This window comes from Chryseobacterium rhizoplanae, from assembly GCF_900182655.1.
GTDB lineage: Bacteria > Bacteroidota > Bacteroidia > Flavobacteriales > Weeksellaceae > Chryseobacterium > Chryseobacterium rhizoplanae.
This window is the reverse complement of the sequence record NZ_FXTC01000004.1, coordinates 1-413,710: the sequence shown is the minus strand read 5'-3', so window position 1 is coordinate 413,710 and position 413,710 is coordinate 1. Positions and strand designations below refer to the sequence as shown.

Genomic DNA, 413,710 nt, shown 5'->3' with positions numbered 1-413,710 from the left:
GATAAAAGATAAAAGATAAAAGATAAAAGATAAAAGATAAAAGATAAAAGATAAAAGATAAAAGATAAAAGATAAAAGATAAAAGATAAAAGATATTGTTGTTAAATTTCAATAGAGGTGGGTTTTAACCCGCCTGACAATAAATTTCCCATCCATTGGCTTTAGCCAAAACTTACAATATTTACTTTTTAATATTTTAATTTAATTCCAATTTGCTGATTGTCATTTGCTTATTGGTAACTTGTGTTTAATAAAATTAATTATCTTCTGATTATAAATTTAAGATGATTAACATTCAATAATTTCATAAAAATGCATTAAATATTTCAAAGATAATCAGTTGTTTATGGTTTTTCTTAACAAACATTAGTATTTGTAATTAATATTTGGCACTTTAATTGAGTATGCCATCATGTTTAATTTTAAAGTGGAATGAAATGAAAAAGTTACTATTAACAGCATTTTTGATTGGGACATTCAGTTTGAGTTATGCCCAGTCAGACTATTATAACGATTATAGAAGGAGTATTTCTGATGTTAACTGGCAAAGAGTTGTTGCCGATCTGTTGCTGTCTACAACACAGGCCAATCAGATTTATGTACTCAATGATAGGTATCGTGATTACGACACATGGAACAGGGTGTACGTGGTAGAGCCGGGAAGATGGAGAAATGACCGTTATTCAGAGCTGGAAAGAATCATGGGTAGAGAAAAGTATATCATCTTTAAAAAGAGATATTACAGAGGCCAAAACCCGGTGATTGTTTACGGCAGAAATAAAAATGATTATAAAAAATACCGTAAAGAACAAGAGAAGTATTATAAAAATCAGGAAAAATACTATAAAAAACAGAATAAACATCGTGGTCATGGTCACGACGATGATTGGGATTAATCATTATCAACTATATATTCACACTTAAATGGCTGGCATCTTTGTCAGTCATTTTATTTTTTACATTTCAAGTATTATTTTAATTTGTTTGAATTTTATAACTTTGAGTTATGGAATCACACGAATCACTCAACGATTTTTATGAAAGAAATGCTCCCAACCTGATGTCATCATGTATTGGAATCAATAAAATGGGGCACTTCAATGTTTTTTCACGGGAACATTGCTCACTACTGACCCCTTACAGCAGGAGATACTATTATAAGGTTTCACTGATCATAGGAAAAGGAAAACTCCATTATGCTGATAAATGGATTAAGGTGGACCGCCCCGCGCTATTGTTTTCAAATCCTAACATTCCTTATTCCTGGGAAGCGGATGATGCTAATCAGAAAGGCTGGTTTTGTTTGTTTACCGATCAGTTTCTGCATAATGGAAGCCGTATGGGAAACCTTCAGGATTCTCCGCTTTTCAAGATTGGTGGAACTCCGGTTTTCTTTTTGGATGAGGAACAGCAGAAAATACTTTCGGATATATATGCAAAAATGATGACTGAAATTCAGTCTGAATATATTCATAAATATGATATGCTGAGAGCGTATTTGCATCTGATGATTCATGAAACCATCAGAATGCAGCCGGCAGAAAGTTTTGAACCCTATCAGAATGCTTCACAAAGAGTTGCTGCTTTATTTATGGAATTGCTGGAAAGACAGTTTCCGATCGACAGCCCTGCGGCATTTCTAAAATTAAAAACTCCCAATGATTATGCGCAGAGTCTTTCGATACATGTGAATTCTTTAAACCGTTCGGTAAAAGAAATTACGGGAAAAACAACCAGCCAGCAGATTACTGCAAAAATTATTCAGGAAGCTCATGCTTTGCTCACTTATACAGATTGGAATATTTCTGAAATTGCTTACGGATTGGGTTTTGAAGAACCTGCTTATTTTACCAACTATTTTAAAAAGCAGACAGGAATTACACCAAATGCTTTAAGAACGAACCTTGTTTGAATTTTATAATTCTTAGTTTGAATTCTATACGGCAGTGGATCTTTCCATGTTCTAATTTTGTCTTGTAAAATTAAATCATACCTATCATGAAATTTAAAAAATTAGGAAACACAGACGAACAGTTATCAGCAATTGGTTTAGGATGTATGGGAATGAGCTTTGCTTATGGCCCTGCAGATGAACAGGAAAGTATCAGTACTTTGCACAGAGCTTTGGATTTAGGGGTTAATTTCTGGGATACAGCAGATATGTATGCCAATGGAGAAAACGAAAAACTGATCTCCAAGGTTTTGGTTCCGAACAGGGATAAGATTTTTATTGCGACCAAATTCGGATTCAGGTTTAAAGATGGTAAAGCAAGCCACAGCGGAGCTCCGGGAACGTATTTTGACGGTTCTCCGGAATGGATCAGAAAAGCAGTAGATTTAAGCCTTCAAAGATTAAAAATAGACACCATTGATTTGTATTACGCTCACAGAGTAGATCCTAATGTTCCCGTAGAAGAAACCGTAGGGGCAATGGCAGAACTGGTGAAAGCAGGAAAAGTGAAATATATCGGGTTGTCTGAAGCTTCAGCAGAATCTATCAGAAAAGCCAACAAAATTCACCCAATCGCAGCTCTACAGTCAGAATATTCTATCCTTACAAAAGATGTTGAAAAAGAAATTTTACCAACCATCAGAGAACTGGGAATTTCTTTAGTTCCTTATTCACCGCTGGCAAGAGGCCTTTTTACCAATATTTATGATGTACAGAATCTTGGTGATGATGACTTCAGAAAATCACTGCCGCGTTATCAGCAGGAATACCTTGAAAATAATACGAAACTGGCTAACGAAATTAATGAATTTGCTGCATCCAAAGGGGTAAAAGGAACTCAGCTCGCATTAGCCTGGGTATTGAATCAGGGAGACGACATCATCCCGATTCCGGGTACCAAACGAATCAAATACCTGGAAGAAAATATTGCAGCGGTTAATATAGACCTTTCGCAATCAGATCTGGATACCATTGATGCCATTTTGAAAAAATACCCGAATGTAGGGGAAAGATATACCGAAGGTTCAATGAAACTGGTGAACAACTAAAAACTACGATACAAAAACTGAGTTCCTGCTTATGATGGGAGCTCAGTTTTTTTGTTATTATTCTCACTGAGAATGTATAAATAATGAAAAAAACTAAATTATGAACAGAAGAGAACTATTAAAGAATGGCTTATTGGCGGGAACATTAAGCATGATCCCTTTTTCCGGTGTACTGGCAGAAACTCCAAAAATCTCTGAAAAAACGGGTGATGATCTTTCCGGCTTTAAAAAACTAAAGCTTGGAGAGTTGGATTTGTTTGTTCTTACAGACGGATATATTCATGAAGAAAATCTCAATGCATTTGCTCCCAGAGGAACTGTTTCTGAGCTGAAATCAATCCTTAAGAATAATTTCAGACCGGAGAATTATATTGATCTGGCGATGAATATTCTATTGGTTAAAACAAAGAATAAACTCATCCTGTTAGATACCGGAATGGGGATTTTTGCTGATGAAAGAACCGGATTTTTATTAAAAAGTCTCCAAAAAGCTGGCTTTTCACCAAAAGATATTACAGATGTTTTTATCTCTCATGCGCACCCTGATCATATTGGCGGGGTGGTTGACAAAAAGCAGAATCTGGTTTTTCCAAACGCCAATATTTTTATTTCAGAAATTGAACATGACTTTTGGGCGAAAGCTACTATCAAGGATTTTAATAATAGCGCTTTGAAAAAGCAGCCTGAATTACTCAATCAGATTATTCCTGCTGTTCAAAATATTCTGAAAACCATTCAGCCGAAACTTAAATTTTATGACCTTAATGATCCGCTCTATGACAATTTCGGTTTTCAGCTGGCTCCCGGTCATACTCCCGGTTTAACAGTGACAACCATTTCTTCAGGAAATGAAAAGCTGATCTACATTGCGGATCTGGTTCATTCCGATGTAATTCTTTTCCAACATCCTGAATGGGGCTACTTCGGTGATACCGATCTTGATCTTGCCATCGCTTCACGGAAAGATCTCCTGAAGCAATTGGCAGATACTAAAACAAGAGCATTGGCTTGTCATTTGCCCTGGCCGGGCCTGGGCTTTACAAAAACAACATCCGGAGCATTTGAATGGTTCCCGGAGAGTTTTATGAATTAGGTTGCAGGTAATAGGTAATAGATAATAGGTAATAGGTTGCGGGGACTAGGGGAGATAAATAGAAATGAGTCATCTCAATCAATAGTAATGAGGTGCTTAGCATTCCCCTCCTTCGGAGGGGTGGCAAAAATTTTTTGAATTTTTGACGGGGTGGTTAGCTAAACGGAATGATTAATTATGCGTATAATTCAACCAATAGAAGCGGACTTTAGTCCGCTTTTTCAATAAATATTTACCACTCGGCTTTAGCCAAAATTTAATAATCATCAATTTACACAACAAATCCCCCCGGACAACGGGAGGATCTGTTTTTATACATAAGAAAAAATTAGAGTTTAAAATCATTAAGCTTCTCCAAATACCAGCTCGGTAGAATATAGTTTTCTAAACATCAGATAAGTCATTGTAAGTACAGAGAAAGCGACTATTGCATCTATTGTAGCCGGAAAACCCAATACCGCAATTTTTGAGAAGAAAGCAAAAATAATATCGAAAAACATTCCTGCAAATACCCATTCTTTCAATCTCATTAATCTGTTGGGAAGGAGAAGAACAAGAACTCCTGAAATTTTAAAGACACCCAGTATATAAATAAAATGAGGCGGATAACCGAGCTGTCGAGTAATGTCCCATACGACAGGATTTTTTGTAAGCTCAAAGAAACCGCTGGCTCCGAACCATAATGACATAAAAATAGCTCCTGCCCAATAGATGATTTTTGTTGTTTTTGTTTTCATTGTAGTATTATTTTTAGTTGTTATTATTAATGTATTATGTAAAAATTATTTGAACATTGTTTTTGCTGATCCTGATATCTCTCCCGTTTTTGGATTTTGAATAAAAGCTATAACTTCCCAATTTTCAGGAGAAAAGCCATCCGGAAGTTTAAATTTGGTTGTTCCTTCCTGTTGCTTATTCAATGAGATCTGATTTTGCTTGTGAACAATCTGCCAATGATGAAGATGACGGCCTTCATTCTCACCTTTTCCTACCTGAGTAGAAGAATGTTTTTCGACCAGATTAACGAGAAGTATATTCTTAGGATCAGTGGCAGAGGTTTTATACTGTACATTGATTTCCTTCTGAGAAACGTTTGCTGATAGTGACACATTCGTTTTTTTAGAGGTGAATAATGCTTCCCGGATTGTATTTTTGATGTTGGTTTCATCAGAGCCCACAAATTCTGTTTTTCCATTGACAATCAACTGTGGTGTATAAACCTGTGAATTCAAAATACGGCTGTATTGCTGTTGTCGCTGAGAGTTCTCAGCACTACTGAAACGGTCTTTCCAGCCAAGTCGGTTCCAGTAATCTACATGGTAGGAGAGAAGATAAACAGGCTCATCCTTATATTCCTTCCCGATTTTACCCATCAGTTCATCTGCCGGTGGGCAGCTGGAGCAGCCTTCTGAAGTGAAAAGTTCCAAAACTGCAAAACCGTTTTCTGCAGTTGCATGTTGTGTTGTTTTTTCTACTTTATCCTGATAAATAAATGCTGAAGTAGCAAATAATAACGTGGTGAAAGCACTTACTGTGATTAAGTTTTTTAGGATCATGTCTTTTAATTTGATTCAAAAGTAGATACTCTGGAAAGGCGAAAGAATACAAAAATGGTTCAACCGGACAAATCAAAGGGTGAATCCGGAAATTGTGAGGGGAAGTATATTTGCTGGAAGAAGGAGGCTGGAAGCTGGAAGTTTCTGGAGTACGAAAGGGAAATAGAGTTTTGTATTTTAAATTGAAATATAAACAGAGAAGAGCCTAAGAAATTAAAAAAGGTCAAATAACAAACAGAAGAAAACCCTGATCATATCAATCAGGGTTATAATGTATTTCAAAAGAGTTCTATATCTTAGACTGCAGGTACTTCCAGCTTCCAGCCTCCAATTTCCTTACTCTTTATCTGTCTTCCAGCCAGGTAAAAAAACTATGGGTTTTCTCTTTATTAATAAGAAGTTTTTCAGGTGTTTCAACAGTGAGTTTTACCAATATTTTGCGCTGGAAATAATGTTCCATTTCCTTAATTGCTTTGAAATTCACAAGATATTGCCTGTTAACCCTGAAGAATTGTTTATCAGACACCTGTTCCGCGACTTGCCCCAAAGGCTGGCTAAGGGAAAACTGCTCTTTGCCGAATGTTACCAGATGGGTTATTTCATTATGGATATAAAAATAAGCAATGTCTTCCGTAGGAATCGTAGTGTATTTTTGATTTTTAAAAACCAGAAAATTACTCTTACCGGTAGCAGCGGGCTGGTTGATTTTTTGGATCAACAATTCCAGGTCAGGAAGGTCATTCTTCTGAAAGAATTTTTTCAGTTCGTCAACCTTTCTTAAAGCTTCAGCAATATCTTCTTTTGAAAATGGTTTTAAAACATAATCAACGCCCTTGCTCTTAAAAGCATCCAGCATATACTGATCGAATGCCGTACAGAAAACCACCGGGCATGTAATGTCCACCGATTTGAAAATCTCGAATGAAAGTCCGTCCGAAAGTTGGATATCCATAAAAATAAGATCGGGTTTCACGTCTTTCAAGCCTTCAATACTTGTTTCGATACTGTCGTAAACGCCCAGGATCTTAGAATCCGGTTTTAAATCTGAAATTAAATTCTGTAGGGATTTTGCAGCCCTGAATTCGTCTTCAATAATGATGATATTCATGAATTAATGGTAGTTTTATCTGAAAATTGTTTTCGTCTGAGTTAATCGTAATTTCCTTTTCCAGCAAGTGTTTGTAGCGCATTTTAATATTGTCAAGTCCCACTCCCAGAGAGTCTTCGGTATTCATCTTTCGCTGTATGGGGTTTTCAATCACAATTTGGCTATCAGCGGTATATATTTTAATGTGCAGCGGCTTACTTTGTGAAACAATATTGTGCTTGATACAGTTTTCCACCAAAAGCTGAAGCGTAAAAGGAGGGATAAGCGTTTGATCTATTTCTTTTCCGAGACCGTTGGTAAACTTAATCCCTTCACCAAAACGTGCTTTCTGAAGAAAAAGATAGGCATCTACTATTTTCATTTCTTCCTGAACACTGATCAGGTCCAGTTTTCTGCTTTCAAGTGTAAATCGGTAAAAATCTGAGAGTTTTACAATGAAATCAACCGTTTCTTCGTCATGCGTTTCTGCCATTAATTTCAATGTATTCAAACTGTTGAAGAGAAAATGCGGGTTGATCTGTTGCTTCAGTAATTCGTATTGAGCCCCTAAATTATCACTTTTTACCTTCTCCAGTTCAAGCTGTATCTGCTGACCCGTATAATTATTCTGAAGCAGTGTCAAAAACATATAGCAAACCAGATTGATTAAAATTCCTCTTACTTCAACCATCAGCATTACCGGACCAAAATTGATATGAGATAAAATAAGCTGCTGAATCCAGGCAAGTCCAAACATAATCAGCATCCCGAAAGCCAGCACGATCATCAATCTTGAGTAGGAGATATGCTGTCTTCGTTTTGCGGTACGATTTAACATATAAATATTAATATACCACATGATGATGGAAAATGCTGCTGTAATGGCTGCGTTAACTATCGCTTCTTTCCAATTGAATTCATGAGAAGCAAGCTGAGGAACAGAGGATAAAATACCCAGAAAAATGGAGCTTATCCAGATAATGGCTTGTGAAATTTTTATTTTTTGCTGTTGCATGAAATCTGCTGGTTTGAAAAGGTTAAATTAATGCTTTTTATTGAAAATATTATGATAAATAGTGAAATAGGAGTTTTATTTTCATTCCCTATTCGCTGGATTTATAAGATTAAACATTTTATAAAAGGAATCTTGAGTTTGTCTTTTTATGGTCTGCTGACAGGACGGTAACTCATAAAATATTGTATTCTTTCTTCTTTGTTGGGAGAAGTTTTTTTTGCAAGATCACTTTTAACATCATAAGAGATATTTCCAGTATTATCAGCCTGTACCGTTTCAATACTGATCAGTTCTCCGGTAATAGTTCCGCCAATATATTGAGGGTTCTCATGATATTTCCAGGTGACCAGTTTCATAATAGTACCTGCTTCCGGTGTCTTATTTTCCTCTGATAAAGATTCTAAAGCCTTTTCATTACCATATAAAGCGGACATTGTTTCTTTCTTAGGATTTAAAGAATTGGAAATGAATTTTAAATGGCCAGGATCAAAAACAACTCTTGAAAGTCCATTATCTTTATCATTATTTTCTTTGCGGCAAGCGGTAAGAGCAACAAGACTTACCAGCAAAATCAGGATGGTGTTTTTCATTTTTTCTGTAAATTTTGGATTAATCTTTGAGTATTTACTTTCATCGGAACATCAAAAAGATATCCTGTTTTTTCTGCAAGTTGCCTGTGGCAGGCGATACATGATTCTTTGGCGAATGATACCGTTTTTCCTGTAGGATGAAGATCGTCTCCGGAGAATTTTGCAAATCCCCAGCCTTCAGTATCTTTATACTGTTTGGAATCTTTTACCATAAACTGAGCATTGATGAATTTTCCAGGTCTGATTTCTCCGCTGGGAAACTCTTCCTGTTTCCATACAGATTTTACAACAATACTTCCGTCTGGCCATGGATGAAAGTTTTCTGTTTCCACAGCTTTTACAGCAATATCATTTCCATAGATGACACGGATGGAGTTATCAAACAGTGTACTCATACTGATTACTTTCCAGTTTTTGAAATCAGGAGTGTACTGAACTTCATTGGGTGAAACCGGAAACTTTGTTGGGGCAGCAGTAGGTATAGAGGAAGCTGGATGAGGTTCATTTTTATGTTGTGCTGCCGGATTTGCTGAGGATAATGAAAGCGTATATTTTTTAATGATTTCAATATCTTTTGGAGTAATCTTAGCAGATGGATGCAGAAGGGTGTATTCATGAAGAGGCATTTTTCCGCTCTGCATCATGTTGAGAATAGCATACATATTTCCCTTGTGCTCAGCAGGAGAGAGTTTTCCCCATTCTGAAAAATTCAGGACTTCTCTGGCTCTCCTGATGTCTTTATTTACAGCCCAGGAAACAGGAGCAATTTTATCATACCAGTTCAGATTTTGCTGGTTGGAATGGCAGCTGAAACATGAGTTTTCAAGAATACTGATCACTTCCTTTGGCGCTTCAATCTTTCCTGTAACCGGTTTACCTTCCAATGGTTTGCTGAAGAGCTGCAACCCTCCGAAGACTCCTGATATCACCAGAAATGCTATGGCAATGAAGTTTCTTTTTTTCTTTACGGTATCCATAATGAGTATTGTTTTTATTTCTAGACCAAAAGTAGAAGGATGGCCTATACTATGAAACGAAAAACAGGTTGAATCGGACAAATCAAAAGGTGAACCCAGAATTTTCAGCCCTGAAAATACACAAGAAAAACCCCGGTAACTGAGCTACCGGGATTTGATTAAATTTATTGTTTATAAAGTAATACCGCCGTCTATCACAATTTCGGTTCCGGTGACATAGCTTGAAATCTGGTCATCTGACAAATAGCTAACCAGTTTGGCAACTTCTTCAGCTGTTCCCATTTTTTTTAATGGAATCTGATCTACGAGGTGATTTTGAATGTTTTTCAATGTCTCTTCATCAAGTCCGGCTTTACTCATAATCTCAGTTTTTATAGGACCGGGACTGATCATGTTCACTCTGATTTTTCTTGGAGCTAATTCTGCCGCTGCTGTTTTTGCGATCGAGTTCAACGCAGCTTTGCTTGCCTGATAAGCAGAACTGTTGGGTTTATAGGTAGAAGCCACAATAGAAGATAAAAAGATCACAGAAGCACCATCATTTAATAATGGAATGAATTTGCTTAATGTAAAATATGCACCTCTGAAATTGATGTTCATCACCTGATCAAAATTTTCGACATCCATATTCTCAATGGCAATCAGGGTTCCTGTAATTCCTGCATTGATAAACAGGATATCTATTTTTCCGAACTGTTTCTCGACTTCTTCTTTTAAAAGATCAATATCGTTAAGGTTTGCCTGGTCTGCGGTGAACGGGATTGCTCCAAGCTCCTGAGCTGCTTTTTCTACAGCTTCTTTTCGTCTTCCGGTGATGATAACCTTTGCGCCTTCTGAAATAAGTTCTTTTGCTGCAGCGAATCCTATTCCGCTGTTTCCTCCTGTCACGATAGCCAGTTTGTTACTGAATTTTTTCATTGTAAATTTTTTGACAAAGTTATTCCAAAATGGTATACTTTTGTAATCAGTATCACAGAGTATACCAGTATCATCCGTGATATCACTTAACTTTGCAATTATGGAAAGAGATCAGACAGAAGAACTTAGAGCTTTACAGGATACCCTTTACTTTATCGGAGGAAAATGGCGAATTCCTGTGATCAATTCGCTTTGTAACGGGAACAGACGGTTCAGGGAAATTGAACGGAGTATTCCCGGAATTACCACCAGAATGCTTTCAAAAGAACTAAAAGATATGGAACTGAATAAACTGTTAAAACGGAACGTTTATCCGGAGACTCCTGTTTTAATAGAATATGAACCTACGGAATACTGCAGAACCTTTGGAAACATTATTATGGAAATGATTAAATGGGGTAGGGAGCATAGAAGAGTGATTGTGCAGGATGGAAAATAATAAATAAAAAACCTCTCACTAAGGAGAGGTTTATAACTATTTGTCAAAAATTTCGATCATTATATTGTCAGGAATGATTCCCGAATAATCATAAGACTGAACGTTGAGTTGAGTAACTGAACTTACACAGACTACCTTATTGTTGTAGCTGAACACTTTATAAGGAAATCTCTTTGTATTGATTGTCTTGGTTTTTGTGTAAGAATTGATGTTATAAAGTTCAATGGTCTTACTGGTAGTTCCCGCAATAATACTATTACTATCAAAATCAAAACTTGAAAGCATGGAATTTCCGGAAGGTAGATCATTCTGATAAATCATTTGCGAATTATATACAGAACCTGAACTTGCCGTAATGATTCTTCCATCAGGAAATGCTTCAAATATCCTGTGATTAAGAGGATGATCTCCATGATAAGTATCGTCCTGGTGACTAATGTAATTACCATTAAGATCAAAATTATAAAGATCCATATCTACAGGTGTAATATTCTGTGTTATGGTATATAATTGTACCGAAGTCCCTACAGCTTTTCTCATCCTTCCACTATTATAATAAAGTTGTGGCGATTGAGAAATTATAGCTTTTGTAGCTCTACTTGCTGATTTAATCACGCTGTAACTACTATTATTATTTGAAGAACCGTAAAGTATACCATTATGATAAACAGTACTGATGAGCGGCATTCCAAAACTCACCTGAGCTTTCAATGTCAGGTCATTCCCATCATAAATATCTACCCAGCCATCATTTCGGGGAACATATAGTTCCACACTTCCATTATAGGTTCCAATATCAGAGTAGCCTAAAGTTGCATTTGTGCTGATCTGATGGGTAACAGAGTTTGTATTTACATCATAAATGGCAATTTTCCCATCCGTATCTAACAGGTATAGCTTTCCGGAGTTTTTATCAAATTGGGCATCAAAAGTTTTAAGATTAATCAATTTAATCTCAGGTCTTTCAATTTTTATAATGTTACTTTTAACCTCTTCACCATTAGCCTTAATACCAATAACCTGATATTCTACATAAGGGTTAAATGGTACGGCTGAAGTAAATGTAAACTGATTCGGATAGCTATTACCAATTTCGGATTGTATCCCGTTTTGAGAATCACTTCTTACAATTTTATAATGATTATAAGTGGCTTCTCCACTGAGCGTCCATTTTAAGCTTACCGTTTCAGTGGTATCACTGTAAGTTGAAGTTAAATTGATCTTATTTTCAATAACAGGAGGTGTTACTGTTACCACCTCCGTAATATCATCGTTTGAACTGCTGCATGAAAATATTGATAAATAAGCAAATAATATGGTTATAGTTTTTTTCATAAATTTTAGATTCCGTCAATGATTTCATTTAAAACAGTGCTAGGTCTCATGGCTGCATATGTTTTATACGTATCAGTTTTGTAGTATCCTTCAATGTTTTGAGGTTTACCCTGAGCACCAATTAATTCTGCATTGATTACTTCTTCATTTTCCTGCATTGCCTGTGCAATCGGCGCAAATTGTTTAGCCAATTCAGCATCAGCAGTTTGGTTAGCTAGTGCTTCAGCCCAGTACATTGCCAAATAGAAGTGCGAACCTCTGTTGTCGATCTGTCCTACTTTTCTGGCAGGAGATTTATCTGTAGCTAAGAATTTAGCGTTAGCTTCATCCAATGCATCAGCTAAAACCTGAGATTTTGTATTCCCCTGAGTTTGTGCCAAGTGCTCTAAAGAAGCCTGAAGTGCTAAGAATTCACCTAGAGAATCCCATCTTAGGTATCCTTCTTCCAGGAACTGCTCAACGTGTTTTGGAGCAGAGCCTCCGGCACCTGTTTCAAATAAACCACCACCATTCATCAATGGAACGATAGAAAGCATTTTTGCAGAAGTACCAAGCTCAAGGATTGGGAAAAGGTCAGTTAAATAATCTCTCAATACGTTTCCGGAAACAGAAATAGTGTCTTTACCTTCTCTTGCTCTCTTCAGCGTTTCAGTCATAGCATCTTTTACATCAAGAATTCTGATGTCAAGACCTGTTGTATCGTGGTCAGCAAGATATTTCTCTACTTTTTTGATGATTTCTCTGTCATGAGCTCTTCCTTTGTCTAACCAGAAGATGGCAGGAGTATCAGATAATCTTGATCTGTTTACCGCTAATTTTACCCAGTCCTGGATAGGCGCATCTTTTGTCTGACACATTCTGAAGATATCATCTTTTTCTACTTTTTGAGAAAGAAGAACATTTCCTGCTTCATCCTGAACTTCTACAGTTCCGTCAGCTGATAATTGGAAAGTTTTATCGTGAGAACCATATTCTTCAGCTTTCTGAGCCATCAAACCTACGTTTGGAACAGATCCCATTGTTGTAGGGTCTAATTTTCCGTGCGCTTTCATATCGTCAATTACAGACTGATAGAAACCTGCATAAGAACGGTCCGGAATGATACAAACAGTATCTTCTTCGTTTCCGTCTTTGTTCCACATTTTACCTCCTCCTCTTACAAGAGCAGCCATAGATGCGTCAACGATGATATCAGAAGGTACGTGGAAGTTAGTAATTCCTTTGTCAGAATTTACCATTGCCACTCTAGGTCCGTTTGCCAAAGCTGCTTCAATATCAGCTTTGATGTCAGCTTCCTGAGCATTTCCTTTAATTTTTTCAAAAAGATCAGCAAGACCGTTATTTGGATTGATGTCTAAAGATTTGAAAGTCTCAGCATATTTAGTAAATACTTCTTTGAAGAAAGTCTCAACAATAGCCCCGAAAATAATAGGATCTGAGATTTTCATCATTGTCGCTTTAAGGTGAGCAGAAAGAAGTACATTTCTATTCTTAGCTTCCTCAATTGCTTCCTGAACGAATGCTTTCAATGCATTTAGGTTCATTACAGAAGAATCAATTACTTCACCAGCCTGAAGACCAGCGAAGTCTTTTAATACAGACTCAGAACCGTCGTTTCCTTTGAATACGATTCTATATTTTGTAGCGTTTTCTAATGTTGTAGAAGTTTCTGTACCGTAGAAATCACCATTGTTCATGTGAGCTACGTCAGTTTTGCTGTCAGATGCCCAGTTACCCATTCTGTGAGGGTTTGCTTTTGCATAGTTTTTAACAGCTTTTGGAGCACGTCTGTCAGAGTTTCCTTCTCTTAATACAGGGTTTACAGCACTTCCTAATACTTTGGCATACTTAGCTTTGATAGCTTTTTCCTCATCATTTTTAGGCTCTGCAGGATAATTTGGAACGGCGAAACCTTTACCTTGTAATTCAGCGATTGCTGCATCCAGTTGAGGTACAGAAGCAGAAATGTTAGGTAACTTAATGATATTAGCGTCAGGTTGAGTAGCCAGTTGGCCAAGTTCTGATAAAGCATCGCTTATTTTCTGGTCGTCTTTTAAAAACTCAGGAAAATTTGCAAGAATTCTTCCTGACAAAGAAATATCCGGAACCGCGATTTCGATATCTGCTGATTTTGTAAAAGCTTTTACAATGGGTAAAAACGAGTGAGTAGCCAGCATTGGAGCTTCATCAGTAAGTGTGTAATAGATTTTTGATTTTTCTGACATTATACTGTTATTTTTTATTTGAAATTTTAAGTCCCACAAATTTAGTAAATATCCTTGTTTTATTTGAATATTTCCATAAAAAAGTGGCTTTTGTATCTTTATTTTATATCGGTGTAATTGTATTGCTTCCGGATATGCTGTCATTAATTCTAAAAATAATTGAATAATTTCTGGTATTGAACTTTTGCAGTCTGAATCTTAATTTTTTTAGGTTCGCAGGCATGTAAATAATTTTGTTTGAAAACCGATGAGCAAGTGAAAAATTTTTTATTTTCACTTTAAGATTAATTTAACCATAATAAGTCGGGAAAAATTTTCTTTTTTGATTAAATTTGAAAAACTAAAAAATAAAATTATGTCCACGACAATCACTTTAAAAGGAAACGAAGTACACACAATAGGAGCATTACCATCTGTAGGAACTACTGTAAAAGATTTTGCATTGGTAGATTCAGGATTAAATGTGAAAACACTTGAAACGTTTGACGGAAAGAAAAAAGTATTTAATATCTTCCCAAGTATTGATACCCCAACTTGTGCTGCTTCTTCCAGAAAATTCAATGAAGAAGCTTCAAAACTTGACAATACAGTTATCATCAATGTTTCAAAAGACCTTCCGTTTGCTCTGGGAAGATTCTGTGCAGCTGAAGGGTTGAATAATGTGGAAACACTTTCGGATTTCAGAAGCAGCTTCGGGGATGATTATGAAGTGACAATCGCAGATTCTCCTTTGAAAGGTCTATTGAGCCGTGCCGTGATCGTTACAGACGAAAACAACAAAGTAATTTATACTGAGCAGGTTCCGGAAATTGCTGACGAGCCTAATTACGATGCCGCTCTTGCAGCATTGAAATAATAGAAATAATTTTTGTAGAAAAGCCTTGTGAATAATTTTACAAGGCTTTTTTTGAATATAAGATCTAATCAAATCACACCAAATGACGTCAATTAATTATAAAAAGTATGGAGAACTTTTTCAGGTGGACTCAGAACATTTTGAAGAATTCTACGCTTTACTTCATGATACAAAGCTTTTAAAGTCTGATTTTTTTCTTAAACAGGGAGAAAAATGCAAATATCTGGGCTTTATCAAAAAAGGAACCATCAGATCTTTCTATATCAATGATCAAGGACGTGAAATCAATTTTGGGTTCTATTTTGAAAATGAATTTTTTACCGATTACGAAAGTATACTTTGCGATACAGTCTCCAATATGAATATCCAGGCGCTGGAAAACTGTGAAATATTACTGCTGAGTAAAGATCATCTGCAGGATCTATATAAAAAAGAAGCCTATTGGCAGGAATTCGGGAGGAGGATGAGTGAAAAGATTTATTTGGATGCAAAAAAAAGAATTGATGATCTTCTTTGCTATTCCCCTGAAAACCGATATCTCAATCTTGTCAAAAAACAACCAGCTCTTTTTCAGAAAATAGCACAGAAACATATTGCCAGTTATTTGGGCGTAACAGAGCAGTCACTCAGCCGGATAAGAAGCCGGATAGTTAATTAACTTAAGTTAACGTCTGCAGATACTTTTATACCGTAGCTTTACCATTATCAAATTTTAACAAAATCATTATGGAACAAAAAGATTTAACCATTATTTTGGTACACGGAGCATGGGGAGACGGGTCACACTGGCAGTACGTTATCCCTTCATTGACAAAAGCGGGATATAAAGTAAGAAGTGTTCAGAATCCATTAACTTCGCTGCAGGATGATATTAATAAGACAAAAGATCTTATTGATGCACAGGATGGGAAAGTACTTTTAGTAGGGCATTCCTATGGAGGTGCTGTTATTTCTGGAGCCGGAAATCATGATAAAGTAGCCGGACTTGTTTATATTGCTGCATTTGCCCCTGATGCCGGAGACAGTCTGGGATCTCTGCTGGGAAGAAGAGAATCGCCGGGTGGAGCAAGCATTTATCCGGATGATAAAGGCTTTTTATGGATCAAATATGATGAATTTAAATCTGCTTTTTGCCAGGATTTGGATGATGAAAAAGCGTTGGTAATGTCATTGTCACAGAAACCTATTCACGGTCAGTGTTTTGGTGACGTAGCGGGTGAACCGGCATGGAAAAAGCTTCCAAGTTGGTATCAGATCTCATTGCAGGACCGTATGATCCCTGCAGAAACAGAAAAAGAAATGGCAGAGCGCCTTGAACCTAAGAAAATAATCTCTTTAGATGCGGGACACGCTTCATTGGCGTCACATCCTGAAGAAGTTACTCAGCTGATTTTAGAAGCTGCAGCTTCTGTTTAATACAAGAATATAATAATTTATTAAGCCTTGTGAAATTTTATGTAATTTCACAAGGCTTTTTTTATGAAAAACTAGTACAAAATGGTAAAAAGAATTGTAGCCAATATCAAAACGGATGATATTTCCAAAGCCAATCAGTTTTATCAGGACATTCTTGAGCTGAATGTTTTGATGGATCATGGCTGGATCAAAACATTGGGGAATGATGAAGAAGCAAAAATTCAGATCAGTTTTGCCGAACAGGGAGGAAATGATACTGAAGTTCCGGACCTTTCCATTGAAGTAGATAATGTAGATGAAATTTATGATAAAATGAAAAATGCAGGCTTTGAAATCACTTACGAGCTGACCAATGAAAAATGGGGAGTCCGCAGGTTTTTTGTTAAAGATCCATTTCAGAAGCTGATCAATATACTGTCTCACCAATAAACTATCTTACAATGAAAGCAGAACGTATTATTCCTATACTAAGAATCTTTGACTATCGGAAAACAAAAGAATTTTATGTAGAATGGCTTGGATTTGAGATAGTCTGGGAACATTATTTTGATGAAAATACCCCCGTTTATATGGAAGTGAAAAGAGAAAACATCATTTTCCATTTGAGCGAGCATCATGGAGACGGAACACCCGGAACAAGAGTTGCTGTCTGGGGGGAAGGCGTTCCTCAATATCATAAAGAATTAATTGACAAAAAATACAAATACAACCGTCCCGGACTTGAAAAAACGTTTTACGGAGCTGTATCTTTTACCGTAATTGATCCTTTCGGGAATAAAATTACATTCGAAGAAGAATATAATGAAGAAAAACATAAAGATCTTGAATTCTATTCCCACGATTAATCCTACAAAAACTGCATAGCTTATTGTCATGTTTTCAAATATACATCAGGAGTTTGAGGTTCCGGAAGAACTTAAGAATACTATAAAATGTTTCTGGTATAACAGAAGGGATTATGGCGAACAACAGTCCGGATTTACGGTGATGCCGGATGGCTATGCTGAAATTATTTTCCATTTTGGAAGTGGCTGCAGTATCTCTCATCACGGAACTTTACAAGCTTTACCTTCCCCGTTTATCATGGGACTGCTCAATCAGCCTGCTCTTTTTTATGCTCAAAATCAATTGGAAATTATTGGAATAAGGTGTTTCCCGTGGGCTGTTTTTGATTTGCTGGGATTGTCATCAGAAAAAACTGAAAATGGAGTTCATACTTTTGAACATCCCGTTGCAAAGCTTCAAACTATATTAAATGATCTTATTACGATGGGAAAAATAGAAGAAGCCGTTTCTAAGGTAGAACAATATTTTCTCAAATTGCATTCACTCATTACAGCAGATAGCCTCCTTTTCAAAGCAGGAGCTGCCATGAGAAAAAATAATGGGACTATTCCTGTCAATCAGGTGGCTGATTCAGCTCATACAACTGTCCGGACATTGGAAAGAAAATTTAAACAGTCCTCTGGCCATACTGTAAAAGATGTATCCGGAGTGATGCGTTTTGAACAGATAAGAAATCGTCTGTGGCATACTCCCGAAACTTCTATTGCAGCCCTCGCACAGGAATTTGGATATACAGATCAATCTCATTTAAGCAGAGAATTTAAACGGTATAGCGGCACAACACCCGCTGTTTTTGCAAGAGAAGCTAAAAAAAGGAAACAAGTCTTAAGCAATGATTTTGTCGCATTTGTACAAGCATGATAGAATCGCATTCCGGAATTTTGTACCATAATAAATACATTAAAAATTATGGTATTGAAACATAAAAAAGTAGCCATCATTGGCGCAGGACCGGTTGGTTTAACCATGGCAGTCTTATTACAGCAGAAAGGTGTTGAAGTAAATGTATATGAAAGAGATAAGAACGCACAGACAAGAGTTTGGGGTGGCACATTAGATCTTCATCAGGAATCAGGACAGAAAGCTATGAAAAAGGCTGGATTGTTAGATAAATATTACGAGATTGCCTTGCCTATGGGAATCAAAATTGCTGATGAACATGGCAATATACTTTTCACGAAAGAAATTACTCCTGAAAATCAATATGACAACCCGGAAATCAACAGAAATCATTTAAGAGAAATGTTGCTGGGCAGCCTTTCAGATAATACGGTAATCTGGGATATGAACTTTACCGGAATGGAAGAAAATAATGGAAAATGGCAGCTTCATTTTAAGGATAAACCTGATGTAACTGCAGATCTGGTCATAGGTGCTAATGGCGGGATGTCTAAAGTAAGGAAATATGTCACTGAAGCCGAAGTGGAAGAAACCGGAACTTTTATTATTCAGGGAGATATTCCACAGCCTGAAAAAGCGTGTCCCGAATTTTTTGAATGGTGCGACGGAAAAAGACCAATGGCCGCTTTTGAAGGTAATTTATTAGTTGCCAATCCTTATAATAACGGAGCTTTGACGTATGGAGTGATATTCAAAAAGTCTGATGAATGGAAAGATGTCCCTGGTTTGAATTTTCACAACACTGAACAGGTTCGTCAGTTTCTTGTCCGAAGATTTTCTGGGTGGAACGAGCTGTATCAGCAGTTATTCCTGTCAACTTCCTTTTTTGTAGGGTTGCCAACAAGGAGAATTCCATTAGACAAATCCTGGAAAAACAACCGCTCTTTGCCTGTAACACTTATTGGAGATGCCGCTCATCTGATGCCGCCTTTTGCAGGACAGGGAGTCAATAGCGGGTTGATGGATGCTTTAATTTTATCAGAAAATCTGACAGAAGAGAAATATCAAAGCATTGAGGAAGCCATCGATGCTTACGAACAGAAAATGTTTATCTATGCCAAAGAAGCACAAGAGGAATCCAGTAAAAATGAACTGGAAATGCGTGATCCCGGCTTCTCTTTTACAAGTCTTGTCCGATAACCGTAATAATAGAATTAATGATCCGGATCATTAAATAGTAAGGGTAATAAAACTTACTTTTACATTTTTAAAACAATGAAACGGTCAGGAACAGCAGATTTACCCCTTCACTATGGCAAAGTACCGCCATGGCTGTATGAACGTATGTCTGTGCTGGGACTTTCCATTATTGAAGTAATTCTAATGGATTACGGTAAAGATGAGGTATTGCGCCGATTGGCAGATCCGTTCTGGTTTCAGAGTTTTGGAGCGGTGATGGGAATGGACTGGCATTCTTCAGGAATTACCACTTCTGTGATGGGAGCACTGAAACGATCTGTTAATCCCAATTCACAGTCTCTGGGACTTTATATCTGTGGCGGGAAAGGAAAGTTTTCCCGGGAAACTCCATCAGAGTTAATCAGAATTGCTGATAAAACCGGTCTCAACGGAACAGATTTGGTAAGAGCCAGCAAGCTTTCGGCAAAAGTGGATAATACGGCTATTCAGGATGGCTATCAACTGTATCTGCATAATTTCATTCTTTCAGATAACGGAAACTGGAGCGTTATTCAGCAGGGAATGCATGAGTCGGATGGAACAGCAAGGCGGTACCACTGGCATTCCGAAAACATCACATCATTTGTAGACCAGCCTCATACAGGAATCAACGGAATTTCAAGAGGAAAGATACTTAACCTTACCGATGCCGAAGCTTCAGAGAACAGAAAGGGAATTTTAGATATTTCTCATACCGATTCAGCAGAAGTAATGAAGGATTTTGCAACATTGATTCTTCCTGCCCACCATGACGTTCAGGCTTCTGATGTAGACCTGAAGCGCTTGGGAGCACTTCTGTATGTTACCAGAGAGCAGCAGCCTCAGAATTTTGAAGATTTGCTGATGCTGGAAGGAGTAGGACCAAAAACCATGCAGTCATTGGCTTTGGTAAGTGAAGTCATTCACGGAGCACCATCGAGATTTGCCGATCCGGCAAGGTTTTCCTTTGCCCATGGAGGTAAAGACGGACATCCTTTCCCTGTTCCTGTCAATACGTATGATGAAAGTATCAGCATTCTCAGAAAAGGGATTGAAAAGTCCAGACTGGGAAATTCTGATAAATTAAATTCATTAAATAAACTTCATCAGATCGTAGCCAATGCCGAAAAAGACTTTACTCCGGATTTTGATATTCAGCAGGTGATTGAAGAAGAAAGACAAAATTCCTGGCGCTTTGGCGGAAAGACCGTATTTGGTGATGCCCAGAAACCCAGTACTCCGAAATCAATACAACTTTCCCTGTTTTAAAAAATATTTCCTGTAAAAAGCTTACAATTACTATATTGGCAGATAGTCATTCCCATCCTTTGGAGGGGTGGCAAAAATTCAAAGAATTTTTGACGGGGTGGTAAAATATATTGTGTTTCAAATAACTGTTTAAGAATAATAAGTTTTAAAATACCTTTAATTTCAATAGAGTATGTACTTTTGATGAAAACATTCAATTCTTTGTTTAATGTTTTTGCTCTTAATTCAATTAAAAATTTTATTTTTAAACACTTAAAAAAATTGACACCAATGACCAATCAAGCTTTAGAAATCTGCTATGATTTCCCTTTCTTTTTTCCCGAAGAGCTTGCTGAGATATTTCAGGCTCATGAGAAAACATCTTTCCAGAAAGGTGATTTCATCCTTGAGGAAGGAAAAACAGCCAATGAATATTATATTCTTGAAAGCGGATTGGCGCGTTCCTATGTTAATGATTTTAACGGAAATGAAGTAACCACTCACTTTTTCGTTGAAAATGAAGTGATTATTGAGGTTTTGTCAATGTTTCAGCGGGTTCCCTCTCAGGAAAATATCGTTTGTATTACAGACTGTGAATGCTGGAGGATGGATTATGATACGTTTCAGGAATTATTCCATAAAATTCCAAACCTTAGAGAATGGGGAAGATCATGGATGTCTCAGGAGCTTTTTGCCTACAAACAGCGCTCCGTAGAAATGTTCACCCTTTCAGCAACCAGAAGATACCTTAATCTGCTGGAACAAAAATCTAAAGTCATACAATTTGCACCATTGAAGCAGATTGCTTCCTATCTGGGAGTTACAGACACTTCTTTAAGCCGTATCCGCAAAGAAATAGTTTCCCATCCTAAGAAAAATTAAATCTTGCCTTATGACAAGTTGATTTTCATTGTACTGTGGTAATTTTGGATAACAGATTAACACTAAAATTACAAAAAATGAAAGTCAATCAAATTTATGTGAACCTTCCGGTAAAAGATGTACAGAAAACAAAAGAATTCTGGACCAGGGTTGGTTTTTCGATTAATGAGCAATTCTCCGATGATAAAGCAACCTGTGTTGCTTTGAATGATATCATCTATGTCATGTTTCTGCAGGAAGATTACTTTATGACCTTTACCAATAAACCTGTTGCCAAGGAAAATACCAGTCAGGTTCTTGTAGCAGTAGGTCTTGACAGCCGTGAAGACGTAGATAAAATAGTGAATACTGCTGTAAAAAACGGCGCGTCGCAGCATGAAGAACCTCAGGATTATGGATGGATGTATCAGAACTCTTTCTGGGATCTTGACGGACATGGCTGGAACATAACGTTTGCAGATATGTCGCAAATGCCTGCAGAATAGTTGAGATTCAAATAAAAATTAAATCTTGTCCTATGACAAGCACATTCTTACCATACCCTGGTAATTTTGGATAAAATTCACCACTAAAATTTACAAAATGAGTATTACTGATATTTACGTCAATTTACCTGTAAAAGACGTACAAAAAACCAGAGAATTCTGGACAGAGTTAGGTTTTTCTATCAATGAACAGTTTTCAAACGATAAGGCAATATGTGTGGTCATGAAGGAAAATCATATTTACACCATGTTCCTAAAAGAAGAGTTCTTCCAGACCTTTACAAACAGACCTTTTGCTAAAGGAGATACCACACAGGTGCTTCTTGCCATTGGGGTAAACAGCCGCGAAGAAGTAGACCAGATGGTAAAAACAGCCATCGGAAACGGAGGTTCAAAATATGCCGAGCCTGTAGATTACGGATGGATGTATCAAAGCAGTTTTGCTGATATCAATGGCCATCAGTGGGAAGTGATGCATGGAGATGTATCCCAGATGCCTGCAGAATAATATTATCATTCACTTATTAAAATACATATCCAATGGAAGCAATATCAAACGATATAGAATTAATAAAGAATCAGGTTGTCAGCAACTATCAGGTGATTTCTTTAAATATTGACGGCATTACCCATGAAGAGTCTATGATTTTTCCTAATGGTGAAGCCAACTGTATGAATTGGATTCTTGGACACTTAATCCATATCAGAAATCCTTTTCTGAATATTTTAGGTGAAGAATCTGTGTGGGACAGTGAAAAGTTTTCCTGCTACAACAGAGGTGAAATTCCTTTGGACCGGAAAGATGAATTAGTCAACTTTGAAGATTTAAAATCCTATTTGAAACAATCTCAGGATGGGCTGGAAGCGAAACTCAATACCCTGAACAGTTTTAAACCTGAAATGGTTAAAGATATATCAACCCTAAGTCTTCATGAAATTTACCACAGCGGACAGCTGGGCTATCTCCGCAGAATTTTAGGAAAACCGGGCGCCATAAAATAATGACGGTTTTTAACACAATTTTGCAGATCATATAACATAATCAGGCGCAAAATCTAAGAGAATTATCTCTAATATAAAAGTTTAGATTCCGTGCTTTGCTCGGAATGACAAACTAGCTGTTGAAATCTTCCATATTATTTTTAAAAGAGTACAATTTTATCGAAGATAAAATCCTCGCGTCTTAAAAACGTATAGCTTGTAAAATACTTAGCGACTTTGCGTTTTTTCCAATATTCTAACTTCTAATCTCTAATTAAAAATGGACACACCAAAATCAAAAAAAATGGAACTCGTTATTCCGGCTTACAGAATGCATTCCCAAAGCTTTATGAATGTTTTGGAAGGCATTTCGGAAGAAGATGCATTGAAAAGAATTGAAAATAAAACCAATCATATTGTATGGATGGCAGGAAACTTTGTCAATATGCGCTATGGCTTGGGCTGGGTGCTTGGGGTACAGGAAGAAGACCCTTACAGTGACTTGTTTTTCCAGGGAAAAGCATTGGATGAAAGCTTTAAATATCCAACTTTAGCTGAATTAAAGGGAAACTTTCATAAAATTTCCGCTAAAGTATTCCAAAGACTTCATGAAGTAACTGATGAAGAACTGGATGAGATATTTGAAATAGGAATGAATATTCCTTTTATTAAAGAAACAAAACTCAATTTTGTGGGAATGTGTATCGGCCGTGAAGACTATCTCTGCGGGCAGATAGGCTTGATGCGCAGAATTCTGGATTATCCCGGAATGAAGTATGATGTAGACGAAAATCTTAAATACTAATCATGAGTCCGGTAGAAAAAGGCTATAAGAAAGTCAATGGAATCCAATTATATTATGAGATCTATGGATCCGGAAAACCGTTGGTTCTGATTCATGGCGGAGGTTCTTCCATTCTGTACGATTTTAAAGAAGTCATAGCCAGGCTGGAAGACAAGTTCCAGCTCATAGGAATCGATCTGCAAAACCACGGACGCAGTGAACACCGTGATATTCCTGAAACATTTGAGCAGGATGCTGATGATGTTGCCGGACTTTTAGCCGAATTAAACATTGGAAAAGCTTCCTTCTGGGGATTCAGCAATGGTGGAAGTACGGTAATGCAAATTGGCCATCGTCATCCAGGAATCGTAGAAAAATTGGTCGTTGCCTCAGCATTTTATAAAAGAAGCGGAATGATAGACGGCTTTTTTGAAGGAATGCAGGAAGCCACTTTTGAATCGATGCCGGAACCTTTTAAAATTAATTTTTTAAATCTCAATCCTGATTTTTCAAAACTGGAAAATCTTTTTGAGAAAGACTGCAAAAGGATGCAGACGTTTGAAGACTGGGATGATGAGGTGCTGGCTTCCATACAATCACCTACATTATTCATCAGTGGTGATCAGGATGTGATGAAACCGGAGCACGCTGCAGCAATGTGGCGCCTGGTGAAAGATTCCCGGTTAATGATACTTCCCGCAACTCACGGTGTTTATATGATGCCTGACTTTGACGGAAGTATTGATGTAAACTTAATAGACTTTACGGTCAGAGAAGTAGAAAAATTTATAAACCATTAAGAACTTTGAAAAATAGTGAGTGAAACTAAATGAATTGTAATGATTCAAAACAGAGCTGTATTTACTATTCATACTAAATTAATCATTCCTTAATGGATCAACAACAGAACCTTATAACTTATAATAATAACTTTAAAATTTAAAATCATGGCTAAATTAAATCCATACCTCAATTTCGATGGAACAGCTGAAGAAGCGTTCAATTTTTACAAAACTGTTTTTGGTGGTGAATTCGTTGGTGGAATTCATAAGATGGGAAATGCTCCCGGTACTGAAAACCTTTCAGAGGAAGAAAAAAACAGGGTAATGCACATTGCTTTGCCTATTGGAGGAGATCTTTTAATGGCATCAGATATCGTACCTGGTTTTGGGCAGACTCTTACCGTAGGAAATAATAATTATGTATCTATTTTCCCTGATTCCAGAAGCGAAGCCGACAGAATCTTTAAAGAGCTTTCTGACGGCGGAAACGTGGAAATGCCGATTGAAGATCAGTTTTGGGGAGACTATTTCGGATGCTTTCAGGATAAATATGGTGTTCATTGGATGGTGAACTATAATGATGAATACGCAAAATAATCCTATATTTAACTAATCATAAAAAGAGAGGTAGCTGTCTCGTAAGTGTCATTCTGAATGAAATGAAATGTAATAAAGAATCTCAAGTGTTTGTTTATCAATAAGATTCTTTCTTTATCAGAATGACAAAAAACAAATTATTTGACTTTTAAGACAGCTATAACTCTTTACTTAAACTATAAAAAAATTAGAACTATGGATCCAATTAAAATAGACATTACAATTTTAGCACCCGTTGAGAAAGTCTGGAATTATTTCAATGAGCCAAAGCACATCACAAAATGGAATTTTGCCCACGAAAGCTGGCAGTGTCCTAGTTCTGAAAATGACCTGAAGGTAGGAGGAAGATTCAAAAACAGAATGGAAGCTAAAGACAAAAGTTTCGGATTTGATTTTGAAGGAGTTTATGACGAAATTATTCCCCATGAGGTGATCAAATATCATATGGAAGACGGACGGAAAGTAGAAGTTGTTTTCGATAAAATAGATGAAAACACAACGAAAGTGATTGAAATTTTCGATCCGGAAAAACAAAATTCAGTGGAAATGCAGCGAGATGGCTGGTATGCTATTCTTAATAATTTCCACAAGTACGTTGAGAATCATTAACAATATTTTTTGTAGCCATGATCAATTTAGTTATCATGTCCAAGAGTTTAAATTCCATTTATGCTTTTAATTATGACTCTAAAGAAGAATTCCTTCATGGAGTTATTGCAATACCTGCAAGAAAAGCCTTAGAAAAAGAAAAAATAAATTCTTTGGAAAAACTTTCAGATTATTCCGAGAAAGAAATTATGCAGCTTCATGGTTTCGGAAAAAATACGATGGTAAAACTGAAGAATTATATGAAAGAAAATCAGGTATGCTTTAAAGAAGTATAGAAAGTATAACTAGACATTTCTCAGTGTCATTGCAGATAAAGTAACCTGCTTTAAATGCGAAGACATAAGGTTTTCTTTTGCTGTAAAATTATCAGCAGATGAATACTATCTCTAAGAAAAAAGTAAAACAAGATAAATCAATCCATTTAAATATAAAAATTATGAATAACGATATTTTCCCATGTCTCTGGTATGACGGAGATGCCAAACAGTCTGCAGAATTTTATTGTAAAGTTTTTGGAGGCGAGATCACGGCAGATACACCTGTGGTGATGAATATTGATTTGTTTGGACAAAGACTGATGCTTCTGAATGGCGGTCCGCAATTCAAAAAAAATGCTTCCGTCTCCTTCATGGTGATTTGTGAAACAGAAGATGAGGTTCAAAAATACTGGGATCAGTTATTGGATGGCGGTATAGCGCTAATGGAGCTGGGATCTTACTCATGGAGCCCAAAATACGGATGGGTTCAGGATAAATATGGAGTAACATGGCAGTTGTTTTTGGGTGAAAAAGCAAGTGAGCAGAAAATAATTCCAACTTTGATGTTTATCCATGGAAATAATGGAAAAGCAAAAGAAGCAATGGAACTTTACACCAAAACATTCCCTAACTCAAGCATAGGAAACATATTGACCTATGGAGCAGGAAGTGAAGGGCACGATATCCCGGAACCGGCAGAAAATGTTCAGCATGCTCATTTTGTGATAGACAATTACAGTATATTCTGTATGGATAATTCCTATGATCACCAGTTTGATTTCAATGAAGGAATATCATTGGTGATCATGACGGACGACCAGCAGCAGACTGATAAATACTGGAATACGCTGACAGCAGACGGTGGCAGAGAAAGCATGTGCGGCTGGCTGAAAGATAAATATGGACTGAGCTGGCAGATTGTGCCTAAAAGACTTATTCAGTTAATGAACGATTCTGATCAGGAAAAAGCCTATAAAGTAGTTCAGGCTATGATGAAAATGCAGAAAATTATCATCCAGGATTTGGAGGATGCTTATAATTCTTAATCTATTTCGGCGTATTGTTTGATGTGATTTAGAGAAAAGATTTGCATATGAAGACGCAGAACAAATCAGACTCTAAGTCGAAAGTCCCTAAAGAAGGGCTGTTCCCGGAAATTATCCGGAACGATTATCAGGGAAGCCGGAAGCTGAAAGGTAAAAAAGCAGTTATCTCCGGAGGAGACAGCGGCATAGGACAGGCTGTAGCCGTTCATTTTGCCAGGGAAGGAGCAGATGTTGCTATCATCTACAAAGACAGTGACGATGATGCCAGGGAAACCCAAAAACTGGTTGAAAAAGAAGGACAGAAATGCCTTCTCATCAAAGGCGATCTTACCCGGAAAACATTCAGGACCAAGTGTGCAGACAAGATTAAAAAAGAGTGGAAGAAACTTGATATTCTTGTGAATAATGCAGGAATTCATACTTCCAAAAGCAGCCTGGAAAAAATCTCTGATGAACAGATTCAGGAAACATTTGATACCAATATCATGTCTATGATTTCTTTCACCAGAAATTTTCTTCCGCTGATTGGAAAAGGAGGAAGAATCATCTGCACAACTTCTGTCACAGCATATCGTGGAAGCGATCATTTACTTGATTATGCCGCCACAAAAGGCGCCGTACTGTCTTTTATTCGCTCATTGGCAGATAATCTTGCCGAAAAAGGAATTCTGGTAAATGGAATTGCCCCCGGACCTATCTGGACTCCGCTGGTGAAAGAAGCTTTTGATGATCTTTCCAAATTTGGAAAAGATACCCCGCTGAAGCGTGCGGGGCAACCGTCAGAAGTAGCGCCGGCTTATGTATTTCTTGCTTCTAAAGATGCAAGTTATATCACAGGAGAAATCATTCATATCAATGGAGGTGACTTTGTAGGAGGATAGAATGAAATGCTGGAAGCCGGAAGCCAGAATTTAGAAGTTAGAAAATCACAGATCAATACACTCTTACTCTAAAACTCTCGAACCCTCAGATACAATCACCTGCAACCTATTATCTACAACCTAATACCTAAAATAAAATGGAACGATTATCATATGAAATAGAAATCAATGCCGAACCTGAAAAAGTGTGGAGCGTCCTGTGGTCAGACATTACATACAGGCAGTGGACAACGGCATTTACGGAAGGTTCTTTCTATGAAGGAACACTCGAAGAAAACAATATTGTTAAATTTCTTGATCCTAAAAACAACGGAATGTACAGCAGGGTGGAAAAAGTGATTCCCAACGAAGAAATAAGATTTCTGCATCTGGGAGAAATTTATGAAGGTATTGAAGTTCCTCAGGACTGGGGAGAAGCAACAGAAGCCTATTTCCTTGAAGAAAATGAAGAAGGAACACTGCTGAAAACAGAAATACAGACTCCTGCGGAATTTAAAGAATTTTTTGAAGAGAAATTTCCAAAAGCGATGAACATCATTAAGCATCTTTCAGAGAATCAGTTGTAAATATCTCAGGTTAAAATACACTTGAGATTGAAAGTAATTCAATAGCCAAATCACTGTAAAAAATATAAAAATGGAAACCTTATCATACGAAACAGTAATTGATGCCCCTTTACAGAAAGTATGGGACATTCTCTGGAACCCCGAAACATATAGTGAATGGACCCGGTTTTTCGGTGCAGGATCTGTCATGAAATCCGATTGGAAGGTAGGTGGAAAGACCTATTTTCTTAATGCTGAGGGAGAAGGAATGGTTTCAACCATAGACAGTATGGAAGAACCCCATCAGATTGTTTTTAAACATCTGGGAATGGTAGACAAAAATGGAGTAGAAGACACCCAAAGTAAAGAAGTAATGGAATGGAACGGAAGCTTTGAAAAATATTTCCTGATCGACTTTGGAGGGAAAACAAAACTTCATGCCGAAGTTCAGGTTGAAAAACAATGGGAAGATCACATGAACACAGGCTTTACAAAAGGTCTGATGGTTGTGAAGAGCCTTGCAGAAGGTGTAAGCCTTGATTCTGTGTAAAGCAGTTCAAAGTTTAAAATTTCAACTTCGCTAATCCCTGCCACCTGCCGCCTATCATCTGCTACCTGTTACCTGTTACCTGTTACCTATTACTACCATCTAAAATATGAAACTACTTGTAATACTTTTCGCAACATTTATTCTGGCTTTGCTGGGAACTTTTTTAGTTCAGGGAAAGCCGGATTTTATATTTTCAGGAAACCTGGGAATGGCTGTATTTATCATATTTACAGGTTTTTCCCACTTTAAATTCCAGAAAGGAATGGCCATGATGATTCCGGAATTTATTCCCGCCAGAATGTTTTGGGTGTATTTTACAGGAGTTTTAGAAATTGCTGCAGGAATCGGGCTTATGATTCCTGGCATTCGTGAAACGACAGCTCTTTTACTGATCATTTTTTATGTATTGGTTTTTATTGCCAATATCAATTCTTCCAGGAAAAGGATTAATATTTTTAAAGCAGATTACACCGGTCCGGGAATGAAATACCTTTACACGCAAAGGATTCCCATGCAGGTTATTTTAATAGTCTGGACCTGGTATTTCGGAATATACTTACACTAAATAAAAAGACAGTCATTGAGGCTGTCTTTTTCATATAATTGATGTTTTTTTTAATTAATTGATATTGTAGTGTAACGTTTCATAGCGATAGTGTGTCTTATTGTATAAATGCATTTGTTTTTATTGTTTTGAAAATAAGCGCGTTCTATAACTTTAACCCTAAAAACAGAAGTTATGAATCTAAATCACAAAATTTTCGGTACAGCCATTATTGTACTATCCACTATGATGATCAACGCACAAAGCTCTACTGCCAAACTGCCGGGAGATCCTACTTTGCCATCTTCCAAGGCTAATCTTGAGAAACTTATTTCTTATGATAAAGGAAATTTCAAATACAAAGTTGAGGATTACTTTGCAAGACCAAAAGCTTCCGTATTTAAAATCTCTCCTGACGGAAAATATCTTTCTTACAAAGAAAAAGATCAGGATAAAAAAAATCATGTATATGTTAAAGACCTGAGTACAGGAAAGATCACTAAAGCCATTGTTGAAAAAGATGACCTGATCAAAGCTTACGGCTGGCTGAACAAAAAACGTCTTTTCTATACGCAGGATAGAGGAGGAAATGAAAATATTCACCTTTATGCAACCGATACAGACGGAAGCAATCAAAAGGATCTAACACCATTTGACGGTGTAAAAGTACAGGCTATTATTCCTATAAAAGATACTGATTTCGTTGTGGTTACTATGAATAAAAACAACAAACAGATCTTTGAACCTTTTAAAATCAATTTCGTTACAGGGGAAATGACCCAGCTGTATGAAAATAAAGATGTCAACAGCCCTATTGACGACTATCTTTTTGATAAAGATGGGAATCTGAGAGGCTATAGCGTTCTTGAAAACGGATTAACAACAAAGACCTATTATAAAGATCTGCAGACAGGAAAATTCAACCTGATCAAATCCGCAGACTGGTCTGATACCTTCAGTATTATAGAATTTAATGAAAATTCTAAAAATAAAGATGAAGCATATATAGTAACGAATCTTGATAGTGATAAAGCGAGAATTGTACTCTATGATCTGAAAAAAAATACTGTGATTAAAGAAATTTATTCCAATCCTGTATATGATGTAAGCTCAATAAGCACAGCGGGTAAAAACAGAAATTATGAACTTGATTTTATTAGCTATGAAGGGACAAAAGGAGAAACAGTTCCGGTAAGTAAATTTTATAAAGAAATACATGATAAATTAAAATCTCAGTTTGGAGACAAGGAATTTGGAATTGCGTCTTCTGATGATAATAATGATAAACTTCTGGTGGTTGTAGGAAGTGATAAGCTCTACGGAACTTACTATGAATACGATACCAAAACCAAGCAGACCAAACTTCTGTATAACCTGATGCCTCAGCTGAAGGAAGAAGATATGGCTGAAATGAGACCTATCGAATTTAAAAGCAGGGATGGAATGACCATTCATGGATATATCACATTGCCTAAAGCCGCGCTGGAAGGTAAAAAAGTTCCAATGATAGTGAATCCTCACGGTGGTCCGCAGGGAATCAGAGACAGCTGGGGATTCAATCCGGAAGCACAGCTGTTTGCCAGCAGGGGATATGCTACCCTTCAGGTCAACTTCAGAATTTCCGGAGGCTATGGAAAATCATTCCAGAAAGCAGGCTACAAACAGATCGGAAGAAAAGCGATGGATGATGTGGAAGACGGGGTAAAATATGCGATCAGTCAGGGATGGATAGATCAGGATAAAGTAGCCATTTACGGAGGAAGCCATGGTGGATATGCTACGTTAATGGGGTTGATTAAAACTCCTGATCTGTATACTTGCGGGGTAGATTATGTAGGAGTATCCAATATCTTTACCTTTTTTGATTCATTCCCGGAATACTGGAAGCCTTATAAAGAAATGGTAAAACAAATCTGGTATGATCTGGATAATCCTGAAGAAGCAAAGATTGCCAAGGAAGTTTCACCGGTGTATCAGATTGATAAGATTAAAAAGCCTTTATTTGTAGTTCAGGGAGCCAATGACCCAAGGGTAAACATCAATGAATCTGATCAGATTGTAAAAGCAATGCGTGCCAAAGGTTTCGAAGTTCCTTATCTGGTAAAATATGATGAAGGACATGGATTTGGAAAAGAACCAAACAGAATTGAGCTTTACAAATCAATGTTAGGATTCTTTGCAGAAAATTTTAATAAATAAATTATTAATTAAATAATATTTGAACGGAGGACTTAGGTCTTCCGTTTTTTTTTGACAAAGTCATTGCGAGCAAAGCGAAGCAATCTCATGATAAGTTTAATAAATGGATTTGGAAAAGCGCAAAGCCGCCAAAGTTTTACAAGCGGTATGCTTTAAGGTGCAAAGATTAATTGTACAGTTCTAAAGATTTACGGGTATTTTAACGGCTCATTTGTCATTGCGAGCAAAGCGAAGCAATCTCCATATAATGTATAAGTTTAATAAATGGAGTTGGCAAAGCGCAAAGTTGTTAAGGTTTTACAAGCGGTATGCTTTAAGGCGCAAAGATTTTATCTCCGATAAAATTGTACAGTTCTAAAGGTTTACGGGTATTTTAACGGCGCATTTGTCATTCCGGGCGAAGCGAGGAATCCCGACTCCGTTTTGGCAATAGTCCCTCTTAGTAATTATGCAAATACTGATAATAATTATTTAATAGAAAATAGAAAAATCTCACTTGCTGAAAATCTTTGATTTTCTTGCGCTGAAAAATTATACATAAAGATTAGAAAAACTTTGCGCCCTTGCGACTCTCCAACAAAAAATATAGATGAGTTGGAAATACAAAGATTATATCATTCATTACTTATCATCTATCATTGATTACTTTAGCCCCGATAGCAGTGGTTACCCCGGAACATGAGTGAGAGCGTTGGAGGGTAAGGTTGGGGGATAGTTTGGCGTGAGGAGTATGAGCGGATAGCGGGAATAAGCTCCTGAAAAATAAATAATGAGTAATAAGCAATGGGTAATCTGATAAAAATAAAAAGATAAAAATGTTGATGAATAAAAGAAAAATTGAATTGTAAGAAAAATATTTTAAATTTATTAAAGTAAAACCAAAAGGCTGGCCGTCATAGCAATATGGAGGTTGTCGAAAAAATAACAATGCCACAGAAGGAGAAAGAAAGCATCATCTCACAGACCGTTTCCAACTACGGAGGGAAGCTGATGTCCTATATTCGTCCGAAAGTGAAAAACACGGAGGATGCGGAAGATATTCTGCAGGAGGTGTGGTATCAGTTCAGTAGCCTTACGAATATTTCGGAGATCGTAAATGTTGGTGGGTGGCTGTATAGGGTAACGGCAAATAAAATTACAGACCGTTACCGTAAAAAGAAAACAGAAAATCTTGAAGATTTCGTATATGAGGATGAAGATGGTACTTTTTCTATCAAGGATATCTTATTGATGGATGACAGTGCCGGTCCTGAGGTGAAGATGTTTCAGGATGAGATCTGGAAAAAACTGTTTGAAGCATTGGACGAACTTCCCGAAAAACAAAGACTGGTCTACGTAGAAAATGAACTGAACGACAAAACCCTCCAGGAGATTGCCGATGAACAGGGAGAAAACATCAAAACCATCATCAGTAGAAAAAACTATGCTGTGAAACATTTGAGAAACAGATTGAGAAAACTGTACGAAGATTTAAAAAGTTAGAAAAAGAAATTATGAATTATAAACACAAAAAGGGTTGGATTTTTTTATTGTTATGTCCGCCATTAATTTTAGCCGCTGTTACATGGATTGTAATGCTGCTTTGGAATTGCCTTCTCCCGGAGATTTTAGGAGTAAAAGCCATTACATTCTGGCAGGCAATGGGAATACTGATCCTAAGTAAAATTCTTTTCGGAGGTTTCCATTTCGGTAAAGGAATGAAAGACTTTAAGGAAAGAAAAATGAGAGAAAAAATGGAAGGCTGGTCCCCTGAAGAAAGAGAAAAATTCAAAGAAGTCTGGAGAAATAAATGTTCAGGTGGATTCTTCAACAGAAACAACGAATAATTTGAAAATTTTAAGAAGTAGTAAAGTAAAATTAAAATTCATTCGTCTCTATAAAAAACAAGAAGTAGTAAAATTTAAAATTTTGAAAAAATGAAAAATTCAGCATTAAAAGGAGCTCTGGGAGCATTAGCCGTTGTAGGTGTCGCCTTAATCGCTAAAAAAGCAATACAAAGAAAAAGATTTATCAAAGGTATTTTTGATGAGTACGGAATCAAAGAAAAATCACCTTTCGGACTGGCAGATAAGATCAGAGAAATGAATGATGAAGACTATCAGGAACTGAAAGGGAAATTCAAAAAAGAATTCCATTCAAGATGCTGCAAAAAGGATAATACCTTCGAAGCATAATACGCAAAGACTAAATTGAAATTGTTTAATTCCGGCGCGGGAAGCTCTGCTTCCCGCGCCGGAATTTTTATTTAAAATACTTCCTGTAAAGGCTTTTAATACTATATTTGCTATTACTAAATATTATTTCCGGCTATGATGAAGTGTAAGAATATTTTCTTTGTGGTATTTTCGTTTTTCTCAATCATTATGTTGGGTCAAAAGTCCCAACAAAAACAGTATATTTTCTTCTTACATAATAAATTTTTAGAAGGGCATTCTTTGGAGGAGAAACATCCAAAATATGGGGTTGCAGCATATGACGAAATACTTAATAAACTAAAGGATCAAAATACGGTTGTTATTTCTGAGAAAAGAAAAGCAGATACCGATCCAATAGCTTATGCAGGAAAGGTGAGAAAGCAGATTGACAGTCTCATGAAAAAAGGAATTCCGGCTGGAAGGATAACTGTGATAGGAACTTCTCAGGGAGGTTATATTGCACAATATGTGTCTTATTATGAAAAGAATCCGCAATTGAAATTTGTCATTATTGGAGCGAGTTTCAAAGATGATTCTTTGGAAAAAGATAAGAACTTTAAGCTTTATGGAAGGATTCTTTCCATTACGGAGAAATCAGATGATGGACACGTACTGTTATCGAAGGAACAAAGATTGATAAGATCCGGTATTAAGGATTTTAAAGAAATAGAGCTTAATACAGGACTTAATCATGGTTTCCTTTTTAAAGCCCTGAATGACTGGATTGTTCCGGCTAAGGATTGGGTGTTCCGCAAATAAATAATGGCTTCTTTTGGAGATCATTTAAATATCAGCATCTTTGAAATCTGTATGAACTACCAGCTAATTTGAGATTCCTTGCTATGCTCGGAATGACAAGCATGTCGTTGAAATTTTATCGGAGATAAAATCTTTGCGTCTTAAAAATATGCAGGTAGCTAAAAAAAACTTGGCGCCCTTGCGCTTTCCAACCAATAGATTATGAGCTGTATTGAGATTGCTTCACCTTCGGTTCGCAATGACTTTCACATCTATTTCTCAGCTAAATTTTTGTAATAAATATCAGACACAAAGAAAAATAAATCCTTATTTTTGTATTTCTCAATGAAAGATTACTACTATTTTCTCGGTATATCGCAGGATGCTTCAGAAGAAGACGTCAAAAAAGCCTATCGGAAATTGTCTTTAAAATATCACCCCGATAAAAATGACAATGACGACTTTTTTGCTGACCGTTTCCGCGAAATTCAGGAAGCTTATGAGACATTGAGTGATTCTGTCAGAAGACGTGCTTATGATCAGAATTTAGAAAACCATCAGCGAAGTTTCAGGTATAATATTCCACCTGCTATCAAGACGTTTACAGCGAATAAAATTCATGCAAAAAAAGGGGAGGAGATTATCATCAACTGGCAGACGAGTAATGCCGATGTGGTGAAAGTATTGCCTTTCGGATTAGAAAAGCCGTATGGAGAGAGGATCTTTAAGATCACAGAATTTAAAGATGGAAAATTCCAGCTTCTGCTTCATGCAACGAATTCTCTTTTGCACAAAACCGCAGTTCAGGGAATCACCATCACAGAAGTTTTTGAAAATGATACTGAAAAATTCAAAAATTCAGTAGAAGAAATGTTTAAGCCACAACCCAGGACGGTAATGAACAGGTATGGACAGCCTAAAATTATCATGCTGTTTTGGGGAATTATCGTACTGGCAATTGCCTTATACTTTTTGATAAAAACGCTGGCCTAGCCTAAGCCATTTTCTTTCTTCCCGGGCATTTTTTACATCTTTTTCCTTTCTTGAACTTTTTACAACACGATTTCTTTTCACAGAACATCTCTTCGTTATTGAATGAGTAAGGTGCCAAAGGCGGAACTTTAAAAGGGACAATCATATTCATGCTGCAAATATATTAATTTAGAATAAATATAATTAATAAAATTTCATAAAATTCTTTAAACCTGATGTATAGCAGTTGGAGTTTACTTTTCTTCCGCATAATGGGGTTAAATTTTATGCAGTATAATTTCTTACATTCACTATAGACTAGGCTAAAGTTTATACTTTGAAAAAAATAAGTTTTACCGACTCTTTTTTAATATAAGTTTAATTAATAGGTTAAAATCCATTGATTAAATACATTATTTTAGTAATACATAACGTACTTAATTATATGTTAATTGATGTTTTTCCTTGTGTATTATGTATAGAATAGTGGTTATTTTTGATGAAATTAACACAAACCTTATCATAAATTACGAAATGCGAATTATAGGAAAAAGTCACAAATGGAGGTGTGAATTATCACCTCGGTAGTACCCTTGTGAAATCGTCCAAAAAATTGTAATTTTACCCATCTTTTTACAAACAAAATCTAATAAATAAAAATGAATACAGAACAGTTTGTGAGCCGTCACATTTCCCTTAATGAAGCCGATAAACAGGCGATGTTGGAGAAACTTGGCGTTTCTAGTATTGAAGAGTTAATTTCTCAGACCATTCCATCTTCTATCCGTTTAGAGAAAGATCTTGAGATCTCGGAACCGCTTTCTGAATACGAAATGTTGAACCACTCAAAAGAATTGGCATCTAAAAATACAGATTATACGAGTTATATCGGATTTGGATACCACAATACACTTTTGCCTTCAGCAATCCAGAGAAATATTTTTGAAAACCCTAGCTGGTATACGGCCTATACTCCATATCAGGCAGAAATTGCACAGGGAAGACTTGAAGCTCTTCTTAATTTCCAGACTGTAGTATGTGATCTTACAGGTTTTGCATTAGCCAATGCATCTTTGCTGGATGAATCTACTGCTGCAGCTGAAGCAATGCATATGTTCTTCAACAACAGAACAAAAGACCAGAAAAAGGCAGGAGCTAATAAGTTCTTCATTTCTGAACTTGTTCTTCCTCAAACAGTTTCTGTATTAAAAACAAAAGCTGAGGGATTAGAAATAGAAATCGTAGTAGGAGATCATAAAACACACCAGTTTGATGGTTCTTATTATGGAGTTTTATTACAATATCCTGGTAAAAACGGAATCGTTTTAGATTATACAGAAGATATCGTAGAATACAAAAAACTTGACCTTCAGGTAGCTGTTGCTTGTGATCCTATGGCTTTGGTAAAACTAAAGTCTCCGGCAGAAATGGGAGCTGACTGTGCGGTAGGAACTACACAGAGATTTGGTATTCCATTAGGGTACGGAGGTCCTCACGCAGCTTTCTTTGCTTGTAGAGAAGATTATAAAAGAGATATCCCTGGAAGAATCATCGGAGTTTCTCAGGATATGTACGGAAGACGTGCATTAAGAATGGCATTACAGACAAGAGAGCAGCACATCAAAAGAGAGAAAGCTACTTCAAACATCTGTACAGCTCAGGTTCTTTTGGCAGTAATGGCAGGGATGTATGCTGTTTATCACGGTCCGAAAGGATTAAATTATATCGCTGATCAGATCCACTTTAAAGCAAATGCTTTGAAAAATGGTCTTAAAGCATTAGGATATCAGGTAGTAGAAGAGCCGATCTTCGATACTGTGAAAATCACAATGGCTGAAGATGAGAAAGCAAGATTAGTAAGACTGATGCTTGATCACAAACTTAACCTTAACTATTTCACAGAAGGCGTGGTAAGTATTGCGATCAACGAAAGTACAACGTTAGAGAAATTAAATGTTCTGATGGCTTCTTTTGCTCAGTTTAAAGACAAGCAGACTTTCAAATTAGAAATCAAAGAAGGATACAGCATTCCGGAAGAAAACTTAAGAAAAGACGAAATTCTTACAGAATCAGTATTCAACAAATACCACACGGAAACAGAATTGATGCGTTACATCAAGCGTCTTGAGAGAAAAGACTTATCATTGACACATTCAATGATTTCTTTAGGATCTTGTACGATGAAACTGAACGCAGCAACTCAGATGTTACCGCTTTCATGGGAAAACTGGGGTGCAGTTCACCCATTTGTACCTGTAAATCAGGCGGAAGGTTACCAGGAAATGATCCGTGAACTGGAGAAAGACTTAGCAGAAATTACAGGTTTTGCAGGAACTTCTCTTCAGCCAAATTCCGGAGCTCAGGGGGAATATGCAGGATTAATGGTAATCAGAGAGTACCATATCTCAAGAGGAGACCACCACAGAAATGTAGTATTGATCCCTCAGTCTGCACACGGAACCAACCCGGCTTCTGCTGCAATGGCAGGAATGAAAATCGTAGTTGTGAAAAACCTTGAAAACGGTGAAATCGACTTCGAAGATCTTAAAGCTAAAACAGAACTTCATTCAGCAAACTTATCTGCTGTAATGATCACTTATCCTTCAACTTACGGATTCTTTGATGCTAACATTAAAGAAATTACCAACCTTATCCACGAGCACGGAGGACAGGTATATATGGATGGTGCGAACATGAACGCTCAGGTAGGATTTACAAGTCCTGGAAACATCGGAGCTGACGTTTGCCACCTTAACCTTCATAAAACTTTTGCTATTCCTCACGGAGGTGGAGGTCCTGGGGTAGGTCCAATCTGTGTTGCTAAACACTTAGTACCTTTCCTTCCTTCTAATGCGAATATCAGAATCGGGTCTAAAGAAGCTATCGAAGGTATTTCTGCTGCACCTTACGGTTCAGGATTGATCCTTAATATTTCTTATTCTTACATCAAAATGTTAGGAACTGAAGGTCTTAAAAAGGCTACAGGTCACGCTATCATGAATGCTAACTACCTGAAAGAAATTTTAGCAGAGCATTTCCCAATTTTATATTCTAACGAAAACGGAAGAGTTGCTCACGAATGTATCGTAGATTTCCGTCAGTTCAAATCTTTAGGAATTGAAGTGGCTGATGTGGCGAAGAGATTGATGGATTATGGTTTCCATGCTCCTACCGTTTCTTTCCCGGTTGCAGGAACATTGATGATTGAGCCTACAGAATCTGAAAGCAAGTCTGAAATTGACCGTTTTGCAGAAGCATTGATCTCTATCAAAAAAGAAATCGATGAAATTGCTAATGGTGAAGCAGATGCAACAAACAACGTATTGAAAAACGCTCCTCACACAGAACAATTGGTAATCTCTGATTCCTGGGATAAACCATACAGCAGAGAAAAGGCAGCTTATCCGTTAGAGTGGGTAAGAGACCATAAATTCTTCGCTTCTGTATCAAGAGTAGATGAAGCTTACGGAGACAGAAACTTGGTATGTACTTGTGAGCCGATTGAAGCTTATATGTAATCTCAGTTTTTTAACTATAAAAAATCCCTTTCAGTAATGAGAGGGATTTTTGTTTTTATTGAGTATTTTATGCAGCAATTGTCATTGCGAGCGTAGCGAAGCAATCTCAATTTTCTATTCATATATTTTATATTTTTCTGCATAATTTTCTTTTGCCTTAAAATGTCCCGTTTTTTGATCATAAAGAAAAATATATTCTACAGGAATTTTTTGAAAAGGATGATCAACAGAATAAGTAACCTGCTTACCATTTATTGTTGTATAATCATACCAGTCACCATCCGGAGTTCGTCCCATGATCAGCACCGATTTTCCCTTGAAGGCAATATCATTAATCCCGTCATTGTTATAGTCTTTGATCTTTAACTGTAATTCATACGGTTCATACACTTTGGTGTCTTCATGAGCATCATAAGTTCTTAGATTATAGTCATAATATCCCTCATATACATTTTCCAGAGAATCTGCTGATACTTTATAAAGTTCATGCCCGCCATTTCCATGGCCTGTTACAATGGTTGCCAGCAAAAAAGGATTTTCTTTTTGGAAAATGGAAACAAATTCATAACGCTCAGCAGCTAATGTTTTGGCAAGCTTACCATTCTTCGTTAACAGCAGCTGATATTTCCAGGGGTATTGTGAGGTAGATCCGGTTTTCCAGTCGTATTCAATAAAATAATAGTCCTCATCTGAACCATTGATTTTTACCTTCCTGAATACTGTTATTTTCTCACTTTCCTGCTGAGATAGGCTTTCATGAATACGAAGATCAAAAGCCTGACGGAGATTTTGGATAAACTTCGAAGAATCTTTGATTGTAGGGTAATCGGCAAGATATTCAAACGGAGTAGGAGCTGTAGGCTTTACATCTTCTTTATCTTTTTCTGTATGCTGAATTTGAATAATCGCTTGTTTTTTAGCCTCTTGCCTGCGGGTGCAGTTAAAGATAAGCAAAAGTAAAAGTACTGACAGGAATGTTTTTTTCATGGGTTATTAGTGATAAAAGAATAATGAAATATATTGGATTTTAATGAAATAGCAATGGCTTAAGAATTTATTTTAAATAAAAGAAAGACCCTTTTTTAAAACAAAAGCACCTCCCAAAACTGAGAGGTGTTCTATTGTTTTCTGTCATATTCCTTTACCTTCTTTTAAAGCTATAGGCGAGTAAAATGGCTGCACCCATAGTAATGCAGGTTATAATTGAAATAGTTTCAATGGAGATTCCACTTTTCATCTGTGTGTTTTCTTTTTCACATGAAAAAAAGAATAATACTGCTATAAATAGACAGCCCGAGAGTAATTTTTTTGTCATACATGTATTGGTTTGGTTCTTAAAGTTTTACATCAAAAAGTATACCGAATTTGTAGACTTAAAAAGCCTTTATTTAAAGGGTTTTGAACATATTGATTGGCTGTTTAGTGTTTAATTTTAGTTTAGATTTTTGGATATTTTATCAATTACTTTAAGGTGGTAAGAATAGTTCAGAATTGTGCTAAGAATGAAAAATAGAGTTGAAACAATGATTTCAATAACTATATGATGGATCAGGAAATGTAAGATCAGAAAAAATAGAATAGAATAAAATGCTTCAATTTTATAAGGGAGAATTTTTGTATTTTCATTATAATTGAAGAACTCTTTACGAGGAGAAAATACCAATGGAGATCTGCTCGAAAAATCCAGTTTAAAGAGTTTTTCTTTGCCTACAATCGTATTGTCATCAAAGCTTGAATCGTCCATTTCTCTTTCCATAAATGAATGGCGTATTTCATCAGTGACATTTTTTAATGTATTGCTATTCTTTATCTCTCTTTCAAAGATATAATAAAATGGGAACATATAATTTTACGCTTTTTTATTCGTTTTACATTCGTTCCAATAATAGCTGTCCGGATAGATTCTGGCTCCAAAAACTGCAGTTCCTACGCGTACAATAGTGGCCCCTTCTTCAATGGCTGTTTCCAGGTCTCCGCTCATTCCCATGGAAAGCTCTTTCATTTCCACATTCGGAATATGTTCATGGATAATTTCCTGCTGAAGATTTTTCAGCATTTTGAAACAAGCTCTTACTTTCTCTGTTTCTGCGCTGAACAGACCAATTGTCATCAATCCTTTTATTTTCAATGTAGAGAAGCCGGAAACTTTTCGGGTAAGTTCAACCGCTTCACTGGGATCAATTCCGAATTTACTCTCCTCATTTGAAGTATTCACCTGAATTAAAACATTCATTGTTTTATTTTCGGCCAAAAGCCTTTGGTGGAGTTTTTCGGCCAGCTCCAGACGATCCAGAGATTGAACGCAGGTAACATCATATCTGAGAATATCTTTGATTTTATTGGTCTGAAGATGTCCTATAAAATGATTGTCATGAGGTATATCTTTTAAATCATCGTACTTCTCCTTCAATTCCTGCACTTTGTTTTCTGCAATTAAGGTTTGCCCATGTTCCAGAGCAACTTTAATTCGTTCTGCAGAAACTGTTTTAGTGGCCAGTAATAATTTCACTTCATCAGTATTTCTTCCGGATTGTTCACAGGCATTTTTTATCCGGTTATTGATGATGGTGAGATTGTGGAGAATATCTTCTTTCATGATGGAATGGTTTCTTTGGCTTCCAGTTTTTTAATCAATGCTGCTTTCACCGATGTTAAAGCATAATCCTTAGCTTCAGCAAAAGAAACCGAGCACTTTCTATCAATTGTTCTCATATCTTCAGGGAATTGATCCAGTAATTGGTCGTAGAAGGTATCCAGGATTTCTGCGGAAGGCATTTCATAATTGATCTTTAACTGGAATCGTCTTAGCAGAGCCGTATCAATGATCTCGGGATGATTGGTTGCGCAAAGCAAAAGTGAATGTTCAGGATAATAATCAATTAACTGAATCAATGTATTCACCAGTCTTCTCATTTCCCCTACATCTTTGTCATCACTACCTCTGGCTTTCCCGATCTGATCCAGCTCGTCAAGAAAAAGTACTGATCTTTCTCTTGCTGCCTTATCAAAGATCATTTTAATATTTTGAGAGGTTTCGCCGATACGGGATGAAACGATATTACTCAGGTTAAGGATCATAATGTTTTTTCCCAAAGCATTGGCAACAGCCTTTGCAGTCATTGTTTTTCCACATCCTGAACTTCCCTGAAGCAAAATCTTATTATTAACAGGAAGACCGTATTCCTGCAGCTCTTTGATGTAGTTGTGTTCCTTGATAAGCTGAACCAGATGCTCCTTGTTATTTTTATCGAGAAATACTTCATTAAGGTTTACTTGTTCTTTATCCTGGATAATAAGATTGTACAGACTCATAGTGACGATAAATGATTATTGAATAAACAAAGATAAAGCTTTATTAAATGCTATAAGAAATCCTGAATCATAATAAATAGATAGGCCAGCAGAAAGAAGGCCAGCAATTGTGAATTATAAATTATGGGTTATTAATTATCAATAAAATATCTGTGTGTAAATAAAGAGTTCTTCCCGATATAAAAAAAATAAAGCCAGACTTGCGACTGGCTTTATTCATTTGGATATTAAAATTTGTTATGAAACTAAGATTTTGTGGTTTATGTTTTGGGCCCTTTTACCCGATGAGTAAAAGAGCAATCCGATCTCTCAGACTAAAAACATAAAACAATATAATTAGTATAGATATTTCTATAGGCTTGCTTTATTTAAAATTAGTTTCTTTCTCTTCTTACTGTCATCAAATATGAAGTGATTACGACTAAACCTGTTACGATACCGATATAAGTTACCATTTTGTATTATTTTTAATTATTTGACTTTTTTTTATCAATCTTTCAATTGTAATATTACTACTTTCAAATCACGTGCCAAAATAAATACTTATGATGTATATCAGTGTTTTACGAGGTTGATGTTTATTTATTAGTGATATTTTGTTTACATTAAATTAATACATTATTGAGAATTTATTAACACTTTTATTATTTTCTCTGTAAAATTATGTGAAAAAGTTAATCGTTTCTCGACTTCTATATTGGAGTTGATAAAACAAATAATAAATAATGCTTGGCATAATATTGTTTTAAACCGCTTTTTTTGAATGTGAATTTTCACGCGAAAAGGATTTTCATGTTAAGAAAATTTATTTTCAGCCTTGTTTTTCATTCAGAATTTTTGTCATCTGTCACATTTCATGACATAGAGAAATATTTTTTTGTGCCAGTTCGGAAAATATCTTTGCACAGTGGCATACTTTTCAAAACCTTTAAAATATTGAATGGAACTAAAAATAAGGCACTTAAAATAAATTAAGTGCTTGATATCAGTATTGTTGTAGGATTAATGGTTAAAAAAATAGAATTTTTTATACCGTAATAAGAGCAGAGAAACACTTCCGGTGTTTGGATAACAGAGAATTTTCCCATTATTCATTTTTGGAATTACCGGAGTGCTTTTGTTACTTTTGTACAAAGAATAAACTTATGGGACGCAGTTATATTTTTCTTGCTTTGGCTATTGTGTTTGAGATCATCGCTACGAGTTTTCTGAAAAAATCCGAGGAGTTCTCCAAACTATGGCCATCCGTAGTGACCATCATAGGATATGCCTGTGCTTTTTATTTTCTAAGTCTCACGCTCCGGCAGATTCCGGTTGGGATTACCTACGCCATTTGGTCCGGAGTAGGAATTGTCTTTATAACGATGATTGGAGTTATTGCCTTCAAACAGATTCCGGATCTTCCGGCTATTATTGGCATTGCTCTGATTGTAATAGGGGTGATTATTATTAATGTATTTTCAAAAATGGGAACGCATTAAAAAATAATCTCCTCATGCTTTTGCATCTGTTTCCAATGTTTGGATCTTGTTTTGTATAAGAAAAATTTTCCCAGTTTATATTTGAACTTTAAATATCCGCGGAACTCAATACCGTCAAATAATGTAAAGGGAATAGTCGGATTTTCTGCTAATGACTGTCTGATTCCATTACTGAATACAGTAGGTCCTGTAGTAGAATGTATATCATGTGGATAGCGGTGACTGTTTATATTATCCATCATCAATTCCAGTGTTTTCTTTAGAAAAGGATGGTTTTTATTGAAAATAAGGGCCCATTGAACATACAGATTTTCATGTCTTTCTACACTGATAACAGCTTCATCATTATCTTTTATCAACTTTTTGAATGGCTTGATAATACTGCTGTCCACATCCAGATATACACCTCCTTTCTTATATAAAACAGCATATCTGAAAAAATCAGCTTTTGCAGCACCAATTCTCAATTTGCGGTACGTTTCAATATATTGTGGAGGGAATTCTTCTTCAAGAAAATTTTCTATATCCTGATCATCATAAAAGTAATACTTATATTCCGGATTTTTTCTTTTCATATTCCAGATATGATAACGCGTAATCAGAGGAAGTTTTTTAGTTATAAAAGTCTGAAATATTTGTTTGGGTACAGGCATATTCTTTTTTTGGTAAATTCTTATATTTAAAATCCCGAAATCATTTTCACAAGTCATTTGCATAGGAGGCAATAAGATTTTTCATGAAAGAGAATCTCTGAATCTGTGATTTTCTGTAGTTTTGATTGTAATTTGTAAGAATGGTTAAACGCTGAAGGAAGAAAATTTTAATTTTTTTTTAATCTCCTTGATTAGGGAACTTCAGCAATCTATTCGGATATTGTAAAAATCAAAATGCTGTGTTTAGAAGAATGGCTTTTCGGTTTTATTTTGTCCTCTTTCTTTCAAATGGATTATAAGAAATTCCAACATTGAAATAGAGTGAAGGTTTATAAGTTCCTTTCCATATATAATCATTAAAGGAATCCAGTTTATTAAAAGCCCTGGAGTTGATATTTGCTCTGAGCCCTGTTTTAAAACTTCCTATAAAGTTTCCTCCAAGATTATGCTCATACATTGCCCCTGAATTGAGAGCAACCTGCCGGAATTCATAAGTATTGTTATTACGGTAGGTATAAAATGATGTATTATCCATTTCCGTTCCCAGAGAGAGTCTTCCGTTGGAAGAAATATCTTTTCGGATCAATACCTTTTTCGGAAGCAGAATATCCAGCACCCATCCGTTATTGAATCTGTTTTCATACGTAAAAATAGGAAGTATGGGTATTTGGGCACTTGGGTCAATAATACCGGCAAGTCCAAGAGTCATTTTTGTTTTTGGAGTTGCTTTTAAAATCAATGAAGCAGTTACCAACCCTCTGATCCGTTCGAAATGCTGATCACTACCATCAGCAGAAATGCTGGCTGAATATATCGCCGTCTTTTTGAATAACCTTGAAAAATAGCTCAGATTCATCGCTTCAGAATGATAGTGGAAATTCTCTTCGGATTCAATTCCCGGAACGACAGGATTTTCGTTGCTGATTGAAGTGTAGCGGTAGTTCAGTGTAGTACTTAAAAGCCAGTTTCTTTTCTTGATAAAATAAATGTTGGCATCTGCCTTCATCTGCTGAAAGCTTTTTACCTTATTATCCGGCAGATCCTGACCCTGGAGCTGCGAAGAAAAGGAGGATGGGGTGACAAAGGTATATTCGACATTGAAGTTTCGTGCCTGCGGAATTTTATCAGCAAAAAAAGCACGCACCTTCAAAGGAATACTATCCTTTTTCTGGGCATAGGTAATGTTCTTTAAAGGAAGTATTGCCAAAGGGACAAGTACTCTTCTCAATGTTTTCATGGGCAGTTTATTTTAAAGGCTGAATGACGGATTGGAAAAAATTGAATGTAAAAATCCTCTCATAGAAAATATCAAGGCTGTTTTCAATAATTGCGTCTGCATAGCCGGCTGCATCCGGAATATAAGTTTCCTCTACAAAAACAAACCAGAGTTCCGAAAGCTTATATCTCCTTCTGAATTCTTCTGAAGCATTGCTGTCAGGCACTGCAGAATGTTTAAGGTCACAAAACAGAATTCCAATTGTATCTCCCTGATGTTCTATAATATTAATAGGATGGTGAAGGTAACTGAGAATTTTAATTTCCGGATCAAAACATTCTACAAAATGGTGTAAATCAATAAGCTGTATTACTTTTTCTTCCTGCTGAGATTCTGTCATAAAGAAACATTCCAATGATATTTCCTGAGTCAATTCGTGAAAAGCTGTTAATTCCATATGTGTTCATTTTACAGGCACAAAGGAATAGAGAAAAACAGAACGTGAATTTGTTTTTATACAAAATGGCCGGGATTTTATACAAAAACCGGAAGTATAATAATTGGTATAATAAAATACAGGTTTCGTATAATAAAATAGTTGTAAATTCCGTTATTGTCTATTTTTGTTAATGATAAAATGAGCCTATCGTATGAAATACAGTCCGCAGAAATTTGAAGAAACCTTTGTAATGGATTTTTTGGTGGAAGCGAAATATGGGTTCCGAAGGCATCTGCTGTTTCTTATCTTCTTTTTCTTTCTGCTGTACAGTGCGAGATTCTGGCATTGGTATTCTGGCATATATCAATACTATGTCTTATTCTTTGTGTATATTATTCTGATCGCAATGGTGTACATTAATATATATGTATTGGTTCCCCGGTTTTTCTTTAAAACAAAATACCTTACCTACCTTGTATTGCTTGTTCTGATGGGAGTTGTAGGGCTTAATTTCATTGGTTACGGTTTCAGACTGTTCTTCGAAGAATTCAGAGTGAAAAATATTCTTAAGGAAAGTGAAAGGGGAGGAATTTATGAAGGAGTTCTAATGTGTATTCCGATCATTATGACGACCACAACGATAAAACTTTTGCAGAAATGGATTAATGATAATAAAAGGATCAATGAGCTGAGCAGCCTTACCATGAATATGGAACTGAATGAGCTGAGAAATCAGATCAACCCCCATTTTCTTTTTAATATGCTGAATAATGTAAAAGCATTGATCAGAACAGATCCCGCAAAAGCTTCAGTAGTGATTGTAAAGCTTTCAGAATTTCTCAGATATCAGCTGTACGAAAACAGTGAAGAGAAAACGTTACTGGCTTCAGAAATTGATTTCCTGTCCAATTTTTTAAACCTTGAAAAAATAAGACGTGATAATTTCTCTTTTGATATTCAAACTGATGTTGATAAAAGAATCAGTAGCAGTACATTTATTCCACCGAATTTGTTTACTACTTTCGTTGAAAATGCAGTCAAACACAGTGTAGATCTGAGTGGAGGAGAGTCTTATGTGAAAATTGAGATCAATATTGAGAATAAGCAACTTCATTTTATGTGTGTCAATTCAAGGAGTGTAGGTTATATTGTCCCGGACAAAAAAAACAGTGGACTTGGGCTTGCCAATATCACCAGAAGGCTGGAGCTTCTCTATAATAACACTTTTGATCTGCACATAGAATCAGATGAAAAAGGATATATTGTAAATTTAAAAATTCCTGTGTGATGAATTGTATTATAGTTGATGATGAACCTTTGGCAAGGTCCGAAATGAGATCGCTGATCGCTGAAATTTCCAATATTGATATCCTTGGTGAATTTTCCAATGCGCCATCTGCTCTTGATTTTCTTAAAGATAATGGTGTGGACCTTATTTTTCTCGATATAGAAATGCCTATGGTGACAGGCCTTGAGTTTGCAGAAATGCTTCCCAAAAAATCACTGATCATCTTTACCACAGCCTATTCTCAATATGCGTTGAAGAGCTATGAATTGGAAGCGGTAGATTATCTGTTGAAGCCTATTGATCCCCAGAGACTGGAAAAAGCTGTTGAGAAAGCCATACTTTATACCGAACTGTTGTCTAAAGACACCGTGAAAAATACGGTAGAATCCAACACTGCAGACTTTTTATTTATCAAAGCAGAACGAAGGTTCTATAAAATCAGTTTTTCAGATATTAAATTCATAGAAGGGCTTAAAGATTATGTAGTCATTCATACAAAGCAGCAAAAGCTTATTACTGCAATGAATCTGAAAACCATTCATCAGAAAATTTCCGGAGAAACCTTCATCAGAGTAAGTAAATCCTACGTTGTCAATATGAACTATATAGATTCATTTGATAATCATAATATATACATTGAAGACTCTGAGATTCCTCTTGGAGAAGTATACCGCCCTGAATTTTTCACAAGATTTGCAGGAGGACTTCTGAATTCAGACTGATAAATGAATAATAAATGATGAGTAATAAGTAATAGTATTTTGTAGGATTCGTGATGCAAAAAATAGATATTGTCAACTGTGAAAATCTGTAAGAAAATAGATCAGAATTGTCATTCTGAACACAGACTAAAGGTCTGCGAACGTAGTTCGGAAATATAGTGAAGAATCTCATGTTTTACCATCAGTAAGATTCTTCCTTCGTCAGAATGACAGAAGCCAAATGATCTTTAAAAAATAAATAAATCCTTCAACGGCTTTAGCCAAAACTTAAAACAGTATTGATCTAATAAAGCTTCTGATCTTTTTCACAATAGAAGCTTCTTCTTTTTCCCACACCCGTTTGTTTTTTGATCAATTTCTGTCCACAAACCGGACATATAGATTTGGTATGAACAAGCCAATGCTTTTTCAATACAAATTCTCTTTTCCATTTCAGAAAATCAAAACTGTAATTTCTGGCTTCAGCAATAAGCTCTTTTCTTTTTTTGGCAGGAAGATTCCCCAACAAACTTTCCGGCTGCACTCCGATTCTGAAAAGCACTTCGTTTTTAATGATATTGCCGACACCTGAAAAAATATCCTGATTCATCAACGCATCACAAACCATCATTTCTGGATTCGATTTCAATTTTTTCTCTGCTTTTTTTGGATCCCACTGATCGCTCATTACATCGGCTTCCCAATCAATTGCGGAAAGAAATTCAAGAGGCACAGATTTTACAGAACAGGTATAAAAATAGATGCTTCCGGTGGAAAAAAACAATGCTAAACGTAAACTTTTATCCGGCTTGGTCTGTTCATCAATGCTGTAAGAACCAAACATTAATAAATGAATCCGGATCGCTGCTTTTTCAAAAACCAGATAAGTTTGTTTTCCAAAAGTTCGGATTTCCAGAAGGGATTGGCCAATGAAAATTTCTTTCTCGAATTTGGCATTTCCTGAAACTTCTGTCACTTGCTGACCTGCAAATGGCTGCAGGTTTTCTTTCATTAATATGATGGATGGACCTTCAGGCATACGTTTGTTTTGGGATAAAGATTCAAATAATATTCCATAGCTATATAAATCTTAATTTTTTATCCCAAAACAAACCTGTTTTAAATGTCTTTAGACCAATTTCTGTCCTACAAAACGAATCACAGAGCCCGTTCCATTATGAAACAACCCCTCATTGAGCTCGATTTCTGTTTCTGCTAATTCAATACTATTATAATCAGGAAAATCAGCCTTGATTTCTTCAATGGAGAATAGAGATTCAATATCTTTTGGGCCGCCTACCTTTTCATTCTTTGCAATATATTCAAGATGATTTTTACTGAAAGCTTCAAAAATAACAAAACCGCCTTTACGCAGATATTGATTCAGCATTTGATGGATAGAAGATTTAATGTCTCCCGGAAAATGAGCGTAAATAAGAGCTATAGCATCAAACTGTTGTTCCTGGTAATTCAACGTTGAAAGTTCTCCAACCTGATAATCAATTGTGGTTCCCAGTTGATTTGCAAGCTGTAACGCTTTATTTCTGCCCTTGGCGCTGATATCAAAAGCGGAAACCTGCCATCCCTGTGTTGCAGCAAAAACCGCATTCCGGCCTTCTCCTTCTGCAGGAAACAGTATTTTGCCTGGTTGTAATTTACTAAGCTGTTCCCTCAGATAATTGTTGGGTTCTGTTCCGTAGGCAAACTCTTCGCTGCTATACCTTTCGTCCCATCTGTTGAGCCATGTGTTGTCCGTCATTGTAAAAGATTTTAAAATTTGGATAAAGAAGAATGATAAGCATTCTTCGGTTGTATTAGTTGCGTCAAATGTAGAATATTTCTTCAATCTTTCCGATCCCTAAAAAACGTTTACTATAATAGATTTTTTGAATGACAGATCTGTTTAATAAAAATCTAAATACTATTCCGTACAATTAAAATTTGGAGTAATTTTGAAAAATGATGAATTTAAACCAGATTTTCACCAATCAACGTACAGGAAACAATCCACAGACTAAGGCTTCCCGAACTGATTTTCAAAGGGATTTTGACAGAATTATCTTCTCTTCTGCTTTCAGAAGACTGCAGAATAAAACGCAGGTTTTTCCTCTTCCCGGAAGTGTTTTTGTACACAACAGGCTTACCCATTCTCTGGAAGTATCATCTGTAGGAAGAAGTTTAGGAAGTATCATCGGTGAATTCATTGCTGAAGATTTTAAAAATGAGCTTACTGAAGATTCAAAGAATTTTTATCTCTATAATTTAGGAAACGTAATTGCCGCAGCATGTTTATGCCATGATGTGGGAAATCCCGCTTTCGGACATTCCGGTGAAGATGCCATTGCAAGCTATTTTGAAAGAAATGAAAAAGACCTGAAGTCAAAATTCAATGAAAAGGAGTGGGCGGATCTGGTCAACTTTGAAGGAAATGCCAATGCGATCAGAGTACTGGCACAGCAGCAGCAAGGGAAAGATGCAGGAGGTATTCAGCTTACTTTCTCCACATTGGCAAGTATTGCAAAATACCCGTGTGAGGCTGTAGCCAAGAAAAAGGGAATCATTCACAGGAAGAAATTCGGTTTTTTCCAGAATGAAAAAGATATTTTCCTGGAAATTGCCAAAGGAACCCATCTTATTTCTGAAAGCGAAGAACCTCATATTTTCAAAAGACATCCGTTTGTATGGCTGGTAGAAGCGGCAGACGATATCTGCTACAATATCATTGATATGGAAGATGCCCACAGATTGGGAATTGTTTCAACCGCGGACTGCAAAAACTTATTTTTTGAACTGGTAAAATCTGAGACAGATGACGTTCAGAGAATTGAAACGAAGCTAAATTCTATCTCCAACGAAAACGAACAGATTTCTTACTTAAGAGCAAAAGTAATCAATGCTTTAATTAATAAATCGCTTGAGATGTACAAATACAACTTTGAGACAATTCTTGAAGGTAATCTTGGCAACGGTTTATTGGATATTTATAAAAAAGAAAATAAAGCATTACAGGATATTGCAAGTTTCTCCGTAGAAAAAATCTATAATCACAAAGCAGTTGTAGAAATTGAAAATGCAGGATATAATGTAATGTATGAATTACTGGATCATTTTATTCCTTCCATTCTGAAACCTGAAGATAAGAGAAAATCTTATGATGAAAAAGCTTTGAAATTAATTCCAAAGCAATTTATTTACAATGACGGTAACGATTACCAGAAAGTTCTCGGAGTCATTGATTTCGTTTCAGGGATGACGGATAATTATGCTACCGATTTATATAGAAAGATTAAAGGAATAGACATCGGAATGACGGTGTAAATTCTATTTATTCAATAACTCAGACGCCTCTTCGATTAATGATTTCATTAAAGTGGGGGCTTTTTTATGCTTTAAAAGCGGAGCGATCTGACCTGCCCAGAAAAATACCAGATCATTCTTTTTCTGTTCTAAAGCAGCCTTTCTCAATGCACCCATAAAATGAGTCTGCAAAGGGAATGGTAATGTTTTATCGGTGGCAGCCAATACATCCCGTGAGATTTTTGTGGTAATTCCGCGACCTAATCTTCCGGTATACGCTCTGGTAAGCGTGGTAGATCTTGCAGCATCGGAAAACAAAAACTCTTTATGTATCGGTAGAGCTCCGGATTCTTCAGTAGCCAGAAATGCTGTTCCAATCTGTACTGCTTCTGCGCCTAGTTGAAAAGCTCCGGCAATTCCACGGCCGCTGGCAATACCACCAGCCGCAATTACAGGAATTTTTACACGATCTTTTATCAGTTGGATCAGAGCAAAAGTTCCCGTTGTAGACAGTTCAGCCTGATCCAGAAATGAAGGTCGGTGGCCGCCACTTTCAAAGCCGGAAGCCACAATGATATCCACTCCGGTTTTTTCCAGAGCAATTGCTTCATTCAAGGTGGTTGCATTTCCCAAAACAATCGTTCCCTGCTGATGAAGATCTTCGATGATATTTTCGTCCATCAAACCAAACATAAAGCTGAAAACTTTAGGTTTAATATCAAAAATAACATTCAGCTGATTCTGAAATCTCGATTCAAAAGAGGGTGGAAGGGCAGGAATATCTGTGTCTAAAAGATCAAAATAAGGCTTGAAAGTTTCAATCGCTTTCTGATACTGCTCTTTTGTATGCTCTTCATCAATAATATCGTGGTCGTTGACCCAGAGATTAAGATTATAAGGTTTATCCGTTTTCGTTTGTATTTCTTTATGAATGTCATAGATCTCCTGTGGTGACAAAGTATAAGCCCCGAATCCGCCTAATCCACCAAGATTGCTCACTGTTGAAGTCAGTTCAACCGTAGAAATACCTCCGCCAAAAGGACCTTGCAGAATAGGATATTCAATACCCAGTAATTCCGTAATTCTATTTTTATTCCACATGATTTTGTTGATTTTTAATTAAAATTTGAATTAAGGATGTACGTTGGTCAATGTCTTATTAATAATGAGCCATTTTCCATCGATGTTATTGAAAGTTATGAAATTATAATAATTAAAATCATACATTCTTACATTTAATTTCGCTGTAGCTATGGAGTTAATGATATCAACAGAAATAATCACTGCTTTAAAATCTTTTCCGGATTTTTCGGGACTTACACGGGTTCCGACTCCCTCAATATATTGATCTGCCGTTTTGAAATAGGGAACTCCATCTACATCTCCGAAAAGTAATGCTCCTTTATAGAAAGCTTTTTTAAGAAGTTCTGTATTTCCTTCATAAATTCCTTTGAAATAATAATTTTCAATGACATTTCTTATTTCAGTCTCTGATGTTGCGTTGGTTTTCATATCCTTTTTATTTTGGGCATGACCGTTCAATGGAAAACTGAACAGCCATGCAAAGATTAATAACAGTTTCATGATAAAGAATGTCCGGCGCCCATTCCGCCGTCAACATTGATGATGGCTCCGGAAATTAATTTATTTTTAGCAACAGCATGAATCATCTGAGCAACCTCTTCCGGCTCCCCGATACGGTTGATGAGGTGCAGTCCTGCATTGTTATCAAGGCCGGCGCCATGCATTGGAGTTCTGACTAATCCCGGAGCAATCGTATTGACTCTGATATTATCTTTTCCAAACTCAGCAGCCAGTTGCAATGTCAGAGCATGGATCGCTCCTTTGCTTGAAATAGGTGCTGTAGAAGGAGATTGCGCAATAGCATGATACACCAATGGCGTTCCTACATTGATCACCACACCGTCATTTTGTTTGATCATTTGAGGGATCACCGCCTGCGTTGTAAAGAATGTTCCTTTTAAATTCGTTGTTAAAAAACGGTCAAGGTAATCTTCGGTAACGTCCAGAAAAGGTTTGTTCTCGTAAATTCCGGCATTGTTGACCAGAACATCAATTGATCCGAACTTTTCAAGTGCTGTCTTTACCAAAGCTTCTCCTGTTGCTTTCTCTGATACATTTCCGGCAACCATCGCCAGATTTTCGCCGGCTCCAAGTTCATGGTAAACATTCTCTAGTTTAGATGCCGTTTGTGAATTGATGATGACATGATCACCTCTGTCTAAGAAATAGCGCGCTGTTTCCAATCCTATTCCTGAAGAGGCTCCTGTTACGATTACGGTTTGCTTTTTCATTGTATGTTATTTTTTTTCTGTTGAAAATCCCTGTTCTTTTAATGCTGAAACCTGTTCCCCGGCATATCCCCAGTTATCATCATCGATTTCATTGATTACAATATGGGTCAAATGTGGATCCTTATTCAAAACTGAAGTTACAGCTTCGCTTATTTTTCTGATTAATTGTTGTTTTTTTTCGCGGTTAAGGTCTTCGCGAAGCACATCTACTTTTATGAATGGCATGATGGTAAATTTTTAAGGTTAACTGATCTTTGAGTTTCGTTAGTTTGCTTCTGCAACAAGATGAATATTCAAATCAAAATTGTTGTAGATCAAAGTGTCACCAAGATTGGTAAAGAAATTGGAAGATCTGAATTTGATATTGAATTTCGTTCTGTCGACTACAATTTTAGCCTCTAAAGCAGCTGCATTATCCGTTGTTACAATATGCAGGCTTGTGTTGATAGAATGAGTAATACCTTTTATGGTAAGATCTCCGGTTACGTAATATAGGTTCTGATCACCTGGTTCAGCATGAGTGATTTCGAAAACAGCTTCAGGAAACTGATCAGAATTAAAGAAATCGTCTGAAGTTAGATGACTTGCAAACTGAGCATTGGTTTCAGCATCCTCAATATCAAGGATTTTGATGGCGCGGGTATCAATGATGAATTTTCCAGATACTGGTTTTCCATCTTCAAATGTGAAGTTTCCTTCTTTTACACCGATTGTTCCGTTGTGAGCTCCGGTTACTTTTCTTCCGATCCAGTCGATCGTACTTTTTTCATTATTGACTTTAAAATTTTTTGTGTCCATTTTTATTGGGTTTAATTAATGACACAAAGTTCAGCCGATCGGAAGAAAAAGTTACGTGATGTACCTCACAAAATAGAATGGAGGTAAAACGGTCCTAAGATATTGATTATTGATGAAGCCTGCTCAGGGTTTCCCGGGTTACTCCAAGATAAGAAGCGATCAGGTGTTTAGGAACCAGATTGTACAGTTGGGGATACATAGTTAAAAGTTCCTCATACCGGAATTTAGCATCATTATTCATAAAAGAAAGCAGACGTTTCTGTGCCGCCACATAGCCTTTGTTGGTTCTCCATCTGAAAAAATGTTCAACTTCATGAATTTCATTGCATATTTTTTCCCTGTCTTCGTTGGAAATAGAAAGAATAGTAGCGTTGGTAATACAGTCTACATTAATGGTAGCCCTTGTTTTACTGTAAAGCGCATCGAAATCTGTCACCCACCAGGTAGGCATAGCAAACTGAAGGATAAACATTTTCATGCTGTCATTAAGATAAAAAGCTTTCAGACAGCCTTCCAGAACGAAATATTCATGATTTACAAAATCACCCTCCGAGATCAGACTTTGTCCTTTCTTTAAAGTAATCAGGTTAAAATGTCCAAAAACATAATCAAACTGCTCTTCTGTAAGAGTAGTAAATTTTGAAATATGATCTTTTAATATTTCTTTGGAATCAGCCATGATGTATAATGAATATTCAAAAGTAAGTCTTTTTCGGAATAATTTTAATTTAAAAATTTTCGATCATTCGCAAGTTTCATTATTGGAAGATAATGATTAGATTTTACATTTATTTTTCATATATTTAAGCAGATACCAATAAAAATGTTTAACAAAACATGATTTGTTACGACCTATCAAAAAATTAAAAACTATGGGAATATATTTAGCGCCCGTCATTTTCTTCGGGCTAATCATTTTATTCGCTTCGTTCTTTGTCGTTAAGCAGGAAACCGCAGCGATTATTGAACGTTTTGGGAAATTCAAGGCTGTAAAACATTCCGGGCTTCATCTTAAACTGCCTGTCATCGATCAGATTGCTAAAAGACTGAACCTTAGAATTCAACAGCTGGATGTAATGATTGATACCAAAACATTAGACAATGTTTTCATCAAAATGAAAATTTCCGTTCAGTACCAGGTGATCAGAAGTCAGGTGGGAGATGCTTATTATCGTTTGGAAAATCCTGAAAATCAAATTACTTCATTTGTTTTTGACGTGGTAAGAGCAGAGGTGCCAAAGCTGAAACTGGATGATGTTTTTGTAAGAAAAGATGATGTGGCAATTGCTGTAAAAAGTGAACTTCAGGAGGCTATGAACAGCTATGGGTACGATATTATCAAAGCTTTGGTTACCGATATTGATCCTGATGAACAGGTAAAACATGCCATGAACAGAATTAACGCCGCGGAAAGAGAAAAAACCGCAGCAGAATATGAATCAGAAGCACAAAGAATCAGAATTGTAGCCGTTGCCAAAGCGGAAGCTGAATCTAAAAAACTGCAAGGGCAGGGGATTGCCGACCAGAGAAGAGAAATTGCAAAAGGACTTGAAGAGTCTGTAAGAATGCTGAATAATGTAGAGATCAATTCACACGAAGCATCAGCACTTATCGTTGTGACACAGCACTATGATACATTGCACTCTATAGGGGCAAGTAACAGAAGCAACCTGGTTCTTCTTCCCAATTCACCTACAGCAGCCAGCAGCATGCTGAATGATCTTGTAGTAGCTATGACTACTGCAAATACAGTAGGAGAGGCTGCTAAAGGCAAATACCCGGATCCTCCTCAAAAAGAATCTGGATTTTAAACAAAGAGAAGGTGTAAGTAAGAGCGAAATAAAAGCGTAAGGGTGAATCATTTGTTGACTTTTCCTCGTTGACCAAAAGTAACTTCGAGCTTCATTCTTTCAGCTTCCGTTTTAAATAGTAAAAAAGCTTCTGAAAATTTCAGAAGCTTTTTTGTTATTTTTTCGTTTTAGAAACCTGTTCTATTAATGTATATTTGATGGAAGAAGCGTCGGCCGGAGGATTCGCTATTTTTTCTGTTTTTACTTTTAAAACATATTCGTAACCCGGTTCATAAGTAAATCCTTCAATGTTACTGTAGAAATTGGTCCAGCTTTCAGAAGCATTCTCTTTTACCTGCAGACACTTCATTCGTCCTGCTCCTGCAGAACAGTCTACAGTTTGTGGCCCTACGATAAGTGTTTTTTGATTGGATGCCATTTCTTTCTTTTTTGTTTTAGAAACCTGCTTTACCAAAGTGTATTTCATAGATGATCCGTCAGCGGGTGGATTGGCAATTTTTTCTGTTTTTACTTTCAAAACATATTCATATCCCGGTTCATACGTAAACCCCTCAATATTGCTGTAGAAATTGGTCCAGTCTCCGGAAGCGTTTTCTTTTACCTGCAGACATTTCATAGGAGCTACGCCTGTACAATCTGCGGTTTGTGGTCCTACGATGAAAGTTGTTTCATCTCCTGCCGATGCACTTGTTGCTGTTGTACATTGCGTCATTGCGAATAATGCTAATGCGGGTGCTGCCCCTTTTAGAATTGTTGCGATACTTTTCATAAACTTGATTTTTTTCCCATACCTCGCAATTACCATGCCGAACTGGATTTCCTGAATTTGTAGTACTTCTGCTATTGCTTTTTATTTTTTTAATCATTTAATTTGAAGTTTTTAAACACTAACCACAAAACATAATTCTTACAATAAATATGGAAAATCAAATGCAAGTTGAAAATTACAGGATTCAAAAACCTGAAATGTGGGCGGGAAATATTGGGGATGAGGAAATAAAAAACAGAATCAAAGACTCCGAATTTGCCAAAAAACAAATTGATGAAGGCCGGGACTACTGCTACTTTTTAGAAAAAAAATACTATACCAGCAATACGGAAAACAGTGAATATGTCTGCATGGCGTATACACTGAACGAGCCGGGAAATCTGGAGAGAGCTTCCGTGTCTGATGTCATTGTGGAAGAAAATGAAGTCTATCAGATTCACAGGATCAGTGTTTTGAGAGACGGGGTGCTGATCGATAAAATTCCGGATACAAATATTAAAGTTCTTGACAGCGAAAACCAGAGCAGTGGAGGTGTTTTGAGCAGTAATAAGAAAATCAATATTACCATTAAAGATCTTAGGCTGTATGATGTTTTGATCTTGGAAGATTCCAGGATTAAAGAATTTACGGACCGGGATTTCCTGAGAAAGGAATTTTCAAAATATGTGTGGGTAAGCCCTGATAATTACTGGGCGTATGGTAGTTTTAAATTCACTTTTATCAATGAACGTGAACAGACGATTGCCTATAAAAAGACATTCTTCAGAGACGAGCAGGGAAATGTTCTGGAGCCGGAAACGAATCATTTGAAAAAAGGAGAGAGGTTTGTAATAGAAGAGCAGAATTATATTAATCCTGTAGATTCCGGAAGAGAAATTTTCCCTTATGTGGATTTTGCCACAGAAAGTAACTGGAAAGATCTTTCCAATTATATTGTACCTCTTTATGATGAGGTTTTCAATAGCTCTTCATTGAAGGATTTTGCTCCGAACCTGATTGAAAAGCTGGATGCTATTACGGATCAGGGTGAAAAACTTCAGTTTGCCATAGAATATGTTCAGAACCATATCTATTATATCTTTAATGCGGATGAAATGAATGGGCACAAGCCTCAGGCGCCGTCTGTAACTTATGAAAATAAACAGGGAGACTGTAAAGCGAAATCCGTTTTATTAAAAGTGATCCTTGATTATATCGGTGTGGATGCTTCTGTTGTACTGGTGAATTTTAATACAGATTATTATATCAAATATTACCTTCCGTCACTGTTGAGCTTCAATCATGTTGTTGTAAAAGTGAATTACAAAGGTCAGGAATACTTTATTGATGCTACGATCCGTGATGAATTCGGATTGATTGAAAACAGAGGATTCATGTATTTTATGCATTATCTGGAAGTGAAAAAAGATCAGGAACTTCAGGTAAGAAAACCTTATCGATTCCCTTATTTCTGTATTGATGAAAAAGTAGATTTTAATGTACAGGGAAATGTTGGGAGATTTACTTTGTCAACAACCTATAAAGGAAGCAGAGCCAATGCCATGAGAAGGTATTTTAAAAGCACCAACAAAAGAGAAATTATAGACAGCTGGAATAATTTCCTTTTCTATGCTCTGAATTACTCAGGTGACAGAAATGGTACAGATGTACGAAATGTGTTCAAAGATGCAGCAATTGATGTGGTAAGCGACGATAAAAGACTGAATGAAGTGAAGATTCAATACACCGCTATGATTGAGAATCCTTACTATGTAGATCCGCAGAACAACCGCTTCCTTATGTATTTTGACAGAAATGTTATAAAGGCCAGCGCAAGGGATTTTATGCATAAAGATTTATCGTTCTGGCATAATTTCGATACCGAAAAGTATGAGATTAATCTCTATACAGATCAGAAAATTGACACCGAAGAAAAATATACGGTTCAGGAATGCACCATTGCCAATCCGTATTTTGATTATAAAAGCCGTAAAAAAGTAAGCAAGAACGGAGCAAGTGTATACATCGAATACAATCCTCTGATCAATCTTGAAATTCCGCAAAGTGAGTTTGAAAAGTTCAGAACAGATCATCATACCGTTGCAGACAGCAATTTCGGAATTGGAATTGACATCATAGAACCGGGGCTGATGAACAGGCTTAAATTTAGTTTTAAGAAGAAATTTAAATAAAAACTGGATTCAAAGTTTAGAGTTTCAGCGGGCGGCGAAGCCGCCCGCTGAAACTTTTTGCTTTATTCTAATTATTGTATATTCGTTTAAAATCATATAAAAAAACACATACAAATTTATCTATGCAGAAGATATTTTCTCTTGCTTTTCTTATGGCAGTTTCTTGTATTAGTGCCCAGAAATTAAAGAAAGAAGACGTTACAGGGTTTTGGAAACTGAAGGAAGCCGGATTTTATGAAAATAAAAAGAAAGTGGTGAAAGAATTTGATAACTGCCGTCTGATGAGAAATTATGCCATCAGGGAAGATGGATATGCCATTTATAATTATGTAGAAGGGAAAACAGGTGACTGTAGTCCATCTGAGCCAAGACTTTCTTTTTGGAGAATCATAGAAAACAGAATTCAGTTTTATGTAGATGAGCAGAATATTCTTGAAGAAGTTGAAGTGACCCTGAATAAAGATAACACAATGACTTTTTCAAGTTATATTCCCAACCCAATTAAAGTAAAAGGAGATGCCCTTGCTGAAAAAATGGTAAACACGATCCACTACGATATCCTTGAGAAAAAATACTAACGGCCCATAGTAAACTTTTGATGTATGAATTATGTAACGATAACCTATCTCCTTAATATTGTTCTCTATGCGATGTATTTCTTTGGAAGAACTGGCGGTGAGACAAATTTTTCTGGTATAGACTTTTTTGTTTCAGGAATTTTATCTCTGCTTCTGATCTTTGCCGGATATCTGAATGCAAGAAAGAGAATGGTCTACAGAACGGTACTGTGGGTGTTTTTTGTGAATGTGTTCTTATTCGTTTGTTCCGGTGTATTTGATCAGTTTGGAAGCGATTTCAATATTCTTTCTACCGGAAATAGTGATAGTTTTCTTTTTACATTGATACTTATTGTTTACAATGGATATCTTTTTCCTCTAACGATTATTCTTGAGGGTTCCGGTCTGTCATTGATATTCCCGGTGGTATTGTCTTTTATTCTGCCTTCATTGGGATATTGGATTGGGAAGAAGCTTCATCTAAATAAACAAAATCCCACAGAATTATAGTCATTGCGAACCATTATAGTCATTGCGAACCGAAGGTGAAGCAATCTCAATATAGAAAGTTGGAAAACGCAAAGCCGCTAAGATTTTTACAAGCCATATGTATGTAAGACGTAAGGATTTTATCTTCGATAAAATTGATATCACATAATTCTTGCTGAAAATCTAATATTGAGCGAAGTCGAAATGTTCTTGCGCCTTTGGGTTTCCCAACACTCAATAATTTTAAGCAAAAAAAAGAAAAAGATGTAAAATTATTCCTGCTTCTGGGGCTGATTATTGGAGGTAAAGAATTTCTGTTTACCAATCAGCAGTTCAAAAAACAGTCTGAAATCCGAAATTAAAGACCATAAAGGATATTTAAAAGTAGCCGGTTTATTTCTCTCAATCACAGCATGACTGAACCAGGCAAATCCATATCCGAAAATTGGGATATACCAGAGAAACCTTTCCTTTCCTGAACTGATCACATATCCTATAACGAAAAATACGAGCAGTGTTCCGATAAAATGAAAAATCCGGGTTCCTGTTTTACTGTGTTCGGTAAGGTAAAACTGGTAAAATTCTCTGTAGGTTTTAATTCTTTCAGCCATGGTGGGTTAGTTTATTGATTCTATTGAAGTTAAAGCAATAATTCGGCCGATTTTTTGGAGCGTAAAAACAAAAAAGGCAAAATCGCAAATCAGTCTGTTCAAATGTTCAACTTTTTTGCCATTTTGCCTTTTCGCAGTTTGCTAATATTTTTAGCTATTCTTTAATTCTTTTCCAAGTTTACTGTTTTTGTATCCGTAGCAGAAATAAATAACCATACCGATCAGGAACCACATTCCGAACCAGAACCAGTTTTCATGGCTCATTCCCGTAAGAAGATACAGACATGAGCTTAACCCAACCAATGGAATCAATGATAAGTTCTTGATAAAAGCTACCACACATAAGATAAGGTTGATGATAATAAAGAAGAAAATAGAAGCTCTGAATTCTCCTTCGCTAGGATCTGACCAGTTCATCAGGTTGTCAAAAAATTCCGGCTGCCATTTGTAGAAAGCTAACAAACCACCAATGAAAACAACAGGGAAAATAATTTTACCATTCACATATGGAAGGTGAAATCTACCCTTAATTTTCTCTTTCGCCGGAAGCATAAGTACTCCCGCACATACCAATACAAATGCGAAAATAGTTCCGATACTTGTAAAATCCAGGATAAATGTTTTATCTGTGAACAGGATTGGAATCCCTACTACAATTCCGGTAACAATAGTTGCGTAAGACGGGGTTTTATATTTTGGATGTACCTTCTGGAATCTCTGAGGCATCAGTCCGTCACGGCTCATTGCATACCAGATTCTCGGCTGTCCCATCTGGAAAACCAATAGTACAGTGGTAATAGCAACAATAGCAACGAAGGAAACTACAAGCTCCATCCAGGCTACATTAGCATTTGTTTTTTCAAAGATGAATGAAAGCGGATCTCCCACGCCGTCAAACTTTTTATAATCTACCATTCCTGTAAGTACAAGCGTTAATGCAATATAAATTACGGTACATAATACAAGAGAGATGATCATTCCTTTTGGTAAGGTTTTCTGTGGATCTTTAGTTTCTTCAGAAAGTACACTCAAGGCATCAAATCCAATATAAGCAAAGAATACTCCGGATACTGCACTCATTACCCCGGCAAAACCGTTTGGCATAAATGATGGAGTTCCGGTAGTAGGGCTTATTGGGGTCCAGTTTTCAGTGTTTACATAAGCGAAACCTACAAGAATTACCAATATAATCACTGCCAGTTTTAAGATTACCAGAGAGTTGTTGAAGTTTTTACTTTCTTTTACTCCTACATAACAAAGCCAAGTGATTAAACCGTTGATTACCAATGCGGGAATGTCTACAATGAATTTCAAGCTTCCAATCAATGGTGCTGTTTTCCAGGCGTTTAGCAGTTCTTTGTTTTCTGAACCATATTGAACCGCTTTTCTTGCTTCAGTATAGCTGCAGGTCAGATAATCAGGGATATGCATTCCAAGACGACCTAAGAAACTCGTGAAATAATCTGACCAGGAAAACGCTACGTAAATATTTCCGAAAGAGTATTCCATGATCAGAGCCCAGCCGATTATCCAGGCAATCAGCTCACCAAAACTGGCGTAGGCATACGTGTAGGCAGAGCCTGCGGTAGGTATTCTGCTGGCAAATTCAGCATAGCATAAAGCGGTAAACCCACAGGCAAAACCACAAATCAAATATAAAAGGATGACACCGGGACCTCCTCTGAAAACGGCCTCTCCCAAACTGCTGAAACTCCCAGCTCCAATAATAGCCGCAATACCAAAAAATACAATGTCCCATACTCCCAAGACTCTTAAAAGCCCCGTTGAAGTATCTGTATCTGAATAGATTTTTCTTCTAAAAAGTTGACTCATTCAATAACTATATTTGATTTGAAAAAAAGCAAATGTAATGATTTTTTATTTTGATGTTAACAGTTGTTAAGAACATTTAGGTAAAAATGCTCAAACAAAAGGTTTTAGTCTTTATAAACAGGTATTTCCACATAGCTGTCGTTATACCATTTTATTTCCAAAGGTTCCCCGGCATCTTTTACAGTTTCATCACTTACATTTTTTCCTGTCCCATAATTGACCTGCCAGTTTTTATTTTTATTAACTCCTACCAATAAGACCAGTTTACTTCCTTTTTCTATTTTTTTGCTCATAAAAAATGAATTTTTGATCGGGATCTGCTCCTTTTTGCCGGGCTTAAGCAGATGACGTTTGGAATTGTTTTTTGCATAGCTGGCTCGGGTAAGGTGTGTAGATAGTAAAAATATCTTACCATCCGGCTGTACCTGATATAATGAGGTTTTAGGGTCAAAATCCTTCTTATTAATGGAAACATTAAATACTCCGGATAAATTTCCGCTTACAATGATATCTTTGTCCAGAATTTCACTTTCAAAATAAACAGAATTGGTTACATATATACTGTCCTGTTTGCTTACTCTATGATAAAGATATTTTGGATTTCTGTCTTTAAAGTCAACGGTCTGTTTGGTAAATTGCTCAGTTCCGGGTTTTTCAAAAACTGAAGAATCGTTTTTACGATCCTGAAGATAAAATTTAAGAGAAGACGTGTGCATTTTATCAAGTGTGGGAACATGTTTCCATGTATTACTGTTCATGATCTGAAAATTGACTTTATCTTTCAGAAGTTCCGGTTTTTTGCCATCCTTCAGAATATAATCGAACCATGAAAAAGCAAGTTTATCAATACTTATTCTGGCTACAGGATCTATGAGTAGATTTCCATAGCCGTAAACATAAACATAATTGTATCCATAACTTTGAGCTGCTGCATGATCATAGGGTCCTATCACTAAATAGTGGTTAGGATTTTTGTTGTATTTGCGATGTTCTTTATAATAATACAGTGCTCCGATCTGATCAGCATCATAATAGCCTGTAGTCGTTAAAACAGGAATGTTTATTTTGGCAAAATCTTTTTTATAAGGAACCATGTTTTGCCAGTATTTATCATAACCGGGATGATCCAGCCATCTCTGGAAAATTTTATTGGGCTTCCCGCTTAATGAATCCAAGGCTCTGAATGATCTGCCGCTTTTGTACCATGCCGTATTGATAGAATCCCATTTTGTATCATTATTAAAGCTTGCTTCATCAGTCAGCTTATTATTGGTGACATAGTGAATCCACTGGAGCATATAGCCCTTGAATACATTATTTTGAGAAGGATAATCTATTCCGATTCCTACCGAAACCTGAGGTACAATGGTTTTTAATGCAGGGTGTAGTTTTTTGGCAGCTGCCCATTGGCTGAATCCTAAATAACTTCCGCCTATCATTCCTACTTTACCATTGCTCCATGGTTGTTTGCTTACCCAGTCTATGACCTCATAAAGATCCTGAGCTTCATCTTCAAACGGATTATTGGGGTCATTGCTGTCTCTTTTTCCACGAGTATTGACCACAGCTCCTACGTAATTGTAAACTGCGGCTCTTTTCCCCATCCCTGCATCTACAAATTCTCCTGCATAAATGTTATTGGTAAGGATAACGGGAAGAGGAGACGTGTTTTCTTTTTTTCGTACAATCGTAATGGTAAGTTTTGTTCCTTTTTTTAAAGTAAGGATTTGGGTTTCGATAATGAATTTTTCCTGCTCCTTTACTTTAAACAACTGCATAATCTGGGGTTTGATGCTTGAGTAGGTCTTATAATTGACATAGTTTTTACACAAAGCCAGAGCGGAAGCATAGTCTATACTATCCTTATCTTTTTGCTTGTCAAGTGATGCTTTCAGCGTTTTTTTATGATCCTTTACATCTGAATCAATATCCAGCGTGGGTCCTACTTTAGCAGTCAGTGTCTCGGGTAAACTTTCATATCTTGTAGTAAAGGCCCGTTGAAGAGCATCGGGAAACGGAATTTTTTCATCCTTTTCCACCAGCTTAGCCATACTGTAGATTTCATGAGCAAGATGTTTGTTCCCTGCCATGTTATGATCTGCATATTCCTTACGATAATCAGTTATACTTACAATAGAATTTTTGTAATCTTTTGCAGCGAGCTGTAAACGAAACAGGTTATCTAAAAAAGTAAGCGTATATTTTGGTTTGTTTTTAGGAGATTGATATTCAGTAATCACCTTTAGAGCAAGTTCCGGAATTTGTTTGTCCAAAATTACAGAATCTGTTGCTGCTGTTTTCGGAAAGTAAAATTTCTGGGCCTGCATTAAGTTAACAAAAACTAATGCTACGAGTATTTTAAATTTCATTAATGATGTGTTTTGAGCTGCTGATGCAAAAGTATCACATCAAAATGTGTTTTTTGATCATTGATTACTCAGTTGGTTATTTTTTAGCCGACTAAAATAAGAATTTTTATCATTAAAGGATGAAACAATCTCATTGCCTTTTTTATCGTATAAAGTTTTCCGGAACTCGTTTAAACAAAAGTTTTAGTCTTTATAAACAGGTATTTCCACATAGCTGTCGTTATACCATTTTACTTCCAGGGGTTCCCCGGAATCTTTTATCGTTTCATCACTTACATCCTTGCCCGTCCCGTAATTGATCTGCCAGTTAGGATTTTTATTAACGCCGACCAATAATAACAGTTTACTTCCTTTTTCTATCTTTCTACTCATAACATATGAGTTGTTAATCGGGATTTGTTCTATTTTATTGGGCTCAAGAAGCTGTCTTACTTCATTGTTCTTTGCATAGCTGGCTCTCACAATATGAGTGGATAATAACGAGGATTTCCCGTCCGGCTGAATCTGGTACAGATAAGTATCCGTATCAAAATCTTTTTTGTTGATGGAGACATTGAAGAATCCGGACAGATTTCCACTGATGATCATATCCTTATCCAGTACTTCACTTTCAAAAACAATGGAAGTAGTCGTCTTTATACTGTCTTTTTTGCTGACCTTGTAGTAAGTGTCCTTCAGATCTCTGTTTTTAAAATCAACAATTTGTTTTGTGAAACTTTGGGTTTCCGGCTTATTAAACACTGAAGGGGTGTTTTTCTTGTCCTGAAGGTAGAATTTTAAAGTTGAGGTATGCATTTTATCAAGATCAGCAACATGTTTCCACGTATTGGTATTCATCACCTGAAAATTAATTCTGTCTTTTAAAATTTCCGGCTTTTTGCCTCCTTTCAGAATATAATCAAACCATGAAAACGCAAGATCGTCAATACTTATTCTGGCCACCGGATCAATAGGACTGCCGTTCACATAAGTGAAGCCGAAACTCTGTGCTCCTCCGTGATTGTAAGGACCTATTACCAGATAATGGTCCGCATTTTTATTGTATAGATGGTGTTGCTTAAAGTAATATAACGCTCCGATTTGATCATCATCATAATATCCGGTTGTCGTCAGAATAGGAATGTTTATTTTAGAAAAATCCTCTTTGTAAGGAACCATTTTCTGCCAGTACTCATCATATGCCGGATGATCCAGCCATCGTTGAAAGATTTTGCTGGTTTTCCCGCTTATTGTGTCCAAGGCTCTGAATGATTTTCCGCTTTTATACCATTCTGTATTGATTAAATTCCATTTTGCAAAATTGCCAAAGTCTACTTCATCCGTAAGTTTGTTGTTGGTGACATACTGTATCCACTGCAGCATATAGCTCATAAAAATATTATTCTGAGCAGGATAATCAATCCCGATTCCTACAGCAACCTGTGGTACAATCGTCTTTAATGCCGGATGCAGTTTTTTGACAGCTGCCCATTGGCTGAAACCTAAATAACTTCCGCCGATCATTCCTACTTTTCCGTTGCACCATGGCTGTTTGCTTACCCAGTCTATCACTTCATAGATATCTTCTGATTCATGCTCAAAAGGATCATTTACATTATTACTGTTTCTCTTGCCGCGGGTATTGACTACAGCTCCTACATAATTATACGTAGCCGCTCTTTTTCCAAAGAATTCATCAAATAGCCCTGCATAAATATTATTGGTAAGAATAACAGGAAGTGGTGAAGTGTTTTCTTTTTTTCGGACAATGGTAATCGTCAGGGTATTCCCGTTTTTTATCTTAAGATCTCTGGTTTCAATAATGAATTTTTCCTTATCCTTTGACGCCAGCAGCTGCATCACCTGAGGTTTGATGCTGGAATAAGTTTTATAGCTGAGATAACTTTTACATAATGATAGAGCGGTTTTGTAATCAATACTGTCTTTGTTCTTTTGCGCGTCCAGTATTTCCTTCATTTGTTTTCTGGATTCTCTTACATTGCCGTCAACCGCAAGAGGCAGTCTGGGAATCAGTTTTTCCGGGAGGCTTTCATATTTTTGGTTAAATACTTTCTCAAAAGCATTAGGAAAAGAGATATTGCTTTCCTTTTGTGCCAGTTTAGCCATGCTGTACAATTCAAACCCGATATATCTATAATCTCCCATATGATGATCGGCAAAGAGATTGCGGTTTTCTGACAGAGAAGCCAAAGAATTTTTATAATCCTGGGCTACCATCTGTAAACGGAAAAGATTGTCCAGGAGGTCGACCTTGTTTTCCGGTTTATTTTTTTCGGATTGAAGTTGGGGGATTACTTGCCGTGCAAGTTCCGGCATCTGTTTTTCCAGTATAAGAGAGTCTGTTACGGCGGTCTTTGGAAACTGAAATTTTTGTGCCTGCATCAGGTTGACAAAAATTAATGCTAAAAGTATCTTAAATTTCATGTGATGGTGTGTTTATGGTATGTTTTTAGCTGCTGTTGAAAAAGTATTCAACTTAAAATATGTTTTTTGATAACTTATTATTAAAATTGTTTACATTTTATCAGACGAAAGTAGTAAATTTTATCATTGAATGGTGAGAAAATTTTCATTGTTGTTAATTTGCTATTTAAGCCTAATAAATCTGTTAAAACTTGCTTAAACAATAAGTTTTTAATATTTTCGTTAACTTATTTAGACTAATTTTCTTATATCAAGAAGAATGAAATCAAAAAAAATACTTTTAGCGGCTGCGGTCATTTACTTCGGAATCTCCGATGCTCAACAGTCCCAATATTTTACCCAGAAAGAAAATTACAGGTTTAATCTAGCCGAAAATCTTTATCAGACCAAAATATACAACGCTTCTCAATACGAATATGCAAGACAATATTTCTACAATCAGAATTTGTCCCGTTCAAAAAAAGAAGGCGCACAATTTTTTGATAATGTGATCGGTGTGATTCTTCAGAAAAATCATGCTGAAGAAGGGTTAACAGCTTTCATGAAAGAATATCCGAATTCAGCTTATTTTGCGCAGGCTAATCTTCCACTGGCAGATTACTACCTTGCAAAAAAAGATTTTGATAAAGCTTTGGAGACTTTGAAAAAAGTAAACCAGTATCAGCTTTCAAAAGAAGAGAATACACAGTATATTCTGAAGCTTGGATATGCAAAATTCATGACGGGTGATTCTAAAGGAGCTACCGATGCTCTGGAAGAAGCCTACAAAACAGCGGATCAATCCCAAAAGGGAGATATCGCTTACATGCTGGGGCATTTATATTACAGCAACAGACAAAATGATAAAGCTTTCCAGTATTTTGATTCTATAAAGGATCAGGATAAGTTCTCAAAACTGGTACGTCCTTATTATGTACAGATGTATTACAATGATAAGAATTACGATCAGGCAATTACAGAAGGAACGGCTCTATTGAACGAAAATATTTCAGATTCTTATAAAGCGGAAGTTCATAAGATCATAGGAGAGAGTTACTTCATGAAGAATGATTATACTTCTGCCTATCCGCATTTGAAAGACTATCTGAGTGTTCAGCAGAACCCTTCTGAAAACGATTTGTATGAGATGGGATTTGTGGCTGCACAGCTGAAAAAATATGATGAAGCGGTTTCTTATTACAACCAGCTTCTGAACAGCAACTCTGCTTTAGCACAAAATGCTTACTACCAGTTAGGAAATGCTTACCTGGCAGTTGACAAAAAACAGGAAGCTCTTTCTGCATTCCGTTCTTCTTACCAGATGGATTATGATGCAAAAGTGAAGAAACTGGCTCATGAGCAGTATGCTAAATTAAGTTACGATATCGGAAACCCGTTTGAAAGTCCTTCTGCGGTTATTCAAAGTTATATCAACGAAAATCAGAATGGTGCCAATGCCACAGAAATGAGGTCGCTGTTGGTGAAATCATATCTGTATTCCGGAAATTATAAAGAAACTCTGAACGCGATTGACAGATTGCAGAGTTCCACTCCTGAGATCAACAAGGTAGACCAGGAGGTTTCTTATTTATTGGGGACTGAAGAATTCAACAAAGGAAATTATGATGAAGCTGAGAAATATTTCTTAAGAAGTCTTGGTTTCAATATCAATAAAGAATTTAACAGCAGAGCTTTATACTGGCTGGCACAGGTGTATTACCAGAAAGGAAATTATCCGTCTGCCATTGCCCGTTATGAAAAGCTTCTTACCGAAAACTTCCCTGAAAAGCAGCAGCTGCCCTATGATTTAGGATATGCTTATTTTAAATCCAAGAAATTTGACCAGGCGGCTACTTATTTCAAACAATATCTTATCAATCCGAAACCGGAGTTTAAAAATGATGCAGAACTTCGTCTTGCAGATATTCATTATGCCAATAATGACCTGAACGAAGCGATTGCCATCTATGATAAGAATGAAGATGCAACGGACTATACTTTGTACCAGAAAGCAATGGCTTTAGGATTCAAAGGAGATACTCAGGCGAAGATTAACAACCTTAAAAACCTTTTATCAAAATATCCGGATTCTGAATATTATGATGATGCTCAATACGAAATTGGAACAGCCTATGCTGCTCAGGATGATTTTACGAACTCCAATGATTATTTCGGAAAAGTAATTAAAGGTTCTGCTGATAAAGATTTAATTGCTAATGCTTCAATCTACAGAGCACAGAACTACATCGACCAAAACCAGAACGATAAAGCGCTTTCTGAACTGAAATCTTTGGGTGAGCAGTATAAAAATACAGCCTATGCTCAGAAAGTTGTTCAGGCTGCAAAACCTATCTTCACGAAAAACGGAGATGTTTCAGGATATGAAACTTTCGCAAGAAATATTGGGGTGAATGTGGATACTGCAGAAATTGATGAAATCAATCTGTCAACAGGTAAACAATTGTTTGCGAAGAAAGATTATAAAAACGCAATTTCTTACTACGAAAAGTACCTTACACAGAACCCAACAGGGGAAGGATTGTACCAGGCGAAGTATGAATTGGGAGAAAGTTATTATCAAACCAATAATTCAACTAAAGCTTTACTTGTGCTTCAGGAAGTTGCTGGAATTCAGAACGATTACCAGGATGATGCACAAACTCGTTTAGCTCAGATCTTTATTGCACAAGGGAATACAGCAGAAGCTAAAAAGTACCTTGAAGGCATTAAAAACTCTTCTAATATCAGCATTAAAAATTATGCAAATGTTGAACTGATGAAGCTGTATGCAGAAGAAAATAATTTCTCTGAAGCTGAAAAATTAGCCAATGCCGTAATCGCCAATTCTAAAAACTCAGCAGCTGTTATTGAAACGGCGAAAGTGATCAAAGCAAGAAGTCTGATGAATTCAGGAAAAGATAAAGATGCACAGTCTGCCTATTCTTCTCTTGAAAAATCATCCAACACTTCTGTAGCCGCGGAAGCTTTATATGCAAAAGCATATTATCAGAACAAAGGGAAAGCATTCAAGTCTTCTAATGAGACGATCTTTAAGCTAGCCAATAACTATGCATCAGAAGAATTCTGGGGAGCAAAAGCGTTGGTGTTGATGGCGAAAAACTATATTGGCCTGAAGGACAATTACCAGGCAAGTTATACCTGTGATCAGATCATTGCAAACTATAAGGATTTCCCTGAAATTGTTGCAGAAGCAAAAGAAGTTAAAAAACAGATTAAGAAATAGTACATGAAGGTTTTTAAAATTGCTGTTTATTCTTTCTTAGTTTCGGCTTCACTCTGGAGCTGCATTCCAGCGTACAGTGCATATCCTAAAGAGTATAACCGCGCAAAAGCTGATTTTCCTAAGCAAAAGGCTTTTGTAGTGAATAAAGACCTTAAGAGAGAGTTTGAGATTTTAAAACATTCTGATATTTATGAAATCGTGGAAGACAGTACCCATGCAGCTAAAATCACACTGCATCCGATGCTGACCCGTACTCCTCCTTGTGGGAATCCTATGATAGGAAGTATGCTTACAGTGGGGTTATTGCCTTCAGGATTTCCGTATGATATTTCTTACAGTTATGATGTAGCGGAGAACAGTACAACGAAAAATTATCAATACAAATTACAAGTTTATCAAAGCCTTTGGCTGTTTAATATATTCAGACTAGGGAGAACTTTTTCAAAACAGTCAGGGAAAGCTTTATTAGGCAATTATATTGCTTCCAATAAGTAAAACCCGTTATATATTTTTTTCAAATAAAGAAAATATGAACAAGAAGATTCAAATATTATCCATATTATTTTTAGGAATTTCGTCAGTGGCGTTTTCCCAGATCAAGGAGGAAAAACTGGTTCTTAACAAAAAGAGAGAACCGGAAGTGAAGAAGATCGAGAAGAAGAAGACTTCTGTGGAAACCATTAAAAACTATCCGCCGGAAGAAAAATCGCAGACTCCTGTGAAATATACCATCACAGATGTTCCTGCTGTTTCTGATTTTAAAACTTCAACAATTCAGGGGGAAGATGTTGCTCCGAAATTTGACGGAACCGCTCAGAATAATTACTTCCAGTTCGGAATGGGGAATTACGGTAAAATCTTAGTAGATGGAAACATCTCCAAGACCCTCGAAAATAAATTTGAAGTAGGAGCTGATGTTCATGTGCTTTCTACCAATGGTCTTAAAAAAGAGTATGACTGGAAATCCGGGCAGACTTCGGCAAATATTGGCGCTTTCCTGAACTCTTACGGAGAAAAAGGAAAATTCAATATTAATGCTGAATATGGCTTGGATAACTATAATTATTATGGGATCTATGCGATGCAGCCGACTGGTGAGCTTGATCTGAAACAAAAGGTAAACCAGTTTAAAGTAAACGGTTACTATGATTTTTATTCTAATGAAATCTTAAATGATGTAAGGGTGAAATCATCATTCCTGAAAGATCATTTTGATGCTCAGGAAAACCAGGTTTCCATTCTTGCCAACTTTTCCAAGCATGCCGTGGAATTAGGAAAATCAGGAATCAATCTGAATGCTGATCTGGGCGTAGGATTGGATGCTGTGAAGACCGATTTTGCGATCAGAGATAAAAACTCTTCTAATTTCTTCAATACCAGCCTGACTCCGAAAGTGACGTTCAGAAAAGGAGATTCCTACTTAACATTAGGTTCTTCATTCTCTTTCCTGAATGCTAAAAACTCCAATGATCAGCTGGAACAGCAGAAAAATAACAAAACCTATTGGTTCCCGCAGGCAGAATTTCAGTTTGCAGCAGCCAAAGAATTCAAATTCTATGGTGGGGTAGACGGAGGTCTGAAACTGAATACGTACGGAGATATGCTGCAGACGAATCCATTCATCCTTTCTGACCAGTTTTTAAAGCCTACAGAGACGAAATATCATTTTTATGTAGGATTGAGAGGAGATATTGACGAAACGTTGAAATACGACTTCTCTGCAGGGTACGGAAAGATGAGAGATATTATGTTCTTTAAGGCTAACGGTCTTTTTGATAATACCTCTGTTAACCGTTCTGCCTATAATTTTGCCAATACATTCTCTGCAGTATATGACGATGGAAATGTAAGCGATATCAAAGGTAGCGTACAGTATTTCCCGTTAGCAAACCTGATTTTAGATGCAGAATTAAGGTTTACCAAGTATGATCTTAAGAATTACGACAATATTTATAACGTTCCATTGTTCAATGCGAGCATCGGGGCAAAGTATACCATGCTTGACAAAAAGCTATTGTTAGGATTTAAAGGAATCTTTGCAAGTGACAGAACAACAAACTCTTATGCGATCGAAGGAGTAGGCGCTCCGAATGTAATTTTCCAGTCTACGGAGAATACAAACGACAAAGTTGGTGGTTATGCTGATTTAAATCTTTCTGCGGAGTATAAAATTCACAAAAATTTCAGTATTTTCGCACTCGGAAATAATCTTCTGAGCTCAAAATACCAGACGTACAAAGGATATAAAGTCCTGGGTGCACAGATTCTGGGAGGAGTGAAAATTACTTTCTAGTATAAATAATGAGTAATTAATAATAAACTATATTTGTATACTTATTATTAATTACTCATCAAAATGGCTTCGTAGTTCAACTGGATAGAATATCGGATTTCGGCTCCGAGGGTTGGGGGTTCGAACCCCTCCGAAGTCACAAGGCTTAAACCAATCTTATAGATGGTTTAAGCCTTTTTTATTTATTAATTAGTAACAAAAAAATTCTATTGCGAAATCATTCTTTCTTTATTCTTCAACAAAATTTTGAGCTGACTTTACAACAGATATTTTACCACCAACAGAACATTGACAGGTAGAGCAATCTAAGAGTTCTTTTTTACCTTCAATTTCAAAATCAGAGGTGTTGTCCCACTTAATAGGAGAAGGTGAACATGAAGACCTTAAAACACTACAAAAACCAAAAGGTTTAATGTTGGTATTAGGTTGTTTATCCTCTTCCGTAGCCTGTAGCTTTCCCTCAATACTCATAAATGATTGACTGGTTACTGTGAGTGGAGCAGGTGAAGCTCCTTTGTCGCATTTTAGTTGGGTTTTATCCGTGATATATTGAGGCATTATAAAAGATTTTAAGTTGTCTTTTTGTCCATAGTAATTTTCATGATTATTTTGATGAAGATAACAGAGTAACAATTTTTTCAAAATTATTTTCTTTAGCAATGTCTAACGCAGTTTTACCATCACTATCTTTTATTGAAATGTCAGCACCTGATAAAACTAAAATTTTTACAGAATCATAATTATTATTATTTACAGCATAAATCAAAGCTGAATTTTTTAAATTGTTTTGCGCATTAATATTAACACCTTTGTCTATTAGAAGTTTAAGAATATTACTTCGATTATTAATAGCGGCTACCATTAATGAGGTTGTTTTATTGTTATCAACAATTTTAACATCTGCATTATTTTTAATTAAAAGTTTGGCAATGCAATCTTTTTTGTCATTATTACATGTTTTTACTTTAATTTGTTTTTTTTGTGAGTTCATTTGAGCAACATCTATAAGTTGAGGTTCTAATTTTTGTTCACAAATTGACAACGCATTAAAAAGAGGCGGGCCTATAGATTTTCCATTATAAAATTGTACTATATTGGGATTTGCTTTATTTTTTAAAAGTATTTGCACGAATTCAATATCTCCACGTGAAGATGCTGTTCCTAAAGGAGAGTTTCCAGACTGAGATATACAATTTATATTTTTTGAAAGAAGTTGTTTGAATTCTTTACTGTTATTTTGAATAATTGCATTACTCAGTTTGTCACATTCAGAAATCTGAGCATTAACTATTACGTAGAAAATACAACTTATTATTAACAAGAATTTCTTCATTACTATATTATTTAGGTTTGTAGCTATTATAATTCCCTTTATCCGGATGTAATCTTATCCCTCCATGATTTTTAGGCTGTTTTTTCAATATCTCCCATTTTCCGTTAACTAAAAACTCAATATGTGAGCCACTAGTTGCTCCAAAAGTTTCTCTTTGAAAGAAATCTGCTGTAGCCTGAGCAATGGAAGGTTTAGGAGTATTTTTAGTATTAAGTGCACTCCAGTAATAGGCAGGCGGTGTATCTGAGTATGTCCAGTTTGAAATTCCCGAATTACATCCCCAAAATTTTATGGTTGCATTTGAACTGAACAAATCATTCCTTTTTTTGAGCTTTAGTGCTTTTGCTGTTAAATAATCATCGGTCAATAATGCACCAATCTCCGCTTCTACTACTTCTTCATATGTAATTTTTCTCTTCAATTGAAGACTTTGATTATAAGCGTTGGTTCGTGATACCTGGCTTTCATTATTATGATACCCTAAATACAATCCTCCTCCTGCTGCATGTGAAAACACATGTAATTCGTCTATTTGAAATGTTTTGAACTTACTCAAATATTCAAAGAATGTATTTTTATTTTGCATTGAAACAACAATTATTTTTTCTTTGGGATACTTCTTTAATTTTTCTTTCTTTAAACTTTCTGCAAATTGTCCAAAGTCTCCCAAATCAGCACCATTTCCATAAAAAATTAAAATCCCTTTATTTTTTACCTGCAAAAGTATATCCAAATGTGAAACATCTCTCCCTTGTGCTTCTGCTACTATTAAATTTAATCCATTCATCATTAGTTATTATTTAAAGATTCATTAGGTAGTTCTACGGCTTCTTTTAAAGCAGCAAACCCTTCTTTATTGACTGTTCCAGATAAAACTAATTCTTTTTGTCCATCTTTAATTTCTTTACCTTCTTTATCAATCACTTTTAAAGATATGTTTTCTCCCTCTTCATAATTCCTTGTTTGAACTAATAAACTTACCTTACTGCCAAAATATGTATTGTCAATATCCTCGGTCATTTCAGCATCCATCCATTTAATATTAACAATTTGCTTCTCTTTAGTATAATCAAACTCACCATTTTGAGGAACTTTATTCATTTGAGGAGCTTTATATTCAATCTTATCTTTAGCGGTCAATAAGGAATTGGCTCCATATACATGCATCTTGTCTTTTGCTCCGAACTCTGTTTGTCCATCTGTATACCCAATAAATTTTTCTTTACCATAAAGGTCCAGGTGTACTTTTGCTGATATTTCAGTATTAGTTCCAGCATTAATGATGGTTTTCTTACCACTATCCTGACTGATCTCCTGTTTAGCGATAATTTTGATATTTTGACCAACATTGGTATCCATATTCTTCCCTGCCTTGGTTTCAATATTTTCTTCAATATCAAACTTCAGGTTCTTTGATTTTATGGTAATGGTTTCAGGAGCAGTAATGTTAATGTTGCTTCCTTCTGTATCAAATTTCAGCTCATTACCACTTTTATCGGTCAGTAAAATACTTTCATCTTCTGTAAATATCAATCTATGACCACTTCTGGTCTGCAAGGATTTTATACGGTTATCCATGCCTCCTCCCAAGCCTACACCTCCATGAAACATTCCACCCATTGCAAAAGGGAAATCAGGATTATGATATTCAAAGCCTACCATCACCTGGTCTCCGATTTCCGGAACAGCCACAAAGCCTCTATTCTGACTTATAAGATCTGTTCCCCCTGCGTCTGGACTCATCATTCGGATAAAATGAGTGGTATCATTCAATTGCCAGTCAAACTGCACTTGTATTCTGCCTTGATTCAAAGGGTCTGCATTAGAGATAACCACTGCAATTTGCGGTTCTGCTTTAGGTACAACAAAATCTGGTTTAGGCATAAATCCTGTCCCCTCAGCTATTGCTTCAAAACTTCCTGTATAATAGCCTCTTGCATCCACTTCATGGCTTACTTCTGTCATCATCAGAGTTGTGAAATGGGACGTTTGGTTACTGTCTTGGTTTCTCATGTCTATGTCTGCTACACAGCCTATGTATAAGAATGGGACTGTTGTCTTTCCTGAAATGGTAAAAACCTCTATAGCTTTACTTCCTCTTGCACTCTTCTGAGAATCATCTACATCCAGAAACATATTTGCATTAATAGGGGTGGGAGTAAGTGACCTTGTTTTGAAAATATTATCATTTAGTTCATAGGATTTGGCTGATAAACTCCCTAAGTGTTTAATACTATCATTAGAGCCCAGCATTTTAGCATGACTACTGCTGTTGTAACCAAAGTATTCTGGTCTGGTATGTACTGCTTTTAATTCTACCTGTACATGTGTAACATTACTACCATAAACGAGATTGATAGGCTTTTCATGAGGAGGAAGCTTTCCAAAGTGTAGTATTTCACCATCATAATAAAACTGTTCTCCATAAGCTTCTGCAAGTCTTGCAAGATAGTTGTAATGAGTTTCACAATATTGAGAGCTGTAGTTAATGTAGCCTTTATTTTGGGTGTCTATTCTGAAATCAAATTTACTCGTCCCTAATGCTTCCTTAATAATTCTATCTGCAATGATAGCTGTATTTACAGATTGACTACCTCCGAAACTCTGAGTATGTGGGGCTGAATCCATCAGAATTGTTGGACTGTAGCCTTTAAGGACAATATTACCAAGGCTTATTTGCTCCTGACTAAATGCAACTTTTGTAATTACACCAACAAATGTTCTTTCGGGACTTTCGTTTTCAGTATCTTTATATTTGAAAGTTATCGTAATACGTTTACCTAAAAATAGCTGGGCTTCTTCAAGGTTATGATTCTGTACCTCACCCAAAGAATCATGAGCTAAAGTCAGTTCAAAATAGTGGTGTGTTCTGGCACTTTGCTGTAAACGGAAGTGTTTAAAATGACTGATAGATTTCCCTTCAACCACAATATCAAGTTTAACCACACGGTTAATACCTGCAATATGGTTCTCTGAAATCTTTTCAGAATTGGAAATATTCTTTCTCATTAATACTGTGGTATTTGCGTTTATATCACCAAATATAGATAAATGTATAATACCACATATGTAAATCCTGGAAAAAATCAAAAAGTGTAGTAAAACTACAATTCGATACCAATGCAAAAAGGAGAATAAAATTAAGATTTAGGTTAGTAGCTTATGTTATTTTATATTCTGCAGGAATGAGCTCTCGGCATTGTCTTTTATTATGAGAGAGATGTATTTAATTTGTTATTTGAATTAGCCCAAACAATATCATATCTACTATTATAATTGTAAAATTAGAATTTTTAATCAGTATGTTTTATAGTGGAAAGGACCTTTATTCGTCTAGTTCCCAAACTTCTTAACATGCACCCTTTTCTCTGAAACCTTGATGACAAACGGTTCAAGATGTATTATTTTTCCTGCCTGAACTGTAAATTCCTGGTTTGTTTTCTCAGAATAGGTGTTGGCAGGTAATGAGCTTTCTACAAGCTCAATTCTGTAATTTCCAGCTCCAAGGAAAGACCCGATTTCTCCATTGTCATCGGTAATTACATGTTGTAAAAACTTATCTTTATCATAGATGTTGAAAATAATTCCTGCCGTTTTAGGATCAAATTCCAATGCTTTTTTAGGATTAAATTCATACGTTATTTTTCCCAGCATGGTTCCATTTTGATGGAGTGGAACCTGAAGAGAATAACTGTTTTTTTTCACTTCAAACTCCAGTTCATTATAATACCATCCTTGCTGGATTACCTGCTTGAGCATATAGTTGCCATACGGAATTGCTTTGTACACAATTTTACCACTCTGATTGGTTTTGAAAGAGACATTATTGATCATAATAATGTAATTTTCAGCGCTTTGGTCGCCATCATCATATACATTATTATTGTTGTTGTCATAAAATACAAATGCCATTATTTCTCCCTTTTTGCTGGCAATAAGTCTGTTAGGCTGCAGGTTCAGTGTGACGCCTGCTTCAACAGTAAAAAAATTGTTGCTGAAATTGTTGGAAGAATAATTAAACCACGATGAATTCAGGAATACTCCATATCTTTCCTTTGTGTATTTCAGGTTGACAAATCCTGAAGGTGACTTCCCATATAAAACATCATCCGTATAAGATAATCCCGAAGTAATATTGAGCTTTTCGCTTAACAGGGCTTTGTTAACAAAGGCGGATACTGAAAATTTCTTATACAGGACGTTTCCATTGAAATTTCTTGATGAAGCAAATTCAGAGAGATAATAGCTTCCGTGCTGATATATTCCGTTGATGTTGAGCCATTTATAACCGTAGTTTCCGGTGATCTTCATCTGGTATTCTGCATTGTGGCTATCCGGATAATTAACTGCTCCTGCTTCCACTGCAAGTAAGGTAGAGTGTTTTCTGTTATTGCTGATCCATGTTGTATTCTGGGTGATCCTAAGGGCTTTCAGTGTTTGTAATTCCTGATTTCCTGAAGTATCAAAAAAGTTGTTGTAGCTGTTGGAACTTTCCTCCTGATATTGTGTGCCCACAGCAAATCCGAAATTTTTCCTTTTTGCGAAGTTGATTCCAATATCTCCTCTTATCGTATTGGATTTAAAATCATTGTTATACGAGTAGAATTTTGGTGAAAAGTTAGAGACCATCACATTCGCATACAAATAATGGTTTTCAAAAATGGGGGTTGAAAAATTCTGTTGTATTTGTAACATTCCTCTTCTGTTTCCGGGATAATAGTCACTGCTGTAGAAGTAGTTTCCATTCAGATTCACTTTTTTGATGGTTCCTGAATACTGTGTTTCCAAAGCCAGGGAAGGTTTGGTAAGGTGTGTATTTTCATAATAACTCAGACCGCTGTATACTTTGGAATTCATTTTCCAATCCTTGTTGAAAGAATACTGAATATCCGTACCGAATACATGATGGTTCGCTTTTTCATAAGGGTCATTTTTAAAAATATAGGTTGCTGAGAAATTTTTCGAGGCATTTTGAGCGCCCATTATTCCCCTGGCATAAAAGCCGTATCCGTATTTCAAGAACGAATTTCTTTCAATAAGGCTGAAACTCTGATCTACAAAACCTACTTCTATTTTCTTATCTTTATCCGGAGAAGTGTATGCATATTCTGCTCCTCTTCCAAATAATGAAACTTCCATAATTTTACTGATATTCCCTAAGGTGAATTCATTTTGTTCCCTATGATATGACACATAGGTATTGCTCACAACAGGATCACTTTGATTGTTCAGCGTATAAATATTACCGCGTATGAACATATAACCCGAAGGAAGGTTAAAGCCGCCTGATCCTATCAGCTGATACATATCTGTGTTGTTGCCGACCCGCCTGTAACTGGCAGTAATGGTGTTTTTACTGTAATTTGAAAACAGATCGAACTCCATATCCTGATAACGCTGGGTAGAAGAAACGTTTTGTACCGATATAGAAGTATTACCGAAAATTTCCTTATCCGGTTCTCTGAAACCTGCAATATTAACCGTAAACTGAGAGCTCTTAAGCAGATTTCCGGAAGGCAGGAAGCGAAAAACAAATACAGAATCTTTCTGCACGTCGATAGTTCCTTTTTTTTCAATAAACAGGTTCTTTTGGGTAGCTTCCGGAATTTTAAATACAATGGTAACATGCTGCCTTTTGTTTCCTAAATTGGAAACCCTTGCCCGGACTTCCAGGGAATCTTTAGATGTTCCCATGTAGACAACAGGATTTTCAGCTGTTACCTTCATATTGTTATTCTCCGTTACCACATAGGAGAGACTCTTTTTTACAACCTGTTGATTTTTTTCATCAGTAATGGTAAATATGAGATCTGCTTTACCGGAAACGATAGTGTTGCTGGTTAGTATTTTGATAGGAATAAACAGATTCTGGCCGGGATTCAGTTCGATGTCAGCATTATTGTCAGAAATTGTTCTGAAACCTTTGGGAGTCTTAACTTCAACTCTGCCTTTAAAATGTTTGTTTTCATTGTTTTTCAGAACAAGGAGAATTTCTACAATATTAGGATTAACCCGATTGGGCTCATTGCGGATCTCCATGCTTATAGCCCCATCAGTTTGAGCCGAAATCCAAACGGAAAACGGGATCAGAATAAAAAACATTATTTTCCTGAACAGCCTGTTATGAAGCATTATAAATTATTGAGGCGTAATCTCGAATTGAAGGGTTGTTGTATAATCCTCTGCTTTGGCATTGATAAATCTTTCATCATTAGGTTTGGTGGAATACTTCATGTCATAATAAACATCAGCATTCTGTGTAGAATTACCGGCAGCGACAAGCTGTGGCAATGTACTTAGTAAAACAGTATACGCCGTTCCCATATTGCCTGAAATAGGAATAAGATTAAGCTGTACAGTATCAAGAGGCAGGAAATTACCGGAAGATGAACTGAACTGGGTCTGAAGGGATTTCAATTTGATCTGATACTTTGTATTGCTTTTTACAATAAGTGCATTGGAATACGTTACGCTGGCTCCATTTGCGTAATCCTGCATGTTTTTAAATTCCAGGTTACCATTCATGGCTGCTGCTCCGAACTTCATAGACATCTCCGGAATATCCGTAGGAGTTCCTGAAAGCGTGCCGATCTGATACTGGAAATTATGATCTACAGTACCGATAATATTATTGTACTGATCATAGGCTGTAAACTGTAATGGCGCTGTAAAAGTAATCCAGGCTGGATAGGCTCCCAGATAGGTACCTCCTGCCAGATTCATGCTGTATTTAATCTGAAGGCTGTAATAACCATTCGGTTGCGCTGGCTGATTATATAATGCAGCATTTGACTGAGGAATTAAGAAAACCTCCTGACTTTCTTTCAAAATCACATTAAGCGGCATCCCGATTTGCGGAATAGAAGGAACCGGGTTAGGGTAGGCCTTTCCTGATGATGAAACCGGCTGAAAAGAAATTTTATTCGCAGGTAAAATATAATTTCCCTGATTGGACATAATAGGTTGCTTCAATCTTACCGAAACTCTCCAATAAGGCATGTTGATATTCCCGTTACCCGCTAAAGTAAGCGTGTATGCGTCAGGATTTGTATTGCCATTATAAGAATTAATCTGCAGATAGCTGTTTACCCATGAGCTGTATAAAATTTGTGAAAAGCAGTTCAGGGAGACCAATAGCAGGATAAGACACAGTTTTTTATTCATGTGTAAAATTCAGTTCTGCCAGCTCCAGATTATTGTTGTCTCCATAATCAATCATTACTGATGCAGTATATTTTCCTTTTAACAGTGTTGCAGGAAGAGGAATATTCAATTCTCTCTTGTTTCCAGGCATGGTATAGAAAATAATCTGATCAAGCGATACTTTATTACCGTTTTCTGTATTCACAAGTTCCGTTTGTATTTTTCCATCGGTCCATATATTGCCCTGATTTTCAAACAAGATGGTAAGATCTTTTTTGGATGAAGCCAGAGTAAGATTATGAATCTCAATTTTTTTAGTGGCTTTGGCAGTTAACTTATGAAAGAGTTTAATTCCTGAACGGATACTTACTTTTATATTGGCCCCTTTGTTATCTACATCATTCACAGGATTCATCTGACTCACATACAGAACAGCAGTATGAGCTAACATCTGATCTGATAATGTAGCGGGAGGAGTGATGGTGACATCAATGTCCTTTCTTTCCCCCGGAGCTAAGGTAAAATACGTGTCTTCATTTTTTATTGATATCCAGCTGGCGCAGGATGTTGGCAGCGTATTGGCCGCAGACATTTTGTTTTCTCCTGTTTCATTATATTCCCAGTCACCCAAACTCACAGCCATGTCCAGAGAATTTTTTGCACTTACATTGGTTACAGTTACCTTCTGCGTAGTGCTTTTTCCAGCATCAGATTCAAAATAAAGTCTGGGAGGAGACACCGATACACCTGTCTGAGCATTGATTGGAGAACAGAAAAGGAGTAAAGAAAATAAAATGAAGATATAAGATCGGTTCATTATTATACTTTGCTGTTAAAGTACAGATAAAGTGCTACAATCTGTAACACTTTATCTGGAGTAGTTTATATAGTATTTAAATACTTATTGAGAAATAATAGTATACGTTAACTCTGTTGTATAAACGGTAGGATCCTGACCTGCAATATAATTGTCAAGATAAGCATTGGCTCCTGCTCCTTTATATTCAATGTTAATTTTTTTGTCTACACCACCACTAGCGGATGTTACTAATGTTGCATCGTTATTAGAAAGCTGCACGTTCTGTGCATACTGAGCGCCGTTAAGAACTTCAGTTCCTGCACTGGCCTTAATTTGAATGGTATTGGCCTGGATATTTTTTGCCCCGCTTTGCAATGCTGCATTGGCACTTTTTACTTTAACCTGGAAACCTCCTGTACTATAGATGCTTAAATGATCAGCATTTACAGAGGATACTCCGTTGGCATAGTCATCTTTAGTTTTATAGTCTAAGTTTACAATCTTTTGAGCAGGGTTTACGATAAGAGTCTGGATAGGTTTTAATCTAACATTTAGAGTTACATTCTGTTGAGCCTTTAAAGCAACAAAACCAAATAGCGACATTGAGGCTACAATATATTTCTTCATAAAATAACGGGAGTTTTAATAGTATATTACTTCTTGTTTTTTTCAGGTGCAAATTTAGAAAGAGGTATAGGTACTTGTTTTGTGAAAAAGTACTAAAGATTTGTAAATTTGGTTTTGGAAATAATCTTGCTGAAAAATAGTATTTTATGAAGGAAAATAAGCTTTTAAATTAATTAAAAATTAAAAATATTGTTAATGTTGTTGAATCAATATTATATTATTGTCAATTTACTAAAAACAAAAGGTTAAAAATTTAAAAAAATAATATATAATGTATAGTAAATAAGCTCTAGATCGGCTTATTGAGAGATTAAAGTTAACATCATAGAAGTGGACTTATCTTTAAATTGTTTTATAATTTTATCTATTTTTTGATTTATCATGAATTTTTTTTCAATAACTCCGTCATGACTTTTAATAAGATTATACTCATCCTTATCATCGTGTTGAATTCCCAGCTGAAATCCTGATGGACTTGAAATGATAACAGAGTTTATTTCCGCTTGGATACTTTCATCCGTATCATCAACCATTTCGCTGTCACCTCCAACCGCCAGCATCTGGGTAGGATAGAGTCTTACATTCACCTGAACATCATCTGTCTGCGCATAGATGCTCATGGAAACGAAAAGAAAAATTACTGAAAAAATATATCTTTTAAACATATATTAATTTTTCACTGATCTGTTATTTATCCAAAAATACAATATTATTTTTACATTATTTCATTTCTGAGGGATTTTTTCCTGTATGTTTTTTAATAAAATTACTAAAATTTCCTTCATCACTGAATCCCAGATCATAAGCAATTTCAGAAATGTTGCTGCCAGAGAAACTAAGGGATTTTTTGCATTCATTGATCAGTTTTTCAATGATAATATGTTTGGCCGTCTTTCCCAAAACATACTCGGTCATTTCAGTGAGCTTTCTTGGCGTGATATTGAGTTCATTAGCATAGTGCGAGACCTTTTTAGCCTTTTTATAGTCTCTCTGCAAAAGCACTTTAAATCTATTGACGTAGTGGAGATAATCAAATTTGATGTCTTTTTTCAGTGTTTCAGCCGGAATATGTAAAAATGCGTCCAGAATTAATCTTTCAATAGCGTTATGGGCAGCGGAAACATACAGACTTTCATCTTTATGTTGAAAATTGTGCATTCTTCCCATAAAGACTACGTTCATCTCTTTAATATTTTCAAAAGGTGCTATGAAAATATCAGAATCATAATTGAAAAAAAGCCTTGAATTGATAAACATGCTGTCTTTTCCTGATCTTTCATAAAAGCTTGAAGAAAATGCAATGATATACACCTCGCCCCGTTTGGTCTCACCAAATACAATTTGTTTTTGAGGGCCTACAAATGCGATATGGCCGCCTTTTATGGGATGTGGAATATTTTCAACTTCCAAAGTAATATCTTCTATAATGATGTAGATACAGAAATACTCAAGTGTATTAAAACTTCTTTTATTATTATTTCTCTGTATGATGTTATTTAATGTGTTGATGCTGAATCCTAAATTCTTCAATTGGTCTGTGATAACGTACATAGTGATAAGCTTCAATAAAATGATAAAGTTGTTCTATAATGGCGGATTATACAGCTAAAATGAGCCTAAAGATCAAACTATATGATATAATTAGGATATTTAGGTACTTATTTTGAAGCCTGATTTGACTAATATAAATGTATATAAAAATAGCTATGTTTTTATCATTAATTTCGAGTTATTATTAAGTTTTTAGCTTTAATAATAACAAATATCCCGGGCTTGAGATTTTAGTACTTTCCATTTTCCCAATATCAACACGTCGTCTTTTACTTGCTTGTCCATTATTTATTTATAGTATGGTTAACTCCCTGAAAAACTATTCAATACCCTTTCAAAGAATGATGTAAGCTTGATGCCGCTATGATTATAAACGATTATCCAACGGCGTATGAAGAAATCCTTCAGCTGAAATATTACACAAAAGTGCCATAGACACAGGTCTGATTTACATGTAATTTTACCATGAAATCATCAATAACTCTGTAACTACAAGTTTATCCTCAATCTTAAAATATAAAATCATGAAAAACTTTTATGTAACCATTGTATTGCTGCTTGCCAATACCGGAGTTATCTGGTCGCAAGTGACACCGAATTCTAACAAATTTTCAGTCGAGAATTATGTAGCCATAGATAATAAAGGGAAATATGCGCTTTACAACACCCACGGTTTTTATGAAAATGTTGCTAAGGGTACTGTTGCCAAGGTGTTTATATTGCCTATTCTTAAGTTTGATATCAATAATATTAAATATATAGACAGTAAAGGAAATGAAACATATAAGGGTTCAGATCAGATCCGGACCTTGATTATTCCGGTAACACAGGAGCTGGCATTACCCAATGAAAGCCAGAAAGCATCTATTTGTGCTGCAATAAAAAGCACAACAATATCCGCCTTTTATCCTCCGATTCTAAAAAATACAAATGGACAGCCTGTTTTAACGCCTTATCTGATGACCAATACTGCATTAACCAACCATTTCTTTTCTCTGGCCCAACAGTATGAAACTACCATGCTGGCTCCTCAGGAAGAATTGATTAAAGATTATAATACCAATTTCCAAAGCCAGATCATCTCACCTACCGAAGTAGAATTCATTGTGGAAGCAGGAGGGGAGACTGTTTACAGCAAGCGCATCTCAGGAACACTGGTTGGTAATAAAAACTTTAAAAATATAAGTATTGAAAATCCTACGGAATATGTTAAAAATCTGCTGGCTAACGGAAATGGTGAAATATCGGTCAGCTATAAATTTAAGAATTCTAAAACCAGTTATATTAATGCCCATATAGACGGTAGTACTATTATTAATCAATTTTTAAGTGATGCTCAGCAGAGCAGCGTAAGCCAGAAATCAAGCGGGTGGGCATTTCTTGGATTAGGAAGCAGCCGGAAATCAATGAAGTCCTCATTCAATCAGCAGATTGAGAATCAGTATACTGCTGAAAAAATAAATAATACGAGAATTGAAATGTATGATGCAGATGACGACATGATTCATCAATTTGAAGAAAAATTCTTTCCTGATATCTCTCAGGAGGAAGCCCTTAAGAATCATCTTCAGGCAGCCGAAAAAGCAAAAGCGGAAGGGAATGATAAATTGCAGAATTTACATTTGCAGTTTGCAGAATCATTACAAAAAAATGATCCTAACCTGACTCCCAATATTGAGGCTGCTGTAGCGGCTCTTGGTAAAAAAGATTATATCGGATTTATAGCCAATGGAGTAAGATGGGGGAATAATGGAGCGAAAGGTAACACTTCCTTTAAAAAAGTGCTGAACAGTACTGAAATGACAAAGATGGTAGAAGATTATAGCCATACAAAAACAATATCGGTGCAGCATGCAGTTACTCAACCTGTCATTGCCAAAGAAGACGTGAAGTTCAGAGCTTCTGTAGGAGTCATTGATGTTATTCCATGGGATGTTCAGCTGTATATTTATAATGGATATAATACCGTTCTTCAGAATGTAAAAGGTGTATTAATAGGCCCAACAACTGTAGGCGGAGCTTTACATCTTAATAATATCCTGGCTGGTACCCTTGTTAAAAAAGTGGGTTCTTATTCTGTATATGATGCCCAAACTTTTACAGATGCTTTAAAAAACTATGAGCCTGGTGAAAGAACTGATTTGACTTTAGTAGTGCCCAATGCAATGAATCCCAATATTTATCAGGAAAAAACCGTACAATTTACGCTGGGGGCTCTTCCGGTTATTGATTAGAATGGACTATTAGTATATATCGTGAATTATTAAATGCCTCCTGTTGAAAAAATCAACAGGAGTTGTTTTGTAGAGTACTCGTTGAAGATCCGGAAATGTTCATCTCTTTTTGAAGTGTTAATTTATTGATAATCTGATGTATAAATTTGAGTTATCACCATTGGAGATCTGTAAGTTGTTGTTTTTCAGTGTTATAAATATATTTAATAATATAGTGAAATTCCATATTATTTAATAAAATTAATTTGTACATTTATTTCATTCATGAATGTATCTTATTGGGATTTAGTGTAATATGTTTTTAAAGTAGGGCTGCTTTCTTTATAAAGTACCATATATTTAAATAAAACTATTATGCTGTAAAAGGTAAAAACCATTAAAACATACAATCATGAGTAATGAAAATTTTAATCCTCTTGAGCTTCTCCGTACGAAGTTCAGGTATCCGTTCCCAACCTTAAAAAATCCTCATGCAGATCAGTTGCAGGACATCACCGAAAACCAGTGGATTGATGGTGAATATATGTGGCTGTATCAGAATAATCCTGATCTGCGTAAAAAGTACAAGAAAACCAAAACAGCCCACATCGCAGCCCAATGGTTTCCTACGGCTTCTGCTGAACGTTTCCGGCCTATCTGCAGGCTGATGCTCTGGACACTCTACAATGATGACCTGTATGAAGAAAGCAAACCTGATGATATTGATGATGTGCATGCTCAATCTATTGCCATATTGAATGGTGAAATCTCTGTTTCTCAGTCTACAATACCATTAGCTTCTATGCTTGCCTCATTAAGACAGGAATTGCTTCAGTTTATCCCTGAGGAATCAATGCATCGTTTCACGCAGATGATCAGCAGATATTTTAACGGTCTTAAAAAAGAACAGGAATACAAAAAGAATAAGATGTTTCCTACAACGGCAGAATGTATTGTCTTAAGGGAAGATTCAATCTGCCTGTATCCTTTCCTGCAGCTTACTGAGGTTGAAACAGGCATTACCCTGCCTCCGGAAATTCATGACCATCCGGTGATCCGCCGTCTTCAGGCACTTGCCTGTCATCTGGTAACTTTTTTCAATGAGGTTCAATCTGTAGTAAAAGATGAAGCAACAGGGAGTATCTATTATAATATTGTGAAGGTAATTCAGAATGAACGCAGGGTATCATTAGAAGAAGCCTGCATGGAAGATCTGCGTCTCCATAATGAAGATCTTAAGGAATTTGTAGCCCTGCAGGCCTCACTTCCAGACTTTGGTATATGGCACGAGGCTGTGGTCAATTGGGTACACTATATGAGTATGGTACTGAGCGGTTGGAAAAACATATCCACCAAGCTTGACCGCTATAACAAAACTGAATTTCCAAGTGCTTCTGAATTAAGGGAAACACTGAACCATAACCAATTTTAATAAAACTGAGTGATTCGTGGTAGCTACATGATTTACGGTTTTAACAACAATCATAATACAGAAAAAATAAGGTTGTGATTGATGACATCAGGCAGTTGATGCTTATTTAAGTATAATAATTTAAAAATATAGATAAGATGACACCAGAACAATTTAATAGTGCAGATTACTTACCACGGGGATGTTACCCATGGCCCGACCTTATCAACCCACATGCTGAGCAGATGGGGAAAGATATGGATGGATGGATTGATAATGATTATACTTTTCTGACTGAAAAACAACGGAAAATTTATAAAAAAATGGAACTTCATATGTGCACTGCACGTATGTGGCCGCACTTAACTTATGAGCAGGCCATTCCATGTAACAGGTTTATGCTCCAATACGTTGCTCTCGATGATCAGGTGGAGCATTCGTCCCTTGAAGAAATCCAGGAATTACGGATCCGTTGTACAGATATTCTCAGGGGTGCTCACGCCATGCCGGAGGAAAATGCCCTCTATCATCATATGGCAATGATCCGGGATGAATTTCGTGCTTTCATGCCAGACCTGTGGTTTGAGCGGTTTGTTTACTATTTTTATCAATCTTTCAGATACGGAATAGAATTGGAATATCCCTACAAAATAGCCCATCGCCCCCCATCACTGAATCTTTACAAAACCATTAGAGAATATTCTGTTCTGATGCGTCCTTATCTGATCTTTGGTGAGATTGAATCAGGGCTTGTCCTGCCGGAACATATCTTTGAGCATATAGTAGTACAAAAAATGATTTCCCATATGACCCTGGTCGTTGCCTGGCAAAATGATCTTCACTCCCTGCCAAAAGAAATGGCGAAAGGAACTGAGGTTTTTAATCTGGTTTTTGTATTACAGCAGGAATATAATCTTTCTTTGGAAGACGCTTGTGCAGAGGCTTTACGTATTCATAATGAAGAGCTTACCAGTCTGAATGGCTTACATAAAGAATATCGGGAATTCGGTGAATATCAGGAACACGTCGACAAATTTGTTTATTATGCCGGTGTCGGATTGCAGGGAGTTAACACTTTTTATCTGGAAACAAACAGATATAAACATGGAGGAGTTGGTTTTGCCTGGCCTGAAGATCAAGCTGCAAATAAAAGTCTGTAAATAAGATTAATTTAAAATAACTTTTAAATTTTAAAGATGAAACAACAGGACGTTCCGGTTTTACAATATCCCTGGCCCTATGAAATAGGTCCTTTTTCACAATCTTTTTATGAAGAACAGAATGATTGGATTGATACAGATTATCAGTTTATGTCTGAAGCTACAAGAGCTAAATACAAGAAACATGGTCTTGTAGAGGCTGCTTCATATATGTTTCCGGCGGCCAACACTAAAGAACAAATGAGACCTATAGCAAGATTTATGGTTTGGCTGACTCTATTGGATGATTATTATGAATTATGCCCGGTTGATCAATTTGCAGATATCAGAGACCATATCATGGATATCATGATGGGAGAACAACCTAAAGCAGATGATATCGGACTGATAAAACAGGTGGCTTTAAGCAGACAGGAATTTATTCCTTATGTTAATGACGAGTGGTTCATACGCTGGACTAAAAATTTCTATTGTTATGCCACCTATGGACTTATGGAAGAAACCCCCTACAAGTTAAAAAAAGAATATCCAACCGTTAGTAATCTTCTGCTTATCCGTGAATATTCAATTTCCATGTACCCATATGGTGATCCGGTAGAACCTTCTATTAATTACATAGTGCCGGGGTATATTTCTGAACATCCCATTATAAAAAGGCTAAAAATGCTAATGTGCAGAATAATAGCTATTCAGAATGATTTTGCTTCCATAGAGAAGGAGTTGGGGATTGATACAGAAATTCTGAATATTATATTGGTTATAAAGAATCAGTACAATGTTTCATTAGAAGAAGCCATTTCCGAGGCAATGCATATCCACGATTCATATGTTCAGGAGTTTGTTGAGCTTCAGAATAATCTCCCCGATTTCGGTTTACATCAAAAGTATATCAAACGTTTTGTTCATAATATGGCATTAATGATCTCAGGATTGGGAGCATGGTATCATAAAGGTAATTCCACCAGGTACAAAACTCCCGGTGAATTTCCTAAGCCTGAATATGGGATCATTACGTAATAACCTTAATGAAAGCACAGACAATATCAATTCTGTTCATCTGTGTTTAGTAACGCGTTTGAATTTACTTTAGCAATCACTTTTAGAGGCTGTCTCCAATATTTGACAATGTAAATATAGGAGACAGCTTTTTTTGTTCATATAAACCTTTGTATCCCTGCTATCGTAAATCTGAAGATTTTAGAGCGGAAACAAAAATTAAATAATTACCTGAGAATTCCGGTCTATTTCTTCGGAGTTAAGGATAGATTATCCATATAAACAGCCTGATGTACCCCATTCAGGAAAACTTTCAGTCCCAGGTGTGAATCTTTTTTCAAAGAAATGGTATATGTTTTTTTCTCTCCTGTTATCTTTGAGGGCTTAGTGATTGAAACAAAAGATTTTGCATCAGAAGGACTGTTTACTGAGAAAAGTTCTAATGTTGTTTCCCCTCCGTTATCCGAAAGATCAACAGAAAGGGTATATGTTCCGGCTTTTATTTCCGGAGTTACCAGATACATATTTTCTCCCGGGTTGCTCATTGAGTAAAAAATAATTCTTTTATCACTCGCATACAGCATGGCTTTCCCTGGCTGAGCAGTCCAGCATTTATTGATGTCTTTCCAGGTATCGAAATTTTCTGTAAGAGTTGCTACCGGTTTACACTGTGCACTTGCTGTTAGGAATCCTCCAATAACAGCGATTCCCGAGAGTACGATTTTTCTCATGTCTTATTTTTATTTATAATGAGTAAAAATAATTAAAAAAGATTGCATTGAGAAGTTTTATTTTGTGATTTAAATTAGTCTTTCATTTTATTCAGGAAATAAGCTTTACATTATTCTTCATGTATTTTCGATATATAAAAAATTTTCATCAAAAAAATAAAGGAATAAATTGATTTTGGAAGTATAAATAGCCAATAACAGACGTTTAAATCATTTGTTTTTGGATTTTTTAAGCCATAAAGGGTTTCCAAATGCATTAACATCTGAATCGATATCTAGATATTCTGATCTGTTACAAAACAGGCATTCTCTTTCAGTATCGCTGATATATTTCCAGGTATGGATATTAAAAAAGCAAAATAATTTTTTCAAAACAAATATTTTTGCAAACAAAATCATTTTATTAATCAAATAATTACGGGATACCGTAATCTGCCGAAAATAAAAGGAAAAATACCAATTGAGATTGAAGCTGAAAAATTTTGTGAATTACATTTTAATTTAGAAAAATGACAAGAGAATGTTACCTTTGACTTACATATAGAAAAAAGAAGAGATACGAAAAGGACTTTTTTATAATCTAAACGATTACGATCATTTAAGTATGAAACATACAAATAATAATATCTATGTATGGTTGAAAACTATAATTTATACACTTGGTTTTCTAAGTTTAATAGGAATATCACGATTTTGGACAGGATCAAAAGAAGATTGGGATCAGATCAGAGAAAATGAATTTATTCCAGCTCTTATCACGAGAACCGTTGCTTTTACAACAGCAGGATTAGTGTTTCTAGGATTATCATTTTTGATCAATTATATTTTTAAAAAAGAGAGCAGTTTTTCAAAAGAACTGGTTATTTTACTGTTGTTTTCTTTTACTCTGAATTTAATAGTATTGTCAGGTTTTATCTAATAAAGACTGAAAATAATGTATAACCTAAAATCTCAATTATCATAACAATTTGTTTTTAGAATGTTACAAAAAGAAGCAGTCACTCTTTGACCATTATACTATTTAAAAAATAAAAATATAAAACATAAAAACTTTAAATAGTAAACTTTCTAATTCTTGTCCATTTTAAGGACTGTTGGCGTATAAATTGATACTACAAAATGAACTGAATTTTGATGACTAATGACTAGACTCGCTGTAACTCTGATTTTCTTTTTAGGTGGTTTTTTCTTTTTACATGCACAGGAGAAGAAAGACTCACTGTATTACAAAATAGAAGAATTTTCGGATAAGAGAAAGGTTACCAAATTCATTCACCGCTTTATATTTCGTAGAGAGCCGGATTCTACTTCCGTGAAATCCAGGACAGAAAAACTGTCGCAGGAAGCTTACAACAAAAAGTATATCAGAAAAATCAGGATCGAAACCATTGATCCTTTTGGATATGGCTCTAAAGATGCTAAAGAAAAAGCAAGATGGTATGATTGGGTAGCAGATCATCTTCATGCCAATACAAGAAACTCCACTGTTAATAATTATTTACTTTTTGAAGAAGGTGAAGAATATAACGCCCAGAAACTTTATGAATCCGAGCGTTTGCTTAGAGCAATGCCATTTGTAAACAGGGTGAATATCAGTGTTTCCGACAGTACTTCCAGCAAAGATTCTATTGATGTTGTGGTTAAAGTCCTGGATTCCTGGAGTCTGAAGCCGAGAATCAGCTATTCCGGAAGTAAAATCGGTCTCGGAGTTACCGAAGAAAATGTACTGGGATTAGGCCATACCCTTGATTTCCTTTACAGAAACGATTCCAAAGAAAAACAGGATTATCTTTTGGGAAGCTATACAACCTATAACCTTTTAGGGACATATATCAATGCCCAGCTTCTTGGGGAAAGGGATTTTTCAAAAAATGAAAGAATTAATTTCAGCTTAAGAAGAGACTTTTTCTCTCCTTTAACGAAATGGGCGGGTGGTTTTACGTTTGAATATTTTAAACGGAAGGTTTTGCTTCCTACAGAAACCGATACTGCATTTCCGGAAGTTCAGATCAAAGTGTACAGTCAGGATTTATGGGGTGGTTATCAGATTCCTGTTTCATCAGATCCCAACGAAAAAGTATCCAGCAATATTGCGATAATAGGACGATTTCAGAATTATCAGTATAAAGACAGTCCGGGAATAGACCAGTATAAATATTTTAGTTCATACAACAGTTTTCTGATGTCTGTTGGGTTTATCCACAGAAACTTTTCGGTTCAGAGAAATATTTTTCAATATGATTTGCCGGAAGATGTTGCGTACGGTAATTCAGTGAACATTATTGCGGGAGGTTTATCTAGAAATAAAGAAGTGAACCCGTATGTGGGAATTTCGGCTTCGTATGGTACTTTTACAAAGTTGGGATACTTTACTGTGAAAGGACAGTTTGGAAGGTTTTTTAATGAAGACAGCCAGAACCGCGAGTCTTTCCGTGTGGATGGAACATATTTTACGAATCTTATGGATTGGAAATTTGCCAAAGCAAGACATTTCTTTTCTCCGACGATTGCCTTAGGAAATCCACAGCATAATTACTCTTATAAAGACAGGATCAATCTTTCTTCTACAGATGAGTTTCCTGTTTACAACTCAGATTATATCGGGACTAAAAAACTGGTTTTAAGATATCAGCTTCAATTGTTCATTAATAAAACTTGGAAGAATTTCCACTTCAGTCCTTACTTAACCACTGCAGTAGGGTGGTTGGGAATGCCTGATGATAGACTATTGAAAACAAAAGCAAATACAAAAATTGGTATTGGGGTATTGATTAATAATCCGTACCTGGTTTTCAACAGAATTCAGATTTCTTTCATGTATTATCCACGGGTTCCGTTTGATAATAACTCGGTTTTTGATTTTAACAGTAATAGAAATAATCTGCTACCAATGAATAATTTTGCAACAGATGTTCCCCATTTTGTAAACTTTGGGAATTGATAAAGAAGTATTTTAAATTTTACCCATTACAAACATATTCTCCATGGTAGGAACTTTACTTCCGCCTTCTTTTTCAAGGGTAATGGCAAAAGCCTGAGCATTGGGAATGTTAGACAGTGCAATTCTGCTGTCCTTGTCCTCGGTATACATTCCTGCGTTTACAGGTTGCCCGTCTTCGATGGCCCAAAGCTGATATTGCATTCCTGCAGGAGCTTTAGGAAGTTTTTCCGCGTTCAGATAGACTTCTTTTGTTTTCTTATCCCAGAAGACCATGGCTTTAGAATCCGTATGCTTTTCAACCCCATTCAGCATTACCATCTGCATATCAGGATTGGAGAACATATCAATTTTACGGTTCATTTTTTCCATTACCCGATCCTGAGCTTGCTTTTCTGCAGCCAGTAAAGCCATTTTCTTTTTATCAGATGACTGCGTATTCACCATAAACAAATTTCCGGCAACACTGATCAGGAATAATACGGAAGCCGCTATTGCATACGTTTTCCATTGTGTATTTTCCTTAATAATTACTCTTTCTGTAGCTTCTCTGTGATCTTTTGTTTCAGGAATATTTGTAGAAACAGAAGGAACGACCTCTTCAACAGTCTGTTCCTGCTGAATTTTATTCCAGATCTTAGATTTCAAATCGCTTGGAGGTGTTACAGCCTGAGCGGTAGCAAGATGTTCCAAAGTCTTTTGCGCTTCTTCAAAAGCTGCTTTTACTTCAGCATTATTCTTCATCACACACTCCAAAATCCCCGCTTCCTCAGGAGAAGCATGGCCTAGAATATAAGATTCTATAATTCCGGATGATATGTATTCTTTTGTGTTCAATTTATTTTATTGATAATCTTTTAGCAAATCTCTTAATTTCATCAGTGCATTACGCATTTTCGTTTTCACGGTTCCCAGCGGTATCTTTAGTTTTTCGGATATTTCATGCTGGGTATATCCCTGATAATAAGCAAGATTTATAAGTTCCTGCTTATCTGTTTCCAGCCCTTCAAGCACATTGGTAAATCCAATATAATCAGAGGAATTATTAACCGTTGAAAGCTCTGTAGTATTATATACGAAATCCGGAAGTGGTTGGTTTTTAAGCTCATTCTGGAATCCTTTGGATTTTAAATAATCAATAGCCGTATTCCTTGCAATATTGATGATCCAGGTGTAAAACCTCCCTTTAGAAGCGTCGTACTGATGGATAGAGTTCCATATTTTAACAAAAACATCTTGAATTACTTCTTCAGTGTATTCTTTAGACTGAACGATCCGGAGAATGATTCCGTACAGCGCACCGGAATAGTGGTCATACAGATAATGAAAACCAGTTTCGTTTTTTTCTTTTAATAAAACGATAAGTTCTTCTTCCGAATAGGTTGTTTTAATAGCTTTTGTTTTTCTGTTCAAATGTAATAAAATAAAACATATAGTCAATAAAATACAATCTATCTTTTATTTCATACATGATTTTAAATAAATCATTAAAAAATATTCAATATAAAAATCTTACCTGAAGAACTGTACTTGCCTTTTGTATTACTCTGTCCAAACATTTTTATAAAAGCCCGGGACCATCTTTTTTAAAGTTAAAAAATCCTTTACTCTCATACGCCTGAAACTTTATAGGAAACCGGTTTTTTATGAGCTCTATCTGCCTGAATTTGATTTTTGTATAAAAATAATCAACTGTAAATCAGTTAATTAAAAATAATTTCATTTTTTTTCAATCTAAAATAAAACCAGCCTCGTAAATGACATTAAACACACAATTATTTATAATTAATTAAAAAATAACGCAATGAACACACAATCGAAAATCACAGTTTTAGCAATGGTCGCTTTATCATTTGCTTTTAGTGGGAAGGTAACGGCACAAATGATGAAAGAAAAAACAGTAATGGTAGGAGGAGCTGCCATGTATCCATCCAAAAATATTATTGAAAACGCAGTCAACTCCAAAGATCACAAAACACTTGTTGCTGCAGTGAAAGCTGCCGGTCTGGTAGAAACATTACAGGGAGCAGGACCCTTTACTGTATTGGCACCCACAGATGCTGCCTTTGCAAAACTTCCGAAAGGAACAGTGGAAAATCTTGTAAAACCTGAAAACAAAGCTACACTTACCAGCATTTTGACTTACCATGTTTTGCCGGGAAAATACAGTGCAAAAGAAATCTGGGCTGCTGTAAAAGCCGGTAACGGAAAAAGCATGATGAAAACAGTGCAGGGAGAAGACCTTACTTTCTGGACTAAAGGAAAAGACCTTTACATAAAAGATGCAAAAGGGAATAGTGCTAAAGTGACTATTGCAGACGTGAACCAGTCTAACGGGGTAATTCATGTAATAGATACGGTTTTAATGCCATAACAAATTCTAAGATTTCCAACAGCATATTCAGTATGCTGTTTTCTTTCTTTTTATTTATCCGAACACTAAAAAAAATTAATAGTATGAAAAAGACAATTCAGGTTTCTAATCAGGGTGCTACCCTTGATACCAGCAGAAGAAACTTTTTAAAATTAAGTGGAGTAGGATTAGCCATCGCAGGCCTTACTATAATTGGCTGTGATGACAATGATGATTTTCAGATCATGGAGGAATCCAAATATGATTTGGGAACAGGTGATGTAGGAGTATTAAATTACGCCTACGCACTCGAACAGCTGGAAGCAGATTTCTATACCAAAGTGGTTAATAATTTCTATACGGGAATTTCCAGTATTGAAAAACAGGTTTTTACAGACCTCTACCATCATGAAGTAATTCACAGGGATTTCTTTAAAGCAGCCATCAGCGGTGCTACAGACCATGTGCTTCCTAAGCTTGAATTCCAGTATCCTAATGTGAATTTTAACGACCGTAATTCAGTTTTAGCTACAGCAAAAGCACTGGAAGACACTGGTGTGGCAGCTTATAATGGAGCCGGAAAATATATTTCCAATCCTGCTTATCTGGTGATTGCCGGCAAAATAGTTTCGGTGGAAGCCAGACATGCTTCTGCCATCAGAAATTTAATCAATCCGGGATCTGCTGATTTTTCAGGAGATGATGTGATAGATGCCAACGGACTTGACCTGGCAAAAGAGCCTAAAGATATCGTAATGGCTGCCGGAGCATTTATCAAAACACCTTTTACCTGGAAGGAAAGAGGCATTAATTAATCATTCACCTTAAAAAATTACATTATGAATATTCTTAGATTACTGGATAAGCTTTCTCATGATAAATTTTTCACTACAGAAGCTTCAAGACTGGAGACCATTACGAATATGTCATTATTCGGGAAAAAGGCAGCTACTGCAGCTGTACCGCTTGGATTGGGAACTTTAATGGCTACTTCTGCCAAAGCGGAAACTACGAAAACGAATTTAACCGGTTATGCTTTAAAAAGTACCCTGACCGATGCCTTACAACTTGCATTGGTTCTGGAATATCTTGAAAATGAATATTACAGCATAGGATTATCCACACCAGGATTGATCCCCACCGGAGACAGAACTGTTTTTATGCAAATCTCAAAACATGAATCAGCTCATGTCAGCTTTCTGAAAAGTACACTGACTTCTCTGGGAACAACACCTGGAAGTAAACCAACCTTTGACTTTACAGCCAGCGGAAATTTTTCACCCTTTACAGATTATAGCCAGTTTCTTATTCTTGCCCAGGCTTTTGAAGATACGGGAGTAAGAGCTTATAAAGGGCAGGCGGGAAACGTGATGTCTAATAAAGTGGTGCTTCAGGCAGCATTGCAGATTCACTCTGTTGAAGCCAGACATGCTTCACAGGTAAGAAGAATGAGGGCCAATAAAGGGTGGATTGAGCTTGCAGACGGAGGAAGCATGCCATCCGCAACCAATCCTGTGTATGCCGGAGAAGACAATGTAAACCAGGCAGGTTATAATACAGGAACTTTATTTGGAGCGGCAGCCGGTTCTGCGGCTTATGATGAAATATTAAGTGGCAGCGATGCACAAACTATTGCTTCCCTGTTCATAGTTTAGTTGTGATTTGGATGATGATAAGTGGTGTCCATTTCCGGAATTTTCCGGAAATGGATTTTTTTATGTTTAATCGGATTGTAAATGAGTATTCTAATGTAATAAATTGGTTTTCCTTAATAAGGTCTTTGAAGCGCTGATGGAGCAGAGTTGGGCAGGTATTGGTTTACATAAAAAATCCCCAGTAAGTCCTGGGGATAAAAACTAATAACCATGAAACTCAAATTAATGAGATAATCAAGTCGCAAATGTATTGAAAAAAGATTCAAAGTCCCATTATTTTGAATTATTTTTTTCTGTTTTTTAAAAAAAATGTACAGGAAGCCTCAGCGTTTGATGCCCGAAAGCATCTCATTTGCGTTTTGAATCTTTTATTTTTTTAAACAAAAACCTTCCTTACCAAAAGCAAGGAAGATTTTCAATCAAAATATCATTGATAACTATACCACAACATCTATCTTCACATTGATATTTCCACGGGTTGCTTTTGAATAAGGACATGTAGCATGTGCCGTTTCCACAACTTTTCTGGCTTCATCTACAGGGAGACCCGGTAAAATGATCTGTAAATGAGCCTGCAGAAAAAATCCGTCATCATTTGTCGCCAGATCTATTGAGGTATTGACAGACAGGTCCGAAGGAAGATTCACTCCCATTTTAACAGCACCCAGATGCATAGCTCCGATAAAACACGCCGACCATCCTGCTGCTAGTAACTGTTCCGGATTCGTTCCGTTTCCTTTTGCTCCGGGAGAAGTCAGTTCAATGTCCAGTTTTCCGTCACTGCTTTTAGCTTCCCCGTTGCGTCCTCCGATGACTACTACGTTACCGGAATACAACACTTTACTGATATTAACTACTGTTGTATTTTCTACTTCCTGAATGGTATTTAATTCCATATTTTTATTATTTAGATTGAACAATATTGTTGAATTGATTAAAGTTTTTTTCTTACATCTTTGAATGCCGCCCTAAGTTCTTCTGTAAAGACCTGTGGCTGTTCCCAGGCGGCAAAATGTCCTCCTTTTGGAGCTTTATGATAATAGTATAATGTAGGGTAGGCGCGTTTTGACCAGCTTTCCGGAGCCTGATAAATCTCGTGAGGAAATACAGAAATCGCTACAGGAACTTTAATATCTTTTGTTTTCTGTGCATCAGCGCTGAAATTATTTTTATTGTTTTCCCAATAGAAGCGTGAAGAAGATGCTCCTGTGTTGGTAAGCCAGTAAAGTGTAATATCATCCAGAATCGCATCACGGCCTATTACATTTTCAGGATGCAGGTTACTTTCACTCCATTCAGCGATCTTCTCGTAAAGGAATGCCGCTAAAGCTGCTGGAGAATCGGAAAGTAAATATCCTGTCGTCTGTGGACGTGTTACCATCATTCCTCCATACGCTGCATTTCTTCCAAAGAAAGTACTCATCGCATTATACGCCTGTGCTTCTGAAGCGGAAAGTCCGGCAGGAGCGGGATCTCCGGCATTAATGGGTTTTACAAGCTCAGCAGGAATAGTGGCCGGCATGGTCAGATGAATACCCAAAAGACCTGAAGGCGCTTGTTTTGCCAAAGCATCAGATACTACAGAACCGTGGTCACCACCTTCAGAAACATATTTTTTGTAACCAAGTCTTTTCATCAGTACGTCCCAGGCGCGGGCAACACGGTCTGGATTCCAGCCCAATTCAGTAGGGATTTCTGAAAAACCATATCCCGGAATCGCTGGGATGATCACATCAAAAGCATCACTTGATTTTCCACCATATTGTACCGGATCGGTCAGAGGACCTATGGCATCAATAAATTCTAATGGAGAACCCGGCCAGCCATGAGTAAGAATCACAGGCATCGCATTAGGCTCTTTTGAACGCACATGAATAAACTGAATATCAAGCCCGTCAATCTTTGTTACAAATTGCGGAAGGGCATTCAATTTATTTTCCACTTTTCGCCAGTCATAACCATTGCCCCAATAAGTGATCAGTTCTTTTAGCTGAGCGAGTTGAATTCCCTGAGAAGCATCTTTTACCGTTTCTTTATCAGGAAAACGGGTCTCCGAAATTCTTCTTTTGAGTTCATCCAGTTGAGACTGTGGTATATTAATGTGAAAAGGACGGATACTGGTGTCAGATTTTGACGAAGCCGTCTGGGGATTATTAGCTTGCGCTTTCAAAATTGAAGGAGTACTTAGAATAAAAGTTGCTGCTAACAGGATGGTTGAAATTGTTGTTTTCATTGCTTTATTGTTTTAAATTTTAAATCTGTTTTTTCTTTTTGATGAGACAAAATTAGGTCCTGAAAAACGGCTTGTAAACGGGGAATTTGTTCAAGCAGTCATATTTTGCAGCGAAATAGACATTACAGATGGTGAACAGGAAAATGAGATACGGTAAAAGTAAATCTGAGTAAATTAATTGTGTTTTTCAATTCAAAAAAAGGATAAAAAATAAGCTCCGTTCTTATAAAAACGGAGCTTATTTTATGGTTGTATTCTTTTGAAAAATTATCCGTGAGCTTCTACGGATACTTCATTCCATTCTTCCCAGACTTTTAATCGCTGTTCATAATTCTGTTTTACAAAAGGAAGGGCTACTTTCCCAAGCAATAAACGCAATGGAGGGTTTTCAGTTTCCGCTAATTTAATAAGCGCCGGTGCAGTAGCTTCTACACTTCCGAAAGAGGTCTCAGCTTCCGAAAAGGCTTTTTTAAGACCATCATAAACAGGATTACTTTGAGTATTAATTCCTGTATGCCAGATATTGGATGCATAGCCATTAGGTTCTACCAAAGTAACATGAATTCCGAATTCTTTCACTTCCGTAGCTAACGTTTCACTTAACCCTTCTAGTGCAAACTTAGATGCATTGTATAGTCCCATCGTTGGTAAAGTGGCTAATCCCAGAATAGAAGATACCTGAATGATATGGCCGCTTTTCTGATCTCTCATGATAGGAAGTACTGCCTGTGTAAGCCACAGCGTTCCAAAGAAATTCGTTTCGAACTGTGCTCTTGCTTCCTGCTCATTCGTTTCTTCAATAGCACCCGTTAATGCATATCCCGCATTATTAATCAGGATATCAATACTGCCAAAGTGCTGTTGTACTTTCTGAGCTACAGCCAGAGATTCTTCCCGCTTGTCTACATCTAAAGTTAAAGGCAATACAGAATCGCCATATTTTTCTTTTAAATCACTAAGGGTTTCAACGTTTCTGGCTGTTGCTGCCACGTTGTATCCTTTTGCTAAAAATGCTTCTGCCCAGGCTTTTCCGAAACCTTTTGATGCTCCTGTAATTAAAACTGTTTTTGACATTGTTTTGTTTTTTAATTAATTGTTATGATGATACTTTTTTCTAAAGTTTTCTATTTAATTTAAATGACCGATCGGTCATATTTTTTGGTAAAAAAAATTACACTCTATTTTCCTCTATCATTTTTTTCAGACTGTTTCCAATAACCTTCATTCTGTCATTATTACCAGACATTCTGGACATCAGATGACCACCTTCAAGCATGGCAAAAAGAACGGTTGCAAAATCAGTCGGGTTCCAGTCTGCTCTGAATTCTTTATTGGCAATTCCTTTCTCGATAATGCCGGAAAGCAATTCCTGTCCCTGTTTAATGGCACGGTTTACCTTTTCTTTGACTATAGGATTGGTGTCATCAGCCTCCGTTCCAAAATTTAATAGAGGACAACCTCCTACAACGGGTGGATGATTAGGATCACTGAAAAAATCAATATAAGCTAATAATTGCTCTTCGGCAGTTTTATGACCACTCAAAACTCTTTGAAGTCTATCACTTAATAATTTCATATTATGCTCAACGGCAGCACAGGCAAGAACGTCTTTATTTTCAAAATGAACATACATACTGCCTTTAGACAACCTGGTCGCTTCCATAATATCACTCATAGAAGTAGCGGCAATCCCTTTTGTATTAAAAATAGGTGCTGCTTTTTCTATAATGAACTGTCTGGTTTCTTCTCCTTTTGCCATGATAAGACTAAATAATGATACAAATATATGACCGATTGGTCATAAAATAAAATTTTTTGTAATTTATTTTGAGAAAAAGATAAATATTATTTACAACTATCTGTAATAGTGAAAGTTAAATTTAATTATTTTTTTGCATTGAGATGATTGTCATATCATGCTGCAGGACCGAGATCCTGCAGTGATATACTTTTCATTTGTGTTATAGAACCGCAGGTTTATAAAAAAGTGTAAAGGAAAAGCATACACTCACTTGAGGGATACCAGAATGTATGCAGCAACTAAAAATCTTAATTTATAGGAGCTCAAAGCTCAGTCAGTATTTTTCTATCCATTTGTATAAAGTGGTTTTTGGGATCTTGTAATCTTCTATTATCTGTTGTTTGGTTTTCTCATTTGTTTTTAAAAGGGTTAGAATAAAATCAATTATTTCAACGGTATAAATATTTTTTCTGAATTTCGGAAGCAATGTTTTTTCTGTATTGATTTTTGATAATAATCCGAAGATAAAGGAGGTGAATGATCAAAAGATGCTGAGAATAGATCCTGAAAAAAACATAATTTAGAAGCTTTTTCCATTCAAGAAAAATCTTTACATCCAGAAATTTGCTTTGTACATCTCTTCAAGTTACTTCTACTGCATTACATAAATTCAGAGTCTGTCTGAAGAAAAGCCTGTCTCCTTCACCTGTTTTAAAAAGCATAATAATGGAATTGGAATCAAAACATCTTTTACAGTATTGCAAAAGATGTTTTCTAGATGGGTTAATTATTGTATATCAATACCTGCATTTTGGTAAGCATACATTCTTTATCTTGATTGTATCCGGCGAAAGTGTCCGGATTTACATTCACTTTTGCTGTTCCTGCCCATGCGGAGTACTGAACTTTAAACACATACGTCCCTTCGGTCAGAATTACAGATTTTAGAAAGGTTACAGGTACAGGCATATTGACCAACCCTCCCAAAGTACGCGCTATTGGAAAAGTAAAATTATTATTAAGGGAAGGAATATTCACAGTAACAGATAAATTTGATTGAGCATTATTAGGAAAAATACCTGCTTTAGAAACATATGCCGAAGAAATTTTAGTTCCATCCTGTACAAGGGAAAAAACTCCCTGAGAAGTTATCCCGGTACTAATATCTAATGCATATCCTAAAATAGTAAACAAAAGAGTTTGGGTTCTTCCGGCAGGAACAACGACGGTAAGAGTAACTCCCGGTACATCAATTGTCTGTCCCGCTGTAGCTGTAGCTTCACCAAGTCCTTGGACGTACTTTGCACCATTAACACTTCCGCTAACTGTATTCAAAGTCTGCCATGCGGGTGCACTACCTGGTCCCTGAGAGGTAAGAATTTGTCCTGATGTTCCAGAAGAACCGGCTGTTGTGGCATCTCCACCTACATTCACTTCATTTACAACCTGTAAAGAACCATTTACATGTAATGTTTTCTGTGGAGTAGTGGTTTTAATACCAACCTGAGAGTATAAATTCAATGAGGCTAGCAGAACAATGGGTAATAATAATTTTTTCATAGATGTAAAGATTTTTATTTGTTTTTTTCACTTAGAGTTACAGATATGTAAGTTGTATGTACTGTAAATCAATAGGATATGTTTTGTTATTGCAATATTACATTCGTGTCTTCATGCGGCGCAAAATTTCATCTATGACATAGCTATGACATGGTTCTAACTTTTTGATAATCAAATACTATTTTTAATCAGATACTATTCTTTGCTTTATAATTTACGCTCTCACTGTATGTAAAATATGTCTTTCATTTGGCTTTAAGTAAAAAGGCTATTGAATAATTATTGGAACATGGATGAAGGTAAAAGCTTACCTATACAATGATTTCTTGTCTTCACAATTATGTACGGGGGATTTTAATAATGATACGGAAACTTTACTAATGAGAAATTATATTGCTGAAAACCAAGTTGAAAGAACCGCTCAATTCTGATGTCATATCTATGTCATATGCCATGTAATAGGTGTATACTGTTAAATTTCTATTATTGCAGCTGAAATAAGAATATATACATCTTATTTTCTGTATTTGCGAATAATTTATTTTTCTTTTTGATAGTTATAATTATTTATATTTATGATATCTGTAAAACGCCAATAAATGATGAAATTTTTACTTTTATTTTTCTCTCTAGTACTTTTTGCGCAGCAAAAAATAACGCCTCAGTATATTGATGCAGAATCTGATAAACTTGATATAATAGGTTTGAAAGGGCAGGCTATGGATGGAGGCTATCTGGAAAAAAGCTTATTTATTCTGAAAGAATCCCAGCGGATTCATTATTCCAAAGGAATTGCTTTGGGATATATTCATTTTGCGTCTTATTATTCAAATTCACAAGATTATCAGAAAGAGCTGGAAAATCTGAAATTGGCTATGAAAGAAGAATATACTGGCAATAATCCTGATTTTCAGATCAGAATTAAGAGGCAGCTGGCTTTAAATTATACCAATATGGGGCTTTATAAGGAAGCTATTAATGAATTTAAAGAAAATGTGAAATTAGCCGATGAGATCTCTGTTGACACCATTCGAGTATTTGATAAATCCAGAGCTTACTGTGAGATAGGGATTGCGTACAGAAGACAAAACCAGCTGGACTCATGCAGATGGTATTTGGAAAAGGGAATTAAAAATGTTTCAGAATATAAAGATAAGAAAGCGAATAAGCCTAAGTGGCTATATTTAGCATATTCGCTGGTGCTGGTGGAAATAGATATTGCTGAGAAAAAATATAAGTCAGCAGAAGCGAGGTTTAAATCATTGGAATCCAGGCCGATGATGGTTTTGGGGAATAATAATTTTCAGGTCTATAAAGTAAAAGGTCTGCTCAGCGAGCATAAACAGCAATATGATTCTGCTATTTCTAATTATCAAAAGGCCGTTGATCTGGTTAAAAAAGTTAAAAATATTATGGTACAGCAAGACCTGTATAATAATATTGCAAGAGTTTATCACCAGACGGGTAAAAAAGATTCCGCAGAAAAATATCTTCAAAAATATACCGTAATTAAGGACAGTCTGGAAAAGAATAGAAGACCTGCAATAGAAAATACAGTACAGGAATTAGTAAATCAGAAAGAAGAAAAAATAAAAGCTAAAAATAAGTTTTTGATATATGCGGTATGGATTGGAATCTTATGTATAGTTATTTTTATTGTATTCGTAAGAAAAAATTTACATCAGAAAAATAAAATTCTAAATATAAAAGAAAAGGAAACTCAGGAACTTAATCAAAAATTGAACTTTGCTTTTGAGGAAGTCATTCAGCTGGCTAAAAATAACGATCCTGAATTTCTTACCCGATTTCAGGAAGTATATCCTGATTTTTTTCCAAATCTAATGAAAATAGAACCCCACTTACAGAGTACAGAATTAAAATTTTGTGCTTTGTTATTTCTTAATTTCTCTACTAAAGATATTGCAGCATATACTTTTGTTCAGCCCCAATCTGTACAGACCAGAAAAAACCGTTTGCGAAAAAGATTAGGGATTCCATCCGATGAGGATATTTATCTGTGGATGAAAAAAATTAATTAGAAGCTTATAATTCAGTATTTCAATGCTATTGTAACACCTATGTGGAGTTTGATAATAAAAGACATTGTTCTTATGATGAATCAACGATTCTTGAAATTGTTGATTATCAGGAAAATAATAAGTTGAGTAATTCTGAATTGGCAAGATATTTTAAATTGAGCCGGAATACTGTTGTTAAATGGAAGAAACATTTTTCGCTGTAATGTCATATCGTGTGTATTTAAAAAATGATACACCAATTTATTTAGAGAGATACTATTACAGATAATGGTTTATATCTCTTTTTGATTCAGGAAATAATTCTTAATTTTTAATCCGTTTCAATGAAAAAAAAACAGAGACTATCTCATTCATGAAATAGCCTCTGTTTTTAAATTAGTATCCCGTCAATATCGGTCATTAATTTCTTATGGTGGAAATATGGATGCATTTTTGTCCGTTAAAATCTATAAGTTCAATATTGGCAATCATATCATTGTAAACCCGGGTAGTGGTATCATTAAATTGATACCCTTCAATAAATACGGGCCTGTCTTTAGGAAGATTGCTCTGCTCGTTAAGCATTTCCAACGATAAACTATCAGGATAACCTTCATTTTTTTTAAACCTGATCTCTATTAAACCATTATCTGCAAGATAATCGAATTTCTTTAAATGAGAAGGCAGGCTGGCCTTGGTTTTATAAACGTTTACTTTTTCAATACTGCTTTTGTAAAGATCAAACATACTGGCAGTTCCGATGGCATCATTGTAAACCGCAAATTGTACATTGCTGTTTTTTTGGCCCCAAAGTAAGCCTGAAGTGATGATTAAGAATATATATAATAACTTTTTCATAATAAAAATAGAGGTTTAAATGTCCAATGATTTACTGTGCAAGGTTGGAACTAATTTCTGTTTTTTACTACAACCCATCCTGTGTATTTTATTGGAGTTTGTTTTGTATTGTTTTCATTCCAGCCCATATCAAACCAGTAGGTTCCGGTAGGTACTTTTTTGCCATCCGTAGCTCCGTCCCATTTAAATCCGTTTAATTTACTTCCTACATGAAGCTTGCTTCCATATCTGTCATAGATGCTGAATGTGAAATTATTTTTATTTGCCAAAGCAGAATAATCAAGGACGTCATTGATTCCGTCACCGTTAGGAGTGATAATATTGATCAGATTAGGAACCGTAATTTCTACCTGCACAGGAATGCATTTGTATGAATCCCTTACATAGAAAGTATGGCTTCCGCGAGATATATTGGTAAATATATTTTCATCCTGCCAGTTGATATTGTCCATCGAATACTGATAAGGTGCTGTTCCTGCAATTACGTTTAAAGTAACCGTATTATTGTTAATATTAATATCTGAAATAACAGGATTTTCAGAAGCGTATATCTTCACTGTTTGTCTGGTCGTGCATTCTCTGGTTTTAAGATCTACCCAATAGGTTCCAACTCCTACATTCTTGATGGATTGTGTTGTTGCTCCCGTACTCCATTCATAAGAAGTATAGCCGGGTCCAGCATCTAATGTTGTCGTATTTTCCATACAGATAATTTTATCCTTTAATACTTCTGAGTAGGTAGGAGGAATAACCGTAAGGGTTACTTCTGCAATTTTGTAACATCCGTTGGCATTGCTTACCTTAATGTAAACCACTCCGTTAGGAGCAATGTAATTGGCTGGATTCAGAATTTCATTTGTCCCGTTATGTGCATCAGTAGGAGACGGATAGTATTGCTTAATTGTTCCCGGTTGTACATTAACTCCTGCCGTTGTTAAATTAAATATTCCAAGCACAGGATTAGACGGCTGGAAACATGATCTTAAGGCTGCATCTTTGACGATTGGGCTTTCAGAAACCGTTAGTGTTACAGTTACCTGTTCACAATCTGTAAAATCCGGGTCGTTTCCACAAAACTTATAAACAATAGTATCGGTACCCAGATAACCGAAGTTGGGAACATAATTAATCACTCCTGCTGCATCAATGGTAGCTGTGCCGTTTGCCGGAGGAGTAATGATAGTTACCGTACTAGGAACATAAGTCTGGTTAGAATTGGTAAATTCTGGTACGATAGTCTGGTGTCCTTCACAAACAGTAATTGCTTTTGTAGATTCCACAAGACATGTATATACTTTATAAACCGGGGTAGTTGCCGGAGGGCAAGTGCTTACTGCAATTTTTACTGTATAATTCCCAGAAATCAACGGAGTATAAGTATTGGTATTGGCTCCGGTAATAGGGTTTCCGTTCAGGAACCATTGGTAGGTGTCGTAGCTGTCATTTACTTCCAGTACAATACCCGGAATACAATCTCCTGTTTTTTTTGAAATCAGTGGGATAGAAGAGAAACCCGCAAAATAACCTCCGTATCCGGATGTACTGTAACCACCATTAATACCTGCTGTTACAGCTTTATCAGAAACCACTGTTATATTTCCGGTGATAGATGGAATGGCATACGTCACCCAGCTGCTATTTCCTGTCAATGCGAAAGGTCCTTGTGCGGCTGTAGGTGTATTTCCGTTTACCGTTACATTAGCTCCGGTTTCCGTTAAAATATTCAGTTTTACAACAGCTCCGGTTGGAACAGTACTTGTTACTCCCGGTCCCGTTGGCATCTCATTGATCTTCCCGATTTCTTCAATTTTTCGGGGTAAAAAACAGTTCAATGGAGGGATGTAGTTGAAGCCACAGGTTGCACTGCTGTTATTTACAGAAACCAACTGATATAAATAGACATTTTTTGAAGTCGTAATAAACATATTAAAGTGTCCGGAAGTTCCCTGCTGAACATAGTTGCTTCCTAAAATTCTGTAAAATTCCCCACTGTTGATGGTTGCAATAGGGGTGTTGGAACCATTGATGAATATTTGTGTATTGTTTTCTGTGCCTATAATGATACCTCCCTCCAAATCGGCATTAGTTGATCTTGTTCTTACCATTGCAAAAGTGCTTCCCAGTCTATCCGTAGGTACAGCCTGATCAAGAATTGCATCCGATCCCGTACTTGTGTTGCTTCCAAAATTTCCATTGACATTTCCGTTGGTAAGGGTAATTGGTTTATCAGAAACAATTTTAGCTCCAATAAAAGCCGAAAGATTTTGACCTCCGGCTCCTGCGCCTCCCGCAAAAATAAAAGACTGTCCTTTGTTAAGAGTAATTGTTTGCGTATGACTTGCCGGTGTTCCTCCAAAAAATGTTACATTTCCGTTCCATGTAACAGTGATAGCTGTATTGTTTTCTGTTGCCAATATACCTGCGGTGAAGTTATATATGGTTGATGATGCGGTAGTAGGAGTTCCGGCTACATAAAATTCTTTACCAATCCCGGCTTTTCCTTTACTTGTTATAATTTCAGCGTGTGTAGTACTGCTTACCATTCTTAATGAACAGTAGAATGGCTTGGCCCCTTGTACATATAAACCTTTATTGATAGTGGTGAAGGCATCTGACGTAACATTAGCAGCTATATTACCAATGGGTACTACAAAAGTCTGAGGAGCCCCTTTGCTGATGGTTACATTACCAATCGGGACGTTATTGCTGTTAATTGTAACAACAAAAGGAGTTACAGAATCGGTAGAAAGATATAGTGCCTGTGTATAATTTACAGAGGCATAATAAGGTGCAAACCAATGATCTGTGTCTCTTTGAGCCAAAAGAGGTAAGCCCAATATCAGGAACAATAAACTAAATATAAAACTTTTCATGCATTGCTGAATTTTGATTCTAAAAATTACGAATTCTTTTTTTTAAAATGATTATGATTACGTTATTAATTTTTTATGAATTATCTATTTCCATGTGTATTTCTATCAAAAAAGTAATCAATAGATTAACAGAAAAATAACAGGATAAAATAGATGGAATGATTTCAAAGGCAAATTAGTGTTGGTTTGATATAAAACGTCCACTTATAGGTCCATTAGTTAGTAGTTTTAATAGATCTGGATTTCTTCATTCTTATATATTTCTTAGATTAATCTTTATTTTATGGTTAGGGTAAAAATAATTTAATTATAATATAAAAAGGCTATACTTTCGTATAGTTTTTAAATCAAAGTTTAATGAATTAATTTAAAATGAACTTTTGTTGAAGTGCTTTAGTAAAGAGAATATTTAATTTTTCTTTTAATAATAAATGTTTTTTTGTGATTTTTTAAACTTAATCCTGTTTCATTACGTGTATAATGCATAAAAGTTTCTTTTTAAATGTGAAAAATGTAATAAAATTAGTTAATTTAATATTTTTTTGTTATTAAAATAAATATTTTGCAAACTTACGTTAATTATAATTAGTTTTTGATGGGTTTTTTATTAATTTAATTATAAATATGTTTGCAAAAATAATCAATAGAAAAAATAGTTTTTCACCCTTATTATTATGTCAAGAATATGAGTGATAAAATAAATTTATTGTTTCCCAGGAACACGTCTGGTCCAACAATTTTTGAAAAAGAGAGTGCAAACGAATATTTTAATGTGCTCAAAGCAGTATTGGGAACCAGTGTGGGTTCCGTTTATATTGAAGATTTTAATACCAGAAAACTGAAATTTATTTCAGAGAATCCTCTTCTTTTCTCGGGCTTTCGGGCTGCTGAGGTTGAAAAAATGGGGTATAATTTTTTTCGGAAATATGCCAAGAAAGAAGATCTTGAAATACTACGAAGGGTGAGAACTACTGGCCTTAAATTCTTTGAATGCCTTTCACCTGAAGAGAAAAAGGTACACACCATTACTTATGATTTCCATCTTAAAAATGAAAATAGCATAGATGTTCTTGTCAATCAAAGGATTACGCCTATAGAACTTAATGATGATGGCGAAATTTCTAAAATAGCCTGTGTAGTATCCTATTCCCTTAATCGGACTGCAGGAAATATCCGGATCATATCCAATACCTCAGAAACGTATTGGAAATATAATCTCTTTACAGGAAAATGGACGGAAGAGTGTAAAATCACCTTAAAAATAAGGGAAATTGAAATTATAAGATTGTATCTTCAGGGGTTGAAAATAGAAGAAATTGCAGAACAATTGTATGTGTCACCCAGTACCATAAAATTTCACAGGAGCAAATTGTTCGAAAGAATTGGCGTGAAAAATATTATAGAAGCAATATCCTACGTAATAACGAATAATTTAATTTAAACCTTATTTCGCTTAAAAGTATTTCAGATCGAAAGTGCTGAAAACAAATATTCTTTTACAGGTAGTTTTACAGTTTTCAGAATAATAAAAATCACTGCTTCCTATGCAGTATATTTTTTGAAAATTGTCTCTCTACAAAAATAGAGAGACAATTCCCACAACAGCTTAATTAAGCTGGTAATTTGTGATCACTAAACTCAGGATGAAATGAACATAATTTTCTTCTACCTCTTTTCTGTTGATCAATTTGTTTTTGTACTCATAAGAATTAAGGCCTCTGGATAATTTCTGATATGTTTCGAAATCATCACCTTTAATCTTTACTCTTATATTACCATCTCTTCTGTTGATTAATACATCATCCAAAGTTCTTACCTTAAATAAAACTTCACATAATGTAGGACGAGCCTTCATTGACCCGATATATCTTTCAACTATATTAATCTTGAACGAATCAAATTTGATGGTATTAAAAACGATTTTAGAATTAGGTTCCTGAGTGTTGAGTTCAAGTTTATAGTTCATTACTTTATAAATTTTGGCAAATATAAGTTTAATTATACCAAAAAACAGACTGTTTTAATAGATGATTACCATAATAATGATTGAATTTTATTCTATAAAATGAAAACTGTATGAAAATGTGAATATTAGTAGCTTATAAATGAGGGGGAAACGGAAGTCTTATGATTTTTTTTCGTCCTTTATTTTTTTCCTTATAGGCATTTACGTAATTTTATTCTCTGTAATTAAAAATTCATATTAATACCAATATAATGGAAAGATATAGTTATGGAATAGTTGGCCTTGGAGTGATGGGGCGGAATCTTCTTTACAATATTGCTGACAACGGATTTTCAATCGCAGGATTTGATCTTGATCAGGAGAAAGTAAAAGAATTAGAGATCGGTGCCACTTCAGAAATGAAAGTAAAAGGTACAGGCTCTTTAGAAGATTTTGTATCTGCATTAGAAGTCCCAAGGAAAATTATTCTTATGGTTCCTGCAGGAAAACCTGTAGACGCAGTGCTGGAAAACATTACCCCGCTTCTGAATGAAGGTGATATCGTAATAGATGCAGGGAATTCTTATTTTGAAGATACCAACAGGCGTGTTGCTGATCTGGCATCTAAAAAACTGCATTTTATGGGAATGGGAGTTTCAGGAGGAGAAAAAGGAGCCAGAAGAGGTCCCAGTATAATGCCTGGAGGTGATCTGGAAGCTTTCAAACTTCTTAAGCCAATGCTTGAAGCTATTGCTGCTAAAGTAGACAACGAAGCGTGTACAGCGTATATGGGGAAAGGATCTGCCGGCAACTACGTGAAAATGGTGCACAACGGTATTGAATATGCCATTATGCAGCTTATCAGTGAAGCTTATGATCTGCTTAAAAGAGGAGCCGGGCTGAATAACGAACAGCTGTATGAAGTTTTCAGAGACTGGAATGATGGAGAAATGAATTCATTCCTTATAGAAATTACCAGAGATATTTTTACTCAAAAGGATTCATTCACAGAAAATTATCTTGTTGATCAGATTTTAGATAAGGCAGGAGCGAAAGGAACCGGAAAATGGACTTCTGAGCAGGCCATGGAAATCGGTGTTTCTATTCCTACCATTGATATTGCGGTAACTTCAAGAATTTTATCCGCCTATAAGGATGAGAGAGTTCAGGCTTCTAAAATATATGCTGAAAAGGAAATCACAAAACCGGAAAATACAGAATTGTTTATCAGGGAAGTGGGTGATGCTCTTTTTCTTTCAACATTAATCAGCTATGCACAAGGTTTGTCTTTACTGGTAAAGGCATCTGTGGAATACGGTTTTGAAATTCCACTGAAAGATGTTGTGAAAATCTGGAGAGGAGGATGTATCATTCGTTCCGTATTGCTGGAAAAATTCTATTCTGCCTATACTCAAAACCCTGATCTTTCTAATATTCTGCTTGATCACGATATTTCTGAATTGGTAAAATCGAAAATCAAAGCCTTAAGAAAAACTGCCGGATATGCTGCTGCAAACGGTATTTCAAGTTTGGGAATTCAGACAGCTTTGGGATATTTTGATGCTTACACCACAGAATCTCTTCCTGTGAATCTGATCCAGGCTCAGCGTGATTATTTCGGAGCTCATACCTATCAGCGTACTGACAGGGAAGGAGTATTCCATACTTCTTGGCAAAGTGCAAACAATTAAAATTCGGAAAAAAATGAATCAAAATAAAATCTTGCAGCCAACATCTATCGTTATTTTTGGTGCAACGGGAGATCTGGCAAAAAGAAAACTTTTTCCGGCATTTTATAACTTATACATCGACGGCAGAATGCCCAAAGGCTTCAATATTGTGGCTTTGGGAAGAGCTGAAAATACCGATGAACTCTTTAGAAATTATATCAAAGAAAATCTGGAAAGCTTCTCCAGAAAAAAAGTAACTTCCGAAGACTGGGCTGGTTTTCAGGCTCATATTACTTACTTTCAGCATCAGCTGGATGAAGAAAGTTCTTATCAGAATTTACAGCAGAAATTGCAGGATTTTGATGCTGTTTACGGAATGAGAGCCAACAGGTTATTTTATCTTTCAATAGGACCTAATTTCATTTCTACCATTTCCAATCATATAAAAACGACAGCATTAGCTTCCGATCCGAAAAAAGACCGTATTATTATTGAAAAGCCTTTTGGTCATAATAAACAGTCGGCGATTGAACTGAATAGTCTTCTGGCAAAAACCTTTGAAGAAGAACAGATCTATCGTATTGATCATTATCTGGGAAAAGAAACAGTGCAGAATATATTGGCTTTCAGATTCGGAAACTCAATTTTTGAACCTTTATGGAAGCATAAATATATTGAATCTGTGCAGATTACCGTAGCTGAAGAAGTAGGAGTGGAGACAAGAGGTGCTTTCTATGAACAGACGGGTGCTTTGAGGGATATGATTCAGAACCACCTTTTGCAGATTCTTTGTATGGTGGCTATGGAACCACCTGCTTCGTTGCAGTCTGGCGAAATCAGAGACCGCAAAGTAGATGTTTTAAAATGTATCCGCAGAATTTCTCCCGATCAGGTAGATCATTACGCTGTACGAGGTCAATATGCAAAAGGGACCATAAATGGTGTAGAAGTGAAAGGTTATCGTCAGGAAGACGGAATTGCTTCGGATTCCAATACAGAAACTTTTGCTGCAATAAAGTTTTATCTTGATAATGAAAGGTGGCAGGATGTTCCTTTTTATGTTCGTACAGGAAAGAAAATGAAAGAAAAGCACTCTTATATTACCATTCAGTTTAAACCGCTTCCTCATTCCACATTTTCAGACAGTCCGCATCTTTTGTCAGCGAACAGGTTGATTATTAATATTCAGCCAATGATGGATATCAGATTGCAGTTTATGACAAAAAAACCAGGATTGACCTTGGATTTGAAGCCTGCAGAAATGATTTTTGATAATTTTGCCTGCCAGGAAGATACCCCGGAAGCCTATGAAACCCTTTTACAGGATGCTCTTATAGGAGATCTTACCTTATTTATGCGTTCCGATCAGGTGGAAGAAGCCTGGGATGTTGTTACAACAATACAGGAGGCCTGGGAAAATAATAAAGATTTATCCTTCCCTAATTATAAAGCAGGAAGCTGGGGTCCCGAAGACGTTAATGCTTTGGTGGAAAGACAAGGACACAGCTGGGTATAAATAATATAAAATTTAAACAGACAAAAAATGAATATTACAGTATTTGACAATCTGGAAAAACTGTACACAGAGGCTGCGGATGCGTTTGTTGACCTTTCAAAAAAATCTATTCAGAAGAATGACCGTTTTGTAGTGGCGTTGAGTGGGGGATCTTCTCCCAAAGCTATTTTTAAACTATTGGCGACCCGGAAATATGCAGAACAGATTGAATGGAATAAAGTTTACTTTTTTTGGGTAGATGAAAGATGGGTTCCTTTACATGATGATAAAAGCAACTTCAGAATGACGGATGAAACGCTTCTCAGCCATGTTCCTGTTGATAAGAGCCATATTTTTCCGATGTATGCTGAAGATAAAACCCCTGGGGATTATGCAAAGACTTACGAAGAGCAGATCAGAAGAATTCTTGGCAATGATGGTATTTTTGATTTTATCCTTTTAGGTATGGGAGATGACGGTCATACCGCTTCTCTATTTCCTGGCGAGGAGGTTTTAAATGAAAAAGAAAAGTGGGTTTCTGCCTATTATCTGAAACCTCAGGAAATGTTCAGGATTACTTTGACTGCGCCTGTAATCAATAATGCTGAAAATATTCTGGTAATAGCATTTGGTGAATCGAAGAAACATGCATTGAATGAAGTGCTGAACGGTGAGTATAATCCATCATTATATCCATTACAACTCATTGAGAAAAAGGATGGATATCATTTTTTTACAGATGAAAAAGCAAAAGGGTAACAAAATTCTAACCTTTAAAAATAAGAGACTGTCCTAGGACAGTCTCTCTTCATATCAACTATTCTATACCGAAACCGGTATATACAATTTTTTGTACTTCACAATCAAAAATCTGAACTTTAAATTTAAAAACAGCATCATTAAAGAGCTAATGATACTGTTTCATTTAGTGTTTTTACCTTAGTTGCTTGTGTTCGAAACTTTTTAATTTTTTCCAACTCAATAGTGTTTCTATGTAAAATGGTTATTAGTTTGAAGCAAATATACAAAATAAGACACTTCAGAGTGTCTAAAATGAAAAAAAAATTAAATTATTTTTATTCAGTGTTTAATTGAATCAGGGAAAACAAGTGATAGAAGGCGTTTAAAGTCATAAATAAAATTAAAAAAAATTAAACGGAATAGTTATTTTGACTGATAAATGAAAGAATTCACCTCTTTCAAATAAAAACAGCACCAAAAAATGGTGCTGCAGGTAATGTTTTACCTCAGTTATGGAATTAAAAACATTCAAACTGAGGGAACTAACGATACAATCTGATCTCTCTCAATCTCACAACTCTGATCTTTCGTTTTATATAAAATGGTTATTAGTTTATGCAAATATATACATTTTAGACACTTAAAAGTGTCTAAAATGAAAAAAAAATCATAAACTTGTAGGATTGAAAAGTTTATCATGGAAAGAAAGTCGGCAGCAGGAAGTATCCGGAACACGGAACGCAGTAAAAAAAAATTTTTGGACGCAGTTGGAAAAATACTTAGAACAAAAGGGCATACTGCTTTGAAAGTGACCGATATTGCTGCTACAGCCGGTATAGATAAAAAGATGATCTATAATTATTTTGGCGGGATAGACGGGCTTATAGATGAATATATCCGGTCTCAGGACTACTGGAGTAAAGTAACCATTGATGAAATAGACAAAATAAAATCAAAACCGGAGGACGGAGGGCGGTCTTTCATCGAAAAAATGCTTCTATCGCAATTTGACTATGTTTACAAGAGCAAAGAAGTACAAAAATTACTTCTATGGCGTATTTCAGAACCCAGAAAATCACTAAGAAAACTTACCAGTATTCAGGAAGAAAACGGAGAATATATTTTTAAATTCCTTGTGGATCCTCATTTCAAAGAACAAGCTGAAGAGGTACGTTCGATAATGGCTATCCTGGTTTCCGGACTTTATTATCTGAATATGTATGCCGCTATGAACGGAAGTATTTTTTGTGGTATAGACATTGACACATCTAATGGGCGGGAAAGAATAAAAAAGGCAATCTCATTTTTATTGAATCAAACCTATGAGCATCTGTAATATTCAGTTTGTAATAGATTCGGAGATTATTCCGGTAAAAAACAAAACCATTAGAAATCTCTAATGGTCAATTGTGTTGTTGTGTTTCTACCTTAGTTGTTTCGTGTTCGAAATTGTCTTAAAGTAAGGGAACCTAAATAAAACAGTCTGAATTGTCTTATTTTTCAACCTAAAAGTGTTTTAAAATATATAGATGGTTTTAGTTTGTACAAATATATAAAATAAGACACTACAAAGTGTTTAAAATAATAAAATTTTTCTATATTTTATTTAATATTCTGAATTTCAATCTATTAATTTTTGTAATAAGAAAAAATTACTCTTTGAATGATGCTGGTATTCCAATTTGATCATAAAACAAAAGCAGAAAATCCTCTCAAACTAAAAACATGCATTTCAGTAATTGAAAAGAACAAGTCAAAAAAATAATGCTATTCGGTTCTATCTTTTAGTCAGTTGTTTACATTTGAAATATTTTAAACTGAGGAAACTAACGATACAATCTGAATGGTTTTTAATTTTTAAATCTCGATAGTGTTTTATATAATCAATAGTTTTAGTTTGTACAAATATATATAAATTGTTGAAATTAGACACCTGTAGGTGTCTAAAATGATAAAAAATTTTCTTAAACTTGTATATTGAATGTTTAGTCATGGAAAGAAAGTCAGCATCAGGGAGTATTAGAAATAAGGAACGCAGTAAGAAAAAGTTTTTAGATGCAGTTGGAAAAATTCTGAAAACGAAGGGATATGCAGGATTGAAGATCAATGATATCGCTGCAACCGCCGGAGTAGATAAGAAAATGATCTACACTTATTTTGGCGGTATGGATGGTCTGATGGACGAATATGTTCGTACACAGGATTTTTGGGTGAAGGTAACCAGTGAAGAAGTAGAAAAGATGAAACCGAATCTGGAAGATGGAGGAAGAGAATTTATTCAGCATATGCTGCTTTCACAATTTGAACATGTATATACCAACAAAGAGGCTCAAAAATTATTGTTGTGGACCATTTCTGAACCCAGAAAATCATTGAAAAAACTGATTGATACTCAGGAAGAAAATGGAGAATATATCTTCAAATTATTGATGGAATCCCATTTCAAAGATAAAATGGATACCTATCGTTCTATCATGGCGATTATGGTTTCAGGGCTTTATTACCTGAATATGTTCTCTTCTCTGAATGGCAGTATTTTCTGCGGGATAGATACCAATACCCCTGAAGGGCGTGAAAAAATCAAAAAAGCAATATCTTTTATGGTAGATCAGACTTACGATAATCTTTAATATCTTAAAAAAAATAAAAAAAGAGGCAATAATCTGCCTCTTTTTTGTATAGTATTGATGAATATTTTATCCTTTATGGTAAGGACATCCTGAAACTGCACCGGAATTTTCACCAGTATTGAAGAACTGATCTTCAATTACTTTTCTCTGGTCTTCAGGAATATCTGCTAACTTACGAAGTGTATTGACCTGGATGTGAGGCCAGCTTGTAGTCCCACCATCATTTCCGAAATCAAATTCAAAAAATACAATTTGTTCGTATTGCAACTGAAGAATCTCTTTCCCGTCTTCAATAATGGTTTCAATCCACATATCCATATCCACTTCAACTGTCGGAACAAAACGGTTGACAAAAGGAACATTTAAAACTCCTCCCTGTGCCCCGGTTTTCATTTTGGAAGACATTCTCACATGTACATAATTGCTGACCTTCTGACCTCTTAATGTATCTCTAAGTCTCAGATCAGGCCTTACAGAATAAGGATATAAATCATCTGCGAGTATTCTCTGGGTATAAACCTTGTTTGAACCCGGATCATTTTTATCGTCTAGTGTTTGATGAACCCACTCCGGTGCAGGTTTATCAAGATCAATGATTTCTTCCGGCGTTACTCCTGCATTCCCCATTGTACGTGAAATAGAAAGATGGTTGGTCTCCCATGCCTCTTTACCATAAGGGAATTTAGGGGAACCTTCAATTAAATAGAAGGTTTCATCAGCCTTATTTTGAGGGATAATATCGCCAAGTAAAGTAATGGTACTGCCGTGAGGAATAACGCCGCTTCGGGAAATAGAGTAGTCCGGAATAAAATAAGGGCCGTCAATTCCTGCTCCCGGCTTTATTTCCTGTGCCGGAATAATCTCGTAATAAGGCTGTCCCGGCTGCAGCTGGCTTAGAAGAATATATTCAGGATTTGCCACTCCATCTGGGGTTATCCTTACTAATGGTTCATCTCTGTATTCGCCGGTATATCCATACTTTTTAGCATCTTCTGTTGAAACGGCATGAATACCACGGTCTCTTTCTATAGATTCCTTGGTTGCTGCATGATTGTAGACATCACTCAGCCATAGGTACATTCCGTTTTCTTCATGGATAGGGGTGTATTTCAAAGCATCTTGTCCCTGTATCGCATTAACGCTCTTGATGCTTTGCTCATATTTAACGGCACCACAGAAGAGTTCACTGGCACCACCGCGGTTACGAACTCCACCCGGAACAATTGAAAATGTTAACTTCTCAATATATTCTTCACTGTCAAAAGCGAATTTTCCGGGTATTGTTCCTGAGTTGGTTCCGGGAGAAGGCATAATTGTAGTATGCACTCCACTTGCTAATGAAGGTTTAGTAATTTCTTTATTGTAATTCACATTATAGCTTACCCATGTACCTTCCAAAGCTTTAAGGATTCCATAATCTACACTGTTTTCGATGGCCTGCAGGTTATCTTCTCTGAATGGTCTTACCGGATCATCAATCAAAAGTTTTGAGTATCCATCCATTAGCTCAGCCAGATTAACTGCATTTTGTCCCGGCATTTTACGGAACAACTGTTCGCCTCCTGATTCGGGACTCTCTTTTTTTCTTTTAAGCATGATATATCGTTTTTATGGTTATAATTCAGTGTATTCAAAAGTGGGACCTGCATTATTTTGAGCATCCAACGGCTGCTTCATCAGATTAACTGCCTGTTCTTTCAAGGCATACATGTACATGATGGATTTTTCCAGTTCTCTTTGGTTTCCTTCCACAGCACTTTGTATAGCATCCAATAAACGTCTGTAGGTTTTATTAAACTCAACGCCCTGTGCATATAATTCTTTGTTCTTGATATAATATTCCACTTTTGGATTAGGCATCATAGGATATGCTTCATTCCAGTCAACAGGTAAATCTTTTCCGGTTGGTGGTGTAGTAACGGGCATCATTCCGTTTTCATCTGTAAAAGGCTCGTAGTTTCCGCCGAGATAGAAATGCTCATGGAAAACTTCTTTAAACCTGAAATAATGAGCCAGCTCTACACCTTCTTCAAACTGTGATGGATCAACATCGAAAATTGAATCATCGGCCCCTTCACCTTGCCCTTTTATTTCCTGAAAAACAGCGATTACCCCTTCTAAAGCTTCCACAAAATGTAGTTTTCCGCCACTTCCGTAATATTGCTCAGGACGGATTTGTTTGGCAGGGTTTCCTGTGAAAATTCCTCCGGTATTTAATTCTTCGAAATTCTTAGGAAGAGTTCCATGTTCTTTGTAATAAGCAATGATCTGGAAAATAACAATATAGAAGAATAAAACATCATAATATTCACCAATAGTATGTACATTTTCCATAATGAAACCTTTCATGTTTTCAAGGGTCCAGAAGTTATTGTCCTGTACAGCTGTTCTTTGGGAATATAATGCTGAAGAATCCGCCTCATGGTCATATTTTGGTGCTTTTACCAATGGTTGGCTCGGGCTCTCAATCGCAATAAAAGTGGCAATACTGTTGCTTGAGAATGTTTCCAGACCTACATAGAAATCAACATTCATTGGTAATTTCATCGGATAAGTAGGGTAGTTCTCCTGTTTGTTAACAGAGGGTTGAATGTCAATGGCATTCAATACATTACAAACCATGATCAGGTGAAGCATTTCTTCCACAGCAACACTTCTGATAATTTGGGAAGCCAGCGCATTGGTTCCGTCTTTAATCGAATATAAAGCCGTAAGATAAGGTGGAATGGTAGAATGTTCAATGAGAATGGCTGTTTGCAAAAGACCCTGTAAAATGGGTTTATAATCAATTTCAGTTAATCCCTTTTTTAATTCAGAAACACCTGAACCAAACTGAGATTCTAAATAAGCGTTAAAATCATCAATTTGATCGTTCAGTAAAAGATTCGTCAGTGTTTTGCTGTGATGTTTTAATCCTTCAATCCAGTCTTCTTTGCTCAATGTTGAATCAAATAATAAAGAAGATAATGAAACGGCTTCAGTAACTACCGCGCTTCTTGCGGCCATTCTTCCTGCTGTTGATGTTTCCTGTGGTTGTGCTGTTTTATTGATAAGTCTTTGTCTCATGGTGTTATTTTTTAAGTTGAGTTTCAAGATCAGCAAGAATAGATTCTACTGAACGGATGGTGAATGCTGATAATGTTAAAGTAGGATTTGAAGTTCCCAAGGTGGTCATGTTTCCTGCTCCTACAATGTATAAATTCGGGTGATCCCAGGCTTTGCAATAGCTGTTGGTGACAGAATCTTCCGGTGTAGAACCCATTCTGTGGGTACCTACGATGTGACCCGCTCCGTTATAGGAATAGCGTACACCATTGTAGATTACTGAGTTTTTGTCTGCGGCGGTGTATGATGTGAAATCTTCAATACCTAATCTGTTAAACATCTGGTCCGAAGCATGTTTTGCCTGCTCCATCGCTTTCATTTCGTATTCTGTTAGCTCATAATGGATAACAGGACGCGGAATTCCGAGAACATCCAGATACTGATCATTAATAGTTACTCTGTTATTTGGATTAGGCAGCTGCTCGATCTCGAAATGGAATAAAACCTGTTTTGAAAGCCTGTTCGTAAGTGCTTCTCTTAATTCTGCCCCGAAAAGCTTCTGCCCGATAAAATATCCGACATCAGATCCCGGAGAAAATGCCGGCCAGCCCCAACCCCAATTGTCAAGTGGAGAGATCCATGCAGAAAACTGACTTCTGAAGTCTCCGTCACGGAAAGACGAAATATTAGTGGTAGAACCGGGACCTCTGTAAGGATATACAGGTTCAGGGAAAAGCCCCCAGGTAAGCATTACCATATGATCCATAAGGTTTCTTCCTACCTGATCACTGCTGTTGGCAGCCGTTTTTACAACATTATTAACGGTATATTTGGAATTCAGCAGGATTTTTGGATTCTCAAAAGCATTGGCAGCCAGAATCACAATAGCGTCTGAAGTGTCAATTGATTCTTCAACAAAATCGGTTTTCTCCTTTGAAGTATACCTTCTCAGATGAACCTGGGAAATCTTATCCTTATCATTCTGGTCAACACTTAATCTGTATACCACACTCTGAGCCTGAATCTGCATGTATGGATTACGCTTAAGGTTTTCATTATCGTTAGCTTTATACAGTGCCTTTTTCAATGTTTTTAAAGCATTGTATTTAGCCTGAACCGGACAGATTGGAACGCATGATGCATTTCCTTCACAACGTTCTCCCATATAAGGATTCCAGACAGAACCAAGTGCTTTGTATTCTTCTTTTTCAGAATTGTCTAAAATCAGTTTATACCCCGATTCTTTTGGTTCAGCCTTGATGATCTTTGTTTTCCCGTATTTTGGATTGGGAATGGAGTTTCTCCCCTGCGGAGAAGGAACCATCATTAAAGGAATCTCCCCGGAACTTAGCTTTACGCTTGTCCCTTTAAGTCCATCAATGATTTTATGATCCATATAACTCTGAGGAATTTCTTCCATCGGGAATACATAATCTCCATAGTATTCCTCCATATTTTCAGAGATAGGATATTCCTGTCTTGAAACATCTCCGGAAACCCCGATTTCAAACTCTGCCATTTCATAATAAGGTCTTAATTCTTCATAATCTATCGGCCAGTTGACCGGACTTGGCTTATCAGTATTAGGCTGAGGAATGGTGATCCCGTATTTTTCTGTAAGCTTAAAATCATTCGGAAGCATTCTCGGGGTAGTTCCCAGCCAGTGAAGAGTTGTTCCGCCTCCCACTCTGATAGCATCACTTGCAAAAGGCATTGGGCCAAACTGAACCAGATATCCCTTTTTATCAGGAAACGGCTGAACGATATGTTCCATATCCAGAACATTTGGAGAAGGCGCCTGCTTTAAATTCGGATAAGGAGAGTTGGGGACCTTGGCTTCCTCTCTGTAAAAAGTACGGATATACTCATTGTAAGTAGTCATTGAGGATACGGAATCCAGTTCAATACCGGCTTCCAGCCCCGCTTCATACATTAAGATTGATATTTCCTTGATATTGTCAGATTTTCCCGCATCTGCACGATGGATCATTTTGCCTTTTGTCATGTCAAATACATGATCAGAGAGCAGTTTTGCGATCAATGATCCTGCGATCCCCGTTCCTACGATGATCACATCTTTTTTATTATTGGTCTGGTTCATGAGTTGCTGTTTACAGGTTTAATATTCCACGATTTGTATCCAGGTTGTTTTGCTCCGGGCGGATGAGAATGCATCAGATTCCAGACAAGACCTTCTTTGTAAGAAAGGTCATTGATATACGCTCCTTCCCAGGTTCCCAAATACCACATGGTGATTACTTTTCCGGCAATATCATTCATTCCGGGATTGGCGATAATTTCAGATTGGATGGCATTTTTCAACTGATCTTTGTCAGAAGAATTTTCAAGAATATTTTTAGAAACGGTAAGGAATTCTACGAAAGTAGCCGCGTCTAAGCTCTTCATAATGTAGGTGTAATAGGCTTCTGCCAGACCTGCGGATTGTAATTCGTTTACGGTAAACCCGGCAAGCACTTCCGAGATAGACATAAACACGTCGAAATAATAATCGTCGACGTTGAGGATTTTGTTAATAATATTCATTTCGTTAAAAATTTGGGTTAGATATCTTCAACTCCTTTCAACAGGAAGTGATCATACCGATTGATCTATGTCTGCCGGATTTTCAGATACCATTTCTTTTTCAGAAATGAATGCATGCTTTTCAAGCTATCCATAGTTGTCAGTTTTTGTTTATTCGAAATTAATCAGATCCTCTCAGATAAGATTCAGTATTTCTACGTAATTTAGAGTAAGGTAATTTTAATTTTTTGTAATAAACCCTTTATTGGAGGTGGTTGTAAAGAGTTATGTTTTCACCTAGTTTAGAATTATTTTAAATAATGTGGCCGTTTTTTTATCCTAAAAATGGTATTGAAAGTCTCGTTTTTGAAAATAAAATACTGAAATTGTGAAAGATGTAATTATTCTTTTAACTTAAATATGAAATAATCTTACCTTTAGACATCAGGGAATATATTGCTGTAATAAAAGATATTCTACATATGTTATTGAAATATAGCCCGATCAACTTATTAATTATAACCATGAAAAAACTTGCTTTCAGCGTACTGTGTTTAATTTCTCTGACATTGCCTGCACAAGGATCGAACAAGAAGAAGGCAGATACTCAATCTTTCAAAAACATCCATCAATCTGTTCAGCTTGAAACAGACCGGATATTTGGTAAATTGATTACTATCAGAAGAGAATTTCATGAAAATCCGGAACTGGCAGGTCATGAAAAGCAAACTCAGGAAAAAATTAAGCAATATCTGCTTGATCTCGGATTGGAAGTTAAGACAGATGGGTATGGTTACAGCGTTGTAGGAATTCTGAAAGGAGACCGGAATGGCAAAAAAATAGCCTGGAGATCAGATATGGATGCATTACCCAATGATTATCCTGATCCTGAAACTTTCAGATCGAAAATAAAAGGCATTCAGCATGACTGCGGTCATGATATTCATATGGCGGTTGGATTAGGAATAGCTGAAGTTCTTTCAAAACATAAAAAATCTTTAAAAGGAACAGTCTATTTCATATTTCAACCTGAAGAAGAAACATTCAAAGGCGCAAAAGAAATGCTGAACAAAGGCTTGCTTTCTATAATAAATCCTGATGAAATATATGGATTGCATGTGACAGCAATACCTGTAGGACAGATTATGGTGAAACCTAATGAAATGTTTGCCTATCAGAAGAGAATAAGAGTTCAGTTAAAAAATGGATTATCTGAAGAAGAAACAAAAGGGCTAACGAAAAAGATCAGTGATTTTCTGTTCCGTATTCAGCCCGGAACAAAGCCATGGGAATTACAATCTATTGTTGATCCTAAAATCGGATTGACAAATCCTGATACTATTTTTAAAGATTATCTGTTCACGGATGGAAAATTTACCACCTACTCTAAAAATAATGAGTCCTTTCTTGAAACCTATCTGTATGAAACAAATTCTTCTAATTTAGATAAAATAATTCCTGGAGTTCAGAAAATTATAGAAGACAGCGTGTATAAAGACAAACTTCTTTCCGTTTCATTTATACAGGGAAATCCAACGGTTATCAATGATGAGAAGCTGACAATATCAGCCACGGAAATCCTTCAGAATCTTTATGGAAAAAATACGGTTGCCAAAGATTATGGGCAGGTTCCGTTTTTCAATGATGATTTCTCTTATTTTCAACAGAAAATACCAGGCGTTTATTTTTTCCTGGGAGGTTCCAATTTCGAAAAAGGAGTGATTGCCATGAATCATTCTCCTAATTTTCAAGTGGATGAAGAGAGTATCAGAACGGGTGTGAAAAGCTTTTCATCATTACTTATTGAACGTCTTAACAGGAACTAACTTTTCACCGCAATTGCGTCTATCTCGAACAACATTCCAGGTAAAGCCAGCTGGCTCACAGGAATAAGCGTGCTTGTTGGTAGAAATGTTGGGTTCCATACTTTTTTAGCTTCTTCTGCCCAAATTTCAAGCTTCTCCGGATTGTGATCAACAATAAGTAGAGTGATTTTAACAACATTCTCAAACGTCATGGAGTGGCTCTGTAAAATGATGTTTAAGTTTTTCAAAGCATCCTGAACCTGTGTTTTAAAATCATCAGCCAATACATGATTTTCTCCTACACCGCCACTTTGTCCGGATATAAAACACATCTGGAAAGGAGATTGCACAGAAATGCTGTGTGAAAAACCATAAGGCTCCGGATTAAATAATGCTGCAGGATTGACAAGTTGGTGTTGTTTATTATTTTCCATAATCTTTCTTTTAATGATGTAAAAATGAAAGATAAAAACAAGAAAAGCTTTTACATATGTTGAGGGAATTGTTGTTTTTATGATGTAAACAATTCTTTACCTATTTGAAAATCGATATAAAAAAAGCTGCTCCAGAGGAACAGCATTTTTAATTTTTTACTCTACAACAATACTTTCAATTCCTTTTTGCAGGGCCGTATCCTGAATAACCGGAACAGAAAGACCTTCAGCACGGACCACAGAAATATCCGTCATTCCCATAAATCCGAGAGTTTGTTTTAGGTAAGGAACTACAAAATCATACGCCTGTCTTTCCCCTTCAGAATATACACCACCACTTGAAAAAGCAAGGTATACTTTCTTGTTTTTTACCAGACCTTCAGGACCGTTTTCGCTGTAGCTGAACGTTTTTCCCGCTCTTGCAATATGATCAAGCCATGATTTAAGGGTAGAGGTGATACTGAAATTGTACAATGGAGCTTCAATAATGATAATATCAGCTTCATGCAGTTCAGCAATTACCATATCTGAAAGTTTTACAGTTTCCAACTGTTCTGGCGTACGGTTTTCTTCCGGAGTAAAAAAAGCATTGATGTGGGTTTCTTCTAAATGAGGAAAAAGCGGGTTGGTCAGATCACGTTTTTTAAAAACACTGTCAGGATATTTTGCCGTGATTTTTTCTACAACAGCATTTCCCAGTTTTTTGCTGATTGATGATTCGCTTCTTGGGCTGGAGATAATATGAAGTACTCGTTTCATTTTTTATTTTTTTTAAAATTGATGTTTCAAAATTATCTATATTTACTAATAAAAAGATAGTAGTTACCAAAAGGTTAGTAATAACATTTAGGTTAGTAACCAGATAAAACAGAGAAAATGGAAGAAGAAAAAATAGTGTATTCAAGGCCGCAATGCAGTACGCATCTATCTGCTACTGAGGATGCTTTGTACGTTTTGGGAGGCAGGTGGACCATCCGGGTAATGATCGCTATTTTGGGCGGGCATACACGGTTCAACGAGTTACAGCGAACGATTAATGGGATTTCAGCAAGAGTACTTTCCAGCGAATTGAAAAAACTGGAGGTCAACCATTTAGTTGAAAGAACCGTTCTTACCGATCAGAAACCGGTCTTGGTAGAATATGTTCATACAGAATACAGTGAGTCACTCAAAGACGTTATTGCAGCGCTTGCTGAATGGGGAACAAAACACAAAAAGAAAATTACAGCTTAATAAACGAGTGTTGATATCAGTAAATACAGTGTTTTGTGGTATTTGATAAGTTGCAATATAGCATACACTTTAAGTATTTTTACTCCAAAATAATGCAAGATGATCATATGTGAAGACCTATTATTTTCCCAGGGAGCCATTCTGGAAAAATATGATGCGGCAGATTCTATTTTTAAAGAAGGAACTGCGGCTAAATATTATTTCCAGATCAGGCATGGTACTGTAAAACTGAATACTTTTTTAGAAGACGGAAAAGAATTTGTTCACGGGCTTCCTTTTGATGGTCACTGCATTGGTGAAAGCTACTTATTTACCAGTCATTATTATGCCATCAATGCTATTGCGGTTACTAGTTGCGAGATTATTAAGATTTCTAAGACTAAATTTCTGCAAATGCTCTTGGAAAAACCTGAACTAATGCTCGAGATTAATAAATATACAGCCGACAGACTGCATTTCAGATATATGATTTCCAGTTTCCTGGCTATTTCCGATCCTATAGTCAAGCTTATGAAGCTTTTTGATCATCTTAAAAAGTATTTTGGATTTGAGGAAGCCTATTCGTTTCTCATTCCCTATACCAGACAACAAATTGCCACTCTTACCGGGCTTCGGGTAGAGACTGTGATCAGATATGTTAAAAAAATGCAGGAACTGAAATTAGTCAAGATTGAAAGCACCAAAATTTACTATTAGCGTTCAATCATTCAATTTATTATTTTAAAATCAATACCGGTTGTTGGGTGTTCTGGTAAATTCCTTCAGAAATACTTCTGCTTGCCAGATAATAGAGGAAGCTGTGCTGGCCTGGCAAAGCAATAATAAGATCCGCTTCATTAGAGGTTGCAAAGGTGAGAATGCCCTTAATGACATTTTCATCATGAGAATAATGAATGCTGCTTGGAATTTCTGTCAAATGTTCACGAATATACTCCTCCAGCTCTCTTTTTTTGTCCTCATCCTCTTTCTCGCGGGTATTGATATTCAAAAACATCAGACGTACATCTTGTTTATGGATAACAGATTTGTGATGAAACAATCTTTCCAGCCTCTTAATTCCCTTTATATCACAAGGAATGAATATATTTTTGATAGGAGAGTAGTGATAGCCGTTAGGAACAATTAAGGTTTTCACAGGACTCGTTCTGGCAATGCTTATGATATTGTCGGAAACAAAGCTCTCAGTGGTGGAGGTTTGGTCATCACTTCCCAAAATAATCAGTTCCACAGATGGTTGATTTTTTAAAAGCTCATTGATGCTTCTGGTAAGCGCCCAATCACTTAATATCCTGGAAACTTTTATTTCGGGTGATTTTTCTGTTATGATGTCTGTTAACTGATCGAATAATAATTCCGTTCTCTGCAACAGATTGTTGACACTTTCTTCATTGACAAATGAATGTCCTTCTGCAATATGCAGATAATCAAATTCAGATTCTCCTGCTGTTTTTAGTAAGATAATATTTTGATATTCATAGGTTGTTGCCCAGTCTGCGGCTACTTTTACTGCATTTTCCGTAGTTGATGTAAAATCAATGGGTACAAGGATTGTTCTCATAATGTATCATATTTTGATCCTGTTTTTTCCAGGTTTGCTGTCATTTTTTTTACTAAGAGCAAAGCTTTGCTGATCTCCTCTTCGTCAATATTACCAACCGCCTTTTTGTAAAGACCCAATGCCCATGGATAAACGGTTTCAACAATCTGTTTACCCTTAGGAGTCAAAAAGATCTGCTTATTTCTCCGGTCGTTTTTATCCGCTATCCGTTCAACAAGATTTCGTTTTACAAGACTGTTGATAAGATAGGTAATACTTGATTTGTCTTTGCTTACTTTATTTCCTATTTCCTGCTGGTTGATGCCACTATTTCGTGAAAGCAATCCCAGGATTTCAATCAGTTCAAAAGACAAATCCGGATCATATTCATTAATAGTAGCCTGGATTTTCTGCCGGAGACGGCTTTTCATCTCACTCATTGCCAGACCGAGTTCCAGAGCCAGTTCCGATATGTTATTCTGTTTTACGGGCATACTTTTATAGTGATGTAAGACAAAAGGATTTTAGCATGATTTACCCTAACAAATATACGGAAAATTAGTTTCAATTAAAACTAATCAGGCCTTTGGATTATGATAATTTTTTAATAGTTAAATGCCGGACCGGAAAATTATTATTTAGATAACATTCAGTTCATTTTTGTTTATGCCGTAAACTATACTTTGGCCGTAGCAAAACAAAACAATTTAACTTAAAACACTTATGAATCTAATGAAATTTTTATTATTCCGGTTTATTCCGGTGCTTTACCTTTTAACCCTATTATCATGCAGGTCAGATCAGTTTCAGCCAGATGAGACTCTTCCTAATCCACAGGAAAATGCCATGAGAGCTGCTTTTCCAAATATTAAAGTATTATCCTATAATACTTTCTTACTAAGGGATATCAAAGTGGCTTCCACCACACAATGGTCTCAGTTTACAAGAGCAGAAAAACTAGGTGAGGCTTCCTTTTTGAAGAATTACGATGTACTTTTACTTCAGGAATGTTTTGATAATGCAGCAGCTGGAAAACTCCGTGAAAAACTTCTTCCTACTTTTCCCTATCAGACACCTGTAGTAGGACAGACCAAAAATGGATGGAACAGTACTCAAGGTCATTGGCGTGATATCATTTCTGGCGGATTCGAAAATGGAGGCGTGATGATTGCCAGTAAATATCCAATAGAAAGAATGGATCAGTTTATCTTTCCGGCAGGATGTGATTTTGATGGATTTAGCCTGAAAGGTTTTGCTTATGCGAGAATCTTAAAAGACGGAAAACGTGTCCATTTTATAGCAGTTCATACACAGTCTACACAACCATCTTGCGGCGGAAGAGAAGTGGAAATCCGTCAGCAGCAGCTGGGAATGATGAAGTCATTTGTAGACGGATTGAATATTCCCGAGGATGAAATGGTGATTTATGGTGGAGATTTCAACATTATAAAAAATACTTCAGAATATTCCAATATGCTGCAAACCTTGAATGTAAAAGCTCCTGCATACAAAGGATTGCCGTATTCATGGGATACGAAAACCAACACCATGGCTTCTTATCATTACCCTTATCCTGCCAATAAACAAGAATATCTGGATTATATTCTGGTATCAAATGATCATTTGGTGCCACCAAGCTGGCAGAATATAGCATTTGATCCGGTGTCTTCCAAGCTAATGACTTATACAAATATGGTAGGAGCAAAATATTATTGGGCAGATTATTCAGATCATTACCCCATAGAAGCAAATGTTTATTCCGATCAGACGACTCCTACGAAAAGTGTAAAATTCAGAAAACATGATCGTATTTCATTGAAATCTGTATCAACAGGAAAATATGTTAATATGAATCTCTCAACACCGGATGATTGGTTAAGGGTTTCATCAATGACCCCTGATGCAAGAACTTGGTTTAATATCGTAAATATCGGAGATAATGCCAATTATTTTGATTTGAAAGAAGGATATGTAAGAGTAGAAAGTAGCATGTTACTCAATAACTTTTGGTATTGGACATCAGGAAGTTATTATTTTTATCCAAAATATGGAAAAATGACTTACAACCTACAACTTCAAATTGTAAAGAAAAAGGCAGGAAACTTTTCATCAAGTGTTGAAAACGGAGATACTGTAGCTTTCAAGGACGTGACGGGAATTGGCAATACCTATTATCTGCAGGTATATAATAAGTCAGGAACAGATTGGATTTACTTGAACGGAACAAGCTTAACTCCCGATGTACAATTCGTAGTTGAAATGAACAACACCGTTGCAGAGCCTTTCTAGAATTATGTATTATAAACTTAGATAACAATTTAATAAGCAGTGGCCTTCTGGTAGCTGCTTTTCTTATCACTATAAAACAAGAGTATTGAAAGTGTAATCCATTAAAAAAGCAGAGATTAATTCTCTGCTTTTTCTTTTTTAACGGCCTGATGCATAATAAGAATGACCCCCAGGAGGAAACAAGCAATGATCAGATAGCGCCAGGAAAGACCTTTTTGATCCGTTACAGTTCCGCTTACTGAGATGATAAAACTTGTTACAGAAGTGATTACATATACCAGTCCACCCATCAATCCACCGGCAGTGCCTGCATTTTTCGGAAAGTAAAGCATACTTGTCGTAAAAAAGGAAGTAAATAAAATTCCGGAACAGATATGAATAAAAAAGGCAAATGGAATCATAATAAAAAGGCTTTCTGCAAAATAGCTGGTAGTGATCAATCCTGTGATAAGGATCAGCTGGAGAAAAATAGGCTGTAAAATCCTTGATCTGAAACCAAGAGTCAGTTTGCGTTTCCCGATAAAACCTCCGATCATCCAGGAAAATCCCAGGATTAATGTACAATATCCAATAACAACCGGAGTGAAATGGAAAGTGTTTTCAATAATAAACGGCCCGGTAATATTGAATAGCATAACGATAGAGTAGCTCAGTCCTAATATGAAAATTCCCAGCATGAAAATCCTGTTCTTAAGCATCATTTTGTAAAGGCTGATATTCTCAGAAAGATCCAGTTTCTTTTTCTGAGGAAGGCTCTCTCCGCTAAAGAACCATTCAAAAAGAAAAAGAAATGCAGCGTATGCGGCAAGGAAATAAAAATTAGCATGCCAGTTAAATATTTTCTCAAGATAACCTCCGAGGAAAGGTGCCAGAATGGGACCGCACGACCATACAATGGTAAAATAGCTCAGGTAATGCTTCACCTTCTCCGCATCATAAATATCTACAAAAATAGCACGGGTAGCTACAACAAGAACAGAAACTGCTGCTCCCTGAAGAATACGAAGCAGGCAGATCAATAAGATGCTGTTCGTCATGGTAATTAAAATACTTGTCAGGATTAACAGAAATAATGCGATCAGTTTGGGACGGTAGCGCCCGATGCTGTCCAGAATTCCTCCCACAAACAACTGGGAAATCCCGTAGCTCAGAAGATATGAGGTCAGAGTGATCTGGATATCTTTTTCTGAAACCATCATTTCTTTGGCCATAGAAGGGAACGACGGTAAATATATATCCGTGACAAACCCCGAAAGCGGAATAGACACGAAAGCCATAATGGTAATTAATCTGATTCTTTTTTCAGATGCTTCTCTCAACATGTTCATTCATTTTTTACAATGCAAAAATAAGTCAAGAAATAAGAAATTGAATTTTAAAAGACAAAGTAAAAATTACAAAAATCAAATATTAAGCTAAATTCTTAAATTTTAATGGTGAAGTCCGGGCATGCTTTTTAAAGAAATTATTAAAATGAGCAGGCTGATCAAAACCTAAGGTATAACCGATCTGAGCAATGTCCCAGTTGGTGTACTTCAGGAGATTTTTAGACTCTTCAAACATCTTTTCTTTAATGATTTGTGTTGTCGTAAGATGGGTGACGGATTTTACTGAAGAATTCAAATGATTCACATGTACATTAAGGTGCTCGGCAAAGTCCGAAGGAGTTTTTAATGCAAGCGGATAGGCCGGGGAATCCAGAGGAAACTGTTTGTTGAGCAGTTCATCAAATAATCTGTATAAACGCACATTTGCAGGAAGTTCGTTAGGATTGATGTCTTCCACACGGTTTTCCATTGCCAGATGCATGACGGATGCCAGATTACTTTTGATACTGCTGCAACGGAAGGGATAGGCAGAATTATTCATTCTGTAAATCTGATCAAAATAAAGAGTAGCCAGCTGGGTCTGTTCCTCGGTCAGAAAAATGACAGGCTTGCTCCATTCTTTGAACATTGAAGTCTTTTTAAACAGATTGAATTCTGAATTTCCGTTAAAAAATTCCTGGTTGAACAGGCAGAAATATCCTTCCTGCAAATCACTTTCGCACTCCCAGGAGTAGGGAATGCTTGGAGAAGGGAAGAATAATGCCGGACGGTCTATATACAGCTGATGGGTGCCATAATGAATGGTTCCTTTTCCAATGATAAAACTGATTTTATAATAATCACGGCGGTTGTAAGGACTCTTAAAACTACAGTATTTCCGCATTGAAATGTTGAAATGAGATTTACCCATTTCAAAATCTTCAGAATCAAACATTTTGATCTGGTTCTTACGGATACGTTTGTAATAATCTTCTATGGTTTCCAGTTGATCGCTCATAAGTAAAAATTATAAAAATCAAAGATAATAAAACCATAGTTCACTCAAAATAATTTTAAGTGAAATAAAAAAATAGGAATGATAGCTCCTCTCAATAATATTTCTGTGGTTTACTAACTTTTATTAATCTCCAATTCTAAAATATGCGATGGAAGCAGGAATGGGCCGACTTTTGAACTGACAGCAGATACAAAACCAGATTCTTTTAAAAACTCCGAAAGCGGATCATGATCCAGCATATTGGTCCATACAATATCCGTGAAGCTCACTGCGGATCTGCACTTTTTCCAAAGGGACTGCCTTGTTTCAGGAAAATCATACTCTGACAGTATCACAAAACTTATTTCTGTTGCTCTTTTCCTCTCCGGTATGCCAGGATGTAGAGAACCGCTTTTGATAATACTGTATCCGACAGGTTTCTGATCTGCATACGTCATGATCAGCTGGTTGGAGAGATCATTCAGGTCATTGATCATTTTTCTCGGATCTATTTCATTATGAATATATTTTTTAATCTCATCTTCTGTAACAAACTCCTTGTGTAAGGCGTAAACGGACGAATCAATAATGGCTATAAGATCAGAAATTCCCTCTTCAGAACCTACTGTAAATTTTGAAATGATATCCATGGGATCTTTTTTTATTCAAAATTATAAGATTAATCTATTTAAAAGGGATACAGTTTGCTAAAATATAATCGGTACAGAAAGATAAATTTATAAATTTGTTCAGTACAGTGTATTATGGCAAAATCTTATAAATACGAAATTTTTACAGCAGTAATAGAAAAACAGATCCGTAGTGGAATTTTGCAGGAAAAAGACAGACTTCCGTCCGTTCGTGAAATTAAAGAAAAATACAAACTTAGTACAAGTTCTGTACAAAGCGGATTTGAATACCTTCTGATTAAAGGGTTAATCAAGAGTCATCCGAGGTCAGGATATTTTGTTGCAGAAAATCAGGAAGAGAATATTCCTGAAATCAGAACAAAACTGCCTGTGGTAGTAAGAGATGCAGAGTTTATGAAAAATATGATGTTGACTTCCAAAAGGACTTCAGAATCAAGTTCTTTCAACACTGCTGTGCCCGGAGATTTGCTGATTCCGCAGAAACTCATCCTCAGAACGATGCAGGAAGTGATTCGGGAAAAAGGAGCAGCACTGCTCAGGTACTACCCGTTAAGTGGTCTGGAAACATTAAGAAAACAGATTGCCAAACAAATGAGAACGTATGGCTGTACTTTAAATCCTGATGAAATAATCATTACCGATGGTGCATTACAGGCACTTACGATCGCTTTGAAATCTGTTACCAAACCCGGAGATGTGGTTGCTGTTGAAAGTCCTTGTGTATTCTCTGTATTGGAAGTTATTGCTAATCTCGATCTTAAAGTGATCGAAATTCCTGTTCATTACAGAAGTGGTTTTGATACGGAATATTTCAGAACCGTCTGTGCTGAAAACGATATTCGTGCCTTGGTTGTAACTCCGAACTTTCATAATCCTACAGGTGTACTTATGAGTGATGAGGTTAAGGTAGAATTGTTGAGTATTGCAGAACAACATCAGTTGTGTATCATTGAAAATGATATGTATTCCGATCTCTATTTCTGTGAACAAAGACCCCGGTGTATAAAAAGTTTTGATACCAAAGGATTGGTCATGACCTATTCATCATTTTCAAAAACGTTGGCGCCGGGAATCCGTTTAGGCTGGCTCTATGCAGGTAATTTTTATGCAAAATCCGAAAGAGTAAGGTTTTCTTTAGGCCGGTCGGTTTCTCCTGTTTATCAGGAATTGGTTTTGAAACTGTTGCAGGGAAACAGCTATGAAAGACATTTGCGTTCATTCCGGAAAAAGCTCAACCAGCAGGCTATTCAGGTATTGGATGCTTTAAGAAATTCTTTTCCCGAAGGTTCTTATTTTCACAGGCCTCAGGGTGGATATAGTATTTGGGGGCAGCTTCCGGAGAATGTTGATATGAAAAGATTCTATGAATATTGTGAAAAGCGGAAGATTTTATTTACTCCCGGGGACACCTTTTCTTTTACGGATAAATATCAATTTCATTTCCGGATTGTTTTTGCAGAGCGGATTACTTCTGAAAGCATTATTTTGTTACAGAAAGCAGGAAATAAAGTTCAGGAATTAATGTTTTAAATTATTAATAACAATGAAGTTATTATGGAAAGGTTGAGGTCAGATGAGTTTCAAATAAAGCCTTCGTTTTCTTCAATTCGTATTGATTCTTAAGGGTTTATTGATATCTTGATGTATAACGCGTTTCAGATTCAAACAGATGGCTGATTTCCGGTAATATTTCGATTTTATTTTAAAAATTAAATTGAATTGTGGAAAGACTCAAAAAAAATAATTAAATCCACTATTTTTTTTCAACACAATTAGGCTGGAATCACCATAAAACCTATATTTGCAGCCTAAATTTTTAAATAAATGAAAGAACTAATTGAAAAAATCAACGCAGAATTTGAAGCGTTCACAACTGAGGCAAACCAACAAGCAGAAAAAGGAAACAAGGCTGCTGGTACAAGAGCTCGTAAAGCAGCTTTAGAACTAAGCAAATTGTTCAAAGACTTCAGAAAAGTTTCTGTAGAAGAAGCTAAAAAATAATTTACTTTTAGCCGGCTTTTGAAGCCGGCTTTTTTTATCTCCCTCAATTCAATACATTTTAGGATCTGAAACTAGGATGAAAACTTCCCGTTTAGGCTTGTTTTACTGTAATTCAATATAATCAAGTGTTATTTTTTATACTACATCATTATGGTAATCTGAACTTCATATTGATGCTTTTTTATAAATTATAGTTATTAGCGGATTTTTGTTATTGTTTTCATGCATAATATCACTGGAAAACCTCTTTTTTAGGCTCAATTTTTCATCATCTCCCCAATTTCTTTTATCTTTAAACCAATCAATATATATTATGAGGATAAATAGATTTTTTGCAGTGCCTGCAGTGGTGCTGGCTGCTCAGTTTTCCTGGGCTCAGGTAAAGGTTGACCCAAAAGAAAGGCTAAACCCTATCGTAAAAAGTTTTGTAGATGAAGTAAATAATAATTCCCAGCTGGAAAACCTGGCATATGAGCTGTTGGATGGTATCGGACCGCGTCTTGTAGGAACTCCCGAAATGCTTGCCGCTAATGAATGGAGCGCAGGTAAGCTCCGTTCATGGGGAATAGATGCCAATCTTCAGCAGTTTGGAACATGGAAAGGATGGCAGAGAGGAACTACCCATGTGGATATGACGTTTCCGCGTGTAAAATCTCTGGCAGCTACACAGCTTGCATGGAGTCCTGCTACTAAAAAAGCAATTGAGGCAGAAGTAGTAATTCTTCCAAAAGTATCTTCCAAAGCAGAGTTTGATCAATGGCTTCCTTCTGCAAAAGGGAAAATAGTGCTGATGGCACAGTACCAGAAAATCGGACGTTCTGATGATCAGATCAAAGAATTTGCTACTCCTGAGCTGTATGAAAAGCTTAAAGCAGAAAAAGAGCAGGCGGCGAAAGATTTCACTGCTTATGTGAAGAATATCGGATATGACAACAACAGCCTTCCGGAGGCTCTGGAAAAAGTAGGAGCGGCGGGAATTGCCATTTCCAACTGGACCGGAATCATGGGCGCTAACAGAATATTCGGAGCAAAAACAACCAAAATTCCCATGATTGATATTGATGTGGAAGATTATGGAATGCTTTACAGAATGGCAGAAAAAGGAACGCTTCCTAAAATAAAAATTGATGCCCAGTCTAAAATACTTCCTGAAGCCAAAAGTTTCAATACTATTGGGATGATCAAAGGAAAGGAAAAACCGGATGAATATGTGATTCTTTCGGCTCACCTTGATTCTTGGGACGGAGCTCAGGGTGCTACAGATAACGGAACGGGAACGATTACGATGCTGGAAACCATGCGAATCCTGAAAAAATATTATCCTAACAACAAGAGAACCATCGTCATCGGACTTTGGGGAAGTGAGGAGCAGGGATTAAACGGTTCCAGAGGTTTTGTGATGGATAATCCTGAGATTATAAAAGGAGTGCAGGCTGCTTTTAATCAGGATAACGGAACCGGCCGTGTTGTGAATATCAGTGGTCAGGGATTTGTAAAAGCTTATGATTATATTGGTAAATGGCTTGACGGTGTTCCAAAGGCTGTAAAAAACCACATTAAAACTGATTTCCCAGGAATGCCTGGCGGTGGTGGTTCTGATCATGCATCATTTGTGGCTGCCGGAGTACCAGGATTTTCTTTAGGTTCTCTGAACTGGGGATATTTTGGATATACTTGGCACACGACAAAAGATACCTATGATAAAATTGTTTTTGATGAGGTGAAAAACAATGTGATCTTAACGGCAGCATTAGCTTATATGGCTTCTGAAGACCCGGAATTCACAAACAGAGAAAAGAGAGCAATGCCTCAGGATGATAAAGGGGAAACGGTAAAATGGCCGGAACTAAAAGAACCCAGAAGAAGTTCTAAGGATTACAAGTAAAAGTTTTCTACTATATTAAGAGTAAAGAGGCTGCCCGCAGGGCAGCCTCTTTACTTGAATAAAATTTCATTATTTTGTACTATCGGAAATATGGGATATTAAGTCCGAAAACGTAAGAATTGATGGTTCGTAAAGTGAATCAGTCAATTTTCCAAATCCGTATTTACAGAAAATAAACGGCAATCCATTAGTGACTGCTGAATCATAATCGGTTTGAGTGTCACCAATGTAAAAAGAATCTTCGATGGACAGCTGATTTCTTTTCATGAGGAGCTGTATATTTTCAGATTTTGGTTTTTGAGTTCGTCCATGAGATTCAAAGTCAACAAACAGATTATTGAACTGATAATAGTCTAAAAATGATTCTATATAACCGTCCTGGCAATTGCTTACAATGAAAAGAGAGTGGATGTTGGCAAGACTCTTTAAAGTTTCTTCTACACCCTCATATAAAATTCCACCCTGTATGTGCAGTATTTTATTTTCTTCGGCTACAATTTCAGAAAGAAGTTCCTGAGTCTGCAGGTCTGAAATGCCCGGAATAATGTCTTTTACAATATCATGAGCCAATAATCCCATATATTGATTCATATCTTCAGGCTTAAGTTCTCTTTGGATTAACTGATGTCTGCCCAGTACTTCATTCCATATTTTAATGATGGTCGCTCTGGAATCCCATAATGTTCCGTCAAGATCGAAAATTAAATTCTTTGTGTTCAAAATAAATATTTTATGGTTTATATTTAATCTATAATTAAAAAATTACAAAATCATACTCAGCTGCACCCTTTTTCTTGCTTCATCTACTTCCGTTACCTTTACACGAACATGCTGGTGAAGCTTTACCACTTCATTTACATCTGATACAAACCCGTCTTTCAGCTGGGAAATATGAACCAATCCGCTTTCTTTGATTCCAAGATCTACAAAACATCCGAAGGCAGTAATATTATTGACAATCCCCGGAAGAATCATCCCTGCTTTTAAGTCTTTAATGCTTTTAACGGTAGGATCAAACTCAAATACTTTGGCAGCCTTTCTCGGGTCCAGTCCCGGTTTTTCAAGCTCTTTTAAAATATCTTTGATTCCTAAAATCCCGATCTCATCTGTAATATAGCTTTCCGGTTTTACCAGAGCTATTTTTTCTTTATTGGCGATCAGTTCATGGGTTTTAATGCCTAAATCTTTGGCTATTTTTTCTACAATTCCATAAGCTTCCGGATGTACAGCGGAATTATCCAGCGGGTTTTTACCATTCGCAATTCTTACAAATGCGGCTGCCTGCTGGAAGGCTTTTTCTCCAAGCCTCGGTACCTTTTTAAGTTGTTTTCTATCTTCAAATGCCCCGTTTTCAGCACGGTAATTAACAATGTTTTCTGCCATTTTTTCGCCAATTCCGGAAACATAACTTAAAAGCGATTTACTGGCTGTATTTAAATTAATTCCCACAGAATTTACGCATTTCATCACCGTAGCATCCAGCTCATTTTTTAGTTGGGTCTGATCCACATCGTGTTGGTATTGGCCAACTCCAATAGATTTGGCATCAATCTTTACCAATTCTGCTAACGGATCAGAGAGCCTTCTTCCGATGGAAACTGCTCCACGCACCGTTACATCATATGTTGGGAACTCTTCCCTTGCAATTTTACTGGCAGAATACACTGAAGCTCCGGCTTCCGAAACTACAAAAACCTGTAGCGGCTTATCGAAAGCAATCTTTTTGATAAAAAATTCTGTTTCACGACTTGCTGTTCCGTTACCAATAGAGATGGCTTCAATATTATAGGCATTCACCATAGAACGGATCTTTTTCATAGCCATTCCGCTTTCATTCTGCGGAGCATGAGGATAAAGAGTTTCATTGTGCAGTAAGTCTCCTTTTTCATCCAGACATACCACTTTGCACCCGCTTCTGTATCCCGGATCTATTGCCAGGATTCTTTTCTCCCCCAAAGGAGGAGCAAGCAGAAGCTGACTTAAATTCTCAGAGAATATTTCAATCGCTTTTTTGTCTGCCTTTTCTTTGGCTTCCTGTAGGGCTTCATTGGAGATAGCAGGTTCAAGAAGCCTTTTGTAACTGTCTTTTATGGCCAGTGCAATCTGGTCTGAGCTTTCATTATTAGATTTTATAATGGCTTTTTCAATAAAGTCAATAGCTTCTTCTTTATCTATTCCTACATTTGTTTTTACGAAACCTTCCGCTTCCGCTCGTAACATGGCCAGAAGTCTGTGAGAAGGAGTTCTGCTAAGGCTTTCTTCCCATTCAAAATATTGGGAGAATTTTTGGGCATCTTCCCCATCTTTTTTAGCTTTTACGACCTTGGAAGTAACAACTGCTTTACGTTGAAAGAGTCTGCGGAGGTTCTTACGGACATACATGTTTTCATTGATCCATTCTGCCATGATATCTCTCGCACCCTGAAGCGCTTCTTCTTCGGAAGTAACGTCGTTGTTCAGATACTTTGAAGCCAGAAACCGGATGTCATTATTTTTCTGGCTCATAATGATCCTTGCTAAAGGTTCCAATCCTTTTTCCTTGGCGGTATCAGCTTTTGTTTTTTTACGTTTTTTGAAAGGCAGGTATAGATCTTCCAGCTCCTGAATATCAAAGCTGTCTTCAATTCTCTGTTGAAGCTCAGGGCTTAGAGCGTTTTGTTCTTCTATAGATTTTAAGATAGACTCTTTTCTCTTGACAATATCTTCGAACTGCTTGCTGATCTTTGAGATCTGTTCAATCTGTATTTCATCTAGATTTCCGGTTTTATCTTTTCGGTAACGGGAAATAAAAGGAATGGTGCAGTCTTCTGCTAATAATTGTAAAGTATTGTTGATGCTCTTCTCAGAAATGTTGAGCTGCTTCTGTATAAATTCTACGGTCGTCATTGTTCTGTTTTCGGATAGCTAAAATAGGGTTTTGGGATGAAAAAATAGAAACACAACTATAAAAAAGCCTGATTACTACAAAAATATAATGAAACAATAAAGAATCAGAATTACCCAAACAATTATGATTCACAATATAGAGCAGAGGTGTCCCGTAAGTGGATTTACAACTGCAAATAATTTAAATATTGTATTTCTTGATGTATGATAAGGTGCCTCCGGATAGGTTTTTCTATTTTTGTATCCGAAAACAACAAAATTTCAACAAACTTTTTAAACAGTTCAATATGAAAAAAATTAGCGTAATTGCATTAGTAGGAGTAGGATTGCTTTTAGCATCATGTGATAAATCAAAAACTGCAGATACTGCTGCTACAGCTCAAGAGCAAACAGTAGCGGAGAGCAAAGGTGAAGTACTTGCAGTAGATACAGTAGGTTCAGTAGTAAACTGGAAGGCTACCCACAAAGGAGGTATGGCTCCACGTTGGGGAACACTTACTGTAAAGTCTGGAGACCTTAGTGTTGATGCTGGTCAGGTTTCAGCAGGAAACTTTGTTATTGATATGAACTCTATCAAAGTAGATCCGGCTTCAGTTACAGAAAAAGATAAAAAACCTGCAGAACTTGAAACTCACTTGAAAAGCGCTGACTTCTTTGATACAGCGAAAAACCCAACTTCAGATTTTAAAATTACAAGCGTTACAGATCTGAAAGAAGCACCGAAAGATGCTGTAGCAGGAGCTAATAAAACAGTAAGCGGAAACCTTACATTATCAGGAAAAACAATGAATGTTACTTTCCCTGCTAAAGTAGATGTAGCAGAAAATTCTGCTGCTATTCAGGCTAAATTTACAGTAAACAGAGCAGATTGGGGACTTAAGTTCGGTACTTCAGAAGCAGATCCGGCAGAATGGATGATCAGCAAAGATATCGAGATTGCTATCGATGTAAAAGCTAAAAAATAAGTTATTGAAATTATAATAACTACCGGGTTGTCTTGATAAAGGCAGCCCTTTTTATTTTTATAAACTTTATTTGACCTTGTAACAAGATCAATTCAAAATCCTTGAATTCAGAATCCTTACACAATATTCACTTCCGAGATACAAAGGATTACCATGTTTTTCAGACCAGAAACCATCCAATATATCTTTACTCAGACATCGGTATACAGCAACTCCTTTATAGATTTTATGATCTTCACCCTCATAGTTGAAGTTGATCACTAAAATATGGTCTTTATAAAACCCTGTCCCATGTTGCAGATGATCACCAATAACCCACTGGGCAATAATACGGTTGTTTTCATCAATAGATAAAGTTAATATACCATGATAAGAAGCATGAGATGATTCTTCCTGATTGCTTCCTTCAATAGCATAGCTTCCTGCAAGATCATGTACTGTCATTGATTTGTTATTTTAACGGTGGACAAAATTAAATAATCTTATTCTGATTGAGGTACACATCTCGTTTTGTATTGAATTTAAATTTCCAGCTTTTCTTATTATGTAAATTAAACTTTATTTTTGTTTTAAATTAATTTTAAAATGATTCCTTTTCTATTGATCGCTAATCTGATGACATTTGGTGTCTTTGGTTTTGATAAATGGCAAGCCAGAAAACACCAATGGAGAATTTCAGAAAATATGCTTTTAGGAATATCCCTTATAGGTGTCGTAGGAGCAGCCTCCGGAATGATTATTTTCAATCATAAAGTTTCCAAAAAATCATTTCTTGTGAAATTTTTTATTGTGGTTTTAATTGATCTGGTGCTTTTTTACCGATTGATAAGGCATTGATATAAAGAAAGTTGATTTCTTTTTTTAAATGTTAAATATTGTAATAAATAATTGTTGTTACATTTTTTTTTATATTTTTATCATGCTAATAACAAATAAACAAAACAACATGAGAAATCTTAGAAAAATTTCCAGAAGTGAAATGAAATCAGTTCAGGGAGGAATTGTTAAAGGAATGGTTAGATGTAAAGACGCCGATACTTGTGCCGTAAGATGGGGTTGGGCAACCGGATTTTCCAGCAATTGTGCAGAATTCGACATCATATGCGGAGAACCGCCTGCAGTAGATCCATGTGAGATACAAGCTTGCGTTTAAATAGTTTAAGAGTGTTTTTTTAACACTCTTTTTTTATTGTCTTGTAAATAAGTATTTTAAACATAATATTAAATATTTGCATAAGTAAATATTTTTTCATTAAAAATCACTACTTTTGCACCCGTAAAAATCTTTTATGCAAAACATTAGAAATATTGCGATTATCGCACACGTTGACCACGGAAAGACGACTTTGGTTGACAAGATCATTCACGCTACCAACATTTTCAGAGAAAATCAGGAGAGTGGGGAGTTAATTATGGATAACAACGATCTTGAAAGAGAAAGAGGGATCACTATCTTATCCAAGAATATTTCTGTTACTTATAAAGACACAAAAATTAACGTAATTGATACTCCTGGTCACGCCGATTTTGGTGGAGAAGTAGAAAGAGTATTGAAAATGGCTGATGGAGTTATTTTGTTGGTAGATGCGTTCGAAGGACCAATGCCACAAACAAGATTCGTACTACAGAAAGCATTGGAGTTAGGATTGAGACCATTAGTGGTTATCAATAAAGTAGATAAGCCAAACTGCCGTCCTGACGAAGTTCATGATAAGGTATTTGACTTGTTCTTCAACCTTGAGGCTACAGAAGAGCAATTGGATTTCCCTACATTCTACGGATCTTCAAAACAAGGTTGGTTCAACACTTCATTAGAACAGACTGAAGACATTTTACCACTATTAGATGGTATTTTACAATATGTTCCTGAACCGAAAATAACAGAAGGAAATCTTCAGATGCAGATTACTTCTCTTGATTTCTCTTCTTTCTTAGGAAGAATTGCCATCGGGAAAGTGACAAGAGGTGAGATCAAAGAATCTCAGTGGATTGGTCTTGCTCAGGCAGAAGGTAAAATTGTAAAAGGAAAAGTAAAAGAACTTTACGTTTTCGAAGGACTAGGAAAGAAAAAAGTAACTGAAGTACAGGCAGGAGATATCTGTGCCGTAGTAGGTTTTGATGCTTTCCAGATTGGTGATTCATTCGTTGATCTTGAAAATCCTGAGCCATTGGAAAGAACGGCTATTGACGAGCCTACGTTGAACATGACGTTCTCTATCAACAATTCACCTTTCTTCGGTAAAGATGGTAAATATGTTACTTCTAATCACCTGAAAGAAAGATTAACAAAAGAATTAGAGAAAAACCTGGCATTAAGAGTTCAGCAGACAGACGATGCTAACACATTCCTTGTTTTCGGTAGAGGTATTCTTCACTTATCAGTTTTGATCGAAACAATGAGAAGAGAAGGGTATGAAATGACAATTGGCCAGCCACAGGTTATCTTCAAAGAAATTGATGGTGAAAAATGTGAACCTTATGAATCTTTAGTTGTTGACGTTCCTGAAGAATTTGCTTCAAGAGTAATCGACCTGGCAACTCAGAGAAAAGGTGACCTTCACATCATGGAAACTAAAGGTGAAATGCAGCATATGGAGTTTGAAATTCCTTCAAGAGGTTTGATCGGACTACGTTCTCAGATGTTGACAGCTACTGCAGGGGAAGCTATTATGGCACACCGTTTTACAGAATATAAGCCTTTCAAAGGAAATATTCCTGGAAGAAACAATGGTGTTCTGATCAGCAAAACTACAGGTCCGGCTACAGAATATTCTATTGCTAAATTACAGGATAGAGGTAAGTTCTTCGTTGATCCGGGTGAGGAAATCTACACAGGAATGATCATCGGTGAGCAAAACAAGCCGGGAGATTTGGTAGTAAACATCGTAGAAGCAAAACAGTTGAACAACATGAGAGCTTCTGGTAAAGATAAAGATACTGGTGTTGCTCCGAAAATCCTATTCTCTCTTGAAGAATGTATGGAATATATTCAGGGAGATGAAGCTATTGAGGTAACTCCAAACTTCATCAGAATGAGAAAGAAAATCCTTTCAGAAGAAGAAAGAAAAAGAGTAGAAAGAGGAGCGAAAGCATAATCCGAAATTCTTAAAATATAATAAAGCCTCGATTTTCGGGGCTTTTTTGTTTTTACAAGGGTAGGGTATGATGATATGTTTTATTTATTTTAAGCTGTTGTATTTCTTTTTCAATTATTTTACAGGTTTCAAATGATTTTTTTTATTCATTTTGTATGTTTTAAATGAAATAAATAAGTTATTGATTTTAGTATAGAATTAATTGTATGTTTGTTCATAAAGCAACGAAACGTTGCGATATCATAAAAAACCTGTTATAATATAAAATGATACAATAAATGGACATAGCAAATGATACCTATAAAAATGATATTAAAACTGTTATTGTTGCATCATCCGTAGGAACATTGATTGAGTGGTACGATATGCTGCTTGCTGTAATTCTGGCAAAAGTTCTCTCCGTAAACTTATTCCCGTCGGAAGGGTCTCACTTTCTGGAGACCCTTGCCATAGTAGGATCGTCATTTATGTTTCGTCCGATAGGATCCCTTATTTTTGGAAATATTGGCGATAAAGTAGGCCGAAAATATTCCTTCCTTATTTCATTGGTTTTAATGGGAGCTTCTACGTTTTTGATTGGCTGTATTCCTAATTTTTCCAGTATTGGTTGGGCAGCTCCGGTTTTGTTACTGCTGTGCAGATTGTTGCAGGGGTTAGCGATCAGTGGCGAGTATGCCGGTGCCGTTATTTATGTGGCAGAACATGCTCCGATGGAAAAAAGAGGCTTTTACACAGGATTTATTCAGGCTACAGTTCCCGTGGGGCTGTTGGTTTGCTTAGGTGTCGTTTTTATAACAGAAAGTACAATGTCTGAAGCAGATTTTAACAGCTATGGGTGGAGAATTCCCTTTCTTTTAAGTTCTGTACTGGTCATTTTAAGCTATTTCATACGAAAAAGACTTCATGAGAGTCCTGTTTTTGCAGAGCTTAAAAAATCCGGAAAAACGAGCAAGTCACCGATTAAAGAGGCATTTACAACAAAAGGTAACGTGAAAACAATGTTGAAAGCTATTTTTGGAGGTAATGCCGCACAGAGTTCGGTGATGCAGACCAATCAGTTTGTTGTATTTTTCTTTTTGCAGAATACCGTGAAGCTTGAAAATACTACTGTTCTACTGATTACCGGAATAGCCATGTTTTTAAGTGTATATTTTTACCAGTACTTCGGCGCATTGAGTGATAAAATTGGACGTAAAAAAGTACTCATTGGAGGCTTGGTTTCAAGTCTTATTCTGATTCCGCTGTCTTTTTATCTTTTTATGAAAATCGGAAATCCTCAGGGTATTGATGAAGTACATTCAATCAGTACAGGTGCCATATTGAAGATTGTGGGGTTGAGTTTTTTGCTTTCAGTGGCTGCAGCTGCTACTTATGGCCCTTTGGGTGCCTTTATGCTGGAAATTTTTCCTACCAAAATACGATATACCAGTATGGGATTTGCCCAGAATATGGGAAACGGTTTTATTGGGGGAGCTACCGCTTTTGTAACAGAGTTTCTTAAGACCAGTTTTGTTGTGAGCGCGTTTCTTTCTCCCTTTATAGGTTTGATTTACCCATTAGTCCTCGTGGTCCTGGCTATCATCGTTAATATAACACTGATTCCGGAAACCTATAAAACAGACCTTACGACAGAGGATGAATAAAGAGATATATGTAGTGCTGATGGTCATTCAAAGCGGAATTGTAAATTGCTGAACAGGGCAGAAGTTATTTATATCATTAAAAAAGAATATTTCAAATTCGGATAATCGTCTTTATATCATTAGTTTTGCATTTTTAATATCTTAGAATCCTTCTTCCGACCAATATATGAGAATACATAAATTAAAGCTTATCGTTTTATTAGGAATTTTTGCGTCTTACACTACTTCATGTTCTGTTCAGGACAATGTTGTAAAGACTCCTCCAACTCAAAACAGCACAACAAAACCCACCAACAATACAACCCCACCAAAAGTACCTGTTGTAACAACAAAACCTGCTACAGGAACTACAGCTTCAACTGAAGAAAATTTCAGAACCAATCTTCCGGAAATCAAAAGAGAGTTCCGTGGAGCATGGATCGCGAGTGTAGCCAATATCAACTGGCCTTCAAGAAATGATCTTACGGTAGAACAGCAGAAAGCAGAAGCAATCAGTATGCTTGATATGTTGAGAGATAACAATTTCAATGCTGCTATTTTTCAGATCAGACCTTCCGCAGATGCCCTCTATACAAGTAATATTGAACCCTGGTCTTACTTTCTGACCGGCGAAACAGGAAAGGCTCCTTTTCCGAACTATGATCCACTTCAGTTTTGGATAGAAGAAGCCCATAAAAGAGGCTTGGAACTGCATGTCTGGTTAAACCCTTACCGTGCACATCATACCAACGGTGGTACCGTGAATAATCTGTCAATGGCCAATAAGCTGTCCGATATTGTTTTAAGATTAAAAAACGGAATGTACTGGTTTGATCCCGCCAATCCGAAAACACAAGGCCACGTATCCAATGTAGTAAGAGACATTGTGAAAAGATATGACATTGATGCCGTGCATTTTGATGATTATTTCTATCCTTACGCAACCTATAACAGAGGGGCTGATTTTCCAGATAATGCAACCTGGAATGCTTACGTAAGCAGTGGTGGGACCTTGTCCAGAGCAGACTGGAGAAGAGATAACGTTAACAAATTTGTAGAGCGTATCTATAAAGAAATCCATGCTGAAAAAAATAATGTACGATTCGGAATCAGCCCATTCGGAATCTGGAAACCCGGATACCCTGCAGGAGTAGTAGGATCTTCACAATTTGACGAGCTATATGCAGATGCTAAATTATGGTTAAATAAAGGTTGGGTAGATTACTTTTCCCCACAACTTTACTGGCCAATTGATTCCAAAGGGCAAGGTTTTGAAGCCCTGTTAAGCTGGTGGCAATCTGAAAATACAATGAACCGTCACTTATGGCCGGGATTGAACACTGTTGAGATTAAAGTATCAGACCGCCCAACAGAAATTAAAAACCAAATTGCAATCTCCAGAAATATCCTGAAAAATGATGCCGGAGAAATTCATTGGAGCATTGCCGGACTTACTAAAAATCCGAATATGCTGCCTGCTTTGAAAAACGGACCGTACAGTGAAAAAGCATTAGTACCAAAATCTCCATGGATAAAAGCTGTTCCATTGCAGACCCCTACATTGTTTATTGCAGACAACGGAAGTTTCGTACAGACCAGCTGGAGTACAAAAAATGCTGCTGATGTCTTCCAGTGGGTTCTTTTTACTCAATACAATGGAGTATGGCAAACCGAAATTTTAACACTGGATACTCTTTCAAAAGATCTTCCTAAATTTAAAGACGGTAAAAAGCTGAGCGCAGTTGCCATAAAAGCTATTGACAGATTAGGAAATGAAAGTGACTATATCGCCAGAAAAATTAAATAGATTATTTTGATAAAGGCAAAAAAATTTAATTTGCAAACTTCTATCTACTATGGGGCATTGCGAACCGTAAGGTGAAGCAATCTCAGTTATAAATTTAAAAACCAGTTCTCCAATAGAACTGGTTTTTATTTTAGAATAACTATAAATTATTAGCTTAAAATAATGATTTTCAATTAAATAAAAAACAGGGATAAATAATTATGTTTAAAATCTAATTTGTATCGGAATCATTTTTGCATGATTCATCCCATAATCATCAAAATATAACATTATGAATACTAACAGACTTTCCACCAGCATGGAAAAAGCACTTAGTGACCAGATGAATAAGGAAATTCATGCATCACACGTTTTTTTATCTTATGGAATTTGGGCCGATGATAAAGGCTATCAGGGAATTGCCAACTTTCTTTACCGCCATGCTCAGGAAGAGCGAAATCACTCAATCAAATTCATGGAATATATTTTAAACAGAGGCGGAAAACCAAAAGTAGATGCTATTCCGGCTCCTCCGGCAGATCCGGACAGCCTTACAGCCTGTTTTGATGGCGTTTTTAAACATGAAGTTGACAATACAACTGCTATTTACAGAATTGTAGATCTTTCTATGGAAGAAAAAGACTGGGCAACGTGGAATTTTATGCAGTGGTTTGTACAGGAACAGATTGAAGAAGAGACCTTAGCTCAAAACTTAATTGATAAATTAAAAATCGCTGGTGGTGACAGAGCTACTGATGAGTCTTTATTTACTTTAGATAAAACTTTACAGGAAGCACCGAATGATGTTCCGCTGGCTCAGAATGCCACAGGAGATAATCCATAAAACAGCCGGTGAATCCGAACCTTTAGAAAATCTGTCAGAATACTGGCAGATTTTTTTATTATGAAACTCCCTCAAAAATCACTATCTTTGCACACTCGTAATTCAAGGTTCAGAGTTCAATGTTTAAAGTTGGAAAAACCTTGGGTTACCCCTAAACCTTAAACTTTGAATTTTACAATATGAAATGTGGAATCGTAGGCCTGCCGAATGTAGGTAAATCAACTCTTTTTAACTGTTTGAGTAATGCAAAAGCTCAATCAGCAAACTATCCTTTCTGTACTATTGAACCGAACCTTGGAACGGTTTCTGTACCGGATCAGAGATTGTTTGAACTGGAGAAAATCGTAAAACCTGAGAGAGTTTTACCAGCTGTAGTTGAGATTGTTGATATTGCAGGTCTTGTAAAAGGAGCCAGCAAAGGAGAAGGATTGGGGAACCAGTTCTTGGCCAATATCCGTGAGTGTGAAGCAATTATTCACGTTTTAAGATGTTTTGATAACGGAAATATCATCCACGTTGAAGGTTCTGTAGATCCTTTAAGAGATAAAGAAATTATTGATATCGAGCTGCAATTGAAAGATCTTGAAACAGTAGGGAAAGCAGTTGAAAAGGCTAAGAAATTCATCAAATCAGGGAAGAAAGAAGATATCCTTACTTACGAAACACTTCAGAATTTACAGAAATTCCTTGAAGATGGTAAAAACGCAAGAGAATTTGCTACCGATGATTTCACAAAAGCAATTATTGGAGAAGTTCAGTTGTTAACCAATAAACCTGTACTTTACGTTTGTAATGTAGATGAAAATTCTATCAAAAACGGAAATGACTGGATTGGTAAGATTGAAGAGATGGCTAAGAATGAAGGTGCAGAAGTAGTTGTGTTAGCTGCACAGATAGAAGCTGATATCAATGAGCTTGAAACTTTTGAAGAGAGAGAAATTTTCCTTGAAGAATTAGGTCTTACTGAGCCGGGGGTTAACCGTTTGATCAGAAAAGCTTACGATCTTTTAAAACTTCAGACTTATTTTACTGCCGGAGTGAAAGAAGTAAGAGCCTGGACTATCGGGCAGGGATGGACAGCGCCACAGGCTGCAGGAGTAATCCACACTGACTTTGAAAAAGGATTTATCCGTGCAGAAGTAATCAAGTATAACGATTATATTACGTATGGTTCTGAAGTAAAAATCAAAGAAGCCGGAAAGCTTTCTGTAGAAGGTAAAGAATATGTAGTACAGGATGGAGACATCATGCACTTCAGATTCAATGTATAAGAAAATATTAAAGTTCGTTTATAATAAAAAACGCTTCCATGTATTTGGGAGCGTTTTTTGCGTTCATGTGTTAAACTTTAATGATGAGAGAATTCTATATTTTGAAGTTCTTTCTTTTTTTTCTGTTCAAAACCTTTTTAAGCAGTTAAAAAATGGTTATTCTGCATATCATGAATTTATATATTTTAAAATAAAAATCGCTTCCTTGTAGGGAAGCGATTTGTTATTATCATATTGTCTTTTGTATGTATTACAATTCAATACCAGGCTGGCATTGAATTTCTGCACAGGTAAAAGAAAACTTCTTACAAGTCAGGTCTGGTAGAAGGCACATTTCTTTTCCGCCGGTAATTACTCTTAATTGTTTTTTGTTCAATTTTTTTCCATTAGTTAAGTTTTGATTTTTCATAATGCTTAATTTGGGTTTAGTGAGTTATTCTACAAATAATCTTAAGGTTATGGTCGACAGACTTTTTGTGCACAGCCAACCGATATTTTTGTACAATTTCTGACATCATCCGGCGGATATGTTTCACATGGGAACTCTGTACATAGAATAGGCTCCATGCAGTTTAGCATTCCCCCTTGAATAGACTTTAGTTCTTTTTTGTTAAGCCTTTTACCTTTGTTTAGATCCAGTTTTTTCATAGTATTTTATTTATGAAATAATTGATATTATAACTGTGGTCTGCACTCTTTTTGTGCACACTTTATAGAAATAATAGTACATCCATTTGGATCAGAAGAAGGCTCACAAGGAGGGTTAGGACATAGAACGGCTTCCATACAGTTGATAAGACCTCCTTTGATTGTAATTAATTCTTTTCTGTTTAATTTTTTTCCGGTTTGATTGATTTGATTTTTCATTGATTTGATTTTTAATGGGTTAGTTTTGACGAATGTAAGAAAAATAAATGAAGTATGTCACTATGTTTAGAAAAAAAAGAAAAATTAGTTGAATAGCGTATATTGACCATTGGATTTTCTGAAATCTACGTACATTAATGTTGTGTTTGATTGATCCTCCAATATTCATAAATTCGTATATTTGAATTTTACAAATCATCTGTCATGGAAAAAGTAGCACATACCTCCCTCGAAGATTTTTACAGAGAGATGGCCACCAAATTAGGTAAAGATCTCGAAAGTATTTTTCCAAAAGGACTTCATAAAGATATCGGACACTTTAATGTTTTCGATATCGCCCAAACGCTAGAAAGGGCAAAGGCTACTTCCGAAATGCCCTATAACAGAAGGAAATACTATAAAATAAGCTTTATACGAGGACGAAACAGAGCGGAATATGCTGACAAAGTAATCTCAATAAAACAGAACGCCTTATTATTTGCTACTCCAAAAGTTCCATATCATTGGGTGCCTGAAGATCCTGATCAGTCCGGGAGTTTCTGTGTATTTACAGAAGACTTTTTCATTAAAGATAAATCCTATTATAACCTTGAAGATCTTCCTATTTTTCAACCTGGAGGAGTGCCTATATTTGAGATTGACAATGAACTTGCAGAAGAGATAGAAAGCCTTTTTAAAAAAATAAAAAAAGAGATAGGTTCAGACTATGTTTTTAAATATGATCTGATTAGAAACTATGTTCTTGAACTTATTCATTATGGGCAGAAATTACAGCCGGCTACCAAAATATCCGCTTCAAATGATGCTTCTATGAGAGTGGTTTCTCTGTTTATAGAGCTGTTGGAGAGACAATTTCCTATTGAATCCTGGGATCAGAGATTGCAGCTGAAGACTGCAAAAGATTATGCCGACAGATTAGCGGTTCATGTCAATTATTTAAACAAAAGATTAAAAGAAAGCACTGGAAAAACGACTACGGAACTTATTTCTGACCGAATCACCCAGGAAGCAAAAATACTCTTAAAGCAGACCAGATGGAACGTTTCAGAAATATCCTATGCCTTGGGTTTCGAAGAAATTGCCCATTTTTCTAATTTCTTTAAAAGGAAAACTTCTTTTACCCCATTAGAATTTCGTTCCTGATTTGAATTTTGCAAATTTCAGATTGATTCAAGCAAATACTTCAGCCGGGAAATGTCTCAACTTTGTACCATCAAAATAATCAAAATACAATGAACACAAAAACAAATATCGCACTGGTAACCGGAGGAAGCCGTGGATTGGGAAAGAACTCAGCACTAAAGATTGCTCAAAAAGGATTAGACGTTATTATTACTTACAGAAGCAATAAAGAAGAAGCTGAAGCTGTTGTGAATGAAATAAAAGCAATGGGACGGAATGCCGCTGCTTTCCAGCTGGATACAAAGGACATTAAAAGTTTTGATGCTTTTGTAAAAGACGTTACAGATCACCTGCAGGAAAATACAGGAAGTACTCATATTGATTACCTGATCAATAATGCGGGAACAGCTTTATATTCACCGATTACGGAAGTTACAGAAGAACAGTTGGATGATGTGGTAGACATCCATTTCAAAGGAGTATTTTTCCTGACTCAAAAATTTTTGCCATTCATGAATGATGGAGGAGGAATTATCAATATATCTTCAGGATTGGCAAGATTTGCAACACCGGGATCTTCTGTTTACGGATCTATAAAAGCTGGAGTAGAAATGCTCACAAAATATATGGCCAAAGAATTAGGATCAAGAAAAATCAAAGCTAATGTTGTGGCTCCGGGAGCTATTGAAACAGACTTTGGAGGAGGAAGAGTAAGAGATAATGAAGAGATCAATGCTGCAGTAGCGGGTGCTACAGCCTTAGGAAGAGTAGGACTTCCCGATGATATTGGCGGTGTGGTGGCATTCCTGTGTACAGAAGATGCAGGATGGATCAATGGACAAAGAATTGAAGTTTCAGGAGGAATGTTTTTATAACATTTGATAGAGATCATCATTATAATACCTCGGGCGGCTCATTTTTGAGCCGCCCGAGGTATTTATTTTATCATTTCTTTGAAGCTAAATTACTCATCAGCTTCAAGAGGTTCCGGCAGCTGGCATTTGAGCTCACTGCAACCAGGACCAATGTATACGCAATACCCTGAAGAATTGGTGCATCTTATGCTACCCAAGCCCCCATTGATTGTACTTAATTCTTTTTTGTTTAATTTTTTTCCTTGTGAGATGATTCCTTTTTTCATGATTTTAATTATTTAATGGATTAGTTATTTCATAAATATATGAAAATCAATGATTATAATTCACTTTTTAAAGAAAAATATAAGTTCATCGTCCAAAATGACCTTTGAAATATCTGCGTCATTTTTAGAGTAGTACAATTAGAGCAGTACAATTTTATCGGAGATAAAATCATTGCGCCTTAAAACGTTTGCTTATAAAATTTCTTCGCGTCTTAGTGTATTCCAAATTCAAAACTTCTAATGAAATTGCTTTATTCGCAATGACAATTGGAGTAAAAATCTTTGTCTAAGTTCCACAAAAGCATACTAAAATTATGATGATACTCTTGATAAATTTTCAATAGCTTTCTCTAATGTTTCCTGCTTTTTGGCAAAACATAACCTGATGACATTCTCATTCAGTTTATGTTTATAGAACGAAGAAAAAGGAACACTCGCCACCTTGTGATTGATTGTCAGTTCAGATGCAAAATCGAAATCATTTTTATCCGAAATTTTATCATACTTTACTGCCTGAAAATAAGTTCCCTCACAATCCAGCAGCTCAAAAGATGTTCCTTCAAGACCTTTTCTCAGAAAATCTCTTTTTTCCTGGAAAAACTGACTCAGTTGGGTATAATGTTCATCATTTTTCATGTACTCTGCCAATGCAAGTTGGATAGGAGTGTTTACACAGAAAACATTGAACTGGTGTACTTTTCTGAACTCATCCGTTAAGATTTTGGGAGCTGCACAATATCCTACTTTCCAGCCGGTGACGTGAAAGAGTTTCCCGAAAGAAGCAACAAGAAGACTCCTTTCTTTCAATTCCGGATATTTACAGATGCTTAAATGCTGCTTTCCGTCAAAAACAATATTTTCATACACTTCATCACTTAAAATAAGAATAGAAGTTCCTTTTACCAGCTTAATAAGCTCTTGTATATCATTTTCTGTCAGTATTTTTCCGGAAGGGTTGTTGGGATTATTCAGGATAATCATTCTTGTTTTGTCACTGACAAGTTTTTTTACAGCAGCCCAGTCGATGTTATAATCCGGAGCTTTCATTTCAAAACGTTTTACAATCCCTCCGAAAAGTTCTACAGTAGGTTCATAACAGTCATAGGCCGGTTCAAAAATAATCACTTCATCCTCCTTTTTGATAAAAGAAGCAATGGCAGTGAAAATAGCCTGAGTTCCCCCTGCTGTAATTGTTATTTCCGAGTCGGGATGATAGGTTGCCTGATGGCTGTTTTCAATTTTTCTGGCAATTTCTTCCTTCAGACCAATCATTCCACCTAGTGGGGCATATTGGTTAAAGCCTTTTTTAATAAAATGATCTACATGATTCAATAACTCCAGGTCAGGCATGAAATCCGGAAATCCCTGAGAAAGATTGATCGCTTCATTTTCGTTGGCAAGTTGAGTCATCTGACTGAAAATAGTAGTTCCTACATTGGAAAGTTTTGATAAAGGAAGTTGTATCATAAAAACAGTTTTGTTGATCGAATTTAATGAAATATTTAAAACAGACTCCACTTATAAAAATAAAAATTAAATAGAGATAGGCTGAAGGTTGATGTTGAGGAGGTTAATGGTTTGAATGATAAATTTAATGAGGAAATATGATTTTAAACATATGTTTGATTTTTTTCTTTTAAATCAATAGAAAGATACCTACATTTGTTAGACACACCACTATAAAAAACAATAACAATGAAGATTAAGAAGACGGAGTTTCCGGAAAAATCAGTTTTATCTCAGGGAAAAAAAGATTTTGATTATGTTGATAGTTTTGAAGGAGAATTGAAACATGGCAGCCGGAATATTGATATCACAGAAATCGGAAATGTATTCTTTACCAGTGGGCCGAAATGGGGAAAGAAAATGTTTGCTTTCAGAAATAAGGTAGTAAGGTTATTTGGACTGAAAACAGGATCTGAAACAGAAAAGCAGCAGATGGAAAAGGTTTTTAAATGTGAAGTGGGAGAGCGCATGGGTATTTTTACAGTGTTTGATAAAACGGATAATGAAATTGTTATCGGGGAAGATGATAAGCATCTGGATTTCAGAGTTTCTCTTTTATTTGATGAAAATAAAGATCATCTTGATGAAAAATCCCTTACCATATCCACTACGGTAAAGTTCCATAATTGGCTGGGTGTATTATATTTTCTTCCTGTTCGCCCTTTTCATAAGTTAATTGTGCCTGCTATGCTGAAAAATATGATCGGGAAATTAGAAAAAAGATAAATATTTACCCTTTTACAAGTGAGTAAGAGCTTAAAAGCCAACCGTCTTAAAAGTCAAACAATTTAACCTCCGAAACAATTTCTTAAATTTTGTTCCGTCAACCTGGGAAAATATTGTCACTTCTTACATAGATGGGCCCGTCTTCATCCTGACTATACCCGTAAGTATAAGAACTGTTGAGCACGTCTCCTTCATTATCATTTACCATACCCGGAATTTTGGCATTACAAATGAAACAACTGGTATAATGAAAGAAAATAAACAGTAAGTTATTGCTTATATTCATATTTAATGGAATAATCATGTGAAATATATAATTTGGTTGATAATACTGCAATATTTTTGGAAAAATCTTTAAAAAAACAAACTGAAAAAATTCGGATAATTTTATACAATTTCGTATTTTTGTATGTTTGCTGAAATCATATATGTCACAAGAAATAAATCCAACCTATTCAGAAGATAATATCAGAACCCTCGATTGGCAGGAACACATCCGTCTGCGCCCCGGCATGTACATCGGGAAGCTTGGTGACGGGTCTTCCGCCGATGATGGTATTTATATTCTGCTTAAAGAAATCCTGGATAACTCTATTGATGAGTTCAGGATGAAATCAGGGAAAAGAATCGAAATAAAAGTAGATGACGGTAAAGTTACAATTCGTGACTTTGGACGTGGAATCCCATTGGGAAAAGTAGTAGATGCGGTTTCCAAAATGAACACCGGAGGTAAATACGACAGTAAGGCGTTTAAAAAATCTGTAGGGTTAAATGGAGTAGGTACCAAAGCGGTAAATGCACTCTCTGAGTATTTCAGAGTACGTTCTTTCCGTGACGGGAAAATGAAGGCTGCAGAATTCTCCCAGGGACTTATCAAAGAAAACTTTGAAGAAAAAGAGACTTCAGACAGAAATGGTACTGAAATTTCTTTCATTCCGGATGGAGATATATTCCTGCATTTCAAATACAGAAAAGAGTATATCGAAAGAATGCTCCGCAATTATGCATACCTGAATCCGGGATTGAAAATTCTTTTCAACGGAGAAACCTATTTCTCTGAAAACGGTCTTAAAGATCTCCTTGAAGAAGAACTGGAAAGTGAGACACTTTATCCTATCGTTCATTTGAAAGATGACGATATTGAAGTGGCAATCACCCATACTGACAAATCTCAGATGGAAACCTATTTCTCATTCGTAAACGGACAGAATACCACGCAGGGTGGAACCCACCTTAATGCATTTCGTGAAGCTTATGTGAAGACGATCCGTGAGTTTTTTAATAAGAACTTTGAAGCTTCTGATATCAGAAAGTCTATCATTGCCGCTATCTCAATCAATGTAGAAGAACCGGTTTTTGAATCCCAGACCAAAACAAAATTAGGATCTAATGATATGGGACCGAACGGACCAACCGTAAGAACATTCATCATTGATTTCCTAAAAAGCAAACTGGACAACTTTTTACATAAGAACCCGGAAATTGCGGAGGCGGTCCAAAGAAAAATACTGATTTCCGAGAGAGAAAGAAAAGAACTTTCCGGAATTCAGAAACTGGCTAGGGAAAGAGCTAAAAAAGTCTCTCTTCACAACAAAAAACTTCGTGACTGCAGACAGCATTATAACGATCAGAAAGCTGAAAGAAAAGGAGATACTCAGATCTTCATTACCGAGGGAGATTCTGCATCAGGATCTATCACAAAATCCAGAGATGTGGAAACGCAAGCTGTATTCTCACTGAAAGGTAAACCATTGAACTGCTATGGTCTTACCAAGAAAGTGGTATATGAAAATGAAGAATTTAACCTTCTTCAGGCTGCTTTAAATATTGAAGAAAGTCTGGAAGACCTGAGATACAATCAGGTGATTATTGCAACCGATGCCGATGTGGATGGGATGCACATTCGTTTGCTGATGATTACGTTCTTCCTGCAATTCTTCCCTGATCTGATTAAAAACGGACATCTTTATATTCTTCAGACTCCCTTATTCAGGGTAAGAAACAAGAAAGAAACAAGATACTGTTATTCAGAAGCCGAAAGAGTAAAAGCATTAAATGATCTGGGGAAAAATCCTGAAATCACACGATTTAAAGGATTAGGAGAAATTTCTCCGGATGAATTCAAGCACTTTATAGGTCAGGATATCAGATTGGAACCTGTGGTGTTAGGAAAAGACCAGACCATTGAACAGCTTCTGGAGTTTTATATGGGAAAAAATACTCCGGACAGACAGACTTTTATTCTGGAAAATCTGGTTGTGGAAGATGATACTGATATTGCTAAAAAAGAAATTCTGGATGAAATAGAAAACTAAAAACTTAAAAAAAACTAATTTAGGCCATTAATAAAGACTGAAAAAAACACAATTTTGGATGAAGTAGGAAATTATAAACTTACACAGCCAAAAAAATTAAATAATGAGACTAAGTAACCGTAATAAAGCATCAGTTTATAACTTTTTAAGCACCCTTCTTCTTATGATAATGGTACTTGGAGTAATTGCATTTATCGCTAATAAATATAGATTTAATGCACTGGATGATGAAAGTTATTTATTGATTATTGTTCCTACTATAATGCTGATCATATTCTATATTTGCGGACGGCAGATTTTTGAATATGATAGCGATGGAGAAGCTCTGAACTTTAAAAACAGGAATATTATTCCTTTTTTAGAGAAGCCTCTTCACGATGAATTTCCAAAATATAAGCTGATAAAATATGATGTAGTCAGTATTTTATTTATCAAAAGATTATACATCACTGTTTCAAGTAAGAATAACGGATCTACTATACTGAAGTATCAGATCTCTTATTTGAACAGAAAAGAAGTAAACGATTTAAAACTCTCTCTGAACAAAGTAGTAAAAGCTAATAAAGAGAAAAAAGACAAAAAAACAGATGACGACAGAAGAATATTCGCATGAGGGTGAAAGTTTAAAGAAGGTTTCCGGTCTGTACAAAGACTGGTTTCTGGATTATGCTTCCTATGTAATTTTGGATAGAGCTATCCCTTCGGTGTATGATGGTTTGAAACCCGTTCAGCGAAGAATTATGCACTCTATGCGGGAACTGGAAGATGGCCGTTACAATAAAGTAGCGAACATCGTGGGAAATACCATGAAGTACCACCCACATGGAGATGCTTCCATTACAGATGCCATGGTGCAGATAGGGCAGAAAGAATTACTGATAGATACTCAGGGAAACTGGGGGAATATTTATACAGGAGACTCTGCAGCTGCTGCAAGGTATATTGAAGCAAGGCTGACCCCTTTTGCATTGGAAGTAGTCTTTAATCCTAAAACTACAGAATGGACCAAATCCTACGACGGAAGAAATAATGAACCTGTCGACCTGCCGGTAAAATTTCCTTTGCTTCTTGCACAGGGAGTAGAAGGTATTGGGGTAGGGCTTTCCACAAAAATACTTCCACATAACTTCAATGAGCTTATCAATGCATCGGTAGCTTATCTGAAAGGAAAGAGATTTGAGCTGTATCCGGACTTTTTAACAGCCGGTTATCTGGATGTTTCAGAATACAATGACGGCCACAGAGGAGGAAAAGTAAGAGCAAGAGCCAAAATTACCCAAACGGATAAGCATACATTGGTGATTTCCGAGCTTCCTTATTCGAAAACGACCACTGATCTTATTGATTCGATTTTAAAAGCCAATGAGAAAGGGAAGATCAAAATTAAAAAGATTGAGGACAATACTTCAGATAAAGTAGAAATCCTGATTCATATTCATAATGATGTTTCTCCGGATAAGACAATTGACGCCCTGTATGCATTCACAGACTGCCAGGTGACAATTTCTCCAAATGCCTGTGTGATTGTAGGTGACAAACCTATGTTCATGAATGTTTCCGATATTCTGAAAATGAATACAGATCATACGGTGTCACTATTGAAGAAGGAACTTGAAATTGAACTTCACGAACTTCAGGAAAGCTGGCATTTCTCTTCACTGGAAAGAATTTTTATTGAAAATAGAATCTATCACGATATCGAAGAGGTGAAAACCTGGGAAGATGTATTAAAGACCATTGATGCAGGATTAAAACCACATACCAAACATCTTTTAAGAGCTGTTACAGAAGAGGACATCTTAAAACTGACCGAAATCCGGATCAAGAGAATTTCAAGATTCGATTTAGATAAATTTAAAGAAAATATTGCATCACTGGAAGGCAAAATAGAACAGGTGAAATACCATCTGGCCAACCTGATCGCTTATGCTATCGATTATTATTTAAATATTCAGAAAAAATACGGTAAAGACAAGCAGAGAAAGACAGAGCTTAGAATTTTTGATACCATTGATGCTACAAAAGTTGCCGTGGCTAATGAAAAGTTCTATGCCAATTTTGAAGAAGGCTTTATCGGAACATCCCTGAAGAAAGACCAGTATCTGTTCGACTGTTCTGACATTGATGATATCATCATTTTCAGAAAAGACGGAAGTATGAAAGTGGTAAAAGTAGAGGCAAAAACGTTTGTTGGTAAAGATATCCTGCACGTTGCCATCTGGAAGAAAAATGATAAAAGAACAGTGTATAATATGATCTACCGCGAAGGAAGAGAAGGACCCTATTATATGAAACGTTTCTCTGTAACCGGAGTGACAAGAAATACAGATTATCCGTTAGCTTCAGATAAAAAAGGTTCCGAAACACTGTATTTTTCAGCAAACCCTAATGGTGAAGCAGAAACCGTAACTGTGCTTTTAAAACCAAATCCTAGAATCAGAAAGAACAAAATGGAGATCAATTTCTCCGAACTTGCCATCAAAGGACGTGATTCCAAAGGAAATCTGGTAACAAAATATGCGGTAAAGAAGGTAGATATGAAGGAAGAAGGAGTTTCTACCCTGGCACCTAGAAAGATCTGGTTTGACGATACCGTAAGAAGACTGAATGCCGATGCAAGAGGAACATTATTAGGAAGCTTTAAAGGAGATGACAAGATTTTGACCATCAACACAAACGGAGAAGTTAAACTGGTGTCCTTTGATCTTGGTAACCGTTTCGATGATGAATATCTGGTATTGGAAAAATGGAGACCTGCACAGCCGATAACCTGTATTTATTATGATGGAGAAAAAGATATTTACTTCATCAAGAGATTCTTATTGGAAAATACGGTAAACGTACAGACTTTCATGCCGTCCGAACACCCGAAATCATTCATTGAAAATGTAATCGTTGCCAATGACGTAACTGCAGAAATTATTTTCGCAAAAGATAAAGGGAAAGAACGTGAACCTGAAACAATAAACATCGATGAATTTATTGCCGTAAAAGGAATAAAAGCAATTGGAAACCAGTTTACAAAGTTTAAAGTAAAAGCAATCAATATTATCATTCCTGAACCTGTAGAAGTGGAACCGGAAGTCTATGAAGAACCTGAACCTACAGGAGATATAGACGAAGACGGAGGAGTTATTGGTGATCTGTTTCAAGGTGATGAACCTGAAAATTAAAAAAAATGAATATTTTAATATTATTTATTGCAATTACGGCTATTATAAGCTTCATAGCTTTTAATAATCCTGCCATTACTGAAAAATATAAATTTAGTGTTGGTGCTATTCTTCATAGAAAAGAATATATTCGTTTGCTTTCATCAGGGTTTTTGCACGCTGATATCATGCATCTGGTATTCAATATGCTGACATTATATTTCTTTGCGCCTATTGTTATTCAGGGCTTCGGGAATATAGGATTTATAATTGTATATCTGGGAGCAATATTGCTGGGCAACTTCCTATCATTATACATTTATCAAAAGCAACCCTGGTATTCTGCCGTTGGAGCGAGTGGTGGCGTTTCAGGAATCCTTTTTGCTTCCATAGCATTGATTCCTGATCTCAAAATCTATCTTTTCTTTATTCCGATCGGTATTCCCGGATATATTTTCGGGCTGATCTATTTTGGTTATTCTGTGTATATGATGCTGAATCCGAGAGCGCATGATAATATCGGACATGCTGCTCATTTGGGGGGTGCTTTCCTAGGATTAATATATGCTGTGATAAATGCGCCGGAACATGCCATGCAAAACGGAATTTATATAGGAATCATGTCGCTTCCGTTAATCTATCTGGGATATGAAATTTTTGTAAGGAAGCGAATAGGATAAAAGACTATTTTTAATTAAAATATCAAAACCAATGAACACATCAGAGTTAAACAGTTTCATCGTGATACTTATCTATGGTTCATTGGTTTTGCTTTCTCTGCTGAAGCTGGCCAATCCTTTGAAAGTAAACCGTAAAGCCAATTTCTGGTTTGGGATATTTCTGTTTCTGTGGTCTACCTTCTGGCTGGATGAGGTTTTGTTTCTCATCACAGGTGAGGCAGTGGAGTTTCACTCTCTGTTTTTAGTAAGATGTATTCAGTTTTTTACCCCTATTGTTTTTTACTTTAGTGTGTTGTTCTTTACCAATCCTTCTTTTACCTTCAAAATCAGGGATTTTAGATTCCTGTTGCTTCCCGCAGCCTTTCTGTTGTGCCTTATCTTAGTAAAACTTGGATATGAATCACCGTTTGAATATCTGAGTGTTATTTTGATCCTCATTCAGGCACTGTTCTACACCGGACTTTCTTACGTTACCATCAGAAAACACCAGCGGAAGATCCAGCAATTTTCTTCCAATACTGAAGAAATCAATCTGAATTGGCTTGAGTATATCATTCTGGTACTTCTTATTGTGAATATCATCTATGTGATCTATAATCTTTTCTATGACCCCAAATCACTGAATTTCTTTATCAATACGGTCTTTTTATTTGTGATCTATTGGGTGGGATATTATTCTCTGAAACAAAGAGAAATCTATCCTGTAGAAGAAAAACAGAGAGAAGAACTGATTGCTATCAATGAAGATTCTGATTCAGAAGAAATAAAGAGAAAGCTGATCTCTGATGAAGAATTAATTAAGATTAAAAACTCACTCGAAAGACTAATGGAAGCAGACAAACCTTATCTTGACAGTGAACTTAATCTGATCAGGCTGGCCGAAATGCTGTCTGTTTCTACCCATCACCTGTCGTATGTTATCAATACAGGTTTTGGAAAGAATTTTTTCCAATATGTGAACGAATTCAGAGTAGAGTATGCCCAAAAACTTCTGAAAGAATCAAACAGTAAATTATCAATTCTCGGGATTGCTTACGAATCCGGATTCAATTCCAAAACTTCTTTTAACACAACCTTTAAAAAAGTGACCGGACAAACTCCTTCTGAATTCAAAAAATAAGTTCAGGTTTATAAAGTTTTACTTTTTTATTTGTTTAAAATATTGATTTTTAAATATTTGAGTGTTTTTGTTTTCTTGATTGAAAATCAGTTCGGTCTGATAACCCGGAACATTCAAACCCTCTTTTCACGATAGCTTTGTACCATAAAATTTAAACGTATGGATACCAAAGAGTCATATGCTGTTGTCACAGGAGCAAGCCAGGGACTTGGCAAATCATTCGCTGAACACCTGGCAAAGAAAAAGATCAATGTCATTCTGGTCAGTCTTCCGGATCAGAACCTTCAAGAATTTTCTCAGGAACTGAACGAGCTGTATGATGTAAAAGTTCATTATTATGAAACAGATCTCTCTGTTAATGACAATGTCATGAAGCTTACAGAATGGCTTAACCGTTCTTTTGATATTCATATCCTCATTAACAATGCAGGTCTTGGAGGAACTAAAAAATTCACAGAAGCCTCTCCGGATTATATCAATACCATTCTGCAGGTCAATGTAACAGCAACTTCATTAATTACCCATCAGTTACTTCCTAACCTTTTAAAACAGCCAAAAGCCTATATTTTGAATGTCTCCAGCATGGCGGCCTTTTCTCCCATAGGTTTTAAAACCGTATATCCTGCTTCCAAAAGCTTTATCCATTCATTTTCCAGAGGACTGCATGAAGAGTTGAAAGATACCAATGTCTTTGTAAGTGTGGTGAATCCTGGTGCCATGAAAACCAATACGGATGTCTGTAAAAGGATAGAAAAACAAGGTTTTATTGGAAAACTGACCCTTTTAAATCCTGATAAAGTAGCATCATACTGTATTCGCCAATTATTTAAAAAAGATTCCGTAATTATGGTGAACCCAATCAGCTGGCTGATGATGAAAATTTTACCCATATGGATCAAACTTCCGTTGATGACTCAGGCTATAAAAAGAGAGATCGAAGCATGAAAAAAGTGTGTGTAACCGGAGCGACAGGGCTTCTGGGAACTAATGTTATTATTAAATTATTACAAAATGGTTATTCTGTTATTGCTCTGGTGCGCAAGAAAAGCAGCTGGCTGGGTGAGGAGAACGAAAATCTGAAACTGCTGGAAGCAGACCTTTCCTCTGATCTTTCATTATTGCTCAAAGAAATTGATCTTGTCATTCATATTGCTGCGGAAACACGTCAGAATCTCATAAGCTATGATGAATATCGGAAAGTGAATTATGAGACAACCGTAAATCTGTTTACCCATGCAGAATTAATGAATGTAAAAAAGTTTTTGTTTGTAAGTACGGCAAACACTTTAGGGTATGGTACTACAACATTCCGGGGAAATGAACAGGCGCCGCAGCTTTATCCTTTTACCCATTCAATGTATGCTCAAACTAAATTGGAAGCTGAAGAGTACCTTTTAAAGAACCGTAAAAATACAGAAGTGATTATTGTACATCCTACTTTTATGATCGGAGCCTATGACAGCAAACCAAGTTCCGGGAAAATCATCTTCTGGGCCTGGAAAAAGAAATTGGTTTTCTATCCGAAAGGAGGAAAGAACTTTGTACATGTAGAAGACGCCGCAAACGGAGTATTAAATGCAATTGAAAAGGGAAGGAATGGTGAAAAATATCTTTTAGCTAACGAAAACTTAAGCTATAAAGAGTTTTTTAAGAAAATAAATAGAATTACCCATCAAAATCCGGTTATGATAGCCATTCCCAATGGATTGTTGAGTTTCCTGGGATTGATAGGAGAGGGATTAAGAAAATTAAAGATAAAAACAAATCTCAGTACTTCCAATATGAAAGCACTGCAGATTTGTAATTATTATTCTAATCAGAAATCAGTAAATGAATTAGGACTTCATTACCAGCCTGTTGATAAAGCGATTGAAGACGCAATTCAGTATTTTGATCAAAATAACAAATAGTGATTTTCAATACTGTAAATAAAAAACCAGCTCCTAAAAAGCTGGTTTTTAAAATTATCTTGTTATTTTCTGAGTGACATTTTTATTAGAAATCACACAGGCTTTGCTGCAATTGTTTGAACTTGAAATATTCACTTGTACCAACGCCGGCATTGATCTGTATTCTTCAAGATTGTAAGGGGCTTCAGTTCCATTGCTTCCTCCACCTTTGATATCATACTTTATTTGTGCAGTTCCGTTAAATCCGGTTGCAGGCTTGAAAGAAAGTCTTCCTGTAGAATAAGAATACACCCATGTACCCTCATTGCTTGTATAGGTGCCATTTACAATATTCGGGATTACACTACCATTGATGTCTAAAAAACGGAATGAATTAAAATCCAGATTATTATAAGAAAGCGTTCGCGGATTCTGACCGCTGTATGCCGCATCATTAAGTAAAGGAGAATACGTAGATTTTATGCCCGGACATCCTGCAAACAGATCATCCGTTACCTCCGCAGCATAAGGTCTGGTTACTCCTAAATTTTTCAATAAATGTATATTTTTAGCAGCTCCGGTAGAAGCAGCAAAACCAATTCTGAAAGTAGCAGGAGGTGAAGTGTCTAAAGTTCTTACTTCTTGAGATAGTGTATTTTCTGTATATTTTACAGTAGTAGGATAATAGTAATTATCAATAACTGTTTCTCTGACATTTCCATGTTGTATTTCTAATGTTACATTGTAACCGCCTGATGGATTCGGGACTAATTTTATATATGCTTTACGGAATCTTACATCAGTATCATTTTGGGGAATTGTGTTTCCGCCACTCTCTACTGTGAATTGCTTAAGGTTCGGATTTTTGATACCGATATATTTTCCTGTCAGGACATCCAAATAGGCTGAACGATTATTACTGGAAGGAGCTGCATTGGTTGCTGTGCTGTAGAGTAAAGGGTAGCCATTATATCCTGGCAGTTCATATGGGGGTAGATATTGATTGCCACGTTTACCTCTTAAGGTTACATTACTACGACCATCCGCTAGAGATAGACCAAAAAGTCCATTTCTTATTCTATCAGGTTGATTAAAAGTATTTTTGAAGTTACCAAACTCATCGAGACCAATTCCTAAATAAGCTCCCCTTAATCCCTCTGCAGATGCATTTCCCCTAATAAAAGTGTAACCGAGTCCGCCACCAATGGATCCAAGGTTAAGCTGATCCTTAGGAATAGATCCATCTACCAAAAATATAGAGATACCATCTCCACCGTTGGGGTCTCCTCCATAGATTGCATATTCAAATTCAAACTTGATTCCCTGGTCACTAGTGAATATTCTATCAGCGAGTATAACACCTCCTGATATAGTATTTATATTCCTGGTTAATCTCAAGCCCTCTGTAGTAAAAGTGGCATCATTCTGAACTCCGCTGGTTGTTACTTTATAAGCTTCCTGAGGCTGTAATCCTTGTGTGAAGTTGACAAAATACGGATATCCGGTTCCCTGCTGATTCTGTGCCTGAATACCTTGGGAGAAAATAAACGATGAAAAAATAAACAAAAGTCTTTTGTTCCTGTTAATTCGAGTATTTTTTATCATAACTCATTATTTAACAACAAAAACAATATTAATAAAAGAACAGTCTGTTGCAGCTGCTTTTACATCATAGGTCATTACCCCGTCATCAGAAATAGAAATATTACTGAATACATTAGGATCAGCATCTGTTACATAATAGTAAAGGTCTTTGCTTGACGGGAAAAAAGGAATAGATGCAGGAGCACTGGTGCTTTTCGCCTTTGGAGATCCGAACTGCGTTTTATACAAAGTATATAAATCTTTAGTTCTGCCAGTTGCGTTGGTAGATGTATCAAAAGAAACACTAGGCATGTAAAACATCTTTACAGCATTATTACTGATACATAACCAATCTGGTTTGGTAGGTGTTCCAATATTCTGGCTTAAACATTTTTTATCCGTATCATAAATAAGAAGTGAGTTGGCCGGATTAGAAATGGCATCTCTTTTTGCCGTAGTAAGTCTTGGAATAAGCATCCCCTTATTTTGGCTGTACACATCCAGAATTGCACTTTCATCAGGCGTGGATGTGTTAATCCCAACTTGAGCAAATGAATATGAACTTAGTAAAATAATTGGTAGAAATAATTTTTTAATCATGATGTTTTGAATAATTTTTTATCTGTGTTTTATATGTTTTTTGTGTTGTGTTTTATGAAAAATACTTTCCTTTCAGCTTAATTTGTACTGGATATCAATACGCCTTCAATTCGTTCAAACCAATGAATTATACAAATACAGCGGTATGAGGAGACCTTAGGTTCCAAAGTAACAGATATAACAAGAATGGATCACAGAAACATCTATGTCTACCTGTAAGAGTCGAAAAAGAGAATTGAGTTTAAGTAGCCCTATTATACAATATAAGCCTTTAGAATAGTAAAATTCATAATCCTTGTGTTTTTGCAAATATACGAATAAACTACTTAATATTTGGTTTTTAGAATGTTAAATTAAATTTAACATTATTTGTTAGTTGAATTATTGACTATTGATTTAAATTTTTACTAATATAGTAAATAAGTAGTTTATTTTTAACATTCAAATCATTGCATTTTTTGAAATATGCGGTTTTATAAAAAATACTGATCCTTAAAAACATAATGAGTTGTATTTTTTGAGCGAATTGTCTGGAAAAAATTATTTTGATAAATTATCCAACGCATCTTCCAGTGATCCAAGAAAATTCACCTGTTTTGTTTTATTGCTTTCGAAAATAAAGTCTTTCAGGCTCTTACTCTCATATTGGTCGAAATCACCTACAATAGCCAGTCCGATGCGGTAGTTTGAGAATTTTTGAAGAATTTCACCTGCAATTTTTGTTTTTAAATCAAAGAATTCAGGAGTGATGTTTTTTTCATAAAGAATAACTTTGTCAAAACCCTGATAATAGATATTTCCCATAAGATCCAGCCCGTCCTGTGCAGATTGGATGATTATATTATCAGAAATAACTTCTGCAATTTTTATCGTATTAATTTCGTGAGATTGAATAATCATTTTATGTATTGAATTGTTTTTTTAATATCATGTAAAAAGTTACCCAAAGGGAATGCATCTCCATGATTGGTAAGTGCTATAATGCAGCTGTTATGCTCCAGATCTCTCCAGAATAAAGCTTTGAAACCATTCAGTCCCCCTGTGTGCATTGCTGTTTTTTCACCTTTTTCCTCTTCTATAAACCAGGCAAACCCGTAATTTGAAACCTGGCCACCGGAGAGTTTTGCAGGAGTATACATAAGCGCTGTATTTTCTTTACTGATCAAAGTATAACTCCTCAAGGCCTGATCAAATTTATACAGATCTTCAGGAGTAGAATAAATTCCGCCGTCACCAGTTGTTAAGATGGAATAATCATCAGGTTTCTTCTGTTGATTATATCCCAAAGCTTTATTTTGAATAATCGTGGAAGGCTCATACACATACGTATTGTTCATCTTCAAAGGCATGATGATCTGTTCATTGATCAAAGTATGATAAGACTTCCCGGAAACCTTTTCGATAATCTGAGAAAGAATAATATATCCGCTGTTACTGTATTTAAACCTACTGTCAGGAATGAAATCAAGATTTTTAAGGCTAAACAGCCAGTCCATCACTTCCTTGTTGGTCAATCCTTTTTTTGAAAACAAGCTCTCATAGTCACTGATCCCCGATGTATGGTGCAAAAGCTGCCTGATCGTGATATTCTTAGCATATTCAGGAAGTTCAATGAACTGAGATGCCTTATCATTAAGCCTCAATAAACCTTTTTGCTGTAGAATCATAATCGTAGTAGCAGTAAAAGGTTTGCTGAGAGAGGCAATATAAAAAGAGGTATTTTTATCTGACCGGAGCCCTTTTTCAATATTGCGGAACCCCAAAGCAGTATCACATACCACTTTGCCATTTTTCACGATCAGAACAGAGCCATTGAATTCTCCTTTCTTGTAATACTCATTCACAACATCCTGAGGGTGCTGTTTGCAGGAGGCTAGTTGTAGAATCAGAAAAATACCAATGAAGGCATTCCATAGTAAAGTTTTCATAGGTTAAGTGTTTGGAAGCAAAATTACTTATTTCCTTCCATAAATAAACCTGTCATTTTCAGATAAATCCTTCAATAATTGAGCGTTAGAGAAATATTGATACAGTTCCAGCGTTTCAGGACCTAATTTCTGATTGATTTCTAAGAATAAAAGTCCGTCCTCATTCAGGAATTTTTTAGCATCTTCAGCTATCTTTTTATAGAAAATCAAAGCATCGGAAGTAGGAGAGAAAAGGGCCATTTTCGGCTCAAATTCTTTCACAGAGTCTGCAATTTCAATTTCTTCCTCAATACCTATATAGGGAGGATTGGAAATAATGATATCAAAGCTGTCAACTGGTTCAAAATTCAGATAATCAGCATGGATAAATTGTATTTCCAGTTGATGATAATCTGCGTTTCTTTGAGCAGTCTTTAGTGCTTTTTCAGAAAAATCTATTGATGAAACTACGGCTTCAGGAAAATGTTTCTTTAAAACCAAAGGAATCACTCCACTTCCGGTTCCTATGTCCAAAATCTTTAAACCTTGAACGTTAACCTTCAAATGTTGAATCTCTCTGATAGCAATCTCCAGCAGCTCTTCCGTTTCAGGGCGGGGAATCAGTACATTTTCATCCACAAAGAACTTCATTCCATAAAACTCAGTTTCTCCCAGAATCTGCTGATAAGGTCTTCCTGTTTTAAGTTCTGAAATTAAATGAGAAAGCTTTTCTTTATCATCTGTCAGAAGTTCCTGCTCAGAAAATCTTCTTTGCTGAAAATGATCAAAACCTACAATCTGGTGAATGAACAGGGAGGATAAAAAAGCACTTTCCGATTCAGTGTAAAGACCGGAAAGTTCTGTTTTGAAATATTTTTTGAATGCTGAAATTGTCATTTATCTTGTAAAAACCAGTTTAGTATCTGTAGACTTCTCTTCATCAATTCTGTACCCCTCATAGTTGAAAGCTTTTACATCTTCCAGTGTTTTGGCATTCGTTTCAGCACAATATCTTACCACAAGACCTCTTGCGTGCTTGGTGTATACAACGATGGTTTTCAGTTTTCCCTCTTTTAATTCATAAAAATCGAAATCGATTACTTTATGGTTCAGCTTTTTTCTGTCGATTACTTTTCCATATTCATTGCTGGCAAGATGAAGAAGAATTTCTCCTTTTTTCATTTCAGAATTCAATTGCTCCGTAATCTTTTCTCTCCAGAACTCATACAGGTTTTTGTATTGTTCAAATTCAAAAGGACGGCCCATTTCAAGTCTGTAAAGCATTACTTTATCAGAAGGTTTCAGCAGACCATAAAGCCCGGAAAGCATTCTGTAGTTTTTCTGCAGATAGTCTACCGCATTTTTATTCAGGGTCTTGGCATCCAGCCCTCTGTAAACCTCGCCTGTAAAAGCAAACATAGCCGGAGCAGATTCTTTTGCAGTAGGTTTGGATTTCCATTTTTGATTTCTTTCCCAGTTTTCATCAGCCAGTTTAGGCGATATTTCCATCAGTTCGGAAAGATATTTTGGTGATTTTTCTTTTAAATAAGACTGTATAAATGCTGCCTCTTCAATGAATTTTGGGGTAGAAGATTTCAACAGATCCGTTGAGTTTTCTACGTTCATTAATTTTGCAGGAGATGTTATAATTTTCATAATGTTAAAAATACAGATAAATGTTTAATATTAATAAAATTCAGGGTCATCAGAGAGATAAAGTCAATCATAAAATGACAGATGATCAGAATTTTAATATTTGAATAGCGTTTATAAAACAGGGCAAAAACAAGTCCAATAAAGAAAGGTCCGAGAACCTGACCTAGAGTACCATATGTGCTGTGCAGAATTCCAAATAAAATGGATGAAATAATCACTCCGGCAGTCGGATTATTATAAATTTTTTCAATTCTGGGCTGTATATAACCCCGCATCAGGAATTCTTCTACAATAGCAGCGGTAAGGCTCATGAAAATGATTAAGAAATAATTGTTCTTAAAAACGGGGACAAGGTTAATAAGCTTATCACTTATTTTTTCAGGGATAAAAAACTGGATTAATGCATTCAGAGCTGCTCCGCCAATAATGCAGATCAAGTACAGGCTCAGAACTGCTTTAATATAAAATAAGATAGAATAGGAAGATTCTTTTTTTAATAAGAATGAATCTTTTTCAATGACCCTATTGTACAGAAATACAATGATCAAAACGATCCAGATCACAATTCTGCTGAGAAAAAAGCTGTCTGCAGTAATTCCTCTTATTCCTGTAATCATAGTGATAACCGGGAAAGAATAAAGCATTGCTGCAACCAAAAGCACAAAAGTGAGTAAAATTCCTATAGAATATTTCCCATTAAACCCCATAATCAAATAACCCTAAACCTTACATTTTGAATTAAATAATTCCTTTTCCCTGACGGATAATCTCCGGTTCTCCGGAAGTAAGGTCTACAATAGTGGAAGCCACGTTGTCTCCATATCCTGAATCAATAACGATATCTACCAAATGATCATATTTCTCGGCAATCAGTTCAGGATCGGTAGAATATTCAATAATTTCGTCATCATCCTTAATGGAAGTGGAAGCAATAGGATGTCCCAGTTTTTCAACAATCAGCTGCGGGATCGGATGATCCGGAACACGGATACCAATTGTTTTATGACCTTTATATGCCAAGGGCAAATTTTTGTTCGCTTCAAGGATAAAAGTGAAAGGTCCGGGAAGATGGCTTTTCAGAAATCTGAAAATTGAGGTGTCAATAGGTCTTGTAAAATCAGAAAGATGGCTGAGATCATTACAGATAATGGAGAATTTCGACTTCTCAAGCTTCATCTTTTTGAGCTGAGCCAGTTTTTCCATGGCTTTTATATCAAAAATATTACAGCCTAAAGCATATATCGTATCAGAAGGATAGATAATCAGCCCGCCATTATTTAAGGTTTTAATAACCTCATTCACAAGATTTTCCTGTGGGTTGTCTGGATAAATTTTTAATATTTTTGCCATAAAACAAAGATACAAATAATAAAATAGTTTTCATAAAAGTCCTTTATTTAAAAGAAAAATTAGGATTTGTAAAAAATATTCGTACCTTTGCAATCCAATATCGCGGGATGGAGCAGTAGGTAGCTCGTCGGGCTCATAACCCGAAGGTCATCGGTTCGAGTCCGGTTCCCGCTACTAAGCAAGTGTTTTCGGTAAACACTCTAAAAATACACCGCGGGATGGAGCAGTAGGTAGCTCGTCGGGCTCATAACCCGAAGGTCATCGGTTCGAGTCCGGTTCCCGCTACTAAGTAAGTGCTTTCGGTAAGCACTCTAAAAATACACCGCGGGATGGAGCAGTAGGTAGCTCGTCGGGCTCATAACCCGAAGGTCATCGGTTCGAGTCCGGTTCCCGCTACTAAACCAAAATCGGTATAACGACAGTTATACCGATTTTTTTATGTCATCCTGTCATTGCGAACAAAGTGAAGCAATCTCGGTTGAAGTAATTTGAAAATCACAATATTTATCTTAAAATGTTAAGGATTTTGGTCGGATATTCTTTGTTTCCATAGCTTATATGCCTCTCTCATACAATGTCCGCAAGGACGGTAATTATTTTGTAGTGCCTCTTTTTCATCCTTAAAGAAAATTCTGTTTTCCCTTTTCATTCTTTTTCCTGACCCACAATCAAGCAACCCGTAAATCCTCAGTTTTTTATTTCCACCAAAACGAATATCCTGGCTGTGGATTTTACTTCTTAAGCTCTTGGGTGATAATTGAGAATGGAGTATCATTTTTAGTTGAGAGTTTATGGTTTAAGAGTTAGAAGAAATCGGTCGGAGAAATTCAATTTTATTTTTAAGATCATAGTTTGTAATAAATTCAGCAACCACTATCAACGATCAGTCATTAACTTACAGCATCATGGAAAATAATTCCCAAAGCATAGCGGCTGCCTTCCTTAACTTCGCTTATTCCATGTTTCATGTTGACTCTGTAATATCCTTTGGTCCCTTTTTCGGGCTTAAACTGAGTCGTGAAAATGAGCACATCTCCTTTTTTAGGTTTTAAAACAATAGCTTTTGACTGAGCTCTCGGGATCTGCTGGGTAAGTACAAATTCACCACCTGTAAAATCTTTATCAGGTTCGCTGAGCATTAACACGATTTGAATAGGAAAGTACACATCACCATATAAATCCTGGTGTAAAGTATTAAAACCTCCTTCTTTATATTTTAAAATTAAAACAGTAGCTTTCTGCTGGCCATTAGTATGACATTGCTGTAAAAATTCCTGATGTTCTAAAGGAAATTGAATATCAATATGTAACGCTTTAAACCATGAATTGGCAATAGGAGCCAAGTACGGATATATGGTCGTTCGTATGGTCTGAATCATTTCAGGAAGCGGATAATCGAAATATTTATACTCGCCAAGACCGAAACGGTGTCTTGCCATAATCACTGTTTTACGGTAAAGATCGGGATTGTCATAATTTGACTTTACTATTTCACATTCCTGGTCTGATAGCAGATTGGAAATTACTGCATATCCGTTTTCATGCATTGTTTCCGTAAGGTGCTGCCAATCTATATTTTTAATTTTATGAATAATATCTTTCATTGGTTTGATTCTATACTGCAAAAATCCGAAGTTGTCCGGAATAAGAAAATCCGAAACGTGCGGTATTATCTTTTGATTAATCTTCTGGACCATCGGTATAATACTAATCTGGATGATAAGACTGGTCCTGTTTAAGGCTATTTTTGTCCTGTTAATAAAATAAATAACGATGAATTACATTATTAAAAAAGCCAGCCTTGAGGATCTTGATGAAACGGCAGAATTATTCAATCTTTACCGTGTTTTTTACAGACAGGAATCAGATATTGAAAAAGGAAAAGCTTTTCTCAAAGAACGGTTTTTAAACAGTGAGTCGGATATTTTTCTTGTGATGGCTGAAGGAAAAGCCGTAGGATTTGTACAGCTTTACAAGCTATTTCATTATACCAAATTACAGAAGCAATGGCTGCTGAGTGATTTGTTTGTTCATCCGGATTATAGAGGAAAAGGCCTTTCTGTAGCATTAATTGACCGTAGTAAACAATGGTGTGAAGAAACAGGAGCATGTGGACTGATGCTTGAAACAGAAAAAACAAATGATATCGGAAATACATTATATCCGCGTTGCGGATTTGAATATGACGCGCTGCACAATTATTACCATTGGTGGAGATAGATATCAGAGAGCAAAATAGTTTTAGGTGAAAATCGGAAGTGGGAAAGGAAAATCTGCAGCAGGGGAATAAAGCTTTAGATGATTATATTAAAATGATGTTATTTTCGGGTGTAAATTTTTTCCCACTTCCATTTTTCTTTTTTAGTAGTATTAGTTCTACAATTCTGAACATTTAATTCTACAAGGCATTCTATCGCCGGTAGAAGGCATAATCCTATTTTTGTAAAGCTTTTACAGATCATGGGTAGGACAGTTGATCTGTAGAGTGTATGCAAAAAAATCTCTGCCGAATTTTCTACTTTTTCCCCAAGTTTTATGATTAGTACCACAAAACTGCTTTTTCCGGCGGAGATTTTTTGCTTTTGAATAAAAAAAGAGAACTGCAATTGCAGTTCTCTTTTTATGTTTTTTTAATATGCTTTTAGATATTATTGAGCCAGTTGTGCGTAAGGAGTAAGCTTGTTATCATCAGACATGGTCTGTCCCAAAAATTCTCTTTTCTGATCCGCTTTCATTCTTCCTGCAGCATCACTGGCATTGAAGTAAGCTTCGCTTAATTTTGTAGCGATATCAGCAGGTTTGAAATCAAATTTTGTATCACCTTCAACTCCAAGATATCCGTTCTTTCTTGTAAGGTTGGTAATATAATTATTATAATTGATCATTGTACCTCTAAACATATTGTTATGGTATTCCATACATTTCTTTGCCTTTTTGGAAGAGTTGTTCAGGATACAGTTTTTCATATTGTTTCTGTATAAAAACCACTCAGATTCTACAATACCATATTCTTTACCTACAGCAATTTTCCCGTTATTCACAATATTATTATCCCCTTCTTTTGTAGCAATGGTCTGAAGATGCTGAATAACCAATGGAACGGTAGCTTCGATTTTGGATTTTGTATCCTTTAATATGCTGAGATCAGCAGCAGGAGAACCCTTCTTTTGTGCTGTAGTAACGTTAAAAATAAGCAGTAATAGTACAATCAATAAATTATATCTTTTCATGAGAAATTTTTAAAGCACTAAAATAAATATAATTTCCCGGTTAAAACAAATTCATTTTAATTTTATTTAATAAAATTTAACAAGTTTTAAGAATTTATCCCTGAAATGACTCTTTTTCTGTGGATTAAGCAGGTGGAAATTTCACTCCTTTAAAAAATCAATATATTTTAACTAATTTTATTGTGTTGATTTTCAAATAGTTAAATTAAATTCTGATTCTATCACTAAAAAAATAGTTGTTTGATTCATTTTTATTTCTACATTTGTATAACTAATTTCTTAGTGATATAGAATTGGATAACTTTATATCACAATAATTGATAAATGAACAGGATATGAAAATTCAGACTTTAACAAAAGCAGAAGAGCAGGTAATGCAGTATTTATGGAAAATAGAAAAAGGATTCCTGAAGGATGTTCTTGATCTTTTTCCGGATCCGAAACCGCATACCAATACGGTCTCTACCATTTTAAAAGTATTGAAAGACAAAGAATTCGTAGACTATCGTGTACACGGAAGACAGCATGAGTATTTTCCGCTTGTTTCAAAAGAGCAGTATTCCGGAAAGACCATGAAAAGTCTTGTGAAAAACTATTTTAAAGGCTCCTACAAAAGTGCCGTTTCGTTTCTGGTAGAAAAAAATGAAATGACTGTAGAAGATCTTGAGATGCTGTTGGATGAACTCAAAAATAAAGACTAGTACCTATGGAAGCAATACTTTTATACTTTGGGAAAACAATTGTATGTTCGGGTGTAACATTCTTATACTATCAGTTGTCTTTAAAAGACAAGACATTCCATCATTATAACAGATTTTATCTGTTGGCTGCAATCGTAATATCACTACTGCTGCCACTCATCAGAGTAGACGATTTTACGATAGAGGTAAATAATGATATGTATATGCTTCTTGACAAGATTCAGAATTTTAACACACATAAAAACGTAGACAATGGTAACCTTTATTTTAACATTATTTTTTCAGCTCTGGGACTGGTTTCTCTCTATTTTTTAGGGAAGCTGATCTATGGGATTTTCAAAATCCAGCAGTTTAAAAAAGAGTTTCAGAAAGAAAGTTTTGACGGGATCAACTTTTACCGTACAGATCTTAGTGAAGCCCCGTTTTCATACTTTAAGAACCTTTTCTGGAAGAATGCCATCACACTGCATTCCGATATCGGAAAACAGATTTTAAAGCATGAGATGGTACATATTGAGCAGAAACATTCCTTTGATAAGATTTTTATCGAGATTATTACTTCTGTTTTCTGGTTCAATCCGTTTTTTCATATCATCAAAAAAGAAATTAATCTCATCCACGAGTACCTGGCTGATAAAAAAGCCGTACAACAATCGGACACCAAAGCATTTGCGCAGATGCTTTTAGCAAGCCACTTTTCCGGAACACAGTTGCCTGCTACCAGTCCGTTTCTAAGTTCAAACCTTAAAAAAAGACTTAAAATGTTACAAAAACCAAAAACAAAGTTCGGATATGCGCGAAGAATTCTTGCATTGCCGGTCTTATTTACCGTAGCTTTTGCTTATCTGGTAAATGCAAAGAACAGAGAAATTGAAGAAACCAACCTTTCTATAAAAAAAGCAGTTTCAGAAATCAAAAAAGATACAGTAAGACCTGAAAAATCGGTTCAGGGAAATATTACAGGATTAAAACCTGTATCACCGGAAAATCAAACTAAATTGACCGATCTTGAGAAAAAAATAAAAGAAAAAGAGAAGGAGCTGGATGGATTGGATCCGGAAAGTGATGCTTTCAGTGATAAAATTGAAGAAATAAGTAACCTGGCATCAGAGATAGGAGAGGTGGCTTCCAAAGTTGAAGTTGATAAATATTTCAATTCGGCTGAATGGAAAAATCAAATGAAGGAACTTGAAAATATGGATCCTCTTGATAAGAAAGCACTTCGTAAAATAGAAAGAGCGGCTAAAAAAGCGGGAAGAGCGGCTGAAAGAGCCGTAAAAAACATCGTTCCTCCCACACCACCTAGTGCACCAGCTGAACCTCAGGCTCCAAAAGCTCCGAAAGTAGTTTATTTTAAAAATAATAACAGCGTTTACTATAAGGATCTGAGCTCTAAAGAAAAAGAGGAAGTACGTAAGGCAATGGCAGAAGCAAAAAAAGCCATGAAAGAAGCCGCAAAAGCCAGAGTGGAAGGAGAGAAAGCCAGAATAGAGGGCGAAAAAGCCCGCTTAGAAGGAGACAGAGCAAGAGCTGAAAGTGCTGTATTTCTTATCAAAGGAGAAAAAGCCAGAATAGAAGGGGATAGGATAAGAAAAGAGGGTGAAAAAATACGTGTAGAAGCTGAAAAAGCAGCACAAAGTTTCAGAGCTGGTAACTTTACCATGACAACTTCTGCTCCTAATGTGATGGTAATGCATGCTGATTTCATCAAAAAAGACGGTAACGGAAACATTGCCATGAATGGGGTAAAAAAGTTTAGCATTAACGGTAATGATGATCACAAATACAAGTATTACATTGATGGAAGAGAAGTGTCTAAAGATGATGTTAATGCTTTGAGTTCTGCCAATATTTCAAAAGTAATGGTCAACACTCAGAAGAATGGAGAAGTGAAGAATGGAGAAGTAAGAATTGAGACAAAGAAATAAGTTCCAAAAGCTTTGTCAGTATTTAACTGGCAGAGCTTTTTTACTATCTGAATAATACATAAACTATGAAAAAAAGTTATTTCATTTTACTGGCATTTTTAAGTGTGGTTGTGAACGCGCAGGTGAACAGATTCTTTTATGACTACAAATATATCTCTGATTCTACCAATAGAGCAGAAGTGAAAAGTGATGTTATGCTTTTGGATATTGACAAAAATGGTTCTAAATACTACAGCCGCGAAAAGTTTGTTGCTGATTCAACCATGAAAGCCGATATCGCCAAGCAGATGAAAGGAGGATTTGGGGGAAGCATCAATGTCAGGAGAAATATGAAACCGGGAACAACTCTTTCAACGGTCACGAAAAAGTACCCGGATTATAGTGTTTCGTTCTCTGAAAATATAGGAAATACAACCTATAAAATGCAGGAAGACCAAAAACCTGAATGGAAAATACTTCCTGAAAAGCAGAAAATCGGAGAGTATAATACGCAAAAGGCAACCACAAATTTTGGAGGAAGAAGCTGGACCGCATGGTTTTCTACAGATATTCCATTCCAGGACGGTCCCTATAAGTTCTATGGACTGCCAGGACTTATCGTTAAAGTTGAAGATAAAACAGGATCTCATATCATGACTTTAATCGGTAACAAGAAAACGGAGGCCGCATCAGAAGAAGATATTCAAATACCAGGTCTTACTACAATTGGAATAGGAGGAAAGGAAATAGAGATCAACAAAAAACAGTTTAAAAAAGCCTGGAAAGATTATCTTACAGATCCTACAAAAGATATGAAACAAACCATGAGTACTCTTCCGGCAGGAGCTGTGGTACAGATGAAAAATCAGGATGGAAAAAATATTGATGCCAATGAAATGTACAGAAATATCGAAAAAAGAGCAAAAGAAGACCAATTAAAAAACAACAATAAAATAGAACCGGAGCTTTACAAATAAGCGGTTTATATTGGAATAAAAAACAGTAAGGTTATCATAATCTTACTGTTTTTTTTATCTTTATCTCAGGACTTAAAATTCCACAACATGACAGAAAATGAAAAATGTGCAGCAGGACTTTTATACAATGCTAACTACGACAAAGAACTGATTCAGGAGCGTATTGCCTGCAAAGATCTGTGCCAGGAATATAACGGATTGAAGAACTCAGATACAGAAAGAAGATATGAACTGCTCGGAAGAATAATCGGAAGCATCAAAGAAAATATCTGTATAGAACCCAATTTCTGGTGTGATTACGGATACAATATAAAAGCAGGAGAGAACTTCTATGCCAATCATAACCTTGTTATCTTAGATTGTGCCAAAGTGGAGTTTGGTGATAATGTATTTATCGGCCCAAACTGTAGTTTCTATACAGCAGGCCATCCGCTTGATGCAAAACAGAGAAATGAAGGTCTTGAATATGCACATCCGATTAAAGTAGGAGATAATGTATGGCTGGGAGGAAATGTCGTTGTGCTTCCCGGAGTTTCTATCGGAAATAACTCAGTGATTGGCGCAGGAAGTATTGTCACGAAAGATATTCCGGATCATGTAGTTGCAGTGGGAAATCCGTGTAAAGTCGTTAAAAAAATTACAGAACAGAATTAAAAAACTATATCCAACCAACCATGAGAAAACTGATTATTTTATTGAGTCTTATTTTAGCTGTAATTACTAGTGCCCAGAATCAGAGATTTATGTATGAATACAAATATGCGCTGGATTCTACAGCTAAAGATAAACCGGAAGTGGAAATTATGCTTTTGGATGTTGCTGCCAAAGGATCAAAATTTTACAGTAAAGATTCTTTTGAATCGGATTCTCTTATGACCTCTGCTATGGAAAAACAGCTGCAGATGGGAGTTAAAGAATTAGATTTTTCAGCAATCAAATTCAAAGGCAAAATAAGTTATAGTGTTGAAAAAATGTATCCCGATTATTCAGTGAATTTTTTCACCAATCTTTCCGCTGACGAATATATGGTACAGGATGCCCGAAAACAGGAATGGAAAATATTTCCGGATAAAGCAGAGATAAGCGGGTTTAAAGCACAAAAAGCAATAGGTAACTTCGCCGGAAGAAAATGGACAGCCTGGTTTACAACAGATCTTCCCATTCAGGACGGACCATATAAATTTCACGGGCTTCCGGGATTAATTGTAAAACTCGAAGATGCTTCCCATACCCATTCATTTGAATTAAAAGGAAATAAAAAACTTCCTGACGGCTACGAATGGACGAGTACCAAAGAAAAAGAACGGTTTAATGCTCTTGTAACAGTAAATGAAGCCAAATATAGAAAAGCTTTTAAAGACTATCTTGCTGACCCTATGAAAAGTGAAAAACAGATGCTGGCCCGGGGAATCGAAATTCAGGAAATAGATGAATCCGGAAAATTGATTCCTGCTGATAAAGCACAAAAAGAGAAAGAAATAAAAAGGAAGAATGACCTGAAAAAGCAAAATAATATTCTTGAGCTGGATCTGCTGAAATAGAATAATCATTAAAAAATAAAAACCCGGAACATTGTTCCGGGTTTTTTATATCTGAATAAGAATCAGTTATTATGCTAATTTCTGAGAATCTGCAATAAACTGAGCCAATCCGCTGTCTGTTAATGGGTGCTTCAATAAGCTCAAGATCGGAGGCAGTGGAGATGTAATCACATCAGCTCCGATTTTAGCACAGTCGATGATGTGCATTGAATGACGGATAGAAGCTGCTAAAATTTCAGTTTCATACATATAGTTATCAAAAATCAATCTGATTTCCTGGATAAGGTTCAGACCGTCTGTAGAAATATCATCTAATCTTCCTAAGAACGGAGAAACATAAGTAGCTCCTGCTTTTGCTGCTAAAAGAGCCTGTCCCGGAGAGAAGATTAATGTACAGTTCGTTTTGATTCCTTTATCAGAAAAATATTTTAAAGCTTTGATTCCGTCTTTGATCATCGGGATCTTTACAACGATATTTGGGTGAATAGCAGCCAATTCGTCTCCTTCCTTAATCATTTCTTCATACGTTGTAGAAAGAACTTCCGCAGAAATATCTCCGTCTACAAGTTCGCAGATCGTTTTGTAGTGGTTTTTGATTGCTTCAGAACCTTGAATTCCTTCTTTAGCCATTAATGATGGATTGGTTGTTACACCATCTAAAATTCCAAGATCTCTGGCTTCTTTGATTTGCTCTAAATTAGCTGTGTCAATAAAAAATTTCATTTTGTTAAATAGATTTATTGATACAAAGATAGGGAATTAATTGAGTTCTGGGATATGAATTTTGAGTTACAGGGTTCGGGATTTTGGGTATTCTCGTTATAGAATTGGAGGGTTTGAGAGTTTCGGGTTTGAGAATGGAAAGAATTATACAAAGTAAAAAATAATTTATATTGATCTTAAACAAATGGTTATTTTTGCTTCCAGCCTGATCAGTCAAAATTTGTTATCTATGAAAAACAACAGTTTCACAGCCACATTGGAAATCATTGGAATTAATCCTTTTGTATTTGTTCCGGAAGAGATTTTGGAGAGGATTTTTAAGGAATCAGGAAAGAATAAAAGCCCGATTCCGGTAAAAGGAACAGTGAACGGACAGGAATTTAAGCAAAACCTGATGAAATATCTGGGAGAATGGAGACTGTATGTGAACCTGACAATGTTGAAAAACTCTCCAAAGAGAATTGGAGAAGTCATTGAAGTTATATTGGAATATGATGATTCTGACAGAAGTATTTCTATGCATCCTCATTTGGAAAAAGCAATTAAGGAAAGTCCTCTGGCAACAGAAAATTTTGAAAATCTGATTCCTTCAAGAAGACTTGAACTGGTTCGTTATATCAATAATTTAAAAACAGAAGCAAGTATCCAAAGGAATATTGAGAAAATCATCCGTCATTTACACGGTGAAACAGATTTTTTCGGAAAAATGATTGAATAGGCGAACAGAAAGCTAAAAAACAGAGTTTAAAAACGCAAAGATTAAATTGAATATTTGTAATTATTAAGTAAGCTAAGAAAGCGACAAAGTCGCTGATAAAGCTTTATGATATACATACGCTTAGAAAGAATCAACGAAGTTGATTTAAACTTTGCTCCTCTAAAATATAAAACCAGATAAAAATAAACCTTTGCGTTAAATTCAAGTCAGATTAGATATAATAAAAAATGCCGGAAAAACTTCCGGCATTTTCATTCTGTTAAGAATTTAAAGCTTTGCTAAGCTTCACAGCGTCCTGATTGCTAGGGTCATACTGTAAAGATTTTGCAATGTGCTCTTTTGCCTTATTAGGATCTGTTTGCTGTTCTGCAAAGGCAATATAGAAATAGGCATACGCCAGATTTTTCTTATTTTGCTCTACCTCTTCCGGTTTTACGGTTGCAATATACTTTTCATAAGCCAGTTTTGCATTGGCATCATCTTTTGCAGACTGATACGCATAAGCCTGGCTGTAATAAGATGGAGCCCAGTCCGGTAATAAAGCAGAGATTTTCTTCCAGGTATCAATGGCATTCGGCCAATCTGAAGCTTCCTGGTAAGCTGCTGCTAATTTTGCTAAAGATTCCGTATCCTTTGGATTGGCCTCAATCTGTTTTTTAAGACCATCAATCGTTGGATTGGTTGTTTGACTCGTTGTTGCTGAAGTTTCCGGTTGAGTTGTTTGCGCGTTTACAAGACTTACACTTCCTGCCAGTATCAAACCTAAAAATAGGTTTCTACTATTAATTGTACTCATTTTCATAATCTTATATTTTAAATTCATAATCTAAAATTCAATAATAATTCCATAAAAAGTTAAATTTTAGAAGCTTTAAGTTTTTTTAGAAAATATTAACGGGAAACGTGTTTTTTTTAGTTTAATTTTTGATTCGTTAATGTTTGAAGCTATCTTTGTCATTCATTTTTTTATTAATACATATAATTTCGTCATATGAATATCATATTAGCTTCAACATCCACCCTTTTTGGCGGAGAATATCTGGAATACTTAAGAGAAGAATTAATCCAACTCTATAATGGAATTGACGAAATTGTGTTTATTCCTTTCGCAAGACCAGGCGGAATTTCCCATGACGACTATACCGCAAAAGCACGTTCTTTCTTTGAAACAATCAACATAAAAGTAAAAGGCCTTCATGAATTTGAAGATAAAAAAGAAGCCCTGAATCAGGCAAAGGGGTACTTTACCGGAGGCGGAAATACCTTTTTATTGGTTAAAACATTACATGAAGAAGGATTGATGTCTGTCTTAAAAGAAAATGTTTCAGGAGGAAAAGCCTATCTTGGATGCAGCGCAGGAAGCAATATCGGAGGGCAGAATATGAAAACCACGAATGATATGCCGATTGTATATCCTCCAAGTTTTGACTGTATGGGACTGGTTCCTTTCAATATCAACCCGCATTATCTTGATCCTAACCCGGATTTGAAACATAATGGAGAAACGAGAGAAACCCGTATTCAGGAGTTCCTTACTCAAAACGACATTAAAGTAGTAGGCCTTAGGGAAGGAAACTGGATCAGAAGAACAGCAGATGCCATTACAGTAGAAGGAAGCGAGCTGACAAGAATTTTTGAGAAAGGTAAAGAACCTTACGAAATAGAAGCAGGAAGCAGACTTTAATGAATAAAGAAGAGATCAGCCTTTTTATAGAGCGTAATCTGACCAATTTTTCAGTAAACAGTACCGGATGGGATGACCTGATCCGGAAACTGCTCTTTGAATTTGCTATTGCAGGCTGGAATATGGAACACCGTGTTTTTGGAAAGGAAAAATTCGGTGGGTTGAGGTGCTACACGTATTCTGAGGATGAAGAACTTAATAACAAGCTTAAAGCCATCAAAGACAAATATTCAGAATTGTCGGTAAAGACTTGTGAAATCTGTGGCAGTGAAGGTAAAATGAGAACAGTTGGTTCCTGGCAGACAACATTGTGCCTGAATCATTTTCTGGAACAGCAGCCTGTTATTGAAATTGATGAAAAACAGAACGTCAGAAGAGATCATAAAACCCTTCTGAATATTAAAAATATCGTAAAAGCTGATCTGGAATATGATCTTCAAAGAATGTGGATTCACACAAAATCGTTTGGCAATCCAGAAGAAACGTTTTATTTTTCATGGCAGGAACCTAATTATTACCTGCTTTTAAAAACAATTCCTCTCTCTATTTTCCCGGAAGACAGACGAAATGAAATTTCAACATTATTCCAAAGTTTACAGGATTGTGAGATATGCGGCTATAAAGCTGTGCATCAAAAAACCTGTCTGCGTTGTCATCATGAACAATGGAATGAATCCGGATATTTTGTAGAAGATTATGGAGAAAAATCACATTATATAAAAGAATGCCAGATGGATATTTTTATAGATGAAGAGGATTACGAGAAATATTTTACTTATGATCAGTCATTTGAAAAATCGACTGACCATCAGATTCTTTTCAGCTCTGATGATCTCAGGGAGTATGAAAAGCTTTTATTTTAACTATATTTGATTAGAATTATTCAGATCCAAATAACAATGTAATGAAAAAAACACTTGCTGTTCTCACACTCTCTGTACAGATGGTTGCCGCGCAGAATATTGCTCAGAAACTGGATAAAGTAACCAAGGATCTCATGGATTCTTCAGGAGCGGTTTCTTCCAGCTTATCATTTTATGTTTCAGATGAAAATGGCAACTTTATATACGAATATCAGGGAAGTAAAGGACTTTCTACTGCTTCTACACAGAAAATTTTTACCGCTGGTGCCGCACTGGAAACTTTAGGCAAAAATTATACTTTTACAACCACTTCAAGCTATTCCGGGAATATATCCGGAGGAACACTGAATGGAAACCTTTTCATCAGTTCCAATGGGGATCCTACATTAGGAAGCTGGAGATATGATGCCTATAAACCTGAAAATTTTAAAAAGAAGCTGATTGAGGCCATTAAAAACTCAGGAATTACAAAAATATCAGGAGACCTGGTGATTGATGATTCTTATTTTGACCATCAGACGATTCCCGGAGGCTGGCCCTGGGATGACCTTGGAAATTATTACGGAGCCGGTGTGTGGGGAATCAACTGGAAAGAAAACCAGTTTGATATCAATATTAACGGAACAGATTTTAAAAACTTTTCTTATCCTTTGGAAGGCGTGAAATGGCTGAATGATTTGAAAGCCGGAGGAAGTTCTGACCAGAGTCTTATCTTTACCGCACCCCATTCCGATGTAGCGTTGATTAACGGGATGCTTCCGGCAGGAAAAACGGTGACGGTTTCCGGTTCTACTCCTAATCCGCCTTTACAGCTGGCAGCAGAAGTAAAACAATGGCTGAAAGAATCCGGGATTGAGATTTCCGGAAAAGCAGTCACGAATTCACAGCTTGAAATAGAAGGAAAGCAGGCACTGGAAGCTCCCAAAAACAATATTCTTTTGACCTACCAATCTCCGACTCTGGATAAAATTGTGTATTGGTTTCTAAGGAAAAGTATCAACCTGTATGGAGAAACACTGATTAAAACCTTAGGAAAAGAGAAAAAAGGAAATTCAAGCTTTAAAAGCGGAGTTTCTTATCTGAAAGAATTCTGGAAATCAAAAGGAATCAATCCTAATATGATCAACTTTGCTGATGGAAGCGGACTTTCACCACAGAATTATGTAGCAGCAAAAGCAGAAGTACAGGCACTTTTATATGCTAAAAAGCAATCATGGTTTGAAGCGTACTACGATGGTTTCCCGGTTCAGGAGAATGGAATGAAGATGAAAAGCGGTACGATGAGAGATACCAAATCTTTTGCAGGATATCACACAGCAAAAGATGGTAAAAAATATGTGTTTTCGATTATCATTAATAATTACCAGGGAAGTGGAAATGCAGAGCTGCAGAAAATTCTGAATGTTTTAAAATAAAATAACTTTGAGAAAATCCATACTTACCAGACTGAATAACTGGATCATTTTTGTTGTCATGACTACTTTGGTGATTGCTATTGTAGTGGCTTCAACATCGCTTATTAATTTTCTCAGAAAAGAGGAGATCAAAAGGATCAGTCTTCTTTCCAAAGCAATAAGAATACAGCAGGAAGTAAAGACTCCGGATACGGATGTTCTGGATCTGCTGCCGGATATCCTTAATATCAACAATACCATTCCGTTTATTGTAACCGATAAGTACAAAAATCCAATTCTTGATCTCGGATATTACAGAAATATCCCTGAAGCTACCATAAAGAATCCTGAGAAGCTTCAGGACCTGATCCGGAATATGGAGAAGAATTATGATCCTATTGAGATCAAGGTGCCGGATGGAAATAATCAGTTTGTGTACTATGACAACTCGCGTATGCTTAATAATCTTAGGTATTCGCCTTATATTTTGGGACTGTTTATTCTGTTGTATTTCGGTTTTTCATTCTGGTTTTTCAGGACGATCAAAAAGACGGATGAAGGTTATCTCTGGGCAGGTCTGGCTAAAGAAACGGCTCATCAGATCGGTACCCCTTTATCTTCCATGATTGGATGGATGGAAATTATGAAGCTGGATAATCCTGAATCGGAAGGAGTACACGAGATCGAAAAAGACATTGAAAGACTCAGAACGATCTCAGAACGATTCTCAAAAATAGGTTCTGTTCCTGAACTGAATGACAGGAATTTCAATGAAACAATCCAGGAGAATTATGATTATCTGAAAACCAGAATTTCCAAAAAAATCAATTTTACATTGAATCTTCCTACCTATACCGTATTGGTCCCTCACAATAAAATTCTGATGAGCTGGGTGATTGAAAATCTGGTGAAAAATGCTGTAGATGCCATGAAAGGGGAAGGAGCTATTACAATGTCCATTTTTGAAAGAAATAAAAATATTCTTATCGAAGTAAAAGACAATGGAAGCGGAATGACAAAACAGCAGGCGAGAAATGCTTTCAATCCAGGATATTCTACTAAAAAAAGAGGCTGGGGATTGGGATTGTCATTGGCAAGAAGAGTAATTCATGAATACCATAACGGAGATATCAAGATCTCCCAGACTGAAGTAGGGAAGGGAAGTACTTTTAGAATAACAATCAGGAAAGAATAAAAGGTATCAACTGAAATAGTATTTAAAATAAAAAACGGGGAAACTTCCCCGCTTTTCTTATTATTTTTTACCAGTAAGCCACTGGGTCTGTAGTTTCAGTTCTTCCGGAGTCGGATTCGCCTTGAATGTAGGAGTTTCCATAGTCATTTTATCCAGAATAGCCTTTCCTTTCAGGGTCATTTTTTCTTTCTTACCGGCATTATCCCTTAAAATAGTTACCGTAACATCCTGTCCGTCTTTGATGGTTCTGGTATAACCTATAAAGTCCTGTACTTTTTTGATGTCTACCGTTTTTCCATCCAATGCAAGTACCTGGTCTGTGATTTTAAATCCGATACTTTTCGCAAACGGAGACAAGGCAGAATGATCATCAAAAGCAAAAGCATTGGTCTTTTCATCAAAACCTGTTTGGTTCGGGTCTTTGATAAACCAGAAAAGTGGATGGCTTTCCTGCTTTTGGATGTCTATCCCTACCATTTTCAGATATTCTGCATAAGGAGTCGGCTGGTTTCCTGCAATATATTTATTGTAGAAATCTTTTACCTGAGGATATCCGGTTACTGTTACCAGTTCGTCAATCAGCTTATCATCTTTGAAAGGCTTGTTTTCTCCAAATCTTTGAGACAGTTTTCTGATCATATCACGATATCCCATCTCTCCGTTGGAAAGTTTTCTAAGCTCAATATCAAGACACATGGCAAGAAGAGCTCCTTTTTCATACACATTTCTGTACTGATCTTTGTAAGGCTCTACCAATACATTTTTACTCATTACAGTAAATGGCATCGTATCATCATAACTCTTGGAGTTGGCAATCTTCTCACCAATTCTTTTAAGGAACTGATCTTTATTGATTAAACCTTCCTGGATCTGGAATAAGTTGGCAAAATATTCCGTTCCACCTTCATACATCCATAGATGCTGAGACATTTTCGGGTCTGCATAATCGAAATAGTGAATCTCTTCAGAATGGGTTTTAAGAGGATTTACAGTATGGAAAAACTCGTGGGAAACCACATCTGTAATGGTATTGTCAATAGCATCTTTCGGCATTGCTTCCGGAAGAACCACACTGGTAGATTCGTGGTGTTCCAGTGCTCCGAAACCTTTCACACTAGGTCCGTCACCTCCTGAAAGATAAAGCATGATTGCATACTTTTTATTGGTATTCATATCACCCAGGAATTTCTTCTGAGCAACCACCATTTTTTCCAGATTTTCTTTGAAATCGGCAGCTTTGTATTTTCCTGTTGGAGAATATACTCCCAGCACCAGATCCATTCCTCCTGCATTGAAGGTGATATAATCCGGTTTTGTATACATAAGCGGAGAATCTGTTACCTTAGCATAGTTCGCAAGGGTGTAGGTATCTGTAGCATCAGATTTGTCCTGATCTACCAATGCTGTTGTTCCGTAGAAATCTGTTGGTTTCTGAATAATCAGCTGATAAGGAACATCCTGCATATTATCAATATATCCGATAAATCCGTGAGTATTAATCATATATACCTTGCCCGCTTCAATATCTGTTCCTGACGGAGAAAATACTGCTTTATGCTTTGATGTATCTAATTCATCATCAAAACTGTCATTCACAAGATAAGAGATTTTGGAAAGACCCTGCGCATTTTTTAATGAATAGGTATTATCATTTACTTTAGTGAAAGTAAGTTCTTTTCCTTTATTATCGTAAAATTTGATTCCTTCGATGAATCTTCCATAGTCATCTACAGAATAAGTACCCGGAACCGTTTTTGGGAAATGGAATTTAATATCCCCGGATTTCATTTTCGGAAATTCCATGGTAACGGCTACTTTATCATCTTTTACATTGACAAGATCAATGGTTGTTTTTATAGACTGAGCATTTGCTAAAAAAGAAGCGAAAATACCGAGACTAAGTACTGTTTTTCTCATTAGATTTACATTAATAGTTAAATAGTTGCTCTTTTTGTCATTTTGTTACGAAAGAAGTATTAAACTTTTCTTAAAGTTTTTAATGTAAAAAGTGAAAAGGCAAATCTGCTGTTTGCAAATTCGCCTTTTTCCTTTATTTATTATTGTAATAATTGATATAATAATTGGGATTTAATTCAACCGGACCATTCTTTTTAAGGTTTACAGTCTGCCATTCTTCCGTAGGATTGATAGTCTGATCACCATTGATGATTATAGGTAATTTCAGATTTTTTACTACATCTGTATAACGGAACTTTAAAGTATCTCCATTTTGAGTGTATTCAAGAGTGGGTATTTTTATCGTTCTCAGGTACTGGTCAAAAACGGTTGAGAAATCAATGCCGGATTTTGATGAAATATAATTTTCAATCTGCTGGGTGGTAACTGTCTGATGATAAAAATCTTTATTCAAACCTCTTAAAATCTGTCTGAACTTTTCATCATTGTTTATCACCTGTCTTATCGTATGAATCATGTTGGCGCCTTTCGGATACATATCTCCGCTGCCTTCATTTCTTACTCCGTATTGGCCGATAATAGGAACGTCATTGTCTATCAATTTCCTGATCCCCTGAACATAGATTTCAGAAGATTTTTTGTCCATATATTTTTCCGTGAAAAGGGTCTCGGAGTAGTTGGTGAAACTTTCATGGATCCACATATCAGCCTGGTCTTTTGCTGTAATATTATTGGCGAACCATTCATGGCCGCTTTCATGAATAATAATGAAATCCCATTTTAATCCAACACCTGTCCCTGAAAGATCTCTTCCCAGATATCCGTTCTGATATTTGTTTCCATACGCTACATTACTCTGATGTTCCATACCAAGGTGGGGAGACTCTACAAGTTTGTATGAATCTTCATAAAACGGATAGGGACCAAACCAGTATTCAAACGCCGAGAGCATAGGTTTTACCTGTTGAAACTGTTTTTTTGCCTTGTCCAGATTATAGTCAATAACCCAATAATCAAGGTCCAGCTTTCCTTTTTCACCCTCAAATACATCTTTAAAATTTACATATTTTCCTATACTCGGTATAATAGAGTAGGCGTTGATAGGGTTTTTAACCTCCCAGGTATAAGTAGTTTTACTGCCGGTTGTTTTTTTATCAGTTAGTCTGCCATTTCCTACACCTACCAGATCATTAGGAGTGACAATTTTCATAATAACCCCGTTATCAGGTTCATCGCTCCAGATATCTTTGGTAGGAAGCCATATGGAAGCTCCTATTCCCTCATCAGCAGCAGTCATCCATGGATTTCCTTTTTCATCCTTAGTGAAAACCCATCCGCCATCCCATGGCGCATTTTTAGCAATGGTAGGTTTTCCGGAATATGTAACATTGATGGTATATTTTTCGCCTTTTTTGAATTTTTTATTCGTAGTAATGAAAATGAAGTCTCCGCCCTGCTTATAATTGGCAATAGGAAAGCTTCCTTCCACTTTATCAGCTTTCATCGGCTGTTGAAGATCGATCTGGAAAACAGGGTTGGTAATATCTTTTATAATCTCAAAGCTGATTATATTATTTCCTTTAATGCTTTTCTGCTCAAAATCCGGTTCTACGGAAAGATCATATTTTTTGACGTCCCAAAAATTCCTGAATTCAGTATTGGAGCCCTTTAAAGTATCCTGTTTGGTGAAAACCTTACCTTTTTCAAAGAACTGTCCGAAAACGAGTCCTGAGGCAAATAACAGGGTATATGACAACTTTTTCATTTAAACTTTTATTAATAATCTTTTCAAAAGTATAAAATTAAATCAATAGCACATACCAGAAATGCAATAAAATACAGATTTTGGCAAGGCATAAAAAAAGCCCGGTCAATGCCGGGCTGTAAAAAATTATTAGATTTTTTATTTTTTGATGAATTTAAGGTTTGTAGTGGTTCCTTTATCTTCAATTGAAATAATATAAGCTCCAGTGCTTAACTTTGAAACCTGGATTTTATTATCATTAATCTGGCCGTTCATTACTTTCTGACCTGCCATATTGGTAATGATAAACTGAGCTTTAGATGAAATCTGAGTTACATTTAATACTTCACTTGCCGGGTTAGGGTAGATCTGAATTGAGCTCTTATCTTTTACGGTCTCACTGGTAGAAAGCTGCTGCTGGATAAGTACCGGATAATCCTCTACCTCACCATATTGCTGGTTGCTGCATCCGCTGCTTGGCTGGCTTTCATATCCCAATACCACTCTCATGATCACGTTTCCTCCGGTATAAGCATCTGCAGGTACTGAGAATGAACCTGAAACAGGAGTTGCTATGCTAGGTGCGCTGGTGTAGATTACTTCAGATGAAGAGAAGACTCCGTCTTTGTTGAAGTCTATCCACGCTGTAACCCCGTCATTATATTGTGAACCTGTCCATGCTTTGGTGATACTTACATTGTTGCCCGAAGATCCTGCCATAAGGGTGATCAGTTTTGTAGGATCCGTAGTGTAGTCTGTGTATGGTGTATTAGCACTGCTATTTGAAACTGGATTCATTCCCGAAGGCGTTACCGTCACATTGGAAATATACTCGTCAGCTGCATTTGTTCCGGTTATTGAACATTTAGTAAATGAGGCCGTTGTGAAATTCGTTGAAGCAGAATAAGAACCAACGGAAGATCCGCACACATTGGCGATCTGAACTTCATATTGAGTTGCTTCTGTAAGTCCTGAAATGTTATAAGAGTTTGTTGAAACAGGAACCGTAGTCCATGTTGCCGTTCCTACTTTTCTGTACATTACAGAATATGTTGCTCCTACTAATGCTGTCCAGGTTACAGATGCTGAAGTTCTTGTAATACCCGTTACGGTAATTCCTGCCGGAGCAGATGTTGTACAGGCACTTGCCGATGCAGAAACTGTGGCATTTCCAACTGCGTAGAATACATTATCAATGGCGCTTACTCTTATTTTTAGGCTGGCACCCGTTGCCAGAGAGGAGAACGAAAACGGCTCGGCCCCGTCATTAGGTGTAGAAGGAGTAATTACCGTCCACGTCGTTCCATTGTCTGTAGTATAGTCTAATTTAACGTTCTGTACATTATACGGCGCATTATTAGTGTTTACCACATCCCACGTAACAGCACCCGGAGTATTATTGTAAACCGTAGTTGAAGTTACTTTGAAAGGTCCTTCATTTCCTATATCCACTTTCATCAGACTGCTTTGGGTTTGTTGTTGTGCAGCATTCGGGTTGTTATCTCTTACCGTTACCTTGAAATTCATAGTTCTTGGTATGTTGGATACTGTTTCCCAATCTACAGCGCTGGTAAGCGTACCATTAAGAACATTGGCCAGTTTAGGGAAATAACGGGTAGGGGAGTTTGTAGGCATTAGAGATCTGAAATTCGCACCATTATTTCTGGTTGCATTTACTGGTCCAAAAGTCGAAGTAGCCAGATCATACTGTTCCCATGTGTAAGTCATTGGATCATTTTGCGCATCTGCAGCAGAAGCTGTCAGTACAAAAGCAGTTCCTTTAGGAATCATTTTATTAGCCAATGGCTGTATCGAAGGAGGTGTATTGGCTACTGGTGTAATAATACCACAATCCTGACCATTCACATATGCTCCTACTTCTTCAATATTTTTAGTATGAAAATAAGCGTCAGAATGCATCTGAACATTATAGTTGGTAATACCGGCATATCCCATAATAGTAGATCCAGATCCCGGCTCCATTTGGGCACCGTGCAAAGCAATAGACATTGTGTGCGCAGCACCGAACTGGTGACCGATTTCATGAGCTACAAAATCTATATCATAATTATCTCCGAAAGGCTGATCCGGAGTAGACGGTGACGTGATTCCCGCACCTTTAGAAGTTGCATCATTATTGCTTGCAGGATTTCTGCAGACATTTCCTACATCTCCGGCACTTCCTCCGCCACCTCTGTGGCCAAAGAAATGTCCTATATCATATGCAGCGTTACCTACACCAGCGGTATTGGAAAGAGTTTGCTGAAGTTGCAGATTCCATGCACCCGGAGCACTGTAGCTACCATTAGGATTTACGATTACATTAGAATAAGGGTCCGTAGCAGGATCTGCGAATATAAGCTGTGGAAGATCCTGTACAATCATATGGATTCCAAAGTCTTTTTCAAAAACACCATTTACACGGTTCATTGTAGCATTAATACGGGCTGCGGCTCCAGGAACACCTCCGGCAAGTTGTGTGTATTCACCGTTTACGGAGATGGCGATTCTATAGGTTCTGTATTTTTGTTCATTACTTTTATTAACGTTACCGAGCCCGTTTAAGACATTTTTTGATTTAAGAAGCTTATTCATTTCTTTCTTTGCCTTCTCAGGCTCAGCAGTTCTGCATTCAAAAGGATCTTCATGTGATTTGTTGGATTTGAAAAAAACTCCGAATACATCTTTTTCTTTGTTGATAGGCTCTATGAATTCGTATTTCCCTGTATCAGAGTCGAATGTCATAGATTGGAAGTCGTTGGGTGCAGTGCTGAACCGGATTTGTTTATGAGGATTATCCAATCCGATACCGGAATAGGCTCCCAATTCATATCTGTCTGCCATAGACTTTTCTACTACAGGTGAGCTGTACACTGAAAATCTCTCAATTCTTCCATCTGCTGTTGGAATAGAAACGGTAACAGGATTTCCTCCCTTTCCTGCTTCAGGAGCATTCTTAAGCTGTTCTCTCAATGCCGAAAGATCAAACTTATAGGCATATTCTACCTTGACTTCTTTTCTTACCGGTGTAATTTTTTCCGAGACCGGCTCCCATCGTTGTGCCTGTAACCCGCTTAGGCTTAAAGCTAATGCGCACACAAAAATAATTTTCTTTTTCATATTTTTTATGGATTGTAATTGAATTTTTTAAAGATAGTGTATTTTTTTTAAAAAATTATTGATAATACGGTGTTAATTATCCCCAACTTTATATTATTAGTTAAATATTATTGTTGTTTTAAATTAAATTAAGAATAAGTATAATTAAGGTTAATATTTTTATATAAAATAAGCGCTACCATTCGGGTGAATAGTAGCGCTTAGGTTTTTATTAGTAAAAAATACGTTTATTTCTGTACTGCCGGAAGGTTTCCGTTGCTTTTCTGTACTTTCTTATAAGTATAGGTACACATGATAATACTGAATTCATATAGAACCAGCAATGGTAAGGCAGCCATTATCATGCTCAAAACATCTGCGGGTGTAATGATTGCAGCTACCACCATAATCAAAACTATAGCGTGGCGGCGGTAAGTTTTCATGAACGTAGGCGTAAGAATTCCGATGCTGGTAAGGAAATAGATCAGAATAGGGAAAAGGAAAATAACGCCCATACCCAACACGACCTGTAAAAATAAAGTGGTATAATCACTTAAGTCATACAGCGGAACAATAATGTCTGAAATTTTAAAAATAACCCCAAAATTAACGGCAAACGGAAGGATTAAAAAATAACCGCATAATACTCCGGTCATGAAAAGCATCCATACTGCATTAATAATATAAATAGAATTCTTTCTCTCTTTCGGATGTAAAGCGGGTCCGATAAAACGCCACAATTCCCATACAATATAAGGAAATGCCGCTACCATTCCTCCAAAAATAGAAACAGCCATCATTACATTGAACTGCTGATACAATCTCTGTACGCGAACAGGGAAATCTTTTGGAAGATGAATACTGTCTTCCCCCAAAATCATTCTTGAAAAATGATTGACAATTCTAAAGGTTGGGAAATCATTTCGGGTAGGCCCAAAAAAGATATGGTCCATAATCCAGTTGATATTGAAACCAACGACAAATGCCGCAATTATGATAGCAATAATCGAACGGATCAGATGCCCTCTTAATTCTCCTATATGCCCAAGAAAGGACATGTCTTTACTATCACTCACAGAATAAAATTTTAAAGCGCAAATTTATAAAAAAAATGACAGAAGTAATAGTCTGAAGGTTATTAGTTAAATTTTACTTTTAATCTGTAAAATATCTTTTTCTAACCTCTGAGTTTCTATCTTCTAATTAATTCCCTCGTCCAGCAGTTTATGCAGATCTATAATCCCGAAATACTTTCCGTTTTCCGTTACAATAAGCTGGCCGATATTGTTTTCTTTCAGCGTTTTCATGGCTTCTTTGGCCAACGCATCCTTCTCAATAGTTCTTGGATGGGAAGACATAATATCTTTAGCCAATACCTTGCTGATATCTTCTCCTTTCATCAGCATCCTTCTCAAATCTCCGTCTGTGATGACACCAATGATCTGATCCGAGTTAGTGACCACTGTAATACCGTGGCTTGATGCACTGATCGAAATAATGACATCTCTTATGGATGAATCTTCTGCAACCTGAGGCTTTTGAGAAGAAAGAAACTGTTCCACTTTTGACGTCAGGTTTTTTCCTAAACTTCCTCCCGGATGGAATTTGGCAAAATCATTAGCTTTGAAATCATTCAGCTCCATTAAAGCAACCGCCAACGCATCTCCCAGTGCCATCTGGATTGTGGTAGAACTGGTAGGAGCCAGTTTATTTGGACAGGCTTCTACATCAACGTGAGTATCTAAAATAACTTCAGAAAACTCAGCCAGTTTACTCTTTTTATTTCCTGTCATCCCGATTAAAGCTGAAGAATAGTCTTTTAAATAAGGAACAAGGTTGGCAATTTCAGGAGAATTTCCGGAATTGGATATGCATAAAACAACATCCTGCTTCTGAATGACTCCCAGATCTCCATGGATAGCCTCTGAAGCATGCAGGAACTGTGAAGGAGTTCCCGTTGAGTTTAAAGTAGCTACAATTTTATTTCCTACATGGGCTGATTTCCCAATTCCTACGACAATAAGCTTTCCTTTTGCCGAGTTGATGATCTCTACTGCCTGCGCAAATTGGTCATCAATCCTGTTTTTTAATTTTTCGAGTTCAGAAATCTCTATTTCTAAAGTGGTTTTTGCAATTGATATAATGTTGGTTCTATCCATTTTATGACGATAAGGTATACAAAAAAGTTCTTTAAAAACGTTATATTTTAAAAAGAATATTTAATATAAGTTTTATTTTTTATAAATTCGTTCGCTTTTATTTTAAGCGAAATTTTTATAACTTTGGGTGTGATGCAAATTTAGCAATAGAAAATTAGATGAGCGCAAAAAAAGCCAATTTATCAGGCGAATTGAAAAAGTATTTTGGGTTTTCTACATTTAAGGGCCAGCAGGAACAAATCATAGACAACCTATTGAATGGGAAGGATATATTTGTTTTAATGCCTACAGGTGGTGGAAAATCATTATGTTATCAGCTTCCGGCACTTATTTCGGAAGGTACGGCAATTGTCGTTTCGCCCTTGATAGCGTTGATGAAGAATCAGGTAGATGCAGTGAACGGCCTTTCATCTGAGGATGGGGTAGCGCATGTATTAAATTCCTCATTAAACAAAACGCAGACCAAGCAGGTTTTTGACGATATAAAAAACGGCAAAACCAAACTTCTGTATGTAGCTCCTGAATCATTAATAAAAGATGATTACCTGGATTTTTTGAAAGATGTGAAAATTTCTTTCTTTGCTATCGACGAAGCCCACTGTATCTCAGAGTGGGGACATGATTTCAGACCGGAATACAGGAATCTGAAACAGATTATAGACAGAATCGCCAATGTACCGGTGATTGCTTTAACGGCTACTGCTACTCCTAAGGTTCAGGATGATATCCAGAAAACTTTAGGAATGACTAATGCTTTGGTGTTCAAAGAAAGTTTCAACCGTCCTAATCTATATTATGAAGTATGTCCTAAAGTCAATATAGATAAGGAAATCGTTAAGTTTATCAATCAGCATAAAGGAAAATCAGGAATTGTATACTGCCTGAGCCGAAGAAAAGTTGAAGAATTTGCCCAGCTTCTGCAGGTAAACGGAATCAATGCACTTCCTTACCACGCAGGTCTTGACCAGAAGGTGAGAGTGGCCAACCAGGATAAATTCCTGATGGAAGAAGTGGATGTGATTGTTGCAACCATTGCCTTTGGGATGGGAATTGATAAGCCGGATGTACGTTTTGTGATTCACTATGACTTTCCAAAATCATTGGAAAGCTATTATCAGGAAACAGGAAGAGCAGGAAGAGATGGAGGAGAAGGCCATTGTCTTGCATTCTATGATCCTAAAGATATTGAAAAACTGGAAAAATTCCTGGCTCAAAAACCCGTTTCAGAAAGAGAAATCGGATTGCAGCTTTTAAATGAAGTGGTAGGTTATGCTGAGACTTCAATGAGCAGAAGACAATATATCCTGTATTATTTTGGAGAAAGTTTCGATCCTGTAAATGGAGACGGTGCCAATATGTGTGACAACTCATCCAATCCTCCAAAAGTAAAGGATGCGACTGAAGACTTAAGAAAAACGTTGGAACTCATTAATGATACAGGAGAAAAATTTAAGTCTAAAGATCTGATTTCCGTTATCGTGGGGAAAGAAAATGCAGTGACAAAATCTTATAAGCTTGAGCAAAGCTCTCATTTTGGCTTTGGAAAAGAAGAAAAAGATAATTACTGGAAAACAATCCTGAGACAGGCAACTGTTCAGAATTTTTTACAAAAAGATATTGAAACTTACGGTGTTTTAAAGATTACAGAAAAAGGAAAAACCGTCCTGAATGGTACTTCTAAAGACATATTCTTGATCGCTGAAGACAGAGAATTTGACCTTACGCAGGCAAAGGCTGAGAGTGATCAGGTACAGCAGCAGGCCGGCGGAGGTATGGATCAGAACCTTTTTAATCTGTTGAAAGAACTTAGAAAAAAAGTTGCCAAAAAACATGGAATTCCACCTTACACCGTGTTTATGGATCCGAGTTTGGAGGATATGACCGTTCAGTATCCGATTACAGTAGATGAAATTACCAAAATCTATGGAGTAGGCGAAGGAAAAGCTAAAAAGTATGGTAAAGAATTCGCTGATTATATCAAAACATATGTAGAAGACAATAATATAGAACGTACTCAGGATATGGTATTGAAGCAGGTGGCCAATAAATCAAGCCATAAAGTTTTTATTATCCAGAGTACTGATAAAAAGATTGACCTCGAAGATATTGCAAGAGCCAAAAACCTTTCTATGGATGAACTTCTGAAAGAAATGGAAAGAATTGTATACCAGGGTACAAAGCTGAATATCGACTATTATATTGAAGATAATTTTGATGAAGACATCGTAGACGGATTTATGGAATTCATGAATGAATCTGAAAGTGACAGCATGAAGGTGTTGCTGGATGAGTTCGGGGATGAATTGTCTGATGAAGAAGTGAGAATGCTGAGAATTAAATTTATCAGTGATGTAGCGAATTAAAAAAATAATATATTTTTAGAATATAAATTAAATAAAGCAAGCTTTTCAGTAGAAGAGCTTGCTTTATTTTTATATCGAATAAAGCCAGTAGTAAACTGCACTATACAATCAGCTTTTAAAGCTTAGTTAATTTCTGTTAATAAGCATCAAAACAACAATTTTCATCCTTTCAATTCTTGAAAGATAACCAAACTTTTTAGTAACTTTACACTGATGAAAAAGATATCTGTCATATTTATTCTGCCCGACTTGGAAACCGGGGGAGCAGAAAGGATTGTTACTACTATAGCGAATCATCTCTCCAGAGATCGGTTTGAACCCAAGATTTTGCTGTTACGTAAACAAGGCGGATATTTGAATTTTCTTAAAAAAGATGTCGAAATTATCGATATCAATACCGAAAGAATAAGACATTCTTTAAAGCCTATTTTAGGAGAAATTTACAGAAGAAAGCCTGATATTGTTTTCTCAGGTTTCGGAGAGGTAAATGCTTACTTATCCCTGTTTATCAAACTTTTTCCAAGAACTAAATTCATCGCCCGGGAAACTAATGTGGTGACCCAGCATGTAACCCGTAAGGAGATTAAATTTTTCTATAATTTTTACAATAACTATCAGAAAATCATTGCTCAGAGTGATGATATGATGAAAGATCTTGTTGATAATTTCAATATTAAAAAGAAAAAAATTGTCAAGATCAATAATCCTGTAGACTTTGATTTTATTGAAGATAAAATGGCCCTGTCTTTAAAACCCGAATGCTTCAAATACAATTATAAAAATGTAGTGGCTATTGGTAACTTATCATCCAGAAAAGGCTTTGATAACCTGTTGAAGGTTTTTTCCAGACTGAAGAATGAAAACATTATGCTTCATATTCTGGGAGATGGAAAAGATAAGGAGCTCTTACATCAGACCAAAGAACTCTTAGGATTAAAAAAAGTGATTTTTCACGGCAGGCAGGATAATCCCTACCAATACCTGAAATATGCAGATTTATTTGTGCTTTCTTCAAGATATGAAGGATTCCCGAATGTTCTCCTTGAAGCAGGTGCCTGCGGAACTTATTCGCTGGCTAACAACTGTCCCGGAGGAATTAATGAAATTATCCAGCATAATGTAAACGGAGAAGTTGCCAATATTGAAAACTACGATGGTTTTGCCCAACAGATTGTAAAAGTGCTGCAGAATAATTACAATAGGGATGCTATAAGAAATTCTATTAAATCAAGGTTTTCAAAAAATATTATCCTGGATAAATACGAAAAGGTGTTGCTGGATCTAATGAAGTAGGAAGACCTTACTATTTGTCTTGTGGGGTTTTATTTTCATAGATTTGGGGCGATAAAATAGATTGTAATGAATAAAATCCCGAAAATAGGATGTGCCTGTGAAAAACCTGATTTAAATTATACTGAATTCAGAAGTTCAGAATTAGGTATAGATCATACGAACGGAAGATATGGAGAAGTTTCTATTCAACAGTGCAAATTGTGCCAGAGAATATGGATTCATTATTTTGTGGAATATGAGCATTATTCTAAATCAGGAAGATGGTATAAAGGAATTGTTTCGAAAAAAGACCGTCCTCACATCACTCCGGAAAATGCAGTGGAATATCTGGAAAGCCTTGAATGGTATGTATATGGAGGTTCATTTTTTGAAAGTACAGGTACCATTGGACAAGGAAAGTTGAATGTATAATATTTAATACTGAAAAGCAGTACAATTAAATACCAAATCGATGAAACCATTTATAATTGTTATTTTAATGCTGAATTCTGTTGCAATGATAGCTCAGCAGAAGACCATTTCCAGAAAAGAGTTGTTGAAAGCAGCTGTTGATCAGAATGTTAAATCGGCGGAAATTCAGGAAATAACAATGGCCGCAGGGCTGGCAGCTCCCAAACATGTGCATCCATGTCCTGTAGTAGGAATCATTAAATCTGGTGAAGCTGTTTTTCAGATAGAAGGTCAGGGAAGTGTTCTTCTTCGTGAAGGTGATGCTTTCTATGAACCTAAAAATACTACGATTCTCCATTTTGATAATGCCTCAGCAGAAAAACCGCTGATCTTTACAGCCATTTATCTGAAAGAGGGAAATGAGGAAAATATAAAATTCATAAAATAACATTTTTCATAAAACTAAAGCATATAATTATCATTTTTAAAATTGATAAAACTCACTTTGGTGCTTGGTAATTTATATGTAAATTTGTGAGAATTAAGATAGATAATAATAAACAAATTCATAGAATAACATGAGTCAATTCGATGTTACCGTAATAGGTTCTGGTCCCGGTGGTTATGTTGCTGCTATCCGTGCAGCACAGTTAGGTTTCAAAACAGCAATTATTGAAAAATATTCAACTTTAGGCGGAACTTGTCTTAACGTTGGATGTATTCCGTCAAAAGCGCTTCTTGACAGCTCTGAGCATTTCGAAAATGCAAAACACAATTTTGCAGGTCACGGAATTATCATCAATGAGCCACAAGCAGATATTGCAAGAATGATCGAGCGTAAAAACGAAGTGATCAAGCAAAATACAGATGGAATCAGCTACCTGATGAACAAAAACAAAATTACTGTTTTTGAAGGGGTAGGAAGCTTCGAATCTGCTACTCAGATTAAAGTGACAAAAAACGATGGTTCTTCTGAAACTATCGAATCTAAATATACAATCATTGCAACTGGTTCTAAACCATCTGCACTGCCTTTCATCTCTTTAGACAAAGAAAGAGTGATTACTTCTACGGAAGCTTTAAACCTTAAAGAAATTCCTAAACACTTAGTAGTTATCGGAGGAGGTGTTATCGGTCTGGAACTGGGTTCTGTATACCTAAGATTAGGAGCTCAGGTAACAGTTGTAGAATTTATGGATAAAATCATCCCTGGAATGGATGGAGCTTTAAGCAAAGAATTGACTAAAGTTCTTAAAAAACAAGGAATGAAGTTTATGCTTTCTACTGCGGTTTCTGCGGTTGAAAGAAACGGAGATACTGTAAAGATTACCGCTAAAGATAAAAAAGGAGAAGAAGTAGTGGTAGAAGGAGATTACTGCTTGGTATCTGTAGGAAGAAAACCTTATACAGATGGTCTTGGCCTTGAAAAAGCAGGAGTAGAACTTGATGAAAGAGGAAGAGTAAAAGTAAACGACCACCTGCAAACTAACGTAGCTAATATCTATGCGATTGGTGACGTTATCAAAGGGGCAATGCTTGCTCACAAGGCTGAAGAAGAAGGAGTTTTTGTTGCTGAAACATTAGCCGGACAAAAACCTCACATCAATTATAACCTGATTCCTGGTGTTGTTTATACCTGGCCGGAAGTTGCAGGAGTTGGTAAAACTGAAGAGCAGCTGAAAGAAGAAGGAGTAGCTTACAAAGTAGGTTCTTTCCCAATGAGAGCATTAGGTAGAAGCCGTGCAAGTGGTGATGTTGATGGTCTTGTTAAGATTATTGCAGACGAAAAAACAGATGAAGTGTTAGGAATGCACATCATCGGAGCAAGAGCTGCTGACCTTATTGCTGAAGGGGTAATTGCTATGGAATTCCGTGCAAGTGCTGAAGATATCGCAAGAAGTTCTCACGCTCACCCAACATATGCAGAAGCAATTAAAGAAGCTGCATTGGATGCTACAGGGAAAAGACCAATCCACATGTAATAAATGATTAAAAGATTTAATCATTTAAATATAAAAAGGAGAAATCAATTCGGTTTCTCCTTTTTTTGTATAAAAATCGAGTTAAATTTTTAAAATTTCATCTATTAATAATGTAAATAATAACGGGTTTTACATTATTTTCATTTTGTCATAAAACTTAGAATATTTTGGCGCAATATTGAGCTGTATTCCAAAGGTTACTCCTTTAAAATATTTTTCTTTATAGATAGGAAAAGCATATCCGGTATTGAGAAATATCGCATTAAATAGTGAGACACCTATTCTTGGCTCTAATGAATAAGGATTGCCAGATACTCCAATCAAAAGTCCAGCACGGAGAAGGTTGATATTCATCTCCGGAATAAATTTATCAGTATCATTAACGCGGGTATAAAGTAAAGAAGGGCCCAGGATAATGGATCCATCATAGCTATTTCCGAATCTATATTCTAATCCTGCCTGCAGAACATTTCTTCCCGTATATCGGTAAGAAACATTCAATGCTGTTTTCTCCAATAGCTGAGCTTTTAAAAAGATAGCGGGAAGAAGCAGAGGCAGGATGAAATATTTTTTCATGTTTCGTTTTTTATTCAAATATACAGGTTTTACAAGCTTTATGAAAGGTCAAGATGAGGTATCAAAAGATTATAACGGGATTGACTAGGTTGGCATCTTCAAATTTCCGTACCTTTGTCAGCTAATTTTATCATCAATGCAACTCGGAAAAACTCAAACTTTAACAATTTCAGAACAAATTAATTCAGGATGGATCCTTGTAGACGAATCCGGAGAAAAAGCTTTTCTGCCTAAAATCTTTATTCAGGATGAAAAAGAAATCGGCGATGAAGTTGAGGTTTTTGTATACCAGGATGACGATAAATTAAAGGCAACTACTGAAATTCCGTTAGCTGAAGTAGGCGAATTTGCGGTGATGAGCTGCGTACAGAGTCTTCCTAGCGGTGCTTTTATGGATTGGGGAATTATTAAAGATTTATTTATCCCTTACAAACAACAGAAAACCAAAATTATCGAAGGTAAAAGATATCTGGTTTATATTTATGTAGACGAAGATATGGAGCTGATTACAGGGACAACAAAGTTCAAAAGAAACCCACAGTATGATGATCTGCCATTTCAGAAAGGAGATAAAGTAGATCTGCTTATGATGAACGAAAGTGAACTGGGCTGGAACGTGGTTATCAACAAAAAATACATAGGTTTGATATATGCTTCCGATGTTTTCAAAAAACTGTATCCGCTGTCTAAAGAAAAAGGATATATTAAAATGATTCGTGAAGACGGAAAAATAGATGTTTCCCTACAGCCGGATGGTTTTGAAAATATTGACGAGTTCAAACAGAAGATCATTAACAGGCTGGAAGAAAACTACGGACTTTTGTATGTATCCGACAAATCTTCTCCTGAAGAGATCAAAGAGGAACTTCAGATGAGTAAAAAGAACTTCAAGAAAGCGATCGGAGGACTTTATAAAGATAAGATCATCGATATTCTGGATGATAAGATCAAATTATTATAAAATTAAAAACGAGCAGAAATTTCTGCTCGTTTTTTTGTTACTCTCTGTTTTTGATCAGAAGCCATCCGTTATAGATTCTTCCGTCAGAAACTTTTATGGTATACCAGTAGTTTCCTGTTGATATGGGATGTGATTCATATTTTCCATCCCATTGGAAAGGTTTCTTTTTAATGATCTCTTTATAGATTATCACTCCTTTTCTGTCATATAAATAAACTTCTGTTCCCGGATAATTTTCCAATCCTGCTATTCTCCATGTATCATTGATTCCGTCACCATTAGGACTGATGGCATTGGGAATATTGAATATTGAGAAGTTCTTCTGTCCGATGATACATCCGGATTTTGTTCTTACATATACAGTATACTCTCCCATAGTCAAGTTAGTAAAGATATTGGAATCCTGCCATGTGAAATTGTTTAAAGAAAACTCATAATTTCCACTCTGAGAAAGAATAACTGTAGCAGTATTGTTTGTAATATTTACGGAAACAATATGAGCCAAAACAGAGTAGCTTACCTGGGTGGTACTTGTATTTTCACATCCGAAGACATTGGTTACTTTCACGGTGTACGTTCCTGGAGTAGTTACGGTGATTGTTTGTGTGGTTGCACCGGTATTCCATTCATAAGATTTAAATCCTGCTCCTGCATCCAGAACTACAGACTTTCCTTCACAAAAATCAAGCTTATCAGGAAGCTGAACGAAAGGTTTAGGATTTAGAGTAAGGTTTAATCTGACTACTTTAAAACATCCGTCAGGAGTCGCTACTTTTACATGAATAAGCGTTGTTCCTATATTTAACACATAAGCTGAAGGATTGGCAATAGGATTTCCTGCAGTATCAGTGTAGGTGAAAATATAACCAGCAGGGTTATTAATAATACTGCCTTCATAAGAATGAAGATTGACAGTCATTGAATTGGCTGTAGTAGTATTACATTGTACCTGTGTAATATCTTTTGCGGGAACATTATCGGTGGATAGGGTTACTGTTATTGCCAGTTTTTCAGATTCACAGTTATTTAAAGTCTGGGTTACATAATAGATTTGTCCGCTTACCAAAGGAGTTGACATTGGGATTACATTTCCTGCAGCATTATAGAACTTAAGAGCTGTTCCTGATACAATAAGCTTTTCTAATGTAGGATTTGCAGAAGCACAAAAATCCTGATTACTATTTGCAGTCGGTTTAGGAGTTGTATTTATTGTTACCTGAATCACTGTTTTATTACTTTCACAGCCATTAATGGTTTGAGAAGCATAATAAGTCTGTGCATTGATAAGAGCGGTTGTTGCCGGTAAAATATTTCCTGCAGTATCATACCATTTGATATTCTGACCTGTAATCTGAAGGTCAGAAATCTTTGGATTGTTCGTTGCACAGAATGTTTGTTGAGTATTTGTAGTTGTTGGAAGAGCAGGTGATGATACAATTACATTCTGATTTTGAGTTGCAGAATTCCCGTTTCCATCATTATAAGTCCAATGAATAATATAGTTTCCAGGGATTGAATAAGATAGCGGATCTGTGGTGGTTGCAGTAATTGTTCCGGCACAGTTATCGGTAGCAGTAGGAATAGTAGTAACGGTTGTATGGCAGTCTCCGGTAATGTCTGCAAGAGCAGGAATATTCGGAACAGGAGCGGAATTGTCACCCACGACAACATTTACAGTAAAACTTCCATCACAAGCTCCAGATCCTGAAACCTGACATGTATATGTTCCAGCATGAGCAGTAGCTGCATTTGAAATAACAGGATTTTGTTGATTGGATGTGAAGCCATTTGGCCCGGTCCAGTTATATGTTGTTCCTCCGGTAGCGTTGAGTTGGATTGTGCCATTGGGACATACGGGAGAATTAGAAGTAATAACAGCAGAAGAGGTACAATCTTGGAATTTAGCGATGAAAATATCATTTCCACCTCCAGGTGATTGCTGAAATGTTCCGGGTGTTGCAATGCCAGCAGTATTTCCACTAGACATTCCAGTTAAATAAATAGCTCCATCATTGTCTTTTGTAACTTCGCCTTGTTGTGTAGCACCATTTCCTGTATAGTAAGTGCCCCATTCTTTTATATCATTTTGACTGTATTTAATTAAAAATGTAGAAATGTACATTGCTGGCATACCCATATAAGCTCCGGGAGTAGAGATGTCAGGTTGTCCACTTGAATGTAGCCCTGTAAAAAAAACGTTTCCGGAAGTGTCTGGATATGCTAATAATTGAAAAGAACCTGTAAAATCGAAATAATTTTTTGTAATAGCATTATTGGTTAAGTTTACCCGCCATATTCCAGGCTGCCCCAAAGGAAAAGCTGTTGTAGTATATCTTCCTGGAAGAATTAAAGTATTATTTACAATTCCCGCTTTCCATATTTGTTCTGATCCGGTGTTTCCATAATAGCTTGATTTAAGAATATTATTTCCTGATTTTGAAATTTTCAGATATATTCCGTCTGACTCGCCTCCTTTTAAAGGCTGGAAAGCATTAATCATAGGAATTGTTGAGGATTGTGTTGCTCCAATTATTTCAAGATCAATGTTCGAGGAGAGAATTTGAAAAATAGAAGTAGAACCATCGCTTCGTCCAAAATATGTTGCCCAATCAACATTCCCGGTCGTTGAATTTAAAGATGCTAAAATACCATCTGTATATCCTATAGGCGTTGACTTCGCGGGTTGCATTGCGTTGACTGTAGGGAAGTCAGAGCTAAAAGAATCACCACCAATATAGATATGATTTTGATTATAAGAAACAGTATAAAGTTTGTTTTGCCTGCTTGAAACAAATTCTTTTTGAAAAGCGAAACTCCCGTTATTATTAAATTTTACTAAAACAATATTTTCATTGTATTGCCCTCTTTGAACGGTTCCACCAGCATAAATATTAAAACTTTCATCAAAATCGACATCTGCAAATACATCAGTCATTCCAAAACCGTAATAAGTTCCCCAAAGTTTCTGGCCATTTTTGGTAAGCTTCATCAGGAAGGCATCAAGCCCACCAGCAACGTTTTGCTGATAGGTTCCGGAAGTAGCAAAATTAGTAGTACTGTTGGTTGCTCCATATAAATATCCAGTGCTTTCGGAGTCCGTTTTGATTCTGCCATAATCATCACCATATCCTCCGGCATAGCTTCCCCATATTCTTGTTGGTACAGGATCTATAATAATCGTTTTATCAGAAGAATTAACAGGGGTATCGAATCCAAAAGTCTGATCACCAAGATCTTTAAAAGAAACATCAATACTTGTTTTTGAACTTCCCGTTATCCAGCTGTTAGGAATGTTTTCATAAATTTCCCCAAAACGTACATTCATGGTTAGCTTTCCATCTTTGATCAATGTAGGTACGCCATTAAATTTCATTTTAATATCTGAAATTTTTCCACCCGGATTGATGATGAAATTATACTCGATGGGTTTTAAAGTATCATTAGGCTTAAAGAATACTAAATCTATATGAGGATATATATTCTTGTAGCGGATTTTTTGATATCGGTGAACATTACTAATACCTTTTGGGTTATTAGGCAGGTTATAGTAATTGTCGTAATCTTGTGACTTTCCCTCTGCCGTAATGGTTGCTTTATTAGAATTAACAAGTTCAATATCTACTCTGTGAATTAGCTTTTCATAGATGTATTCATTGGTATCATACTGTTTTGGAGTTGGAAGTGTGTTTTCTGTTTTTTTTGAAAAATCAGGATTTATTGTTTTTTTTATTTCGTAAATATCATAAGAAAATCCATTAGAACGCAGCTGTACATTCAGACCATCAGAATGAAAAAGATATTTTACATTTTTATTTTCTTTTCCGTCCTGATCAATGATCTGACCTTTGTTTTCATAAAAATAATAAGAGTCGTTTTTTGAGTTTTTTATCTGTGAAAATAGAAGTACTGTGCTCAAAACCGCAAACAGCGAAAGAATTTTCTTCATCAGGTTATTAATTTTTGCGGCAAAGATATAAAAATAGCTTTCTCATTAAACATTAACTAATCGCAAACTTTAGTACGGAAACATGATGGATGTCATGACAATTATGTTTAATTTTTTTGTTTAACAATTTTGTCAAAAATAAATTTTAGTATAAATTTGCACAAATTTGTTTAACAAAAATGTCAAATCAAGCAAAAAAAGACCAAACACAGGAATTGATCAAGGAGACAGCGAAGAATTTGTTCTTTGTGAAAGGAAAATTTGATGCTACTACGCAGGAGATTGCAGATGAAGCAGGAGTGAACAGGACCCTTATTAATTACTATTTCCGTTCAAGGGATAAGCTGATCCAGATCATCTTTGATGAGGCCCAAAGAGTAGAACAGGAAAAATCGAAGATCATTCAGAATTCTGCGCTGCCTTTTAAAGAGAAGATGAGCAAATTCATAGAAAGCAGTCTTTCTACGAGTCTTCAGTATCCGTATCTGGAAACGTATATCGTGTCACAGATCAATAAAGGAACCTGCCATCACAGAGAAATTGAGGAAGATATCCTGAACGAAATGTATAGTGATATCGAAAAAGAAATGGAGTTGGGAAATATAGAAAAAATGGCTCCGGTTCAGTTTATTCTGAATATGGTTTCGTTGTTGGTATTCCCAAGTGCCATAAGACCATTATTTATGGAAAATTTATTAATCAATGATGAAGAATATGATAAGATTATTTCTGAACGAAAAGAGATTATTATCAATATGTTGTTCAAAAACTAAAAAAACTAAAGTATTTCTGAAAATGATTCGTCATTTAGAAATAAATAATGACTGAAAATTAAATAAAAAAATAAACGAAGTATAAAATTATGAATAGAAAACGTATAACTGCTACAAAGCTAAAAATTGGGATAGCTTCAGCATTTATGATTTTCGGCTCTACATTGATGTCTGCCCAGCAGCAGGTTTCCCTGCAGGAAGCAATAAAACAGGCACTTCAGAATAAGGCAGAAGCTAAAAAAGCTGCTTTACAGATAAAAAAAGCCGAATATAAGATTGATGAAGCTAGAGCTGGTGCTCTTCCGCAGGTCAGTGCGACGGCGGGTTTAACTTATAACCCGATTATCCAGGAATCTTTGCTGGAATTTGGAGGAGAGAAAATCAGAGCTCAGTTTGGGCAGCCTTGGGGTTCAACAGCTTCTGTACAACTTCAGCAGGCGATTTTTGATCAAAGAGTGTTTACAGGACTTAAAGCTGCAAAATCAACAAGAGAATTTTATGTACTGAATGCTCAGTTGACCAATGAACAGATTATTGAAAATGTAGCAACAGCTTATTATCAGGTGTTTGTACAGGAGGAAAATCTTAAAACGGTAACCGCCAGCTATGCCAATACTGAAAAAGTAAGGAATGTTATTAAAAGTCTTGTGGATAACGGTTTGGCAAAATCAATAGATTTAGACAGAACAAATGTTCAGCTTACGAATATTGGTTCCAATAAACAGACTTTAATCAACTCTGTTGAACTTTCAAAAAATGCGCTGAAGTTTTATATGGGAATCCCGATTTCTACAGACATTGAGCTTGAAGAAAAAGAGATAGAACCAAAGCCTGAGCTGATTGCGAGCAACGTAAATCTTAATAATCGTACAGAGATTAAAGTTTTAAATAAAAACAGGGAACTTTTGGTTTTCAATAAAAAAGCAACGGAAGCTTATCTTTATCCATCAGTAAATCTTACTGCGAACTACGGATGGGGAGCAAACGGAGCAAAATTCCCATTGACAAATGGTCTAAGCAAGGGCGTTCTTTGGAGTGATTATTCAGCAATTGGTTTGAATGTAAATATTCCTATTTTCACAGGAGGAGCTACAAAAGCGAAGATCAATCAGGCAGAAATAGATATTCAGGATCTTGATGTAGATATTGAAAACACTCAGTTAAGCTTAAGTTTAGATTATAAAAATGCAGTCACCAATATGGAAAATGCATTGATTAATATCGAAAGCATGAAAGATAATGTGGGATTGGCAGAAAGAGTTCAGAAAAATACCCAGTCAAATTATCAATATGGATTAGCAACCCTTACAGAGGTACTGGATTCTGAAAATGCTTTAACACAGGCAAAACAGAACTATTCTAATGCATTGCTGGATTACAAACAGGCAGAGATCAAGCTGATAAAAGCTAAGGGTGAACTAAACACACTACAAAACTTATAATAAACTAAAATGAAAAAAACTTTAATATATATCATCGTCGCAGCAGTACTGGTAGGTTTAGCTGCTTACAAGATTGCCGGGAACAAAGAAAAGCAGACGCAGGAAGTAAAAGAAGTTGCCAAGCAGGTAGATAAAATCAACGTTAATATTGTAACTGTTACAAGAGAAAATATTGATACAGATTACTCTGCCAATGGGACATTCATTCCTAAGCAGGAAATGAACCAGTCTTCTGAAATTGCCGGGCGTATTGTAAGCGTTCTGGTAAAAGAAGGTTCAAGAGTAAGTGCAGGTCAGGTGTTGGCAACTATAAAGAGAGATGCTATCGAGGTGGATGTTACTCAGGCTCAGAATAATTTGCAAAATGCTATTATCGATAATCAGCGTTACGAAAATGCCTTTAAAACAGGAGGTGTTACAAAACAACAGGTTGATAACTCAAGACTCCAACTGAAAAATGCACAGGCAGCTGTGAAAGCTCAGGGAGTAAGAGTAAATGACACCAGCATCCGTGCAGGTATCAGTGGAACAGTCAATAAAAAGCTGGTAGAACCTGGAACAGTTGTTTCAGTAGGAACTTCTATGTTTGAAATCGTTAATATCAACAGCTTAAAACTTTCTGTTTTAGTAGATGAAAGTCAGATCGGGAAAATCCAGTTAGGTCAGGAAGTTCCGATTAAAGTAAACGTTTTGCCGGAAGACTCTTTCGTAGGTAGAATTACCTTTATCGCTCCTAAAAGTGATGCTTCTTTGAATTTCCCTGTTGAAATTGAAGTTCAGAACAGAGGAAACCTGAAAGCGGGGATGTATGCAACCGCTAAATTCAGTACAAATAACGGAGCAGAAACTCAGAATATGCTGACAGTTCCTGCAGAAGCTTTTGTAAATGGAGTAAGTTCAGGACAATTATTCGTTGTTCAGAATGGTGTTGCTAAACTGATCAAAGTAACCATCGGAAAAGTTTACGGAGATAAAGTTCAGGTTTTAAGTGGATTGAATGGAGGAGAGCAGGTAGTAACCAGCGGACAGATCAACCTGGACAACGGATCTAAAGTGAACATTATAAAGTAGCAGATCTATGAAGTTAGCAGAAATATCCATTAAAAGACCCTCGCTGGTAATTGTATTATTTACAATTCTGACGCTGGGAGGTATCCTGAGTTATACACTCATGGGATACGAATTGATTCCGAAGTTTGAAACCAACATGGTAACCATTTCTACGGTGTATCCGGGAGCTTCCCCTGCAGAGGTGGAAACATCCGTGACCCGAAAGATTGAAGATGCCGTAGGTTCCCTGGAAAACGTAAAAAAAGTTGAATCTTCTTCATATGAGAGTTTATCCGTAATCATGGTTCAGCTGAACGATGGGGCCGACGTAGACTATGCTTTGAATGATGCCCAGAGAAAGGTAAATGCCATCCTTGCAGACCTTCCGGATGACGTAAAAGCACCCTCTCTGAATAAGTTCTCCTTAGATGACTTACCGATTATCACGATGAGTATTTCATCTGATAAGCTGAACAGTAAAGACCTTTACGACTTATTAGATAAAAAGATTGAACCTATTTTCTCCCGTGTAAACGGTGTAGCACAAGTAGATCTTGTGGGTGGGCAGGAGAGAGAAATTCAGGTAAATCTTGATGAGAAAAAACTTCAGGGGTACGGACTTTCAATTGGAGACGTACAACAGGCTATTCTTTCATCAAACCTTGACTTCCCTACAGGAAGTTTGAAAACGAGAACTACAAAATCTACGATCAGGCTATCAGGAAAGTATAAGTCTACTGAAGAAATGAACAACCTTGTAGTTTCCAATAAAAACGGAGCTCAGGTACGTTTGTCTGATATCGCAACAGTTTTTGACTCTCAGAAAGATGTTGAAAAAGTAGCGAGATTCAACCAGTTCCCGACCATTTTGATGCAGGTTAAAAAACAATCTGATGCCAATGCGGTTGCAGTATCTGAAAGCGTTCAGAAAACCATTAAAACAGTAGAAGAAGCATACAAAGTTCAGGGAGTAAAAGTAAAAATCGTAAACGATACTACAGAATTTACCCTTGAGTCAGCCAACCACGTTATTTTCGACTTATTCTTAGCGATTATCCTTGTGGCAATTGTGATGTTATTATTCCTTCACAGTATCAGAAACGCATTTATCGTAATGGTTTCTATCCCGGCTTCATTGGTGGCAGCGTTCATCGGAATGAACTTAATGGGATATACCTTGAACCTTATGAGTTTACTGGGGCTATCGCTTGTGGTAGGTATCCTGGTGGATGACGCGATCGTAGTACTGGAAAACATTTACCGTCACATGGAGATGGGTAAAAGTAAGATCAGAGCAGCTTATGACGGAGCTTCAGAGATCGGATTTACTGTTGCAGCGATTACATTGGTAATTGTGGTGGTATTCTTACCGATTGCAATGAGTTCAGGTCTTGTAGCCAACATTCTTGCTCAGTTCTGCGTCACCGTAGTTATCGCAACCTTATTGTCATTGCTGGCTTCATTTACCATCATTCCTTGGTTATCATCAAGATTCGGTAAGCTGGAACATTTGACAGGTAAAAACTGGTTTGAGAAATTCATTCTTTGGTTTGAAGGATTAATTGACAAGTTTACACACTGGATCACTGGAATCCTTGAATGGTGTCTGAAAACGACATTAAGAAGAATTTCAACAGTAGTGATCACATTCATTGTCTTAATCAGTTCATTCATGCTGGTAGCATTCGGATTCATTGGAGGTGAATTCTTCCCGCCGATTGACCGTGGTCAGTTCCTGGTACAAATGGAGCTGTCAAAAGATGCAACCGTTGAAAAAACAAACCAATTAACATTAGAGGTTGAGAAGTTTTTAAGAAATGATAAAGATGTTGTAGACCTTATTACAACCGTTGGACAGCAGTCTACAGGTTTTGGTGGGGCTCAGGCAACAACGTACCAGTCTGAGGTTCAGGTAAATTTAACAGATAAGTCTGAGCGTTCTGAAAGTACCAACATCAAAGCTGCGAAAATAAAAAGACAGTTAGAAGAGAAATTCACAGGAGTTGAATTTAAAACAGCTCCGATTGGTATCATGGGTGCTGAAAATGCTCCTATTGAAATGGTTGTAACAGGGCCGGATAACGAAACCGCTGTAAAAGAAGCGACAAGAATTCTGGAACTATTGAAAAAAGTTCCAGGAGCTGTAGACGCTGAATTATCTACAGATACTGGTAGCCCTGAAGTTCAGGTAAGTATCGACAGAGATAAAATGTCTTCTCTAGGGTTAAATCTTTCAAGTGTAGGACAGACAATGCAGACTGCATTTAACGGAAATACAGATGGAAAATTCAGAGCCGGAGAATATGAATATGATATTAATATCCGTTTTGGAGATGTCAACAGACAATCCATTGATGATGTTAAAAACCTTATGTTTACAAACCCTCAGGGGCAGCAGGTTCGTTTAAGCCAGTTTGCTGAAGTAAAAATGGGTTCAGGACCAAGCTTACTTGAACGTAGAGATAAATCTCCTTCTGTAAAAGTAAGAGCAAAAGCAGTAGGTAGACCGGTAGGGGACGTCGCTAATGAGTGGGCAAACCAGTTCATGAACAGCAACAAAAAACCTATTGGAGTAGATTACATCTGGAGTGGAGATATGGAGAACCAGCAGGAAGGTTTCGGTACGTTGGGAATTGCTTTATTAGCAGCTATCGTATTGGTATACCTGGTAATGGTTTCACTATATGACAGTTTCGTATATCCTTTCGTAGTATTGTTCTCAATCCCGTTAGCGATGATCGGAGTAATGGTAATCCTTGCCTTAACTGCCAACTCACTGAACATCTTCACCATGCTAGGGATGATCATGTTGATTGGTCTGGTAGCGAAGAATGCGATCCTTATCGTTGACTTTACGAATGCAAGAAAAGCAGCAGGAGCGAATACTCATGACGCCTTGGTACAAGCCAACCACGCTCGTCTTCGTCCGATCCTGATGACAACCATTGCGATGATCTTCGGTATGTTACCGATCGCATTAGCAACAGGTGCAGGAGCTGAGATGAACAAAGGTCTTGCATGGGTAGTAATCGGTGGTTTGACATCGTCTCTATTCCTTACCCTGATCATTGTACCGGTAGTGTACTCTCTATTTGACTCTGTTCTACGCAGAATGGGTAAAGATAACAAAGTAGACTACGAAGCTGAAATGAAAGCGGATTACGTACACAGAGAACTGAATGAAGACGGATTTACGCCGAAACATTTAGATAAATAAAAATTAAACCTTTAATTAACCGAAAGCGCCTCAGATTTTCTGAGGCGCTTTTTTTATGTTGATATATAATATAGGTTTTGGCTAAAGCCGAAGGATGAGTTTTATTATTGTAAATGGGCTAAAGCCCATTTCTATTGATGAGTAATCATAACGTTATGAAGATCTTTCTTTTAAATGTTATTACTAAGAAAAAGAGTTTGTTTTTACAGTTAAATTATTGATTTTGTCATTCTGACGAAGGAAGAATCTCATTGATAATTAAACCCATTAGATTCTTCACTGCATTTTATTTCGTTCAGAATGACACTAGTTGTACTATAAGATATTCAATAGGAGTGGGCTTTAGCCCACTTAATTCTATAATATTCATTATCGGGCTTTAGCCAAAACATGATATCCGGTTTTAGGTAACAAAAAGAGCTTTCAGCGTATGCTGAAAGCTCTTCTATATTGTAACGAAAAAATTAATCTGCCATAGCCTCTCCGGACTTTCTGTAGATAAAGTTTCCATAGATGTGTCTTCTTGCAAAACGGCTTGGTGAATCAGCATTAACCATTTTGATATAAGTATTTCTTGGAACTCCCATATACTCATACATATTTCCGTTCAGGTGCTGAACCGTTAAAATCGATTTTTCAAGATAAAAATCCTGAATGTTAGATTTCGTAATGGTTTCTGTATATTCTTCTTTGTATTTATCCTGTGTTTCAGAATTAATGCTTACCAAAAAGTGATATGCCTCAATTACAGACTTGCTTTTTTCTTCAGCTTCTGTTTTTCCGGCTTCATCATTAATGAATTTATCAGGATGTGTATCTTTCATCACATTTCTGTAAATGGTCTTTAATTCTTTTAAAGTAACATTTTTATCTACTCCAAGAAGTGTTCTGTGTTCACCAATTTTTTTCATATCTCTAACCCTTATTTTCGGGGTGCAAAATTAAGCAATTAAATTCAAAAAACCATAACTTATTCATTATTAATTTATTTGGATTTTTTTAAAGAGTTGGTTGATGATAACTAAGAGCAGTGAAAGTGTATAGTTAAGTTTTACAGCTAATTAAATTCAGAGTACAGGTTTTTATTTAACTTAAAATAAATAAATCCGTTCTTAAAATCAATCACAGTATTGAATCTTTTTAAAAACTGATTGCCAAAAAATCCCGCCATTTTTTCCGTAGCATCAATGCCTTTTGTAGAGACTGAAAGTGTAATCGGGAGGTTATAAAGGTATTTTTGGGCAAACTTTACATTTGGACAAAGAACTACAGGCATTTCATAGACAGAACCATCAGAACCTCTTGCTGTAGCCTTACCGATGGTTTTCATAACTTTTATCAACCCATTATTTTTAGCAAAAGGAGAAGCTATTGTAAGCACATCATCCGCTCCGCTGTCAAGTCCGAAAAACCCTGAATAATCTTTATCATTTATGACCATACTGCTTTCTACAGCAGGGTAGTTGTCGACCATATGCAGTTTCATCTTTTCATATCCCGTCAAATCCATGGACAGATCATTTTCTTCATAAAACCGGATTTCATTTTTATGATAATCAATCTCAATGATTTTTCCTTTCATCAGATCAGTTCCGAAAACCCCGTCAAAATTGGCAGAATCATAGGGAATAAGAGTAAACCGGATATCATTTTTCTGAGTGTTTCCAAACTGCACTGTATTATGGCTGCTGTAATCAACTGTATTTATCCCGTTTGAGCCCTTGTTTTCAGACTGTCCATCAATAGTAAGCGGTACTTTTTTCTTTGCATTGATATTGATGACAGAACCATCGGCACCTGTATCAAACAGGAACTTTATACTGTCGGTTGTATTGACTTTACAGTACACATAAACAGAATTGTTTTCCAGGGAAAAGGGTAGGATGACAGGTTTCTTCTGAGCTGATACTGTTATAGAAAATAACAAAGTCAGAATAATAACAATGAGTTTCATGGAATGAGTTTTATATGAACGAAAATAATTGTAATCGTTGCTTGCACAAAGAAATAACAGGCTATTAACCCTCCTTTAACCGTTCCTTAACCGTTCTCTATAAAATATCTGCCTATAAAAAAACAGTACCCAACCTGGGTACTGTCATTATATTTTAATAAGTAATTTTTTTTTGATTTCTGAATCAACATTATGGTTCATCACAGGTTCTCTTCAACTTTGTAAAGATCTTGTCAAAATCCTTGTAAGAAGTTACCTCATCTTCACGTTTCTGTCTGAAACTGCTGTTGGCACAGTTGTGAAAGCCAAGACCAATAAGGTCTATCAGCGCATAATCTTCTTTCTGCGGATCATTCATTTTGGCATCAAATCTTGCCATTACGCTTTTCGGATCAGCATTATTTTTACTCTTAAGCTCAGTGTAATTTTTCCATGCGATAAACATCTTTTCTCTGTCCGGAGAGGATATGGCGTCAATCTGTTCTCTGCAGGTGTTGTAATATTTACTGTTTCTAAGGGTGGAAGGATCAGAATAAGCCAGGATTTCTTCTTTATTCAGCTGATATTCATTTTCAAAAGAATCAATGGTTTCTTCCATTAATTTTTTCCATCTTGGAAGATCAATGACTTTAAGGCTGTACAGTTCCTTTTTCTTTTCCTCATACTGCTTTTCAAGGTCCTGTAAGTAAGCTTCTCTGTTTTGGCGGATTTCTTCAAGCTGGGAAAGTTTAAAAACAGGTCGGGTATCAAATACAACTCCATTGAACTGGTACAAAAGCTTATTGACTCCGTCTATTTCTTCTTTTTTGTATTTAGCCGAATCAAAATACCCCTTATTATCACAATTAAAAGTCTGATAGCTGTAAGGTGTCAGATTGGTTGCTTTTGCAGGAGTTTTTTGCCCCCAAATAGTAATGGATAAGGCCAAAGCAAGCCCGATCATCATTTTTTTCATGTACATAACCTGTTGAAAGAATCCGAATTTTCTGAATTTCAGTGCAAAATTAACGCTTTAAATTCAAAATATAAAGGATTAAATAGATTTTCTCAATTGATTTTCCAAATTTTATATGGATTTTATACTGCAGGTTTCATTTTGCTGTTATATTATCCATGTAATTTTTATAGAAAGCCTTTCACAATAAGGTATACAAAGAATATAAATAAAAATTAAGTAAGTTGATATTGCTGGTAATTTGCATGGACTTCGACAAACTTCTATGTGGATTTAAGTTCAAATTCAATAGGTTTAGAATGAAAATTCAAAGATCAGATTATTGATAGTTCCTTTTCGTAGTTGTGATGATTGTTTTTTCAGATTTAAAATAATAGCTTTACATGAATTAACACGAAACCATGATATATTATTTTTTTCTTCTTTTTATTATCGTTGTTTTTGGAGGAATCGCTTATCTTATAATGCGTTTTTTCAATAAATGGACAAAAAATAATAAGTATGAAGTTCTTTTTAACACCTTAATATTTATTGCATCTTTTTTCCTGGTATCATTTATCGGTATCTGTATTTTCCTTTCCAGCCTGGATTTTTCCCGTTAACAAACGATCTTTTTTGAGAATCATATAAGCAATGGTCAGGTTGATCAAAAAGGCAGCCCAGACATTCAGACCATAAAAAAGTTCATAATCATGCTGTGTTTCATTATACAACAGATGCTTAACAATTCTGAAAGTAATGGCTGTTGTAGTCACCGCGTAGCTTAAAACCATATAATTTCTATGCCTGATAATATTTCCTTTTTTGATAGAAAGGACAGCAGCAATAGTGAAATAAGCCCAGAGAACATCCTGAATCAGAAATCCTGTAATTCCGATAAGGCCTCCATTTGAAAACAATCCCAGTACGAAGCATGCCGGAACATTGATGATCAAAATATTGTAAACATATATTTTCCCAATGATCCTATGAAGGTTTCTATTTTCCTTTAAAAACCGATTTGAAAACTGTGTAAGGCCAGCCAGAAGACAAAGCGTAATAGAAAAAATATGAATGTAGAAAAAAGCCATCCAGTATGGATTACCGACTACCTGCTGCTTAAAGACCAGAAATCCGATGTTTTTATCAAAAGAAGTATATTGGGAAATCGTTTTCAGCATTAGAATACTGAAAATTAATACTGAAAATACAGCGATTACTTTAATGATTTTTATTCCCAATACCTTCATTATTCATGATTATTGTACCAATTCTCATAGATTGGAACTTAAACTTCCAAAACGTCTGTAATCTGTTAAACATACATTTTACTCATCATTAATGATCGATCAATTATCAATGATATCCTGATTCTACATAATTCCTTTGATTCGTAAATGCTGCAAAAGCATAATGGTTTTAGCATCTTTGATTTCTCCTGTATCAATCATTTTCAGAGCTTCCTCAAAAGAAAGTTCCAGAACTTCTATATTTTCACCTTCCTCTTCCAATCCGCCGCCGTCTGTAATTTTCATTTCATTTGAATATTCTGCGATAAAGAAATGCAGGATTTCCGTAACAGATCCGGGAGACATATAAGCTTTAAATATCTTTTCAACTCTGGAGATTTTATACCCGGTTTCTTCTTCAGTTTCCCGTTTTATGCAATCTTCCGGATTATCATTATCCAAAAGTCCTGCACAGGCTTCAATAAGCATTCCTGTCTCATTTCCGTTGATATAAGTGGGCAGCCGGAATTGTCTGGTTAGAATAACCGTGTTTGAAAGTTGGTTGTAAAGGAGAATAACCGCTCCGTTTCCGCGGTCGTAGGCTTCTCTGCTTTGAGTTTCTGTGGTTCCATCCTTTTTCAAAACAGAGTAGGTAACTTTGTTCAGTGTATACCAGTTATCTGAAAGGATTTCTGTCTGAAGGATATTGATATCAGGATTTTGCATAAGGAATATCTTCTATGGTATAATAAATGGTAAGACATCTTTCTTTGGCTATTCTTACATCTTCATCAGCTCCTTTTGATGCGCCTTCTATACGCAGCACGGCATCACATTTTTCCAGAAGGGCATGAGCTACGGGATATTGTATTTCCTGCCATGCTTCATCACCTATTTGGGTAGATCCGGCAAGATTAATCAATGGCAATGCAACCCATTCTCCGATAATAGGAATATGTCCTTTTCTGAAAATAGGAAGAGCAACGGCTTCAAGATTGTGAAGATTCTGCTGAATACGCTGCGGATCATCATTCGTTCCGCTGCGGTAAGGGCCTGCAATAAGTATAAACATAATTTTTTTAGGTAAAGTAACAGAACTTTCAGAATAAAAAAAATAATATAGCTTAAGAGGAAATGTTTTTTTGTTTGGATTTTATAAGGCTTAAAAATTCAGGAGTGATCCCTAAATAAGAAGCAATTTGTTTTTGTCTGATCCGTTTTACCGCTTCAGGATATTTCTGTAAAAAGTTATAATAGCGTTCTTCTGCCGGCAAAGAAAGATTTTCAATCGTTCTGAGCTGTTCTCTGATGTAAGCATTTTGCATCATGATCCGGAAAAACCGTTCAAATTTCGGGACTTTGTGATAAAGGTTATCCAGATGATCTTTTTGAAGCTGCAAAACAGAGCTGTCTTCCAAAGCTTCAATATTCAGCATGGCAGGTTTCTGATTGATGAAACAATACATATCAGTGATCCACCAGTCTGAGATAGCGAACATGATCGTAGATTCTTTTCCCGTGGTATCCATATGAAAAGCTCTCAAAATTCCTGTCTGAACAAAATTGATTTCTTTACAAGATTGTTGCTGTTGTAAAATCAATTCTTTCTTAGCAACCTTTTTTTCCTTTAATAGAGAGAGAAAATAAGATTTCTCCTGATTGGTAAGCGAAATATGCCTGGAAATATTTTTTAGGATTAAATGTTCTTCCCCCATTCTGTTATTGCTTCTTTAATAGATCTTCTAAAGCCTCATTCAGATCCGGAAACTTAAAATGAAAGCCTGCATCCTGAAGTTTCTGTGAAGACGCTCTGGAACCTTCCAGTATAGCCGTAGCCAGTTCTCCGAAGATGAGTTTCAAGACAAATCCCGGAACATTGGGCATGAATAAAGGTTTTCCAAGTACTTTGGCAATCTTTTTTGTAAGATCTTTGTTAGTAGTATGTTGTGGAGAAGCAGCATTATAAGCTCCGTCCATTGCTGGATTTTTTAAAGCAAGCTCATAAACAGAACAGATGTCTTCAACATGAATCCATGGCATATATTGTTGGCCGCTTCCTAAAGGTGATCCAATATAATATTGAATAGGAGGAATCATTTTCTTTAAAGCCCCATCTTTTTCGGAAAGTACAACAGCTGTTCGTATTTTGACCACTCTTTCTGCCAGATCCTGTTCTTTAAAATCGTCTGCAGCACGTTCCCATAAGACCACAACTTCACTTAGAAAATCATTACCGGGAGGATCATTTTCATTATAAATCTTTTCCGAAGTTTCAGTACCGTAAAAATTAATTCCTGAAGCTGAAATAAAGGACTTAAGCTTGAGTTTATTTTTTCTTAAAGCATTTCGAAGTAATTCCGCTGAATCAACCCGGCTGGAGATCAATTCTCTTTTTCTTTCCGGTGTCCAGCGCTTTTCTGAAATATTGGCACCGGCAAGATGAATGATATGAGAAACATTCTCCAGAGCAGTTTCATCTATAGTTCCTTTTCTGATATCCCATTCGTATTCATGATCATGTTTTTTTTTTCGGGTCAGAAATCTGATTTCATATTCTTTGCCTATCTTTTTGGCCAGTTCTTTGGCGATCATACCACTGGCTCCGGTGATCAGAACAACTTCTTTCATACTATTTTATTTAAGGTGTGTGGGTTATGCCTGATTCTTTACAATAAGTACAAAATCATCCTCCAGAAGTTTATAGCCGTAATCATAAATAAACTTGTATTCAGAACCGTTTTTATAAACTTTCAGATTGGTGAAATAATCAAAATCAAAACCTAAGCCATCCAGTCTGGACCTGGCTACTTTTGTTTTACCGTCGGTATTAATTTCCATCAGGATTCTGTAGTTTTTGCGGAGTTTGTTGTTCACATTCCGCATCAGGTTGTTAGAATCCTTATTTTGCTTATTATTATAGGCGTTTCGGCAGGCATCGTTGCAAAACTTTTTATCGGACCTCCCGATGATTTTCTCGCCACATTCCAGACAATTCATCTTTTTATTTTTTTATTTTGTGGGGATGTGCATGTCTTTTTCGTAACAGCCTCATGAATCTGCTGTGAGTAGGATAGCTTCTGTTAGGAGTAATATTATTAAAAAATAGAGCTACCAACAGTAAAATGATACATCCGGAAAGAACAGGGGAGATGACATACCAATATCCCAATTCCGGAATTTTCCCGGTAGAACTTACAGCAATCAGGGCTGTAGCACCACCTGGTGGATGCAGGGTTTTGGTATACTGCATCAATACAATAGAAAAAGCTACTGCCAAAGGAGCCGAAAGCCAGATAATATGCGGAACAAACTGATAGACTGTGACTCCTACCAATGCAGACAACACATGTCCGCCTACAAGATTTCTGGGTTGTGCCAGCGGGCTCTGTATGGCTCCATAAATAAGAACACTTGAAGCCCCAAAAGAACCAATCAGGAATATATTCTCAGTTTCCGCTAACGAATGAGACTGGATAAATGCAATGATTCCAATCCCGAAAAATGCACCCAAAAATGACCAGAAATGCTCTTTGTAATCAACAAGCGTTTCTTTATAAATCACATATTTGGAAACTCTGAATGTTCTTTTTATAGTCTTCTTCATTTAGTCTTCTTTATTTTTTTATAATTTGAATTAAATTTTCTACAAATGGCCGGGTATAGGTTTCGTTTTCATCATAATCAGGATCTAAAATAGTAATCTCTATCCCAAAACACAATGGACTATCGAATAAAGGTTCCAGCATTTCCCTGAGATCATCATAGCTGATTCCGTCTTCCATTCTGCTGTCTACAGCCGGCATTATTTCATCTTTCAGAATATCCACATCAAAATGAATAAAAAAGCCGTCCAGATCTTTATCATTCACCATTTTCAGAAAGTCTTCAGCGGTTTTTCTGAAGCCATTCTCTCTGAGACGGTAAAGATCATAATAATGAATATTGGAATTGATAATTTGATTAACATATTCTTCATCATCTGTTTCTGCATTTCCGCAGCAGAAAATATTTTCCTCAGATAAATAGGGCTTTAAACCATCAATATTGGTAAGCTTCTCGTGTCCGGTTCCGGTAATGATGGCGAGATCCATTCCTGCTGCACCTCCGGTTTCTGAAAGTTCCGGTGGGATAAAATCTGTGTGGCCGTCTAGATAAAAGAGTCCGAAGTTTCCCAGTGTTTTCATAGCGACAGCATTTCCAATCAGAATGCTGCAGTCACCACCCAGGATAATGTTGAATGTATTTTTTTCGTAATTCTTAAGAATATAATCAGCCTGCTTTTTGGCGTATTCAATAATAAGATCTGCATTTCTGACATTTGATTCCTCATCAAAATCCATGGAATATTCAGGAGCATCAAGTCTGAAAACTTTTTTAGGAGCAATTCTACGATGAAAATCAAATTTCCTGAGCCAGTCCGGAAGTTTTCGAACCCCGGGTTCTGTCTCATGTTCCTTTTTTGTAAGTCCCAAATTGAGAGGAAACTCAAAAATATTGATATTCCTTTTCATAGATGAATTTTCACAAAGATACGGAATTATCCGTTTGTAAATGGATAGGATTTGAATGCGAAAAAGAAAGTCAGAATAGAAAATTCCATTCTGACTTTCTTATATTTTAGTAAAAGTATTGGTGGCAAAGTAGAGAGGTTTTCAATTCCGACATAAACCGTATAATTTGCCAGTATAATGTTAACTGTAGTTTCTCTATATAAAGGATTTTATATTTACATATGTTCCTTCAATCAATTTTTGTCTTTTATTGGAATTTTTTTTATAATCATCTTCATTGATTGCAATTAGATTTGTTGAGTTATCTTGTATGTCCATATATTTAATTTCTATATTTTCAAGATCCACAGACTTTAATATATTTCGTATAATGTTTTCAAATTCTTTATCAATTCTGTATCCAAAGTATATTTTCACAATTTTCGCACGACCATCGAAATCTTCATATCCTGGGTGTCCCCACTTTCTCCATTCTTTTTCATAATTCCAATGAGGTGATTTAACAGTTAAGCTATTATAAAAATCTCTTTTCATCTCTACTAAATCTTCATTTGGAGAATTGTGGTCACACATTAATGATTTAATATTTAATGAATCTACTTTATCTGAATACTTCACCTTTATCAAATCATTTTCAACTAATAAATCTTCAGAAAATTCAAATGCAAGACAAAAACCTGTATGTGATGAGGCATAATGTGACCACATTAAGATATTGCTGTAATCTTCCGAAAATGATGAAAAGCAAAGTCCACTTAAAATATTTCTACGTAGGAAATTCAGACATTCAATTAATTGTTCGTTATCATATTTTAACCAATCTAATTTTGTGTTAATTTCACTTTCTTTGATATGCTTTCTATATTGATTTAAATCTTCTTGAGAATATTCTTGACTAATTAACGTCAATGATTCTAAAGGATCATTCATTTTAAGAGCGGGATTCATCCAGACAGATTTACAAGAGAGAGCTTTTATAGAATTAATGTTCTCTGGAAAATATTTATATAAAATCATAAGTTAATTGTTTGTAATAAATTATGTCTAACAAAAAAAATATTGACGAGGTGTGGAAAAAGTTGAACAGTAGTTCAATTTTAGACTAAACGTTGCCGATATTTTTTCCATGAAACTAAACTAATAAAAATGTATGGAATGGAAAAATAATGGTGATAAAGTAGGACAGGATTTTCAATTCCGACATAAATGCCGCATTTTGCAAAACATATGATTGAGCGCGAAATTAATATGCTTCTTAAAAAAGAAAGTCAGAATAGAAAAATTTCCACTCTGACTTCAATATTTTTAGTTTATGATATCTATTTTTTCAGTCTTTCGATTTCCTCTTTCAGCAGACCTATATATTCCTGCATCGTTTTAATAATTTCTATGCTTAGCTCATTGCTGATATTTGTAACATTACTATTGTCACCGCTGTTGTTAGCATTGACAGAAGATCCCGGACTGTCATTAAATACAGGATTTTCGATAATAATTTTAGTTTCCTCTTCTTCATAAATTTCCTCAACAGGAACCTCTAAAAATTTGGCAAGTTTGGACCATTCTGTCTGTGTTATAGATACAGCACCACTTTCTTTTCTGCTATAGTTGGAAACGTCAGTTGGGATTACCTCAGCCATTTGTTGCTGGGTGAAGCCTTTCATCTTTCTTACTGTACGGAGTTTTTCTTTTTGCATGTCAGACATTTTTACAAATTTGCAAAAAAAAATTAAATTAATTAGAAAAAAAATCCTTGGTAATACATCTATTTTTCAATGTTTTTTTTAAAGGAGAAAATATTTTAGGATATAGTTTTTTATCATTTAATTTTTACTTTAAAAGTGATGATTAATGTTTTTTAAGCTTAATAAATAGTTTTTTAAACAGAATTCTATTTATTTCATTATCCGTTTTCAAACGACTACAAACGGATTTAAATAGTTTATAACCGACTGAGGATTGGTAACATCACAATCTTTGCAACAGAGATTTGAGAAAAACAGTGAACGTCTCTTATCTGAATTTATTAATCTTTAAAATCTAAAAGTTATGTCACTAAGAAACAAAGTAACATTAATTGGTTACACAGGAAAAGAAGTTGAAATGGTAAACTTCGATAACGGAAATGTAAAAGCAAGCGTATCCTTGGCAACAAGTGATCATTACACCAATGCCAAAGGAGAAAAAGTAGAAGAAACGCAATGGCACAATCTTATTGCTTTTGGGAAAACGGCTGAAATTTTTGAAAAATATGTTTCTAAGGGAAAAGAAATTGCCGTAGAAGGCAAGCTTACCTACAGATCATATGATGATAAAGAGGGGGTAAAGCGGTATGTCACAGAAATTCGTGTAGACGAGATTCTATTATTAGGAGGGAAATAATTCTAAAAACACAAATGATGAAAGTAAAAGTTTTTAAAATAAGACTTCCGGAAGAATTTCTGTACAGAGATCAGAAAATGCTGGATGATTTCCTGGATGCCCATGAGATTATGAAAGTAGAAACAGCTTTTGTAAGTGAAGAACGGTATTGGTCTGTAATATTGTATTTTGAAGATCTGAAACTGACAAAAAATACAGTTAAAGAACCAAAAGCAGTTAAATATTCTGCAGAGAATGATTTCCTGAATACAGACGAAGAAAAGATATTGGATGCACTGAAGCTTTGGCGGTCTGAAAAAGCCCGGGAACAGAATCTTCCCACTTATTTCATCGCCAGCAATAAAGAGCTGATATCTGTAGCCAAGTATAAGCCTGCAAGGAAAGAAGAGTTGCAGGAGATCAAAGGGTTTGGAAAGCATAAGATTGAAAATTATGGTGAAGAGATCCTTGAGATTCTTGAAAGCGTGTGATTTTTCAGAATAATTGATAACACACAGCAAAAAAGCTGGGGAAGATTCTTTCTTCAGCTTTTTATGCTGTGTAAAGTCCATGCAATTCCGTACTTTTGCATTTATCAAAATGACATACAAAAAATGAAGCCAAGTTTAGCAAAAGGGACGAGAGATTTTACGGCACAGGAAGTTTCCAGAAGAAAATATATCATCAATATTTTACAGAATAATTTTGAATTATTCGGGTTTCAGCCATTGGAAACTCCAAGCTTTGAAAATCTTTCTACACTGACAGGGAAATACGGAGAAGAAGGAGACCGTTTGATTTTTAAGATTTTAAATTCTGGGGATTATACTTCTGATGTTAATCAGGAAGACTGGGATCATAAAAACCATCAGAAACTTGTTTCTCAAATTTCAGAAAAAGCTCTTCGTTATGACCTTACTGTACCTTTTGCAAGATTTGTAGCTATGAATCATGGGAAACTTACATTTCCATTCAAACGTTCCCAGATCCAGCCGGTTTGGAGAGCTGACAGGCCTCAGAAAGGAAGATACCGAGAGTTTTATCAGTGTGATGCAGATGTAGTAGGAAGTGAAAGCTTATTACAGGAAGTAGAGCTTGTTCAGCTGTATTTAAAATCATTTGCGGACCTGAAAGTTCCTGTTACGATTCATATGAACAACAGAAAGATACTTTCCGGATTAGCAGAATATGCAGGAATTACAGATAAGCTGATTGACTTCACGGTAGCACTAGATAAGCTGGATAAAATCGGTAAAGAAGGCGTTGTAAAAGAATTACTGGAAAGAGAAATTTCTCAGGAATCTATTGACAAACTGGATTTCTTATTCAGCCAGTCTGATGATGCATTGGAAAACCTTCTTCAACTGAAAGAAAAGTTTGCAGGAAATGAAATCGGTCTGAAAGGAGTAGAAGAACTTGAATATGTCCTTACACAGTCTCTGAGCCTTGGTGTTGATATGCAAAATCTTGTATTCAATATTACCCTGGCAAGAGGACTGGATTATTATACAGGTGCTATCTTTGAAGTGAAAGCAGATGAGGTTGCTATGGGATCTATCGGCGGCGGCGGTAGATATGATAACCTTACAGAAGTTTTTGGCGTTAAAAATATTCCGGGAATAGGAATTTCATTCGGATTAGATAGAATCTATCTGGTAATGGAAGAACTGAACCTTTTCCCTGAAGAAGCATCATCCAAAATCGAATATTTGTTTGCTAATTCTGGAGGAGAAGAAACAATAGAAGCTTTAAAATTGATCATGCAGCTAAGAGCAAAAGGAATTTCAGCAGAATTATACCCAGAAAATGCAAAGATCAATAAGCAGTTTACTTACGCAGAAAAGAAAGGGATAAAAAATGTAGTTTTCCTGGGTGAAGAAGAAATTAAAAATAATACAGTTACCTATAAAGATCTTGAAGCAGGAGAAAAGAAAACTGTTTCTCTGGAAGAATTCTTAGGATAATATGGCCAAAGCTACCCAATAGATTTATCAATTGGTAAAAGAAAAACAACCACAAAAGCTTTTTTTGTGGTTGTTTTTTTTGATTGATGTTAAGATTTGAATATTTTTGATCCTTACAATCGATTCAGAATTTGTAATTTGGATCAATGTATACGAACAGGGGAAAAATAATGCTTTGTATTCATTAAAAACTATTAAACATAAAACCAGATGAACACTATTTGCGCATTGTGCGGAACAACACTAACGGCAACGGATATGTCTGTAGGCAAAAATAAACTTGCTGACGGTGGTTATTTATGTGCAGGATGTTTTACTAAAGCCGTTACTATCAACAGAGACCTTATTCATAACCTTGATCAGTTTTATTTTGCAGAAATTACAGGAATGATTCTGAAAAGTAAAATTGATGCAAGCCAGACTGCCGGAGGATCCCAATATACAGCAAATAACCATTACAAATATGATGCACCAACCAGGCTGGATGAAATAAAAGATCAGATTGTTGCTCTGAATGCAAGACTGAGTGTTCTTGCCAATGAAGAAGTGAATGAATTGGCGAAAAATCTGGACAGAGATGAAAAACTGCTGGCTATTGCAGAAGGAATTGATCTTCAAACTAACAGGGAAGGAATTATATTTTCAACACAGAAAAGGGTCGCTTTCATTGATAAAAAATTTCTGGGCGGCGTTGTAAAAAATGAATTTCCCCTTCAGGATATTTCTTCTATTGATCATATTGAAAATCTCTTATATTCAATTCTGAAAATCAATACTAATAGAGGTGATGCACAGTTTAAACTGCACAATAAAAATGATGGAAGGACATTTTCCAATGTTAAAAACAGAAGTACAGCCTATTCTGAAAATGAGAGAAGGGATTCAAGTCCATTGCAGGCATTTTCCCAGACGATTCCTGATTTGGTTCAGGAAAATGTATATTCTACAGATAAAGGAGATCCCGGATCTATCTTTGAGCAACTGGAAAAACTGGGTAAACTCAGAGAGATTGGAGTACTGACAGAGGCTGAATTTGCCGAACAAAAGAAAAAATTACTTGATAAATTATAAAAAGAACAGATGAGTAATAACTGTGCATTGTGTAAAACAGAATTAACCTCTATGGATACGCTTTTGGGAGCTAATACGCTTTCCGATGGTAATGTTTTATGCAATAAATGTTTGAATGAAACGAGCAATATCAATGATGAATTGCTGTACAATCTCAATAAATTCAGTATTGATGATATTAATGAAATGCTGAAAACAGAGAAAGCAGAACCGGTTTTGCCAGCAGCAGTAGCAAACGAAACTCTTCCTGTAACGATAGATTCGGATTCAACCCGAATTTCAAAAGAAGTTTACAAACGGAGACAGCGCAAAATAAAATTTGAACTGGAAAAGCTGAATGCCAATCTTTCCATGTTTACCAAAGGAGAAATCAAAGAACTTCCTTATCTGATTTCTGAGGAGGAACAGATAATTGCCATTACAGATGCTCAGTTTGTCAATACATTGGATGCCGGAATATTGGTGGCAACCCCAAAAAGGATGATTTCTGTATCAAAAGGAATGTTTGGTGCAGCAAAGATTAATGATTACCGTAATGAAACTATAAAGTCAGTAAGCTTTGTGACACATCCGAGATCTCCGATCATTAAACTGCATTTGGACGAAAGAGTAGTTGAGTTTGAATGCTATATGGATAAGGAAGATGCTGAGAAGTTCTATGATACTATAAAAAGCATTTATAATAATCCTAAGGAACAGACTCCGAAACAAATTGATACTGCAGGCAAAAGTATTTCAGTGTCATCAGAAGAAATTTTTAATCAGCTTGAGAAATTAGGAAAACTGAGAGAAAACGGGATTTTGACCGATTCCGAATTTGCAGAACAGAAGAAAAAGCTGCTGGAGCAATTGAAATAAAACTTTTAATACCTAATCATGAAGGACAAAGTATCGGCAGAAATAGTAGAAAACTGGCTGAAAGGATGGTGTTTATCAAGAGAAGTGCCTTTTCCTGTTCAGTATAAATCAGGATTCCACGTGATGGTAGGAGATGAAAAACAAAAAGAACGTTTTGTATTTCCTGAACTTAATGATGATTTTTTCCAACTTGCAGATTCAATTGATGAACCCTGGATTTATCTCAAAGTATCTACTTCTCCTGAAGCATTTATAGAGAAAATCCCTGAAAGATGGAAACTGCAGCCACAAGGATATATGATGACTTGTTTTCACCCGATGAATTTCCCGGAAATCAGCTTTGCAGAAGGATATCATTTGGAGTTTTCTGACTATAACACCACTTTTGTTGTCAGGATTGTAGCAGAGAATGGTGAACAGGCTTCTATAGGCCGTGTCTCCCTTGTCAATGGTACTGCTATATATGACAGGATTATTACCGAGAAAAATCATCAAAGGAAAGGGCTCGCTTCCTTTTTATTGAAAGAACTTCAGAAGATTGCTTTATCAAAAGGATTTTCAAATAACCTTTTAGTAGCAACAGAAGAAGGAAAGCGGTTGTATGAAACGTTAGGCTGGAAAATGTATTGCCTGCACACTTCTATCGTAATTCCATCCGAAACGTAATATTTTAACCAAATTAAATATTTAATCACCAATAAATAGTAATTTAGGCTCATAAACTGTTACTATGAGTGAGAAATCAAGACTTGACGAGATAAGAAAGGAACTTAAAAAACTGGATATCAGTCCTACCATATTTGCCCGAAAAGAAATTCATGAGCTGCCGGATATTCTTTCAGCAGACGAAAAAATTGTCTATCTCGTTGAAGGCAGAAATAAAACAAACAATCATCATATCATTCTGGTAGCTACGGACAGAAGATTGATCTTTGTAGATAAGGAATTCATGTACGGATTGAAAGTAGAGGACTTTTCCTACAGCAAAATAAGCTCAATACAATATGAAACAGCAGTGTTGCTGGCTTCCATAGATATTCAGGTAACTGATGATATCGTAGAGATAGATGGAGTAGGAAAGTACCATGCTGAGCTTTTTTGTGAAAAGGTAAGAGATTTTATGTCCCGTCCTGAAGGATCCATTCAAAATAAACCTGAACCCAGTATTTTAGACCAACTCGAACAATTGGGAAGATTAAAAGAATCCGGGGTTTTAAGTGAGGAAGAATTTCTTGACCAAAAGAAAAAGCTCATGGATAAGTTATAATCAGTACGTAAAGTTGCTTTAATAAAAAGCAGAACTAACACTCATTTTAAATTAAAACAATGGAAAATTACTTAGAAATAAATAAAAAGTCATGGAATGCTAAGGTGGAACCACACCTGAAGTCGGATTTTTACTTTGTAGATGAATTTCTGAAAGGTAGAACTTCACTCAACTCAATAGAACTGGAACTTCTGGGAGATATAAAAGGAAAAAGTATTCTGCATTTGCAATGCCATTTTGGGCAGGATTCTATTTCCCTGTCAAGAATGGGTGCTAAAGTGACCGGAATAGATCTTTCTGACCAGGCTATTGATGCAGCTAAAGATCTTGCTCAGAAATGTGGTACAGATACAGAATTTATCTGTTCAGATGTATATGATCTGCCCAGTGTGCTGGATCAGAAATTTGATATCGTGTATACAAGTTATGGCACAATAGGCTGGCTTCCTGATCTTGAAAAATGGGCGGGTGTTATCAGTCATTTCCTAAAACCCGGAGGACAATTTATCATGGCAGAGTTTCATCCGGTTGTCTGGATGTTTGATGATGACTTTACAAAAGTGGTATACAACTATTTTAATGAAAAACCGATTGTAGAAACCTATGAAGGAACTTATGCAGACCAGTCTGCACCCATCGTACAGGAATATGTCATGTGGAATCACTCTTTATCAGAAGTTCTCGATAATCTGGTTAAAAAAGATTTAAAACTGGACACTTTTCAGGAATTTGACTGGTCGCCATATCCTTGCTTCAGACATGTAGATGAATTTGAAAAAGGAAAATGGAGAATTCCACAGTTTGGAAATAAAATACCACTGGTTTTTGCTTTGGCAGCACAGAAAAAATAGAAATTGAATTGAAACTTTTCTAAAATAAAAAGTCATCGTAATATTGATTACGATGACTTTTCCTATATATGAATGTTAAAAAAACTGCTTTTGTCTAGCTTAGAGAATCTTCAGCCTTTGTCTTTACTTCGTCCACTTTATTCTGAACCTGGGAAGCAACGTCATTGGCTTTTGTTTTAAGGTCATTTCCCCATTTGTTAAGATTATCTTTTGCTGTATTGATTTTGTCTTTTACGGCCTGTTGATCTTCAGGGCTTGAATTCTTATATTTCCAATAAGCTAATGCACCTAAACCTAATAAAGCTAATATACCTTTTGTTTTGTTTCCCATGATTTCTATTTTTTTATGTATTAATATTAAAATTTGTTATTACTAATAATGTAAAATACGTGCCAAAAAAATAAATCGACTTATAAAAAAATGTTAAAATTAAGAGAAGACTTCAAAATTTTTGCCATCAAAACTGGCGAAAACCATAGTAGGATAAGAATCCTGATGGTAAAGATTTCCGTCTTTATCAATAGCAATAGCTCCTGCGAATCCATCAATGATTTTTAGTTCATCAAATGTCTTGCTGAAAGCCTGCTCAAGGCTCATCCCATCTGTAATCCTTGTTACAATTTTTGTGGCAGTAGCATTGCTCACGATATCTTCCCCCACACCAGTACAGCTTACGGCACAGAAGGCATTGGCATAATTTCCAGCCACTGTGGCAGAATCTGAAATCCTTCCCGGAATCTCAAAACCTTTTCCGCCTGTAGAGGTTGCAACAGCAAGCTTCCCTTCCTTATCAATCGCTACACAACCTACCGTTCCTTTGCCTCCGTTAGCTAATTTGGCTTCATATTCACTTCTTCTCTGAGGGATTTCTGTTGAAAAATTCTCAAAACCATGTTCCGTAGCGTAGATTTTAGCACCATGACCTCCCAAAACCCGGTCGTCTTCCCCAATAAGAGCTTTGGCAACCAAAATAGGGTTCTTTGCATCCTGAATATTGATAACTCCGCTTAGCTTTTGAGTTTCTCCATTCATAATAGCAGCACTCATCCTGATAACACCATCGCTTTGGATCTGAGAACCGATTCCTGCATTGTATAACGGATCGTCTTCCAGCAATGAAACGGCATAAGCAACGGTATCAAAAGCTGAATGAGTTGTAAGATAATCAAATGCTTTTTGGGCAATTTCTTTTAAAGAATCCTGTTTTGCGGTTTTTACTTCATGGCTTTGGTCGCTTTCTGAGAAAAAACCTCCGTGGATAATGATTTTCATAATAGATAAGGGTTTCGTGTTCCGTAGCTTTGGGTTTATTGCTGTCAATTATTACAAAGCCTGGTTTAAATAGGAAGAAAAGATAAGAAATTTATTCATATCCTGTATTAATACGAGTTTCGTGTTGCGGGATTTCGAGCTTATTGTCTTTTAAAAATCGAATCTCAAAACCCCGCAACCCGTACTACTTATCCTGCGGTATCGGATTAAACTGAGAATTTTCAATAGTTAATGTCTTCGTGGTAAGATCATAGTGATCATTCATAGACATGACATGTACTGTTAAATTATCAATAGAAATAGGCTCCCCAAGATTGATATTGGTAAGATTGGTATCTTTAATAAATCTTCCGTCTACCAGAATGACAAGACCGGAACCTACAGCGGTCATTACATCATTATGGATGAAAAGCCCTGTATCTTCTCCAAGTCCTATTCCCAGCGTTCTCGGATTGTTGACTACAGCCTGGAAAAGACGTCCGATTCTGCCACGTTGTACAAAGTGGGTATCAATAATGACATTATCAATCAAACCTAATCCTTGTGTGGTTTTGATTTCTCCTTTCAATAATGCTTCAGAACTGCTTCCCTGATAGATCATATTTTCAGATGCTGCTGCAGCTCCCGCAGAAGTTCCGGAATAAATAAAATCCTGCTCCTGGTATTTTAATAAAATCGTATCATGAAATCTTGTTCCTCCAAGAATAGAAGTCAGCCTCAGCTGGTCTCCTCCTGTGAACATCATCACATCGGCAGCATTGGCTCTTGCCACCATGGCATCAGAATTGGCTTCTTCACGATTATGGATGTCGAGAACGTTTACATTTTTAGCACCAAGGAATTCAAATGCTTTTTTATATTCGGTGCCTACAATCTGAGGGATTTGAGAGGCGGTTGTAACAATTTCAATGACAGAGTTTTCCTTAAGCCTTGATTCGTTGATGATCTTTCTTAAGATCCCACGCTCAAAAAAATTAAGATTTTTTTCTATATTCTGATCATAATCGGTCTCAGCAAAACTGCCTTTGTTTACAGCGCCTCCGATAACTATTAATTTTCCAACAGGTTTCATCATTGTACAAAATTAAAAAATAATTCACATTCATTGGCTAATTTCGTGCCATCTTTAGTTGATTTTTAATGTTTTAGAAATGTTAATTAAAATTAATTTTTTTTTAACGAATCTTTAAATGTGGTATAGTTTCGTTTAGGGTTTTACATTATCTTTGGCTATGAAAGGAGTTATTGTTAACTGTTAAAATGCCAATAGACTATGAAAATCGAAAAGATTCAGGCACTACGCGGTCCAAACATCTGGAGCATCAGAAGAAAGAAGCTGATACAGATGAGGTTAGACTTAGAAGAAATGGAGAATTATCCTACCAATAAAATCGAAGGATTCAGGGAAAGGATTGAAAAATTAATACCCTCATTGATTACCCATCGATGCTCGGAAGGAGTGGAAGGTGGTTTTTTTCATAGAGTGGAAACCGGAACCTGGATGGGGCATGTCATTGAGCATATCGCTTTGGAAATACAGACCTTAGCGGGAATGGATGTGGGGTTTGGTAGAACCCGGGAAACAAAAACTCCGGGGGTATATAATGTAGTTTTTAATTATATTGAAGAAAATGCAGGAATTTACGCTGCTGAAGAAGCAACGAAAATTGCAGAAGCCCTGATAGAAGGGAATGATTATGATTTAAATGCCTGTATTCACAGATTAAAAGAAATCAGAGAACGTGTCCGCCTTGGGCCTTCTACAGGAAGTATTGTAGAAGAAGCTGCTTCCCGAAGAATACCCTGGATCAGACTGGGAACAAATTCTCTGGTACAATTGGGTTACGGAGTAAATCAGCAAAGATTTCAGGCTACCATTACCGGAAAAACAAGTTCTATTGCCGTTGATATCGCGTGTAATAAAGAATTAACCAAAAGAATGCTTCATGATGCTGCTATTCCGGTACCGATTGGTGATTTGGTGGTAGACGAAGAAGGATTAAATGCTGTGATCAGAAAAATTGGCTATCCGATTGTTTTAAAGCCTTTGGATGGAAATCACGGAAAAGGTTCTTCTATTAATGTTACTGAATGGGAATCCGCTAAAATAGGTCTGGAACATGCTCAGAAATATTCCAGAAAAGTAATTGTTGAAAAATATATTACAGGTTATGATTTCCGTATATTGGTCATTAATAACAAGATGGTGGCAGCAGCAAGAAGAGTTCCAGCCCATGTTGTAGGAGACGGCGAACTGAATCTTCAACAGCTTATTGAAAAAGAAAACAAAGACCCGAGAAGAGGTTATGGCCATGAAAATGTCCTTACTGAGATTGAGGTAGATAAAGATACTTTGGAACTTCTTGAAAAGCTTCAATATACATTGGAAACCATTCCTCAAAAGGGAGAAGTGGTCTACCTGAAGTCAACGGCGAATCTTTCAACCGGAGGAACATCCATTGATGTAACAGATATGGTACATCCGGAAAATATCACAATGGCGGAAAGAATCTCCAAAATTATCGGATTGGATGTATGCGGTATTGATGTGATGGCAGAGAATTTAACCCAGCCTTTAAAAGAAAGTGGCGGAGCTATTATTGAAGTGAATGCTGCACCTGGGTTCAGAATGCACCTGGCACCAAGTGAAGGGCTTCCAAGAAACGTAGCTGCACCGGTGGTAGATATGCTTTATCCGCAAGGGAAACCTTTTACCATTCCAATTATTGCCGTGACAGGGACTAACGGGAAAACAACAACTACAAGACTTATTTCACATATTGTAAAAAGTAATGGATACAGAGTGGGATTCACAACTTCGGACGGAATTTACATTCAAAATACCATGTTGTCAAAAGGAGATACTACAGGACCGCTTTCAGCAGAATTTATCTTGAAAGATCCAACAGTAGAATTTGCCGTGCTGGAAACTGCCAGAGGTGGAATTTTACGTTCCGGACTTGGCTTTTCACAATGTGATATCGGGGTTTTGACCAATATTGAGGAAGATCATCTGGGAATGAATGACATTCACAGCTTGAAGGATCTTACCAAAGTAAAACGTGTTGTACTCGATAGCGTTAAAAAAAGTGGCTGGAGCGTGCTGAACGCGGATAATCAATATTCCATGAAGATCGTGAATGATCTTGATTCTAATGTGGCTATCTTCAGTATGGATGAAAACAACCCTCATATCGTAAAGTTTGCCAAAGAAGGAAAGATCACCTGCGTATATGAAGAAGGATTCGTCACTATTAAAAAAGGAGACTGGAAGATCAGAATAGGAAAAGCTAAAGATTTCCCGATCACGATGGAAGGAAAAGCCCGGTTCATGATTGAAAACGTATTGGCGGCTAGTTTGGCAAGTTACCTTTATGGATTTGGAATTGAAGATATTTCCAATTCTTTGAGGACCTTTATTCCAAGTGCTCAGCTTACGCCGGGAAGACTGAATGTTTTTAAATTCAAAAACTTTAAAGTACTGATCGACTTTGCTCATAATCCTTCAGGATACGAAGCTATTGAAGACTATCTGAAAAATGTGGAGTCTACAAAGAAGATTGGAATTATATCCGGTGTCGGAGACAGAAGAGATAACGATATCAGAGAATGCGGAAAGATTGCAGGAAGAATGTTTGATTATATTATCATCCGGAATGAAAAACATCTTCGCGGAAGAACGGAAGAGGAAATCAACGGGTTGATTATCGAAGGTATTAACGCTGCAGGCAGAGATGTCAGCTATGAGATCATTCCTAAAGAAATTGAAGCATTGAAACATGCTATGGGAATGGCTGAAGAAGGAACGTTTATCACGGCATTAAGTGATGTTATTTCCAATGCCATTGATCTGGTACAGGAATACCAAGCCAAGGAGTTGCTGGAAGACGATAAAAATGTGTAAATACATCTTTATATAACTTATTAAAATTGCAATACGGAATTAATAAAACGTATTGCAATTTTTATATCTAGTGTATCTAAATTTACAGGTCATAATTTTTCGCTACAAGATTAAAAATATTTAATTCACTGTATTTACGGGTTCCGTAGAGCTTAGGAAATATAACTTATCCATATATTTTTATTATTTGTACAAACTAAAAGGATACGTCAAGTTTTTTAATGCCTGCCTTTTTTGGAAGGTTTTTATTTGTAGGAGGGCACACCCGAATGAAATAAGAGACAATCTTTAATAAATTTTTTCATCTTTTTAAGATACTCTTTTATTGGACATTTTTTGTTTACGGAAACCCGTAACCGATATTTTTTATGTTAAATCTCTAATTGAAGAATAATTGTTATATTTGACTCTAAACTAAAATCAAAACCATGAAAAATTTAAAGAAAATTTCTAAGGAGAAATTAAGAAGTATTAATGGAAAAGGGGGATGTCCTCCAGGTTGGCGTGATTGCCCTATGCCGTGGGGTGATGATAAAGTATGTATCCCGCATGACAACCAAATGGCATGTCCGGATTTATAAATACGATCCCTCACTGCGAGGGATTTTTTGTTACTGTATTTCAAGTTGATATTTACCTTTAAGCATTTTCAACAAAGCTTTTTTGAGCTCCTTCTCATGCTATATTGTTTTCTGATCAACTTTTATTACGAAAGATAAATTCATAGAAGATTACAAGAATCAGAAAAAATAGAACCTCCGGAAATTTCGGAGGTTTTTGTTTTTATAAGCTTTCCCAGGTTTTCTTTATACTCTGCATTTTTTTAAGATAAAAATATAAAGGAATGAGTTCTAATCTGAGCGTAAAGCTGATCGTTGGAATGGTAAACGGTATAATTGCCATCATAATGAGACAAATGGCAATTCCTATGATTGCATCAACTATTGCAGCCTGTACTGCCCATTTTTGCTCAAACCAGAGTCCATAGGCAACAATACCTTTGAACAGAAATAAAAAGCTGATCAAAAGCCCCGTCATTGAATAAGGATGATTAGCATTGATCCCGTATATCGATAAAGAGACATGAGTCAGCAGAGAACCTGCAATCAATAAAATCGCAGATACTGCGCCTCCGATTAAAAAGATCCATAAGAAAATTTTAATCCAGGTGGGTAATAAGTTTCTTCTTCGCGTTAAACTGTTGTTGTCAAATTCTGCAAAAGCAGTCGACTTTTCTTCCATGTATTATTAGTTTTAAATTTTTTTATCCAAAAAATGCATTCGAACTTCCGATCCAGATGGCATCTTTTTTATTGAAATCCACATTTACCATTGCAGCTTTGGTCATTCTTCCCAAATTTTCCAATAGAATAGGGCGTTCGTCATTTTCCCGCCAAATATACAACAAACGGATCTCTGCTTTTGAAAATTCTCCGTTGATATCTTCAAAAATTGATTCATAGTACACTTTTCTCTGCAAAATATAATTTTCTTTATCCTGAATAGAGTCTGTAACTTCTTTTGTCGGATTTAAATTAACCCCGCTTCCTGCAAATGAAAACAGAGGCTTCAATACAAAGTCTTCAAGGTTTTCATTTTCAGGAAATTCATGCAGAAAATAACTCTTTGGAACAAACTGATGCTGTAATAAAGGCAAAAGGAATTTTGAGATTTTAAAGAACCAGTTGGGATGAGTGATCCATTTAACATCTACTTCCTCACGGAAATCAAACTCTGTGGTAAGATCCGGAATATTGTCCAGTTCATCAAAGATAACACGGTTGTAAATTCTTTTGATTTCGGTAAGCTTTCCATTATTTTCATAATACAGTTTCCTGCCTTCTTTTTTTACTTTCGTGAGACATACGGTTTTTATTCCCAATAATTTTTCTGTTAAAGCAAAATCAATTGCTGTTTTCTGTTTTTCCGGGAATATTTCAAGTAGGATTACATTTTCAGGATTTTCATCACCTACAATCAGTTCTTTCAAATAGTTTTTAAAGGTTTCATGAGGCATCGGATTTCTGATTTCCGAAAGAAAAGGGTAGACTTCACAATAGGTTTCTTCATACACTTTCTGAAAAGCATACAAAGAAGGAAACGCCTGAAGTTCTATCAGCTGAGGTTCTATTTCTCCATTTTCACTTTTGCAGACTCCGAAATCTATGGTGAAAAAATGAGGCTGGTCCGTATCATTGGGAACCCTACAGTTGTCAGGTATGGCTTTCTGAAGTACTTCTGGAGGCATGGCCTTGATCTGGCTGATGATGCTTTCGCTGGCATCGATAAGTTTACTTTCAAACTCTTTAGTCAAAAAAATAGGGCTTTCTGAAACCCTGAAAGTAGGTGCTGTACCTCCTTTTTCTGCCAGTATATTTTTTAATTGATTATACTTTTCATCCGAAAACTCCTGATTGTACTGTTTTCTGTATTTTGGGATCATATTTTTTCTTTTGTGATGTTAAAAAAATCGAACATTGCTGCCCGATTGTTATATATAGTAAGGAGCTGGAAGCTGGGAGAGGGAAGTTCTTAAATATGAAAATATTTAGACTATCAGTTCATGAATAAAAGCATTTTCAGTAGTCTTAACTGAAAATAACTTCCGGCATCCTTCTTCCAGCTTCCAGCCTTCTAAGCCAAAGTCTCAGCTCCTTTCAAAATGTTTTTTTTTGCAAACTGAAGAAATCTCGGAAGAATCTGCTGTCTGGTAAGAATGATTTTATCGTCGTCGTCTATTCTGTCGATAGTTTCAAGATATTTCTCCATACCGAAATTTTCAATCATAGCTTCTCTGTTTTTTTCATCTTTCAGATTTTCGATCAAAGATTCAGGATTGGCTTCAGGGTGAAACTGTGTTCCGAATATTTCTTCTGAAAAGCGAACGGCCATTACCGCTCTTTCCAGATTGATGTGAGGACGGAACTTTTCAATCGCCATGATAGTCATTCCAAGTTCTTCAAAACGGTCATGATCCGGCTCTATAAACTGATACGCTCTGGAATCTACTGCATAAAAAGGATCCTGAAGGTTTTTGAACAGGAATTCATCTTTGCCTTCATCTGTTTTATGAACAGGCATTACTCCAAAGGAATAAGACTTTCTTTTGCAGATATTACCCAGATTCCAGTGAATACTTGCCAACTGGAATGAATGGCAGATCAGGAAAAGGTATTTTTTATCTTCACTGAATTTATTATGCTCTAAAACGGAATTCAGAAAACAGGCAAATCTGTCTTCCCATGCAAGACCTTCCCGATGTGGGTTTCCCGGTCCTCCGGAAGAAATGAAAATATCAAAGTCTCCAATCTCCGGCATTTCATCTTTAAACCTCACATCAAATGTCTTGATGACAACATTTTCTTCAGAGTTCTGCTGAAATGCTTCAGAAATTTCTTTAATGTTTCTAAAACCTTGATTCACATGATTGTTGTTCATGTCCAGCAGAGCAATTCGAATATCTTTCATTACATCATATTTTTTGTAAAGTTACCAAAAATATTATGAAGCAGTTTCACCATGTGTTATACCATACTCTGTTTCAGAGATCATATAATCAACGACTTTCGTGAGATCACCCGTCTCCTTGAAGATCTGAAGCTGTCTGTCTGCGCCGGTTCCGTTTTCCAAAATTTTCCAGGCATATTCCACCTCGTGGCGGCATCCCAGATCATCTACCACATCATCAATAAACTCTAAAAGTTCTTTTAACAAATGAGGATATGGAACAGATTCTTCTTTTCCGAAATCAATCAGATGGGCTTCAATACCACTTTTGGAAGCACGCCATTTATTTTCGTTCAACAGCAGTCTTCTGTAGCTTCTGAAGCTCAGATTTTGCTGGTGCAGCTTATAAATTTTAGCAACAAGGCACTGCATGATAGCAGCAAGACATACCGTTTCATCAATTCTCAACGGCATATCACAAATTCTGAATTCAATGGTAGGGTAGAACGGATGCACACGTAGATCCCACCATATTTTCTTAGCATTATCGATGGTTCCTGTTTTCACCAGAAGATCTACATAACTGTCGAATTCTGCCAGAGAGTTAAAATAACTTGGAATACCGGTTCTCGGGAATTTCACGAAGATTTCCTGTCTGTAAGATTTAAATCCTGTGTATCTTCCGATCCAGAATGGTGAATTGGTAGAAAGGGCATACACGTGAGGAAGAAAGTAACGCATTACATTTTGAATTCTCACCCCTTCTTCACGATTAGGAATTCCAATGTGAACATGCAGACCAAAAATAAGGTTTTCACGGGCTACGTCTCCCATGTCATCCACGATTTTGATGTATCTTTCTCCCTGGGTGATATTGTTATCTGACCAATGTGAAAAAGGATGGGTGCCTCCTCCGGAAACGCGCAACCCCTGTTCGTGGGCGATATTGATAAGATGACGTCTTAAATTCGTCAATTCTGCTCTGGCTTCCTGAATATTCTGGCAGATTCCTGTTTCCATTTCAATCATGGATTCGTGCATTTCGTGCTTTAAATTTTCACTTAAAACCGCTTTGCCGCCTTCAATGATTTTTGAAACGTGAGAAACCAGATCTCTGCTTTCAACATCAATGATCTGATATTCTTCTTCAATTCCAATAGTAAACTGATGATGCATTTTTCTTGTGTTTTTTAATTCTTTTTGAATGTTATTTAATGGAATCTTTCACAAAGGTTCCCCAGGTAATATTAGGTTTCCCCGGAACATATTCTTTAGCTTTTTCTACAGCCAGCTTTGCTGCGTGTTCTATAATCCATGCAAAATTTTCTTCCCCTACAGAATTTCTGTCCGCATCCGGAGCGGGGTTGCAGAAGTCAATTGCATAAGGGATACCATCTCTTACGGCAAATTCTACCGTGTTGAAGTCATATCCCAACGCCTCATTCATGGTAATGGTATAATCATGGATGGTTTTCAGCAGTTTTTCAAGTTCTTTACCTTCTGTCTGGTGCGTGGTAGCATATCTCAGATGAGGTGCATTTCTCGGTTCGTAAGGCATGATGTGAACATATTTTCTGCCCAGACAGTACACTCTGTAATAATCATCAAAGATTATTTCTTCCTGTACCATCATCACCAGCTGTTCCGTTTCGCCTAATTTGTTCCAAAGATCATCCGGGTTTTCTACTCTGTATACATTTTTCCAGCCACCGCCATCGTGAGGCTTCATGTATGCCGGAAATCCTACATAATTAAAGATATATTCCCAGTCATGCGGAAACTTGAGATTTCTGAATGAAGTTTCAGAAGTATTGTCCGGTCTTTCGTGTGACGGAAGCAGAACAGTCTTAGGAAGCGGAATACCAAGTTTAGACATCAGGGCATTGTTGAAAAATTTTTCATCAGCGCTCCACCAGAATGGATTGTTGATTACATAAGTGCCATTAAGTGCGGCATTTTTCAGGTAAGCCCTGTAAAAGGGAACGTCCTGCGAAATTCTGTCGATGATTACCGCATAACCATAATCTGCACCCTGTTCTAATTTGTCGATGGTAACGGGTTCAGCTATGATTTCTCCACCTCCCAGCTCATTCACTTTGTCTATAAATGCCCAGGGAAACGTGTCTTCCATACCGAAAAGAATTCCTACTTTTTTTGCCATAATTTTTGTTTTTAAGATGGGTGTATATTTTTTTCTATTTGTCTTTCTATTGTTTTAAGAGAAAAAGTTTCCAATAAAGGTTGGGAATACCATTCTCCACAGCGGCCAGTCGTGGCCTATCCATTTTCTTTCGTCATACCAGAAGTCGATTCCTTTCAGTCTTAAAATTTCGGCCATTTCAACATTTTTATCTTTACAGATATCCTGATCAGAAGTGCTGAGTACAATATGCATGTGTTTATATTTCCAGGCTTCATCATTTCTTACAAATTCCCTCGGACAGTTGAAGTAAACCATTTCATCAGAATAGCCGTCCATAAAATTTCTTATACTGAACGCTCCTGAAAGGCAGAACAGATGAGAAACCACATCAGGAAATCTGAATGCAAAATTGGCAGCGTGATATCCTCCAAAACTGGCTCCGGCCACTGCTACACGATGGGTTTTATGGAGTTTCTGGATATAGGGAACAAATTCCTGGATCAGAAACTGTACATACCGTTCATAGTTTCTTATTCTTTGCTGGGGAGATATTTTGTCATCATAAAAGCTCCAGCTGTCGATGGTCTGAACATTGTAAAGCTTTACTTTTCCCTGTTCTATAAACCAATTGATGCTTCCGTTAAGGTGGAAATCATGATTCTGGGTATATTGTCCCTGAGAAGTAGGAAACATGATGATAGGATGGCCGTAATGTCCGGTCACTTCTACCTTGAGGCTGATTCCCAATATATTTGAATAATACTCTGTATGTTCTATATGAGGCATTTTTCTTTGTTTAATTTTAATACTGTGCTTATATTAACCTGATAAATTCAATTCCTCTCAAGTTGATCTTTTTCTAAAATATCCAGTACGATTGTTCCTGATTCTGGATGCTCCGGAAAAATATTTTCTTTAAAAATCCATTTTGATCCGGGCTTTTTGGCATGAGTTGAATCTACAACTGATAATATGTTTTGCTTTGCCATTTTCCGGGATTGATGTTCTCTAAATTACGTTTTACGATGGAAACTTCTGACAGACTGTATATTATGAATTCAATAACATTTTGAATCTCAGGATTCATGATTTATGAACTGAGCTTATTGCTTTTCGGAGGGAGAATATTCAGCATATCTGCATGAATCATTTCTGCTGCAGAGTCCAGCCTCTCCTGTACCACGGAGGCATCACCGGATTTGTAAACAATCCCGACGTGATAATCTATCGGAAGAAATTTTACAACTTCTTCACATTCAAAACTGCTGTAATCAGGTTCTTTATCTTTAATCAGAGCAACAATCAGCCCTGAGTAATATCCTGTGGGTGGTGAAACACTGTAATCACTGCCTCTCAGAAGAGCATCTTCAATTTTAGCCCATTCTCTCCAGATATTGATGCCGCTTGATGCTTCTACCAAGTCCGGAATATGAGCACCGCCAACCCTTGATGAGGTTTCAAGGAAATACCAGTTGCCGTCTTCTTTTCCAAGGATAAATTCGGTATGGGTAGCGCCATTGATCAATCCGAAATTCGAAAGAACTCTGGCATTAATTTCTTCCAATGCCTTAAATTCCTCGGAATACCGGCCTAAAGTCTTGGACCGGAATACACCGCCTTCATGAGAAACCTGCATAGGAGGAGCAAGGTATTTTGAGGCAGAAGTAAATACAATTTTTTTATTAAAAGTAAGGCTGTCCACATGGTAAACATCTCCGGGCTTAAAACTTTCCAGTAAAAAAAGATGACGCTCTTCTCCCAGTGTTTCTAATGCCTCATAAAGCTGTTCCTTGGAAGTTATTTTCTTAATTCCTGATGCTGATGCTTCAGAGCGGGGTTTCAGTACCCATGGCGCAGGAACGCGGTCTGTAAAATCGTTGACTTCATTATCATTGAATACAGCTGTAAATTCAGGAACACTGATCTCTGAATCTTTTGCTTTCTGCCGCATAGCCAGTTTATCCCTGAAATATCGGTGGGTGGTCTGTCCCATTCCCGGAATACGGAATGTCTCCCTGATTAATGCTGCTTTTTCTACATCATAATCATCCAATGCCACTACAGCATCTACTTTTCTGGTTTTCATCAGGTGGGAAAATCCCTGAATCAGATGCTCCAGATTCCATACAGACGGCTTGAGTTCCGGCATGTAAAATACCTCATCAATCGCATGCCAGGGCCAGTTTTTTTCTTTAAGGTTTTCAGAAGTTACTAAGATGATTTTATTGCCGAGATTCTTCATTTCGTCCATAAAATCGTAGCCTTTATAATAGCACGAAATACATACAATAGTTTTCTTCTCCATATAATGTTTTTTAAGATTTAGTGAATTTTCAAAAATAAAAGCATTTATTTGTTATTTTATCAATATCATAAAATGTAATATCGTGCGGTTTTGAAAATCCACTAATCAATTATACAGAGTTTTTTTGTAAAAAACTAATTTTTAATGATAATTTTCAATTAAATTCACGAGGAGTTGAACCCCAAATCCTGTTGCTGCTTTCTCCTTGGCATATCCTACGTTTCCAAATGCTACTCCGGCAATGTCCAAATGAGCCCAACCAGGATGATTTTCAGTGAATTGCTCTAGAAATTTTGCGGCAATAATGCAGTCTCCTACAGGCTTCAGAGAGATGTTTTTCATATCGGCTACATCAGACTGAATATCATCTTTCCAGACATCCCATAAAGGAAGATTCCATACTCTCTGGTTGGTTTGATCTCCTGTTTTTATCAGATTGTTTTTCAATTCTTCATTATTGGAAAACATCGCAGCACAGGTGTCACCAAACATTCTTACAGAACTTCCTGTGAGAGTAGCCAGATCAATCAGAAAATCTGTTTTGTAGTTTTTGGAAAGATAAGATAATCCGTCTGCAAGGATCAGTCGGCCTTCAGCATCGGTATCAAGTACTTCAATGGTTTTTCCGTTGTATGCTGTGATTACATCACTTGGAAGCAGGGCTTTTTCAGAAACAGCATTGTCTGTAATAGGAAGAACAGCAATAATGTTCACAGGAAGCTGCACTTCTGCAGCATAAATTAAAGTACCCAAAACAGCTGTAGCTCCTCCCATATCAGATTTCATATAATGCAGATTGGCAGAGCTTTTTATGGATATTCCTCCGGTATCAAACAATACACATTTTCCAACCAGTCCGAAAGTCTTGGCGTTTTTGACTGTAGTTTTATACTCTAAAATAGTGAACGCTGCATCGTAGGCACTTCCCTGATTGACTGAAAGATAAGCACCCAATCCAAGTTCTTCACATTTTTTTCTGTTGAAAACCGTGTACTTTAACTCATATTTTTTTGCCAGATTTTTAAGATATGCACTTAAGATATCCGGTTTTTTAAGATTGGCCGGTTTGTTGAGCCAGTCCTGGCAGGCCGTTTGTCCATTTACCAGTGCTTCCGTTTTCTGGCTGATATGATCTAGTTTTTTCTGACTTAAATTCTCAAAATGTAATTCAAATTTTACATTCCAGAAAGTATGTTTTTTCTCAAAAGGGTAGTTGTAAGTCCCAATCAATAATCCTTTTGTAAATTCTTCAAATTGTTTTTCATTCATAAAATCTGCCAGAGCCAGCGTAGGTACTGCCTGCAGTTTTTCTTTCTGTGTCTGTGAGAATTTGGCTGCAACCTGCTGGATTTCGAAATTCTGTAACGTAGATTTTCCTAATCCAATGAAATAGGTAACTCCTTCTTCATGAGCATTGATGAAAACTTCATACTTCTTTCCTGTGAAAAATGTTGATATATTTTTGTTGAAATTTTTACTGGATTTTGTCCATTCTTCCTCTGTAAATAGGTGGAAGACTTGGGTGTAATTTTTGTTTTTTTTATTGATTAGTTTCATAAATAGATGTATATTGTCTAAATTCATTTCCGCCGCTGCCTTCATTTGTTACTGATTGCCTGAATTTTCTGCAACGGTTTATAGATTTAGTTTTTAATGCTTTGTTGTTGTGGTTTTACTTCTACAGGATTTTCTGTGTTGTCATAGAACAGCCATTCAATAGCCCTTGGAAACTCCTGTGACCAGTAAAATTCATTATGAGTGCCTTCGGGATTGATATTGGTCTTAAACTCAAAATCAAACAGCTTTTTTTCTTCCCATCTTTTCAGATATTCTTCAAAAATATGAATTCTTTTAACCATTTTAGACCCTTCCTGACCACCTCCATAAAGATAAATTTTTGTTTTAAAAGGAACCCTGAAATTCATCATTGGAAAGTTATTATTAGGCTCAACCCAAAGAGAAGGAGAGAATATCAATAATTTAGAATAGACCTCAGGATAAAGAAATCCACTGTATATGCTGATGAGTGCCCCTAATGAACTTCCTCCGATCCCGGTATTGTCACGGTCTTTTTTTGTTCTGTAATTTTCATCCACAAAAGGCTTTAAAGTATCAGCAATAAAACGGATATATTTTTTTCCCTCAGAACCGTTGGCTACATGATCATTATCAAAAATATATTCCTTAATCCTTTCCTCGCTTCCATGTTCTATAGCGATAATGATAAGGTCGCCACGTCCATATTCTGCAAGGATAGAGAGTTTTTTATCAATTTCCCAGTTTCCGAAGCCGCTTCCTTCATTGAATAAGTTCTGTGCGTCCTGAAGATACAAAACAGGATATCGTTTATCCGTTGTATGATAATCATAGGGAAGCAGTGCCCAGACTTTACGGTGGCGGTCAAGCTGCGGGATATAAAAGTTTTCGGAAATCACTTCAGCAATGGGATAATATTCTTCTTTGAACGGCCCCCAGTTTAATCTCCATTTTTCAATAGTATCGGAAGTTTTGCCAATGGATTTTTTTACTTTTCGGTTGGGCGTGATATTTCCATATTGGTCCAGCTCCACATTTTCCCAGCCTCCCTTTGTGAATTTGTAGTCAATTTCTTCTGGAAGAGCCTGATCATCAATTTCTATAAAATAATGGGAAGGGTCAGTTTGTTTAAGCTGAAAATTGTAATCTTTAGGATTCCAGCCGTTAAAATTTCCGGTGATAAATACCGGTCTGTCATCTTTTTCTTCAGTATAAAGTTCAAACCTCATCGTGTGTGTTTAATAAATATTAATGTTAAATGTATAAAAAAAGATTGTTTTGAAATCATAAAAATGTGAGTTAAAAAATGATATATTTGATAGATGGACTAAAACCAAAATGAAGTTGATAATTATTTGATGAATAATTCATCGCTATTGTCAGTATTTTTCGTAGTTTCAAAGAAAATATAAATACAAACCGATCTTGATGAATTCTGTTAAAACCTATACGCTTTTCACCGATCATGATGTGTATCTTTTCAAAGAAGGTAGGCATTATAAGCTGTATGGTAAATTTGGAGCACATTCTGCAGAAAAAGAAGGTGTAAAGGGAGTGTACTTTTCAGTATGGGCGCCGAATGCAAAGAAAGTTTCTGTTATCGGTAATTTTAATAACTGGAATCATAAAGATCATATTTTGTTTCCGAGATGGGATGGGTCTGGAATCTGGGAAGGATTTATTGATGGCTTAACCTGGGGAACATTATACAAATATGCTATTGAAACCCAGGGTGGCGAAATTCTGGAAAAAAGTGATCCTTATGCATTGAGCTGGGAACAGAATATTCAGGCTGCTTCTCTGGTTTCTACTACATGGTATGAATGGAATGATCAGGAATGGATGGACAAGCGCTGGCAAAAAAACAGACTGGAAGCTCCTTTATCTGTATATGAACTGCATCTGGGTTCATGGCTAAGAGACGGGGATTATCCTGACCGCTTTCTGAATTACCGGGATATTGCCAAAAAGCTTGTGCCTTATATCAAGGAAATGGGTTTTACTCACGTAGAATTCATGCCTGTGATGGAGTATCCTTATGAGCCCAGCTGGGGATATCAGATTACCGGGTTTTATGCGGCGACTTCACGCTTCGGTTCACCACAGGATCTGATGTTTCTTATTGATGAGCTTCATCAAAATAATATAGGTGTTATTCTGGATTGGGTTCCCTCTCATTTTCCGGGAGATGCTAATGGTCTTCACCGTTTCGACGGTTCCTATCTTTATGAACATGAAGATCCGAGAAAAGGTTTTCATCCTGATTGGAAGTCCCATATTTTCAATTACGGTAGAAATGAAGTGAAGTCTTTTCTGATTTCCAATGCCATGTTCTGGCTGGACCGCTATCATGCTGACGGATTGCGTGTAGATGCCGTAACTTCAATGCTTCATCTGGATTATTCTAGGAATGAAGGAGAATGGGAACCTAATATATATGGAACCAATGTGAATCTGGAAGCTAAAACTTTTCTGCAGGAATTCAATACAGCTGTTTACAAGGAATTCGGGAATAATATTATGACCATTGCGGAAGAAAGTTCAGATTTCCCCATGCTTACAAAACCTGTTCATGACGGAGGTGTTGGCTTTGGAATGAAATGGATGATGGGCTGGATGCATGATACGCTGGATTACTTCAAAGAAGATTTTGTTAATAGAAAGTTCCATCACCATAAACTGACATTTGCTTCGATGTACATGTACAATGAAAATTATATGATGCCTTTGTCACACGATGAAGTCGTACACGGAAAAGCAAGTCTGATTTATAAAATGAAAGGGGATGAATGGCAGAAGTTTGCAAACCTTCGGACCTTATATGTATACATGTATACTCATCCGGGAGCCAAACTGCTTTTCATGGGAGATGAATTCGGGCAGACCAGCGAATGGAACTTTACCAGAAGCCTTGACTGGCATTTGCTGAAATATCCTGTTCATAAAGGAATGCAGGAAATCGTTAAAGAACTGAATCACCTGTACACCTCAGATTCTGCTTTTTATGAAAATCAGTTTGATAAACATGGTTTTCAATGGGTAGAAGCAGATGATCTGGAAAACTCAGTATATGTATACCTGAGAAAAGGAAAGAAAAAAGATGATGTTGCTATGGTAGCTTTAAATCTTGCTCCAAAAGTACTGGATTATAAAATCGGGATTCCGGCAGGAACTCATTGGGAAGTTGTTTTAAATTCCGATGATGAAAAATACAGCGGAAGCGGAGTAGAACCTGAAATACTGGAAGAGAAATATGAAGAATGGCGGGGATATCCGAAATCAATGACTGTAAAATTACCACCATTGGCCGGAATTATTTTAAGACAGAAGAAAGATAAAAAGTATAAATTACACAGAATTAAACACAAGAGATAAAGAATGGTTATTTATCATTTAAGTACAGAATGTTATCCTGTAGCAAAAGTAGGCGGTCTTGCGGATGTAGTAGGAGCGTTGCCAAAATACCAGAATAAAATAAAAGGAATAGATGCCAAGGTAGTCATGCCATGGTACAACAAACCTTTTATATATGATCATGAATTTGAATTGGTTTTTGATGGGTTTATTCATCAGGGAACCAATATGCTGCAGGTTCAGGTATTGAAAGAAAAGACAAATGCATTGGGATTTGAACTGTATATGGTGAGAATCCCCGGATTATTAGACCGGGACAATCCTTATGGTTATCAGGATGAAAGTTTCCAGTTTATGGCCTTCCAGCATGGGTTGCTGCACTGGCTGTGTGCTATGGAAATCCGTCCTGATGTTTTACACTGTCATGATTATCATACCGGACTGGTCCCTTTTATGGTAGAACACTGCCCGGAATTTCAATTCTTAAAAGGAGTAAAAACAATAGGAACCATCCACAACGGAGAATATCAGGGAATGATGGGCTGGGGAATGGCGAACTATATGCCGTCTTTTGATTCCTATAAATGGGGATTGATGGATTGGAACGGATTCATAAACCCTCTGGCCAGTATGATTAAATGTGCTGATGCCTTTACTACCGTTTCCGAAGGATATCTGGAAGAACTTTTTATAAGCTTCCGCGGATTGGAAAGCCTTGTTCGTCAGGAATTCGGAAAAGCATACGGAATTATCAACGGTATTGATACTGAAGTCTGGAATCCGGAAACCGACCCGATGCTGGACTTTAATTTTAATATTAAAAATGCAGTTGCCCAGAAGAAGAAAAATAAAGAACAACTCTGCAAAGAATATGGATTGAAGCCGGAACTTCCTTTATTTGCTTTTATTGGAAGATTTGCCACGGAAAAAGGAGCTGATCTTTTGCCGGATGTAGTATGGAAAAGTATTAAACAAAGCTACGGAGCTTTAAATATTATGATTCTCGGTTCCGGAAATACCTATATTGAGAATAAGCTGAAGGAATATGATTATACCTATACCAATTTTGCGTTGGATCTTGGTTATAAAGAACATCTTTCCCATAAGATCTACGCATCCGCAGATTTCCTTCTGATGCCTTCAAGAGTAGAACCTTGCGGATTGAATCAAATGTATTCTATGAGATATGGCACGGTCCCTGTAGTAAGATATACGGGAGGACTAAGAGATACTGTAGAAGATATCTCAACCGGAGGTGCTGGACTGAACTTTACTTATCCGGGTGTAGATGATGTTGTACATGCGATGAACAGGGCACTGGGCATTTATAACCAAAAAGGCGTGATGGAAGATCTTATCTATGCCAATATGAATTTTGATTTTGCATGGGAGAAATCTGCAGAAAAATACATAGCTTTATATAATAGCTGATATGAGAAAACAAAGAATGCTTTAAAGTAGCAGTAAACACTAAGAACAGAACAGTAAACTTAATAAAATAAAACGCAAGATATTTATGAATCGAAATGTAATCTCTATTGTTTTAGGAGGAGGCAGAGGAACAAGATTATTCCCGTTAACGTATTCCAGATCAAAACCGGCTGTTCCGATTGCAGGAAAATACAGGTTGGTAGATATTCCTATTTCAAACTGCCTGAATTCAGGATTAAATAAGATTCTGGTGTTAACACAGTTTAATTCCGCTTCCCTCAATTCACATATTAAGAATTCTTATCACTTTGATATTTTCAGCAAAGGCTTTGTCGATATTCTGGCAGCCGAACAGAATGTAGAAAATGAAAGCTGGTATCAAGGAACGGCAGATGCTGTACGACAGTCGATGAAACACCTTGAAAAGTATGATTATGACTATATCCTTATTCTTTCAGGAGATCAGCTGTATCAGATGGATTTCAGAGAAATGCTGAATTTTCACATTGAAAACGGAGGTGATCTTACCATTGCTACCATTCCGGTCAATGCAAAAGATGCCACCGGTTTTGGGATCTTAAAATCTGACGATGAAGGAAATATCACGTCTTTCTATGAAAAACCCGATTATGATATGCTGGAAGGTATGAAATCTGAAGTTTCAGCAGAAAACAAGAATACGGGAAAAGAGTTTCTTGCTTCTATGGGAATCTATATTTTCACCAAGACAATTCTTAAAAAGATGTTTGACGAAGGGGCTGGTGATGATTTCGGGAAAGATATCATTCCGAATTCTATCGGTAAATACAAGACGTTAAGCTATCAGTATGAAGGATACTGGACGGATATCGGAACTATAGAATCTTTCTACGAAGCCAATCTTGACCTTTGTCTGGATCTGCCGCAGTTTAACCTTTTCTCCTCTTCACCCATTTATACAAGAGCAAGGATGCTTCCCCCATCGAAAATCAATGGTTCTTATGTAAGTAAGGCTGTTTTTGGGGACGGATGTATCATTATGGCCGATAAAATTGAAAATTCCGTGATCGGAAACAGAACAAGAATTGATAAAGGAAGCACCATCGTAAATTCCTATGTAATGGGAGCCGATTTTTACCAGAATACTACAGAAATTGTACTGAATGACAGGGCTGGCCGCCCTAATATGGGGATCGGGAAATACTGTTATATAGAAAAAGCAATCCTTGATAAAAACTGTTACATCGGAGATAATGTAAAAATCATAGGAGGAAAACACATTCCGGATGGCGATTATGGAACCTATTCCGTACAGGATGGGATTGTAGTCGTGAAGAAAGGTGCTGTAATTACTCCGGGAACACATATTGGGTAATAGAAAGGAAGATGGATGCTGGAAGATGGAAGTTATTAAAGCCGGAAAATAACCAGAGGGTTTATCATATTGAATTTAGGTTTATTTGGTAAGGCTGAATATTTTCAATCAAAAGTCTACTAATGATTTCGGTCAAATAGTAACCTCCAGCTTCCCGCCCTTATCAGGTTAATTATTGTTAAACATACAATCAGAGTGATCAGCATATTGTTCACTCTTTTTATTTGTATTACTTTTGTGCGATGCGTATTTTTAAGATATTAACTTTTATCATTGTTTTGTTGGGGGGAGCTTATGCTGCTTCCATGTATTATTTTGTGGACGAAAGTAAAAATTTCACCATTGAAAAAGAGATTGATTACCCGGTAGATAAGGTTTTTTCCCAGTTTAATAATCTTCAGAATTTTACAAGATGGAACAACTTTTTTACCAGTTCACAATCTATCGACATTGATTATTATACGCCTTACGAAGGACAGGGAAGTGCCATCAGTTATGTGGACCCTAAAAATAATACCGATGGTGAAATGTTCATCAGGTATGAAAACCTTAATAAGACCTTGAAATATCAGCTTTTTGAGGATGAAAATGAAAATCCAACACTGGTTGATGTTAAATTTAAACCTGTTTCTGCAGAAAAAACAAAAATCATCTGGTACGTACATACACCCAAACTGTCTGTCTGGAAAAGAGTAGAAAACTTCTGGACTGAAGACCGTTTTGCTGAAAATATCAATAAAAGCATGACGAATCTTAAAAATTCTTTAGGAAATAAAGTTGAAAAAGACAATCAGATGGCAGCTATCAAATACGATAGTCTGATGGTGGAAAATGAAGAAAACAAACTGCTGCTTGGGATCAATGTAAGTACTTCAAATAAGAAAGATGCCCTCTACAAAAATATCGTGATGAATTATAACAAAGCTTATAATTTTGTGACGATGGATATGGGAAAAAGAGATGATGAATTTGGATATCCCATCCTGATCACTGACGCGGACAATTATAAGGATAAAGAAGTTTCTTATTTTCTGGGAATTCCGCTTTCTAAGAGAATCGGAGTGTCTGACAATAATTTCAATTTTAGATCCGTAAATCCATCCCAAAACTATGTAATTTACTACAAAGGGAACTATGAAGGGCGAATTCGGGCAATTCAGCAGCTCATTCAGAAAGCCAAAAAAGACGAGATGCGCTTCGGAGATATCCGTCAGACCTTTATTGAACGTCCGATGGAAGGACAGGATGTGAACATGAAGCTCTCATTATCAGTCTATAAGTGATTTTTTTTTATTTATTTTTTTCTTAAGTTTTTTTAACGGTTTGAGACTGTTCTAACTCGGTTTTTTTTATTAAATTTGAAGATTAATTCTACAAATAAATTTTAATAAATAGATAAACTGTAATAATGGACAGATTTTCATTCCTAAACGCAGCTCATTCTCAGTTAATTGAGGATTTATACCAACAGTACTTAAAATTCCCAGACTCCCTAGAACCATCATGGAAAGCCTTCTTTCAAGGCTTCGATTTTGCTTTAGAGAACTATGGAGATGACGATAACACCCAATTTATTCAGGCTTCGGCCAGCGCTGCCCCGGCAGTTCAACAACAGATTTCTCAGGCAGTATCAAACGGAGAAGTTCCTGAGCATATCAAGAAAGAATTTAAAGTAGTAAACCTTATCGAGGCTTACAGAACAAGAGGGCACCTTTTTACAAAGACGAACCCGGTAAGAGAAAGAAGACATTATACCCCTACTTTAGACATCGAAAACTTCGGTCTTTCTAAAGAAGATTTAAATACAAAATTCAACTGTGCTGTTGAAACAGGAATGAAAGAACCTGCTACTTTAGCAGATTTAATCAAGCACCTTGAAAATATCTACTGTGATTCTATCGGAGTAGAGTACATGCACATCAACAATGTTGAAGAAAAAGATTTTATTAAAAGATGGCTTCAGGTAAATGAAAACCACCCAAACCTTTCTGCAAACGAAAAAACAGAGATTTTATTAAAATTAAATCAGGCGGTTGCTTTTGAAAACTACCTTCACACAAAATTTGTAGGACAAAAAAGATTCTCATTAGAAGGAGGTGAAACCTTAATCCCGGCTTTAGATCAGTTGATCTCAAGATCTTCTCAATTAGGAGTAGATGAAGTGGTGTTAGGAATGGCTCACAGAGGTAGACTGAATGTATTGACAAATATTTTTGGAAAATCTTACAAGCAGATCTTCTCAGAATTTGAAGGAAAAGAATTTGAAGAAGATGTATTCTCAGGTGACGTTAAATATCACTTAGGATCATCTAAAAAGATCAAAACAGCTTCAGGAGAAGAAGTATGTATCAACCTTACTCCGAACCCGTCTCACCTGGAGACAGTAGCTGCTTTGGTAGAAGGTATCTGCCGTGCAAAAGTAGATGACAAATATAAAGATTACTCTAAAGTATTGCCAATCATTATCCACGGTGATGGTGCAATCGCTGGTCAGGGTATTGCTTACGAAGTGGCTCAGATGATGACTTTGGAAGGATACAGAACAGGTGGTACTGTTCATATCGTTGTAAATAACCAGGTTTCATTTACAACCAACTATATGGATGCAAGATCTTCAACATATTGTACAGACATCGCAAAAGTTACAGAATCTCCTGTAATGCACGTGAATGCTGACGATGCTGAAGCGGTTGTTCATGCCATCCATTTTGCTGCTGATTTCAGAGCGAAATTCGGAAAAGATGTTTATATCGACCTTTTAGGATATAGAAAATATGGGCACAATGAAGGGGATGAGCCAAGATTTACTCAGCCTAACTTATACAAAACAATTTCAAAACACCCAAATCCAAGAGAAATTTATAAAGATAAATTACTTAAAGACAGCGTTACTTCCAATGATGTAATTGCTAAAATGGAAACGGAATTCAAAGCGCTGTTAGATAAAGATTTTGATGCTTCAAAAGAAATTGAAAAGAACGTAATGGATCTGTTTATGGCTGAAGACTGGACGAACTACCCAATCGGGAAGAGAGGTGCAGTTCAGTTGCCTGTTGATACAAAATATGATGCAGCAAAGCTGAAAGAATTAGCGCTGAAAATGTCAACACTTCCGGCTGATAAAAAATTCATTAATAAAATTACAAGACTTTTCGAAAACCGTATCAAGGCTATTGAAGGTAATTCATTAGACTGGGCGTTAGGAGAGTGGTTAGCTTATGCAACACTACTTGTGGAAGGTCACAACGTAAGAATCTCCGGAGAAGATGTGGAAAGAGGTACATTCTCTCACAGACACGCGGTAGTAAAAACAGAAGATACAGAAGAAGAATATATCCCATTAAGACACGTATCAGAAAGCAGATTTGATGTATTCAACTCTCACCTTTCAGAATATGGAGTTTTAGGTTTCGATTACGGATATGCAATGGCTTCTCCAAATACATTGACAATCTGGGAAGCTCAGTTCGGAGATTTCGTGAATGGTGCTCAGATCATCGTTGACCAATATCTTGCAGCAGCAGAAGAAAAATGGAAAATCCAGAACGGATTGGTGATGTTATTACCTCACGGTTCAGAAGGACAGGGAGCAGAGCACTCTTCAGCAAGATTGGAGAGATTCCTTACCCTTTGTGCTAATGAAAACATGGTAGTGGCTAATATTACTTCACCTGCCAACTACTTCCACTTATTGAGAAGACAGTTGAAATGGGGATTCAGAAAACCATTGATCGTAATGAGCCCTAAGTCTTTACTGAGACATCCTAAAGTAGTTTCTCCAATTGAAGATTTTGCAAACGGTGTATTCCAGCCTATTCTGGACGATCCAACTGCAGATCCTAAAAAAGTTGAAAAACTAGTTCTTTGTTCAGGTAAACTGTACTTTGAATTATTGGCTAAGAAAGAAGAACTGAACTGTGAAAATATTGCATTGGTAAGATTCGAGCAGTTATATCCGCTTCAGACGGATGCTATTGAAGCGATCTTCAACAAATACGAAAACAAAAAACAATTGGTTTGGGCTCAGGAAGAACCTGAAAACATGGGAGCTTGGTCTTATATCCTGAGAAACTTCAGAGATACAGGAATCCAGGTAGTTGCTCCGGTACCAAGCGGTGCTCCGGCTCCAGGTAGCCACAAAATGTTTGAGAAAAACCAAAATGCAGTGATCAACAGAGTTTTTGATAGAGATGATGCTCCTGCAAAAAGACCAGTTACAGCTTAATTTAAATAATATCCAATTAAAAAATAAAAAATACTCGATATGTCAGTTTTAGAAATGAAAGTTCCTTCACCGGGCGAATCAATTACAGAAGTTGAAATTGCAACTTGGCTTGTAAAAGATGGTGATTATGTAGAAAAAGATCAACCTATCGCCGAAGTGGATTCAGATAAAGCAACTCTTGAATTGCCTGCAGAACAAAGTGGTATTATCACTTTAAAGGCAGAAGAAGGTGATGTGGTACAGGTAGGTCAGGTAGTTTGTTTAATTGATATGGATGCTAAAAAGCCAGAAGGTGCTGCACCTGCTACTGAAGCTCCAAAACAGGAAGAAGCTCCAAAAGCTGCTGAGCCTGCGAAACAAGAAGCTCCAAAACCTGCTGCTCCGGTAGCTGCTCCACAAACTTATGCAACGGGAGCTCCATCTCCGGCTGCTAAGAAAATCCTTGACGAAAAAGGAATGGATGCTGCTCAGGTTTCAGGAACAGGAAGAGATGGAAGAATCACTAAAACTGATGCTGAATTAGCGGCTGTTCCTGCATTAGGAGGAAGCCCAATGACAGCTACAGGCGCAAGAACTACCACTACAACTAAACTTTCAGTTTTAAGAAGAAAAATCGCACAAAGACTTGTTTCTGTGAAGAACGAAACAGCTATGTTGACGACTTTCAATGAAGTGGATATGTCTGAAATCTTCAGATTAAGAAAACTATATAAAGAAGAATTTGCTCAGAAACACGGTGTTGGACTTGGTTTCATGTCTTTCTTTACTAAAGCGGTTACAAGAGCACTACAAATGTATCCGGATGTAAACGCATCTATCGACGGTGACTTCAAAGTAAACTATGATTTCTGCGACATTTCAATTGCTGTTTCAGGTCCTAAAGGATTAATGGTTCCGGTATTGAGAAATGCTGAAAATATGTCTTTCGCAAGCGTGGAAGCAAACATTAAAGATCTTGCTATCAAAGTAAGAGACGGTAAAATTACTGTTGATGAAATGACTGGTGGTACTTTCACGATTACAAACGGTGGTACTTTCGGATCTATGATGTCTACACCAATCATCAACCCTCCACAATCTGCAATCTTAGGAATGCACAACATTATCCAGAGACCGGTTGCTGTTGATGGACAGGTAGTAATCAGACCAATGATGTATGTAGCCATGTCTTATGACCACAGAATTATCGACGGAAAAGAGTCTGTAGGATTCCTTGTAGCGGTAAAAGAAGGTATTGACAATCCTGTTGAAATACTATTGGGAGGTGACGAAAGAAAAGGCCTTGGATTATAGTTTTAATGAAATTATAATATAAATATACAATCTCGCCTTAAAAAGGCGAGATTTTTGTATTTATTAAGAAAATGCTACAATGATGTTTTCAAAAATGACTTCCAATATCAAAGTTTCAGTAATACCTGAATATGATAGTAAGAACAGTTATCCATCCGAAAACCGTTACGTTTTTAAATACAATATCACGATAGAAAATGACGGAAGCTTTCCTATCAAAGTATTGAAAAGGAAATGGTTGATCTTTGATGTCGGATTTGGATATACAGAGATTATAGGAGATGGCGTAATCGGCCTGACTCCTGAAATAGGAACAAGTGAAAATTTCGCTTATTTTTCCAATGTAATGCTTCGTTCCGGAGTAGGGAATATGAGTGGAAAATATCTGGTGAAAAACATGGAAACACAAGAGACTTTCGAAATTGATATTCCGAAATTCAATCTGTTATCAGAAGTGTTGAGTAATTAAAGCTTTTTTGTACCTTAAAAGTACAATAGTAATGATTAATAGACTGCAGAATAAGAACCCGGGTTCAATACTCTGTTCTATTAAAGCTTTTTGATTTTCGCTTTCAAATATTCATTTACTTCATCATTACTGGTGAGGAAGAGTTTCTCAAAAGCCAATAGAGAGATCTTTGCACATACTTCAGCATCTGCCCCTGCTCTATGGTGGGTGAAATCAATTTTATGATATTCCGCCAATGGTTTCAAACCATACTTTGGAAGGTAGTTCCATGACTTCTTTGCAAGCTGTATGCTGCACAGATAGTTGAGCTGGGGAGTAAACATTCCGTAATGCTGCAGGCACCCTCTTAAAACAGAAGCATCAAATCCCGCATTATGAGCAATCATCAGGCTTCCGTACATCATATCCTGGGCTTCATACCATATCTCATCAAAAGTAGGTGCATCCTTTACATCTTCCGGTTGAATCCCATGCACCGCAATATTGAATTTATTAAAATAAGGAAAGCTTGGTGGTTTGATTAGCCAGGTCTTTGTTTCAACAATTTTAGAGTCCTGTACCACACATATTCCCATTTCACAAGCTGAACTTTTCTCGTGAGTGGCCGTTTCAAAATCTATTGCACAGAAATCCATTGTTTTGTAATTAAATTAGTTGCTGATTCTCTAGTTCCCAGGTTTTTAGTTTAATGTTTTAGGTTTAAAGTTTTAGGCTTACCCAAGAAAAATTGGTTTTCCATAATTCCTGCAGCCTATAATCTGTTACCTGCTACCTGTTACCTCCCAAAAAATGTCTGAAAATCAACCATTTTGATTGGTAAAACTCTTTCTTTTGATTTTTCTGACGAAGTTTCCATGTTCCCGGAAGCTGTCCATAGAAACCAAAATGAGCTCTTACAACAGCCCAAAGATGCGGAAAGCCATGCTTTAATCCGAAATAGATTCCGGCAACACTATCCAGACATAATCTGAAAAATATCAGCCAGATCAATTGAGGAAAGGGAAGATTCTTAAGCATCATAGAAAGGTTATTCCTGATATTTAAAAAAGTTTTTTGTGCGCTTTGTTTGTTAAGGGTGCCGCCGCCTACATGATAGACACTGGCTTTTCCGGTATAATAAATCTTTTTCCCGGAATTAATGAGTCTCCAGCAAAGGTCAATCTCTTCCTGGTGGGCAAAAAATCTGGCGTCAAAACCATTCTGCTCCCAAAAATCTTTTGAACGGATGAAAAAACAGCATCCTGATGCCCAGAAGATCTCTGTTTCATCATTATACTGTCCTTTATCCTCTTCCAGATCATCAAAAACCCTGCCCCTGCAGTAAGGATATCCAAGGTTGTCTATTAATCCGCCGGCAGCTCCTGCAAATTCAAAATAGTTTCTATTGTGATAAGATAAGATTTTAGGCTGTACTGCTGAAACGGAAGGATTTTTTTCCAATAATTCAAAAATAGGTTCTATCCAGTTTTCCGTAACCTCTACATCAGAATTGAGAAGGCAGTAATATTCATTAGGGATAACTTTCAATCCTTCATTATAACCACCTGCAAATCCATAGTTTTTATCGTTTTTAATAACTTTTACCGTAGGAAAATTCTTTTGCAGAAATTCAATAGAATCATCTGTAGAAAGATTGTCAATAACAAAAATATCTGCATTCTGAGAAAATTGAACCACACCCGGAAGAAATTTTTCAAGCCAATTTCTGCCGTTCCAGTTTAAGATGGCAACTGCCAGTTTTTTCTGCATGTCAATCTATTTTTTTTCGGAATCAAAATTTTTGATAGAGTCCTGATATTTCCATTTTCTGTGTGACCAAAGGTAGTTGTCCGGGTTTTTGTGTAATGTGTTTTCCAATAATTTATGGAACTTTCTTACCACTTCATTTTCCGTAAACTTTTCGCCATCAGGATAGATTCTATGATAATTTACCTGATAATAACCACGTTTTACCTTCTTCATTTCACAATAGATAAAGACAAGATCCATTCTTGTAGCAAGCTTATCATATCCTATAAAAGCGGGAGTACGCTGATTCAAAAATTCTAATCCATAGGTGACATGTGCGTGGTGAGGAGTCTGATCAGCTACGAACATATAAGCAGAATCGCCGTTGTTTCTGGATCTGAAAATATTCAGGATTACTTCATTGGCTTCCAATGCTTCATTTCCGAATTTATTACGGACCTTTCTCATCTGATTCTCCCAGAAGTCATTATTTACCTTTCTGTATACAGGATGGCAATGCGCCTGGGGAACAATCTTTGCCAAAGCATTGATCCATTCCCAGTTGAAGACGTGCCCTGCCAGAAGGATAATGTTTTTGCCTTCCTTTTTAGCATCATGAAACAGTTCCTGATTGATATGCTGCATTCTCACCCTGGCTTCTGTCTCGGAAATGCTGAAAGATTTGATCGTTTCTACCAGATAATCTGAAAAATTAAGGTAGAATTTTTTCCGGATCTCTTTAATTTCTTCTTCCGATTTATCAGGAAAAGATTTTCTCAGATTTTGGGTAATTACCTCTTTTCTGTATCCTACCAGATAATAGTTCAGGAAAAAGATCACGTCCGAAAAAATATATAATATTTTAAGCGGAAGCTTAGAGACTAAGTATAATATTTTGATTAAGAAATTCATAAAACACGCAAATTTAGTGATAATAAAATTATGGTTCTATTTTTGCAGAGGGATATGTAGTATTTTTTTTACTTTTATATTATGAAAAAATTGATAATTTTTGCTTCTGTGGGATTAAGTACATTTGCTTTTTCACAAGAAGTAAAGAACTCCCCAGATACAGGAAAGGAAAAAACAGCTCTTATAGTACCTACTGAGCAGAAAGAGTTAGAAGCAAAGAAAAAAGCGGCTGAAGAAAAAGCTAAGCTTCCTAAGCCTTATGATCCAAAAGCGGATGCTCAGGCTGATATTAATAAATTGGTCGCTCAGGCTAAGAAAGAAGGTAAAAATATTATGATCCAGGCTGGTGGTAACTGGTGTATCTGGTGTCTTCGTTTTAATAATTTTGTACAGACTACTCCTGAATTGAAGGAAGTAGTAGATAAAAACTATGTCTATTATCACCTGAACTTTTCTCCGGACAATAAGAATGAAAAGGTTTTTGCCCAGTATGGGAATCCAGGTGAGAAATTTGGTTATCCAGTTTTTATTATTTTAGATAAAGACGGGAAAATGATCAAGGTTCAGCAAAGTGATGTTTTAGAAGAAGGAAAAGGGTACAGCAAAGAAAAAGTAAAAGAGTTCTTTACTACCTGGGCTCCTAAAAAAGGATAAAATAAAAACTGCTTCAGAAATGAAGCAGTTTTTATTTTTATGAGTGCTACATTAATTTCTTGATCCAGCTTAATTTTTTCTCAGAATACGGTGGATATTTGATGTTCGGTTCACCCCAGGTGACTTTTTCAAGAACAGCTTTTTGATGAGAGAAGGTTTCAAAACCATATTTTCCGTGATAATTTCCTATTCCTGAGCTTCCCACGCCTCCAAATGGCAGATGGTCATTGCTTAAATGCATCACCGTATCATTGATGCAGCCTCCTCCAAAAGATAGTTTTCGGGTAAAGTTTTCTTTTTCCTCTGAATCATTGGTGAAAAGATAAGCCGCCAACGGTTTTTCAAGCTCTAAAATAGAATTGAGTGCAGCATTATAATTTTGGAAACTGATGACAGGCAGTAACGGACCGAAAATTTCTTCCTGCATAATGTCATCATTCCAATCTATGTGATTCAGAATAGTGGGTTCGATATACAGTTTTTCTTCATCAAAATTTCCTCCGGAATAGATTTTTTCTTTATCAATAAGGCGCACAAGACGCTGGAAATTTTTTTGATTAATAATTCTTGTATACTGTTCAGAATCCTGATCATATTTGAATTCTTTAATATATTTTCTAAGCATTTCCAAAAACTGCTCCTGAATGGTTTCTTCAACCAGCAGATAATCGGGAGCTACGCAGGTTTGTCCGGCATTGAGGAATTTTCCCCATACAATTCTTTTTGCGGCTATTTCAAGATTGGCATTTTTGGTGACAATAGCCGGAGATTTTCCGCCCAGTTCAAGAGTTACGGGAGTAAGATGCTCTGCTGCCGCTTTATAAACAATCTTTCCGACCTTTGTACTTCCTGTAAAAAATATTTTGTCAAATTTTAACTGTAAAAGAGAAGTTGTTTCTTCAATACCTCCTTCATAAACATATAAATATTCAGGCGGGAAATTTTCATTGATAATGGACGCCATCGCTTTCATCGTATGTTCAGCTATTTCACTGGGCTTAAGAATACAGCAGTTCCCGGCAGCCATTGCCGCAATAATGGGAGAAAGTGATAATTGATAAGGATAATTCCAGGCTCCGATTACCAGAATACAACCAAGAGGATCAGCATACACTTTACTGTTCCCAAGCTGATTGACAAGATTGGTCCTTACTTTTTTAGGTTTTGAAAGAGATTTTAAATTTTTGATATAATAATTAATATCATTCAGAATGAAGGATAATTCGGTGGTGAAAGTATCAAACTTTGATTTTCCAAAATCCTTGTTAATTGCTTCATACAGCATATTCTCATTAGAAATAATAAGACTTTTAAGCTTTTCAAGATACATTTTCCGGAAAGCAAGGCTTTTGGTTTGTTGTGTCTTAAAAAAATCCCTTTGACTCAGTAAAATTCTTTCAATTTCCATTGGTGAAATTTTGTATTTAATGTAATGATTTAAGCAATATTTGCTGCTGAAAAATACGAACAATAAACCGGCCAAAGTGGGGAGAAGAAGAGAGATTGAAGATGAGAGTTAGAAACAGTAAGTTTAACACTTAATTTAAGTTTAACGCAAATTTCGCAATGGATTTGACTGAAAAATGGGAAATTCCGTTCGCAAAGGCGTCGACATTTAGCAGAGTTTATTTATACCGTATAGCTGAATGAAATGCCTTTGCGAACGAAAAATATTCATATCATTTTATATCTTCTTAGCGTTTTCCTGGCGTTTAAGAAACCGTTTAACCGAATTTGTTTGCTATTTGGGAGTTAATAAATTCAAGCTTCTTTACATAATATTTCTTACTGCTATTTTTACCGGATGATAAATCAGTAAACAAATCGCAGTAATGAATGCGAGCCAGAAAAGGCCGGTAAAAATTTCCATATTCGAGAGTAGAATAGATTGTGCAGTAATTTTAGCCTTAAACGCTCCAGCTGTCATAGATAAAGAATCATTCACAGACAATTTTGAAATATTGGCCCCGAAAAGCTGAGTCCACTGACTGTAGAAAACGGGATTGGTATTTGTAAAATTGGCGCTGAGTGTATCAGAATGTTTTAAGGTTAAAAACAGCATGAGATTTTGCATAAGAGCATAGCCGATAGCTGTTGTCCAGAAACGGGTTGTTGTCCCTAAAGCCGTAGCATTGGCAACATATTCTTCCGGAGTTCCTGAAATCAAAAAGAAAACAAGCGGAGTAAATAATAATCCCTGAGCTACACCTTGCAGAAATAAGGGAGGACAAATCGTGGAAAGGGTAGTGTCAGGATAAAATGTATAGGTAAACCACGCACAGTCTACTGCAAGCAACAGAAACCCCGTAAAGAAAACAATTCTTGAGGAAACTCCCCGAACCAGGCAGATTCCTGATAATAATATCCCTAAAAGAGTTCCTGCTACGTTCCAGTATTGGATATTGACAATATAATCCCAGGGCCATTTCCATACGGTAGCCATAATACTGTATACATTATTCAGTCCGGATCGGATCAGATAAAAAATGAAAAACAGAATCATTCCTGCAATCACATTTTTTGAACTGAAAACTTCAAAATGAAATAGTGGTCTTTTGGAATTTCTTTGTTTAAGCATAAATAACCCTCCCGAAAGCAGGAATATAAACAGACACATGATAATGGTATCAGACTCGAGCCACATCAGTCTTTTACCATAAATAATGGCATAGCCGCCAGCCTGCAGGCATACCCAAAGTAAAAACCAGCTGGTAATATCCAATTGATATAAAGGTTTCTTAGGAAAGAATCTGTTTTTGTTGAACAGAGCAATACCGATGATCAATACAAATACATGGAAATAGACCATCATCAGGATCATATGCTGGAAATCATAATTCTCAATGCTTGACTTCAACAGGGAAGTGGTTATTGTTCCTCCGGTGAGCATGATGGTATACATGAAAAGGTAAGCTAAGACTTTGGCGTGTTTCGTCTTTAATTCAGCAATAATCAATGGAAGGAAAATAGCACCTTCCAGCAGCCCGAAAATTCCTTCTAAAAACCGGATCACCAATATAACATGATAATCGTGGGTTACTGATAAAACGTAAAGAATAATAACAGAAACGGAGGCCATCAGCAGAACATAATATTTGACGCTGAAATACGCCATAAACCGCTGTAAAACTAAAAGGGTAACCACAAATGTCCCATACATCAAAATCATTAAATACTGAATGTCATCTGAATCAACATCCATAAAAGAAGATGTGAAGGCGCTGTTTGAGTGTAAAAGCGACAACAACATCAGGTGGGGAAACAATGCCAGTATAAGAAGCGGCAGTTTCAGCCATTGTGGTACCCATTTATGATAAACTGTATTGTGTTGCATAATTTTTTTTGAAAGCATTAAACGAAGAATGCTGAAAAGGCAGGTAAGAAATTTCCCAGCTGTGCTGAGTTAAAAATGCGAAAAGACAAAAGAGCAAGGTGTAAAAGTAAAAGGTAAAATGGCAAATATGCGTAAGAAAAAATTTGCAGATTCGCTATTTTGCAGTCCTGTCTTTTCGCTAAAAAAATAATTTAATCTGAAAATTTGAAAATGCGAGAATTTGAAAATTATAATAAAACTAGATATTTTTATACTCTAATACTCTCAACCACTCCCACTCTCAAACTCATATCTTTTTCGCGCTCACCAGAACATTCATTCCGGAAAGAAGTTTTTCGTTGTCTTTATTGTTGTCAAGAATAATTTTCACAGGAAATCTCTGTTCAATTTTCACAAAGTTTCCGGTGGCATTATCTGGTTTTACCAAAGAAAACTGTGAGCCTGACGCAGGAGAAACGGAAAGTATTTTTCCTTTAAATTCCACATCGGGATACGCATCTGCAGTAATGATGACTTCCTGGTTCTGATCAATCTGTCCAAGCTGTGTTTCTTTGTAATTGGCAATGATCCATTTTTCTTTGCTGACGATCTGTACTAAAGCCTGACCTTCCTTAATCAGTTGACCTTCCTGAATGGTCTTTTTTCCGACCCATCCATCATAAGGAGCGGTAATCACCGTATAAGAAAGATAAAGTTTAGCATTATTCAGACTCGCAGAACTCTGCTGAATCTGGCTTTTAACAGGAGCAACCTTGGTCTGCTGTTCACTGGCGCCGGCTTTTACTGCATTTTTTTGCTGTTCCAAGGCCAGAAGATTGGCTTTTGACTGTTCGTAAGAAGCCTTTACATTCTCAAATTCCTGTTCGGTAGCAGCATCTTCGGTCAGTAAGTTTTTATATCTTTTATAATCCTGTTCTGTTCTCCAGATATCAATTCTTGCAGAAGCAATTTTGGCGTCAATGATCTTTGTGTCGCTTTCTTTGGTATTAACACCGCTTTCAATAGTGCTGATGGTTGCTGTATTGGCGTGGAGATTGGCTTCTGCCATTTGTACCTGGTTCACGAACTCTCTGTTGTCTATGATAATTAAAGTATCCCCTTTATGGACAAACTGATTTTCATTAAACTTTATCGATTTGATAAACCCTGAAACCTTGCTGGATACAGGCGTGATATATTGTTCGATCTGTGCATCGTTGGTTGTGACATTCTTTCTTGAAAAAAGATAAAAACTGACCATTCCTGTAATTCCACTGATGATCAGGATCCAGGCCAGTAGAGTAATGGACTTGTTGATTCTTTTTTCCTTTTGTGTCAGTTGTTTCTGTGCCATAGTTTTTATAAGTTTCCAATCGTATATTGGAGTTGGTAATATTTAAGTTGTCTGTTTATTTTTACGGAAATAAGGTTGGATTCTGCCTCCAGATACGTATTGTCAGCATCGATCAGTTCAGTGATAAGGCTTAGTTTGTTTGCATATTTTGTTCTTACAATGCGGTAGTTTTCTTTAGCCTGATTAATCGATTCTTCAGCGATTTTTACTTTCTGATCTGTTTCTTCAAACTTTTTGTAAGCTTCGTACACGTTGTGTCTGATTTTTTCTTCATTTTCCTCAATCTGAAGCTTGGCAAGATCTATATTTTCCCGTGCTTCCTGCATTTTGTATTTATTTTTATATAGATTTTCGATAGGATAGGTAAGGTTTACCCCTATCATTCCCAAGCGGTATGCATACGGTTCAGGAGGAAAAAACATCATGTTCGGATACTTTAGAAAATATTCTCCACCTGCTGTAATTTTGGGTAAATAATTCGCTTTGGTGATTTTTTGATCCAGCTCTTTCAGTGAAAGATTTTTGTGGCTGATTTCAACGGATTCATTTTTATTTAAAGCCGTTTCAGTCAATTCATCAACATAAGGAATTGCTGCATTGTCCGAAATAAGATCTTCCGTATTCACATGCATTTCCTGAGCTTCCGGAAGAGAAAGAATTGTTTTCAGCTTATGCTCTGCAATCTGAATATCGTTATCCAGCTCCGTCCAGCTCATTTTATGATTGGAAAGCTGCAGTGAGGTTCTTAATACTTCATTCACGGTTACAACACCATTGGCTTTAAGAGCTTTTACCTGTTTGATGTTGACAGAATCTTCCTTCATTTTATCATTAATGAGACTCTGCTGTTCCTTTAAATGATGGATCTGCAGAAAAGCTGTAATGATTTCCATAGTAAGTTGTCTCTCATCCAGATGTGTTCTTAAAGCTGAAATTTCAGTGTCAATAGCCGCTTTCTGTTCTGTATTTTTTATTTTACCTCCCATGTACACCGGAATTGAAGCAGATAAGGTAAAGTCATACATGCCATTGATGGCATCATACTTTGTTGCTTTGTTAAATACGCCATTCTGGTGCTGATACAAATTGGTTACCTGGGTATAGCTGGTATGAAATTCAATGTCCGGAAGCTTTTCCATTTTGAGATCTTTCTCTTTGGTAGCGGACATTTCCTGTTTTAGATGACTTATCTGTATGTTTTTATTGTTTTTCAAACCAATCTCTAAGGCTTGCTGTAAGCTTAGATTCTGGTAGTCGATCATCTGTGAATGTAAAAAGCTGCTCAATAATAAGCACAACGCAATGCACAGATACCGGCATGCGTTAAATATGATATTCATAAATTAATTAAAGGATTTTTGCTAAAATGATTTTGATGCAGCAAAGTTACGACGACAGGCATAGTACCTGATTTGTGAAAACAGAAAAAGATTTGCTCATTTACGCCAATTTGAAAATTCTTCTTATCTTTATTTCATGAATGACAGCCATTTTGAAGCAGTAGAAGAGGAAGACGCTGAGTTTTACGTCTATCACGTCCTCACAGGAAATGTGACCACAGAAATTCATTATCACAGTTCTGCGCAACTAGTCTATGCAGAAGGAGGCATTGTGCATGTTTTTACCGATCAGAAACATTGGTATCTCCCTGCAAGATGCTTCATGTGGATTCCGGCCGGAACACCTCACTACATTTTTTCTACCAGTCCGAAAGTTGATTTATATAACTTTTATTTTAAAAAAGAAGAAAATGAAAATGGCTTTTTTGATGAAATTAATATTTATTCCGTCAATAACTTGCTTCGGGAGATGATTTTTCACACTAAAGACTGGGATGGGAAAATTACAAAAAATGATGGCTCTAAATATTATTTTCTCAAAGCTCTTAAAGGAGTTTTACAGGAAAAAAAGAATAAACATCTGGCATTCCCGATACAGCATCCTTTCCCAAAAGATGAAACCTTGCTGAAGATTGCAAGATACATTCATGCGAATCTTGAGAAGCCTCTTACTATCGAATCTACGGCAAAAGAATTCGGGATGAGTACCAGAACCCTTTCGAGGAAATTTAAAGAGATTCTGGGCATGAATTACATCCGTTTTCTACGCGCATTACGGATTACCCGTTCCCTTGAACTGATGCTGGAAGGAAAATACAATATGTATGAGATAGCGATGATGGTAGGGTACAATAGCCTGTCATCTTTCAGTAATATTTTCAAAAAAGTAATTGGAATTGCTCCTACGGAATATCAGCAGAAACTGAGAGGGGATAAGTAGTGAGTGAAAGTTGTTTGAGGGTTTGAGATTCGGGGCGCGTGTTACGAGGTAACGGGTTTTATAATGCGGGATAAAGATTCTTACCTGTTCTTACGTATAAGGTTGTTAAAAAGCTAATTTAACGCGTAATAACAATTAATATTTCCTATATTCCCCTTCCCTGAAGGGGTGGATTTTTGCAAAGCAAAAAGACGGGGTAGTTCAATAAAAAACCACTTCAAATAAATGAAGTGGTTTGTATGGTGAGAAAATCTCAGTTGCTTAAATTAAGATTAAGCTTCTTCAGATTTAACTTCTTCCTTTTTAGCAGCAGGAGCAGCTACAACTGGAGCGTCAGATACAATATCGAATTCGAAATTGTACTCAACGTTTCTGTGTAATCTGATGTTTGCTGTTACTTTACCAGTTCTCTTAATAGTGTTCCCTGGGATTTTGATGTATTTCTTCTCTACAGAAACTCCAGCTTTAGCAAGAGCAGCAGAAAGATCTGCATTGTTGATAGATCCGAATAATTTATCACCAGAACCTACTTTTGCAGGGATAGTGATAGAAGTTTTCTTCAATTGATCTACTACAGCGTTAGCAGCAGCGATTAATTTAGCTTCTTCTTCTTTTCTAGCTTCTAAAGTAGCTTCTAGAGCTGCTTTGTTTTTAGGAGTAGCTAAAAGAGCAATTCCTTGAGGAATTAAGAAGTTTCTAGCATAACCTGGCTTTACGCTTACTGTATCAAACTCAAGTCCTAAGTTTTCTACATCTTGTTTTAGGATGATATCCATTGTTGTTGTCCTTTTTTAAGATTTTAGAGTGTTCTAAAATCAAGTTAGAATTAATTATTTATTCAGCAACAAAAGAAGAGATTGCTCTCTTCTTTTATTTATTTTTTGTCTTATTTCAATAAGTCAGCTACGTATGGTAGTAATGCAAGGTGTCTTGCTCTTTTGATAGCAGCAGAAACTTTTCTTTGGTATTTTAAAGAAGTTCCAGTGTATCTTCTTGGTAAGATTTTACCTTGCTCGTTTACAAATTGTAATAAGAAATCAGCATCTTTGTAATCAACGTGCTTAATTCCGTATTTTTTGAATCTACAATATTTCTTTTCAGATTTTGTATTGATATCAAGCGGAGTAAGGAATTTTACTTCTGATTCTCCTCCAGCTGAGGCTTGTTTAGCCATTTCATCTATTGCCATGTCTTGTCTTTTTTAAAAAATAGGGTTAATAATTAAGCTTTAGCTGCTTTTACTTTAGTTCTTCTAGTTACAGCATACTCAACAGCATGTTTGTCAAGTTTCGTAGTAAGGTAACGGATTACTCTTTCGTCACGCTTAAATGCTAATTCTAGATCAGCTACTACAGTACCTTCACCTTTGAATTCGATTAGAGTATAAAACCCGTTCTTTTTCAATTGGATAGGATAAGCTAATTTTTTTAATCCCCAGTTTTCTTTAGCAACGATTTCGCAGTTCTTTTCTTTGATAAGATCTACATACTTGTTCACTGCTTCCTCTACCTGTGCCTCAGATAGAACGGGAGTTAAAATGAAAACAGTTTCGTAATTGTTCATAATGTTAAATGAATTTGTTAATTATTTCGAGGTGCAAAAGTAGAGAATATATTTCTTATATGCAAGAGGATTCATGAAATAGTTGATTATTGATGGTCTGGGGTTTCAAGTTTTATATTTTGGGTGTTGTTTAATGTTTATAACTTAAAAACTATTTTCAATACTGAATTTTAACAAGCGATCAACTTTCAACAGACAATTTGGGACTAATCTTTTTGCCTTAATTCTGTCAGAAAATTCACCTTCAATACATCATACAAGGAATGTCTGCTTACTAAAATAGAGGCAATAGAAGAAACCATTCCTGCCAGCATCAGATGGAAAATCAAGGAATGTCTGTCTGTCATCTCCAAAACAATAATTGCTGAAGTAAACGGAGCACGGGTAATTCCTGTGAGAAAAGCCACCATTCCGGCCAGAACAACAACATTGGTTTCGTTCGGGGGTAAATGAATGGCACCTGAAATAACAGAACCTATGCTCGCCCCGGCAGTGAGAGCAGGGGCAAAAATTCCACCCGCGCCACCAGAAGTAAAAGAAAGGGCAGGGCCAAGCATTCTTAGAACCGGAACGTACCAATCTTCATGTTTATCCTTTGTAAAAAGAACACGCTCCATAATCTCTTTCCCAGAACCAAGAATTTCCCTGTTGATGAAATAAGCGATTGAAGCAATAATTAAAGCACAAATAACCAGGAATATTACATTAGCCTTATCCGTTTTTAGTTTGTTTTTTTTCCAGCTGTTGATTTTAAGCATGGCAACAGAAAGTTGGCTTGCAAGAATACCCGCCACTGCAGCAACAAGTACAATGGGAAACATTACCATTAATGAAACATCATTGGTCTTCGGATATCCCAGGTATAAATAAGATCCGGCTAAAGTCTGGGCCGTTAAACCTGCAATAATGACAGCCGTAAATAGAGCGGTTTTAAAATAATTGATATGGGTTTTTGAAAGTTCCTCAACAGCGAAAACAATTCCTCCCAGCGGAGTGTTGAAAGCTGCGGCAAGCCCGGCTGCGGCTCCTGTCATAATCATGTTTTTCTTGGAAATCTTTGGCCACCATTCAGGAAGATACTCGTTGACTTTTCTGAAAACAGAGCCGGCAATCTGAATCGTAGGTCCTTCACGTCCTACCGCACCTCCTCCGATGACCAGAATGACTGAAGACAGAATTTTGAAAAAAATGATTTTAATGCTCAGAAGATTTCTGATCTTCCGGTGTTCTTTCGGATTGGCGAGCTCTACTGCGGCCATTACCTGTGGAATACCGCTCCCTTTGGCATTGGGGGCAAATTCTTTCACCAGCCACCAGGAAAGTACAAATCCTATAGGAGCAATAATGAAAATCATCCATGCATGCCAGTCAAAGATAAAATTCATGAGATGTTCACCCCAGGCAAATACCTGTGCATACATTACGGCAAAAAAACCTGTAATAACGGATCCTATCCAAAAAGGAATGGCCTGAAGAAGATTGTACTTTAGTTGTTCGTTCCGGATGTTGTCAAAGGAATTTTTGATGGATTTCCGTATCAGGATGAAAATTTTCAGCATTTGTTAATTTAGAGGTGTAAAAGTAGATAAATTTTACAGATTTTATATTTCGTTTAAAAACTTTGAGATTATTTTAGTGCTTTCCATGGTAAGGATGTCAGGTACACCAAAGCTCAGTATATTATTTCTCACTTCAAGTTTAAAATTTTCATTTGGAAAGGCTTTTATTGTTTCTTTTCTCTTCGGAGTTAAAAAATTCATGGCTTTAAATTGATCACTTCCTAAAACATAGAAATCTTTAAAATCATGATTTTTAAAATTGATATTAAAACTACTGAAGATTCCTGCAATCTTATCCATTAATCTTTTCTTGTTAATGGAAATATATCCAAAATCTTCTTCAAGTTTTTTTAATCCCCAAAGTTGAATGGTGTCAAATTTACGACCTAAACGACCTCCTCTTGACGTAATCCCAACTTTGCTGACAATAAAAAGGTAGAATGAACTGTTGCTATTTCTGTCTTTTACCCAGTAACAGATCTGAGGGATGAATAGTGGATATATATCATGTGAGCTGAATTGCTCATAAGGAGAGTCTTCAATATCAATCACTGAAATATCATAATCTATAGAAAGCTGATCGTAAACTTCAGTAATGAGCTTTTCATCCTGCTCAGTGAAGGCAGAAAATTTTGTCATGTCATACTTTCTGTAATCCAGATCCATTATTGAATATTTATTTGTTTAAAAATAATGCTAATAAATCTAATTTCCAAGTGGGTTGTGATAATGTAGGATTTCGATTGTTTTATTGATGATTTAATAAATAAAAACGCTTTCGTTTGAATATTTGTAATTTTTGTTTTGTGTTGTTTAATCTTTTGATATTTTATTAAGTTTAACTGCTAAAAACAAAAAAACCTCCGATTAAAATCGAAGGTTTAATATTTAAAATCAGCAAAAATTACCTATTGCTGATTACTCATTATTTATATTTCTGTGTTCAGATCCCAGTTTTCAAGATAGTCGTGAACGTGCTTCAGCATCATTCCACCTAGAGAACCGTCTACTACTCTGTGGTCATAAGAGTGAGACATGAACATTAAGTTTCTGATGGCAATTACATCACCATCAGCTGTTTCAAGAACTGCAGGCTTTTTAACGATAGCTCCGATTGCTAAAATAGCTACCTGAGGCTGAGGAATAATAGGAGTTCCCATAAGGTTTCCAAAGCTTCCTACGTTAGAAATAGTATAAGTTGCACCCTGAGTATCTTCAGGTCTTAATTTCTTGTTTCTTGCTCTGTAAGCCAGGTCATTGATTGCTTTTGCAAGACCTGAAAGTGATAGCTGATCAGCATTCTTGATAACTGGAACAATAAGATTTCCGTCCGGAAGGGCCGTAGCCATACCGATGTTGATGTTTTTCTTTTTGATAATGTTTTCACCATTGATAGAAACATTGATCATTGGGAAATCCTGGATTGCTTTCACTACAGCCTTTACGAAAATCGGCATGAAAGTCAGTTTCTCACCTTCGCGTTTTTCAAATACGGCTTTGTTTTTATTTCTCCATTTTACAACGTTGGTAACGTCTGTTTCGATGAAAGAAGTAACGTGTGGAGCAATTTGTTTTGCTTTTACCATGTTTTCAGCGATGATCTTTCTCATTCTGTCCATAGGAATGATCTCATCACCTGCACTTACCGGAACCGTAGCTGCCGGAGCAGTTGCTGCTGGTTTCGGAGTGGATGCTGCCTGTACCGGAGCCGCCTGCTGAACTGGCTGGTTTCCTCTGTTAGCAACATATGCTAATATATCTTCTTTTGTAATTCTTCCTTCCAAACCGCTTCCTTTGATAGATTTCAGTTCAGTTTCAGAAATGTTTTCCTGTTGTGCAATAGATTTTACAAGTGGAGATAAATAAAGGTCTCCTGAGAATTCTACGTTTGAAGCAATTGTTGCTTGTAAAGGCTCTTCAATCGCTTTTAAAGTGTCAGCATCCGGAGTAGCCGCCGGAGTTTCAGCTTTTACTTCTTCTGAAGCTGCGCCTTCTCCTTCAATTTCTAAAATAGCAATGGCTTCGCCTACTTTTGCAACTTCATCTTTTTGCTTTAAAATTTTCACGATTTTCCCCGAAACTGGTGTCGGAACGTCTGAATCTACTTTATCTGTTGCAATTTCTACTACGGAGTCATCCTCCTTTACGTTATCACCTTCATTGAATAACCAAGTGATAATTGTCGCTTCCATAACACCTTCTCCCATGGAAGGAAGCAATAATTTGTATTCTGCCATTTTTGATTTTTAGATTTTGACAAATATATAAAAAAAATCGGTTTTTTTATGAAATATATAATCTTAGCTGAATTCAATATAAATATTTTCGCCTACGTTCAGTCCAAACAGGCTTTTGGCACCGTTTTTCTTGCTTCCTTTGTAGATGGTAAGCTCCAATAATTGACTATCATTGAAAATAGCAGCAGACTGTCCATGGAATTCTGTTTCCCTTTCCCAGTCTGAAACAACCTCCGTATGGCTGGAAAATATCCTTGAAAGACTTAAATTTCTGAATTTTATGGTAAAACTATCGTAGCCTTTGCTAATATTTTCAAAAAAGTCTTTGTTGATATTTGAGATTATATTTCCGAAATTATCAATGTACGTCACTTCGCCGATAATCATACCTTCTGATTCATTATAAACCGCTCTTGGGAACATCAGTTGCTTGGTCGAATGTATTTTTCGTCCTATAACCTCAGGGAGACCGCCATTGGCAAGATGTACCGCTGCAGGTACAAAAATGTCTGTAGAAGTAAAGTTGATGATGTCATCAAAACGGTTATTCAGGGTGAGTTCATAGATCGCTTCCGGTTTGATATCAAAAAATATAAGACTTAAGAGACCGTTATCTGCCGCCAAAAAGTAGGATCCGTCGGCTTTATAAATAATATTTTTTCTAGATCTGTTGTAAAAACTGTCTACGGAAATAATGTGTATGCTTCCTTTTGGAAAATATTTATAAGCATTTCTTACAATATACGAAGTCTGTATAAGGTTAAATGCCTGGATATCGTGGGTTATATCAACAATATTAACCTCAGGGTTTAGAGACAGAATTTTGCCTTTCACAGCGGCAACTCTGTAATCTAAATTTCCGAAATCCGAAGTAAGGGTAATAATTGACATGAGCAATTTATAGAATAGTGTAGTATTGCAAAGTTATTTAAAATAAAAAGAAAGCCCGAAAGATTGTTGAAAAGAATTTGATATAAATTTGAAAAAAAGCTTTAAATTTAAAATCTAAAAATAAAAATACTGCATGTTTGAATTAACATATGATTTGGAAGATATCGATGCGAAAATCTTCTATGGAGTTAATAACCAATATTTCAACTTAATAAAATCAAGCTTTCCAACCATTAAAATTACAGGAAGAGATCATTATATCTTTGCGATGGGAAATCAGGAAGCATTAGACATACTGAAGCAAAAACTGAATGATATTGTCGGTTTTATTTCTAAAAACAATTCAATTGGGCTGAAAGACGTTGAAAATATATTGAATATTAAAGACGAAAACGAGAAACAACTGGTTTTCGATCAGGATATTATTGTAAAAGGAGTAAACGGAAAAGTCATTAAGGCGAAAACAACCAATCTTAAAAAGCTGGTAAAAGAAACGGAGAAAAAGGATATGGTTTTTGCCATTGGTCCTGCCGGAACCGGAAAAACGTATACCAGTGTAGCGCTGGCAGCAAGAGCTTTAAGAGATAAAGAAGTGAAAAGAATTATTCTGACAAGACCTGCTGTAGAAGCGGGAGAAAGTCTTGGATTCTTGCCGGGAGATCTTAAAGAAAAACTGGATCCCTATTTACAGCCTTTATATGATGCACTTCGTGATATGATTCCTCATGAAAAACTGGAAGGTTTTATTGAGAAAAAAGTCATTGAAGTGGCACCATTAGCTTTCATGAGAGGAAGAACGCTGGATGATGCTTTTGTAATTTTAGATGAAGCCCAGAATACGACCCACTCTCAGATGAAAATGTTTTTAACCAGAATGGGGATGAACGCGAAATTTATTATCACAGGAGATCCTACCCAGGTCGATTTGCCGCCAAAACAACAATCCGGGCTGAAAGAAGCTATGAGGATTCTAAGCGGAGTAAAAGAAATCGGATTTGTGCATCTTACAGAAGAGGATGTGGTAAGACACCCTGTTGTAAGAAAGATTATTCTTGCTTATAACGACGAAGAGAAAAGGCTGAGAAATGACTAATTCTTAATGTGAAAGTTTTCGTTAACCTTTTATTAACCTTAAATTGTTTCGTTAAAATTTGTTAATTTGAAAAAAATAATTAGTTTTGCAGACCTTAAATGTAAAAACTAATTAAACATGAAAAAACTTTTACTTGTTGCAGCGGTCGCTGTTATGGGAATTTGTGCAAACGCACAAGAATTTCGATTTGGTCCAAAAGCTGGTTTCGCAATGTCAACGATTAAACTGGATGATAAGCAGGATGATCTTGATGGAAGAAAAATGTCGCCTAAATATACCTTTTATATCGGTGGGATGGCTGAGTACAAATTCAATGATAACTTTGCTGTTCAAGGGGAGGTTTTATATTCACCACTTGGAGCCAAAGAAAAAATTGATGGAGTAAATGCTGGTGGAATGTATTTTGGTGAGTCAACTAAGATTACTTTTGGAACTCTTTTGGTTCCTGTTTCTGCAAAATACTTTATTACGGAAGGTTTTTCTGTAGCAGCAGGTGTTAACGTAGGAATTATTCTTACCGCTAAACAAAAAACTGTAATTGGTTCAGATTTCCTTGATATAGAAGTGGAAGGAGATACTGGTGATGTGGATATTAAAAAAGATATCAAATCACTGAACCTTGCACCTTTCTTAGGCGTTGAATATATGCTGGAAAACGGACTTTTCTTTGATGCAAGATACAGCTTGGGAGTATCAAACCTATCTAATGACAACAGCGGAGGTACTGTAAAGAATAGCTTTGCTCAGGTGGGTGTAGGTTTCAAATTCGGAGGAAACTAATTCTGAAAATTTTATTTAGAAATATAAAAGCAGGACAATTTTTTTGTTCTGCTTTTTATCGTTATACACATATCAGAGTTTGGTTTTATCTTTATGATGAAAATAATTAGTATTTTTGCAGGGTAAAATTTAAAGCTACTAAAAAATGAAAAAACTATTATTACTAGGTGCTTTTGCACTTTTAGGAGGTGCTGCCCAGGCACAGGAAGGTTTTAAACTTGGTGGACATATTGGTGTTCCTGTATCTGATGCAAGTGATGTATCTTCATTTACATTAGGAGTGGATGCAGCTTATATGTGGAATATTGCTAAAGGTTTTGACCTTGGGGTAACCACAGGATATTCTCACTTCTTCGGAAAAGATCACTTTGATGATTTCGGATTTGTGCCTGTAGCTGTTTCCGGGAAATATAGATTTAAAGGAGCTCCTATCTTTGTAGGATTAGACCTTGGATATGGTATTTCTACAAAGGATGGGGTAGACGGTGGTTTCTATGCACAGCCTAAATTTGGATACCAGATGTCCAAAGGAGAGTTGTACATCGGATATCAGTCTATCAGTAACAGACGTGATTATGGCTGGTACAGAGATAACTGGAGTGTAGGCGCTGTAAACTTAGGATTTAATTTCTTTATCAAATAAAGACAGTTGAAAAATAACTGAACTCCGGCCGAAGGCCGGAGTTTTTTTTGATATGTTATAAGCAGACCGTATGGATCTTTTTATCAGAATTTTTGAAATAATGGCCATACAGCGATTAAGAAAAGATAAAAACAACTTCAAATTATAAACAATTGTTTAAATTTTAAGAGTTAATAACTTAAAAATTAATATTTTAGGTTAATTTATTTTAGCTTTTTTCCAGAATTCATGGGGTTTTAGAAAAAAAGCGAAAATTTAAAAAAATAAATATATTGACCTCTTATTAACAAAATAGAGTTTTTTTATTCATAATATTGTGAAAAACTCAACAACATCTCTTAACTATGATTTATTTTTATAAAATGCTAAATTTCAACAATGATATTAATCACATTAACAAATTTTAATATTAGTGGGGACCACTGTAAATTTGCCCTCAGAAAGTATTAAAATTTTTTAAAATGAAAAAAATATTATTAGCGGGTGCTGTTGCACTTTTTGGTTTATCAAACGCTCAAATTGCTAAAGGAACTACATATTTATCAGGATCTGTTGGTTATTCTCAAGTAGAATCTAACAACGGTAACGATAAAAAAGAAAACTTCAACGTATTACCTACAGTTGGATATTTCGTAAACACTAATCTAGCAATTGGATTAGGAGTTGGATACCAAACTGAAAAGAATACTTTAACTAGTACTTTTGGTAACACAGTAAGCGAAAGCGTAACTAAGCAACCAGCTTTTGTTGTTGCTCCATTCGTAAGAAAATACTGGACTTTATCTGATAAGTTATATTTCTTCGGTCAATTAGCAGTGCCAATGCAGTTTGGAAAAACTGAAACTGAAACTAACTCAGTAACTACAGTAGGAAATACAGTTGTTACAAACTCTACTTCTACTGAAGCTAAATACACTAAAATCGGTGTTACTGTGAAGCCAGGTTTAGATTATTTCTTAAACAAAAACTGGTCTATCGAAGCTACTATCGGTGAGTTCGGTTATAGCAACTACAAGCCAAAAGATGGTGATGCTACAAACAACTATAACTTCGGATTGAATTTATCTTCTGTAACTTTCGGAGTTAAATATGTATTTGCAAAGTAATAAACAAAGCATATAGCAAGAAAGCCCTGAGAAACTCTTAGGGCTTTTTTTCTATAAAAAACTAATATAATAATCATGAAAAAAATCGTATTGATGGGCGCTGTTGCGCTTTTCGGTTTATCAAATGCACAAATTGCAAAAGGAACTTCTTATCTTTCAGGACAGGTAGGATATTACCACAGTGAAAAAGACGAATTCAACACTACAAGAAAGGATGATGTGATCAGAATCCTTCCTACAGCTGGGTATTTCGTTACTACTAACTTAGCCGTGGGACTTAGCGTAGGCTATAAAAGTGCTGTTACAAAATACAAATTGAGCAATCCTGCCATCAGTAATGCATTTGAAGTTAAATATACAGATAATGCTTTTGTAGTAGCTCCATTCGTAAGAAAATACTGGACTTTATCTGATAAATTATACATCTTCGGACAGTTACAGGTTCCATTGGAGTTCGGTAAGGAGAAAATGAATGCAAACAGTAATATTAACGATGCGGATCCTTTGCTTACAGCTGCTTTGAACAGAGAAAATAACTATACTAACATCGGCGTGAATATTAAGCCGGGTCTGGATTATTTCATAACGAAGAACTGGTCAATTGAAGCAACAATAGGTGAATTCGGATACAATACTTACAAAAGAGATATTGACGGCGCTACAAGAGCTGATGATTACAAATTTGGCATTAGTTTAACTTCCGTGACTTTTGGAGTTAAATATGTATTTGCAAAATAAAAAATAGATATATAAACAGTTCAGAGAGGTTTCTTTGGACTGTTTTTAGTCTTAAACTAATTAAATATAATATAATCATGAAAAAAATCTTATTAGTATCTGCAATTGCTTTATTTGCAGGTTTAAATGCACAAACTACATTTGGTGTAAAAGCGGGGTATGCCTTGTCAAAACTGAATTCTAATGAAAATGATGTTGAGTTTGGAGGAATTGAAGGAAGTTTAAAATCGAAGTCAGGATTTTATATCGGAGGTTTGGTTGAGCATAAATTCAATAATAAGTTTGCTATTCAGGGAGAGCTGGAATATGCTAATCTTGGAGGAAAGGCAGAGGTTGCATTACCTGGCATTACAGTAACTGAAAAGATGAACCTGAACAGAATTGTAATCCCTGTATCTGCAAGATATTATGCAACACCTGAACTGGGAATTTATGCAGGTCCATATGTAAGTTTTAAGACCAATAACAAAGTGAAGTTTGAAATGAGCGGTCCTAATGCAGTGATGACAAATCCTGCCGGAATCAGAGAAGGAGAGAGGTATGTGGAAAAATTTTTGGATGACTCTTTAAAATCTGCAGATTTCGGATTGTTCTTTGGAGCGGATTACAAAGTGTATAAAGGATTGTTTGTAGATGCCCGTTACAGCTTTGGCCTTACCAATATGATCAAAAATCCTGTGGATGGAGAGAAACTGAAAATGAATTTCTTCCAGTTAGGATTAGGATATAAATTTAAATAAACAGATCGTTATAAAAACAAAAAACTCTCAGAATTTCTGAGAGTTTTTTTATGAATGATTTTGTCTTTGTTATTTTCCAAACATTCCACCCATTCCAGGCATATTTGGCATTTTGCTCATCATCTGCATCATCTGCTTTCCTTGAGGGCCTTGCATCATCTTCATCATTTTGCCCATTTGCTCGAATTGTTTCATTAGTTGATTTACATCTTCGATCTTTCTTCCGGCACCTTTAGCAATTCTTCCTTTTCTCTGAGTATTGATGATAGAAGGTCTTCTTCTTTCTTCAGGCGTCATAGAGTAGATAATTGCCTCAATGTGCTTGAATGCATCATCACTGATCTCTACATCCTTGATCGCTTTTCCAACCCCAGGAATCATTCCCATCAAGTCTTTCATGTTACCCATTTTCTTGATCTGGTTGATCTGCTTTAGAAAATCATCAAAACCGAATTCGTTTTTAGCGATTTTTTTGTGAAGTTTTTTGGCTTCTTCTTCGTCAAACTGCTCCTGAGCTCTTTCTACTAAGGAAACAACATCTCCCATTCCCAAGATTCTGTCTGCCATTCTTTCCGGGTAGAAAAGATCCAGAGCTTCCATTTTTTCTCCTGTAGAGATGAACTTGATTGGTTTTTCAACTACAGAACGAATCGTTAAAGCGGCTCCACCACGGGTATCACCATCTAATTTAGTTAAAACAACTCCGTCAAAATTCAAAGCATCGTTGAATGCTTTTGCCGTATTCACAGCATCCTGACCTGTCATTGAGTCAACAACGAATAGTGTTTCATTAGGTTTAATGAAGTAATGAACAGATTTAATCTCGTTCATCATCTGCTCATCAATTGCCAAACGACCTGCCGTATCCACAATCACAACATCATGACCATTTGATTTTGCAAAATTAATTGCGTTTTCAGCAATCGTAGAAGGATTTGTAGAACCTTCTTCTGTGAAAACAGGAACCCCGATTTGTCCACCTAACACTTTTAGCTGGTCAATCGCAGCAGGACGGTAAACGTCACATGCTACCAATAAAGGTTTTTTATTTCTTTTTGTTTGTAAATAATTAGCAAGCTTTCCTGAGAATGTAGTCTTACCAGAACCCTGAAGACCCGCAATAAGAATTACAGATGGCTTTCCTGAAAGATTGATCCCCTCCTGAGAACCTCCCATAAGGTCTACCAATTCATCATGAACGATTTTCGTCATCAGCTGTCCAGGCGTAAGGGAAGTAAGAACGTTCTCTCCTAATGCCTTATCCTGAACTCTTTTAGTAAGATCTTTTGCAACTTTATAGTTAACGTCGGCATCTACCAATGCTCTACGGATCTCCTTTACGGTTTCCGCTACATTGATTTCGGTAATTTTTCCTCTACCGGAAATATTATGTAAAGCCTTGTCTAATTTATCCTGTAAACTATTAAACATATTGATTGTAAATTATAGGTTTGCAAAAATAAGGAATTTTTGGGATATCTAAAGTGTCCGGGACGTAATATTATATAGATAAGAAAAAATGATATATATCAAATCTTATCATAATACGATAGAAAAAGTCTATTTTTGCGGTCAATTAAAATCTAGAATGAAAATCAATCCCAATATTCTTGTTGTCATTTTATTCTTTCTGACGTTCCTGGTGCACTTTTCCCTTTGGAAATTTGTTTTTCACCTGGATGAAATTGTGATCATTAAATTTTATCTTTTTCTAAGCGTCATGTTTATGATGATGATCACTCTTATTATCTTAATCAATAGAGTAGCGCCGGAATTTTTAGGATTGTCTGTCATTGGTTTGATTCTTTTAAAATTCGGTTTAATGTACTTAATCAGAAAAAAACTGAACTTTGAAGTGATTCCAGGCTATAAATTCCATTTTATCATCCCTTATTTTGTCCTGACAGCCCTGCTTACATACTATGCGATCAAGCTGATTAATCATGATAAAAAACAGTAAAATAATTTATTGAAACTAGAAAAAATATCATATTTTTGCACAACGAAAAAAACCTATCAATGTTTAAGAAATTCGCAGTTTTATTCTACAGTATTTTTGTATTAAACTTAGTGTCTGCACAGCACGGTGAGGCTACTGCTGGGGCGGCTCCTGCTCAAGAGCTTTCAGAGAAAGACAAAGTAAGCAAAGAAAACAAAGAGTTCATCGATCATCACTTGTTGGATGCGCATGATTTCACATTGATGGTTGATAAAGAAGGTCATCACATCGGTTTCCCTCTTCCTGTTATTGTATATGACAACGGTTTTCACTCTTTTATGAGTAACAAAGAAGGGTTCATGCACGGAGAGCCTACTGAAGTAGATGGTTCTTTTTATGTGTTACACCATGAGAAGATCTATAAGACTGATGCAGCAGGAACTATTACTCTTGATGATCACGGTCACCCAACTAACGAAAAACCATTAGATCTTTCAATTACAAAAAGTGTACTGATTATTTTATTAGTATCAATCTTTATGTTAGTGTTATTCGGTGGTATGGCTAAGTCTTATAAAAAATCAGTGGTTCCTACAGGTGCTGCAAGATTTTTAGAGCCGTTAATCATTTTCGTAAGAGATGAAGTTGCTATTCCAAACATCGGACATAAGTATAAAAGATTTATGGGGTATTTATTAACCGTATTCTTCTTTATTCTTTTCCTTAATGTTTTAGGATTAATGCCTTTCGGAATCAATGTTACAGGTAATATTACAATGACATTCTTCCTTGCGATCCTTACTTATCTGATTACAACATTCTCAGCTAACAAAGATTACTGGAAACACATCTTCTGGATGCCAGGAGTACCAGTTCCAATGAAACTGATCATGCTTCCTATTGAATTGCTAGGAACAATCACTAAACCATTCGCTTTGATGATCCGACTTTTTGCAAACATGACTGCAGGTCACATCGTAGTAATGAGTTTGATCGGATTGATTTACGTATTTAAGAATTTTATCGCAGGTGTTGCATTCCCGTTCCTTACATTGGTAATTTACTTACTAGAGGTATTGGTAGCGTTCCTACAGGCTTATATCTTTACAATGTTATCAGCTCTGTTTATCGGAATGGCAGTAGAAGAGCACGAGCACGAACATCATGCAGCTCACTAATTGAAGTTAGAAATTAAAGTAAAACAAATTTTTTAAAATTATATATTATGGAAATCCCTAAAATTGTAGGTGCTGGTATCGTAGTACTAGGTGTAGGTATCGGTCTTGGTAAAATCGGAGCTGCTGCTCTTGAAGCTATCGCTAGACAACCTGAGCAATCTGGAAAAATCCAAACAGCTATGCTTATCGCAGCTGCACTTGTAGAAGGTGTTGCGTTTGCTGCTCTATTCGCAGTAAACTAATTAAAATCAGACCATTATCTGTGACGGTTGGTTACAGGTAATGGTTCTTTAAAAAAAGTAATAATTATTTATACATTTATATAATGGAATTAATTCATCAGTTTTCGTCAGGATTATTTATTATCCAGTCTGTTATTTTTCTAGCATTATTATTTTTGTTAGGTAAATTCGCTTGGAAACCTATTTTAAAGTCTATCAATGACAGAGAAACATCTATTGTTGACGCTCTTAATCAAGCTAAATTAGCTAGAAAAGAAATGGAAACTTTAAAAGAAGATAACGAAAGAATCATTCGTGAAGCTAAAATCGAAAGAGATGCTATCCTTAAAGAAGCTAGAGAAATTAAAGACAGAATCGTAGGGGAAGCTAAAGATGTTGCTAAAACTGAAGGAGACAGAATGATTGAAGCTGCTAAACAGACTATCAATGCTGAGAAAAATGCTGCTATGGCGGACATCAAAACTCAAATTGGTACTTTATCTGTAAACATTGCTGAATCTATCCTGAAACAAAAATTAGACAACAGCGAAGCTCAAAACGAATTAGTTCAAAATTATTTAAACAAATCAAACTTTAACTAAGAATGCTTACATCTAAAGTAGCTAAAAGATACGCACAAGGTTTACTTGATTTTACAAATGAATCAGGTCAAACGGCTACTGTATTTTCTGAAATGAAAGATGTAGTAAAGATCATGAAAGAGTCTGCGGACTTAAATAAATTCTTCATGACTCCTTATATCGATTCTAAAAAGAAAATAGAAGTAGCAAACGAGATTTTCAAAGGTTTATCTGTTTCTTCTCAGAATTTAATCACATTGGTGATTAAACATGGACGTGAGAACCAATTGAAGAATATCGCTCAGGAATTTATCAACAAAGTAGAAGACCTTAGCGGTGTGCAGAGAGTAACACTTACTACAGCAACTCCACTTTCAAAAGAGAACCTGGATCAGATTTTAAGATCTACAACTCTTGTAAACGCTGATTCAAACTTTGATCTGAAAGTAAATGTAAAGCCTGAGATTCTTGGAGGATATGTCCTAAGAGTAGGTGATCAGCAGGTAGACGCGTCTGTGAAGACAAAATTGAACCAAGTTAAAAAAGATTTCCAATTAAATTAAGAAAAACAACCATACAATGGCAGAAATAAATCCGGCAGAAGTATCTGCGATCTTAAAACAGCAATTGGCCAACTTCGATACTCAATCAAACGTTGAGGAAGTAGGTACAGTTTTAACCATCGGTGATGGTATTGCTCGTGTATACGGGTTAGAAAACGTACAATACGGAGAGTTGGTGAAATTTTCTAGTGATGTAGAAGGTATTGTACTTAACCTTGAAGAAGACAACGTAGGTGTTGCTTTACTTGGTGAAAGTAAATTAGTAAAAGAAGGTGATACAGTAAGAAGAACAAACAGAATCTCTTCTATCAAAGTAGGAGAAGGTATGTTAGGAAGAGTAGTAGATACTCTTGGTAACCCTATCGATGGTAAAGGTCCTATTACTGGGGATTTATACGAAATGCCATTGGAAAGAAAAGCTCCTGGAGTTATCTTCAGACAGCCGGTAACTGAACCTTTACAGTCAGGTATCGTTGCAATTGACTCTATGATCCCTGTAGGAAGAGGACAGAGAGAGCTTATCATCGGTGACAGACAGACAGGTAAAACTACTGTTGCTATCGATACGATCATCAACCAAAAAGAATTCTTTGATGCTGGGCAGCCAGTATATTGTATATATGTTGCTATCGGTCAGAAAGCTTCTACTGTAGCACAAATCGTTAAAACTCTTTCTGATAAAGGAGCTTTAGCTTATACTGTAATCGTTGCGGCTAACGCATCAGATCCAGTTCCAATGCAGGTATATTCTGCGATGGCAGGTGCTGCTATCGGTGAATTCTTCAGAGATACCGGTAGACCAGCATTGATCGTTTATGATGACTTGTCTAAACAAGCTGTGGCTTACCGTGAGCTTTCTCTACTATTAAGAAGACCACCGGGCCGTGAAGCTTATCCTGGAGACGTTTTCTACCTTCACTCAAGACTATTGGAAAGAGCAGCAAAAGTAATCGCTGATGATAACATTGCTAAGCAAATGAACGATTTGCCAGAATCTCTTAAGCCAATTGTAAAAGGTGGTGGTTCATTAACGGCACTTCCAATTATTGAAACTCAGGCTGGTGACGTTTCTGCATATATTCCTACCAACGTAATCTCTATTACAGACGGACAGATCTTCTTGGAGTCTGATCTATTCAACTCAGGGGTTCGTCCTGCGATCAACGTAGGTATCTCTGTATCCAGAGTAGGTGGTAACGCTCAGATCAAATCAATGAAAAAAGTGTCTGGTACTTTGAAATTAGACCAGGCGCAATATAAAGAACTAGAAGCGTTTGCTAAGTTCGGTTCTGACCTTGATGCTTCTACTTTAGCAGTTATCTCTAAAGGTGAAAGAAACGTAGAGCTTCTTAAGCAGCCGGTAAACTCTCCACTTCCGGTAGACAGCCAGGTTGCAATGATCTACGCCGGAACTGAGAACTTATTAAGAAATGTTCCTATCAGAAAAGTAAAAGAATTCCAGGTAGAGTATATCGCATTCCTGAGATCTAAGCACCCTGATACAATGGCAGCTATTAAAGCAGGTAAAATCGATAACGATATTACAGCAGTTCTTAAGCAGGCAGCTAACGATTTAGCTTCTAAATACAACTAAAAAATTCAATGTTTAAGGTTTAAAATATAAAGTTTTAAGCCTTAAACTTTAGACCTTAAACTTTGAACCCAAATTAATGGCAAACTTAAAAGAAATACGAGGCAGAATTACGTCAATTTCATCTACGATGCAGATTACACGTGCTATGAAAATGGTTTCCGCAGCGAAACTTAAAAAAGCACAGGATGCAATCGTAATGTTAAGACCTTATTCTGAAAAATTACAGGAGCTTATCCAGAATGTAAATTCTAGCTCAGATCCTGATCAGATTTCTGTATATGCTCAGAAAAGGGAGGTTAAAAGAATACTTTTCATCGCTGTTACTTCAAACAGAGGTCTTGCGGGAGCTTTTAACTCTTCAATTGTGAAAGAGCTTAACCTTCAGTTTCAGAACAATTCTCAATACGAGATTGAAGTTTTACCAATAGGTAAAAAAGTATATGATGCTGTAAGAAGAAACCGTTCAGTATATACTAACGGAAGTTCTGTTTATGATAACCTTAACTTTGATACAGTTGCTCATATCACTGAAGGTGTAATGACAAGCTTCAGAGAAGGAAAATTTGACGAAGTATATGTTATTTATAACAAATTCGTGAATGCAGCAACACAGGAAGTAACTACAGAAAAACTTCTTCCGATTTCAATGCCTGAAAACACTGAACCACAGGTTGAAACAGATTACATCTTTGAACCTAACAGAGCTGAGATCCTGGATAATTTGATTCCAAAATCGATCAAAACTCAGGTTTTCAAATCAATCCTGGATTCAGTAGCATCTGAGCACGGAGCGAGAATGACTGCAATGCACAAAGCGACAGACAATGCAGAGGCGTTGAGAAATGATCTGAAGATCTTCTACAACAAAGCAAGACAGGCTGCAATTACCAACGAAATTTTGGAAATTGTTTCCGGAGCAGAAGCTTTGAAAAATTCATAAAGAATTATTTTAAGATAGAATTAAATGCACCGATAATTTCGGTGCTTTTTTGTTTATATGATGCTGAAACTGTTGTTTGATGGCCAGAAATCTTCTTTATACAGATAAATGGAAGAATCCCCTCAATTATTTTTTTTATTGAAAACCAACGGTGTTGTATCGTGTCATATTTTCTTTCAAAAAAATCCTCAATCAAAATAATCTATCCCGGATTCAGGTTATTTTTATTTTACATATCTTTGTACTTAATAAAAAATATACAATCTCTAAATGGACTCGGACATAGTCAGGCTTTTGCTGGCCTTATTTCTTGTTTTACTAAATGGCTTCTTCGTAGCCGCAGAATTTTCAATTGTTAAAGTTCGTTACTCACAAATTCAGTTAAAAGCTGCAGAAGGAAATTCTATGGCAAAACAGGCAGAACATATCATCAAACATCTTGATGAATATCTTTCCGCCACACAATTAGGAATTACATTGGCATCCCTTGCTCTTGGTTGGGTAGGAGAAAGTGCCCTGCATCATATTGTTGAAAATATTTTCATCTCTTTGAGTATTGATCTTACTCAGACAACAATTACTACAATTTCAGTAGTGACAAGTTTTGTGTTGATTACAATCATGCACATTGTATTTGGTGAGCTTATCCCAAAATCAATTGCAATCAGAAAATCTGAAGCTACTACAATGGCAACTGCTGTTCCGCTAAGGGTTTTTTACACGATTTTTAAACCGTTTATCTGGTTGATGAACTCAATGTCAAATGGTTTCCTTAGATTGGTTAAAATTCATCCGGCTTCCGAACAGGAAATTCACTCTACAGAAGAACTCCAGCTTTTGGTAAAACAAAGTGCTGACAGCGGAGAGATTGAAGAAGAAAACTATGAGATCATCAAAAATGCATTTGATTTTACCGATCATTCTGCTAAACAGATCATGGTTCCAAGACAAAATATTACTTCCATAGATTTTGAGGAAGATGTTACAGATATCATTAATAAGATTATGGACAGCGGGTATTCCCGTATTCCGGTATATATCGACTCCATTGACAATATCATCGGGATTTTCTATACAAAAGAAATCATCAGGGAATTTGTCAAAAGAAAAGGAAATCTGGATCATGAAGACCTTAAAGATTTAATGCGTGATGCCTTTTTCGTTGTGGAAAGTAAGAAAGTTTCAGACTTACTGAAAACGTTCCAGCTTAAAAAACAGCATATCGCTATCGTTATTGACGAATTTGGTGGAACTGAAGGAATTATTACATTAGAAGATATTCTGGAAGAACTGGTAGGGGAAATTCAGGATGAGGAAGACGATGAAGAAAAAATCGTTGATAAAATTTCGGATAATACCTATTGGGTACAGGCTACACAGCCTTTGGACGAAATCAATGAGTTTCTGCCTAAAAGACTCCCGCTTTCAGAAGAAAGTGAGTACAATTCATTAGCCGGATTCATTCTTTATGAGTTGGAAGACATCCCGGAAGAAAACCAGGAATTTGATCTTGAGAACTATCACTTTAAAATTCTGAAAATGAATAATAAAAGTGTGGAACTTGTAGAATTGGTCTATGAAGAACCTAATGCTATAGATCATTTGGCAGATAAAATTGGAGAAGTTTAAAACAAACAGTTAGAATGAATTTTTATAACAGTATAAAAGATTACGAAGACCCAAAACGGCAGTATGAGGAAGAAGTCCTCGTTCTGGATGATACGGATGAAGTCTATAAACTGGTACTGCATAACGACGATGTTCATACATTTGATTATGTAATAGACTGTCTGATCGAAATATGCAAACATACCCTGGAGCAGGCTGAGCAATGTACGATTCTTGTCCACTACAAAGGCAAATGTACCGTAAAAACAGGCTCAATGGATGTATTGAAACCTATGCATGAAAAATTAATTTCGCGCGAATTAACAAGCGAAATCGTATAAAATAAAAACCGGCAATAAATTTTGCCGGTTTTTTTATTGAATCCTAAGGGGAAAGTTGAGGAATAACAATAAATGGCAAAGAGTAGAAGGCTTCAGGAAAATCTTTTAATTTTTAAATGCTTTAATCTTTTAATTTCTCAATATTCTTACATTGTCATATTTTATCTAAAATAGTATATTTGTACCAACTATAAAGAAACAAAAAAGAATGCTTGTAATAGGAATTGCCGGTGGTACAGGATCCGGCAAAACTACAGTTGTTGATAAAATACTTCAGCAGCTTGATATTGAAGGAATGAATATCCTTTCTCAGGATAATTATTATCACGACAACCAAGGTCTTACATTGACGGAAAGAGAAGCGCTGAATTATGACCACCCGAAATCAATAGACTTTGACCTACTGATAAAACATGTAAAAGCTTTAAAGAATAATGAATCTATTGAACAGCCCATTTACAGCTTTGTTACTCATTCCAGAACAGGAGATCATGTGACTGTAGAACCTAAAAACGTATTGGTAGTAGAAGGAATTCTGGTTCTTACCAACAAAGAATTACTGAAAGAATTTGATTTGAAAGTATTTGTTCATGCAGATTCTGACGAAAGACTGATCAGGAGGATCAGGAGAGATACCCAGGAAAGGGGAAGAGATCTGAGCGAAGTATTACACCGTTATCAGACTACATTGAAACCAATGCACCAGGAATTCATAGAACCGTCTAAAAATGATGCCGATCTTATTATCCCTAATATGAAGCAGAATTCCGTAGCGATTGATTTTTTAACTACCGTTATTAAAAACTCGTTGAAAAAACATTAAAAAAAATGGAAGAAAACAACCTTATCAAAGACATTCAGCCGAAATCTGAAACATTCAAACTTATACAGAAATATGTTTTGAACAAGTATACCATTACGATCTGTATGTTTTTGGTATGGATGGTTTTTTTCGATAAAACCTCATTTCTTGTAATTAATGAACTCAATGGTGAGATCAGAAAATATGAAGAGCAGCTGGACTTCTACAAAAAAGAATACGAAAAAAATGATGCTTTTTATAAAAAACTGATGAACAACAAATCAGAGAAAGAAAAATACGCAAGAGAAAATTATTTTATGAAAAAACCGAATGAAGAGATCTTCATTCTGGTGGTGGACAGCACAAAAGTTGCTAAAAAGTAATAAAAGTTGAATAGAATTACGTTAATGATGAATGAATTTTTAGTTTTTAAAATTCACTTGCGAAGCAGAATTCAGCATTGACCATTCACAAATAAAGAAACTAATGTCAAATACAGATATATTTTCAAACTGGGAAAATTTAGTCAAAAAACAACTTAAGACAGAAGATATTTACCCTATTTTAGAAAAGCAGAATTTGGAAGGAATAGAGGTGAAACCTTTTTACACAGAGGTTCAGAAGCCTTTGGTGAATCTGCCCAGAGTTGAAGAAAGTACCCATTTGGTAGCAAAATACCATGAAAGTTTAGAAGAAGAAGTATTTGCATTTATCCTTGATCATAATGTAGAAAATCTTGACCAGAAAACTCTCTTTGTCAACAACAAAGAACTTGCAGGACACATCAGTCCCAAAGAAGAAGACCAGTATTTTTCACTGATTGACATTTTTAATGAAAAAGAAGGAAGTATAGACGACCAGCTGGCTAAAGAATTACTGGCTAAAGACTTTAAAAGAAATATCTGTGTTGATATTTCACTTCATCAGAATGCCGGAGCAGCTATTTATCAACAGCTTGGTATTGCGCTCGCAAAAACTAAGGAGCTGGTAGAAGCTTATGGTGCAGAAATTTTGAATAAACTGATCTTCAGAATAGCCGTAGGAGGAAATTATTTCTTTGAAATGGCAAAACTGAGAGCATTTAAAATCGTTTTCAACCAGCTTTCCAAGGAATATGGGATGGACGAAGTTCCATACATCTTTGCAGAGACTTCACTGAGAAATAAGGCCGTTTCTGACAATGAAAACAACCTGATCCGTTCTACATTAGAACTTGCTTCCGCCATGATTGGAGGGGCAGATGCTGTTTTTACCAATAATTATCTTGTCAACAGAAGTACGGATAATTCGGAAGAAATTTCGTTCAAACAACAGATTGTGCTGGCCTACGAGAGTATCATCAATGTATTTGAAGATGCAGCGAACGGAAGTTATTATATTGAAGATATTACAAAGCAGTTTGCAGAAAAATCCTGGGCATTATTTGTTGAAATTGAAGAAGCAGGAGGGTATCTTGAATTGATAAAACAAGGCGTTATTCAGAAAAAGATCTATGCTCATGCTGTTGAAGAACAGCAATGGATTGAAGAAGGGAAAATAAAGCTGATTGGAGTGAATTTATACCCTAAATTAGAAGTTAAAAAGTCTATCGGAGATCTTTACAACGAAAAGGAGATAAAAGCCGTTCGCTGGGCTGAAATGTTTGAATAATGAAAGAAAAACTGATTGATTTATTTGAATATACCTATCATTTCAATGTTGAGATGATTAAAGTTATTTCTGAAAACAGAGAACTTGTTGATGATAAAACCATCAGTCTGATTAATCATACTCTTAATGCACAACAGATCTGGAATGCCCGGATTCTGGGAGAAACTACTTTTGAAGTCTGGCAGATCAATCTTTTTGAATCTCTTGAGGAAATTAACCATGAAAATTTTCTTAAAAGCATTGATATTATAAGAAGTTTTGATCTGGACAAAAGAATAGAATATCAGAATTCAAGAGGAACAAAATTTGAAAACAGTATTTTTGAAATGCTTTTTCATGCAGTCAATCACTCTACCTATCACAGAGGACAAATCAATTCTTTGCTTAAGCAAAATGGAATAACTCCGGTATTGACGGATTATATTTTTTACAAAAGATAATTTGATAGAATAATCATTTCAAATGAGATTTTGTGTAGATTTATGAAACACAAAATACAAATGGTATGAAAGAAAATGAGATAAGTTTTTATATAAGGAAATTCATATTTTCTGTTTATAATGAACTTGGCCCAGGTCTGTTGGAAAAAGTTTATGAAAAAGTTTTAGCTTGCGAGCTGGAGAATAATGGTTTAAAAGTGAATACTCAGGTCCCAATGAAAATTAAATTCAGAGATACCATTATTGATTCTAGTTTTGTTGCTGATATAATTGTTGAAGATAAAATTATCATAGAAGTGAAAGCGGTAACGGAAATAGCAAACGTTCATCACCAGCAGTTATTAACCTATCTAAAGCTAACAGGATTGAAATTAGGTATTCTGGTTAACTTTAATACTGATTATATTAGCAAAAGTATTTTTCGGAAAGTAAGAGGAAATTTAGATTAGCTTTCTAAAGAAAACCACAGATGACGCAGATTTTCGTAGATGATTGCGCATATTTTTTAGTTGATAAGAAAAAAATAAACATCTGTGAAAATCCGTGACATCTGTGATAAAAAATAAGTTTTTATCAATTCAAACAGCTGAATTGTAAAATTTTAGAATGGCAATTAAAGAAATGTATCTGCATTTGAATGCAAAGAAATATAAACATAAACATCTGTGAAAATCCGTGACATCTGTGATAAAAAATAAGTTTTTATCAATTCAAACAGTTGAATTGTAAAATTTTAGAATGGCAATTAAAGAAATGTATCTGCATTTGAATGCAAAGAAATATAAACATAAACATCTGTGAAAATCTGTGTCATCTGTGATAAAAAATAAGTTTTTATCAATTCAAACAGCTGAATTGTAAAATTTTAGAATGGCAATTAAAGAAATGTATCTGCATTTGAATGCAAAGAAATATAAACATAAACATCTGTGAAAATCTGTGTCATCTGTGGTTAAATTATTAAACAAAGACATTCAAGACTATATCAATGCAAATCTAAATACAGATTTACATAGTTTGCTGTTGAAAAAATCACCATTTCCGGAGGTTTCTATGCAGGAAATTGTACAGCAGATCAAAGGAAAACAGGTGGCAGAGAGAAAATTTCCTTTTCTCTTGAAAGAAGGAATCATTTTCCCGCCACAGCTTAATCTGGAACAGTCATCATCCGAAAAAACAGCTTTATATAAATCTGGAATTTTAAAAGGAAATATATTTATTGATCTCACGAGCGGTTTTGGTATTGATGCCTACTATCTGTCCCAAAACTTTGATCATGTCACTTTGGTAGAGCAGAATACAGAACTTTTAGAAATCGTTGAGCATAATTGGAATACTTTAGGCCTTCAGGCAAATTTTATCAATAAAAAACTTGAAGATTTCCTGAAACAAAATCAGGAACATTTTGATGTTATTTACCTTGATCCCGCCAGAAGAGATCAGCAAAAAAACAAAGTTTTCCTTTTAGAGGACCTGTCACCTGATATTTTGGAAATTCAGGAAACATTACTTTCTATTTCCGATAAGGTAGTCATTAAACTCTCTCCGCTTATTGATCTTAAATATCTTGTATCAGTGCTGCCGGATATTTCAAGGATAGAAATTATTGCCCTGAAAAATGATGTAAAAGAAGTGGTTGTTTTTTTATCCAACAAAAATACAGAGGAGATCATCTGCAGCTGTGTGAACCTTGAGAGTGGAGAATCTGGCTTCACCTTCATATTTGGAGAAGAAGAAAGGGCAGAATCAGAATATTCTGAGCCTGAAAAATACATTTACATTCCCAATAACTCTATTTTGAAAGCAGGAATCTTTAATTTAATTTCACAGAAATTCGGATTGAAAAAACTTCATCCTAACAGTCATTTTTATACCTCCGGTGAAAAGAAGAAAGACTTTCCCGGGAGAATTCTGGAAGTGGAACCGGTTGACTCTAAAAATATTAAGAAAAAAGAACAGTTTAATATTATTTCAAAAAATTACCCTTTAAAACCTGATGAAATCAAGAAGAAATATGGCTTGAAAGATGGGGGAGATCATTACCTTATTTTTACACAATCCAAAAAAGGGAAAATAATATTAAAATCAGTATAAAAATGTTGCCGAAAAAAGCAGGATTTCTTACTTTTGGGCAATCAAAAATTTAAACATGAAATCGCCGCTGTTTGGATACATCAGTATAGATTAAAATAGTGCGGTTTCATATGATCTTAAAAAAATAATTTTACATATGAAAAAATTAGTTATATGTTTAGCAATTGCAACAGTAGCGGTAAGTTGTAAAAAAGTATCAGCTGGTGGAAATAAAGGGACTTTGAAACTGGAAGAAGGAGTAGAAAGATATTCTGATGCTGCACAGGGAGAAGGTCACGGACATGCAGCTGCTGCAGAACATAAGGAAGAAGTTGCTGCAAAACCAGAAGCTGAAGCTCCTAAAACAGACAGTACTGCTGCTGCAAAACCTGCTGAAGCTGAAAAGGCTCCAAAAGCTGAACACTAATTAGAAGTACAAAATATACAAGTGCCCTGTTTTTGCAGGGCATTTTTTATTAAAAAAGAGGGCTATAAAGCTCATTAGCATAAGGTTGGGAAAATCCTGCCTTTTTGTTTGTCCCTGCCGGGCATTTTTTTTAATTTTAACAAAATAAATTTTTACAATGCAAGAGACATTAAATTACATTAACGAAAACAAACAGCGTTTCGTGGATGAATTATTTGAGTTATTGAGAATTCCTTCTATTTCTGCGGATCCGGCGTATAAAGATGACGTTTTGAAATGTGCAGATGTTGTGGCGGCACACCTTAAAAATGCAGGAGCTGATAATGTTGAAGTTTGCCAGACCAAGGGCTATCCAATTGTTTTCGGAGAGAAAATTTTAGATAAAAGTTTACCTACAGTATTGGTATATGGACATTATGATGTTCAGCCGGCAGATCCATTGGAACTATGGACAAAACCTCCTTTTGAACCTTATATTGAAAAAACGGAACTACATCCTGAAGGAGCTATTTTTGCAAGAGGTTCTGCGGATGATAAAGGACAGTTCTTCATGCACCTGAAAGCTTTTGAAGCTATGATGAAAACCAATGCTCTTCCTTGTAACGTTAAATTTATTTTAGAAGGAGAAGAAGAGGTGGGTTCTGTAAGCTTGGGAGACTGGGTGAATGAAAATAAAGAGAAACTAACTTGTGACTGTATCTTAATTTCCGATACTCATATTTACAGCAACGAGCAGCCAACAGTTACAACAGGATTAAGAGGTTTAAGCTATGTAGAAGTAGAAGTGGAAGGTCCAAACAGAGATTTGCACTCAGGTCTTTACGGTGGAGCAGTTCCAAACCCTATTCACGTTCTTTCAAGAATGATTGCTAATCTGATTGATGAAAATGGTCATATTACAATTGACGGGTTCTATGACAACGTAGAAACGGTTTCAGATGCAGACAGAGCTGATATGAACAAATTGAAAGACAACCCTGAAGAATTCAAAAAATCAATTGGATTAAGCAATATAGAAGGAGAAAAAGGATATACAACTTTAGAAAGAACATCTATACGTCCTACTTTAGACTGCAACGGAATCTGGGGTGGTTATACCGGAGAGGGTGCAAAAACTGTCATTCCTTCCAAAGCTTTTGCTAAAATTTCAATGCGTTTGGTTCCTTACCAGACTCCTCAGGAAATTACAGAAAAATTCACGAAATATTTTGAAAAAATCGCTCCGGATACCGTAAAAATTAAAGTAACGCCTCACCATGGAGGAATGCCTTATGTTTTACCAACCAATACCAAAGAATTTGCAGCAGCAAAACAGGCGATGGAATCTGCATTTGGAAAAGAAGTTCTTCCTTACAGAGGAGGAGGAAGTATTCCAATTACAGCGATGTTTGAGCAGGTTTTAGGAGCTAAGTCCGTATTGATGGGCTTCGGGTTGGATTCTGATGCGATCCACTCTCCAAACGAGCATTATGGATTATTTAATTTCTATAAAGGAATTGAAAGTATTCCGTTGTTCTTTGAAAATTATTCAAAGTAATTCAACGAAAATAAGATAAGGTAAGGTATTTCTGGAAAGAGATACCTTATTTTTTTGCTCAAAATTGAGCTGTTTTATCTGTGTGGAGAGATGTTTTTAATAGCTTTAAAAATTAAATTCACTGAGAATAAAAGCGTTATTTTTTATTTGCAATAAGTTATTTCACCATTCGTGGAAAGTTTATATTTTTAATACAAAACTTGATTTACTATGAAAAAATACTACTCAATTGCATTTTTACTATTATCAGCGTGTATTTTTGCACAACAGACTGTGTCCTTTGAGTCCAATGAAGGATTCAACGTTGGAAATATCAATGGCCAGGCAGGATGGATCAGCACTCCTACAGGAGGAATTCCTGCAAATGTAATCCATCAGAGCATCAGTGCAGATAAAGCCAGCGACGGAAGCAGTTCCCTCAAAATTGTCAAAGAAACCACCTACGGAACCCAGTCTGATCCTATTATCGGAGGTTTTTATAACCTGCCGGCTCCTCTTGCTTACAACAATTTCTCCGTATCATTTGATATCAACATGTCGCAGCTCAACGGCTCTGATTTTGGTTTTCAGGGAGTAAATAGCGTTGATGATCAGTTTGTAGTGAGATTGGATTTTGATAAAACCGGTCTGTTCAAGATCCTTAATACAATATCCGGTATACAGGATTTGATTCCAATATCTTCAAACTGGCTGCCTAATATCTGGTATAGAATAAAAGTTGTAGGAACAGCCACAGATGTCAGATATTACCTTAATAATATTCTTATTTACACAGGTGTTGCCGCAAGTTCAGTGAATATAGATCAGCTGCGTTTTGTGCATAATAATGCGTTGGGAACAGCCTACATTGATAATATTAAATTGAATAGTGAACTATGGGTTTTAGGGATTCAAGATTCTAGGTTTACTGCAAAAGAAGTATCCATTTATCCTAATCCTGCAAGTGATTTTATACATATTAATTTTCCTGGTGCAATAAAAAAGATTGAGATCTATGATGAATCAGGAAGGATAATAAAAACCGAAACAAACAGTAGTGAAATGGATGTAAAAGGGCTGCCTTCAGGTGTATATATGGTTAATATCACAACTGAAAAAAAGAATTTTACAGAAAAAGTACTCATCAGATAAATTATTCATTGATTCCCAAAACCTGTAATCTTTTAAGTCTGCTGTCATATTTATGGATGATTTTTTTGAAATGATACTTTTCTTTAGGTTTAATATCTTTATTTGTTTTAGCTAAAATATATTATGTTAAATTATTGATTATATTTAAAATATTCGCTGATTTTGCCTTTTTGATTAAAATACATATATTTGCTCAAAACTAAAAATATCATGAAGAAACTTTACATTTTCGCAATTTCGTTGATTTCCATATCATCTTTTGCCCAGCAGACCATCTCTTTTGAAGCCAGTGAAGGATATACTGCAGGAAACATTAATGGCCAGCAAGGTTGGGTGACTACCAATAATGGAGCTGTACCGCCAGTATATTTGACAAGTCAGTTGGTATCAGCTGAAATGGCAAGCCAGGGTTCAAATAGCTTTAAAATAACTCCGGACCTGCCTTATGGTCCACAGCAAAGTCCTGTTATGGGTGGATTTTATACTTTTGCAACACCATTAACCTATAATAGCTTTACACAGTCATTTGATGTAAGACTTACCCAAAAAAATTCATCAAGCTCAGATTTTGTGTTCAGAACAGTGAGTACAACTGGGGCTGGAGGAATTGTTACTTATATTGATTTTTCTTACGACGGGAAAATTTTAATTGCAACAGCCGGATCCAATAATTTAGTAGATACCAACCAGATTTGGAATGCCAACACATGGTACAGAGTGAAAATAGTGTCTACTGCTACAGGTATCCAATATTTCGTGAATGATGCTCTTATCTATACAGGACAGCCATTCAGTAACAATAATATTAACAGAATGGATTTTGTGCATGATAACTATGGAGGTTCTGCCTATATTGATAATATCAAAATCAATAATGAAGCATCACTATCTACAAGAGATGCCGTTAAAAATGATGTGAAGCTATCCATTTATCCAAATCCTGCTACTGATGTGATAAAAATTACAACTCCTAACAAGGTAAAACATGTTGAAGTATATGACATGTCAGGAAAAAGAATAGAGGTAACATTAAACGGTGATCAGGTGAATGTAAGAAACCTTTCTTCCGGAGCCTATTTACTGAATGTAGAAACGGAGGGGAAAAATTTCACAGAGAAATTTATAAAAAAATAATTTCTGATAAATCTTAGTATCAGTAAAACGCTCCAATTGGAGCGTTTTTGTTATTTTAGAGAATTAAAATTCGAGAATCAATGGGAGAAAATAAAACAGCTTATATAACAGGAGGAACCAAAGGTATTGGTTTCGGAATTGCTAAAATTTTACTTGAAAACGGAATATCAGTAGCATTTTCAGGAAGAAAAAGAGAAGATGTCATGAGGGCGGAAGAAGAACTTAAACAATACTCAGAAAATGTTTTGGGAATTGTTTCTGACGTAAGAAGTCTGGAAAGCGAGCAGGAAGCGGTAAAATATACCGTTGAAAAGTTCGGAAGACTGGATTATATCATTGCTAATGCAGGATTGGGAATATTTAAACCCGTAGACGAACTCACCGCGGAAGAGTGGAATGATATGATAGAAACCAATCTCACAGGTGTTTTCTATACCTTAAAAGCTTCTGTAGAAGAACTGAAGAAGACAGAAGGTTATTATATTACCATCTCAAGTCTCGCAGGTGCCAACTTCTTTGAAAACGGAACAGGATATAATGCTTCAAAATTCGGAGTGGTGGGTTTCACACAGGCTGCAATGATTGATTTAAGGAAATATAATATCAAGTCTACAGTTATTATGCCGGGGTCGGTGGCCACTCATTTTAACGGAAATATTCCGTCAGAAAAAGACAGTTGGAAGATTCAGCCTGAAGATATGGGCAACCTCATATTGGATATTTTAAAGATGAATCCAAGAGTTTTGCCAAGTAAAATAGAGTTTAGAGCTACTAAACCATCATAATGTTTGATCCTTAATATCTTTTTAAGATAACTGATTCAATAAGAATACATTAATTGATAGATGTTTTTATTTCACAGGCAACCTTTTAAAACTTTTGTTGTCTTATGAGCAGAAACCGTTCTTTCTTCATTTAATCACTAATAAATAGTAGTTAAAATCTACCTATTAACTGGTATTGATTCTATTTTTAAACTGAAGTAAGTTTGGTACTGAATTAAAATAAAAATATGAAAAATTTTCTATCAATTAATGCATTTTTGTTGATTTTATTTCAAACATTGAATGCCCAGACACTGGAAAGTGACAATTTTAATACGTACACTGTAGGAAATGTGGGAACAGACATTACTGCAGCTACTCCCGGACAAGGCGGGTTTTATACAGATTTTGCAGGAGGATCCAATTCGGAAGCACAGATTGTAAATATAGATGCTTCCCATGGAAAATCTTTACAATTTACAGGAAGTGCTGGTGGTCCGGTGACAAAATATATGTGGAAAAATGGACTGGGAACGGCCTGGGCAGGAAGAACCTCCGGAAATGATATCCTTAAACTGAGTTTTAATCTTTATACAGGAAGTTCTACAGGAGGTGTAGGACGGGGAACTGTACTGATTTATGATGGTACAACTCATAAAACACTACTCGGAGCCGGATATGAATACAATACACAGCGAATTGTCGGAATTGCATACTACACCAAAATATCATCAGGGGTAACCGGGAATTACTTATTTTATCTGGAACCTGCTACGACTACATATCCACCCAATACCTGGATTACTTTGAGCTGTACATTCAATAAAACGACTGGAGTAGTTACATGGACAACTCCTGGTGGCAGTACTTATAGCCCCGCATCAACGCATACTCCTGCAGCGGCAGGCGTAGATCCTTTCGAAATGGATTTCGTTTCAGTAGCCAGCTCAGGAAATACCGTAGCCAATATTACTTCTTTTGATGATTATATGGTAACCGCTACAAATGTTGCAACATTGGGAACTAAAGAAGCTGTTGCAGAAGAAAACAGGATTTCAGTCTACCCGAATCCTGCAACTGACTTTCTGAATATACAATCAGAAGCACCAATCACTCAAGTTGAAGTTACCAATATGGCAGGAAGAAAAGTGCAGGTTCAGTTAGATCATAACAAAATAGATATTCGCAATCTTACCCCGGGAATTTATACCGTCAACATTGAAATAAAGGGAAATAAATTTTCTAAAAAAATCATTAAAAAATAATCTGAATCTTACTTCTGATAACACGAAAACGCTCTGTATTAGGGCGTTTTGTTAATTTTAATGCGCTGAATAACAAATCAATATATATTATGCATGCATAATATATTTTTTGCTTATATTAGCAAAAATTAATTCAAACAAAATCTCTGCAAAAATCATCATGGGTTGATGCATTAAAGGGAAAAAATAAAATAGTACACATGAAATCGTAAGATTACATATGACAATAAAAACAATAAGCAACATATGAAAATATTAGTTTGTATTAGTAGTGTTCCGGATACTACTTCCAAAATTAACTTTACAGCAGATAAATCTGCTTTCGACAAAAACGGAATTCAGTGGGTGATCAACCCGCTAGACGAATTTGCATTGACAAAAGCGGTTAAACTTCAGGAATCTCAGGGAGCAACAGTAACAGTAATCAACGTAGGAGATGCTGGTACAGAACCTGTGATCAGAAAAGCATTAGCAATTGGTGCTAATGATGCAGTAAGAGTAAATCTTGATCCTAAAGACAGCTATTCTACAGCAAAAGAAATTGCAGCTGTAGCTCAAAACGGAGGATATGATCTTATCCTTTGCGGAAAAGAATCTATCGACTATAACGGAGGTTCTGTTCCGGGAATGGTGGCTCAGCTATTGAACCATCCTTTCGTAAACGCTTCAGTAGGATTAGATGTAAACGGAAGTGAAGCTACTGCAGTAAGAGAAATTGAAGGAGGAAAAGAAACTATTTCTGTAAAATTACCGGCTATCATTGCTGGTCAGAAAGGTTTGGTAGATGAAAAAGACCTTATCATCCCGAATATGAGAGGAATTATGTCTGCAAGAACAAAACCTCTACAGGTAGTAGAGCCTGCTTCTTCAGAAGTAAAAGTTCAGGGAGTATCTTATGACAGCGTTCCCCCAAGAGCAGCTGTGAAAATGGTTTCTCCTGACAACCTGGATGAATTGGTAAGATTACTTCACGAAGAAGCTAAAGTAATTTAATAAGAACCAAGTAAAAAGTAAAAAGATTCAGATGACATTGATGCAAATAGGGAATTACTCAGTTTCATTACTATTCAAAGCATTGGGCAACCCTGAATCTTAAACATTAAACCCTAAACAAATTTCAAATGGCAGTATTCGTATACGCAGAAAATATAAACGGAGTTTACAAAAAAGCAGCTTTTGAAGCAGTTTCTTACGCTAAAGCTATTGCTGACAAAGCAGGAGATACCGTTACGGCAATCTCTGTAAACCCAACAGATTCTTCAGATTTATTATACAAATATGGAGCATCAAACGTTATCAATATCAAAGACGAAGGTCTTAAAAATTTCTCAGCAAAAGCATTCGCACAGGCTGTAAGTGAAGTAGCGGACGGAAACATTATCGTTTTCCCTCACACAACTGATGCTTCTTCAATTGCTCCGATGCTTTCTGTAATGAAGAACTATTCTTTAATTACTAACGCTTTGGAAGCTCCTGAAAGCCTTTCTCCTTTCCAGGTAAAGAGAAGAGCATTCTCCGGAAAAGGTTTTATGCATGCAAAAGCTGAAGGAAACGGAGTAATCGTTACGGTTTCTCAAAACGCTTTCGGTGTTAAAGAAAATGCAGTATCAGGTTCAGAAGAAGTGAAAAACCTATCAGTAGCTAATGAAGATACTAAAGTGATTTCTCACGAGCAGAGCTCAGGTAAATTAGACCTTAAAGAAGCTGAAGTTGTTGTTTCTGCCGGTAGAGGAATGAAAGGACCTGAAAACTGGGGAATGATTGAAGATTTAGCAAACGTTTTAGGAGCAGCTACAGCATGTTCTAAACCGGTTTCTGATATCGGATGGAGACCTCACACAGAGCACGTAGGACAAACAGGTAAGGCAATTTCTCCGAATCTTTACATTGCTGTAGGGATTTCAGGGGCAATTCAGCACCTTGCCGGAGTAAACTCTTCAAAAACTATCGTAGTAATCAACAGCGATCCTGAAGCACCATTCTTCAAGTCTGCTGATTATGGAGTAGTAGGAGATGCTTTCCAGATTATTCCTGCATTAACAGAGAAAATTAAAGCAATAAAAGGATAAGAAAGTGAATTGTGAATAGTCAATTCGTTTTGCGTGTCAATTTTTAAACATTTACCTGCGAAGCAAAATTCACTATTTACGTTTGACAATCATCAACAATACAGATAAAAGCTCGGCTTTCCGGGCTTTTATTTTTGCGTAAAAAAGTAAAATCACAATAAAAAATTAATCTATATTTGTAGCTATGGATTATAAGCAGCTAATTATTCGCGGAATATCGTACAGCCAGACACAATCAGGGGCGTACGCATTGTTACTGGAGCATGAAGAAACACACATAAAATTACCTGTTGTTATAGGAAATTTCGAAGCCCAGTCTATCTCTCTCGGATTGGAAAAAGATATTCATCCGCCGCGTCCTCTTACTCATGATTTATTTACAAAATTTATAGTCTCTGCCAACTATGAATTGATCTCTGTGATTATTTATCAGATTGTAGACGGAGTATTCTTCTCGAATATCAACTTTAAAAATAAAGTGAACGATGAAGAATTGATCCTTGATGCCAGAACTTCCGATGCTGTTGCAATGGCGGTAAGATTTGATGCACCCATATTTACCACACAGCAGGTTCTGAATGAAGCCGGAATTTTATTAGAACTGGAAGATGTTGCCAAAGAAGACCAGTCTTTCTCAGAAACTGTACAGACAGAAGACAACTTAAAATCTCTTTCTATGGAAGAACTTCAGAAATTACTGGAGGATGCCGTTAAAGAAGAAGACTATGATACTGCTCTTGAAATCCAGGAAGAAATCAAGAGAAGGAAAAAGACAATTGACTAAGAGATACTTTTTATATAAACTATGAATTTAAAATTACGACTGACCATCCTCAGTTTCCTTCAATTTTTTGTTTGGGGAGCATGGCTGATTACGATGGCAAACTTCTGGTTTGGCACAAAACATTGGGAAGGAACTCAGTTTGGAGCTGTGTTCGGAACCATGGGAATTGCTTCCATTTTTATGCCAACCATTACTGGAATTATTGCTGACCGCTGGGTTAATGCGGAGCGTATATTTTCAGTATTACACATCCTTTATGGGGTTATTCTTTTCGTATTGCCTCATTCTGCAGACCCGAATTCTTTCTTTTCGGTGATGCTTGTGGCGATGTGTTTTTATATGCCTACCATTGCACTGGCAAACTCTATTTCTTATACGATCCTGAAAAATAACAATATGGATGTAGTGAAAGATTTTCCGCCTATTCGTGTATGGGGTACCATTGGTTTTATTGTAGCCATGTGGATTACTAACCTTAGTGGAAACAAAGCTACAGAAGGACAGTTTTATATTGGAGGTGCTGTAGCTATATTCTTAGGAATTTATGCTCTTACTTTACCAAAATGCCCGCCACAAAAGCTGATTGATAAAAACTCGCCGCTGTCTGAACAATTAGGATTGAATGCATTCAAGCTTTTTGGAAATTATAAAATGGCTTTGTTCTTTTTATTTTCAATGCTTTTAGGAGCTGCACTTCAGCTTACCAATGCATATGGAGATGTTTTCTTAAGTGAATTTTCACATTTTCCTAAATACGCGGACTCATTTGTAGTACAAAGATCTACCATTATCATGTCTATTTCTCAGGTATCAGAAACCTTGTTTATTCTGGCGATTCCTTTCTTTCTGAAGAAATTCGGAATTAAAAAAGTAATGCTGATGTCTATGCTGGCTTGGGTTTTAAGATTCGGATTCTTTGCATATGGCGTTCCGGACGGATTTGGACTTTCCCTGATCATCCTTTCATGTATTGTATACGGAATGGCATTTGATTTCTTTAATATTTCAGGATCACTTTTCGTAGAAACAACTACAGATAAAAAAATACGTTCTTCAGCTCAGGGGTTATTTATGATGATGACCAACGGTTTCGGAGCTGTTTTTGGAAGTTATATTGCAGGCTGGGCTATTGATAAATTCTTTACCCACAAATTTACAACCGTTTCAGATTTATCCACTTATCTGCAAACTACACCTGATAATCCTACTTTCCTTGAAATTCTAAAAAATAGTTTCAATGCAGCGGTTAATTCAGACGGAACGCTTTCATCTGTGGTAATGGTAAAAGACTGGCAGCAGATATGGCTTTCATTTGCCATTTATTCACTGGTGCTGGCTATATTCTTTGCTGTATTGTTTAAACATAAACACAACCCGGAAGATGTTTCATCCGTAAAACATTAATTAAAACTAACATTCTTAAGATATTAAATTGCATTTTTTTTAAAATGCAATTTTTTATTTTAAGACCTAAATGTTACTTTTCGTAAAGACTTTACATCCACTTTCAATGACAATGCTTTGCTGAAGAAAAAATATGGACTTCAGATCGGGATAGAGATCGTAAATGTTAATTTTTAATTTAATAATAAATAGCCTTTTTCTTTGTGTAATAAATAATAATAGTAAGGCTTTTTTGTAACTAACAAGTGTTCGGGTACAGAAATCCTATTTTTAAAACACACTATTTAAAAGTGTGTTTTTTTTTGTATTTTGGCACTTTAGTAAATATGAAAAATATTCAGTTATTAGGATTACTGTTAGTTGTAGCAGGCAGTTTTTTACCCTTGGTGCATGTACCTGTTATTGGGAACTGGAACTATTGGAAACTTGATCATTATCTGGCTATTGCATGCTGGATATTTGCTGCATGTGCAGTTTTTGGAATTGTTAATAACAGCGTAAAAATCGTGAGATTTTTTGGTATCCTGCTTATCCTTTTATTTGCGTTTACCTTATTCGCTGTGAAAATGCAGTCTTTGCAATACTTTAGCTTTTTACCATTCAAATCATGGCAGGAAACTTTTGCCGGAATTGTTAAACTGAAATGGGGCTGGGCTGTAGAATTTTTAGGAGCTTTCCTTTTGGTTTTTGCAGGAGGAAGCAAAAAAGTAAATAATCGAACACAACTATAAAGATGAACTTCTTAAAAATATTTTCCGCAGGAATTTTGTTGTTGGCAGCTACACAGATTAACGCGCAGACTGCAAATCAGAAAAAACCGGATAATCCACCTAAATGTGCCAATATAAAAGAAGGTAAATTTGTGAGACCCAATTACCCGGAAGGAATATGGCATATGACCATTAAAGATAATGTTCAGACTGAATATTTCAATAATGGAAAAGACTATATCAAATCAACATTGGTTTTTGTGGATGACTGCAACTACAAAGCAATCATTATGGAGAAATCTGATAAAGATAATCCAGTACAGATAGGAGATGTCTTCAATAATAAGATTATAGCAACTCAGGATAACCTTCTGAAAGTTAATACTAAAATTGAAGGGACTCAGTTTGATGTGGTTTATGTAAAAGTGAAATAAATTCAACCTAATAAAACGGAATCTTTGTTCCGTTTAGCTAAAAATAAAAATTATATACATGAAAGAAGTATTCATCGTTTCCGCAGTAAGAACACCTATGGGGAGTTTTATGGGAAGCTTGTCAACAGTTCCGGCTACAAAACTGGGAGCAACTGCTGTAAAAGGAGCACTGGATAAAATTGGTTTAGATCCTAATGCTGTTCAGGAAATTTATATGGGCAATGTTCTGCAGGCAGGAGAAGGCCAGGCGCCGGCTCGTCAGGTAGCTTTAGGAGCAGGTCTTTCAATCAATACACCTTCTACTACAGTTAATAAAGTTTGTGCTTCAGGAATGAAGGCTGTAACAATGGCTGCTCAGGCAATCAAAGCTGGTGATGCAGACGTAATTGTTGCCGGAGGTATGGAAAATATGTCTTTAGTTCCTCATTATTACAATGCAAGAGTGGCTACAAAATTAGGCGATATCAAAATGCTTGATGGGATGGTGCTTGACGGTCTTACAGACGTATACAACAAAGTGCATATGGGAGTATGTGCAGAAAAATGTGCAGCAGACTATAATATCACAAGAGAAGATCAGGATAACTTCGCTGTAGAATCTTACAAAAGATCTGCAAAAGCTTGGAGCGAAGGAAAATTCAGTGAAGAAATTGTACCGGTTTCTATTCCTCAGAGAAAAGGTGAGCCTGTAATTTTTGCTGAAGATGAAGAATACAAAGCAGTAAACTTCGACAGAATTTCAACGCTTCCTACCGTATTCAAAAAAGAAGAAGGAACAGTAACCGCAGCTAACGCATCTACTTTGAATGACGGTGCTTCGGCATTGATCCTTGTTTCCAAAGAAAAAATGGAAGAACTTGGATTGAAGCCTCTTGCAAAAATCGTTTCTTATGCTGATGCAGCACATGAGCCTGAAAACTTTACAACTGCTCCGGCAAAAGCATTACCTATCGCTCTTAAAAAAGCAGGATTAGAAGTTTCTGATATTGATTTCTTCGAATTCAACGAAGCTTTTTCAGTAGTAGGATTGGCTAACAACAAAATCTTAGGATTAGATGCTGCTAAAGTAAATGTAAACGGAGGAGCTGTTGCATTGGGACACCCACTGGGAAGTTCAGGTTCAAGAATCATCGTTACATTGATTAACGTTTTAAAGCAAAATAACGCTAAATACGGTGCAGCAGCAATCTGTAACGGAGGTGGCGGAGCTTCTGCTATCGTGATTGAAAATATCTAATATTCTGTTTACGAATATATTACCATTAAGGAATGGATAATTTTTTTAAAAACTTATCCATTTCTTAATGGTTTTTCTATTTTTGTGCTACTAATATATATTTGAAATGTCTGAAACTGAGAATCGACAGCCTAAAAACATAAAGAATAATCCGAAGATTATGAAAGCCTGGGCTGTATATGACTGGGCAAATTCCGTGTATTCCCTGGTGATTACCTCTACTATTTTCCCCATTTATTACTCTATACTTACCACAGCGTATGAGAAAAAGGAATACGTAGCAGAAACCAAAACATGGATTGATGTCCCGGTAAGACATATGATCAAAATTTTTGGAGAAGAATACAAACCGGATACCGTGTACGGATATTCATTAACAATATCCTTCCTTATTGTTGTATTACTTTCACCGTTTTTATCTTCCTTGGCAGATACAATCGGAAACAAAAAATCCTTTTTACAGTTCTTTTGTTATTTAGGAGCTACATCATGTATGGGATTAGCCATGTTTACGGGGATGCATAATGTATTTCTGGGGCTTCTCTTCAGTATTACAGCCAGTGTTGGTTTTTGGGGGAGTCTGGTATTTTATAACTCCTTTCTTCCGGATATTGCCACACCGGACAGGCAGGATGCACTTTCTTCCAGAGGATATGTGTACGGGTATATTGGGTCTGTAGTTTTAGTGGTGATCTGTTTAGTCCTTATTCAGGTTTTTGCTAAAGGAGCAGCACAGCAGCTGCTATTTACAAGAATCAGTTTCCTATTGACAGGAGCCTGGTGGTTTGGTTTCTCTCAGTATACATTCAAACACCTTCCTCAGTTTGGGGATGTGAAAGATAAACTTCCTAAAGATCTTGTATTATTGAACTATAAAAATATTTTCAAAAAACATGAAGAGCAGGGAGGCTTTTTTGAAGTATTAAAAGATAATATGAGTTTCTATAAAGATATTGCTAAAGAAAGCTTTCATGAACTTTTTAAAGTAGGAAGAGATCTTTTCAAAGACAGAAACCTGAAGTTCTTTTTGTCAAGTTTCTTCTTTTACAGTGTGGGAATGCAGACGATCTTCCTTATGGCAACTTTATTCGGAAAAAGTGAGATCAATCTGGCTCAGGATAAACTTATCGGAACCCTTTTGGTAATTCAGATTGAAGCTATTATTGGGGCTATTATTTTCTCAAGACTATCCAAAAGAATCGGAAACAGAAATGTTATTTCCATTGCAATTATCTTATGGATAGCGGCTTGTATATGGGCTTACTTCCTGAAGAAAGAAAGTCCAACAGTAGAATACCAGTTTTATGGAGTAGCTGCAGTAGTAGGTTTGGTAATGGGTGGTCTTCAGGCGATGTCCAGATCTACCTATTCAAAATTGCTTCCTGAAAACTCAATGGAAAATACAACGTATTTCAGTTTCTATGACGTATTGGAGAAAATTGCCATCATCATCGGGACATTCATCTTTGCAACGTTGATTGAGCATTTTAATAATATGCGTATCGCGGCATTGTCCATGACCATATTCTTTGCGGCAGGATTAATTTTAATACGATTCCTGAAGGTTAAAATGAGAACCGACAGAGAAACTTTATAAATTGAAAGACGTTATTTTTAACGTCTTTTTTTTATTTTAAAGAATAAAAAACATTTATTTGATTAATTGATTTGATTTATTTATAGAATTACCATTAATAGTAGAATATAGCTATAATTTTTCACTGTGTGTTGATATTTTTTGTTTATTTGTAAAAACGATAAAATTATCAAAATCATGAAAAAGTTTCTATTAATTTGTTTTTTGCAATGTTGTATTCTTTGTTTTTCTCAAAATTTAAAACCCGTTGCTCAAAAAGTTTTGGAATTTCATAATCAAAAATCAGAACTTAAAACCTATGCTTTATTTGAGGCAGATAAATCTGCAGATAAAATAGGTGAATACAAAAAAGCAGCAACAGATATTACGGTGATGTCTTTGAAGCCTGCAGAATTAAAAAGATTAATCCAGGATAAACCTGATTTTCTTGAAATCTCTTTTCCCTTTGATGGTGGCAGACAAATCACTGTTGAAATGTACAGACATCAGATCTTAACCAACGATTTTAAAGTTGTAACAGAAAAAGGAAAAGCAGTAGAGTATACACCAGGAGTGTATTATCAGGGAATTGTGAAAGGGGATAATGCTTCTATCGTGGCTTTTAGTTTTTTCAACGATGATATTGTAGGAGTTGCTTCTACCCCTGAATTAGGAAATATAGTTGTAGGAAAAGTTAAAAATTCCGAAGATTTTGTAAGCTATTCAGATTCTAAATTAACAGGATCTAATCCATTTGCCTGTGATGTAGACGGATTGAAAGAAAATCAGGTTCAGAGACCGGTTTTCAACCCTAATAATACCAGCAAAAAGAAAACAGACAACTGCGTAAGAATATACTATGAAGCAGGTTTCGGCCCTTATACCCAAAATGGAAGCAATACCACAACTACAACCAATTGGGTAACTGCTATGCATAATAATGTTTCGACACTGTATGCGAACGAGAATATTAATGTGGCTTTAAGCGAAGTTTTTGTTTGGACTACTACTGATCCCTATGCAGGCTCACCAAGCACAATTCTGAGCCAGTTTAGAACCACCAGAACCTCTTTTAACGGGGATGTGGCACAATTATTAAGAAACCCTGCTACAACAAGTATCGCCTATGTAAATTCATTATGTACTGATTACAGATATTCTTATTGTGGTACAAATTTCACCTATCAAAATGTGCCAACCTATTCATGGAATATAGAGGCTATGACGCATGAACTTGGGCATAATTTAGGTTCACCGCATACTCACGCATGCTTCTGGAACGGAAATAATACAGCTATTGATGGCTGCGGACCTGCTTCAGGAAATAACGAAGGTTGTACGGCTGCACTTCCTCCTGCAGGTGGAGGAACTATTATGAGTTACTGCCATTTGGTAAGCAGCGTAGGGATTAATTTTGCGAATGGTTTTGGTGTACAGCCTGGAACATTGATCAGAAATACAATAGATTCAAAAGGATGTCTTGGTACCAACTGTACTGCATCTTGCCCTACGTCCATCACGAATTTTAACATTAACAATATCACACAGACTTCTGCAAATGCCACTTTTACGGATGCTCTTTCAACAGCATGGAAATATAAGCTTACAACAGCAAACGGAGCAGCAGTATCTTCAGGAAATGTTAATACACAGTCTTTTAATTTTTCAAATCTACAACCGGCATCTTATTACAGATTAAGTGTAGGAACAGATTGCAGCGGGCCAAATGCATTCCAGTTATCAAAACTTTTCCTGACTGACGGAGCATGGTGTGATGGAACTCAGTTCTTAGATACAGGAGGTTCCACGGGGCAGTATAAAGATAATGAAGACCTTGTAAAAACATTTTATCCTACTCCGGGCTCATCTATGACAATGACATTTACAGCATTCGATCTTGAACAGGGCTATGATTTTATGTATGTGTATAATGGTCCTTCTACAGCTTCTCCATTATTCGCCAATGGAAATAATCTGAGTGGAAGTACTCTGCCCGGTCCCTTTACGTCAACAGATCCTTCAGGTGCTATAACAGTAAGATTTGTTTCAGATGGAGGCGTTACAGGAAACGGCTGGAATGCGAATTTCTCTTGCAATGTTTTAGCAGTAGAAGATATCAATATCAAAAATAATTCAATAGATATTTATCCGAATCCAGCCAAAAATATGATAACTCTCTCTTCAAAAGAAAAATTAAAAGGGTATAAAATTTACGATGAAGCAGGAAGACTGGTAGCTTCTGATTCTTCCCTGAAAGGAAATAAACAGGAAATCAATCTTTCCTCAATTCAGACAGGAAACTATGTGATTACTGTAGAAACAGAGAAGCAGACCATTAATAAAAAACTGATCAAACAGTAATTTTTAAATAAAACTTTGTAAAAGCCTGATAACATCAGGCTTTTTTCGTATATTTATATAGAAAAAATTCGGCCTGAGATTTGCTTATATTCAACGGAATAATTTTTAACTTTGCAAAAAGATTTATTGTCAATATGACCAACCCTTTATTTTATGCAAAAATAATCCTGTTTGGAGAATACGGAATGATTGAAGATTCCCAGGGGCTTGTAGTACCTTACAGCTTCTACAAAGGAACTTTGAAATTTTCAGATTTGAGTTCAGAATTTGAATTGAACTCCAACAGGCATCTGCAGAAATATTCTGAATTTCTTACAGTACTTGATCTTTCCGACGATTTTAAGTTGGATATCGAGAGCTTCAAAAATGATATTTCTAACGGACTTTTCTTTGATTCCAATATTCCTCAGGGATATGGAGTGGGAAGTTCCGGAGCTTTGGTTGCAGCTATTTTTGAAAAATATTCAATCAGCAAACTCAATCCTGAGAACATCTCAAAAGATAATCTTAAAAAACTAAAAGCTGTTTTCGGTGAAATGGAAAGCTATTTCCATGGGAAAAGTTCAGGAATGGATCCTTTGATCTGCTACATGAATCTGCCAATCCTTATCGAAAATAAAGAAAATTTAGACAGGGTAAATATTCCAGAAGGAGAAAAAGGGAAAGGAGCTATTTTCCTTATTGATTCCGGGATAACAGGGGAAACAGGTCCTATGATTCAGATTTTCTTTGAAAAAATGAAGACTGAAGGCTTCCGCAAAACCCTGAAAGAAGAATTTATCCGTTACAACAACGCATGTATTGAATCTTTCCTTAAAAAAGATATGAATCCTTTCTTCAGAAACCTGAAAAAACTTTCTTACTGGGCGTATGAACATTTCCGTCCAATGATTCCTGAAAGTATTTTTAATATCTGGAAAAAAGGTCTGGATTCTAACGCTTATTATCTTAAACTCTGCGGAAGCGGTGGAGGCGGCTATATCTTAGGGTTCACCAAAGACTATGCAAAAGCAGAAAAAATGCTTGAAGGCTTCCAAAAAGAAGTGATTTACAGATTTTAAACAGGTTGGAATGAATTCTGAAAAAGAAACTTTCCAATCTAAAAATTATGTATCAAAATCTTTATTGTACAGATTTTCACAATTCGTGGGCTTTTTGCTCGGAGCACGTTTTTTTGTAGCAGCTCTGCTGACATTTGCCCTTTATGTTTCCACTTTTTTCTTGTTCAATCAGGATGAATCTTTCAGAAAATTCGTGTTTGATTTCAAAGTACACGGTATTATTTTCTGTACAGTCCTAACGATTCTCGCCGGCGGCATCATCAATCAGTTTTATGATCTGGAGAAAGACCACATTGTAAAACCTTTCAGAACAAGGGTTCAGAGTTTCATCAAGCAGAAATATTTTCTATATGCCTATCTCGCACTCAGCGCTATTTCTTTGGGAGTGGCCTGGATGATTTCCCATAATGTTTTTGTTTTTTTTGTGGTTTATCAGTTCTTTATGTGGTTTTACAGCCATAAATTGAGCAGAATACTCATTGTAAATAATCTTACCTTTGTCAGCCTTACCCTGTATCCGTTCTTTGGAATGATGGTGTATTACGAAACCTTTTCGAAAAAGGTATTCCTGATGGCGGTTTTTCTTTTCCTTATTTTACTTTGCATTGATATTGTGAAAGATACCCTTACCAGAAGTGTAGACAAAACATTTGGGTATACTACAATTCCTAATTATTTTAAAAGCAGAAATACAAAATTGATCCTGATGTCTTTACTCATAGTTACCATGGCCGTTTCTATGAAACTTATTACCAAAACAGGGGTTACCGGATTCATGGCCTATTATTTTGCCGGAGGACTTTTTATCATGATAGTATGTATTTATCTTCTTATCAATGATTCCCGGAGGAGTAACTTCTTTACTTTGAATATATTACGATTCTGGGTTTTCGTAGGAATTATTGCAATGCTTTTAAACGGGATAGAGCATAAATTATAAAAAAAATCTTTAAATAAACTGAGGTTATTATTACCTTTGCATAACTAAATTTAATAAATAGGAATGCCCATTTTTAATGATACTAAAGTTGCATTTGCAGACAAGTCTGATGCACAATTGAGAAAGGCTTACTGGATGTTTAAAATGATTGAACAGCCCACTCTTACAAGCCTTGGAACATCTATCCTGAATTTTACAGTACACAACAATTTTCCTTTCGTTAACGGAATTGTAAAAAATACCTTATTTGAGCAATTCTGTGGTGGTGAAACGCGTGAAGAAAGTATGAAGGCTGTGAAACAGCTTTTCAAAAGAGGAGTTGGAAGTATTTTCGATTACTCTATTGAAGGGAAAGAAGATGAAGAAACTTTTGATGCGGTTTGTAAAGAAATTAAGGATATTGTTAGATTCTCAGTGGGAAATCCGGCCATTCCTTTTATCGTATTCAAACCTACGGCTTTCGGAAGAATTGATCTTTATGAAGCCGTTGGAAAAGGAGCGGAGCTTACTACCAGCCAGAAAGAAGAATGGGAAAGAGTGGTAAAAAGATTTGATGAAGTATGCAGTCTTTGCCACGAAAATGATAAAAAAGTAATGGTAGATGCTGAAGAAACCTGGATGCAGGATGCAGCAGACCACCTTTGCGAAGAAATGATGGAGAAGTACAACCAGCAAAAACCTATCGTTTGGAATACCATCCAGATGTACAGAACAGGAAGACTGGAATATATGGAAGCTAATCTTCAGAGAGCAAGAGAGAAAAATTACTTCATTGGGTACAAAATTGTTCGTGGTGCTTACATGGAAAAAGAAAGAGCCAGAGCAGCAGAAAAAGGGTATGCAGATCCTATCCAGCCAAGCAAAGATGCTTCAGATAAGAACTACAACGCAGGAATCGATTTTGTTATGAATCATCTGGATAAAGTTTCTGCCTTCTTCGGAACCCATAACGAAATCTCTTCAGAGCTGATTATGGATAAAATGAAAGCAAAATCTCTTGACACAGACAATCCACACGTTTATTTCGGGCAGCTTTACGGAATGAGTGATAATATTACCTTCTATCTGTCTGATAAAGGCTATAATGTGGCTAAATATCTTCCATATGGACCTGTGAAGGATGTTGTGCCATATCTGACGAGAAGAGCCAGAGAAAACACTTCTGTAGCCGGACAAACCGGAAGAGAGCTGGGACTTATCAAAAAAGAACTGGAAAGAAGAAAGAAATAATAGTATTATTCTTACTATACCTATCAGGCCTGCAGATTTGCGGGTCTTTTTATTGCAATCAACCTCAATACAGAGCTCAGCTATTCCTGAGGAATGAGATTTTTGAATTTAAATCAAATTAATAATAATCGACATAATTATTACTTACATTAATTATATGTTAAAATAATAGTATTTTCATTGCTGATTTGATTTTAAATTTTTATATTTGATAGAGTCATAAAAAACCAATGCATGAAAATGTTTTCATTTACCATCAGGATACTGTCCTGTGACAGAATTTCTCCAAATACATAAGCAAAGTAGTACTCTTATAAACAGCCGAAATTATAAAAATATATTGAGTGTGGATAGATGATCTTAATAAGATAAAATTCCATCAGCTGGATATCCCATCCAATTTCAAAAACAAAATAAAGCAATAGCTTTAGTTTTCTTCTTCAAATATTTTTTAACCTGATCATTTTCTTTGATCAGGTTTTTATTTTTAAGGCTCAAAACTTTCAAATTTTCCATTTTCATAGAACAAAACAATACGTTTTATCTTATTAGTTTGATTACCAAGTATTTGCCCTAATATTTGATCACCGGAATTTTCTAATCGCTGAGAATCGGATATTTTTTCCTGAGCTTTATCCTGGGCTTGTATAAACGATTCTCCAGCACTTGATTTTGGAACTTCCATCTCTGTTTCATCACTTCCGAATTCATCATCGTCATTCATCATCGTAAAAAGATCGGGTAGTGGAGTCGTTTTTATTTTCTCCTCTTCGGTATGTTCTTCGGTAATTTCAGATTCGGGTAGCTGGGATTTCAGCATCTCACCTTCACCCGTAACCAGCCAATCCCACAGAAGTTCCGGGAAACGGGATTTTATTTTTATGATAAATTCAAGAGACGGTTTGTTTCTTCCCGACGTAATATGGGAAATGGAAGAACGCTGCACATCAATCTCATCAGCAAACTCAGAAGGAGTAAGATTAGAATACTCTATAATTTTGGAAATTCTTTCATTTAAACTCATAAAAATAAGCCTTTAATTATTTTACAAATGTAACTCATATAATTTACAAATGCAAAATACAAATGTAAATAATTGGAATAATTATCTATATACATTTGTAACTTATTAATAAGGCATTTTAAATCAATTAATTATAGATAGATTACAATTGTATTTAATAATAATATTAACCTCTTGGAGTAAATCTTATGCTAGTATGAAGAGGCAATATTATTCCAATATTTACCTCTTATACATGTTTATAAATGTAAATTATGATGTCTCCAAAGCGAATTTAGTCTCTTAAAATAGGTCTTTTTACTGTTTACATAACTAATCAACCGAATTACTTCTTCGGGAGTTAAGATACTGATAAATGTCCATTTTAAGCGATATAATGACTATATTACAGGTGTTACAGCAGTAAATTACTAATGTAAATGCCTTCATTTTAATCGATATAGCTCCTTATTAAAGAAAGATTGAGCTTATGCTAAACAACTATTTTTATTGTTTGCTAAATTGATCTCCAGAAATATAAATTTGGTAGAATTCCAGACAAGATTTCTATTTTTCAGCTCGTTTACATTTGTATAATAAGGTCAATAACAAAGTTTTCCACAATTGTTATGTTTGATAAAATAACCCTCAAAGCAGCTAAAACAGCCCTTTTTATACTTCAAGTAATATTCTAAATGTAATTTAGATAAACTTTATAACTTATTGATTTAATGTTAATTAAATTATACGAATTAAATTATTCGCAATCCACAATTTTATCAACAGACAATATGTCACTACAGGCTGTTTAGCAATATTACAGATGTTAACTGTGTTCTATCAGATAAAAACAACGATATTTAATACTTGTAAATTATTCCAAAAACACATGTCAAATGTAAATTCCTGTATTTTCACTATTTTTACAAATGTTAATTAAAGTTTTTACCTAAAAATGGCTAAATTTGATTCTTGTAAATTATTTCTCAAGATGAATTTTGAACAGATCTATTCTCAGACACCCGATTTCTCAAATCGCTATATTTCCCCTGAAAAATTATTTTCTTACCTACAGGCGAATCTCAGCGATTATATTCAGGAGATCGGAACATCGTATTTGGATAAGCCTATTTATCGGTTAACTATAGGGACCGGAAAGATTCAGGTACTAGCCTGGTCACAAATGCACGGAAATGAATCCAACGCTACCCATGCGATGCTGGACCTTTTAGTGAGCCTTGATAAAGCACCTGAAATGAAAGAGGAGTTGTTCAGTAAAATACAGCTTGATTTTATATTCATGCTGAATCCGGATGGATCTGAGAGATGGACGAGACTGAATGCAGCCGATATTGATCTAAACAGAGATTTTCATAACGAGGCCAGTAAAGAGATTAAGTTTCTAAAACATGCTGCCGCTTCAAAAAAGTATGATTATGCATTAAACCTTCATGAGCAGAGAACTATTTTTACCACCGACGGTATTCATCCCGCTACGCTTTCCTTCCTGGCACCTTCCGAAAATATAGAACGTACTGTTACTGAAAACAGGAGAAAATGCATGGCAGTGATTGCAAGTGTGTATAACCACTTGAAGGAAATGATCCCGAACCAGATCGGAAGATATTCTGACGAATTTTATCCTACTTCCACAGGAGATAATTTCATCAAAGCCGGAATGCCTACGATCTTATTTGAAGGCGGACACTTTGTGGATGATTATACCAGAAAAGGGACTAGAAAATATTATACCATCGCTCTTTATTATGCGCTGAAGGCTATCAGTGAACTGAACTCTGATATTACAGGCTGGGAAACTTACCTTGATATCCCTGAAAATCAAGAAACGCATTATGATATCGTTTACAGAAATGTAAGACTGAATACAGACCATGAATGTATTTTGGATATAGCAGTTCAGTACAGAGAGATCAAAGAAGAAGGGAAAGATGAAATCTCTTTTATTCCTTTTGTAATGGAGGCCGGGGACGTGAAGAAGAGAAAAGGCTGGCTGGAAATAGACTGTACCGGAAAGAAATTTATTTCTGCTACTAAATATCCGAAACTGGATTCTGTAGTGGATTTTAAAATTGAAGATTAAAAGAATTTTAAATAATCTCATAAAAAATCTCCGGCAGCCCTTCAGGGCTGCCGGAGATTTTATTTTTATAACTAAGTTCCAAAATTGGGATATTAAAATTCATATTCAATAGGGATGGGCTTTAGCCCATTTACATTAAATAAAAATTCATCTGGCTTCAGCCAAAACTTAATTTCAGACTATAAAGTTTAGTTAACTACTTTAATTCCATTAGCTACAAACCTGATTTCTTCTTTAGGCTGAGTAATCGCATCAATTTCAGCTTGCGGTTTCTTAGCATCTTCCGCATAATGTTTCTGCTCATTCACAGAAGTTACTTTTCTTTCTGCGTTACCTTCCAATACCACGTTTTTACCCTTTAAAGCTGTAGGAACAAAGAAAGCATAGTCTTTCATTTTTACAAAAAACTTAGAATTGTCCTCCGTCTGAATCGTAAGCCAGCATCCTTTTTTATCGCAAACATCAGTTACTTTTCCTTTAACAGCTACATTTTCAACTTTTTTATTGTCTTTTTTAAGCTGTTTATTCAATTTATCTACGGTGATCGCTTTAGATTCAGCAGATGAAGCTACCTGATCTCCGTAAGTATCACCTACCAAAGCCTTTCCCTCGGGTGGACCAGATTGAGCAAATGCTAATGAAGAAGCCATTAAACCTGCACCTAATAGTATTGATTTAAATTTCATGTTTAATATTTTTCCCAAAAATACTAATTAATATCGAATCATAACCGATTTAAAAATGATAAAAAACAGCTGTTTCAAGGATTTTTTAATAAAATTCAAAATCAAAGAGAGATTTGATTATATTTGACCCCTATACTTGACTATGCAAAAAAAACTGAAACTATGGGACGCCATTATGCTGGTGATGGGTTCTATGATCGGAAGCGGGATCTTTATTGTAAGTGCTGATATGACGCGAAACCTGGGATCAGGGTTTTGGCTGATTGTGGTGTGGGTTATTACAGGGATAATGACCGTAGCAGCAGCAATAAGCTACGGAGAGCTTTCTGCACTGTTTCCGAAAGCCGGCGGACAATATACCTATCTGAAAGAAATTTTCGGTAAAAGGATGGGATTCCTTTATGGCTGGGGATTGTTTACCGTAATACAAACCGGAACAATTGCTGCAGTAGCGATGGCTTTTGGTAAATTTACGGCTTATCTTATTCCATCACTCAACGATGCTGCTCCAATTTTTCAAAGTGGTGAGTTTAAGATCACCTGGATACAGATTCTGGCGATTGCCGTTATTGTTTTGCTTACTTATATTAATACCAGAGGGGTAGAGAGTGGTAAAATCCTTCAGAATATCTTCACGGGTTCTAAAATCATTGCATTATTAGGCTTAATAGCAGCCGGATTTATATTGGTAGATATTTCTCATTTATCAGAAAACTTTAGCTGGGGAACAGATTCTTTTAATAATCTTAAAAAAGATTTGAGTGGTAATTTCCTTAAAGAAGGCTGGGAACCGATTGGAGGAATGACTTTGTTAGGTGGAATTGCTGCTGCCATGGTAGGTTCTGTTTTCAGTTCTGTTGCCTGGGAAAGTGTAACCTTTGTTTCCGGTGAAATTGAAAATCCTAAAAAAAATGTAGTAAAATCGATGATTTACGGTACTTCTGCTGTAATGATTCTTTATATAGCAGTAAACTATGTATACTTAAATGCTCTGGACAGAGACGGGATTGCATTTGCAGCCAATGACAGGGTAGCGGTTGCTGCATCTCAGAATATTTTTGGAAGTGCAGGAACTATTATCATCGCTTTATTGGTTATGATCTCTACATTTGGATGTAATAACGGATTAATTCTGGCTGGAGCGAGGGTTTTCCAGACCATGGCAAAAGACGGAATGTTCTTTAAATCGGCAGTTAAAAACAATAAAAATGAAGTTCCTGAAAATGCTTTATGGATGCAGGGAGTTTGGGCTTCTATTTTGTGCCTGAGCGGACAGTACGGGAATTTATTGGATATGATTTCTTTCGTGATTGTTCTGTTCTATATGATTACGGTTTTTGGAGTGATTTATTTAAGAATGAAACAGCCGGAACTGGAAAGACCTTATAAGACATGGCTTTATCCGGTAACCCCTGTTATTTACCTTCTCATAGGAACGTGTTTCTGTATTTTACTGTTAATTTACAAACAGCAGTATACATGGCCGGGCTTTGTATTGGTATTGCTGGGACTTCCGGTATATTATTTTATCAACCGAAAAAAGGCAGATGCTTAAATAAAATAAAAGATATAAAAGATTCAGGGCTTTCAATTTAGTTTGAAGGCCCTTCTTTTTGAATAATATTTTAAGGTATTGTAACAATTATTTGGTGAAAATGCGTATTTTGGTATTCCGTTTTTAAATAAGCGGACCATGAAGTAAAAACTATAAGTTATGGATACACCAAATTACAGAATGCCTTTTGTACCGTCTACTTTAATGACCGAAGGCGGAAGTATCGATACCTGCGATATGGGGGAAAGTATTGCTCACAATATTATGCTGCTGATCACCACCAAAAAAGGGGAGAACAGATATGATGAAAACTATGGAAACGATGTTTGGAACCTTGAATTCGATAATGGAGTAACAAGTGCCATCTGGGAAAACGTTTTTGTTAAAAGCCTGAGAAGACAAATCCAGGAATATGAGCCAAGAATTGTAAGCCCGCAGATCGATGCCCATATACAATTTGTAGAGCACAGCTACGATACTAAAGAACACACCGAAATTAAAAAGAAAGTAAGAATTGCCATCAATGCAAAAATGGAAGAAACAGGAGAACGTTTCAGTTTTTCAACAGAATTGTTTCTAAGCCCGATGTCTATTGATTAATATTTTTAACAGCGAAAGAAAATTATGAATTTAGATCAGAATATTTATTCCAAAGAATCTGTAAAAGCAAGGATGCTTCAAAATGCAACTAAAGTATGGGGACTCAGAAGTCCACAGTCTTTAGATCCTTTTGTAAAACTGTTGATAGATGCGTTCAGTACAGAAGTTTTTAAAGCGAATAATGAAATACAGACGGTAAATGCCCGTATATTAGAGAAACTGGCAAAACTTCTTACACCATCCATTTACACACATCCTATTCCCGCACATTCCGTGGCTTTTACACAGCCTTATGATTCTTCAGAGGTTTTATTGGAACACACAGAGTTTTTCTTCCGTAAACAGATGACTTCCACAGTAAAGTCAGAATCCGATAAGCAGCTGAATATTCCTTTTACACCGGTAGGAAATGTAAGAATCAATAAAGTTCATACCTCCGTTATGTTTGTAGGAAATACCTGCTACAGCATAGATGACCGGTTTAATAAAATTCCTATTGCAAGATTTCAGGGAAGACCTGAAGATTACAGAAAAATTACAATAGGAGTAGATGTAAGCAAATATATAAGTGAAAACTTTCCTAAATACCTGAGCATATTCTGCTCCAATCCGGCTTTTGAACACCTTGATTTCGTTTATAAACTATTGCCGTACATTTCGGTGTCCAGCAATGGAAATCCTTTATTTGTAAGAGAAGGATTAAGCTATCTTACAGAAAGTCATACGGACGGTTACGAACAGATGTTCAAAGAGCAGTCCATCAGAAATAAGGTGATTAATGATATTAAAAGCATTTACCGCCATAAATTTATTGAAGTAACTGGAATTTCTCAAAGCCTGTTTTCAGAACCCGGACAGCTTCCTCAGAATCTTGATTTCCTGGCAGGAAAAGAAGAAATTACAAAGTTCCTGGATAATAAAACTTTCTTATGGCTTACTTTTGAATTCCCACCACAGTTTTCAGCGGAAATCCTTGATAACTTCTCGTTTGTATTAAATGCATTCCCAATCTACAACAGAGGCTGGAAAAAAACAGAATACAGCCTTGATATCATGGGAAATAATATTCCTTTGGTAACAGATGAAGGAGAACATTTCCTGTATGTAGATGAGGTACAGGACGGTGACGGGAGAAAGTATACCGAAATCCCTTTCACACCAGCCGATGATCTTAAGAAAGGCTTATATACTGTAAGAAAAGGAGGAATGGAGCGTTTCACAAGCAGAAATGCCGTTGACATGATTGCCAATGTTCTTGAATTGACAAGAGACGAAATTGCAGCATTTTCCCTTTTGAACAGAGATAACGTAAAAGGAGTTCTCAGCGAAATGTCCGATAAGATGAAAACCATGGTGCAGAAAGTAAACAATGCCAAAAGGAATATCAGACAGGAACTGAATTATGTCATCATGGAACCTGTAGAAAAAACCGATCATACCTACGCTTCTTTCTGGGTTACCCATTGTACTTTGGCCAATCATATGCGTCCGGGAACTGAACTATCCAATCAGTTGAAGTCGCAGACAGTTGTATTGCTTACCGAAACATTGGGTGGTGCTGAAGAGCAGAAAGGAACAGACAGTATTCAGGCTTATAAATATGCACTTACGACAAGAGATAAGATCATTTCTTTAGAAGATGTTAAAAACTTTTGCCGTATGATTCTGAAAGATGAGGTAAGAGAAGTGAGGGTAAGAAGGGGAACCATGATCAGCAACAAACCTAAAGAAGGTTTTGTAAGAACCGTTGAGGTAGAAATTATTCCGCAGAACTATTCTTTCTATGGAAGAGCTTATTGGGAAAACATGGCTAATATTATCAGAAATCAGATCATTGCCAAAGCTATTGATGGGATTGAATATGTGGTAAGAATAAACAATGAAGATGTCGATTTCCAGGACATGTAAATCTTAAAAGAAAATTAAAATTAGTTTAAAATATAAATGCCGTATCAATTACGGCATTTTTTTATTTTGTTGAATTGAAAAATATACGTGAACCAAAGCATTCAATAGGAATGGGCTTTAGCCCGTTTAACAAAAAGAATATATTCATAGGCTTTAGCCAAAATTTATATTATCACCTCACAACATTACTATACAAACCTCTATGAATTTATGAAATTTTTATACATTTTATATTCAAAAAAAGTCTATAAAATTTCGTATTTTTGCACGTTGTGATTTTCAGGCAAAGTCACTCCGAATTATGAGCAAATCAACAGAATATATAGAAGTTTACGGAGCACGTGAACACAACCTTAAAAATATTAATGTTAAAATTCCACGCAACGAATTGGTCGTTATTACCGGCCTTTCCGGAAGTGGAAAATCCTCATTGGCTTTTGATACCATTTTTGCAGAAGGCCAGCGTCGTTATATCGAAACATTCTCTGCCTATGCACGTCAGTTTTTAGGCGGATTGGAGCGTCCTGATGTAGATAAAATTGAAGGACTTTCACCCGTTATTGCGATCGAGCAGAAAACAACCAACAAAAATCCTCGTTCTACCGTAGGAACTGTGACTGAGCTTTACGATTTTCTTCGTCTTTTATATGCAAGAGTTTCGGATGCATACTCTTTATCTACCGGACAGAAATTGGTGAGCTATACGGAAGATCAGATTCTGGAGACCATCAAAGAAAATTATAAAAAAGAGAAAATCATGCTTTTGGCACCCGTAGTGCGTTCCAGAAAAGGACATTATCATGAACTCTTTGTACAGATGGCTAAAAAAGGCTACGGACAGGCAAGAATTGATGGCGAATTGCAGGATATTGAATATGATTTAAAGCTTGATCGTTATAAAACCCACGATATTGATATCGTTATCGATCGTTGGATTATCGGGGAGAATGCTTCGGAAGGCAGAATGGAAAAATCATTGCGCACTGCGATGGAAATGGGAGAAGGAATTATCGGAATTCAGAAGTTGGGAAGTAAAGACATCGAATACTTTTCCAAAAACCTGATGGATGCGGAAACAGGACACTCCCTTGCTCTGCCGGAACCGAATACTTTTTCATTCAACTCTCCGAAAGGAAGCTGCCCGAACTGTAAAGGATTGGGAACCATTAAAAAGATCAATACCGATTATTTCATAGACAATCCTAAATTATCAATTAATCAGGGAGGATTATTACCATTGGAAGATATCAAGTCCAATAAATGGATTCTTTCGCAGATCAAAAATATTCTTGAGATTTTCGGACTGGGATTAACAACGCCTTTGCAGGATATTCCTGAAGAAGCATTGGATTATATCTACAACGGATGTCATAAAGAATTCAATAAAGACCTGAAATACGCAGGAATTACCAAGAAAATTAAGATTGGTTTTGACGGTTTGATTGCTTTCATGGAAGAAATCATTGAGGAAAGAGAATCTTACGAAGCTATTTTGCTGGAAAGACACTTCACCACAGAAGAAACCTGCCCGGAATGTAATGGAACACGTCTTCAGCCTTCAAGCTTAAGTTTTAAAATTGACGGTAAAAATATTGCTGAGATTAATGGTTTAAGCTTATCAGACTTAAAAGACTGGTTAGCTGATGTAAGAGATAAATTTTCAGAAAAAAATAAAATCATTGCTCATGAGATCTTAAAAGAAATTGAAACCAGACTTCAGTTTTTGCTGGATGTAGGATTGGATTATTTAAGTTTGAGCAGAAGTTCAAAAACCCTTTCAGGAGGAGAATCACAGAGAATCCGTCTGGCAACACAGATCGGATCCCAGTTGGTGAATGTCCTGTATATTCTTGATGAACCGAGTATTGGCCTTCACCAGAGAGATAACGAAAGACTGATTCATTCCCTGAAAAATCTTAGAGACATCGGAAACTCTGTATTGGTGGTAGAACATGATAAAGACATGATTCTTGAAGCCGATGAGGTATTGGATATTGGCCCGAGAGCCGGAAAATTCGGTGGAGAAATCCTTTGGCAGGGAAAACCAAAAGATTTGTTGAAAGCAGATACGATCACGGCTCAATACATCAATGGAAAAAGAAAAATTGCAATTCCTGAAGAAAGAAGAGCAGGAAGCGGTAAAAATATTGTTTTAAAAGGAGCTACAGGAAACAACCTTAAAAATGTAACCCTTGATGTTCCCCTTGGAAAACTGGTAGTAGTAACCGGAATTTCAGGAAGCGGAAAATCCTCTTTGATTAATGGGACATTATACCCGATCCTTAACAAACATTTCTACAGAGCAGTTCAGGAACCTTTGCCTTACAAAAAAATTGAAGGGTTAGAGAATATTGATAAAATTGTAGACGTAGACCAGACGCCAATCGGAAGAACGCCGCGATCTAATCCTGCTACCTACACAGGAATGTTTACCGATATCAGAAATCTTTTTGCTGAACTTCCGGAAAGTAAGATCCGTGGTTATAAGCCTGGAAGATTCTCTTTCAACGTAAAGGGCGGAAGATGTGAAACCTGCCAGGGTGGTGGATTGAAAGTGATTGAAATGAATTTTCTTCCGGATGTATACGTTCATTGCGAAACTTGTAACGGAAAACGTTTCAACAGGGAAACCCTTGAAGTTCGTTACAAAGGAAAATCAATCTCTGATGTTCTGGATATGACCATTGATGAAGCGGTAGATTTCTTCCAGCCGATTCCTAAGATTTTTGCCAAAGTAAAAACGCTGCAGGATGTAGGATTAGGATATATTACCCTGGGGCAACAGTCAACAACCCTTTCAGGAGGTGAAGCACAGCGTATCAAGTTAGCAACCGAATTGGCAAAAAGACAAACCGGAAACACCCTTTATATCCTTGATGAACCCACCACGGGATTACACTTTGAAGATGTAAAAATTCTGATGGAAGCCATCAATCAATTGGTGGAACTTGGAAACTCGTTCATTATCATCGAACATAATATGGATGTAATCAAATTAGCAGATCATATCATCGACGTTGGACCAGAAGGAGGAAAGCATGGCGGACAGATCGTAGCACAGGGTACTCCAGAAGAAATTGTGAAGTCCAAGAAAAGCCTGACAGGGAAGTTTTTGAAGAGGGAACTCGAGTAAAATTTTATATGAAAACACTGGCGCAAAAGAACGGAAGAAATTCAAGCTATTTTGAGATCAAAGAAGATGGTGTCTTTGTAAAGAATAGTTTTACCAAAGAGTTGCATGAATATAAAGTTCATTTTGCAGATATTTATGATGATGAGACTGTCTTTAGAAAGACAAAAGATTGGGTGCTTTTGGCAATTGCCATATCGGTTGTATTCAATTCCATATTGCTTACAATTGTGATCAATCAAACTTATCAGCTCTCTGCATCCTCAGGTATGATTGTTTTTGTGATTGCTTTATTTCCGTCTCTTATTGTAACCGGATTGTGTACAGCTCTCTGCATCCTCAGGTATGATTGTTTTTGTGATTGCTTTATTTCCGTCTCTTATTGTAACCGGATTGTGTAATAGTGAATTCAAAGCAATGAGTTCTAAAGGTCTTGCCGCTGCAAAACCAATTAACTTCTCCTACTCAAAAAAAGAAATGGAAGACGTGGACGCTTTTATTGCCGAAATTAAGAAGTGTAGAAAAGATTACTATCTGAAGGAGTATTATAGAGTTGATAATCTGATTCCTATCCAGACACAGATTGCTAGGATTCACTGGCTTTATGAAAACAAATTTATTTCAGAAAGTGATGCCCAATTTATAATTGACGAGCTTGAAACCCAAAGAATAATTAAAGGATTATAAAGGGTCCAAAAAATATAAATAATTTAAAAAAGAATTTGTGAAAGCAGGTTCTTTTTTTTTGTATCTAACCTTCTGAAATCAATATTCTAACCAAAAAATATACTGATTTGCGCTATAATTTATCTTCCAATATTAAATTTTCAATTATTTTTTTAAATTTATTCATCTGGTAATCAATTAATTATATTTTAATGTTAACTAAATGTTAACTCAATGTAAAATTAATATGAATTATTTTTAATAACTTTGGATAAGAGATACAAAAAAAGGTTAGTATAATATTTAAAACCAATTAGTTATGAAAAATCGAATTCAAATATTGTTTGCTTCACTTTTCGTTTGCGGATTTGCTGCCATTTTGAACACTGCCAAAGCCCAAACTACCAATCATAATACCATTGAGCCTATTCAGCTGAATAAGAGTGAGACTTTTACAGATATAAGAAATAAACTGGAAGCCAATTTTGACCTTACCAATCCTGATTACAAGCAGGGAACCGTAAATTCAGTGGTGAAATTTGATATTGCAAAAAATGGTAAAATTGTAAATGTTCATTCTACAGGAGACTGTAAAACCGTAAGCAAAGAAATTGAAACAGTATTAAGCGATCTTGATTATAGAGTAGACCGCAATAAACTGACTGATAATATGGTTGCCTACACTTACGTAATGCCTGTAACCGTAGAGATCCACAGCAGATAATATTCATTACATATTATTCATAAAAGTGTGAATAATGAAAACTTATCAGAGTAAGTTGTAATAAAGAATAATCAGATAGATTTTAATTTTGCTCTACCATAAAATTAAAACTATATGAAAAATTTAAAGAAGCTGACGAAGTCAGATTTGAAGTCAGTGTACGGAGGAGAGCCTAAAAAATACTGTACGTTTTGCGAATGGGCAAATAAAGTAATTTGCAGTGATGTTCCAATCGTTCAATGTCCGTAAAAAAATAAAGCCGCTTTATAAGCGGCTTTTCTATTGCTGTGTACTTTGAACAAACTGTGTTAATCTCGTTTTAAGATCTTTGGAATTTCCAATTTTGTCAAAAGTAATATCGTCTATTCTCCATCCTTTCTCAGTATTGATGAGGTGTATGGTATCGGTCCACGTCACTTTGGGGGTAGCCATATTGTATTCAAACTCTACCAGCGCTTCTGCTGTCTTATCATGTACTGTAACAGATTTAATTGTATAACTGGTATAGCCTTCGTATAAACTTGAAAACATTGCACCCTCAAAGATCAGGGGTTTCTCATCAGGATGATTACTGTTTTTTACTTTCTCAATATCTGCTTTTGAAGCTTGTATGGCATCTTCCAAAACCTTCTTTAAATCCTTAGAAAATAAGTCCCCGGAGATTGCCTGATTATAGACAGCTTCATTAGATTTACCATATTGAGTATAAAGCGCATTCACTTTTTCATTGATCGCTTTATCTGCAGGCTGAATGTCATTTTTTTTACAGGCAGTAAAAATCAGGAAAATGGCCAGATATAAAAATAATTGTTTTTTCATCTTTGAATTATAATGTTATGAAGGCTGTCAAATCTTATACCAATAATCTCTTTCTGTAAACAATCAATCACGATCCGGTAATTAACAGCATATTTATTCCGTAGCATTCATACAATAACAAAAAATCAATACATTTGAGTAGATAAAAAAATTGTGGATCCTATTCTTAATGTTGCTGTCCGTTCCCTCTGCGTTTACCTTTTCATGGTAATTGCTATTCGTTTATTTGGTAAAAATCAGCTTTCTCAGCTCAATGCAGGAGATGTAGTATTGTTGCTGCTGATTTCAAATGCTGTCCAGAATGCGATGGTTGGTCCTGATACCTCTCTTCAGGGAGGAATTATTGCGGCATTGGTTTTGTTTGTCGCTAACTTTATTTTAAAAAGGATCATGTTTTCCAGCCGTTCCTTTCAGACCTTTATGGAAGATGAGCCGGTAATTCTTATTAGAGATGGTGTTGCAGATCAGGCTGCGCTGAACCGTGTGAAAATTACAGAAAGTGAATTGGAAGAAGCAATAAGAGAACATGGAATTGAAAACATAGACAATGTAAAACTTTCCGTTCTGGAAGTGGATGGGAATATCAGTGTGGTTTCTCAGGATGAGAAAAGCAAACAGACCCACTATTCAAGAATTAAAAGGAAAATAAAAAGAAAATACCATTAAATAAGATGAATTACGAATTAAGAGAAATGCTTCCCAGTGATGAAACCCGTGTGCTGGAGATCTTCCGTCAGGGAGTAGATGGTGGAATTGCCACTCTGGAAACAGAAGTTCCTACCGCTGAAGCCTGGAGTATGGAATATTTCAATGACTGCCGCTGGGTGCTGGAAAATGAAAATAATGAAGTAATAGGATGGTGCGCCCTGAAACCAATCAGCAAAAGAGAAAGTTTTAAAGGAGTTGCAGAAGTAAGCATTTATTTTGATAACGAATACCAGGGAAGGGGATTGGGTTCCATATTGCTTAAAAAGATAATTCTGGACAGCGAGGACCACGGATTCTGGACATTACAGACCAACATCTTCTCCGAAAATGAAATGGCCATCAAGTCTCATCAGAAAAACGGGTTCAGAGTAGTTGGTGTTCGTAAAAAAATCGGAAAGCTTAATGGAGCGTGGAAAGATCTTGTATTGATGGAAAAAAGAAGCGAAATCATTTAAAGAATTATAAAGTATAAATGATGGGTTATGAATTGGCAACCAATTTATGATAGCTCCATAACTCTAAACCTTGAACTTTGAATTTTATTTTTTGGCATTACCATTGTAATATTAACTGAAAAATAGGAATAATGAAAAATATGTTTAAAATTACCGGAGTACTTATTGTGACATTTATGTTGTCATCCTGCGTTGTTCATGATAACGGACACCGGGCTAAAACGCTTCCTCCCGGACAAGCTAAGAAAATATATGGAGGAAGCGCAAAAGATTATGCTCCTGGGCAGGTGAAAAAAAGGAGAGGCCATTAACCAGCGATGTGAAATGAAAAACTAGAAACAGTTTTAACATATATTAGCTTTATTTCAATTTCTTTTGGCATTAACATTGATATATTTCGCTATCGAGATTGAAAAAGTGAAAATAATGAAAAGTTTGTTTAAAATTGCTGGGGTAGGCATCGTTCTGCTAATGCTGTCATCGTGTGTGGTGAGTGAGCCTTATGGAAGAAGAATGCCGCCGGGTCATGCCAAAAGGTATTATGGAGGAAGTGCAAGATATTATGCACCTGGCCATGTTCAGAAAGTGTATATTTATGAAGAGCGCGGTCATCATCACAGAGGCCGTGGTCATGGACATCACAGATAAAAAATAAAAGCACTGATTTTTTTCAGTGCTTTTTTATTATACATTATAATCTCGTTTTTTTCGGATTCAGGTAGGTATTAAAGATCATTACTTCCTGCCCAAACTTTTTCTCAATTCTTTCAGAGATGTTCAAAAGCTCGCTTTTAATAAAATCTTCCCGCAATTCATCATTTTCAAAGATTAATAAGAGATTGTAATTTTTACCATCTTCAATATAATCACTATGCACTTCAGAAAGAATATATTTGTCTACATCCATCAGGTTTTCAGTCATTAAAACCAGTGTTTCATCAATATAATTTTCCCATTCTTCCAGGTTGTCTTTCGTACAGTGGAAAGTTATACTTAATACTCCCATATTTTTATGAATTTTTAAGATTTTTTTGGATAAATTCTACAGCAAAAATCGGCATTTTTTTCGTAAATTAGCCCGTTAATAAAAATTGGAAATAAATAATTTTCAGACTTACAGCTAAGAGTTTGAATATCATTACAATAAAATTTGTTTATGCAAAAAGAAGGAGAAAGACTGATTCCTATCAACATTGTTGATGAAATGAAGTCGTCTTATATCGATTATTCGATGTCCGTTATCGTTTCAAGAGCGTTACCGGATGTAAGAGACGGCTTGAAACCTGTTCATAGAAGAGTACTTTATGGTATGTATGGATTAGGGGTGTTTTCTAATAGAAAATATTTAAAATCTGCGAGAATTGTTGGGGATGTTTTGGGTAAATATCACCCGCACGGAGATTCCTCTGTTTACGATGCTATGGTAAGAATGGCCCAGGACTGGAGCTTACGTTATCCTCAGGTAGACGGGCAGGGTAACTTCGGTTCGATGGATGGTGACCCGCCTGCAGCAATGCGTTATACTGAGGCAAGATTGAAAAAAATCTCTGATGAGGTGCTTTCGGACTTAGACAAAGAAACAGTTGACTTCCAGAATAACTTCGACGACAGTTTACAGGAACCGACAGTAATGCCAACTAAAATCCCGAACCTTTTGGTAAACGGAACTTCTGGTATTGCAGTAGGGATGGCCACTAATATGGCGCCACACAACTTATCTGAGTCTGTAGATGCTATCTGTGCTTATATCGATAATAAAGAAATTACGATTGATGAACTGATGCAGCACATCATTGCTCCGGATTTCCCTACAGGAGGGATCATCTACGGTTATGACGGAGTAAGGGATGCATTCCATACAGGAAGAGGTAGAGTTGTTTTAAGAGCTAAGGTTAGCTTTGATGAAATCGGAAACAGAAACGCTATTATCGTTAGTGAAATTCCTTATCAGGTTAACAAAGCGGAAATGATCGCCAGAACAGCAGAGCTTGTTAAAGATGAGAAAATCCCTGGTATCCACGAGATCAGAGACGAATCGGACAGAAAAGGGCTTCGTATTGTTTACGAATTGAAAAACGATGCTATTCCGAATGTTGTTCTTAACCTATTATATAAATATACAGCACTTCAGACTTCTTTTAGTGTAAACAATATTGCATTGGTACACGGAAGACCGGAGCAGCTGAACCTTAAAGATATCATTCATCATTTTGTAGAGCACAGACACGAGGTCATCGTAAGAAGAACTCAGTTTGAGCTTAAGAAAGCAAAAGAAAGAGCACACATCCTTGAAGGGTTCATGAAAGTGATCGGAACTCAGGATGCTTTAGACAGAGCGATTTCTATTATCCGTCACAGTGCAAACCCTCAGGCTGCAAAAGAAGGCTTGATCGAAGCATTTGAACTTTCAGACATTCAGGCTCAGGCGATTCTTGATCTTAGATTGGCTCGTTTAACAGGAATGGAGCTTGATAAGATCCGTGATGAATACGATGCGATCATGAAAGAAATTGAAAATCTGGAAGATATCTTAGCCAATGAGCCAAGAAGATTCCAGATCATTAAAGATGAATTGATCGAAATCAAAGAAAAATACGGAGACGAAAGAAGAACTGAAATTGATTACTCAGGAGGAGAAATGTCTATTGAAGATATTATCCCGAATGAAGCTGTAGTTCTTACCATTTCTCACGCAGGATATGTTAAGAGAACTTCACTTTCAGAATATAAAATTCAAAGCAGAGGAGGTGTAGGAAACAAAGCGGCAACAACAAGGGATTCCGATTTCCTTGAATATATTGTTTCTGCTACCAACCACCAGTACATGTTATTCTTTACAGAAAAAGGAAGATGTTACTGGTTAAGAGTATTTGAAATTCCGGAAGGCTCCAGAACAGCAAAAGGAAGAGCAGTACAAAACCTTATCAACATTGAACCGGATGATAAGATCAAAGCTTATATCAGAACCAACAACCTGAAGGATTCAGAATATGTAAATCAAATGAGCGTTGTGATGGTTACCAAAAACGGTACAATCAAGAAAACATCATTAGAAGCTTATTCAAGACCAAGGGTAAACGGGGTAAATGCTATTGAAATCAGAGATAATGACCAGTTATTAGGAGCTTATCTTACCAACGGAACATCTCAGATCATGATTGCTACCAAAAATGGTAAATGTATCCGTTTCCCTGAAGAAAAGGTAAGAGAGGTAGGTAGAGGATCTATCGGGGTAAGAGGTATTGCGATGGAAGACAATGATGAGGCTATTGGTATGATTGTTGTGAACGATGTAGAAAATGAAACAGTACTTGTAGTATCTGAAAAAGGATATGGAAAGAGAACTGCAGTAGAAGACTACAGAATTACCAACAGAGGAGGAAAAGGAGTGATCACCCTGAATATTACTGAAAAAACAGGAAATCTGATTGCTATTCAAAACGTAACAGACGAAGATGGATTGATGATTATCAATAAATCCGGTGTTGCGATCAGAATGGGTATGGATGAAATGAGAGTAATGGGTAGAAATACTCAGGGAGTGAAACTGATCAATCTTAAGAAAAATGACGAAATTGCAGCCATCGCAAAAGTAGCAATGGACAAAGATGTAGAAGAAGATTCTGAAGAAACTGAAGAAGGAACAGACATTGTAGCTGATAACCAGGAAGACAATACAATCACTCAGGCTGAAAATGAAACTCCAGCAGAGGAAAATGAGAATTCTGATTCTGAAGAATAAATTGTACAATATAAATATAAAATAGTTATTATGAAGAAACTAATTTTAGGAATGGCTATCGTAGCGTCTGCCTTTGCTTTTGGGCAGAAAAAAGATGCCAATGCTTTGAATGCCCAGCTTCAGGAAGCTAATAAAGTTGCAATGGATGCATATAATGCAAAAAACTATGCAGCTGCAGCACCTAAGTTTATAGAAGTTTATGACCTATTGAAGGCTAATGGACAAGACAACAAAATATATATGTATTATGCAGGACTTAGCCACGCGTTAGCGAATAACAGTGACCAGTCTATCAAAATATATACAGACCTTGTTAATTCTGGATTTACAGGAGTAGAAACAACTTATACTGCAAAAGAAAAGAAAACGGGACAGGTAGTGAATCTTGATAAAGCGACCTGGGAGCTTATGAAGAAGAATTCTGACTATTCTGACTTTAAAACAGAGCAGACAAAAAGTATAGAACCAGATTTGTATGAAACTCTGGCTTCATTACTTCTTAATGCAAAAAAAGCGCCTGAGGCTCTTGCTGTTATTGAAAAAGGATTAGTTAAATTCCCTAACAGTGCTAAGCTTAAAGAAGCTCAGACTACAGCATATCTTCAGTCAGGAAATACAGATAAATTCGTTTCCGGATTGAAAGAACAACTAGCGAAGAACCCTAACGATGCAACAAACTGGTACAACCTTGGGGTAATGCAGGCTAAAAATCCTGCGACTGTTAATGATGCTTTAGAAGCATTTAAAAAAGCAATTGAACTTAAACCTGACTTCTCTGATGCATACCAGAACTTAGTATATACAACTATTGGTGATGATGCTAAAGTAGTAGGAGAGATCAATGCACTGAGAAAAGACAAACCGGATGAAGCTTCCAAATTGATCGATGCAAGAAGAGAAAGATTTGGAAAAGCATTACCATACGCTGAAGGATGGTATAAAGCAAATCCTAAGAGCATTGATGCTGTTTCTGCATTAAAAGAAATTTATGTAGTAACTAAAAACATTGAAAAAGTTAAAGAAATGAAAGCTAAAGAAGCTGAGCTTAGTGCTGCAGCGACAAAGTAGTCATTTGATAACTCAATTATAAAAAGCCGGAACATTGCTGTTCCGGCTTTTGTTTTTAAGAAAAAGAGGGTATTACTCATTCTCAAAACACATTCTTACCTAATATCTGTAAGCAAAAATTTTGTATAAAAAATTTCTCTTCTTTATTGAAATGATGGGTAAATTTCACACAGAGAATTTCTCTGTAATTCCGTATCTTTGAGAAAAATTTTTATAAGATGATCGAGTGGAAAACCGCCAAGGAATACGAAGATATTACCTATAAAAAATCTAACGGAGTAGCTAGAATTGCTTTCAACAGACCAGAGGTACGTAACGCTTTCAGGCCTAAAACAACTTCAGAATTATACGATGCTTTTTATGATGCCTATGAAGACCCTTCAATAGGTGTTGTTTTGCTGTCAGGAGAAGGACCAAGCCCTAAAGACGGCGGATGGGCCTTTTGTAGTGGAGGAGATCAAAAAGCCAGAGGACATCAGGGATATGTAGGAGAAGACGGAAGACACCGTTTGAACATCCTTGAAGTTCAGCGTTTAATCCGTTTCATGCCGAAAGTAGTTATCGCAGTAGTTCCCGGATGGGCAGTTGGTGGAGGACACTCACTTCATGTTGTATGTGATTTAACATTAGCAAGCGAAGAGCACGCTATTTTCAAGCAGACTGATGCTGATGTTACAAGCTTTGACGGTGGTTATGGTTCTGCTTATCTTGCTAAAATGGTAGGCCAGAAAAAAGCCCGTGAAATTTTCTTTTTAGGAAGAAACTATTCCGCGCAGGAAGCTTTCGAAATGGGAATGGTAAACAAAGTAGTTCCTCATGCTGAGTTAGAAGATACAGCTTATGAATGGGCTCAGGAAATATTAGCAAAATCTCCCACTTCCATCAGAATGCTGAAATTCGCTATGAATCTTACAGACGATGGGATGGTAGGGCAGCAGGTTTTTGCAGGAGAAGCAACCCGTCTTGCTTATATGACAGAAGAGGCGCAGGAAGGAAGAAATGCTTTCCTTGAAAAAAGAAAGCCAAACTTCGGAGAAGATCAATGGATATCCTAAAAATATAACTGATAATTGATAAATGATAATTCATGTATCATTTATCAATTATCGCTTATCAATTATAATTATATGACTGATTGGATAAAAGCCGCAAGGCTAAGAACTTTACCGCTTTCCTTAAGCGGAATTATTATGGGAGCCTTCATTGCAAAATGGAGACTTTACGGAGAAGGTGGAATCTGGGACTGGAAGATTCTGGCACTTGCTCTTTTGGTAACGCTTTTATACCAGATTTTATCAAATTATGCCAATGACTACGGTGATGGAGTAAAAGGTACCGATGCCAAGAGAATCAATGAGGCTGAAGCAAGAGCCGTAGCATCAGGAAAAATTACGGCAAAACAGATGAAAAATGCAGTGATTCTTTTCGCAGCATTGTCTTTCATAGCTACTATTGCTTTATTGTATGTTGCTTTCATTCCCAATTATATGAATGAATTTTATATTTTCATAGGATTGGGAGTAGCAAGTATTCTGGCAGCGATTGGGTATACAGTTGGTAAAAAGCCATATGGATACATGGGATTGGGAGATATCTTCGTGTTCATCTTCTTCGGACTGGTTTCTGTGTGTGGAAGCTATTTCTTATTTACAAAAACTTTCAGCTGGGATATGTTATTACCTGGAACAGCTGTTGGAATGATGAGTATGGCAGTTCTTAACCTGAACAATATGAGAGATATTGAAAGCGATAAACTATCAGGAAAAAACAGCTTTGCATTGAGAATAGGATTCAGAAATGCAATGATTTATGAAATGGTCCTGTTACAGCTTCCTTTATTACTGATTCTTGCGTTTTTGGGAATAAACGGATTTATGCAGCAGCAAAACTATTACGTTTTCATCGTAATGATCCTGCTGTTTCCACTATCAAAACTGAGAAGAAAGATTTTATCCGTAAAAGAACCAAAAGAATTAGACCAATATTTAAAGCAGGTAGGAATCATGACGTTTGTAATGGCCATTCTTACGGCAGCCGGACTTAATTTATTTAACTAAATCTAAAATACTATATTATGAGTTCTAATGTCTATGTTGAAGCTCAAATGCTTATCAGAAAACCGGTTGAAGATGTTTTTGAAGCATTTATCAATCCTGAAATAACAACGAATTTCTGGTTCACAAAATCTACCGGAAAATTAGAAGAAGGTAAAACTATTACCTGGGAATGGGAAATGTATGGCGTGAAAAACGTAGTAAATGTACATCAGATCATTCCGAACCAACTGATCAGAACAGAGTGGGGAGATCCTTCAACAAATGTAGACTATGAATTCAAAACCATGGAAAAAGGAACTCTTGTTATCATTAAAAGCTACGGATTCAGCCAGACTGGCGAAGATCTGTTAAAAGTAATTAATGACAATACAGGAGGTTTTACGACGGTTTTAGATGGCTGTAAAGCATATTTGGAACATGGGATTAATCTTAAACTTATTGAAGACAAATTCCCATCGAAATAATAAATTAAAGAAAACATGAATGGCACGAATGCTTTCACGAATATCACTAATCTCATGGTGTTGTTTGTGAAATTATTTGAGTCATTTGTGTTTAATAACAATTGAAACTAAATTTAAAATGAAAATACAATTCTTAGGGCAAAATTGTTTCCTGTTCACTTACAAGGATAAAACAATTTTGAGCGACCCTTTTTACAACTACAAAAAAGCAGAATCAGGGTTTGATATTACTGCTCAAAAAATCGATTACATCCTGCTGACTCATGCACATGGCGATCATATTGCTGATGTAGCGGAAGTTTTACAGCATTACCCTGAAGCTACCGTCATTGGAGTTCCTGAAGTATGCGGTTATTTCCAGCAGGCAAAAAACAAAGACGATGTGAACCTCGGAGGATCAGCAAAAATCGATGATCTTAAAATTTCCATGGTTCCGGCTCATCATACAAGTTCTTTCCCGGATGGAAGCTATGGAGGCGTTCCTGTAGGGTATATCTTCAGACTTCCTGAAGGTAAGAACATCTATTTGGCCGGAGATACAGGAGTAATGGCTGATATGGAACTGTTCCCGAGATTATACGGAAATATTGATCTTTCAATACTTCCGATCGGAAGCCACTACACAATGTGCCCTAGAAAAGCTTCTTTTGCCGCTGCAGAACTATTGAAAACTCCAAAAGTAATCGGATGCCACTTTGATACATTCCCTGCCATTGAGATCAATCATGAAAGTGCATTAAAACATTTTGCAGATAAAAATGTAGAACTTGTTTTACCAAAATTAGGAGAGACGTTCGAATTTTAATCAATAACGGGAGTTGGTAATCAGAAAATTAGAAAAAATGAAAATGATGCGTAAGGTATTAAAAACAAAAAAAGATAATTATCAAATTACCTCTCTTCTCACTTTAAACCAAAAAAAAATGGCAAGCTACCTAAATCACACCGCTACGACCGATTACCTTTGCTGCGTTCCCACCCTGGAGGATTCTCAGGAGCTGGTTGTTTAGGACTTGCCGTTGCAAAGGTAGGAATATTTTATAAACTTCAAAACTTTATTAAAGAAAATTAGTTGAAAAAATGCAGTGGTAAAGCTAAACGCCTGACATTTAGAGGGAAAATTTTTCAACTTTTTTCTAAAAATTTAAATATGACGAAAAGTCCATCAACACTAGGAATTATACTTTTTATCGCTACAATGATCGTTTTCTTTGTAGTTTACACTTTTTTCTCAGGAATCAATTATTTTGATATCTCTTTGAAAGCCAATGCTTTTGTTTTGCCTCTTCTCTATGCAGGAGCTGCTTTCTGGTCTGTAAAATCCTATTGGAACAACCATAGAGTAGTGAAATTCAAAGACGCTTTCAAAAGAGCATTCGTTCCGATGTTTGTCGGAGGAATTCTTTCCATTTTCAGTATTTATGCCTTTTTAAACTTTGTAGATCCGGCGGCTAAAAAGCTGCTGAACTACCAATATGTTCAGAGACAAAAATCAGAACTGGATACAGAATATACCTCTGCAAGAAAAATTCTGAAGCATCAGAAAGATATTGATGAGCTGGATCAGAAGTACAAAGAAAGGCTACAAAGCTTCACTCCGGAAGCTGTTAAAGGAAAAGATATGCTTACCGCAAGTCATTTTTCAGGATATTTTGCAGCAATTCTTATATTTTACGTAGTTTTGTCGGTGTTTTTTGGAGCGTTTTTCAGAACCAGAACAATACATCAGCCCGAAGAAACAAATCAAGCCTAATTTTTATTAAAATTAAATGAATTTATCTATAGTTATTCCGTTACTGAACGAAGAAGACTCTCTGGAAGAGCTTTTTTCAAGAATTGATAAAGTATGCAAAACCAGCGATTTATCTTATGAAATCTGGTTTGTAGACGATGGAAGTACGGATTTGTCGTGGAGTATTATTGAGAATATGAAAGTTCAGTATCCTCAGATCCACGCTATTAAATTTTCCAGAAATTATGGAAAATCACAGGCTCTTCATGCAGCCTTTGAAAGAACAAACGGAGATGTGGTAATTACCATGGATGCCGATCTTCAGGATTTCCCTGAAGAAATTCCGGAACTATACAATATGGTGATCCATGATAATTATGATATTGTTTCCGGTTGGAAAAAGAAACGTTTTGATAATGTAATGACGAAAAATATTCCGTCAAAATTATTCAATGCAGCAGCAAGAAAAGTTTCAGGAGTTTATCTTCATGACTTCAACTGTGGTTTGAAAGCGTACAAAAAGCAGGTTGTAAAATCTGTTGATGTTTACGGAGATATGCACCGTTATATTCCGGTACTGGCTGCCAATGCAGGTTTCAGAAGAATTACCGAAAAAGAAGTACAGCATCAGGCGAGACCTTACGGAACTTCAAAATTCGGTACAGAAAGATTTGTAAGAGGTTTTCTGGATTTGATAACGCTTTGGTTTGTAAGCCGTTTTGGAGGAAGACCAATGCATTTCTTCGGAGCAGTAGGAACGTTAATGTTTATTGTTGGTTTTCTTTCTGCACTTTGGCTGGGAATTTCTAAACTGATTGATGTTGCAAGAGGGATTTACGGACATTTAATTACCAATAATCCCTGGTTCTTTATCGCTTTAACAATGATGATCTTGGGAAGCCTTCTGTTTGTAGCAGGATTCTTAGGAGAAATGATTATCAGAACCAATCGTGAGCACAAGAATTATAATATTGATGAGGTGATATAAATTCAGAGGGGTATATTCAGTTAAACATACTGAAAATAATCTGTTAATGTAAATCTTTAGTCGATGTATGACCATTCCCATCCTCTGGAGGGGTGGCGAAAATTCAAAGAATTTTTGACGGGGTGGTTACGCTAAATAATCATTCCAATTTCAATACATAAAAAGCACTCTGTAAGCAGGGTGCTTTTTGTAATTTTATAAAAACTTTTAATCCGGATGTTTAAACTCAAACCTATTCATTGTTATTTTCTTTTACTTTTTACAACCTCATGTTCATCAAATAAACTTTCTGGCTCCTGGGAATTTATTGATATTTATGATGGGGAAATCCATCAGACAGATACATTGAAAACCAAGATAAACAATTCCAGATACGGAACAGGAATTCTCACTTTTTATAAGGATAAAACTTTCAGTTCGATGGGGAATAGCGGGACTTATCAGATAGAAAATAATTTGTTGAAAATGAAGTATAATGATGATAAAGAAGCAACTCCAATGAAAATTTCAGGTATAAGTAAAGATCATCTGCTTTTGTTTTCACTGGCTGGCAGCCCTAAAACCTGGTTTTATAAAAAAATAAAAGGAAAGAGAAATAGTCTTTTCCGAAAAGCAAAAAATTGAAAATTATCAGGTATTTTATTGTCAAAAGACAAAGATTTTTAGAAATTTTAATCCTATTTTTGTTCAAAAGTAATATTGAAAGTCCAGTGAGAGCTATGAAAATGCTTTCAAAGATTTTCAGTAAATATCTTTACGGTTATAATATAGAATATTTAAAATTAAATATGAAAAAAGTTGTATACACATTGATGCTGATGGCAGTAGTTTCCTGTGGAAAAGTTTCTCCGAAAGGAAATATTGAAAAGAAGGATGTGGATGTTTCAGAGTTTGTCAATCTTGATCTGGAAGGGAAATTCCGTGTGTTTTATGCCAAAGGGCCAAAGAATTTTGTAGAAATTGAAACCTATCCGAATGTGGCGAGCAATCTGGATGTAGATGTAAAAGACAAAACACTTTTCATTAAAGAAAAAAGAGGTACAAAAGGTGTAGATTTTTACAACGTAACGATTTATTCAAAATATAATCTGGAAAAAGTAGCTATTTCCGACTCTGTGGAAGTGAATATTTCAAGTGAAATAAAGACCGACAATTTCAGACTTAATATGAAAAATAATGCAAGCTTCATGGGATCTGTAAATACCAGAAGGGCAGAGGTGGAAATGCACAACAGAAGCCGCGCCAATTTCCTTGGATTGTCCAAAGAGGCCGTTATAAAGATTTCAGATACAGCAAGTTTAATTGCGCCGTATTGGAAAATTACCAATCTGAATATCGATTCTAAAAACGGAAATTATGCAGAAGTAAATGTGAAAGATTCTTTGAAAGGAAATATCCAGAATACAGCAAAATTTGTTTACTATAACGATCCGATCAGGGCTTTTAAGATTGATAAGACGACGAAAGTTGAAAATAAGAAATTAGAGTAATTTGGGATGGAAGCCTGAAGCTGGAAGCTGGGAGTCATGTTAGTTTTCATACTTCTTGCTATCCAGATTAGAAGTTTGCTTCCCAAGTTTAAAAATAAAAAATAAAATAAATAAAAACAAAGCCGGAATTTTGAAGCCAGGCACAATATAACTTCCTGCCTTCAGCTTCCCTCTTCCAGCTTAAAAAGGAATATGAGTTTTAAATTTGAAAAGTTAGTAATTTGGCAGAAATCTATGGAATTTGGAGAGTTTATTTTTAAATTGTCTCAAAAATTTCCAAAGGATGAAATGTTTAATTTAACTTCACAAATAAGACGAGCTTCCGATTCGATTGCACTGAATATTTCTGAGGGATGTATTTTGCAGTCAAAATTAGAATTTAAAAAATTTTTAGGATACTCAATTCGATCTTTAGCAGAGACAGTCACCTGTTTATATAAAGCAAAAAACAGAGAATATATTACTGAAGAAGAATTTAATAAATTATATCATGAAAGTTATAATTTGATGAATCAGATTGTGGCTTTTAGGAATCAGGTAAAAGAATAGAATAAGGTTGGAAGAAAGAAGCTGGAAGCTGGGAGTAGTGTTAGTTTTTCATACTTCTTATTTTCCAGATTAGAAATTTACTTCCAAACTTATTTAGAAATAAAAATAGAAAAAATTAAAACAAAGCCGGAATTTTGAAGCCAGGCACAATATAACTTCCTGCCTCCAGCTTCCCACTTCCAGCTTAAAAAACTTAGACATAAATATGAATACACTAGAAAAAGCGAAACTTTGGTTAAGTGATACCTTCGATAAAGAAACAAGAGATGCTGTACAGACGTTGATCGACAGCAATTCTCCAGATCTGGAAGATTCTTTCTACAGAGAACTGGAATTCGGGACAGGAGGAATGCGTGGAATAATGGGAGTAGGAACCAACCGCTTGAATAAATATACATTAGGACAGGCTACACAGGGATTGGCAAACTACATGTTACAGCAATTCAAAGGTGAAGAGATTAAAGTGGCTATCGCTTATGATGTTCGTAATAACTCAAAAGAATTCGGAAAGCTGGTAGCTGATGTTTTGACTGCAAACGGAATTAAAGTACTGCTTTTCAAAGATCACAGACCCACTCCGGAATTGTCTTTCACCGTTCGTGATAAAAAATGTAACGGAGGAATTGTACTGACAGCTTCTCATAATCCACCGGAATATAACGGTTATAAAGTATACTGGAATGACGGAGCACAGATTGTTCCGCCTAATGATGAAGCGATTATCAATGAAGTATATTCTGTGAAATTTGAAGAAATTAAATTCAACGGAAATGATGATCTGATCGAGTGGATCGGAGAGGAGCAGGATGACGTATATATCGATGCATGTATTGAAAACTCTACCTATCAGAATGTTGGAAAAGAAAATTTAAATATTGTTTTCACGTCAATCCACGGAACAACCTATACAACTGTTCCTAAAGCTCTTAAAAAAGCAGGATTCAAGAAAGTGGATCTTGTGAGAGAACAAATGATCCCGAGCGGAAATTTCCCTACAGTAGATTCTCCAAACCCTGAAGAACCTGCAGCACTGGAAATGGCAATGGATCTTGCAAGAATTACCAATGCAGATATTGTAATCGGAACAGATCCGGACGGGGACAGATTGGGAATTGCGGTGAGAAATCTTGATAGTGAAATGCAGCTGTTGAACGGGAACCAGACCAATACGATCCTTACTTATTACATCCTGAATGAATGGAGAAAGCAGGAAAGAATTACAGGAAAAGAATTTATCGGTTCTACGATCGTAACTTCAGATATCTTCTTTGATATTGCACAGAAGTTCGGGGTAGAATGTAAAGTAGGTCTTACCGGATTCAAATGGATCGGAAAAATGATCCGTGAAGCAGAAGGAACACAGAAATTTGTGTGTGGTGGTGAGGAAAGTTTCGGATTTATGACCGGAGATTTCGTTCGTGATAAAGACTCTTGTGGAAGTATCCTTTTAGCCTGTGAAATTGCCGCATGGTGCAAAGCGAACGGAAGAACAATGTATCAGTACATGATTGAGATCTATGAAGACCTTGGAATGTATTACGAAGGATTAATCAACATTGTAAGAAAAGGAAAAGAAGGCGCTGAAGAGATTGAAAATATGATGAAAAACTTCCGTGAAAACCCTCCAAAAGAACTGGCTGGATCATTAGTGGAAGAAGTAAAGGATTTCAAAGAACAGACAAGCCTTACCATTTCTACCAACGAGAAAAAAGTAATGAATGATATTCCAAAATCTAACGTATTGATCTATTACACCCAGGATGGAACCAAAGTATGCGTAAGACCTTCAGGAACAGAGCCAAAAATCAAGTTTTATGTTTCTGTAAAAGACTCTGTTGCTTCAGAAGCAGACTTCAGAGATAAATTAAAATCATTGGAAGCTAAAATCGGAGCTGTTAAAACAGATTTGAAATTGGATTAATGCTCTGAAAACACCGTAGATCAAATATATGAGAAGATTCATGGGGAACGATAATATAAATTTAAAATAAGAAAAAGTGAAAGTTTCAAAATTAGCAGCGAACCTGATCGGTTCTGAAATTGTAAAAATTGGTAACGAAGTAAATGATTTAAAAGCAAAAGGAGCGGAAATTGCCAATCTTACTATTGGTGATCTGAATTCTAATATCTATCCTATTCCGGCATTGCTGAAGGAAGAGATTCAGAAAGCATATCAGAATAATCTGACGAATTATCCGCCTGCCAACGGACTTTTATCTTTAAGAAAAGAAGTTTCCAAAGACCTTAAAAAAAGATGGAACCTGGACTATTCTCCGGAGGATATTTTGATCACTGCCGGATCAAGACCTTTGATCTATGCCGTATACAAAACTATCGTAGACGAAGGAGATAAAGTAGTGTATCCTACACCATCATGGAACAACAATCACTATGCTTATCTTACTTCTGCCAATGCTGTAGAAGTAAAAACAAAACCTGAAACCAACTTCCTTCCAACAGCAGATGATTTAAGACCTCATTTGGATGGAGCTGTGTTATTGGCACTTTGTTCACCTTTGAATCCTACGGGAACCATGTTTACAAGAGAGCAGCTTTCAGAAATCTGTGAATTGGTAATCGCTGAAAACAAAAAAAGAGGAGCAGATGAAAAACCGTTATACTTAATGTATGACCAGATCTATTCCTGTCTTACTTTTGGAGCTGAGCATGTAGATCCGGTTTCTCTTTTCCCTGAAATGAAAGATTACACAATCTATATCGACGGTATTTCAAAATGCCTTGCAGCAACAGGAGTACGTGTAGGATGGGGATTCGGGCCTTCGCATATCCTTGATAAAATGAAAGCGCTTCTTACTCACGTTGGAGCATGGGCACCAAAACCAGAGCAGGAAGCCACTGCTAAATTCTATGAAAATTCAGAAAATGTAGACACTTTCGTTGAGGATTTTAAAGGTAAGCTTGAAGAGAGTTTAAAAGTTCTTCACAACGGAGTTCAGGATTTAAAAGGAAAAGGACTTTCAGTAGACAGTATCGAACCAATGGGAGCTCTTTATCTTACCATTAAGTTAAACTATATCGGAAAAACAAAACCGGACGGAGCTGTGATTGAAAACTCCTCAGACCTTGTATTTTATCTGATCAATGAAGCAGGAGTGGCTTTAGTACCATTCTCAGCCTTCGGAGAAGACAAATCTGAACCTTGGTTCCGTGCTTCTGTAGGTGGATTGGCTACCGATGAGATCAAGGTAATGCTTCCAAAACTGGAAAGTGCTTTGAACAATTTAAAGTAGTCTTTACATAAAAATATATGCTTCGACTCTGTCCGGCATGGCATCGTTAAATCCCAAATGAGTATTAATTGTGTCATGCTGAGCGGAGTCGAAGCATTTCAAATACAATATAAACATCAAGTATTTGAATTAGATGTGCGTTTATCTGTAAAAGATTAAATAAACATTAAAAGTTAAACAACCACTTTGTACAACACTCATCTAGGAATTATCTTTGAGACTTTTACACACCTGAATATAATAAAGTCGAAAATTACACGATGAAAAAACTGAGATTTCTACTCTTACCAGTTTCAATACTGGTATGCTCACAAGAAGTTGATACATTGAAAATAAAAGAACTATCTAAGGAATCTGAGCTGCCAAAAGTACAGACGTACACCTTAAAAGATGGTTCCGTCAGAACTTACCCAAAGCCCAAATTATTGGATTTTGTAACGAAGTTACCCAGAAATTTTATCAATACAAATAAAGATTTTGTTGCCAAAGATCATGCTTATTATCTTGGAGGCGCTGTTGCAGCTACTCTGATCCTCTTGCCGGTGGATCAGAAACTGATTGACAATTCAAGAGAGTTGGGAGAAAGATGGGGAATGGATAAAGATAATAATTACAACAAAATAGGCGGTGTTTTTAAAATTCCTAAAGATATAGGCTCTACTTTATATCTTATTGGAAATGGTTCCACGCTGGTTTTGCTGGGAATTGGTTTCGGAACATATGGTTTGATTAAAAATGATTACAGGGCGCAGGCTACAGCCAGTGGTTTGGTGGAAAGTTTAATTCTTTCCGGAGTTTTCACCCAAACCATTAAAAGAATTACCGGAAGAGAAAGTCCTTTTATTGCAGAGATCAACGGTAATAAAGGAGGCGCCTGGAATCCTTTTCCAAGCTTTTCAGAATTTGGAAAGAACACCTCAAATTACGATGCAATGCCGTCCGGACATTTAACAACCTTTATGGCTGGAATCACTGTGATAGCAGACAATTATCCTGATGCAAAATGGATAAAACCGGTAGGATACACCTTAGCAGGAGCCTTATGTTTTCAGATGATGCAAAGTAAAGTTCACTGGGCTTCAGATTACCCGCTAGCTTTATTAATGGGATATTTTATAGGAAAAACAATATCAAAAAGCCGATATACTTCATCAGAGGGAACCATCGGAAAAACAAAATATAATCTCAACTTTACGGCATCCCGCCAATGGGAATATAATATGGTAGGCGTAAAACTCTCTTTTTAAACTGTCGAAATCTCTGTTTTGTAGAGTAAATAAGATACTTTTCACTACATTTGATCTCAATATAAAAGGAACATTTCAACTTTTGTAAGTACTGGAATGAAACCTGTTGAATTAAAGAGAATTACTTAATATTTTTATTGAATGAAAATAATTGCTGTCATCCCTGCACGTTACGAAGCAAGCCGTTTTCCCGGGAAACTAATGCAGATTTTAGGAGAAAAAACCGTTATTACGACCACCTATCAGAATGTAGTGGAAACCGGACTGTTTGACGAAGTATTTGTAGCAACAGATTCTGAAATTATTTTTGATGAAATCGAACAGAATGGCGGAAAAGCCGTTATGACAGGACAGCATGAGACTGGAAGCGACCGTATTGCAGAAGCCGTACAGAATATAGACTGCGATATTGTGATTAATGTTCAGGGAGACGAACCTTTTCTTAAACTGGAACCATTACAGCAGCTGATAGAAGTCTTTAAACACGATGATCAGCAGGAGATTTCCCTGGCATCTCTGAAAATACAGCTGCATGAAAAAGAGGAAGTTGAAAACCCGAATAATGTAAAAGTTATTACTGATAATAATAATTTTGCTTTGTATTTCAGCCGTTCCGTAATTCCTTTTCACAGGGAAGTTTCTTATGATTTAAGCTATTTTAAACATATTGGGGTCTATGCTTTCAGGAAAGAAGCGCTGTTGCAGTTTTCAAAACTGGAAATGAAACCATTGGAAATATCCGAAAAAATTGAATGTATCCGTTACCTGGAATATGGAATGAAAATCAAAATGATAGAAACCAATTTTATAGGAGTAGGTATTGATACACCGGAAGATCTGGAAAAAGCCAGAAAGCTGATTTAAAAAATGTTGAGGCGAAAAAGCAGATGCACAGATTTGCTCTTTCGCCTTTTTTTGCAATTTTACATAAATCCCCCTATATTTGAATTTATAAATAAAATTAATGAAGAAGTTACTATTAGTATTTGGACTGATATTTTCGCATGTGATATTGGCACAGACCGCAAAGGAAATTATAGACAAAAACATTGAATTATCCGGAGGGTTAACCAATTGGAAACTTTTAAATTCTGTATTGCTTCAGGGAAAAGTGGTATTGGGAATCAAAGATGAATATCCGATAAAAATTTATCAGCAGCGTCCGAATCTTACTAAAACATTAATTACTACCGGCGGAAAAGAAACGGCAATTGAAGGTTTTGATGGAACAAAAGGATATGCAATGAACTATGCCGCAAATAAGCTTCAGGAATACCCTGAATATGTACCGGAAAGTTTTGATAATGACTTCATTGATTGGGAAAATAAAGGTTTTGATGCCAAATACCTTGGAAAAGAAAAAGTAGGAGAGATCTACTGCCATAAAGTGGAACTTACCAAAAATGTCAATAAGAACATGTATTATTTTGATACAAAGACTTATATGCTTTTAAAAGAAGTGAAAAAAGATGAAACGCTGATCTATTCTGATTTTAAAAAAGTTGGAAATATTATCATGCCTTTCAGAATTGAGTCTTCCAGTACCAAAAAAGACGGAGATTATGTGATGTTACTAAACAAAGTAGAAATCAACAAAGTTTTTCCGGCTAACATTTTTAAATTTTAATTCAACTGCAGTCCGCCTGCATAAAATGATAAAAAATGAAAAATATTTTTTTAATGATGCTTTCTTGTATCGCATTCCTGCAAAGCTGCACCAACCAAAAAAGTGAAATTTCTAAAGCCAAAACCACAGAACTTATGGGAAAAACAATATACGACTTCAAAGTAGAAAGTCTTGATGGGAAAGAAATCAATTTTGCAGATTTCAAAGGAAAAAAAATCCTGATCGTCAATACCGCTTCAGAATGTGGGTTTACCCCTCAGTATGCTGATCTCGAGAAAGTATATGAGGAATATAAAGATAAATTGGTTGTTGTAGGATTTCCTGCCAATAATTTTGGAGGACAGGAACCCGGAACCAATACTGAAATTGGCGCTTTCTGTCAGAAAAATTACGGGGTGACATTCCCTTTGGCTGCTAAAGTTTCTGTGAAAGGAGATGATACTGCTCCAATATTCAAGTACTTAACAGAAAAGGAGTTAAACGGAGTAAAGAACACAACCATCCTTTGGAACTTTACCAAATTCCTTGTTGACGAAAACGGAAAACTGATCGATTCTTTTGTAAGTACTACAAAGCCTACTGATGGGGCTATTACAAAATATCTGAAATAAAGAGAAAAAAGTATATTTTTACAAGTGGGTGTTTACATCCACTTTTTTTATTTTACAACCATTAATGATTCCTTATGAAGAAAATAATTTTTACCCTTTGTATCCTGGCTTCCTTTATGTTAGGATTTGCTTTTAAAGCCGTTACAGAAAATAAATCTGATGAAACGAAAAGAGTAACCGGCATTGGTGGAATCTTTTTTAAATGTAAAGACCCTAAAAAGATGAGAGAATGGTACGAAGGCCATCTGGGACTTGCCACCAATGAATACGGATCTGTATTTGAGTGGTATCAGGGAGCGGATAATTCTAAAAAAGGATTCAGCCAATGGAGTCCTTTCAGTGAAAAAACAAAATATTTTCAGCCTTCAGAAAAAGATTTTATGATCAATTACCGGGTAGAAAACCTTGAAAAACTGATCGGGCAGCTTAAAAAAGAAAATGTTACTATTGTTGATAAGATGGAGACTTATGAATACGGAAAATTTGTTCATATTATGGATATAGAAGGAAACAAAATAGAACTTTGGGAACCTAATGATATCGAATATGAAAAGCTAGGGCAAAAAATGGGAAGTAAAACCACAAAATAGCAGGTAATAGATGAGAGGCAGCAGGTTTTAGTTTTTAGGGAAATTAATAAGAAAATTTTCAACTTTAACATGTCCCCGAAACCCGAACCCCGCATCTTTTAATTATTCATTGGTTTTCTCCGCAAAACAGAAAATATTTCCAAGCTTTATGCTGGAGTATCCATTACTTTTTATTTTTGAAGATTTGATCATTGCTTTTGCCAGAATATCGGTGGGTAGCGGTTTTTGGCTTTGTAATAACCCTAGTTTATTGGCAAATTTTATAATCCGGCTGCCTAAAACTTCTCCGGTTCGCTCAGAATTTGTTCGTTCCAGCATTCCCGGCTTAAAAATAGTGATCTTATTGAAATGCAGCTGCTTTACAGCTTCTTCCAGTTCACCTTTCATTTTGGAATAGAAAATCTTAGATTGTGGACTCGCTCCATAAGCCGAGACCAGAATATAATCTTCTACGTCATTATCTTTCGCAGCTTTCGCAAATTCATATTGGTAGTCAAAGTCTACTTTTTTCTGGGCTTCTTTGCTTCCGGCATCCTTTAAAGTTGTTCCCAGACACGAAAACGCCACATCTCCTTTCACCATATCTTTCCATTCCTCTGGTTTTTCAAAATTCACCACATGAACTTTTAGCTTATCATTTTGAATATCAACAGGCTTTCTTACAAAGATATCCACTTCATCAAACTCTTTGTCATTCAATAACTGATTGACCAGATCTTTTCCTGTGGCACCTGTAGCACCTATTACCAAAGCTTTCATAATAATTGTGGTTTTGTGAGATTATTTCTTTCTTAAATTTACTAAATTTGAATTAAAGATTAAAGAATTATATCATTTAATCATTACTAATTGCTTATCAACCATTACTAATAATTGCATGGATGCCAACGAAATTTTAGATTACTGTCTTACCAAAAAAGGAGTTACGGAAAGCTTTCCGTTTGATAACGAGACTCTTGTGTTAAAAGTAGACACCAAAATGTTTTTACTGATGGGCCTTGAAAGACAGCCGTTATCGATAAATGTAAAAACAGATCCCGAATGGAGTGCAGAACTCCGTGAACAATATCCTCAGATCACAGGGGCTTATCACATGAACAAAACTCACTGGAACTCTGTAACAGCAGAGGGTTTAAAAAGAGATCTGATCTTTAAACTCATTGACCATTCCTATGATTTGGTTTTTAAATCCCTGACAAAGAAGGCTCAGAATGCAGTAAATTCTCTATAATATAGTAAGAATAAAATGAGGTATGAAATTTGTTATCTATGACCAGTGAAATATACTTTACATAGTAACAAAATAAAGAACAAATGAGAAATCACCTTTTATTATTCGCAGCAGCAGGTACATTGATGCTGTCAAGCTGCACCAAACCAGTAAAGAAAACTGCTGAAAATCCAGCTGCTGTCTCAGCTTCAGAAACACTTCCCGAAAATATTAAAATAGAATTTTCAGGAACAGATAATTTTACCATAAAAAGTGCATTGCTAAAAGTAAGCTTGTATGGAATGGATGAAAAACTGGCTGATGCTCCCGCTACTTTAATTACAGAAAAAGAATACGAGCAGAAGTCGATACCCTTCACCATCAATCTGCCAATACCTAAAGATGCTGAAAGCAAGATCAATCCAAAACCTGCAGGACCGGCAAAATATTATGTAACAATAAGCTGGGATTCTGATGGCAACGGAAAAGCTGATGAAAAAGGAGATATATTTATTGATTATGATAAGCAGTTTCCTACTGTGAAACTGAATAATGAAACTCAGAAAATTTACCTAAAAATACTAAAATAAATAAAAAAGGCTGTTCATCACTGAATAGCCTTTTTAGCAAATAAATCTTTATATCCTAATGCTTTCTTTTCAATCAGATGCCAGGAAATATATCCCAAAAGAATTGAAAGTGGCAGTGAAAATATAAATAGCATAACAGTGTCAAACTTAAAAAAATACATCAGCGCTTGTTGTATGGGAAAAGAATAAATATAAATTCCGTACGAGGTGTCTCCAATTACTTCTCCTACTTTATTGAGATATCGGGTAGATCTCTCACCAATAAGAATAACCAGCAAAGGCAGCGTAATATAGCAGGTATATTTGAAGACATTTAAATATAAACTGATGATAAGAATGATAAAAGATGTTATAATAAGTATGTTTTCTGTCCTTTTACTGGCATTAAGGTAGGTCAGTACCATCCCTCCTGCAAAAAAACACATCAGATTATAAAAATGATTAGTTCCCAATGCCAACTTGTGAAATAATCCGTAAAGAAAATAAGGATAGTAGATGCTTAAGACATAACTTGATACAAATAACAGGATAACAACGGTTTTTATAAAAGCCTTTTTACGGATAAAGAATAGCAAAGAGACCATTACATACATACTGAATTCGTAGCATATAGTCCATAAACTTCCATTGATGCTATGTTTGTAAGGATTGTTTTCAAAAACACCGTCAATACCTTTCTGACGGAAAAACAGGGTTAAATTTTGAGGAATGTAAGTGTAAACGGATTTGTTCTGTAAATAAGGAACGGAACTTTCATACACTGCAGGTGCCAGCAAAACAGTAATTAAAAGTACCACTATTAAAGCTGGAAAAAGTCTTAAAAGTCTTTTCCAGTAATAATCAAGCAGACCTTTGCAGCGAAGCAGACTTTTAAAAATTAAATATCCGGAGATAATAAAAAAACCATGAACTCCGAGATAAGAGAATTCCATCTGGCTGTTGGTAAGTTGTGATAAAGGATCGCCTTGAGTAGCTCCGGAAAGAGCATAGGAGTGGGTAATAATAACAAGACTTGCAAAAACAAGCCTTAGAAAATCAAAATTATTACTCCTTGAAATCATACGCCTGTGTTAATCTTTTATCCTCATCCAGCCTTTCAATCAGTTTTTCAAGACCTTCAAATTTAATTTCATCATGAAGAAAATCTCTGAAGCTTACCGTAATTTCTTCATCATAAATATCTCCGTCAAAATCAAGAATATAAACTTCCACAGTGAGCTTCTCTCCATTTACCGTGGGGTTGGTTCCCACACTCAGCATTCCTTTATATTGGTTGCCTTTTACAAATACTTCTACAATATAAGCTCCTTTTTTAGGTAAAAGCTTAATAGATTCCGTATCAATATTAGCTGTGGGATAGCCAATTGTTCTCCCGATTTTCTTCCCATGAACAACCGTTCCTGAAACAGAGTAGGAGTATCCCAGCATTTCGTTGGCCTCCTTGATATTTCCTGTTAAAAGTGCATTACGTACTTTCGTGGAACTGATATTGTTTTCGTGAATATTGATTGCTTCCATTTGTTCCACATCAAAATCCAGCTCTTTGGATAATTTCTGAAGAAGTTCAAAATTTCCGCTTTTATTTTTTCCGAAAGAATGATCGTATCCTATAATAAGGTATTTAACGTTGAGCTTATCAATTAAAATCTGACGCACAAATTCTTCTCCGGTTAAGTTTCTGAATTCTTCATCAAACTCCTTCAGGAACAGATTATCAACACCATATTTCTCAACCAGCTGCTTTTTTTCTTCTAATGTATTCAGAAGTTTTAAATCTTCATTAGGATTAAAAACAAACCTCGGATGCGGCCAGAAAGTAAGGATAGCAGTTTCCAGATTGTTCTCTGTACCTACTTTAGTCAGTTCATCAATAATACTCTTATGCCCGAGATGTACCCCGTCAAACATTCCTAAAGACAATGCTAAAGGCTTCTGAGAGGAATAATCTGTAAAATTCTTGAAAACTTTCAAAACGGAAAAATTTGACTGCAAATATAGAAATAATGTGCCAATGTATCAATATAACAATGGCGTAATACCTATAACCTTACTATTGCAGCACTACTTCATGGTTTTATCCGTATAATACTAAAATAATCTATTCTCAAAAGCATGATAAAAATCTTTTTTTTACCAATTGCGGGTTTATGAAGAATCACTATATTTGCACCAAGAAAAAATTTAGCAATGGCAAACCAAATTAAAGGTAAAATTTCTCAAATTATTGGTCCGGTAATCGACGTTGTCTTCACAGATGTGGAAGCTGTTCCAGCAATCTATGACGCGTTAGAAATTACAAAAGAAAACGGTGAAAAAGTAGTTTTAGAGGTAGAACAACATATTGGCGAAGATACAGTAAGATGTATCGCAATGGACGCTACTGACGGTCTTAAAAGAGGGCAGGACGTAATTGGATACGGAAATCCTATTATGATGCCAATCGGAGAGGCTGTAAACGGAAGACTATTCAACGTTGTTGGTGATGCTATCGACGGACTTCAAGATATTTCTAAGGATGGTGGTCTGCCAATTCACAGACCAGCTCCAAAATTTGATCAACTTTCAACTTCTGCAGAAGTTTTATTTACAGGTATTAAAGTAATCGACTTAGTTGAGCCTTACGCAAAAGGAGGTAAAATTGGTTTGTTCGGTGGTGCCGGTGTAGGTAAAACAGTATTGATCCAGGAGTTGATTAACAATATTGCAAAAGGACACGGAGGACTTTCTGTTTTCGCCGGAGTAGGTGAAAGAACGAGAGAAGGAAATGACCTTTTAAGAGAGATGTTGGAATCAGGTATTATCAAGTATGGTGATGATTTCATGCACTCTATGGAAAACGGAGGTTGGGATCTTTCTAAAGTAGACTTAGAAGCTATGAAAGATTCTAAAGCTGCATTCGTTTTCGGACAGATGAACGAGCCGCCAGGTGCAAGAGCTAGAGTAGCACTTTCTGGTCTTACATTGGCTGAGTACTACAGAGACGGTGGAGAAAGCGGACAAGGTAGAGATGTACTTTTCTTCGTAGATAACATCTTCCGTTTTACACAGGCTGGTTCTGAGGTATCTGCACTTCTTGGTCGTATGCCATCAGCGGTAGGTTACCAACCAACACTTGCTTCTGAAATGGGTGCGATGCAGGAAAGAATTACTTCAACTAAAAACGGTTCAATTACTTCAGTACAGGCGGTATACGTACCTGCGGATGACTTAACTGACCCGGCTCCTGCAACTACGTTTGCTCACTTGGATGCAACTACGGTACTTGACAGAAAGATTGCTTCATTAGGTATTTACCCAGCGGTAGATCCATTAGCTTCTACTTCAAGAATCCTTGCTCCGGAAGTTATCGGTCAGGAACACTATGACTGTGCTCAAAGAGTAAAAGAAATTCTTCAGAGATACAAAGCTCTTCAGGATATCATTGCAATCCTTGGTATGGAAGAACTTTCTGAAGAAGATAAATCTGTTGTATACCGTGCAAGAAAAGTTCAGAGATTCTTATCTCAGCCTTTCCACGTAGCAGAACAGTTTACAGGTATCCCAGGATCATTGGTAGACATCAAAGATACAATCAAAGGATTTACTATGATTATGGATGGTGAATTGGATCACTTACCAGAAGCTGCTTTCAACTTGAAAGGAACTATCGAAGAAGCTATCGAAGCAGGACAAAAAATGTTAGCTGAAAACGCTTAATAATTAGACATAAGATTTTTAGACATGAGATGAGAGACATATAATGTTTGTCAAAAATCTTTTAATCTTCAATCTTTTAATCTTTTAATCTAAATTAAATGAATATAAAAATTTTAACACCAGAATACGTAGTTTTTGAAGGAGAAGTAGACTCAGTATTGTTGCCTGGAAAAAATGGTGAATTTCACATCATGAAAAACCACGCAGGAATTGTTTCTTCTTTAGTCGGAGGTAATGTAAAGCTTTTTGCTAAATCTATTGATGAGGCTTTTGCTAAAAACTTTACCAAAGAAGCTGGAAAAGACTCTGTTTTTGCTTATGCTATCAAAAGCGGTGTTGTAGAATTTAATCATGATAAAGGAATTATCCTTTGTGAATAATTAAATGAAAAGCTAAATATATTTTCAAGAAAGTGTAACTTTGTGTTACACTTTTTTTATTTGTAAAAGTCTGATTGTATGAAGAGAGGCATAATCATATTCTTTACAGTTCTGGGTGTTTTCCTCCATGCTCAGAATATCAAGACCAAAAGAGGAATTATCAATCTGGATGGCATTCCGGTAGCGAAACTGTCCAGCAAATCCAGCGAATATACGTTTATGGATCTGAAAGAGACCCCGATGTATACTATAAAATTCATTGATAAAAGTATCGTTGATTCTGTTCGCGACAGCTATATCAGCATCAATAGAGTCTATAACCGGGAGAAAACAATTGAAATTGATTATTCATCACCTTCAGCATTCTCCGGTGAAGAAAAGTCAGCGGTCTTTACTTCGGTCAAGGACCTTAAAATCATTGATAATAAAGGGATCAATGTGAAAAACCTTGACGAGATCTTTTCAAATGTTCCGAAAAGAAAGCTGGATACCAAGACCAAAGATGCTTATGCCATCAGAAAAAAGATTGATAAGATGAATATTGAGGTCAATAAAGTAGGAGAGATCCTGAGTAATGGTGTTCCGGTAGGATATTTTACCAATCTGCCTGTAAGTTTTGGTTCAGATGATACTATTATGGATAAAACCTCCATAGATATTGAGATCTATGATGCTAAAAGTAAACTTATCGGGAGATATATTACTACAACAAAGCAATTAAAAACAGCAGGTGGAAAATCTTTTACCATTTACAAGGAAATGTCCGGGAGAGCTTCTATTTTGAAGTTTCCAACTTATAAGGCTCTTGCAGAACGTATGGCTATCATGGATCCAAATTTTATTAAAATTCAGGAAAAAGTATCTGTGGGTACTGTTTCAAAAGAAACCCCTAATTAAAGAAATATATTTTTTATATTGTATCAATAGGAACGGGCTTTAGCCCGTTTTTTTATTATAGATGATATTCATTTGGCTTTAGCCAAAACTTATTGAAACCTCTTAGTCTTTACTAACCACCCCGTCAAAAATTCTTTGAATTTTCGCCACCCCTCCGGAGAAGGGGAATATTTTGCCGTTTTATTCGATGATGGTGAGAAATTTTGATGTATGTTTTTTGTGAGATATTATGATCCTGTCAAATAAAATTCTCAATTTTAAAAATCCCTGAGAAAAAATTGAAAATTTTTATAAACTTAAAATCACCCCGTTTTCCTTCAATTGCTGCATCGGTTTTGAAAACCAGAATAGTTCAAAATCTTCAAATTTTTCTTCAAATTGATTCTTAAGTTGCTGAATAGTAGGTTTTTTTGTGTTTTCAATAGAATTTTCCCCCAATACATTCATCAGCCATTCTGCCTTTTCCTGTTCCAGTTCCACCTTCACTATATTGGTTTTTAAGTGGAATGTAAGTAGCGTATATGTACCAGAATATTTCTTTTTATTTTTTACGCGATTCTCAGCGATTACATTTTTGGTCAGAAAGATAACTTTGGAGTTGGTCTTCAATTGAAACTGGCCATCTTCTAAAAGACAGTCGTGAATATAATCCGGATGAATTGTTGTTCTTGGAATTTTAAAATCAAACCACTCCTGAAGCGGCAGTTCAAAATTTACTCCATGCATATAATTGAACAGAGATTTTTTTAATCCGAAGCTGAACTTGTTGTGATCAATTCCGGTTTTGTCCTGAAAGTCTATATCGTTATTGGCAAACAGAATTTCTTGTTTTACGGGAACTACACCAAAATCTTCAGGCTTCATTCCGACAGGTGAATGGGCAGTCATGGCAAACTGATGCCAGAAACCACTTTGAAGAATTCCCATTTCAAACATCTGCCGAATCATTTCCAGAGAATCAACCGTTTCCTGAACAGTTTGGGTAGGGTAGCCATACATCAGATAAGCATGTACCATAATTCCGGCTTCTGTAAAATTTCTTGTTACATTGGCAACCTGTTCCACAGAAACTCCTTTGTCGATTAATTTTAACAATCGGTCACTGGCCACTTCAAGCCCTCCGGAAACAGCAACACATCCTGAAAGTTTCAGAAGATAGCATAAATCACGGGTAAAGCTTTTTTCAAAACGGATATTTGTCCACCAGGTAACGACAAGATTTCTTCTGAGGATTTCCAGAGCAACCTCTCTCATCAGGGCAGGTGGTGCAGCTTCATCCACAAAATGGAATCCGGTTTCACCCGTTGTTTTAATCAATTCTTCAATCCGGTCTACCAGAATTTTAGCAGAAATAGGTTCGTAGATCTTGATGTAATCTAATGAAATATCACAAAACGTGCATTTTCCCCAATAGCATCCATGAGCCATCGTGAGCTTGTTCCATCTTCCGTCGCTCCATAAACTGTGCATGGGATTGGCGATTTCGATAACGGAAATATATTGATCAAGTCTTAAGTCCGTATAATCCGGAGTACCGATATCAGCCTGTTTGTAATCGTGTCTTTTAGAATTATTCTTATAAACCACTTCCTGATTTTCGAGGAGAAAAGTTCTTTTAAATTCACCTTCCTCATTGGGAATTTCTAAATTTTGGTGAAGAAGTTCAATAGGAAGTTCACCGTCATCCAAGGTAATAAAATCAAAGAATTCAAAAACTCTCTGGTCTTTAATTTCCCTTAACTCGGTATTGGGAAAACCACCGCCCATCGCAATTTTGATGTGGGGATGATTTTTTTTGATCCATTGCGCACATTTGAAAGCAGAATACAGATTGCCGGGAAAAGGGATTGAAAAACAAACCAGTTTCGGCTGAACCATTTCTATTTTTTCACGAAGAATTTTTAATGTAAATTCATCAATAAATGTTAGATCACCAGATAATTTTGAATATAATTCATCAAAAGAATTGGCACTTTTCCCCAAACGTTCCGCATATCTGCTGAAACCAAAATCGGAGTCGATATTTTCAACAATATAATCTGATATGTCTTCTAAGTATAAGGTTGCCAGGTGTTTGGCTTTATCCTGAAGACCCATATTTCCAAAAGCAAATTCCATATCATCCAGCTGGTTGAAACGGGAAGCTTCGGGAAGGAAATTCATACTGCAGATCTGTCTTGCCAATGTGGGCGTTTTGTCCTGTAAAAACAGAATTACCTGATCTATGGTTTTGATATATTCTTCTCTTAAGGCAAAGATTCTCTGAGAATTTTCAGAGATATTCTGAAGATCAATTTTTTTGCTGAAAACTTTCTGAATTCCGTCTTTTGAGAATAATTCCAAAATAACATCAATCCCCAAATCTATCTGATAAGCGGAAATATTTTTGGTATTTAAAAATCCTTTAATATAAGCCGTTGCAGGATAAGGAGTATTAAGTTGGGTAAAAGGCGGAGTAATAAGAAGCAGGTCTTTCAACAGAAATTTTTTGCAAAGTTATTCTAAAGTTTTTTCAGAAAAAAATTTTTTCTCCTGATTATAAACAGTGAAGAAAAGTCTTTAGCACTTTGGTTTCTGAAAATCTGCTCCAATGGGGATTTAATCATTTTATCATTTCTGCAGCAATTGTGAATAGTAGTTACTCCTGCAGAATGATGATGTTAGGATAGTTGATGTATCAAAATAAGTTAGTCGGTTTAACAAATAAGGTATCCGGAGGATTGTTGTCAATAAAGTTTAAAAAAGAATCTTCATCAAAGTATCCGTCCTCGTCCAGGATTTCGGGGTTCAGTAATCCAATTTCACTAGGTTTTTCCAGGCTGATATTCTCGATGAATTTTCCTGTTTTTCCTGTTATTTCATTATGAAAACTAATTAAATATCTGGAATATATATTTCCCTCAGCAACAGTATAATGTCCGTTTTCTGCAATCAGAGAGGTCATAATACTTCCACCGATATACGTTTCATTATCATTGCCTGATGCTCCGAATAATACTTTGCTGGTAACATTTCCTGCACAGTAAAGTGAACCGTTGATGATGATATTTTCTGCCTGTATATTACCTGTTGCAATGAGGACGATAAAGTCTTCAACAAAAAGGGTTTTGGATAAATGAATATCATCTTCTATGAAAATGATTTTATAACCTTCATCTTCTTCGGTAACAAGTTCAAGAGAAATAGTGTTTTCGTTTTCTATAAGGACAATCCCGGGAGCGTCATCTTCATTATTAATGTGAAGTGAAGCATCTTTTATTTTTTCTGCTGTTTCATCATCCAGCATTTCAAGAAACTCGGCAAGACTTTCTTCATCTAAAGAGCTTTCATTGAAGAAATTATTTTCCAGAGCTTCGTGAGCGATGGTATATAGATTTTCGGATTTTTCTTTGAGCCTTTTATATAGTTGATCTTTCGTGAGTTTTTGTAATTCTTTCATCGGCTTTTAAACTAAATGCATTGATCTGTTATAGGAGGAAATGCCTATCAATAGACCATTGCAATATAGTCAGATAAATTTTTTTATGCCAGAGAGACAGCTTTATTTTTTAATATTTTTCAAATCAGATAAAGGAAACGAATGAGTTCTTTTTTGATCAATAAAACCGATCTTATTTGTATCGTAAAATATTATTAAAGAAGACCTAAACAAGCCTATCATTATGCATGATTCATATTTTTACGGTCTGTAATGACATTCAAAGTAACGCCCATCAAAATAAGGGTAATTCCGATCAGTAAGTTGCTGGTAAACTTTTCATGGAACATCAGTACACTGATCAGTACAGCAACTACCGGTTCAAGAGCACCTAGAATAGATACAGGAGTAGATCCGATATATTTGATTGCATACACAAGACAAAGGCTGGAGATCACTGTAGTAAGGAATGCAAAAATAAGAAAGTTAAAAAATATTTCTGCTGAAGGAATAGCGAACGACTCATTAGCCGCCACAGCTTTGGTCATAAAGAACGTGGATGTGAAAAGCATAGAGTAGAAAGTAAGCTTAAATCCGGAAACCTTCATATTCGATTTGTTCACAATAACCATATACAACGCATAGAATAATGAGCTGAGCATTACAATTCCCAATCCTGTAAAATTAATTTCCAATCCGTTACCTTTCAGACATAACACAATAACTCCGGTGAAAGCAAGAAGCAAAGAAACAACGGATAACCTGGTAAGCTTCTCCTTGTAAAAGAAAAACATAATCAAGGCTACGATAACCGGATAAATAAATAAAACAGTAGAAGCAATTCCGGCAGTAAGAAAATCATACCCTAAAAACAAAAACTCCGAAGAAAGAGCATAGCAGACTCCAAGTATGGCCAGGATTAACGCTTCTTTTCTATTGATTTTAAAACTTTCTTTGGAATACAGCAAATATCCTCCAACCATTAAGGCTGAAAAGAAAAATCTATAGAACAGGGTAATGTCCAATGAAAAATGTGCCTGCTTGATAGGCAGAATAAAAATCGGAATCAGTCCATAGGAAACAGCTGATAGAATCCCCAATGCGTAACCTTTAAGTTTCATGTATTGTTATCGGTATTTAAATAAAAAACCACTGAATCAATCAGTGGTTTTTTTATTTTTAAATTAAATCGGTTTAAAACTTAATCCTTGTTCCTGCAGTAATTTTTGTTCCTGCTCTTTATAGTAACCACTTACTAGTTTATCATGAATTGCTTCAAATGCAGCCAGAGTTTCATTAATCTCTGCATCCGTATGGGAAGCGGTAGGAATTAATCTTAAAAGAATCATTCCCTTTGGAATTACCGGATATACTACCACAGATGTGAAGATACCGTATTTCTCTCTTAAATCTTTTACCAATAGAGTAGCTTCTACCGGAGTTCCCTGCATCATGACCGGAGTTACACAAGTGTTGGTATCTCCAATATTGAATCCTCTTTCTTTAAGCCCGTTCTGTAGTTTGTAAACATTCTCCCAAAGTTTAGCTTTGATCTCAGGTTTTGATCTCAACAGCTCCAATCTTTTTAATCCTCCGATTACCATTGGCATTGTAAGAGATTTTGCAAAGATTTGTGATCTAAGGTTGAATTTCAGATATCTGATGATTTCTTTGTCACCCGCAAGGAATGCTCCGAAACCAGCCATTGATTTAGCAAACGTAGAGAAGTATACATCAATCTGATCATTACAGTCCTGTTCTTCACCTACACCGGCACCTGTTTTACCAAGTGTCCCGAAACCATGGGCATCATCTACCAATAATCTGAACTGATATTTAGATTTAAGATCGCAGATTTCTTTGATTTTCCCCTGCTGGCCTCTCATCCCGAAAACACCTTCTGTAATCACAAGAATACCACCTCCTGTTTCTTCAGCTACTTTAGTTGCTCTCTGAAGGTTTTTCTCCAGACTTGCCATATCGTTGTGCTTATAGGTAAATCTCTTCCCGGAATGAAGTCTTACCCCATCTACGATGCAGGCATGAGAATCCATATCATAAACAATTACATCATTTCTGCTCACCAAAGCATCAATGGTAGAAACCATTCCCTGGTAACCGAAGTTCAATAAGTATGCTGATTCTTTTTTTACAAAGTCTGCCAATTCTCTTTCCAGCTGAAGGTGCTGATCTGTTTCTCCAGACATTGCTCTTGCTCCCATTGGATAGAACATTCCATATTCTGCAGCCGCTTTTGCATCCGCTTCTATTACTTCAGGATGATTACACAATCCTAAATAGTCATTGGCACTCCAGAAAATTACTTCTCTCCCCTGAAACTGCATTCTAGGGCCGATGGGTCCCTCTAATCTCGGGAAAATAAAATAGCCTTCACCATAATCTGCAAATTGTCCAAGTGGTCCTGGATTTTCTTTTATCCTTTCAAAAATATCCAACATTGTATCGTAATTTTTAAGTAATAAAGCCTTTTTTGTCTGAATACGCAAAAGGCTTTATTTATTTGTATCGTGATTTTATTCGTTCTTATTTGATAAACTCCGTTTTGAAAACTTCGTCATAATTGTGAACACAGTTGTTGACAAATCCCTGTTCGGCCATCCATTGATCACTGTAAACTTTAGTGATGTATCTTGAACCGTGGTCAGGATATATTAAAACAACCAAGTCATTTTCTGTAAGCTCATGAGACTGTGCATACTGCATCAATCCCTGTGTTACAGCTCCGGTAGTATACCCCCCCATAATGGCTTCTTTCAAAGCAATTTCGCGGGTTCTGTACGCGGACATTTCATCATTTACCCTTACAAACTCATCCACCTTGTCGAAAAGCAGGGCAGCAGGGATCAGGTTTTTACCCATTCCTTCAATCTGATAAGGATGTACATCTTCTTTGTGAATTTCCCCTGTTTCGTGATAGCTTTTTAGTATAGAGCCATCCGCATCTACTCCGATAATCTTGATATTCGGGTTTTTCTCTTTCAAAAACTTTGCTGAACCCGATAGCGTACCTCCGGTTCCGGTGCAGGCGAAAAGGTGAGTGATCTTACCTTCCGTCTGTTCCCAGATCTCGGGACCTGTAGTCTGATAGTGCGCATCAATATTCAGCTCGTTAAAATATTGATTGATGTAAATAGAATTAGGCGTTTCCTGAGCGATTCTTTTAGCAACTTCATAGTATGATCTCGGATCATCTGCCGGTACATTGGCTGGGCATATATACACCGTAGCACCCAATGCTTTCAGATAAGCAATTTTCTCAGGTTTTGTTTTATCACTTACTGCAAGAATACATTTATATCCCTTAATGATACATACCATCGCAATAGAAAACCCGGTATTACCGGATGTAGTTTCTACAACTACAGAATCTTCTTTTAAAAGGCCTTTTCTCTCTGCGTTCTCTATAATATGAAGTGCGATTCGGTCTTTGGTAGAATGTCCAGGATTATATGATTCTAACTTGGCGTAAACGGTTGCTGGAATATCTTTTGTAACAGTATTTAGCTTCACCATCGGAGTGTGTCCTATCAGGCCAAGAATATTATCGTAAACATTACTCATTATTTGTTATTTTCAATAAAAATCTGACTGCAAAAATACAAAAAAATAAATAATTACTAAACTTTTGTTTGATTTCTAGGGCATAGTTTTGTAAAAAGTTATTTTCGTATTTACAGTTTTGACACGTCTATAATCGCAAATACTACGCCAAAATTTTTAAATTTTGTTAAAACCCGCATAAAATAAGATAAAAGCCTTATTTTCGCATAATTGATTTAATACTATGAAAAATTGGACTTTTAGGCAATGGAACACCGTTTTAGGATGGGTGATTTTCGTCATTGCGTTTTTCACGTACTTGTCCACCATAGAACCCAATTTCAGTTTTTGGGATTGTGGCGAGTACATTTCTTCTGCAGTAAAACTTGAAGTAACGCATGCTCCCGGAGCAGCTTTATTCCAGATAGTGGGTGCCGTGGCAGCCATTTTTGCATTAGGGAAAGGCGAAAATTATTCCATCGTAATCAACGCGATGTCTGCATTGTTCAGTGCGCTGACTATTTTATTTTTGTTCTGGACGATCACACATTTTGTGAGAAGACTTCTGAACAAAGATTTTGAAGAAATTACAAAACATCAGGAAATCTCTATTTTATTTGCAGGAGCAGTAGGAGCACTTTGCTTTACCTTCTCAGATACATTCTGGTTCTCTGCAGTAGAAGGAGAGGTTTACTCTATGGCTTCTATGTTTATCGCGCTTTTGGTCTGGTTAATCACCAAATGGGAGAATGAGTACAAAGCGGGAGACAGTGAAAGATGGATTATTCTTATTTTCTTCGTTTTAGGACTTTCTGTAGGGGTGCATATGATGGGTATGCTGGCAATTCCTGCAGTATGTCTGGTATATTATGCAAGAAACTATAAGTTTACCTGGAAAAACTTTATCTGGGCTAACCTTATTACGCTGGGGATTTTGATTATTGTTTTCAAAATTATCTTCCCTTTGATTATGACGATGTTCGGAAGACTTGAGATTTTCTTTGTGAATGGTCTTGGACTTCCTTTCCATTCCGGAACAATTGCCGCTTTTGTTTTAATGGTAGCAATCTGTTATTTCTTAATCAAATATGCAAGAAAAGCAAAGAAAAACATCTATCAGACTGCTGCATTATCTGTGGTTTTCATGATGATTGGGTTCTCTTGCTGGATGGTTATTCCTATCAGAGCCAATGCTAATCCGCCAATGAATCTTAATGATCCTGATACTGCAATTGGTATGCTGGATTATTATAACAGAGAGCAGTATGGTGACTGGCCTACGATCTACGGACAGAACTATACAGCATTCCTTGATGCTAACGGAATTGAAAAGAATGAAGACGGAAGCTTTAAGACCCAAAAAACCGGTGAGATCTATGAAAAAGACGAGAAAACCGGAACATACAGAAAGACAGGAGACCGTTTCAATTATGTCTTCAACAAATCTCAGGTAAGCTTAATGCCTAGAATGTTTAACGAGGATAAAGATGTAATGGCTAACTATATTTCAATGTATGGAGCTCCTGATTTTACATTCAATTATGGAAATGAAGATGTGGCAGATAACCCACAGGCTAAGCAGATTTTTGATGAGCTGAGAGCAAAATATGAAGACAAGTCAATCACTGCTGCAGATTATCTGAAAGTAAAACCTTATAACCTTATCAATGTTCAGAAGCCTTCATTCCTTCAGAATATGGAGTATTTCATTTCTTTCCAGAACGGATATTACTTCGTAAGATACCTGATGTGGAACTACGTAGGAAGACAGAACGACCTTGAAGGAAATATGGAAAGTACAAAAGGGAACTGGATTTCCGGTATTCCTTTTATAGATAATGTAAATGTAGGAAACCAGGATAAACTGCCTGCTAAATTCAAAAATGAAAGTACGGTAAAATTCTTCTTCCTTCCGTTAATTTTAGGTCTTATTGGATTCTTTTTCCAGTTAAACAGGGACTTCGGAAGATTCTATGCACTGTTATCTTTATTTATATTAACAAGTGTAGGAATTATTTTCTATACAGGGGTAAAACCTTTTGAACCGAGAGAAAGAGATTACGCAATGGTAGGCTCATTCTACGCATTTGCAATATGGATTGGTATGGGAGCAGGAGCAATTCTATGGTTCCTGCAGTCTAAAATAAAGTCAAATGGAGCAAACATTGCTCTAGGTGTGGTTTTATTAGGAGTTCCTTTCATGATGGGCTTCCAGAACTACAATGTTCATGACAGAAGCAACAGATATACCGCTTACGATTATGCATATTCAGTTTTAAAATCATTACCGAAAGACGATATCCTTTTCGTTTACGGAGATAACGATACTTATCCGGTTTGGGCAATTCAGGAGACAGAAAGATTCAGAGATGATGTGAAGGTAGTAAACTTTACCCTTGCTTCAACGCCCTGGAACCTTGATCAGATCAAGAGAAGAACTTACAACGCTATGGGAATCCCTAGCCAGCTGACCCACGAAGATTACAGAGATGGTGTAAATGACCAGATCTATATGATGAAGAAAGAAGATTGGGAAGGTGTTTTCTCTATGTTGAAAGAACAGGGAGCACCGGAAACAGAATTCCAGTCTTTCAGAAAATATCTTACTCAGGATTCTTTAACATTGAAACAAGCCATTGAATTCATTAAATTCAAATCTCCTGAAAAAGACGAATTATTGAAAATGTACTTCGGGGAAGAGAAATTTGAAAAATACAATATCCTTCCGGTAAACAAATTCATTCTTCCTGTCAATAAAGAAAATGCTTTAAAAGCAGGAATCATCAACAAAGAAGATCTTCCGAATGTAGCCAATCAGATTATGATTACTTACAAAGGAAATACATTGTATAAGAATAACCTGATTTTGATGGATCTTTTAGCGAACTTCGACTGGAAACGTCCTATCAACTTCTCATCAGGAGGTATTTATGACAGTGAAAACATTTTCTATCTTAACGATTACCTTCAGTTTGACGGATTCAGTTACAGATTAATCCCTATCCAAACGCCTCCGACGGCTGATGGCGATATGGGAAGAGTAGATGCGAATTCTCTTTATAATGTGGTGAAAAACTTCAGATGGGGGAACTTCAAAAACTTAAATGCTCACTTTGATGAAACGGCTACTTCCAATATCATCAGCTACAGAATGTCAGCGAGCAGAGCTGCAGCGGCACTTGCATTAAACGGACAAAAAGCTAAAGCTTTAGAAATTCTGGATCTTGCAGCCAAAGAAATTCCTGCTGAGAAATATAACGACCCTCGTTCATTAAGCTCAATTGTATCAGGATACATCATTGCAGGACAGGAGCAGAAAGGCCTTCAACTTGCTGAGGTTCTTAAAAAAGGAATCTTTGAAGAATACGATTATTATTTAAGCCTTTCCAAAGCAGACCAAAGCTACCTGAGAAGACAAATGAGAACAAAACCTATGGAATATTCTCTTGTAGTAGCTGCTGTAACGGATGCTTACACTAAGATCGGACAGAAAGAAAAAGCGTATGCTTATCTGGTAAAATCTATTGAGCCTATTGATAAGAAGTTCAATGTATTTGTTAAAGATCTTCAGGAGATGGGCAGAGATAAGGCGATGAAAGAGTCTGAAAATGTACAGCAGATCACGCCATTCTATCAGTATTTATTTGATGTCATGGAACCTTATGATTCTACTTATTCAAAAGAAAAAGAAAATCAGATTACTACTGCGATTATCAAAGCAACTAAATAAAATACTTAAAACGGGACTTCGGTCCCGTTTTTTTATTATTGGGATTCCTGAATATTAAGGCTATATTTGTGAAAGTAAAAATACATAATGGCTGAAACACAAAATAGCAAATTCCCAATCTATGCCGTAATTGTTACGGTTCTTTTTAAACTACTTTTTTTATTGACGCACTACATTCAGGAAGATGCATTTATTACCTGGAGAGTAGCCCAGAATCTTTTGGATTATGGTGTGATTGGCTTCAATGGAGATACTAAAATCTCTGCTTCTACCACCCATTTTTATGTGTTTGTATCATATATTTTCAATCTTGTTTTTGGAAAAGAAAACTTTATTGAGCCTCTTTTGATTTTTAATTCCACACTGTTTATAATAGGAACTTTACTGCTTTCCCATTTGGTTCTTAAAAACCCGTGGCATAAAGCAATCTTTATATTTTTGATCGGTATTTTACCACCAGCCATTAAAATATCAATTCTCGGAATGGAGTACGGAATCCTGTTTTTCCTCGAGATGGCATTGCTGTATTATGGTTTTCATAAAGGAAAAAAATGGGTGCTGACACTTCTTCCCATTTTAATAATGTTTACAAGAATTGATACGGTAATATTCCTGGGAATTGTATTTCTGGTAGATATCTTCTGGAACAGAAAAATCAGATGGAATTACATTTTTGGAGGCATTCTGGGTGTTTTATCAACGTTTGCTTTCAACTGGTTTTACTTTGGCGAGTTGGTTAACAATACGATTACAGCCAAAAAGCTTCTTTACAGTGAGAACTTTACGATCCAGCAGCATATCGGCTACTTTTTTAAGAGTTTTGGAAACTTTTGGGGAATGCTGAAACTTCCGGGAGATTTTAATCCGATAACGGTCGTAGTGCTGACCTTTGAATTGCTTTGCTTTATTTATCTGATCAGACAAAGAGAACAGAGAAACTATTTCTTATGGATGATCTTTATTTTCGGATGGGTAAAACAAATAATTTTTATTTCTCAAAAGAGCTTGTTCGACTGGTATTACTGGGTGCCGCAGCTTTTACTCTTTGTTCCGGTTCTTATTTTTGTATTAGAGCAGAAAGAGAAGAGAAATTTATGGCTGTCATTACTTGTTGTATTTTATATTTTCCCGATGCTTGTCTTCCAGACTGTTCACTGTATTGCAACAGGAAACGGAGAGTGGAACTACCGCAGAACAATCGGAACCTTTTTAAACCAATATGAAAGAGATAAAAACCAATGGATCTTACTGGAACCCGCTGGTTATGTTCCTTACTTTTCAGGATTAAAAACAATTGATGAGGTTGGATTGGTTGATAAACAGATTCAGGAAGAGATTAAGAAAGATAAAGTAAACTACTGGATCAATACCGTAAAAACAAGAAAACCGAAATATCTTCTTTCGTACCAAAATCTATACGAAGGAAACAATGCGAATTCATACTATTATCAAACCCATTATAGACTTTTGAAGGAATTCAGGGTAAAAGATCATCTGAAAAGTGATAATAAGATTTTAGAAAAAATTTACCATCTGAAACCTTCCGGAACGGACTATAATTTGTACATTAGGGTTGATTAAAAGATTGAAAAATAAGGAGTCCTCGTAACTTTTTACCCTCAAACTCTCAAACCCTCAAACTTACAACCTGCAACCTAGTATCTAATACCCAATCCCAAAAAAATGAAATACTGTGCTTTTCTCCGTGGCGTCAATGTAAAAGGAACCAATATGAAAATGGCTGATGTCTGCCAGGTTTTTAAAGATGCCGGCATGAAAGACGTGAGTTCAATACTGGCTTCCGGAAATATTGTGTTTTCTTCAGATAAAAGTGTGGAAGAGCTAAAGACCGTCCTTGAAAAAGCGATGTCAGAACATTTTTCGTATGAAGCTTTTCTGTTTGTAAAATCTCAGGCAGAGACAGAGGTTTTCTGGAAGAGTATTCCTTTTGAGAAGAATGAAAACTTCCATATTTATAGTTTTGTTGGAATTCCAGGCGTTGAAAAAGTTTTGATGGAGGAGTTTCAAAAAGCAGCCCGGGCAGAAGGCGAAAAGGCTGAGATTATCAATGATATATTTTATTGGCAGGTCCCGAAAGGGAACACGTTGGATTCTACCTTCGGAAAGGTGTTGGGTAAAAAAAGCCTTAAAGATCAGTTGACCAGCAGGAATGTGAATACATTTGAGAAGATTTTGAAGAAATTCTAAATAAATTATTGCGGATGCTTAGACAAGCTCAGCATGACACCGCTATAATTAACCTTGTTTATAATGACATTATCATTCAGCAAAGCCCATGAAATATTCATTTTTTGAATAAAACAATCATAAGCTATTGATTGCAATGTTATTGAGTGTTTTATAAATGCTTCGACAAGCTCAGCATGACATCGCTAAAAATTAACCTTATTTTATACTTTATTACTCGGCAAAGCCCGTAAAGACTGATTTGCTAAATAAAGCAGTTAGTATTAGAGTTGTCATGCTGAGCCTGTCGAAGCATCCATCAATTTATAACCAGAAATTCAAAATTCTTTTGATTACCATATGTCTATCGTCTGATTCATTTATTTAAAAACAGCTAGTATTAGAGTTGTCATGCTGAGCCTGTCGAAGCATCTGTCAATTCATAACCAGAAATTCAAGATTCTTTTGATTATCATATTGTCTATTGTAAGGTACACGTTAATAAAAACAGCTAGTATCAGAGTTGTCATGCTGAGCCTGTCGAAGCACCTATCATTCATAATCAAAAATCCAAAAGAGTTAAAAACTATTGCAACCATAGCCTGTTAAAGCAACCAAATAATTTCCATTTGTGAAACTTTCTCAGTATTTTTACTGAACTTTTTAATTACAACAAAATGATTCAGTATTTAGATAATATTTCGCACAAAGATTCAAAAAACTTTTTCCTTATTGCCGGACCTTGTATTATTGAAGGGGAAGATATGGCATTGAGAATTGCTGAAAAAGTAATCAATATCACAGATAAATATAATATTCCATATATTTTCAAAGGGAGTTTCAAAAAGGCTAACAGAAGCCGTGTAGACTCTTTCACAACCATTGGTGAAGAAAAATCTCTTGAAATCCTTAAAAAGGTAGGAGAAACCTTCAATATTCCTACAACAACGGACATTCATGAAAATGAGCATGCCGCGCTGGCAGCACAATATGTAGATGTTCTGCAGATTCCGGCATTCCTTGTTCGTCAGACTGATTTATTAATCGCAGCTGCGAAAACAGGAAAATGTGTTACCCTTAAAAAAGGACAGTTCCTTTCACCGGAAGCAATGAAGTTTGCCGTTCAGAAAGTAACAGATTCTGATAACCAGAAAGTAGCGATTATTGAAAGAGGAAATTCTTTCGGATATACAGACCTTATCGTGGATTACAGAGGAATTCCTACCATGAGAGAATATGCTCCGGTTATTTTAGATGTTACACACTCTCTGCAGCAGCCTAACCAGAATTCAGGGGTTACAGGTGGAAGACCGGATCTTATTGAAACTGTTGCTAAAGCTGGAATTGCAGTAGGAGCAGACGGAATTTTCATTGAAACACATCCTACACCGGAAACCGCTTTATCTGATGGCGCCAACATGTTAAGATTAGATTTATTAGAAGATTTGTTACAAAAATTGACAAGAATTAGAGAATCGATTTTGTAATTGTTAAAAAAACATTAATTTTAGAAATTCTAAAACATTTCTTTTGAAAAAACTAGTTTTACCGCTAAGCCTTATGGTCCCGTTTCTTATTTTCTCCCAACAAAGAAAAAAGGATACAGCGACCACTAGAGTAACCGATATAGAGGAAGTTGTCTTCCAGAAAAAAGCAACAGGAAGAACAAACGACCTTACCAATGTGAGAATTTCAGCAAAAGAAGCAAAATCTGTAGCTTCTATCAACGGTGGAATTGAAGGATTGCTTAAGACACTTCCTTCCGTAAACTCCAATACCGAGCTGTCTTCCCAATATATGGTTCGTGGTGGAAACTATGATGAAAACCTTATCTACATCAATGATATTGAGATCTACAGACCTTTCCTGATCAGAAACTCACAACAGGAGGGGATGAGTATCATCAATCCGGATATGGTTTCTGCAGTCAATTTCTCTGCAGGAGGATTTGAAGCCAAGTATGGTGATAAAATGTCTTCTGCTTTAAATATCTATTACCGTGAACCTGAAAAATTTGAAGTTTCAGGAGAGGCCAGTTTAATTGGAGGTAGATTGACAACAGGTCTGGCTTCAAAAAATAAAAAATTTACAGCCTTATTTTCGGGAAGATACAGAAACACCAATCTTGTTCTTAATACCTTAAAGGAAGATACGGACTTTAACCCAACGTATTGGGATTTCCAGTCTTATCTGAATTATCATGTCAGTGATAAATTCTCCATGTCATTTATCGGATATTATTCCAAGAATGATTACGAGATGATCCCTAAGGCAAAAAGTGTTACTTTCGGAAGTCTTCAGCAACCTATTACAGTAAATATAGGATATGCGGGTAAAGAAAACGACCAGTATAAAAATATGATGGGGACATTCTCCATGAATTATAAGCCAGCTGATAACTGGAAGCTTACCTTGGATGCTTTTGCCTATCAGAACAGAGAAAGAGAATATTATACCATTCAGTCAGCATATGAGCTTCAGACGTTTGATCCGGTAACACAGCAGCCTGTGACCTCTTTCGATGTTGGCGGACAGATAGAACACGCAAGAAATGATTTATTTGTAAGAACATACGGAACCCAGTTCAGAGCTAAATTTTCGCCCAATGTCAACACTGATTTTGAGGTTGGATTTAAATATGAAAAAGAAAATCTGAAAGATCTTACCAATGAATGGAAATTGGTAGATTCCGCAGGATACAGCCTTCCAAGACCGGAAATTATCGATCCGAGAACAGGAACTACCGGTGACCTTAAACTGGCGTATTATATTGCAGGACAGAATAATATTGAACCTACAAGAGTTTCAGCATATGCACAATATTCACAGAAATTCTACTGGGGAGCCAGTAAAGTGTTTGTAAATGCCGGAGTACGTGTAGCGAATTGGAGTTTCAATAAAGAAACGATATTCTCTCCAAGAGCTCAATTCGCCATAAAACCTGATTGGGACAGCGATATGTTGTTCAAAATTTCAGGGGGAATCTATTATCAGGCTCCTTTCTATAAAGAAATTAAAGATCTAGACGGTAATTTTAACTCCAATATAAAGTCACAGCGCTCTATTCAGGTGATTCTTGCCAATGATTATGAGTTCCAGATGTATGACAGACCATTTAAGCTTACGACAGAGCTTTACTATAAGAAAATGGATAATCTGATTCCGTATTATATGGATAATGTGAGAATCCGTTATTCCGGGCAGAATAATTCCAAAGGATATGCGTATGGTATTGATACAAGATTATTCGGAGAATTTGTTCCTGGTGTAGATTCTTGGTTGTCTGCGAGTTATGCTAGAGTATACGAAAATATTGATGGAAAAGGTGATATTCCGAGACCTACAGATCAGAGATTGAGATTTGCTATGTTCTACCAGGATTATATGCCAAGCTTTCCGTCTATGCGTGTGAATCTTACTTTGGTCTATGCTATGGGATTGCCAACGGGGGCTCCTGTGCTATTTAACAGTAACGGACAACCGGATTTTGGTTCTGCTTATAATTATCAGCAGACGCTTCCTTCTTATAAAAGAGTAGATTTGGGACTGACAAAAGTATTCATCGATCCGAAAGAAAAAAATAAGAGATCAGGATTCTGGGGTAATTTTGAGGAGCTGACATTAGGAGTTCAGGTTTTCAACGCATTCAACATCAACAACACGGTGGCGAACCAATGGATCACTGATTATAACAGTAATTATATGTATCCTGTTCCGGTACGTCTTACAGGACGTTTCTTTAATGTGAAATTAGAATTTAAACTGTAAAATCTACTCAATCAGAATTATCTGCGAGAAGATGAAAAAATAAAAAGATCCTCTGAAAAATAATTCGGAGGATTTTTTTTGCCTGAAATTTTATCACTTTGGTTTCTCTGATATAGTACCTCTTAATTTTCAAAAATGTACAATATAATAGCAACAATTGATTGATTTTAAATTAGTTAATTTATAAGTGGAAGGGCATATTATATTGATGGAATATGTAAATTTGAAGGTTAGTAGAAATGTTATGAGCAATATTATATTTAAAATAAACGAAAAGATAGAAATTAAAACAATTAAAGATCTGTTTTTCATGTCCAATTATTTACCAATTAGCAATATGAATGATGACTTTCGTTTACAAAAAATGTTTGACAATGCAAATCTTGTTGTATCTGCGTGGTCAGAAAATAAATTAGTGGGTATTGCCCGGTCATTATGCGACTTTAGTTATTGTTGTTACTTATCTGATATTTGTGTGAACAAAGAATTCAGGCATTTAAATATTGGAAAAAGATTAATTGAAATAACAAAAGAACATGCAGGAAAAGAATGTAAAATAATTCTCCATTCTTCAGAAGATGCATTCAATTTCTACCATAAAATTGGGATGAAAAGAATTTCAGAAGCATTTATAATCCAAAGAGAATATTAAAATAAAATGAGTGGAAATTGAGAAGTCAATGGAATTGTTGAAAAGTTAATTTCTGAAGGTTTATTCTTATCATTGTTTCAGAATAATCCAATACAACCTGTTTGTAAATTTATTAAACCTGAACATGTTAAAAATGAAGTTAAACAAGCAAAACAAATTGGTATTCTGTTTTCCGAATTTTGTAACAACATTACCAAATTTTATAACAACGGTCCCAGGGATATTTTTATCTTTGTCCTATCAATGAAAAAGATTCTTGCCATATTGTTTTCTATTTTCTACTTCGGGTTTTCTTCCGGAGCAGCTTTTAGCATTCATTATTGCATGAAGGAATTTGTTTCTGTAAGCCAGAAAACAGATGGTATCTGTGCTAAATGCGGCGTTAAAGAAAAAAAAGGATGCTGCAAAACAGAGATCAAAGTAGTAAAAGTAGATGATTCCCAGAAATCAGATTTGCTTAAAATTGACTTTTTAGGCCAGATTTCAGAAATTCCGGTGAAACATCAGTTTGCTGTTATTGATAAGTCTTTTTCTGCTACCAAATTTACTCAAATCCAGATTAATGCACCGCCTGAATACCAGCCGGTACCAATCTACATCAATCATTGTAATTTTAGAATTTAGAATTCGTCTGTCGTTTTCTGTATCATTACCATGTACAGTTACAGGCGACATGTCCTGACGCATATTCCTGATGCGTTACCATTATTCTTTATTAAAAATTAATTCTAAAATTTAAAACAATGAAAAAATATATCATCACAGCAGCCTTATCTATATTCTCAGTTATCTCACTATCAGCACAATCTAAAAAGGATGCTCAGGTTTCTAAGCTGTATCAGAACTATATCGCAATCAAATCAGCACTCGCTTCAGATGATGCTGACAAAACTTCAAAAGCCGCAACAGAATTCATTAAAACAGCTTCAACCATTGACTATAAAATGGTTTCGGAAGGGAATCTTAATGTTCTTAGAAAAGATGCTTCTGTTATTTCCGAAGCAAGAAATGTTACTGCCCAAAGAGAAACATTTCTCAACCTTTCAGACAATATGATCGCTTTAACCAAGGAGTTCAAACTTTCTGAAAATCCAGTCTATGTACAATATTGTCCAATGGCAGACGGCAGCTGGCTGAGCGATGAAAAACAGATTGCCAACCCATACTACGGGAAGTCTATGCTCTCATGCGGAAGTGTAAAGTCAGAAATTAAATAATTAGTCTATTATTCTTTAAAATAACAAGTTGTATAGCTTAAGTTATAATTGACTTTAAGTTATACAACTTCTAAAAACTTTGAAATATTATGAAAAAACTGATAATGTTTCTGGTGCTGTTATTCTCTGTTTTTACTTTCGCACAAAATACAAAAACGTATTATACCTGTCCGATGCACGCTGAAGTGGTCTCCTCAAAACCTGGAGACTGTCCGAAATGCGGAATGACTCTGGTTAAAAAAACAGCCATTGTAAAACAGGAAGTGAAACCTGCAGCTAAAACAGAAACAAAGGCAAAACCTGCAGAAACAAAAATAAATAAGGCAAATAAACCAAAGGAAACAACTAAGGTTGAAAAAGTAAAAGTAATAAAGCCTTCTGTTCAGCCAGAAAAAAAAGTTGTATCATCAGCTAAAGCTGAAACTACTTATACATGCCCGATGCATCCTGAAATAGTTTCGGATAAACCGGGAAAATGCCCTAAATGCGGGATGGATCTGGTAGAGAAAGAAGATCATTGTCATTCACAAACTGAAAATCCCAAGGAGGAAAAATCTGTTTTAAAACGTAATTCAGAAAACGGAAGAATTACTTTTGGTGGGAAAACGGTTCGTTATGATCTGTATGTAAAAGACACCATTGTCAATTTCACCGGAAAAAACAGGAGAGCAATTGCGATCAACGGGAAACTTCAGGCTCCGACTTTATATTTTACGGAAGGAGATACAGCCGAAATTTACCTGCACAATATGCTTAAGGAAAATACAGGATTGCACTGGCATGGAGTAATTCTTCCTAATGAGCATGACGGAGTTCCATATCTTACAACAAAACCTGTAACGCCAGGAGAAACCCACTTATACAAATTCAGAGTTTCCCAAAACGGAACGTATTGGTATCATTCCCACGAAGCCCTTCAGGAGCAGATAGGAATGAATGGGATTTTGGTTTTCAAAAAAAGAGAAGGTGAACCCAAAACAGAATATAATGCAGAGATTCCGGTATTGCTGGGAGATTGGAGCGATGATGATCCGATGCAGATTGCAAGAAGACTTCACATGGCCAATACAGACTGGTATGCTGTAAAGAAAAATGCAGTACAGAGTTACTGGGAAGCCATCAAATCCGGAAATTTAGGAACAAAAGCATTGAATGAATGGAAAAGGATGGAGGCGATGGATGTGAGTGATGTTTATTATGATAAATTCCTGATCAATGGAACTCCCAGTTCAGATTATTCCAATCTAAAGCCTGGAGACAAAGTAAGATTAAGAGTGGCCAACGGAGGTTCATCTACCTATTTCTGGCTGAATTACGGAGGTGGAAAGATAAAAGTAGTCGGAAATGATGGAAATGATGTAGTTCCGACAGAAGTTGACCGTTTGATTGTCGGTGTTTCAGAAACCTATGATATTGAAGTCACGATTCAGGAGAATAAAAGCTTTGAATTCAGAGCGACTTCAGAAGACAGAATAGGACATGCTTCCCTTTGGCTGGGTTCAGGTGAGAAGGTAGAAGCTCCCAATCTTCCAAGGCTGATGCTTTTTGAAGGAATGAAAATGATGAACGGCATGATGGAAATGAGCGGAAATATGAAGCCTATGACCATGACGATGGGAAACCAGATGATGGATATGAACGAAGTAATGTACCCGGAATTATCTGAAAATCAAAGGAAAACTACAGCAAAGCATATCAATGAGATGATGGGAGTGAAGACGAAGGAAGATAAAAAAGAGGATCATTCTCAACACTCAGGAATGGATATGGGAGAAGAGAAAACTATTAAAAGATTGTCTTACAATATTTTAAAATCTCCGGAAAAAACCATTCTTCCTACAGACAGCATCCGTGAAATGAAATTTACGCTTGAAGGGAATATGAACCATTATCTGTGGACGCTGGATAATAAAACCGTAACGGAAACAGATAAAATCCTGATCAAAAAAGGAGAGATTGTTAGAATTAAACTATATAATAATTCTATGATGCGCCACCCGATGCACCTTCACGGTCATGATTTCAGATTGATCAATTCAAAAGGGGAATATTCTCCATTGAAAAATGTGGTAGATATCATGCCAATGGAAACCGTAACGATAGAATTCGCTGCCAATCAGGATGGTGACTGGTTTTTCCACTGCCATATCTTATACCATATGATGGCGGGAATGGGAAGAATCTTTAGTTATGAAAACTCTAAACCCAATCCACAGCTTCCGAACAGAAAGTTAGCCTGGAAGAACTTTATACAGGATAATAAAATGACCAGTTCTATGGCAATGCTGGATGTAGCAAGCAATAAGATCCATGCAGAAACAATGACAATGTTCGGACCGAGATGGGCTAACCTGAATGAGTTTCATTCTAACTGGAATTTTGATCATTTTGAAGGAAGTGCAAAAGTAGGACGATTTTTAGGAAAATTCCAGTGGGCGCTTCCTTATGCAGGAGTAAGAGTTCAAAAAAATCATGAGATCATGGAAAGACAGATGGCAGAGGATATGGGTATGGATTTTCATGGGAAAAAGACCTGGTTCGGACAGCAGAAAGCTTCCAAAAACAAATTTGCATTCATGGTAGGTATGCAGTATGTACTTCCCATGTTGATTACAGCTGATGCAAGTGTAGACCAAAACGGAAAAGTACTGTTAGAACTGAGCCGTGAGGATATTCCACTTTCAAGAAGACTGAGAGGAAACTTCAGCGTCAATTCTGATGGTGAATTTTCAACCGGAATGAGGTATATTCTTCAAAAATGGTTATCCGTTTCCGGAAACTATGATAATGAAATGGGCTGGGGTGCAGGTGTTACTTTAACGTATTAATTTTTTTTAACCATATTATTTAAGAAATAATGAAAAATATAATAACCGTACTGTTTGTGGGAGCTACATTATACTCTTGTAATAAACCCGACAGTAAAATATCTGAAAAGAAAGCAGAACCGGAAATTAAAACGACGGACAAAACTGAACCTGCTGAAATCTCAAATCAGGAGGTAAAAGAAAGCCCGGAAGAAAGTAAAAAAGAATCAACAGTTTCTGCAGCATTTTCAATAAAACAGATTGTTGAGAGTTATCTTCCTTTAAAAAATGCTTTAACTAAGGATGATTCTAAAACAGCCTCATCAGAAGCTAAAAAATTATATTCTGTGTTAAAAAAGCAGGATGTAAGTAAACTAAGTTCCGAAGTAAAAGATATTTTGGAAAGCGCAGCAGAAAATGCAGAACATATCGGTGAAAAATCTGATGATATAGCTCATCAGAGAGAACATCTGCTATCCCTGAGTAATGATATTACCGATTTAATAAAAGAGAAGGGAACTGGCGGATTAAAACTATACCAGGACTTCTGTCCAATGTACAATAATGGAAAAGGCGGAACCTGGATCAGTGAATCGGAAGAGATTATCAATCCATATGAAGGACAGAAAATGATTAACTGCGGATCTATAAAAAAAGTATTTTAAAATAGTAAAAAGAGATGAACCGACACATGAAAAACATATTGCTAGGGTTTGTTCTAATTTTTTTACTTATTCAGATTATTCAGCCTGCCCGTAATATTGATTACGGGCAGGTTCCTTCTACAGATATTTCAAAGGTTTACAAACTTCCTGCGAATGTGCAGTCTGTTCTTAGAAATTCCTGCTATGACTGTCACAGCAATTCTACTCATTATCCATTTTATTCTTATATACAGCCTTTAAGTTATTATCTTGAAAAGCATATTAAAAAAGGAAAAGAAGAATTGAATTTTAATGAATGGGGGAGCTACAGCCGTCGTAAACAGGCCAATAAATTAGAATCTATTGTCAATCAAATACAGCAGAAAAAAATGCCGCTTACTTCTTATACTTATCTTCATCCGGAAGCGAAACTTTCCGAAAAACAGATAGAAGAAATAGTTCATTGGATAGAGCTGACGCAGGCTGAAAAGGAAAAATAAGAACTTAAAAACAAAAGCCATCTCGTGAAAGTGAGATGGCTTTGTTTTATTATATGGAAGCTTTATTTAGACGCTCCTGCAGTTTTTTCGCTTTTTGGTGTATAAGTAACTTTCGAAATATCAACCGTCATTTCCTTCAGGCGCTTTGCCACATTATCAGGCATTTCTTTCTGGTATCTTCCTCCAATGACTTCAGCAAGGAATTTCTCGGTTTCAGCATACATCGCCATGCTGTTAACCGGCTTACGGAATCCGTGGCCTTCATCATCAGCAAGGATATAATTTACCTTTTTACCTTTATCACGCAGTGCAATGACAATCTGATCCGCTTCAGCCTGCTTTACTCTTGGATCATTAGCTCCCTGAACAATCAGTAATGGCTTGTTGATCTTATCTACACTGAACAATGGGCTGGCATCATGCATACGTTTTTTTCCTTCTTCAGTTTTAGGATCACCTACCATTCCGTAAAGGAAGGCACGGGCGGCTTCCCAGTAAGCAGGGACAGAATCCAATAAAGTAAAGAGGTTGCTTGGCCCTACAATATCTACTCCGGCAGCGTATACATCAGGAGTGAATGCTAAACCTGCGAGTGTTGCATATCCACCGTAGCTTCCTCCCATAATTACTACTTTATTTTTGTCTGCAATTCCCTGGTCAATCAGGTATTTTACGCCCCAGGTGATATCGTCCTGCATTAGTTTTCCCCACTGAAGATCTCCGCCGTTCTGGAACTTTTTACCATATCCGCCACTCGCTCTGAAGTTGGGCTGTAATACCGCATATCCTCTGTTGGCTAAAAACTGTACGGTTGAATTGTATCCCCAATAATCTCTTGGACCTTTCGGACCTCCATGAACCAAAACAACTACAGGAACATTTTTACCGGATGAACCTACAGGTAAAGTCAGATAGGCTGGAATTTCAAGTCCGTCACTGCTTTTATAAGAAACAGGAGTCATGGCAGCCAGGTACTTCTCAACTTTTTTCAATTCTGTTCTTGGTGTATACTGGAAAATCAGCTGTTTTGTTTTTGCATCAAAGAAGTACGCTTCAGACGCATATTTATCACCTCCAACAGCAACTAAGAATTTGGAATAATCATTGGTAGAACTTGAAAAATTAACTTCTCTTCCAGGAAATTTACTTTGCAGAAATTTATAATTTTCTTCCCACGTTTTGTCTTTCCAGTAGTACTCTGTTTTATCTCCGGTGTAAGAAGTATAGATCATCTTTCTTGTATTTCTGTCAAGAAAAAGTCCTCCAAAATCTACTTTATCTTTAGGATCGCTTTCTATTTTTGTGATCTGTTTGGTTTTCGGATCCATCAGGAATAGGGTTGATTTATCAAGATTCCCTTTGTTCGTTACAAGATAGAATTTAGAATTATCTTCATTCCAGTTTGAAATATAGGCGCTTTCCGTTACCAATGTTTCATAAATAGGCGTAAGCTTATCTCCTTCTTTATAAAAAAACTGGGTAGTTCCTTTGTCATCTGTTTTGGACAGCACTCTTAATTTTTCATCCCAGTCAAATTCATAGCTTGTGATTCGGTCTGTATTTTCATAAATCTTTTTCAGTTCACCTGTAGAAATTTTCAATGAATATAAATCATGCCATGCTTTATCACGGTTATTTAATCCCACCATCAGCAAATCAGGATCTTTTCTGCTTACCATGTAGATTTGAGCTGTTACTTCTTTAAGCGGAGTTAAATTCCTTGATTCCGGAGCTCCGGTGGTTACTTTTGCCATAGGATCTACAGCAAAAATATTCATGTTTTCATCACCATTACCATCTTTTACATAAAGAATATACTTTCCGTCTTCCGACCAGAAATATCCGTTCATCGGGCGTTTGCTGTCTGTAAGTGGACGGGCTTTTTCAAAAGGTTCATCAATTTTTTTTACCCATATATTCATGATACCGCCATATTCTTTTGTAAAGGAAATCCATTTTCCATCCGGGCTCAACTGTCCTCCGGAAATTTCCGGGTTTCCAAAAAATAATCCTCTGTCCAGTACCGGGACCTCCTGTGCTCGTGCTGTATGTACTCCCATGAATAAGAGCAATACATAAAAGATTTTTTTCATGTTTTTAATTTTTAGTTGTTATTAATAAATCGGATATAATTTTTTGAAATTTTATTTTTTCCTAAAAAGGATTTCTACATTTCCAGTTCTATAATCTTCTTAGCCATTTTTTTCCAGCAATTTTCCGATGATATAAGCATCTTCAATCGCCTGGCAGGCACTTTGTCCCATATTGGGAGTTGTAGGATGAGCGGCATCTCCAATCAGGCATAGATTTTCAGAATATCATTTGGGAATAGGAGCGAGGTCGGAAATCGTATTACAAATAATATTCTCGTTAGCTGTAGCTTCATTCAGTTGTAAAACCAAAGGATCAAAATCATTAAAAATCTCTGCAATTTCAAGAGATCTCCCAAAACTTTTTTCATTGACACGGGCATACCAGTATACTTTTTGATCAGAAATTTTTACAAATCCAAAACGTTTTCCTTTTCCCCACATTTCAAAGGCTTCTGTTCATAAGATATCATTTAATTTATATTGTTAAAATATAGCTTTCCGATACCTTTTTGAAACCATACTTACTAAAAAAGTTGTGCGCTCCATGATTGTTGACTCCGCTTTCCAATAGGATAAAACTGATATTCCAGTTTTTAGATTCATGGATGGCTTTCTCTAACAGTTTACTTCCCAGTGACTGGCCTCTTACAGACTGATCCAGAAGCATATCTTCTAAAATTGCATACTTTTTAAAAGGACTGTTGATCACATTGAAAACCATCATTCCGACAATTTCCCCATTTTCATTTTCTGCAATCAGAATATTCAGTCTGGAACTGCCATCAGAATTAAAATCAGTAATCAGCTGTTCAGTAAGAATCAGTTCAAGATCCGGATTCCAATGATGGGAATCGATGGCTCTGCCGGACATCATTTCACCATGGGAAATATAAGAATCTGTTTTATGGGTAATAAAAAAGTCTACCAGTTCTTTAACGCGGGCTTTATCAGTGAGCCATTTTGTAGTATATTTCATGAGGTGTGTTGGTATTTATTTTAATTTTTTCAATTCTTCCAGCAGTTGGTTTTGCTTATTGATGAATTGATTGAGGCTGTCTGTTTTCAGAGGATGTGCATTCTGATACTTTTCAATTTCAGGAAGTGTTTTTCTGATCTTGAATACAAGGTATTGATCATGAACTGTTGTCCTGTTTGCTTTTATTTTGACGATGAGGTCTCGGATAGTTTGTGTTTTTATATCATATTTTCCAGAGCTGGCCTTTATCTCTTTTTCAATTTGTTTCTTTGTAACAGAATCGGTTACCGAATTTGATAGTGCCTTTGCATCATTATAGTATGTTTCTGATTTTTGAATAACATCATCATATTCGGTCATTGCATCCTCGGTTTCCTGATTAATAACCGTTATTCTTTTATCAAGATCCTGTAAAGCTTTATCATTTTTTATCAGCTCCTGATAGATTTCATGAACAAGATTTCCATCACGCGAATATGTATTTTTCCTAATAGAACTTGAAACTGAAGATTCTGCATTATCAACTGCATTTTCTATTGCAGGAACTTGTTGCGATTTATTTTCTCTGCAGGAAAGAAAGGATAACGCAAGTATAGAAGCGAAAAGTATTTTTTTCATAGTCTGTTTTATTTTGGTGTTCTCAACATCATATCGCGTCAACTAAAATTAATCATTTAGAATTTATCGCAAATGAGTAAAGGATATGATTTTAATTAGTTGAATAAACGGTGAAAAATGTTACAGAAGTCTGCAGATTGGATGTATAATACTATCTAAATAAAAAAAACGGAGCCTGAAAACAGACTCCGCCTATAAAATTTTTTACGCTAAAAATTATTTACCCAGGTAAGATTTTAGGATCTTGCTTCTGGTATTGTGTTTTAGTCTCTTAATTGCTTTTTCTTTGATCTGACGAACTCTCTCTCTTGTAAGATCGAAAGTCTCACCAATTTCTTCTAAAGTCATTGGGTGTTTTCCGTTCAGTCCGAAGTACAATCTTACCAAATCAGCCTCTCTTGGCGTCAAAGTATTCAATGCTCTTTCAATCTCGATTTGTAGAGATTCAAGCATCAGATCTTTATCAGGACTTGGAGATTCTCCTGAACGTAATACATCATAAAGATTAGAATCTTCACCTTCTACTAAAGGTGCATCCATAGACAGGTGTCTTCCGGAGTTTTTCATTGATTCTTTAATATCTTCCTCGCTCATGTCAAGAACTTCAGCCAATTCTTCCGGAGAAGGTGGTCTTTCATTTTCCTGCTCAAGGTGAGCGTAAGCTTTATTAATTTTATTGATGGAACCAATTTTGTTCAATGGTAGTCTTACAATTCTTGACTGTTCAGCCAATGCCTGTAAAATTGATTGACGGATCCACCATACTGCATAAGAGATAAATTTGAAACCTCTAGTTTCATCGTACCTTTTTGCCGCTTTCATCAATCCTAGGTTACCTTCATTGATCAAATCGGGTAAAGAAAGACCTTGATTTTGGTATTGCTTGGATACAGAAACTACGAAACGAAGGTTGGCTTTGATTAATTTCTCCAGTGCGGCTCTGTCGCCAGCACGTATTCTTTGTGCCAATTCTACTTCTTCGTCCGCAGTGATCAGTTCCACTTTACCAATTTCCTGCAAATACTTGTCTAATGAAGCCGTTTCCCTGTTGGTAACCTGCTTAGTGATTTTTAATTGTCTCATTTATTTTATCCTCAAAAAAGAGTTACTATAATATATACGTATGAAAAGGTAAAAAGGTTACACGAGGTAGCGTATTTTTTATACAATGTAAAAAGTAAAATGTATGAATATCTTTATATGTTGGTTTAAATTCATGATATTCAGTGTTTTATTTAAATTTTAAAAAGGCGTTTTTTTTGTATAATGTCCGAAGTAAAATGTATAAGTGTATTGTGAATTGATTAATTTACTGATAATCAGTTGTTTTGTTCCGGTTTGGAAAAATTTAGATTTGCGAGAATGATATTAATTGATTGATAATGAGTGTTTTATTTTTTTTAAATTAAAACATGTGTCAATAATAAAAACTGTAATTTCCTTAAACCTTAAACCTTAAACCTTAAACCTTAAACCTTAAACCTTAAACCTTAAACAAAAAAACGAAACCGAAGTCCCGTTTTTATATCTTGAAATACAATTTTAAGCCGCCTTTGGTTAATCAACCCGCAACTCGAAACCCGTATTTAGAAAAGCTCGTTTAATACTTTTGCCAGTCTCAATCCTCCATATAGAAGCTGTCTTTCCAAAGTATCATTGAATTTATACTGGTAGTCAAAAGATAATTTAGAGTCATTGGGAGTCTGTGCATAGATTTTGTTGGCAATCTTGTGAGAATCATATAACCAGTCTTCCAGTGTCCCGGACTGTATCTGTGCTACTTCTTCTTTAGATTTGATATCTAAAAGCTTAGAATATTCTGTGTAGCTGTATTTTTGAGAATCTACCAGTTTTCCGTCCCAAACTGAGTGTAAATTGGTTTTATCCCCGAAATAGGTAACGTTGATCTTGTTTCCACCCAAATCTTCTGCTCTTCCCACGTGAAGGGGTTGTGCAAGATCTCCCATAATATGGATAAGGAAGATTAAAGCAATTTTTCTGTCTTTTTCAGAAGTGTTTTTGTCTTTGATCTGGCTGGATAGTGTGTTTACCTGAGTATAAAGGCTTGGTCCTGCCTGTGCTTTTAGGTTTTGTTCAAAAGCTTTAAAGTCAGTCATCGGATCAATGTTTACATAATGCCATGATGAAGCCTGCTTCCATGCTCCTGTGGTATCAGATTTAATGAAATCCGGCCAGTTCGCCCAGTAAGCCAGACGTTCTTTTCCCATAATCTTTTTAATTTCTCTTCTCGCTTTACGGGAAAGATGGTTTTCTGCAATGTCTGCAATAACCCTGTGTCCCGTTAATCCCCATGCATAAGAATAAAGTGAAGAGGCCATGAATGCTAAAATCAGAATTTTAGAATAGATACTTTTCATTTTAAATAACAATTTTCAGTCTGCAAAGATACGGCCCGCTTTCGGAATGAGCATGCATTATCCTGAATTTATTCTATAAGATGATGTTAATAAAATTTAATTTACGTAAAAGATGTAATTGTACTACGTTTGAAAGCTTATATTTTGTCAGAAAGACTAAAAGATAAATGATATCTGAAGTAGGAGGGTGTAGAAAGAACTACATCTTTATTTATAAGAAGGAATAAAATAAAAAAATTATTTCTGCATCAAACTATGGATGGTTAGCCTTTAACCATTTGATTTTGAATAGTTAATTTTAAATTATAAAAACAAATATACCTTCTATTTACCGTATTTTTACGGAATTTGCTTGAAATTATTCCTTTTAATGTCAATAATTATTATTTTTAGGATAAAATTATTAGCAAAATATTTTTTCAAACTTATGAGATATATTATCTTTACAAGTCATAATCAGAGGAAACACTATGTATGAGACTAATATTGTAGATATGCATTACAATAAGCTGCAGACAGACTTTAAGGCTGAAGCTGTGGCTGTTAATCTATTGAAATACCACCGTGCGGTAAGCAATATATTCATTGAGCGTGTTGGCGTGAACGACCGTGCTTACCTGAAGGATATTAAGAGTATTTCAAGCAGTTATTTAGGATTTGACGAAGAAGTATTTACCATAGAGAGTTACAGGGAAGGCATTTATGATTATCTTCCGGAGGGTTTATTCCATCCGCCGTCTCTTGGAGCTTCCAGAAAGAATGTAGATACTGTGGTACGGGAAATCCGTAAACAGAAAAGAGTAGAAGATGATGCCCGTAAGTTTTTCCGGCCTTTTGAACTGGAGGTTTTTTTTACGGAAATCAGTGCTTTACTTAAAGAATCTGAATTTGATATTACAAGCAATACAGATTCTTTATTGGAAACCGTAAGTGAGCTTTGGCCTCTGATAAAAATGCTGGATAAGCAGAATGCTTATATCTTCATGCATATCCTGCCGTTTTTCCACCAGATAAGGGGGGATAAAAAATGGTTTGAAAGATGTATGACCGCTTTTCTGCAGGTGCCGGTAAACGTTACTTTTTCACCCAACATCATTGATAGGATTGAGAAAAATGATAATTCCATGTTATTGGGAAATTCAAGATTAGGAGTTACTTACATTCCAAGTGGTCCACATATGGACGGGCAGCGAAACTGGGTGGTAAACATTGGTCCTATTCCTTATGAAGATATGAAAAAATATATCCCGGGAAGTCCGTTCAGAAATGTACTTCAGGCACTGTATGATTATTTTCTTCCGGTAACAGTGGATGTGGAAGAGAATTTTGTTACAGAAAAAGAGGAATATTCATTCAGCCTTGAAGACGATGGAAGAAATGCCAGCCGCCTTGGATACTCTACATTCCTCTAAATTATTTTACTATATTTACAACTACCAACAAAGTATAAATTCGAAAAGAAACAAATGGAAATTTCTTCAGTAAAAGGTATTTTTTTAAGGTATATCTTAATGCCTTTAATCGCAATTATTATGATGGTTATACTGGGTGTAATCAGGAGAAATAAACCTGCGATCAAAATTAAAGTAATTATTATATACGTGCTTCTGTGCAGTTTATGCCTGGCTATTCCTGGATTTTTCGGATTTGCCGGAAATCTCTTTAATCCGTACTGGTATCTCATCGCACAGGTTATTTACCTTATTTTTGGGATTATTCATGTTAATTTACTGCATAAATATTTCAAAAAGCATATTGATTCTCTGGCAATGAGTATTCTGTTTGAGTCTCTGCTTTCATTGACGTGTATTGCTTTGGGAGGATATCTTTTTACTTTGATCTTTAACTGGATGAGCAAAGGAACAGGATATGCTGTAATGGCGGCAACAAGTATGCTGATCTTTGTGGTTCCCATGGTATTTTATTACTGCTATATCCAGTTTATCACCATTCCTTTTGATATTTATAAAACATGGAGATATTCACCGGAGCAGAAACTTCCAGATTTTGAAGGAGCAGATTTTGACAGGTTAATGGTATTGAATGTTGAATTGAGCAAAAAATTAGAAGATACCAACCGTTTCAGAATCAAAGCAAAAACCCTTCCAACGGGAGTTACTTTCGGAGATTGGTTCTACAGGGTAGTAGATGATTACAACCATAAGAACCCGGGTTCTGTTATTCATCTTTCAGATGAAGGAAATGAACCTTATTACTGGATCTTTTACACTAAAAAATCGTTTTTCAGTTTCAGAAAATATATAGATTTCGACCACGACATTACAACAAACAGCATTTCTGAAAATGAAGTGGTGATTTGTAAGAGAGTCATTCAGCATGAAGAGGAGGGAGTCGCAAGAAAATCATAATCACAAAAAATTAAAAAGTATTAAACATGATACAGCCTATTAAACATTTTGCAATCAACTGGGTGGATGGGATGAAGGTTTCCCAGAGACATCTTAATGATCAGGATAATTTCTTAATTGATACCATCAGAGATTCCAATTCCCTTGGAATTACTACATATAACTACGGACTTCTGCCTATTTCCAATGAATTTACAGACCGTACCATTTTTGATGTTCACAATACGGCAACCAATGATGTACAGCTTGTCATCAAGCGTTGCAGCGCTGTGACCATGGCAGGTTACCGTATTGAGCTGACAGACAGAAGAATTAGCGTAAAGTCTTTGGCGAAATCCATGAACGAAGAGCAGGCAGACGGAGAATATTATATCTTAATCTCTGTCAATCCTTTTGATAAAGTTCCTTTCGGAGATATTGACCCTGAGGAAATTCCGCCGCGCCATCCAAGTGCTCAGCCGAATCACCATATTGAACTGCTTCCTGTAACTTCTCTGAACAGCAGCTATTCGGGAGGTAATTACCTTATCATTGGAAAAGTAGATTTAAAAGGGAATATTGCTCAGGTAGATTCCAATTTTATTCCACCTTGTACGTCTGTACAGAGCCATCCGGCATTAGTGGAATATTACAGCAGCTATGCAAAATCTATCGGGAATCTTCAGCAGTATGCATTTAAAATTATTCAGAAGACTTCTCATAAAAATCAAAATACAGCTTTGGCACAAAATGTTAAGTTCCTGTGCAGCACCATGGTGAATACCTTTGGAGATATGTATTTCCAGTTCAGAAATATTACGCCTTGGCAGCCGCCAGTATTTCTGATTGAATCTTTTGCAAGACTGGCGCTTCATTTATATAATTCAACCCAGCTTCTAGTTCCTGCTGAATTGGAAGAAATGCTGAACTATAGCCTGGAGTGGAGTGAAATTGCTCCTCACACTTTATTGAACCAGCTTTCTATTGTAGCAGAGACCAATTACGATCATCATAACTGTGGTGAGCCTTTGCTTTATATTCAACAGATGCTGAGAAGCCTTGAAACCATTTTTTCTAAACTGAGTGAGCTTGATTACATCGGTCAGAGAAAAGAAAACATCATCGTTAACGAGCAAGAGGTTTCTACCAATACGAATCCTAAAAGAGGTTGGAGTGTATTAGATTAATACAGCCCATCATTAAAATATAAATCCCGAATGAAAATTCGGGATTTTTTATGGTATATACAGATTATGGAAATAAATTATTATTCCGGCTTTTTGTTTTTGTCCAGAAGGTCAAGCGTATGTTCAACATGTCCGCCTCCTTTCCATTCATCGTGACCAGGAATTACAAGAGTGGCCTGTGAATATTTGTTTTTCAGCTTTGTCATGGTTTGCGGCCATTGTGCAACATTGGCTTCTCCCGTATAACCAAGATCAACTGCTGCTTTGCTTTTCACAAGACATCCTCCGTCCAGTATTTTATATTTTGGGAACCAAACTACTACATTATCTGCCGTATGTCCTTCCCCAAGAAAATCTACCACAAATTCTTCGCCGCCAATACGATAAGGTTTCCCTGTTTTGATGATTTCTGTAGAAGTAGCTTTTCCATCTTTCTTTAGCAGTTCATTGGTTTTTGCTGTTGCATACGTTTTAATTCCTTTATTGTTATAAAAGCTTAAATCTCCGGCTCTGTCTTCATGTGAATGCGTTGCAAATACTGCAATAACAGGAAGATTATGACGCTTTTGAATGGTGTCCAGCAAGCTTTGGTATTGGGTTTTTTGCCAAGGCACATCAAATAAAACAACTCCTTTTTTGGTAACCAGATAAACAGCATTGGTAGAATATTCTTTACCTCCGAATACTCCGAAAGTTTTGTATATATAAAAGTTAGGTTTAATCTGAGGCTCAATCACAAAATCTCTTACCTTAGTGTCCTGAGCGTTTGCAAATGGGCTTAACAGCATCGAAATAATAAAAAACGGAATGCTTTTTTTCATAATTTTTTGGGTAATAATTAAAATGTTGGTATTTGTCGGAAAGACAAAGTCTGTAGAATGTTTTGCAAACCTAATTAAAAATTAATTTTCAGGTATTTTATGAAAGAGAGTTTAACCGTTTTTTAACAGTTGTAGAAATAAATACACATTTTCTAAGAGTTCAGAAAATAATTAATGTGATATTGCCGGAATGAAAAAACCTCACAGGTTTAATATCTGTGAGGCTTATTTTGATTGTTAAGGTTATTTCTTAACTAATATTTTTTCAGTCGCTTTTTTGCTTAAAATTTCCGTTTTCCCATCAATTTCTATCGTCATTGATTTATCAAAACTTTCTACTTTAACAATTTTTACTTTGGTATTGAGGAGTAGTTTCCGATCGTTGAGATAGGTTAAAAAAGCATCGTCAGATAAAGTGACAGAGGCAAAAGTAACATTTTCACCAGGCTCACAGTGGCTCAGTTTCTGCAGATCCTGGGAAATAATATTTCCGTCTTTATCAGGAATAGGTTCTCCGTGGGGATCAAATTTTGGATAATCCAGAATTTCATCCATTTTATCAAAGAAGATTTGAGAATGTACGTGTTCAAGCTGCTCGGCAATTTCGTGAACATTTTCCCATCCAAAATTCATTTTTTTAACCAGAAACATTTCGGTAAGTCTGTGTTTTCGGACTACCAGAGCTGCTTCCCGTCTTCCGCTTTCGGTAACGATTAGCGGTTTGTAGGTTTCATAAATGACCCACTTTTTCTCTGCAAACTTTTTCATCATATTATTGACACTCGGCATTTTTACATTCAAAAATTTGCTGAGCTCATTAATCGTAACCTTTCCTTCATTGTCAACTAAATGAAACAAAGCTTTCAGGTAATTCTCTTCTGTTAGGGTTGTTTTCAAAATGTTAGATGATTTTCATTACAAATCTAACAAAATAAAATGAAAAGTTTACTCTTGTTATTTTAACTTTTTTTACTTTTACTCTATGAAATTTTCATTCAAAAACGACTATTCAGAGGGATGTCACCCGAATATTCTACAAGCGCTTACAAAAAGTAATTTTGAACAGCAGGCCGGATATGGAGAAGATGAGTATTCATTAAAAGCTAAAACATTAATTAAAGAAAAAATCAACAATCAGGATTCTGAAGTTTTTCTGGTTTCAGGAGGGACGCAGGCGAACTTAATCGTTATTTCAGCGATCTTAAAGCCATATCAATGCGCAATTTCTGCCGCTCCCGGCCATATTCTGAATAATGAAACAGGAGCTATTGAAGCCACAGGTCATAAAGTATTGAGCATTGAAACTCCAGATGGAAAACTAAGACCTTCGGACATCATTCCGGTTTTGGAAGGGCATAGTAATGTACCGCATCAGGTAATGCCTAAGCTGGTGTATATATCCAATTCTACAGAGCTGGGAACCATTTATCAGGCAAAAGAACTGGAAGAGCTTTCAGCATTTTGTAAAGAAAAGAAATTGTACCTGTTTATGGATGGAGCAAGGCTGGGACATGGGCTGACTTCAGAAATCAGTGATCTTACCCTGGAAAAAGTAGCGCTTCTGACGGATGTTTTCTACCTTGGAGGAACCAAAAACGGGGCGTTGATAGGAGAGGCTATTGTCATTAATAATCCCGTTCTTCAGGAGGATTTTGCATTTAATATCAAACAGAAAGGGGCGTTACTAGCTAAAGGAAGACTGCTGGGAATACAGTTTATGGAGCTGATGAAAGACAATCTGTATTTTGATCTGGCGAAACATGCCAATCAGCAGGCTATGAAAATTAAGAATGCATTGCAGAAAAAAGGAGTAGCATTTCTTGCAGATACCTACACCAATCAGATTTTTCCTATTATAAGCAATGAACTTATAAGCGTACTGTCTGAAAGTTTTGAATTTTTTGTCTGGAAAAAAGTAGATGAGAATTCTTCGGCAATACGTCTTATTACTTCCTGGAATACAGGTGATGAAGCAGTAAACCGATTTATTGAAATCATTGAAACGGAATTATAGTAATAAAAAAGATGTCTCAAAAGTCAAAATAATAGACGTTTGTCATTCTGACGAAGGAAGAATCTCATCTAAAACAAGAATATGAGATTCTTCACTACATTTTATTTCGTTCAGAATGACATTTTTGAGACAACTTTTTTATTGATCATGAATTATTTTTTTAAAGCTTTACTCACTACTTTACAGTCTGCAGTATTTAGCTTTTGTCCGTCTTTATAGCTGATTTTTTTCTCATCGGCATATTTAGACTGTCCGTCTTCCTCTTTATGATCTCCAATTCCTTCCGTCAAAGCATTGTCTTTCTGTAGGAAGTAAATATCTCTTTTGCTTTTTTTACCCTCTGAGGCAAATTCGTAAGTCAGTTTCAGGGTATCTCCGGATTTGAAACCGGTTACATCTCCTGTTGAACTGTCTTTCTCACTGTTTTTATAAGATAACTTTCCGGTGATGGTTCCTAAATTGTCATCAATGGAAGCAAAAACACTGTCTTTTCCTGTTACCCCGATATAGCAGAACGATTTCGGTCCCAGAGTATCTATTACAGGTCCTTCAACAGCGATGGTGTCTGCCACTGTCTTGGGAGCCGGAGCTTCAGTTTTCTTATTACAGTTGATTAAAAAAGCTGATACAGTACCCAATAAGATTAATTTTTTCATATCCTTAATTGTTAAATCAAATTTTGAAGCTCAAAAATAATAAACTATTTATAGAATAAAGAATATTGCTAATAAATAAGAATAATTTTCTAAAGCTCATTGTTCGGAATATTTTAGGCACGGAAAATGATTGACTATGCAAAATTGATTGTAATGAAAAAGATTACTAAAGCGCTGGGACTGGGATTGCTTATGCTTGGGCTGCATTTTATCTCAGGGCAGACCCCTCAGAATTATATTTATACTTCTTCAGGAGACCTTAGGAAAATAGAAAAAATAATTACCCGTCAGGATATCGGAGGAGTACAGATTGTTTATAACTGGAGAGCTTTGGAAACCTCAAAAGATGTGTATGATTTTTCTGCGATTGAAAAAGACCTGGAATATTTAACTTCCCTCAATAGAAAACTATTTATTCAGCTTCAGGACAGGTTTTTTGAGCCACAGGCCAGATATATTCCTGATTATGTATTGAATGATAAAGAGTATACAGGAGGATTGGTTCCTCAATATGATAATCCGGGGGAAAATAAACCTGTAGGAAGCGGATGGGTTACCCAGCAATGGAATCCTGCTGTCCGGGAGAGATTCCAGAAGCTTATAGGAGCATTGGCACAAAAGTTTGACGGCAGAATTCAAGGAATTAATCTTCCGGAAACATCAATAGATATAGAAATGAAAGCAGATAAAACCGGCTTTAGCTGTGACCGCTATTTTCAGGCTGAGCTTGAAAATCTGAAGTTTGCGAGGAATGCTTTCCATCAATCCAATGTATTGCAGTATGTCAATTTCTTTCCCTGTGAGTGGGACAATGATCATCAGTACATGTCCAGGCTTTTTGATTTTGCTTATAAAAATAATATAGGGCTGGGAGGACCAGATATTGTTCCGAATAAAAAAGGCCAGATGAAAAACTCTTATCCTTTCTTTAATCAATACAAAGGAAAGCTGCCTTTAGTCGCCATGGCGGTTCAGGAACCGACCCTTACTTATACAAATCCAAAAACTAAAAAACCATTTACCAAAGAAGAATTTGTAGAATATGCTGAACATTATCTTGGCGTAAAAATTATTTTCTGGAGTGTGGAATCTCCCTGGTTGAGAGATTCCTGATGTATTCTGATAAAGATAATTCTCCTTATACTTTTAATATTCCTCTAAACCCCCTTGCTGCATAATAAGAATCTGCACCATTGTGGTAAGTGAATACAGTGTTGTATCTTCTGTCACAGAAAAGGGCGCCGCCAAGTTCTCTTACCTGTGATGGCGTTTTTATCCAGCTTGAGGTCTTTTGATCGAACTTTCCAAGTTCCTGAAGGCTGCGGTATTGTTCCTCTGTTAAAAGCTCAATACCCATTTCTTTAGCTTTGTCGATGACGTTGCTTTCTGGTTTGTTGGCTTTTCGGGCATCCCAGGCTGGATAATCATAGCAAAGGCTTCTGCGTTTCGGGCTTTCCGGGGAACAGTCAACAAAAGAGTATTCATCTGTTTTCTTATTGTAATCTACGATGTCGGGTTCACCTTCCGTAGTTTCCATTTCGTGTAAAGACCAGATTTTCTCAGGGTTGGCTTCCAGTTTTTGCTGGATTTTCTCCCATTTCAGGTCCTTATGACGGTTCATATTTTTTTCAAAACGGGCTTTTAATGTTTGTAAAAGGTTGTTGATTTGTTCTGGGGTGAGTTTATTTTTCATATCAAATTTTTCTTATTGATTAAATTGGTTTGTAGTGTTGGATAATCGCAAAGGCGCAAGTTTTACAAATAAGATTTTTTTAAGGCGCAAGGATTTTATCTGTGATAAAATCTTTGATTTCTTATCTAAAAATTATTAATCAATAATAGTAATTTTTCTGTCTGCAGGTCTGAAGTACCAGGAAATAATGACCAGTACGAATAATAATACTGCGGGAAAAGTTCTTCCTGCCGTATCACCCACAATAAGATGGGAAATCACAGCGCCTGACATCACGAAGAAAAATCCGGCATAAGCCCATTCTTTTAACAGAAGACGTTTGGGAATCAGGATGGCAATAACACCCAATATTTTCCATGTTCCGATAATGGTCATCAGGTAAGAAGGATAACCCAAATTGGTGAATTTGAGTAGTTCATCTTTGCTTTTCATCAACTGTACAATTGCTGTGGAAACCATTCCCAAGGCCATCCAAAGTGTGAATACCCAATAGATGATCTTTGTTCTTTTTTGTGATTGTTGTGGAGTGTTCATGATTTATTTTTTTATAGTGAATCGTTTAATCCTATTCCGTCCATGATCTGTGGAATGCATTTTTCAATGCGGGCTTCGCGGGTTTTGGACTGTTTGGCAGAGGAAAAGTGGAGCAGGTATGCTCTTTGTCTTCCCGGAGTTAATGCCTTAAAAGCTTCCTGCAATGCCGGATCCTGATCCAGCTTATTCTGAAACTCTTCAGCCATTTCAAATTCTTTAGTTTTCTTCATTTCAACTTTAGCACCAGATTCTTCAATCTCAACGGCCTCAAACATATAATTGCGAAGAACATCTTCCAAATCATTGATTTGCTCTATGTTTGTAAAGCGAACCTGCCTTGCAGCCTGTACATTTTTAGACTGCTGGATCAGAATATGGTCCGGGTCTTTCATCAAAGCGCCTTTGAAGAAGAGGATTGCACAGTATTCTTTAAAACCGTGGATCAGGAAAATATTTTTCCCTTCATAGGTATAACACGGGCATCCCCATTTTAAATCTTCTACAAGTTCAGTGCTTAGGGCTATTGTTCTTAATTTTTCAAATTCTTTGTTCCATTGCTGGCTTTTATCAAAGAAGAAATTAACTTTTGGATTCATGTGTTTTGGGTTTGAGAGTATTAGAGTGGGAGGGTTCTAGAGTTTGAGAATATAAACGTTCAAGGTTTAAAGTTTAATGTTCAAGGTTGTTATCCTTTCTAGGGTAATTGATGAGTCACTTGCAAAGCAAATTTACTATTAACATTCACAATTTGAGCTTTGTCATTCATTGTCTCTCATCTCTTCGTCTATTATCTCTTTTCTCTTTTAAACATTTCCTGCAAACGGATTCATATGTTTTAGGTTTGAGGGTTCTAGAGTTTGAGAATATAAACGTTCAAGGTTTAAAGTTTAATGTTCAAGGTTGTTATCCTTTCAAGGGTAATTGATGAGTCACTTGCAAAGCAAATTTACTATTAGCATTCACAATTTGAGCTTTGTCGTTCATTGTCTCTCATCTCTTCGTCTATTATCTATTTTCTCTTTTAAACATTTCCTGCAAACGATTATGCGCCATATTAATTCCCTGTGCGAACGGCAATTTCAACATCTGGTCTCTGTAATCTACGGATTTATAGATCGTCTGGATCGTTATTTTACTGGTGGTATCCGTTATTTTTTCAAATTCTAAAAACTCAATCTGAACAGGAAAAGGAGTGTTTTCCATCTGAAAAGTTCTTATAATTTTCTCATTATCTATTACTTCGTGAATGGTTCCATTGGCGCTGAAAACTACGTCACCTTGCGGATTGAAGGTTTCAAAACGGTAACTTCCGTGTTGTTTGTTTTCAAATTTTGTCACTTTGGTGCCCATCCATTGTTCAAAGAGTTCAGCTTCTGTATAGGCTTTGAAAAGAAGTTCTACCGGAAGATCAAATTCTCGGGTGATGAAAATTTCCTGTTTTCCGTCTTCTGCGTGGATTTTTGTTTTAAGTTCCATATTTTGAGTTTTGGTGTTTGAGGGTTTTCAGAGTATTAGAGTGGGAGAGTTCCAGAGTTTGAGAATACAATCGTTCAAGGTTTAAAGTTTAATGTTCAACGTTGTTATCCTTTCAAAGGTGATTGACAATTCATTTGCAAAGCAACATTCACTATTAGCATTCACAATTTGAGCTTTAACGTCCATTGTCTCTCATCTCTTCGTCTATTATCTTTTTATCTCTTATCACTATTACTTTGGTACGCTTTCATTACACTTTCCAGCTTATTGAATTTCTCGTCCCACATTTTGCGGAAGGGTTCTATAAAATCGGCTATTTCTTTCATTTTATTGGGATTTAGGTGATAGATTATTTCGCGGCCGTTTTGTTCAGATCTTAGCAGTTCGCATTCTGTAAGGATCTGGAGATGCTTTGAAACGGTAGGTCTTGCCGTATCAAAATTAGAAGCAATGGCTCCCGCTGTCATCGACTGTGCCGCCACCAACATCAATATAGATCGTCTCGTAGGATCTGCTATTGCCTGAAAAACATCTCTTCTTAAATTCATTATGTAGTTATTTGACTACAAATATATGTGTAGTTATTTAGCTACGCAAGTTTTTTTTGAAGAAATTTTATTGAAGTCTGTGTAATTATGATCATTAAACGAAAAATGGAGAACTTAATGCTCTCCATTTTGTTATGTAAATAATGTTTTTGTAAAAATTGATCTGAGATATTTGATTACTATTGAGAGAATTTTTTTTAACCATTAAGGAAGTTTAAGTTTTAAAGGAACATTAAGGTTCAAATAAATTTGAATAAAGTAGTGTGCTTAATAAATGTCTTTAGATATTTTCTTAATATTCTTAACAGCTTAATATATTCTTAATGGTTTAATAGATACACTTATCCTGATTTTGATTTTTTTTAACGCAAAGTTTTTATGCGATGAGGTACTTCATTTTAGGGAGCAAAGAGTGGGCAAGTGAATTTGCCTGATGAAGCGGTGTGGATCGTTTCCGCATATTTTGAGATTAGCGGATTTTTGAAGTGTATTATTTAATCTGAGATATTGCTTGATATTGAGAGAATATTTTTTTAAACCATTAAGGAGGTTTTAGTTTTTAAGGAACATTAAAGTTCAAATAAATTTGAATAAAGCAGTGTGCTTAACAAATGTCTTTAGATATTTCTTAATATTCTTAACAGCTTAATATATTCTTAATGGTTTAATAGATACACTCATCCTGATTTTGTTTTTTTATAAACGCAAAGTTTTTATGCGATGAGGTACTTCATTTTAGGGAGCAAAGAGTGGGCAAGTGAATTTGTCTGATGAAGCGGTGTAGACGTTTTCCACATATTTTGAAATTAGCGGATTTTTGAAGTGTATTAATTAATCTGAGATATTTGCCTGATGTGTGAGAGATTATTGTTTTATAAATACACCAATGTATTTTCCGCTATATTCTACAACAGTAGTATTAATATTTTTTTTAGCACAGAAATCCTGGTAGGCAGAATTGTCGCCAATATCATCACTGATAAAGACTGCACCGGGTTTCAACCTTTTATAAATTTGATGATAAGCCCACATTCTTCCGTGGTAGCTTTTGTCAGAATCATAGTGAAAAACATCAAAAGAAGAAACCTGTTTGAAAATTTTCGGTAAAGATTCTCTATCTGCAAAACGGAATAGCTTCCAATATTTTTTAAGGTTTTCAGGAACAACGTATCCTACATACTCATCACCGTCCTGAGCAAGATAAGGCATATCCGAGCTGTATAGTGTTCCGTCTCTCTTTTGAAGTGAAAGTAATATGGCCAAAGAAGACCATCCATAAGCTACTCCTGTTTCAAGGACATTCTGAGCTTTTGTATATTCACATGCATAATAAATAAGCTCCAGTGCGCCGGGGCCACCCATTGTAATAGGGCATTGTGCTTCTTTTGCAATTGCTTTTTCCAGAATATCAGCATAGGTATTTCTGAATTGATCAGTATCCATAGAGAAAAGCCAGGAAACTGCTATTTTTTGAGAAACGGCTATGGATGCAGCCCAGGAATTTGTTTTTTCTTTTCCTTTGAATGGACTTCTTCTGCTTATCGTATTTTTAATGATTTTTCTGCCCAGTTCAGGATAAAGAGCAGGTCTTCTGAGATACGCTACAAATGTTTTGAGAACTGTTGACATTTCATTGATTATATTAAAGTTACAAGACAAATGTATTTTTTTAAAATCTATATTGCGTTGAGACAATATTAATTTTTATATTAAATCTGTTCAAGATTTTTTAATACTATAATCCGTTAATTTGGCACAGACTTTTAAATGATGAGATGCCTTATTTTAGGTAGATAAGTAGGTCTGGTAAAATGATGAGATGTTGGAGTAGAAATTGTTTCGGCCGCCAAAGGCGGCCGAAACATATAGTATTATATTATGAAAATACTATAATGCGATTGTATAAAAAATAATCATCTGTCTGAAAAAAGTCCTTATTTCTTTCCTGCAGATGAACCTTTTTATAATCATGAAATAGGTTTAAGGATATTTTTACCGTTTAAAGTTGAAATCGTTTCTTTATATTTAAGGAGGGGTTTTTGTTTTTTTCTTTACAAAAATGTCTGTCCAAAAATATATGGATTACGGTCATAAAAACGTTGATGCTATTCTGCTTTTTCACTTGGGTAGGTATTTGGTATTTTTATTAGCACACTAAAAAGTGTGTTGTTTAATGGCTGCAAATGTATAAAATAATTGTATAAACAAAAAGATAAATTAAATGAAATATTCCAATAATTTTTAACTATTTGTTACTTCAAATACATTGTATGGCTGTATGGAAATGCAAAAACCGGGTTATGATTAGAATAACAAGTAAAAATTGCCTGTCTGACCATTGAGAAAAGCAGTCCTTATGAAAATGTCTACCTTTGTAGTCCTGTGTTTTCTATACATTAATCAATATTATCATAGATGAAATTTTTACTGGACCTTTTATTTCGTGTTTTACAGCTTTTTACAGAACCTTATTTCTTATTATTTCTTGCAGTAGTTATAATGGGTCTGTTGAAAAGAAAAAACAAGCGCAAAAATCTGAGAATAGGAATTGGTATATCGGTAGTTTTAATCATTATTTTTATTGGAAATGGTTTTCTGGGGAAACTCATCTCAGGATATTTGCAGAATAGTTATACCCATACTTCAGAAGTGAAGAATACAGCTGCTCAGAATCCCGTTATTGTTGTACTTGGAGGTGGAGTTGTAGATGTTAATAATACTGAAAAACTGCATACGATGTCTTATTCCAGAATCGTCACTGCTTATCAGTTGTATCATGAATTCAGGAAAAATAATACGCCTTGTAAAATAGTAATTTCCGGAAAGGGAAGAGGCCATACCAGTGAAGCAGAATTATTCAATGAAAACTTTAAAAAAATGGGAGTATCAGATGCTGATATCATTAAGGAAGATAAAAGCATGAATACGTATCAAAATGCAAAATTCTCAAGCCCGATTATAAAAAAGCTGGCTCCTGCAAGTGTGTATCTGGTTACTTCGGGTTTTCACATGAAAAGGTCTGTTTCTTTGTTTCAGATATTTGGCTTAAAACCTATTCCGCAGGCATCAGATTTTATTGATACTGAAATAACCATCTTTCCCAACAGTTATAATGCAGCATTTACTTTTGTTATGCTTAAAGAGGTCGTGGGAATATGGCAGGTGCAGTTATATAACAGTTTGGGAGTGAATAAATAATATTTTTTCAGCTTATTATAAATAAAACCGGACACTCAAATTAACTTTAGGTGTCCGGTTTTTGTTTAAATAAAATGATTTAAACTACTTATTTATTTTTTGCTTTCTTAATCGAAATCAATGTCTGCAAAACTACAGAAGCAATAATAAATGCCAATCCGATATAAAATGAAAGGTTAACTTCTTTGCTCTCATCGAAAAATAAGAAAGCAATAATAATAGCATATATCGGCTCCAGATTGAAAGTTAAGTTAACTGTAAAGGCCGGAATTTTCTTTAAAACTTCAGCAAATATCACATACAGCCCTACAGTACAAAAAAGTGCTAAAAGCCCCAAATAAGCTGTATCTTTTAAGTCAGGAACTATGCTATCTGCTTTGAAATAGAGGAGGTATATGGGCAAAATTGCTCCGAGGCATACAGTACCGGCAAGCATCTGGTAATAGTTGATAACAATACTGTCAAAACGCTGAGCCAGACGTTCATTATAAATAGTATAAAGCGCGGCAACTGCAGAAGAAAATACCCCTAGAATAATTCCCAGCTGGTAAGATGCATCAAAATGAAAGATGAGACTGATTCCCAGCAGTGTCAAAGCACTGAGTCCCAATTCTGATAACCTGAATTTCTGTCGTTCAATAACTGGTTTAAATAAAGCTGTAAAAAAGCTTGTGAGACAATAGCATACAACTCCAATTGATATATTGGAATATTTGATACTTGCATAGAACAGAACCCAATGTAGAGTAATAAGAAGTCCTGCCTGAGCGATTTTCAGTTTTTCTTTTCCTGAAGCAGTATTGGGAATTTTGAATATTTTCAGGATGAAAAACAGAATAATACAGGAAAATAGAACTCTGTACCAGGTTAAAAGACCCTCATTAAGTGATATTAATTTTCCGAATACCCCTGTAAATCCGGCCAATACTACGGCCAGGTGTAATAATAAATATGATTTTTTCATTAGATAATGAACTGTAAAGATTTGAATTAATATTTTTTGTTAGAATTAGAAGCATAACGAATTGGGTTGTAAATTGGTTAACAACATAAGTACACTTCAAATTAATTTGAAAATATTAAGGTGCCGGAGGAGGCAGACAGTTCGAGCGGTTCATATGTATCTGTTGAATGTCAAATATAAAGAAAAATATTTTAAATACTTACATATAAAAAACATTAAACTTGTGCCCATCAGGGTCTGCAAATACAAATCCATAATAGTTTTCTCCAAAACTCTCAGGTTCTGAAACAATAGTTCCTCCGGCATTTTTAACCTCTTGAGCCCATTCATTTACCTGTTCTTTACTTGATGCGGAAAGGGTAAAGATGATCTCATTGGAAGTTTGAGGATCTCCAAATTTCATTGTTTTTAGATTCCTTTCTATGATATTTTGTAAGAAAAAGTGAATAATAAATTCATTTTCACCTGCAAAAAAGCTTACCAATTCATTAGAAGTGTGCGGGTTATTGGGCTTGAATCCCAGTTCTGTATAAAATTTCCGAGTGCGTTCAAGGTCGGCTACGGCCAGATTGGCCCAAATCATTTTAGGTTTCATATTATTTTATTTTTGGTTAGGATAAAGGTATTGAGTTTCATCATGATAAAAACTGTCATGTGACAAGATTTTATATTTTTTAAGAGAGAGTTCTCAATGGCTTCAATTTAACATAATATATAACGAAAATAAATTATAGAAGCGTGCCTTAGGGTATTATTATTAAATCAAAATGTTAGGAGGAAACGCAGACGCTACAGAGGATTACGAAGAATTGGGCAGCCTTATAAATGAATATGAAATACAAGAAATTGTAGGAGGCTTTGAAATGGAACTTATCTTTTTTTATTTTTACGGTATCCTGATCATTTTGTTGTTTATAAGATCTGATCAGGAAAATCTTATGGTGTACAGGACAGATCATGAAGTTTATTTTCAAAAGTTTGAAACGAAGGAAGCATGGAAGATTTTCTAGCTCAGTTTCGGTTTATTGTCAACAAAGAGTTCTTAGAATCGGTTAAAGAATATTTGAAAGGAAAATGATAAGAATAAGAGGTTCTGGAGCGCTTAGTACACTCTTTCAAGCGTAATAATAAAAATCCTATAATTTATATTATGTTAAATTGTATATGGTTTAGATTTTCAAATCTCAAATGATCTTTTTTTGATTTGGAAAATTTCATTACGTTTTTCGTTTGTTAAAATAACCTGAAAGTAAGTGATCACAATATTACTTCTCTTTACCAATAAAAGTATAATTCTTAGTTATTGTTGTTAATAATCGGAGCAAGTTCTTTTTTTAATTCTTTAAACTTTTTCTTTGCTCATCATATTTTGCTTCTCTTATTTTAGGTTTTGAACATACTAGATAAAAAATAAGTCTTTTCACATTAATTCTTATAAGAGAATACTCGATTTTAGTCTGGTGGCAAGTTCCAAATATGCTTACTTTTGAAATCTTGAGAAGCTTTATTAAAATCAAATATACTGGACATATATAAAAGAAAACCGCTCTGAAAAGAGCGGTCTGATTTTTTACATGTAATGCTTACTGACTAGCAAGTTGATCCGCACTCAAGTAATTTGATGTGGATTACACCATTAACAACACATTGTGTCTGGCATAAAGCGTTAGTTACAACAGTGCTTACACCGCCAACTACACCACCTACTGTAGATCCTACGCCAGTAACTACGCCACCAACGATAGTACCTACTCCGCCTACTACTCCACCTACAACACCTCCTAGTCCACCTAGAAGTCCGCCGATTGGATCTAGTAATCCGTTACCTGAAATAGCTTTTAATTCGTTTCTGTCTAATTTTTTTAAGTTTTTCATAACTATAATTTTATATGATTATTACATCACGAATATATGAATAATAATATTACAATTGCAAATTATTTTCAATAAATTAATTATATGTTTTTATTATTTAATATTTCATTAATATATCTGTGTTTTAATAAAAATATGATTTTCACTTATATGTGATTGATTTACTAAATGTTAAAAATAATAACTCAATTCGCGAAATTTAGAGTTATTATTTCTGTACTAAATTCTATTTATTAATGATTATTATTTAACCTGTGTGAAGCCTTGTATATTTAATCAGAAATCTATTTTTTAGCATGCAAAAATTGAATATTCAACCGTGAAAATTGTCTCGTTTTATTAAAAATGAAGAAATGATTAGCCAAATTTTCTTATATCTTGTAGTAAAACCCGGTTGGGTGATTGGTAACGCATACAAATTTTGTATTTTTGCTTACATACTTTTATCAATGTCAATTTTTTCAAATAATATACGCTTCTTAAGAGCCAGGAGAAAGCTCTCCCAACAAAATGTAGCTGATGAACTGATGATCTCCAGAGTCCGTTATTCAAAATATGAGAACGGAATATCTGAACCTCCTATTGAACTGCTTGTAAAAATCTCCAAATATTTTCATGTGAGCATTGATCTTATGCTGTCAGTAGATATTCAGAAGTATCCTATGGATGATATGCTGAAACTGCCGGACAACAGAATTGTGCTTCCGGTGGCGGTAGACACACATGGGAATGATACTATAGAGATTATCCCTCAAAAAGCTTCTATGGGATATCTGGAAGGTTACAGTGATGTAGATTATATTGAAAGTCTTCAGCGTATTGCTCTTCCTTTTCTTACGAATGGAAAATACAGAGCATTCCCTGCGGATGGAGATTCTATGCCTCCATTCAGAAGTGGTTCCTATATCGTAGGAAAATATGTGGAAGGAATTAATGATTTGAAACAGGGAAAAACCTATGTTTTCGTTACATTGAATGATGGGATTACCTATAAACGTTTTAAGGAAAGAAAAGAAAACGCAATCTGTGTAAGCGCTGATAATTCTTTTTATGAGCCTTATGAGATTCCGTTTGAAGAAGTTGTAGAAATCTGGCAGTATGCTTCAGGAATTTTTCCGGAAGATTTTGAGCCTGGTGACTATGAAAGCTATAATTTTAAAGAAATGTTCCGTGAGCTGAGACAGGACATCAGGGATCTTGATAAAAAGGTTTCCGGTCGCCGCCGCAAATAGTCTTAGTCTTCAATCAACTTTATTATATACTCATACTCCTGATTTTTAATAAACCGGGAGTATAGTTTAATATATAATCTTACTATTTTTGAGCTACAACTCGTCTGCGAGCTCAATCCATACCGGAGCATGATCGCTGCTTTTTTCCCAGCCGCGTACATGACTGTCTACTCCACCGGACTGCAGCCGGTTCTGCAGATAAGGACTCAGTAAAATATGGTCCAGCCTCATGCCTGCATTCCTGTCGTAAGCTTTATATAAGTAGTCCCAGAAGGTGTATATTTTTTCTTCAGGATAAAGACTGCGTATCGAATCAAGCCATCCTTTCTTCTGAAGATCTTTGTAGGCTTTTCTTACCTCTGTTCTGTACAGGGCATCATTTTCCCAGCGTTCAGGTTTGTACACGTCAATGGGTTCCGGAATAATATTAAAATCACCGATAAGGATGGCGGGAAGTTCCATGGTAATAAGCTGGCTGGTTCTTCTTTTAAAACGTTTGATCCAGGATAACTTATAATCGAATTTAGGTCCGGGGTAAGGATTGCCATTCGGGAGATAAAGACAGCAGATGACCATTTTATCAATGATGGCTTCAATATAACGGCTTTGAATGTCTTCGGGATCTCCGGGTAAAGATCTTTGTACCTCTGTAATTTCTCTGTTTTTTGCCAGTATAGCAACGCCGTTCCAGCTTTTTTGTCCATTCCAGATAGCCTCATAACCTGCTTTGTTAATTTCCTCTACAGGAAAACGTTCCTGAGGTGCTTTTAGTTCCTGAAGGCAGACAATATCCGGTGAGGCTTCTTTCAGCCATTTCAGTAAAACAGGCAGGCGTCCGTTGACTCCGTTGACATTATAAGTGGCTATTTTCATGATGAGATTTTTGAATAAATCAGATTTTTTTAATTACGGCAATAATTATTCCATCATAACTGTTTTTTATGGGTTGTTTAATTGAAAAATAATCTAAAAAATATAAGTTTTGACGAATAATCTCTGGGCTGTGATGTAAAAGTTCAATATATTTGTGATACCAGAAGTTCATTAATAATTAAACTTTCAATGAAAAGATATTCAACCTTTTTATTTGCATTACTTTTTCCAATCACAATGTATAGTCAGCAGAATTTATCCGCTGATGAATTATTCCTTAAAGCCCGGAATGCTGCTTTTGAACAGAAAGATTATCCTGCATCTATTGCTCTGGCTAAAGAGGCATTGGAAAAAGCGCCTAATTATACGGATATTTCAGTTTTCCTGGGAAGGCTGTATACCTGGAACAAAGACCTGGTTTCTGCAAGGGCTGTATTTGAAGAGCTTGGAAAAAAAGAAGTTCAGGATGAAGATTATTTTCTGGCTTATGCTTCATTGGAATACTGGAATGACCAGAATACAAAAGCTATTGAAATCTTAGATAAAGGACTCTCCTATCATCCTAAATCTGAAACATTGTTATTGCTGAAAGCGAAAGTGTATTTTGGGATGGATAATTATGAGGAAGCGGATAAAGCTGTAACTACGCTTTTGTCCATCAATCCTAAAAATACTGAAGCAAGGGCTCTTGCGGTAAGAATCAATGAGCTTAATTCTAAAAATGCCATAGGAATTGTTTATAATTATTCTCACTTCGACAAGCAGTTTGATGATGACTGGCATATTGTAGGAGTAAGTTATAAGAGAATTACTCCTATTGGTTCTGTGATTCTTCGCGGAAATTATGCCAATAAATTTGCCCAGGGCGGCACACAGATTGAACTGGAGGCTTACCCACGGCTTTCTAAAATATTCTACCTGTATGTTGGCGGAGGATATTCTGATGATGTCGGCTTGTTTCCGAAGTACAGAACCGGAGTTTCCTTGAATGCCAATCTTCCCCATAGTTTTGAAGCAGAAATAGGATACCGCCAGCTTTATTTCAGCAGCAGTATCTGGATGTATACCGCTGCCGTAGGGAAATATTATAAAAATTTCTGGTTTAATCTGCGTACTTATATCACTCCAGATAGCAAGAATATTTCACATTCTTATACGGGAACTGTAAGGTATTATACAAAAGGTGCCCAAGATTATTTTGCTTTTCAGATCGGAACCGGGATCAGTCCGGAAGAAAACCGCAACAACCTTCTGGAAAATGAAACCTTTAAGCTTAAAACGTTTAAAATAGGAGGTGAATACAATTTCTCCTACCATTCCAATCTGTTTTCTATAGGAACCATGTATTATAACCAGGAATACCGTCCGGGTGAAAAAGGGAATCAGTTTGATATTACACTAGGCTATACCAGAAAGTTTTAGAACTTTGATTTTACTTTTTTCTTAAAGTTGACCATTACCGAATCAGGCATCAGTTTTTTAGTAGAATAAAACTGAGAATTCATGCTTTTGTACTGGTTGAATCTGCCGTTGATCTTATTCAGGGCTGCGTTATCATTGGAGGCATCTTCTTCCATGTCTTTCAGGGTGAAAAGCTGTCCGTCATGGATATAATACTTTTCAGAAACAAAATCAATCAGCTGGTTTTTACTCTGCATCATTGGAATTCCGGTTTTGCTGATTTCGGAATCCGGAGAAAACCCTCTTCCTACCCATGTTACTGTAGAGGGTGTACTGAGCTTATAATTATTTCGGTAATAAGCCAAAATAGAAGGTGCAATATCAAAATGGCTTACCGTTTTATAGAAACGTTTTGATTCTTTCAATAAGGGTGAATAGATGATTAAAGGTACATGGAATCTGTCAATTTTAGATTCTAATGTGATCTCAGGCATACTGTGATCTCCCGTGATCACAAAAATGGTATTCTTGAAATCCGGACGTTTACTGTAACTTTCAAAGAATCCTTTGATGGCATCATCGGCATTAAGAACCGAAATCAGCTGGTCTTTGTGCACTGTGGCCCATTTCTTCTGTTCAGAAGTTAGAATACCTGAATTTAGTCTTTGATTGTAGAGCTTTTCATAATAATCTTTATTGTTGATTAAAAAAGGATTATGTGTTGAAAGGGTAAGAATCATATTGAAATAGGGTCTGTCCTGCGGCTTTTGCTGTTGCTGCATTTTACCAAAAACTGCCTGATCTTCATATCCCCAGCTTTCTCCGTTATTGGCGGGAAGCTTACGGTAAGGACTGCTGAATGAGGGTTCATCTATGATATGATCTACCCCGCTATATTCAAGAAATTCACGGTAACGGTCAAAGGATGTATGACCTCCATAATAAAAACCTGTTTCAAACCCGTTAGCTTTCAGGATATTATAAAGATTGAAATTTTCCGGTGTTTTTTCAATTTCAAGGAATCCGTTTTTTCCAAAAGGAAGCGATCCTGTGATTGATGGCAATGCTCCAAATGTTCTTCCCGCTGAGCTTAAAGCGCTTTCCCAATACAATGCTTTGCCGGACAGAGAATCCATGTAAGGGGTAAAGTTCCCGATATATCCTTTTGGTGAAGTATACGCATGTCCGAAACCTTCCATGATAAGAAAAACAAGGTTGGGAGCTTTCTCAGATCGGTTAAAATAAGATCCTAAAAAATCCGGGGTATTTTCTTTCCTCCAGAAAGGGAAATTTTTATTGAGCATTTCAGCATTGGTGGTGAAATCTTCATTTTCACTTAGTAACTCATTCAGTTCAGGATGATCACTGATGAAATTGTCTTCATTGGATTTAAAGAAATATGCCCATTTACTTTTTGCTGCATTTTGATTAAATTCATTCTCAGAGCTCAAGGTTTTGGATCCTAATATATTGGATGGAATGAAAAAGGCTGCTAATCCGAAAACAAGTAATACAAGTCCCGGATAAATGGATTTTAAGGCTGCTTTACCGGCTATCCATATAGGAACAAGAGAGGCTGTTATTAAAATACCCAGCAGGGCAAAGTTCTTAAAATTAAGCATTCCGCTTGCCTGTAAAATCTGCTTCATCTCTTCTTTACTGTAGTACAAAAGGTCTGCCCCCAATACATTCCGGGTTTCTGAGAAATACAGGAATAAAATATACTGGGTAACGGTTACAATAAGCAAAGCCACAGTTGCCAGGGTCTTTGCCCAGCCTTCTTTGATGAAATTAATAATCAGATAAGCAACTCCAACACAAAATGTGAACCTTAGGGCAAATAAAATATTCTCTGTGAAAAGATTCCCTACAATCGCGGGGGTATCAAATTTAGGAAAAGTATACCGGTACCATAACCATTCTGCAGTTACTCCCACTAAAAATAATGCAAAGAAAACCAATGCGAGTATTCCCCATCTTTTAAGGCCAGACTGAAGAATAGCAAGCATTCTTTCTTTAAAAGGTAAATGCTGTGTGCTTTGATTGAAGCCCTGTCTTGTCATTTCGCCCCATCCGTGAGATTTTTTGAAATAATCTATAAACCCGCTTACTCCTGCTTTTACCACAATAGGATGGAAATAAAAAGGTTCCGAAAAGGCGGTAACAATGAGAGCGAGAAAATCTTTTCTTTTGGTATACACCTGATGGCTTACAAGATCTACCAATATGGAATAGATAGAATAAAGAAACCCCATTGAGATCACGAGGGCAAACAGAACCGTAAAGAATGGCCAGTTGATAATTCCCAGCAGTAAAAAAACAATAAAGATAATATACCCTGAAAACTCAACTAACGGACCCAGAAATTCAAAAAAGAACCAATAAGGAAGACTGATCATTCCTAATTTTCCGTATTTTGGATTGAACATCATTTTTCTGTGCTTCCACAGGGTTTCCATCGTTCCGCGCATCCATCTGTTGCGCTGTTTTCTGAGAATATCTTTAGATTCGGGAACTTCTGTCCAGCATAAAGGATCCGGAATGGTAAGTACTTCATAAGGTTCATTCTTTTCTTCCATGTACTTTCTCATTCTTACCACCAGCTCCATGTCCTCTCCCACTGTGTTTTTATCATAACCACCGCAAGCGAGTACTATTTTTCTGTCAAAAACTCCGAAAGCACCGGAGATCAGAATCAATCCTGATGCCCTGGACCATGCCATACGTCCTAGTACAAAGGCTCTGATGTATTCTAATGCCTGGGTTCTGCCCAAAAGCGTTTTCGGCATGTTGACACTTACTATTTTACCATTTTCTATCACGCAGTTATTGGCCAGACGAATGACTCCACCGCAGGCGATGAACTTTTTATCAGTCTGTTCCAGCATTGGTTTTGCGAGTTTCAGAATCGCATCCTGCTCCAGAATACAGTCTACGTCAATACAAACCAGATATTCACCGGAAGAAATATTCACTCCCACATTCAGGGCATCTGCTTTTCCTCCGTTTTCTTTATCAACAACAATCAGCTTTTTAAAGGCAGGATTTTTACTTTTATAAACACCTCTTACCGTATTGGTTTCTATTTTTCCCTGGATGAAGTACGCTATGGATTCCAATTCGTAAGCTTCAATAAGCTTTTGGATAGAGTCATCCTTACTTCCGTCATTCACAATGATAATTTCCAGATTATGATAGTAAAGGGATAACAGAGAACGGACGTTTTCTACAATGGTCATGCCCTCATTATAAGCCGGAGCAATAACACTGAATACCGGAGCATTGGGATTGGCCGCAATAATGCTGTAATCTGTAAATGTATTTTCTTTTTTATAACGAAGTACAGCTCCAAGTGCATAGATTCCTATCCAGCCATAGATAAGGGTTATTGCTGTTCCGTAAATCAGAAACACCCAGATAACAACTTCATAGATGATGTGTGAGAATTCTAACATACTTTTTCCTGTAAAGCGTATTTAATGATTTGAATTAATTCTTCTGATGAAGTGTTGTTTTTAGATGTTTCTACAAGGAATTCCTGTTTTTCCAATGAACATAGGGCTTCTGCTGCATAGACTTTTATTCCTGAATCAGTGTTGTTTAACAATTGATCTTTCAGAAAGTCTACGGAGCACTGGTCTTTTGACTTCTTCATTACTTTAAGGATTTCTTTCTGCACTTCAAGAGGCTGCTGAGGATACACTTCCATGAGGTGGGCAACGGTTGAAGAATTTTCAAGGGACAACAATGTCTGTACTGCCTGTAGCCGAACATCAACAGAAGGATGATCCAGCACATCAATAACTGTGGGATAAAGTGATAATACCTGAAATTTTCTTAACAGATTAAGGGTAAAAATGACCACTGAATCATTTGAACTTTCAACCCAGCTTTTAATACTATCACTGGAATCCTCAGGAATGCTGGTGACTGAAATAAGCAGACGAAGCTGCTGCCATTCTGATATTTTTGTTGAAATGCTGTTCAGGAAATGAAGCCCTTCAAATCCTTTAAAATGAACCATCGCATATTGTGCTTCCTGGTAAACCTGTGCTGAAGGATGCGTTAAAAATGTGGAAATCTTTGGCAGTGCTTCTTCTACATTCATTGCTGTAAGTTCCTGTATGCCTCCGGCAATTAAATGTATCTTTTTCTGATTCAGTTTTTTTAATGCTTCTTCCTGAAGACCATATTCCTGGAAAAGACCTTTGAGTGTATGCTGTGCTGCCCCGGAAAATTTCTTCTCGGATTCGGCCAGCTTCTGAAGGAATAAATTTCTGAATAAAGAATTTCCGGAGGCTGCCGAAAAGTTATGATCTGCAGAGGTTTCTTCACCATATACAATCACTTCTGAGATTCTTTTATTGATCATTTCTGACCACCTGAAAATATGGAGGGATTCTCTATACTGATAAAAGCTGTAAATGAGCACGGCTATGATCAGTAAGAGTACCAAGGAAAGCATTCCCATAAATACGAGAAAAAGAAAATGCACAGAAGTGGTGAGAAACATGGCTGAATTTTATTTTGAAAATCTTTTTATTCTTAATATCAATTCATTGGGGCTGAATGGTTTGACAATGAAATCGGCAGCTCCGAGGTCAAAAGCATTCAGTACCACTTCTTCCTGCCCCATACTGGAGAGCATGATCACCGGGATCTGCTTGCCCATTGTTTTGATGGCAGAAAGTATTTCAATTCCGGAGGCAAAGGGCATCATAATATCTGTGATAGCCAGATCTACCTCTTTGGTTTTAAGGGTTTCGATCGCATCTTTACCATTGCGGGTAAGGATTACTTCGTGCCCTTCTTTTAATAATTTGTGCTCTATTGTTTTTAGAATCAGTTCGTCGTCTTCGGCGATTAGAATCAACATCGTTTTATTTTTTTATTGTATTAAATTTTTAATTAATTGTAATCCTGTTGTTATTTCCTGGATCATTTCTTTTTCCATGGCGATAAAATCCATGTCGGGTTCTGCTTTATTTTCCCAGCTGGCTGCATTTTTTGTAAGCTTTACCAATCCTGCTGTTCCTGCTGTTCCTTTAAGCTTGTGAAGGATCAATTTCAGGGTGGTACTGTCTTTTTCAGCTGTACTTTTTTTAATATCCTCTTCAGCTTGGGTAAGTTGCTGTATTACGAGATCCAAAAATACTTTTCTGAAATCTTCATCATCATCGCCTATCTGTTCATTCAAAAGATTGATGTCAAGGTATTTTGTCTGGTCCAGAGCATCCTCAGAGACCTTATGATTTTTATTCATGATGTATTTTTTCAGCATTTCCAGAAGATCGGCCTGTCGTAAAGGTTTAGGCAGAAAATCATTCATCCCGGAATTCATGCATTTTTCTTTTTCACCCAATACATTTCCGGCTGTTACTCCAATAATCGGAACATCGGCATAGCCAGGCAGTAAACGAATCTGTTTTGTAGCTTCAATACCATCCATTACCGGCATCTGCACATCCATTAAAATGATATTGAATGTTTTTTCTTTGCACTGTTCCCAAGCCTGAAGGCCGTCCGTAGCTTCTGTGAGCTCCGCATCGGGAATCAGGGAACGCACCATTTTGTGGTTCAGGACCATATTTACAGGGTTGTCATCTACCAGTAAAACCTGAGGTGCCTGCATCAGTACTGAAGCTTCTGTTTCTGGTTGTGGAGTTTGACTGATTTCTTTTTCTGTGAACTTTACGGCCTGTTTCAATGTTTTATACAACTCTTCAGATTTGATAGGCTTCAGCAGGAAGTAAGAATTGTTTTCCTGGCGGAAAGAATTGATGACATCATGCTCTTCGGAAGAGGTATGAAGGATAACCAAAGGTGAAAGTTCATTTTGCTTGTTAAACATTTCCTTGATTTTTTCTATCGTTTCCAACCCCGAAATGATCGGCATATGGTAATCCATAAGAATAACATCGAAGCGTTCCCCTGCAAGAAGTATCTGAAGGGCTTCCATACCATTGGCAGCAAGCTTTGAATCTATATTTTTATAGGCAAGCATATGCTGGAGAATCACTCTGTTGGCTTCGTTATCATCAACAATAAGAACTCTGTTTATTTTCAGATCTTCATCTTCATGGCGTTCTGTCATTTCACAAGGAATCTGAATGTCAAAATAGAAAACAGAACCTTTATCAACCTCGCTTACCAAAGACAGGCTGCTTCCCATATATTTCAGAATATTGTTTGAGATGGTAAGTCCAAGTCCTGTTCCGCCATAACGTTTGCTGATAGAGCTGTTTTCCTGGGTGAAGGCATCAAAAATAAACTGCTGCTTCTCTTTAGGAATGCCAATTCCGGTGTCCCGCACTGAAAATCTTAAGGTGATATCTTTATGGTCAAGCTTCAGCTTTTCTACTTTAAGTTCTATTTCTCCCTGTGCTGTAAATTTGACAGCATTTCCGAGAAGGTTGATCAGAATCTGTTTCAGTCTGGATTCATCCACCCAAATGGTTTCAGGAAGTCCCGGCTCTATATTTAACAGTAATTCTATATTCTTTTTCTGCGACTGATAGAGGATCACGTTGATCACCTGGTTTACAATATCATACACATTGGATCTCTCAATTGAAAAATCCATTTTTCCGGATTCTATTTTGGAAAAGTCAAGAATATCATTGATGATGCTTAGCAGGTTCTCTCCGGATTCATTAATATAATTGAGGTATTGCGTCTGTATCTCATTCAACGGAGTTTTTAGCAGAAGGTCTGAGAACCCGATGACACCATTCAACGGAGTCCTGATCTCATGGCTCATATTCGCCAGAAATTCAGATTTTGCTTTATTGGCAATATCAGCCATTTTCTTGGCATTTTTAAGCTCTTCATTGATTCTTACGGATGCTGTAATATTTTGTGCAGAAACAATGATCCCGCCTATTGTATGAGTGGAAAGATACCATGGCGTAACTTCTATATTGTAATGCTGAATGACTTCTTTACCAGGAATTTCTATGGCCATGTCTTCATTTTTATAGGCAATTCCTGCCAAGGCATCCTGATATATCTTTATTCTTTCATCCGGTACATTAGGTGAAATTTTGAACATATTTTCTCCAATCAGCCTGATGTCATTCATCTGGAACTCATCTTTCCAGCTGCTGCTTACTGAAAGGTAGTTAAGTTCTTTGTCAAACATAGCCACCGTTGCAGGAACATAGGTAACGAATGACTGAAGCATCGCCTCTTTTTTGGCCAGTTCAAGGTAGATTTTTTTGAAATTATCGATATCCTGAATGATTCCATATACTCTGGTACAGGCTCCTTCCTCAAACTCGGGTATTCCTTTTACCCTTACCCAGATCATCACACCATCATTACGGATAAGCTGTAACTCTTCATCGTAGGGAATACCTTCTTTTACAGCTCTTTCGAATAATAATTTCAGTTTTTCCCGGCTTTTTTCGCTATAGAAGCCCAGTGCATTTTCCAGGTCGGGCTGGAATGTTTTATCTATTTTATGTATCTCTCTGGTAGATTGTGACCAGAATACAGTATTCTTTTTAAGATTCACTTCCCATCCTCCCACCTGTGCCACAGCACTTGTCTGTTCCAGCATTTTTTTGGTATGAACAAGATCTTTTTCCAGCGTCATTCTTTCAGTGACATTCAGTGCGGTACTTACTACATAAGGTTTTCCTTCTTTGTTGATTTCTACCAGATTGTGGTACATCCAGATGACCTCTTCACCTCCTTTGGTTTTCAGGATCATGGTTCCGAAGTCTTCCTGATTTTTGTTGATTCTTTCCAGGTATTGTTCCAGCAGCGGCCAGTTTTTTTCAGGGACAAGATCTTTTAGGTTCAATCCTTCCACTTCTTCTGTGGAATACTGCAGGGTTTCTCTTCCTTTTTCGTTTACGGCAATAATATTCCCTTCCATATCATGCATACTCATCAGGCCTATTGCATTTTCGAAGAAGCTTCTGAAACGGCGTTCAGAACTTTCAAGTTTGAGTTTTTCATCGATACGCTGGGTAATATTGATCCCGAAACAGAAAATTTCAGAATGCTTCTGATTTAATTTCAGAGACCATTCTACAATAATAGTCTGTGTATCATCTATGTTTGTAGAAGTGGTAAATGTTACTTCTCCATCTGTAATAGGCAGATTTTTGGTAAGTAATTGCAATTGGGAATTATGGCTGCCTAAAATAGTGAGGAAATTCTGATTAATAACCTGAGACTTCTCCAATTGAAAAGTACTTTCAAAAGCCGGATTGACTTCTTTTATAGTGAAATCCTTATCCAAAACACAGATCAGGTTATTGGAAATACTGAAGGTCTGTTGAAAGTATTCAGCCTGAATATTTTTTCTTTTCCCCATCAGGACTTTTGTGATCGCCTCTCCTATTTTTTTCAGGGTTGAAATCTGATCATCTGTAATTGTTTTAGGCTTATAATCGATAACGCAGATGGTTCCTAATACGAATCCTTCATCATCAATCAGGGGTACTCCTGCATAAAACCTGATTCCTCCCGCCAGAATAATTGCGTTATCAGAAGATCTTTCGTCTAATAAAGTATCATTGATAATTACAATGTCCCCACTTGCAATAGAATATTGGCATACCGTATTTTTCCGGTCTACAAAATCGAGGGCAAGACCCACACAGCTTTGGATGGTTTGGGTTTCACTTTCCATCATTGCAATAAGTGCTGCGGGACAATCGGTCACCAGGCATGCCGTCTCTGCAAAAATGTCTAACTGGGGATCTTTTTCAAGGTTCAAAAGATCAAAAAACTCCAGTTTCCTCATTCGGGCTTCTTCATTTGCAGGAATTGGATACTTCTTCATATATTATTTCAATGATTAGAGATTTTTCTTTTTTTGATTATTAAAAAATGATAATCAGAGCCTTAAAGTTTATATTTTAAACATTTTTAGGTACTTTAAATTATTATTTTAATAAGTAAAGCAAAATACGAAATAATTTTGTAATCCATTATAGTAAATTTGACAATAAAGGTATATCTCTGTTTATTTCAAATAAATTGAAGTGAATTTCGGATTTTGAAGGAAGTAAGGGGCATTATGAAAAGAAAAAGTACCATATGTGATCATATGGTACTTGGTGTATGGATGAACCTTGACGTACATCCATTCCATCTTGCAATATCCGGGATATGGTCTCTCCAGCCGTAACTATACATCCCGGTTCCTTGAAGCTCTTTGCTGTTATATTAAAACTATAGTATTGAAAAACCAATACTATATTTAATATATGTTTAGAACATTTCAGCCGGCTTGGGAAGGATTATACTAAATATCTTTATAATACTTAAGTACAGCTTCTTTATCCACAAATTTCAAAAATTGATCTGAAATAGCACCTTTTGTCTTAAAATTATCTCTTGCTTCTTTTAATGTCATATGGTTAACAGAACTAATTTTCATATCATCCGTATTCCCATCGTCTTCCCAAAAGCACACTGGACAAATTTGATAATTCCCTGTTTCAAAAATTGTTCTGAAATTACAACAAGGACACTGATTTAGTTTTTCTGCTACTCCAATAACAGTAATAGGTAATTGATATAAATTTTTAATTTTTTCTTCAATATAAGAAACTTTTACTCCAATATATTTTTCTTTTAAATATTCAAAGATTTCTTCTTTCTCAATTCCTTCGTTTTCAATGAATTCTTCTCGTTCCTCTTCAGTCATTCCTGAAAGTTCATTGAATGACAGTATATTTATTACCGTATTTAATTCTATTTTTATCATACTTTTTATTTTGTTAAACTAGCTGCTAAATCAAGAGCATCTTGGAAAGGAGTCGTACTTATATTAGAGTTTGCTTTATAAAACGTTCTGATCTCTCTTAAATCCGTTCTTCCAACAAGAATTTCCTGTGTATTGCTATTAAATTTAACTAAAAATTTACCCACAACTTGTTCCTGAATATGTTCACCGGTTTCACCAGCAAAATTTTTCGCTAGTTTTAAATATTGATTTTGGCTATCCACAATAATAACTCAACTTTACATTTTACTAATATTTTTAAAATTAGAGTATTGAAAATCAATACTCTAATTTATTAGCAATATGTCTGAAACAAATATGTTTTTTTTCTTTAATTTCTAATTGGATTCTGAATTGTTTTCAGTGGGAGATGTAAAATCAAAAAAAACTTTTGAATAGTCTTCTGCGAAAACAAACAGCCTACTCGTAATATTATATCTTACAACAACAAATTTTACATATTCAACAGATTCGTTTTTAATTAAAAGAAGATTATTTAAGATCTCATATGTTAATTCTTTTATACTTTCGCTTTTAGCTAATTTATTTCTTCCTTTATAGGACATAATTACATCATCCAACAATAAAGGATGATTTGAATATGAGATTTCAAAATCGTCTAATTGAGGATCATATTCTTTTATTTTAGAATAAATTAATTCTTTCATTTCTCTAATAACAATTTATTTTGTTGTCCAGCTTATAGGATGGCATATTACACTTAAAGACGCAAGTAGTACGTTCTTCATTAACAAAGGATATTATTTTTATTTATTGATATCGCGCCATAATATTCCTAATATTTCAGTCTCTTTGTCATTGATAAATATGGTAAAATCCTTTTTGTTATAATCAAAGTTGCTAATAATTACTTTTTTACTATTAAATTGATTAAGATTATTTAATAACTCATCATAACCTTGAATTTTTAGACTTTCATTTACAGTATTATTGATTTCGTTTCTTACTGTATATATAGAATTTGCCTTATTTTTATCAATAAGAATATATTCAAGTTTATCTATGGACTTTAAATAATTATATATAGTTGCATATGTAAATCGTCAGCAAAAAGTAGACAGTATATAGTATAAAAGTTAAGGAGTGTTTTCAAAAAAGAATTACATTTAATTATGGAAACACCTAAAAA

At 36.1% G+C, this 413,710-nt stretch carries 387 protein-coding genes, 4 tRNA genes, 1 other RNA gene and 1 pseudogene; 225 read left to right on the top strand and 168 right to left on the bottom strand.

Annotation, left to right across the window (positions count from 1 at the left end):
• The first annotated feature begins 437 nt into the window (after positions 1–437).
• The 4 genes from FN817_RS12610 to FN817_RS12595 all read left to right on the top strand — a co-directional run bounded on the left by FN817_RS12610 (position 438) and on the right by FN817_RS12595 (position 4,093).
• The gene (locus FN817_RS12610; protein ID WP_047421866.1) at positions 438–896 is read left to right on the top strand and encodes a hypothetical protein; all 459 of its coding nucleotides are present in this window, start codon (positions 438–440) and stop codon (positions 894–896) included.
• 110 nt (positions 897–1,006) lie between these two features.
• The gene (locus tag FN817_RS12605; protein WP_142718229.1) at positions 1,007–1,912 is read left to right on the top strand and encodes a helix-turn-helix domain-containing protein; all 906 of its coding nucleotides are present in this window, start codon (positions 1,007–1,009) and stop codon (positions 1,910–1,912) included.
• An 86-nt stretch (positions 1,913–1,998) separates the two neighbouring features.
• Positions 1,999–3,000: an aldo/keto reductase gene (locus FN817_RS12600; protein ID WP_142718228.1), complete on the top strand. Its 1,002-nt coding sequence runs from the start codon at positions 1,999–2,001 to the stop codon at positions 2,998–3,000.
• Positions 3,001–3,100: 100 nt separating this feature from the next.
• Positions 3,101–4,093 carry an MBL fold metallo-hydrolase gene (locus tag FN817_RS12595; RefSeq protein WP_142718227.1) on the top strand — a complete coding sequence of 331 codons (993 nt, stop codon included), beginning with the start codon at positions 3,101–3,103 and terminating at the stop codon, positions 4,091–4,093.
• Positions 4,094–4,437: 344 nt separating this feature from the next.
• On the opposite strand, the gene FN817_RS12590 is transcribed toward FN817_RS12595, so the two are convergent.
• From FN817_RS12590 to FN817_RS12560, 7 genes are all read right to left on the bottom strand, one after another.
• Positions 4,438–4,830, bottom strand: a complete 393-nt coding sequence (locus tag FN817_RS12590; RefSeq protein ID WP_142718226.1) for a DoxX family protein — start codon at positions 4,828–4,830, stop codon at positions 4,438–4,440.
• A gap of 45 nt (positions 4,831–4,875) precedes the next feature.
• Positions 4,876–5,649, bottom strand: coding sequence for a DUF1223 domain-containing protein (locus FN817_RS12585; protein ID WP_142718225.1), 774 nt, complete (start codon positions 5,647–5,649; stop codon positions 4,876–4,878).
• A gap of 343 nt (positions 5,650–5,992) precedes the next feature.
• Positions 5,993–6,757 carry a LytR/AlgR family response regulator transcription factor gene (locus tag FN817_RS12580; protein WP_142718224.1) on the bottom strand — a complete coding sequence of 255 codons (765 nt, stop codon included), beginning with the start codon at positions 6,755–6,757 and terminating at the stop codon, positions 5,993–5,995.
• Complete coding sequence (locus tag FN817_RS12575; protein WP_142718223.1) at positions 6,738–7,751, bottom strand: sensor histidine kinase; 1,014 nt, start codon at positions 7,749–7,751, stop codon at positions 6,738–6,740. Before FN817_RS12575 ends, FN817_RS12580 begins: the two co-directional genes overlap by 20 nt.
• Positions 7,752–7,897: 146 nt before the next feature.
• Positions 7,898–8,341, bottom strand: a complete 444-nt coding sequence (locus FN817_RS12570; protein ID WP_142718222.1) for a hypothetical protein — start codon at positions 8,339–8,341, stop codon at positions 7,898–7,900.
• Entirely contained in the window at positions 8,338–9,318 is a 981-nt protein-coding gene (locus tag FN817_RS12565) for a heme-binding domain-containing protein (protein ID WP_142718221.1), read from the bottom strand. The genes FN817_RS12570 and FN817_RS12565 overlap by 4 nt, the downstream gene beginning before the upstream one ends.
• Before the next feature lie 171 nt (positions 9,319–9,489).
• Entirely contained in the window at positions 9,490–10,236 is a 747-nt protein-coding gene (locus FN817_RS12560) for an SDR family oxidoreductase (protein ID WP_167498856.1), read from the bottom strand.
• A 100-nt stretch (positions 10,237–10,336) separates the two neighbouring features.
• Between FN817_RS12560 and FN817_RS12555 the strand changes: the two genes are divergently transcribed.
• A complete protein-coding gene (locus FN817_RS12555; protein WP_142718220.1) occupies positions 10,337–10,675 on the top strand; it encodes a winged helix-turn-helix transcriptional regulator in 339 nt (112 codons plus the stop codon).
• Positions 10,676–10,711: 36 nt separating this feature from the next.
• Here the strand turns inward: FN817_RS12555 and FN817_RS12550 are convergent, their stop codons facing one another.
• Both FN817_RS12550 and FN817_RS12545 read right to left on the bottom strand, forming a co-directional pair.
• Complete coding sequence (locus FN817_RS12550; RefSeq protein WP_142718219.1) at positions 10,712–12,010, bottom strand: hypothetical protein; 1,299 nt, start codon at positions 12,008–12,010, stop codon at positions 10,712–10,714.
• Between the two features lie 5 nt (positions 12,011–12,015).
• Positions 12,016–14,235: an NADP-dependent isocitrate dehydrogenase gene (locus tag FN817_RS12545; protein ID WP_142718218.1), complete on the bottom strand. Its 2,220-nt coding sequence runs from the start codon at positions 14,233–14,235 to the stop codon at positions 12,016–12,018.
• A 355-nt stretch (positions 14,236–14,590) separates the two neighbouring features.
• On the opposite strand from FN817_RS12545, the gene tpx reads away from it, so the two are divergent.
• From tpx to gcvP, 29 genes are all read left to right on the top strand, one after another.
• The gene (gene tpx, locus FN817_RS12540; RefSeq protein ID WP_142718217.1) at positions 14,591–15,091 is read left to right on the top strand and encodes a thiol peroxidase; all 501 of its coding nucleotides are present in this window, start codon (positions 14,591–14,593) and stop codon (positions 15,089–15,091) included.
• A gap of 82 nt (positions 15,092–15,173) precedes the next feature.
• Entirely contained in the window at positions 15,174–15,749 is a 576-nt protein-coding gene (locus tag FN817_RS12535; protein WP_142718216.1) for a Crp/Fnr family transcriptional regulator, read from the top strand.
• Between the two features lie 68 nt (positions 15,750–15,817).
• Positions 15,818–16,507, top strand: coding sequence for an alpha/beta hydrolase (locus FN817_RS12530; RefSeq protein WP_142718215.1), 690 nt, complete (start codon positions 15,818–15,820; stop codon positions 16,505–16,507).
• Positions 16,508–16,588: 81 nt separating this feature from the next.
• Positions 16,589–16,936 (top strand): VOC family protein, encoded by a 348-nt coding sequence (locus FN817_RS12525; protein ID WP_142718214.1) that lies wholly within the window; start codon positions 16,589–16,591, stop codon positions 16,934–16,936.
• 11 nt (positions 16,937–16,947) lie between these two features.
• A complete protein-coding gene (locus FN817_RS12520) occupies positions 16,948–17,352 on the top strand; it encodes a glyoxalase superfamily protein (protein ID WP_142718213.1) in 405 nt (134 codons plus the stop codon).
• Between the two features lie 28 nt (positions 17,353–17,380).
• Positions 17,381–18,214, top strand: coding sequence for a helix-turn-helix domain-containing protein (locus tag FN817_RS12515; RefSeq protein WP_142718212.1), 834 nt, complete (start codon positions 17,381–17,383; stop codon positions 18,212–18,214).
• A gap of 48 nt (positions 18,215–18,262) precedes the next feature.
• Positions 18,263–19,393, top strand: a complete 1,131-nt coding sequence (locus tag FN817_RS12510) for an FAD-dependent oxidoreductase (protein WP_142718211.1) — start codon at positions 18,263–18,265, stop codon at positions 19,391–19,393.
• Between the two features lie 75 nt (positions 19,394–19,468).
• Positions 19,469–20,680, top strand: a complete 1,212-nt coding sequence (locus tag FN817_RS12505) for a DUF763 domain-containing protein (protein ID WP_142718210.1) — start codon at positions 19,469–19,471, stop codon at positions 20,678–20,680.
• A gap of 270 nt (positions 20,681–20,950) precedes the next feature.
• Positions 20,951–21,541, top strand: coding sequence for a Crp/Fnr family transcriptional regulator (locus FN817_RS12500; RefSeq protein WP_052186321.1), 591 nt, complete (start codon positions 20,951–20,953; stop codon positions 21,539–21,541).
• A gap of 77 nt (positions 21,542–21,618) precedes the next feature.
• Complete coding sequence (locus tag FN817_RS12495) at positions 21,619–22,026, top strand: VOC family protein (RefSeq protein ID WP_142718209.1); 408 nt, start codon at positions 21,619–21,621, stop codon at positions 22,024–22,026.
• A gap of 97 nt (positions 22,027–22,123) precedes the next feature.
• Positions 22,124–22,534: a VOC family protein gene (locus tag FN817_RS12490; protein WP_142718208.1), complete on the top strand. Its 411-nt coding sequence runs from the start codon at positions 22,124–22,126 to the stop codon at positions 22,532–22,534.
• Positions 22,535–22,566: 32 nt separating this feature from the next.
• The gene (locus tag FN817_RS12485) at positions 22,567–23,028 is read left to right on the top strand and encodes a hypothetical protein (protein ID WP_047421869.1); all 462 of its coding nucleotides are present in this window, start codon (positions 22,567–22,569) and stop codon (positions 23,026–23,028) included.
• A gap of 259 nt (positions 23,029–23,287) precedes the next feature.
• Positions 23,288–23,812 carry a DinB family protein gene (locus FN817_RS12480; RefSeq protein ID WP_142718207.1) on the top strand — a complete coding sequence of 175 codons (525 nt, stop codon included), beginning with the start codon at positions 23,288–23,290 and terminating at the stop codon, positions 23,810–23,812.
• Positions 23,813–23,814: 2 nt separating this feature from the next.
• Positions 23,815–24,591 (top strand): alpha/beta fold hydrolase, encoded by a 777-nt coding sequence (locus tag FN817_RS12475; protein ID WP_142718206.1) that lies wholly within the window; start codon positions 23,815–23,817, stop codon positions 24,589–24,591.
• A 147-nt stretch (positions 24,592–24,738) separates the two neighbouring features.
• A complete protein-coding gene (locus FN817_RS12470; RefSeq protein ID WP_142718205.1) occupies positions 24,739–25,170 on the top strand; it encodes a VOC family protein in 432 nt (143 codons plus the stop codon).
• Between the two features lie 195 nt (positions 25,171–25,365).
• Positions 25,366–25,779, top strand: coding sequence for an SRPBCC family protein (locus FN817_RS12465; protein ID WP_047421660.1), 414 nt, complete (start codon positions 25,366–25,368; stop codon positions 25,777–25,779).
• Positions 25,780–25,814: 35 nt separating this feature from the next.
• Positions 25,815–26,054: a helix-hairpin-helix domain-containing protein gene (locus FN817_RS12460; protein WP_228451547.1), complete on the top strand. Its 240-nt coding sequence runs from the start codon at positions 25,815–25,817 to the stop codon at positions 26,052–26,054.
• A gap of 161 nt (positions 26,055–26,215) precedes the next feature.
• Positions 26,216–27,082 (top strand): VOC family protein, encoded by an 867-nt coding sequence (locus tag FN817_RS12455; RefSeq protein ID WP_142718204.1) that lies wholly within the window; start codon positions 26,216–26,218, stop codon positions 27,080–27,082.
• Positions 27,083–27,129: 47 nt separating this feature from the next.
• On the top strand, positions 27,130–27,963 hold the full coding sequence (locus FN817_RS12450; RefSeq protein ID WP_142718203.1) for an SDR family oxidoreductase: 834 nt from the start codon (positions 27,130–27,132) through the stop codon (positions 27,961–27,963).
• 137 nt (positions 27,964–28,100) lie between these two features.
• Positions 28,101–28,529: an SRPBCC family protein gene (locus FN817_RS12445; protein WP_142718202.1), complete on the top strand. Its 429-nt coding sequence runs from the start codon at positions 28,101–28,103 to the stop codon at positions 28,527–28,529.
• A 70-nt stretch (positions 28,530–28,599) separates the two neighbouring features.
• The gene (locus FN817_RS12440; protein WP_142718201.1) at positions 28,600–29,058 is read left to right on the top strand and encodes an SRPBCC family protein; all 459 of its coding nucleotides are present in this window, start codon (positions 28,600–28,602) and stop codon (positions 29,056–29,058) included.
• A 106-nt stretch (positions 29,059–29,164) separates the two neighbouring features.
• Positions 29,165–29,623 carry a DoxX family protein gene (locus FN817_RS12435; RefSeq protein WP_142718200.1) on the top strand — a complete coding sequence of 153 codons (459 nt, stop codon included), beginning with the start codon at positions 29,165–29,167 and terminating at the stop codon, positions 29,621–29,623.
• A gap of 174 nt (positions 29,624–29,797) precedes the next feature.
• Positions 29,798–31,801: a S9 family peptidase gene (locus FN817_RS12430; protein WP_142718199.1), complete on the top strand. Its 2,004-nt coding sequence runs from the start codon at positions 29,798–29,800 to the stop codon at positions 31,799–31,801.
• Between the two features lie 927 nt (positions 31,802–32,728).
• Complete coding sequence (locus FN817_RS12425; RefSeq protein WP_228451546.1) at positions 32,729–33,283, top strand: RNA polymerase sigma factor; 555 nt, start codon at positions 32,729–32,731, stop codon at positions 33,281–33,283.
• Positions 33,284–33,294: 11 nt separating this feature from the next.
• The gene (locus FN817_RS12420) at positions 33,295–33,627 is read left to right on the top strand and encodes a hypothetical protein (protein WP_142718198.1); all 333 of its coding nucleotides are present in this window, start codon (positions 33,295–33,297) and stop codon (positions 33,625–33,627) included.
• 90 nt (positions 33,628–33,717) lie between these two features.
• Positions 33,718–33,975 (top strand): hypothetical protein, encoded by a 258-nt coding sequence (locus FN817_RS12415; RefSeq protein WP_142718197.1) that lies wholly within the window; start codon positions 33,718–33,720, stop codon positions 33,973–33,975.
• Positions 33,976–34,110: 135 nt separating this feature from the next.
• The gene (locus FN817_RS12410; RefSeq protein ID WP_142718196.1) at positions 34,111–34,755 is read left to right on the top strand and encodes an alpha/beta hydrolase family protein; all 645 of its coding nucleotides are present in this window, start codon (positions 34,111–34,113) and stop codon (positions 34,753–34,755) included.
• Between the two features lie 324 nt (positions 34,756–35,079).
• Positions 35,080–35,727 carry a J domain-containing protein gene (locus FN817_RS12405; protein WP_142718195.1) on the top strand — a complete coding sequence of 216 codons (648 nt, stop codon included), beginning with the start codon at positions 35,080–35,082 and terminating at the stop codon, positions 35,725–35,727.
• A gap of 638 nt (positions 35,728–36,365) precedes the next feature.
• Positions 36,366–39,224 (top strand): aminomethyl-transferring glycine dehydrogenase, encoded by a 2,859-nt coding sequence (gene gcvP / locus FN817_RS12400; RefSeq protein WP_142718194.1) that lies wholly within the window; start codon positions 36,366–36,368, stop codon positions 39,222–39,224.
• Between the two features lie 114 nt (positions 39,225–39,338).
• On the opposite strand, the gene FN817_RS12395 is transcribed toward gcvP, so the two are convergent.
• The 4 genes from FN817_RS12395 to FN817_RS12380 all read right to left on the bottom strand — a co-directional run bounded on the left by FN817_RS12395 (position 39,339) and on the right by FN817_RS12380 (position 42,536).
• Positions 39,339–40,211, bottom strand: coding sequence for a hypothetical protein (locus FN817_RS12395; protein ID WP_142718193.1), 873 nt, complete (start codon positions 40,209–40,211; stop codon positions 39,339–39,341).
• Between the two features lie 445 nt (positions 40,212–40,656).
• On the bottom strand, positions 40,657–41,067 hold the full coding sequence (locus FN817_RS12390) for a hypothetical protein (protein ID WP_142718192.1): 411 nt from the start codon (positions 41,065–41,067) through the stop codon (positions 40,657–40,659).
• A 6-nt stretch (positions 41,068–41,073) separates the two neighbouring features.
• Positions 41,074–41,820 (bottom strand): YggS family pyridoxal phosphate-dependent enzyme, encoded by a 747-nt coding sequence (locus FN817_RS12385; protein WP_142718191.1) that lies wholly within the window; start codon positions 41,818–41,820, stop codon positions 41,074–41,076.
• A complete protein-coding gene (locus FN817_RS12380; RefSeq protein ID WP_142718190.1) occupies positions 41,817–42,536 on the bottom strand; it encodes an AAA family ATPase in 720 nt (239 codons plus the stop codon). Before FN817_RS12380 ends, FN817_RS12385 begins: the two co-directional genes overlap by 4 nt.
• Before the next feature lie 1,145 nt (positions 42,537–43,681).
• Between FN817_RS12380 and FN817_RS12375 the strand changes: the two genes are divergently transcribed.
• Complete coding sequence (locus FN817_RS12375; RefSeq protein WP_142718189.1) at positions 43,682–44,017, top strand: DMT family transporter; 336 nt, start codon at positions 43,682–43,684, stop codon at positions 44,015–44,017.
• Here FN817_RS12375 and FN817_RS12370 read toward each other — a convergent pair.
• The 3 genes from FN817_RS12370 to FN817_RS12360 form a co-directional block, all read right to left on the bottom strand.
• On the bottom strand, positions 44,014–44,670 hold the full coding sequence (locus tag FN817_RS12370) for a glycosyltransferase family 32 protein (protein ID WP_142718188.1): 657 nt from the start codon (positions 44,668–44,670) through the stop codon (positions 44,014–44,016). The genes FN817_RS12375 and FN817_RS12370 overlap by 4 nt on opposite strands.
• 265 nt (positions 44,671–44,935) lie before the next feature.
• Positions 44,936–45,907 (bottom strand): DUF6268 family outer membrane beta-barrel protein, encoded by a 972-nt coding sequence (locus tag FN817_RS12365; RefSeq protein WP_142718187.1) that lies wholly within the window; start codon positions 45,905–45,907, stop codon positions 44,936–44,938.
• A gap of 7 nt (positions 45,908–45,914) precedes the next feature.
• The gene (locus tag FN817_RS12360) at positions 45,915–46,343 is read right to left on the bottom strand and encodes a hypothetical protein (RefSeq protein WP_142718186.1); all 429 of its coding nucleotides are present in this window, start codon (positions 46,341–46,343) and stop codon (positions 45,915–45,917) included.
• Positions 46,344–46,536: 193 nt separating this feature from the next.
• Between FN817_RS12360 and FN817_RS12355 the strand changes: the two genes are divergently transcribed.
• Complete coding sequence (locus tag FN817_RS12355; RefSeq protein ID WP_142718185.1) at positions 46,537–47,613, top strand: sensor histidine kinase; 1,077 nt, start codon at positions 46,537–46,539, stop codon at positions 47,611–47,613.
• Positions 47,613–48,335 (top strand): LytR/AlgR family response regulator transcription factor, encoded by a 723-nt coding sequence (locus tag FN817_RS12350; RefSeq protein WP_142718184.1) that lies wholly within the window; start codon positions 47,613–47,615, stop codon positions 48,333–48,335. The genes FN817_RS12355 and FN817_RS12350 overlap by 1 nt, the downstream gene beginning before the upstream one ends.
• Positions 48,336–48,618: 283 nt before the next feature.
• On the opposite strand, the gene FN817_RS12345 is transcribed toward FN817_RS12350, so the two are convergent.
• Positions 48,619–49,353, bottom strand: coding sequence for a DNA-formamidopyrimidine glycosylase family protein (locus FN817_RS12345; protein ID WP_142718183.1), 735 nt, complete (start codon positions 49,351–49,353; stop codon positions 48,619–48,621).
• A 90-nt stretch (positions 49,354–49,443) separates the two neighbouring features.
• A complete protein-coding gene (locus tag FN817_RS12340) occupies positions 49,444–50,073 on the bottom strand; it encodes a class I SAM-dependent methyltransferase (RefSeq protein ID WP_142718182.1) in 630 nt (209 codons plus the stop codon).
• 203 nt (positions 50,074–50,276) lie between these two features.
• On the opposite strand from FN817_RS12340, the gene FN817_RS12335 reads away from it, so the two are divergent.
• Entirely contained in the window at positions 50,277–51,632 is a 1,356-nt protein-coding gene (locus tag FN817_RS12335) for a deoxyguanosinetriphosphate triphosphohydrolase (protein WP_142718245.1), read from the top strand.
• A 3-nt stretch (positions 51,633–51,635) separates the two neighbouring features.
• Here FN817_RS12335 and FN817_RS12330 read toward each other — a convergent pair whose 3' ends face one another.
• The 6 genes from FN817_RS12330 to FN817_RS12305 form a co-directional block, all read right to left on the bottom strand.
• Positions 51,636–52,712, bottom strand: a complete 1,077-nt coding sequence (locus FN817_RS12330; protein ID WP_142718181.1) for an NAD(P)H-dependent flavin oxidoreductase — start codon at positions 52,710–52,712, stop codon at positions 51,636–51,638.
• A gap of 30 nt (positions 52,713–52,742) precedes the next feature.
• Positions 52,743–53,195 carry a nuclear transport factor 2 family protein gene (locus FN817_RS12325; protein ID WP_142718180.1) on the bottom strand — a complete coding sequence of 151 codons (453 nt, stop codon included), beginning with the start codon at positions 53,193–53,195 and terminating at the stop codon, positions 52,743–52,745.
• Positions 53,192–53,926 carry an SDR family NAD(P)-dependent oxidoreductase gene (locus tag FN817_RS12320; RefSeq protein ID WP_142718179.1) on the bottom strand — a complete coding sequence of 245 codons (735 nt, stop codon included), beginning with the start codon at positions 53,924–53,926 and terminating at the stop codon, positions 53,192–53,194. Before FN817_RS12320 ends, FN817_RS12325 begins: the two co-directional genes overlap by 4 nt.
• A 6-nt stretch (positions 53,927–53,932) precedes the next feature.
• Entirely contained in the window at positions 53,933–54,151 is a 219-nt protein-coding gene (locus FN817_RS12315) for a tautomerase family protein (protein WP_142718178.1), read from the bottom strand.
• 39 nt (positions 54,152–54,190) lie between these two features.
• Positions 54,191–54,724 carry a YceI family protein gene (locus FN817_RS12310; protein ID WP_142718177.1) on the bottom strand — a complete coding sequence of 178 codons (534 nt, stop codon included), beginning with the start codon at positions 54,722–54,724 and terminating at the stop codon, positions 54,191–54,193.
• A 106-nt stretch (positions 54,725–54,830) separates the two neighbouring features.
• A complete protein-coding gene (locus FN817_RS12305) occupies positions 54,831–55,403 on the bottom strand; it encodes a Crp/Fnr family transcriptional regulator (RefSeq protein ID WP_142718176.1) in 573 nt (190 codons plus the stop codon).
• Between the two features lie 193 nt (positions 55,404–55,596).
• Between FN817_RS12305 and FN817_RS12300 the strand changes: the two genes are divergently transcribed.
• Positions 55,597–56,535 (top strand): SPFH domain-containing protein, encoded by a 939-nt coding sequence (locus FN817_RS12300; protein WP_047421688.1) that lies wholly within the window; start codon positions 55,597–55,599, stop codon positions 56,533–56,535.
• A gap of 154 nt (positions 56,536–56,689) precedes the next feature.
• Here the strand turns inward: FN817_RS12300 and FN817_RS23410 are convergent, their stop codons facing one another.
• A complete protein-coding gene (locus tag FN817_RS23410) occupies positions 56,690–57,304 on the bottom strand; it encodes a DUF4377 domain-containing protein (RefSeq protein WP_228451545.1) in 615 nt (204 codons plus the stop codon).
• A gap of 149 nt (positions 57,305–57,453) precedes the next feature.
• On the opposite strand from FN817_RS23410, the gene FN817_RS12290 reads away from it, so the two are divergent.
• The 3 genes from FN817_RS12290 (at position 57,454) to FN817_RS12280 (ending at position 60,542) form a co-directional block, all read left to right on the top strand.
• Complete coding sequence (locus tag FN817_RS12290) at positions 57,454–59,475, top strand: hypothetical protein (RefSeq protein ID WP_142718175.1); 2,022 nt, start codon at positions 57,454–57,456, stop codon at positions 59,473–59,475.
• A gap of 122 nt (positions 59,476–59,597) precedes the next feature.
• Entirely contained in the window at positions 59,598–60,053 is a 456-nt protein-coding gene (locus FN817_RS12285) for a lipocalin-like domain-containing protein (RefSeq protein ID WP_142718174.1), read from the top strand.
• A gap of 24 nt (positions 60,054–60,077) precedes the next feature.
• The gene (locus FN817_RS12280) at positions 60,078–60,542 is read left to right on the top strand and encodes a hypothetical protein (protein WP_142718173.1); all 465 of its coding nucleotides are present in this window, start codon (positions 60,078–60,080) and stop codon (positions 60,540–60,542) included.
• A 251-nt stretch (positions 60,543–60,793) separates the two neighbouring features.
• Here the strand turns inward: FN817_RS12280 and FN817_RS12275 are convergent, their stop codons facing one another.
• The 4 genes from FN817_RS12275 to FN817_RS12260 all read right to left on the bottom strand — a co-directional run bounded on the left by FN817_RS12275 (position 60,794) and on the right by FN817_RS12260 (position 67,758).
• Entirely contained in the window at positions 60,794–61,132 is a 339-nt protein-coding gene (locus FN817_RS12275; protein ID WP_142718172.1) for a DUF962 domain-containing protein, read from the bottom strand.
• 150 nt (positions 61,133–61,282) lie between these two features.
• Positions 61,283–62,965 carry an APC family permease gene (locus FN817_RS12270; protein ID WP_142718171.1) on the bottom strand — a complete coding sequence of 561 codons (1,683 nt, stop codon included), beginning with the start codon at positions 62,963–62,965 and terminating at the stop codon, positions 61,283–61,285.
• A gap of 104 nt (positions 62,966–63,069) precedes the next feature.
• Positions 63,070–65,334, bottom strand: a complete 2,265-nt coding sequence (locus tag FN817_RS12265; protein WP_142718170.1) for a CocE/NonD family hydrolase — start codon at positions 65,332–65,334, stop codon at positions 63,070–63,072.
• Positions 65,335–65,517: 183 nt separating this feature from the next.
• The gene (locus FN817_RS12260; protein WP_142718169.1) at positions 65,518–67,758 is read right to left on the bottom strand and encodes a CocE/NonD family hydrolase; all 2,241 of its coding nucleotides are present in this window, start codon (positions 67,756–67,758) and stop codon (positions 65,518–65,520) included.
• Positions 67,759–68,017: 259 nt separating this feature from the next.
• Here FN817_RS12260 and FN817_RS12255 point away from each other — a divergent pair, with 259 nt between their 5' ends.
• The 4 genes from FN817_RS12255 to FN817_RS12240 all read left to right on the top strand — a co-directional run bounded on the left by FN817_RS12255 (position 68,018) and on the right by FN817_RS12240 (position 73,413).
• Positions 68,018–70,981 (top strand): tetratricopeptide repeat protein, encoded by a 2,964-nt coding sequence (locus tag FN817_RS12255; protein WP_142718168.1) that lies wholly within the window; start codon positions 68,018–68,020, stop codon positions 70,979–70,981.
• A gap of 3 nt (positions 70,982–70,984) precedes the next feature.
• Positions 70,985–71,476 (top strand): hypothetical protein, encoded by a 492-nt coding sequence (locus FN817_RS12250; protein ID WP_142718167.1) that lies wholly within the window; start codon positions 70,985–70,987, stop codon positions 71,474–71,476.
• 34 nt (positions 71,477–71,510) lie between these two features.
• Complete coding sequence (locus FN817_RS12245; protein ID WP_142718166.1) at positions 71,511–73,274, top strand: TonB-dependent receptor; 1,764 nt, start codon at positions 71,511–71,513, stop codon at positions 73,272–73,274.
• A gap of 65 nt (positions 73,275–73,339) precedes the next feature.
• A tRNA-Arg gene (locus FN817_RS12240) sits at positions 73,340–73,413 on the top strand.
• Between the two features lie 89 nt (positions 73,414–73,502).
• On the opposite strand, the gene FN817_RS12235 is transcribed toward FN817_RS12240, so the two are convergent.
• The 10 genes from FN817_RS12235 to FN817_RS12190 all read right to left on the bottom strand — a co-directional run bounded on the left by FN817_RS12235 (position 73,503) and on the right by FN817_RS12190 (position 84,727).
• Complete coding sequence (locus FN817_RS12235; RefSeq protein ID WP_142718165.1) at positions 73,503–73,832, bottom strand: DUF4280 domain-containing protein; 330 nt, start codon at positions 73,830–73,832, stop codon at positions 73,503–73,505.
• Between the two features lie 46 nt (positions 73,833–73,878).
• The gene (locus FN817_RS12230) at positions 73,879–74,607 is read right to left on the bottom strand and encodes an ankyrin repeat domain-containing protein (protein ID WP_142718164.1); all 729 of its coding nucleotides are present in this window, start codon (positions 74,605–74,607) and stop codon (positions 73,879–73,881) included.
• A 7-nt stretch (positions 74,608–74,614) separates the two neighbouring features.
• Complete coding sequence (locus tag FN817_RS12225) at positions 74,615–75,397, bottom strand: hypothetical protein (protein WP_142718163.1); 783 nt, start codon at positions 75,395–75,397, stop codon at positions 74,615–74,617.
• Complete coding sequence (locus FN817_RS12220; RefSeq protein ID WP_142718162.1) at positions 75,397–77,616, bottom strand: type VI secretion system Vgr family protein; 2,220 nt, start codon at positions 77,614–77,616, stop codon at positions 75,397–75,399. The genes FN817_RS12225 and FN817_RS12220 overlap by 1 nt, the downstream gene beginning before the upstream one ends.
• Before the next feature lie 324 nt (positions 77,617–77,940).
• A complete protein-coding gene (locus FN817_RS12215; protein ID WP_142718161.1) occupies positions 77,941–80,709 on the bottom strand; it encodes a COG1470 family protein in 2,769 nt (922 codons plus the stop codon).
• 36 nt (positions 80,710–80,745) lie between these two features.
• Positions 80,746–81,771 (bottom strand): hypothetical protein, encoded by a 1,026-nt coding sequence (locus FN817_RS12210; protein WP_142718160.1) that lies wholly within the window; start codon positions 81,769–81,771, stop codon positions 80,746–80,748.
• A complete protein-coding gene (locus tag FN817_RS12205) occupies positions 81,764–82,567 on the bottom strand; it encodes a fimbrial biogenesis chaperone (RefSeq protein WP_142718159.1) in 804 nt (267 codons plus the stop codon). The genes FN817_RS12210 and FN817_RS12205 overlap by 8 nt, the downstream gene beginning before the upstream one ends.
• 84 nt (positions 82,568–82,651) lie before the next feature.
• The gene (locus FN817_RS12200; RefSeq protein ID WP_142718158.1) at positions 82,652–83,176 is read right to left on the bottom strand and encodes a hypothetical protein; all 525 of its coding nucleotides are present in this window, start codon (positions 83,174–83,176) and stop codon (positions 82,652–82,654) included.
• 299 nt (positions 83,177–83,475) lie between these two features.
• Positions 83,476–83,841: a hypothetical protein gene (locus tag FN817_RS12195; RefSeq protein ID WP_142718157.1), complete on the bottom strand. Its 366-nt coding sequence runs from the start codon at positions 83,839–83,841 to the stop codon at positions 83,476–83,478.
• Between the two features lie 55 nt (positions 83,842–83,896).
• Positions 83,897–84,727, bottom strand: coding sequence for a helix-turn-helix domain-containing protein (locus tag FN817_RS12190; RefSeq protein WP_052186299.1), 831 nt, complete (start codon positions 84,725–84,727; stop codon positions 83,897–83,899).
• 524 nt (positions 84,728–85,251) lie between these two features.
• Between FN817_RS12190 and FN817_RS12185 the strand changes: the two genes are divergently transcribed.
• From FN817_RS12185 to FN817_RS12170, 4 genes are all read left to right on the top strand, one after another.
• Positions 85,252–86,961 carry a hypothetical protein gene (locus FN817_RS12185; RefSeq protein WP_142718156.1) on the top strand — a complete coding sequence of 570 codons (1,710 nt, stop codon included), beginning with the start codon at positions 85,252–85,254 and terminating at the stop codon, positions 86,959–86,961.
• A gap of 391 nt (positions 86,962–87,352) precedes the next feature.
• Positions 87,353–88,372 (top strand): terpene synthase family protein, encoded by a 1,020-nt coding sequence (locus tag FN817_RS12180; RefSeq protein ID WP_142718155.1) that lies wholly within the window; start codon positions 87,353–87,355, stop codon positions 88,370–88,372.
• 137 nt (positions 88,373–88,509) lie between these two features.
• Positions 88,510–89,511, top strand: a complete 1,002-nt coding sequence (locus FN817_RS12175; protein ID WP_142718154.1) for a terpene synthase family protein — start codon at positions 88,510–88,512, stop codon at positions 89,509–89,511.
• A gap of 36 nt (positions 89,512–89,547) precedes the next feature.
• Positions 89,548–90,528, top strand: a complete 981-nt coding sequence (locus FN817_RS12170) for a terpene synthase family protein (protein WP_142718153.1) — start codon at positions 89,548–89,550, stop codon at positions 90,526–90,528.
• 224 nt (positions 90,529–90,752) lie between these two features.
• On the opposite strand, the gene FN817_RS12165 is transcribed toward FN817_RS12170, so the two are convergent.
• Positions 90,753–91,238: a hypothetical protein gene (locus FN817_RS12165; protein ID WP_142718152.1), complete on the bottom strand. Its 486-nt coding sequence runs from the start codon at positions 91,236–91,238 to the stop codon at positions 90,753–90,755.
• Between the two features lie 604 nt (positions 91,239–91,842).
• Between FN817_RS12165 and FN817_RS12160 the strand changes: the two genes are divergently transcribed.
• Entirely contained in the window at positions 91,843–92,157 is a 315-nt protein-coding gene (locus tag FN817_RS12160) for a hypothetical protein (protein WP_142718151.1), read from the top strand.
• Positions 92,158–92,379: 222 nt separating this feature from the next.
• Positions 92,380–94,179: a BamA/TamA family outer membrane protein gene (locus tag FN817_RS12155; RefSeq protein ID WP_142718150.1), complete on the top strand. Its 1,800-nt coding sequence runs from the start codon at positions 92,380–92,382 to the stop codon at positions 94,177–94,179.
• A gap of 12 nt (positions 94,180–94,191) precedes the next feature.
• Here FN817_RS12155 and FN817_RS12150 read toward each other — a convergent pair whose 3' ends face one another.
• Both FN817_RS12150 and FN817_RS12145 read right to left on the bottom strand, forming a co-directional pair.
• Positions 94,192–95,013, bottom strand: a complete 822-nt coding sequence (locus tag FN817_RS12150; protein WP_142718149.1) for an anti-sigma factor — start codon at positions 95,011–95,013, stop codon at positions 94,192–94,194.
• A 6-nt stretch (positions 95,014–95,019) separates the two neighbouring features.
• Complete coding sequence (locus FN817_RS12145; RefSeq protein WP_228451544.1) at positions 95,020–95,589, bottom strand: RNA polymerase sigma factor; 570 nt, start codon at positions 95,587–95,589, stop codon at positions 95,020–95,022.
• Between the two features lie 391 nt (positions 95,590–95,980).
• On the opposite strand from FN817_RS12145, the gene FN817_RS12140 reads away from it, so the two are divergent.
• The 3 genes from FN817_RS12140 (at position 95,981) to FN817_RS12130 (ending at position 98,184) form a co-directional block, all read left to right on the top strand.
• Complete coding sequence (locus FN817_RS12140; RefSeq protein WP_142718148.1) at positions 95,981–96,550, top strand: fasciclin domain-containing protein; 570 nt, start codon at positions 95,981–95,983, stop codon at positions 96,548–96,550.
• An 83-nt stretch (positions 96,551–96,633) separates the two neighbouring features.
• Positions 96,634–97,344 (top strand): ferritin-like domain-containing protein, encoded by a 711-nt coding sequence (locus FN817_RS12135; RefSeq protein ID WP_142718147.1) that lies wholly within the window; start codon positions 96,634–96,636, stop codon positions 97,342–97,344.
• Between the two features lie 24 nt (positions 97,345–97,368).
• The gene (locus FN817_RS12130; RefSeq protein WP_142718146.1) at positions 97,369–98,184 is read left to right on the top strand and encodes a ferritin-like domain-containing protein; all 816 of its coding nucleotides are present in this window, start codon (positions 97,369–97,371) and stop codon (positions 98,182–98,184) included.
• Between the two features lie 437 nt (positions 98,185–98,621).
• Here the strand turns inward: FN817_RS12130 and FN817_RS12125 are convergent, their stop codons facing one another.
• From FN817_RS12125 to FN817_RS12105, 5 genes are all read right to left on the bottom strand, one after another.
• The gene (locus tag FN817_RS12125; protein ID WP_142718145.1) at positions 98,622–99,080 is read right to left on the bottom strand and encodes an organic hydroperoxide resistance protein; all 459 of its coding nucleotides are present in this window, start codon (positions 99,078–99,080) and stop codon (positions 98,622–98,624) included.
• A gap of 38 nt (positions 99,081–99,118) precedes the next feature.
• The gene (locus FN817_RS12120; protein WP_142718144.1) at positions 99,119–100,417 is read right to left on the bottom strand and encodes an epoxide hydrolase family protein; all 1,299 of its coding nucleotides are present in this window, start codon (positions 100,415–100,417) and stop codon (positions 99,119–99,121) included.
• Between the two features lie 267 nt (positions 100,418–100,684).
• Positions 100,685–101,491, bottom strand: a complete 807-nt coding sequence (locus FN817_RS12115) for an SDR family NAD(P)-dependent oxidoreductase (protein WP_142718143.1) — start codon at positions 101,489–101,491, stop codon at positions 100,685–100,687.
• A 97-nt stretch (positions 101,492–101,588) separates the two neighbouring features.
• Complete coding sequence (locus FN817_RS12110) at positions 101,589–102,176, bottom strand: TetR/AcrR family transcriptional regulator (protein WP_142718142.1); 588 nt, start codon at positions 102,174–102,176, stop codon at positions 101,589–101,591.
• A gap of 765 nt (positions 102,177–102,941) precedes the next feature.
• Positions 102,942–103,718: a hypothetical protein gene (locus tag FN817_RS12105; RefSeq protein ID WP_142718141.1), complete on the bottom strand. Its 777-nt coding sequence runs from the start codon at positions 103,716–103,718 to the stop codon at positions 102,942–102,944.
• A gap of 599 nt (positions 103,719–104,317) precedes the next feature.
• Here FN817_RS12105 and FN817_RS12100 point away from each other — a divergent pair.
• On the top strand, positions 104,318–105,757 hold the full coding sequence (locus FN817_RS12100) for a tetratricopeptide repeat protein (RefSeq protein ID WP_142718140.1): 1,440 nt from the start codon (positions 104,318–104,320) through the stop codon (positions 105,755–105,757).
• 399 nt (positions 105,758–106,156) lie between these two features.
• Here FN817_RS12100 and FN817_RS12090 read toward each other — a convergent pair whose 3' ends face one another.
• Positions 106,157–106,594, bottom strand: coding sequence for a hypothetical protein (locus tag FN817_RS12090; protein WP_142718138.1), 438 nt, complete (start codon positions 106,592–106,594; stop codon positions 106,157–106,159).
• 50 nt (positions 106,595–106,644) lie between these two features.
• On the bottom strand, positions 106,645–109,467 hold the full coding sequence (locus tag FN817_RS12085; protein ID WP_142718137.1) for a T9SS type B sorting domain-containing protein: 2,823 nt from the start codon (positions 109,465–109,467) through the stop codon (positions 106,645–106,647).
• Between the two features lie 685 nt (positions 109,468–110,152).
• Here FN817_RS12085 and FN817_RS12080 point away from each other — a divergent pair.
• The gene (locus tag FN817_RS12080) at positions 110,153–110,908 is read left to right on the top strand and encodes a response regulator transcription factor (protein ID WP_142718136.1); all 756 of its coding nucleotides are present in this window, start codon (positions 110,153–110,155) and stop codon (positions 110,906–110,908) included.
• Between the two features lie 165 nt (positions 110,909–111,073).
• Here the strand turns inward: FN817_RS12080 and FN817_RS12075 are convergent, their stop codons facing one another.
• Positions 111,074–111,433, bottom strand: a complete 360-nt coding sequence (locus tag FN817_RS12075) for a prevent-host-death protein (RefSeq protein ID WP_142718135.1) — start codon at positions 111,431–111,433, stop codon at positions 111,074–111,076.
• A 251-nt stretch (positions 111,434–111,684) separates the two neighbouring features.
• On the opposite strand from FN817_RS12075, the gene gndA reads away from it, so the two are divergent.
• The 5 genes from gndA (at position 111,685) to FN817_RS12050 (ending at position 117,948) form a co-directional block, all read left to right on the top strand.
• The gene (gene gndA, locus FN817_RS12070; RefSeq protein WP_142718134.1) at positions 111,685–113,103 is read left to right on the top strand and encodes an NADP-dependent phosphogluconate dehydrogenase; all 1,419 of its coding nucleotides are present in this window, start codon (positions 111,685–111,687) and stop codon (positions 113,101–113,103) included.
• 13 nt (positions 113,104–113,116) lie between these two features.
• Positions 113,117–114,598: a glucose-6-phosphate dehydrogenase gene (gene zwf, locus FN817_RS12065; protein ID WP_142718133.1), complete on the top strand. Its 1,482-nt coding sequence runs from the start codon at positions 113,117–113,119 to the stop codon at positions 114,596–114,598.
• 27 nt (positions 114,599–114,625) lie between these two features.
• Positions 114,626–115,336 (top strand): 6-phosphogluconolactonase, encoded by a 711-nt coding sequence (pgl, locus tag FN817_RS12060; RefSeq protein WP_142718132.1) that lies wholly within the window; start codon positions 114,626–114,628, stop codon positions 115,334–115,336.
• A 679-nt stretch (positions 115,337–116,015) separates the two neighbouring features.
• Positions 116,016–116,654: a TetR/AcrR family transcriptional regulator gene (locus FN817_RS12055; RefSeq protein WP_142718131.1), complete on the top strand. Its 639-nt coding sequence runs from the start codon at positions 116,016–116,018 to the stop codon at positions 116,652–116,654.
• A gap of 655 nt (positions 116,655–117,309) precedes the next feature.
• Entirely contained in the window at positions 117,310–117,948 is a 639-nt protein-coding gene (locus FN817_RS12050; protein ID WP_142718130.1) for a TetR/AcrR family transcriptional regulator, read from the top strand.
• Between the two features lie 66 nt (positions 117,949–118,014).
• On the opposite strand, the gene FN817_RS12045 is transcribed toward FN817_RS12050, so the two are convergent.
• The 4 genes from FN817_RS12045 to FN817_RS12030 are packed head-to-tail and all read right to left on the bottom strand — an operon-like array spanning position 118,015 to position 123,537.
• The gene (locus FN817_RS12045) at positions 118,015–119,544 is read right to left on the bottom strand and encodes a peroxidase, FMP-type (RefSeq protein ID WP_142718129.1); all 1,530 of its coding nucleotides are present in this window, start codon (positions 119,542–119,544) and stop codon (positions 118,015–118,017) included.
• A gap of 18 nt (positions 119,545–119,562) precedes the next feature.
• A complete protein-coding gene (locus tag FN817_RS12040) occupies positions 119,563–121,014 on the bottom strand; it encodes a ferritin-like domain-containing protein (RefSeq protein ID WP_142718128.1) in 1,452 nt (483 codons plus the stop codon).
• Between the two features lie 4 nt (positions 121,015–121,018).
• Positions 121,019–123,094: a GMC oxidoreductase gene (locus tag FN817_RS12035; protein WP_142718127.1), complete on the bottom strand. Its 2,076-nt coding sequence runs from the start codon at positions 123,092–123,094 to the stop codon at positions 121,019–121,021.
• Entirely contained in the window at positions 123,091–123,537 is a 447-nt protein-coding gene (locus tag FN817_RS12030) for a hypothetical protein (RefSeq protein ID WP_142718126.1), read from the bottom strand. Before FN817_RS12030 ends, FN817_RS12035 begins: the two co-directional genes overlap by 4 nt.
• 503 nt (positions 123,538–124,040) lie before the next feature.
• On the opposite strand from FN817_RS12030, the gene FN817_RS12025 reads away from it, so the two are divergent.
• Entirely contained in the window at positions 124,041–125,342 is a 1,302-nt protein-coding gene (locus tag FN817_RS12025; RefSeq protein WP_142718125.1) for a M20 metallopeptidase family protein, read from the top strand.
• Here FN817_RS12025 and FN817_RS12020 read toward each other — a convergent pair.
• Entirely contained in the window at positions 125,339–125,755 is a 417-nt protein-coding gene (locus FN817_RS12020) for a RidA family protein (RefSeq protein ID WP_142718124.1), read from the bottom strand. The two genes, FN817_RS12025 and FN817_RS12020, sit on opposite strands and share 4 nt — an antisense overlap.
• Positions 125,756–125,911: 156 nt before the next feature.
• Positions 125,912–126,514, bottom strand: a complete 603-nt coding sequence (locus tag FN817_RS12015) for an FMN-dependent NADH-azoreductase (protein ID WP_142718123.1) — start codon at positions 126,512–126,514, stop codon at positions 125,912–125,914.
• 117 nt (positions 126,515–126,631) lie between these two features.
• Between FN817_RS12015 and FN817_RS12010 the strand changes: the two genes are divergently transcribed.
• Positions 126,632–126,988, top strand: coding sequence for a winged helix-turn-helix transcriptional regulator (locus FN817_RS12010; protein ID WP_142718122.1), 357 nt, complete (start codon positions 126,632–126,634; stop codon positions 126,986–126,988).
• A 99-nt stretch (positions 126,989–127,087) separates the two neighbouring features.
• Positions 127,088–127,684, top strand: coding sequence for a Crp/Fnr family transcriptional regulator (locus FN817_RS12005; protein ID WP_142718121.1), 597 nt, complete (start codon positions 127,088–127,090; stop codon positions 127,682–127,684).
• 19 nt (positions 127,685–127,703) lie between these two features.
• Here the strand turns inward: FN817_RS12005 and FN817_RS12000 are convergent, their stop codons facing one another.
• Entirely contained in the window at positions 127,704–128,546 is an 843-nt protein-coding gene (locus FN817_RS12000; RefSeq protein WP_142718120.1) for a universal stress protein, read from the bottom strand.
• Positions 128,543–129,019: a MarR family winged helix-turn-helix transcriptional regulator gene (locus tag FN817_RS11995; RefSeq protein ID WP_142718119.1), complete on the bottom strand. Its 477-nt coding sequence runs from the start codon at positions 129,017–129,019 to the stop codon at positions 128,543–128,545. Before FN817_RS11995 ends, FN817_RS12000 begins: the two co-directional genes overlap by 4 nt.
• 238 nt (positions 129,020–129,257) lie before the next feature.
• Between FN817_RS11995 and sph the strand changes: the two genes are divergently transcribed.
• Positions 129,258–130,814: a sphingomyelin phosphodiesterase gene (gene sph, locus FN817_RS11990; RefSeq protein ID WP_167498855.1), complete on the top strand. Its 1,557-nt coding sequence runs from the start codon at positions 129,258–129,260 to the stop codon at positions 130,812–130,814.
• A gap of 116 nt (positions 130,815–130,930) precedes the next feature.
• Here sph and FN817_RS11985 read toward each other — a convergent pair whose 3' ends face one another.
• From FN817_RS11985 to FN817_RS11975, 3 genes are all read right to left on the bottom strand, one after another.
• Entirely contained in the window at positions 130,931–132,136 is a 1,206-nt protein-coding gene (locus FN817_RS11985) for an MFS transporter (RefSeq protein WP_142718117.1), read from the bottom strand.
• 88 nt (positions 132,137–132,224) lie between these two features.
• Positions 132,225–133,139, bottom strand: coding sequence for a helix-turn-helix domain-containing protein (locus FN817_RS11980; RefSeq protein ID WP_142718116.1), 915 nt, complete (start codon positions 133,137–133,139; stop codon positions 132,225–132,227).
• Positions 133,140–133,252: 113 nt separating this feature from the next.
• Positions 133,253–133,768 carry a hypothetical protein gene (locus tag FN817_RS11975; RefSeq protein WP_142718115.1) on the bottom strand — a complete coding sequence of 172 codons (516 nt, stop codon included), beginning with the start codon at positions 133,766–133,768 and terminating at the stop codon, positions 133,253–133,255.
• Positions 133,769–133,882: 114 nt separating this feature from the next.
• Between FN817_RS11975 and FN817_RS11970 the strand changes: the two genes are divergently transcribed.
• The 3 genes from FN817_RS11970 to FN817_RS11960 all read left to right on the top strand — a co-directional run bounded on the left by FN817_RS11970 (position 133,883) and on the right by FN817_RS11960 (position 137,654).
• Positions 133,883–135,298: an aminotransferase-like domain-containing protein gene (locus FN817_RS11970; RefSeq protein ID WP_142718114.1), complete on the top strand. Its 1,416-nt coding sequence runs from the start codon at positions 133,883–133,885 to the stop codon at positions 135,296–135,298.
• 294 nt (positions 135,299–135,592) lie between these two features.
• Positions 135,593–135,769: a histone H1 gene (locus FN817_RS11965; protein WP_047377485.1), complete on the top strand. Its 177-nt coding sequence runs from the start codon at positions 135,593–135,595 to the stop codon at positions 135,767–135,769.
• Between the two features lie 313 nt (positions 135,770–136,082).
• On the top strand, positions 136,083–137,654 hold the full coding sequence (locus tag FN817_RS11960) for a M28 family peptidase (protein ID WP_142718113.1): 1,572 nt from the start codon (positions 136,083–136,085) through the stop codon (positions 137,652–137,654).
• Positions 137,655–137,723: 69 nt separating this feature from the next.
• On the opposite strand, the gene FN817_RS11955 is transcribed toward FN817_RS11960, so the two are convergent.
• A complete protein-coding gene (locus tag FN817_RS11955; protein WP_167498854.1) occupies positions 137,724–138,374 on the bottom strand; it encodes an HAD family hydrolase in 651 nt (216 codons plus the stop codon).
• 42 nt (positions 138,375–138,416) lie between these two features.
• Entirely contained in the window at positions 138,417–140,540 is a 2,124-nt protein-coding gene (locus tag FN817_RS11950; protein WP_142718111.1) for a Tex family protein, read from the bottom strand.
• A 287-nt stretch (positions 140,541–140,827) separates the two neighbouring features.
• Between FN817_RS11950 and FN817_RS11945 the strand changes: the two genes are divergently transcribed.
• Positions 140,828–141,505, top strand: coding sequence for a YceI family protein (locus FN817_RS11945; protein WP_142718110.1), 678 nt, complete (start codon positions 140,828–140,830; stop codon positions 141,503–141,505).
• A gap of 87 nt (positions 141,506–141,592) precedes the next feature.
• Here FN817_RS11945 and FN817_RS11940 read toward each other — a convergent pair whose 3' ends face one another.
• Positions 141,593–141,949, bottom strand: coding sequence for a hypothetical protein (locus FN817_RS11940; protein WP_142718109.1), 357 nt, complete (start codon positions 141,947–141,949; stop codon positions 141,593–141,595).
• A 141-nt stretch (positions 141,950–142,090) separates the two neighbouring features.
• Here FN817_RS11940 and FN817_RS11935 point away from each other — a divergent pair, with 141 nt between their 5' ends.
• From FN817_RS11935 to ychF, 7 genes are all read left to right on the top strand, one after another.
• Complete coding sequence (locus FN817_RS11935; RefSeq protein ID WP_142718108.1) at positions 142,091–142,342, top strand: DUF1294 domain-containing protein; 252 nt, start codon at positions 142,091–142,093, stop codon at positions 142,340–142,342.
• A 109-nt stretch (positions 142,343–142,451) separates the two neighbouring features.
• A complete protein-coding gene (locus FN817_RS11930) occupies positions 142,452–142,658 on the top strand; it encodes a bacteriocin-like protein (protein WP_142718107.1) in 207 nt (68 codons plus the stop codon).
• Positions 142,659–142,794: 136 nt separating this feature from the next.
• Positions 142,795–144,600 carry a translational GTPase TypA gene (gene typA / locus FN817_RS11925; protein WP_142718106.1) on the top strand — a complete coding sequence of 602 codons (1,806 nt, stop codon included), beginning with the start codon at positions 142,795–142,797 and terminating at the stop codon, positions 144,598–144,600.
• Between the two features lie 278 nt (positions 144,601–144,878).
• Positions 144,879–146,243, top strand: a complete 1,365-nt coding sequence (locus FN817_RS11920) for an MFS transporter (protein ID WP_142718105.1) — start codon at positions 144,879–144,881, stop codon at positions 146,241–146,243.
• A 166-nt stretch (positions 146,244–146,409) separates the two neighbouring features.
• Positions 146,410–148,029, top strand: a complete 1,620-nt coding sequence (locus FN817_RS11915) for a glycoside hydrolase family 10 protein (RefSeq protein WP_142718104.1) — start codon at positions 146,410–146,412, stop codon at positions 148,027–148,029.
• 271 nt (positions 148,030–148,300) lie between these two features.
• Positions 148,301–148,852, top strand: a complete 552-nt coding sequence (locus FN817_RS11910) for a ferritin (RefSeq protein WP_142718103.1) — start codon at positions 148,301–148,303, stop codon at positions 148,850–148,852.
• Positions 148,853–149,031: 179 nt separating this feature from the next.
• The gene (gene ychF, locus FN817_RS11905; protein WP_142718102.1) at positions 149,032–150,123 is read left to right on the top strand and encodes a redox-regulated ATPase YchF; all 1,092 of its coding nucleotides are present in this window, start codon (positions 149,032–149,034) and stop codon (positions 150,121–150,123) included.
• A gap of 250 nt (positions 150,124–150,373) precedes the next feature.
• On the opposite strand, the gene FN817_RS23155 is transcribed toward ychF, so the two are convergent.
• Both FN817_RS23155 and FN817_RS11895 read right to left on the bottom strand, forming a co-directional pair.
• Positions 150,374–150,532 carry a hypothetical protein gene (locus FN817_RS23155; protein WP_167498853.1) on the bottom strand — a complete coding sequence of 53 codons (159 nt, stop codon included), beginning with the start codon at positions 150,530–150,532 and terminating at the stop codon, positions 150,374–150,376.
• A 266-nt stretch (positions 150,533–150,798) separates the two neighbouring features.
• Positions 150,799–150,990 carry a hypothetical protein gene (locus FN817_RS11895; protein WP_142718100.1) on the bottom strand — a complete coding sequence of 64 codons (192 nt, stop codon included), beginning with the start codon at positions 150,988–150,990 and terminating at the stop codon, positions 150,799–150,801.
• Positions 150,991–151,194: 204 nt separating this feature from the next.
• On the opposite strand from FN817_RS11895, the gene FN817_RS11890 reads away from it, so the two are divergent.
• Complete coding sequence (locus tag FN817_RS11890; protein ID WP_142718099.1) at positions 151,195–152,133, top strand: helix-turn-helix domain-containing protein; 939 nt, start codon at positions 151,195–151,197, stop codon at positions 152,131–152,133.
• A gap of 89 nt (positions 152,134–152,222) precedes the next feature.
• Positions 152,223–152,987, top strand: a complete 765-nt coding sequence (locus FN817_RS11885) for an SDR family NAD(P)-dependent oxidoreductase (RefSeq protein WP_142718098.1) — start codon at positions 152,223–152,225, stop codon at positions 152,985–152,987.
• Positions 152,988–153,076: 89 nt separating this feature from the next.
• Here FN817_RS11885 and FN817_RS11880 read toward each other — a convergent pair whose 3' ends face one another.
• Positions 153,077–153,253: a bacteriocin gene (locus FN817_RS11880; RefSeq protein ID WP_142718097.1), complete on the bottom strand. Its 177-nt coding sequence runs from the start codon at positions 153,251–153,253 to the stop codon at positions 153,077–153,079.
• Between the two features lie 312 nt (positions 153,254–153,565).
• The gene (locus FN817_RS11875) at positions 153,566–154,720 is read right to left on the bottom strand and encodes a methionine aminotransferase (protein WP_142718096.1); all 1,155 of its coding nucleotides are present in this window, start codon (positions 154,718–154,720) and stop codon (positions 153,566–153,568) included.
• Positions 154,721–154,948: 228 nt separating this feature from the next.
• On the opposite strand from FN817_RS11875, the gene FN817_RS11870 reads away from it, so the two are divergent.
• The 8 genes from FN817_RS11870 to FN817_RS11835 all read left to right on the top strand — a co-directional run bounded on the left by FN817_RS11870 (position 154,949) and on the right by FN817_RS11835 (position 164,662).
• A complete protein-coding gene (locus FN817_RS11870; RefSeq protein WP_142718095.1) occupies positions 154,949–155,485 on the top strand; it encodes a DUF2867 domain-containing protein in 537 nt (178 codons plus the stop codon).
• A 428-nt stretch (positions 155,486–155,913) separates the two neighbouring features.
• Positions 155,914–157,800 carry a DNA topoisomerase IV subunit B gene (locus FN817_RS11865; RefSeq protein WP_142718094.1) on the top strand — a complete coding sequence of 629 codons (1,887 nt, stop codon included), beginning with the start codon at positions 155,914–155,916 and terminating at the stop codon, positions 157,798–157,800.
• 103 nt (positions 157,801–157,903) lie between these two features.
• Complete coding sequence (locus tag FN817_RS11860; protein WP_142718093.1) at positions 157,904–158,413, top strand: hypothetical protein; 510 nt, start codon at positions 157,904–157,906, stop codon at positions 158,411–158,413.
• Complete coding sequence (locus tag FN817_RS11855) at positions 158,388–160,973, top strand: DNA gyrase/topoisomerase IV subunit A (protein WP_142718092.1); 2,586 nt, start codon at positions 158,388–158,390, stop codon at positions 160,971–160,973. Before FN817_RS11860 ends, FN817_RS11855 begins: the two co-directional genes overlap by 26 nt.
• Positions 160,974–160,978: 5 nt before the next feature.
• Complete coding sequence (locus tag FN817_RS11850; protein WP_142718091.1) at positions 160,979–161,632, top strand: rhomboid family intramembrane serine protease; 654 nt, start codon at positions 160,979–160,981, stop codon at positions 161,630–161,632.
• Between the two features lie 31 nt (positions 161,633–161,663).
• Complete coding sequence (locus FN817_RS11845; RefSeq protein ID WP_142718090.1) at positions 161,664–162,752, top strand: helix-turn-helix domain-containing protein; 1,089 nt, start codon at positions 161,664–161,666, stop codon at positions 162,750–162,752.
• Positions 162,753–162,911: 159 nt separating this feature from the next.
• Positions 162,912–163,697, top strand: a complete 786-nt coding sequence (locus FN817_RS11840; RefSeq protein ID WP_142718089.1) for an SDR family NAD(P)-dependent oxidoreductase — start codon at positions 162,912–162,914, stop codon at positions 163,695–163,697.
• Positions 163,643–164,662: an NAD-dependent epimerase/dehydratase family protein gene (locus FN817_RS11835; RefSeq protein ID WP_228451543.1), complete on the top strand. Its 1,020-nt coding sequence runs from the start codon at positions 163,643–163,645 to the stop codon at positions 164,660–164,662. Before FN817_RS11840 ends, FN817_RS11835 begins: the two co-directional genes overlap by 55 nt.
• A 54-nt stretch (positions 164,663–164,716) precedes the next feature.
• On the opposite strand, the gene FN817_RS11830 is transcribed toward FN817_RS11835, so the two are convergent.
• From FN817_RS11830 to FN817_RS11795, 8 genes are all read right to left on the bottom strand, one after another.
• Positions 164,717–166,246, bottom strand: coding sequence for an L-type lectin family protein (locus tag FN817_RS11830; protein WP_142718088.1), 1,530 nt, complete (start codon positions 166,244–166,246; stop codon positions 164,717–164,719).
• Between the two features lie 6 nt (positions 166,247–166,252).
• Positions 166,253–166,825 carry a hypothetical protein gene (locus FN817_RS11825; protein WP_142718087.1) on the bottom strand — a complete coding sequence of 191 codons (573 nt, stop codon included), beginning with the start codon at positions 166,823–166,825 and terminating at the stop codon, positions 166,253–166,255.
• A gap of 540 nt (positions 166,826–167,365) precedes the next feature.
• A complete protein-coding gene (locus FN817_RS11820) occupies positions 167,366–167,725 on the bottom strand; it encodes a DUF4180 domain-containing protein (protein ID WP_142718086.1) in 360 nt (119 codons plus the stop codon).
• Positions 167,722–168,753, bottom strand: a complete 1,032-nt coding sequence (locus tag FN817_RS11815) for a serine hydrolase domain-containing protein (protein ID WP_142718085.1) — start codon at positions 168,751–168,753, stop codon at positions 167,722–167,724. Before FN817_RS11815 ends, FN817_RS11820 begins: the two co-directional genes overlap by 4 nt.
• Positions 168,754–168,780: 27 nt before the next feature.
• Positions 168,781–169,629: a peptide chain release factor N(5)-glutamine methyltransferase gene (gene prmC, locus FN817_RS11810; RefSeq protein WP_142718084.1), complete on the bottom strand. Its 849-nt coding sequence runs from the start codon at positions 169,627–169,629 to the stop codon at positions 168,781–168,783.
• The gene (yaaA, locus tag FN817_RS11805; RefSeq protein WP_142718083.1) at positions 169,630–170,388 is read right to left on the bottom strand and encodes a peroxide stress protein YaaA; all 759 of its coding nucleotides are present in this window, start codon (positions 170,386–170,388) and stop codon (positions 169,630–169,632) included.
• Positions 170,385–171,095, bottom strand: coding sequence for a CPBP family intramembrane glutamic endopeptidase (locus FN817_RS11800; RefSeq protein WP_142718082.1), 711 nt, complete (start codon positions 171,093–171,095; stop codon positions 170,385–170,387). Before FN817_RS11800 ends, yaaA begins: the two co-directional genes overlap by 4 nt.
• A gap of 31 nt (positions 171,096–171,126) precedes the next feature.
• Positions 171,127–171,738: an L-threonylcarbamoyladenylate synthase gene (locus tag FN817_RS11795; RefSeq protein ID WP_047421778.1), complete on the bottom strand. Its 612-nt coding sequence runs from the start codon at positions 171,736–171,738 to the stop codon at positions 171,127–171,129.
• A gap of 101 nt (positions 171,739–171,839) precedes the next feature.
• Between FN817_RS11795 and FN817_RS11790 the strand changes: the two genes are divergently transcribed.
• From FN817_RS11790 to FN817_RS11780, 3 genes are all read left to right on the top strand, one after another.
• Positions 171,840–171,912: transfer RNA gene (locus FN817_RS11790), tRNA-Met, on the top strand.
• Between the two features lie 38 nt (positions 171,913–171,950).
• Positions 171,951–172,023: transfer RNA gene (locus FN817_RS11785), tRNA-Met, on the top strand.
• A gap of 38 nt (positions 172,024–172,061) precedes the next feature.
• Positions 172,062–172,134 (top strand) — tRNA-Met (locus tag FN817_RS11780).
• A 121-nt stretch (positions 172,135–172,255) separates the two neighbouring features.
• On the opposite strand, the gene FN817_RS11775 is transcribed toward FN817_RS11780, so the two are convergent.
• A complete protein-coding gene (locus FN817_RS11775; RefSeq protein ID WP_142718081.1) occupies positions 172,256–172,513 on the bottom strand; it encodes an Ada metal-binding domain-containing protein in 258 nt (85 codons plus the stop codon).
• A 115-nt stretch (positions 172,514–172,628) separates the two neighbouring features.
• Entirely contained in the window at positions 172,629–173,342 is a 714-nt protein-coding gene (locus tag FN817_RS11770) for a 2OG-Fe(II) oxygenase (protein ID WP_142718080.1), read from the bottom strand.
• Between the two features lie 169 nt (positions 173,343–173,511).
• Here FN817_RS11770 and FN817_RS11765 point away from each other — a divergent pair, with 169 nt between their 5' ends.
• Complete coding sequence (locus FN817_RS11765) at positions 173,512–173,958, top strand: GNAT family N-acetyltransferase (RefSeq protein WP_142718079.1); 447 nt, start codon at positions 173,512–173,514, stop codon at positions 173,956–173,958.
• Positions 173,959–174,386: 428 nt separating this feature from the next.
• On the opposite strand, the gene FN817_RS11760 is transcribed toward FN817_RS11765, so the two are convergent.
• Positions 174,387–174,968: a hypothetical protein gene (locus FN817_RS11760; RefSeq protein ID WP_047425206.1), complete on the bottom strand. Its 582-nt coding sequence runs from the start codon at positions 174,966–174,968 to the stop codon at positions 174,387–174,389.
• A gap of 335 nt (positions 174,969–175,303) precedes the next feature.
• On the opposite strand from FN817_RS11760, the gene FN817_RS11755 reads away from it, so the two are divergent.
• The 5 genes from FN817_RS11755 to FN817_RS11735 all read left to right on the top strand — a co-directional run bounded on the left by FN817_RS11755 (position 175,304) and on the right by FN817_RS11735 (position 180,094).
• Positions 175,304–175,669: a BlaI/MecI/CopY family transcriptional regulator gene (locus tag FN817_RS11755; protein ID WP_047385363.1), complete on the top strand. Its 366-nt coding sequence runs from the start codon at positions 175,304–175,306 to the stop codon at positions 175,667–175,669.
• 5 nt (positions 175,670–175,674) lie between these two features.
• Positions 175,675–177,597 carry a M56 family metallopeptidase gene (locus FN817_RS11750; protein ID WP_142718078.1) on the top strand — a complete coding sequence of 641 codons (1,923 nt, stop codon included), beginning with the start codon at positions 175,675–175,677 and terminating at the stop codon, positions 177,595–177,597.
• A gap of 65 nt (positions 177,598–177,662) precedes the next feature.
• Complete coding sequence (locus FN817_RS11745) at positions 177,663–178,553, top strand: GLPGLI family protein (protein WP_142718077.1); 891 nt, start codon at positions 177,663–177,665, stop codon at positions 178,551–178,553.
• An 87-nt stretch (positions 178,554–178,640) separates the two neighbouring features.
• Entirely contained in the window at positions 178,641–179,207 is a 567-nt protein-coding gene (locus FN817_RS11740; protein WP_142718076.1) for a sugar O-acetyltransferase, read from the top strand.
• A 20-nt stretch (positions 179,208–179,227) separates the two neighbouring features.
• Positions 179,228–180,094, top strand: a complete 867-nt coding sequence (locus FN817_RS11735; protein ID WP_142718075.1) for a GLPGLI family protein — start codon at positions 179,228–179,230, stop codon at positions 180,092–180,094.
• Between the two features lie 69 nt (positions 180,095–180,163).
• On the opposite strand, the gene fsa is transcribed toward FN817_RS11735, so the two are convergent.
• Positions 180,164–180,817 carry a fructose-6-phosphate aldolase gene (gene fsa, locus FN817_RS11730; protein ID WP_047425212.1) on the bottom strand — a complete coding sequence of 218 codons (654 nt, stop codon included), beginning with the start codon at positions 180,815–180,817 and terminating at the stop codon, positions 180,164–180,166.
• Between the two features lie 229 nt (positions 180,818–181,046).
• Between fsa and FN817_RS11725 the strand changes: the two genes are divergently transcribed.
• Positions 181,047–181,535, top strand: coding sequence for a YdeI/OmpD-associated family protein (locus tag FN817_RS11725; RefSeq protein WP_142718074.1), 489 nt, complete (start codon positions 181,047–181,049; stop codon positions 181,533–181,535).
• A gap of 259 nt (positions 181,536–181,794) precedes the next feature.
• Here the strand turns inward: FN817_RS11725 and FN817_RS11720 are convergent, their stop codons facing one another.
• Positions 181,795–182,331, bottom strand: a complete 537-nt coding sequence (locus FN817_RS11720; RefSeq protein WP_228451542.1) for a tetratricopeptide repeat protein — start codon at positions 182,329–182,331, stop codon at positions 181,795–181,797.
• 195 nt (positions 182,332–182,526) lie between these two features.
• On the opposite strand from FN817_RS11720, the gene pepE reads away from it, so the two are divergent.
• From pepE to FN817_RS11700, 4 genes are read left to right on the top strand one after another with little or no spacing between them, the layout of a single operon-like run.
• Complete coding sequence (gene pepE, locus FN817_RS11715; RefSeq protein WP_142718072.1) at positions 182,527–183,219, top strand: dipeptidase PepE; 693 nt, start codon at positions 182,527–182,529, stop codon at positions 183,217–183,219.
• Complete coding sequence (locus tag FN817_RS11710) at positions 183,219–184,082, top strand: hypothetical protein (protein ID WP_142718071.1); 864 nt, start codon at positions 183,219–183,221, stop codon at positions 184,080–184,082. Before pepE ends, FN817_RS11710 begins: the two co-directional genes overlap by 1 nt.
• Positions 184,083–184,123: 41 nt before the next feature.
• The gene (dacB, locus tag FN817_RS11705; RefSeq protein WP_142718070.1) at positions 184,124–185,497 is read left to right on the top strand and encodes a D-alanyl-D-alanine carboxypeptidase/D-alanyl-D-alanine endopeptidase; all 1,374 of its coding nucleotides are present in this window, start codon (positions 184,124–184,126) and stop codon (positions 185,495–185,497) included.
• Between the two features lie 7 nt (positions 185,498–185,504).
• Positions 185,505–186,671: a sensor histidine kinase gene (locus FN817_RS11700; protein WP_142718069.1), complete on the top strand. Its 1,167-nt coding sequence runs from the start codon at positions 185,505–185,507 to the stop codon at positions 186,669–186,671.
• Between the two features lie 60 nt (positions 186,672–186,731).
• Here the strand turns inward: FN817_RS11700 and FN817_RS11695 are convergent, their stop codons facing one another.
• The 5 genes from FN817_RS11695 to FN817_RS11675 all read right to left on the bottom strand — a co-directional run bounded on the left by FN817_RS11695 (position 186,732) and on the right by FN817_RS11675 (position 195,590).
• Positions 186,732–188,588, bottom strand: a complete 1,857-nt coding sequence (locus tag FN817_RS11695; RefSeq protein WP_142718068.1) for a M61 family metallopeptidase — start codon at positions 188,586–188,588, stop codon at positions 186,732–186,734.
• A gap of 133 nt (positions 188,589–188,721) precedes the next feature.
• Positions 188,722–190,353: a M1 family metallopeptidase gene (locus FN817_RS11690; protein WP_142718067.1), complete on the bottom strand. Its 1,632-nt coding sequence runs from the start codon at positions 190,351–190,353 to the stop codon at positions 188,722–188,724.
• A gap of 138 nt (positions 190,354–190,491) precedes the next feature.
• On the bottom strand, positions 190,492–193,452 hold the full coding sequence (locus FN817_RS11685) for a reprolysin-like metallopeptidase (protein ID WP_142718066.1): 2,961 nt from the start codon (positions 193,450–193,452) through the stop codon (positions 190,492–190,494).
• 227 nt (positions 193,453–193,679) lie between these two features.
• Complete coding sequence (tatC, locus tag FN817_RS11680) at positions 193,680–194,507, bottom strand: twin-arginine translocase subunit TatC (protein WP_185114261.1); 828 nt, start codon at positions 194,505–194,507, stop codon at positions 193,680–193,682.
• Between the two features lie 123 nt (positions 194,508–194,630).
• Positions 194,631–195,590, bottom strand: coding sequence for a KpsF/GutQ family sugar-phosphate isomerase (locus FN817_RS11675; RefSeq protein ID WP_142718065.1), 960 nt, complete (start codon positions 195,588–195,590; stop codon positions 194,631–194,633).
• 158 nt (positions 195,591–195,748) lie between these two features.
• Here FN817_RS11675 and recQ point away from each other — a divergent pair, with 158 nt between their 5' ends.
• The 5 genes from recQ to lpdA all read left to right on the top strand — a co-directional run bounded on the left by recQ (position 195,749) and on the right by lpdA (position 201,618).
• Positions 195,749–197,953 (top strand): DNA helicase RecQ, encoded by a 2,205-nt coding sequence (gene recQ, locus FN817_RS11670; RefSeq protein WP_142718064.1) that lies wholly within the window; start codon positions 195,749–195,751, stop codon positions 197,951–197,953.
• Between the two features lie 213 nt (positions 197,954–198,166).
• Complete coding sequence (locus FN817_RS11665) at positions 198,167–199,246, top strand: glycosyltransferase (protein ID WP_047425258.1); 1,080 nt, start codon at positions 198,167–198,169, stop codon at positions 199,244–199,246.
• 66 nt (positions 199,247–199,312) lie between these two features.
• Positions 199,313–199,657 carry a hypothetical protein gene (locus FN817_RS11660; RefSeq protein WP_142718063.1) on the top strand — a complete coding sequence of 115 codons (345 nt, stop codon included), beginning with the start codon at positions 199,313–199,315 and terminating at the stop codon, positions 199,655–199,657.
• A 40-nt stretch (positions 199,658–199,697) separates the two neighbouring features.
• Positions 199,698–200,084 carry a cupin domain-containing protein gene (locus FN817_RS11655; RefSeq protein WP_142718062.1) on the top strand — a complete coding sequence of 129 codons (387 nt, stop codon included), beginning with the start codon at positions 199,698–199,700 and terminating at the stop codon, positions 200,082–200,084.
• Positions 200,085–200,214: 130 nt separating this feature from the next.
• Positions 200,215–201,618, top strand: a complete 1,404-nt coding sequence (gene lpdA / locus FN817_RS11650; protein ID WP_047374277.1) for a dihydrolipoyl dehydrogenase — start codon at positions 200,215–200,217, stop codon at positions 201,616–201,618.
• 129 nt (positions 201,619–201,747) lie between these two features.
• On the opposite strand, the gene FN817_RS11645 is transcribed toward lpdA, so the two are convergent.
• Entirely contained in the window at positions 201,748–202,194 is a 447-nt protein-coding gene (locus tag FN817_RS11645; protein ID WP_142718061.1) for a hypothetical protein, read from the bottom strand.
• Between the two features lie 136 nt (positions 202,195–202,330).
• Here FN817_RS11645 and FN817_RS11640 point away from each other — a divergent pair, with 136 nt between their 5' ends.
• Entirely contained in the window at positions 202,331–203,155 is an 825-nt protein-coding gene (locus tag FN817_RS11640) for a CvfB family protein (RefSeq protein WP_142718060.1), read from the top strand.
• Positions 203,156–203,192: 37 nt separating this feature from the next.
• Here the strand turns inward: FN817_RS11640 and FN817_RS11635 are convergent, their stop codons facing one another.
• The gene (locus FN817_RS11635; RefSeq protein WP_142718059.1) at positions 203,193–207,101 is read right to left on the bottom strand and encodes a DUF7948 domain-containing protein; all 3,909 of its coding nucleotides are present in this window, start codon (positions 207,099–207,101) and stop codon (positions 203,193–203,195) included.
• A 179-nt stretch (positions 207,102–207,280) separates the two neighbouring features.
• On the opposite strand from FN817_RS11635, the gene FN817_RS11630 reads away from it, so the two are divergent.
• The 4 genes from FN817_RS11630 to FN817_RS11615 all read left to right on the top strand — a co-directional run bounded on the left by FN817_RS11630 (position 207,281) and on the right by FN817_RS11615 (position 213,583).
• Positions 207,281–207,874, top strand: a complete 594-nt coding sequence (locus tag FN817_RS11630; protein WP_047425269.1) for a TetR/AcrR family transcriptional regulator — start codon at positions 207,281–207,283, stop codon at positions 207,872–207,874.
• Positions 207,875–207,963: 89 nt separating this feature from the next.
• On the top strand, positions 207,964–209,316 hold the full coding sequence (locus tag FN817_RS11625; protein ID WP_142718058.1) for a TolC family protein: 1,353 nt from the start codon (positions 207,964–207,966) through the stop codon (positions 209,314–209,316).
• Positions 209,317–209,325: 9 nt separating this feature from the next.
• Positions 209,326–210,387 (top strand): efflux RND transporter periplasmic adaptor subunit, encoded by a 1,062-nt coding sequence (locus FN817_RS11620; protein ID WP_047374295.1) that lies wholly within the window; start codon positions 209,326–209,328, stop codon positions 210,385–210,387.
• Between the two features lie 7 nt (positions 210,388–210,394).
• On the top strand, positions 210,395–213,583 hold the full coding sequence (locus FN817_RS11615; protein ID WP_142718057.1) for an efflux RND transporter permease subunit: 3,189 nt from the start codon (positions 210,395–210,397) through the stop codon (positions 213,581–213,583).
• 464 nt (positions 213,584–214,047) lie between these two features.
• On the opposite strand, the gene FN817_RS11610 is transcribed toward FN817_RS11615, so the two are convergent.
• The 13 genes from FN817_RS11610 to FN817_RS11550 all read right to left on the bottom strand — a co-directional run bounded on the left by FN817_RS11610 (position 214,048) and on the right by FN817_RS11550 (position 223,908).
• Entirely contained in the window at positions 214,048–214,494 is a 447-nt protein-coding gene (locus FN817_RS11610) for a KTSC domain-containing protein (RefSeq protein ID WP_142718056.1), read from the bottom strand.
• Between the two features lie 146 nt (positions 214,495–214,640).
• Positions 214,641–215,537, bottom strand: a complete 897-nt coding sequence (locus FN817_RS11605; RefSeq protein ID WP_142718055.1) for an aspartyl protease family protein — start codon at positions 215,535–215,537, stop codon at positions 214,641–214,643.
• Between the two features lie 190 nt (positions 215,538–215,727).
• Positions 215,728–216,492 carry a hypothetical protein gene (locus tag FN817_RS11600; RefSeq protein WP_142718054.1) on the bottom strand — a complete coding sequence of 255 codons (765 nt, stop codon included), beginning with the start codon at positions 216,490–216,492 and terminating at the stop codon, positions 215,728–215,730.
• Positions 216,493–217,043: 551 nt separating this feature from the next.
• Positions 217,044–217,721: a DUF2306 domain-containing protein gene (locus FN817_RS11595; RefSeq protein ID WP_142718053.1), complete on the bottom strand. Its 678-nt coding sequence runs from the start codon at positions 217,719–217,721 to the stop codon at positions 217,044–217,046.
• 123 nt (positions 217,722–217,844) lie between these two features.
• Entirely contained in the window at positions 217,845–218,426 is a 582-nt protein-coding gene (gene nudK / locus FN817_RS11590; protein WP_142718052.1) for a GDP-mannose pyrophosphatase NudK, read from the bottom strand.
• Positions 218,413–218,772 (bottom strand): DUF4406 domain-containing protein, encoded by a 360-nt coding sequence (locus FN817_RS11585; protein WP_142718051.1) that lies wholly within the window; start codon positions 218,770–218,772, stop codon positions 218,413–218,415. The genes nudK and FN817_RS11585 overlap by 14 nt, the downstream gene beginning before the upstream one ends.
• Before the next feature lie 52 nt (positions 218,773–218,824).
• Positions 218,825–219,415, bottom strand: coding sequence for a Crp/Fnr family transcriptional regulator (locus FN817_RS11580; RefSeq protein WP_142718050.1), 591 nt, complete (start codon positions 219,413–219,415; stop codon positions 218,825–218,827).
• A gap of 4 nt (positions 219,416–219,419) precedes the next feature.
• Positions 219,420–220,328 carry a TIGR01777 family oxidoreductase gene (locus FN817_RS11575; RefSeq protein ID WP_142718049.1) on the bottom strand — a complete coding sequence of 303 codons (909 nt, stop codon included), beginning with the start codon at positions 220,326–220,328 and terminating at the stop codon, positions 219,420–219,422.
• 24 nt (positions 220,329–220,352) lie between these two features.
• Positions 220,353–220,697, bottom strand: coding sequence for a hypothetical protein (locus FN817_RS11570; protein WP_047374313.1), 345 nt, complete (start codon positions 220,695–220,697; stop codon positions 220,353–220,355).
• 4 nt (positions 220,698–220,701) lie between these two features.
• Complete coding sequence (locus FN817_RS11565; RefSeq protein WP_142718048.1) at positions 220,702–221,304, bottom strand: HPP family protein; 603 nt, start codon at positions 221,302–221,304, stop codon at positions 220,702–220,704.
• Between the two features lie 10 nt (positions 221,305–221,314).
• Entirely contained in the window at positions 221,315–222,211 is an 897-nt protein-coding gene (locus FN817_RS11560) for an arginase family protein (RefSeq protein WP_142718047.1), read from the bottom strand.
• A 195-nt stretch (positions 222,212–222,406) separates the two neighbouring features.
• Entirely contained in the window at positions 222,407–223,228 is an 822-nt protein-coding gene (locus tag FN817_RS11555) for a DUF2971 domain-containing protein (protein ID WP_142718046.1), read from the bottom strand.
• Positions 223,229–223,530: 302 nt separating this feature from the next.
• Positions 223,531–223,908: a helix-turn-helix domain-containing protein gene (locus FN817_RS11550; RefSeq protein ID WP_167498852.1), complete on the bottom strand. Its 378-nt coding sequence runs from the start codon at positions 223,906–223,908 to the stop codon at positions 223,531–223,533.
• A 352-nt stretch (positions 223,909–224,260) separates the two neighbouring features.
• Between FN817_RS11550 and FN817_RS11545 the strand changes: the two genes are divergently transcribed.
• The 8 genes from FN817_RS11545 to FN817_RS11510 all read left to right on the top strand — a co-directional run bounded on the left by FN817_RS11545 (position 224,261) and on the right by FN817_RS11510 (position 230,583).
• Positions 224,261–224,593, top strand: a complete 333-nt coding sequence (locus FN817_RS11545; RefSeq protein WP_142718044.1) for a single-stranded DNA-binding protein — start codon at positions 224,261–224,263, stop codon at positions 224,591–224,593.
• 14 nt (positions 224,594–224,607) lie between these two features.
• On the top strand, positions 224,608–225,063 hold the full coding sequence (locus FN817_RS11540; RefSeq protein ID WP_228451540.1) for an HRDC domain-containing protein: 456 nt from the start codon (positions 224,608–224,610) through the stop codon (positions 225,061–225,063).
• A gap of 123 nt (positions 225,064–225,186) precedes the next feature.
• Positions 225,187–226,536, top strand: a complete 1,350-nt coding sequence (gene hisS, locus FN817_RS11535) for a histidine--tRNA ligase (protein WP_142718043.1) — start codon at positions 225,187–225,189, stop codon at positions 226,534–226,536.
• A 210-nt stretch (positions 226,537–226,746) separates the two neighbouring features.
• Positions 226,747–227,607, top strand: a complete 861-nt coding sequence (locus tag FN817_RS11530; RefSeq protein ID WP_142718241.1) for a PH domain-containing protein — start codon at positions 226,747–226,749, stop codon at positions 227,605–227,607.
• 9 nt (positions 227,608–227,616) lie between these two features.
• The gene (locus FN817_RS11525) at positions 227,617–228,465 is read left to right on the top strand and encodes a PH domain-containing protein (RefSeq protein WP_142718240.1); all 849 of its coding nucleotides are present in this window, start codon (positions 227,617–227,619) and stop codon (positions 228,463–228,465) included.
• Positions 228,466–228,483: 18 nt separating this feature from the next.
• Complete coding sequence (locus FN817_RS11520; protein WP_142718042.1) at positions 228,484–229,131, top strand: GNAT family N-acetyltransferase; 648 nt, start codon at positions 228,484–228,486, stop codon at positions 229,129–229,131.
• Positions 229,132–229,195: 64 nt separating this feature from the next.
• The gene (locus FN817_RS11515) at positions 229,196–229,732 is read left to right on the top strand and encodes a PH domain-containing protein (protein ID WP_142718239.1); all 537 of its coding nucleotides are present in this window, start codon (positions 229,196–229,198) and stop codon (positions 229,730–229,732) included.
• Between the two features lie 59 nt (positions 229,733–229,791).
• Complete coding sequence (locus FN817_RS11510; protein ID WP_185149910.1) at positions 229,792–230,583, top strand: class I SAM-dependent methyltransferase; 792 nt, start codon at positions 229,792–229,794, stop codon at positions 230,581–230,583.
• A gap of 94 nt (positions 230,584–230,677) precedes the next feature.
• On the opposite strand, the gene FN817_RS11505 is transcribed toward FN817_RS11510, so the two are convergent.
• From FN817_RS11505 to FN817_RS11495, 3 genes are all read right to left on the bottom strand, one after another.
• Positions 230,678–230,914 (bottom strand): YtxH domain-containing protein, encoded by a 237-nt coding sequence (locus tag FN817_RS11505; protein WP_047425322.1) that lies wholly within the window; start codon positions 230,912–230,914, stop codon positions 230,678–230,680.
• 99 nt (positions 230,915–231,013) lie between these two features.
• Positions 231,014–231,856 carry an isoaspartyl peptidase/L-asparaginase gene (locus tag FN817_RS11500; RefSeq protein ID WP_142718040.1) on the bottom strand — a complete coding sequence of 281 codons (843 nt, stop codon included), beginning with the start codon at positions 231,854–231,856 and terminating at the stop codon, positions 231,014–231,016.
• Positions 231,857–232,040: 184 nt separating this feature from the next.
• Positions 232,041–232,928, bottom strand: a complete 888-nt coding sequence (locus FN817_RS11495) for a cyanophycinase (RefSeq protein ID WP_142718238.1) — start codon at positions 232,926–232,928, stop codon at positions 232,041–232,043.
• Positions 232,929–233,129: 201 nt separating this feature from the next.
• Between FN817_RS11495 and cphA the strand changes: the two genes are divergently transcribed.
• Positions 233,130–235,760, top strand: coding sequence for a cyanophycin synthetase (gene cphA, locus FN817_RS11490; RefSeq protein ID WP_142718039.1), 2,631 nt, complete (start codon positions 233,130–233,132; stop codon positions 235,758–235,760).
• Between the two features lie 428 nt (positions 235,761–236,188).
• The gene (locus FN817_RS23150) at positions 236,189–236,341 is read left to right on the top strand and encodes a bacteriocin-like protein (RefSeq protein WP_167498851.1); all 153 of its coding nucleotides are present in this window, start codon (positions 236,189–236,191) and stop codon (positions 236,339–236,341) included.
• 202 nt (positions 236,342–236,543) lie between these two features.
• Here the strand turns inward: FN817_RS23150 and FN817_RS11485 are convergent, their stop codons facing one another.
• From FN817_RS11485 to FN817_RS11445, 10 genes are all read right to left on the bottom strand, one after another.
• Positions 236,544–237,002, bottom strand: a complete 459-nt coding sequence (locus FN817_RS11485) for a hypothetical protein (RefSeq protein ID WP_142718038.1) — start codon at positions 237,000–237,002, stop codon at positions 236,544–236,546.
• Positions 237,003–237,024: 22 nt separating this feature from the next.
• Entirely contained in the window at positions 237,025–238,203 is a 1,179-nt protein-coding gene (locus tag FN817_RS11480; protein ID WP_142718037.1) for a hypothetical protein, read from the bottom strand.
• A gap of 191 nt (positions 238,204–238,394) precedes the next feature.
• On the bottom strand, positions 238,395–239,228 hold the full coding sequence (locus FN817_RS11475; protein ID WP_142718036.1) for a type 1 glutamine amidotransferase: 834 nt from the start codon (positions 239,226–239,228) through the stop codon (positions 238,395–238,397).
• Positions 239,229–239,261: 33 nt separating this feature from the next.
• The gene (locus FN817_RS11470; protein WP_047385313.1) at positions 239,262–240,383 is read right to left on the bottom strand and encodes a carboxylate-amine ligase; all 1,122 of its coding nucleotides are present in this window, start codon (positions 240,381–240,383) and stop codon (positions 239,262–239,264) included.
• Positions 240,384–240,414: 31 nt separating this feature from the next.
• Positions 240,415–241,368 (bottom strand): ATP-grasp domain-containing protein, encoded by a 954-nt coding sequence (locus FN817_RS11465; RefSeq protein ID WP_142718035.1) that lies wholly within the window; start codon positions 241,366–241,368, stop codon positions 240,415–240,417.
• 54 nt (positions 241,369–241,422) lie between these two features.
• On the bottom strand, positions 241,423–242,136 hold the full coding sequence (locus FN817_RS11460; protein ID WP_142718034.1) for an alpha/beta hydrolase-fold protein: 714 nt from the start codon (positions 242,134–242,136) through the stop codon (positions 241,423–241,425).
• 47 nt (positions 242,137–242,183) lie between these two features.
• Entirely contained in the window at positions 242,184–242,339 is a 156-nt protein-coding gene (locus FN817_RS23145; RefSeq protein WP_167498850.1) for a hypothetical protein, read from the bottom strand.
• Between the two features lie 101 nt (positions 242,340–242,440).
• Positions 242,441–243,655, bottom strand: a complete 1,215-nt coding sequence (locus FN817_RS11455; RefSeq protein ID WP_142718033.1) for an ATP-grasp domain-containing protein — start codon at positions 243,653–243,655, stop codon at positions 242,441–242,443.
• A gap of 141 nt (positions 243,656–243,796) precedes the next feature.
• A complete protein-coding gene (locus tag FN817_RS11450) occupies positions 243,797–245,212 on the bottom strand; it encodes a leucyl aminopeptidase family protein (RefSeq protein WP_142718032.1) in 1,416 nt (471 codons plus the stop codon).
• An 86-nt stretch (positions 245,213–245,298) separates the two neighbouring features.
• The gene (locus FN817_RS11445) at positions 245,299–246,420 is read right to left on the bottom strand and encodes an alpha/beta hydrolase (RefSeq protein WP_142718031.1); all 1,122 of its coding nucleotides are present in this window, start codon (positions 246,418–246,420) and stop codon (positions 245,299–245,301) included.
• Positions 246,421–246,619: 199 nt separating this feature from the next.
• Between FN817_RS11445 and glgB the strand changes: the two genes are divergently transcribed.
• The 7 genes from glgB to apaG all read left to right on the top strand — a co-directional run bounded on the left by glgB (position 246,620) and on the right by apaG (position 257,317).
• Positions 246,620–248,566, top strand: coding sequence for a 1,4-alpha-glucan branching protein GlgB (gene glgB / locus FN817_RS11440; protein WP_185149909.1), 1,947 nt, complete (start codon positions 246,620–246,622; stop codon positions 248,564–248,566).
• A gap of 3 nt (positions 248,567–248,569) precedes the next feature.
• Complete coding sequence (locus FN817_RS11435; protein WP_142718029.1) at positions 248,570–249,976, top strand: glycogen synthase; 1,407 nt, start codon at positions 248,570–248,572, stop codon at positions 249,974–249,976.
• An 85-nt stretch (positions 249,977–250,061) separates the two neighbouring features.
• Positions 250,062–251,330 (top strand): glucose-1-phosphate adenylyltransferase, encoded by a 1,269-nt coding sequence (locus FN817_RS11430; protein WP_142718028.1) that lies wholly within the window; start codon positions 250,062–250,064, stop codon positions 251,328–251,330.
• 242 nt (positions 251,331–251,572) lie between these two features.
• Positions 251,573–252,613, top strand: a complete 1,041-nt coding sequence (locus tag FN817_RS11425; RefSeq protein ID WP_142718027.1) for an SRPBCC domain-containing protein — start codon at positions 251,573–251,575, stop codon at positions 252,611–252,613.
• 125 nt (positions 252,614–252,738) lie between these two features.
• Entirely contained in the window at positions 252,739–255,555 is a 2,817-nt protein-coding gene (locus tag FN817_RS11420; RefSeq protein ID WP_142718026.1) for a 2-oxoglutarate dehydrogenase E1 component, read from the top strand.
• Between the two features lie 39 nt (positions 255,556–255,594).
• Positions 255,595–256,848, top strand: coding sequence for a 2-oxoglutarate dehydrogenase complex dihydrolipoyllysine-residue succinyltransferase (odhB, locus tag FN817_RS11415; RefSeq protein ID WP_142718025.1), 1,254 nt, complete (start codon positions 255,595–255,597; stop codon positions 256,846–256,848).
• Between the two features lie 79 nt (positions 256,849–256,927).
• Positions 256,928–257,317, top strand: a complete 390-nt coding sequence (apaG, locus tag FN817_RS11410) for a Co2+/Mg2+ efflux protein ApaG (RefSeq protein WP_002979078.1) — start codon at positions 256,928–256,930, stop codon at positions 257,315–257,317.
• 80 nt (positions 257,318–257,397) lie between these two features.
• Here the strand turns inward: apaG and FN817_RS11405 are convergent, their stop codons facing one another.
• From FN817_RS11405 to FN817_RS11395, 3 genes are all read right to left on the bottom strand, one after another.
• Positions 257,398–257,952: a 3'-5' exonuclease gene (locus FN817_RS11405; RefSeq protein WP_142718024.1), complete on the bottom strand. Its 555-nt coding sequence runs from the start codon at positions 257,950–257,952 to the stop codon at positions 257,398–257,400.
• Between the two features lie 133 nt (positions 257,953–258,085).
• On the bottom strand, positions 258,086–259,066 hold the full coding sequence (locus FN817_RS11400) for a glycosyltransferase family 2 protein (protein ID WP_142718023.1): 981 nt from the start codon (positions 259,064–259,066) through the stop codon (positions 258,086–258,088).
• Between the two features lie 6 nt (positions 259,067–259,072).
• Positions 259,073–259,957, bottom strand: a complete 885-nt coding sequence (locus tag FN817_RS11395) for a lysophospholipid acyltransferase family protein (RefSeq protein WP_142718022.1) — start codon at positions 259,955–259,957, stop codon at positions 259,073–259,075.
• Between the two features lie 81 nt (positions 259,958–260,038).
• Here FN817_RS11395 and FN817_RS11390 point away from each other — a divergent pair, with 81 nt between their 5' ends.
• Positions 260,039–260,611, top strand: a complete 573-nt coding sequence (locus tag FN817_RS11390; RefSeq protein WP_142718021.1) for a thioredoxin family protein — start codon at positions 260,039–260,041, stop codon at positions 260,609–260,611.
• 46 nt (positions 260,612–260,657) lie between these two features.
• Here the strand turns inward: FN817_RS11390 and FN817_RS11385 are convergent, their stop codons facing one another.
• The 4 genes from FN817_RS11385 to FN817_RS11370 form a co-directional block, all read right to left on the bottom strand.
• Positions 260,658–262,019, bottom strand: a complete 1,362-nt coding sequence (locus FN817_RS11385; protein WP_142718020.1) for an aldehyde dehydrogenase — start codon at positions 262,017–262,019, stop codon at positions 260,658–260,660.
• A gap of 363 nt (positions 262,020–262,382) precedes the next feature.
• Positions 262,383–263,945 (bottom strand): MFS transporter, encoded by a 1,563-nt coding sequence (locus tag FN817_RS11380; protein ID WP_142718019.1) that lies wholly within the window; start codon positions 263,943–263,945, stop codon positions 262,383–262,385.
• Between the two features lie 286 nt (positions 263,946–264,231).
• Positions 264,232–265,278, bottom strand: coding sequence for an HlyD family secretion protein (locus FN817_RS11375; protein WP_142718018.1), 1,047 nt, complete (start codon positions 265,276–265,278; stop codon positions 264,232–264,234).
• A 5-nt stretch (positions 265,279–265,283) separates the two neighbouring features.
• The gene (locus FN817_RS11370; RefSeq protein ID WP_228451539.1) at positions 265,284–266,618 is read right to left on the bottom strand and encodes a TolC family protein; all 1,335 of its coding nucleotides are present in this window, start codon (positions 266,616–266,618) and stop codon (positions 265,284–265,286) included.
• A gap of 136 nt (positions 266,619–266,754) precedes the next feature.
• Here FN817_RS11370 and FN817_RS11365 point away from each other — a divergent pair, with 136 nt between their 5' ends.
• Positions 266,755–267,558 (top strand): helix-turn-helix domain-containing protein, encoded by an 804-nt coding sequence (locus tag FN817_RS11365; RefSeq protein ID WP_142718017.1) that lies wholly within the window; start codon positions 266,755–266,757, stop codon positions 267,556–267,558.
• A gap of 272 nt (positions 267,559–267,830) precedes the next feature.
• On the opposite strand, the gene rplI is transcribed toward FN817_RS11365, so the two are convergent.
• The 7 genes from rplI to FN817_RS11330 form a co-directional block, all read right to left on the bottom strand.
• Entirely contained in the window at positions 267,831–268,334 is a 504-nt protein-coding gene (rplI, locus tag FN817_RS11360; RefSeq protein ID WP_047385291.1) for a 50S ribosomal protein L9, read from the bottom strand.
• A gap of 110 nt (positions 268,335–268,444) precedes the next feature.
• The gene (gene rpsR, locus FN817_RS11355) at positions 268,445–268,747 is read right to left on the bottom strand and encodes a 30S ribosomal protein S18 (protein WP_002979091.1); all 303 of its coding nucleotides are present in this window, start codon (positions 268,745–268,747) and stop codon (positions 268,445–268,447) included.
• A 32-nt stretch (positions 268,748–268,779) separates the two neighbouring features.
• On the bottom strand, positions 268,780–269,121 hold the full coding sequence (rpsF, locus tag FN817_RS11350) for a 30S ribosomal protein S6 (protein WP_142718016.1): 342 nt from the start codon (positions 269,119–269,121) through the stop codon (positions 268,780–268,782).
• Between the two features lie 206 nt (positions 269,122–269,327).
• Positions 269,328–270,680, bottom strand: coding sequence for a chloride channel protein (locus FN817_RS11345; RefSeq protein ID WP_142718015.1), 1,353 nt, complete (start codon positions 270,678–270,680; stop codon positions 269,328–269,330).
• Between the two features lie 42 nt (positions 270,681–270,722).
• Positions 270,723–271,346, bottom strand: coding sequence for a hypothetical protein (locus tag FN817_RS11340; protein ID WP_142718014.1), 624 nt, complete (start codon positions 271,344–271,346; stop codon positions 270,723–270,725).
• 263 nt (positions 271,347–271,609) lie between these two features.
• Positions 271,610–272,917, bottom strand: a complete 1,308-nt coding sequence (locus FN817_RS11335) for a dihydrolipoamide acetyltransferase family protein (RefSeq protein WP_142718013.1) — start codon at positions 272,915–272,917, stop codon at positions 271,610–271,612.
• A gap of 63 nt (positions 272,918–272,980) precedes the next feature.
• Positions 272,981–273,808 (bottom strand): SAM hydrolase/SAM-dependent halogenase family protein, encoded by an 828-nt coding sequence (locus FN817_RS11330; protein ID WP_142718012.1) that lies wholly within the window; start codon positions 273,806–273,808, stop codon positions 272,981–272,983.
• A 133-nt stretch (positions 273,809–273,941) separates the two neighbouring features.
• On the opposite strand from FN817_RS11330, the gene FN817_RS11325 reads away from it, so the two are divergent.
• The 6 genes from FN817_RS11325 to FN817_RS11300 all read left to right on the top strand — a co-directional run bounded on the left by FN817_RS11325 (position 273,942) and on the right by FN817_RS11300 (position 278,908).
• Positions 273,942–274,901: a PhoH family protein gene (locus FN817_RS11325; protein ID WP_047425385.1), complete on the top strand. Its 960-nt coding sequence runs from the start codon at positions 273,942–273,944 to the stop codon at positions 274,899–274,901.
• 117 nt (positions 274,902–275,018) lie between these two features.
• Complete coding sequence (locus tag FN817_RS11320; RefSeq protein ID WP_142718011.1) at positions 275,019–275,681, top strand: porin family protein; 663 nt, start codon at positions 275,019–275,021, stop codon at positions 275,679–275,681.
• A gap of 145 nt (positions 275,682–275,826) precedes the next feature.
• Positions 275,827–276,324 (top strand): hypothetical protein, encoded by a 498-nt coding sequence (locus tag FN817_RS11315; protein ID WP_047425389.1) that lies wholly within the window; start codon positions 275,827–275,829, stop codon positions 276,322–276,324.
• Between the two features lie 461 nt (positions 276,325–276,785).
• Positions 276,786–277,430, top strand: a complete 645-nt coding sequence (locus FN817_RS11310; RefSeq protein WP_142718010.1) for an outer membrane beta-barrel protein — start codon at positions 276,786–276,788, stop codon at positions 277,428–277,430.
• Between the two features lie 75 nt (positions 277,431–277,505).
• Positions 277,506–278,168, top strand: coding sequence for an outer membrane beta-barrel protein (locus FN817_RS11305; RefSeq protein WP_142718009.1), 663 nt, complete (start codon positions 277,506–277,508; stop codon positions 278,166–278,168).
• Between the two features lie 77 nt (positions 278,169–278,245).
• Positions 278,246–278,908 (top strand): porin family protein, encoded by a 663-nt coding sequence (locus tag FN817_RS11300; protein ID WP_142718008.1) that lies wholly within the window; start codon positions 278,246–278,248, stop codon positions 278,906–278,908.
• A gap of 69 nt (positions 278,909–278,977) precedes the next feature.
• Here FN817_RS11300 and ffh read toward each other — a convergent pair whose 3' ends face one another.
• Positions 278,978–280,339 carry a signal recognition particle protein gene (ffh, locus tag FN817_RS11295; protein WP_047425397.1) on the bottom strand — a complete coding sequence of 454 codons (1,362 nt, stop codon included), beginning with the start codon at positions 280,337–280,339 and terminating at the stop codon, positions 278,978–278,980.
• A 157-nt stretch (positions 280,340–280,496) separates the two neighbouring features.
• On the opposite strand from ffh, the gene FN817_RS11290 reads away from it, so the two are divergent.
• The 33 genes from FN817_RS11290 to FN817_RS11130 all read left to right on the top strand — a co-directional run bounded on the left by FN817_RS11290 (position 280,497) and on the right by FN817_RS11130 (position 312,902).
• Positions 280,497–280,868: a hypothetical protein gene (locus tag FN817_RS11290; RefSeq protein WP_047374405.1), complete on the top strand. Its 372-nt coding sequence runs from the start codon at positions 280,497–280,499 to the stop codon at positions 280,866–280,868.
• 59 nt (positions 280,869–280,927) lie between these two features.
• Positions 280,928–282,025: a F0F1 ATP synthase subunit A gene (atpB, locus tag FN817_RS11285; protein ID WP_142718007.1), complete on the top strand. Its 1,098-nt coding sequence runs from the start codon at positions 280,928–280,930 to the stop codon at positions 282,023–282,025.
• A 47-nt stretch (positions 282,026–282,072) separates the two neighbouring features.
• Positions 282,073–282,267, top strand: a complete 195-nt coding sequence (gene atpE / locus FN817_RS11280) for an ATP synthase F0 subunit C (RefSeq protein WP_002979108.1) — start codon at positions 282,073–282,075, stop codon at positions 282,265–282,267.
• Between the two features lie 83 nt (positions 282,268–282,350).
• Positions 282,351–282,848 carry a F0F1 ATP synthase subunit B gene (locus tag FN817_RS11275; RefSeq protein WP_142718006.1) on the top strand — a complete coding sequence of 166 codons (498 nt, stop codon included), beginning with the start codon at positions 282,351–282,353 and terminating at the stop codon, positions 282,846–282,848.
• A 2-nt stretch (positions 282,849–282,850) separates the two neighbouring features.
• Positions 282,851–283,390 (top strand): ATP synthase F1 subunit delta, encoded by a 540-nt coding sequence (gene atpH / locus FN817_RS11270; protein ID WP_047425401.1) that lies wholly within the window; start codon positions 282,851–282,853, stop codon positions 283,388–283,390.
• Between the two features lie 16 nt (positions 283,391–283,406).
• Positions 283,407–284,984, top strand: coding sequence for a F0F1 ATP synthase subunit alpha (gene atpA / locus FN817_RS11265; protein WP_047425404.1), 1,578 nt, complete (start codon positions 283,407–283,409; stop codon positions 284,982–284,984).
• Between the two features lie 76 nt (positions 284,985–285,060).
• Complete coding sequence (gene atpG / locus FN817_RS11260) at positions 285,061–285,924, top strand: ATP synthase F1 subunit gamma (RefSeq protein WP_142718005.1); 864 nt, start codon at positions 285,061–285,063, stop codon at positions 285,922–285,924.
• A 270-nt stretch (positions 285,925–286,194) separates the two neighbouring features.
• Positions 286,195–287,553, top strand: coding sequence for a hemolysin family protein (locus FN817_RS11255; protein WP_142718004.1), 1,359 nt, complete (start codon positions 286,195–286,197; stop codon positions 287,551–287,553).
• Between the two features lie 14 nt (positions 287,554–287,567).
• Positions 287,568–287,873 carry an ATP-dependent Clp protease adaptor ClpS gene (locus FN817_RS11250; protein ID WP_052186520.1) on the top strand — a complete coding sequence of 102 codons (306 nt, stop codon included), beginning with the start codon at positions 287,568–287,570 and terminating at the stop codon, positions 287,871–287,873.
• A 208-nt stretch (positions 287,874–288,081) separates the two neighbouring features.
• Positions 288,082–288,696, top strand: a complete 615-nt coding sequence (gene udk, locus FN817_RS11245; RefSeq protein WP_034697618.1) for a uridine kinase — start codon at positions 288,082–288,084, stop codon at positions 288,694–288,696.
• A 5-nt stretch (positions 288,697–288,701) separates the two neighbouring features.
• Positions 288,702–289,058, top strand: a complete 357-nt coding sequence (locus tag FN817_RS11240) for an FtsB family cell division protein (RefSeq protein WP_047425413.1) — start codon at positions 288,702–288,704, stop codon at positions 289,056–289,058.
• A 103-nt stretch (positions 289,059–289,161) separates the two neighbouring features.
• Positions 289,162–290,325 carry a methylmalonyl-CoA mutase family protein gene (locus FN817_RS11235; protein WP_142718003.1) on the top strand — a complete coding sequence of 388 codons (1,164 nt, stop codon included), beginning with the start codon at positions 289,162–289,164 and terminating at the stop codon, positions 290,323–290,325.
• On the top strand, positions 290,325–290,765 hold the full coding sequence (locus FN817_RS11230; protein WP_142718002.1) for a DinB family protein: 441 nt from the start codon (positions 290,325–290,327) through the stop codon (positions 290,763–290,765). Before FN817_RS11235 ends, FN817_RS11230 begins: the two co-directional genes overlap by 1 nt.
• Before the next feature lie 65 nt (positions 290,766–290,830).
• Positions 290,831–291,214, top strand: a complete 384-nt coding sequence (locus tag FN817_RS11225) for a GxxExxY protein (protein WP_142718001.1) — start codon at positions 290,831–290,833, stop codon at positions 291,212–291,214.
• A 574-nt stretch (positions 291,215–291,788) separates the two neighbouring features.
• Entirely contained in the window at positions 291,789–292,859 is a 1,071-nt protein-coding gene (locus FN817_RS11220; protein WP_228451537.1) for a class I SAM-dependent methyltransferase, read from the top strand.
• Positions 292,860–292,995: 136 nt separating this feature from the next.
• A complete protein-coding gene (locus FN817_RS11215) occupies positions 292,996–293,265 on the top strand; it encodes a hypothetical protein (RefSeq protein ID WP_047425552.1) in 270 nt (89 codons plus the stop codon).
• A gap of 157 nt (positions 293,266–293,422) precedes the next feature.
• Positions 293,423–294,802, top strand: a complete 1,380-nt coding sequence (locus FN817_RS11210; RefSeq protein WP_142717999.1) for a dipeptidase — start codon at positions 293,423–293,425, stop codon at positions 294,800–294,802.
• A 210-nt stretch (positions 294,803–295,012) separates the two neighbouring features.
• Positions 295,013–295,933 (top strand): T9SS type A sorting domain-containing protein, encoded by a 921-nt coding sequence (locus tag FN817_RS11205; protein ID WP_142717998.1) that lies wholly within the window; start codon positions 295,013–295,015, stop codon positions 295,931–295,933.
• A gap of 210 nt (positions 295,934–296,143) precedes the next feature.
• Positions 296,144–297,067, top strand: coding sequence for a T9SS type A sorting domain-containing protein (locus FN817_RS11200; RefSeq protein WP_142717997.1), 924 nt, complete (start codon positions 296,144–296,146; stop codon positions 297,065–297,067).
• Between the two features lie 80 nt (positions 297,068–297,147).
• Positions 297,148–297,852: an SDR family oxidoreductase gene (locus FN817_RS11195; RefSeq protein WP_142717996.1), complete on the top strand. Its 705-nt coding sequence runs from the start codon at positions 297,148–297,150 to the stop codon at positions 297,850–297,852.
• A gap of 227 nt (positions 297,853–298,079) precedes the next feature.
• Positions 298,080–299,096: a T9SS type A sorting domain-containing protein gene (locus FN817_RS11190; protein ID WP_142717995.1), complete on the top strand. Its 1,017-nt coding sequence runs from the start codon at positions 298,080–298,082 to the stop codon at positions 299,094–299,096.
• Positions 299,097–299,342: 246 nt separating this feature from the next.
• Positions 299,343–300,089: an electron transfer flavoprotein subunit beta/FixA family protein gene (locus tag FN817_RS11185; RefSeq protein WP_142717994.1), complete on the top strand. Its 747-nt coding sequence runs from the start codon at positions 299,343–299,345 to the stop codon at positions 300,087–300,089.
• A gap of 128 nt (positions 300,090–300,217) precedes the next feature.
• Positions 300,218–301,165 carry an electron transfer flavoprotein subunit alpha/FixB family protein gene (locus tag FN817_RS11180; RefSeq protein ID WP_047425435.1) on the top strand — a complete coding sequence of 316 codons (948 nt, stop codon included), beginning with the start codon at positions 300,218–300,220 and terminating at the stop codon, positions 301,163–301,165.
• A gap of 184 nt (positions 301,166–301,349) precedes the next feature.
• Complete coding sequence (locus tag FN817_RS11175) at positions 301,350–301,949, top strand: bifunctional nuclease family protein (protein WP_047425437.1); 600 nt, start codon at positions 301,350–301,352, stop codon at positions 301,947–301,949.
• Between the two features lie 21 nt (positions 301,950–301,970).
• A complete protein-coding gene (locus FN817_RS11170; RefSeq protein ID WP_142717993.1) occupies positions 301,971–303,353 on the top strand; it encodes a nucleoside permease in 1,383 nt (460 codons plus the stop codon).
• A 326-nt stretch (positions 303,354–303,679) separates the two neighbouring features.
• Positions 303,680–304,084, top strand: a complete 405-nt coding sequence (locus FN817_RS11165; protein ID WP_142717992.1) for a hypothetical protein — start codon at positions 303,680–303,682, stop codon at positions 304,082–304,084.
• A 2-nt stretch (positions 304,085–304,086) separates the two neighbouring features.
• Positions 304,087–304,497, top strand: coding sequence for a hypothetical protein (locus tag FN817_RS11160; protein WP_142717991.1), 411 nt, complete (start codon positions 304,087–304,089; stop codon positions 304,495–304,497).
• A gap of 58 nt (positions 304,498–304,555) precedes the next feature.
• Positions 304,556–305,734, top strand: coding sequence for an acetyl-CoA C-acyltransferase (locus tag FN817_RS11155; protein WP_142717990.1), 1,179 nt, complete (start codon positions 304,556–304,558; stop codon positions 305,732–305,734).
• Positions 305,735–305,840: 106 nt separating this feature from the next.
• Positions 305,841–307,331: an MFS transporter gene (locus FN817_RS11150; protein WP_142717989.1), complete on the top strand. Its 1,491-nt coding sequence runs from the start codon at positions 305,841–305,843 to the stop codon at positions 307,329–307,331.
• Between the two features lie 261 nt (positions 307,332–307,592).
• Positions 307,593–309,671 (top strand): M12 family metallo-peptidase, encoded by a 2,079-nt coding sequence (locus FN817_RS11145; RefSeq protein WP_228451536.1) that lies wholly within the window; start codon positions 307,593–307,595, stop codon positions 309,669–309,671.
• Between the two features lie 134 nt (positions 309,672–309,805).
• Positions 309,806–310,732 (top strand): mevalonate kinase family protein, encoded by a 927-nt coding sequence (locus FN817_RS11140; RefSeq protein ID WP_142717988.1) that lies wholly within the window; start codon positions 309,806–309,808, stop codon positions 310,730–310,732.
• A gap of 10 nt (positions 310,733–310,742) precedes the next feature.
• Entirely contained in the window at positions 310,743–311,672 is a 930-nt protein-coding gene (locus FN817_RS11135) for a UbiA family prenyltransferase (RefSeq protein WP_142717987.1), read from the top strand.
• Between the two features lie 63 nt (positions 311,673–311,735).
• On the top strand, positions 311,736–312,902 hold the full coding sequence (locus FN817_RS11130) for a proline dehydrogenase family protein (protein ID WP_142717986.1): 1,167 nt from the start codon (positions 311,736–311,738) through the stop codon (positions 312,900–312,902).
• 487 nt (positions 312,903–313,389) lie between these two features.
• Here FN817_RS11130 and FN817_RS11125 read toward each other — a convergent pair whose 3' ends face one another.
• Complete coding sequence (locus FN817_RS11125) at positions 313,390–313,926, bottom strand: helix-turn-helix transcriptional regulator (protein ID WP_142717985.1); 537 nt, start codon at positions 313,924–313,926, stop codon at positions 313,390–313,392.
• A gap of 970 nt (positions 313,927–314,896) precedes the next feature.
• Here FN817_RS11125 and FN817_RS11120 point away from each other — a divergent pair.
• Entirely contained in the window at positions 314,897–316,006 is a 1,110-nt protein-coding gene (locus tag FN817_RS11120) for a M14 family zinc carboxypeptidase (protein WP_142717984.1), read from the top strand.
• Positions 316,007–316,194: 188 nt separating this feature from the next.
• Here FN817_RS11120 and FN817_RS11115 read toward each other — a convergent pair whose 3' ends face one another.
• Entirely contained in the window at positions 316,195–316,692 is a 498-nt protein-coding gene (locus tag FN817_RS11115) for a DUF4920 domain-containing protein (protein ID WP_142717983.1), read from the bottom strand.
• 142 nt (positions 316,693–316,834) lie between these two features.
• Here FN817_RS11115 and FN817_RS11110 point away from each other — a divergent pair, with 142 nt between their 5' ends.
• From FN817_RS11110 to FN817_RS23630, 8 genes are all read left to right on the top strand, one after another.
• The gene (locus FN817_RS11110) at positions 316,835–318,247 is read left to right on the top strand and encodes an APC family permease (RefSeq protein ID WP_142717982.1); all 1,413 of its coding nucleotides are present in this window, start codon (positions 316,835–316,837) and stop codon (positions 318,245–318,247) included.
• Positions 318,248–318,406: 159 nt separating this feature from the next.
• Positions 318,407–318,847 carry a GPW/gp25 family protein gene (locus tag FN817_RS11105; protein WP_047374475.1) on the top strand — a complete coding sequence of 147 codons (441 nt, stop codon included), beginning with the start codon at positions 318,407–318,409 and terminating at the stop codon, positions 318,845–318,847.
• A 24-nt stretch (positions 318,848–318,871) separates the two neighbouring features.
• Entirely contained in the window at positions 318,872–320,755 is a 1,884-nt protein-coding gene (locus FN817_RS11100; protein WP_047425460.1) for a type VI secretion system baseplate subunit TssF, read from the top strand.
• 301 nt (positions 320,756–321,056) lie between these two features.
• The gene (gene uvrA / locus FN817_RS11095) at positions 321,057–323,888 is read left to right on the top strand and encodes an excinuclease ABC subunit UvrA (protein WP_142717981.1); all 2,832 of its coding nucleotides are present in this window, start codon (positions 321,057–321,059) and stop codon (positions 323,886–323,888) included.
• 8 nt (positions 323,889–323,896) lie between these two features.
• Positions 323,897–324,286: a hypothetical protein gene (locus FN817_RS11090; RefSeq protein WP_142717980.1), complete on the top strand. Its 390-nt coding sequence runs from the start codon at positions 323,897–323,899 to the stop codon at positions 324,284–324,286.
• Between the two features lie 16 nt (positions 324,287–324,302).
• On the top strand, positions 324,303–324,572 hold the full coding sequence (locus FN817_RS11085; RefSeq protein ID WP_142717979.1) for a hypothetical protein: 270 nt from the start codon (positions 324,303–324,305) through the stop codon (positions 324,570–324,572).
• A gap of 298 nt (positions 324,573–324,870) precedes the next feature.
• Complete coding sequence (locus tag FN817_RS11080) at positions 324,871–325,275, top strand: hypothetical protein (RefSeq protein WP_142717978.1); 405 nt, start codon at positions 324,871–324,873, stop codon at positions 325,273–325,275.
• Positions 325,276–325,389: 114 nt separating this feature from the next.
• The gene (locus FN817_RS23630; RefSeq protein ID WP_077417018.1) at positions 325,390–325,524 is read left to right on the top strand and encodes a bacteriocin-like protein; all 135 of its coding nucleotides are present in this window, start codon (positions 325,390–325,392) and stop codon (positions 325,522–325,524) included.
• A gap of 30 nt (positions 325,525–325,554) precedes the next feature.
• Here the strand turns inward: FN817_RS23630 and FN817_RS11070 are convergent, their stop codons facing one another.
• On the bottom strand, positions 325,555–326,094 hold the full coding sequence (locus FN817_RS11070; protein WP_142717977.1) for a DUF3828 domain-containing protein: 540 nt from the start codon (positions 326,092–326,094) through the stop codon (positions 325,555–325,557).
• Positions 326,095–326,247: 153 nt separating this feature from the next.
• On the opposite strand from FN817_RS11070, the gene FN817_RS11065 reads away from it, so the two are divergent.
• The 4 genes from FN817_RS11065 (at position 326,248) to FN817_RS11050 (ending at position 327,905) form a co-directional block, all read left to right on the top strand.
• Positions 326,248–326,760 carry a DUF421 domain-containing protein gene (locus FN817_RS11065; protein ID WP_114821366.1) on the top strand — a complete coding sequence of 171 codons (513 nt, stop codon included), beginning with the start codon at positions 326,248–326,250 and terminating at the stop codon, positions 326,758–326,760.
• Between the two features lie 5 nt (positions 326,761–326,765).
• Positions 326,766–327,257, top strand: coding sequence for a GNAT family N-acetyltransferase (locus tag FN817_RS11060; RefSeq protein WP_142717976.1), 492 nt, complete (start codon positions 326,766–326,768; stop codon positions 327,255–327,257).
• A gap of 131 nt (positions 327,258–327,388) precedes the next feature.
• Complete coding sequence (locus FN817_RS11055) at positions 327,389–327,568, top strand: quinol oxidase subunit 4 (RefSeq protein WP_142717975.1); 180 nt, start codon at positions 327,389–327,391, stop codon at positions 327,566–327,568.
• Positions 327,569–327,683: 115 nt separating this feature from the next.
• The gene (locus FN817_RS11050; protein WP_167498849.1) at positions 327,684–327,905 is read left to right on the top strand and encodes a hypothetical protein; all 222 of its coding nucleotides are present in this window, start codon (positions 327,684–327,686) and stop codon (positions 327,903–327,905) included.
• Between the two features lie 43 nt (positions 327,906–327,948).
• Here FN817_RS11050 and FN817_RS11045 read toward each other — a convergent pair whose 3' ends face one another.
• On the bottom strand, positions 327,949–328,263 hold the full coding sequence (locus FN817_RS11045; protein WP_047425560.1) for a DUF4286 family protein: 315 nt from the start codon (positions 328,261–328,263) through the stop codon (positions 327,949–327,951).
• 150 nt (positions 328,264–328,413) lie between these two features.
• Here FN817_RS11045 and gyrA point away from each other — a divergent pair, with 150 nt between their 5' ends.
• The 6 genes from gyrA to FN817_RS11015 all read left to right on the top strand — a co-directional run bounded on the left by gyrA (position 328,414) and on the right by FN817_RS11015 (position 335,393).
• Positions 328,414–330,999 (top strand): DNA gyrase subunit A, encoded by a 2,586-nt coding sequence (gyrA, locus tag FN817_RS11040; RefSeq protein ID WP_142717974.1) that lies wholly within the window; start codon positions 328,414–328,416, stop codon positions 330,997–330,999.
• A 30-nt stretch (positions 331,000–331,029) separates the two neighbouring features.
• Entirely contained in the window at positions 331,030–332,067 is a 1,038-nt protein-coding gene (locus tag FN817_RS11035) for a tetratricopeptide repeat protein (RefSeq protein WP_142717973.1), read from the top strand.
• Positions 332,068–332,285: 218 nt separating this feature from the next.
• Positions 332,286–333,122, top strand: coding sequence for a 1,4-dihydroxy-2-naphthoyl-CoA synthase (locus FN817_RS11030; protein ID WP_034697698.1), 837 nt, complete (start codon positions 332,286–332,288; stop codon positions 333,120–333,122).
• Between the two features lie 72 nt (positions 333,123–333,194).
• Positions 333,195–334,124 (top strand): 1,4-dihydroxy-2-naphthoate octaprenyltransferase, encoded by a 930-nt coding sequence (gene menA / locus FN817_RS11025; RefSeq protein WP_142717972.1) that lies wholly within the window; start codon positions 333,195–333,197, stop codon positions 334,122–334,124.
• A 17-nt stretch (positions 334,125–334,141) separates the two neighbouring features.
• On the top strand, positions 334,142–334,588 hold the full coding sequence (locus FN817_RS11020) for an SRPBCC family protein (RefSeq protein WP_142717971.1): 447 nt from the start codon (positions 334,142–334,144) through the stop codon (positions 334,586–334,588).
• A gap of 118 nt (positions 334,589–334,706) precedes the next feature.
• On the top strand, positions 334,707–335,393 hold the full coding sequence (locus FN817_RS11015; RefSeq protein ID WP_142717970.1) for a metal-dependent hydrolase: 687 nt from the start codon (positions 334,707–334,709) through the stop codon (positions 335,391–335,393).
• Between the two features lie 116 nt (positions 335,394–335,509).
• Here the strand turns inward: FN817_RS11015 and ffs are convergent.
• Positions 335,510–335,607: signal recognition particle sRNA small type (ffs, locus tag FN817_RS11010), an RNA gene on the bottom strand.
• Between the two features lie 131 nt (positions 335,608–335,738).
• Between ffs and FN817_RS11005 the strand changes: the two genes are divergently transcribed.
• The 12 genes from FN817_RS11005 (at position 335,739) to FN817_RS10950 (ending at position 346,673) form a co-directional block, all read left to right on the top strand.
• On the top strand, positions 335,739–336,341 hold the full coding sequence (locus tag FN817_RS11005) for a DUF4199 domain-containing protein (protein ID WP_047425487.1): 603 nt from the start codon (positions 335,739–335,741) through the stop codon (positions 336,339–336,341).
• Between the two features lie 16 nt (positions 336,342–336,357).
• On the top strand, positions 336,358–337,308 hold the full coding sequence (locus FN817_RS11000; protein WP_142717969.1) for a glycosyltransferase family 2 protein: 951 nt from the start codon (positions 336,358–336,360) through the stop codon (positions 337,306–337,308).
• A 216-nt stretch (positions 337,309–337,524) separates the two neighbouring features.
• Positions 337,525–337,932, top strand: coding sequence for a lipocalin family protein (locus tag FN817_RS10995; protein WP_142717968.1), 408 nt, complete (start codon positions 337,525–337,527; stop codon positions 337,930–337,932).
• Between the two features lie 164 nt (positions 337,933–338,096).
• Complete coding sequence (locus tag FN817_RS10990) at positions 338,097–338,798, top strand: GIN domain-containing protein (RefSeq protein WP_142717967.1); 702 nt, start codon at positions 338,097–338,099, stop codon at positions 338,796–338,798.
• Positions 338,799–338,990: 192 nt separating this feature from the next.
• Positions 338,991–339,347: a four helix bundle protein gene (locus tag FN817_RS10985; protein WP_142717966.1), complete on the top strand. Its 357-nt coding sequence runs from the start codon at positions 338,991–338,993 to the stop codon at positions 339,345–339,347.
• 205 nt (positions 339,348–339,552) lie between these two features.
• Positions 339,553–341,268: a phospho-sugar mutase gene (locus FN817_RS10980; protein WP_142717965.1), complete on the top strand. Its 1,716-nt coding sequence runs from the start codon at positions 339,553–339,555 to the stop codon at positions 341,266–341,268.
• Positions 341,269–341,344: 76 nt separating this feature from the next.
• Positions 341,345–342,598: a pyridoxal phosphate-dependent aminotransferase gene (locus FN817_RS10975; protein WP_047425502.1), complete on the top strand. Its 1,254-nt coding sequence runs from the start codon at positions 341,345–341,347 to the stop codon at positions 342,596–342,598.
• Between the two features lie 260 nt (positions 342,599–342,858).
• Positions 342,859–343,845, top strand: coding sequence for a phosphatase PAP2 family protein (locus FN817_RS10970; RefSeq protein ID WP_142717964.1), 987 nt, complete (start codon positions 342,859–342,861; stop codon positions 343,843–343,845).
• A gap of 141 nt (positions 343,846–343,986) precedes the next feature.
• On the top strand, positions 343,987–344,709 hold the full coding sequence (gene kdsB / locus FN817_RS10965; RefSeq protein ID WP_142717963.1) for a 3-deoxy-manno-octulosonate cytidylyltransferase: 723 nt from the start codon (positions 343,987–343,989) through the stop codon (positions 344,707–344,709).
• Between the two features lie 100 nt (positions 344,710–344,809).
• Positions 344,810–345,472, top strand: a complete 663-nt coding sequence (locus FN817_RS10960) for an outer membrane lipoprotein-sorting protein (protein ID WP_142717962.1) — start codon at positions 344,810–344,812, stop codon at positions 345,470–345,472.
• Between the two features lie 35 nt (positions 345,473–345,507).
• Entirely contained in the window at positions 345,508–346,083 is a 576-nt protein-coding gene (locus tag FN817_RS10955) for a glutathione peroxidase (RefSeq protein WP_142717961.1), read from the top strand.
• Between the two features lie 74 nt (positions 346,084–346,157).
• Positions 346,158–346,673: a VOC family protein gene (locus FN817_RS10950; protein WP_317129979.1), complete on the top strand. Its 516-nt coding sequence runs from the start codon at positions 346,158–346,160 to the stop codon at positions 346,671–346,673.
• A 102-nt stretch (positions 346,674–346,775) separates the two neighbouring features.
• On the opposite strand, the gene FN817_RS10945 is transcribed toward FN817_RS10950, so the two are convergent.
• Positions 346,776–347,432 (bottom strand): NAD(P)H-binding protein, encoded by a 657-nt coding sequence (locus FN817_RS10945; RefSeq protein WP_142717960.1) that lies wholly within the window; start codon positions 347,430–347,432, stop codon positions 346,776–346,778.
• Between the two features lie 118 nt (positions 347,433–347,550).
• Between FN817_RS10945 and FN817_RS10940 the strand changes: the two genes are divergently transcribed.
• Together FN817_RS10940 and FN817_RS10935 are read left to right on the top strand one after the other, a co-directional pair.
• Entirely contained in the window at positions 347,551–347,904 is a 354-nt protein-coding gene (locus FN817_RS10940) for an MmcQ/YjbR family DNA-binding protein (RefSeq protein ID WP_142717959.1), read from the top strand.
• Positions 347,905–347,987: 83 nt separating this feature from the next.
• On the top strand, positions 347,988–348,473 hold the full coding sequence (locus tag FN817_RS10935) for a hypothetical protein (protein WP_228451535.1): 486 nt from the start codon (positions 347,988–347,990) through the stop codon (positions 348,471–348,473).
• 17 nt (positions 348,474–348,490) lie between these two features.
• Here FN817_RS10935 and FN817_RS10930 read toward each other — a convergent pair whose 3' ends face one another.
• Positions 348,491–349,534, bottom strand: a complete 1,044-nt coding sequence (locus FN817_RS10930) for an acyltransferase family protein (RefSeq protein WP_142717958.1) — start codon at positions 349,532–349,534, stop codon at positions 348,491–348,493.
• Positions 349,518–350,444 (bottom strand): bifunctional riboflavin kinase/FAD synthetase, encoded by a 927-nt coding sequence (locus tag FN817_RS10925; RefSeq protein ID WP_142717957.1) that lies wholly within the window; start codon positions 350,442–350,444, stop codon positions 349,518–349,520. Before FN817_RS10925 ends, FN817_RS10930 begins: the two co-directional genes overlap by 17 nt.
• A 216-nt stretch (positions 350,445–350,660) precedes the next feature.
• On the opposite strand from FN817_RS10925, the gene atpD reads away from it, so the two are divergent.
• The 3 genes from atpD to FN817_RS10910 all read left to right on the top strand — a co-directional run bounded on the left by atpD (position 350,661) and on the right by FN817_RS10910 (position 353,446).
• Positions 350,661–352,169, top strand: coding sequence for a F0F1 ATP synthase subunit beta (gene atpD / locus FN817_RS10920; protein WP_047425519.1), 1,509 nt, complete (start codon positions 350,661–350,663; stop codon positions 352,167–352,169).
• Positions 352,170–352,267: 98 nt separating this feature from the next.
• Complete coding sequence (locus FN817_RS10915; RefSeq protein ID WP_047425521.1) at positions 352,268–352,549, top strand: FoF1 ATP synthase subunit delta/epsilon; 282 nt, start codon at positions 352,268–352,270, stop codon at positions 352,547–352,549.
• A 78-nt stretch (positions 352,550–352,627) separates the two neighbouring features.
• Entirely contained in the window at positions 352,628–353,446 is an 819-nt protein-coding gene (locus FN817_RS10910) for a hypothetical protein (RefSeq protein ID WP_142717956.1), read from the top strand.
• Between the two features lie 288 nt (positions 353,447–353,734).
• On the opposite strand, the gene FN817_RS10905 is transcribed toward FN817_RS10910, so the two are convergent.
• From FN817_RS10905 to FN817_RS10885, 5 genes are all read right to left on the bottom strand, one after another.
• On the bottom strand, positions 353,735–355,924 hold the full coding sequence (locus tag FN817_RS10905; protein ID WP_142717955.1) for a B12-binding domain-containing radical SAM protein: 2,190 nt from the start codon (positions 355,922–355,924) through the stop codon (positions 353,735–353,737).
• A 199-nt stretch (positions 355,925–356,123) separates the two neighbouring features.
• The gene (locus FN817_RS10900) at positions 356,124–356,885 is read right to left on the bottom strand and encodes a hypothetical protein (RefSeq protein ID WP_142717954.1); all 762 of its coding nucleotides are present in this window, start codon (positions 356,883–356,885) and stop codon (positions 356,124–356,126) included.
• A 221-nt stretch (positions 356,886–357,106) separates the two neighbouring features.
• Entirely contained in the window at positions 357,107–357,985 is an 879-nt protein-coding gene (locus FN817_RS10895; protein ID WP_142717953.1) for a DMT family transporter, read from the bottom strand.
• Positions 357,986–358,048: 63 nt separating this feature from the next.
• Complete coding sequence (locus tag FN817_RS10890; protein ID WP_185114264.1) at positions 358,049–359,320, bottom strand: aminotransferase class I/II-fold pyridoxal phosphate-dependent enzyme; 1,272 nt, start codon at positions 359,318–359,320, stop codon at positions 358,049–358,051.
• Positions 359,321–359,408: 88 nt separating this feature from the next.
• Entirely contained in the window at positions 359,409–360,446 is a 1,038-nt protein-coding gene (locus FN817_RS10885; protein WP_142717952.1) for a PLP-dependent cysteine synthase family protein, read from the bottom strand.
• A gap of 223 nt (positions 360,447–360,669) precedes the next feature.
• Between FN817_RS10885 and FN817_RS10880 the strand changes: the two genes are divergently transcribed.
• The 11 genes from FN817_RS10880 to FN817_RS10830 all read left to right on the top strand — a co-directional run bounded on the left by FN817_RS10880 (position 360,670) and on the right by FN817_RS10830 (position 375,930).
• Positions 360,670–364,155, top strand: coding sequence for a glycosyltransferase family 117 protein (locus tag FN817_RS10880; protein ID WP_142717951.1), 3,486 nt, complete (start codon positions 360,670–360,672; stop codon positions 364,153–364,155).
• 87 nt (positions 364,156–364,242) lie between these two features.
• Positions 364,243–365,736, top strand: coding sequence for a hypothetical protein (locus tag FN817_RS10875; RefSeq protein ID WP_142717950.1), 1,494 nt, complete (start codon positions 364,243–364,245; stop codon positions 365,734–365,736).
• Positions 365,737–365,838: 102 nt separating this feature from the next.
• Positions 365,839–366,363, top strand: a complete 525-nt coding sequence (locus tag FN817_RS10870; protein ID WP_142717949.1) for a DUF1697 domain-containing protein — start codon at positions 365,839–365,841, stop codon at positions 366,361–366,363.
• Between the two features lie 656 nt (positions 366,364–367,019).
• Positions 367,020–367,829, top strand: a complete 810-nt coding sequence (gene kdsA / locus FN817_RS10865; RefSeq protein WP_047385197.1) for a 3-deoxy-8-phosphooctulonate synthase — start codon at positions 367,020–367,022, stop codon at positions 367,827–367,829.
• A gap of 43 nt (positions 367,830–367,872) precedes the next feature.
• The gene (locus FN817_RS10860) at positions 367,873–370,110 is read left to right on the top strand and encodes a TonB-dependent receptor plug domain-containing protein (RefSeq protein ID WP_142717948.1); all 2,238 of its coding nucleotides are present in this window, start codon (positions 367,873–367,875) and stop codon (positions 370,108–370,110) included.
• A gap of 244 nt (positions 370,111–370,354) precedes the next feature.
• Positions 370,355–370,762 (top strand): GNAT family N-acetyltransferase, encoded by a 408-nt coding sequence (locus FN817_RS10855; RefSeq protein ID WP_167498848.1) that lies wholly within the window; start codon positions 370,355–370,357, stop codon positions 370,760–370,762.
• A gap of 243 nt (positions 370,763–371,005) precedes the next feature.
• Complete coding sequence (locus FN817_RS10850; protein WP_228451533.1) at positions 371,006–371,386, top strand: HYC_CC_PP family protein; 381 nt, start codon at positions 371,006–371,008, stop codon at positions 371,384–371,386.
• 119 nt (positions 371,387–371,505) lie between these two features.
• Positions 371,506–371,979 (top strand): DUF3347 domain-containing protein, encoded by a 474-nt coding sequence (locus FN817_RS10845; RefSeq protein ID WP_047423157.1) that lies wholly within the window; start codon positions 371,506–371,508, stop codon positions 371,977–371,979.
• Between the two features lie 89 nt (positions 371,980–372,068).
• Positions 372,069–374,807, top strand: coding sequence for a multicopper oxidase domain-containing protein (locus FN817_RS10840; protein WP_228451531.1), 2,739 nt, complete (start codon positions 372,069–372,071; stop codon positions 374,805–374,807).
• Positions 374,808–374,836: 29 nt separating this feature from the next.
• Positions 374,837–375,451 (top strand): DUF3347 domain-containing protein, encoded by a 615-nt coding sequence (locus FN817_RS10835; protein ID WP_142717944.1) that lies wholly within the window; start codon positions 374,837–374,839, stop codon positions 375,449–375,451.
• 26 nt (positions 375,452–375,477) lie between these two features.
• Complete coding sequence (locus FN817_RS10830) at positions 375,478–375,930, top strand: heme-binding domain-containing protein (RefSeq protein WP_317129978.1); 453 nt, start codon at positions 375,478–375,480, stop codon at positions 375,928–375,930.
• A gap of 62 nt (positions 375,931–375,992) precedes the next feature.
• Here FN817_RS10830 and FN817_RS10825 read toward each other — a convergent pair whose 3' ends face one another.
• The 6 genes and pseudogenes from FN817_RS10825 to FN817_RS10795 form a co-directional block, all read right to left on the bottom strand.
• Complete coding sequence (locus tag FN817_RS10825) at positions 375,993–378,023, bottom strand: alpha/beta hydrolase family protein (protein ID WP_142717942.1); 2,031 nt, start codon at positions 378,021–378,023, stop codon at positions 375,993–375,995.
• A 108-nt stretch (positions 378,024–378,131) separates the two neighbouring features.
• Positions 378,132–378,476 (bottom strand): annotated as a pseudogene (locus FN817_RS23590) (monooxygenase); the annotation flags it as partial.
• Between the two features lie 22 nt (positions 378,477–378,498).
• Complete coding sequence (locus FN817_RS10810; protein WP_142717940.1) at positions 378,499–378,999, bottom strand: GNAT family N-acetyltransferase; 501 nt, start codon at positions 378,997–378,999, stop codon at positions 378,499–378,501.
• A gap of 15 nt (positions 379,000–379,014) precedes the next feature.
• A complete protein-coding gene (locus tag FN817_RS10805) occupies positions 379,015–379,617 on the bottom strand; it encodes a hypothetical protein (protein WP_142717939.1) in 603 nt (200 codons plus the stop codon).
• A 216-nt stretch (positions 379,618–379,833) separates the two neighbouring features.
• The gene (locus tag FN817_RS10800) at positions 379,834–380,700 is read right to left on the bottom strand and encodes a sigma-70 family RNA polymerase sigma factor (protein WP_002979276.1); all 867 of its coding nucleotides are present in this window, start codon (positions 380,698–380,700) and stop codon (positions 379,834–379,836) included.
• A gap of 503 nt (positions 380,701–381,203) precedes the next feature.
• Complete coding sequence (locus FN817_RS10795) at positions 381,204–381,995, bottom strand: S1/P1 nuclease (protein WP_142717938.1); 792 nt, start codon at positions 381,993–381,995, stop codon at positions 381,204–381,206.
• Between the two features lie 470 nt (positions 381,996–382,465).
• On the opposite strand from FN817_RS10795, the gene FN817_RS10790 reads away from it, so the two are divergent.
• The 3 genes from FN817_RS10790 to FN817_RS10780 are packed head-to-tail and all read left to right on the top strand — an operon-like array spanning position 382,466 to position 385,530.
• Entirely contained in the window at positions 382,466–383,407 is a 942-nt protein-coding gene (locus tag FN817_RS10790; RefSeq protein WP_142717937.1) for a type VI secretion system baseplate subunit TssG, read from the top strand.
• 54 nt (positions 383,408–383,461) lie between these two features.
• On the top strand, positions 383,462–384,364 hold the full coding sequence (locus FN817_RS10785; RefSeq protein WP_047423149.1) for a TssN family type VI secretion system protein: 903 nt from the start codon (positions 383,462–383,464) through the stop codon (positions 384,362–384,364).
• Positions 384,365–384,390: 26 nt separating this feature from the next.
• Positions 384,391–385,530 carry a hypothetical protein gene (locus FN817_RS10780; protein WP_047374599.1) on the top strand — a complete coding sequence of 380 codons (1,140 nt, stop codon included), beginning with the start codon at positions 384,391–384,393 and terminating at the stop codon, positions 385,528–385,530.
• Positions 385,531–385,610: 80 nt separating this feature from the next.
• On the opposite strand, the gene blaIND is transcribed toward FN817_RS10780, so the two are convergent.
• On the bottom strand, positions 385,611–386,351 hold the full coding sequence (gene blaIND, locus FN817_RS10775) for an IND family subclass B1 metallo-beta-lactamase (RefSeq protein WP_142717936.1): 741 nt from the start codon (positions 386,349–386,351) through the stop codon (positions 385,611–385,613).
• Positions 386,352–386,594: 243 nt separating this feature from the next.
• Positions 386,595–387,248, bottom strand: a complete 654-nt coding sequence (locus FN817_RS10770) for a metal-dependent transcriptional regulator (protein WP_142717935.1) — start codon at positions 387,246–387,248, stop codon at positions 386,595–386,597.
• 85 nt (positions 387,249–387,333) lie between these two features.
• On the opposite strand from FN817_RS10770, the gene FN817_RS10765 reads away from it, so the two are divergent.
• Positions 387,334–388,365 carry a threonine aldolase family protein gene (locus FN817_RS10765; protein WP_142717934.1) on the top strand — a complete coding sequence of 344 codons (1,032 nt, stop codon included), beginning with the start codon at positions 387,334–387,336 and terminating at the stop codon, positions 388,363–388,365.
• A 152-nt stretch (positions 388,366–388,517) separates the two neighbouring features.
• Here FN817_RS10765 and FN817_RS10760 read toward each other — a convergent pair whose 3' ends face one another.
• On the bottom strand, positions 388,518–389,021 hold the full coding sequence (locus tag FN817_RS10760) for a hypothetical protein (protein ID WP_142717933.1): 504 nt from the start codon (positions 389,019–389,021) through the stop codon (positions 388,518–388,520).
• Between the two features lie 153 nt (positions 389,022–389,174).
• Here FN817_RS10760 and FN817_RS10755 point away from each other — a divergent pair, with 153 nt between their 5' ends.
• On the top strand, positions 389,175–390,134 hold the full coding sequence (locus FN817_RS10755; protein WP_142717932.1) for a hypothetical protein: 960 nt from the start codon (positions 389,175–389,177) through the stop codon (positions 390,132–390,134).
• A gap of 25 nt (positions 390,135–390,159) precedes the next feature.
• On the opposite strand, the gene FN817_RS10750 is transcribed toward FN817_RS10755, so the two are convergent.
• From FN817_RS10750 to FN817_RS10725, 6 genes are all read right to left on the bottom strand, one after another.
• The gene (locus tag FN817_RS10750; protein WP_142717930.1) at positions 390,160–390,714 is read right to left on the bottom strand and encodes a DUF4256 domain-containing protein; all 555 of its coding nucleotides are present in this window, start codon (positions 390,712–390,714) and stop codon (positions 390,160–390,162) included.
• A 135-nt stretch (positions 390,715–390,849) separates the two neighbouring features.
• On the bottom strand, positions 390,850–391,248 hold the full coding sequence (locus FN817_RS10745) for a DoxX family protein (protein WP_142717929.1): 399 nt from the start codon (positions 391,246–391,248) through the stop codon (positions 390,850–390,852).
• A gap of 11 nt (positions 391,249–391,259) precedes the next feature.
• Complete coding sequence (locus FN817_RS10740; protein WP_142717928.1) at positions 391,260–391,844, bottom strand: YdeI/OmpD-associated family protein; 585 nt, start codon at positions 391,842–391,844, stop codon at positions 391,260–391,262.
• 409 nt (positions 391,845–392,253) lie between these two features.
• Positions 392,254–392,724, bottom strand: a complete 471-nt coding sequence (locus tag FN817_RS10735; RefSeq protein ID WP_142717927.1) for an SRPBCC family protein — start codon at positions 392,722–392,724, stop codon at positions 392,254–392,256.
• A 215-nt stretch (positions 392,725–392,939) separates the two neighbouring features.
• A complete protein-coding gene (locus FN817_RS10730; RefSeq protein WP_047423136.1) occupies positions 392,940–393,272 on the bottom strand; it encodes an ArsR/SmtB family transcription factor in 333 nt (110 codons plus the stop codon).
• Between the two features lie 864 nt (positions 393,273–394,136).
• On the bottom strand, positions 394,137–394,901 hold the full coding sequence (locus FN817_RS10725) for an O-methyltransferase (protein ID WP_142717926.1): 765 nt from the start codon (positions 394,899–394,901) through the stop codon (positions 394,137–394,139).
• 786 nt (positions 394,902–395,687) lie between these two features.
• On the opposite strand from FN817_RS10725, the gene FN817_RS10720 reads away from it, so the two are divergent.
• Positions 395,688–396,470, top strand: a complete 783-nt coding sequence (locus FN817_RS10720) for a YdcF family protein (protein ID WP_142717925.1) — start codon at positions 395,688–395,690, stop codon at positions 396,468–396,470.
• Positions 396,471–396,558: 88 nt separating this feature from the next.
• On the opposite strand, the gene FN817_RS10715 is transcribed toward FN817_RS10720, so the two are convergent.
• Positions 396,559–397,434 carry a DMT family transporter gene (locus FN817_RS10715; RefSeq protein ID WP_142717923.1) on the bottom strand — a complete coding sequence of 292 codons (876 nt, stop codon included), beginning with the start codon at positions 397,432–397,434 and terminating at the stop codon, positions 396,559–396,561.
• A 199-nt stretch (positions 397,435–397,633) separates the two neighbouring features.
• Positions 397,634–398,029 (bottom strand): VOC family protein, encoded by a 396-nt coding sequence (locus FN817_RS10710; protein ID WP_142717921.1) that lies wholly within the window; start codon positions 398,027–398,029, stop codon positions 397,634–397,636.
• A gap of 172 nt (positions 398,030–398,201) precedes the next feature.
• On the opposite strand from FN817_RS10710, the gene FN817_RS10705 reads away from it, so the two are divergent.
• The gene (locus tag FN817_RS10705) at positions 398,202–398,444 is read left to right on the top strand and encodes a hypothetical protein (protein WP_142717920.1); all 243 of its coding nucleotides are present in this window, start codon (positions 398,202–398,204) and stop codon (positions 398,442–398,444) included.
• Positions 398,445–399,024: 580 nt separating this feature from the next.
• Here the strand turns inward: FN817_RS10705 and FN817_RS23140 are convergent.
• Positions 399,025–399,309, bottom strand: a complete 285-nt coding sequence (locus tag FN817_RS23140) for a bacteriocin-like protein (RefSeq protein WP_002979306.1) — start codon at positions 399,307–399,309, stop codon at positions 399,025–399,027.
• 449 nt (positions 399,310–399,758) lie between these two features.
• On the opposite strand from FN817_RS23140, the gene FN817_RS10695 reads away from it, so the two are divergent.
• The gene (locus FN817_RS10695; protein WP_142717919.1) at positions 399,759–400,541 is read left to right on the top strand and encodes a LexA family transcriptional regulator; all 783 of its coding nucleotides are present in this window, start codon (positions 399,759–399,761) and stop codon (positions 400,539–400,541) included.
• 93 nt (positions 400,542–400,634) lie between these two features.
• On the opposite strand, the gene xth is transcribed toward FN817_RS10695, so the two are convergent.
• Entirely contained in the window at positions 400,635–401,414 is a 780-nt protein-coding gene (gene xth / locus FN817_RS10690) for an exodeoxyribonuclease III (protein WP_142717918.1), read from the bottom strand.
• Positions 401,415–401,603: 189 nt separating this feature from the next.
• On the opposite strand from xth, the gene FN817_RS10685 reads away from it, so the two are divergent.
• Positions 401,604–402,836, top strand: coding sequence for a YaiO family outer membrane beta-barrel protein (locus FN817_RS10685; protein ID WP_142717917.1), 1,233 nt, complete (start codon positions 401,604–401,606; stop codon positions 402,834–402,836).
• On the opposite strand, the gene FN817_RS23525 is transcribed toward FN817_RS10685, so the two are convergent.
• From FN817_RS23525 to FN817_RS10650, 7 genes are all read right to left on the bottom strand, one after another.
• Positions 402,833–406,270 (bottom strand): sulfatase-like hydrolase/transferase, encoded by a 3,438-nt coding sequence (locus FN817_RS23525; protein WP_142717915.1) that lies wholly within the window; start codon positions 406,268–406,270, stop codon positions 402,833–402,835. The two genes, FN817_RS10685 and FN817_RS23525, sit on opposite strands and share 4 nt — an antisense overlap.
• Positions 406,264–407,328 carry a HEAT repeat domain-containing protein gene (locus tag FN817_RS10675; RefSeq protein ID WP_142717914.1) on the bottom strand — a complete coding sequence of 355 codons (1,065 nt, stop codon included), beginning with the start codon at positions 407,326–407,328 and terminating at the stop codon, positions 406,264–406,266. The genes FN817_RS23525 and FN817_RS10675 overlap by 7 nt, the downstream gene beginning before the upstream one ends.
• A gap of 9 nt (positions 407,329–407,337) precedes the next feature.
• Complete coding sequence (locus FN817_RS10670) at positions 407,338–407,691, bottom strand: response regulator transcription factor (RefSeq protein ID WP_142717912.1); 354 nt, start codon at positions 407,689–407,691, stop codon at positions 407,338–407,340.
• Between the two features lie 12 nt (positions 407,692–407,703).
• Positions 407,704–411,612: a response regulator gene (locus tag FN817_RS10665; protein ID WP_142717911.1), complete on the bottom strand. Its 3,909-nt coding sequence runs from the start codon at positions 411,610–411,612 to the stop codon at positions 407,704–407,706.
• Positions 411,613–412,077: 465 nt separating this feature from the next.
• On the bottom strand, positions 412,078–412,542 hold the full coding sequence (locus FN817_RS10660; protein ID WP_228451529.1) for a CPCC family cysteine-rich protein: 465 nt from the start codon (positions 412,540–412,542) through the stop codon (positions 412,078–412,080).
• A 5-nt stretch (positions 412,543–412,547) separates the two neighbouring features.
• Positions 412,548–412,784 (bottom strand): hypothetical protein, encoded by a 237-nt coding sequence (locus FN817_RS10655; protein ID WP_142717910.1) that lies wholly within the window; start codon positions 412,782–412,784, stop codon positions 412,548–412,550.
• Positions 412,785–412,898: 114 nt separating this feature from the next.
• Positions 412,899–413,228 (bottom strand): hypothetical protein, encoded by a 330-nt coding sequence (locus FN817_RS10650; RefSeq protein WP_142717909.1) that lies wholly within the window; start codon positions 413,226–413,228, stop codon positions 412,899–412,901.
• Positions 413,229–413,710 lie beyond the last annotated feature (482 nt).

Excerpts from the sequence above, each read along its gene's own strand:
- sph (WP_167498855.1), top strand. The coding sequence starts at position 129,258 with ATGAAATTTTTATTATTCCGGTTTATTCCGGTGCTTTACCTTTTAACC.
- lpdA (WP_047374277.1), top strand. The coding sequence starts at position 200,215 with ATGAGTCAATTCGATGTTACCGTAATAGGTTCTGGTCCCGGTGGTTAT.
- FN817_RS11775 (WP_142718081.1), bottom strand. The coding sequence starts at position 172,513 with ATGATACTCCATTCTCAATTATCACCCAAGAGCTTAAGAAGTAAAATC.
- FN817_RS11560 (WP_142718047.1), bottom strand. The coding sequence starts at position 222,211 with ATGAAAAGGAATATCAATATTTTTGAGTTTCCTCTCAATTTGGGACTT.
- FN817_RS11985 (WP_142718117.1), bottom strand. The coding sequence starts at position 132,136 with ATGTTGAGAGAAGCATCTGAAAAAAGAATCAGATTAATTACCATTATG.
- FN817_RS12270 (WP_142718171.1), bottom strand. The coding sequence starts at position 62,965 with ATGAGTCAACTTTTTAGAAGAAAAATCTATTCAGATACAGATACTTCA.
- FN817_RS12480 (WP_142718207.1), top strand. The coding sequence starts at position 23,288 with ATGGACACACCAAAATCAAAAAAAATGGAACTCGTTATTCCGGCTTAC.
- FN817_RS11370 (WP_228451539.1), bottom strand. The coding sequence starts at position 266,618 with ATGAATATCATATTTAACGCATGCCGGTATCTGTGCATTGCGTTGTGC.
- FN817_RS11060 (WP_142717976.1), top strand. The coding sequence starts at position 326,766 with ATGAATTACGAATTAAGAGAAATGCTTCCCAGTGATGAAACCCGTGTG.
- FN817_RS11070 (WP_142717977.1), bottom strand. The coding sequence starts at position 326,094 with ATGAAAAAACAATTATTTTTATATCTGGCCATTTTCCTGATTTTTACT.
- FN817_RS23145 (WP_167498850.1), bottom strand. The coding sequence starts at position 242,339 with ATGGCAAAGCAAAACATATTATCAGTTGTAGATTCAACTCATGCCAAA.
- FN817_RS11965 (WP_047377485.1), top strand. The coding sequence starts at position 135,593 with ATGAAAGAACTAATTGAAAAAATCAACGCAGAATTTGAAGCGTTCACA.
- FN817_RS11915 (WP_142718104.1), top strand. The coding sequence starts at position 146,410 with ATGAGAATACATAAATTAAAGCTTATCGTTTTATTAGGAATTTTTGCG.
- FN817_RS12500 (WP_052186321.1), top strand. The coding sequence starts at position 20,951 with ATGACCAATCAAGCTTTAGAAATCTGCTATGATTTCCCTTTCTTTTTT.
- FN817_RS11735 (WP_142718075.1), top strand. The coding sequence starts at position 179,228 with ATGAGAAAACTGATTATTTTATTGAGTCTTATTTTAGCTGTAATTACT.
- zwf (WP_142718133.1), top strand. The coding sequence starts at position 113,117 with ATGAATCAAAATAAAATCTTGCAGCCAACATCTATCGTTATTTTTGGT.
- FN817_RS12385 (WP_142718191.1), bottom strand. The coding sequence starts at position 41,820 with ATGAAAGAAGATATTCTCCACAATCTCACCATCATCAATAACCGGATA.
- FN817_RS12045 (WP_142718129.1), bottom strand. The coding sequence starts at position 119,544 with ATGCTTAAAAGAAAAAAAGAGAGTCCCGAATCAGGAGGCGAACAGTTG.
- FN817_RS10915 (WP_047425521.1), top strand. The coding sequence starts at position 352,268 with ATGAATATAAAAATTTTAACACCAGAATACGTAGTTTTTGAAGGAGAA.
- FN817_RS12175 (WP_142718154.1), top strand. The coding sequence starts at position 88,510 with ATGACACCAGAACAATTTAATAGTGCAGATTACTTACCACGGGGATGT.
- FN817_RS11800 (WP_142718082.1), bottom strand. The coding sequence starts at position 171,095 with ATGGGGTTTAATGGGAAATATTCTATAGGAATTTTACTCACTTTTGTG.
- FN817_RS10740 (WP_142717928.1), bottom strand. The coding sequence starts at position 391,844 with ATGAATCCAAAAGTTAATTTCTTCTTTGATAAAAGCCAGCAATGGAAC.
- FN817_RS12090 (WP_142718138.1), bottom strand. The coding sequence starts at position 106,594 with ATGAAAAAGTTATTATATATATTCTTAATCATCACTTCAGGCTTACTT.
- FN817_RS12455 (WP_142718204.1), top strand. The coding sequence starts at position 26,216 with ATGAATAACGATATTTTCCCATGTCTCTGGTATGACGGAGATGCCAAA.
- FN817_RS12330 (WP_142718181.1), bottom strand. The coding sequence starts at position 52,712 with ATGTGGAATAAAAATAGAATTACGGAATTACTGGGTATTGAATATCCT.
- FN817_RS11435 (WP_142718029.1), top strand. The coding sequence starts at position 248,570 with ATGGTTATTTATCATTTAAGTACAGAATGTTATCCTGTAGCAAAAGTA.
- FN817_RS12135 (WP_142718147.1), top strand. The coding sequence starts at position 96,634 with ATGAAAAAGACAATTCAGGTTTCTAATCAGGGTGCTACCCTTGATACC.
- FN817_RS11755 (WP_047385363.1), top strand. The coding sequence starts at position 175,304 with ATGAAAATTCAGACTTTAACAAAAGCAGAAGAGCAGGTAATGCAGTAT.
- FN817_RS10835 (WP_142717944.1), top strand. The coding sequence starts at position 374,837 with ATGAAAAATATAATAACCGTACTGTTTGTGGGAGCTACATTATACTCT.
- FN817_RS11320 (WP_142718011.1), top strand. The coding sequence starts at position 275,019 with ATGAAAAAACTTTTACTTGTTGCAGCGGTCGCTGTTATGGGAATTTGT.
- FN817_RS10945 (WP_142717960.1), bottom strand. The coding sequence starts at position 347,432 with ATGAAAGCTTTGGTAATAGGTGCTACAGGTGCCACAGGAAAAGATCTG.
- FN817_RS11400 (WP_142718023.1), bottom strand. The coding sequence starts at position 259,066 with ATGCAGAAAAAACTGGCAGTTGCCATCTTAAACTGGAACGGCAGAAAT.
- FN817_RS11675 (WP_142718065.1), bottom strand. The coding sequence starts at position 195,590 with ATGGATAGAACCAACATTATATCAATTGCAAAAACCACTTTAGAAATA.
- FN817_RS23410 (WP_228451545.1), bottom strand. The coding sequence starts at position 57,304 with ATGAAAAGTATCGCAACAATTCTAAAAGGGGCAGCACCCGCATTAGCA.
- FN817_RS12305 (WP_142718176.1), bottom strand. The coding sequence starts at position 55,403 with ATGGCTGATTCCAAAGAAATATTAAAAGATCATATTTCAAAATTTACT.
- FN817_RS11865 (WP_142718094.1), top strand. The coding sequence starts at position 155,914 with ATGTCACAAGAAATAAATCCAACCTATTCAGAAGATAATATCAGAACC.
- FN817_RS12190 (WP_052186299.1), bottom strand. The coding sequence starts at position 84,727 with ATGTACGTTATCACAGACCAATTGAAGAATTTAGGATTCAGCATCAAC.
- tpx (WP_142718217.1), top strand. The coding sequence starts at position 14,591 with ATGTCCACGACAATCACTTTAAAAGGAAACGAAGTACACACAATAGGA.
- FN817_RS11310 (WP_142718010.1), top strand. The coding sequence starts at position 276,786 with ATGAAAAAAATATTATTAGCGGGTGCTGTTGCACTTTTTGGTTTATCA.
- FN817_RS11045 (WP_047425560.1), bottom strand. The coding sequence starts at position 328,263 with ATGGGAGTATTAAGTATAACTTTCCACTGTACGAAAGACAACCTGGAA.
- FN817_RS11975 (WP_142718115.1), bottom strand. The coding sequence starts at position 133,768 with ATGGATATCATTTCAAAATTTACAGTAGGTTCTGAAGAGGGAATTTCT.
- FN817_RS12085 (WP_142718137.1), bottom strand. The coding sequence starts at position 109,467 with ATGAAAAGTTTTATATTTAGTTTATTGTTCCTGATATTGGGCTTACCT.
- FN817_RS11945 (WP_142718110.1), top strand. The coding sequence starts at position 140,828 with ATGAAAAAAATTAGCGTAATTGCATTAGTAGGAGTAGGATTGCTTTTA.
- odhB (WP_142718025.1), top strand. The coding sequence starts at position 255,595 with ATGTCAGTTTTAGAAATGAAAGTTCCTTCACCGGGCGAATCAATTACA.
- FN817_RS12590 (WP_142718226.1), bottom strand. The coding sequence starts at position 4,830 with ATGAAAACAAAAACAACAAAAATCATCTATTGGGCAGGAGCTATTTTT.
- FN817_RS11600 (WP_142718054.1), bottom strand. The coding sequence starts at position 216,492 with ATGAAAAAAATGATGATCGGGCTTGCTTTGGCCTTATCCATTACTATT.
- atpD (WP_047425519.1), top strand. The coding sequence starts at position 350,661 with ATGGCAAACCAAATTAAAGGTAAAATTTCTCAAATTATTGGTCCGGTA.
- cphA (WP_142718039.1), top strand. The coding sequence starts at position 233,130 with ATGAAAATCGAAAAGATTCAGGCACTACGCGGTCCAAACATCTGGAGC.
- FN817_RS11875 (WP_142718096.1), bottom strand. The coding sequence starts at position 154,720 with ATGATACAACTTCCTTTATCAAAACTTTCCAATGTAGGAACTACTATT.
- FN817_RS11235 (WP_142718003.1), top strand. The coding sequence starts at position 289,162 with ATGTCAAATACAGATATATTTTCAAACTGGGAAAATTTAGTCAAAAAA.
- FN817_RS12485 (WP_047421869.1), top strand. The coding sequence starts at position 22,567 with ATGGAAGCAATATCAAACGATATAGAATTAATAAAGAATCAGGTTGTC.
- FN817_RS12015 (WP_142718123.1), bottom strand. The coding sequence starts at position 126,514 with ATGAAACGAGTACTTCATATTATCTCCAGCCCAAGAAGCGAATCATCA.
- FN817_RS12290 (WP_142718175.1), top strand. The coding sequence starts at position 57,454 with ATGGAAAATCAAATGCAAGTTGAAAATTACAGGATTCAAAAACCTGAA.
- FN817_RS11005 (WP_047425487.1), top strand. The coding sequence starts at position 335,739 with ATGACGAAAAGTCCATCAACACTAGGAATTATACTTTTTATCGCTACA.
- FN817_RS11460 (WP_142718034.1), bottom strand. The coding sequence starts at position 242,136 with ATGCCTCATATAGAACATACAGAGTATTATTCAAATATATTGGGAATC.
- atpE (WP_002979108.1), top strand. The coding sequence starts at position 282,073 with ATGGAAATCCCTAAAATTGTAGGTGCTGGTATCGTAGTACTAGGTGTA.
- FN817_RS11230 (WP_142718002.1), top strand. The coding sequence starts at position 290,325 with ATGAAAGAAAAACTGATTGATTTATTTGAATATACCTATCATTTCAAT.
- FN817_RS12535 (WP_142718216.1), top strand. The coding sequence starts at position 15,174 with ATGACGTCAATTAATTATAAAAAGTATGGAGAACTTTTTCAGGTGGAC.
- FN817_RS10875 (WP_142717950.1), top strand. The coding sequence starts at position 364,243 with ATGGCTGAAACACAAAATAGCAAATTCCCAATCTATGCCGTAATTGTT.
- FN817_RS11300 (WP_142718008.1), top strand. The coding sequence starts at position 278,246 with ATGAAAAAAATCTTATTAGTATCTGCAATTGCTTTATTTGCAGGTTTA.
- FN817_RS10910 (WP_142717956.1), top strand. The coding sequence starts at position 352,628 with ATGAAGAGAGGCATAATCATATTCTTTACAGTTCTGGGTGTTTTCCTC.
- FN817_RS10795 (WP_142717938.1), bottom strand. The coding sequence starts at position 381,995 with ATGAAAAGTATCTATTCTAAAATTCTGATTTTAGCATTCATGGCCTCT.
- FN817_RS11935 (WP_142718108.1), top strand. The coding sequence starts at position 142,091 with ATGATTCCTTTTCTATTGATCGCTAATCTGATGACATTTGGTGTCTTT.
- atpG (WP_142718005.1), top strand. The coding sequence starts at position 285,061 with ATGGCAAACTTAAAAGAAATACGAGGCAGAATTACGTCAATTTCATCT.
- FN817_RS11215 (WP_047425552.1), top strand. The coding sequence starts at position 292,996 with ATGAAAAAATTAGTTATATGTTTAGCAATTGCAACAGTAGCGGTAAGT.
- FN817_RS12510 (WP_142718211.1), top strand. The coding sequence starts at position 18,263 with ATGGTATTGAAACATAAAAAAGTAGCCATCATTGGCGCAGGACCGGTT.
- FN817_RS11860 (WP_142718093.1), top strand. The coding sequence starts at position 157,904 with ATGAGACTAAGTAACCGTAATAAAGCATCAGTTTATAACTTTTTAAGC.
- FN817_RS11395 (WP_142718022.1), bottom strand. The coding sequence starts at position 259,957 with ATGAATTTCTTAATCAAAATATTATACTTAGTCTCTAAGCTTCCGCTT.
- FN817_RS11000 (WP_142717969.1), top strand. The coding sequence starts at position 336,358 with ATGAATTTATCTATAGTTATTCCGTTACTGAACGAAGAAGACTCTCTG.
- FN817_RS11570 (WP_047374313.1), bottom strand. The coding sequence starts at position 220,697 with ATGAATTGTCTGGAATGTGGCGAGAAAATCATCGGGAGGTCCGATAAA.
- FN817_RS10675 (WP_142717914.1), bottom strand. The coding sequence starts at position 407,328 with ATGTTTCTCACCACTTCTGTGCATTTTCTTTTTCTCGTATTTATGGGA.
- FN817_RS11525 (WP_142718240.1), top strand. The coding sequence starts at position 227,617 with ATGAGTAATAACTGTGCATTGTGTAAAACAGAATTAACCTCTATGGAT.
- FN817_RS11380 (WP_142718019.1), bottom strand. The coding sequence starts at position 263,945 with ATGCAACACAATACAGTTTATCATAAATGGGTACCACAATGGCTGAAA.
- typA (WP_142718106.1), top strand. The coding sequence starts at position 142,795 with ATGCAAAACATTAGAAATATTGCGATTATCGCACACGTTGACCACGGA.
- FN817_RS12165 (WP_142718152.1), bottom strand. The coding sequence starts at position 91,238 with ATGAGAAAAATCGTACTCTCGGGAATCGCTGTTATTGGAGGATTCCTA.
- atpB (WP_142718007.1), top strand. The coding sequence starts at position 280,928 with ATGTTTAAGAAATTCGCAGTTTTATTCTACAGTATTTTTGTATTAAAC.
- FN817_RS11450 (WP_142718032.1), bottom strand. The coding sequence starts at position 245,212 with ATGAAACTAATCAATAAAAAAAACAAAAATTACACCCAAGTCTTCCAC.
- FN817_RS10880 (WP_142717951.1), top strand. The coding sequence starts at position 360,670 with ATGAAAAATTGGACTTTTAGGCAATGGAACACCGTTTTAGGATGGGTG.
- FN817_RS12320 (WP_142718179.1), bottom strand. The coding sequence starts at position 53,926 with ATGAAAAAGCAAACCGTAATCGTAACAGGAGCCTCTTCAGGAATAGGA.
- FN817_RS11855 (WP_142718092.1), top strand. The coding sequence starts at position 158,388 with ATGACGACAGAAGAATATTCGCATGAGGGTGAAAGTTTAAAGAAGGTT.
- FN817_RS12110 (WP_142718142.1), bottom strand. The coding sequence starts at position 102,176 with ATGGCAAAAGGAGAAGAAACCAGACAGTTCATTATAGAAAAAGCAGCA.
- FN817_RS11630 (WP_047425269.1), top strand. The coding sequence starts at position 207,281 with ATGTCAAATCAAGCAAAAAAAGACCAAACACAGGAATTGATCAAGGAG.
- FN817_RS12200 (WP_142718158.1), bottom strand. The coding sequence starts at position 83,176 with ATGAAGAAATATATTGTAGCCTCAATGTCGCTATTTGGTTTTGTTGCT.
- FN817_RS10830 (WP_317129978.1), top strand. The coding sequence starts at position 375,478 with ATGAAAAACATATTGCTAGGGTTTGTTCTAATTTTTTTACTTATTCAG.
- FN817_RS12445 (WP_142718202.1), top strand. The coding sequence starts at position 28,101 with ATGGAACGATTATCATATGAAATAGAAATCAATGCCGAACCTGAAAAA.
- FN817_RS12370 (WP_142718188.1), bottom strand. The coding sequence starts at position 44,670 with ATGCCTGTACCCAAACAAATATTTCAGACTTTTATAACTAAAAAACTT.
- FN817_RS10885 (WP_142717952.1), bottom strand. The coding sequence starts at position 360,446 with ATGAGTAATGTTTACGATAATATTCTTGGCCTGATAGGACACACTCCG.
- FN817_RS11645 (WP_142718061.1), bottom strand. The coding sequence starts at position 202,194 with ATGAAAAAATATTTCATCCTGCCTCTGCTTCTTCCCGCTATCTTTTTA.
- FN817_RS11100 (WP_047425460.1), top strand. The coding sequence starts at position 318,872 with ATGAATTTAGATCAGAATATTTATTCCAAAGAATCTGTAAAAGCAAGG.
- FN817_RS11910 (WP_142718103.1), top strand. The coding sequence starts at position 148,301 with ATGAATACTAACAGACTTTCCACCAGCATGGAAAAAGCACTTAGTGAC.
- atpA (WP_047425404.1), top strand. The coding sequence starts at position 283,407 with ATGGCAGAAATAAATCCGGCAGAAGTATCTGCGATCTTAAAACAGCAA.
- FN817_RS11885 (WP_142718098.1), top strand. The coding sequence starts at position 152,223 with ATGAACACAAAAACAAATATCGCACTGGTAACCGGAGGAAGCCGTGGA.
- glgB (WP_185149909.1), top strand. The coding sequence starts at position 246,620 with ATGAATTCTGTTAAAACCTATACGCTTTTCACCGATCATGATGTGTAT.
- FN817_RS12075 (WP_142718135.1), bottom strand. The coding sequence starts at position 111,433 with ATGAACTATAAACTTGAACTCAACACTCAGGAACCTAATTCTAAAATC.
- FN817_RS12470 (WP_142718205.1), top strand. The coding sequence starts at position 24,739 with ATGGCTAAATTAAATCCATACCTCAATTTCGATGGAACAGCTGAAGAA.
- FN817_RS11465 (WP_142718035.1), bottom strand. The coding sequence starts at position 241,368 with ATGGCAAAAAAAGTAGGAATTCTTTTCGGTATGGAAGACACGTTTCCC.
- FN817_RS11500 (WP_142718040.1), bottom strand. The coding sequence starts at position 231,856 with ATGAAAATCATTATCCACGGAGGTTTTTTCTCAGAAAGCGACCAAAGC.
- FN817_RS12380 (WP_142718190.1), bottom strand. The coding sequence starts at position 42,536 with ATGAGTCTGTACAATCTTATTATCCAGGATAAAGAACAAGTAAACCTT.
- FN817_RS10785 (WP_047423149.1), top strand. The coding sequence starts at position 383,462 with ATGGAAATTTCTTCAGTAAAAGGTATTTTTTTAAGGTATATCTTAATG.
- FN817_RS11185 (WP_142717994.1), top strand. The coding sequence starts at position 299,343 with ATGAAAATATTAGTTTGTATTAGTAGTGTTCCGGATACTACTTCCAAA.
- FN817_RS12245 (WP_142718166.1), top strand. The coding sequence starts at position 71,511 with ATGAACAAGAAGATTCAAATATTATCCATATTATTTTTAGGAATTTCG.
- FN817_RS11505 (WP_047425322.1), bottom strand. The coding sequence starts at position 230,914 with ATGGGAAACAAAACAAAAGGTATATTAGCTTTATTAGGTTTAGGTGCA.
- FN817_RS10840 (WP_228451531.1), top strand. The coding sequence starts at position 372,069 with ATGAAAAAACTGATAATGTTTCTGGTGCTGTTATTCTCTGTTTTTACT.
- apaG (WP_002979078.1), top strand. The coding sequence starts at position 256,928 with ATGATGTTTTCAAAAATGACTTCCAATATCAAAGTTTCAGTAATACCT.
- FN817_RS12235 (WP_142718165.1), bottom strand. The coding sequence starts at position 73,832 with ATGCCTCAATATATCACGGATAAAACCCAACTAAAATGCGACAAAGGA.
- FN817_RS11895 (WP_142718100.1), bottom strand. The coding sequence starts at position 150,990 with ATGAAAAATCAAATCAATCAAACCGGAAAAAAATTAAACAGAAAAGAA.
- blaIND (WP_142717936.1), bottom strand. The coding sequence starts at position 386,351 with ATGAAAAAAAGCATTCCGTTTTTTATTATTTCGATGCTGTTAAGCCCA.
- FN817_RS11365 (WP_142718017.1), top strand. The coding sequence starts at position 266,755 with ATGAATGACAGCCATTTTGAAGCAGTAGAAGAGGAAGACGCTGAGTTT.
- FN817_RS12105 (WP_142718141.1), bottom strand. The coding sequence starts at position 103,718 with ATGAAAAAATTATTATTACCCATTGTTCTGCTAGCCTCATTGAATTTA.
- FN817_RS11275 (WP_142718006.1), top strand. The coding sequence starts at position 282,351 with ATGGAATTAATTCATCAGTTTTCGTCAGGATTATTTATTATCCAGTCT.
- FN817_RS10685 (WP_142717917.1), top strand. The coding sequence starts at position 401,604 with ATGAAAAGATATTCAACCTTTTTATTTGCATTACTTTTTCCAATCACA.
- FN817_RS10955 (WP_142717961.1), top strand. The coding sequence starts at position 345,508 with ATGAAAAATATTTTTTTAATGATGCTTTCTTGTATCGCATTCCTGCAA.
- FN817_RS10650 (WP_142717909.1), bottom strand. The coding sequence starts at position 413,228 with ATGAAAGAATTAATTTATTCTAAAATAAAAGAATATGATCCTCAATTA.
- FN817_RS11180 (WP_047425435.1), top strand. The coding sequence starts at position 300,218 with ATGGCAGTATTCGTATACGCAGAAAATATAAACGGAGTTTACAAAAAA.
- FN817_RS10665 (WP_142717911.1), bottom strand. The coding sequence starts at position 411,612 with ATGAAGAAGTATCCAATTCCTGCAAATGAAGAAGCCCGAATGAGGAAA.
- FN817_RS12155 (WP_142718150.1), top strand. The coding sequence starts at position 92,380 with ATGACTAGACTCGCTGTAACTCTGATTTTCTTTTTAGGTGGTTTTTTC.
- FN817_RS23140 (WP_002979306.1), bottom strand. The coding sequence starts at position 399,309 with ATGAAAAACTTAAAAAAATTAGACAGAAACGAATTAAAAGCTATTTCA.
- FN817_RS11760 (WP_047425206.1), bottom strand. The coding sequence starts at position 174,968 with ATGAAAAGATATAATTTATTGATTGTACTATTACTGCTTATTTTTAAC.
- FN817_RS12515 (WP_142718212.1), top strand. The coding sequence starts at position 17,381 with ATGTTTTCAAATATACATCAGGAGTTTGAGGTTCCGGAAGAACTTAAG.
- FN817_RS11540 (WP_228451540.1), top strand. The coding sequence starts at position 224,608 with ATGATGAAAGTAAAAGTTTTTAAAATAAGACTTCCGGAAGAATTTCTG.
- FN817_RS10755 (WP_142717932.1), top strand. The coding sequence starts at position 389,175 with ATGAAAAAGATTACTAAAGCGCTGGGACTGGGATTGCTTATGCTTGGG.
- kdsB (WP_142717963.1), top strand. The coding sequence starts at position 343,987 with ATGAAAATAATTGCTGTCATCCCTGCACGTTACGAAGCAAGCCGTTTT.
- FN817_RS11250 (WP_052186520.1), top strand. The coding sequence starts at position 287,568 with ATGAATTTTTATAACAGTATAAAAGATTACGAAGACCCAAAACGGCAG.
- recQ (WP_142718064.1), top strand. The coding sequence starts at position 195,749 with ATGAGCGCAAAAAAAGCCAATTTATCAGGCGAATTGAAAAAGTATTTT.
- FN817_RS11605 (WP_142718055.1), bottom strand. The coding sequence starts at position 215,537 with ATGAAACTCATTGTTATTATTCTGACTTTGTTATTTTCTATAACAGTA.
- FN817_RS12580 (WP_142718224.1), bottom strand. The coding sequence starts at position 6,757 with ATGAATATCATCATTATTGAAGACGAATTCAGGGCTGCAAAATCCCTA.
- FN817_RS12355 (WP_142718185.1), top strand. The coding sequence starts at position 46,537 with ATGAAATACAGTCCGCAGAAATTTGAAGAAACCTTTGTAATGGATTTT.
- FN817_RS11635 (WP_142718059.1), bottom strand. The coding sequence starts at position 207,101 with ATGAAGAAAATTCTTTCGCTGTTTGCGGTTTTGAGCACAGTACTTCTA.
- FN817_RS12285 (WP_142718174.1), top strand. The coding sequence starts at position 59,598 with ATGCAGAAGATATTTTCTCTTGCTTTTCTTATGGCAGTTTCTTGTATT.
- FN817_RS11160 (WP_142717991.1), top strand. The coding sequence starts at position 304,087 with ATGAACTTCTTAAAAATATTTTCCGCAGGAATTTTGTTGTTGGCAGCT.
- FN817_RS11255 (WP_142718004.1), top strand. The coding sequence starts at position 286,195 with ATGGACTCGGACATAGTCAGGCTTTTGCTGGCCTTATTTCTTGTTTTA.
- FN817_RS12130 (WP_142718146.1), top strand. The coding sequence starts at position 97,369 with ATGAATATTCTTAGATTACTGGATAAGCTTTCTCATGATAAATTTTTC.
- FN817_RS10710 (WP_142717921.1), bottom strand. The coding sequence starts at position 398,029 with ATGAAACCTAAAATGATTTGGGCCAATCTGGCCGTAGCCGACCTTGAA.
- FN817_RS12140 (WP_142718148.1), top strand. The coding sequence starts at position 95,981 with ATGAACACACAATCGAAAATCACAGTTTTAGCAATGGTCGCTTTATCA.
- FN817_RS12185 (WP_142718156.1), top strand. The coding sequence starts at position 85,252 with ATGAAAAACTTTTATGTAACCATTGTATTGCTGCTTGCCAATACCGGA.
- FN817_RS10790 (WP_142717937.1), top strand. The coding sequence starts at position 382,466 with ATGTATGAGACTAATATTGTAGATATGCATTACAATAAGCTGCAGACA.
- FN817_RS10720 (WP_142717925.1), top strand. The coding sequence starts at position 395,688 with ATGAAATTTTTACTGGACCTTTTATTTCGTGTTTTACAGCTTTTTACA.
- FN817_RS11420 (WP_142718026.1), top strand. The coding sequence starts at position 252,739 with ATGGACAGATTTTCATTCCTAAACGCAGCTCATTCTCAGTTAATTGAG.
- FN817_RS10960 (WP_142717962.1), top strand. The coding sequence starts at position 344,810 with ATGAAGAAGTTACTATTAGTATTTGGACTGATATTTTCGCATGTGATA.
- FN817_RS10950 (WP_317129979.1), top strand. The coding sequence starts at position 346,158 with ATGAAGAAAATAATTTTTACCCTTTGTATCCTGGCTTCCTTTATGTTA.
- FN817_RS12180 (WP_142718155.1), top strand. The coding sequence starts at position 87,353 with ATGAGTAATGAAAATTTTAATCCTCTTGAGCTTCTCCGTACGAAGTTC.
- FN817_RS11845 (WP_142718090.1), top strand. The coding sequence starts at position 161,664 with ATGAACACATCAGAGTTAAACAGTTTCATCGTGATACTTATCTATGGT.
- FN817_RS11330 (WP_142718012.1), bottom strand. The coding sequence starts at position 273,808 with ATGTCAATTATTACCCTTACTTCGGATTTCGGAAATTTAGATTACAGA.
- FN817_RS10850 (WP_228451533.1), top strand. The coding sequence starts at position 371,006 with ATGAAAAAGATTCTTGCCATATTGTTTTCTATTTTCTACTTCGGGTTT.
- FN817_RS12505 (WP_142718210.1), top strand. The coding sequence starts at position 19,469 with ATGAAACGGTCAGGAACAGCAGATTTACCCCTTCACTATGGCAAAGTA.
- FN817_RS12365 (WP_142718187.1), bottom strand. The coding sequence starts at position 45,907 with ATGAAAACATTGAGAAGAGTACTTGTCCCTTTGGCAATACTTCCTTTA.
- FN817_RS12550 (WP_142718219.1), bottom strand. The coding sequence starts at position 12,010 with ATGAAAAAAACTATAACCATATTATTTGCTTATTTATCAATATTTTCA.
- FN817_RS10805 (WP_142717939.1), bottom strand. The coding sequence starts at position 379,617 with ATGAAAAAAATACTTTTCGCTTCTATACTTGCGTTATCCTTTCTTTCC.
- FN817_RS12230 (WP_142718164.1), bottom strand. The coding sequence starts at position 74,607 with ATGAAGAAATTCTTGTTAATAATAAGTTGTATTTTCTACGTAATAGTT.
- FN817_RS12275 (WP_142718172.1), bottom strand. The coding sequence starts at position 61,132 with ATGGCTGAAAGAATTAAAACCTACAGAGAATTTTACCAGTTTTACCTT.
- FN817_RS11130 (WP_142717986.1), top strand. The coding sequence starts at position 311,736 with ATGCCCATTTTTAATGATACTAAAGTTGCATTTGCAGACAAGTCTGAT.
- FN817_RS12020 (WP_142718124.1), bottom strand. The coding sequence starts at position 125,755 with ATGGAAAATAATAAACAACACCAACTTGTCAATCCTGCAGCATTATTT.
- FN817_RS12530 (WP_142718215.1), top strand. The coding sequence starts at position 15,818 with ATGGAACAAAAAGATTTAACCATTATTTTGGTACACGGAGCATGGGGA.
- FN817_RS11740 (WP_142718076.1), top strand. The coding sequence starts at position 178,641 with ATGACAGAAAATGAAAAATGTGCAGCAGGACTTTTATACAATGCTAAC.
- FN817_RS11815 (WP_142718085.1), bottom strand. The coding sequence starts at position 168,753 with ATGAAAACTTTACTATGGAATGCCTTCATTGGTATTTTTCTGATTCTA.
- FN817_RS11720 (WP_228451542.1), bottom strand. The coding sequence starts at position 182,331 with ATGAGTACAATTAATAGTAGAAACCTATTTTTAGGTTTGATACTGGCA.
- FN817_RS11405 (WP_142718024.1), bottom strand. The coding sequence starts at position 257,952 with ATGGATTTCTGTGCAATAGATTTTGAAACGGCCACTCACGAGAAAAGT.
- FN817_RS12565 (WP_142718221.1), bottom strand. The coding sequence starts at position 9,318 with ATGGATACCGTAAAGAAAAAAAGAAACTTCATTGCCATAGCATTTCTG.
- FN817_RS10765 (WP_142717934.1), top strand. The coding sequence starts at position 387,334 with ATGAAATTTTCATTCAAAAACGACTATTCAGAGGGATGTCACCCGAAT.
- FN817_RS11795 (WP_047421778.1), bottom strand. The coding sequence starts at position 171,738 with ATGGCAAAAATATTAAAAATTTATCCAGACAACCCACAGGAAAATCTT.
- FN817_RS11620 (WP_047374295.1), top strand. The coding sequence starts at position 209,326 with ATGAAAAAAACTTTAATATATATCATCGTCGCAGCAGTACTGGTAGGT.
- FN817_RS12575 (WP_142718223.1), bottom strand. The coding sequence starts at position 7,751 with ATGCAACAGCAAAAAATAAAAATTTCACAAGCCATTATCTGGATAAGC.
- FN817_RS11195 (WP_142717996.1), top strand. The coding sequence starts at position 297,148 with ATGGGAGAAAATAAAACAGCTTATATAACAGGAGGAACCAAAGGTATT.
- FN817_RS12220 (WP_142718162.1), bottom strand. The coding sequence starts at position 77,616 with ATGAGAAAGAATATTTCCAATTCTGAAAAGATTTCAGAGAACCATATT.
- FN817_RS11690 (WP_142718067.1), bottom strand. The coding sequence starts at position 190,353 with ATGAAAAAGTTGTCATATACCCTGTTATTTGCCTCAGGACTCGTTTTC.
- FN817_RS10895 (WP_142717953.1), bottom strand. The coding sequence starts at position 357,985 with ATGAAACTTAAAGGTTACGCATTGGGGATTCTATCAGCTGTTTCCTAT.
- FN817_RS12100 (WP_142718140.1), top strand. The coding sequence starts at position 104,318 with ATGATGAAATTTTTACTTTTATTTTTCTCTCTAGTACTTTTTGCGCAG.
- FN817_RS12520 (WP_142718213.1), top strand. The coding sequence starts at position 16,948 with ATGAAAGCAGAACGTATTATTCCTATACTAAGAATCTTTGACTATCGG.
- FN817_RS11125 (WP_142717985.1), bottom strand. The coding sequence starts at position 313,926 with ATGAGTTTAAATGAAAGAATTTCCAAAATTATAGAGTATTCTAATCTT.
- FN817_RS10735 (WP_142717927.1), bottom strand. The coding sequence starts at position 392,724 with ATGGAACTTAAAACAAAAATCCACGCAGAAGACGGAAAACAGGAAATT.
- xth (WP_142717918.1), bottom strand. The coding sequence starts at position 401,414 with ATGAAAATAGCCACTTATAATGTCAACGGAGTCAACGGACGCCTGCCT.
- FN817_RS12280 (WP_142718173.1), top strand. The coding sequence starts at position 60,078 with ATGAATTATGTAACGATAACCTATCTCCTTAATATTGTTCTCTATGCG.
- nudK (WP_142718052.1), bottom strand. The coding sequence starts at position 218,426 with ATGCAAAATCCTGATATCAATATCCTTCAGACAGAAATCCTTTCAGAT.
- FN817_RS11225 (WP_142718001.1), top strand. The coding sequence starts at position 290,831 with ATGAAAGAAAATGAGATAAGTTTTTATATAAGGAAATTCATATTTTCT.
- FN817_RS12310 (WP_142718177.1), bottom strand. The coding sequence starts at position 54,724 with ATGGACACAAAAAATTTTAAAGTCAATAATGAAAAAAGTACGATCGAC.
- dacB (WP_142718070.1), top strand. The coding sequence starts at position 184,124 with ATGAAAAAAACACTTGCTGTTCTCACACTCTCTGTACAGATGGTTGCC.
- yaaA (WP_142718083.1), bottom strand. The coding sequence starts at position 170,388 with ATGAAAATTATAACATCTCCTGCAAAATTAATGAACGTAGAAAACTCA.
- FN817_RS11170 (WP_142717993.1), top strand. The coding sequence starts at position 301,971 with ATGAATTTAAAATTACGACTGACCATCCTCAGTTTCCTTCAATTTTTT.
- FN817_RS11155 (WP_142717990.1), top strand. The coding sequence starts at position 304,556 with ATGAAAGAAGTATTCATCGTTTCCGCAGTAAGAACACCTATGGGGAGT.
- FN817_RS11140 (WP_142717988.1), top strand. The coding sequence starts at position 309,806 with ATGACCAACCCTTTATTTTATGCAAAAATAATCCTGTTTGGAGAATAC.
- FN817_RS10970 (WP_142717964.1), top strand. The coding sequence starts at position 342,859 with ATGAAAAAACTGAGATTTCTACTCTTACCAGTTTCAATACTGGTATGC.
- prmC (WP_142718084.1), bottom strand. The coding sequence starts at position 169,629 with ATGACAATTTCAGCATTCAAAAAATATTTCAAAACAGAACTTTCCGGT.
- FN817_RS10725 (WP_142717926.1), bottom strand. The coding sequence starts at position 394,901 with ATGTCAACAGTTCTCAAAACATTTGTAGCGTATCTCAGAAGACCTGCT.
- FN817_RS11665 (WP_047425258.1), top strand. The coding sequence starts at position 198,167 with ATGAAAAAGATATCTGTCATATTTATTCTGCCCGACTTGGAAACCGGG.
- FN817_RS11835 (WP_228451543.1), top strand. The coding sequence starts at position 163,643 with ATGGATCAAACTTCCGTTGATGACTCAGGCTATAAAAAGAGAGATCGA.
- FN817_RS10750 (WP_142717930.1), bottom strand. The coding sequence starts at position 390,714 with ATGAAAAATAAACTCACCCCAGAACAAATCAACAACCTTTTACAAACA.
- FN817_RS12430 (WP_142718199.1), top strand. The coding sequence starts at position 29,798 with ATGAATCTAAATCACAAAATTTTCGGTACAGCCATTATTGTACTATCC.
- FN817_RS12490 (WP_142718208.1), top strand. The coding sequence starts at position 22,124 with ATGAGTATTACTGATATTTACGTCAATTTACCTGTAAAAGACGTACAA.
- FN817_RS11820 (WP_142718086.1), bottom strand. The coding sequence starts at position 167,725 with ATGATTATTCAATCTCACGAAATTAATACGATAAAAATTGCAGAAGTT.
- FN817_RS12585 (WP_142718225.1), bottom strand. The coding sequence starts at position 5,649 with ATGATCCTAAAAAACTTAATCACAGTAAGTGCTTTCACCACGTTATTA.
- FN817_RS12260 (WP_142718169.1), bottom strand. The coding sequence starts at position 67,758 with ATGAAATTTAAGATACTTTTAGCATTAATTTTTGTCAACCTGATGCAG.
- udk (WP_034697618.1), top strand. The coding sequence starts at position 288,082 with ATGCTTGTAATAGGAATTGCCGGTGGTACAGGATCCGGCAAAACTACA.
- FN817_RS11240 (WP_047425413.1), top strand. The coding sequence starts at position 288,702 with ATGGAAGAAAACAACCTTATCAAAGACATTCAGCCGAAATCTGAAACA.
- FN817_RS12475 (WP_142718206.1), top strand. The coding sequence starts at position 23,815 with ATGAGTCCGGTAGAAAAAGGCTATAAGAAAGTCAATGGAATCCAATTA.
- FN817_RS11035 (WP_142717973.1), top strand. The coding sequence starts at position 331,030 with ATGAAGAAACTAATTTTAGGAATGGCTATCGTAGCGTCTGCCTTTGCT.
- FN817_RS12390 (WP_142718192.1), bottom strand. The coding sequence starts at position 41,067 with ATGTTCCCATTTTATTATATCTTTGAAAGAGAGATAAAGAATAGCAAT.
- FN817_RS12610 (WP_047421866.1), top strand. The coding sequence starts at position 438 with ATGAAAAAGTTACTATTAACAGCATTTTTGATTGGGACATTCAGTTTG.
- FN817_RS11565 (WP_142718048.1), bottom strand. The coding sequence starts at position 221,304 with ATGAAGAAGACTATAAAAAGAACATTCAGAGTTTCCAAATATGTGATT.
- FN817_RS12115 (WP_142718143.1), bottom strand. The coding sequence starts at position 101,491 with ATGTCAAAAACAGTTTTAATTACAGGAGCATCAAAAGGTTTCGGAAAA.
- FN817_RS12205 (WP_142718159.1), bottom strand. The coding sequence starts at position 82,567 with ATGAACCGATCTTATATCTTCATTTTATTTTCTTTACTCCTTTTCTGT.
- FN817_RS11210 (WP_142717999.1), top strand. The coding sequence starts at position 293,423 with ATGCAAGAGACATTAAATTACATTAACGAAAACAAACAGCGTTTCGTG.
- FN817_RS11455 (WP_142718033.1), bottom strand. The coding sequence starts at position 243,655 with ATGGAGAAGAAAACTATTGTATGTATTTCGTGCTATTATAAAGGCTAC.
- FN817_RS10715 (WP_142717923.1), bottom strand. The coding sequence starts at position 397,434 with ATGAAAAAATCATATTTATTATTACACCTGGCCGTAGTATTGGCCGGA.
- FN817_RS11430 (WP_142718028.1), top strand. The coding sequence starts at position 250,062 with ATGAATCGAAATGTAATCTCTATTGTTTTAGGAGGAGGCAGAGGAACA.
- FN817_RS10705 (WP_142717920.1), top strand. The coding sequence starts at position 398,202 with ATGTTAGGAGGAAACGCAGACGCTACAGAGGATTACGAAGAATTGGGC.
- FN817_RS11385 (WP_142718020.1), bottom strand. The coding sequence starts at position 262,019 with ATGGAAATTGAAAGAATTTTACTGAGTCAAAGGGATTTTTTTAAGACA.
- FN817_RS10980 (WP_142717965.1), top strand. The coding sequence starts at position 339,553 with ATGAATACACTAGAAAAAGCGAAACTTTGGTTAAGTGATACCTTCGAT.
- FN817_RS11555 (WP_142718046.1), bottom strand. The coding sequence starts at position 223,228 with ATGATTTTATATAAATATTTTCCAGAGAACATTAATTCTATAAAAGCT.
- FN817_RS12360 (WP_142718186.1), bottom strand. The coding sequence starts at position 46,343 with ATGGAATTAACAGCTTTTCACGAATTGACTCAGGAAATATCATTGGAA.
- FN817_RS10995 (WP_142717968.1), top strand. The coding sequence starts at position 337,525 with ATGTTTAAACTCAAACCTATTCATTGTTATTTTCTTTTACTTTTTACA.
- rplI (WP_047385291.1), bottom strand. The coding sequence starts at position 268,334 with ATGGATATCATCCTAAAACAAGATGTAGAAAACTTAGGACTTGAGTTT.
- FN817_RS12255 (WP_142718168.1), top strand. The coding sequence starts at position 68,018 with ATGAAATCAAAAAAAATACTTTTAGCGGCTGCGGTCATTTACTTCGGA.
- FN817_RS12395 (WP_142718193.1), bottom strand. The coding sequence starts at position 40,211 with ATGAAAAAAACATTCCTGTCAGTACTTTTACTTTTGCTTATCTTTAAC.
- FN817_RS12010 (WP_142718122.1), top strand. The coding sequence starts at position 126,632 with ATGGAAGAAGAAAAAATAGTGTATTCAAGGCCGCAATGCAGTACGCAT.
- FN817_RS11115 (WP_142717983.1), bottom strand. The coding sequence starts at position 316,692 with ATGAAATTTAAATCAATACTATTAGGTGCAGGTTTAATGGCTTCTTCA.
- FN817_RS10780 (WP_047374599.1), top strand. The coding sequence starts at position 384,391 with ATGATACAGCCTATTAAACATTTTGCAATCAACTGGGTGGATGGGATG.
- FN817_RS23150 (WP_167498851.1), top strand. The coding sequence starts at position 236,189 with ATGAAAAATTTAAAGAAAATTTCTAAGGAGAAATTAAGAAGTATTAAT.
- FN817_RS12410 (WP_142718196.1), top strand. The coding sequence starts at position 34,111 with ATGATGAAGTGTAAGAATATTTTCTTTGTGGTATTTTCGTTTTTCTCA.
- FN817_RS12160 (WP_142718151.1), top strand. The coding sequence starts at position 91,843 with ATGAAACATACAAATAATAATATCTATGTATGGTTGAAAACTATAATT.
- FN817_RS12035 (WP_142718127.1), bottom strand. The coding sequence starts at position 123,094 with ATGAACCAGACCAATAATAAAAAAGATGTGATCATCGTAGGAACGGGG.
- FN817_RS11020 (WP_142717971.1), top strand. The coding sequence starts at position 334,142 with ATGAGTTCTAATGTCTATGTTGAAGCTCAAATGCTTATCAGAAAACCG.
- FN817_RS11695 (WP_142718068.1), bottom strand. The coding sequence starts at position 188,588 with ATGAGAAAAACAGTACTTAGTCTCGGTATTTTCGCTTCTTTTTTAGCA.
- FN817_RS12405 (WP_142718195.1), top strand. The coding sequence starts at position 35,080 with ATGAAAGATTACTACTATTTTCTCGGTATATCGCAGGATGCTTCAGAA.
- FN817_RS11765 (WP_142718079.1), top strand. The coding sequence starts at position 173,512 with ATGAATTACATTATTAAAAAAGCCAGCCTTGAGGATCTTGATGAAACG.
- FN817_RS11750 (WP_142718078.1), top strand. The coding sequence starts at position 175,675 with ATGGAAGCAATACTTTTATACTTTGGGAAAACAATTGTATGTTCGGGT.
- FN817_RS11520 (WP_142718042.1), top strand. The coding sequence starts at position 228,484 with ATGAAGGACAAAGTATCGGCAGAAATAGTAGAAAACTGGCTGAAAGGA.
- FN817_RS11515 (WP_142718239.1), top strand. The coding sequence starts at position 229,196 with ATGAGTGAGAAATCAAGACTTGACGAGATAAGAAAGGAACTTAAAAAA.
- FN817_RS11055 (WP_142717975.1), top strand. The coding sequence starts at position 327,389 with ATGAAAAATATGTTTAAAATTACCGGAGTACTTATTGTGACATTTATG.
- FN817_RS11840 (WP_142718089.1), top strand. The coding sequence starts at position 162,912 with ATGGATACCAAAGAGTCATATGCTGTTGTCACAGGAGCAAGCCAGGGA.
- FN817_RS11890 (WP_142718099.1), top strand. The coding sequence starts at position 151,195 with ATGGAAAAAGTAGCACATACCTCCCTCGAAGATTTTTACAGAGAGATG.
- FN817_RS11110 (WP_142717982.1), top strand. The coding sequence starts at position 316,835 with ATGCAAAAAAAACTGAAACTATGGGACGCCATTATGCTGGTGATGGGT.
- FN817_RS11960 (WP_142718113.1), top strand. The coding sequence starts at position 136,083 with ATGAGGATAAATAGATTTTTTGCAGTGCCTGCAGTGGTGCTGGCTGCT.
- FN817_RS11655 (WP_142718062.1), top strand. The coding sequence starts at position 199,698 with ATGAAACCATTTATAATTGTTATTTTAATGCTGAATTCTGTTGCAATG.
- FN817_RS11595 (WP_142718053.1), bottom strand. The coding sequence starts at position 217,721 with ATGAAGGTATTGGGAATAAAAATCATTAAAGTAATCGCTGTATTTTCA.
- FN817_RS11425 (WP_142718027.1), top strand. The coding sequence starts at position 251,573 with ATGCGTATTTTTAAGATATTAACTTTTATCATTGTTTTGTTGGGGGGA.
- hisS (WP_142718043.1), top strand. The coding sequence starts at position 225,187 with ATGAAGCCAAGTTTAGCAAAAGGGACGAGAGATTTTACGGCACAGGAA.
- FN817_RS11625 (WP_142718058.1), top strand. The coding sequence starts at position 207,964 with ATGAATAGAAAACGTATAACTGCTACAAAGCTAAAAATTGGGATAGCT.
- FN817_RS12495 (WP_142718209.1), top strand. The coding sequence starts at position 21,619 with ATGAAAGTCAATCAAATTTATGTGAACCTTCCGGTAAAAGATGTACAG.
- FN817_RS11475 (WP_142718036.1), bottom strand. The coding sequence starts at position 239,228 with ATGAAAGATATTCGAATTGCTCTGCTGGACATGAACAACAATCATGTG.
- FN817_RS12450 (WP_142718203.1), top strand. The coding sequence starts at position 27,130 with ATGAAGACGCAGAACAAATCAGACTCTAAGTCGAAAGTCCCTAAAGAA.
- FN817_RS11015 (WP_142717970.1), top strand. The coding sequence starts at position 334,707 with ATGAAAATACAATTCTTAGGGCAAAATTGTTTCCTGTTCACTTACAAG.
- FN817_RS11510 (WP_185149910.1), top strand. The coding sequence starts at position 229,792 with ATGGAAAATTACTTAGAAATAAATAAAAAGTCATGGAATGCTAAGGTG.
- menA (WP_142717972.1), top strand. The coding sequence starts at position 333,195 with ATGACTGATTGGATAAAAGCCGCAAGGCTAAGAACTTTACCGCTTTCC.
- FN817_RS11950 (WP_142718111.1), bottom strand. The coding sequence starts at position 140,540 with ATGACGACCGTAGAATTTATACAGAAGCAGCTCAACATTTCTGAGAAG.
- FN817_RS11190 (WP_142717995.1), top strand. The coding sequence starts at position 298,080 with ATGAAAAATTTTCTATCAATTAATGCATTTTTGTTGATTTTATTTCAA.
- FN817_RS10900 (WP_142717954.1), bottom strand. The coding sequence starts at position 356,885 with ATGAAAGAATTACAAAAACTCACGAAAGATCAACTATATAAAAGGCTC.
- ychF (WP_142718102.1), top strand. The coding sequence starts at position 149,032 with ATGAAATGTGGAATCGTAGGCCTGCCGAATGTAGGTAAATCAACTCTT.
- FN817_RS10810 (WP_142717940.1), bottom strand. The coding sequence starts at position 378,999 with ATGAAATATACTACAAAATGGCTCACTGATAAAGCCCGCGTTAAAGAA.
- FN817_RS12300 (WP_047421688.1), top strand. The coding sequence starts at position 55,597 with ATGGGAATATATTTAGCGCCCGTCATTTTCTTCGGGCTAATCATTTTA.
- FN817_RS10825 (WP_142717942.1), bottom strand. The coding sequence starts at position 378,023 with ATGAAAAAAATCTTTTATGTATTGCTCTTATTCATGGGAGTACATACA.
- FN817_RS11480 (WP_142718037.1), bottom strand. The coding sequence starts at position 238,203 with ATGATCCCAAAATACAGAAAACAGTACAATCAGGAGTTTTCGGATGAA.
- FN817_RS12600 (WP_142718228.1), top strand. The coding sequence starts at position 1,999 with ATGAAATTTAAAAAATTAGGAAACACAGACGAACAGTTATCAGCAATT.
- FN817_RS10930 (WP_142717958.1), bottom strand. The coding sequence starts at position 349,534 with ATGATTTCAAGGAGTAATAATTTTGATTTTCTAAGGCTTGTTTTTGCA.
- FN817_RS23155 (WP_167498853.1), bottom strand. The coding sequence starts at position 150,532 with ATGAAAAATCAAAACTTAACTAATGGAAAAAAATTGAACAAAAAACAA.
- FN817_RS10985 (WP_142717966.1), top strand. The coding sequence starts at position 338,991 with ATGAGTTTTAAATTTGAAAAGTTAGTAATTTGGCAGAAATCTATGGAA.
- FN817_RS12350 (WP_142718184.1), top strand. The coding sequence starts at position 47,613 with ATGAATTGTATTATAGTTGATGATGAACCTTTGGCAAGGTCCGAAATG.
- fsa (WP_047425212.1), bottom strand. The coding sequence starts at position 180,817 with ATGAAATTTTTTATTGACACAGCTAATTTAGAGCAAATCAAAGAAGCC.
- FN817_RS11050 (WP_167498849.1), top strand. The coding sequence starts at position 327,684 with ATGAAAAGTTTGTTTAAAATTGCTGGGGTAGGCATCGTTCTGCTAATG.
- FN817_RS10670 (WP_142717912.1), bottom strand. The coding sequence starts at position 407,691 with ATGTTGATTCTAATCGCCGAAGACGACGAACTGATTCTAAAAACAATA.
- FN817_RS12040 (WP_142718128.1), bottom strand. The coding sequence starts at position 121,014 with ATGAGACAAAGACTTATCAATAAAACAGCACAACCACAGGAAACATCA.
- FN817_RS11660 (WP_142718063.1), top strand. The coding sequence starts at position 199,313 with ATGAATAAAATCCCGAAAATAGGATGTGCCTGTGAAAAACCTGATTTA.
- FN817_RS12215 (WP_142718161.1), bottom strand. The coding sequence starts at position 80,709 with ATGTTTTTTATTCTGATCCCGTTTTCCGTTTGGATTTCGGCTCAAACT.
- FN817_RS11825 (WP_142718087.1), bottom strand. The coding sequence starts at position 166,825 with ATGATTAAAAAATTATTTCTACCAATTATTTTACTAAGTTCATATTCA.
- kdsA (WP_047385197.1), top strand. The coding sequence starts at position 367,020 with ATGATTCAGTATTTAGATAATATTTCGCACAAAGATTCAAAAAACTTT.
- FN817_RS12030 (WP_142718126.1), bottom strand. The coding sequence starts at position 123,537 with ATGAATATTATTAACAAAATCCTCAACGTCGACGATTATTATTTCGAC.
- FN817_RS12415 (WP_142718197.1), top strand. The coding sequence starts at position 33,718 with ATGAAAAATTCAGCATTAAAAGGAGCTCTGGGAGCATTAGCCGTTGTA.
- FN817_RS11850 (WP_142718091.1), top strand. The coding sequence starts at position 160,979 with ATGAATATTTTAATATTATTTATTGCAATTACGGCTATTATAAGCTTC.
- FN817_RS11685 (WP_142718066.1), bottom strand. The coding sequence starts at position 193,452 with ATGAAAAAGAAAATTATTTTTGTGTGCGCATTAGCTTTAAGCCTAAGC.
- rpsF (WP_142718016.1), bottom strand. The coding sequence starts at position 269,121 with ATGAACAATTACGAAACTGTTTTCATTTTAACTCCCGTTCTATCTGAG.
- FN817_RS12325 (WP_142718180.1), bottom strand. The coding sequence starts at position 53,195 with ATGAAACTGTTATTAATCTTTGCATGGCTGTTCAGTTTTCCATTGAAC.
- FN817_RS12605 (WP_142718229.1), top strand. The coding sequence starts at position 1,007 with ATGGAATCACACGAATCACTCAACGATTTTTATGAAAGAAATGCTCCC.
- FN817_RS23630 (WP_077417018.1), top strand. The coding sequence starts at position 325,390 with ATGAAAAATTTAAAGAAGCTGACGAAGTCAGATTTGAAGTCAGTGTAC.
- FN817_RS11575 (WP_142718049.1), bottom strand. The coding sequence starts at position 220,328 with ATGAAAGAAGTTGTTCTGATCACCGGAGCCAGTGGTATGATCGCCAAA.
- FN817_RS12210 (WP_142718160.1), bottom strand. The coding sequence starts at position 81,771 with ATGAATAAAAAACTGTGTCTTATCCTGCTATTGGTCTCCCTGAACTGC.
- FN817_RS12340 (WP_142718182.1), bottom strand. The coding sequence starts at position 50,073 with ATGACGGACAACACATGGCTCAACAGATGGGACGAAAGGTATAGCAGC.
- FN817_RS11610 (WP_142718056.1), bottom strand. The coding sequence starts at position 214,494 with ATGAAAAAAATTGGTGAACACAGAACACTTCTTGGAGTAGATAAAAAT.
- FN817_RS11335 (WP_142718013.1), bottom strand. The coding sequence starts at position 272,917 with ATGGCAGAATACAAATTATTGCTTCCTTCCATGGGAGAAGGTGTTATG.
- FN817_RS12345 (WP_142718183.1), bottom strand. The coding sequence starts at position 49,353 with ATGCCTGAAGGTCCATCCATCATATTAATGAAAGAAAACCTGCAGCCA.
- FN817_RS11930 (WP_142718107.1), top strand. The coding sequence starts at position 142,452 with ATGAGAAATCTTAGAAAAATTTCCAGAAGTGAAATGAAATCAGTTCAG.
- FN817_RS11175 (WP_047425437.1), top strand. The coding sequence starts at position 301,350 with ATGGATTATAAGCAGCTAATTATTCGCGGAATATCGTACAGCCAGACA.
- FN817_RS12005 (WP_142718121.1), top strand. The coding sequence starts at position 127,088 with ATGATCATATGTGAAGACCTATTATTTTCCCAGGGAGCCATTCTGGAA.
- FN817_RS11080 (WP_142717978.1), top strand. The coding sequence starts at position 324,871 with ATGAAAAATCGAATTCAAATATTGTTTGCTTCACTTTTCGTTTGCGGA.
- ffh (WP_047425397.1), bottom strand. The coding sequence starts at position 280,339 with ATGTTTAATAGTTTACAGGATAAATTAGACAAGGCTTTACATAATATT.
- FN817_RS12225 (WP_142718163.1), bottom strand. The coding sequence starts at position 75,397 with ATGATGAATGGATTAAATTTAATAGTAGCAGAAGCACAAGGGAGAGAT.
- FN817_RS23525 (WP_142717915.1), bottom strand. The coding sequence starts at position 406,270 with ATGTTAGAATTCTCACACATCATCTATGAAGTTGTTATCTGGGTGTTT.
- FN817_RS11710 (WP_142718071.1), top strand. The coding sequence starts at position 183,219 with ATGAATAAAGAAGAGATCAGCCTTTTTATAGAGCGTAATCTGACCAAT.
- FN817_RS12265 (WP_142718170.1), bottom strand. The coding sequence starts at position 65,334 with ATGAAATTTAAAATACTCGTAGCATTAGTTTTTGTTAACTTAATGCAG.
- FN817_RS10745 (WP_142717929.1), bottom strand. The coding sequence starts at position 391,248 with ATGAACACTCCACAACAATCACAAAAAAGAACAAAGATCATCTATTGG.
- FN817_RS12460 (WP_228451547.1), top strand. The coding sequence starts at position 25,815 with ATGTCCAAGAGTTTAAATTCCATTTATGCTTTTAATTATGACTCTAAA.
- FN817_RS11120 (WP_142717984.1), top strand. The coding sequence starts at position 314,897 with ATGAATTTTGAACAGATCTATTCTCAGACACCCGATTTCTCAAATCGC.
- FN817_RS10855 (WP_167498848.1), top strand. The coding sequence starts at position 370,355 with ATGAGCAATATTATATTTAAAATAAACGAAAAGATAGAAATTAAAACA.
- FN817_RS11745 (WP_142718077.1), top strand. The coding sequence starts at position 177,663 with ATGAAAAAAAGTTATTTCATTTTACTGGCATTTTTAAGTGTGGTTGTG.
- FN817_RS11030 (WP_034697698.1), top strand. The coding sequence starts at position 332,286 with ATGATCGAGTGGAAAACCGCCAAGGAATACGAAGATATTACCTATAAA.
- FN817_RS12170 (WP_142718153.1), top strand. The coding sequence starts at position 89,548 with ATGAAACAACAGGACGTTCCGGTTTTACAATATCCCTGGCCCTATGAA.
- FN817_RS11485 (WP_142718038.1), bottom strand. The coding sequence starts at position 237,002 with ATGGAAGAAAAGTCGACTGCTTTTGCAGAATTTGACAACAACAGTTTA.
- FN817_RS11325 (WP_047425385.1), top strand. The coding sequence starts at position 273,942 with ATGTTTGAATTAACATATGATTTGGAAGATATCGATGCGAAAATCTTC.
- FN817_RS11135 (WP_142717987.1), top strand. The coding sequence starts at position 310,743 with ATGAATTCTGAAAAAGAAACTTTCCAATCTAAAAATTATGTATCAAAA.
- FN817_RS11090 (WP_142717980.1), top strand. The coding sequence starts at position 323,897 with ATGAAAACACTGGCGCAAAAGAACGGAAGAAATTCAAGCTATTTTGAG.
- FN817_RS12315 (WP_142718178.1), bottom strand. The coding sequence starts at position 54,151 with ATGCCATTCATAAAAGTAGATGTGCTTCGCGAAGACCTTAACCGCGAA.
- pepE (WP_142718072.1), top strand. The coding sequence starts at position 182,527 with ATGAATATCATATTAGCTTCAACATCCACCCTTTTTGGCGGAGAATAT.
- FN817_RS11290 (WP_047374405.1), top strand. The coding sequence starts at position 280,497 with ATGAAAATCAATCCCAATATTCTTGTTGTCATTTTATTCTTTCTGACG.
- FN817_RS11980 (WP_142718116.1), bottom strand. The coding sequence starts at position 133,139 with ATGAGCGATCAACTGGAAACCATAGAAGATTATTACAAACGTATCCGT.
- FN817_RS11550 (WP_167498852.1), bottom strand. The coding sequence starts at position 223,908 with ATGCAAAAAGAAAAACTCCGTACAGTAAGAAAGATGAAAGGCTTCACC.
- FN817_RS11530 (WP_142718241.1), top strand. The coding sequence starts at position 226,747 with ATGAACACTATTTGCGCATTGTGCGGAACAACACTAACGGCAACGGAT.
- FN817_RS11305 (WP_142718009.1), top strand. The coding sequence starts at position 277,506 with ATGAAAAAAATCGTATTGATGGGCGCTGTTGCGCTTTTCGGTTTATCA.
- atpH (WP_047425401.1), top strand. The coding sequence starts at position 282,851 with ATGCTTACATCTAAAGTAGCTAAAAGATACGCACAAGGTTTACTTGAT.
- FN817_RS10730 (WP_047423136.1), bottom strand. The coding sequence starts at position 393,272 with ATGAATTTAAGAAGAGATGTTTTTCAGGCAATAGCAGATCCTACGAGA.
- FN817_RS12595 (WP_142718227.1), top strand. The coding sequence starts at position 3,101 with ATGAACAGAAGAGAACTATTAAAGAATGGCTTATTGGCGGGAACATTA.
- FN817_RS11165 (WP_142717992.1), top strand. The coding sequence starts at position 303,680 with ATGAAAAATATTCAGTTATTAGGATTACTGTTAGTTGTAGCAGGCAGT.
- FN817_RS11470 (WP_047385313.1), bottom strand. The coding sequence starts at position 240,383 with ATGCATCATCAGTTTACTATTGGAATTGAAGAAGAATATCAGATCATT.
- FN817_RS12335 (WP_142718245.1), top strand. The coding sequence starts at position 50,277 with ATGAATTTAAACCAGATTTTCACCAATCAACGTACAGGAAACAATCCA.
- FN817_RS11725 (WP_142718074.1), top strand. The coding sequence starts at position 181,047 with ATGAAAAACAACAGTTTCACAGCCACATTGGAAATCATTGGAATTAAT.
- FN817_RS10845 (WP_047423157.1), top strand. The coding sequence starts at position 371,506 with ATGAAAAAATATATCATCACAGCAGCCTTATCTATATTCTCAGTTATC.
- rpsR (WP_002979091.1), bottom strand. The coding sequence starts at position 268,747 with ATGGCAATAGATGAAATGGCTAAACAAGCCTCAGCTGGAGGAGAATCA.
- FN817_RS12420 (WP_142718198.1), top strand. The coding sequence starts at position 33,295 with ATGAATTATAAACACAAAAAGGGTTGGATTTTTTTATTGTTATGTCCG.
- FN817_RS10660 (WP_228451529.1), bottom strand. The coding sequence starts at position 412,542 with ATGATAAAAATAGAATTAAATACGGTAATAAATATACTGTCATTCAAT.
- FN817_RS11445 (WP_142718031.1), bottom strand. The coding sequence starts at position 246,420 with ATGAGGTTTGAACTTTATACTGAAGAAAAAGATGACAGACCGGTATTT.
- FN817_RS12375 (WP_142718189.1), top strand. The coding sequence starts at position 43,682 with ATGGGACGCAGTTATATTTTTCTTGCTTTGGCTATTGTGTTTGAGATC.
- FN817_RS11375 (WP_142718018.1), bottom strand. The coding sequence starts at position 265,278 with ATGGCACAGAAACAACTGACACAAAAGGAAAAAAGAATCAACAAGTCC.
- FN817_RS10870 (WP_142717949.1), top strand. The coding sequence starts at position 365,839 with ATGAAATACTGTGCTTTTCTCCGTGGCGTCAATGTAAAAGGAACCAAT.
- FN817_RS10800 (WP_002979276.1), bottom strand. The coding sequence starts at position 380,700 with ATGAGACAATTAAAAATCACTAAGCAGGTTACCAACAGGGAAACGGCT.
- FN817_RS10935 (WP_228451535.1), top strand. The coding sequence starts at position 347,988 with ATGAGAAATCACCTTTTATTATTCGCAGCAGCAGGTACATTGATGCTG.
- FN817_RS11340 (WP_142718014.1), bottom strand. The coding sequence starts at position 271,346 with ATGGATCTGGATTACAGAAAGTATGACATGACAAAATTTTCTGCCTTC.
- FN817_RS11150 (WP_142717989.1), top strand. The coding sequence starts at position 305,841 with ATGTCTGAAACTGAGAATCGACAGCCTAAAAACATAAAGAATAATCCG.
- FN817_RS12080 (WP_142718136.1), top strand. The coding sequence starts at position 110,153 with ATGAGTGATAAAATAAATTTATTGTTTCCCAGGAACACGTCTGGTCCA.
- FN817_RS12440 (WP_142718201.1), top strand. The coding sequence starts at position 28,600 with ATGGAAACCTTATCATACGAAACAGTAATTGATGCCCCTTTACAGAAA.
- FN817_RS11970 (WP_142718114.1), top strand. The coding sequence starts at position 133,883 with ATGGCAAAATCTTATAAATACGAAATTTTTACAGCAGTAATAGAAAAA.
- FN817_RS12570 (WP_142718222.1), bottom strand. The coding sequence starts at position 8,341 with ATGAAAAACACCATCCTGATTTTGCTGGTAAGTCTTGTTGCTCTTACC.
- FN817_RS12525 (WP_142718214.1), top strand. The coding sequence starts at position 16,589 with ATGGTAAAAAGAATTGTAGCCAATATCAAAACGGATGATATTTCCAAA.
- FN817_RS11495 (WP_142718238.1), bottom strand. The coding sequence starts at position 232,928 with ATGAAACCTGTTGGAAAATTAATAGTTATCGGAGGCGCTGTAAACAAA.
- FN817_RS11870 (WP_142718095.1), top strand. The coding sequence starts at position 154,949 with ATGAAGATTAAGAAGACGGAGTTTCCGGAAAAATCAGTTTTATCTCAG.
- gndA (WP_142718134.1), top strand. The coding sequence starts at position 111,685 with ATGGAAAGATATAGTTATGGAATAGTTGGCCTTGGAGTGATGGGGCGG.
- FN817_RS11205 (WP_142717998.1), top strand. The coding sequence starts at position 295,013 with ATGAAAAAATACTACTCAATTGCATTTTTACTATTATCAGCGTGTATT.
- FN817_RS12465 (WP_047421660.1), top strand. The coding sequence starts at position 25,366 with ATGGATCCAATTAAAATAGACATTACAATTTTAGCACCCGTTGAGAAA.
- FN817_RS11770 (WP_142718080.1), bottom strand. The coding sequence starts at position 173,342 with ATGAAAGATATTATTCATAAAATTAAAAATATAGATTGGCAGCACCTT.
- FN817_RS11940 (WP_142718109.1), bottom strand. The coding sequence starts at position 141,949 with ATGACAGTACATGATCTTGCAGGAAGCTATGCTATTGAAGGAAGCAAT.
- FN817_RS12250 (WP_142718167.1), top strand. The coding sequence starts at position 70,985 with ATGAAGGTTTTTAAAATTGCTGTTTATTCTTTCTTAGTTTCGGCTTCA.
- FN817_RS12055 (WP_142718131.1), top strand. The coding sequence starts at position 116,016 with ATGGAAAGAAAGTCGGCAGCAGGAAGTATCCGGAACACGGAACGCAGT.
- FN817_RS10695 (WP_142717919.1), top strand. The coding sequence starts at position 399,759 with ATGTCAATTTTTTCAAATAATATACGCTTCTTAAGAGCCAGGAGAAAG.
- FN817_RS11200 (WP_142717997.1), top strand. The coding sequence starts at position 296,144 with ATGAAGAAACTTTACATTTTCGCAATTTCGTTGATTTCCATATCATCT.
- FN817_RS11105 (WP_047374475.1), top strand. The coding sequence starts at position 318,407 with ATGGATACACCAAATTACAGAATGCCTTTTGTACCGTCTACTTTAATG.
- FN817_RS11830 (WP_142718088.1), bottom strand. The coding sequence starts at position 166,246 with ATGATAAAAAATACTCGAATTAACAGGAACAAAAGACTTTTGTTTATT.
- FN817_RS12120 (WP_142718144.1), bottom strand. The coding sequence starts at position 100,417 with ATGAAAACAACAATTTCAACCATCCTGTTAGCAGCAACTTTTATTCTA.
- FN817_RS12050 (WP_142718130.1), top strand. The coding sequence starts at position 117,310 with ATGGAAAGAAAGTCAGCATCAGGGAGTATTAGAAATAAGGAACGCAGT.
- FN817_RS11085 (WP_142717979.1), top strand. The coding sequence starts at position 324,303 with ATGAGTTCTAAAGGTCTTGCCGCTGCAAAACCAATTAACTTCTCCTAC.
- FN817_RS11995 (WP_142718119.1), bottom strand. The coding sequence starts at position 129,019 with ATGCCCGTAAAACAGAATAACATATCGGAACTGGCTCTGGAACTCGGT.
- FN817_RS11580 (WP_142718050.1), bottom strand. The coding sequence starts at position 219,415 with ATGGGGGAAGAACATTTAATCCTAAAAAATATTTCCAGGCATATTTCG.
- gyrA (WP_142717974.1), top strand. The coding sequence starts at position 328,414 with ATGCAAAAAGAAGGAGAAAGACTGATTCCTATCAACATTGTTGATGAA.
- FN817_RS10940 (WP_142717959.1), top strand. The coding sequence starts at position 347,551 with ATGGATGCCAACGAAATTTTAGATTACTGTCTTACCAAAAAAGGAGTT.
- FN817_RS11640 (WP_142718060.1), top strand. The coding sequence starts at position 202,331 with ATGCAACTCGGAAAAACTCAAACTTTAACAATTTCAGAACAAATTAAT.
- FN817_RS10760 (WP_142717933.1), bottom strand. The coding sequence starts at position 389,021 with ATGAAAAAATTAATCTTATTGGGTACTGTATCAGCTTTTTTAATCAAC.
- FN817_RS11545 (WP_142718044.1), top strand. The coding sequence starts at position 224,261 with ATGTCACTAAGAAACAAAGTAACATTAATTGGTTACACAGGAAAAGAA.
- FN817_RS12545 (WP_142718218.1), bottom strand. The coding sequence starts at position 14,235 with ATGTCAGAAAAATCAAAAATCTATTACACACTTACTGATGAAGCTCCA.
- pgl (WP_142718132.1), top strand. The coding sequence starts at position 114,626 with ATGAATATTACAGTATTTGACAATCTGGAAAAACTGTACACAGAGGCT.
- FN817_RS11390 (WP_142718021.1), top strand. The coding sequence starts at position 260,039 with ATGAAAAAATTGATAATTTTTGCTTCTGTGGGATTAAGTACATTTGCT.
- FN817_RS11615 (WP_142718057.1), top strand. The coding sequence starts at position 210,395 with ATGAAGTTAGCAGAAATATCCATTAAAAGACCCTCGCTGGTAATTGTA.
- FN817_RS10990 (WP_142717967.1), top strand. The coding sequence starts at position 338,097 with ATGAAAAAAGTTGTATACACATTGATGCTGATGGCAGTAGTTTCCTGT.
- uvrA (WP_142717981.1), top strand. The coding sequence starts at position 321,057 with ATGAGCAAATCAACAGAATATATAGAAGTTTACGGAGCACGTGAACAC.
- gcvP (WP_142718194.1), top strand. The coding sequence starts at position 36,366 with ATGAATACAGAACAGTTTGTGAGCCGTCACATTTCCCTTAATGAAGCC.
- FN817_RS12425 (WP_228451546.1), top strand. The coding sequence starts at position 32,729 with ATGCCACAGAAGGAGAAAGAAAGCATCATCTCACAGACCGTTTCCAAC.
- FN817_RS11920 (WP_142718105.1), top strand. The coding sequence starts at position 144,879 with ATGGACATAGCAAATGATACCTATAAAAATGATATTAAAACTGTTATT.
- FN817_RS11345 (WP_142718015.1), bottom strand. The coding sequence starts at position 270,680 with ATGCTGAAAATTTTCATCCTGATACGGAAATCCATCAAAAATTCCTTT.
- FN817_RS11880 (WP_142718097.1), bottom strand. The coding sequence starts at position 153,253 with ATGAAAAAAGGAATCATCTCACAAGGAAAAAAATTAAACAAAAAAGAA.
- FN817_RS11315 (WP_047425389.1), top strand. The coding sequence starts at position 275,827 with ATGAAAAAACTATTATTACTAGGTGCTTTTGCACTTTTAGGAGGTGCT.
- FN817_RS11585 (WP_142718051.1), bottom strand. The coding sequence starts at position 218,772 with ATGTTTATACTTATTGCAGGCCCTTACCGCAGCGGAACGAATGATGAT.
- FN817_RS12435 (WP_142718200.1), top strand. The coding sequence starts at position 29,165 with ATGAAACTACTTGTAATACTTTTCGCAACATTTATTCTGGCTTTGCTG.
- FN817_RS12125 (WP_142718145.1), bottom strand. The coding sequence starts at position 99,080 with ATGGAATTAAATACCATTCAGGAAGTAGAAAATACAACAGTAGTTAAT.
- FN817_RS12195 (WP_142718157.1), bottom strand. The coding sequence starts at position 83,841 with ATGTTTAAAAGATATATTTTTTCAGTAATTTTTCTTTTCGTTTCCATG.
- FN817_RS12000 (WP_142718120.1), bottom strand. The coding sequence starts at position 128,546 with ATGAGAACAATCCTTGTACCCATTGATTTTACATCAACTACGGAAAAT.
- FN817_RS12555 (WP_142718220.1), top strand. The coding sequence starts at position 10,337 with ATGGAAAGAGATCAGACAGAAGAACTTAGAGCTTTACAGGATACCCTT.
- FN817_RS12560 (WP_167498856.1), bottom strand. The coding sequence starts at position 10,236 with ATGAAAAAATTCAGTAACAAACTGGCTATCGTGACAGGAGGAAACAGC.
- FN817_RS12025 (WP_142718125.1), top strand. The coding sequence starts at position 124,041 with ATGAAAAAACTTGCTTTCAGCGTACTGTGTTTAATTTCTCTGACATTG.